The sequence below is a fragment of the Actinomadura litoris genome (genome assembly GCF_009733595.1).
Lineage (GTDB): Bacteria > Actinomycetota > Actinomycetes > Streptosporangiales > Streptosporangiaceae > Spirillospora > Spirillospora litoris.
Window position 1 is genome coordinate 330,550 of record NZ_WOFH01000004.1, and the last position, 396,704, is coordinate 727,253.

General features: G+C 74.6%; 362 protein-coding genes, 1 tRNA gene, 1 rRNA gene, 2 pseudogenes and 1 riboswitch (1 of these 367 running past the window's edge). Of the genes and pseudogenes, 178 read left to right on the forward strand and 188 right to left on the reverse strand.

Translation table 11 applies throughout. The features are described from left to right. Nucleotides 1-1,082 carry the 3' portion of an MFS transporter gene (locus GNZ18_RS12935; protein ID WP_216651270.1) on the forward strand. Its footprint begins 496 nt before the window's first position, so the window shows 1,082 of its 1,578 coding nt (coding positions 497-1,578); its start codon lies off the left edge, out of view; the stop codon is at nt 1,080-1,082. A gap of 46 nt (nt 1,083-1,128) precedes the next feature. Here GNZ18_RS12935 and GNZ18_RS12940 read toward each other — a convergent pair whose 3' ends face one another. The 3 genes from GNZ18_RS12940 to GNZ18_RS12950 are packed head-to-tail and all read right to left on the reverse strand — an operon-like array spanning nt 1,129 to nt 4,472. Next, nucleotides 1,129-2,583 (reverse strand): M1 family metallopeptidase, encoded by a 1,455-nt coding sequence (locus tag GNZ18_RS12940; RefSeq protein ID WP_156216544.1) that lies wholly within the window; start codon nt 2,581-2,583, stop codon nt 1,129-1,131. Nucleotides 2,584-2,627: 44 nt separating this feature from the next. After that, nucleotides 2,628-3,881, reverse strand: coding sequence for an MFS transporter (locus GNZ18_RS12945; protein ID WP_156216546.1), 1,254 nt, complete (start codon nt 3,879-3,881; stop codon nt 2,628-2,630). 6 nt (nt 3,882-3,887) lie between these two features. After that, nucleotides 3,888-4,472 (reverse strand): winged helix-turn-helix domain-containing protein, encoded by a 585-nt coding sequence (locus GNZ18_RS12950; RefSeq protein ID WP_156216549.1) that lies wholly within the window; start codon nt 4,470-4,472, stop codon nt 3,888-3,890. A gap of 341 nt (nt 4,473-4,813) precedes the next feature. Between GNZ18_RS12950 and GNZ18_RS12955 the strand changes: the two genes are divergently transcribed. From GNZ18_RS12955 to GNZ18_RS12975, 5 genes are read left to right on the forward strand one after another with little or no spacing between them, the layout of a single operon-like run. Further along, on the forward strand, nt 4,814-6,379 hold the full coding sequence (locus GNZ18_RS12955) for a chitinase (protein ID WP_156216551.1): 1,566 nt from the start codon (nt 4,814-4,816) through the stop codon (nt 6,377-6,379). Nucleotides 6,380-6,389: 10 nt separating this feature from the next. Further along, the gene (locus tag GNZ18_RS12960; RefSeq protein WP_156216553.1) at nt 6,390-8,150 is read left to right on the forward strand and encodes a chitinase; all 1,761 of its coding nucleotides are present in this window, start codon (nt 6,390-6,392) and stop codon (nt 8,148-8,150) included. 49 nt (nt 8,151-8,199) lie between these two features. Beyond that, nucleotides 8,200-9,078 carry a lytic polysaccharide monooxygenase auxiliary activity family 9 protein gene (locus GNZ18_RS12965; RefSeq protein ID WP_156216555.1) on the forward strand — a complete coding sequence of 293 codons (879 nt, stop codon included), beginning with the start codon at nt 8,200-8,202 and terminating at the stop codon, nt 9,076-9,078. Nucleotides 9,079-9,088: 10 nt separating this feature from the next. Further along, complete coding sequence (locus tag GNZ18_RS12970; RefSeq protein WP_156216557.1) at nt 9,089-9,688, forward strand: DUF305 domain-containing protein; 600 nt, start codon at nt 9,089-9,091, stop codon at nt 9,686-9,688. An 8-nt stretch (nt 9,689-9,696) separates the two neighbouring features. Next, entirely contained in the window at nt 9,697-12,258 is a 2,562-nt protein-coding gene (locus tag GNZ18_RS12975) for a glycosyl hydrolase family 18 protein (RefSeq protein ID WP_156216560.1), read from the forward strand. A 124-nt stretch (nt 12,259-12,382) separates the two neighbouring features. On the opposite strand, the gene GNZ18_RS12980 is transcribed toward GNZ18_RS12975, so the two are convergent. The 3 genes from GNZ18_RS12980 to GNZ18_RS43110 all read right to left on the reverse strand — a co-directional run bounded on the left by GNZ18_RS12980 (nt 12,383) and on the right by GNZ18_RS43110 (nt 16,874). Next, nucleotides 12,383-13,300 carry a quinone oxidoreductase family protein gene (locus tag GNZ18_RS12980; protein WP_156216562.1) on the reverse strand — a complete coding sequence of 306 codons (918 nt, stop codon included), beginning with the start codon at nt 13,298-13,300 and terminating at the stop codon, nt 12,383-12,385. A 110-nt stretch (nt 13,301-13,410) separates the two neighbouring features. Continuing rightward, nucleotides 13,411-16,143, reverse strand: a complete 2,733-nt coding sequence (locus tag GNZ18_RS12985) for an ATP-binding protein (RefSeq protein WP_312874470.1) — start codon at nt 16,141-16,143, stop codon at nt 13,411-13,413. A gap of 8 nt (nt 16,144-16,151) precedes the next feature. Continuing rightward, on the reverse strand, nt 16,152-16,874 hold the full coding sequence (locus GNZ18_RS43110; protein ID WP_312874471.1) for a TetR/AcrR family transcriptional regulator: 723 nt from the start codon (nt 16,872-16,874) through the stop codon (nt 16,152-16,154). 126 nt (nt 16,875-17,000) lie between these two features. Between GNZ18_RS43110 and GNZ18_RS12995 the strand changes: the two genes are divergently transcribed. After that, a complete protein-coding gene (locus GNZ18_RS12995) occupies nt 17,001-18,035 on the forward strand; it encodes an ATP-binding cassette domain-containing protein (RefSeq protein WP_173390754.1) in 1,035 nt (344 codons plus the stop codon). Continuing rightward, entirely contained in the window at nt 18,032-18,868 is an 837-nt protein-coding gene (locus GNZ18_RS13000) for an ABC transporter permease (RefSeq protein WP_156216567.1), read from the forward strand. Before GNZ18_RS12995 ends, GNZ18_RS13000 begins: the two co-directional genes overlap by 4 nt. A gap of 71 nt (nt 18,869-18,939) precedes the next feature. Here the strand turns inward: GNZ18_RS13000 and rsgA are convergent, their stop codons facing one another. Then, complete coding sequence (gene rsgA / locus GNZ18_RS13005; RefSeq protein ID WP_156216569.1) at nt 18,940-20,031, reverse strand: ribosome small subunit-dependent GTPase A; 1,092 nt, start codon at nt 20,029-20,031, stop codon at nt 18,940-18,942. A gap of 275 nt (nt 20,032-20,306) precedes the next feature. Here rsgA and GNZ18_RS13010 point away from each other — a divergent pair, with 275 nt between their 5' ends. The 8 genes from GNZ18_RS13010 to GNZ18_RS13045 all read left to right on the forward strand — a co-directional run bounded on the left by GNZ18_RS13010 (nt 20,307) and on the right by GNZ18_RS13045 (nt 30,658). After that, entirely contained in the window at nt 20,307-21,326 is a 1,020-nt protein-coding gene (locus GNZ18_RS13010; RefSeq protein WP_156216571.1) for a hypothetical protein, read from the forward strand. A 43-nt stretch (nt 21,327-21,369) separates the two neighbouring features. Continuing rightward, entirely contained in the window at nt 21,370-22,707 is a 1,338-nt protein-coding gene (locus GNZ18_RS13015) for a hypothetical protein (RefSeq protein ID WP_156216574.1), read from the forward strand. 85 nt (nt 22,708-22,792) lie between these two features. Continuing rightward, nucleotides 22,793-23,512, forward strand: a complete 720-nt coding sequence (locus GNZ18_RS13020) for a response regulator transcription factor (protein ID WP_246249729.1) — start codon at nt 22,793-22,795, stop codon at nt 23,510-23,512. A 26-nt stretch (nt 23,513-23,538) separates the two neighbouring features. Beyond that, on the forward strand, nt 23,539-24,984 hold the full coding sequence (locus GNZ18_RS13025; protein ID WP_308166248.1) for a sensor histidine kinase: 1,446 nt from the start codon (nt 23,539-23,541) through the stop codon (nt 24,982-24,984). Between the two features lie 68 nt (nt 24,985-25,052). Continuing rightward, the gene (locus GNZ18_RS13030) at nt 25,053-26,369 is read left to right on the forward strand and encodes a bifunctional glycosyltransferase family 2/GtrA family protein (RefSeq protein ID WP_156216576.1); all 1,317 of its coding nucleotides are present in this window, start codon (nt 25,053-25,055) and stop codon (nt 26,367-26,369) included. Next, nucleotides 26,366-28,390, forward strand: coding sequence for a glycosyltransferase family 39 protein (locus GNZ18_RS43115; RefSeq protein ID WP_156216578.1), 2,025 nt, complete (start codon nt 26,366-26,368; stop codon nt 28,388-28,390). The genes GNZ18_RS13030 and GNZ18_RS43115 overlap by 4 nt, the downstream gene beginning before the upstream one ends. After that, nucleotides 28,387-30,318: a glycosyltransferase family 39 protein gene (locus tag GNZ18_RS13040; protein WP_312874472.1), complete on the forward strand. Its 1,932-nt coding sequence runs from the start codon at nt 28,387-28,389 to the stop codon at nt 30,316-30,318. Before GNZ18_RS43115 ends, GNZ18_RS13040 begins: the two co-directional genes overlap by 4 nt. A gap of 40 nt (nt 30,319-30,358) precedes the next feature. After that, nucleotides 30,359-30,658 carry a 4a-hydroxytetrahydrobiopterin dehydratase gene (locus GNZ18_RS13045; protein ID WP_156216580.1) on the forward strand — a complete coding sequence of 100 codons (300 nt, stop codon included), beginning with the start codon at nt 30,359-30,361 and terminating at the stop codon, nt 30,656-30,658. Nucleotides 30,659-30,721: 63 nt separating this feature from the next. Here the strand turns inward: GNZ18_RS13045 and GNZ18_RS13050 are convergent, their stop codons facing one another. After that, nucleotides 30,722-31,504 (reverse strand): SDR family NAD(P)-dependent oxidoreductase, encoded by a 783-nt coding sequence (locus GNZ18_RS13050; protein ID WP_156216582.1) that lies wholly within the window; start codon nt 31,502-31,504, stop codon nt 30,722-30,724. 10 nt (nt 31,505-31,514) lie between these two features. Beyond that, the gene (locus GNZ18_RS13055; protein ID WP_156216584.1) at nt 31,515-33,812 is read right to left on the reverse strand and encodes an ATP-binding cassette domain-containing protein; all 2,298 of its coding nucleotides are present in this window, start codon (nt 33,810-33,812) and stop codon (nt 31,515-31,517) included. 63 nt (nt 33,813-33,875) lie between these two features. Here GNZ18_RS13055 and GNZ18_RS13060 point away from each other — a divergent pair, with 63 nt between their 5' ends. The 8 genes from GNZ18_RS13060 (at nt 33,876) to GNZ18_RS13095 (ending at nt 40,918) form a co-directional block, all read left to right on the forward strand. After that, nucleotides 33,876-34,883 (forward strand): helix-turn-helix transcriptional regulator, encoded by a 1,008-nt coding sequence (locus GNZ18_RS13060; RefSeq protein ID WP_312874473.1) that lies wholly within the window; start codon nt 33,876-33,878, stop codon nt 34,881-34,883. 67 nt (nt 34,884-34,950) lie between these two features. Further along, nucleotides 34,951-35,766 (forward strand): IclR family transcriptional regulator, encoded by an 816-nt coding sequence (locus GNZ18_RS13065; RefSeq protein ID WP_173390755.1) that lies wholly within the window; start codon nt 34,951-34,953, stop codon nt 35,764-35,766. Nucleotides 35,767-35,904: 138 nt separating this feature from the next. After that, on the forward strand, nt 35,905-36,924 hold the full coding sequence (locus tag GNZ18_RS13070) for an NAD-dependent epimerase/dehydratase family protein (protein WP_156216588.1): 1,020 nt from the start codon (nt 35,905-35,907) through the stop codon (nt 36,922-36,924). Between the two features lie 37 nt (nt 36,925-36,961). Next, nucleotides 36,962-37,630: a glycosyltransferase family 2 protein gene (locus tag GNZ18_RS13075; protein ID WP_312874474.1), complete on the forward strand. Its 669-nt coding sequence runs from the start codon at nt 36,962-36,964 to the stop codon at nt 37,628-37,630. Further along, nucleotides 37,627-38,331: a TIGR04282 family arsenosugar biosynthesis glycosyltransferase gene (locus GNZ18_RS13080; RefSeq protein ID WP_312874475.1), complete on the forward strand. Its 705-nt coding sequence runs from the start codon at nt 37,627-37,629 to the stop codon at nt 38,329-38,331. Before GNZ18_RS13075 ends, GNZ18_RS13080 begins: the two co-directional genes overlap by 4 nt. Then, complete coding sequence (locus tag GNZ18_RS13085) at nt 38,328-38,945, forward strand: class I SAM-dependent methyltransferase (RefSeq protein ID WP_312874476.1); 618 nt, start codon at nt 38,328-38,330, stop codon at nt 38,943-38,945. Before GNZ18_RS13080 ends, GNZ18_RS13085 begins: the two co-directional genes overlap by 4 nt. Then, nucleotides 38,921-40,357, forward strand: a complete 1,437-nt coding sequence (locus tag GNZ18_RS13090; RefSeq protein ID WP_156216591.1) for a hypothetical protein — start codon at nt 38,921-38,923, stop codon at nt 40,355-40,357. The genes GNZ18_RS13085 and GNZ18_RS13090 overlap by 25 nt, the downstream gene beginning before the upstream one ends. A 114-nt stretch (nt 40,358-40,471) precedes the next feature. Beyond that, nucleotides 40,472-40,918 (forward strand): DoxX family protein, encoded by a 447-nt coding sequence (locus GNZ18_RS13095; RefSeq protein ID WP_156216593.1) that lies wholly within the window; start codon nt 40,472-40,474, stop codon nt 40,916-40,918. Nucleotides 40,919-40,968: 50 nt separating this feature from the next. On the opposite strand, the gene GNZ18_RS13100 is transcribed toward GNZ18_RS13095, so the two are convergent. Continuing rightward, nucleotides 40,969-42,069 carry a 3-oxoacyl-ACP synthase III family protein gene (locus GNZ18_RS13100; protein WP_246249733.1) on the reverse strand — a complete coding sequence of 367 codons (1,101 nt, stop codon included), beginning with the start codon at nt 42,067-42,069 and terminating at the stop codon, nt 40,969-40,971. 270 nt (nt 42,070-42,339) lie between these two features. Here GNZ18_RS13100 and GNZ18_RS13105 point away from each other — a divergent pair, with 270 nt between their 5' ends. The 3 genes from GNZ18_RS13105 (at nt 42,340) to GNZ18_RS13115 (ending at nt 45,973) form a co-directional block, all read left to right on the forward strand. After that, nucleotides 42,340-43,422, forward strand: a complete 1,083-nt coding sequence (locus GNZ18_RS13105) for an ACP S-malonyltransferase (protein WP_312874477.1) — start codon at nt 42,340-42,342, stop codon at nt 43,420-43,422. Then, entirely contained in the window at nt 43,412-45,265 is a 1,854-nt protein-coding gene (locus tag GNZ18_RS13110; protein WP_156216598.1) for an acyl-CoA dehydrogenase, read from the forward strand. Before GNZ18_RS13105 ends, GNZ18_RS13110 begins: the two co-directional genes overlap by 11 nt. A 132-nt stretch (nt 45,266-45,397) precedes the next feature. Then, entirely contained in the window at nt 45,398-45,973 is a 576-nt protein-coding gene (locus tag GNZ18_RS13115; protein WP_214619328.1) for a TerD family protein, read from the forward strand. A 95-nt stretch (nt 45,974-46,068) separates the two neighbouring features. Here GNZ18_RS13115 and GNZ18_RS13120 read toward each other — a convergent pair whose 3' ends face one another. Then, complete coding sequence (locus tag GNZ18_RS13120) at nt 46,069-46,518, reverse strand: RidA family protein (RefSeq protein ID WP_216651271.1); 450 nt, start codon at nt 46,516-46,518, stop codon at nt 46,069-46,071. Nucleotides 46,519-46,564: 46 nt separating this feature from the next. Between GNZ18_RS13120 and GNZ18_RS13125 the strand changes: the two genes are divergently transcribed. From GNZ18_RS13125 to GNZ18_RS13135, 3 genes are all read left to right on the forward strand, one after another. Continuing rightward, nucleotides 46,565-47,350 (forward strand): HAD-IIA family hydrolase, encoded by a 786-nt coding sequence (locus tag GNZ18_RS13125; protein ID WP_156216603.1) that lies wholly within the window; start codon nt 46,565-46,567, stop codon nt 47,348-47,350. A 303-nt stretch (nt 47,351-47,653) separates the two neighbouring features. Continuing rightward, a complete protein-coding gene (locus tag GNZ18_RS13130; protein ID WP_312874478.1) occupies nt 47,654-48,385 on the forward strand; it encodes a DUF3152 domain-containing protein in 732 nt (243 codons plus the stop codon). A 50-nt stretch (nt 48,386-48,435) separates the two neighbouring features. Then, entirely contained in the window at nt 48,436-49,062 is a 627-nt protein-coding gene (locus tag GNZ18_RS13135; protein ID WP_156216605.1) for an IMPACT family protein, read from the forward strand. 37 nt (nt 49,063-49,099) lie between these two features. Here GNZ18_RS13135 and GNZ18_RS13140 read toward each other — a convergent pair whose 3' ends face one another. Next, nucleotides 49,100-50,023 (reverse strand): GlxA family transcriptional regulator, encoded by a 924-nt coding sequence (locus GNZ18_RS13140; protein WP_214619325.1) that lies wholly within the window; start codon nt 50,021-50,023, stop codon nt 49,100-49,102. Between the two features lie 12 nt (nt 50,024-50,035). Further along, nucleotides 50,036-50,617 carry a cysteine hydrolase family protein gene (locus tag GNZ18_RS13145; RefSeq protein ID WP_156216607.1) on the reverse strand — a complete coding sequence of 194 codons (582 nt, stop codon included), beginning with the start codon at nt 50,615-50,617 and terminating at the stop codon, nt 50,036-50,038. Nucleotides 50,618-50,905: 288 nt separating this feature from the next. Between GNZ18_RS13145 and GNZ18_RS13150 the strand changes: the two genes are divergently transcribed. Continuing rightward, nucleotides 50,906-52,078: a serine hydrolase domain-containing protein gene (locus GNZ18_RS13150; protein WP_173390756.1), complete on the forward strand. Its 1,173-nt coding sequence runs from the start codon at nt 50,906-50,908 to the stop codon at nt 52,076-52,078. A 187-nt stretch (nt 52,079-52,265) separates the two neighbouring features. Beyond that, on the forward strand, nt 52,266-53,528 hold the full coding sequence (locus GNZ18_RS13155) for a carboxylate-amine ligase (protein ID WP_156216612.1): 1,263 nt from the start codon (nt 52,266-52,268) through the stop codon (nt 53,526-53,528). Between the two features lie 46 nt (nt 53,529-53,574). Here GNZ18_RS13155 and GNZ18_RS13160 read toward each other — a convergent pair whose 3' ends face one another. The 6 genes from GNZ18_RS13160 to GNZ18_RS13185 all read right to left on the reverse strand — a co-directional run bounded on the left by GNZ18_RS13160 (nt 53,575) and on the right by GNZ18_RS13185 (nt 59,012). Further along, nucleotides 53,575-53,835, reverse strand: coding sequence for a hypothetical protein (locus GNZ18_RS13160; RefSeq protein ID WP_156216614.1), 261 nt, complete (start codon nt 53,833-53,835; stop codon nt 53,575-53,577). Between the two features lie 60 nt (nt 53,836-53,895). Further along, a complete protein-coding gene (locus tag GNZ18_RS13165; RefSeq protein WP_156216616.1) occupies nt 53,896-54,945 on the reverse strand; it encodes an NAD-dependent epimerase/dehydratase family protein in 1,050 nt (349 codons plus the stop codon). A 175-nt stretch (nt 54,946-55,120) separates the two neighbouring features. After that, complete coding sequence (locus tag GNZ18_RS13170) at nt 55,121-55,939, reverse strand: methylated-DNA--[protein]-cysteine S-methyltransferase (protein ID WP_156216618.1); 819 nt, start codon at nt 55,937-55,939, stop codon at nt 55,121-55,123. Beyond that, the gene (locus tag GNZ18_RS13175; RefSeq protein ID WP_156216620.1) at nt 55,936-56,709 is read right to left on the reverse strand and encodes an RNA polymerase sigma factor; all 774 of its coding nucleotides are present in this window, start codon (nt 56,707-56,709) and stop codon (nt 55,936-55,938) included. The genes GNZ18_RS13170 and GNZ18_RS13175 overlap by 4 nt, the downstream gene beginning before the upstream one ends. 75 nt (nt 56,710-56,784) lie before the next feature. Further along, nucleotides 56,785-57,450 carry a response regulator gene (locus tag GNZ18_RS13180; protein ID WP_214619319.1) on the reverse strand — a complete coding sequence of 222 codons (666 nt, stop codon included), beginning with the start codon at nt 57,448-57,450 and terminating at the stop codon, nt 56,785-56,787. Next, entirely contained in the window at nt 57,447-59,012 is a 1,566-nt protein-coding gene (locus GNZ18_RS13185; RefSeq protein ID WP_312874479.1) for a sensor histidine kinase, read from the reverse strand. Before GNZ18_RS13185 ends, GNZ18_RS13180 begins: the two co-directional genes overlap by 4 nt. Before the next feature lie 130 nt (nt 59,013-59,142). Between GNZ18_RS13185 and GNZ18_RS42115 the strand changes: the two genes are divergently transcribed. Next, a complete protein-coding gene (locus GNZ18_RS42115; protein WP_156216622.1) occupies nt 59,143-61,053 on the forward strand; it encodes a sensor histidine kinase in 1,911 nt (636 codons plus the stop codon). Further along, nucleotides 61,050-61,727: a response regulator gene (locus GNZ18_RS13195; RefSeq protein WP_214619317.1), complete on the forward strand. Its 678-nt coding sequence runs from the start codon at nt 61,050-61,052 to the stop codon at nt 61,725-61,727. The genes GNZ18_RS42115 and GNZ18_RS13195 overlap by 4 nt, the downstream gene beginning before the upstream one ends. 56 nt (nt 61,728-61,783) lie before the next feature. Here the strand turns inward: GNZ18_RS13195 and GNZ18_RS13200 are convergent, their stop codons facing one another. From GNZ18_RS13200 to GNZ18_RS13215, 4 genes are all read right to left on the reverse strand, one after another. After that, entirely contained in the window at nt 61,784-62,620 is an 837-nt protein-coding gene (locus tag GNZ18_RS13200) for an ABC transporter permease (protein WP_156216624.1), read from the reverse strand. Next, complete coding sequence (locus tag GNZ18_RS13205; protein ID WP_156216626.1) at nt 62,617-63,564, reverse strand: ABC transporter ATP-binding protein; 948 nt, start codon at nt 63,562-63,564, stop codon at nt 62,617-62,619. Before GNZ18_RS13205 ends, GNZ18_RS13200 begins: the two co-directional genes overlap by 4 nt. Nucleotides 63,565-63,797: 233 nt before the next feature. Beyond that, a complete protein-coding gene (locus GNZ18_RS43120) occupies nt 63,798-64,586 on the reverse strand; it encodes a phosphatase PAP2 family protein (RefSeq protein ID WP_156216628.1) in 789 nt (262 codons plus the stop codon). Between the two features lie 159 nt (nt 64,587-64,745). Further along, the gene (locus tag GNZ18_RS13215; RefSeq protein ID WP_156216630.1) at nt 64,746-65,408 is read right to left on the reverse strand and encodes a DedA family protein; all 663 of its coding nucleotides are present in this window, start codon (nt 65,406-65,408) and stop codon (nt 64,746-64,748) included. A 310-nt stretch (nt 65,409-65,718) separates the two neighbouring features. Between GNZ18_RS13215 and GNZ18_RS13220 the strand changes: the two genes are divergently transcribed. Then, on the forward strand, nt 65,719-66,921 hold the full coding sequence (locus GNZ18_RS13220; protein ID WP_312874480.1) for a serine hydrolase domain-containing protein: 1,203 nt from the start codon (nt 65,719-65,721) through the stop codon (nt 66,919-66,921). 270 nt (nt 66,922-67,191) lie between these two features. On the opposite strand, the gene GNZ18_RS13225 is transcribed toward GNZ18_RS13220, so the two are convergent. Both GNZ18_RS13225 and GNZ18_RS13230 read right to left on the reverse strand, forming a co-directional pair. Then, nucleotides 67,192-68,259: a tyrosine-type recombinase/integrase gene (locus GNZ18_RS13225; protein ID WP_312874481.1), complete on the reverse strand. Its 1,068-nt coding sequence runs from the start codon at nt 68,257-68,259 to the stop codon at nt 67,192-67,194. Nucleotides 68,260-68,368: 109 nt separating this feature from the next. Next, complete coding sequence (locus tag GNZ18_RS13230; protein ID WP_156216632.1) at nt 68,369-69,292, reverse strand: NADP-dependent oxidoreductase; 924 nt, start codon at nt 69,290-69,292, stop codon at nt 68,369-68,371. A gap of 150 nt (nt 69,293-69,442) precedes the next feature. Here GNZ18_RS13230 and GNZ18_RS13235 point away from each other — a divergent pair, with 150 nt between their 5' ends. The 5 genes and pseudogenes from GNZ18_RS13235 to GNZ18_RS13255 all read left to right on the forward strand — a co-directional run bounded on the left by GNZ18_RS13235 (nt 69,443) and on the right by GNZ18_RS13255 (nt 73,737). Beyond that, a complete protein-coding gene (locus GNZ18_RS13235) occupies nt 69,443-69,895 on the forward strand; it encodes a hypothetical protein (protein ID WP_156216635.1) in 453 nt (150 codons plus the stop codon). Nucleotides 69,896-69,928: 33 nt separating this feature from the next. Further along, nucleotides 69,929-70,642: a DUF72 domain-containing protein gene (locus GNZ18_RS13240; RefSeq protein ID WP_312874482.1), complete on the forward strand. Its 714-nt coding sequence runs from the start codon at nt 69,929-69,931 to the stop codon at nt 70,640-70,642. Between the two features lie 171 nt (nt 70,643-70,813). Continuing rightward, entirely contained in the window at nt 70,814-71,266 is a 453-nt protein-coding gene (locus GNZ18_RS13245; protein WP_446678408.1) for a helix-turn-helix transcriptional regulator, read from the forward strand. 5 nt (nt 71,267-71,271) lie between these two features. Beyond that, the gene (locus GNZ18_RS13250) at nt 71,272-71,685 is read left to right on the forward strand and encodes a VOC family protein (protein ID WP_156216639.1); all 414 of its coding nucleotides are present in this window, start codon (nt 71,272-71,274) and stop codon (nt 71,683-71,685) included. A 64-nt stretch (nt 71,686-71,749) separates the two neighbouring features. Further along, a pseudogene (locus GNZ18_RS13255) lies at nt 71,750-73,737 on the forward strand (ATP-binding cassette domain-containing protein). Between the two features lie 300 nt (nt 73,738-74,037). Here GNZ18_RS13255 and GNZ18_RS44010 read toward each other — a convergent pair. Next, a pseudogene (locus tag GNZ18_RS44010) lies at nt 74,038-74,172 on the reverse strand (hypothetical protein); the annotation flags it as partial. Nucleotides 74,173-74,601: 429 nt separating this feature from the next. On the opposite strand from GNZ18_RS44010, the gene GNZ18_RS13260 reads away from it, so the two are divergent. Beyond that, nucleotides 74,602-75,468, forward strand: a complete 867-nt coding sequence (locus GNZ18_RS13260; RefSeq protein WP_156216641.1) for an LLM class flavin-dependent oxidoreductase — start codon at nt 74,602-74,604, stop codon at nt 75,466-75,468. A gap of 18 nt (nt 75,469-75,486) precedes the next feature. Here GNZ18_RS13260 and GNZ18_RS13265 read toward each other — a convergent pair whose 3' ends face one another. Next, nucleotides 75,487-76,587, reverse strand: a complete 1,101-nt coding sequence (locus tag GNZ18_RS13265) for an FAD-dependent monooxygenase (protein ID WP_156216643.1) — start codon at nt 76,585-76,587, stop codon at nt 75,487-75,489. 282 nt (nt 76,588-76,869) lie between these two features. Here GNZ18_RS13265 and GNZ18_RS13270 point away from each other — a divergent pair, with 282 nt between their 5' ends. From GNZ18_RS13270 to cydC, 4 genes are all read left to right on the forward strand, one after another. Further along, nucleotides 76,870-78,135: a cytochrome ubiquinol oxidase subunit I gene (locus GNZ18_RS13270; protein ID WP_156216645.1), complete on the forward strand. Its 1,266-nt coding sequence runs from the start codon at nt 76,870-76,872 to the stop codon at nt 78,133-78,135. An 82-nt stretch (nt 78,136-78,217) separates the two neighbouring features. Beyond that, a complete protein-coding gene (locus tag GNZ18_RS13275) occupies nt 78,218-78,976 on the forward strand; it encodes a cytochrome d ubiquinol oxidase subunit II (protein WP_156216648.1) in 759 nt (252 codons plus the stop codon). After that, nucleotides 78,973-80,766, forward strand: coding sequence for a thiol reductant ABC exporter subunit CydD (gene cydD / locus GNZ18_RS13280; RefSeq protein WP_312874484.1), 1,794 nt, complete (start codon nt 78,973-78,975; stop codon nt 80,764-80,766). The genes GNZ18_RS13275 and cydD overlap by 4 nt, the downstream gene beginning before the upstream one ends. Beyond that, complete coding sequence (gene cydC, locus GNZ18_RS13285) at nt 80,763-82,529, forward strand: thiol reductant ABC exporter subunit CydC (RefSeq protein WP_312874485.1); 1,767 nt, start codon at nt 80,763-80,765, stop codon at nt 82,527-82,529. The genes cydD and cydC overlap by 4 nt, the downstream gene beginning before the upstream one ends. A gap of 36 nt (nt 82,530-82,565) precedes the next feature. On the opposite strand, the gene pdxR is transcribed toward cydC, so the two are convergent. Continuing rightward, on the reverse strand, nt 82,566-84,317 hold the full coding sequence (gene pdxR / locus GNZ18_RS13290) for a MocR-like pyridoxine biosynthesis transcription factor PdxR (protein WP_156216650.1): 1,752 nt from the start codon (nt 84,315-84,317) through the stop codon (nt 82,566-82,568). Between the two features lie 28 nt (nt 84,318-84,345). Between pdxR and GNZ18_RS13295 the strand changes: the two genes are divergently transcribed. Continuing rightward, nucleotides 84,346-85,209, forward strand: coding sequence for a methyltransferase domain-containing protein (locus GNZ18_RS13295; protein WP_156216652.1), 864 nt, complete (start codon nt 84,346-84,348; stop codon nt 85,207-85,209). 31 nt (nt 85,210-85,240) lie between these two features. Here GNZ18_RS13295 and GNZ18_RS13300 read toward each other — a convergent pair whose 3' ends face one another. The 3 genes from GNZ18_RS13300 to GNZ18_RS13310 all read right to left on the reverse strand — a co-directional run bounded on the left by GNZ18_RS13300 (nt 85,241) and on the right by GNZ18_RS13310 (nt 88,518). Continuing rightward, entirely contained in the window at nt 85,241-86,899 is a 1,659-nt protein-coding gene (locus GNZ18_RS13300; protein ID WP_156216654.1) for a DUF885 domain-containing protein, read from the reverse strand. A gap of 75 nt (nt 86,900-86,974) precedes the next feature. Further along, nucleotides 86,975-87,673: a LysE family translocator gene (locus GNZ18_RS13305; RefSeq protein WP_156216656.1), complete on the reverse strand. Its 699-nt coding sequence runs from the start codon at nt 87,671-87,673 to the stop codon at nt 86,975-86,977. A 77-nt stretch (nt 87,674-87,750) separates the two neighbouring features. Beyond that, on the reverse strand, nt 87,751-88,518 hold the full coding sequence (locus tag GNZ18_RS13310; protein WP_156216658.1) for a hypothetical protein: 768 nt from the start codon (nt 88,516-88,518) through the stop codon (nt 87,751-87,753). A 283-nt stretch (nt 88,519-88,801) separates the two neighbouring features. Between GNZ18_RS13310 and GNZ18_RS13315 the strand changes: the two genes are divergently transcribed. From GNZ18_RS13315 to GNZ18_RS13340, 6 genes are all read left to right on the forward strand, one after another. Then, the gene (locus GNZ18_RS13315) at nt 88,802-89,818 is read left to right on the forward strand and encodes an AAA family ATPase (RefSeq protein ID WP_156216660.1); all 1,017 of its coding nucleotides are present in this window, start codon (nt 88,802-88,804) and stop codon (nt 89,816-89,818) included. Continuing rightward, nucleotides 89,815-90,939: a DUF58 domain-containing protein gene (locus tag GNZ18_RS13320; protein ID WP_156216662.1), complete on the forward strand. Its 1,125-nt coding sequence runs from the start codon at nt 89,815-89,817 to the stop codon at nt 90,937-90,939. Before GNZ18_RS13315 ends, GNZ18_RS13320 begins: the two co-directional genes overlap by 4 nt. Then, on the forward strand, nt 90,936-91,883 hold the full coding sequence (locus GNZ18_RS13325) for a VWA domain-containing protein (protein ID WP_156216664.1): 948 nt from the start codon (nt 90,936-90,938) through the stop codon (nt 91,881-91,883). Before GNZ18_RS13320 ends, GNZ18_RS13325 begins: the two co-directional genes overlap by 4 nt. Nucleotides 91,884-91,955: 72 nt before the next feature. Then, entirely contained in the window at nt 91,956-92,600 is a 645-nt protein-coding gene (locus GNZ18_RS13330) for a class I SAM-dependent methyltransferase (protein WP_312874486.1), read from the forward strand. Continuing rightward, nucleotides 92,597-93,148 carry a TrmH family RNA methyltransferase gene (locus tag GNZ18_RS13335; protein WP_156216670.1) on the forward strand — a complete coding sequence of 184 codons (552 nt, stop codon included), beginning with the start codon at nt 92,597-92,599 and terminating at the stop codon, nt 93,146-93,148. Before GNZ18_RS13330 ends, GNZ18_RS13335 begins: the two co-directional genes overlap by 4 nt. A 592-nt stretch (nt 93,149-93,740) precedes the next feature. Then, nucleotides 93,741-94,424 (forward strand): class I SAM-dependent methyltransferase, encoded by a 684-nt coding sequence (locus GNZ18_RS13340; RefSeq protein WP_308166234.1) that lies wholly within the window; start codon nt 93,741-93,743, stop codon nt 94,422-94,424. A 14-nt stretch (nt 94,425-94,438) separates the two neighbouring features. On the opposite strand, the gene GNZ18_RS13345 is transcribed toward GNZ18_RS13340, so the two are convergent. After that, on the reverse strand, nt 94,439-94,996 hold the full coding sequence (locus GNZ18_RS13345) for a CGNR zinc finger domain-containing protein (protein WP_156216675.1): 558 nt from the start codon (nt 94,994-94,996) through the stop codon (nt 94,439-94,441). 75 nt (nt 94,997-95,071) lie between these two features. On the opposite strand from GNZ18_RS13345, the gene GNZ18_RS13350 reads away from it, so the two are divergent. From GNZ18_RS13350 to GNZ18_RS13375, 6 genes are all read left to right on the forward strand, one after another. Further along, complete coding sequence (locus GNZ18_RS13350; protein ID WP_173390757.1) at nt 95,072-95,485, forward strand: carboxymuconolactone decarboxylase family protein; 414 nt, start codon at nt 95,072-95,074, stop codon at nt 95,483-95,485. Then, nucleotides 95,482-96,411: a phosphotriesterase family protein gene (locus tag GNZ18_RS13355; protein ID WP_216651272.1), complete on the forward strand. Its 930-nt coding sequence runs from the start codon at nt 95,482-95,484 to the stop codon at nt 96,409-96,411. The genes GNZ18_RS13350 and GNZ18_RS13355 overlap by 4 nt, the downstream gene beginning before the upstream one ends. 79 nt (nt 96,412-96,490) lie before the next feature. Then, the gene (locus GNZ18_RS13360) at nt 96,491-97,069 is read left to right on the forward strand and encodes a hypothetical protein (RefSeq protein WP_156216678.1); all 579 of its coding nucleotides are present in this window, start codon (nt 96,491-96,493) and stop codon (nt 97,067-97,069) included. 142 nt (nt 97,070-97,211) lie between these two features. Beyond that, nucleotides 97,212-98,057, forward strand: coding sequence for a DUF4097 family beta strand repeat-containing protein (locus GNZ18_RS13365; RefSeq protein WP_156216680.1), 846 nt, complete (start codon nt 97,212-97,214; stop codon nt 98,055-98,057). A gap of 28 nt (nt 98,058-98,085) precedes the next feature. Further along, a complete protein-coding gene (locus GNZ18_RS13370) occupies nt 98,086-99,045 on the forward strand; it encodes an ATP-binding cassette domain-containing protein (RefSeq protein ID WP_156216682.1) in 960 nt (319 codons plus the stop codon). Next, on the forward strand, nt 99,042-99,845 hold the full coding sequence (locus tag GNZ18_RS13375) for an ABC transporter permease (protein WP_156216685.1): 804 nt from the start codon (nt 99,042-99,044) through the stop codon (nt 99,843-99,845). Before GNZ18_RS13370 ends, GNZ18_RS13375 begins: the two co-directional genes overlap by 4 nt. A 124-nt stretch (nt 99,846-99,969) precedes the next feature. On the opposite strand, the gene GNZ18_RS13380 is transcribed toward GNZ18_RS13375, so the two are convergent. After that, entirely contained in the window at nt 99,970-100,188 is a 219-nt protein-coding gene (locus GNZ18_RS13380; protein ID WP_156216687.1) for an EF-hand domain-containing protein, read from the reverse strand. A gap of 107 nt (nt 100,189-100,295) precedes the next feature. Here GNZ18_RS13380 and GNZ18_RS13385 point away from each other — a divergent pair, with 107 nt between their 5' ends. After that, nucleotides 100,296-101,105 carry a glycerophosphodiester phosphodiesterase family protein gene (locus GNZ18_RS13385; RefSeq protein WP_214619296.1) on the forward strand — a complete coding sequence of 270 codons (810 nt, stop codon included), beginning with the start codon at nt 100,296-100,298 and terminating at the stop codon, nt 101,103-101,105. A 105-nt stretch (nt 101,106-101,210) separates the two neighbouring features. Beyond that, the gene (locus tag GNZ18_RS13390) at nt 101,211-101,726 is read left to right on the forward strand and encodes a DUF4240 domain-containing protein (RefSeq protein ID WP_156216692.1); all 516 of its coding nucleotides are present in this window, start codon (nt 101,211-101,213) and stop codon (nt 101,724-101,726) included. 16 nt (nt 101,727-101,742) lie between these two features. On the opposite strand, the gene GNZ18_RS13395 is transcribed toward GNZ18_RS13390, so the two are convergent. Next, nucleotides 101,743-102,075 (reverse strand): branched-chain amino acid transport AzlD family protein, encoded by a 333-nt coding sequence (locus GNZ18_RS13395; RefSeq protein WP_312874487.1) that lies wholly within the window; start codon nt 102,073-102,075, stop codon nt 101,743-101,745. 119 nt (nt 102,076-102,194) lie between these two features. After that, on the reverse strand, nt 102,195-102,890 hold the full coding sequence (locus GNZ18_RS13400; RefSeq protein WP_156216696.1) for an AzlC family ABC transporter permease: 696 nt from the start codon (nt 102,888-102,890) through the stop codon (nt 102,195-102,197). Between the two features lie 63 nt (nt 102,891-102,953). On the opposite strand from GNZ18_RS13400, the gene GNZ18_RS43645 reads away from it, so the two are divergent. After that, the gene (locus GNZ18_RS43645) at nt 102,954-103,412 is read left to right on the forward strand and encodes an Lrp/AsnC family transcriptional regulator (RefSeq protein ID WP_312874488.1); all 459 of its coding nucleotides are present in this window, start codon (nt 102,954-102,956) and stop codon (nt 103,410-103,412) included. Nucleotides 103,413-103,422: 10 nt separating this feature from the next. Here the strand turns inward: GNZ18_RS43645 and GNZ18_RS13410 are convergent, their stop codons facing one another. Beyond that, a complete protein-coding gene (locus GNZ18_RS13410; RefSeq protein ID WP_156216698.1) occupies nt 103,423-104,115 on the reverse strand; it encodes a response regulator in 693 nt (230 codons plus the stop codon). Next, the gene (locus GNZ18_RS43650) at nt 104,103-105,308 is read right to left on the reverse strand and encodes a sensor histidine kinase (RefSeq protein ID WP_312874489.1); all 1,206 of its coding nucleotides are present in this window, start codon (nt 105,306-105,308) and stop codon (nt 104,103-104,105) included. Before GNZ18_RS43650 ends, GNZ18_RS13410 begins: the two co-directional genes overlap by 13 nt. Nucleotides 105,309-105,481: 173 nt before the next feature. Between GNZ18_RS43650 and GNZ18_RS13420 the strand changes: the two genes are divergently transcribed. Then, nucleotides 105,482-106,777, forward strand: a complete 1,296-nt coding sequence (locus GNZ18_RS13420; protein ID WP_156216700.1) for an alpha/beta hydrolase — start codon at nt 105,482-105,484, stop codon at nt 106,775-106,777. Here the strand turns inward: GNZ18_RS13420 and GNZ18_RS13425 are convergent. After that, the gene (locus GNZ18_RS13425; RefSeq protein ID WP_156216702.1) at nt 106,659-106,955 is read right to left on the reverse strand and encodes a type II toxin-antitoxin system Phd/YefM family antitoxin; all 297 of its coding nucleotides are present in this window, start codon (nt 106,953-106,955) and stop codon (nt 106,659-106,661) included. The two genes, GNZ18_RS13420 and GNZ18_RS13425, sit on opposite strands and share 119 nt — an antisense overlap. A 284-nt stretch (nt 106,956-107,239) precedes the next feature. On the opposite strand from GNZ18_RS13425, the gene GNZ18_RS13430 reads away from it, so the two are divergent. The 3 genes from GNZ18_RS13430 to GNZ18_RS13440 all read left to right on the forward strand — a co-directional run bounded on the left by GNZ18_RS13430 (nt 107,240) and on the right by GNZ18_RS13440 (nt 108,903). Then, entirely contained in the window at nt 107,240-107,767 is a 528-nt protein-coding gene (locus tag GNZ18_RS13430; protein WP_246249831.1) for a ClpP family protease, read from the forward strand. Further along, nucleotides 107,764-108,405 carry an ATP-dependent Clp protease proteolytic subunit gene (locus GNZ18_RS13435; RefSeq protein WP_312874491.1) on the forward strand — a complete coding sequence of 214 codons (642 nt, stop codon included), beginning with the start codon at nt 107,764-107,766 and terminating at the stop codon, nt 108,403-108,405. Before GNZ18_RS13430 ends, GNZ18_RS13435 begins: the two co-directional genes overlap by 4 nt. Nucleotides 108,406-108,558: 153 nt before the next feature. Next, the gene (locus GNZ18_RS13440; RefSeq protein ID WP_156217007.1) at nt 108,559-108,903 is read left to right on the forward strand and encodes an RNA polymerase-binding protein RbpA; all 345 of its coding nucleotides are present in this window, start codon (nt 108,559-108,561) and stop codon (nt 108,901-108,903) included. 148 nt (nt 108,904-109,051) lie between these two features. Here the strand turns inward: GNZ18_RS13440 and GNZ18_RS13445 are convergent, their stop codons facing one another. Beyond that, nucleotides 109,052-109,735 carry a response regulator gene (locus tag GNZ18_RS13445; RefSeq protein WP_156216704.1) on the reverse strand — a complete coding sequence of 228 codons (684 nt, stop codon included), beginning with the start codon at nt 109,733-109,735 and terminating at the stop codon, nt 109,052-109,054. Further along, complete coding sequence (locus GNZ18_RS42130) at nt 109,732-110,712, reverse strand: sensor histidine kinase (RefSeq protein ID WP_216651273.1); 981 nt, start codon at nt 110,710-110,712, stop codon at nt 109,732-109,734. The genes GNZ18_RS13445 and GNZ18_RS42130 overlap by 4 nt, the downstream gene beginning before the upstream one ends. A gap of 248 nt (nt 110,713-110,960) precedes the next feature. Between GNZ18_RS42130 and GNZ18_RS13455 the strand changes: the two genes are divergently transcribed. From GNZ18_RS13455 to GNZ18_RS13465, 3 genes are read left to right on the forward strand one after another with little or no spacing between them, the layout of a single operon-like run. After that, a complete protein-coding gene (locus GNZ18_RS13455) occupies nt 110,961-111,890 on the forward strand; it encodes an ABC transporter ATP-binding protein (protein ID WP_156216707.1) in 930 nt (309 codons plus the stop codon). Then, the gene (locus GNZ18_RS13460; RefSeq protein ID WP_216651274.1) at nt 111,887-113,317 is read left to right on the forward strand and encodes a DUF1349 domain-containing protein; all 1,431 of its coding nucleotides are present in this window, start codon (nt 111,887-111,889) and stop codon (nt 113,315-113,317) included. The genes GNZ18_RS13455 and GNZ18_RS13460 overlap by 4 nt, the downstream gene beginning before the upstream one ends. Next, nucleotides 113,314-114,102 carry an ABC transporter permease gene (locus tag GNZ18_RS13465; protein ID WP_312874492.1) on the forward strand — a complete coding sequence of 263 codons (789 nt, stop codon included), beginning with the start codon at nt 113,314-113,316 and terminating at the stop codon, nt 114,100-114,102. Before GNZ18_RS13460 ends, GNZ18_RS13465 begins: the two co-directional genes overlap by 4 nt. A 10-nt stretch (nt 114,103-114,112) precedes the next feature. On the opposite strand, the gene GNZ18_RS13470 is transcribed toward GNZ18_RS13465, so the two are convergent. From GNZ18_RS13470 to kamD, 7 genes are all read right to left on the reverse strand, one after another. Then, nucleotides 114,113-114,271, reverse strand: a complete 159-nt coding sequence (locus tag GNZ18_RS13470) for a hypothetical protein (protein WP_156216709.1) — start codon at nt 114,269-114,271, stop codon at nt 114,113-114,115. Between the two features lie 365 nt (nt 114,272-114,636). Continuing rightward, entirely contained in the window at nt 114,637-115,206 is a 570-nt protein-coding gene (locus tag GNZ18_RS13475; protein WP_156216712.1) for an FxsA family protein, read from the reverse strand. A 117-nt stretch (nt 115,207-115,323) separates the two neighbouring features. Then, nucleotides 115,324-116,070 (reverse strand): polyprenol monophosphomannose synthase, encoded by a 747-nt coding sequence (locus GNZ18_RS13480; protein WP_156216713.1) that lies wholly within the window; start codon nt 116,068-116,070, stop codon nt 115,324-115,326. Nucleotides 116,071-116,075: 5 nt separating this feature from the next. Then, nucleotides 116,076-117,791 carry an apolipoprotein N-acyltransferase gene (gene lnt, locus GNZ18_RS13485; RefSeq protein ID WP_156216714.1) on the reverse strand — a complete coding sequence of 572 codons (1,716 nt, stop codon included), beginning with the start codon at nt 117,789-117,791 and terminating at the stop codon, nt 116,076-116,078. A gap of 665 nt (nt 117,792-118,456) precedes the next feature. Then, nucleotides 118,457-118,852 (reverse strand): 3-aminobutyryl-CoA ammonia lyase, encoded by a 396-nt coding sequence (gene kal / locus GNZ18_RS13490; protein WP_156216715.1) that lies wholly within the window; start codon nt 118,850-118,852, stop codon nt 118,457-118,459. Beyond that, nucleotides 118,849-119,727 carry a lysine 5,6-aminomutase subunit beta gene (gene kamE / locus GNZ18_RS13495; RefSeq protein ID WP_156216716.1) on the reverse strand — a complete coding sequence of 293 codons (879 nt, stop codon included), beginning with the start codon at nt 119,725-119,727 and terminating at the stop codon, nt 118,849-118,851. The genes kal and kamE overlap by 4 nt, the downstream gene beginning before the upstream one ends. Beyond that, nucleotides 119,724-121,337: a lysine 5,6-aminomutase subunit alpha gene (gene kamD, locus GNZ18_RS13500; protein ID WP_156216717.1), complete on the reverse strand. Its 1,614-nt coding sequence runs from the start codon at nt 121,335-121,337 to the stop codon at nt 119,724-119,726. The genes kamE and kamD overlap by 4 nt, the downstream gene beginning before the upstream one ends. A 334-nt stretch (nt 121,338-121,671) precedes the next feature. Here kamD and GNZ18_RS13505 point away from each other — a divergent pair, with 334 nt between their 5' ends. Both GNZ18_RS13505 and GNZ18_RS13510 read left to right on the forward strand, forming a co-directional pair. Then, nucleotides 121,672-122,439, forward strand: a complete 768-nt coding sequence (locus GNZ18_RS13505) for a bestrophin-like domain (protein ID WP_156216718.1) — start codon at nt 121,672-121,674, stop codon at nt 122,437-122,439. A 2-nt stretch (nt 122,440-122,441) separates the two neighbouring features. Then, nucleotides 122,442-123,587 (forward strand): hypothetical protein, encoded by a 1,146-nt coding sequence (locus GNZ18_RS13510; RefSeq protein WP_156216720.1) that lies wholly within the window; start codon nt 122,442-122,444, stop codon nt 123,585-123,587. Between the two features lie 79 nt (nt 123,588-123,666). On the opposite strand, the gene GNZ18_RS13515 is transcribed toward GNZ18_RS13510, so the two are convergent. Beyond that, nucleotides 123,667-124,467 carry an SAM-dependent methyltransferase gene (locus GNZ18_RS13515; RefSeq protein ID WP_156216723.1) on the reverse strand — a complete coding sequence of 267 codons (801 nt, stop codon included), beginning with the start codon at nt 124,465-124,467 and terminating at the stop codon, nt 123,667-123,669. Nucleotides 124,468-124,562: 95 nt separating this feature from the next. Between GNZ18_RS13515 and GNZ18_RS13520 the strand changes: the two genes are divergently transcribed. Further along, the gene (locus GNZ18_RS13520; protein ID WP_156216725.1) at nt 124,563-126,284 is read left to right on the forward strand and encodes a PP2C family protein-serine/threonine phosphatase; all 1,722 of its coding nucleotides are present in this window, start codon (nt 124,563-124,565) and stop codon (nt 126,282-126,284) included. A gap of 7 nt (nt 126,285-126,291) precedes the next feature. On the opposite strand, the gene GNZ18_RS13525 is transcribed toward GNZ18_RS13520, so the two are convergent. From GNZ18_RS13525 to GNZ18_RS13535, 3 genes are all read right to left on the reverse strand, one after another. Next, on the reverse strand, nt 126,292-127,623 hold the full coding sequence (locus GNZ18_RS13525; protein WP_156216727.1) for a DUF2252 domain-containing protein: 1,332 nt from the start codon (nt 127,621-127,623) through the stop codon (nt 126,292-126,294). Nucleotides 127,624-127,787: 164 nt separating this feature from the next. Further along, on the reverse strand, nt 127,788-128,606 hold the full coding sequence (locus GNZ18_RS13530; protein WP_156216730.1) for an alpha/beta fold hydrolase: 819 nt from the start codon (nt 128,604-128,606) through the stop codon (nt 127,788-127,790). Between the two features lie 88 nt (nt 128,607-128,694). Beyond that, nucleotides 128,695-129,573 (reverse strand): sigma-70 family RNA polymerase sigma factor, encoded by an 879-nt coding sequence (locus GNZ18_RS13535; RefSeq protein ID WP_312874493.1) that lies wholly within the window; start codon nt 129,571-129,573, stop codon nt 128,695-128,697. Between the two features lie 73 nt (nt 129,574-129,646). Here GNZ18_RS13535 and GNZ18_RS13540 point away from each other — a divergent pair, with 73 nt between their 5' ends. From GNZ18_RS13540 to GNZ18_RS13550, 3 genes are all read left to right on the forward strand, one after another. Then, on the forward strand, nt 129,647-130,420 hold the full coding sequence (locus tag GNZ18_RS13540; protein ID WP_156216732.1) for an SDR family oxidoreductase: 774 nt from the start codon (nt 129,647-129,649) through the stop codon (nt 130,418-130,420). A gap of 201 nt (nt 130,421-130,621) precedes the next feature. After that, nucleotides 130,622-132,124: a CYTH and CHAD domain-containing protein gene (locus tag GNZ18_RS13545; protein WP_173390758.1), complete on the forward strand. Its 1,503-nt coding sequence runs from the start codon at nt 130,622-130,624 to the stop codon at nt 132,122-132,124. Nucleotides 132,125-132,294: 170 nt separating this feature from the next. Next, nucleotides 132,295-133,551: an FAD-dependent monooxygenase gene (locus tag GNZ18_RS13550; RefSeq protein WP_173390759.1), complete on the forward strand. Its 1,257-nt coding sequence runs from the start codon at nt 132,295-132,297 to the stop codon at nt 133,549-133,551. A gap of 88 nt (nt 133,552-133,639) precedes the next feature. Here the strand turns inward: GNZ18_RS13550 and GNZ18_RS13555 are convergent, their stop codons facing one another. The 3 genes from GNZ18_RS13555 to GNZ18_RS13565 all read right to left on the reverse strand — a co-directional run bounded on the left by GNZ18_RS13555 (nt 133,640) and on the right by GNZ18_RS13565 (nt 135,110). Then, nucleotides 133,640-134,233 carry a dihydrofolate reductase family protein gene (locus tag GNZ18_RS13555; protein ID WP_156216736.1) on the reverse strand — a complete coding sequence of 198 codons (594 nt, stop codon included), beginning with the start codon at nt 134,231-134,233 and terminating at the stop codon, nt 133,640-133,642. 71 nt (nt 134,234-134,304) lie between these two features. Next, complete coding sequence (locus tag GNZ18_RS13560; protein ID WP_312874494.1) at nt 134,305-134,769, reverse strand: SRPBCC family protein; 465 nt, start codon at nt 134,767-134,769, stop codon at nt 134,305-134,307. Next, a complete protein-coding gene (locus GNZ18_RS13565) occupies nt 134,766-135,110 on the reverse strand; it encodes an ArsR/SmtB family transcription factor (RefSeq protein ID WP_156216738.1) in 345 nt (114 codons plus the stop codon). The genes GNZ18_RS13560 and GNZ18_RS13565 overlap by 4 nt, the downstream gene beginning before the upstream one ends. A gap of 164 nt (nt 135,111-135,274) precedes the next feature. Here GNZ18_RS13565 and GNZ18_RS13570 point away from each other — a divergent pair, with 164 nt between their 5' ends. Next, entirely contained in the window at nt 135,275-136,009 is a 735-nt protein-coding gene (locus GNZ18_RS13570; RefSeq protein WP_216651275.1) for a hypothetical protein, read from the forward strand. A 73-nt stretch (nt 136,010-136,082) separates the two neighbouring features. Here GNZ18_RS13570 and kdd read toward each other — a convergent pair whose 3' ends face one another. Beyond that, entirely contained in the window at nt 136,083-137,129 is a 1,047-nt protein-coding gene (gene kdd / locus GNZ18_RS13575; RefSeq protein WP_214619269.1) for an L-erythro-3,5-diaminohexanoate dehydrogenase, read from the reverse strand. 129 nt (nt 137,130-137,258) lie between these two features. On the opposite strand from kdd, the gene GNZ18_RS13580 reads away from it, so the two are divergent. The 5 genes from GNZ18_RS13580 (at nt 137,259) to GNZ18_RS13600 (ending at nt 142,961) form a co-directional block, all read left to right on the forward strand. Beyond that, entirely contained in the window at nt 137,259-138,662 is a 1,404-nt protein-coding gene (locus tag GNZ18_RS13580) for a KamA family radical SAM protein (protein ID WP_156216740.1), read from the forward strand. A gap of 76 nt (nt 138,663-138,738) precedes the next feature. After that, entirely contained in the window at nt 138,739-139,941 is a 1,203-nt protein-coding gene (locus tag GNZ18_RS13585; RefSeq protein ID WP_308166223.1) for a cytochrome P450, read from the forward strand. A 43-nt stretch (nt 139,942-139,984) separates the two neighbouring features. After that, on the forward strand, nt 139,985-141,076 hold the full coding sequence (locus tag GNZ18_RS13590) for a DUF3616 domain-containing protein (RefSeq protein WP_156216743.1): 1,092 nt from the start codon (nt 139,985-139,987) through the stop codon (nt 141,074-141,076). Then, a complete protein-coding gene (locus GNZ18_RS13595; protein ID WP_156216745.1) occupies nt 141,073-142,284 on the forward strand; it encodes an acyl-CoA dehydrogenase family protein in 1,212 nt (403 codons plus the stop codon). The genes GNZ18_RS13590 and GNZ18_RS13595 overlap by 4 nt, the downstream gene beginning before the upstream one ends. A 122-nt stretch (nt 142,285-142,406) precedes the next feature. Further along, nucleotides 142,407-142,961 carry an FHA domain-containing protein gene (locus tag GNZ18_RS13600; protein WP_156216747.1) on the forward strand — a complete coding sequence of 185 codons (555 nt, stop codon included), beginning with the start codon at nt 142,407-142,409 and terminating at the stop codon, nt 142,959-142,961. 37 nt (nt 142,962-142,998) lie between these two features. Here GNZ18_RS13600 and GNZ18_RS13605 read toward each other — a convergent pair whose 3' ends face one another. Next, nucleotides 142,999-144,162, reverse strand: a complete 1,164-nt coding sequence (locus GNZ18_RS13605; RefSeq protein ID WP_156216749.1) for an alkaline phosphatase PhoX — start codon at nt 144,160-144,162, stop codon at nt 142,999-143,001. Between the two features lie 439 nt (nt 144,163-144,601). Between GNZ18_RS13605 and GNZ18_RS13610 the strand changes: the two genes are divergently transcribed. The 7 genes from GNZ18_RS13610 to GNZ18_RS13640 all read left to right on the forward strand — a co-directional run bounded on the left by GNZ18_RS13610 (nt 144,602) and on the right by GNZ18_RS13640 (nt 152,387). Next, a complete protein-coding gene (locus GNZ18_RS13610) occupies nt 144,602-145,825 on the forward strand; it encodes an ROK family transcriptional regulator (protein WP_312874495.1) in 1,224 nt (407 codons plus the stop codon). 73 nt (nt 145,826-145,898) lie between these two features. Further along, nucleotides 145,899-147,230: an ABC transporter substrate-binding protein gene (locus GNZ18_RS13615; protein ID WP_214619263.1), complete on the forward strand. Its 1,332-nt coding sequence runs from the start codon at nt 145,899-145,901 to the stop codon at nt 147,228-147,230. A gap of 2 nt (nt 147,231-147,232) precedes the next feature. Further along, nucleotides 147,233-148,243, forward strand: coding sequence for a carbohydrate ABC transporter permease (locus tag GNZ18_RS13620; protein WP_308166221.1), 1,011 nt, complete (start codon nt 147,233-147,235; stop codon nt 148,241-148,243). Further along, entirely contained in the window at nt 148,240-149,124 is an 885-nt protein-coding gene (locus GNZ18_RS13625) for a carbohydrate ABC transporter permease (RefSeq protein ID WP_156216751.1), read from the forward strand. The genes GNZ18_RS13620 and GNZ18_RS13625 overlap by 4 nt, the downstream gene beginning before the upstream one ends. Next, the gene (locus GNZ18_RS13630) at nt 149,121-150,377 is read left to right on the forward strand and encodes a 6-phospho-beta-glucosidase (protein WP_156216753.1); all 1,257 of its coding nucleotides are present in this window, start codon (nt 149,121-149,123) and stop codon (nt 150,375-150,377) included. Before GNZ18_RS13625 ends, GNZ18_RS13630 begins: the two co-directional genes overlap by 4 nt. Continuing rightward, on the forward strand, nt 150,365-151,375 hold the full coding sequence (locus GNZ18_RS13635) for an N-acetylglucosamine kinase (protein ID WP_312874496.1): 1,011 nt from the start codon (nt 150,365-150,367) through the stop codon (nt 151,373-151,375). The genes GNZ18_RS13630 and GNZ18_RS13635 overlap by 13 nt, the downstream gene beginning before the upstream one ends. Nucleotides 151,376-151,478: 103 nt before the next feature. After that, on the forward strand, nt 151,479-152,387 hold the full coding sequence (locus tag GNZ18_RS13640; protein ID WP_312874497.1) for a TIGR03619 family F420-dependent LLM class oxidoreductase: 909 nt from the start codon (nt 151,479-151,481) through the stop codon (nt 152,385-152,387). Nucleotides 152,388-152,404: 17 nt separating this feature from the next. Here GNZ18_RS13640 and GNZ18_RS13645 read toward each other — a convergent pair whose 3' ends face one another. Both GNZ18_RS13645 and GNZ18_RS13650 read right to left on the reverse strand, forming a co-directional pair. Continuing rightward, nucleotides 152,405-152,845, reverse strand: coding sequence for an Lrp/AsnC family transcriptional regulator (locus GNZ18_RS13645; protein ID WP_214619260.1), 441 nt, complete (start codon nt 152,843-152,845; stop codon nt 152,405-152,407). Between the two features lie 92 nt (nt 152,846-152,937). Then, nucleotides 152,938-154,011: a LacI family DNA-binding transcriptional regulator gene (locus tag GNZ18_RS13650; protein WP_312874498.1), complete on the reverse strand. Its 1,074-nt coding sequence runs from the start codon at nt 154,009-154,011 to the stop codon at nt 152,938-152,940. A gap of 148 nt (nt 154,012-154,159) precedes the next feature. Here GNZ18_RS13650 and GNZ18_RS13655 point away from each other — a divergent pair, with 148 nt between their 5' ends. Beyond that, the gene (locus GNZ18_RS13655) at nt 154,160-155,425 is read left to right on the forward strand and encodes an ABC transporter ATP-binding protein (RefSeq protein WP_156216755.1); all 1,266 of its coding nucleotides are present in this window, start codon (nt 154,160-154,162) and stop codon (nt 155,423-155,425) included. A gap of 122 nt (nt 155,426-155,547) precedes the next feature. Here the strand turns inward: GNZ18_RS13655 and GNZ18_RS13660 are convergent, their stop codons facing one another. Continuing rightward, complete coding sequence (locus GNZ18_RS13660; protein WP_308166218.1) at nt 155,548-156,657, reverse strand: M24 family metallopeptidase; 1,110 nt, start codon at nt 156,655-156,657, stop codon at nt 155,548-155,550. A 255-nt stretch (nt 156,658-156,912) separates the two neighbouring features. Between GNZ18_RS13660 and GNZ18_RS13665 the strand changes: the two genes are divergently transcribed. The 7 genes from GNZ18_RS13665 to GNZ18_RS13695 all read left to right on the forward strand — a co-directional run bounded on the left by GNZ18_RS13665 (nt 156,913) and on the right by GNZ18_RS13695 (nt 164,983). Then, a complete protein-coding gene (locus GNZ18_RS13665; protein WP_156216757.1) occupies nt 156,913-157,833 on the forward strand; it encodes a 5'-3' exonuclease in 921 nt (306 codons plus the stop codon). A gap of 379 nt (nt 157,834-158,212) precedes the next feature. Further along, nucleotides 158,213-158,929 carry a Crp/Fnr family transcriptional regulator gene (locus GNZ18_RS13670; protein WP_312874499.1) on the forward strand — a complete coding sequence of 239 codons (717 nt, stop codon included), beginning with the start codon at nt 158,213-158,215 and terminating at the stop codon, nt 158,927-158,929. 73 nt (nt 158,930-159,002) lie between these two features. Continuing rightward, nucleotides 159,003-159,902: an NAD-dependent protein deacetylase gene (locus GNZ18_RS13675; RefSeq protein ID WP_308166216.1), complete on the forward strand. Its 900-nt coding sequence runs from the start codon at nt 159,003-159,005 to the stop codon at nt 159,900-159,902. A gap of 173 nt (nt 159,903-160,075) precedes the next feature. After that, nucleotides 160,076-161,593, forward strand: coding sequence for a hypothetical protein (locus GNZ18_RS13680; protein ID WP_156216761.1), 1,518 nt, complete (start codon nt 160,076-160,078; stop codon nt 161,591-161,593). Nucleotides 161,594-161,656: 63 nt separating this feature from the next. After that, a complete protein-coding gene (locus tag GNZ18_RS13685) occupies nt 161,657-162,097 on the forward strand; it encodes a hypothetical protein (protein WP_312874500.1) in 441 nt (146 codons plus the stop codon). An 8-nt stretch (nt 162,098-162,105) separates the two neighbouring features. Continuing rightward, nucleotides 162,106-163,248, forward strand: coding sequence for an FHA domain-containing protein (locus GNZ18_RS13690; RefSeq protein WP_312874501.1), 1,143 nt, complete (start codon nt 162,106-162,108; stop codon nt 163,246-163,248). A 106-nt stretch (nt 163,249-163,354) separates the two neighbouring features. Continuing rightward, entirely contained in the window at nt 163,355-164,983 is a 1,629-nt protein-coding gene (locus GNZ18_RS13695) for an MFS transporter (RefSeq protein ID WP_156216763.1), read from the forward strand. A 639-nt stretch (nt 164,984-165,622) separates the two neighbouring features. Here GNZ18_RS13695 and GNZ18_RS13700 read toward each other — a convergent pair. After that, complete coding sequence (locus tag GNZ18_RS13700) at nt 165,623-165,748, reverse strand: TetR family transcriptional regulator (protein WP_156216766.1); 126 nt, start codon at nt 165,746-165,748, stop codon at nt 165,623-165,625. A gap of 152 nt (nt 165,749-165,900) precedes the next feature. Between GNZ18_RS13700 and GNZ18_RS13705 the strand changes: the two genes are divergently transcribed. Next, entirely contained in the window at nt 165,901-166,569 is a 669-nt protein-coding gene (locus GNZ18_RS13705) for a class I SAM-dependent methyltransferase (RefSeq protein ID WP_156216768.1), read from the forward strand. A 56-nt stretch (nt 166,570-166,625) separates the two neighbouring features. On the opposite strand, the gene GNZ18_RS13710 is transcribed toward GNZ18_RS13705, so the two are convergent. After that, a complete protein-coding gene (locus GNZ18_RS13710) occupies nt 166,626-167,474 on the reverse strand; it encodes an ABC transporter permease (protein WP_156216770.1) in 849 nt (282 codons plus the stop codon). Further along, a complete protein-coding gene (locus GNZ18_RS13715; protein WP_156216772.1) occupies nt 167,471-168,463 on the reverse strand; it encodes an ABC transporter ATP-binding protein in 993 nt (330 codons plus the stop codon). The genes GNZ18_RS13710 and GNZ18_RS13715 overlap by 4 nt, the downstream gene beginning before the upstream one ends. 238 nt (nt 168,464-168,701) lie before the next feature. Here GNZ18_RS13715 and GNZ18_RS13720 point away from each other — a divergent pair, with 238 nt between their 5' ends. Next, complete coding sequence (locus GNZ18_RS13720; protein ID WP_173390760.1) at nt 168,702-169,736, forward strand: alpha/beta fold hydrolase; 1,035 nt, start codon at nt 168,702-168,704, stop codon at nt 169,734-169,736. Between the two features lie 42 nt (nt 169,737-169,778). On the opposite strand, the gene GNZ18_RS13725 is transcribed toward GNZ18_RS13720, so the two are convergent. From GNZ18_RS13725 to GNZ18_RS13755, 7 genes are all read right to left on the reverse strand, one after another. Next, nucleotides 169,779-170,141, reverse strand: coding sequence for a hypothetical protein (locus GNZ18_RS13725; RefSeq protein WP_156216776.1), 363 nt, complete (start codon nt 170,139-170,141; stop codon nt 169,779-169,781). Nucleotides 170,142-170,383: 242 nt separating this feature from the next. Next, entirely contained in the window at nt 170,384-173,149 is a 2,766-nt protein-coding gene (locus tag GNZ18_RS13730) for a DEAD/DEAH box helicase (RefSeq protein ID WP_156216778.1), read from the reverse strand. 246 nt (nt 173,150-173,395) lie between these two features. Further along, nucleotides 173,396-174,220 (reverse strand): twin-arginine translocase subunit TatC, encoded by an 825-nt coding sequence (gene tatC / locus GNZ18_RS13735; RefSeq protein WP_156217024.1) that lies wholly within the window; start codon nt 174,218-174,220, stop codon nt 173,396-173,398. A 99-nt stretch (nt 174,221-174,319) separates the two neighbouring features. After that, nucleotides 174,320-174,691: a Sec-independent protein translocase subunit TatA gene (gene tatA / locus GNZ18_RS13740; protein WP_156216779.1), complete on the reverse strand. Its 372-nt coding sequence runs from the start codon at nt 174,689-174,691 to the stop codon at nt 174,320-174,322. Nucleotides 174,692-174,720: 29 nt separating this feature from the next. Further along, nucleotides 174,721-174,942: a hypothetical protein gene (locus GNZ18_RS13745; RefSeq protein WP_308166212.1), complete on the reverse strand. Its 222-nt coding sequence runs from the start codon at nt 174,940-174,942 to the stop codon at nt 174,721-174,723. A 23-nt stretch (nt 174,943-174,965) separates the two neighbouring features. Next, nucleotides 174,966-175,976, reverse strand: a complete 1,011-nt coding sequence (locus GNZ18_RS13750; RefSeq protein ID WP_156216780.1) for a helix-turn-helix transcriptional regulator — start codon at nt 175,974-175,976, stop codon at nt 174,966-174,968. Further along, nucleotides 175,973-176,998, reverse strand: coding sequence for a helix-turn-helix transcriptional regulator (locus GNZ18_RS13755; protein ID WP_156216781.1), 1,026 nt, complete (start codon nt 176,996-176,998; stop codon nt 175,973-175,975). The genes GNZ18_RS13750 and GNZ18_RS13755 overlap by 4 nt, the downstream gene beginning before the upstream one ends. 180 nt (nt 176,999-177,178) lie before the next feature. Between GNZ18_RS13755 and GNZ18_RS13760 the strand changes: the two genes are divergently transcribed. Next, the gene (locus GNZ18_RS13760; RefSeq protein WP_312874502.1) at nt 177,179-178,261 is read left to right on the forward strand and encodes a DUF3866 family protein; all 1,083 of its coding nucleotides are present in this window, start codon (nt 177,179-177,181) and stop codon (nt 178,259-178,261) included. A gap of 149 nt (nt 178,262-178,410) precedes the next feature. Further along, nucleotides 178,411-178,857, forward strand: a complete 447-nt coding sequence (locus GNZ18_RS13765; RefSeq protein ID WP_156216782.1) for a PASTA domain-containing protein — start codon at nt 178,411-178,413, stop codon at nt 178,855-178,857. A 17-nt stretch (nt 178,858-178,874) separates the two neighbouring features. Here GNZ18_RS13765 and GNZ18_RS13770 read toward each other — a convergent pair whose 3' ends face one another. The 12 genes from GNZ18_RS13770 to GNZ18_RS13825 all read right to left on the reverse strand — a co-directional run bounded on the left by GNZ18_RS13770 (nt 178,875) and on the right by GNZ18_RS13825 (nt 192,496). Further along, nucleotides 178,875-179,411 carry a DUF3291 domain-containing protein gene (locus GNZ18_RS13770; RefSeq protein ID WP_156216783.1) on the reverse strand — a complete coding sequence of 179 codons (537 nt, stop codon included), beginning with the start codon at nt 179,409-179,411 and terminating at the stop codon, nt 178,875-178,877. 31 nt (nt 179,412-179,442) lie between these two features. Next, nucleotides 179,443-180,108, reverse strand: a complete 666-nt coding sequence (locus tag GNZ18_RS13775; protein WP_242895117.1) for a helix-turn-helix transcriptional regulator — start codon at nt 180,106-180,108, stop codon at nt 179,443-179,445. Between the two features lie 74 nt (nt 180,109-180,182). After that, nucleotides 180,183-181,112 carry an FKBP-type peptidyl-prolyl cis-trans isomerase gene (locus tag GNZ18_RS13780; protein WP_156216784.1) on the reverse strand — a complete coding sequence of 310 codons (930 nt, stop codon included), beginning with the start codon at nt 181,110-181,112 and terminating at the stop codon, nt 180,183-180,185. Nucleotides 181,113-181,211: 99 nt separating this feature from the next. Continuing rightward, the gene (pafA, locus tag GNZ18_RS13785) at nt 181,212-182,570 is read right to left on the reverse strand and encodes a Pup--protein ligase (RefSeq protein ID WP_214619241.1); all 1,359 of its coding nucleotides are present in this window, start codon (nt 182,568-182,570) and stop codon (nt 181,212-181,214) included. Between the two features lie 206 nt (nt 182,571-182,776). After that, nucleotides 182,777-183,529 carry a proteasome subunit alpha gene (prcA, locus tag GNZ18_RS13790; RefSeq protein WP_156217028.1) on the reverse strand — a complete coding sequence of 251 codons (753 nt, stop codon included), beginning with the start codon at nt 183,527-183,529 and terminating at the stop codon, nt 182,777-182,779. Nucleotides 183,530-183,550: 21 nt separating this feature from the next. Continuing rightward, nucleotides 183,551-184,396 (reverse strand): proteasome subunit beta, encoded by an 846-nt coding sequence (prcB, locus tag GNZ18_RS13795; protein ID WP_312874503.1) that lies wholly within the window; start codon nt 184,394-184,396, stop codon nt 183,551-183,553. Nucleotides 184,397-184,567: 171 nt separating this feature from the next. Beyond that, on the reverse strand, nt 184,568-185,521 hold the full coding sequence (locus GNZ18_RS13800; RefSeq protein ID WP_173390761.1) for an endonuclease VII domain-containing protein: 954 nt from the start codon (nt 185,519-185,521) through the stop codon (nt 184,568-184,570). A gap of 347 nt (nt 185,522-185,868) precedes the next feature. Further along, nucleotides 185,869-186,078 (reverse strand): ubiquitin-like protein Pup, encoded by a 210-nt coding sequence (locus GNZ18_RS13805; RefSeq protein WP_156216787.1) that lies wholly within the window; start codon nt 186,076-186,078, stop codon nt 185,869-185,871. A gap of 291 nt (nt 186,079-186,369) precedes the next feature. Beyond that, on the reverse strand, nt 186,370-187,887 hold the full coding sequence (gene dop, locus GNZ18_RS13810) for a depupylase/deamidase Dop (RefSeq protein WP_173390762.1): 1,518 nt from the start codon (nt 187,885-187,887) through the stop codon (nt 186,370-186,372). Between the two features lie 229 nt (nt 187,888-188,116). Continuing rightward, complete coding sequence (arc, locus tag GNZ18_RS13815) at nt 188,117-189,880, reverse strand: proteasome ATPase (protein WP_214619237.1); 1,764 nt, start codon at nt 189,878-189,880, stop codon at nt 188,117-188,119. Nucleotides 189,881-190,196: 316 nt separating this feature from the next. After that, a complete protein-coding gene (locus GNZ18_RS13820) occupies nt 190,197-191,162 on the reverse strand; it encodes a tRNA (adenine-N1)-methyltransferase (RefSeq protein WP_214619236.1) in 966 nt (321 codons plus the stop codon). 140 nt (nt 191,163-191,302) lie between these two features. Next, nucleotides 191,303-192,496: a site-2 protease family protein gene (locus GNZ18_RS13825; RefSeq protein ID WP_308166209.1), complete on the reverse strand. Its 1,194-nt coding sequence runs from the start codon at nt 192,494-192,496 to the stop codon at nt 191,303-191,305. A 90-nt stretch (nt 192,497-192,586) separates the two neighbouring features. Between GNZ18_RS13825 and GNZ18_RS13830 the strand changes: the two genes are divergently transcribed. The 5 genes from GNZ18_RS13830 (at nt 192,587) to GNZ18_RS13850 (ending at nt 199,622) form a co-directional block, all read left to right on the forward strand. Further along, nucleotides 192,587-193,576, forward strand: a complete 990-nt coding sequence (locus GNZ18_RS13830) for a RecB family exonuclease (protein ID WP_156216788.1) — start codon at nt 192,587-192,589, stop codon at nt 193,574-193,576. Nucleotides 193,577-193,951: 375 nt separating this feature from the next. Further along, entirely contained in the window at nt 193,952-195,175 is a 1,224-nt protein-coding gene (locus GNZ18_RS13835) for a sensor histidine kinase (protein ID WP_214619234.1), read from the forward strand. Between the two features lie 69 nt (nt 195,176-195,244). Further along, nucleotides 195,245-195,925, forward strand: coding sequence for a response regulator (locus tag GNZ18_RS13840; protein WP_156216789.1), 681 nt, complete (start codon nt 195,245-195,247; stop codon nt 195,923-195,925). A 350-nt stretch (nt 195,926-196,275) separates the two neighbouring features. Next, complete coding sequence (locus tag GNZ18_RS13845) at nt 196,276-197,130, forward strand: ABC transporter ATP-binding protein (protein ID WP_312874504.1); 855 nt, start codon at nt 196,276-196,278, stop codon at nt 197,128-197,130. Beyond that, on the forward strand, nt 197,127-199,622 hold the full coding sequence (locus GNZ18_RS13850; RefSeq protein WP_246249736.1) for an ABC transporter permease: 2,496 nt from the start codon (nt 197,127-197,129) through the stop codon (nt 199,620-199,622). The genes GNZ18_RS13845 and GNZ18_RS13850 overlap by 4 nt, the downstream gene beginning before the upstream one ends. A gap of 105 nt (nt 199,623-199,727) precedes the next feature. Here GNZ18_RS13850 and GNZ18_RS13855 read toward each other — a convergent pair whose 3' ends face one another. After that, on the reverse strand, nt 199,728-200,987 hold the full coding sequence (locus GNZ18_RS13855; RefSeq protein WP_216651276.1) for an MFS transporter: 1,260 nt from the start codon (nt 200,985-200,987) through the stop codon (nt 199,728-199,730). Nucleotides 200,988-201,052: 65 nt separating this feature from the next. Here GNZ18_RS13855 and GNZ18_RS13860 point away from each other — a divergent pair, with 65 nt between their 5' ends. Then, complete coding sequence (locus tag GNZ18_RS13860) at nt 201,053-202,033, forward strand: DUF5937 family protein (RefSeq protein WP_214619231.1); 981 nt, start codon at nt 201,053-201,055, stop codon at nt 202,031-202,033. 52 nt (nt 202,034-202,085) lie between these two features. Here GNZ18_RS13860 and GNZ18_RS13865 read toward each other — a convergent pair whose 3' ends face one another. From GNZ18_RS13865 to GNZ18_RS13885, 5 genes are all read right to left on the reverse strand, one after another. After that, nucleotides 202,086-203,180 (reverse strand): ABC transporter ATP-binding protein, encoded by a 1,095-nt coding sequence (locus GNZ18_RS13865; RefSeq protein WP_156217036.1) that lies wholly within the window; start codon nt 203,178-203,180, stop codon nt 202,086-202,088. A gap of 107 nt (nt 203,181-203,287) precedes the next feature. Further along, on the reverse strand, nt 203,288-204,373 hold the full coding sequence (locus tag GNZ18_RS13870; protein ID WP_156216790.1) for an ABC transporter ATP-binding protein: 1,086 nt from the start codon (nt 204,371-204,373) through the stop codon (nt 203,288-203,290). Then, complete coding sequence (locus GNZ18_RS13875) at nt 204,373-205,371, reverse strand: ABC transporter permease (RefSeq protein WP_214619230.1); 999 nt, start codon at nt 205,369-205,371, stop codon at nt 204,373-204,375. Before GNZ18_RS13875 ends, GNZ18_RS13870 begins: the two co-directional genes overlap by 1 nt. 92 nt (nt 205,372-205,463) lie before the next feature. Continuing rightward, nucleotides 205,464-207,224 (reverse strand): ABC transporter substrate-binding protein, encoded by a 1,761-nt coding sequence (locus tag GNZ18_RS13880; protein WP_156216791.1) that lies wholly within the window; start codon nt 207,222-207,224, stop codon nt 205,464-205,466. Nucleotides 207,225-207,260: 36 nt separating this feature from the next. Next, nucleotides 207,261-208,265 (reverse strand): ABC transporter permease, encoded by a 1,005-nt coding sequence (locus tag GNZ18_RS13885; protein WP_214619229.1) that lies wholly within the window; start codon nt 208,263-208,265, stop codon nt 207,261-207,263. Between the two features lie 1,248 nt (nt 208,266-209,513). On the opposite strand from GNZ18_RS13885, the gene GNZ18_RS13890 reads away from it, so the two are divergent. Then, nucleotides 209,514-210,473: an ArsR/SmtB family transcription factor gene (locus GNZ18_RS13890; RefSeq protein WP_156216792.1), complete on the forward strand. Its 960-nt coding sequence runs from the start codon at nt 209,514-209,516 to the stop codon at nt 210,471-210,473. Nucleotides 210,474-210,497: 24 nt separating this feature from the next. On the opposite strand, the gene GNZ18_RS13895 is transcribed toward GNZ18_RS13890, so the two are convergent. Then, nucleotides 210,498-210,920: a hypothetical protein gene (locus GNZ18_RS13895; protein ID WP_156216793.1), complete on the reverse strand. Its 423-nt coding sequence runs from the start codon at nt 210,918-210,920 to the stop codon at nt 210,498-210,500. Between the two features lie 189 nt (nt 210,921-211,109). Beyond that, nucleotides 211,110-211,766, reverse strand: coding sequence for an HAD family hydrolase (locus tag GNZ18_RS13900; RefSeq protein ID WP_308166207.1), 657 nt, complete (start codon nt 211,764-211,766; stop codon nt 211,110-211,112). A gap of 192 nt (nt 211,767-211,958) precedes the next feature. Between GNZ18_RS13900 and GNZ18_RS13905 the strand changes: the two genes are divergently transcribed. The 3 genes from GNZ18_RS13905 to GNZ18_RS13915 all read left to right on the forward strand — a co-directional run bounded on the left by GNZ18_RS13905 (nt 211,959) and on the right by GNZ18_RS13915 (nt 214,117). Continuing rightward, a complete protein-coding gene (locus GNZ18_RS13905; protein WP_156216794.1) occupies nt 211,959-212,417 on the forward strand; it encodes a universal stress protein in 459 nt (152 codons plus the stop codon). 200 nt (nt 212,418-212,617) lie between these two features. Then, entirely contained in the window at nt 212,618-213,460 is an 843-nt protein-coding gene (locus GNZ18_RS13910; protein WP_214619226.1) for a PAC2 family protein, read from the forward strand. Between the two features lie 123 nt (nt 213,461-213,583). Then, nucleotides 213,584-214,117, forward strand: a complete 534-nt coding sequence (locus GNZ18_RS13915) for a TrmH family RNA methyltransferase (protein ID WP_312874505.1) — start codon at nt 213,584-213,586, stop codon at nt 214,115-214,117. Between the two features lie 100 nt (nt 214,118-214,217). Here the strand turns inward: GNZ18_RS13915 and mshC are convergent, their stop codons facing one another. The 7 genes from mshC to GNZ18_RS13950 form a co-directional block, all read right to left on the reverse strand. Next, nucleotides 214,218-215,459 (reverse strand): cysteine--1-D-myo-inosityl 2-amino-2-deoxy-alpha-D-glucopyranoside ligase, encoded by a 1,242-nt coding sequence (gene mshC, locus GNZ18_RS13920; RefSeq protein ID WP_156216795.1) that lies wholly within the window; start codon nt 215,457-215,459, stop codon nt 214,218-214,220. 108 nt (nt 215,460-215,567) lie between these two features. Further along, nucleotides 215,568-216,509 carry an ABC transporter permease gene (locus tag GNZ18_RS13925; protein ID WP_214619223.1) on the reverse strand — a complete coding sequence of 314 codons (942 nt, stop codon included), beginning with the start codon at nt 216,507-216,509 and terminating at the stop codon, nt 215,568-215,570. Continuing rightward, entirely contained in the window at nt 216,506-217,501 is a 996-nt protein-coding gene (locus GNZ18_RS13930; protein WP_156216796.1) for an ABC transporter permease, read from the reverse strand. Before GNZ18_RS13930 ends, GNZ18_RS13925 begins: the two co-directional genes overlap by 4 nt. Nucleotides 217,502-217,669: 168 nt before the next feature. Next, complete coding sequence (locus GNZ18_RS13935) at nt 217,670-218,431, reverse strand: NRDE family protein (RefSeq protein ID WP_156216797.1); 762 nt, start codon at nt 218,429-218,431, stop codon at nt 217,670-217,672. Nucleotides 218,432-218,492: 61 nt separating this feature from the next. Next, complete coding sequence (locus GNZ18_RS13940) at nt 218,493-219,272, reverse strand: SCO1664 family protein (RefSeq protein ID WP_173390763.1); 780 nt, start codon at nt 219,270-219,272, stop codon at nt 218,493-218,495. Nucleotides 219,273-219,332: 60 nt separating this feature from the next. Continuing rightward, entirely contained in the window at nt 219,333-219,884 is a 552-nt protein-coding gene (locus GNZ18_RS13945) for an Rv2134c family protein (protein WP_156216798.1), read from the reverse strand. A gap of 10 nt (nt 219,885-219,894) precedes the next feature. After that, nucleotides 219,895-220,596 (reverse strand): histidine phosphatase family protein, encoded by a 702-nt coding sequence (locus GNZ18_RS13950; protein ID WP_214619220.1) that lies wholly within the window; start codon nt 220,594-220,596, stop codon nt 219,895-219,897. Between the two features lie 76 nt (nt 220,597-220,672). Here GNZ18_RS13950 and GNZ18_RS13955 point away from each other — a divergent pair, with 76 nt between their 5' ends. Beyond that, nucleotides 220,673-221,653 (forward strand): magnesium and cobalt transport protein CorA, encoded by a 981-nt coding sequence (locus GNZ18_RS13955; RefSeq protein ID WP_156216800.1) that lies wholly within the window; start codon nt 220,673-220,675, stop codon nt 221,651-221,653. A gap of 10 nt (nt 221,654-221,663) precedes the next feature. Here GNZ18_RS13955 and GNZ18_RS13960 read toward each other — a convergent pair whose 3' ends face one another. From GNZ18_RS13960 to GNZ18_RS13970, 3 genes are all read right to left on the reverse strand, one after another. Further along, nucleotides 221,664-222,146, reverse strand: a complete 483-nt coding sequence (locus GNZ18_RS13960) for a hypothetical protein (RefSeq protein ID WP_156216801.1) — start codon at nt 222,144-222,146, stop codon at nt 221,664-221,666. Between the two features lie 271 nt (nt 222,147-222,417). After that, nucleotides 222,418-222,783: a peptidase inhibitor family I36 protein gene (locus tag GNZ18_RS13965; protein WP_173390764.1), complete on the reverse strand. Its 366-nt coding sequence runs from the start codon at nt 222,781-222,783 to the stop codon at nt 222,418-222,420. A 394-nt stretch (nt 222,784-223,177) separates the two neighbouring features. Next, a complete protein-coding gene (locus GNZ18_RS13970; RefSeq protein WP_214619217.1) occupies nt 223,178-223,996 on the reverse strand; it encodes an undecaprenyl-diphosphate phosphatase in 819 nt (272 codons plus the stop codon). A 273-nt stretch (nt 223,997-224,269) separates the two neighbouring features. On the opposite strand from GNZ18_RS13970, the gene GNZ18_RS13975 reads away from it, so the two are divergent. Together GNZ18_RS13975 and GNZ18_RS13980 are read left to right on the forward strand one after the other, a co-directional pair. Beyond that, nucleotides 224,270-225,223 carry an aldo/keto reductase gene (locus GNZ18_RS13975; RefSeq protein ID WP_156216803.1) on the forward strand — a complete coding sequence of 318 codons (954 nt, stop codon included), beginning with the start codon at nt 224,270-224,272 and terminating at the stop codon, nt 225,221-225,223. A gap of 117 nt (nt 225,224-225,340) precedes the next feature. Beyond that, nucleotides 225,341-227,230 (forward strand): helix-hairpin-helix domain-containing protein, encoded by a 1,890-nt coding sequence (locus GNZ18_RS13980; protein WP_312874506.1) that lies wholly within the window; start codon nt 225,341-225,343, stop codon nt 227,228-227,230. Nucleotides 227,231-227,282: 52 nt separating this feature from the next. Here the strand turns inward: GNZ18_RS13980 and fabI are convergent, their stop codons facing one another. Both fabI and GNZ18_RS13990 read right to left on the reverse strand, forming a co-directional pair. Continuing rightward, nucleotides 227,283-228,071, reverse strand: a complete 789-nt coding sequence (fabI, locus tag GNZ18_RS13985; RefSeq protein WP_156216804.1) for an enoyl-ACP reductase FabI — start codon at nt 228,069-228,071, stop codon at nt 227,283-227,285. 5 nt (nt 228,072-228,076) lie between these two features. Continuing rightward, on the reverse strand, nt 228,077-228,781 hold the full coding sequence (locus GNZ18_RS13990) for a beta-ketoacyl-ACP reductase (RefSeq protein ID WP_156216805.1): 705 nt from the start codon (nt 228,779-228,781) through the stop codon (nt 228,077-228,079). Between the two features lie 274 nt (nt 228,782-229,055). On the opposite strand from GNZ18_RS13990, the gene GNZ18_RS13995 reads away from it, so the two are divergent. After that, entirely contained in the window at nt 229,056-230,555 is a 1,500-nt protein-coding gene (locus GNZ18_RS13995; RefSeq protein ID WP_312874507.1) for a TldD/PmbA family protein, read from the forward strand. Between the two features lie 5 nt (nt 230,556-230,560). Continuing rightward, the gene (locus tag GNZ18_RS14000) at nt 230,561-231,934 is read left to right on the forward strand and encodes a metallopeptidase TldD-related protein (protein WP_156217044.1); all 1,374 of its coding nucleotides are present in this window, start codon (nt 230,561-230,563) and stop codon (nt 231,932-231,934) included. A 192-nt stretch (nt 231,935-232,126) separates the two neighbouring features. Here GNZ18_RS14000 and GNZ18_RS14005 read toward each other — a convergent pair whose 3' ends face one another. Next, on the reverse strand, nt 232,127-232,339 hold the full coding sequence (locus GNZ18_RS14005; protein WP_156216806.1) for a dodecin: 213 nt from the start codon (nt 232,337-232,339) through the stop codon (nt 232,127-232,129). An 89-nt stretch (nt 232,340-232,428) separates the two neighbouring features. Here GNZ18_RS14005 and GNZ18_RS43145 point away from each other — a divergent pair, with 89 nt between their 5' ends. Together GNZ18_RS43145 and GNZ18_RS14015 are read left to right on the forward strand one after the other, a co-directional pair. Further along, complete coding sequence (locus GNZ18_RS43145; protein ID WP_214619215.1) at nt 232,429-232,782, forward strand: DUF3099 domain-containing protein; 354 nt, start codon at nt 232,429-232,431, stop codon at nt 232,780-232,782. 480 nt (nt 232,783-233,262) lie between these two features. After that, on the forward strand, nt 233,263-234,414 hold the full coding sequence (locus tag GNZ18_RS14015; RefSeq protein ID WP_214619214.1) for an acyl-CoA dehydrogenase family protein: 1,152 nt from the start codon (nt 233,263-233,265) through the stop codon (nt 234,412-234,414). A 26-nt stretch (nt 234,415-234,440) separates the two neighbouring features. Here GNZ18_RS14015 and GNZ18_RS14020 read toward each other — a convergent pair whose 3' ends face one another. Both GNZ18_RS14020 and icmF read right to left on the reverse strand, forming a co-directional pair. Further along, nucleotides 234,441-235,226 carry a helical backbone metal receptor gene (locus GNZ18_RS14020; RefSeq protein ID WP_156216808.1) on the reverse strand — a complete coding sequence of 262 codons (786 nt, stop codon included), beginning with the start codon at nt 235,224-235,226 and terminating at the stop codon, nt 234,441-234,443. Further along, entirely contained in the window at nt 235,223-238,441 is a 3,219-nt protein-coding gene (gene icmF, locus GNZ18_RS14025; RefSeq protein ID WP_242893631.1) for a fused isobutyryl-CoA mutase/GTPase IcmF, read from the reverse strand. Before icmF ends, GNZ18_RS14020 begins: the two co-directional genes overlap by 4 nt. A gap of 89 nt (nt 238,442-238,530) precedes the next feature. On the opposite strand from icmF, the gene GNZ18_RS14030 reads away from it, so the two are divergent. The 3 genes from GNZ18_RS14030 to GNZ18_RS14040 all read left to right on the forward strand — a co-directional run bounded on the left by GNZ18_RS14030 (nt 238,531) and on the right by GNZ18_RS14040 (nt 241,281). Beyond that, on the forward strand, nt 238,531-239,031 hold the full coding sequence (locus GNZ18_RS14030) for a MarR family transcriptional regulator (protein ID WP_156216809.1): 501 nt from the start codon (nt 238,531-238,533) through the stop codon (nt 239,029-239,031). Between the two features lie 104 nt (nt 239,032-239,135). Continuing rightward, a complete protein-coding gene (locus GNZ18_RS14035) occupies nt 239,136-239,936 on the forward strand; it encodes a tryptophan 2,3-dioxygenase (protein WP_156216810.1) in 801 nt (266 codons plus the stop codon). Next, complete coding sequence (locus GNZ18_RS14040) at nt 239,926-241,281, forward strand: FAD-dependent oxidoreductase (protein ID WP_156216811.1); 1,356 nt, start codon at nt 239,926-239,928, stop codon at nt 241,279-241,281. The genes GNZ18_RS14035 and GNZ18_RS14040 overlap by 11 nt, the downstream gene beginning before the upstream one ends. Here GNZ18_RS14040 and GNZ18_RS14045 read toward each other — a convergent pair. Beyond that, nucleotides 241,244-242,734 carry an MFS transporter gene (locus tag GNZ18_RS14045; RefSeq protein ID WP_312874508.1) on the reverse strand — a complete coding sequence of 497 codons (1,491 nt, stop codon included), beginning with the start codon at nt 242,732-242,734 and terminating at the stop codon, nt 241,244-241,246. The genes GNZ18_RS14040 and GNZ18_RS14045 overlap by 38 nt on opposite strands. A 63-nt stretch (nt 242,735-242,797) precedes the next feature. On the opposite strand from GNZ18_RS14045, the gene GNZ18_RS14050 reads away from it, so the two are divergent. Continuing rightward, entirely contained in the window at nt 242,798-243,034 is a 237-nt protein-coding gene (locus GNZ18_RS14050) for a hypothetical protein (protein ID WP_156216812.1), read from the forward strand. Here the strand turns inward: GNZ18_RS14050 and GNZ18_RS14055 are convergent. The 3 genes from GNZ18_RS14055 to moaA all read right to left on the reverse strand — a co-directional run bounded on the left by GNZ18_RS14055 (nt 243,031) and on the right by moaA (nt 245,028). Continuing rightward, the gene (locus GNZ18_RS14055) at nt 243,031-243,351 is read right to left on the reverse strand and encodes a DUF6457 domain-containing protein (RefSeq protein ID WP_246249740.1); all 321 of its coding nucleotides are present in this window, start codon (nt 243,349-243,351) and stop codon (nt 243,031-243,033) included. The genes GNZ18_RS14050 and GNZ18_RS14055 overlap by 4 nt on opposite strands. Nucleotides 243,352-243,423: 72 nt before the next feature. After that, complete coding sequence (gene mobA, locus GNZ18_RS14060; protein ID WP_156216813.1) at nt 243,424-244,005, reverse strand: molybdenum cofactor guanylyltransferase; 582 nt, start codon at nt 244,003-244,005, stop codon at nt 243,424-243,426. A 33-nt stretch (nt 244,006-244,038) separates the two neighbouring features. Then, nucleotides 244,039-245,028, reverse strand: a complete 990-nt coding sequence (moaA, locus tag GNZ18_RS14065; protein ID WP_214619208.1) for a GTP 3',8-cyclase MoaA — start codon at nt 245,026-245,028, stop codon at nt 244,039-244,041. A 148-nt stretch (nt 245,029-245,176) separates the two neighbouring features. Here moaA and GNZ18_RS14070 point away from each other — a divergent pair, with 148 nt between their 5' ends. The 3 genes from GNZ18_RS14070 (at nt 245,177) to GNZ18_RS14080 (ending at nt 249,055) form a co-directional block, all read left to right on the forward strand. Then, a complete protein-coding gene (locus GNZ18_RS14070) occupies nt 245,177-245,986 on the forward strand; it encodes an alpha/beta hydrolase (protein WP_156216815.1) in 810 nt (269 codons plus the stop codon). Nucleotides 245,987-246,228: 242 nt separating this feature from the next. Beyond that, a complete protein-coding gene (locus tag GNZ18_RS14075; RefSeq protein WP_216651278.1) occupies nt 246,229-248,361 on the forward strand; it encodes an MMPL family transporter in 2,133 nt (710 codons plus the stop codon). A 10-nt stretch (nt 248,362-248,371) separates the two neighbouring features. After that, a complete protein-coding gene (locus GNZ18_RS14080; protein ID WP_156216816.1) occupies nt 248,372-249,055 on the forward strand; it encodes a response regulator transcription factor in 684 nt (227 codons plus the stop codon). 109 nt (nt 249,056-249,164) lie between these two features. On the opposite strand, the gene GNZ18_RS14085 is transcribed toward GNZ18_RS14080, so the two are convergent. The 3 genes from GNZ18_RS14085 to GNZ18_RS14095 all read right to left on the reverse strand — a co-directional run bounded on the left by GNZ18_RS14085 (nt 249,165) and on the right by GNZ18_RS14095 (nt 252,938). Continuing rightward, nucleotides 249,165-250,358 (reverse strand): RtcB family protein, encoded by a 1,194-nt coding sequence (locus tag GNZ18_RS14085; RefSeq protein WP_156216817.1) that lies wholly within the window; start codon nt 250,356-250,358, stop codon nt 249,165-249,167. 124 nt (nt 250,359-250,482) lie between these two features. Further along, nucleotides 250,483-252,207: a SelB domain-containing protein gene (locus GNZ18_RS14090; RefSeq protein WP_156216818.1), complete on the reverse strand. Its 1,725-nt coding sequence runs from the start codon at nt 252,205-252,207 to the stop codon at nt 250,483-250,485. 188 nt (nt 252,208-252,395) lie between these two features. Further along, nucleotides 252,396-252,938 (reverse strand): MarR family winged helix-turn-helix transcriptional regulator, encoded by a 543-nt coding sequence (locus GNZ18_RS14095; protein WP_156216819.1) that lies wholly within the window; start codon nt 252,936-252,938, stop codon nt 252,396-252,398. 93 nt (nt 252,939-253,031) lie between these two features. Here GNZ18_RS14095 and GNZ18_RS14100 point away from each other — a divergent pair, with 93 nt between their 5' ends. Next, a complete protein-coding gene (locus GNZ18_RS14100; protein ID WP_156216820.1) occupies nt 253,032-254,471 on the forward strand; it encodes an MFS transporter in 1,440 nt (479 codons plus the stop codon). Nucleotides 254,472-254,602: 131 nt separating this feature from the next. Next, on the forward strand, nt 254,603-256,495 hold the full coding sequence (locus GNZ18_RS14105; RefSeq protein WP_156216821.1) for a propionyl-CoA synthetase: 1,893 nt from the start codon (nt 254,603-254,605) through the stop codon (nt 256,493-256,495). Nucleotides 256,496-256,533: 38 nt separating this feature from the next. Here GNZ18_RS14105 and GNZ18_RS14110 read toward each other — a convergent pair whose 3' ends face one another. Together GNZ18_RS14110 and selD are read right to left on the reverse strand one after the other, a co-directional pair. Beyond that, nucleotides 256,534-256,803: a GlsB/YeaQ/YmgE family stress response membrane protein gene (locus tag GNZ18_RS14110; RefSeq protein WP_156216822.1), complete on the reverse strand. Its 270-nt coding sequence runs from the start codon at nt 256,801-256,803 to the stop codon at nt 256,534-256,536. A 74-nt stretch (nt 256,804-256,877) separates the two neighbouring features. After that, entirely contained in the window at nt 256,878-257,870 is a 993-nt protein-coding gene (selD, locus tag GNZ18_RS14115) for a selenide, water dikinase SelD (protein WP_308166200.1), read from the reverse strand. Nucleotides 257,871-257,969: 99 nt separating this feature from the next. Between selD and GNZ18_RS14120 the strand changes: the two genes are divergently transcribed. The 6 genes from GNZ18_RS14120 to GNZ18_RS14145 all read left to right on the forward strand — a co-directional run bounded on the left by GNZ18_RS14120 (nt 257,970) and on the right by GNZ18_RS14145 (nt 262,153). Then, nucleotides 257,970-258,065, forward strand: a tRNA-Sec gene (locus GNZ18_RS14120). A 52-nt stretch (nt 258,066-258,117) separates the two neighbouring features. Then, nucleotides 258,118-258,309 carry a DUF3099 domain-containing protein gene (locus tag GNZ18_RS14125; RefSeq protein ID WP_156216823.1) on the forward strand — a complete coding sequence of 64 codons (192 nt, stop codon included), beginning with the start codon at nt 258,118-258,120 and terminating at the stop codon, nt 258,307-258,309. A gap of 53 nt (nt 258,310-258,362) precedes the next feature. Further along, on the forward strand, nt 258,363-258,989 hold the full coding sequence (locus tag GNZ18_RS14130) for a trimeric intracellular cation channel family protein (RefSeq protein ID WP_156216824.1): 627 nt from the start codon (nt 258,363-258,365) through the stop codon (nt 258,987-258,989). 80 nt (nt 258,990-259,069) lie between these two features. Continuing rightward, entirely contained in the window at nt 259,070-259,882 is an 813-nt protein-coding gene (gene fdhD, locus GNZ18_RS14135) for a formate dehydrogenase accessory sulfurtransferase FdhD (protein ID WP_156216825.1), read from the forward strand. A 32-nt stretch (nt 259,883-259,914) separates the two neighbouring features. After that, nucleotides 259,915-261,528, forward strand: coding sequence for a phytoene desaturase family protein (locus GNZ18_RS14140; protein WP_156216826.1), 1,614 nt, complete (start codon nt 259,915-259,917; stop codon nt 261,526-261,528). A gap of 190 nt (nt 261,529-261,718) precedes the next feature. Further along, nucleotides 261,719-262,153: a CBS domain-containing protein gene (locus GNZ18_RS14145; RefSeq protein ID WP_156216827.1), complete on the forward strand. Its 435-nt coding sequence runs from the start codon at nt 261,719-261,721 to the stop codon at nt 262,151-262,153. Between the two features lie 181 nt (nt 262,154-262,334). On the opposite strand, the gene yczR is transcribed toward GNZ18_RS14145, so the two are convergent. Then, nucleotides 262,335-263,807 (reverse strand): MocR-like transcription factor YczR, encoded by a 1,473-nt coding sequence (gene yczR / locus GNZ18_RS14150; protein WP_173390765.1) that lies wholly within the window; start codon nt 263,805-263,807, stop codon nt 262,335-262,337. A 121-nt stretch (nt 263,808-263,928) separates the two neighbouring features. Between yczR and yczE the strand changes: the two genes are divergently transcribed. Then, nucleotides 263,929-264,570, forward strand: coding sequence for a membrane protein YczE (yczE, locus tag GNZ18_RS14155; protein WP_156216828.1), 642 nt, complete (start codon nt 263,929-263,931; stop codon nt 264,568-264,570). On the opposite strand, the gene GNZ18_RS14160 is transcribed toward yczE, so the two are convergent. The 3 genes from GNZ18_RS14160 to GNZ18_RS42140 are packed head-to-tail and all read right to left on the reverse strand — an operon-like array spanning nt 264,529 to nt 267,848. Then, the gene (locus GNZ18_RS14160; RefSeq protein WP_156216829.1) at nt 264,529-265,653 is read right to left on the reverse strand and encodes a glycerate kinase; all 1,125 of its coding nucleotides are present in this window, start codon (nt 265,651-265,653) and stop codon (nt 264,529-264,531) included. The genes yczE and GNZ18_RS14160 overlap by 42 nt on opposite strands. A 6-nt stretch (nt 265,654-265,659) precedes the next feature. After that, nucleotides 265,660-266,550, reverse strand: coding sequence for a DUF1444 domain-containing protein (locus GNZ18_RS14165; RefSeq protein ID WP_156216830.1), 891 nt, complete (start codon nt 266,548-266,550; stop codon nt 265,660-265,662). Then, nucleotides 266,547-267,848: a S66 peptidase family protein gene (locus GNZ18_RS42140; protein ID WP_156216831.1), complete on the reverse strand. Its 1,302-nt coding sequence runs from the start codon at nt 267,846-267,848 to the stop codon at nt 266,547-266,549. The genes GNZ18_RS14165 and GNZ18_RS42140 overlap by 4 nt, the downstream gene beginning before the upstream one ends. Before the next feature lie 192 nt (nt 267,849-268,040). Between GNZ18_RS42140 and GNZ18_RS14175 the strand changes: the two genes are divergently transcribed. Further along, nucleotides 268,041-268,994 (forward strand): sulfotransferase, encoded by a 954-nt coding sequence (locus tag GNZ18_RS14175; protein WP_156216832.1) that lies wholly within the window; start codon nt 268,041-268,043, stop codon nt 268,992-268,994. Here GNZ18_RS14175 and GNZ18_RS14180 read toward each other — a convergent pair. Beyond that, entirely contained in the window at nt 268,970-270,952 is a 1,983-nt protein-coding gene (locus GNZ18_RS14180) for an ABC transporter ATP-binding protein (RefSeq protein ID WP_156216833.1), read from the reverse strand. The two genes, GNZ18_RS14175 and GNZ18_RS14180, sit on opposite strands and share 25 nt — an antisense overlap. 266 nt (nt 270,953-271,218) lie before the next feature. Between GNZ18_RS14180 and GNZ18_RS14185 the strand changes: the two genes are divergently transcribed. After that, complete coding sequence (locus GNZ18_RS14185; protein WP_312874509.1) at nt 271,219-273,150, forward strand: Xaa-Pro dipeptidyl-peptidase; 1,932 nt, start codon at nt 271,219-271,221, stop codon at nt 273,148-273,150. A 78-nt stretch (nt 273,151-273,228) separates the two neighbouring features. Here GNZ18_RS14185 and GNZ18_RS14190 read toward each other — a convergent pair whose 3' ends face one another. From GNZ18_RS14190 to GNZ18_RS14215, 6 genes are all read right to left on the reverse strand, one after another. After that, nucleotides 273,229-274,104 carry an enoyl-CoA hydratase/isomerase family protein gene (locus GNZ18_RS14190; protein ID WP_156216834.1) on the reverse strand — a complete coding sequence of 292 codons (876 nt, stop codon included), beginning with the start codon at nt 274,102-274,104 and terminating at the stop codon, nt 273,229-273,231. Nucleotides 274,105-274,294: 190 nt separating this feature from the next. Beyond that, complete coding sequence (locus GNZ18_RS42145) at nt 274,295-274,507, reverse strand: helix-turn-helix domain-containing protein (protein WP_021596738.1); 213 nt, start codon at nt 274,505-274,507, stop codon at nt 274,295-274,297. 116 nt (nt 274,508-274,623) lie between these two features. Further along, nucleotides 274,624-276,222 (reverse strand): ABC-F family ATP-binding cassette domain-containing protein, encoded by a 1,599-nt coding sequence (locus GNZ18_RS14200; RefSeq protein WP_214619193.1) that lies wholly within the window; start codon nt 276,220-276,222, stop codon nt 274,624-274,626. Nucleotides 276,223-276,532: 310 nt separating this feature from the next. Continuing rightward, entirely contained in the window at nt 276,533-277,294 is a 762-nt protein-coding gene (locus GNZ18_RS14205) for an AIM24 family protein (RefSeq protein ID WP_214619192.1), read from the reverse strand. A 2-nt stretch (nt 277,295-277,296) separates the two neighbouring features. Next, the gene (locus GNZ18_RS14210) at nt 277,297-277,950 is read right to left on the reverse strand and encodes an AIM24 family protein (protein WP_156216836.1); all 654 of its coding nucleotides are present in this window, start codon (nt 277,948-277,950) and stop codon (nt 277,297-277,299) included. Beyond that, nucleotides 277,950-278,588, reverse strand: coding sequence for an AIM24 family protein (locus GNZ18_RS14215; RefSeq protein ID WP_242893555.1), 639 nt, complete (start codon nt 278,586-278,588; stop codon nt 277,950-277,952). The genes GNZ18_RS14210 and GNZ18_RS14215 overlap by 1 nt, the downstream gene beginning before the upstream one ends. A gap of 85 nt (nt 278,589-278,673) precedes the next feature. On the opposite strand from GNZ18_RS14215, the gene GNZ18_RS14220 reads away from it, so the two are divergent. Both GNZ18_RS14220 and GNZ18_RS14225 read left to right on the forward strand, forming a co-directional pair. Further along, nucleotides 278,674-279,069: an ABC transporter permease gene (locus GNZ18_RS14220; protein WP_156216837.1), complete on the forward strand. Its 396-nt coding sequence runs from the start codon at nt 278,674-278,676 to the stop codon at nt 279,067-279,069. 302 nt (nt 279,070-279,371) lie between these two features. Then, entirely contained in the window at nt 279,372-280,505 is a 1,134-nt protein-coding gene (locus GNZ18_RS14225) for an EAL domain-containing protein (protein ID WP_156216838.1), read from the forward strand. A gap of 42 nt (nt 280,506-280,547) precedes the next feature. Here the strand turns inward: GNZ18_RS14225 and GNZ18_RS14230 are convergent, their stop codons facing one another. Continuing rightward, nucleotides 280,548-281,225, reverse strand: a complete 678-nt coding sequence (locus GNZ18_RS14230; protein WP_156216839.1) for a response regulator — start codon at nt 281,223-281,225, stop codon at nt 280,548-280,550. Further along, entirely contained in the window at nt 281,222-282,397 is a 1,176-nt protein-coding gene (locus GNZ18_RS14235) for a sensor histidine kinase (protein ID WP_308166195.1), read from the reverse strand. The genes GNZ18_RS14230 and GNZ18_RS14235 overlap by 4 nt, the downstream gene beginning before the upstream one ends. A gap of 132 nt (nt 282,398-282,529) precedes the next feature. Between GNZ18_RS14235 and GNZ18_RS14240 the strand changes: the two genes are divergently transcribed. Then, the gene (locus tag GNZ18_RS14240) at nt 282,530-283,105 is read left to right on the forward strand and encodes a hypothetical protein (protein WP_156216840.1); all 576 of its coding nucleotides are present in this window, start codon (nt 282,530-282,532) and stop codon (nt 283,103-283,105) included. Between the two features lie 112 nt (nt 283,106-283,217). Here the strand turns inward: GNZ18_RS14240 and GNZ18_RS14245 are convergent, their stop codons facing one another. The 12 genes from GNZ18_RS14245 to argF form a co-directional block, all read right to left on the reverse strand. After that, entirely contained in the window at nt 283,218-283,547 is a 330-nt protein-coding gene (locus GNZ18_RS14245; protein ID WP_156216841.1) for a metal-sulfur cluster assembly factor, read from the reverse strand. Further along, nucleotides 283,544-284,002, reverse strand: a complete 459-nt coding sequence (sufU, locus tag GNZ18_RS14250) for a Fe-S cluster assembly sulfur transfer protein SufU (protein ID WP_156216842.1) — start codon at nt 284,000-284,002, stop codon at nt 283,544-283,546. Before sufU ends, GNZ18_RS14245 begins: the two co-directional genes overlap by 4 nt. Nucleotides 284,003-284,055: 53 nt before the next feature. Next, a complete protein-coding gene (locus GNZ18_RS14255; protein WP_156216843.1) occupies nt 284,056-285,318 on the reverse strand; it encodes a cysteine desulfurase in 1,263 nt (420 codons plus the stop codon). Beyond that, entirely contained in the window at nt 285,315-286,082 is a 768-nt protein-coding gene (sufC, locus tag GNZ18_RS14260) for a Fe-S cluster assembly ATPase SufC (protein ID WP_156216844.1), read from the reverse strand. The genes GNZ18_RS14255 and sufC overlap by 4 nt, the downstream gene beginning before the upstream one ends. A gap of 15 nt (nt 286,083-286,097) precedes the next feature. After that, nucleotides 286,098-286,415 carry a bifunctional 3-phenylpropionate/cinnamic acid dioxygenase ferredoxin subunit gene (locus GNZ18_RS14265; protein WP_156216845.1) on the reverse strand — a complete coding sequence of 106 codons (318 nt, stop codon included), beginning with the start codon at nt 286,413-286,415 and terminating at the stop codon, nt 286,098-286,100. After that, entirely contained in the window at nt 286,412-287,548 is a 1,137-nt protein-coding gene (sufD, locus tag GNZ18_RS14270; RefSeq protein WP_156216846.1) for a Fe-S cluster assembly protein SufD, read from the reverse strand. Before sufD ends, GNZ18_RS14265 begins: the two co-directional genes overlap by 4 nt. Next, complete coding sequence (gene sufB / locus GNZ18_RS14275) at nt 287,548-288,960, reverse strand: Fe-S cluster assembly protein SufB (protein WP_156216847.1); 1,413 nt, start codon at nt 288,958-288,960, stop codon at nt 287,548-287,550. The genes sufD and sufB overlap by 1 nt, the downstream gene beginning before the upstream one ends. Further along, the gene (locus tag GNZ18_RS14280; RefSeq protein ID WP_312874510.1) at nt 288,957-289,847 is read right to left on the reverse strand and encodes a helix-turn-helix transcriptional regulator; all 891 of its coding nucleotides are present in this window, start codon (nt 289,845-289,847) and stop codon (nt 288,957-288,959) included. Before GNZ18_RS14280 ends, sufB begins: the two co-directional genes overlap by 4 nt. A gap of 134 nt (nt 289,848-289,981) precedes the next feature. Next, nucleotides 289,982-290,962 (reverse strand): universal stress protein, encoded by a 981-nt coding sequence (locus tag GNZ18_RS14285; RefSeq protein ID WP_156216848.1) that lies wholly within the window; start codon nt 290,960-290,962, stop codon nt 289,982-289,984. Continuing rightward, the gene (locus GNZ18_RS14290) at nt 290,959-292,440 is read right to left on the reverse strand and encodes an amino acid permease (RefSeq protein ID WP_376766268.1); all 1,482 of its coding nucleotides are present in this window, start codon (nt 292,438-292,440) and stop codon (nt 290,959-290,961) included. Before GNZ18_RS14290 ends, GNZ18_RS14285 begins: the two co-directional genes overlap by 4 nt. Continuing rightward, nucleotides 292,437-293,375, reverse strand: a complete 939-nt coding sequence (gene arcC / locus GNZ18_RS14295) for a carbamate kinase (RefSeq protein ID WP_156216849.1) — start codon at nt 293,373-293,375, stop codon at nt 292,437-292,439. The genes GNZ18_RS14290 and arcC overlap by 4 nt, the downstream gene beginning before the upstream one ends. A 47-nt stretch (nt 293,376-293,422) precedes the next feature. Then, on the reverse strand, nt 293,423-294,424 hold the full coding sequence (gene argF, locus GNZ18_RS14300; RefSeq protein ID WP_156216850.1) for an ornithine carbamoyltransferase: 1,002 nt from the start codon (nt 294,422-294,424) through the stop codon (nt 293,423-293,425). Between the two features lie 197 nt (nt 294,425-294,621). Between argF and GNZ18_RS14305 the strand changes: the two genes are divergently transcribed. The 5 genes from GNZ18_RS14305 (at nt 294,622) to polX (ending at nt 300,024) form a co-directional block, all read left to right on the forward strand. After that, entirely contained in the window at nt 294,622-295,548 is a 927-nt protein-coding gene (locus GNZ18_RS14305) for an ABC transporter ATP-binding protein (RefSeq protein ID WP_156216851.1), read from the forward strand. Then, entirely contained in the window at nt 295,545-296,339 is a 795-nt protein-coding gene (locus GNZ18_RS14310) for an ABC transporter permease (RefSeq protein WP_156216852.1), read from the forward strand. The genes GNZ18_RS14305 and GNZ18_RS14310 overlap by 4 nt, the downstream gene beginning before the upstream one ends. A 4-nt stretch (nt 296,340-296,343) precedes the next feature. Next, nucleotides 296,344-297,309 carry an EamA family transporter gene (locus tag GNZ18_RS14315; protein ID WP_312874511.1) on the forward strand — a complete coding sequence of 322 codons (966 nt, stop codon included), beginning with the start codon at nt 296,344-296,346 and terminating at the stop codon, nt 297,307-297,309. A 117-nt stretch (nt 297,310-297,426) separates the two neighbouring features. Beyond that, on the forward strand, nt 297,427-298,266 hold the full coding sequence (prcB, locus tag GNZ18_RS14320) for a proteasome subunit beta (protein WP_312874512.1): 840 nt from the start codon (nt 297,427-297,429) through the stop codon (nt 298,264-298,266). A gap of 39 nt (nt 298,267-298,305) precedes the next feature. After that, a complete protein-coding gene (polX, locus tag GNZ18_RS14325; protein ID WP_156216853.1) occupies nt 298,306-300,024 on the forward strand; it encodes a DNA polymerase/3'-5' exonuclease PolX in 1,719 nt (572 codons plus the stop codon). Between the two features lie 668 nt (nt 300,025-300,692). Here polX and GNZ18_RS14330 read toward each other — a convergent pair. From GNZ18_RS14330 to GNZ18_RS14340, 3 genes are all read right to left on the reverse strand, one after another. Next, the gene (locus tag GNZ18_RS14330; protein WP_156216854.1) at nt 300,693-301,694 is read right to left on the reverse strand and encodes a COX15/CtaA family protein; all 1,002 of its coding nucleotides are present in this window, start codon (nt 301,692-301,694) and stop codon (nt 300,693-300,695) included. A gap of 73 nt (nt 301,695-301,767) precedes the next feature. Further along, the gene (locus GNZ18_RS14335) at nt 301,768-302,979 is read right to left on the reverse strand and encodes a PrsW family intramembrane metalloprotease (protein ID WP_156216855.1); all 1,212 of its coding nucleotides are present in this window, start codon (nt 302,977-302,979) and stop codon (nt 301,768-301,770) included. 82 nt (nt 302,980-303,061) lie between these two features. After that, nucleotides 303,062-304,057, reverse strand: a complete 996-nt coding sequence (locus tag GNZ18_RS14340; RefSeq protein WP_376766270.1) for a heme o synthase — start codon at nt 304,055-304,057, stop codon at nt 303,062-303,064. Nucleotides 304,058-304,779: 722 nt separating this feature from the next. On the opposite strand from GNZ18_RS14340, the gene tkt reads away from it, so the two are divergent. From tkt to GNZ18_RS14380, 8 genes are all read left to right on the forward strand, one after another. Continuing rightward, the gene (gene tkt, locus GNZ18_RS14345) at nt 304,780-306,870 is read left to right on the forward strand and encodes a transketolase (RefSeq protein ID WP_156217059.1); all 2,091 of its coding nucleotides are present in this window, start codon (nt 304,780-304,782) and stop codon (nt 306,868-306,870) included. Between the two features lie 89 nt (nt 306,871-306,959). After that, complete coding sequence (gene tal / locus GNZ18_RS14350; protein ID WP_156216857.1) at nt 306,960-308,075, forward strand: transaldolase; 1,116 nt, start codon at nt 306,960-306,962, stop codon at nt 308,073-308,075. Continuing rightward, nucleotides 308,072-309,727 carry a glucose-6-phosphate isomerase gene (locus GNZ18_RS14355; protein ID WP_312874514.1) on the forward strand — a complete coding sequence of 552 codons (1,656 nt, stop codon included), beginning with the start codon at nt 308,072-308,074 and terminating at the stop codon, nt 309,725-309,727. Before tal ends, GNZ18_RS14355 begins: the two co-directional genes overlap by 4 nt. Before the next feature lie 86 nt (nt 309,728-309,813). After that, a complete protein-coding gene (locus tag GNZ18_RS14360) occupies nt 309,814-311,481 on the forward strand; it encodes a phosphoheptose isomerase (RefSeq protein ID WP_214619178.1) in 1,668 nt (555 codons plus the stop codon). After that, nucleotides 311,478-313,109 (forward strand): hypothetical protein, encoded by a 1,632-nt coding sequence (locus tag GNZ18_RS14365; RefSeq protein ID WP_156216858.1) that lies wholly within the window; start codon nt 311,478-311,480, stop codon nt 313,107-313,109. The genes GNZ18_RS14360 and GNZ18_RS14365 overlap by 4 nt, the downstream gene beginning before the upstream one ends. Nucleotides 313,110-313,410: 301 nt before the next feature. Next, nucleotides 313,411-314,937, forward strand: a complete 1,527-nt coding sequence (gene zwf, locus GNZ18_RS14370) for a glucose-6-phosphate dehydrogenase (RefSeq protein ID WP_214619176.1) — start codon at nt 313,411-313,413, stop codon at nt 314,935-314,937. 2 nt (nt 314,938-314,939) lie between these two features. Next, nucleotides 314,940-316,043, forward strand: a complete 1,104-nt coding sequence (locus GNZ18_RS14375; protein ID WP_156216859.1) for a glucose-6-phosphate dehydrogenase assembly protein OpcA — start codon at nt 314,940-314,942, stop codon at nt 316,041-316,043. Nucleotides 316,044-316,319: 276 nt separating this feature from the next. Continuing rightward, complete coding sequence (locus GNZ18_RS14380) at nt 316,320-317,534, forward strand: L,D-transpeptidase (RefSeq protein ID WP_312874515.1); 1,215 nt, start codon at nt 316,320-316,322, stop codon at nt 317,532-317,534. A 46-nt stretch (nt 317,535-317,580) separates the two neighbouring features. Here GNZ18_RS14380 and GNZ18_RS14385 read toward each other — a convergent pair whose 3' ends face one another. After that, on the reverse strand, nt 317,581-319,170 hold the full coding sequence (locus tag GNZ18_RS14385; RefSeq protein WP_156216861.1) for an alpha/beta hydrolase: 1,590 nt from the start codon (nt 319,168-319,170) through the stop codon (nt 317,581-317,583). Nucleotides 319,171-319,399: 229 nt separating this feature from the next. Here GNZ18_RS14385 and GNZ18_RS43655 point away from each other — a divergent pair, with 229 nt between their 5' ends. The 4 genes from GNZ18_RS43655 (at nt 319,400) to GNZ18_RS14405 (ending at nt 323,176) form a co-directional block, all read left to right on the forward strand. Further along, entirely contained in the window at nt 319,400-320,581 is a 1,182-nt protein-coding gene (locus GNZ18_RS43655) for a sensor histidine kinase (protein WP_156216862.1), read from the forward strand. A gap of 82 nt (nt 320,582-320,663) precedes the next feature. Then, nucleotides 320,664-321,338: a response regulator transcription factor gene (locus tag GNZ18_RS14395; RefSeq protein ID WP_156216863.1), complete on the forward strand. Its 675-nt coding sequence runs from the start codon at nt 320,664-320,666 to the stop codon at nt 321,336-321,338. 135 nt (nt 321,339-321,473) lie between these two features. Beyond that, the gene (locus GNZ18_RS14400; RefSeq protein ID WP_156216864.1) at nt 321,474-322,412 is read left to right on the forward strand and encodes an ABC transporter ATP-binding protein; all 939 of its coding nucleotides are present in this window, start codon (nt 321,474-321,476) and stop codon (nt 322,410-322,412) included. Beyond that, on the forward strand, nt 322,409-323,176 hold the full coding sequence (locus GNZ18_RS14405; protein ID WP_312874516.1) for an ABC transporter permease: 768 nt from the start codon (nt 322,409-322,411) through the stop codon (nt 323,174-323,176). The genes GNZ18_RS14400 and GNZ18_RS14405 overlap by 4 nt, the downstream gene beginning before the upstream one ends. 587 nt (nt 323,177-323,763) lie before the next feature. On the opposite strand, the gene GNZ18_RS14410 is transcribed toward GNZ18_RS14405, so the two are convergent. Continuing rightward, nucleotides 323,764-325,254, reverse strand: coding sequence for an MDR family MFS transporter (locus GNZ18_RS14410; protein ID WP_156216865.1), 1,491 nt, complete (start codon nt 325,252-325,254; stop codon nt 323,764-323,766). Between the two features lie 88 nt (nt 325,255-325,342). On the opposite strand from GNZ18_RS14410, the gene GNZ18_RS14415 reads away from it, so the two are divergent. Beyond that, nucleotides 325,343-325,825 carry a MarR family winged helix-turn-helix transcriptional regulator gene (locus GNZ18_RS14415; protein WP_156216866.1) on the forward strand — a complete coding sequence of 161 codons (483 nt, stop codon included), beginning with the start codon at nt 325,343-325,345 and terminating at the stop codon, nt 325,823-325,825. On the opposite strand, the gene GNZ18_RS14420 is transcribed toward GNZ18_RS14415, so the two are convergent. Beyond that, nucleotides 325,813-326,085 (reverse strand): DUF3817 domain-containing protein, encoded by a 273-nt coding sequence (locus GNZ18_RS14420; protein ID WP_214619170.1) that lies wholly within the window; start codon nt 326,083-326,085, stop codon nt 325,813-325,815. The genes GNZ18_RS14415 and GNZ18_RS14420 overlap by 13 nt on opposite strands. After that, nucleotides 326,082-326,516: a hypothetical protein gene (locus GNZ18_RS14425; RefSeq protein ID WP_156216867.1), complete on the reverse strand. Its 435-nt coding sequence runs from the start codon at nt 326,514-326,516 to the stop codon at nt 326,082-326,084. Before GNZ18_RS14425 ends, GNZ18_RS14420 begins: the two co-directional genes overlap by 4 nt. 72 nt (nt 326,517-326,588) lie before the next feature. Here GNZ18_RS14425 and GNZ18_RS14430 point away from each other — a divergent pair, with 72 nt between their 5' ends. From GNZ18_RS14430 to GNZ18_RS14440, 3 genes are all read left to right on the forward strand, one after another. Further along, nucleotides 326,589-326,912, forward strand: coding sequence for a PadR family transcriptional regulator (locus tag GNZ18_RS14430; RefSeq protein WP_156216868.1), 324 nt, complete (start codon nt 326,589-326,591; stop codon nt 326,910-326,912). Further along, on the forward strand, nt 326,909-327,586 hold the full coding sequence (locus GNZ18_RS14435) for a permease prefix domain 1-containing protein (RefSeq protein ID WP_156216869.1): 678 nt from the start codon (nt 326,909-326,911) through the stop codon (nt 327,584-327,586). The genes GNZ18_RS14430 and GNZ18_RS14435 overlap by 4 nt, the downstream gene beginning before the upstream one ends. 121 nt (nt 327,587-327,707) lie before the next feature. Further along, nucleotides 327,708-329,081, forward strand: a complete 1,374-nt coding sequence (locus GNZ18_RS14440) for a carotenoid oxygenase family protein (protein ID WP_312874517.1) — start codon at nt 327,708-327,710, stop codon at nt 329,079-329,081. Here GNZ18_RS14440 and GNZ18_RS14445 read toward each other — a convergent pair. Next, nucleotides 329,061-329,750: a TetR/AcrR family transcriptional regulator gene (locus GNZ18_RS14445; RefSeq protein ID WP_156216870.1), complete on the reverse strand. Its 690-nt coding sequence runs from the start codon at nt 329,748-329,750 to the stop codon at nt 329,061-329,063. The two genes, GNZ18_RS14440 and GNZ18_RS14445, sit on opposite strands and share 21 nt — an antisense overlap. Before the next feature lie 133 nt (nt 329,751-329,883). Between GNZ18_RS14445 and GNZ18_RS14450 the strand changes: the two genes are divergently transcribed. Next, nucleotides 329,884-330,720: an oxidoreductase gene (locus tag GNZ18_RS14450; protein WP_156216871.1), complete on the forward strand. Its 837-nt coding sequence runs from the start codon at nt 329,884-329,886 to the stop codon at nt 330,718-330,720. Nucleotides 330,721-331,027: 307 nt separating this feature from the next. Next, on the forward strand, nt 331,028-331,477 hold the full coding sequence (locus GNZ18_RS14455) for a hypothetical protein (RefSeq protein WP_156216872.1): 450 nt from the start codon (nt 331,028-331,030) through the stop codon (nt 331,475-331,477). 75 nt (nt 331,478-331,552) lie between these two features. Here GNZ18_RS14455 and bioB read toward each other — a convergent pair whose 3' ends face one another. After that, on the reverse strand, nt 331,553-332,686 hold the full coding sequence (bioB, locus tag GNZ18_RS14460) for a biotin synthase BioB (protein WP_156216873.1): 1,134 nt from the start codon (nt 332,684-332,686) through the stop codon (nt 331,553-331,555). Nucleotides 332,687-332,838: 152 nt separating this feature from the next. Between bioB and GNZ18_RS14465 the strand changes: the two genes are divergently transcribed. Beyond that, the gene (locus GNZ18_RS14465) at nt 332,839-333,621 is read left to right on the forward strand and encodes a phosphodiesterase (RefSeq protein ID WP_156216874.1); all 783 of its coding nucleotides are present in this window, start codon (nt 332,839-332,841) and stop codon (nt 333,619-333,621) included. Between the two features lie 81 nt (nt 333,622-333,702). Here the strand turns inward: GNZ18_RS14465 and GNZ18_RS14470 are convergent, their stop codons facing one another. Beyond that, nucleotides 333,703-334,794: an amidohydrolase family protein gene (locus GNZ18_RS14470; RefSeq protein WP_156216875.1), complete on the reverse strand. Its 1,092-nt coding sequence runs from the start codon at nt 334,792-334,794 to the stop codon at nt 333,703-333,705. Between the two features lie 91 nt (nt 334,795-334,885). On the opposite strand from GNZ18_RS14470, the gene GNZ18_RS14475 reads away from it, so the two are divergent. Then, nucleotides 334,886-335,386, forward strand: a complete 501-nt coding sequence (locus tag GNZ18_RS14475; protein WP_216651279.1) for a MarR family winged helix-turn-helix transcriptional regulator — start codon at nt 334,886-334,888, stop codon at nt 335,384-335,386. Nucleotides 335,387-335,415: 29 nt separating this feature from the next. Then, on the forward strand, nt 335,416-336,243 hold the full coding sequence (locus GNZ18_RS14480; protein ID WP_156216876.1) for an isocitrate lyase/PEP mutase family protein: 828 nt from the start codon (nt 335,416-335,418) through the stop codon (nt 336,241-336,243). A gap of 301 nt (nt 336,244-336,544) precedes the next feature. Here GNZ18_RS14480 and GNZ18_RS14485 read toward each other — a convergent pair whose 3' ends face one another. The 3 genes from GNZ18_RS14485 to GNZ18_RS14495 all read right to left on the reverse strand — a co-directional run bounded on the left by GNZ18_RS14485 (nt 336,545) and on the right by GNZ18_RS14495 (nt 339,148). Continuing rightward, complete coding sequence (locus tag GNZ18_RS14485) at nt 336,545-337,645, reverse strand: hypothetical protein (RefSeq protein ID WP_156216877.1); 1,101 nt, start codon at nt 337,643-337,645, stop codon at nt 336,545-336,547. Between the two features lie 104 nt (nt 337,646-337,749). Next, complete coding sequence (locus GNZ18_RS14490; RefSeq protein ID WP_156216878.1) at nt 337,750-338,427, reverse strand: GNAT family N-acetyltransferase; 678 nt, start codon at nt 338,425-338,427, stop codon at nt 337,750-337,752. Further along, the gene (locus tag GNZ18_RS14495; protein WP_312874518.1) at nt 338,420-339,148 is read right to left on the reverse strand and encodes a carboxymuconolactone decarboxylase family protein; all 729 of its coding nucleotides are present in this window, start codon (nt 339,146-339,148) and stop codon (nt 338,420-338,422) included. Before GNZ18_RS14495 ends, GNZ18_RS14490 begins: the two co-directional genes overlap by 8 nt. A gap of 234 nt (nt 339,149-339,382) precedes the next feature. Here GNZ18_RS14495 and GNZ18_RS14500 point away from each other — a divergent pair, with 234 nt between their 5' ends. Beyond that, nucleotides 339,383-340,192 carry a class I SAM-dependent methyltransferase gene (locus GNZ18_RS14500; RefSeq protein WP_312874519.1) on the forward strand — a complete coding sequence of 270 codons (810 nt, stop codon included), beginning with the start codon at nt 339,383-339,385 and terminating at the stop codon, nt 340,190-340,192. A gap of 26 nt (nt 340,193-340,218) precedes the next feature. Here the strand turns inward: GNZ18_RS14500 and glyA are convergent, their stop codons facing one another. The 10 genes from glyA to GNZ18_RS14550 all read right to left on the reverse strand — a co-directional run bounded on the left by glyA (nt 340,219) and on the right by GNZ18_RS14550 (nt 349,215). Beyond that, nucleotides 340,219-341,490, reverse strand: a complete 1,272-nt coding sequence (gene glyA / locus GNZ18_RS14505) for a serine hydroxymethyltransferase (RefSeq protein WP_156216880.1) — start codon at nt 341,488-341,490, stop codon at nt 340,219-340,221. Nucleotides 341,491-341,546: 56 nt separating this feature from the next. Then, nucleotides 341,547-341,633, reverse strand: a riboswitch (ZMP/ZTP riboswitch). Nucleotides 341,634-341,666: 33 nt separating this feature from the next. After that, nucleotides 341,667-342,617 (reverse strand): DMT family transporter, encoded by a 951-nt coding sequence (locus tag GNZ18_RS14510; RefSeq protein ID WP_156216881.1) that lies wholly within the window; start codon nt 342,615-342,617, stop codon nt 341,667-341,669. A gap of 109 nt (nt 342,618-342,726) precedes the next feature. Further along, on the reverse strand, nt 342,727-343,218 hold the full coding sequence (locus tag GNZ18_RS14515; RefSeq protein ID WP_156216882.1) for an Lrp/AsnC family transcriptional regulator: 492 nt from the start codon (nt 343,216-343,218) through the stop codon (nt 342,727-342,729). A 339-nt stretch (nt 343,219-343,557) separates the two neighbouring features. Next, nucleotides 343,558-343,932, reverse strand: coding sequence for an RNA polymerase-binding protein RbpA (locus GNZ18_RS14520; protein WP_214619155.1), 375 nt, complete (start codon nt 343,930-343,932; stop codon nt 343,558-343,560). 81 nt (nt 343,933-344,013) lie between these two features. After that, nucleotides 344,014-344,256, reverse strand: a complete 243-nt coding sequence (secG, locus tag GNZ18_RS14525; protein ID WP_214619154.1) for a preprotein translocase subunit SecG — start codon at nt 344,254-344,256, stop codon at nt 344,014-344,016. Between the two features lie 231 nt (nt 344,257-344,487). Further along, on the reverse strand, nt 344,488-345,282 hold the full coding sequence (tpiA, locus tag GNZ18_RS14530) for a triose-phosphate isomerase (protein WP_156216883.1): 795 nt from the start codon (nt 345,280-345,282) through the stop codon (nt 344,488-344,490). A gap of 3 nt (nt 345,283-345,285) precedes the next feature. Further along, nucleotides 345,286-346,518: a phosphoglycerate kinase gene (locus GNZ18_RS14535; RefSeq protein ID WP_156216884.1), complete on the reverse strand. Its 1,233-nt coding sequence runs from the start codon at nt 346,516-346,518 to the stop codon at nt 345,286-345,288. 96 nt (nt 346,519-346,614) lie between these two features. Further along, nucleotides 346,615-347,619, reverse strand: coding sequence for a type I glyceraldehyde-3-phosphate dehydrogenase (gene gap, locus GNZ18_RS14540; RefSeq protein WP_214619152.1), 1,005 nt, complete (start codon nt 347,617-347,619; stop codon nt 346,615-346,617). A gap of 217 nt (nt 347,620-347,836) precedes the next feature. Next, the gene (locus tag GNZ18_RS14545; RefSeq protein ID WP_156216885.1) at nt 347,837-348,694 is read right to left on the reverse strand and encodes a hypothetical protein; all 858 of its coding nucleotides are present in this window, start codon (nt 348,692-348,694) and stop codon (nt 347,837-347,839) included. Beyond that, nucleotides 348,691-349,215: a sigma-70 family RNA polymerase sigma factor gene (locus tag GNZ18_RS14550; protein WP_156216886.1), complete on the reverse strand. Its 525-nt coding sequence runs from the start codon at nt 349,213-349,215 to the stop codon at nt 348,691-348,693. The genes GNZ18_RS14545 and GNZ18_RS14550 overlap by 4 nt, the downstream gene beginning before the upstream one ends. Nucleotides 349,216-349,346: 131 nt before the next feature. On the opposite strand from GNZ18_RS14550, the gene GNZ18_RS43660 reads away from it, so the two are divergent. Beyond that, a complete protein-coding gene (locus GNZ18_RS43660; protein WP_156216887.1) occupies nt 349,347-351,266 on the forward strand; it encodes a heparinase II/III domain-containing protein in 1,920 nt (639 codons plus the stop codon). A 21-nt stretch (nt 351,267-351,287) separates the two neighbouring features. Here GNZ18_RS43660 and whiA read toward each other — a convergent pair whose 3' ends face one another. The 7 genes from whiA to GNZ18_RS14590 form a co-directional block, all read right to left on the reverse strand. Further along, complete coding sequence (whiA, locus tag GNZ18_RS14560) at nt 351,288-352,268, reverse strand: DNA-binding protein WhiA (RefSeq protein ID WP_156216888.1); 981 nt, start codon at nt 352,266-352,268, stop codon at nt 351,288-351,290. 60 nt (nt 352,269-352,328) lie between these two features. Next, on the reverse strand, nt 352,329-353,648 hold the full coding sequence (locus GNZ18_RS43665) for a gluconeogenesis factor YvcK family protein (RefSeq protein ID WP_446678407.1): 1,320 nt from the start codon (nt 353,646-353,648) through the stop codon (nt 352,329-352,331). Beyond that, on the reverse strand, nt 353,629-354,507 hold the full coding sequence (rapZ, locus tag GNZ18_RS14570; RefSeq protein WP_156216889.1) for an RNase adapter RapZ: 879 nt from the start codon (nt 354,505-354,507) through the stop codon (nt 353,629-353,631). The genes GNZ18_RS43665 and rapZ overlap by 20 nt, the downstream gene beginning before the upstream one ends. After that, nucleotides 354,497-356,521 (reverse strand): excinuclease ABC subunit UvrC, encoded by a 2,025-nt coding sequence (uvrC, locus tag GNZ18_RS14575; RefSeq protein ID WP_242893401.1) that lies wholly within the window; start codon nt 356,519-356,521, stop codon nt 354,497-354,499. Before uvrC ends, rapZ begins: the two co-directional genes overlap by 11 nt. Nucleotides 356,522-356,678: 157 nt before the next feature. Further along, complete coding sequence (locus tag GNZ18_RS14580) at nt 356,679-357,218, reverse strand: Rieske (2Fe-2S) protein (RefSeq protein WP_156216890.1); 540 nt, start codon at nt 357,216-357,218, stop codon at nt 356,679-356,681. Nucleotides 357,219-357,389: 171 nt separating this feature from the next. Then, nucleotides 357,390-360,227, reverse strand: a complete 2,838-nt coding sequence (uvrA, locus tag GNZ18_RS14585) for an excinuclease ABC subunit UvrA (protein ID WP_312874520.1) — start codon at nt 360,225-360,227, stop codon at nt 357,390-357,392. A 213-nt stretch (nt 360,228-360,440) separates the two neighbouring features. Beyond that, nucleotides 360,441-361,046 (reverse strand): TetR/AcrR family transcriptional regulator, encoded by a 606-nt coding sequence (locus tag GNZ18_RS14590; RefSeq protein ID WP_156216891.1) that lies wholly within the window; start codon nt 361,044-361,046, stop codon nt 360,441-360,443. Nucleotides 361,047-361,110: 64 nt separating this feature from the next. Here GNZ18_RS14590 and GNZ18_RS14595 point away from each other — a divergent pair, with 64 nt between their 5' ends. Both GNZ18_RS14595 and GNZ18_RS14600 read left to right on the forward strand, forming a co-directional pair. Continuing rightward, entirely contained in the window at nt 361,111-361,518 is a 408-nt protein-coding gene (locus GNZ18_RS14595; RefSeq protein WP_156216892.1) for a nuclear transport factor 2 family protein, read from the forward strand. 72 nt (nt 361,519-361,590) lie between these two features. Beyond that, on the forward strand, nt 361,591-362,340 hold the full coding sequence (locus tag GNZ18_RS14600; RefSeq protein WP_156216893.1) for a maleylpyruvate isomerase family mycothiol-dependent enzyme: 750 nt from the start codon (nt 361,591-361,593) through the stop codon (nt 362,338-362,340). A 37-nt stretch (nt 362,341-362,377) separates the two neighbouring features. Here GNZ18_RS14600 and GNZ18_RS14605 read toward each other — a convergent pair whose 3' ends face one another. From GNZ18_RS14605 to GNZ18_RS14615, 3 genes are all read right to left on the reverse strand, one after another. After that, complete coding sequence (locus GNZ18_RS14605; protein ID WP_156216894.1) at nt 362,378-363,082, reverse strand: Crp/Fnr family transcriptional regulator; 705 nt, start codon at nt 363,080-363,082, stop codon at nt 362,378-362,380. 132 nt (nt 363,083-363,214) lie between these two features. Continuing rightward, complete coding sequence (locus GNZ18_RS14610; RefSeq protein WP_156216895.1) at nt 363,215-367,078, reverse strand: tetratricopeptide repeat protein; 3,864 nt, start codon at nt 367,076-367,078, stop codon at nt 363,215-363,217. A 4-nt stretch (nt 367,079-367,082) separates the two neighbouring features. Beyond that, a complete protein-coding gene (locus GNZ18_RS14615) occupies nt 367,083-367,577 on the reverse strand; it encodes a hypothetical protein (RefSeq protein WP_156216896.1) in 495 nt (164 codons plus the stop codon). A 191-nt stretch (nt 367,578-367,768) separates the two neighbouring features. Here GNZ18_RS14615 and GNZ18_RS14620 point away from each other — a divergent pair, with 191 nt between their 5' ends. The 5 genes from GNZ18_RS14620 (at nt 367,769) to GNZ18_RS42160 (ending at nt 371,867) form a co-directional block, all read left to right on the forward strand. After that, nucleotides 367,769-368,434 carry an MBL fold metallo-hydrolase gene (locus tag GNZ18_RS14620; RefSeq protein ID WP_156216897.1) on the forward strand — a complete coding sequence of 222 codons (666 nt, stop codon included), beginning with the start codon at nt 367,769-367,771 and terminating at the stop codon, nt 368,432-368,434. A 158-nt stretch (nt 368,435-368,592) separates the two neighbouring features. Beyond that, complete coding sequence (locus GNZ18_RS14625; RefSeq protein WP_312874521.1) at nt 368,593-369,168, forward strand: ATP-binding protein; 576 nt, start codon at nt 368,593-368,595, stop codon at nt 369,166-369,168. An 88-nt stretch (nt 369,169-369,256) separates the two neighbouring features. Then, nucleotides 369,257-370,342 (forward strand): S-(hydroxymethyl)mycothiol dehydrogenase, encoded by a 1,086-nt coding sequence (locus tag GNZ18_RS14630; RefSeq protein ID WP_156216898.1) that lies wholly within the window; start codon nt 369,257-369,259, stop codon nt 370,340-370,342. Beyond that, nucleotides 370,339-370,983 (forward strand): MBL fold metallo-hydrolase, encoded by a 645-nt coding sequence (locus GNZ18_RS14635; RefSeq protein WP_312874522.1) that lies wholly within the window; start codon nt 370,339-370,341, stop codon nt 370,981-370,983. Before GNZ18_RS14630 ends, GNZ18_RS14635 begins: the two co-directional genes overlap by 4 nt. Before the next feature lie 77 nt (nt 370,984-371,060). Further along, complete coding sequence (locus tag GNZ18_RS42160) at nt 371,061-371,867, forward strand: hypothetical protein (RefSeq protein ID WP_246249742.1); 807 nt, start codon at nt 371,061-371,063, stop codon at nt 371,865-371,867. A gap of 31 nt (nt 371,868-371,898) precedes the next feature. Here the strand turns inward: GNZ18_RS42160 and GNZ18_RS14645 are convergent, their stop codons facing one another. Next, nucleotides 371,899-372,393, reverse strand: coding sequence for a winged helix-turn-helix transcriptional regulator (locus GNZ18_RS14645; protein ID WP_156216899.1), 495 nt, complete (start codon nt 372,391-372,393; stop codon nt 371,899-371,901). Nucleotides 372,394-372,490: 97 nt separating this feature from the next. Here GNZ18_RS14645 and GNZ18_RS14650 point away from each other — a divergent pair, with 97 nt between their 5' ends. Both GNZ18_RS14650 and GNZ18_RS14655 read left to right on the forward strand, forming a co-directional pair. Further along, the gene (locus tag GNZ18_RS14650; protein ID WP_156216900.1) at nt 372,491-373,873 is read left to right on the forward strand and encodes an MFS transporter; all 1,383 of its coding nucleotides are present in this window, start codon (nt 372,491-372,493) and stop codon (nt 373,871-373,873) included. 112 nt (nt 373,874-373,985) lie between these two features. Next, on the forward strand, nt 373,986-374,348 hold the full coding sequence (locus tag GNZ18_RS14655) for a hypothetical protein (RefSeq protein WP_156216901.1): 363 nt from the start codon (nt 373,986-373,988) through the stop codon (nt 374,346-374,348). 35 nt (nt 374,349-374,383) lie between these two features. Here the strand turns inward: GNZ18_RS14655 and GNZ18_RS14660 are convergent, their stop codons facing one another. From GNZ18_RS14660 to GNZ18_RS41190, 11 genes are all read right to left on the reverse strand, one after another. After that, a complete protein-coding gene (locus GNZ18_RS14660) occupies nt 374,384-376,582 on the reverse strand; it encodes an acyl-CoA dehydrogenase family protein (protein WP_156216902.1) in 2,199 nt (732 codons plus the stop codon). A 146-nt stretch (nt 376,583-376,728) separates the two neighbouring features. Beyond that, entirely contained in the window at nt 376,729-377,751 is a 1,023-nt protein-coding gene (locus tag GNZ18_RS14665; RefSeq protein WP_156216903.1) for a TerC family protein, read from the reverse strand. A gap of 245 nt (nt 377,752-377,996) precedes the next feature. Continuing rightward, nucleotides 377,997-379,175: a glycosyltransferase family 4 protein gene (locus GNZ18_RS14670; protein ID WP_156217076.1), complete on the reverse strand. Its 1,179-nt coding sequence runs from the start codon at nt 379,173-379,175 to the stop codon at nt 377,997-377,999. A 70-nt stretch (nt 379,176-379,245) separates the two neighbouring features. Further along, the gene (gene murJ, locus GNZ18_RS14675) at nt 379,246-380,871 is read right to left on the reverse strand and encodes a murein biosynthesis integral membrane protein MurJ (RefSeq protein ID WP_312874523.1); all 1,626 of its coding nucleotides are present in this window, start codon (nt 380,869-380,871) and stop codon (nt 379,246-379,248) included. A gap of 36 nt (nt 380,872-380,907) precedes the next feature. Beyond that, on the reverse strand, nt 380,908-381,909 hold the full coding sequence (locus GNZ18_RS14680) for a hypothetical protein (protein WP_246249744.1): 1,002 nt from the start codon (nt 381,907-381,909) through the stop codon (nt 380,908-380,910). A gap of 4 nt (nt 381,910-381,913) precedes the next feature. Next, nucleotides 381,914-382,870, reverse strand: a complete 957-nt coding sequence (locus GNZ18_RS14685; protein WP_312874524.1) for a copper transporter — start codon at nt 382,868-382,870, stop codon at nt 381,914-381,916. Then, the gene (gene steA, locus GNZ18_RS14690) at nt 382,867-384,105 is read right to left on the reverse strand and encodes a putative cytokinetic ring protein SteA (RefSeq protein ID WP_156216905.1); all 1,239 of its coding nucleotides are present in this window, start codon (nt 384,103-384,105) and stop codon (nt 382,867-382,869) included. The genes GNZ18_RS14685 and steA overlap by 4 nt, the downstream gene beginning before the upstream one ends. Nucleotides 384,106-384,283: 178 nt before the next feature. Further along, on the reverse strand, nt 384,284-385,990 hold the full coding sequence (gene recN, locus GNZ18_RS14695; protein WP_156216906.1) for a DNA repair protein RecN: 1,707 nt from the start codon (nt 385,988-385,990) through the stop codon (nt 384,284-384,286). A gap of 59 nt (nt 385,991-386,049) precedes the next feature. Further along, complete coding sequence (locus tag GNZ18_RS14700; protein WP_156216907.1) at nt 386,050-386,994, reverse strand: NAD kinase; 945 nt, start codon at nt 386,992-386,994, stop codon at nt 386,050-386,052. Between the two features lie 94 nt (nt 386,995-387,088). Continuing rightward, the gene (locus tag GNZ18_RS14705) at nt 387,089-387,886 is read right to left on the reverse strand and encodes a TlyA family RNA methyltransferase (protein ID WP_156216908.1); all 798 of its coding nucleotides are present in this window, start codon (nt 387,884-387,886) and stop codon (nt 387,089-387,091) included. Further along, the gene (locus GNZ18_RS41190) at nt 387,883-388,278 is read right to left on the reverse strand and encodes a hypothetical protein (protein WP_216651280.1); all 396 of its coding nucleotides are present in this window, start codon (nt 388,276-388,278) and stop codon (nt 387,883-387,885) included. The genes GNZ18_RS14705 and GNZ18_RS41190 overlap by 4 nt, the downstream gene beginning before the upstream one ends. A 115-nt stretch (nt 388,279-388,393) precedes the next feature. Between GNZ18_RS41190 and GNZ18_RS14715 the strand changes: the two genes are divergently transcribed. Continuing rightward, nucleotides 388,394-388,735, forward strand: coding sequence for an SCP2 sterol-binding domain-containing protein (locus GNZ18_RS14715; RefSeq protein ID WP_156216909.1), 342 nt, complete (start codon nt 388,394-388,396; stop codon nt 388,733-388,735). Nucleotides 388,736-388,767: 32 nt separating this feature from the next. Here GNZ18_RS14715 and GNZ18_RS14720 read toward each other — a convergent pair whose 3' ends face one another. From GNZ18_RS14720 to GNZ18_RS42165, 3 genes are all read right to left on the reverse strand, one after another. Next, nucleotides 388,768-389,871, reverse strand: coding sequence for a glycerophosphodiester phosphodiesterase (locus GNZ18_RS14720; protein ID WP_246249746.1), 1,104 nt, complete (start codon nt 389,869-389,871; stop codon nt 388,768-388,770). Between the two features lie 123 nt (nt 389,872-389,994). Next, nucleotides 389,995-391,005, reverse strand: a complete 1,011-nt coding sequence (locus tag GNZ18_RS14725; protein ID WP_156216910.1) for an HAD-IIA family hydrolase — start codon at nt 391,003-391,005, stop codon at nt 389,995-389,997. Between the two features lie 37 nt (nt 391,006-391,042). Next, entirely contained in the window at nt 391,043-391,513 is a 471-nt protein-coding gene (locus GNZ18_RS42165) for a tetratricopeptide repeat protein (protein ID WP_214619135.1), read from the reverse strand. 72 nt (nt 391,514-391,585) lie between these two features. Here GNZ18_RS42165 and GNZ18_RS14735 point away from each other — a divergent pair, with 72 nt between their 5' ends. Genes GNZ18_RS14735 through GNZ18_RS14745 form a run of 3 tightly spaced genes read left to right on the forward strand, consistent with a single transcriptional unit; the run spans nt 391,586 to nt 394,306 of the window. Beyond that, complete coding sequence (locus GNZ18_RS14735; RefSeq protein ID WP_156216911.1) at nt 391,586-392,929, forward strand: DUF1015 family protein; 1,344 nt, start codon at nt 391,586-391,588, stop codon at nt 392,927-392,929. Next, complete coding sequence (locus GNZ18_RS14740; RefSeq protein WP_156216912.1) at nt 392,926-393,318, forward strand: NUDIX hydrolase; 393 nt, start codon at nt 392,926-392,928, stop codon at nt 393,316-393,318. Before GNZ18_RS14735 ends, GNZ18_RS14740 begins: the two co-directional genes overlap by 4 nt. Nucleotides 393,319-393,364: 46 nt before the next feature. After that, nucleotides 393,365-394,306: an MBL fold metallo-hydrolase gene (locus GNZ18_RS14745; RefSeq protein WP_156216913.1), complete on the forward strand. Its 942-nt coding sequence runs from the start codon at nt 393,365-393,367 to the stop codon at nt 394,304-394,306. An 18-nt stretch (nt 394,307-394,324) separates the two neighbouring features. On the opposite strand, the gene GNZ18_RS14750 is transcribed toward GNZ18_RS14745, so the two are convergent. Both GNZ18_RS14750 and rrf read right to left on the reverse strand, forming a co-directional pair. Beyond that, nucleotides 394,325-395,269: a tetratricopeptide repeat protein gene (locus GNZ18_RS14750; protein ID WP_308166180.1), complete on the reverse strand. Its 945-nt coding sequence runs from the start codon at nt 395,267-395,269 to the stop codon at nt 394,325-394,327. Between the two features lie 1,114 nt (nt 395,270-396,383). Continuing rightward, nucleotides 396,384-396,500: ribosomal RNA gene (gene rrf, locus GNZ18_RS14755) — 5S ribosomal RNA — on the reverse strand. Nucleotides 396,501-396,704: the final 204 nt, after the last annotated feature.

Sequence of the window (396,704 nt, forward strand, 5' to 3'; positions counted from 1 at the left end):
AACGGTTCTGGTGGGGCTCGGTCTTCCTGGTCAACGTGCCGGTGACGGTGCTGGCGCTGGCCGGGATCCTCACGCTCGTCCCGAACTTCCGCAGCCCCGAGCGGCGCCCGCTGGACCTGGCGGGGCTGGCGCTGTCGATCAGCGGCCTCGCCTTCCTGGCCTACGGGCTGATCCGCGCGGGGCAGGTGGCGTCCTGGACCCCGGTGGACGTGTGGGCGCCGATCCTCGTGGGGCTGGTCCTGCTGGCCGCCTTCGTGGTCGTCGAGCTGCGGGCCCGCCAGCCGGGATTCGACCCCCGGCTGCTGGCCGAGCGCGTGTTCGGCGGCGGCAACGCCGCGCTCGGCATGCTGATGTTCGCCATGACCGCCGCGGGCTTCTACGGCGCGTTCTACCTCCAGGGGGCGCGCGGTTTCTCGCCGCTGGAGGCGGGTCTCGCGATCTGCCCGGTGGCGGCGGGCCTGATGGTCGGCGCGCCGCTCGCGGTCCGGCTGGTGAGCCGCTACTCGCTGCGGCCGGTCGCCGTCCCGGCGCTGGCCGTCTCGGCGCTGGCGATGGGCTCGGCCGCCCTCTTCGGGCTGCACACCCCGCTGGTGTGGATCGAGCTGGTGTTCCTGGTGCAGGGGCTCGCGATCGGGATGGTGATCGGCCCGGTGACGACGGAGCTGATGAGCACGCTGCCGTTGGAGCGTGCCGGCGCCGGGTCGGCGGTCACCAACACCGTCCGGCAGACCGGCAGCGTGCTCGGCATCGCGGCCGGCGGCACGATCATGTCGATCGCCTACAGGGGCGCGATCGAACCGTCGTTGCGCGACGTGCCGGGCACGGCGGGGGAGCAGGCGCGGGTCTCGGCCGAGCAGGCGCGGCACGTCGCGGCCGCGATCGACCGTCCCGACCTGGTGGGCGAGGCCAACGACGCGTTCATTCACGCCATGCACGTCGGCTCGGGCTGGACGATGCTGATCGCGTTCTCGGGGGTGGCCCTGCTGATGGTCGCGCTGCGTCCCGTCCGCCGGACCGTGCGGCCGGACGCGGCCGACGTCGGGGAGACGGCCGCGCCCGTGACGACGCCCGCCGGAGGGTGAGCGCGGGCCGTCCGGGGCCGGTCCGCGCCGGCCCCGGGCGGTCGGGTCACCAGCTCGCGGGCTTGCCCGGCGTGTGGATCCACACCTCGAAGAGCCGGTCGAGGTCCTGGCCGGAGATCTTCTCGGCGAGCGCCTCGAACTCCTCGGTGGTGGCGTCGCCGTACCTGTGGTCGGCGAGCCAGGTGCGGACCAGCCGCAGGAACGGCTCGTCGCCGATCCGCTCGCGGAGCGCCTGGAGGGCCATCCCGCCGCGGAAGTAGACCGCGCGGTGGAACATCTGGTCGCGGGAGGGGTCGGCCACCGTGATGTCCCAGAAGGCGGGCCGTCCCGGCGGGATGGGCGGCGGGTTGTCGTAGTCGCGCTTGAACACGTCGTGGGCGGACGGCCCGCCGTGCCGCTCGGCCCAGTACCGCTCCGTCCAGAGCGCGAAGCCCTCGTTCAGCCAGACGTCCTTCCAGCGGGCGGCGCTGACGCTGTTGCCGAACCACTGGTGGCTGATCTCGTGCACGACGCCCTTCTCGACGGGCTGCTTCTGGTAGGTGGGCCGGGTCTGGGTCTCCAGCGCGTTGTCGACGTTGAGCGGCGGGACGGCGTTGTTCTCGATGATGGAGCCGGTGGAGGTGAACGGGTAGGCGCCGAAGTAGCCCGCCAGCTCGTCGGTCGCCCGCGTGGTGCGGGCGGGGGTGGCGAGCGAGTCGGGGTCGTCGGCGACCTCCGGGTCGACGGCGTCGAGCTGCGGGATCCCTGTGCGGGTGGTGGTCGTGGACACGTTGAACCGTCCTATCGAGGCCGTCGCCAGGTACGTCGCCATCGGCCGGTCCTCCCGCCACACGAAGGTGTCCTCGCCGCGGGCGCTCCACCGCTTGACCAGGTGCCCGTTGCCGATCACCTGGAGGCCGCGCGGCACGGTCGTCTCGGTCGTGAAGTAGGCCTTGTCGCGCGGGTTGTCGTTGGAGGGGAACCAGGTGGAGGCGGCGTCGGGCTCGCCCACGATCGTGGCGCCGTCCCTGGTGTGCAGGAACCCGTACGGCAGGTCGAACACCACCGAACCGCCGAGCGTCACCGGGACGCCGTCGTAGCGGACGACCACCGTGAACGTGCGGCGCTCGCGCAGCCCCCGGCGCGGCGTGATCTCCAGCTCGCGCTCGCCGGTGCGCGCGAACGAGGCGGCGGCGCCGTCCACCCGCACCGACCGCACGTTCAGCTTGTACAGGTCGAGGTTGAAGCGCGACAGGTTCCGGGTGGCGACGGCCGTGATCGTGGTCGTGCCGGTCAGATGGTCGGTGTCCGGGTCGTAGCCGGTCTTGAGGTGGTAGCGCTGGACGTCGTAGCCGCCGTTGCCGAGGTCGGGGAAGTAGGGGTCGCCGAGCCCCGGGGCGCCGGGTTCGAAGCGGAGGTCGGCGGACGCGGCGGGCGCGAGCGGCCCGAGCGCCGCGGCGCCGGCCGCCGCGGCCGCGGCGACCGCGAGCGGGAGCCGGTGGGTGAACCTGGGAACCGCCATCGGGTGTCCTTCCCGGTCGGGTGGAACGATCTCTGCCGAACTGCTCAAACAAGATCATTACCGTCCCGGTGGCGAATGTCGATCATGGTTGGAGAACGATCGACGTGAGCCGGGGCCCGCGCGGCGAGGTGCCGGTGGGGCCACAGGTGGAGGCCGGCGCCGACCATGCCCACCGCCATGACGCCCAGCAGGAGGCGGTGGTCCACGGTGGCGATGAGCGCGGCGCCGATCATGATGGAGATCGTCTGAGGCCCGCTGGTGAAGGTCTCGGCGGCGGTGGAGACGCGGCCGAGCAGGGACGCGGGGGTCCGGCGCTGGAGGAGCGTGACGAAGGCGACCATGCCGACGGCGAAGCCCGCGCCGGCGACGACCCGTCCCGCGAGGACGGCGGGGAGCGCGGCCACCGCGCACAGGGCCGTGCCCGCCCCGAAGGCGCACAGGCCGACCGCGAGCGCCCCCATCTCGCCCACCCGCCGGACGGCCCGCGCGGATGCCAGCCCTCCGGCGACCGAGCCGACCCCCTGGGCGCAGGCCAGCACGCCGAGGAACTCGGGCGGGCGGTGCAGCCCCCGCTCGACGATCGCGAAGGACACCGACTCGCCCAGGCCGAGGACGAGCCAGGCGATCGCGGACGCGGTCATCGTGCGCCGCAGGGCCGGGTCGTCCACCAGGTGCCTGACCCCGGCCGACAGCTCACCCCGCCAGGACGGGCCCCCTCGCCGGACCTCGAAGCGCGGCGGACGGATCGCCGCGATGCTCCCGGCCGCGACGAGGAAGGTCACGGCGTCGACCAGCGCGACCGCCGCGCCGCCCAGGACCGCGAACAGCGCCGCGCCGGTCAGCGGGCCCGCCACCCGCAGCCCCTCCTTGATCCCTTGCAGCGTCCCGTTGACGGCGACGAGCATGTCGTCGTCCAGGAGCTCCTTGAGCAGACCGTTGAGCGCGGCGGCGGTGGCGACGAACAGCGTCCCGTAGAGCGCGGCGACCACGTAGATGATCCAGACGTCGCTCCGGTCGCGGACGGCCAGGAGGGGGAGCAGGACCACCGCCGCCACCAGGTTGGCGTGGACGAGGAAGCGCCGCTTGGACACCCGGTCGAGCAGCCAGCCGCCCAGGGGCGCCAGCGCGGACGGGCCCGCCAGGCACGGCATCACCATCGCGGCCGAGGCGGTGGAGCCGGTGAGGCTCTTGACCCACACCGCGAAGGTCAGCAGCATCACCGAGTCGCCCGCCATCCCGGTGGTGAGGCCGACGGTCAGCAGCCGCAGCTCGCGGTCACGCCACAGCGCCCCCGGCACCGGCCCTCACCGCGCGGGGTCGGTGGGGACGGCCGAGGTGAACACCGAGACCCGGCGGCTGCCCGGCGGGCGCCTGGACGGGTCGTCCCGGCGTTCGCGGTGGCGCAGCCTGATCTCGGTGAGCGCCGCGTTGATCTCGGCGAGCTCGGCGGCGGTGACCCAGACCGTGCTCTCGGAGAAGCCCGCCGCGTCCTGCCAGACGGCCGGGTCGGTGCGCCGCCACGCCTGCCAGGCGCGGATCAGGTCGAACTCCTGCTCCATGAACACCGCGCTGAGGGCGTCGCTGGCGGCGGCGACGGGGGCGGGCTCGTCGCTGCCGCCCCATTCCAGCGACCGTCCGGAGGGCCGCCAGGGGCGCTGGCGGCCCTGGCCCTCGCCGGTCTCCTCGGCGAAGCCGTGCTTGCCGAGCTGCCGCAGGTGCCAGGAGCAGTTGGCCGGGCTCTCGTCGACGTGCTCGGCCATCTCGGTGGCGGTCGCCGACCCCAGCTCGTAGAGGGCCTGCAAGATCCGCAGCCGGGTCGGATGGGCCAGGACGCGCAGCTCCTGCGGGTCGGTCAGCTTCCTGCGGTCGTTCCCAGGTTCGTCGCTCACACCTGGAGGTTAGCGCTCGAAAGAGTCTTTCGAAAGAGGCTTTCCACAGTGAACGCGCAGGTCTCGAATGAGATGGGAGGGGGGATTGTGGATCCCTGTGCCCGGTGCGCCGATCCTTTGTCGATTCGTGCCAAGATTCGTGGTCGCCCTGGGTGGTTCGGTGTTCAACCTGCGGTGGTTGCCCAGGCGGGCGCGGAGGTTGCGCGCGGGGGCTTGCCGGGCGCGGAGCCGCTGGTTAACGTGCTCTCAAATTTATAGGAAACCTTACTGTTGATTACGCGCCTGACTCGGGGTTCGGGGGAATTCCGCCATGTTTCCCTACCGTGCCGTTGGAGTGAGTCTTGCGTCCGCGCACCATCCTCAGCATCTTCGCCGCCCTCCTGATCGTCGTCCTCGTCCCGCTCACCGCCCGCGCCGAGGCGCCGAGCGCGACGTTCTCCAAGCCGTCCGACTGGGGGGCGGGCTGGGAGGGCAGGTACACCCTCACCAACGGGTCCGGCTCGGCCGTCGACGGATGGACGGTCGAGTTCGACCTTCCGTCCGGGTCCGCCGTCGGGGCCTACTGGGACGCCCTCATGACCAAGGACGGGGCGTCCCACTACGTCTTCCGCAACCGCGAGTACAACGGCGCGATCGCGCCGGGCAAGTCGGTGGTCTTCGGATTCACCGGGACGGGCTCCGGGAGCCCCGAGAACTGCAAGTTCAACGGCCAGCCCTGCACCGGGGGGTCCAATGAGCCGGGCGGCCTCGGCGCCCCCGCCTCGGTCAGCGTCAGCGGACGCACCGACACCGGGCTCACCCTGACCTGGAAGGCCGGCAGCGGAACGCCGACCGGCTACCGCGTCTACGAGGGCTCTGAGGTGAAGGCGACCGTCACCGGCACGACCGCCACGCTGAACGGCCTGGAGAAGTGCTCCACGCACAGCTACACCGTCAAGGCCTACGACGAGAAGGGCGAGTCGCCGGCGAGCGCCGCCACCACCGGGACGACGACCGGCTGCGCGACCGCGGCGCTGCCCAAGCACATCCTGACCGGGTACTGGCACGACTTCGTGAACTCCGCGAGGCCGCTGAAGCTCTCCCAGGTGCCCGACGAGTACGACGTCATCGCGGTCGCCTTCGGCGAGTCGACGAGCAACTTCGGAGAGGTCAGCTTCAAGGTCGACCCGGGCCTCGCCGGCAAGGTCGGCGGCTACACCGACGAGCAGTTCAAGGCGGACGTGAAGGCGCTCCAGGCCAAGGGCAAGAAGGTCATCCTGTCGGTCGGCGGTGAGAAGGGCGCGGTCTGGGTCGGCAACTCCAGCGCCGCGACGCTGTTCACGAACTCCGTCTCCAAGCTGATGGACGAGTGGGGCTTCGACGGTGTCGACATCGACATGGAGAACGGCATCAGCCCGCAGTACATGGGGCAGGCGCTGCGGGCGCTGCGCGCCAAGGCCGGCAGCAACCTGATCATCATGATGGCCCCGCAGACGGTCGACATGCAGTCCACCGGCGCGGCGTACTTCCAGCTCGCGCTGAACATCAAGGACATCCTCACCGTCGTCAACATGCAGTACTACAACTCCGGCACCATGCTCGGCTGCGACCAGGGCGTCTACAGCCAGGGCACGGTCGACTTCATGACCGCGCTGGCGTGCATCCAGCTCCAGGGCGGGCTGCGCGCCGACCAGGTCGGCCTCGGACTGCCGGCCGGTCCGGGCGCGGCGGGCGGCGGCGTCGTCCAGCCGGGGCTGGTCAACAACGCGCTGGACTGCCTGGCCAAGGGCACCGGCTGCGGCAAGTTCAAGCCGTCGAGCACCTACCCCGACATCCGCGGCGCGATGACCTGGTCCATCAACTGGGACGTCACCAACGGCGGCGGATTCGCCAGGACCGTCGGTTCGCACCTGAAGACGCTGCCGTAGAGGGGCCGACATGAGGAAGATCTGGGTCCTGGCGGTCATACTCGCCGGGCTGCTGGTGGCGGCGGGTCCCGCGCACGCCGAGAACGTCCTGTCCAACGCCGGGTTCGAGAGCGGCTCGCTGAGCGGCTGGACGTGCTCGGGCGGCGGGTCGGCGGTGACCACGCCGGTGCGGACGGGCAAGTACGCGCTGGCCGGCGGGGTCAGCGCCGGCGACAACGGCCAGTGCACGCAGACGGTGGGCGTCCAGCCCGGCACCGCCTACACGCTGAGCGCCTGGGTACGCGGCAACTACGTGTACCTGGGCGTGACGGGCGGCGCGTCCACTTGGACGCCGTCGGCCTCGGACTACACGAAGCTGACGCTGACCTTCACCACGGCGGCCGACCAGAAGTCGGCGCAGATCTTCCTGCACGGGTGGTTCGGCGCCGGAACGTACCACGCGGACGACGTCGTGCTGGACGGTCCCGGCAGCCCCCAGCCGGGGACGCCGGGCCGTCCGGACACCCCGCGGCTCGGATCGGTCACCGACGACTCGATCGCGCTGTCGTGGAGCGCCGCGCCGGGGACCGTCACCGGCTACCGCGTCTACGAGGGCTCGGAGGTGAAGGCGACCGTCACCGGCACGTCCGCCACGGTCGGCGGGCTGGCCAAGTGCACCACGCACGCGCTCACCGTCGCGGCCTACAACGAGGTGGGGGAGTCGGCCAAGTCCGACCCCGTCACCGGGACCACCGGCGGCTGCGTGGACACGGGCCTGCCCAAGCACGCGCTCATCGGGTACCTGCACGCGAGCTTCGCCAACGGGTCGGGCTACATGAAGATGGCCGACGTCCCGGACGCCTGGGACATCATCAACCTCTCCTTCGGCGAGCCCACCTCGGTGACCTCAGGCGACATCCGCTTCAACCGCTGCCCGGCGAGCGAGTGCCCGAGCGTGGAGAGCGACGCAGAGTTCATCGCGGCGATCCGCGCCAAGCAGGCCAAGGGCAAGAAGGTGCTGATCTCGATCGGCGGCCAGAACGGGCAGGTGCAGCTCACCACGGCGGCCGCGCGGGACACCTTCGTCCGGTCGGTGTCGGAGATCATCGACAGGTACGGGCTGGACGGCCTGGACGTCGACTTCGAGGGCCACTCGCTCTACCTGAACTCCGGTGACACCGACTTCCGCAACCCGAAGACCCCGGTGATCGTCAACCTGATCTCGGCGCTGAAGTCGCTGAAGGCCAAGTACGGCGAGAAGTTCGTGCTGACGATGGCGCCGGAGACCTTCTTCGTGCAGGTCGGCCACCAGTTCTACGGCGGATCGGGCGGCGGTGACGGCCGCACCGGGTCCTACCTGCCGGTGATCCACGCGATGCGGGACGCGCTGACCGTGCTGCACGTCCAGGACTACAACTCCGGCCCGGTGATGGGGCTGGACGGCCAGTACCACACGATGGGCGGCGCCGAGTTCCACATCGCGATGACCGACATGGTGAAGGCCGGGTTCACGGTCGCGAACACCGGCCAGACGTTCCCGGGGCTGCGCCCCGAGCAGATCGGGTTCGGGACCCCGGCCGCCGTCCCCGCGGGCAACGGCCACACCTCGCCGGCGCAGGTGCAGCAGGCGTTCACCTGCCTGGCCAAGGGCACCGGATGCGGCTCCTACACGCTGCGCGGCGGGCCGTCGCCGGCGCTGCGCGGGCTGATGACCTGGTCGATCAACTGGGACCGCTACTTCAACTGGGAGTTCATGAACGCCCACGAGCCGTTCCTCAACGCGCTTCCGTGAGAGCTCCGGCCCGCGCGCCGGAGTCCCCACCCCAACCGGAAGGAAGAAGATGAGATCCACCCGAGCGAAGGTCGCCGTCGCGGCGGCCGCGGTCCCGGCGGCGTCGGCGGTCGCCGTGCTGGCGCCCGCGGCCCCCGCCAGCGCGCACGGCACGATGTCGGACCCGCCGAGCCGCGTGTACGTCTGCAAGGACGAGGGTCCCGAGTACCCGAAGTCGGACGCCTGCAAGGCGGCCGTCGCGGTCGCCGGCACCCAGGCGTTCTACGACTGGAACGAGGTGTCGCTGCTGGACGCCGCCGGGCGGCACCGGCAGATCATCCCGGACGGGCAGCTGTGCAGCGCCGGGCGCGCCAAGTACCGGGGGCTGGACCTCCAGCGCACCGACTGGCCCGCCAAGCGCATCACCTCCGGCCCGCTGACGATCACCTACCACGCGACCGCGCCGCACGCGGCCAGCAACTTCGAGTACTACATCACCCGCGAGGGCTGGGACCCCTCGCAGCCGCTGCGCTGGGCCGACCTGGTCCACCTGCAGACCTTCAACAGGCAGAACCCGACCACGTTCACCAAGTGGACGCTGAACATCCCGCCGCGCACCGGCCGGCACCTGATCTACTCGATCTGGCAGCGGGTCATGGGCAGCAACGAGGCGTTCTACACCTGCTCGGACGTGGACTTCGGCGGCTCCAACGGCCCGACGACGCCCCCCACCACACCGCCGACGAACCCGCCGACCAACCCGCCGACGACGCCGCCCACCACGCCGCCCACCACGCCGCCCGAGAGCGGCACGTGGGCCGCCGGGACGGCCTACAAGACCGGCGACAAGGTCACCTACAACGGGGCGACCTACGAGTGCGTCCAGCCGCACACGGCGATCGCCGGGTGGGAGCCCGCGACGACCTCCGCCCTCTGGCGGACGGCCTGAGCGCGGCGCCATGAGGTACGGCGCACTGGCTCTGCTCGCCGCCTGCGTCCTGCTGCTGGTCGTCCAGTGCGGGGCCGTCGGCGGTTCGTCGTCGACCGCGCCCGCCGCCGAGCGCGGCGGGCCCGGGTTCAACGCCACCGACGTGATGTTCCTGCAGATGATGGTCCCCCATCAGGGGCAGGGCGTGCGGCTGGTGCGGCTGGTGCGCCGCCATCCCGTCCGCCCGGAGGTGGCGACCCTGGCGGCGGCGATCGAGTCCACCCAGCTCACCGAGGTCAAGGACATGGCGGGACGGTTGCGCGGGTGGCGGCGTCCGCCCACCGCGCCGCCGCACTCGCACGCCTCGCACGGCGGCATGCCCGAGACCACCCAGACCGAGCTGGACGCGCTCGACCGGACGCCCCCCGACCGGTTCGAACGCGCCTTCCTCAACCTCCTGATCGCCCATCAGGACGACACCGTCCAGATGGCGCGCATGGAGACCGGCGGCGGCCAGGACGCCTGGACCCGCCGGCTGGCCGAGAACGTCGACCGCTCCCGGTCCGCGCAGATCACGCGGATGCTGGCGATCCTCGGCTCCCGCTCCCCGCACAACCCATCCCAGAAGTAGGTGTAGGCATGCGCCGATTGATCAGTGCCCTGCTCACCCTCGTCGTGGTCTCAGCGTTGGCCGTCGCGCCGGCGCGGGCGGCCGATCGACTGACGGCGGTGTTCAGCCTCTCGGGCACGACCGGAAAGTATGTGGTCAGCAATCCAGGTTCGGCCTCGATCAGCAACTGGTCGCTGACCTTTGAGCTCCCCTCGGGGGTGAAAGCCAGCAGCCCGCAGAACGCCACCCTCACCCAGAATGGGACGAAGGTGACGCTGACCCCGGCCCATTACATCAACACCATTCGCGGGGGCGGAAGCTCCGAGCCTTACAGCCCCACGTTCTCGCTCAGCTCCGCCGCGACCCCGACCTCGTGCACCCTGAGCGGAGCGAACTGCGACGGTTCGGGTGAGGGCCCGCAGCCCTCGGCGGGCGTCACCGCGACCTACTCGGTCGAGGGGACGCGCGCCAAGTTCATTGTCGCGAACAACAGCTCCGCGACGATCACGAACTGGTCCGTCGTGTTCGACCTGCCCGCGGGCGTGACCGCGAGCAGCGCCGACAACGGCACCATCGCCCAGAACGGGCGGACGGTCACCCTCAGCCCCGCCTACTTCAACGCCACGATCGGCGCGGGCCGCACGACCGAGCCCTACAGCCCGACGTTCAGCGTCAGCCAGTCCGGCGCGCAGCCGACGACCTGCCGCGTGAACGACGTCAACTGCGACGGTTCGGGGGACGCCGCGCCGAGCGCGCCCGGCGGCCTGAAGTCGCCGGTGAAGACGACCAAGACGGTCTCGCTGACCTGGGACGCCGCCAAGCCCGGCAGCCTGCCGATCACCGCCTACGAGGTGTACAACGGCTCGACGCTGGCGACGACGGTCGCCGAGACCAACGCCACCGTCACCGGCCTTACCCCGAACACCGACTACACGTTCACGGTGAAGGCCAGGGACCGCAAGGGCGGCCTGTCGCCCGCCAGCGAGCCGGTCACGGTCAAGACCAACAACCCGGCCGACGACACCAAGGCGCCCTCGGTGCCGTCCGGCCTGCGCAGCACCGGCAAGGACTCCGCCAGCGTCAAGCTCGCGTGGAACGCCTCGACCGACGACCACGGCGTCGCCAACTACGACGTGCTGGTGGACGGGAAGGTCGCCACGACGGTGACCGGGACGTCGGCGACCGTGGCGGGGCTGTCGCCCTCCACCGCCTACAACTTCGCCGTCCAGGCACGCGACCTGTACGACAACGTGTCCGAGGCCAGCGCGGCGGTGAAGGTCACCACCGACGACATGGTCGCCAACGGGTACGCGCGCGTCGGCTACTTCGTCCAGTGGGGCATCTACGGCCGCCAGTACTTCGTGAAGAACCTCGACACGACCGGCAACGCCGCCAAGCTGACCCACATCAACTACGCGTTCGCCAACATCGACTCCAAGAACCTGACCTGCCTGCAGGGTGTCACCAAGGGCACCTCGTCGGACCCGCAGGACCCGAACCAGGGTGACGGCGCGGGCGACGCCGAGGCCGACTACGGGCGTCCCTTCAGCGCCGCCCAGTCGGTGGACGGCCAGGCCGACTCCGGCTGGGAGAAGCTGCGCGGCAACTACAACCAGCTCAAGAAGCTGAAGGCCAAGTACCCGAAGCTGCGCGTGCTGATCTCGATCGGCGGCTGGACGTACTCCAAGTACTTCTCCGACGTCGCCGCGACCGACGCCAGCCGCAAGAAGTTCGTCTCGTCCTGCATCGACACCTACATCAAGGGCAACCTGCCGGACTACAACGGCGCCGGCGGCCCGGGCACGGCCGCGGGGATCTTCGACGGCATCGACCTCGACTGGGAGTGGCCGGGCGCCGAGGGGCACCCGGGCAACCACATCGGCAAGGACGACAAGGCCAACAACACCCTGCTGATCGCCGAGTTCCGCCGCCAGCTCGACGCCATGACCAAGGAGACCGGCAAGCGCTACGACCTGACCGCGTTCACCCCCGCCGACCCCGCCAAGATCCAAGCCGGCTGGGACCTGCCGGAGGTCGCCAAGAGCCTGGACATCTTCAACGTCCAGGGCTACGACTTCCACGGCTCGGGCAGCGACAACTCGTGGGAGCCGAACCGGACCGGCCACGCGGGCAACCTCTACACCGACACCGACGACCCGTACTCGTTCCACTTCAGCGACGAGGCCGCCATCAAGGCCTACCTCGACGCCGGCGTCAACCCGCGCAAGCTCACGATCGGTCTCGCGTACTACGGCCGCGGCTGGCAGAACGTGACCGACGGCGGCAAGAAGGGCGAGTGGCAGGACGCCAAGGGCGCGGCCCCCGGCCAGTTCCAGGAGGAGGCCGGGACGCGCGGCTACAGCAACCTGATAGCCAGCGTGCCCAACTGCCAGATCACCCATGACGAGCAGGCCGTCGCGACGTACTGCTACACCGGCAACAACGGCCAGTGGTGGTCCTTCGACGACGCCTGGTCGATCAGCAAGAAGATGGCGTGGCTGAAGAGCAAGAACCTGCTCGGCGCCATGATCTGGGAGATGTCGGGCGACCCCGGCGTCCTCACCAAGGCGGTGGACGACGGTCTGAGGTGACCGCGCCGCCCGCTCATCTGAAGTAGTCCCCTGAACTCAGGGCCGGTGCCGACCTCGCAGTCAGGCGGCACCGGCCCTGACACCATTTCCGGGGCGGTTCCTGCCGCCCGTCCTCCGGGGCCGGTCAGTCCACGGTGAGGACGATCTTGCCGCGGATGCCGCCCGCCTTGTAGGAGCGGTGCGCGTCGGCGGCCCGCTCCAGCGGGAACGTCTCCCGGACGTGCCACTTCAGGTCGCCCCGCGCGTACAGCCCGGCCATCTCGGCCAGCCGCGCGGCGGTGCGGCGCGCGGGGGACAGCCGGACGCCGAGCGCCGCCGCCCGGTCGTGGTCGTACAGGGTGATGATCCGGGCGCGGTCCTCGACCAGCTCCAGCGTCGCGTCCAGGGCGGCGCCGCCGACGCCGTCCAGCGCGGCGGTGACCTTCCCGTCCGGCGCCAGGGCGCGGACCCGCTCGACGAACCCCTCGCCGTAGTCGACGGGCGCGGCGCCCAGCGACCGGACGTAGTCGTGCTGGGCCGCGCGTGCGGCGCCGATGACGGTGGCGCCCCACAGCCGTCCGAGCTGTACCGCGACGGTGCCGACCGCGCCCGCCGCGCCGTGCACCAGGAGCGTGTCGCCCGAGCCGACCCCCAGCTCCTCCAGCGAGTTGTAGGCGGTCTGCGCCGGGGCGGTGAACCCGCCCGCGACCTCCCACGGCATCGCCGGCGGCTTGGGGGTGACCTGCTCGGCGGGGATCACCAGGTGCTCGCGGTAGGCGCCGGCCAGCGTGAAGCCGAGCACCTCGTCGCCGACGGCGACCTCCGTCACCCCCGCGCCCACCCGGTCGACGACACCGGCGAACTCGTTGCCGACCGTGCGCGGGTAGGCGGCGTCCGCGCCGGCGGGCACCCAGCCCTCGACGACCGCGACGTCGAACGGCTGGACCCCGGCCGCCTTCACCCTGACCCGCACCTGGCCGGGCCCCGGGGCCGGCTCGGGCACCTGCGCCACGCGCAGGACCTCCGGCCCGCCCGGCTCATCGAAGACGATCACTCTGCTCATCGCGTGCTCCCTGATCGGTCCTGCCAATGGCTCCGACGCTAGGAGGCGGAGGCGCGGGGCCGAATCCGTGGCGTCACCGTAGTCGCCACGGAACGGCCGCCCCGGCGGGGTCAGGCGAAGCGGGCCAGTTCGGTGCGCGAGGTGACGCCGAGCTTGGGATAGGCCTTGTAGAGGTGGTACTCCACGGTGCGGTGGCTGAGGAACAGCTGCGCGGCGATGTCGCGGTTGCCCGCCCCGGACGCGGCGAGCCGGACGATCTGGAGCTCCTGCGGGGTGAGCCGGGCCAGCGGGTCCCCGCCCGCCTCCCGCCCGCCGGGCGCGGTCTCGCCGGTGGCGCGCAGTTCGGCGCGGGCCCGGTCGGCCCAGGGCGCGGCGCCGAGCCGCTCGAAGGCGGCGAGCGCGGCGCGGAGCGGGACGCGCGCGTCCGAGCGGCGCCGTTCGCGGCGCAGCCACTCGCCGTGGAGCAGGCCGGTGCGGGCGCGCTCGAAGGGCCGCCCGCCTTCCTCGTGCAGGCGGGTCGCGGCCTCGAACGCCGCGTCGGAGGGGTCGAGGAGGGCCCGGCAGCGCAGCGCCACCGCCGACGCCCAGGGCTGCCCGGCGGCGTCCGCCCACGCGGTGAAGCGCGCGCGGGCGTCCTCGGCGCGGGCGCGGTCACCGGCCCGCGCGGCGGCCTCGGCGAGGTCGGCCGCCGCGAACACGACGGCGGCGGTGCGGCGGGCGGGCCCGGTCGCGGCGCCGGTCAGGACGCGGAGCGCCTCCTCGTTCCGGCCGAGGCCGAGGTGCAGGAGCCCGAGGGCGCAGGCGCCGGCCGCGTCCGCCTCGGCGACCGACCCGGCGGCCTCGGCGGCCAGGTCGCGGCACCGCGTCAGGTCGCCCTCGATCGCGGCGATCCGGGCGGCGAGGGCGGCGAGCCGTCCCTCGCGGTGCCGCTGGCCGGTCTCGCGGGCGAACCGGAGCGCCTCGTCGAGGGTCGCGGCGGCGTCGCGGTGCAGGCCCGCGTCGGCCTGGGTCTGCGCGAGGGCCTGGAGCGTCACGGGCAGCGCGCCGGCGAGGCCGTGCCGCCTGACGTGCGCGGCCTCGGCGGCGGCCAGCTCGGCCGCGGCGGGGTCGTCGCCGGTCAGCCGCGCCGCCGACAGCACGAGCAGCCGGGCGATGAGGCTGCCGGGCGGGTCGGCGCGGGCGTCCGCGACGACCCGCCGCAGCAGCGGGACGCCGGACGCGGCGTCGTCGCCGGCCAGGCGGCCGAGCCCGACGAGCGCGGCGGCGACCGAGGCGGTCCGCCCGCTCGCGAGCGTGACGCACGTCCCGACCACGGCGGCGCCGAGTTTCGCGGCCAGCGCGGCGGCGCGGCGGACCTCGCCGTCCTCGCCCGTCGACCACGCGTTGCCCGCCGCCATCACCAGCAGCGTCAGCGCCAGGTCGGGGTCGTCGGCGGCGACCGGGACGGCGCTGTCGGCCAGGTACCGCGCGGCCCCGGCGGGCGTGCCGCGTTCGAAGTCGGCGGTGGCGCGGACCATCGCGAGTTCGGCGAGCCGCCGCGCGCCGGGCGCGGGGCCGCCGGCGCGCAGGGCCTGGTCGGCGAGGGCGGCGGCGCGGTCGGTGCCGCCCTCGGTGATCGCCGACTGCGCGGCGCGGGCCAGGCGCCGCGTCCGGTCGCCCGCGGCCGGGCTGAGCCGGGCGGCGTGCTCGTAGAGCGACGCGGCGGCGGCGGGCGCGCCGCGTCCCCGGGCGCCGTCGGCGGACCGTTCCAGCTCGGCGGCGACGCTCTCGTCGGGCTCGGGCGCGGCGGCGGCGCGGTGCAGGGCGCGGCGGGCGCCCTCGGACGCCTCGGCGAGCGCGCCGTGCACGGCCAGCCGGGTGGTCAGCCGCATGCGCTGGTAGGCGGCGGCGCGGACCAGCGGGTGCCGGAACGCGACGCGGCCGGTGGTGAGGCGCAGCAGCCCGGCGCGTTCGGCGGCGTCCAGGTCGCCGGGGCCAGCGCCGAGCGTCCGCGCGGCGCGCAGGACCGTGGCCAGCTCGCCGGTGCCCTCGGCGGCGGCGATCGACAGCACGAGCCGCGCCCGTTCGGGCAGCTCCTCGATGCGGGCGGCGAAGGCGTCGCGGACGCGGCCGGTGAGCGGCAGCGCGGGCGGGGGAGCGGCGTGTCCGGCGCGCTCGCCCGCGCTGAGCCCGGCGGGCAGCTCCAGCAGCGCGAGCGGGTTGCCCGCCGCCTCCCGCACGACCCGGTCGCGGACGTCCCCGGCGAGGTCGGGGGCGTGGTCGGCGAGGAGCGCGGCGGCGTCGGCGCGGTCCAGGCCGTCCAGGGCGAGCTCGGGCAGGCCGGGGACCGCGAAGCCGTCGCGGGCGGCGAACACCAGCGCCACGGCCTCGGCGCCGAGGCGGCGGGCGGTGAACGCCAGCGCGTCGGCGGAGGCGGGGTCGAGCCAGTGCGCGTCGTCGACCAGGCACAGCACGGGACGATCCGCGGCCAGCTCCGACAGCAGGGTCAGCACCGCCAGCCCGGTGAGGAACCGGTCGGCGGGGTCGGATCCGCCCGGGCCGGCCAGGCCCAGCGCGGCCCGCAGCGCCCGCGCCTGCGCGTCCGGGAGCGCGTCCACGCCCGGCAGGACGGGGTGCAGCAGCATCTGCAACGACGCGAACGGCAGCGCCGCCTCGGCCTCGACCCCGGTCGCCCGGAGGACGCGCAGACCCTGGGCGTCGCGCGGGTCGGCCGCCGCGTCCAGCAGCGCGGTCTTGCCGATGCCCGCCTCGCCGCGCAGCACCAGGGCGCCGCCGCGCCCCTCGCGCGCCCCGGCGGCGAGCCGGGCGATCGCGGCCCGCTCCTCCTCGCGCCCCCTCAGCACGGCGCCGGTCAGGCCGGGCCGGGCAGGGCCGCGGCGATGCAGTCCAGGACGCGGTCGAGCCTGTACCGGAAGGACTCCTCGGGGGCCATGTGGGGGAGCTTCGCGTCCACGACGACGCGGCTGAACATCGGGTACTCGCCGCTCTCGATCAGCGACCGCACGTGCGGGAGGTTTTTGATCATCCACTCGTCGTTCGTCAGGCCGCTGCGCCTGAAATCCAGCTCGCCCTGCATCTCCTCGCGCACGGCCAGCTCGACCCAGCCGTTCAGCATCGAGACCAGCGTCAGGATCTCATCGACCGGGACGCCGACGTCGAGAGCGCCGAGGGAGAACTCCACCAGCCGGAGCTGGTGCGGGCCGAGGGTGCCGCGCGGGCTGCGCGCCGCGAGCGCCCAGGGGTGGCGCAGCAGCATCCGGCGGGTGTTGCGCGCGACGAGGGTCAGGTCGGCGCGCCAGTCGCCGGTGGGGCGGCCGGGGAAGTCCTGCTCGCCGACGACGTGGTCGTACATCAGCTCGACGAGGCCCTCGCGGCTCGGCACGTACCGGTACAGCGACATCGCGCCGGTGCCGAGGTCGGCGGCGATGCGCCGCATGGACGCCGCGTCCAGCCCCTCGGCGTCGGCGATCCGCACGGCGGCCTCGGTGATCTGGGCGCGGCTGTAGGCCGGGCGCCGGCCCCGGCCCTGCCGTTCCGGGACCGTCCAGATGCTGACGTGCTCGCCGTCCGACACGGCGCCTCCTCGCCCTCCGCGGGGCCCGCGCGGCCCGCCTCCAGCAGATTCTAGTTTGCGTACATCGTAAGCATCTGCATACCCTGGCCCCGTCCGATGCGTACGTCGTACTCGATGGAGGATCTGATGGCGGACGAACCGATCGTGGTCGCCGAGGCGCTGCGCAAGCGCTTCGGCGCCACCCAGGCACTGGACGGCCTGGATCTCGCCGTCCCCGCCGGGACCGTGTGCGGGGTGCTCGGACCGAACGGCGCGGGGAAGACGACTGCCGTCAGGATCCTCGCGACGCTCGCCGACGCCGACTCGGGCCGCGCGCGCGTCGCCGGGCACGACGTCGCCGCCGAACCCGACCGGGTGCGGGCCCGGATCGGGCTGGCGGGCCAGTACGCCGCCGTCGACGAGAAGCTCACCGGGCGCGGGAACCTGCGGATGTTCGGGCGCCTCTATCACCTGTCCCGCCGCGACGCCCGCGCCCGCGCGGACGAGCTGCTGGAGCGGTTCGGGCTCACCGACGCCGCCGACCGGCAGGTCGCGGGGTACTCCGGCGGCATGCGGCGCCGCCTCGACCTGATCGCGAGCCTCATCCTGCGACCGCAGGTGCTGTTCCTGGACGAGCCGACCACGGGCCTGGATCCGCGCAGCCGGGGCGAGATCTGGGACGCGGTCCGGGGGCTGGTGGCCGACGGCACCACCGTCCTGCTGACCACCCAGTACCTGGACGAGGCGGACCGGCTCGCCGACGACATCGCGGTCGTCGACCACGGGCGGGTCATCGCCACCGGGACCCCCGACGAGCTGAAGTCCTCGATCGGCGACCGGCTCGACGTCGTGCTGGAGGACCCGGAGTCGGCGCCGGGGGCCGCCGCCGTCCTGCACCGCCTGTCCGGCGCCTACCCCGAACTGGAGGGCGACCGGCTGTCGGCCGCCCTCACGCGCGGGACGGTCCGGCTCGCCGACGCCGTCCGCGAACTGGACCGCGCGGGCGTCGCCGTCGGGGACGTCGCGCTGCGCCGCCCCACCCTGGACGAGGTGTTCCTGCGCCTCACCGGCCGTCCCGCCGAGGCTGCCGCCGGGGAGGCCGACCCGGGCGGGGGGTCCGGGCACGAGTCCGGGTCCGAGCGGGAGGCCGCCGGCGCGCGGCGGAAGGAGACCGTCCGATGACCGCTCCCGTTCTTCCCGCACCCCCGCCCTCGTGGTCGGGACGGCTGCGCTGGACGCTGACGGACGGGCTGACGCTGGTCGGCCGCGAGGTGGGCCGCATCCGCCAGGAGCCGGGCGAGCTGGTCGCCGCGCTGATCTTCCCCGCGATCATGGTGGTGCTGTTCGGCTACGTGTTCGGCAGCGCGATCTCCGTCCCCGGCGGCGGGAACTACCGCGAGTACCTGATGCCGGGCCTGTTCGCGATGGTGACCTTCACCTCGACGATGGCCGTCACGATGCGGGTCGCCACCGACGCCTCCCGCGGGGTGATGGACCGGTTCCGCTCGATGCCGATGGCGCGTTCGGCGGTGCCGTTCGGGCAGACCGGCGCCGATATCCTCAGCGGCGTCCTCGCCATGGTGATCATGGCGGCGGCGGGGCTGCTGGTCGGCTGGCGCGCCCACCGCGGGATCGTGCCGACGGCGGAGGCGTTCCTGCTGCTGGCGCTGATGCGGTACGCGCTCGGCTGGGCGGGCTGCTACCTCGGGCTCATGGTCCGCAACGAGCAGACCGCCGACCAGCTGATCCCGCTGGTGTTCCCGGTGACGATGGTGTCCAACTCGTTCGTGCCGACCGGCGGGATGCCCGCCGCGCTCCAGGCGATCGCCGACTGGAACCCGGTCAGCGCCCTCACCGCCGCGTGCCGGCAGCTGTTCGGCAACCCCGGCGCGCCCGCCGGCGACCCCGCGTGGCCGGTCGCGCACCCGGTCCTGGCGTCGGTGCTCTGGTCGGTGGCGCTGCTGGCGGTGTTCATGCCGCTGTCGGTCCGCACCTACCAGCGCCGGGGACGCTGAGCGGCCGGGGACGCGGTCTCCGGCGGCGGGTGGCCGCCGGAGACCGCGCCTCACAGGTCACGCGGGCGTGCTCACCGGTCCCTTCCCCTCTCCTTGTACATCCGCCGCTGCGCCTTGGAGATCGTCTTCCACTGGTTGCGCTGCTCGGCGCGCAGGCGGGCGTCGCCGCGCGCGGCCATCCAGGCGTTCTCGCGCATGAGCTTGCGGTAGCTGTCCAGGCGGCGGGAGGGCAGGACGCCGTCCTCGACGGCGGCCAGGACCGCGCAGCCCGGTTCGCTCTCGTGGGCGCAGTCGCCGAACCGGCAGCCCTCCGCGAGCTCCTGGATCTCGGCGAAGGTCTGCTGGAGGCCCTCGGCGGCGTCCCACAGCCCGACGCGCCGCAGGCCGGGGGTGTCGATGAGGACGCCGCCGCCCGGCATCGGCAGCAGGTCGCGGCGGACGGTGGTGTGGCGGCCCTTGCCGTCCCGCTCCCGGACGGCGCCGGTCTCCAGCGCGCCGGTCTCGGGGTCGGCGCCCAGCAGGGCGTTGCCGAGGGTGGACTTGCCCGCGCCGGACGGGCCGACCAGCACGACCGTGCCGCCCAGCAGCGCCGCGACCGCGTCCACGCCGGCGCCGGTGGTGGCGCTGCACGCGACGACGTCGACGCCGGGCGCGGCGGCGGCCACCTCGGCCTCCTGCTCGGCGGTGCCGCCGGGCAGGGCGTCGGCCTTGGTGAGCACGACGACCGGCCGGGCGCCGCTCTCCCAGGCCAGGGCCAGCAGCCGCTCGACGCGGCCGAGGGCGAGGTGGTCGGTGAGGGACACGGCGATCGCGACGGTGTCGACGTTGGCGGCCAGGACCTGCCCGCGCGCCTCGCGCGACACCGTGGAGCGGACGATCGCCGTCCGGCGCGGCAGCAGGTGCGCCAGCTCCGGCTGGTCGCCGGGGCGCAGCGCCGCCCAGTCGCCGGTGCACGGCCCGGCCGCGGGGTCGGGCGAGGCGACCGGCCGCGTCCCGGCGCGCGCCGGCCCGGACTCGGTGATCACGTCGCAGCTGCCGCGGTCGACGGCGACGACGCGCGCCGGCACGAGCCCGGCGGCGCGGTAGGAGGTGAATTCGGCTTCCAGAGCCTCGTCCCAGCCGTAGGCGGCGAGAGGGGACGGCTCAGTGGTGTGGAAGGACAACGGATCGGAACCCTTGCGTGAAGGGGACCCCGGCGGGAACGCCGCGACAACGAGGCGGCGAGGGTCAGCCGGTGGCCCGGAAGGTGGGGACGGGCAGAGTGCTGCGGGCAGCAGCGACCGCGTTGACGGCCATGGACCCCACCTCCGATCTCGTTCCGCCGCCAGGATAACCGGCGGTGCGCCGCCCGGCCACCGGTTATCTCCCCCGGGCGGGGGAGGGGGTTGGCCCGCGCCGGGGAGGCCCCGCCCCAGGTCCGGCGCCCAGGATCGGGGTCATGGTCATCACCCTCGGCAAACGGATCACCCCGTCCACGCGGGCGGCGTGGCGCCGCCGCCTGCCCGCCATCGCGCTCGGCTGGGTCGCCGCCTACGGCGCCCTGCGGATCTACTGGGAATCGGGGCACATGCCCGCCCGCAGCCGGCTTTCGCCGATCGAGACCGACCTGGTCGCCTTCACCGGCTGGGCGAGCGTGGCGCTGTGCGGGGCGGCGGCGCTGGTCCTCGCGGCGTTCCTGGCGCCTGGGGCCGCGCGGCTGCCGCGCGTACCGCGCCGGGTGCTGCTGGTGGCGGCGTCGGCGGTCGCGGCCGCGCTCGTCGCCTCCGGCGCGCTGCTGCTCCTGGACGTCATCGGCGGCGTCCTGCCCGGTCTCGGTGTCCGCTTCTACCCGCTGGGCACGCTGAGCCGCGCCGCGTGCGTCGGCGGCGGGCTGCTGGTCGGCGCGGTCGCCCGCTCCCACGCGCGGCGCACCCGGTCGGGGTGCGCGTCCTGCGGGCGGGCCGACACGGCGCCCGGCCCGCTGGCGCGCACGCCCGCCTGGGCGTTCTGGGCCGCGTACCTGAGCGTCGCGGGGTGCATGGTGCGGATCGCCGCGCAGGCCGCCGTCGGGTTCGGGGACTCCCCGATGAGCTCGGGGCCGTCGGCGGTGCTGTTCGAGATCGGGTTCGTGCTCGGCGGGACGCTGCTGCCGGCGGCGCTCGTCCACCGGTTCGGGCGGGTGTGGCCGCGGTGGGTGCCGCGCCTGGCCGGACGCGGCGTCCCGCGCCGCCTCGTGCTGTGGCCGGGCACCGCGATCTCGGGCGCGATCTCGGTGTACTTCGGGCTGATGCTGGCGCAGATGGTCTGGGAGCGGCTGCACGGCCGCAACCCGTTCCCGCCGCAGGACGGCATGGCACTGCCCGAGACGTTCTTCTGGGTCGCCGTCCCCGCCTACGCGGTCTGGGGCGCCGGGATGGCGGTCGCGGCGCTCGCCTACGCGCGCCGGACCCGCGCCGCCTGCCGCTCCTGCGGGCGCTGATCCGCGCGGCGGGCGGTTATGGTGATTTAAGGGATCGGACCGTGTGAGGGGCGTGGTCGTGGACGAGAAGGCCGAGCGGCTGAGCGGGGACGTCCCGGCCAGGCCCGGTGAAGGCAGGCCGGGCGGGGACGGCGCGGCCGCCAGGATCGACCGGGCGGCGGCCGAGCGCATGGAGGAGATCTTCGAGGGCCTCGCGCCCGCGGCGGCGGGCGCCGCGCGGGTCGCGGGGAGCGTGAGCGAGCCGGTCCGGCGGGCCGCGCGCGACGCCGCCGGGCTGGCCGCGACGCGGTTCGTCGAGCAACTGTCGGGCACGCCCGCGATGCGGGTGGTGGAGCGCGCCGCCCGCGAGGCCGCCGTCAAGATCGCGACGTCGGCGGCGGAGAAGGCCGTGCTGGAGGCCCGCGCGGTCGCCGGGTCCAACCCGGTCACCGGCACCGCCTTCGAGGTCACCGCCACCGCGATGACGCTGGCCGAGCAGGCCGTGCAGCACCCGGTGGCCGCCTCGATGGCGGAGGCCGCGCGGCGGCTGGCCGTCCGCAGCCCGCTCGCCCGCGCCGCCTCCGCCACCGCGCGGGACGTGGCGGGCCGCACCGTCTCCGCGCCGGTCGTGCAGGCCGCCACCAGGATCGTCGCCGACACCGCCGTCGACGCGGTCGCCGACGTCGCCGTGGAGGTCGCGCTCGACGTGGGCCGCGACGTGATCGTCCGGGTCGTCCGGCAGGCGGCGGGGGAGGCCGCCCGCGACCTGGCCGCGACGGTGCGCGACCGGGCCCGCGACGCCGCCGAGGCCGCCGAGCTGACGCCGCTGACCTCCGCCGTCGCCGATCTCGCCGCGCGCGCCGCCGGGAGCGGGGCCGCGCGGTCGGCGGGCGACCTGGTCGCCGCCGCCGCGGGCAGCGCCGTCGCCCGCACCGCCGGGGGGCTGGCGCTGCGGCTGGCCACCCGGACCGCCGCCGTCGCCATCGAGGCGGTGATGGCCGAGCTGATGCGCGAGGCGCTGCGGCTGGCGATGAAGGACGCGCTGCGCGACCTGATGTTCGACGTCGCGCGGGAGGTGGTCGTCGACGTCATGAAGACCACGTGGGTCACCGCGACCCGTCCCGGGCCCGGTGCCCCCGTGCCGCCCTGGGCCGCCGCGACCGTGACCACGGCGACGGTCGTCGCGGACACCGCCGTCCCTGACGCCGACGTTTCCGACGCGAACGTGGCGGACGCGGCGGACGCGGGGGCGGCGGACGCGGGCGTCACCGACGCCTTCGCCGACCTGTTCGCGCGCGCCGCCCGCGCCACCGTCACGCTGATGAACGCGCCCGCCCCCGGACGGGCCGCGATCGCACTACCGGCCTCCGGGGACGAGGACCGGGAGGAGCGCGCCGGCTGAGGCCCGTCTCAGAAGTTCCTGAGAGGGGCGTGAGAAACCCCGGCGGGCGGCCGGGCCCGGCACCGGCGGTGCTTACCGTGAGCGCATGGAGGTTGGCACACGGATGGACGCCCCGCGGATACTGGTGGTGGACGACGAGCCGGCGGTCCGGGAGTCGCTGTCGCACAGCCTGGCGTTCGAGGGGTACGCGGTCGCCGAGGCCGCCGACGGGGCGGCGGCGCTGGAGCGGGTCGGGCGCGAGCGCCTCGACCTGATCGTCCTGGACATCCTGATGCCGCGGCTGGACGGGCTGACCACCTGCCGGCGGCTGCGCGCGCTGGGCGCCACGACGCCGGTGCTGATGCTGACGGCCCGCGACATGATCGGCGACCGCGTCACCGGCCTGGACGCGGGGGCCGACGACTACCTCGCCAAGCCCTTCGAGCTGGACGAGCTGCTGGCGCGCGTCCGGGCGCTGCTGCGCCGGGGCGCGATGGCCGCCGAGCCCCGCCGCGACAGCGTCCTGTCCTTCGACGACCTGCGGATGGACACCCTCACCCGCGAGGTCACCCGCGCGGGGCGGGCACTGGAGCTGACCCGCACCGAGCACATGCTGCTGGAGCTGCTCCTCTCGCACCCGAGGCAGGTCCTGACGCGCGAGCAGATCCTGGAGGCGGTGTGGGGCTTCGACTTCGAGCCGACCTCCAACTCCCTGGACGTGTACGTGATGTACCTGCGGCGCAAGACGGAGGCAGGCGGGTTACCGCGGCTCGTCCACACCGTCCGGGGGGTCGGGTACGTGCTGCGGTCGGCGGCCTCCCCTTGATCCGGCGGCCGCCGTGGGCGGGCCGGGTGACGCTGCGGACGCGGATGGCGCTGCTGACCGCGGTCGCGGTGGCGCTCGCCGTCGCCGCGTGCGCGACCGCGAGCTGGTACCTGACCCGCGACCGGCTCTACGACCAGCTCGACGACAGACTCGGCGCGATGAGCGGGCCGCCGTCCGCTCCGCAGGGCGGGCTGCCGCCGCGCCGGCAGCGGTTCCGGCAGCTGCTCCAGCAGGACCTCGCCCAGGCGCTGAAGTCCTGCCGCCCGGAGGCCCAGGGCGCCGGCGCCCAGTCCCGGCTGCCCGGCACGCTGGCGATGACGCAGGTGGTGAACGCGCGGGGGCAGGGGTGCACGCTGCCCGGAGCGGGGTCGCTCGGGGTCACCCACGCCGACGCGGAGGTCGCCCGGGGCGAGCGGGACCGCGTCGTCCACGACGGGGCGGGCGTGGCCGCCTCCGGCGGCCGGGCGCGCGTGCGGGTGCTGACCCGGTCGATGCGCATGGGCGACGGGGAGACGTTCGCGGTGTCGTTCGCGCTCTCGCTCAACGAGGTGGAGGACCCGCTCGGCGACCTCGCGGTGCTGCTGGTGGCGGTGACGGCGCTGGGGGTGCTGGTGTCGGCGGGGGCGGGGCTGCTGACGGCGCGCACGGCGCTGCGCCCGGTGGAGGATCTGACCGGCGCGGTCGAGTACATCGCCCGCACCGAGGACCTCGGCACCCGCATCCCCGTGGACGGCACGGACGAGATCGCGCGGCTGAGCCTGTCGTTCAACAGCATGACCGGCGCGCTGGCCGCGTCCCGCGAGCGGCAGTGGCGGCTGATCGCCGACGCGGGGCACGAGCTGCGCACGCCGCTGACGAGCCTGCGCACCAACATCGACCTGCTGCTGCGCGCGGATGCGGCGGGCCGGGACCTGCCCGCCGGCACCCGCCGCGAGATGCTCGCGAGCGTGAAGGCGCAGATGGTGGAGCTGTCCAGCCTGGTCGGCGACCTGCTGGAGCTGGCCCGCCCCGACGAGGCGGAGCCGGTGCGCGCGGCGGTCGCGCTGCACGAGGTCGTCGACCGCGCGGTGGAGCGCGCCCGCCCGCGCGGCCCCGGCCTGGTGATCGAGGCGTTCACGACGCCGTGGCACGTGGCCGGTGATCCGGGGTCGCTGGAGCGCGCGGTGGTCAACCTGCTCGACAACGCCATCAAGTTCAGCCCGCCGGGCGAGACCGTGACGGTGCTGCTGCGGCGCGGTGAGCTGACCGTCCGCGACCGGGGCCCCGGCATCCCCGCCGAGGACCTCCCGCACGTGTTCGAGCGGTTCTGGCGTTCGCCGTCCGCGCGGAGCCTGCCCGGGTCGGGGCTGGGCCTGTCGATCGTCGCGCGGGTGGTGTGCGAGTGCGGCGGGAAGGTCGTGCTGGAACCGGCGGACGGCGGCGGGACCCTCGCCCGCGTCCGGCTCCCGGGCACGCCCCGCCGGCCCGCCTGACGGTTTTCTCATCGGCCCCTCATGGACGGCTCAGGGGGTTCCCACACCGGCCGGTGAGCGTCGGTCGCATGAATCACGTCGTCACCGAACGGGGCACGCCCGCCGGGCCGCCCCCGCCTTCGCCGAACGGCGGCAGGCGGGGCCGCCTGGTCGAGGTGGTGATCCCCGTCTACAACGAGGAGCGCGTACTGGCGGCCAGCGTCGAACGCCTCCACGCCTATCTGACCAGCACGTTCCCCTACCCGTTCCGGATCACGGTCGCCGACAACGCCAGCACCGACGCGACGTGGCGGGCCGCCGTGGATCTGGCGGCGCGGCTCCCGCACGTCCACGCGACGCGGCTGGAGCTCAAGGGGCGCGGCCGCGCGCTGCGGCACGTGTGGAGCACCAGCGACGCCGACGTCGTCGCCTACATGGACGTGGACCTGTCCACGGACCTGGACGCGTTCCTGCCGCTGGTGGCGCCGCTGCTGTCGGGGCACAGCGACCTGGCGATCGGCAGCCGCCTCACCCGCGGCTCGGCGGTCGTGCGCGGGCCGCGCCGGGAGGTGATCTCCCGCTGCTACAACCTGCTGCTGCGGACGGCGCTGGCCGCGCGGTTCAGCGACGCGCAGTGCGGCTTCAAGGCGGCCCGCACCGAGGTCGTCCAGGCGCTGCTGCCGTCGGTCGAGGACGAGGAGTGGTTCTTCGACACCGAACTGCTGCTGCTCGCCGAGCGCAACGGGCTGCGCATCCACGAGGTGCCGGTCGACTGGGTGGACGACCCCGACAGCCGCGTCGACGTCCTGCGCACCGCCCGCGACGACCTGCGCGGGATGGCCCGGGTCGCGCGGCGGATGCTGACCGGCGCGTTCCGCGCCCCGGTCGGCGGCCGCACGCGGCCCGGCGGCGCCGGTCCGGACGGCGCCCGCGCCGAGCTGCCCGCCGGGATGGCGCGGCAGCTGCCCGCGTTCGCCGTCATCGGGGTGATCAGCACCGCCGCGCAGCTCGTCCTGTTCGTGCTGCTCCGGACGGTGCTGGGGCCGCTGTGGGCGAACGCGCTGTCGCTGGTGGTCACCACGGTCGGCAACACCGCCGCCAACCGCCGCTTCACGTTCGGGGTGACCGGTTCCGAGCGGGCGTTCCGGCAGCAGATGGAGGGCGGGCTGGCGTTCCTGCTGGGCCTGGTGCTGAGCACGGGCGGGCTGGCGGCGCTGCACGCCGCCGCGCCCGGCGCGTCCCGTGCCGTCGAGGTCGCCGCGCTGGTCGCCGCCAACGCGGTGGCGACGCTGGTGCGGTTCCTGCTCATGCGGGCGTGGATCTTCCATCCGCGCCGCGTGCGCGCGCACGGCCCGTCCGAGGTTCACGCGACCGCCGCCGAGGAGTCCGGGGGGACACCGTCATGACCACCATCCAGAACCCCGCCGTCGCGTCCGGGGAGGCCGGCCCGGAGGGGGCGCGCCGGCTCCGGCGGCTGGCGTTCGGGCCGCCGGAGGATCCGCGTTGGGCGCGTCCCGCGTTGTGGGCGCTGCTCGTCGCGGCGGCCGTCCTGTACGGGTGGGGGCTGTCGAAGGCGGGCTATGCCAACTCCTACTACTCGGCGGCCGTCCGGAGCGGCACGCAGAGCTGGAAGGCGTTCTTCTTCGGGTCGCTGGACTCCGGGTCGTTCATCACCGTCGACAAGCCGCCGATGGCGCTGTGGGTGATGGGCCTGTTCGCGCGGGTCATGGGCTTCGGGACGTGGAGCCTGCTGCTCCCGCAACTGCTGGAGGGCGTCGCGACGGTCGCCGTGCTGTACACGACGGTGCGGCGGGCGTTCGGCCCGGCGGCGGCGGTGCTGGCGGCGGCGGTGCTGACGCTGACGCCGATCACCGTCGCCATCAACCGCGACAACAATCCCGACACGCTGCTGATGCTGCTGCTGGTGTCGGCGGCGTGGGCGTGCCAGCGCGCGGCCGAGGGCGGGCGCGTCCGGTTCCTGCTGCTGGCGGCGTTCCTGGTCGGCTGCGGGTTCAACACCAAGATGCTGCAGGCGTTCCTGGTCGTGCCCGCGTTCGGGCTGGCGTACCTGGTGGCGGGCCGGGCCGGGGCGCTGCGCCGGGTCGCCCATCTGGCGGGGGCGGGCGCGGTGCTGGCGGCGGCGAGCCTGTGGTGGACGCTGGTCGTGGACGCGGTCCCGGCGGGCCGCCGTCCGTTCGTGGGCGGCAGCGGCGACGGCACGATGTGGGACCTGATCGTCGGCTACAACGGCCTCGGCCGGGTCTTCGGCGCCGACAGCGAGCGCGCCGGCGGCCGGGCCGGGGCGGGTGCGGCGTTCGGGGGCGAGCCCGGCGCGGGACGGCTGTTCGACGATCTGTCGGGCGGGCAGATCTCGTGGCTGATCCCGCTGGCGGTGCTGGCGTGCGCGGCCGGGCTGGTGCTGCTGCGCGGGCGGCCCCGCACGGACCCCGAGCGGGCCGCGCTGCTGCTGTGGGGCGGCTGGCTGGCCGTCCACTTCGTCGTGTTCTCCTTCGCGCGGGGGCTGTTCCATCCGTACTACTCCACGGCGCTGGCCCCGGCGATCGCCGCCCTGGTCGGCGGTGGCGGCGTCCTGCTGTTCAGGGCGCACCGGAGGTCGGCGGCGTGGGCGTGGGCGCTTCCGGCGGGGATCGCGGTCACCGGGGCGTGGGCGCTGGTGCTGCTGGGCCGGACGCCGTCGTGGCATCCGTGGCTGCGGTGGACGGTCGCGGCGGCGGCGGTCCTCGCGGTCGCGGGCCTGGTGGCGGGGCGCGCGAGCCGCCGCGCGGGCCTGCGGGCGATCGTCGCGGGGCTGGTGTTCGCGCTGGCGGCGGGGCTGGCGGGGCCGGCCGCGTTCGCGGTGTCGGCCGCGTCGAGCCGGACGAACGGCGCCAACCCGCTGGCCGGGCCGGTCCGGGAGGGCCGCGGCGGCATACCGGTGGGCGGTCCGATCGGGCGCGGCGCTCCGGGCGGCGCGCCGCCGGGGCGGGGTCCGGAGGGTTTCACGCGCCCTCGGGGAGGGATGTTCCCTGGCGGCCCCGGGGGTCCTGGTGGTCCGGGCGGCGGTGTCTCCGCGGGGATGACCGGTTACCTGGAGCGGAACCAGGGCACGGCGCTGTGGCTGGTCGCGGTGCCGAGCGCGCTGGAGGCGTCCTCGATCATCCTGCGGACGGGGCGTCCGGTCATCGCGATGGGCGGCTTCACCGGGCGCGACCCCGCGATGACCGTCGCGAGGCTGCGGCGCTACGTGGAGGAGGGGAAGCTGCGGTACGTGCTCGTCGGCGGCGGCGGCGTGCTGCCCGACCTGGGCTCCGCCGAGGTGACCGCGTGGGTCGTGAAGACCGGGGCGCCGGTCGACCCCGGCGAGTACGGCGGCCCGCCGGGGTCCGGGACGCCGGGCGTGCGGCTCTACCGGTTGGGGTCCTCGTGAGGGCGCTGCGGCGGGTGCCGCCGTCGCTGCTGGTGCTGCTGGCGGGGACGGGCGCGCTCTACCTGTGGGGGCTGGGCGAGTCCGGGTGGGCCAACCCGTTCTACTCGGCGGCGGTCCAGGCGGGCGCGACGAGCTGGAAGGCGTTCTTCTTCGGCGCGTCGGACTCGGCCGGGGCGATCACGGTCGACAAGGCGCCGGGGGCGCTGTGGCCGATGGCGCTGTCCGCGCGGATCTTCGGGTTGAGCTCCTGGAGCGTCCTGGTCCCGCAGGCGCTGATGGGGATGGCGACGGTCGGGACGCTGTACGCGGCCGTCCGGCGCCGGTTCCCGGAGTGGGCGGCGCTGCTGGCCGGGACGGCGCTGGCGCTCACACCGGTGGCGGCGCTGATGTTCCGGTTCAACAATCCCGACGCGCTGCTGGTGCTGCTGCTGACGCTCGGCGCGTACGGGATGCTCCGCGCGCAGGAGGGCGCGCAGACGCGGTGGCTGGTGTTCGCGGCGTGGTGCGTGGGGACGGGGTTCCTGGCCAAGATGCTTCAGGCGTTCCTGGTGGTGCCGGTGTTCGCGCTGGTCTACGCGGCGACCGCGCCCACGCCGCCGCGGCGGCGGCTGTGGCAGTCGGTGCTGGCCGGCGCCGCGCTGCTGGTGTCGGCGGGGTGGTGGGTGGCGGCGGTCGCGCTGGTGCCGGCGTCCTCGCGGCCCTATGTCGGCGGGACGCAGCACAACTCGGTGCTGGAGCTCACGCTCGGCTACAACGGCCTGGGGCGGCTGAACGGCGAGGAGACGGGCGGGCTCGGCAACCTCGACCAGGACGCCGGGTGGGACCGGATGTTCGGGCCGGTGATCGGCGGTCAGGTGTCCTGGCTGCTGCCGGCGGCGCTCGTCCTGCTGGCGGCGGGCCTGTGGACGACGCGCCGGGCGCCGCGGACCGACCCGGCGCGGGCCGCGTTCGCGCTGTGGGGCGGGTGGCTGGTGATGACCGCCGCGGTGTTCAGCGCGATGCGGGGGATCTTCCACGAGTACTACACGGTGGCGCTGGCCCCGGCGATCGCGGCGCTGGTGGGCATGGGCGCGGCGGTGGTGTGGGAGCGGCGCCGGACGGCGGCCGGCGCGGCGGCGCTGGCGGCGGTGGTCGCGGGGACGTCGGTGTGGTCGTCGGTGCTGCTGGGCCGCGCGCAGGGGTGGAACCCGTGGCTCGGCCCGGCGGTGCTGGTGGCCGGGCTGGTCGCGGCGGCGGGGCTGGCGGCGGCGCGGCTGCTGCGGGAGCGTGTCCTCGCGGGCGCGGTGGCCCTGGCCGTCGCGGCGTGCCTGGCGGGCCCGGCCGCGTACGCGGCCGACACCGCCCGCACGCCGCACACGGGCGTGGTCGTGACCGCCGGGCCGCGGACGTCGGGCGGGTCGGGCCCGGGACACGGCTCCGGACGCGGCACCGGGCCGCCCGGGCCGCCCGGGCCGCCCGGGCCCGGCGGGCGGTCCCTCGCACCGCCGCCGGGCGGGCGCGCCGGGCCCCCGCCCGGCCTCCGGGGCGCCCCGGAGGGCGAGCGGCCGACGATGGCGCTCCTCACGAGGAAGCCGAGCGCCGCGGTGACCGCCGCGCTCACCGCGGACGCCGCGTCCTACACCTGGGTCGCGGCGACGGTCGGGTCCTATCCCGCCGCCGGCTACCAGCTCGCCGCGCGCAGGCCGGTGATGGCGGTCGGCGGCTTCAACGGGACCGATCCGGCGCCGACGCTGGCGGGGTTCCAGCGGCTCGTCCGGGAGAGGCGGATCCACTACTTCGTCGTGGACACGCGGGTCGGCATCATGGGCGGCCAGGCGCGCAGCGGCAGCGCCGAGGGGCGGCGGATCGCCGCGTGGGTCGCGGCGCGGTTCAGGCCGTCCACCGTCGACGGCGTCACCCTGTACGACCTGTCACCGGGGGCGGCGTGATGTACTCGCGGGGTAGTCGCCGACGACACGGGAGTGACCGATGGCCGACACGCTCGACGGCGCCGCCGTCGCCGACCGGTTGCGCGCGCTGCCCGCCTGGACGCGGGACGGCGCGGAGATCAGCAGGGAGGTGCGGGCCCCCTCGTTCCTGGCCGGGATCGACCTGGTCGGGGCCGTGGCCCGCGCCGCCGAGGACGCGGACCACCATCCCGACATCGACATCCGGTGGCGGACGGTGCGGTTCGCGCTCACCACGCACAGCGCGGGCGGCCTCACCGCCCGCGACTTCGACCTGGCCGCCGTGATCGACCGGCTGGCGGGCGAGCACGGCGCGGAGTAGCCCCCCGCACGGTGGCCGCGGGCCGGCTCGGAGGGCGGGTCGGTGGGCGGGTCGGCGGGCGGGTCAGTGGGCGGAGAAGCCGCCGTCCACGAAGACCGCCTGCCCGGTGACGTAGCCGGAGGAGGGGCCGGCGAGGAACACCGCCGCGCCGGCGAAGTCCTCGGCGAGGCCGTTGCGGCCCGTCAGGGTGCGCGCGGCGAGCTCCTTCACGCGGTCGGGGTCGTCGGCGAGGCGGCGGTTCAGCGGCGTCATCACGAACCCGGGGACGAGGGTGTTGGCGGTGACGCCGCGTCCCGACCACGCCTCGGCCTGGGAGCGGGCGAGCGCGACGAGGCCGGCCTTGGACACGCCGTAGGCGCCGCTGGTGAAGGACGCGCGGAACGCCTGCTGGGAGGCGATGTGGATGAGCCGCCCGTAGCCGCGTCCGGCCATGCCGGGGGCGAAGCGCTGGCCGAGCAGGAACGGGGCGTCGAGGTTGACGGCCATGGTGGTGTCCCAGTCCCGCGGGGTGAGGTCGTCCATCGGGGGGCGCAGGTTGATCCCGGCGGCGTTGACGAGGATGTCGGGCTCCCCGAACGCGGCGGCGGCCTCCTCGGCGGCGCGGTGGACGGCCTCGCGCGAGCCCAGGTCGGCGCTGACCCAGGCGGCGCGGCGGCCGTGGGACTCCAGGGCGGCGGCGGTGGCGGCCAGCTCGTCCTCGCGGCGCGCGACGAGCACGACGGACGCGCCGCACCGGGCGAGGGCCTCGGCGATCGCGCGCCCGATGCCCGAGCTGCCGCCGGTCACGACCGCGACCCGGCCCTCCAGCGCGAACAGCCCGGTCAGGTAGGCGGTGTCATGATCCATGGCGGTGAGCCTACGGCGCGGGCCGGTGGGCACGTTCGGCCAGGTCGCGGCGCAGGAACGCGGCGGTGACCGAGTCCGGGTCGGCCAGCAGCGCGGCGGGGGTGCCGGCGAACACGACCCGGCCGCCGTGCCGGCCGCCGCCGGGGCCGAGGTCGAGGACCCAGTCGGCGTGCTTGACGACGTCCAGGTCGTGTTCGACGACGATGACGGTGTTGCCGGCGTCCACGAGCCGGTCCAGGAGGGCCAGGAGCGTGCCGGTGTCGGCGGGGTGCAGCCCGGTGGTGGGCTCGTCCAGGACGTAGACGGCGCCGGTGCGGTGCAGGTGGGCGGCGAGCTTGAGGCGCTGCCGTTCGCCGCCGGACAGGGTGGTGAGGGGCCGCCCGAGCGCGAGGTAGGGCAGCCCGACCTCGATGAGGGCGCGCAGCCGCGCCGCGACGGCGCCGTCCGGCGCGTCGCCGGCGAAGAAGTCCAGGGCCTGCTCGGCGGTCATCGCCAGGATGTCGACGATCGTCGCGCCGCGGAGCGTGTGGGCGAGGGCCTCGGGGCGGTAGCGGGTGCCGCGGCAGGTCTCGCAGGTGGTGGTGACGGGGTCCATGAACGCCAGGTCGGTGACGATGAGGCCGTTGCCGTCGCAGGCGGGGCAGGCGCCCTTGGAGTTGTGGCTGAACAGGCCCGGGTCGGCGCCGGTGGCCTTGGCGAACAGGCGGCGGACGGTGTCCATGACGCCGAGGTGGGTGAGGGGGCTGGAGCGGCGGGACGCGGCGATCGCGCCCTGGTCGACGACGACGGCGCCGTCGTGGCGGGCGGCGAACTCCTTCATCACGAGGGTGCTCTTGCCCGATCCCGCGACGCCGGTGACGGCGGTGAGCACGCCGGTGGGGAACCGGGCGGTGACGTCCCGCAGGTTGTGGGTGCGGGCGCGCTCGACGGTCAGCCACCCGGCGGGGGCCCGGAAGGCGGCCTTGACGGGCGCGGCGCCGCGCAGGTGGCGCCCGGTGACGGTGTCGGCGGCGCGCAGGTCCGCGACGGTGCCGGCGAACACGACCCGGCCGCCGTGGGCGCCGGCGCCGGGCCCCATGTCGACGACGTGGTCGGCGACGCGGATGACGTCGGGGTCGTGCTCGACGACCAGCACCGTGTTGCCCTTGTCGCGCAGCCGCGCCAGCAGGCCGTTAAGCCGGTCGACGTCGCGGGGGTGCATGCCGGCGCTGGGCTCGTCGAAGATGTAGGTCAGGCCGGTGAGGCTGGAGCCCAGGTGCCGGACGACCTTGAGCCGCTGCGCCTCGCCGCCCGACAGCGTGCGGGTCTCGCGGTCCAGGGTGAGGTAGCCGAGGCCGATCTCCTCCAGCCGCCGCAGCCGGGTGGTCGCGGCCTCGGCGACCCGCGCGGCGACCGGGTCGGTGATCTCGGTGAGCGTCCGGGCGAGGTCGGCGACCTCCATGCGGGCGAGGTCGGCGATGGTGCGCCCGTCGATCCTGGAGGCGAGCGCGGCCGGGTTGAGCCGCGCGCCGCCGCACGCGGGGCAGGGCAGCGCGCGGGTGACCCTGCGGGCGGCCTCGCGGGTGCGGCCGGTGAGGGTGTTCAGGTCGCGCCGGATGTAGAGGCGTTCGAACCGCTCGGCCAGGCCCTCGTAGGCGTTGTGGCCGAGGGACCCGGTGCGGTTGCGGCGGCGGACGCGGAACCCCTTGCCGTGCAGGAGCGTGTCCCATTCCTCGGGGGTGAAGTCGCGGAGCGGCTTGTCGGGGTCGAACAGCCCGGACTCGGCGTAGAGCTGCCACACGAACGTCCCGACGGCGAACGGCGGGAAGTTCACCGCGCCCTCGTTGAGGGTCCGGTCGGTGTCGAGGAAGGCGTCCAGGTCGAGGCGGACGACCGTGCCGAGGCCCTCGCAGTCGGGGCACATGCCCTGCGGGTCGTTGAAGGAGTAGGCGGCGGCCTCCCCGGCGGAGGGGGTGCCGTGCCGGGAGAACAGCACCCGCAGGACGGCGTGGATCTCGCTGATGGTGCCGACGGTGGAGCGGGCGTTGCCGCCGATGGGCCGCTGGTCGACGATGACGGCGGGGGCGAGGTGCTCGATGGCGTCGGCGTCGGGCCGCTCGTGCTTGGGCAGCCGGTCGCGGACGAACCAGGTGTAGGTCTCGTTGAGCTGCCGCTGCGCCTCCACGGCGACGGTGCCGAACACCATCGAGGACTTGCCCGATCCGGACACGCCGGTGAACACGACGATCCGCTCCTTGGGGATCCGCAGCGAGACGTCCTTGAGGTTGTTCTGCCGGGCCCCGGTGATCACGATGCTGCCTGCGCTCATGCGGCCCAGGCTAGGAGCCAATGAGGTCAGGTTCTGGCCGCATTGTCGGCCATACTGGTGAGCGTGACCGACACCACCTCCGGCGCCGCCTCCGCTTCCGCTACCACCACGGGCACCGCTTCCGCTCGGCTGCTGCACCTGCTGTCGCTGCTCCAGGCGCGGCGGGAGTGGACGGGCCCGGAGCTGCGGGAGCGGCTCGGGGTGAGCGCCCGCACCGTCCGCCGGGACGTGGAGCGCCTGCGCGCCCTCGGCTACCCGGTGCTGGCCACGCTCGGCGCCGCGGGCGGCTACCGGCTGGAGGCGGGCACCGCGATGCCGCCGCTGCTGCTGGACGACGAGGAGGCCCTGGCGATCGCGGTGGGGTTGCGCGGCGCGGCCGGGGGCGCGGTCGCGGGGATCGAGGAGTCCTCCGTGCGGGCCCTGGCGAAGCTGGAGCAGGTGCTGCCCGAGCGGCTGCGGCGCCGGGTGAACGCGCTGCACGCGGCGACGACGCCGCTGACCGGGCCGCCCGCCGGCCCGGTGGTGGAGCCCGCGACGCTGACGGTGCTGGCCGCCGCGTGCCGGGACCGCGAGCGGCTGCGGTTCGGGTACCGCGACCGCGACGACACCGCCTCGGCCCGGCTGGTGGAGCCCTACGGGCTGGTGTCGGCGGGGCGCCGCTGGTACCTGGTCGCGTGGGACACCGGGCGCGAGGGGTGGCGGACGTTCCGCGTCGACCGGATGGGCGATCCGCGCGGGACGGGGGTGCGGTGCCCGCCGCGCGAGCTGCCCGCCCCCGACGCGGCCGCGTTCGTGACGCGGTCGCGGGCGGGGGACCGTCCCGTCCGGCGGGCGGTGCTGGTGGTGCACGCCCCGGCCGAGGAGCTGATCGACCGGTTCCGGGTGAGCGGCGCGGAGGTCGAGGCCGTCGACGAGCGCACCTGCCTCCTGCGCACCGAGCCCGACTCGCTGGAGTGGACGGCGCTGCGCGTCGCGTTCCTGGACCTGGAGTTCGAGGTGCGGGAGCCGCCGGAGCTGGCCGCGCGCCTCGCCGACCTGGGGCGTCGCCTGCTCCGCGCGGCCGGGGAGTGACCCCGGCGGCGGGCGGGTGGCGGCCCCTGCGGCGGCCCTGGCGCGTTCCGGTGCGAGGATGGGAGCCGTGACCGAGGAGATCGACGCGCGCGGGGCGGCGGGGCGGCCCACGCCGGGAACGCAGTCGGTGGACCGTGCCGTCGCGGTGCTGCGGTCCTTCGAGGGCGCGGCGCGGCAGACGCCGACGGAGGTCGCGCACCGGCTCGGCCTGTCGGTCAGCACCGCGCACCGGATCGTCCGGGCCCTGTACGACACGGGGATGCTCGGCCGGGACGCCCAGACCGAGCGGTACTTCCTCGGCCCGACCACCGCGATCCTCGGGCGGCTGGCGCTGGAGCGGATGGGCACCACGCTGCTCCAGCCGGAGCTGACCGCGCTGCGGGACGGGACGGGCGAGGCGGTCAGCCTGGGCGTGCGGGTGGGCGACGAGGTCGCGGTCCTGCTGCACCTGCCCTCGACGCATCCGCTGCGCTACGACCAGCCGCCGGGGGCCCGCAACCCCATCCACGGGTGCGCGATGGGCAAGGCGCTGCTGGCGTTCGCCGACGGGGCCGGCGACGCCGGCGGGGCCGAGGGGGGCGTGGCGATGGAGGAGCCCTACCGCCGCTACACCCCCGCGACCCTCACGACCCGCGCGGCGCTGGAGGAGGATCTGGCGCGCGTCCGCGAGCGCGGCTACGCGGTCAACGAGGAGGAGCGCCTCATCGGTGTCCGCGCGGTCGCGGCGCCGGTGCGCGACGGGGCGGGCCGGGCGTTCGCGGCGGTGGCGCTGCAGGGCCCGGCGGTGCGTTTCGGCCCGGACCGCATGCCCGGCCTGGCCGAGGCGGTGCTGGCGGCGGCGGGCCGCCTGACCGCGCTGCACCGGCACCTGCCCGGCGCCTGAGGCCGCATGCGGGTCGCCTGAGGGGCGGGCCGCTCGCATGCCATCGCGCGGGCGGAGTTCTTACAAGGTTCGAACAAGGAGCGCCGCCGGGCCGTCCAGGGCCGCCGCGCGGGGGCGCCGCGTCCTAGTTTCGTCGGCATGAACGTACTGCTCACCGGGTCGGCCGGTTTCATCGGTTCGCACATCGCCGAGGCGCTGGCCGCCTCGGGGCACCGGGTCCGGGGCCTGGACCTCCGGCCCGACGGGCTCGGGGACGCGCCGGGCGACGTCCGCGACGCCGCCGTGGTCGCGCGGCGGCTGGCGGGCGTGGACGCGGTGTGCCACCAGGCGGCCATGGTGGGCCTCGGCGTGGACGCCTCCGACCTGCCCGCCTACACCTCGGCGAACGTGCAGGGGACGGCGGTGCTGCTGGCGGAGATGGCCCGCGCGGGGGTGCGGACGCTGGTGCTGGCGTCCTCGATGGTGGTGTACGGGGAGGGGGCCTACGCCTGCCGCAGGCACGGGCGGGTCCGGCCCGGACCGCGGCCGGAGGAGGCGCTGCGGGCGGGGCGGTTCGAGCCGCCGTGCCCGGTGTGCGGGAGCGCCCTCCAGGCGGGGGCGGTCGGTGAGGAGACGCCGCCCGACCCCCGCAACGTCTACGCCGACACCAAGCTCGCGCAGGAGCATCTGGCGGCGTCGTGGGCGCGGATGGCGGGCGGGTCGGTGGCGGCGCTGCGGTACCACAACGTGTACGGGCCGCGGATGCCGCGCGACACCCCCTACGCGGGCGTCGCGGCGCTGTTCCGGTCGCGGCTGCTGGCGGGGGAGGCGCCGCTGGTGTTCGAGGACGGGGCGCAGCGCCGCGACTTCGTGCACGTCCGCGACGTCGCCCGCGCGAACGTGCTGGCGCTGGAGCGGCTCGCGGAGGCGCCGCCGGGCGGGGCGCGCGCCTACAACATCGCCAGCGGCGGGCCCCGCACGGTCGGGGAGATGGCGGCGGCGCTGGCGGGCGCCCTGGGCGGCCCGGCGCCGCGGGTGACCGGCGGCTACCGGCTGGGGGACGTGCGGCACATCGTGGCGCGGCCCGACCGCGCGCGCGACGAGCTGGGGTTCGGCGCGTCGGTGGCGTTCGCGGACGGCGTCGCGGAGTTCGCGCGGCAGCCCGTCACGAGTTCGTAAGGGTCGTTCCGATGTCACCGAAAGTAGCGTCAAGCCCGTGATCGATGTGGTGCTTCCCTGCCTCGACGAGGCCGAGGCGTTGCCCTGGGTGCTGGCGCGGATGCCGGACGGCTTCCGTGCGCTGGTGGTCGACAACGCCTCCACCGACGACTCCGCGCGCGTGGCCGCGGACCTCGGCGCGCGGGTCGTCCCGGCCCCGGTGCGCGGGTTCGGCGCGGCCTGCCACGCGGGGCTGCTGGCGGCGACCGCCGAGATGGTGTGCGTGATGGACGCCGACGCCTCGCTGGACCCGGCGGACCTGCCCCGGCTGGTGGCCGCGCTCGCCGACCTGGGGGCGGCGGGTGCGCCGGCGCTGGTGCTGGGGCGGCGGCGGCCGGTGGGGCGCGGCGCGTGGCCGCCGCACGCGCGGCTCGGCAACGCCGTCCTGGCGCGGTCGCTGAACCGGCGGGCCGGGACGCGGCTGCGCGACCTCGGGCCGATGCGCGCGGCGCGCCGCGCGGACCTGCTCGCGCTGCGGCTGGCCGACCGCCGGTTCGGGTACCCGCTGGAGATGGTGCTGCGCGCGGCCCGCGCGGGCTGGCGCGTCGCCGAACTGGACGTGCCCTACCGGCCGCGGACGGGGACCTCGAAGGTGACCGGCACGGTCGGCGGGACGGTGCGCGCCGTCCGCGACATGCGGCGGGTGCTGGCCGAGGCGGCCTCGTGAGCGCGCCGGCCACCGGAGCGGCCGATCTGCTCGTCATCGCCAAGGAGCCGGTCGCGGGCCGGGTCAAGACGCGCCTCACCCCCGCCTACACGCCGGCGGAGGCGGCGGCGCTGGCGGGGGCGGCGCTGCGCGACACCCTCGCGGCGGTCGCGGCGGCGCGGGCGGGGCGGCGGACGCTGGTACTGGAGGGTGCGCCGGGGCCGTGGCTGCCGGAGGGGTTCGCGGTGTGCGCGCAGCGCGGCGGCGGGCTGGACGAGCGGCTCGCGCACGCGTTCGCCGACGCGGACGCGGGCCGTCCGCTGGTGCTGGTGGGGATGGACACGCCGCAGGTGACGGCCGCGCTGCTGGAGCGGGCGTGCGCCGCGCTGGCGACGCACGGGGCGGTGTTCGGACCGGCGGCCGACGGCGGGTTCTGGCTGCTGGGGCTGCGCCGCCCGGACGCCTCGCTGCTGCGCGGGGTGCCGATGTCGCGCGCCGACACCGGGGCGGCGGTGCTGGGCCGGTTGCGCGCGGCGGGGCTGCGGACGGCGGTCCTGCCGGTGCTGACCGACGTGGACACCCCCGCCGACGCCGCGGCGGTCGCGGCGGCGGCGCCGGGCGGGGAGTTCGCGGCGGCGGTGCGGGCGCTCGGGACCAGGCTCGGGACGAGGCGCGGGGTCGGGCCCGGGGCCGGGCTCGGGGGCAGGACGGTCCCGGCGTGATCGGCGAGCTGTATGAGGAGGCGCTGCGGGGCGGGGCGCGGGTGGAGATCGAGCACGCCGACGGGCGGCGCCGCCCGCTGCCGGTGTGGGAGTGGCTGGCGCCGCGTCCGGGCGACGCGGGGCTGCTGCGGCGGTGCGCGGGCGCGACGCTGGACGTGGGGTCGGGGCCGGGGCGGCTGACGGTGGCGCTGGCCCGCCGGGGCGTCCCGGTGCTGGGCATCGACGTCGCGCCCGCCGCCGTGGCGCTGACGGTGGCGGCGGGCGGTCCGGCGCTGTGCCGGGACGTGTTCGGGCGGGTGCCGGGCGCGGGCCGCTGGGAGACGGTGCTGCTGGCCGACGGGAACGTGGGGATCGGCGGTGACGCCGAGGCGCTGCTGCGCCGGGTGGCGGCGCTGCTGGCGCCCGGCGGCCGGATGCTGGTGGAGGTGGACCCGCCGGGCGGCGGCGCGCGCGTCGAGCCGCTGCGGCTGCGTTCGGGCCGGTCGGTCGGCGAGTGGTTCGCGTGGGCGCACGTCCCGGCCGACGCCGTCGCGGGCTTGGCGGCCGCGTGCGCGGTGCGGGTGGCGGAGGTCTGGGAGGAGTCGGGCCGGTGGTTCGCCACGCTGACCCGCTGACCGGGCGCGCCTCCGCACCGGCCGCGCGGCGCCGCCCGTCGCGGCGCGCCGTGCGGGCGGGGGCGGTGGTCGTGTGGGCGGCGGGGATCGCGGCGGCGTTCGCCGTCGGCTGGCACCTGCGGCGCGCGGGACTGGCCACCGAGGACGCGTTGCCGCCGCTGCACGCGCGGTTGCGGGACCGTCCGCCGACCTGGGGGATGCTGCCCGCGCTGGCGGTGGCGGCGGCCGGGGTGGCGGTGCTGCCCGCGCTGGTGTCACGGCTGCCGTGGCGGGCGCTGCCGCCGGTCGCGTGGGCGGGCGCGGCGCTGTGGGCGGTGGCGCTGGCGGTGGCCGACGGGCCGGGCGCGCTGTCCGGGCCGCTGGACGCGCCGACGGAGTACCCGGCGGGGCTGGCGCAGCTGCGTCCCGACCCGGCGGAGTGGCTGCGGACCTTCACCGAGCGGCTCGGCGGCTACACCACCCATGTGCGGGGGCATCCGCCGCTGCCGATGCTGGTGCTGTGGCTGCTGGAGCGGGCGGGCCTGCCCGGGACGGGCTGGGCGGCGGCGCTGGTGATCGCGGCGGGGTCGTCGGCGGCGGCGGCGATCGCGGTGACGGTGCGGGAGCTGGCGGGCGAGCGGGCGGCGCGCGCGGCGGTCCCGTTCCTGGTGCTGGCCCCGCTGGGGGTGTGGGTCGCGACGTCGATGGACGCGCTGTTCCTGGGCGTGGGCGCGTGGGGGACGGCGCTGACCGCGCTGGCGGCGCGGCGGCGTCCGGCGCGTCCGGGGGCGCGGGTGGCGGCGGCGGTGGGCGCGGGGCTGCTGCTGGGCTGCCTGCCGTATCTGAGCTACGGGCTGCTGCCGCTGTTCGCGGTGCCGGCGGCGGTGCTGCTGTCGGCGCGTCCCCGCCCGGTGGTGCTGGCGGCCCTCGGCGCGGGGCTGGTGGTGGTGCCCGCGGCGCTGACGGCCGGGGGGTTCTGGTGGCCCGACGGGGTCCGCGCGACGCTGGACACCTACCTGGTCAGCCGGGGGTCGGCGCGGCGCTCCTACGGCTACTTCGTGTTCGCGGACCTGGCGGTGCTGGGGCTGCTGGTGGGCCCGGCCGTCGCCCACGCGCTACCGGACGCGGTGCTGGACGCGGTGGCGGCGGTGCGGCGGGCGGCGCGGGCCCTGAGGTCTGCGCCGTCGCCGTCGCCGTCGCCAGCGCCGGGGCCGGGGCCGGGCGCGGCGCTGCCGGTGTGCGCGGCGCTGGTGGGGATGCTCGCGCTGGACCTGTCGGGCGTCACCAAGGGCGAGGTGGAGCGGATCTGGCTGCCGTTCGCGGCGTGGACGCTGGCCGCCGCGTCCCTGCGGGGGCCGCGGTCGCGGTGGTGGCTGGCGGCGCAGGCGGCGACGGCGCTGGCCGTCCAGGCGCTGGTGCTGTCGCCGTGGTGACCCTCGGCGGCACGGTCGGCGAAAAAAGTTCCGGCGGGGATGTCGATCGGGGCGGGGCCCGCGCGACGCGTCGGTGAAAGCCGATGAGACACCTCGCACGAAGGGACCACGACCATGGCCGCCATCTCCTCCTCCACCCCCGCCACCACCCCCGCCTCCTCACCGGCCACCACGCGGGGCGGGCGCCGGACGCTGCGCAGGGTCCTGTGGGGCGCGCAGATCCTGCTCGCGGTGTTCCTGTTCGCCGGGTCGGCGCTGCCGAAGTTCGCCGGGCAGGCCGAGGCCGTCCGGACGTTCGAGGAGATCGGCTGGGGCCAGTGGTTCCGGTACGTGACGGGCGCGGTCGAGGCGGCGGGGGCGATCGGGCTGGTGGTGCCCCGGCTGGCGGGCCTCGCGGCGGTCGGGCTGATCGGTCTGATGGCGGGGGCCGCGGCGACGCAGCTGCTGGTGCTGTCGGCGCCGTGGGCGGCGCTGCCCGCCGCGTTCGCGGTGGTGTTCGCCGTGATCGCGTGGGACCGCCGCGCCGAGACCGGCGCGCTGCTGCGCGCGCCGCGCCGCTGAGCCGGAAGCGGCCCGGAGCCGGCGGCTCCGGGCCGCCCCGGCCCGCGGGGTCAGGTCGGGGGCCAGGTGATGAGCGTGCGGCCCCAGGTCACGCCCGCGCCGAACCCGGCGAGCAGGACCAGGTCGCCGCCCTTGAGGCCGCGGGCGCGGACGGCGGCGTCCAGGGCATGGGGGAGGCTCGCGGCGCCGATGTTGCCGGCGTCGCGTCCGGCGATGGCGAGTTGCTCAGGCTCCAGCCCGGCCTCGGCGGCCAGCGAGGCGACCAGCCGGGGGTTGGGCTGGTGGGGGACGACCAGCGCGAGGTCGGCGGGCTTGACCCCGGCCTCCTCGCACGCCTCGGCGACCAGCCGGGGGAAGATCTCGGTGATGAAGCCGCGGACGGCGCGGGCGTCCATGCGGATGGTGTGGCCGAGCCCCGCGAGGGTCTCGGGCGCGGCGGGGGCGCGGCTGCCGCCAGCGGGGATGAGGACGTCGCCGGCGTGCGTCCCGTCCGAGCCGAGGGTGATCGGCCCGATCCCGTACGGGCCGGGGGCGGGGCCGATGACGGCGGCGGCGGCGCCGTCGCCGAACAGCGCGGAGGTGGCGCGGTCGGCGGGGTCCAGGAACCGCGAGTACACCTCGACGCCGACGACCAGCGCGTAGGGGGCGGCGCCGCGCTGGGTGGACAGCCATCCGACGGCGGCCTGGAGCCCGTACACGAACCCGGTGCAGGCGGCGGAGACGTCGAAGGCGGCGGCCCGCCCGGCGCCGAGCAGCGCCTGGACGCGGCAGGCGGTGGAGGGCCCGAGTTCGTCGGGGGTGGAGGTGCCGAGGACGATGAGCCCGAGGTCGCCGGGGGCGAGCCCGGCCCGCTCCAGCGCGCGGCGGGCGGCGGCCGCGGCCAGGTCGGAGGCGGCCTGCCCGGGCGCGGCGACGCTCCGGGAGCGGATGCCGGTGCGGCTCTCGATCCAGTCGGGGGGCAGGCCCAGCGCGCGGGCGATGCCGTCGCTCTCCACGCGGCGGGAGGGCAGGTAGGAGCCGGTGCCCCGGATCGCCCATCCCGTGCCGGGGGTTTCGGTCCGCCGCGGCTCCGTCCTGGGGGGAGGGCTCTGCGCGCCCTCCGGAACGGCCATGTCGGTTCGCAGCCGCGGGCCGGTCTGCTTCCAGGTCATGCGTCGCTCCCCTCCACCGGCGCGGGGCCGGTGGCCGTGGCGGGCCGGTCGGCCTGGCGTCGCAGGGGCGCGCCGCCGGGCGCCGCGCGCACGTGCCGCCCGCCGCGCTATCGGCGCGTGCGGCGTCGCATGCTGACGCGACCGACGGTTGCCAGACCGATCCCACGAGTGAATAATCCCATTTCAGGGTTTTTGTTCCATATCAAAATTGTTCAGCGGCCTTTATCCGGAAAGAAAAGCGAGCCTTCCTTTCAGGTAAGGAGACCCCGGGTGCCTGTGTCCTTCCGTCCGGCCGAGGAGCTCAAGCCCGACGACGTCTGTGCCTTCCTGTTCGCCGGCACCGGCTCGGCGGGTGTACCCGACCTGGTCTCGCCCACCCGCTGGTCCCCGGCCGCCGCCCGCGCGGTCGAGGACGTCCTGGACGCGGTGCAGGAGGGCCTGCCCCGCACGGGGTGGCCGTCGCTGCGCGCGATCCTGCTGGAGAACCCCGGCGGCTACCGGGCGGCGGCGCGGGCGCCGGGCGTCGCGCAGCTGTGCGGGTACGCCGCCTCGGTCGCGGTCGACCGGGCGCTGCGGACGGGCGGGATCCAGCCCGGCCACGCCGTCGGGCAGAGCTTCGGGGAGATCGCCGCGCTGGTGTGCGCGGGGGCGTTCGCGATCGCCGACGGCGCGCGGATGGCGGTCGCGCTGGTGGAGGTGCTCGCGCGGCACGGCGCGGGCGGCGGCATGGGGATGCTGGAGGCCGGCGAGGAGGCGACCCGCGCCGTCATCGCGGCGGCGGACGCGCCGGAGGTCGTGGTGGCGTGCCTGAACGCGCCGGAGGTGACGGTGGTCAGCGGCCCCGACAAGCCGCTGGAGGCGGTGCTGGCGGAGGCGGCGCCGCGGGGGGTGCGGGCCGTCCGGCTCGCGGTGCCCTACCTGTCGCACCATCCGGCGATGGCGGGCGCCGACGAGGAGTGGTACGCGGCGATCCGCGGGTTCCCGCAGCGGCCCCTGCGGGTGCGGGTGCACTCCCCGGTGCGGGGCCGCGCCTACACCGACGCCGACGACCTGCACCGGGCGCTGGCCGACTGCGTCGTCTCGCCGGTGCGGCTGCCGGAGGCGCTGCGCGCCGTCCACGCCGCCGGCGCGACGGTGTTCACCGAGGCGGGGCCGGGCAGCGCGCTGTGCCGGTGCGCGCGGCTGTCGGTGCCGGACGCGCGGACCCTGGCGCCGCTGCGCGAGCGCCCCTCCGCCGGGCGGCCGGCGGCCCCGCCGTCCGGCGCGGCGGGGGCGTCCCCGGCCGAGGGCAAGTCGGCGGCGGGCATCTCCCCGGCGCCCGGACGCGAGGGGGAGCTCCACGATGGCCACTGATCCCGGCGCGGGCACCGGCGCCGGCCTCGGGCTGCGGGAGTTCGTGCGCGGCACGGCGGCGCTGGACGACGCGGCGCGCGCGTGGCTGGCCGAGGCCGTCCCCCCGGACTGCTTCGGCTACCCCTCCGGGCTGACCGCCGACGAGCGGCTCGCCCTCACCTACGCGCGGCTGCGCCGCGCCGGGCGGGCCGCGCCGCCGGCCGCCGCGCTGCTGGCCGACCCGCCGGCGCTGTGCGGGCTGCTGGAGCGCGCCGCGATCGCCGACCCGGCGCTGTTCCACGTCATGCTGCTGCACTACACGCTGGCGCTGGGCCCGATCATGCGGTTCGGGGAGGGGCGGGACGGCCCGGAGGGCCCGGGGGGCCAGGGGGGCCCGGCGGAGGCGCGCGCGGCGCTGGAGTCGATGGAGGCGTTCGGGACGCTGCTGATGACCGAGGTGGGGCGCAGCAACAGCCACCTGTCGCCGCGCACGACCGCCCGGCACGACCCGGCGACCGGCGGGTTCGTGCTGAGCACCCCCGACGCGGCGGCGGCGAAGTTCCCCACCAGCGCGGGCCATCCCGGCGTCCCCAAGGTCGCGGCGGTGTACGCGACGCTGGTGCACGCCGGGGTCGAGCGCGGGGTGTTCGTGTTCGTGGTGCCGCTGCGGGGGCCGGGCGGCGAGGTCCCCGCCGGCGTCCGGGTCGTCGCGGCGCCCGAGACCAGCGGGCTGCGGGTCGACTACGCGGCGGTGCTGCTGGAGGACCTGCACGTCCCCTACGGGGCGTGGCTGCGCGACGGCGCCCGCATCGACGGCGGCGCCTTCCACGATCCGGCGGGGTCGGCGGCGGCGCGGCTGACGCGGTCGATGGGCATCGCGCCGCCGGTGTGGCGGGCGGTGATCTCGGCGTCGGCGGCGGTGGCGCGGGCCTCGGCGGGGACGCTGCTGGCGCACTCGGCGGGGCGGGGCACGCTGGGGCGGCTCGGGCCGCGCCGCCCGCTGACCGACTACCGCAACCAGCGGGAGGCGGTGCTCGGGGCGCTGGCCTCGGCGTACGCGCTGACCGCCGTCGCGGGGCACGTCAAGGCGCGGCCGGCGGCGGCGCCCGCGCCGGGCGGGCCGGGCACGGCGTGGGCGCCGTGGTCGGCGGTCGACCGGGACCTGGCGCTGCTGAAGGTCGCGGCGACCGTCCAGGCGCAGGAGACGGTGTCGCGGTGCCGGGTGCACAGCGGCGCGCCGGGGTTCGCGGCGGTGGAGCGCCTCAACGCCTACCGGGGCCTCACCCACGCCTACCTGAACGCCGGCGGCGACAACGAGCTGATCCTGTACGACACGGCCCGGGCGATGGCGGCGCTGGACCGCTACACCCCGCCCCCCGCGCGACCCGGACCGCCCGGCGGCGGGGACCTGGAGTCGCCGCGGACGTGGCTGTCCCTGGCGGGCGAGGTCGAGCGGCGGCTCCGCGACCGCCTCGCGGACCGTGTGGAGGCCGCGCGTAAGGCGGGGGCCGACGACTTCGCCGCCTGGAACGACAACCTGGCGCTGGCGGCGCGGACGGCGCGGGCGTGCGCGGACCGGACGGTGCTGGAGATCGTGGCGGGCGCGGCGGAGTCGGGCCCGCCCGCGCTGCGGCGGACGCTGGCCCTGTACGCGCTGGACTGGCTGGAGGGCCGCGCCGGGGACCTGCTGAACGAGGGCGTGGCGCGGCCGGGGGTGCTGGAGGAGGCGGCGGAGGCGCGGCGGCGGGTCGGCGACGCGCTCGCGCCGGACGCGGCGGAGCTGGCGGCGGCGCTGGAGCTGCCCTCCGAGGTCACCGCGCCGCCCGCGGCCTTCACCGGCGCGGGCGGCCCGGGGGGCGGCTGACAGGGGAAGACGCCGGCGCCACGCCGGGAGTTCGGAAAGGATGCGGGGGAACCCGCGCAGGGTGGCTACCGTTCTCGTTACAGAGCGCGCGGGTGAAGGGCATCCGCGACGCGCGATACGGAGGTAGGCACAGTGGGAGTCAGTCTGAGCAAGGGCGGCAACGTTTCGTTGACGAAGGAGGCTCCCGGACTGACCGCCGTCGTGGTGGGTCTGGGCTGGGACGTGCGCACCACGACCGGAACCGACTTCGACCTCGACGCCAGCGCCCTGCTGTGCTCGGCGGAGAACAAGGTCCTTTCGGACCAGCACTTCGTGTTCTTCAACAACCTCAAGAGCCCCGACGGCTCGGTCGAGCACACCGGCGACAACCTCACCGGTGAGGGCGAGGGCGACGACGAGCAGATCAAGGTGGGGCTGACGAGCGTCCCCGCCGAGGTCGCCAAGATCGTGTTCCCGGTCTCCATCTACGACGCCGACGGCCGCCAGCAGAGCTTCGGGCAGGTCCGCAACGCGTTCATCCGGGTGGTGAACCAGGCCGACAACAACGAGATCGCACGGTATGACCTGTCGGAGGACGCCTCGACCGAGACCGCGATGGTCTTCGGTGAGCTGTACCGCAACGGCGCGGAGTGGAAGTTCCGCGCGGTGGGCCAGGGCTACGCGTCGGGTCTGGCGGGCATCGCCTCCGACTTCGGCGTGAACGTCTGAGGCGCCCGGGGCCCGGGGCGGGGCGTGTGAGGACCGCCGGGACGGGATGAGCGCCGGGGCGCCCGGGTCCTTTCGGGGACCCGGGCGCCCCGTCCTCATCGGGCCGGTTCCGCCCTTGCGCCGGGGACGACGGCCATCGCCTCGATCTCGACGAGGAAGTCGTCGCGGACGAGGCGGGGCACCTCGATGAGCGAGGCGGCGGGCGACACCCCGGCGGGCAGCACCTCCATGCGGACGGCGCGGACGACGCCGACCCGGCGCGCGTCGCGCAGGAAGTAGCCGAGCCGCACGACGTGCTCCCACCCGGCGCCCGCGGCGGTGAGCGCGGCGTGCAGGTTGGCGAACACCTGCCGGGTCTGGGCCTCCAGGTCGCCGGGGCCGACGAGCTCGCCGGCGGCGTCCAGGGGGATCTGGCCGCTCAGCACGACCAGCCGGGCGGGCAGGTCGGCGGACACGGCGTGGCTGTAGCCGGGCCCGGGCGCGAGGTCGGGGCTGTCGATGTCGCGGATTCCGGTCCCGGCGCGGGGGCCGCTGTCGTCGCTCACCCGGTCACGGTACCGGCCGGTGATCGTCACCTGCGACAATGGGGGCATGACCGAGCGCGGGCCGATCGACTACTGGCTGACCGACATGGACGGGGTGCTGGTGCACGAGGGGCGGCCGGTGCCGGGCGCCGAGGAGTTCGTGCGCCGCCTGGCGGCCTCGGGCAAGCCGTTCCTGGTGCTGACCAACAACTCGATCTACACCAGGCGGGACCTGTCGGCGCGGCTGGCGGCGCTGGGGCTGGAGGTGCCGGCGGGGTCGATCTGGACCTCGGCGCTGGCCACGGCGCGGTTCCTGGCCGACCAGCGCCCGCAGGGGTCGGCGTATGTGATCGGCGAGGCGGGGCTGACGACGGCGCTGCACGAGGCCGACTTCGTCCTCACCGACATCGACCCCGACTACGTGGTGCTGGGCGAGACCCGCACCTACAGCTTCTCGCAGATCACGCGGGCGATCCGGCTGATCGAGGGCGGCGCGCGGTTCGTGGCGACCAACCCCGACCCGGTCGGCCCGTCGCCGGAGGGGTCGCTGCCGGCGTGCGGCGCGGTCGCCGCGATGATCACGCGGGCGACGGGGGTGGAGCCCTACTTCGTCGGCAAGCCGAACCCGCTGATGATGCGGACGGCGCTGAACGTGGTCGGCGGGCACAGCGAGCGCACCGCGATGGTCGGGGACCGGATGGACACCGACATCGTCGCGGGCGTGGAGGCGGGGCTGGAGACGATCCTGGTGCTGACCGGGGTGACCCGCAAGGAGGAGGTCGAGCGGTTCCCGTTCCGGCCGTCGCGGGTGGTGCCGTCGATCGCGGACGTGATCGACCTGGTCGGAGCCTGATCCGCGGCCCCGGCGGGCCTGGCGGTCCGTCCCGGCGGCGTGTGCCGGGGGTGTCCTGTCCCGGGGTGGTTTGGGCGGCCCGTGGTCGGCTAGGTTCCCGCGTGGTTCATCGATTCGCGCCGGGGCGCGTCTCGGGGGCGGGCGGGGGGACGGCGGCGCGGGCCGCCGGCGGGTGACCGCGCCGGTGCCCTCGCGGGGCGGTTCCGGTGCCCGACGCCGATCCGGGGAGCCGTGCGGAGGTCCAGCGATCCGTCTCATGCGCGCCATGGCCGATGGCGGGCCCGCTGGAGTGCCCGCCGGCGGGTGCGGTGGCTGGCGCCGGGCGCCGTCGTGGTGCTGCTGGGCGGCGACGCGGCGTTGACGGTGCCCGCCGGGGATCCGGTCAGAGTCCGGCCCGCCCTTTCCGGGCACGGGCTGGGGGACGCGGTGTCGGCGCTGGCGGCGGACCCGGCCGCGGCGGGTCCGGTGGTGAACGGGCGGCGGCAGCCGGTGCGGGTGCGGGTCCCGGAGTCGGCGGCCGGGTCGTACGCGCGGGTGCCGGGGACGGCGGCGCCGCCGGCGGGGGCGCGGGGGACGCTCGTCCGGTACGGGGTGGAGGTGGAGCGGGGGCTGCCGCTGGACGGCGCGGAGTTCGCGGCGGAGGTGCACCGGGTGCTGAACGATCCGCGCGGGTGGGGGCACGGCGGGGTGATGCGGTTCGAGCGGGTGGCGGGCGGTCCGGTGCGGTTCCGGGTGGCGCTGTCGAGCCCGGCGATGACCGACCGGATGTGCGCGCCGCTGGTGACGGGCGGGGAGCTGTCGTGCGGGCACGGGGACCGCTCGGTGATCAACGCGCGCCGGTACGGGGAGGGCGCGGCGTCCTACGGCGCGGACCTGGCGTCCTACCGGGAGTACCTGATCGGCCATGAGGTGGGGCACGCGCTGGGGCACGGGCACGCGGGGTGCCCGGGGCGGGGGCGGCGGGCGCCGGTGATGGTGCAGCAGAGCAAGTCGCTGTACGGGTGCCGCGCGAACCCGTGGCCGCACCCCGACTGATCACGGGGGGTCGGGCGGGGCGGGGTGCGGGGCCTAGACTCGGTGCGACCATGCGCATGATCAAGAGTGCGGGCTCGCGTGAGCTGGAGGTCCGCAGGTCCCGGTTCGTCTGCACGCTCGCCCGGGTGGGCGGCGAGGCGGAGGCGGTGGAGTTCCTGGCGGCGCATCGGCGGGCGCACCGGGACGCGACGCACAACTGCACCGCCTACGTGGTGGGCGAGCGCGGGGAGATCGCCAAGAGCAGCGATGACGGGGAGCCGGCGGGGACGGCGGGGATCCCGATGCTGGAGGTGCTGGTGCGGCGGGGGCTGACCGGCACGGCGGCGGTGGTGACGCGGTACTTCGGCGGGGTGAAGCTGGGCGCGGGCGGGCTGGCGCGCGCCTACGGGCAGGCGGTCGCGGACGCGGTCGACGCGGTGGGGGTGGTGGAGCTGCGCCCGGTGGTGACGGTGACGGTGGAGGTGGAGCACGCGCTGGCGGGGCGTTTCCTGGGTGACCTGCACGGGCGGGGGCTGCGTCCGGGGGACGTCCGCTACGGGGCGGGGGTGGAGGCGGACGTGGTGGTGCCGGTGGAGGGGGTGGGGGCGTTCGAGGCGTGGGCGGCGGAGGCGACGGCGGGGCGGGCGCGGGTGCGGCGGGGCGCGCCGGGGTTCGTGGAGGTGCCGGTCACCGGTTGAGCCGGCTCGGCCGTCCCGCTGCCGGGGGTACCGCCGGTCAGGCGGTCTGGCGGGGGGCGGTGGCGCGGAGGCGGCGGAGCATGCGGGCGTCGGCGAACCCGACGGCGTGGGCGGCGGCCTCGGTGGTGGCGCCCTGGGAGATGAGGTGCTCGGCGCGTTCCAGGCGGAGTTCTTGCTGGTAGCGCAGGGGGGTGCGGCCGGTGGCGGCGGTGAAGCGGCGGCTGAGGGTGCGTTCGCTGACGCCGGAGGCGGCGGCGAGGTCGGCCAGCGGCAGCGTGCGCGTGTAGCCGGTGTCGATGAGGTCCTGGGCGTGGTGGACGGTGTCGCTGAGGTGGGCGCGGTGCCGGAGCATGGCGCTGGCCTGGGGTTCGTCGCCGTTGCGGCGGGCGTAGACGACCATGGCGCGGGCGATGCGGGCGGCGGTGCGGGGGCCGTGCCGGGCGGCGGCCAGGTGCAGGGCGAGGTCGATGCCGCTGGCGATGCCGGCGGAGGTGACGACGCGGTCGTCGGTGACGTAGAGGACGTCGCGGATGACGGTGGCGCGGGGGTGGCGGCGGGCCAGGACGTCCTGGAGGCGGTGGTGGGTGGTGCAGCGGCGGCCGTCCAGGAGCCCGGCGTGGCCGAGGGCGAACGCGCCGGCGCAGACGCTGGCGACCAGGCCGCCGGCGGCGTGGTGGGCGGCGATGCGGGCGGCGGTGCGCTCGCCGACGGGCGGGGTGTGGGGGGCGCCCGGGTCCTGGTGCCAGCCGGGGACCAGCAGGATGTCGTCGCTGGTGAGGCGGGGCCAGTCGGTGGTGGCCTGGACGGTGAGGCCCTGGGCGGTGGGGACGCCTTCCTGCTCGGCGTGGTAGGTGAGCCGGTAGGGGTGGCCGGCCTGGGCGGCGGTGGAGAACACCTGCGCGGGCCCGGCGAGGTCGAGCAGGTGCAGCCCGGGGACGAGCAGGAAGGCGATCTGGTTCACGATCCGGTCATTCTAGCCGGTGAAGGAGGCGAGGGTCGCGATGGTCGCGAACCGTCCGGCGAGGGCGTACTCGGTGCGGGCGATGATCTGGTCGGTGGGCAGGGTGGCGGGGTCGGCGAGGACCTCGGCGAGGGGGCGCCCGGCGGGGGCGTCGCGGTGGGGGATGGGGAAGGTGGCGGTGGCGTCGGTGACGAAGGTGACGCCGTAGCCGAGGTCGGCGGCCAGGCGGGCGGTGGTCTCGCAGCACTGCTCGGTCTGGATGCCGGAGATGACCACTTCGCGGACGCCGTGGGAGGTGAGGAGCTGCTGGAGCCCGGTGGTGGTGAAGGCGTTGCGGGAGGTCTTGGTGAGGACGGGTTCGCCGTCGCGCGGCTCCAGGCCCTCGATGAGGCGGACGTGGCCGGAGGCGGGGTCGAAGGGGCTGCCGGTGCCGGGGTCGGCGTGCAGGATCCACACGACCAGGTCGCCGGCGGCGCGGGCGGCCTCGACCAGCCGGGCGGTGCGCTCGGCGATGTCGGGGGCGGACACCGCCTGCCACAGCTCGCGGCGGCGGAAGGACTCTTGGACGTCGATGACGAGTAGCGCTCGGTTCATACCGGTCATCCTGCCGGGCGGGCAGGGGCGCGCGGCAGGCACCATCACGGCGTGATGCGGAACGATCCGGTCAGGACCGACCCCGGGCCGAGGGGCGCGGCGCGGGGGCGTCGGGGCGTATCGCGGGGTGTATCGCGGGTGTATCGAAAGGCGCATACGCCGCCGCAACGCCCCGGCGGCTTCAGTGGTGGCGCGGGCCGGGACGGCCCGCGCCGGGGCGGCGCCCCGGCGGCGGAAGGTGATCACGAGAGGGTGTGCGTCGTGGTGTTGGGGAAGGTTCGTCGGCCGTTGGGGAGGGCGGGTCTGGCCGCCGGTGCCGCCGTGGTGATGGCGGCGCCGGCGGGGACGGCCTCCGCCGCGCCCCCGGCGCGGGTGGGGGACGTGCAGGCGGCGCTGGAGGAGGCGGCGAGGACCCCGGGGGTGGTGGGCGTCGTCGGCGCGGCCTACGTCGACGGGAGGCTGGCGGGGCAGGGCAGCGGCGGCTCCCGGCTGCTGGACGGGAAGGGCGGGCGGATCCCGCCGGGCGCCCGGTTCCGGATCGGGTCGCAGACCAAGGAGATGGTGGCGACCGTCGTGCTGCAACTGGTGAAGGAGGGGCGGCTGGGCGTGGACGACAAGCTCGCCGACCTGCTGCCGGTGGTGGTGGAGAAGGACCTGGTGGCGCGCGCCGAGGACATCACGGTGCGGCAGATGATCCGGCACACCTCCGGCATCCCCGACTGGTACGCCGCCAAGCCGAACCCGGACGGCAGCGAGGGGGAGGAGCCGGCGTTCGACGTGTTCGACTTCACGACGAACTACTCGCCGCTCGACATCGTGGGCTGGAGCCGGGGCCGCCCCCGCACGGGCGAGCCGGGCGAGCGGTACGCCTACTCCAACACCAACTACACCCTCCTCGGGATGATCATCGAGCGGGTGACGGGCCGGGACCTGGCGACCGAGATGCAGGGCCACCTGTTCGGGCCGCTGGGGATGACCCGGACCTACCTGCCGCTCAAGCCGCCGGAGGGCATCCGGGGGCCGCACGGCCACGGCTACTATCCCGACGCCGACGGCCGGCTGCGCGATGTGGACCGGTTCAACGCCAGCATCGCCGGGGCGGCGGGCGGGGTGGTCTCCACCGCGCGCGACATGAGCGTCTACAAGCGGGCGTTCGTCCAGGGCAGGCTGCTGCCGCCGGAGCTGCAGCGCGTGCTGACCGACCGGCTGCCCGGCGGCGGCGGCCTGGCCCCCCAGGGCGCCCAGGGCGCCCTGGGGGGCCGGGGGCTCGCGGGCGGGGACCTGTGCGGCACGTTCAAGGTCATGGGCGGGACCACCGCCGGCTACCTGGCGATGACCTTCTACTCCGATGACGGCCGCCGCGAGTTCGCGGTGTCGCTGACGTTGAGCGGCAAGGACATCAGCCGGGCGGGCCAGGCGGCGGGCACGGCGATGGAGCGGGTGTTCTGCCCGTCCTCGTGACGGCGTCCGCCTTGGGGGTGTCCTGGGCCGGTCGTCTGGCTCGTCCGGCTCGCCTGGCGCGCGGGGGCGCGGACGGTCGGCCCGGGGCGCCGACCCCATTGGAAAGATCTTGGACGGGGGTGGGAAAGACCGGTTTGTTCGGGCATGTCCCGGGGTGAGGGGGACGGGTCGGACTGGGGGGATCGGTATGGGCGAGGTGGCGGACTCCTGCGCCTCGGGCGTGAGCCTGGGGGTGGAGGAGGAGTTCCTGCTGGTGGACGCGGTGACGGGCGAGAGCGTTCCGGGGGCGGAGGGGGTGCTGGCGCGGGCGCGGCGGCACCGCTGGGCGCGGACGGGCGGGTCGTTCCAGACCGAGTTGCTCACCTCGCAGGTCGAGGCGGCCACGGGCGTGTGCCGGGACGTGCCGGGGCTGGCGGCGCAGCTGCGGTTCGGGCGTGCGCGGCTGGCGGAGGCGGCGCGGGCGGGCGGGATGCGGCTGGTGTCCTCGGGTGCGCCGGTGCTGGGCGGGGCGGCGCCGCCGCCGTCGCCGGGCGAGCGGTTCGCGCGGATCACCGCCGCCTACGGCACGGTGATCGCCGACTACCAGGCGTGCGGCTGCCACGTCCACGTGGGCGTCGCGGACCGGGAGGCGGCGGTGGCGGTGGTGAACCATCTGCGTCCGTGGCTGGCGCCGCTGCTGGCGCTGTCGGCGAACTCGCCGTTCCAGCGCGGCCGCGACTCCGGGTACGCCAGCCACCGGCTGGTGGAGCTGGCGCGGTTCCCGGGGGCGGGTGTGCCGCCGTGGTCGGCGTCGGCGGCCGACCACGACCGGCGGGTGGCGGTGCTGGTGGAGTCGGGGGTGCTGGTGGACCCGGCGATGACGTTCTGGCTGGCGCGCCCGTCGCCGCGGTGGCCGACGGTGGAGGTGCGGGCGGCCGACGCGGCGGCGACGGCGGACGAGGCGGCGTTGCAGGCGGCGCTGGTGCGGGGGCTGGTGGGCGCGGCGCTGGCGGACCTGTCGGCGGGGCGGGAGGCGCCGCGGTTGGACGAGCAGGTGTGCGCGGCGGCGCTGTGGGGCGCGGCGCGGCACGGTATGGACGGCCCGGCGCTGGACCCCTTCACCGGGCGGGCGGTGCCGGCGTGGCGGCTGCTGGGGGACCTGGTGGCGCGGGCGGCGCCGTCGCTGGCGCGGACCGGTGACCTGGCGTGGGTGCGGGCGGCGGTGGAGGCGGTCCGGCGGGAGGGGACGGGCGCGCGGCGGCAGCGGCGGGCGGCGGCGCGGGGGCGGCGGGCGCTGCTGGAGGCGCTGGCCCGCGACACCGAGTCGGGCGTGCTGCCCTACCCGTCGCCGGGGGCGCCCGATGGCGGGGCGGGCGCGGCCCGGGGCGGCCCCTTGGAGGCGGCCGCGGTCGTTCCCGGCGCGGTCGGGCCGGTCGGGGACGCGGCGCAGGACCGGGGCGGCCTCCCCTGACCGTCCCCGCCCGAATACGGCGGGCCGCGCGGCGGGGTCGGCGGGGTCAGCCGCCGAGGATGTCGAGGCTGTCCAGGGCGACGTCGAGGCGCTGGGCGAGGCGTTCGAGCTGCTCGTCGTTGGCGCCGGTGTCGAGTTCGGCGATGACGGCGTCCCGGGTGGTGATCACCAGGACGTCGTCGGCGTCGGCGTCCGCGGCGGTGGCGGAGGGGACGACGGCGGGGCGCCCGGCGAGCAGGACGAGGGCGGCGCCGCGGTCGGTGGAGGCGAGCAGGGCGTGCAGGTGGGCGGGCGTGATCATGGGCATTGGGCGGCCTCCTCGTGCTGCGTGGCTGCGGATCGCGGGTGTGTCGGGTTGTGGGTGGTGTCAGGGGCGGCGGCGGAGGGCGGTGGAGATCTCGTGGGCGCGGGCGGGTCCGCTGGTGTCGGGGGACAGGGGCGGGGTGTCGCGTCCGGCGCCGGCGCGCAGGCCGTCCAGGAACTCGGCGATGGCCTCGCGGGAGGTGTGCCGCGGGGTCCAGCCGAGTTCGTCGCGGGCGCGGGCGGTGTCCATGACGGGGACGCGGAGCGCGAGGTCGAGGAGGCCGGGGGAGGCGGGGACCAGCCGCAGGGCCCAGGCGGCGGCGAGCGCGGCGCGGACGCCGCGGGCGGGCAGCCGGACGGGTCGGGCGTCCAGCAGCCCGGCGAGTTCGGTGGCGTCCAGGACGGGGTCGGCGGCGATGTTGAAGGCGCCGCGGGCGTCGCCGAGCGCGGCGAGCGCGAACGCCTCGCCCGCGTCGGCGGAGTGGAGGGCCTGGAGGCGCATGCCGGGCAGGTCGGGGACGAGGGGGATGAGGCCGGGCCGGACGAGGCGGCCGGGCAGCAGCGGCCCGGCGAACAGGCGGCGCTGCTGGGCGGCGGTCTGGCGTTCGAAGATGAATCCGGGGCGGATCCGCACGACGCGCCGGTCCGGGTGGCGGGCCTGGTGGGCGTCCAGGAGCCGTTCGACGTAGGCCTTCTCGCGGCTGTAGGCGGCGCCGGGCCAGCCGTGGGTGGGCCAGGACTCGTCGACGGCGCGGTCCTTGGGGCCGGGGGAGTAGGCGCCGACGGAGGAGGAGTAGACCAGGGCGGGGACGTCGGCGCGGGCGGCGGCCTCGAACACGCGGGCGCTGCCGACGGCGTTGGCGTCCCAGGTGACGGGGGGCCGGTGGGTGGGTTGGAACAGCCACGCCAGGTGGATCAGGACGTCGGCGCCGCGCAGCAGGGGGACCAGGTCGGTGTCGGTGATGTCGGCGCGTTCCCAGGTGGTCTTGGGGGCCTCGCGGTGGGGGAGGCGGCGCGCGATGCCGGTGATGGCGGTGACGCGCGGGTCCGCGGCGAGCGCGGCGAGCGTGCTGGTCCCGATGTTGCCGGTGGCGCCGGTGACGACGACCCGCATGGTGAACTCCCCCGTTTCGGCCCTGCCTGGCCTTGGTGGTGTGGTCGTCCGGTGGTGAGGTGGACGGGTCGGGCCCATTCCCGCCTGGCGGCGTTGTATGCGTCGCCGCCGGGCGGGCGCCGCGTGCGGGCCGGGCAGGGGCCGGGCGGCCCCGGGGCGGGGGCCGGGGGGCGGGTCAGGCGGATCGGGGTTCGCCGGGGCGGCAGTGGAGGCAGGGCCGGTATCCGGCGGCGAGCGCGGCGGGCAGCCCGCGGAACCCGTGCCGGTGGGCGGGGGTGATGCGGCGCGCGTCGGCGCAGGTGGGGTAGCAGACGACGCCGGTGGTGTCGCTGCCGACCAGGCGGATCCCGCGGGCGGCCAGCGCGGCGGCCTCGTCGAGGTCGACGTTCTCGGCGCGCAGCAGCCGCGCCTTGGCCTCGGCGCCGAACACGTAGTCGCCGACGGCGCCGTCGGAGCGGGTGACGCGGTGGCAGGGGATCAGCAGCGGGACGGGGTTGCGGCCGAGCGCGGACCCGGCGGCGCGGACGGCGCGGGGGCTCCCGGCCTGCCGCGCGACCCACGCGTAGGGGCGGGTCTGGCCGCGGGGGATGGTGGCGGTGGCGCGCAGCACGGCGGCCTCGAAGTCGGTGAGGCCGCGCAGGTCCAGCGGCAGCCCGGCGAGGCGTCCGGTGCGCAGGGCGGGGACGAGCCCGGCGGGGGGCCGGTCGGCGGGCAGCAGCGGGCGGGCGAACCGGGCGCGGAACGCGGCGGTGAAGGCGGGTTCGTCCATCCCGGCGCGCAGGAACGCGACGCCGTGGTCGGTGAAGGCGACCTGGAGGTCCTCCAGGGGGCCGGGGACGGAGACGCGGCGGGCGGCGATGCGGTCCAGCAGCCCGGCGGGCGCGTCGGCGGCCAGCCCGGCGAGGCCGGAGGTGAGGTCAGAGGTGAGGTCGGAGGCGGTGGGGCCGGTCGCGGGGGCGTCCGTGCCGGTGGTGGGTTCGGTGTGGTGGTTCATGGGGTGCCCCCTTGCGTGTGGTGGTGCGGCTGGTGGGGTGCGGGGCGCCGGTCGGCGTCCTGGGCGGTGTCCTGGGCGGGGACTGGGGCGGGTTCCTCGGCGGCGAGGGCGCGCAGGCGGGCCAGGCCCCGGGAGATGTGGGATTTGACGGTGCCCTCGGGCAGGTCGAGGACGGTGGCGATCTCGGCGACGGGCAGGTCGGTGACGTGCCGCAGGACGACGGCGGCGCGCTGCGCGGCGGGCAGGCCGGCCAGCAGCGCGGCGAGTTCGCGGCGGGTCTCGTGGCGGGCGGCGGCGGCCTCGACGGGTTCGGCGGGGTCGGGCGGGTCGGGGGCGTCCTCCAGCGGGCCGGGCGGGGGGCGGCGGGCGGCGGTGCGCAGCCCGTTGCGCCACAGGTTCGTCAGGATCGTCAGCAGCCAGGCGCGGGGCCGCAGCTCGGCGATCCGCCGCGGGCCGTAGCCGCACAGGGCGCGGTAGGCGCGCAGGAACGCCTCGGCGGCCAGGTCCTCGGCCTCGGCCCAGCGCCCGGTGAGGCGCAGCGCGGTGGAGAACACCGCCCCCCGGTACGCCTGGTACAGGGCGGCGAACCCGGCGTCGAGGTCGCGGGCGAGCGCCGCGGTGACCTCGGCGGCGGTGTCCTCGGCCGCGGCCGCCCGCGCGGCCGCCCCGGCGTCCGCATTGGCGTCGGCATTGGCGTCCGCGGCGGCGGTGTCCGGTGCCGCGTCGGGGTGCCGCGTGTCCGCGCGTGTCTTCGGGGTGGTTTCGTCCATGACCGTCACATCTGTTCGAACACCGCCGTGACCTGTCGGGTTGCACCCGCCCGCCCCTCAGGGGCGGGGCGGGGGTCAGCCGAGCCAGCCGGGGCGGATCATGCCGGTCTCGTAGGCCAGGACGACGAGTTGGGCGCGGTCCCGGGCCCCCAGTTTCGCCAGGATACGGCTGACGTGGGTCTTCGCGGTGGCGGGGGACAGGACGAGCCGTCCGGCGATCTCCTCGTTGGACAGTCCGGTGGCGACGAGGCCGAGGACCTCGCGTTCGCGGTCGGTGAGCGCGGACAGCTCGGCGGCGGGCGGCGGCTCGGTGATCCGGGAGGCGAACTCGGCGATGAGGCGGCGGGTGACGGTGGGGGCCAGCAGCGCGTCGCCGCGCGCCACGACCCGCACGCCGTGGATCAGTTCGGGGGGTTCGGTGTCCTTGACCAGGAACCCGCTGGCGCCGGCCTTGATCGCGCCGTAGACGTAGTCGTCGAGGTCGAAGGTGGTGAGGATGACGACGCGGACGGCCTCCAGCCGCGGGTCGCCCATGATGCGGCGGGTGGCCTCCAGGCCGTCCAGGACGGGCATGCGGATGTCCATCAGCACGACGTCGGGGCGCAGGTCGGCGGCGAGGCGGACGGCCTGCTCGCCGTCGCCGGCCTCGGCGACGATCTCGATGTCGTCCTCGCCCTCCAGGATCGACCGGAACCCGGCCCGCACCAGCGTCTGGTCGTCGGCCAGCACCACCCGGATCACGTGATCTCCTCGGTTGTCTCGTGTGCGTCGTCGGGGACGTGTGTGTCGTGTGTGTCGTGTGTGTCGTGGGGGCCGGCGAGGGGCAGCCGTGCCCAGACCCGGAACCCGCCGCCGGGGCGGGGTCCGGCGGTCAGTTCGCCGCCGACGGTGGCGGCGCGTTCGCGCATGCCGCGCAGCCCGTTCCCGCGCACGGCGCCGGTCGCGGCGCCGGTCCCGGCGCCGGTTTCGGCGGCCGGGCCGGTGGGGGTGCCGGCGGTGGTGCCGTCGTCGTCGATCTGCACGATCACCGCGCCGGGGGTGCGGAAGACGCGGACGGTGGCGGTGGCGGCGCCGGCGTGGCGGACGGTGTTGGTGAGCGCCTCCTGCACGATGCGGTAGGCGGCGAGCCCGACGGGGGGCGGGAGGTCGTCCAGGCGGGCGTCGGCGGCGGCGCCGTCGGGGTCGTCGCCGGTGGGGGCGAGGTCGCCGGCGCGGTGGACGGTCAGCCCGGCGGCGGCGGTCTGGCGGAGCAGGTCGTCGATGCGGGCGAGGGAGGGGGCGGGCGCGACGGGGCTGCCCCCGCGCCCCGGCCCTCCGGGTGTGTCGGGTGTGTCAGGGTCGTCGTGGTCGACGTGGCGGAGGACGCCGAGGACGCCGCGCAGTTCCCGCAGGGTCTGCTTGCTGGCGGTTTTGATCGCCTCAAGGGCGGCGTAGGCGCGTTCGGTGTCGGCGGCGTCGGTGTCGTCGCGGCGGTGCAGGGCGGCGCCGGCCTGGACGTTGATGAGGGAGATCTGGTGGGCGAGGACGTCGTGGAGTTCGCGGGCGATCCGCAGCCGCTCCTGGGTGGCGCGGCGGCGCGCCTCTTCCTCGCGGCCGCGTTCGGCCTCGGCGGCGCGGCGTTCGGCGGCCTCGGCGCGGTCGCGGCGGCTGCGGACGTACTGCCCGAGCGCGACGGTGATCAGCAGGCCGAGGGTGAGGGAGGTCACGCCGCGGGCGTCCACGATCGCCTGCGGGTCGGCGCCGCCGTCGTGCCCGCGGGTGAGGGAGGCGGCCAGGAACCCGGCGTTGACGACGATGACGGCGCCCAGCGACACCGCCAGGCGGCATTCGACGGCGGCGTTGAACAGCGCGACCAGGAACACGAACGCCAGCGGCCCGTCGGGGTAGCCGAGCGGGTAGTACAGCGGGGGGCCGAGGGTCGCGGCGACCAGCAGCAGCAGCGGGTGGCGGCGGCGCAGCGCGAGCGGGACGGTGGTCAGGACGATCAGCGCGAGGCCGCCGGGCCACAGGGGGCGGTCCTCGGGGCCGGAGGCGACGGCGCTCATCAGGACGGTGACCAGCAGCGCGCCGACGGCCAGGGCGAGGTCGGCGTCGCGGACGTGGGGCGGGGAGGGCGGGCGCGGCGCGGGCAGCAGCCGCGCCGCCCGGCGGGCGGCGCGCCGCGCGGCCCGTCCCAGAGCGTGCGGCGCGCCCGGGCGCGTATCGGGGCCGGGGGTGGTGTCGGGGGGTCCGGCCGTGGTCCCCGCGGCCCGGGGGGCGGGTCCGGCCGCCGGTTCCGGCCGGGGCGGTCGGGTGTCGGTCACGGGCCCCAACCTAGTTCAGAGCGGGGTCCGGCGAGGCCGGGACGCCCGCGCGCGGGGCCGCGGGGCGGGGGCGGCGATCCTTGACTTTCGTCGGTGTCGGCGCAGATCACCGGCTTGTAGCGTGGGGCGGGTGAGCGAGTCGGGTGCCGGTGCGCGGGCCGGTGTGGTGGGGGGCGCCGTGTGGCGGCTGCTGGCGCGGCTGGTGGCGCGGTCGCTGGCGCGGTTGCTGGCGCGGACGCCGTGGGAGGTGCCGTCGCGGGTGCCGTCGCCGGGGGAGGTGCGGGCGCGGTTGCGGCGTCCGACGCGGGCGGCGCTGGTCAGGGACGCGGTGCTGTTCGCGGTGCCGGCGCTGCCGGTGGCGGGCGGGCCGCTGCTGCCGGTCACCGGGGAGTGGGCCTGGTGGGCGCAGGTGGGCGGGCTCGCGGTGTGGGCGGCCGCGGTGGCGGTGTCGCGGGTGTGGCCGCTGGCGGCGGTGTGGGCGACGCTGGGGCTGCTGCTGGTGAGCGGCAACTACGTGTTCGGGGTGCCGGTGGCGTCCTATCTGGCGGGGCGGCGGATGCGGCAGGCGCGTCCGGTGCTGTGGACGTTCACGGCCGTGTTCGTGGGGTGGACGCTGTTCCAGCTGGTGCGGGGCGTGCAGGTGACGTCCTGGTTCCCGCTGACGATCTGGCTGGTGCTGCTGGGCGTCCTGCCGTGGCTGGTGGGCCGGTACTGGCAGCAGTACCAGGAGCTGCTGCGGGCGGGGTGGGAGCGCGCGGACCGGCTGGAGCGCGAGCAGCGGATCATCGCCGACCGGGAGCGGCTGCGCGAGCGCGCCCGGATCGCGCAGGACATGCACGACTCGCTGGGGCACGAGCTGGCGTTGATCGCGGTGCGGGCGGGGGCGCTGCAGGTCTCGGCGGGGCTGGCCGAGCGGCACCGGGTCGCGGCGGCGGAGCTGCGGGCGGGCGCGGCGGAGGCGACCGAGCACCTGCGGGAGATCATCGGGGTGCTGCGCGAGGACGGCGGCGGGGCCGCCGGGGAGGGCGCCGGGGAGGTGGGGGGTGGGCCGCGGATCCGCCCGGCCCGCGAGAGCATCCCCGACCTGGTGGAGCGGGCGCGGGCGTCGGGCGTCCCGATCCGCCTGGCCCCCACCGGCGCGGGCGGCGACCCGGACGGCGACCCGGACGGCGGTGTGGGCGGCGGTGTGGGCGGCGGAGTGGGCGGGGTGACGCCGGTGGACGCCGAGGAGGTCGCGGGTCTGGTGCGGCTCGCGGCGCACCGGGTCGTCCAGGAGGGCATCACCAACGCGGCCAAGCACGCCCCGGGCGCGGCGGTGACGGTGTCGGTGACGCGCCGCGCCGACACCGACACAGGCGCGGACGGGCATGGGCGCGGGGTGATCTGTGTGCGGGTGGTGAACGAGCCGCCCGCGCAGCCGCCGCTGCTGCCCTCGGGCGGCGGGCGGGGGCTGACGGGGCTGGCCGAGCGGGTGCGGGTGGCGGGCGGGACGCTGCGGGCGGGCACCTCCGGCGACGGCGGGTTCGAGGTCGTCGCGGAGATGCCCGTGGCGCCGACGGCGCCCGCCGCGCCGCAGGGCCCCGCCGCCGATGCCTCCGGTCCGGTCGAGGGGCGGGGGGAGTGGGCGTCGGAGTCGGCGCGGCATCTGGCGCGCGAGCGCCGGCAGGTGCGGCGCGGCCTGGTCACGGCGATCGCGGTCCCGGCCGGGCTGATCCTGGTGCTGTCGACGGTGATGGTCGGCTACTACGTCCGGTCGACGTTCACCTCGGAGCTGAAACCGGCCGACTACGACGCGCTGCGCGTGGGCGACCCGCAGGCGCGGGTGGAGCGGGTGCTGCCGGAGCGGGAGGCGATGGGGGTGGGGGAGGTCCGCGCGCGGGTGCCGGAGCCGGCGGGCGCGGACTGCCGCTACTACCGTTCCAACACCAACCTGCTGGGCCTGGCGCGCGTTTACCGGTTGTGCTTCGCGGATGGCAGGCTGATCGGCAAGAACACCTACCGGACCGGGCAGGGCGCGACGATCGGGGAGGACAAGGGGTGATCAGGGTTCTGCTCGCCGACGACGAGGCGATGATCCGCGCGGGGGTGCGGGCGATCCTGGCGGCGGACGCGGGGATCGAGGTGGTCGCGGAGGCCGCCGACGGGCGGGAGGCGGTGGAGGCCGCGCTGGCGCACCGCCCGGACGTGGCGCTGCTGGACATCCGCATGCCGCGGCTGGACGGGCTGGCGGCCGCGGCGGAGCTGAACCGGCTGTCGCCCGCCACCGGCGTGATCATGCTGACGACGTTCGGTGAGGACGAGTACATCGCGCGGGCGCTGTCGGGCGGCGCGAGCGGGTTCCTGCTGAAGTCGGGGGACCCGCGCGAGCTGATCGCGGGGGTCCGCGCGGTCGCGGGCGGCGCGGCCTACCTGTCGCCGCAGGTCGCCCACCGGGTGATCACCGAGTTGGGCGGCGGGCGGATGGCGGTCGGCGCGCGGGCGCGGGAGCGCACCGAGGCGCTGACGCCGCGGGAGCGGCAGGTGCTGGCGCTGCTGGGCGCGGGACTGTCCAACGCGGAGATCGCGCGGCGGCTGCACGTGGTGGAGGGGACGGTGAAGGCGTATGTGAGCGCGATCCTGACGCGCCTGGACGTCCGCAACCGGGTGCAGGCGGCGGTGCTGGCCTATGAGGCGGGCCTGGTCGAGGGCGGCGAGGAGTCCCCCCGCCCCGCCTGACGCCCTCCGGGCCGGGACGCGGCGGCCGCGCCCCGGGGCCCGGGGCCTTGCCGGGGTCAGGCGTCGCGGCGGCGCAGCACGGTGATCCCCCCGGCGAGCGCGGCGAGGGTCCAGGCGGTGAGGATCGCCAGCCCGGCGGCGGCCGGGTAGGGGGCGTCCTCGGGGCTGAGGAAGTGCCGGCCGGCGCTGCTGGGCAGCGCGTCCGCGACGTGCGCCAGCACCGTCGAGCCGCTGTTGGCCAGCGTCAGCGGCAGCACCATCAGGAACAGGAACGCGCTGGTGAGGGTCGCGGCGGTGCTGCGCAGCACCGCCCCCACGCCCAGGATCATCAGGCTGACCAGCGCCAGGTACAGGCCGGTGGCGGGCGCGTCGCGGGCCAGGTCGGCGGCGCGCAGCCGCCCCCACTCGCCGAGGGCGGGGTAGGCGGTCGCGGTCCCGGCGAGGGCCAGCACGACCCCGGTGGGGAACACCACGGCCGCGACCACGGCGCCCTTGGCCAGCAGCATCCGCGTCCGGACCGGCACCCACTGCAGGGTCGCGCGGACCGCGCCGGTCGCGTACTCGCCGGTGATGACCAGGATCGCCAGGGTCAGCACGACGAACTGCACCATGTCGACCGCCCCGGTCGCGAGCCCGCTGACCGACACCACCCCGGGCGGGTCGGTGCCGTCGGGGTCGGTGTTGGCGCCGACCGTCGCCGTCCCCAGGATCAGGCACATGAGGACCATCATCAGCAGCGACCCGGCCAGCCCCCACCAGGTGGAGCGGACCGACCACAGCTTGGTCCACTCGGCGGCGACCGCGCCGCGCGTCCCCCCGCCCGCGCGGGGCCCGGCGCCGGGAGCACCGTTGTGAGCCTCGATGTGGAGGCCGGTGTGCACGTCGGTGGTCACGGGTGCCGCTCCGCTCCGGGGGTGGACGCGCCGTACTCGACGCTGGTGCCGGTCAGTTCCATGTACGCCTCCTCCAGGGACGCCTTCACCTCGCTGAGCTCCAGGACCGGCGCGCCGACCGCGTGGGCGGCCATCCCGACCTCCTCCAGCGGCAGCCCGGTGACCAGCAGCTCGCCGTCGGCGACGCGCGCGACCTCGACCTTCGCCCCGGGCCCGGGCGCGGGCGCGGTTTCGAGGCGCTCGGCCAGGCGCGGGGCGTGCGGGCTGCGGACCCGGACGGCGTTGCGGGAGCTGCCCGCGATGACCTCGGCGACCGGCGCGTCCGCGATCAGCCGCCCCTTCCCGATCACCACGAGCCGGTCGGCGGTGAGCTGCATCTCGCTCATGAGGTGGCTGGAGACGAACACGGTGCGGCCCTCGGCGGCCAGCGACCGCATGAGCCGCCGCACCCACCGGACGCCGTCGGGGTCCAGGCCGTTGACGGGCTCGTCGAACATCAGCACCGCCGGGTCGCCCAGCAGCGCCCCGGCGATGCCGAGCCGCTGCCCCATGCCCAGGGAGAACGACCCGGCGCGCCTCCCGGCGACGCCCTCCAACCCGACCGTCGCCAGGACCTCCTCCACGCGGCGGGCCGCGATGCCGTTGCTGCGCGCCATCGCCAGCAGGTGCCGCCGCGCGGACCGCCCGGGGTGGAGGGCCCCGGCGTCCAGCAGCGCCCCCACCTCCCGCAGCGGGTGCCGCAGCGCGGCGTAGGGGCGGCCGCCGACCAGGGCGTGCCCGCCGGTGGGGCGGTCCAGGCCGAGGATCATCCGCATCGTGGTGGACTTCCCCGCGCCGTTGGGTCCGAGGAACCCGGTGACGAGCCCCGGAGCGACGTCCAGGGTGAGGTCCCGCACGGCGGTGGTGTCCCCGTAGCGTTTCGTCAGCCGCCGCAATGTGATCATCAAGCCTCCCGGCCGGTGTCGGTCGCGGATCCGACGCTAGGAGGCGGGCCGGGCCCCGCGCAGTGCGCGTTCGTCGCCCCCGCCCCCCGACTTTCGACAGGGGACGGCAGGCAGGGCGCGGCGGGGCGCGGCGGGTCGCCGGGACGCCGGGGGGGGCGGACATGCGGACGGGCCGGGCCCGGCGGCATGTGGGCGCCGCCGGGCCCGGCCCGTCCGGAAGAGGTGCGAGGGTGCTAGGGGAGCGGCGGCCGCTCGGAGACGCCGCGCGCCGCGCCCATCACGTCAGGTGTGGTGACCGCCGCGTCCCCGCCCACCGCGCGGGACACCCCACCGGGCACCGCACCGCCCACCGGGACGACCGGACGCGCCGCCCCGAGCCCGGCCGCACCTCCCAGGCCGCCCAGGCCGTCCGGGGGGACCCCCGGGGAGGCGCCCAGCAGGGCCGCGCCCACCGGGACGTCCCGCAGCCTGTCCACCAGTGGCGCCGCGACCCGCACCAGCAGCAGCGCCACGACCGGCGCGACCACGCACCCCACCGCGAACCCGGCCGCGACGTCGTGGGGGTAGTGCACCCCGACGAACACGCGGGAGAACGCCATCAGCGCCGCCAGCGGCAGCACCAGCGGCGCCGTCGCCCGCCAGGCCACCACGAGCGCCGCCGCCGACCCCGCCGCGATCGTCGCGTGGTTGCTCGGGAACGACCAGTCGCCCGGCGCGGGGCACGCCGCGATGTGCACGGCGCCCGCCACCGCCCGGCAGGGCCGCTCCTCCCGCAGGTACCCCTTGGACACCTCGCTGACCAGGTACGCCGCGACCATCGCGACCGGCGCCGCCAGCGCCAGGCCCATCGCCCGGCCGTCGCCGCCGCGGGCCCGCCACCAGCCCGCCGCGAACAGCGCGGCGAACAGCAGCAGCCCCGCGTTCGTCCCGACGTCGGCGGCGGTGTGCACCCAGGGCGGTGTGCCGTCCGCGAACCCGGTGACGTCCCGGTAGATCTCGACGCTGACGTCGGGCGCTCGCATGCTCTCCCTCACGGTCGCGGGTGGTCCTCCCGGGGGTGTGACCCCGGCAGAACCACCGAAGTTCATCTTTTGTTCACCTTTCGTCAAGACTGTCACGGCGCGGCGGGCGCCCGCCGGGATTCGGGCACGTTCCACAAGGGGGAGACGGGGGCGGACGGTTCAGACGGGGGTCCCGGACGTCTCGGGGGCCTCCGCGCCCTCCCCGCCGGAGGCCGCCGCGCCGCCCCGGGCACGGCGGTGCCGCAGGAACCGGACGCCCTCGACGACGCCCGTCACCGCCAGCGCCAACCCCAGCCCCACCGCGACGCCCTTGATCGGGTCGTCCTCGAACGCGACGCCGCCCAGGTAGCCCAGCAGCGTCCCGTACACCGCCCACGACACCGCCGCGATCGCCGCGAACGGCGTGAAGGACCGCAGCGGGTACCGGATGACGCCCATCGTCATCGTCACCGCCGTCCGCCCGCCCGGCACGTACCGGGCGACGACCAGGATCAGCCCGCCGCGCTCGTCCATCGTCCGCCGCGCCCACCCGAACGCGGCGTGCCGCCGCGTCCCCGGCCGCAGCGACCGCGTCAGCCGCCCGCCCGACCCCCGCCCGATCAGATAGGCGACATGGTCCCCGGTGAACGCGCCGAGCGCCGCCAGCACCACCACCAGCACCGGCTCGGGACGCCCCGACGCCGCGTACACCCCCGCGGTGATCACCATGCTCTCGCTCGGCACCACCGGGAAGAACCCGTCGAGCGCGGCCACCGCGAACAACGCCAGATAGAACCAGGGCGAGGTCACCGCCGTGTGCAGGAAGTCCACAACACCGTCCATGTCCACAACGCTAGGTAACGGTCACCCGTGGTGGCATCGGACGGAAGATCGGGACCATCCCCGACTTTCGGCAGTACACGACCCGCCCCCGCCAGGTCCCTGAGGGGGAGGACCCCACCGCCCCGCACCCCGAAAGAACGACGTCCCGCCCCGCCCCCGCCGCAGGGTGACCGGCGGCCACCACACCGCCCATGCCCCCACCGGACGGCCGTGCACCTCCGGTACGAGACCCGCCGTGGCTCTCCCGGGTGACGCGCGGCGAACACCCCGATCCCTACCGTGATGACCCTCGACCACCACGGGAGCCCATGTGACCAGGCATAGGCGCGCGCTGGGCGGCGCGCTCACCCTCGCGGCGGCCGCCGCCACCGCGACCGCCCTCACCGTCCACCACACCCCGGGACGCGCCGCCGCCGCGGCCACACCGGCCACACCGCCCAATCCGTCCGGCGGCGCCGACCACGGGCGGCTCCGCGCGATCCTGCGGCGCCTCACCACCCGCGACGGCGCCCCCGGAGCGCTCCTGCAGTACCGCGACCGCACCGGCGACACCGTCCTGACCGGCGGCGACGCCGACATCACCCGGCACACGCCGATGCGGCCCGACAGCCGGTTCCGGATCGGCAGCATGACCAAACCGTTCATCGCGACCGTCGTCCTGCAACTCGCGGGGGAGCACCGCCTCGCCCTGGACGCACCCGTCGAGCGGTACCTGCCCGGCGTCGTCCGCGGCCACGGCAACGACGGCCGCGTCATCACCGTCCGGCAGCTCCTCCAGCACACCAGCGGCGTCCCCGACTACCTCACCTACCTCTCACCGCTGGACATCCTCAAGGACCCCACCGCCCACCACGACACCCGCGACCTGGTGAACCTCGCGCTCGCCCACCCCCCGACCTTCGCGCCCGGCACCGGCTGGCGCTACTCCAACACCGGCTACCTCCTCACCGGCATGCTCATCGAACGCGTCACCGGCCACACCTACGCCGAGGAGATCCACCACCGCGTCATCACCCCCCTCGACCTCGACGGCACCTCCGTACCGGGCGACTCCCCGCAGATCCCCGGCCCGCACCCGCGCGGCTACGCCCGCCCCGGCGAGGACGCGCCGCTCCTGGACACCACCGCCGTCAACCCCTCCGCCGCGGGCGCGGCCGGCGAGATGATCTCCACCGGCACCGACATCAACCGGTTCTTCGACGCCCTCGTCCGCGGCGCGCTGCTGCGCCCCGCCCAGCTCCGCGAGATGACACGCACCCGCCCCACCGGCCACCCCGACGGCGTCGCCTACGGCCTGGGCCTGGAGAGCAGGCCGCTGCCCTGCGGCGGCCTGTACTGGGGGCACACCGGCGACATGCTCGGCTTCGAGACCATGGGCGGCGCCACCCGCGACGGCGCCCAGGCGACCGTCATGGTCAACCTCGGCCCGGGCGGCCCGGACGCGCAGCGCGCGGACATGAAGGCCGCCATCGAAACGGCACTCTGCCCGCCCCGCCCCACCACCGCACGCTGACAGCCCCGCACCCGACCCCCCGCACATACGAGACGGCCGCCCTACCTGGCCCCGAACCCCTCCACCACCACGCGGCGCCCACCGGCCACCGGACGGTCGGCGCCGGTCACCGGCGCCGCACGCCCAACGCCCGGCAGGCGGCGCGGCGGGGGAGGCGGCACCACCCCGCCCGGCGAAACCGATCACCGGCGCCCCACCGCGCCGCCGCACCGCTTCGCGACGCTGCCCGCTGCCCGCGCCGCCCCAGCGCCGGTCGGGGCGCGCGTCCGCTCACCCCCCGCGCCGGGCCCGCCCCTCCAGCGGGCCCAGCAGCGGGTGGACGCGCATCGCCGCCTCCAACTCGCCCGGCAACTCGTCCCGGTAGCGGCCCAGCGTCGACAGGTCGGCGTGCCCCAGCACCCGCCGCACCGCGTCCATGTCCGTGGCCGCCGCCAGCAGATGCGTCGCCGTCGTGTGCCGCAGCCCGTGCGGCGTCACCCCCCGCCGCCGGCCCGGCTCCACCCGCGCCAGCACCCGGTCGATGACCGCCTGCACGTCCCCGCGCGCCAGCCGCCGCCCCCGCCACGACAGCAGCAGCGCCTTGGGATCGCGGCCCCGGTCCAGCAGCCGCCGCCCCTGCTCCAGGTAGGCGTCCAGCACCTCCGCCACCGGCGCCGGGACCGGCACGTCCCGCGTCCGCCCGCCCTTGCCGAAGATCCGCCAGTACCGCGTCCCCGCGTTGACGAAGAAGTCCTCCGCGTTGGCCCGCGTCAGCTCCGACACCCGCGGCCCCACCGCCGCCAGCAGCAGCACGATCAACCCGTCGCGCAGCTCCGTCCGCTGGTCCTGCCGGCCCCGCGCCGCCGGCGCCGTCTCCACCAGGTCATGCGCCGCGCCCAGCAGCCCCTCCGCCTGCTCGACCGTCAGCGCCCGCCGCTCGGCCCGCAACCCGCCCCGATGCCGCGGACGCAGCGTCACCGCCCCCATCGGATCCAGCTGCACCCACCCCGCCACCAGCGCGTGCCGGAAGAACGCCGACAGCGAACGCCGGAACCGCGCCTGCGACGACGCGCTCTGCGACGGCCGCCCGTCCGCGGGCGGGGGAGCGGCGGCACCGGGGGAGCGGCGCCCGTCGGGCTTGCGCGCGAACCGCAGCAGCACCGCGTCGACGTCCTCGCCCGTCAGGTCGTCCAGCACCCGCTCGGGACCCGCCAGCGCCGCGAACGTCACCACGTCACGCGCGTACACCTCCGCCGTCCCGGCCGCCAGCGCGCCCGTGGACCGCTTCGCCCGCACCATCTCCACATACCGGTCGGCCGTCTCCGCCACCGTCAGCCGCTGAACATCACTCGGACGCACCCGCCGCACGCTACCGCCCGCCACCGACAGAACCCGCCGCGACGACACGACGAACCCACCCGCCCCACGCCCGACCCGGCGGCGGGGCCCGCCGCGCGGCACCCCTCCCTCAGGACGCGTCCCCATCCTCCGGGCCCACCAGCAGCACGAGCTTCCCGCGCACCCGCCGCGCCTCCCCGACCCGATGCGCCTCCGCCACCTCCGCCAGCGGGAACGTCCGCCCCACCGGAAGGACGAACCGCCCGGAATCGACCAGCGCCCCGATCTCCGAGACCACATACAGCGCACGGCCCTCCTCGCCCCCGCTGAACCGCACCCCATGCCGCCGCGCCCCCTCGGCGTCCGCGACCGTGACCACCCGCCCCGCACCACCCGCGAGCGCGACCAACTCCGGCAGCACACCCCCGCCCGCCACGTCCAACGCGGCGTCCACCCCGCCGGGAGCGACCGCACGGACCCGCTCCGCCCAACCCGGACCATAGGCGACGGGCTCCGCGCCGAACGACCGCAGACGACCACGGGCACCCGGACCCCCGGTACCGATCACCCGCGCCCCCCGCGCCACGGCGAGCTGCACGGCGGCGCCCCCCACATTCCCCGACGCCCCGTTGACCAGCACCACCTCGCCCGCCCCGACGCCCAACCGGTCCAGGGCACGCGCCGCCGTCTCCGCCGCCACCGGCAGCGCGGCGGCCCCCGCGAACCCGAGCGACGCCGGGACGGGCGCGAAGCACGACAGCACCGCCAGCTCCGCCTGGACGCCGCCGACCGCGGAGAACCCGAACACCCGGTCACCGACGGCCACACCGGTCACGCCCGCGCCGACCTCGTCCACGACGCCCGCCGCCTCATACCCCAACCGCTGCGGAAGCCCCTGATCCATCAGGCCCCGCCGCTTCATCCAGTCGCTGGCGTTGACCCCGGCGGCGCGCACCGCGATCCGCACCTGCCCCGGGCCCGGACGCGGCTCCGCGACCTCGACGACCTCCAGGACCTCCGGCCCCCCGAACCGGCCGAACACCACCGCCCTCATCCCGCACTCCCTCCATCCGAACCCTCCCGGCACACCCCACCCTGCCGCCCACCGCTGACACGGACCGCACACCACGCTGACACCGCCCCGACCACCACCGCCCCGCCCACCCCGACCACCCCGCGCACGCCCACCTCTAGGATCACCACCGTGACCGACCGGCATCTCTTCGAGCAGACCGCCGAGGTCGTCCGGGGATCGGCCCCGCCCGACCTCGGCCCCCCGCACCTGCACGTCCGCCACAACGGCCTCAAGGTCTGGTTCGGCGACCCCGCCCCGCAGCGCGAGCACTACGAGGCCCAGATCATCCCCGCCGACCTCGCCCCCGGCGCCCGCGTCCGCGCCCTGGAGATCGGCTTCCACGCCGAACACCCCGCCGAACCCGACAACACCGCCGCCCTCGACCACCTCCTCGCCGCCGAACCCGCCTGGCGCCGCGACCTCGGCGACGACCCCGCCACCGGCGCCTTCCTCGGCCGCGCCACCTGGCGCCGCGTCTCCGAGACCTGGCCCGACCCCGACCTGGACGCCACCGACGTCCCCTTCGAGATCGGCGTCCGCCTCGTCGACTACATCCGCGCCCTCGAACCCCACCGCGCCTGACCGAAACGCCGCGCCCTGGGTAGGGGAGGGGCCGTGATACGCGTCGGCACCTCCGGATGGCAGTACACCGACTGGCGGGACGTGCTCTACCCGCCGGGCCTCCCGCAGCGCCGCTGGCTGCCCCACTACGCCGAGGAGTTCGGCACCGTCGAGAACAACAACGCCTTCTACCGGCTGCCGGCCCGCGCCATGTTCGAACGCTGGCGCGACGCCGTCCCGCCCGGGTTCGTCATGGCGGTCAAGGCCAGCCGGTACCTCACCCACATGAAACGGCTCCGCGACCCCGCCGAACCCGTCGCCCGGCTGATGGAGGCCGCCGGGGGACTGGGCGGCACGCTCGGACCGGTGCTGCTCCAACTCCCGCCCACGCTGCGGGGCGCGCCCGACCTCCTCGACGCCTGCCTGCGCCGCTTCCCCGGCGGCGTCCGCGTGGCGGTCGAGCCCCGCCACCCGACCTGGTGGACGCCGCGGGTCCGGCGGGTGCTGGAGGACCACGGCGCCGCGCTGTGCTGGGCGGACCGCCGCGGACGGCCCGTCACGCCCCTGTGGCGGACGGCCGGCTGGGTCTACCTGCGCCTGCACGAGGGCGCGGCGTCCCCGCGGCCGCACTACGGGGACCGGGCGCTGGCGTCGTGGGTGCGGCGCGTGGGGCCGGGGGAGGACGCCTACGTCTACTTCAACAACGACCCGGGCGGCGCGGCCGTCCGCAACGCGCGCAGGTTCCTCGCGCTGGCCCGCGCGAGGTGACCCCGCGCCGCCGGCACCCCACAGAGAACGGTCAAACCTCCTGAACAGGAATAATCTACGCAAAGCAGACAGAACTCATATTCTGTTCGGTTACGCACAGAAGCGAACAGAGGCCCCAGAGGCGGGGAAGTGGCGCAACCGGTGTGACATGACACCGCCCGGCATGGCACGATTCCGCAGGTGACCAGCACACCCGACGACACCCGCCACCTGCGCGACCTCGCGCTGCTGCGCCGCGACCGGATCGACCGCGAGTACGCGCAGCCGCTGGACGTCGAGGCGCTCGCACGGGGCGTGGACATGTCGGCCGGGCACCTCAGCCGCCGGTTCCGCCACGCCTACGGAGAGTCACCCTACGGGTCTCTCATGACGCGCCGCATCGAACGCGCGATGGCGCTGCTGCGCCGCGGCGACCTCAGCGTCACCGCGGTGTGCTTCGCCGTCGGCTGCTCCTCGCCGGGCGCCTTCAGCACGCGGTTCACCGAGCTGGTCGGGGTGCCGCCGAGCCGGTACCGGCGGCGGTCGGCGCGCGCGACCGCGGGCATGCCCTCCCGCGTGGCCAAGCGGGTGACCCGACCGATCAGGAATCGAGAAGCGCGCACCGCCGCACCTCACCCAGCGTGACGGCCATGGACATCACCATCCACGCGAGCCTCCTCCCGCACACCGACCCGGACGCCTCGCCGGCCTTCTACCGCGACGTCCTCGGGTTCGAGGTCCGCGACGACGTCGGCTGCGAGGGGATGCGCTGGATCACGGTCGGCCCGCCCGGGCAGCCCGGCACCTCCATCGTCCTGGCGCCCCCGGCGGTCCCGGGCTGCGGCGTCACCGACGAGGAGCGCCGCATGATCGTGGAGATGATGGCGAAGGGCACCTACGCCGGCGTCAACCTGGCCACCCGCGACCTGGACGGGACGTCCGCGCGCCTCCGGGCGGGCGACGCCGAGGTCGTCCAGGAGCCGACCGAGCAGCCCTACGGGGCGCGCGACTGCGCGTTCCGGGACCCGGCGGGCAACCTCGTCCGCATCCAGGAACTGCGCTGACCCGCGGCGCGGACACCCGCCGGCGGAGCCGCGCGACCGACCACGCAACAGTGAGGGAGACCCGATGAGCACCGCCACGCCCCCGGACGGGCCGCCCGGACGGCCCTCCACCGGCGCGCCGCACGCCGCCGACGGCCACGACCTGATCCGCGTGCACGGCGCGCGGGAGAACAACCTGAAGGACGTCAGCATCGAGATCCCCAAGCGGCGCCTGACGGTGTTCACCGGGGTGTCGGGGTCGGGGAAGAGCTCGCTGGTGTTCGACACGATCGCCGCCGAGTCCCAGCGGATGATCAACGAGACCTACAGCGCGTTCGTGCAGGGGTTCATGCCGGCGCCGTCCCGCCCGGAGGTCGACGTCCTGGAGGGCCTGACGACCGCGATCATCGTGGACCAGCAGCGGCTGGGCGCCGATCCGCGCTCGACGGTGGGGACGGCGACCGACGCGAACGCGATGCTGCGGATCCTGTTCAGCCGGCTGGGGACGCCGCATGTGGGGTCGCCGAACGCGTTCTCCTTCAACGTCCCCTCGGTGCGGGCCAGCGGCGCGATCACGGTGGAGCGCGGCGGCGGGAAGACGGTGCGGCGGACCTTCACGCGGACCGGGGGGATGTGCCCGCGCTGCGAGGGGCGCGGCACGGTGTCCGACCTCGACCTACCGACCTGGCGGGGTGGGTGGCGGGGCTGGCGGAGCCGTCGGTGGCGCCGCTGCTGGGGTCGCTGCGGCGGACGCTGGAGTCGCTGGTGGAGATCGGGCTGGGGTACCTGTCGCTGGACCGCCCGTCGGGGACGCTGTCGGGGGGTGAGGCGCAGCGGGTGAAGATGGTCCGGCATCTGGGGTCGTCGCTGACCGACACGACGTATGTGTTCGACGAGCCGACGATCGGGCTGCACCCGCACGACGTCCAGCGGATGAACGCGCTGCTGCTGCGGTTGCGGGACAAGGGCAACACGGTGCTGGTGGTGGAGCACAAGCCGGAGACGATCGCGATCGCCGACCATGTGGTGGACCTGGGGCCGGGTGCGGGTTCGGCGGGCGGGACGGTGTGCTTCGAGGGGACCGTGGCGGGGCTGCGGTCGGCGGGGACGCTGACGGGCCGGCATCTGGACGACCGGGCGGCGGTGAAGGAGCGGGTGCGGGCCCCGTCGGGGACGCTGGCGATCCGGGGCGCGTCGGCGAACAACCTGCGGGACGTGGACGTTCCGCTGGGGGTGCTGGTGGTGGTGACGGGGGTCGCGGGGTCGGGGAAGAGTTCGCTGATGTACGGGTCGATGCCGGCGGGCGCGGGGGTGGTGTCGGTGGACCAGGACGCGATCCGCGGGTCGCGCCGCAGCAACCCGGCGACCTACACCAAGCTCCTGGACCCGGTCCGCAAGGCGTTCGCGAAGGCCAACGGGGTGAAGCCGGCGCTGTTCAGCGCGAACTCCGAGGGCGCCTGCCCGGCCTGCAAGGGCGCGGGCGTCCTGTACGTGGACCTGGCGGTGATGGCGGGTGTGGCGGCGACGTGCGAGGAGTGCGGGGGGCGCCGGTTCGAGGCGTCGGTGCTGGAGCACCGGTTGGGCGGCCGGGACATCAGTGAGGTGCTGGCGATGTCGGTGGAGGAGGCCGAGGGGTTCTTCGGTGCCGGTGAGGCGCGGACGCCGGCGGCGCTGGCGATCCTGCGGCGGCTGTCGGAGGTGGGTCTGGCGTATCTGAGCCTGGGGCAGCCGTTGACGACGCTGTCGGGCGGTGAGCGGCAGCGCCTGAAGCTGGCCACGCATATGGCGGGCAGGGGCGGGGTGTACGTGCTGGACGAGCCGACGACGGGCCTGCACCTGGCGGATGTGGAGCGGTTGCTGGGGTTGCTGGACCGGTTGGTGGACGCGGGCAGGTCGGTGATCGTGGTGGAGCACCACCAGGCGGTGATGGCGCACGCCGACTGGATCATCGACCTGGGTCCGGGCGCGGGTCATGACGGCGGGCGGGTGGTGTTCGAGGGGACGCCCGCGGATCTGGTCGCGGCGCGTTCGACGCTGACGGGCGAGCATCTGGCGGCCTACGTCGGCGCGTGAGCGCCCCGCTGGCGGAGCCGGGGGGAGTGGCGCCCCGTCGACGCAGGTCAGAGGCGCCTCCCGGGTCAGCCGAGCAGGTGTCCGCCCAGTTCGGTGTCCGCGCCGCCGATGCCCAGGGCCGCCGGGCCGATCCTCCTGGCGTCCTTGGTGGTGGGCCTTGCGGCGGTGCCGGGGAGGATGTGCAGGCGTCCCTGGCCGCCGTGCGCGCCCGGCGCGCCGACGACCGGTTCGGTGCGGCCGTCGCGGTCGGTGTCGGTGAGCGGGCAGGCGGCGCCGAACCGGTGGTGCGGCCCGTCCGGCTCGGGTGCGTCCTCCGCCGCCGAAGGGGGTCAGCAGGTCGGTGCGGCCGTCGCCGTCGAAGTCGCCCGCAACGGCTTCGGCACCGTCCCCAAGGTCCGCTTCCGCACCCCTTCGAACTTGGTCGATAATGTACATTATGTAAAGTAGACCGCTGGGAGGCCCTGCTCCGGCCGGTGCGAGCCGGGTGCGGCGCCGCCGCAGGCCGGTGTCGGCGATCGGCGCCCTCGGGTCCCGCCCCTCCTCCGGCGGCGCCGCGCCGGTGAACTCCGGCGCGGCGGGCGGCTCCAGGCGGGTTCGGGTGTGCTTGCCGGCCCGTCGGCACCGGCGAGGTCCCCCGAACACGCCGAGGCGCTCGATGGAGTGCACCGCATGGAGTGCACCGCGCCGTGGCGGGTCTGGCCCGGTTCCCGGGTGCGCAGGAACTCCCCGATCGGCTCAGGCCGTGGGTAATTGGACATTTCGGGCGTGGCCCGGTTCGGGCGCCGTCCCTCTCCCCCGTGTCCGATGTTCCTTGGGGGTGGGCGGGTGATTGCTGTGGGGGGCGGGGTGAAGCAGGATGCGGGTATGCGCTTCTCGATCAACATTCCGAACTTCGGGGACTTCGCCGACGCGCGGACGGTCGCGCGGGTGGCGGTGGCGGCGGAGCGGGCGGGGTGGGACGGGTTGTTCGTGTGGGATCACGTGGTGCACGACAAGGCGTTGCGGCGGACGTTCGGGGATCCGTGGATGCTGCTGACGGCGGCGGCGCTGGCGACGTCGCGGCTGCGGCTGGGGACGATGGTGACGCCGGTGGCGCGGCGGCGTCCGCAGCAGGTGGCGCGGCAGGTGGCCACGCTGGACGGGTTGAGCGGCGGCCGGGTGGTGTTCGGTGCGGGGCTGGGCGGGCCGGTGGAGGACGAGTTCGGGAGTTTCGGGGAGCCGACCGATCCGGTGGTGCTGGCGGGGATGCTGGACGAGGGGCTGGGGCTGCTGGAGCGGTTCTGGTCGGGTGAGCCGGTGGACCATGAGGGGCGGTTCTACCGGGTGCGGGATGTGGCGCTGCTGCCGGCGACGGTGCAGCGTCCGCGTCCGCCGGTGTGGGTGGCGGGGGTCTGGCCGCATCGGCGGCCGATGCGGCGGGCGGCGCGGTGGGACGGGGCGATCCCGTTGTTCGCCTCGTCGGGGCATGGGCGGGCGCCCGCCGTCGATGAGGTGCGGGAGTTGGTGGAGTTCGTGGGGCGGGAGCGGGAGCGGGGCGGGCGGTGGGAGGAGCCGTTCGAGTTCGTGGTGGGCGGGACCAGCCCGGGTGGCGCGGCGGCGCGGGATGTGGTGGGGCCGCTGGTGGAGGCGGGGGCGACGTGGTGGGATGAGCGGCTGCCGCTGACGAGCGGCGACCTCGCCCGCGCGGAGGTGGTGTTGCGGCGGGTGGAGCAGGGGCCGCCGGTGCTGTGAGGGCCTGTCCCCCGCGGGTCAGATGCGGTTGCTGAGGGCGGCGAGGAGGCGGCCGAATCCGAGGGTGGCCAGGCGGGGCGGGAGGGTGGCGTTGAGGCGGAGGAGGTGTTCGCTCTGCAGGAGGGTGCGGGGGCCGGACACCGCGAGGCTGCGGGTGGCGAGGGTGGAGGCGAGCGCGGCGCGGCGGCGTCTGCGGGCGGTGTAGGCGCGGGCGATGGCGGAGGGGTCGGGCGGGTGCGGGGTGGTGAGGCAGTCCATGAGGGCGGCGACGTCTTCGAGGGCCTGGTTGGCGCCGTGGGCCATGATGGGCGGCATGCCGTGGGCGGCGTCGCCGAGCAGGACGCAGCGTCCGGCGCCCCAGCGGCGTGGGACGGTGTGGCGGGTGTGGGGGTACAGGCCGGCGTCGGCGCGGGTGAGGGTGTCGAGGAGTTGGGGGGCGGGGTCGCCCCAGGTGGCGTAGCGGCGGGAGAGCAGGCGGAGGGCCTCGTCGCGCGGGAGGGGTTGGGGTGGGGTGTGGCGGGGCCAGGGGATGTCGAAGAAGCACTGGATGAGGCCGCCGCCGGCGCCGGTGTAGCCGAGGTCGCCCTGGCGGCCGATCATCATGGTGGTGGTGGTTCCGGGGTCGAAGGGGGCGAGGGCGAGGCCCTGCCAGGTGGCGGCGCCGGTGAGGGCGGGGCGGGTGTCGCCGAGGAGCGCGGCGCGGACGCGGGAGTGGACGCCGTCGGCGCCGATGAGGAGGTCGGCGGTGTGGTGGTGGCCGTCGCGGGTGTGGACGTGGACGGCGTCGGGGGCGGTGCGCAGGCGGGTGATGAGGGCGCGGCGCGGGAGGGCGAGGGCGTGTGAGTCGAAGCGGCGGGCGAGGGCGTCGAGGTCGATGCGGAGGATGGTGCGGCCGGTGGCGGTGCGCAGGGCGAGGGTGGTGAGGGGCTGGCCGGTGGCGGTGAGGTCGATGCCGAGGTCGGTGAGGATGGCGGTGCCGTTGTGCCAGAGGGTGATGGCTCCTCCCCCGAGGCGGAGGGCGGGTGCCTGTTCGAGGACGGTGACGGTGTGTCCGGCGCGGGTGAGGGCGTGGGCGGCGGTGAGGCCGCTGATGCCGGCTCCGGCGACGAGGACCCGCATGACCCGCACCCCTATCTACTACAGCCTGTAGTACTACTTTACATAGAGGGTGGTGGCGGCGTCCACAAGGTGCGCGAGGCCCCCCGCTCCCCCGGCCGTGTACGCCGGGAGGTGTAGCGGCGCGGCGTCCGCTACGCCAAACGCGCAGCGGTGTTGACGGCTCGGGCACGATTCGCTCGCGCGGCGCGGGGGCCCAGCATGGGACGGCCGGGCCCGGACCTCCTCCGGGTCCGAGGTGATCGCGGGCGGCGCCGGGTCGGGGCGCGTGAGGGGTGGGGGCGCATGTCGGGTGACGCGCTGATGCTGGCGCGGGTGCAGTTCGCGTTGACGGCCGGGACGCATTTCCTGTTCGTGGCGTTGACGCTGGGCCTGGCGACGCTGGTGGCGCTGATGCAGACGCGGGCGACGGTGTGGGGCGGCGCGGGCGGGTCGGGTGAGGCGGTGCACGCCCGGATGACGCGGTTCTGGGGGCAGCTGTACGTCGTGAACTACGCGGTGGGGATCGTGACGGGGCTGGTGATGGAGTTCCAGTTCGGGTTGAACTGGGCGGGGATGTCGCGGACGGTCGGCGGGGTGTTCGGGGCGCCGCTGGCGCTGGAGACGATCGTGGCGTTCTTCGTGGAGTCCACGTTCCTCGGCCTGTGGATCTTCGGGTGGGAGCGGTTGAACCGGTGGGTGCATCTGGCGCTGATCTGGGTGGTGACGGTGACGGCGTACCTGTCGGCGTACTTCGTGCTGGTCGCCAACGGGTGGCTGCAGCGTCCGGTGGGCTATGAGATGCGGGACGGGCGGGCGCGGCTGACCGATGTCGGGGCGCTGCTGGGGAACCCGCCGGCGGTGCTGGCGTTCGGGCACGTGCTGTTCGGGGGGCTGCTGACGGCGGGGTTCTTCGTGGCGGGGGTGAGCGCGTTCCACCTGCGGCGCCGGGCCGGGGAGACCGAGTTCTTCCGCCGGTCGATGCGGGTCGGGCTGGTGACGGTGGTCGCCTCGATCGTGCCGGTGGTGGTGCTGGGCGGCGCGCAGTTCGCCGACCTGCAGCCGACGAAGCTGGGCGGGGACGACGCGGACGCGGCGGTCGCCGCTTTCACGGCGCGGTTCGGGCCCGACGACTACCGCCCGCCGGGGCTGTCGGAGGCGGGTGAGGCGCTGATGATGTCGATGTGGGCGCTGATGGCGGTGCTGGCGGTGGCGGCGCTGGTGAAGCTGCCGTTCGGGCGGTGGCTGGAGCGGGGCCGGGTGTTCCACGTGGTGATGATCGCGGCGATCCCGCTGCCCTATGTCGCGATGCTGGCGGGGTGGGTGTTCCGGGAGGTGGGCCGGCAGCCCTGGATGGTGTACGGGGTGCTGAAGACGCGGGACGCGGTGTCGGACACGGGCGCGGTGGCGGCGGCGGTGTCGTTCGCGGTGTTCACGGTGCTGTTCGCGGTGCTGGTGGGGGTGAACGTGTGGCTGCTGGCGCGGTTCGCGCGGCGGGGCCCGGGCGGGGTGGGGCTGGGTGTGCCCGCGGGTGCCGCTCCCCCGTCCCCGGCGCTGTCCCCGACGCTGTGACCGCCGGGACGGCGCAGACGGCGCAGATGGTGGTGCAGGCGATGACGGAGATGACGGACGGGTCCGGGACGGGAGTGCGGTGATGGAGTTCCTCGCTGTGGTGATGCTGGCGGTGTTCACGGCCGGGTACCTGGTGCTGGCGGGCGGGGACGTGGGGGTGGGGATGGCGCTGCCGTGGCTGGGCCGGGGGCAGGACGAGCGGCGGCTGGTGATCGCCTCGTTCGCGCCGTTCTTCCTGGGCAACGAGGTGTGGCTGGTCGCGGCGGTGGGGATCGTCGTGGGCGCGTTCCCGGGGTTGGAGCACCGGCTGCTGGAGGATCTGTCCCCGGTGGCGGTGGTGCTGGTGGTGGGGTGGGTCGTGCGGGACATGGGGCTGTGGCTGCGCGGCCGTGTCGACGGCGCGGGGTGGCGGGGCGGGTGCGACGGCGCGGTGGTGGCGGGCAGTTGGGCGTTGGCGCTCGGGTGGGCGTCGCTGCTGGGGTCGCTGGTGGTGTCGGGCGCGGGCGGCGGGGAGGGGATGAACGCGGGGTCGGTGCTGGGGTTGCCGCTGGCGGCGCTGTTCGTCTGGCACGGGGTGGGGTTCGCGCGGTGGCGGCTGCCGGAGGCGATGGCGGCGCGGCTGCGGGGCGTCCCGGCCCGGTACGGGGTGTCGGCGGTGGTGCTGGCGGCGGCGCCGGTGGCGGCGGGCGCGGGTCTGCCGTGGTCGGGGGCCGCGGCGCAGGGGTCGGGTCTGGCGCTGACGGCGGTGGCGGCGGTGGTGCTGCTGCCGCTGCTGGCGGTGGTGCAGGGGCTGGTGTGGTGGACGTTCCGCGGCCGTGTCCAGGCCCCCTCCTACCTGTGACCGGGCGCGGGGACGGCGGCGCGGTGTCGGGCGCGGCGGGCGGGATGGGCGGGGCGGGCGCGGTGGCGGGGGCCGGTGCGGGGCGGGGTGGGGCGCGGGCGGTGGAGAGGCGGCTGCGGGGGCTGGTGCCGCGGCGGGTGGTGGGCGCGCTGGCGGTGGCGGCGGCCGGGCAGGGTGTGCTGCTGGTGGTGCAGGCGGATCTGCTGGCGGGGGCGGTCGCGGCGCTGGACGCGGGCCTCCTGGTGTGGCTGGTGGCGGCGGCCGCCGGCCGCGCGGCGCTGGCGTGGGCGGTGGCGTGGCTGGCGGGCGGGACGGCGGCGCGGGTGAAGGCGGACCTGCGCGCCGCGCTGCTGGCCCGCCCGCCGGGCGGTGCGGGCGCGGGCGGGCGGGTGACGCTGCTGACGCGGGGCCTGGACGCGGTCGACCCGTTCTTCACCGGTTACCTGCCGCAGCTGCTGGCGGCGTGCGTGGTGCCGGTGGTGGTGCTGGCGCGGCTGGCGGCGGCGGACTGGGCATCGGCGCTGGTGGTGGCGGTGACGGTGCCGCTGGTGCCGGTGTTCGGGGCGCTGGTGGGGGCGCGGACGGCGGCGCTCACGGCCCGGCAGTGGGGGCTGCTGCACCGGCTGGGCGGGCATTTCCGGGATGTGCTGGCGGGCGCGGCGACGTTGCGGGCGTTCGGGCGGGCGGGCCACCAGTCGGGGGTGGTGCGGGAGTTGGCCGGGGAGCACCGCCGCGCGACGGTGCGGGCGCTGCGGGTGGCGTTCCTGTCGTCGCTGGTGCTGGAGTGGGTGTGCGCGCTGTCGGTGGCGCTGGTGGCGGTGCCGGTGGGGTTGCGGCTGCTGGACGGGGAGATGGCGCTGCGGACGGGTCTGCTGGTGCTGCTGCTGACCCCGGAGGTGTATCTGCCGCTGCGGGCGCTGGGCGCGCGGTTCCACGCGAGCGCGGAGGGTGTCGCGGCGGCGCGGGAGGCGTTCGCCGCCCTCGATGGCGACGGTGATGGCGATGGCGATGGCGATGGCGATGGCGATGGTGACGTTCCCGCGCCGGTCCGGCCGGGCGTGGCGGCGACCGCGCCGGAGGGGGCGCCGGAGATCGTGCTGGAGGAGGTGACGGTGCGGTATCCGGGCGCGGACGCCGCGGCGCTGGAGGGGGTGTCGCTGCGGGTCGCGGCGGGTGAGCGGCTGGCGGTGACGGGCCCCTCGGGTGCGGGCAAGTCGACGCTGCTGCTGGTGCTGGCGGGTCTGGTGGCGCCCACGTCGGGGCGGGTGCTGGTCGACGGCGTGGACCTGGCGGAGCTGGACGCGGCGGCGTGGCGGGCGCGGGTCGGGTGGGTGCCGCAGCGCCCGCACCTGTTCGCCGCGTCCGTCGCCGACAACCTGCGGCTGGGCGATCCGGGCGCGCCGATGGGGCGGGTGCGGGCGGCGGCGCGCGCGGCGTGCGCGGAGGAGTTCGTCGAGGCCCTCCCCGGCGGGTTCGCGGCGGTGCTGGGCGAGGGCGGCGCGGGGGTGTCGGCGGGGCAGGCGCAGCGGCTGGCGCTGGCGCGGGCGTTCCTGTCGGGCGGGCCGGTGATGCTGCTGGACGAGCCGACGGCGCGGCTGGACCTGGCGAGCGAGCGGGCGCTGGTGGAGGCGGCGGCGCGGCTGCTGGAGGGGCGGACGGCGGTGCTGGTGGCGCACCGTCCGGCGCTGCTGCGGGCGGTGGACCGGGTGGTGCGGCTGGAGTCGGGCCGGATCACCTCCTCCCCCGCGTCCGCCGCGTCGGCGCGGGTCTCGGGCGGGGTGGGGGTGTGAGGGCCGTGGAGGGCGGGATGCGGGGCGCGGTGCGGCCGCACGCGGCGCGGCTGGTGGTGGCGGCGGTCGCGGCGGCGGCGGCGGAGCTGTGCGGGCTGGGGCTGGTCGCGGCGGCGGCGTGGCTGATCGCGCGGGCGTCGCAGCGCCCGGAGCTGGCGGCGCTGTCGGTGGCGGTCGTGGCGGTGCGGGGGTTCGCGCTGGCGAAGGGGGCGCTGCGCTACGCCGAGCGGCTCGCGGGCCATGACGCGGCGCTGCGGGCGCTGGCGGAGCTGCGGGGCCGGGTGTTCGACGCGCTCGCCGCCTCCCCCCGCCACTCCTCCACCGCACCGGGCGCGGATGGTGGGCGGGGGCGGGACGGGGAGGCGCTGACGCGGCTGGTGTCCGATGTCGACGCCGTCCAGGACCTGCTGCTGCGGTGCGCGCTGCCGGCGGTCGCGGCGGCGGTGTGCGGGGCGGCGGGGGCGGTGGTGTGCTGGGCGGTGCTGCCGGTCGCGGGCGCGGTGCTGGCGGGCGGGCTGGTCGTGGCGGGGGTGGTGGTGCCGGTGGCGGCGGCGGTGCTGGGCGGGCGGGCGTCGCGGCGCGCGGTGTCCGCGCGGGACGCGCTCGCGGTGCGGGCGCTGGACGTCCTGGAGGGCGCCCGCGACCTGGCGATGTTCGGCGCCGCGGGGCGGTTCGCGGGCGCGGCGCGGGAGGCGGCGGCGCGGCTGGAGCGGGCGGAGCGGGCGGCGGCGCGGCTGGGCGCGGCGGTGGCGGCGGCGGGGTACGCCGTGCAGGGGGTGACGGCGGCGCTGGTGGTGTGGGCGGCGACCCGCCCGGCCGCGGCGGCGCGCGGGGTGGACGAGGTGGGGGCGGCGGTGCTGGCGTTGACGGCGCTGGTGGCGGTGGAGGCGGTGCTGCCGTTGGGTGAGGCGGCGCGGCGGCTGCGGGAGGTGCGGCCGGCGGCGCGCCGCACCGGTGCGCTGCTCCGCACTTCCCCGCCCGCGACTCCCCCGCCCCCGGCCCCTGCGGGCGGGGACGCGGAGGATGGGCCGGTCGGGGGCGCGGCGGTGGAGTTGCGGGGCGTCACCCTCACCTACCCGGGCGGGACGGCCCCGGCGCTGGACGGGGTGGACCTGCGGGTGGAGCCGGGCCGCCGCGTCGCGGTCGTGGGCGCCAGCGGCGCGGGCAAGAGCACGCTGCTGGCGGTCCTGTCGGGTGAGGCCGCGGCGTCGTCGGGGACGGTGCGGGTCGGCGGCCGCCCGGCCTCGCCCGGCGGGGCGGGCGGGACGGTGCGGGGGCTGGCGCAGGACGCGCACGTGTTCGCCGCGACCGTCGGGGCGAACCTGCGGCTGGCCCGCCCGGACGCCGGCGACGCGGAGTTGCGGGAGGCGGCGGAGCGGGCGGGGTTGTGGCCGGTGGTGCGGGACCTGCCGGAGGGCTGGGACACCCCGGTCGGCGCGGGCGGGCGGGGCCTGTCGGGCGGGCAGCGGCAGCGGCTGCTGCTGGCGCGGGCGCTGCTGGCCGCCCCGCCGGTGCTGGTGCTGGACGAGCCCGCCGAGGCGCTGGACCCGGTGATGGCCGACCGTGTCGTCGCCGACCTGCTGGCCGCGCCGGGCGGCGGGACGGTGCTGCTGGTCACGCACCGGCTCGCGGCGCTGGAGGCCGCCGACGAGGTGCTGGTGATGGACCGCGGCCGGATCGTGCAGCGCGGGCGGCACGCCGCGCTGCTGGCCGCGCCCGGCGCCTACCGCGACCTGTGGGACGCCGAACTCCTCACCACCTGACCCGCCACCTGACCCGCCGGTGGGCCCCGGGGGCGGTCAGGTGAGGTCGTGGAGGGCGGCGGCGATGGCGGCGACGCCCTCCTCGATCGCCGACGGCGCCGCGGCGGCGTAGCCCAGGACCAGCCCGGGGCGGTGGCGGCGCTGCCCGTGCCACGACAGCGGATGGGTCTTCACCCCCCGCGCCAGCGCCGCCGCCGCCAGCGCCGTGTCCGGCACCGCCCGCGCCGCCCGCGCCGTCCCGCTCTGCGCGCGGGTCTGCGCGCGGGTCTGCGCGGGCGGCCGGGGGGAGCGGCCGGGGAAGGTGACGGTCAGGTGCAGCCCGGCGGCGGCGCCGTGCACGACCGCGCCGGGCAGGTGCTCCCGCAGCGCGGTGATCATGGCGTCGCGGCGGCGGCGGTGCCGGCGGCGCAGCAGCCGCAGGTGCCGCTCCATCTCCCCGGAGTCCATCAGGCGGGCCAGGACGAGCTGGGGCAGCGCGGCGCCGCCGAGGTCGGCGAACCGCTTGGCCTCCACCAGCGCGTCCCGGTGGCCGGGCGGCGCCAGCACCCACCCGATCCGCAGCGCCGGCGCCAGCAGCTTGGACACGCTCCCGGCGTAGAAGACGCGGTCGGCGAGCATGGACCGCAGCGCCGCGACGGGCGGCCGGTCGTAGCGGTGCTCGGCGTCGTAGTCGTCCTCGATGACCACGCCGCCCGCCGCGACCCAGCGCATCAGGTCGCGGCGGCGCGCGCCGTCCAGCACGACGCCGGTGGGGAACTGGTGCGCGGGGGTGAGCAGCACGGCGGGCGCGCCGGACGCGCGGAGCCGGTCGACGCGGACGCCGCCCGCGTCGACGGGGACGGGCGGGGTCCGCATCCCCCAGTGCCGCAGGTGCTGGCGGGTGCCCAGCGACCCCGGGTCCTCCACCGCGACCTCCGCGATCCCCTCCGCGGTCAGGACGCGGGCCAGCAGCGCGAGCCCTTGCGCGGTCCCGGTGGTGACGACGACGTCGCCGGGGTCGGCGCGGACGCCCCGGTTGCGGGCCAGCCACGCCGCGACGGCCGCGCGCAGCGCCGGGGTGCCGCGCGGGTCGCCGTAGCCGAGGGCGGGCGCCGACAGCTCGGCCAGGACGGACCGCTCGGCGCGCAGCCACGCCGCGCGGGGGAACGCCGCCAGGTCCGGGACGCCCGGGGACAGGTCGATGCGGGCGGGCGCGGCGCGCAGCACGTCGAACACCTCGGGGCCGGGCTCGCGGACGAACACCTCCCGCTCCCCCGCCGCCCCGGCCGCGCCCGCCGCCCCGGCGGTGCCGCCGGTCGTCTCCGCCGCCTCCAGGGCCGGTGCGGGCGCGGCGGGGGGACGGCCCCGGGGGGTGAGGGGCGCGGCGACCACGACGGTGCCGCCGCGGCCGCGCCCCGCGACGTGCCCGTCGTCGACGAGCCGCTGGTAGGCCTCGGTGACCACGCCGCGCGACACGCCCAGCTCGGCGGCCAGGACGCGACTGGCGGGCAGCCGGCCGCCGACCGGGAGGCGCCCGTCGCCGATCGCGTCGCGCAGCCGTCCCGCCAGCCACTCCGACAGCCCACCGGGCGGCGCGTCGGCGGGATCGAGCTGCAGGAAGTCCGCGCCCCGCGCCCCGCCCGCCCCCACCTGCGCCCCCACCTGCGGAGCCGCGTCCGACACCGCGTTCGGCGCCGGGTCGGGCGCCGCCGCGCCGCCCGGGTCGGGCGCCGCCGGCGCGCCGGCGGCGGGGCCGGTGGACGCACCGGTTATGGTTCGGTCGCCCGCCACGTCATTGGACCTGTCCATGAGGCCATTGTGGCGGCACGGTGGACCCATGGGAACACCGCTGGAAACCCCGCTGGGAACACCGCGCGCGCAGGCGCCGCTCACCTATGTCCACGGCTACTCCGACCACGAGACGCGGCGGCTGGGCGACCAGGCCGACACGCTCGCGGGGCTGCTGCACGACGGTACCGCCTACCCGCCCGGCAGCCGGGTCCTGGAGGCCGGCTGCGGGGTCGGCGCGCAGACCGTCCACCTCGCCGCCGCCAGTCCCGGCGCGGAACTGGTCGCCGTGGACGTCTCGGAGGCGTCGCTGGCGCGGGCCCGCGCCGCCCTCGCCGCCCGCGTCCCGCGCGGGGCGCCCGCCGCGCGGGTGGAGTGGGTGCGCGCCGACCTGCACGCCCTCCCCTACCCCGACGGGCACTTCGACCACGTGTTCGTCTGCTTCGTCCTGGAGCACCTGCCCGACCCGCTGCGGGCGCTGACGGCGCTGCGGCGCGTCCTGGCGCCGGGCGGGACGATCACCGTGATCGAGGGCGACCACGGGTCGGCGTTCTTCCACCCCGACAGCGCCGCCGCGCGCGCCGTGATCGGCCACCAGGTCGCGCTGCAAGCCGCCGCCGGCGGCGACGCGCTGATCGGACGGCGCGTGCGGCCGCTGCTGGACGCCGCCGGGTACCGGGACGTCCGCGTCGCGCCCCGCACCGTCTACGCCGACGCGTCCCGGCCCGCGCTCGTGCAGGGCTTCACCCGCGCCACGTTCGTCGCGATGGTCCGCGCCGTCCGCGACGAGGCGGTCGCCGCCGGGCTCGCCGACCCCCTCACCTTCGACCGGGGCGTCGCCGACCTCGACCGCGCCGCCGGCGACGGGGGGACCTTCCACTACACCTTCTTCAAAGGCACCGCCGTCAGGTGACCGCCCACCAACTGGACGCCGCCGGCCGGGGTCAGGGGCGGGTGAGCTCGGCGCGCATCAGGTCCAGGCCCATCGGCCCGAGGTCCAGCGCCCGCCGGTGGAACTCGCGCAGGTCGAACGCGGCGCCGTCGCGCGAGCGCGCCGCCTCCCGCGCCTCCAGCCACACCCGCTCCCCCACCTTGTAGGCGATCGCCTGCGCGGGGCGCCCCAGATACCGGTCGATCTCGAACGCGATCGCCGCGTCCGGCTGCGGACCCGAGTGCGCCTTGAGGAACTCGCGGCCCAGCCCCGCGGTCCACCGCTCGCCGTCGTGGAACCCCGCCCCGGCGGGGATCTCCAACTCCAGGTGCATGCCGATGTCCAGGATGATCCGCGCCGCGCGGAACTGCTGCCCGCCCGCCAGCATCCCCAGCTTGTGCGCCGGGTCGCGGTAGTAGCCCAGCTCGTCCATCAGCCGCTCGGCGTACAGGCCCCACCCCTCGCAGTACCCCGGGTACAGCTCCCCGGCCAGCCGCCGGAACCGGTTCAGGCCCGTGTTCAGCACGCACACCCCGAGCTGCAGGTGGTGGCCGGGGACGCCCTCGTGGAACATGGTGCCCGGCACCGTCCACGTCACGATGCCCTCGCCCGGGTCCTGCACCGTCCACCACACCGTTCCCGGACGCGACAGGTCCTCCGCCGGCGCCAGGTAGTAGATCCCCGACTCCACCGCCGGGATCCGGCAGTCGATCCGCCGCAGCGGCTCGGGGATGTCGAAGTGGACGCCGTCCAGGTCCTCGATCGCCTTGTCGGCCAGGGCCTGGATCCAGTCCCGGAACGCCTCCGCGCCGCTGATCCGGTAGGCGGGGTCGGCGTCCAGCGCGGCGCGGACCGCCGGCAGCGGCTCCCCGGGCAGGATCCGCTCGCCCGCCGCGTCCATCTCCGCCTCGATCCGCGCCAGCTCTTCCCACCCCCACGCGTAGGTCTCCTCCAGGTCCAGCGCGGTCCCGAGGAAGTCGCGCACCCCCAGCCGGTACCGGTCGGCGCCCAGCGCGTCCCGCTCCGGCGCGTGCGGCGCCAGGTCCCGCGACAGGAACTCCGCGAAGGCGCCCAGCGCCGCCGACGCCGCCGCGACCGCCGCGTCCAGCTCCCCGCGCAGCGGCCCGTCCCCGTACCCGGCGGCCAGCCCCTCCAGGTAGGCGGGGGTGTCGCGGCACTCCCGCTCGTTGCGGACGACCTGCCGCAGCGCCGCGACCCGGCCCCGCTGCCGCGCCCGCTCCAGGCTCACCCGCAGCCCCTCCAGCGCCCCCGGCAGCGCCCGCACCCGGTCGCGGACCGCGTCCCAGTCGGTGCCAGGGCCCCGGTCCAGCAGGTCGATCGCCACCCGCAGCCGCTGCAGCGGCCCGTCGATGGTCTCCAGATACCCCTCGTGCGCGCCGGCGTCGAACAGGGCCAGGTCGGTCTCCAGCCGCTCCCGCAGCACCGCCGCCGAGATCCGGTCGGATCCGGCGGCCGGGCCGGGCGCGGCGGGCGTGCTGTCCAGGCGGGCGAGGGTGGCGCGCGCGAGGTCGGCGCGCGCCGCCGGACCGTCGGGACCGTAGTCGGTCAGACGGGAGTCCTGCCCGGCGATCCCCATGATCGCCGCCTGGCACGGGTCCAGGACGGCGAGCTCGTCCATGTAGCGGTCGGCGAGGTCATCCAGTGCGGTCATCGCCCAAGGCTAAGGCCCAACCGCCCACTTCCGCGATCATGGATTTCGGGGGTCTCCGCGTCCCTCCGGCGGGGGTCAGCGGGTCTCGGCGGCCAGCCGCAGCCCCAGCCCCACCAGCACCACGCCCGACACCTGCTCCAACCGGCGCCGCACCGCCGGGCGGCCCACCAGCCGCCGCGCCGCGCCCACCAGCCACACCACCCCGGTGTACCAGGCCAGGTCGATCGCCACCCACAGCACCGACAGCACCGCCAGCGCCAGCGGCACCGGCCACCCCTCCGGGACGAACTGCGGCAGGAACGACACCGCGAACACCCCCGCCTTCGGGTTCGCGGCGTTGGTGACCAGCCCCAGCCGGAAGCACCGCCACCCCCCGCGCGGCGCACCGCCCGTTCCCGTTCCCGCACCGGCGTTCGGGCCGGTGCCCCGGCCGGTGCCCGGGGCTGTGTCCAGGGCGCTGCCGCCGCCGGGCTCCGGTGCGGACGCGCCGCGCCGCGCCCGCCACAGCGCCCGCACCCCGAACCACACCAGTACGCCCGCGCCGACGACCCGCAACCCGTCATAGGCCAGCCGCGAGGCCACCAGCAGCGCCGACAGCCCCGCCGCGGCCGCCAGCCCCCACGCCAGCACCCCCGCCTCGTTGCCCAGCACCGCCGCCATCCCCGCGCGCCGCCCCGACCGCGCCGACTCCCGCATGATCACGACCGTGCTCGGGCCGGGCGCCACCGCGATCAGCACCGCCGCACCCGCAAAAGCCACCAAACTCTCCAGCATCACCCCATGCTGCCCATCGCCACCCACCCCCGCAACGCATAAAACCGCCCCACAACGCGCCGCGACCGGGGAAGCGCTCAGACGGGACCGCCACCGTCATCGCCGCCCCCACCCGGAGACGTCGGCGGCGCCGTCGGCGGCAGCGACGGCGACGGCTCCGGCGGACTCACCGGCGGCGGCGTCGTCGGCGACGCCGGACCCGGCGAGGGCACCCGCACCGTCGGCGTCGGCTCCGGCGGCAGCGGCGGCGGCTCCTCCACCTCCGGCTGGCACGCGAACAGCACCCCCATCAGCACCGCCAGCACCAGCAGCACCGCCGCCAACCCCAGCACCGCCCGCACCATGCTCCGCTCCGGCGGCCGCTCCCCCACCGGCACCGGACCCGCCTCCACCGGCGGCGGAACCGGACGATCCAACGCCGGCTCCCCCGACCCCAGCCAGTGCGGCTGGAACCCCGGCCCCCGGCGCCGCCCCCACCGGCCCCGCGACGCCCCCAGCAGCACCGGCTCCAGAAAACGCTCCGCCCCCGCCCGCTCCGCCTCGTACACCGTCGCCACCCACGGCGCCGGCCCCTCCGGCTGCGCCGCCACCACCGGAGCCGGACCCCCGGGCACCGGCGCCACCGGCCCGCCCCGCCCCGGCACCGCCGCGTTGATCGCCGCCCGGAACCGGTCCCGCGCCGCCGCGTCACCCGCCGCGCCCCGGTTCAGCACCGCCACACTCGCCCGCCGCCCCTGCCCGTCCACCCCCAGGAACACGATGCCCGCCGCCGTCTCCGACAGGCGCGCCGACAGGCGGTAGGGGCCAAGCTGAGCGGGATCACCCGGGGGCAACGGCCTCGACATGACGCAACACTAACAACCACCCCCGACCCGCCGCCCCGACCAGCGCCCCGACCCGCACAGACCGGAACCGGACCGACGCCAGACCGGCACCAGCCCCCCACCGGGAACCGATCACCCGCAACACGCAGTTATCCCTCACGAACGGGTACAAGTGATCGCGTAGGGTCGTAACGCGCCCGCCCCGCACCCGGGAGCACCGCCGGCACCGCAGTCACCGCACCGTCACCGCACCAGTCACCGCACCGCCCCAGGACCACTCCGAGGACACCGAGGGACACCTGAGATGACCATCGCCGCCCACGATGTCGACGAGGCCGCGGCCCAGCTGCAGACCACCGTCACCGAGGTCAAAAAGGTCATCGTCGGCCAGGAGCACATGGTCGAACGGATGGTCGTCGCGCTCCTCGCCCGCGGCCACTGCCTCATCGAAGGCGTCCCCGGCGTCGCCAAGACCCTCGCCGTCGGCACCCTCGCCCGCGTCGTCGGCGGCACCTTCGCCCGCCTCCAGTTCACCCCCGACCTCGTCCCCTCCGACATCGTCGGCACCCGCATCTACCACCCCTCCACCGAGCAGTTCGACGTCGAACTCGGCCCCGTCTTCGTCAACTTCGTCCTCGCCGACGAGATCAACCGCGCCCCCGCCAAAGTCCAGTCCGCGCTCCTTGAGGTCATGGCCGAACGGCAGGTCTCCCTCGGCGGCAACACCTACCCCCTCCCCCGCCCCTTCATCGTCCTGGCCACCCAGAACCCCATCGAGTCCGAAGGCGTCTACCCCCTCCCCGAAGCCCAACGCGACCGGTTCCTCATGAAGATCGACGTCCACCACCCCGCCGCCCACGAGGAACTCCAGATCCTCCAGCGGATGAGCGTCGACCCCCCCGAGGCCGCCCAGATCCTCGACACCGCCGGCCTCGCCCGCCTCCAACGCGCCGCCGAAGAGGTCGCCGTCCACGAACTCGTCGCCGACTACATCGTCCGGCTCGTCATGGCCACCCGCGAACCCGACCAGTACCGCCTCCCCGACCTGCGCACCGTCATCGAGATCGGCGCCAGCCCCCGCGCCACCCTCGGCCTGGTCTCCGCCGCCCGCGCCCTCGCCCTGCTCTCAGGCCGCGACTACGTCCTGCCCGACGACGTCCGCGCCGTCGCCGTCGACGTCATCGCCCACCGCCTCGTCCTCACCTTCGACGCCCTCGCCGACGGCGTCCACCCCGCCGACGTCATCGCCCAGATCCTCACCGCCGTCCCCCCGCCCCGCGTCGTGTGGAACCACGGCGCCGCGGCGGTGACCACCGCATGAACCCCCGCGGGCGCCACACACCGGGAACCGGACGACACGGGACACGGCGCGGAACACGCCGCGGCGCGCACCGCGGCGCCGACGGCGCCGACATCGCCCGCCTCGCCCCCGAACGCACCCTCCGCCGCCTCGAACTCCAGGTCACCCGCCGCCTGGACGGCCTCCTCAACGGCGAACACCTCGGCCTCCTCCCCGGCCCCGGCACCGAACTCGCCGAAGCCCGCCTCTACCAGCCCGGCGAGGACGACGTCCGCTTCATGGACTGGGCCGTCACCGCCCGCACCACCACCCCCCACGTCCGCGACCTCATCGCCGACCACGAACTCGAAGCCTGGGCCCTGGTCGACCTCACCCCCAGCATGGACTTCGGCACCACCACCCTCGTCAAACGCGACCTCGCCGTCGCCGCCCTCGCCGCCGTCGGATTCCTCACCGTCCGCCTCGGCGACCGCGCCGGCGCCTACCTCCTGCACCGCGACGGCCTGCGCCGCCACCCCGCCCGCACCGGCAAGGCCGCCCTCTACGCCCTCCTCCAAGCCGTCCTGGACGCCCCCACCAGCGCCCCCGGCGCCACCGAGACCTCCCTCACCACCGCCATGACCGGCGCCCGCTCCGGCCTCAGCACCCGCACCGCCCCCGGCGCCGCCCGCCACGGCGACCTCGCCGCCGCCATCACCGCCCTGGACCGCGGCCAGACCCGCCGCGGCCTGCGCGTCCTCATCTCCGACTTCCTCGCCCCCCTCGACGAGGGAACCGGATCCGACACCGCACCGCCCCCCTGGGAACGGCCCCTGCGCCGCCTCGCCGCCCGCCACCAGGTCCTCGCCATCGAGATCATCGACCCCCGCGAACTCGACCTCCCCGACGTCGGACTCGTCGAGATGACCGACCCCGAGACCGGCACCGTCCACGAGATCGTCCTCAACCGCCGCGTCCGCGAACGCTACGCCGCCGCGGCCGCCGCCCAACGCGACCGCACCCGCGCCGCCCTCCGCCGCGGCGGCGCCCACCACCTCGTCCTGCGCACCGACCGCGACTGGATCACCGACATCGCCCGCTTCGCCCTCCGCCAGCGCCGCGCCGCCGGACGCCCCGTCACCCCCACGGGAGCGCGCCCATGACCTTCCTGTCACCCGAACGCCTCTGGCTGCTGTCCCTCGCGCCGCTGCTCGCCGCCGCCTACGTCCTGATGCAGCTGCGCCGCCGACAGCACACCGTCCGCTTCACCAACCTCGCCCTGCTCGCCCAGGTCGCCCCACGCCGCCCCGGCTGGCGCCGGCACGTCGCCGCCGCCCTGTTCCTCATCATGATCGTCCTGATGATGATCGGGTTCGCGCGGCCCGCCAGCTCCGTCAAGGTCCCCCGCGACCGCGCCACCATCATGGTCGCCGTCGACGTGTCCCTGTCCATGATGGCCCGCGACGTCGCCCCCTCCCGCTTCGACGCCGCCAAGAACGCCGCCAAGACCTTCATCCGCGAACTCCCCTCCCGCTTCAACGTCGGCGTCGTCTCCTTCGCCGGCAACGCCAACCTCGTCGCCGCCCCCACCGCCGACCGCGACGCCGCCATCGCCTCCCTCGACCAGCTCGTCCTCGCCAAACGCACCGCCATCGGCGAGGCCGTCTTCACCTCCCTGCAAGGCGTGCGGACCTTCGACGCCCAGGCCAGCCAGGACCCCCCGCCCGCCCACATCGTCCTGCTGTCCGACGGCGACAACACCACCGGACGCACCGTCCAGGAGGCCATCGACGCCAGCCGCGCCGCGCACGTCCCCGTCTCCACCATCGCCTTCGGCACCCCCTACGGCACCGTCGACATCGAAGGCGAGACCACCAGCGTCTCGGTCAACAAGGAGACCCTCAAGACCCTCGCCGACAGCACCCAGGGCAAGGCCTACGAGGCCGCCGACGCCGGGCAGCTCGACGAGGTCTACGCCAACATCGGCAGCTCCCTCGGCTTCACCACCGAGCACCGCGACATCGCCGCCCGCTATACCGGCCTCGCGCTGCTGTTCGCCCTCGCCGCCGGCGGCGCGTCCCTCGCCTGGTTCTCCCGCCTCCCCTGACCCGCGCGGCCGGGCCGGCGGCGGGCCGGGTGTGGCGCCGGGACGTCCGGGACGCTGATACGGTCGGCCGACGTGGGGGAACACTACTTCGCCGAGCGGCCCGGCGCCGCCGCCCGACGCCGCACCGTCGACCTGGTCCTGCCCGACCTGCACCTGCGGCTCGCCACCGACAGCGGCATGTTCTCACCCGACCGCGTCGACCCCGGCACCCGCGTCCTGCTGGAGACCGTCCCCCCTCCCCCGCCCACCGGCGACCTCCTCGACCTCGGCTGCGGGTACGGGCCCATCGCCCTCACCATGGCGAGCCGCTCGCCGCAGGCGAGCGTATGGGGGGTTGATGTGAACCAGCGTGCTCTGGAGATCGCGGAGGAGAATGCCACCGCCGCCGGCCTTGACAATGTAAAGTTCAGGGCGGCGGACGACGTCAGCCCCGACCTGCGCTTCGCCGCGATCTGGTCCAACCCCCCGATCCGCATCGGCAAGGCCGCCCTGCACGGCCTCCTGCTCGCCTGGCTCCCCCGCCTCGCCCCCGGCGGCGCCGCGCACCTCGTCGTCCAGAAGCACCTCGGCTCCGACTCCCTCCAGCGCTGGCTGGACGCCCAGGGCCACCGCACCACCCGGATCGCGTCCCGCTCCGCCTACCGCGTCCTGCGCGTCGACGCCCCCTCCCCCACCGCGCCGAGCGCCGCGTCCACCACGGAAGGCCCCACCCGATGACCGCCCCCGACCCCGCCCCGCAGCGCCGCCAGCTGCGCCCCACCGACGTCAAGCGCCTCAACCGCGAGTGGCGCCGCCGCGCCGGCGACCGCCTCGACCTGCTCGTGGAGTCGGTCACCCAGCCGTTCAACATCGGCTCCATCGTCCGCAGCGCCGCCGTGTTCGGCGTCGAGCGCCTCTGGCTCGCCGGGAACGCCACACCCCCCACCCACCGCAACGCCACCAAGACCGCCCTCGGCACCGAACGCCTCATCGCCTGGGAGCACGCCGGCACCGCCGCCGAGGCCGCCGCCGCCGTCCGCGCGCAGGGGCTGCGGCTGGTCGCCGTCGAACTCACCGGCGACGCCGTCCCCCTGCACGAGGCGCCCCTGGACGGCGACGTCTGCCTCGCCGTCGGCGGCGAGGACCACGGCTGCTCCCCCGCCCTGCTCGCCGCCGCCGACGCCGTCGCCTACATCCCCCAGCCCGGACGCGTCGGATCCCTCAACGTCGCCGTCGCCGCCGCCCTCGCCCTCGCCGAGGCCCGCCGCCGCGAATGGACCGGCTGACCCCTCCCCCGCCGTGATCCGCCCGGCACCGGGTTACGATCACCCCGTGCTGTTCCCGCCTCGCGCCTAGGACGCCTCCGCACCGGCCCGCCAAGCCGGTGACCCGGCGTCCACGCAACCCGCCCGCGCCCGCGCGGGCCTCCCCGGAGAACACGCACCGTGGCCCCCACAGCCGCCCCCTCGGGGGCACCGTCCTACGCGGCCCTCCTGCGCACCCCGCACGCCTCCCACACCTTCGGCGCGGCGCCGCTGGGCCGCCTGTCCTACGGGACGGTCTTCCTCTCCCTCACCCTCACCTGCACCGGCGCCACCGGCTCCTACACCTCCGCCGGCGCCCTCATCGCCCTGTCGGCCTCACCGCCGCGCTGCCGTCACCGCCCCGCGCCGCGCTCATCGACCGGCACGGGCCCCGCCGCGCGCTCCCCCCATGGCCGCCGCCTACACCCTCACCCTCGCCGCCCTCCCCGCCGCCCTCCTCCTCGGAGTTGCCGGAACGGCAACAAAAATTGCCGGAAAGCCGCCCCGGCCGCGACCATCGGAGGGACCGGGGGCCCACGCCGTGAGCCCGCGACCTCACGCCAAGGAGACCACCGTGACCGAAGAGACCGTCGGCGAGCAGACCCCGGCCGGGGACGGCGCCGACCCGGCCGAGTTCTGGGACGCCCGCTACGCCGAGAGCGACCGGATCTGGAGCGGCGACCCCAACATCGTCCTCGTCCGCGAGACGGCGGCGCTGCCGCCCGGCACCGCCCTGGACCTCGGCTGCGGCGAGGGCGCCGACGCCGTCTGGCTCGCCGGACGCGGCTGGCGCGTCACCGCCACCGACGTCTCCCGCGTCGCGCTGGAGCGCGCCGCCCGGCACGCCGCCGACGCCGGGGTCGCCGACCGCGTCGACCTCCAGCGGCACGACCTCGCCGTGTCCTTCCCCGCCGGGACCTACGACCTGGTCTCCGCGCAGTTCCTGCACTCCCCCGCCCCGCTGCCGCGCGAGGAGGTCCTGCGCGCCGCCGCGGCCGCCGTCGCGCCCGGCGGCACCCTGCTGATCACCGGGCACGCCGGGCTGCCGCCCTGGGAGCAGCACGAGCACGGCCACGAGCACGGCCACGGCCACCACGCCGTCGACCTGCCCACGCCCGAGGAGGTCCTGGCGTCCCTGCGGCTCCCGGAGGGGGAGTGGGAGGTCCAGCTCGCCGAGGAGCACCCGCGCGTCCAGAACGGACCCGACGGCAGGCCCGCCACCCGCACCGACAACGTCCTCAAACTCCGCCGCCTCTGACCGGGGCGGGCCGGTCAGCCGGCGGCGGCCTCGCGGCGGGCGCGCAGCGCGCGGACCCGGCCCCGGGACGCGCACGCCGGCGAGGGGCACCAGCGGCGCCGCCCCGGCGGGTCGGTGAACACGCCCCGGCAGTCGGGCTCCGGGCAGACCTTCAGCGCGCGGCGGTCCGCGCCGGTCAGGTGGTCGGCGGCCTGCCGGGCGATCCGCGCCAGGGCGGCGAGCGTGGTCGCGGGCGGCTCGCGCCGCAGCCGCCCGCCGGCGACGAACCGGATCGGCTCCTCGTGCCCGGCCAGGAACCCCTCCAGCGCGGCGACGGCGTCCCGGGGCGGCGGGTCCTCCCGCACGGCCGCCAGGGCCAGCACCCGCAGCATCTCCCGGACGCCCACCGCCGCCTCCAGATCCGCGGCGGCGGGCGGGGCCTGCGGGGCCAGGTCGCAGCGCTCCAGCCACAGCGCCAGCCGCCCGGGGTCGCCGATCCGCTCCACCGGCGCCGCGCTGAAGCTGCGGCCCTTGGTGGCGAGCAGGTCCAGCCACACCGCGCCGCAGTCGAAGCGGAACTCCTCCGTCCCCATCCCGCGAGTGTAACGCTCTGCCCGTTACAACTGATAGCGTTCACGTAACGACTCGACCGTTACGGAGGTTCGGCGATGGACCTGGAACCCACCCGGCTCGACCGCGCCGCCGGGTACCGGATGCTCGACCGCCTCCAGGACGAGGCCACCCGCGAGGCCACCCTGCCCGGCCTGGACGCCGCCGCGCCGGGGTTCGCCGACTGGATCGTCACCGCGCTGTTCGGCGGCACCTACCAGCGCCCCGGGCTGTCCCCCCGCGACCGGCAGCTGCTCAACCTGGCCGCGCTCACCGCCCTCGGCGGCGTCGACCCCCAGCTCACCGGCCACGTGCGCACCTGCCTGCGGATCGGTATGACCCGCCGGGAGATCACCGAGACCTTCGTCCACCTCGCCCCCTACATCGGGGTCCCCAAGGCGCTGGCCGGGCTGCGGGTCGCCACGGCCGCGCTGGAGGACGCGGCGCCGGCGGACGAGGGCGCCGCTCCGTGACCGGCGACACCGCGCGCGGGCCCGTCGCGGCCGTCCGCACCGTCCTGGGCGACGTCCCGCCCGGGAGCCTCGGCGTCTGCGACTCCCACGACCACCTGTTCCTCACCACCCCCGCGCTGCCCGGCCAGGAACTGGACGACCCGCGCGCCGCCCGCGCCGAGCTCGCCGCCTTCGCCGCGCACGGCGGCCGCGCCATCGTCCAGTGGACGCCCTGGGGCATGGGCCGGCGCCTGGGCGACCTGCCCGCCCTGTCCCGCGACTGCGGCGTCCACATCGTCGCCGCCACCGGCCTCCACCAGGCCCGGCACTACCGGCACGTCCCCGACGGGCTCGCCGAGCTGTTCGTCGCGGAGCTGACCGCCGGCGCCGGGCTGATCAAGGTCGCCGGGGCCTTCCACCACCTGGACGACCACGCCCGGCACGTCATGACCGCCGCCGCGCGGGCCCACCACGCCACCGGCGCCCCGATCGGCGTCCACCTGGAAGGCGGGACCGCGGCGCTGGAGACCCTCGACCACCTGTGCGGCGCTCACGGCGTCGCGCCCGAGAGGGTCGTCCTCGGCCACCTGCACCGCTTCCCCGACACCCGCCTGCACCTGCAGGCCGCGCAGGCCGGCGCCTACCTCGCCTTCGACGGCCCCTCCCGCGCCCACCACGCCGCCGACGCCCACCTCATCGACTGCCTCGCCGCGCTCGCCGGCGCGGGCCACACCGACCAGATCCTGCTCGGCGGCGACACCGTCACCGCCGCCGCGCGCTCCACCGCCGACGGGCCCGGCATGCCCTACCTGCTCACCACCCTGCGCCCCCGCGTGGCCTACGAGCTCGGCGACGACACCGCCGAGGCCATCTTCGTGCGCAACCCCGCACGCGCGTTCGCCGCGCCCTGGCCCCGGCCCCGACCCACGACCTCTGACGCCGCGTGACGCCGACCGGCGTCACGCACGGCATTGTGACGTCACTTTGCCGCTTGACATGACGTCGCGGTGACGTCATATTAGGGGCATGGATCTGCTGCCGTACGTCGAGAACCTCCGCCGCGAACTCGCCGTCGCCGCCGAGGCGGGCGGCCCGGACGCGCGGGCGCTCGCCGAGCGCCTCACCGGCCCCCTGGACTCGGCCGCCCGGCTCACCCTGCTGGAGGCGCTGTCGGCCGCCGCCGACGAGATCACCACCGACCTCGCCCCCGGCTCGGTCGAGGTGCGGCTGCGCGGCGGCGACCCCGCGTTCGTCGTGACGCCACCGCCGACGTCACCCCCCGCCGACACCGGCCACGCCTCCCCCGGCGCCGCCGAACCCGCCCGGGACGCCGTGGAGCCCCCCGCCCGCACCCCCGCAGCACCGCCCGCAGCACCGCCCGCGGCACCGCCCGCCGACGAGGGCGGCACCGCCCGCATGACGCTGCGGCTCCCCGAGCACCTCAAGACACGCGTCGAGGACGCGGCGGGCCGCCAGGGGATCTCCGTCAACGCCTGGCTCGTCCGCGCCGTCTCCGCCGCGCTCGACCCCGCCGCGCCCGCCGCGCCCGCCGACCCGGCCCCGCCGCCCCGGACCGCGCGCGACTACACCGGCTGGGTGCGCTGACCCGCCCACGCTGACCCGCCCACGCTGACCCCGGGCACGGCAGCCCGGTCACCCACCACGCCGACCCCACCGCCCGGCGCCGTCACCCATCACCCGGCCGCACCGCCGCCGGGACGCTCCGACCCATGAGGAGGGCTCCGCCATGCCCGCTTTCGCCACACCCGAACCGATCACCGCCGACCTCCAGGTCTTCCTCGGCCGCGTCCGCGTCAACGCCGCCGACCGCGCCGACACCGTCGTGGAGGTCCGGCCCAGCGACCCCTCCAGCGAGGCGAGCGTCCAGGCCGCCGAACGCACCGTCGTCGAGTTCTCCGCCGGACGGCTGCTGGTCAAGAGCCCCCGCCCCAAGGCCCTGGCCCACCTGCTGCCCTGGCGCGGCTCCGTCGAGGTCACCATCGACCTGCCCGCCGGCTCCCGCGTCCGGACCGAGGGCGCCGCCGACGTCATCACCACCGGCGCGCTCGGCCACACCACCCTGCACACCTCCAACGGCGACCTGCACGTCGAGGAGGCCGGACCACTGGAGATCAAGACCTCCAACGGCGACATCACCGTCGACCGCGTCACCGGCCCCACCGAGGCCGTCACCTCCAACGGCGCCATCCGCATCGGCACCATCGAGGGCCCCGGCACCGCCAAGACCTCCACCGGCGCCATCACCGTCGCCGAGACCACCGGCGACCTCCACCTCAAGGCCGCCACCGGCGACATCAGCGTCGGCCGCGCGCTCGGCGTCCTCACCGCCAAGGCCGCGCACGGCCGCATCCGCGTCGAGACCGCCGTCAGCGGCGCCCTCCACCTGGAGAACGGCTACGGCAAGGTCGGCGTCGGCGTCGCCGAGGGCACCGCCGCCTGGCTCGACCTGCACAGCAAGAACGGCGTCGTCCGCAACACCCTGGAGGCCGCCGACGGACCCGCCACCACCGACGCGGTCGTCGAGATCCACGTCCACACCAACTACGGCGACGTCGACGTCCACCGGTCCTGACCCCGACACCCCCCGGCGAGGAGCCCCCATGACCGACGCGATCACCGCCGACCGGCTCGTCAAGAGATACGGCGACGTCACCGCCCTGGACGAGCTGAGCTTCACCGTCCCCACCGGAACCGTCCTCGCCCTCCTCGGGCCCAACGGCGCCGGCAAGACCACCACCGTCCGCGTCCTGACCACGCTGCTGCGCCCCGACGCCGGCCGCGCCACCGTCGCCGGATGCGACATCGCCCGCGACGCCCGCCGCCTGCGCGCCCGCATCGGCCTGTCCGGCCAGTACGCCGCCGTCGACGAGCACCTCACCGGCGCCGAGAACCTGGAGATGATCGGACGCCTCTACCACCTCGGCGCCGCGCGCAGCCGCGCCCGCGCCCGCGAACTCCTCGAACGCTTCGACCTCGCCGGCGCCGCCGACCGCCCCGTCAAGGGCTACTCCGGCGGCATGCGCCGCCGCATCGACCTCGCCGGCGCCCTCGTCGCCGACCCGCCCGTGCTGTTCCTGGACGAGCCCACCACCGGCCTGGACCCCCGCGCCCGCGCCGCGCTCTGGGACACCGTCGCCGAACTCGTCGCCGCCGGCACCACCCTCCTGCTCACCACCCAGTACATGGACGAGGCCGACCGCCTCGCCGACCAGATCCTCGTCGTCGACCACGGCCGCGCCATCGCCCGCGGCACCGCCGACGAGCTCAAGGACCAGGTCGGCGGCAACCGCGTCGAGCTGACCCTCACCGACCCCGCCGGCCTCGACGCCGCCGCCCAGGCGCTCGCCTGGCACGCCGTCGGCGCCCTGCGCACCGCCCCCGAGTCCCTGCGGGTCACCGCCCCCGTCACCGACGGGCCCGAGGCGCTCCGCCACGTCCTCGGCGCCCTCGCCGACGCCCGCGTCACCGTCCGGGACGCCGGGATGCGGCGCCCCACCCTCGACGACGTCTACCTCACCCTCACCGGAAACCCCGCCGCCGGGCAGGAGGCCGCCCGATGAACGCCCTCACCCTCCCCTTCGCCGACGGCTGGACGATCGCCCGCCGCAACACCCTGAAGATCCGGCGCTCCCCCGACCTGATCGGCTCGGCGATCATGTTCCCGATCGTGTTCGTGCTGATGTTCGCCTACGTGTTCGGCAGCGTCATCGACGTCCCCGGCATGTCCTACCGGGAGTTCCTGCTCCCCGGCATCTTCGTCCAGGCCGTCCTGATGAGCGCGCAGATCACCGGCTACGCCCTCACCCTGGACCTGCGCAACGGCATCTTCGACCGGTTCCGCTCCCTGCCCATGGCGCCCTCCGCGGTGCTCATCGGGCAGACCGTCAGCGACCTGCTGATGAACCTCGCCGGCCTCACCGTCATGGCCCTCATGGGCCTGCTCGTCGGCTGGCGCGTGCACACCCCGCCCCACGAGGCCGCCCTCGGCTTCGGGCTGCTGCTGCTGTTCGCCTACGCCTTCTCCTGGGTCACCGCGACCGTCGCGCTGGCGCTGCGCACCCCCGAGAGCTTCAACAACACCGCCACCACGGTGTCGTTCCCGCTCATGTTCATCTCCAACGCCTTCCTCGACAGCTCCGAACTGCCCACCCCGCTGCGCGTCGCCGCCGAGTGGAACCCCGTCTCCACCTTCACCGCCGCCGCCCGCGAACTGTTCGGCAACACCAGCGCCGCGATGGACACCTCCGGCGCCTGGCCCATGCAGCACCCCGTCCCGGCCTCGCTGCTGTGGATCGCCGCCATGCTCGCCGTGTTCGTCCCCCTCGCGACCCGCCTCTACAGCCGGACCGTCGGCACCTGACCGGCCCCCGCCGGCGCCCCACCGCCCCACCCCGCCGCCCCCGCGCCCGCCCGACCACGGCGGCCGGGGGACAGGTGGGGTGCGAGCGTCTCCGCCCACCGGCGCAGGCGCCCGCCGCGCCGGCTCAGCGGGCGGTGCCCTCCATCAGCGCCGCGAACTCCTCCAGCGAGATCTTCCCGTCGTGGTTGCGGTCGGCCGCCACGACCACCTCCACCGCCCGCGTCTCGGTGATCCGCTCCCCCAGCGCCCGCATCAGGTTCTTCAGCTCCGCCGTCGAGATGTAGCCGTCGCCGTCCACGTCCACCAGCTCGAACGTCGCCCGGTACTCCTCCGCGTTCGCCATCGCCAGCTCCTCGAATGATCGAAAATGGGAGCGTCGACGGTAACACCGCCCACCGCCTTTACACAGTAAGGTCCAGGTGGGCCGCGGGCTCCGCCATAATCGGTCGAGTGCGCCGCCCGTACGCCTTCCTCGACCACCCCGGCCCCATCCCCTTCGCCCACCGCGGCGGAGCCGGCGGCCGCCCCGAGAACTCCATGGCCGCCTTCCAGCGCGCCGCCGACCTCGGCTACCGCTACTTCGAGACCGACGCCCACGCCACCGCCGACGGCGTCGTCGTCGCCTTCCACGACCGCACCCTGGACCGCGTCACCGGCCACACCGGCGCCATCGCCCGCCTCCCCTACGCCGAGGTCGCCAAGGCGCGCATCGGCGGCACCGAGCCCATCCCCCGCCTGGAGGAGATCCTCGGCTCCTTCCCCGACGCCCGCGTCAACATCGACCTCAAGGACGCCCCCGTCATCGGCCCCCTCGCCGAGGTCCTGCACCGCACCGCCGCCTGGGACCGGGTGTGCATCACCTCCTTCTCCACCCGCCGCCTCGCGCAGATGCGCGCCCGCCTCCCCCTGTTCACCGACCGGGACGTGTGCACCGCGCTCGGCCCCCGCGGCCTCATGGCGCTGCGCGCCCGCTCCTACGGCGGGCCCGCCGCCAAGCTCGTCCGCCTCGCCGCCACCGGCGTCGCCTGCGCCCAGGTCCCCTACGGCCTCGGCCCCGTCCCCTTCGTCACCGAGGCGTTCGTCGAGCACGCCCACCAACTCGGCCTGAAGGTCCACGCCTGGACGGTCAACGACCCCGCCGCCATGGAGCGCCTCCTGGACCTCGGCGTCGACGGCATCATGACCGACGAGCTGGTCACCCTCCGCCACGTCATGGCCGCGCGCGGCCTGTGGCCCCACGCCGCCCCCCGCGACGACTGACCCCCTCCCGCCCGCGCGGTGTCGGTCCCACCTGCTTGGATCAGGCGATCGGATCACGGCGCCCGGCACGGGCCCGGTGAGCGTGCGAGCGCGGAGGAGCGGCGGATGAACGACGAGACGCGGCTGTGGGAGATGCTGGAGGCGGCGTGGGCGCCGCTGGGCCCCGAGGTCGGCCAGGCCCGGCGGGCACTCGCCCGGCGGACCCCCGAACCCGGGGAGGACCTCTACGGCAAGCCGCCCCTCTCCTTGGTCGAGAACGCCCTGAAGGCGTTCCTGGACAACCTCGCCGAGCTGAGCCGGGACCTGTCCTCGGAGGAGCTCACCGGCCTCGACCGGGCGGTCGAGCGGCTGCTGTTCGACATCGACCGCGCCGAGATCCACGCCGTCACCGACGGCTCCGACGACGGCTTCCTGTACGCGCGCGGCTTCATCGTCGCGCTCGGCCGGGAGTTCTACACCGCCGTGAACCGCGACCCGCGCGTCGCGATCCTGGACGCCGAGTGCGAACGCCTGTGCTACTTCTTCTTCCACGCGCACAACGAGCGGTTCGGGGACTTCCCCGACACCGGCTCGGGCATCTCCCGCGAGACCTGCTCCAACCGCGAGGGATGGCCCACCTGACGCGTGCCGGTCCCGCTCAGGGAGCGAAGACGGTGCTGCACAGCGCCACGTGGAGGGCGGTGCCGCCCAGGATCGACAGGACGGCGTCGCGCCTCCACAGGTGCGCCGCCACCGTGAACGCGAGCGCGAGCGCCGCGGGCACCGCCCGGCCCGGGACGCCCGGGTCCAGGTCCCGAAGCGTGTAGACGGCGAGGATCACCATCACGCCCACCGGCATCGCCGCGCCCAGGTAGGCCGGCAGCGGGCTGGAGCGCAGCGGCGCGAGCACGGCGAACGGCAGCGCGCGCAGGCCCCACGTCACCGCGACGGCGGTCGCGACGGCGGCCAGCAGATATCCGGTGTCGGGCACGGGCACCTCCAAGGTCGGACACGGGCGGGTCGAGGGGCGGGTTCGGGGGACGGGGCCGGCAGGCAGATCTAGGGACGGGTCCCGGGGGCGGGGCCGGCAGGCGGGGCCGAGGGGGCGGATCAGGGGCGGGCGCGTCCCAGGGCGCGGCGGGCCAGGAGGGCGGCGGTGAACAGCGCGAAGGCGGCCAGGAGCATCTGCCCCGGCAGGACCAGCCGCGCCGCCAGCGCGCACACCCCCGCCAGCACCGCGCCCGCCACGTCGCGCCGCCCCGGCTCGGGCGCGCGGAAGGCGTCCAGGGCCAGGACGGTGAACAGCGCCGTCACCGCGAAGTCCAGGCCGGCGACCCGAGCGGGGACGACCGTCCCGAGCAGCGCCCCGGCCGTCGCGCCGCCCGCCCAGTACAGGTGGACGAACGCCTGGAGGCGCAGGATGCGCCGCCCGCCGAAGGACGCCGCCCGCGTGCCCGCCGCGACCGCGTACGCCTCGTCCGACAGCGCGAACGTGCCATAGACCTTGCCGAGCCGCCCCCGGACGCGGTGCAGCGGGAACGACAGCGCGTAGAAGACGTGCCGGAAGTTGACCAGGAACGCCGTCACCGCGATCGTCCCCAGCGGCGCCGACGCCAGCACCAGGCCGAGGAACAGGAACTCCAGCGAACCGGCGTAGATCAGGCCCGAGAACACGCTCGCCCACCACCACGCGAGCCCCGAATGCGCGACCAGCACCCCGAACGCCATCCCCATCGGGACGGCGCCGAGCCCTACCGGGCCCGAGTCCTCCAACCCCTGGCGCAACCCTCGACGCAGCGTCACCATACAGGCAATTCTAGGAAAGATCACGCCTCATATGGTTTCGAAAAATGACCCTAGAATCGCAGCGTGAGCAATGAATATGAACTCGACGCCGTTGATCGTGAAATCTTGTTCCACCTACAACGGGACGGCCGGTTGACCAACGTGGAGCTGGCCCGGCGGGTCGGGCTGACGCCGCCGCCCTGCCTGCGCCGGGTGCGGCGGCTGGAGGAGGCCGGGGTCATCACCGGCTACCGGGCCCGCGTCGACCCCGAGGCGACCGGGCGCGGGCTGGAGGTGCTGGTGTCCATCGAGGTGTCGGTCAGCGACCTGCGGACGCTGGAGGGGCTGGAGGCCGCGATCTCCGCGTGCGAGGAGGTCGTGGAGTTCCGCCGCGTGTTCGGCGCCCCCGACTACCACCTGCGCGTGCTGGTCGCCGACTACGCCGCCTACGAGACCTTCCAGACCACCAAGATCATCTGTATTCCGGGGGTGGCGCGGGTGATCTCCCAGCCCACCATGAAGAAGATCAAGGTGACCGACTGAGCGGGACCGGTCAGGCCAGCCCGGCGTCGTGGGCGAGCAGCGCGATCTGGGTGCGGTTGTCCAGGCCCAGCTTGTCCAGGACGTGCGAGACGTGCGCCTTCACCGTCGCGACCGTCATGAACAGCTCCGCCGCGATCTCGGCGTTGCTGCCGCCGCGCGCCACCGCCACGGCCACCTCGCCCTCGCGCGGGCTCAGCGCCGCCAGCGCCTCGCGCGCCCGCTCGTAGGCGCCCGCCTGCACCGCCGCGCGCTCCATCAGCCGCCGCGTCACCCGGGGCGAGAGGATCGGCTCGCCCTCGGCGACCCGCCGCACCGCCTGGACGATCCGGTCCGGGGGCGTGTCCTTCAGCAGGAACCCGCCGGCGCCCGCCCGCAGCGCCCGCAGGATGTTCTCGTCGGCGTCGAACGTGGTCAGCACGATCACCTCCGGCGGGTCGGGGCGGCGGCGCAGCCGGACCGTCGCGGTGATCCCGTCCACCCCGGGCATCCGCAGGTCCATCAGCACCACGTCCGGGGCGAGGGCGTCGGCGGCGGCGGGCACCTCCGCGCCGTCGGCGGCCTCCCCCACCACCCGGATGCCGTGGACGCCGTCCAGCATCATCGCCAGGCCCGCGCGGACGAGCGCGTCGTCGTCGACGACCAGCACCCGCAACGGACGATCCGAGGAGGTCTGACCAGGTTCGGAGGCGTTCACGCGGGCCATGGTAGCCAGGCCCGCACCCGGAACTCCCCGGACGCCGTGCCGTGGTCCAGCCGCCCGCCGGCCAGCCGCACCCGCTCGGTCAGCCCGACCAGGCCCGTGCCCGAGCCCGGCACGGCCGGCCCGGCGGCCGCCGGATCCGGCAGCGGGTTGCTGATGGCGATCTCCAGCCGGTCGCCGGGGCGGCCCTCCAGCGCAACCCGGACGGGCTGCCCCGCCGCGTGCTTGCGGGCGTTGGTCAGCCCCTCCTGGACGACCCGGTAGGCCGTGCGTCCCGCCGCGGCGGGCAGCGCGTCCGGGTCCACGACGCGGTCGCTGAGCCGGACCCGCCCGCCCGCGTCGCGGGACTCGGCCACCAGCCGCGGCAGGTCGGCCAGCACCGGCTGCGGCCGCCCGCCGGCCGCGCCGTCGCCGCCGTCGCCGCCGTCCTCGCCGTCGTCGTCGGAGCGCAGCAGCAGGATCACCTCGCGCAGCTCGTCCAGCGCCTGGTGCGCGCCCGCGCGCACGACGCCCGCCGCGCGCGCCAGCTTCTCCGGCGGCGCGTCCGGACGGTACTCCAGCGCCCCCGCGTAGGTCGCCAGCAGCGACAGCCGGTGCGCGAGGACGTCGTGCATCTCCCGGGCGATCCGCGTCCGCTCCAGCATGCGCGCCTCGGCCACCCGCCGCCCCTGCTCGGCCTCGGCCCGCGCCGCGCGCTCGCGCAGCGAGGCCACCAGCGCCCGCCGCGCCCGCGCCAGCGCGCCCCAGCCGACCAGCGCCCCGTAGGCGACCGTGATCAGCCCCAGCCACCAGGCGTAGGAGATGCCGCCGTTCGGCCGCCACAGGCCCTGCACCGCGTGGGCCGCCACGCCCGCCGCCGCCAGCGCCGCCGCGACCGGGAACCGGCGCCGCTCGGCCGCCCACAGCGCCCCGAGCGTCGCGGGCGGGGTCGCCGCCGGGGACAGCGCCGCCAGCACCGCGAGCGCCAGCGCGCCCGGCACCGGGCGGCGCGCCACGACCGGCAGCAGCGCGCACCCCGCCGCACCGGCGGCGAGGTCGGCCGCCATGACCGCGCCCACGACGCCGGACTGGCACCGCGCCCACACCGTCACCGCGACCAGCACGACCATCGCCGTGGCCGCGGTCGCGACCACGCGGCCCCGCACGCCCTCCGGGCGGCCCCCGGGCGGCGCGTCGCTGAGGATCTCGCTGTTCACGGGCCCAAGCTAGCCGCCGGACGGCCGCGCCCGGCACCTACCAAAGTCGAACCCGCCCCCCGTCCCCCGGCTGACCGGCCGCCGACGCCCGCCCGATGCGCGGCCCGTCCCGTCCCGGCGAGGCTGCTCCGCATGAGTCACCCCCAGGAGCACCACCGAAGGAGCGAGGCCCCATGCCGTACGGGTATCTGATCACCGTGGCGGTCACGGGATGGTTCGTGTTCTTCGCGCTCGTCCCGCTGCACGGCCGGTTCCTCGGCCGGATCAGCTTCCGCTCCGGCCTGGTCGTCAGCGAACTGCCGTTCGCGGCGCTGGCCTGGCTGTCGCTGTGGACGGCCGTCGCTGCCGCGCAGGGCGACCTCGCCGCCCCCGCCGCCCAGGCGGTCGCCGCGGCGGCGTCCGCGGCGGGCATCGCGCTCGTCGCCATCGCCCGCCGCTCCGCCCGCGCGCGGCCCGTCATCGACCAGGCGCTGGCCGCGGGCCTGGGCGTCCCCGCCGCGACCGCGCCGCTCACCTGGCGGCGGCGCGCCGCGCTGCTGCTGGCGCCCCTGCCGGTCCGGCCCCTCCATGTCCGGCGCGTCAGGAACATCGCCTACGGGCCCGCCGGCGAGCGGAACCTCCTCGACGTCCACCACCACCGGTCCCGCCCGGCGGGCGGGCCCGTCCTGATCCACCTGCACGGCGGCGGGTTCACCGGCGGGCGCAAGGGACGCGAGGCGCGGCTGCTGACGCACCGCCTCGCCGGCCGGGGATGGGTGTGCATCAGCGCCACCTACCGGCTGCGGCCCGGGTCCCGCTACCCCGACCCCCTCGTCGACACCAAGCGGATCATCGCGTGGGCCCGCGCGCACGCGGGCGAGTACGGCGCCGACCCGTCCATGGTGGTCGTGTCGGGCAGCTCCGCCGGGGCGCACCTGGCCGCCATGGCCGCCTTCACCCAGGGCGACCCCGCCCTCCAGCCGGGCTTCGAGGACGCCGACACCTCCGTCGCCGCCGCGGTCTGCCTGTACGGGTACTACGGCGAGGTCTACGAGGACGGCCCCGCGACCTCGGCGCTGGAACACGTCCACGACGGCGCGCCGCCGTTCCTCGTCGCGCACGGCGACCACGACACCTGCATGCCCGTGGACGAGGCCCGCGCGTTCGCCGGGCGGCTGCGCGCCGCGTCCCGCGCCCCGGTCGTCTACGCCGAACTGCCCGGCGCGCAGCACTGCTTCGACCTGTTCCGCTCGCCGCGCTTCGAGGCGCTGGTGGACGGGATCGAGGTCTTCACCGCCCACGCCCTGGCGGGGGACGCCGGGGACGCCGGGGCCCGCAGGGGCGAGGCGGACGGGGACGAGGCAGGCGGGGTCAGCGGCCGAAGCCCGGCGGACGGGGCGGGCCGCCGGGGCGGTACTCCGCCGCGATCCGCAGCGGCGAGGGCTGCGGGCGCTCGGCCGGCGGCGCCGCCGCCGGGCCGCTCTGGGTGAGGTCCAGCCGCCCGGCGCGCAGGCTCTCCAGCAGTTCGAGGTCCTCCGCCGACACCAGGGCGGCCATGACCTTCCCGCGGCGGGTCAGCGCGACGCGCTCGCCCGTGTAGGCGACCCGGTTCACCAGGTCGGCGAACTCCTTGCGTGCCTCGGTCACCGGCTTTTCCACGCTGTTCATCGTATAGCGAACTCCCCTGGTCCTCCCCCGGCGGCGGCTGTACTCTCCGTAAACGTACACAGCGTACGTTCTGTACAGTTGATCTTGAGGAGGCCCCGGTGTTGCACACACCCGGCAAGGACCGACCCGGACACGCCTGGACGGCGGGCACGGCGGGCCCGGTGGGCCCGGTGGGCCCGCCCCCGCCGACCGAGGCGGCCGGCCGCGCCGAGACCTACGTCGGCCGGTCGTGGGCGAAGGTCGCCGAGGCGCCCCGGCTCGCCGAGGCGCAGCTCTCGGAGCGGCTGCTCGCGCAGCGCATCGTGTTCCTCGGGTCGGAGATCGACGACCAGGTCGCCAACCGCGTGAACGCGCAGCTGCTGCTGCTCGCCGCGCACGACGCCGACCGCGACATCACGATCTACATCAACTCCCCCGGCGGCGTGGTCGACGCCGGGATGGCGATCTACGACATGATGCAGTTCGTCCCCAACGACGTCTCGACGGTCGCGATGGGCATGGCCGCCTCCATGGGCCAGACGCTGCTGTGCGCGGGCACGGCGGGCAAGCGGTTCGCGCTGCGGCACGCCCGGGTGATGATGCACCAGCCGCACGGCGGGATCGGCGGCACCGCGTCCGACATCAAGATCCAGGCCGAGCAGTCGGTGTACCTCAAGCGGATCCTCGCCGAGCGGACCGCGTTCCACACCGGGCAGCCGGTGGAGCGCATCGAGGCCGACGCCGACCGCGACCGCTGGTTCACCGCCGAGCAGGCCCGCGAGTACGGCTTCGTCGACCACGTGATCGACAGCACCGACCGGGTGGGCTCGTGACCGGCGGAGTGTACGGCGGGGTCTATGGCGGGGTCTACGGCGAGCAGGGCCGCTACGTCGTCCCCTCCTTCGTCGAGCGGACGGCCTACGGGGTCAAGGAGATGACCCCCTACAACAAGATGTTCGAGGACCGCATCATCTTCCTCGGCACGCCCGTGGACGACACCAGCGCCAACGACGTCACCGCGCAGCTGCTCGCGCTGGAGGGGATGGACCCCGAGCGTCCCATCGCCCTCTACATCAACTCGCCCGGCGGGTCGCTGACGGCGATGCTGGCGATCCACGACACGATGCAGTACATCCGGCCGCCGGTCGAGACGACCTGCCTCGGGCAGGCCGCGTCGGCCGCGGCGGTCCTGCTCGCCGCGGGCCAGCCCGGCAAGCGGGCCGCGCTGGCACGGTCTCGGATCATGCTGCACGAGCCGTCGATCGAGGTGTCCCGGGGCCAGTCCAGCGACCTGGAGATCCAGGCGCGGGAGGTGCTGCGGCTGCGCGAGCAGACCGACGCGATCGTGGCCGCCGCGACCGGCCGCGACCCCGCGACCGTCCGCCGCGACCTGGACCGGGACCGCTACTTCACCGCCGAGGAGGCCCGCGAGTACGGCCTGATCGACGAGGTCCTCACCACCCGGGTCTAGCGCCCGCCCGGACGGGCGGCACGGGGGCCCGCGCGGGAGCGGCGGCAGGCGAACCGAAACGGCAGGGTTGGATCGCGCCGGGACCGGGAATCTTGTCACCGCAATCAGCGTTGGTCAGGGCAAGACCGTAAGCCGTCTGGGAGGCACGTGACGATGGCCGAGCGCGCACTTCGCGGCACCCGGCTCGGAGCGACGAGCTACGAGAACGATCGCAACACCGATCTGGCCCCTCGGCAAGAGGTGGATTATAACTGCACCAAGGGCCACCGGTTCACCGTGACGCTCGCCGCCGAGGCCGAGGTGCCGATGACATGGGAATGCCGCAGCTGCGGCGCCACCGCCCTGCGGGTGGACGGCGAACTGCCCCAGGCCAAGAAGGGGAAGCCGCCGCGCACCCACTGGGACATGCTCATGGAACGCCGGACGCTCGAAGACCTGGAGGAGGTCCTGGCCGAACGCCTGGAGATCCTGCGCGCTGGGCGCAGGAAGTCCGCGTGATCGGCTGAGCGCCTCGCGGGACGGGCCCGCACCGCCGGCAGGGGCGGTGCGGGCCCTTCCCCTGTCCGGCCCCCCTGTCCGGACCCCCTGTCCGGACCCCCTGTCCGGACCCCCTGTCCGCACCCGGGTAGGCGCCTGGCGTCAGCGGTCAGCGGCCGCCGAGGCGGGGCAGCACCAGCCCGGTCTCGTAGGCGGCCACCACCGCCTGCACGCGGTCGCGGAGCCCGAGCTTGCGCAGGACGCGGCTGACGTGGGTCTTGACCGTCTCCTCCCCGACCACCAGCCGCGCCGCGATCTCGGCGTTGGTCAGGCCCTCGGCGACCAGCCGCAGCACCTCGGTCTCGCGCGGGGTCAGCGCGTCCAGCGCCGCCGAGGGCGGGCGGGGCCGCAGCCGCGCGAACTCCCCGATGAGCCGGCGGGTGACGGCGGGCGCCAGCAGCGCCTCGCCCGCCGCGACGACCCGCACCGCGTCGAACAGCCGCTCGGTGGTCACGTCCTTCAGCAGGAACCCGCTGGCGCCCGCGACCAGCGCGTCATAGACGTGCTCGTCCAGGTCGAACGTGGTCAGCATCAGCACCCGGGGCGCGTCCGCGGCGGCGGTGATCCGCCGGGTGGCCTCGATGCCGTCCATCACCGGCATCCGCACGTCCATCAGCACCACGTCGGGACGGTGCTCGCGGCACGCGGCGACCGCCGCGGCGCCGTCGGCGGCGGTCCCGGCGACGACCAGGTCGGGCTGGGTGCCCAGCAGCGCCCCGAACCCGGCGCGGACGACCTCCTGGTCGTCGGCCACCACGATCCGCACCGGCCGGGAGTCCTCCGCGCCGGTCATGGAAGGGTCCCCGCGGCGTCCGGTCCGAGCGGGAGGCGGGCCCGGACGAGGAAGCCGCCGACCGGCCCCGGCCCCGTGCTCAGCTCCCCGCCCACCGCCGCGGCCCGCTCCCGCATGCCGAGCAGCCCGAGCCCGCCGCGCGCGGGCGCGCCCGGCGGCGGCCCCGGGCCGTTGTCGCGGACGCTGACCAGCAGCGCGTCCCCCGCGTAGTCGATCTCGACGTCGACGGCGGCGCCGGGCGCGTGCCGGCGCGCGTTGGTCAGCGCCTCCTGGACGATCCGGTACGCGGTCAGCTCCACGCCCGGGTCCAGCGCGGCGACCCGGCCCCGGACGATCAGCCGGCCGCCCGCCGCGCCCGCGTCGCGGACCTCGTCGACCAGCTCCAGGAGCTGCTGGATGCCGGGCTGCGGGCGGCGGGTGGGCTCGCCGCCCGCGTCCTCGCGCAGCACCCCCAGCAGCCGCCGCATCTCCGCCAGCGCCGTCCGGGCGGTGTCGCCGATGGCCAGCAGCCGCCGCGCGCCCTCCTCGGGCATGCCGGGGACGGCCAGCCGCGCCGCCTCCGCCTGCACGGGGATCATCGAGATGTGGTGCGCGACGACGTCGTGCAGCTCCCGGGCGATCCGGGCGCGCTCACCGCGCGCGGTGTGCTCCAGCAGCGTGTGCTCGAACGCGCGGCGGGACTCCTCGCGCGCGGCGGCCGCGGCGCGGCGGCGGCCGACGCGGCGGCGGGCCGGCACCGTCCAGGCGGCGGCCAGCGCCCCGACCCCGGCGAGCGCCGGGCCCCGCTCCAGCACCGACACCGGCACGACCGCGGCGGTGATCATGACGGCGGCGGCGAGGTCGCGGTCGCGGGCCAGCGCGAGCGGCAGCGTCGCGCACACCGCCAGCAGGATCGCCGGCGGCAGCAGCACCCCCGAGTCACCGGCGCGCACCACCGCCTCGCCCACCCCGGCCGCCGCGAGCACGATCCCGGCCACCGGCCACTCCCACACGCCCCTCTCCGACGGAAACGACCGGAACGGCCGGAACGGCCGCCGTCTCCCAGGTTGTGCGCGCACGCTGCCATTGTGGCGTCTCCCGGAGCGCGCGGTCGTCCCTCCGGCGGGGGACGGCGGCGCCGGGACGTCCCCCGCCCCGGGGACGGCTCCTCCCCCGTCCCCGGGCGGGCAGGACGGCTCCGCCGCGTGACGACCCGGCGGCCCCGGGGTCCGTAGCCTCCCGTGGCATGGAGGCAACCATCGAAGTGCGGGGGCTCCGCAAACGGTTCGGGCCGAGGCTCGCCGTGGACGGCCTGTCGTTCACCGCCGCGCCCGGCCTGGTCACCGGGTTCGTCGGCCCCAACGGCGCAGGGAAGTCCACCACGATGCGGATGATCCTCGGCCTGGACCGGCCCGACGAGGGCGCCGCGCTGGTCGGCGGGCGGCCCTACCGGTCGCTGCGGACCCCGCTGTGCCATCTCGGCGCGATGCTGGACGCGTCGGCCGTGCACCCCGCGCGGCGCGCCCGCGACCACCTGCGGTGGCTCGCCCACGCGAACGGGATCCCGGCCCGCCGGGTCGGGGAGGTGATCGAGCTGGCCGGGCTGGGGAGCGTGGCGAACCGTCCCGCCGGGGGGTTCTCGCTCGGGATGCGGCAGCGGCTCGGGATCGCCGCCGCGCTGCTGGGCGACCCGCCCGCGCTGATGTTCGACGAGCCGGTGAACGGCCTGGACCCCGAGGGGGTCGCCTGGATCCGGGGGCTGCTGCGGTCGCTGGCCGCGCAGGGCCGCGCGGTGCTGGTCTCCAGCCACCTGATGAGCGAGCTGGAGGGCGGCGCCGACCACCTCGTGGTGATCGGCCGGGGCCGCGTCATCGCCGACACCGGCGTCGCCGAGCTGCTGGCCGCCGCGTCCGGCGGGCGGACCGAGCTGCGCACCCCCGACCGGCAGCGCGCGATGACGGCGCTGGCCCGCGAGGGCGCCGAGGTCGCGGCGGCCGAGCGGGACGCGGTGACGGTGTCCGGGCTGCCCGCCGAGCGGATCATCGAGGTGCTCACCGCCGCGCGGGTGCCCTTCACCGGGATCGCCGAGCACCGCGCGACGCTGGAGGAGGCCTACATGGAGCTGACCCGCGACGCGGTGGAGTTCCGGGCCGGCACCGGCGGGGAGGCGCTGTGACCGCCCCCTACCGCAGCACCGTCCTGGCCGACGCCCGCGACGGGTTCGGGCGGCTGCTGGCCGCCGAGTGGACCAAGCTGGCGACCGTCCCCCGCTGGCGGCTGGCGCTCGCGGCGTCGGTGCTGCTGACCGTCGCGGTCGCGGTGCTGACCGCCGCCGGGTCGCAGACCACCGGCGGCGGCGGCCCGCCCGCACGGCTGCGGCCGCTCTCCGACCAGGGCCGCATCACCTACCAGATGCTGCCCGGCGACGGCGCCCTCACCGCCCGCGTCACCGCGCAGGGGGGCGGGGGCGGCTGGGCCAAGGCCGGCCTCATCATCAGGGCGGACCTGCGGCCCGGCACCCCCTACGCCGCGATCGCGGTGACGCCGGGCCACGGCGTCCGGCTGCTGAGCGGCTACCGCGACGGCGGCCCCGGCGGCGCGCCCGGTACGCCGCCGGCCTGGCTGCGGCTGACCCGCGCCGGGACGACCGTGACCGGATACGCCTCCCCCGACGGCCGGACGTGGCGGCGCGTGGGCGCGGTGGAGCTCGACGCGCCGGGCCCGGCCGCGGCGGGACTGTTCGTCGCGGCACCCGACCGGGTCGAGGTGCAGCGGCAGTTCGGCGGGGAGAGCATCTCCGGGACCCCCGCCGACACCCGCGCCTCCTTCGACAACGTCACCCTCACCGCCGCCGGGGGCGCGCCGGTGACCGGGCCGTGGCGCGACCGGGGCGGCGCCGGGGGGCCCGCAGCGCCCGACCCCGGCGGGACGACCCGGACCGGCGGGACCGTCACCCTCGCCGGGTCCGGCGACATCGGGCCCGACGCGTTCGCCGACGACGTCACCCGCACCACCCTCACCGGCGCGCTGGTCGGGCAGGCCGCGATCGTCGCGCTCGCCGTGCTGTTCGTCACCGCCGAGTACCGGCGCGCCACGATCCGCCTCACGCTCGCCGCCAGCCCCCGCCGGGGCCGGGTGCTGGCCGCCAAGGCGACCGTGGTCGGGCTCGCGGTGCTGGCCGCCGGGCTCGCCGCCGCGTTCGGCTCGCTGCTGGCCGCCCGCCCGGTGCTGCGCGCGCACGGGACGGAGCCGCCGCCGCTGACCGACCCGGCGGTGCTGCGCGCCGCCGTCGGCACCGCCGTGCTCATGGCCGTCGTCGCGGTGCTCGGGGTCGCGACCGCCACGATCCTGCGGCGCGGCGCCCCCGCGATCACGCTGGTGCTGCTGGTGCTGCTCGTCCCGCAGATCGTCGCGACGGGCCTGCCGGTCGCGGCGGCGCGGTGGCTGCAGCGGCTCACCCCGGCCGCCGGGTTCGCCGTGCAGCACACCGTCCGCCGCTACGACACCCCGATCGGCGCGTTCGCCGGGCTCGGCGTGCTGTGCCTGTACACCGCCGCCGCGCTCGCCGCCGCGGCCTGGCTGCTCAGGCGGCGGGACGCGTGAGCCGCGCCCTGCACGCCGAGTGGACCAAGCTGCGGACGCTGCCGAGCACCGGATGGCTGCTGGCCGCGCTGGCCGCCGTGACCGTGCTGGTCGGCGCCGCCGTCACCGGCGCCGTCGACACCTCGCACTGCGCCACCCCCGCCGGATGCGCGGAGGACACCCCGCGCCTGGCGCTGTCGGGGGTGCGGATCGCGCAGGTCGCCGCCGTCGCCCTCGGGGCGCTGGCGGTCGGCGGCGAGTACGCGGCCGGGACGATCGGCGCGACGCTCACCGCCGTCCCCCGCCGGGTCACGGTGCTGGCCGCCAAGGCCGCCGTCGTCTCCGGCGCGGTCGCCGCGTCCGGGACGGCGGGGGTCCTCGGCGCGGTCGCGGCCGGGCGGCTGATCCTGCCGCGCAACGGGTTCACCCCCGAGCACGGCTACCCGCTGCTGTCCCCGGCCGACGGCGCCACCGCCCGCGCCGCGTTCGGGACCGTGCTCTACCTCGTGCTGACCGCCCTGCTCGCGCTCGGCGCCGGGGCCGCGCTGCGCGACTCCGCCGCCGCGATCACGGCGGTGCTGGCGCTGCTGTGGATCGTCCCGGTGCTCGCCTCGCTCGTCGCCGACGACACCTGGCAGCGGCGGCTGGACCGGTTCGCGCCGATGACCGCCGGGCTCGCCGTCCAGTCGACGCGGTCGCTGGAGCGGCTGCCGATCGGCCCGTGGGCCGGGCTGGGCGTGCTGGCCGCCTACGCGGTCGCGGCGCTGCTGGCCGGGGGCGCCCGGTTCGCCGCCCGCGACGCGTGATCCACGGGCGTCAGGACGCGGCGGCGGCCAGGTCGGCGAGCGCCTCCGAGGCGGTGACCGGGTCGAGGTCCCCGAACGGGCGCCCGGCGCGTCCCGGGGGCCAGCGGCCGTCCTCGGGACGGTCGTCCAGCCGGATCTCCGCGAGCCGCCGGTCGCCGCCCTCGTCCACCCGCCCGACCGGGACCCCCGGATCGAGGCGGGCGCCGCGACCACGGCCGCGCCCCGGGCGTCGGCGGCGCCCGCCAGGTGGGCGCGCGCCGCCTCGGCCATCCCCGGGTCGACGCCGGGCCGGTCGGCGAGGCGCGACGCGGCGTCCAGGTCGCGGACGCGTGCGCGCGGCGCCGGGCCCGCGGACCGGTCGATCCTGACGGCGGGTCCGGGGACGCCGCCGCGCCGGGGATAGGAGCGGCGGCGCCAGGAGCCGGGGATCACGAGGGCGTCCTCGTCCGCGGCCGGGCGGACGTGATCGTCCATGGCGCCCCACCGTAGGGCAGGGCCACGACACCGACCCGGTGTTCGGAAGTTGGGGGTCGCTCAGGTGCGGGACGGGCTGCCGCCGCCCTCTGCGGAGTCGGCGGGCTCGTCGTGGACGACCTCGCCGCGCACGACCGGGCCGCTCGGCTCAGGACCCGCCTCGCGCCCGCCGTCCCGGGACGGGCCGAACGGGCCGCCCCGCAGGTCGCCCAGCCCGCCGATGCCGCCGATGCCGGGCGGGTACGCGGCGGCCCGCGCCTCCATGCGCCGGACCCGCCGCTCGGCGAACCGGACCAGGCCCCGCCGCACCAGCGGACGGGTGAAGGGCAGCACGAACGCCAGTCCCAGCACGTCGGTGACGAACCCGGGGGTCAGCAGCAGCACACCGCCGATCATGACCAGCGCGGCGTCCGCGAGTTCCCGGTCGGGCATCACGCCGCGGCCGAAGGTCTCCTGCAGCACCCGCCACGCGCGGCGGCCCTCGCGCCGCACGATCCAGCCGCCCAGCAGGGTCTCGGCGACCAGCAGCGCGATCGTCGGCGCCGCACCGATCTCCTGGCCGACCTGGATGATCACATAGATCTCCACGACCGGCAGCAGCAGGAACGCCAGGACCAGTACGAGCAGCATGGCTCCATCTTCGGGTAGCGGAACGTCCTCTGCCCTCTTCAACGCCGGAACGGCCCCGAAGTTTCCCCCCGGGGCGGCGGGAGACCGGCGGGAGCGGAAGATCGGCGGGGGCGGGGGTCAGCGGGGGCGGCGCAGGCGGCCGGTGCGGTCGGCCATCCCCCACTGGGTGATCCGCAGCGCCGCCTCGGCCATCACGTCCCGGCTCATCTTGCTGGTGCCGTGGACGCGCTCGACGAAGGTGATCGGCACCTCCACGACCCGCAGGCCCTGCCGCAGCGCTCGCAGCGCCAGGTCGATCTGGAAGCAGTAGCCGCGCGACTCCACGCCCTCCAGGTCGATCTTCTCCAGTGTCGCCGCGCGGAAGGCCCGGTAGCCGCCGGTGGCGTCGTGCAGGGGGAAGCCCAGCATCAGCCGGGCGTAGGTGTTGGCGCCCCGCGACAGCGCCTCGCGGCGCTTGGGCCAGTTCAGCACCTTGCCGCCGGGCACCCACCGGGCGCCGATCACCAGGTCGGCGTCCTCCAGCGCGGCGAGCAGCCGCGGCAACTCCTCGGGCTGGTGAGAGCCGTCGGCGTCCATCTCCACCATGACGTCGTAGCCGTGCTCGGCCGCCCAGCCGAACCCGGCGATGTAGGCGGCGCCCAGCCCGTCCTTGCCGGTGCGGTGCAGCACCTTCACCTGGTCGTCGGCCTCGGCGAGGGCGTCGGCGAGCTCACCGGTGCCGTCGGGGCTGGCGTCGTCGACGACCAGCACGTCCACCGGCGGCACGGCGGCCCGCACGCGGCCGACGATGTCCTCGATGTTGTCCCGCTCGTTGTAGGTCGGGATGATCACGAGCACCCGGCCCAGGTCGGCTGGGATCTCCATCGGCGTCAATTCCCCTCGTTCTTTCTCGACGATGACCACGCCGCCGCGCAGACCGCCCCGAGGCCCAGCGCCGCGAGGACCCACTCGGGCGCCTCGCCCAGCCGGTCCGACAGCGTCCGGGACGTGCGCGCCGGCACCCGGGCGACCTGGATGTCGGGGACGAACTCGCGTGACCGGGCGACCATCCGGCCGTCCGGCGCGACGATCGCGCTGATGCCGCTCGTCGCGGCAACCAAGATCGTACGGCCATGTTCGACGGCGCGCAGCCGGGACATCGCGATCTGCTGCGGCGGCAGGCTGGTGCGGCCGTAGGTGGCGTTGTTGGTCTGGACGACCAGGACGTCGCCGCGCGAGACGTCCCGGACCTCCTTGTCGTAGGCGACCTCGAAGCAGATCACGTCGCCGATGTCGACCGGGCCGAGCCGCATCACGCCCGACCGCTTCCCGCGGGCGAAGTCGCGCGGGATCCGCTCGAACCGCGTGATCAGCTTGGTGAGGACGTCGCGGAACGGGATGTACTCCCCGAAGGGGACCGGGTGCCGCTTGACGTAGTAGTCGCCGGGGCCGGTGCGCGGGTCCCAGACGATGCCGCGGTTCTCGACCTTCTCGCCGTCGGGGGTGTCGGTGAGCGCCCCGACCAGCACGGGCACGCCGATGTCGCGGACGGCGCCGTCGATCGCGGCGTAGGCGTCGGACTCCTTGTAGGGGTCCAGGTCGCTGGCGTTCTCCGGCCACACCACCAGCTCGGGCCTGGCGACCTTCCCGGCGCGGACCCGCTCGGCCAGCTCGTGGGTGCGCTGGACGTGGTTGTTCAGGACGGCCTTGCGCTGGCCGAGGAAGTCGAGCCCGAGCCGTGGCACGTTCCCCTGGATCACCGCGACGGTGACGGGCCGCCCGGCGGTGGGGGTGGGGATCAGCGCGCCGCCGCCGACGACCGCCGCGATCCCGGCGAGGGCGAGCGCGACCGGCGCGGCGGCGCGGCGCGCCCAGGCGGCCGGTCCGCCGGGCGTCCCGGCGTCCTCGGAGCCGGCGCCAGGGCCTGCGTCGGGGCCTGCGTCGCGACGGGCGTCGGGACGGATGGCGGGGCGGGCGCGCAGGACGGCGACGGCGGCGTAGGCGAGCAGCTCGCCGGTCAGCGCGGTCAGGAACGACACCAGCGGCGCGCCGCCGAGGGAGGCGAAGTGCGTCAGCGGGGTCGCGGTCTGGCTGAAGGCCAGCCGTGCCCAGGGGAACCCGCCGAAGGGGAACCGCCCCCGCAGCGCCTCGTCGGCGACCCACAGCCCGGCCGTCCACACCGGCCAGCCGGGCAGCCGGGTGAGGACCGCGATCCCGGCGCCGAGCGGCAGGAAGTAGGCGGCCTGGACGAGGCTGAGCAGGATCCACCCGTCCGGGCCGATCTTGATGATGCCGTCCAGGACGGGCAGGAAGAACGCGGCGCCGCCGACGAACCCGAGCCACGCGCCGGTGCGGGGCGCCTGCCCGCGCAGCGCGAGGGTGAGCAGCGCGACGCCGACCGGGGCGAGCGGAGTGAGGTCGGCGGGCGGGAACGCCGGCCACATGACCAGCCCGGCGGCCAGGGCGAGGAGGGTGCGGGGCCAGCCCGCGCGGCCTCCGCCGCGCACGCGCGCCAGGCGTCCGCGCAGCCGCGCCAGGCGCCCCGGAGCCGCGCCCTCGCCCGGCGCGGCGGCCGGGGGGCGTTCCGGGAGGGTCTCCTGGGCCAACTCGACACCTCGTTCGCTCGGTCTGCTCGCGGGAACGCTACCGGCCCGCGCGCGCCACGGCGACCGGGACCCGGGTTCGCCGCCCCCACCATCATCGCGCGGACGGCGCGGATCCGCGCCGTCCGGCGCGAGGACGGGGCCTGGACGGTGCCCGACCGCGCCGGGAGGACGGGGAGGGCGATGGGGCGCGGGACCGGGTGGGAGGGCGGACACACGGAAGAGGGCCCGTGACACCCATCGGGCCGGAGTCGCCCCACAGGCGGTGAGAACGAGGCTCCGTTTTCTACTGGATGTCCGGGCCCTTCCCGGGTCCAAGCCCCCGCGCGATCGGGCGGCTCCACCCGGACGCGTCTTCCGGATCACCGCACTGGCTCGGACGGGCGGGGCGTGATCCGCATCCGTCCCGTCGCGGCGCGGTGCCCGGTGGCGCCTCGGGCGGCCGATCGGTGAGTCCCGTGCTGGACTGCTGCAAAGCTACCGGCTTCCACGGCCTTGTCAACCGCGGCATGTTCTGCGGCGACTCCGTGTTTCCCCAGCTCAACACCATGATCGTGATGTTTTCGCAGTTCGGTGGCGGCGCGGGCCCGGCACCGGGCCGTCCCCGGCGCCGCCGCGGGGTCCTCCGCGGGCCGGTCGGCGGGGTCCCCCGCGGGCCGATCGGCGGGTCATCCGCCGGGCGCGGGAACGACGACGGTCCCGGTCGCGGTGACCGCGACGAGCGGCTCGGCGAGGACCTCGGCGGCCGAGGGCCCCCGGTCCGGGCGGCCCCGGCACACCACCCGCGCCTGGAACTCCAGCGTGCGGCTGCGGGTCCCCACGCGGGTGACGACGGCGGTGGCCTCCAGCACGTCCCCGGCCCGGACGGGCGCGCGGAACTGGACGTCGGAGTAGGAGGCGAACAGGCCCTCGTCGCCGTCGGTGCGGACGCACACCTCGGTCGCCACGTCGCCGAACAGGCCGAGGACGTAGGCGCCGTCCAGCAGGTCGCCGGCGTAGTGGGCGTGGGCGTAGGGCACGTAGCGGCGGTGGGTGACGGTCAGCCCCTCGCGCGGGTCGCTCATCCCTCGTCCTCCGTTTCCTCTGGGGTCGTGTCCTGCGGCGCGGCGCCGTCGGGGGTGTCGGGCAGGAGGGCGTGGACGAGGTAGCTGGCCACCTCCGCGGGAGTGGTGCCCCTGCCGAAGATCCGGTCGACGCCGAGGTCGCCCTCGGTGACGGTGTCGAAGCGGGGGCCGCCGGCGACCAGCAGCGGCCGCCCCATCCCGGCGGCGACGGCCGTGGGGTACTCCGCGTGGAACGCGGCGGCCATCTGCTTGGTGTTGTGCAGGTGCGCGTTGCGCTGGGTGACCACCTGCGAGACCAGGACGGCGTCGGCGTCCACGGCCTTGGCGCGCTCCACCAGCTCGGCGACGGTGACCTGGGCGCCCATGTTCACCACCTGGATCTCCCGGTAGTACTCCAGGCCCTTCTCGCCCGCGAAGCCCTTGACGTTGAGGATCGCGTCGATGCCGACGGTGTGGGCGTCGGTGCCGATGCAGGCGCCGACCACCACCAGCCGCCGGTTCAGCGCCCGGCGGATCGCCTGGTTCACCTCCGGCGCGCTCAGCAGCGGGTAGGCGCGCTCCGGCGGGGCGGGGATGGAGGCGTAGTCGATGAGGTGCCGCGTCCGGCCGTAGACGATGAAGAAGGTGAAGTCGGGGCCCATCGGCTTGGCGTGCACGACGCTGGCGGGCTCCAGGCCCATCTTCGCGGCGAGCTGCAGGGCGGCGGCGTCGGCGCGCGCCCCGGCGGGGACGGGCAGCGTGAACGACATCTGGACCATGCCGTCGCCGGTGGTGTCGCCGTAGGGGCGGATCACCTGCCGGGTGTCGGCCGGGTCCGCCGGGGCCTGCGTGCCGGGTGTCTGGACGGTCACCGCCGCCGCTCCTTCCTCGGTCATGCGCGCGCCTCCCGCTCCGGGCCGTTCGGGTCCTCGGCGTCGAGGATCTCGATCGCGGGGTTGAAGTAGCCGTCGGCGTGCGGGACGACGCCCTCCAGGCCCTTGCCGCCGTCCGGGGGGCGGCGGGTGACGCCGAAGGTGCCCTCGGCGATGGCGGTGAGCAGCCCGTCGTCGCTGACGCGCTCCAGCAGCTCCACCGACTCGGCCAGCACCCGCCGCGCCCGCTGCACGAGCATGCCGTCGGGGCGGGGCACGAAGTCCTCGGCGAGCCCGCCGCAGGCGTCGCGGACGTAGCGGACGTTCTCCAGCGCCAGGTCGCGGTCCGACAGCCAGGGGGTGTGGATGCCCTCGGTCATCATCCCGATCAGGATGATGGACTGGCCGGTCATGACGCCGGCGAGGTTGAAGAACGCGTCCAGCAGGTAGCCGGCGAAGATGTTGCCGGTCATGTGCTTGGTCGGCGGCATGTACTTCAGCGGCGCGTCCGGGAACAGCTCGCGGACGAGCTGCGCGTGCGCCAGCTCCAGCCGGAACGACTCGGGGACGGCCGGGTCGATCTCGAAGGCGTGGCCGAGGCCGAGCTGCGCGTCCGACAGGCCCGCCTCGTGCCCGAACCGCTCGTTGAGGAGCTGGCTGACGATCACGGTGTGCGCGGCGTCGACGGCGTCGGCGGTGGTGAGGTAGTTGTCCTCGCCGGTGTTGATGACGATGCCGGCGCGGGCGTGGACCTGCCGGGAGAACCGCTGGTCGATGAAGGTGCGGCGGGGGTTGATGTCGCGGAAGATGATCCCGTACATGCAGTCGTTGAGCATCATGTCCAGGCGTTCCAGCCCGGCCAGCGCCGCGATCTCGGGCATGCACAGCCCCGAGGCGTAGTTCGTCAGCCGGACGTAGCGCCCGAGCTCGCGGGACACCTCGTCCAGCGCGGCGCGCATCAGCCGGAAGTTCTCCTGGGTCGCGTAGGTGCCCGCGTAGCCCTCGCGGGTGGCGCCCTCGGGGACGAAGTCCAGCAGCGACTGGCCGGTGGAGCGGATCACCGCGACGACGTCGGCGCCCTCGCGGGCGGCGGCCTGCGCCTGCGGGATGTCCTCGTAGATGTCGCCGGTCGCGACGATCAGGTAGATCAGCGGCCGCGGCGGCCCGTCCCCGGGCGGCCCGCCGGGGGGCAGCTCGGCCAGCAGCCGGTCGCGTTCGGCGCGGCGGCGGTCGACGCGGCCGATGCCCTCGCGGGCGGCGCGGCGGGCAGCCTCACGGGCCTTGGCGGCGTCGGCCCCGCCGGGCAGCCGGAAGGCCGCGCGGCCGGCGGCGGCGTCCCGGGCGAGGTCGGCGAGGGAGCCGTAAGGGCCGTTCAGCAGCGCGTCCCACACCGGCAGCGCCAGGCCGTGCTCCAGGCCGGTCTGGGCGGCGACGGCGTCGGCGAGGTGGTTGGCCCAGGGGCGCCCGCCGTCGTCGGCGCCGGCCAGGCCCGCCAGCCGCAGCAGCGCCCGCTCGACCGAGACCGTGGTGTGGGAGCGGGCCATCGCGATGATCGGTTCGGCGGCGCGGGCGGCCAGCCGCCGGGCGGTGCGCACCACCTCCGGGTCCAGGTCGAGCTTGCCCTGCGGCGCCATCGCCGTCTCCCCTCACGCAGCCGCCCTCTCAGGCCGGGTCCGAACATCATCCGTGGCAGCGAGTGCTCTACAAGAGATCTTCCGGCATTCACCCCGTGATCCGCAAGAACTCGCGGTGACCCGGCATCCCCCGTGATCCTCGGGCAGGCCCGGCCGGCGGGCGCGCGGTCCTTCCCGCCACTTTCCTCTCCCCTGACCGTCGGGTCACCTGACCGCGAGGTGAGGACCCGGATGCAACAGACCTATTGGAACACTCTGTGTTATTAGAATCACATCACGTAGCGGTGGGTAGCCGCGCCCGGCCGGCCCACCGCGGGATCCCCCCGGGAGCAACATGATCATTTCCATTGTGGCGGCGGCCTGCGCGGTAGCGGTGGTCCTCGTCGCGAGCCGCCTCGTGCGGCGGCTGCGGTACGGCGTCGAGGACCCCGACCCCGACGGCCCCACCGCCGGCCACACCGGCGGGATGCTGTCGGCCCTGTTCCTGCTGGCCTTCGCGATCGCGATCGTCGTGCCCTGGACCAGCGCCGACTCGGCCCGCAACAACACCTACACCGAGAGCCAGGCGATCGGCGAGGCGTACTGGGCCGCGGGACGGCTGCCCGCCCCCACCGGCCAGCACGTCCAGGCGGGCCTGCGCGCCTACACCGCCCAGGTCCGCGGCCCCGAGTGGCGCCTCATGCGCGACGGGCGGCTCAGCACCGACGGCTGGACGCGGCTGGAGAACATCCGCCGCGAGGTCATCGCGTTCAAACCGGCCAACGACGAGGCCAAGGACGCGCGCGCCGCCGCCCTGGACCAGCTCGCCCAGATCTCGGCCGCCCGCCACCAGCGCGCCGCCGACGCCCGCACCACCCCGCCGTCGGGGCTGCTGGCCGTCACCCTCATCACCGGCGTCGCCGTCATCCTGCTGCCGTTCATCTCGGGCGCGCGCCCGCGCGGGATGACGCTGATCCCGTTCGGGATCATGGCCGCGCTCCTCACCATCGGCGCCTACCTCACCATCGACATCTCGCACGTGTTCGACGGTGCCCTGGCCGTGAAGCCCGACGCGTTCACGAGCCTGCAAGACGAACTGCAACGCATCTCGGGAGGTGGATGACCATGCGCCGACTGCCCGTCCTGGTCCTGCCCGCGGCCGTCGCGGGGACGCTGGTGTTCCCGCAGGCGGCCCTCGCCGCGGGCCCCGCGACCGGCGGCCCCGCACCCGCCCGCACCACCCCGGACGACCCCGGACGCGCCTCGCCCGCACGCGGCGCCACCGCGGGTCACGGCGACCGACGTGACCCGCCCGAACGCGAGAGCCCGGCCGGCCGGGCGCGCGCTTTAAGGAGGCCGGAGCAAGGCACTCCGAAGCAGGGTGTGCCGAAGCAGAGTGGTCGAAAGCACGCCGCCCCGGGCCGCGATCAGCCGGGAAACGGTCGGCCAGAAAACGGCCATCCGGGACGACTCGGTACTGAAACCGGCGTTTCCGGAACCGGCCACTCCCCGCACAGCCGCCCCGGCCCCGGCCGTTCCGAAGGCGACGATCCCGACGGCCCCGAGGGCTCCGGCGGCTCCACGGCCCCGCTCCCCCGCCGTCCCTCCCCCCGCGCCGAACCCGGCGACCGGCCCGGCGACGCTCCCGGCCGCGGTCTGCCACTGCTCCCCGGCGCCGGAGAGGACGGGCCCGAGGGCCGCGGGATCGGACTCGGGCTCGGTCTGGGCCTGGACCTGGGCCTCGGGCTGAACCTCTGCCTCGACGTCCACCTCATCCTGCACCTCAGGATCAGCCTCGGTTCGGGATGCGAGCATCCGCCCAAGCCCCCCGAACCGGAGCCGCCCGCGCCCGAGCCTCCCGTGCCGCCCCAGCCCGAGCCGCCGGTCCCGCCGTCGCCGGAGCCCCCGGCACCGGAACCGCCCGTGCCGCCCACGCCCCCGTCCCCGGTACCGCCGTCCCCGGTGCCACCGACACCGGTCCCGCCGTCGCCGGCCCCGCCCGTGCCACCGGTCACCGCGCCGCCCGCCGTGCCGCCCCGGGTCACGCCGGTCGCCCCCGTGGTGGTCCCCGCCGCGCTGGCGCCGCGCGCCCCCGCGGCGGTGCGGCCGAAGCCGAAGCCGAGGCCACCGGCGCGGGCCGCCGTCGAGCACGTCACGCCGCGCGCGATGAAGACGCCGCCGCACCGCCGGAACCCGCTCGACGCCCCGCTGGTGCTGGTGGTCATCGCCGTCATCATCAGCGCCGGCGCGGCGATCGCGTTCGCACGCTGAACCCGGAAGGCCGCCGACCGTGCCCGACATCGCGGCAGGTCGCCTGACAGGCCCCCGCGTCCCGCCCGGGGCGCGGGGGTCAGGGGCGGCGTCCGACACCCCCGAACACCAGGAACCGCTCGGGCCTGCCGTCGACCTCGCCGCCCTCGGGACGCCACAGCGGCACGTACACCAGGCCGGGGTCGAGCAGGTCCCAGCCGTCGAAGAACCGCAGGATCTCCGCGTGCGAGCGCGCGACCATCGGGGAGGTCGCCCGGTCGTAGAGCTTGCCGATCGCCGCGGACTTGCCCGGCTCGGCCTCGTGCGTGAAATGGGAGATCACCAGGTATCCGCCGGGCGCGCACGTCTCCCGCAGCGCCGCGACGATGCCCGCCGGGTCGTCGTCGTCGGTCAGCATGTGCAGCGCCGCGACCAGCAGGAACGCGACCGGCCTGGTGAGGTCGACGACCCGGTTCAGCTCCGGGTCGCGCAGCAGCGCGCCGGGGCGGCGCATGTCGGCCTGGATCACGGTGGTGTTCTCGTCGCCCGCCAGGATCGAGCGGCTGTGCGCGACCGCGACGTCGTCGTTGTCGACGTAGACCACCCGCGCCCCGGGGTCCACCGCCTGCGCGATCTCGTGCACGTTGCCCTGCGTCGGGATCCCCGAGCCGATGTCGACGAACTGCGTCACCCCGGCCGCCGCCAACTCGCGGACCGCGCGGCGCAGGAACGCCCGGTTGGCCTGCGCCAACTCCCGCGCCCGAGGCTCGATCCGCAGCAGCCCGGTCGCCAGGTCACGATCCGACGCGAAATTGTGACCGCCGCCCAGCAGGAAGTCGTAGACCCGTGCGACGCTTGCCCTTTGGCCGTCGACGTCCGGAGGGATCCACCCGGAGTCCATGCATCGTCTCCCTTGACCGAGGGGCGCCGTCCGCGCGAGATCACAGCCTAACCCGCGCCGCCGGACGGCCGAGGCCGACGGACAGTGAAGGACCGATGTCTGACGTACCGACGACACCGACGCCCGGGACGGCCCGCCGGCCGCCCGCGGGGGCTCCCGCCGCGACCGCGCCGGAGCGCGGCCCCCGCGCCGCGCCGCGGGCCGCGTGCCGGACCCACGAGCCCCACGAACCCCCGGTGCCGGCGGAGGAGCCCGCGCCGGTGACCGTCCTGCTCGCCCTCGACGGCACGGTCACCGGGTGGGGCGAGGCCGCGGCGCGGCTGTTCCGCCGGACCGCCGGGCAGGCCGTCGGGTCGGCGCTGCCCGCGCTGCTCGGCCGGCCCGCCGCCGCGGCCCCGCTGGAGGCCGCGCTCGCCCTCGCCGCCGCCGGGCGCGCCTGGCGCGGCGTCCTGCCCCTGACGGCGGAGGGGCTGTCGGTGACGTGCGAGCCGCTGGAGACCGGTTCCGGCCGCGTCGTCGCGCTGACGGTCACGCCGCCGTGGGCGGGCGGGCTGGAGCTGCTCAGCGAGGCGGGCCGCCGCATCGGCTCCAGCCTCGACCTCGGCGCGACCGCCCGCGAGGTCGTCGCGGTCGCCGTCCCCCGGTTCGCCGACGCGGGCGCGATCTACGTCCTGGAGCGGCTGCTCGCCGACGACGACCGTCCCGCCGCCGAGCCGGAGCGGGCCGCGGTCGTGCGGCGGCTGGCGGTCGCCTTCGCCGCCGACGACCCGCGCACGTTCTCCCGCGAGTTCCCGGTCAACGAGGTCATCGTCTACCCGCCGCCCACCCCCTACGCCCGCTGCCTGGCCACGCTCGCCATGGTCGAGTTCGGCGGCGACACGGTCCAGGACACGATCGCCTCGGTCACCGGCCGCGTCGTGGACGGCGTGCTGGAGCACGTGTCGCTGCTGGCGGTGCCGCTGACCGTGCGGGGCCGCGCGCTCGGGTTCGCGGTGTTCAGCCGCAAACGCGGCCGGCTGCCGTTCTCGGCCGCCGACAAGGCCCTCGCCGCGGAGCTGGCCGGACGCGCCGCCACCTGCATCGACAACGCGTGCGTGTTCCGCCGCGAACGCCGCACCTCGACCGCGCTGCAGGCCAGCCTGCTGCCCGCCGCCGTCACCGCGCCGCCGGGCCTGGCGATCGCGCACCGCTACCTGCCCGCCCGCGCGGGCGTCGGCGGCGACTGGTACGACGTGGTGCCGCTGCCCGGGCGGCGCGTCGCGATCGTCATCGGCGACTCCGTCGGCCACGGCGTGGCCGCCGCCGCGGCGATGGGGCAGCTCCGCGTCGCGGCGCACACGCTGGCGAGCTGCGAGTTCCCGCCCGCCGAGGTCCTGGCGCGGCTGGACGCGATCGCCCAGGACCTGGACGCCGCCCAGTTCGCGACCTGCCTGTGCCTGACCTGCGACCCGGCGACGCTGCGCTGCGAGCTGGCCTCGGCGGGGCACCCGCCGCCGCTGCTGGCGCTGCCGGGCGGCGGCGCCCGGCACCTCGGCGTCCCGCACGGCCTGCCGCTCGGGGTGTCCGACCCCGCGCACCCCGCCGCCTACGAACAGGTCACCGCGACGCTCCCGGACGGCGGGACGCTCGCGCTCTACACCGACGGCCTCGTCGAGAGCCGCCACCGCCACCTGGACGCCGGGATCACCCGGCTCGCCTCGGCGCTGATCGCCGCGCAGTCGCCGTCGCTGGAGGACACCGCCGACGGCGTCCTGGCCCTGCTGCCCGACCAGCGGGACCAGGACGACATCGCGCTGCTACTGGTACGCCCCGGCTGACCCCGGGTCAGAGCCCGGTGATCTGGTGTTCGCGGAAGGCGTCGACGAACAGGGCGTGGTCGGCGCGGACGACCTCGGCGTACCCGGTGCCGAACTCCACCATCGCCGCGACGAACGCCGACTCGTCCGGGCCGATCGCCGCGTCGATCGCGTCCTCCACCTGGAACCCGACCAGCGTGTGGTCGGAGTCGCTGTCGGACACGCAGTGGATCTTGGCGGTGGCGCGGCCCAGGTCGTCCAGCACCGACAGCATCTCCTCCGGCTCGGTGAGGGCGCCCCAGTCCAGGTCCTCCTCGTAGGGGGACAGCTCCTGCACGACGTACCCGACGCCGTCGATCTGGGTGTGGCCGAGCCACGGGTCGGTGTTGGCCTGCAGCGCGCGCCGCGACACCGCCGTGCGGTGCCCGTGGTGCTGGAAGTACTCGCCGATGCGGGCGTCGTCGACGACGCGGCTCGGCGCGGCGACGTTGCCCTGCTTCATCGACAGCACCACGTCGTTCTCCAGCGCCTGCGTGTTGCCCTCGACCAGGATGTTGTAGGCCGACAGGCCCGCCGAGCCGATCCCGAACCCGGACGCGCCGACGATGTCCTTCACCTCGTAGGTGAGGCTGCCGAACCGCTTCTCCGCCGGGATCGTGTTCAGGTAGTCCTGGTAGGCGGCCTCGACCTTGGCGCGCTCGGCCGCCTCCAGCCGGCGGACGCCGGAGCGGTCCCGGAACCGGCGCTCGGCCCCGTCGACCACCGTCATGCCCTCCAGCAGCCCGATCCGGGTGCCCGACATCGCCGCGACCAGCACGTCCCGGACGTAGCCGTCGGCGGTGTCGAGGGTCAGCGCGAACCGGTGGCCGCCGTCGTGCGCCGCGAACCCGCGGACCTGGTCGACGTAGGCGCGCACGTAGGTCTCGATCAGCCGCCGGATGTCGGCGTCGGAGATGGCCTTCTGCCAGGCCAGCAGCGCCAGGCTCGCCACCAGCCGCTTGACGTCCCAGGTGAAGTGCCCGACGTAGGCCTCGTCGAAGTCGTTGACGTCGAACACGAACACGCCGTCGTCGTTCATGTAGGTGCCGAAGTTCTGCGCGTGCAGGTCGCCCTGGATCCAGACGCGGCCGGTGCGCTCGTCGGCCCACGGGTCCTCGTCGTGGACGATGTCGGCGTAGAACAGGCAGGCGCTGCCCCGGTAGAACGCGAACGGGTCGGAGGCCATCTTGCGGAAGCGGCGGCGGAACTCGGCGGGGCTGCGCTCCATCAGGTCCGAGAACGCCTCGACCAGGACGTCCACGATCTGCGCCTGCCGCTCCCCGCGGTCACGACCGCGCAGGTCCTCGATGATGCTCGCCATCAGGCTGACTCCTCGGATGATCGGATGGCCCCCCGCCGGGGCGTATTCCGGTCATTCTGCCGAATCACCGGCCTCCGGGGCGGTGAACGGCGCGCGAACCGCCGGTTCCGGGCGCGGCGGGCACCGGCCGGCGACGCGGCGCGCGGCCGCGTGGGCCGCCGCTCTCAGCAGCGGGACTTGATGAATTCCAGAAGGTCGGTGTTGAGCTCGTCCTTGTGGGTGAAGTAGATGCCGTGGCTGGCGGTCGGGTACTCCTTGTAGTCCGCGTCGGGGATCAGCTCGGCGGTGCGGCGGCCGGTGACCTCGATCCGTGCGGAGGAGTCGAGCGTCCCGTGGACGACCAGGGCGGGGATGGAGAGCTTCCGCAGGTCGTCCCGGTGGTCCTCGTGGAAGGCCGAGGCGAACAGCTCGGCGGTCGCCCACGGCGAGGCCGACAGGCACTGGGCGATGGTGTGCTCGACCATGGCCGGTGACACCTCGTTGAGGTGGGTGGCGAACCAGAGCTGGGCCTGCCGGGCGAACCACTTGGGACGATCGGCGCGGAACGCCTGCAGGATGGCCAGCAGCGCCGCTTCCGGAACGCCTCCGGGGTTGTCGTCGGTCAGCTTGAGGAAGGGCAGGACGGCCGAGACGAACGCGGCGCCGGCGACGCGGTCCTCCCCGTGCCGGGCCAGGTAGCGGGCGACCTCGGCGCCGCCCATCGAGTGCCCGACCAGGATGACGTCGTTCAGGTCGAGGTGCTCCAGGAGCACTGCGAGATCGTCGGCGCTGGTGGTGAGGTCGTACCCGGTCGAGGGCCGGTCGGAGCGACCGTGACCGCGGCGGTCCAGCGTCACGCAGCGGTAGCCGTGCTCGACCAGAAAGGGGATCTGGTACTCCCACATGTCGCTGTGCAGAACCCAGCTCGCCAGCAGCACGATCGGCCGCCCCTGCCCGTGGTCCTCGTACGCCAGACGAGTGCCGTCGTTCGCCTCGATGAACATTGCCGCTCCTCAGCTCGATGTGTTCATCGTGTCCGAAGGGGTGAACGGGGGCGATTACGTACGGGGTAATGCCCGTCCCTACGAGGCGTCAGTCCAGGGTGATCTCGAAGGCGCGGAGGCGGCTCGGGGCGGCGGTGACGTCGATGGCGGTGATCGTGGAGTCGGCGAAGGTGAACCGGATGACCACGCAGAGCCGGCCGAGCGGTGCCATGACCAGCGCCGGGCGGCCGTCGACGAGGGCCGGGGCGGTGAAGCGGGCGCGGGGGGCCGAGGCGAGGGCGCTCTTGGCCACGACCAGGGCGCCCTGGAGGGTGAGGGGCCCGGCGGCGCCGGTGGCCTCCGGGTCGGCGCGCAGCTCGACCTGGGGATCGAGCAGCCTCAGCAGCGCCTCGAAGTCCCCGGTCCGGGTGGCCGTGAGGTACGCCTCGACCGCCTGACGGCGGCGGGCCGCGTCCGCGGTCTTCGTCCCGGTGCCGCCCCGGATCTTCGCGCGGGCCCGGCTGGCGAGCTGCCGGACCGCGGCGGGGTCGCGCTCCATCATGTGCGCGATGTCGCCGAACGCCACGTCGAACATGTCGTGCAGGACGAACGCGACCCGCTCCGCCGGGCTCAGCCGGTCGAGGACGACCAGCAGCGCCAGCCCGATCGAGTCGGCCAGCTCGGCCTCCTCCTGCGGGACGCGGTCGTGGTCGGCCGCGCCGAGCCAGTCGGTGGTGAAGCTCTCCAGCGACTCCTCGCGCCGGGTCCGCCGCGCCCGGAGCAGGTTGAGGCAGACCCGGGTGACCACCGTGGTCAGCCAGGCCGGCAGGTTCCGCACCTGCGCCAGGTCGGCGCGGTCGTACCGCAGCCAGGCCTCCTGGACCGCGTCGTCGGCCTCGGTGGCGGAGCCGAGCATCCGGTAGGCCAGTGCCCGCAGCCGGGGGCGCTCGGCCTCGAAGCCGGCCGGCGCCGAAGAATCTTGGGTCACCGTGTCACGTTCCTGCGTGGGGCCGGGTCGTAGCCCTGTTACACCGTCAACCTACAAGAGGGAGATACGGGCGATGACCTCCACCATCCTGGTCACCGGGGGTACGGGGCTGCTGGGCGCGCAGGTGGTTCCGCTCCTGCGGCGGGCCGGGCACACGGTCCGAGTGCTGAGCCGGCACGACCGCGGCCCCGAGGACGGCGTGCGATACGTGGCGGTCGACCTCATGACCGGCGAGGGCCTGGACGCGGCGCTCGACGGCGTGCGGACCGTGCTGCATCTCGCCGGAGGCCCCAAGGGCGATGACGTCAGCACCCGCAACCTGGTCCAAGCCGCCCGGCGCGCCGGCTCCGTGGACCACCTGGTGCTGATCTCGGTCGTCGGCGCCGACGCCGTGCCGATCGGCTACTTCGCACGCAAGGCGGCGGCGGAGGCCATCGTGGCCGCCTCCGGCATCCCGTACACGATCCTGCGTGCCGCGCAGTTCCACGAGCTGGCGCTGAAGACGGTGCGGGCGATGGCCAAGGCGCCGGTCCTGCCGGCGCCCGGCGGGGTCCGCTGGCAGCCGGTCGCGTCCGGCGATGTGGCGGCCCGGCTGGCCGAGCTCACCCTGGGCGCTCCGGCGGGGCGCGTCTCCGACCTGGTCGGGCCGCGCGTCTACACCCTGGAGGAGCTCCAGCGCGGCTACCTCGCCGCGGTGGGCAGGCGCCGGATGAGGCTCCCGATCCGCGTCCCCGGCAAGATCGGCAAAGCCTACCGGTCGGGAGTCAACCTCAGCCTGGACGCATCCGTCGGCACCCGCACCTGGGAGGAGTTCCTGACCGCTCAGACCACCGGCTCCCAGCGGTGAGGGCGAGGACGGGCGCCCTGACGGTCAGGGCGCCCAGCGGGAAGGTGATGTGGTCCATGCGCCCCCACCTTCGGGACGACCGTAGGCCGCGCGGGCGAACCGGTCCTGGGCCGCCTTGGGGGCCCCGGCGTCCGGAAAGGACGCGTAGAACGAAGAGGACGGGTAGGGGAGGACACAAGATTTCGCAAAGGAGGAATGAACGTGACGGCCCATGTGGAGGTCGAACGCAAATACAAGGTCGGCGGCGGTTACAGCCTTCCGGACCTGCGGGAGGTGACCGGGCTGAGCACGGCGGCCGAACCCCGCACCCTCACCCTCACCGCCCGCTACTACGACACCGCCGACCTGCGGCTGGCGCGCCGCGGCATCACCCTGCGGCGCCGTACGGGCGGCACCGACGACGGCTGGCACCTCAAACTCCCCAGGGCCAAGGGCGGGCGCGACGAGATCCAGGCGCCGGCCGGGGAGGCCGCGAGCCCGCCACCCGCCGAACTGGCCGGCCTGCTCCTCGCCCACACCCGCGGCCTCCCGCTGGTGGCGGTGGCCGAGATCCGCACCGACCGCACCGAGCGCGAGCTGCTCGACCGGGGCGGCACGGTGCTGGCCCAGCTCGTCGACGACAGGGTCACCGGCGTCCGGCTGGAGCCGCGCGAGGAGGGCGTGGTCACCTGGCGTGAACTGGAGGTGGAACTCGTCGACGGAGAGGAGGACGTGCTCGACGCCGTCGGCGAGCACCTGACCGGTTCGGGCGCGCAGGCGAGCCAGGAGTCGAACAAGCTGTCGATCGTGCTGGGCGTCGCTCCCGCGCCGGACGGCTACTCCGGCGAGATGCGCAGCACGGTCCAGGTGATGTCCGCCTATCTCAGCGCACAGGCCGCGCGCATGCTGGCCTACGACCCCCGCGTACGGCTCGCCGACCACGACGACGACTCGGTGCACAAGATGCGCACCTCGATCCGCCGGTTCCGGAGCATCCTGCGCACCCACCGCACGATCCTCGACCGCTCGCGCGTCAAGCCTCTGGACGCCGAACTCACGTGGCTGTCCGACGCGCTCGGCGAGGTCCGCGACCTGGAGGTGCTCCAGGCACGGTTCCGCGCCCAGCTCGCCGGCCTGCCGGGAGGCCGCTCCGAGCCGGGCTGGTTGCTGGATATGCGCCACCAGGAGCTGCAGGCCCGAGAGCGGCTGCGCGGCGTCCTGCGCAGCCAGCGCTATCTGGCCCTGCTGGACCGCATCGACGCGATGGTCACCGACCCGCCCGTCCGCCGCAAGGCGCACAAGGCGGCGCGCAAGCAGCAGCGGAAGATCGTGGCCAGGACCCGGCGCAGGATGACCGACGCCTACCGCGAAGCGGGGAAGGCGCCGCGGGGCGAGGACCGGGACGCCGCCCTCCACAAGACCCGCAAGGCCGCCAAGCGGCTCCGCCACACCGCCGAGGCGGCGAAGCCCGTCCTCGGCAAGCGGGCCGCCAAGATCGCCCGGCGTGCCGAGAAGCTGCAGGACGTCCTCGGCGACAACCAGGACAGGATCGTCGCCGCCGGCCGTCTGGAGCGGATGGCCCCGGAGCCCGGCGGCGCCTCCGACGCCTCCGACGCCTACACGCTGGGGGCGCTGACCACGCTCCAGCGCTACGACGACCCGCTGACCGACCTCCCCTCGACCTGGCGGAAGGCGGCCGACCCCAAACTGGTCAAGCGCCTGTAGCGGGCACCGTTCACCCTCCTGCCGCGGCGACGGCGCCCGAATCGGCGTTGGACGCGATTTCGGTCGCGCCGATGAGTTTCGTGCGGAGCCGTGGTCGATACGGCTGGACCCACCGACGGCGGCGGGCCTGTGCTGGGATCCAGCGCGTGAGGAAGCACATGGAGGCAGTGATGAGCGGCGACGACTCCAAGCAGGAGCACACCGTCCCGAGGGTGCTGGTGGCGGGGGCGAGCGTCGCGGGTCCCGCACTGGCCCACTGGCTGCGCCGGCGGGGGGCCGAGGTGACCGTGGTGGAGCGGGCTCCCGAACTGCGTCCCGGCGGGCAGGCGGTGGACGCGCGCGGGGTCGCCAGGGAGGTCATCGGGCGCATGGGGCTGGACGCGGCGGTGCGCGCGGCGTGCACCGACACCGCCGGCGCGCACACCGTGGACGCGGACGGGCAGGTGCTGGAGACCTTCCGCGCCGACGACGACGGCGGCGACGGGTTCATAGCGGACATCGAGATCCTGCGCGGGGACCTGTCCCAGGTGCTCTACGACGACACCCGCGAGGGCGTCGAGTACATCTTCGGCGACCGGATCGCCGGGCTCGCCCAGGACGCGGACGGGGTCGACGTGGTCTTCGCGGGCGGCGACCGGCGGCGCTTCGACCTGGTGGTCGGGGCCGACGGACTGCACTCGGAGCTGCGGGCGATGGTCTTCGGGCCGCACGAGCGGTTCCTCCGCCACCTCGGGCACGTGCTGGCCTTCTACAGTGTGCCCAACGAGTTCGGGCTGGACCGCTGGCTCCTCGAACACCAGGACCAGGGGTCCGGGCGGTCGGTCCTCCTGCGGCCCATCCAGGACGCCACCCGGGCGATGGCCATGTTCTACCTCGCCGCGGCCGACTTCGACGTCGACCACCGCGACATCGCGGCGCAGAAGGCCCTGCTGCGTGAGCGGATGGCGGGCCTGGGCTGGTCGGCCCCGGACGTCCTCGCGCACCTGGACGACACCCCGGACTTCTACCTCGACCAGGTCGCCCAGGTGGTGATGGACCGCTGGTCGAGCGGACGGGTGGTGCTGCTGGGGGACGCGGCGTTCAGCTCCTCGCCGATGTCCGGGCAGGGCACCGGGCTGGCCCTGGTCGGCGCCTACGTCCTGGCCGGAGAGCTGGCCGCCGCCGGGTGGGACCCCGGCGCCGGCGCCGCCCGCTACGAGTCGCGGATGCGCCCGTTCGTCGAGGCCAACCAGGAGATCGGCCGGTTGAACGCCCGCACCCGCGACGTCCCCGGGCCGGACGCCGAGCCGCTCCCCGACTTCACCGGCGAATGGTTCATGGAGCTGGTCGGCCGCGCGATCAACGGCATCGAACTGCCCGACTACGCCGGGGTGCCGGACTCCGCGGCCCCGGCCGGACCGCCGGTCACCTCGCCGGCCGGGCCGTAGGCGACACCTGACGTGCCGAGGGCGACCGCGCTTCACTGGTCGGCACTCGCGAGGCCGGTCGAAGCGGGCGCCCGCGTGCCGTCGGGGGTCAACGCTCCACCCGGTAGTGCAGGTGGGTCACGCCCGGGGCGGGCAGGGCTTGAACGAGGGTGAGGCGGATGTGGCCGGGCAGCTCCTGGAAGAGGCGCCGGCCCGCGCCCAGCAGCACCGGCACCTGATGGACGACGATCTCGTCGACCAGTCCCGCGGCCAGGGCGGTGGTGAGCACGCCGCCTCCCATCAGGCCGACGTCGCGGTCGCCGGCGGCCTCGCGGGCGGCGGCGACCGCGTCCTCGATCGAGGTCGCGAACCGCTGCGCCGGCGTCGCCCCGGCGGGCGCGGGGCGATGGCTGAGGACGACCAGGGGGGCCGTGGGATGGGGGCTGCCGCCACCCCAGCCTCGGGCGTCGTCGTAGCTGTTGCGGCCCGCCACCACCGCGCCGACGCGCTCGGCGAACGGGTCGATGAAGTCGCGGGTGGTCTCCGACAGCCGGAACTCGGGCACGACGCGGCTGCGCGCCTCGCCGTTCCAGTACCAGTCGTGCAGGACGGCGCCGTCCCCGAGACCGCGCCCCGGTGCGGGGCCGTCGCCGGTGATGAAGCCGTCGACGGAGACGGCCATGTCGCACAGAAGCTTCGTCATGGTGATCGTTCGCTTTCTGGGTGTCCGGTGGGGAGGAGCACGTCGTCGGCTTCGCGGTCAAGGCGGAGCGGTCATCGGGCCAGCAGGTGCTCCAGGCGCGCCATCGAGTCGCGGACGCCGTGCTCCATACCGCTTTCGATCATGGCGTCGCGGGCCTCCACGGACCCGTGGACCGCGTGGATGTGCATGCGGGTGCGGTCGCCCAGGTTCGCGAAGGTGAGCGTCTCCAGGCTGACCTCGTCGGGACGGCCGTCGTACTGGAAGGTCTGCACGATCCGCTCGTCGGCCACCACGGCGTGGAACACGCCGTGGAAACGGTGCTCCCCGCCCCCGCCGCGGTGGATGTAGGAGTAGCGGCCTCCCGGTCTCACCTCGTACTCGACGACCTCCGTCGTCATCGTGGAGGACCCGAGCCACCGCGGGATGAGCTCGGGGTCGGTCAGGGCGCGGAACACCAGGCCGGCGGGCGCGTCGAACTCCCGGACGGTGTCGATGAACGGGGTCCCGGGCCGGGCGGTGATCGTCGTCTCGTTCACTTGTCCTGCTCCTTCATGTCCTCCAGCACCATGTCCAGGCGGCGGTGGCGCTGTTCGACGGCCAGCCGGTAGGCGTCGATCCAGGCGGTCAGCTCCTCCAGGGCGGCCGCGTTCAGATGGCACGGCCGCCGCTGCGCGTCCCGGCTGCGAGTGATCAGGCCGGCCGCCTCCAGCACCTGGACGTGCCGCGAGACCGCCTGCTTGGTGATGGCGAACGGCTCGGCCAGTTCGTTGACGGTCGCGTCCCCCCGCGAGAGTCGCGCGACCAGCGCCCGCCGTACGGGATCCCCCAGCGCGGTGAACGCCCGGTCAAGCCGCTCATCACGGTCGTCAACACTCATGTTGTTCAACCAATCGCTTTATCAACCGATGCGTTGAATATAGGGGCCGCGCCGCCCGGCGGTCAACCCCGGCCTTGTCCGGGCCCGGTGGTCCACGACCGCGGTCCGTGTAACCCGGCCGCCTATTACCAGCAGAGGTCCTGCCCGGTCGAAGGAGGCACGAAGTGAGACGCAAGCTCATCGGTGTTGCCGTGGCGCTCGCCATGACCGCCACGGCCATGCCCGGTCCGGCCCAGGCGGCCACCCCCAAGGAGGCGAGCCCCACGGCCGCGCCCAACGCCGACCCCGCGACCGTCGCCGCGGCGATCAAGGCCGCGTACGACGCGTACAAGTCCTTCCTCGGCGGCGGCTCATCGGCGGCGGCCACCGCCCAGATCATCGCCGCGATCAAGACGGCCGAGCGCGACATCATCAACCACATCGACGCCATCGCCGCCGCCGACGCGCGCGCCTGCGCGCGCAGCGCCGTGCTCAACTTCCCCGACTTCGACAATCTGACCCCGGACAACAAGCAGTACTTCGCGCTGAGCGCGACCTCCTGCATCACCCAGATCGACAGCCTGCTGTCCACGGTGACCAGCGGTGCGGCCAAGGACCAGCTCGGCTTCTCGGTCAACGCCGTCGGCCCCATCGCGCTCATGGCGCGCAGCAAGGCCGGCCTGCACAACGACACCCTCGTGCCACTCCTCCGCGAGGCCAACCAGAAGGTCAGCACCGGCCTGACGCCCAGATGCGTCAACCTGTACGACGCCGACTCCCACCTCAGGCGGTGGTTCTGCACGGCCTACAACGGCTATCGGATGGACGCGGCCACCCTGCCGGATGCCCAGAGCCTGGCGATGGTGGACACCAGTTGGGACATCGCCAAAGACACGCTGACCCAGCTCGCGAGCATGTGAGGGCGCGCGAGCCCTCGACGACCCAGGCCGTATCCCAGGGAGGGCGGCCGGCCTGTCGCTCAGCTGCGATCGGTCATCGGGCCGAATCGGCCCCTCGGGCGGTGAAGAGCGTGCGGACCGCCGGTTCCGAGCGCAGCAGGTCCAGCGCCATCGCCGCGTGGCCGGGGACGTAGCCGTTCCCGATGAGCATCGTCACGTCGGCGGCCAGCCCCTCGGCGCCCAGCGCCGCCGCCGGGAACGACGTCGCCATCGAGAAGAACACCACGGTGCCGCCCGGGGCGGTCGCCAGGATCGCGCCGTGCTCGCAGCCCGGCACGTCCACGCACACGACGGTCACGTCGGCGGGCGCCCCGAGCGCGGCGGCCACCGCCACCGGGTCCCGCGCGTCGGCGCGCACCACCGCGTCCGCCAGACCGGTCCCCGACAGCAGCGCCTCCTCCCGCTCCGTCGGGACCAGCCCGATCACCCGGGACGCGCCCGCGCGGCGCGCCGCCGCCAGCGACAGCGACCCGCTCTTGCCCGCCGCGCCCAGCACCGCCACCACCGGCGCCTCCTCCCGCGCCGCGACGACGCGGTGGGTCAGCGCGGGCGCGCCGCACACGTCCATGACCGACAGCGCCAGCGGAACCGGCAGGTCGTCCGGCAGGACGGCGGCGATCGAGCGGGCGAACAGGATCGCGTGCCCCTCCGCCGGGACCTGCTCGGACCGGCCGTCCCAGCGCGCGAGCCCGTCGGTGACCGCCAGCGGCGTCAGCGTCAGCGAGACCAGGGTGGCGACGCGGTCGCCCGCCCGCAGCCCGAGCGGCGAGTCGGGGCCGGCCTCGTCCACGACGCCGACGAGCATGCCGCCCGACCCGGTGACCGGGTTGTGCATCTTGCCGCGCTCCCCGATGATCCGCAGCACCTCCGCGCGGATCGCGTCCGGGTCGCCGCCGTGCGCGGTGTGCAGCTGCCGGTAGGACGCGGCGTCCAGGTTCAGCCGCTCCACGCGGACGCGCACCTCGTCGGGGCGGATCCGCGGGTCGGTGTCCAGCCGCGACGCCGCCTGGGGCAGCACCCCCGCCGGCTCCAGCACGCGGCGCAGCCCCGCCGCGGCGCCCACGCCGCCCCCCTCGCGCACGGCCACCTCCACGCCCACTCGGCCCGGAAGATGTACCGGGCAGCACTGGTTTCATCGAAAGTCTTCCCGTAACGTCGGCTGCATACAAGACTTTTATGCGATCAATGTGACGCGAGGAGGCGGTCGACGATGACCACTGCCCTGCATCCGGACCGCGACGCCGCCGCGGCGACCGCCGCCGGCCGGGATGCTTCCGCCCAGCCCTACCTCTACCGGCGCCGGCCGCTGGAGGAGCCCGACTGGCGCCGCCTGCCCGGCTGGCGGGACGTCACGCGCGCCGAATGGGAGTCGGCGCAGTGGCAGCGCGCCCACTGCGTCAAGAACCCGCGCCAGCTCCGCCAGGTCATGGGCGACCTGCTCGACGAGGACTTCTACACCGATCTGGACCGCGACCGCACCGAGCGCGCGACGATGTCGACGCTGCTGCCGCCCCAGATGCTCAACACCATGGACGCCTCCTCCACCGAGGCGTTCCGCGCCGACCCCGTCCGCCGCTACATGCTCCCGGTGTTCGGCGACCGGCGGACCGACTGGCCCTCCCATCCGCTGGCCGCCCGCGACTCCCTGCACGAGGCCGAGATGTGGGCCGTCGAGGGCCTCACCCACCGCTACCCCACCAAGGTCCTGGCCGAGCTGCTGCCGACCTGCCCCCAGTACTGCGGCCACTGCACCCGCATGGACCTGGTCGGCAACTCCACCCCGACCGTCGACAAGCACCGCTTCCTGGTCAAACCCCCCGACCGGCTCGCCGCGATGCTCGACTACCTCCGCCGCACCCCCGGCGTCCGCGACGTCGTCGTCTCCGGCGGCGACGTCGCCAACCTCCCCTGGCCCCGCCTGGAGTCCTTCGTCGACGCGCTGCTGGACATCGACAACATCCGCGACATCCGCCTCGCCACCAAGGCGCTCATGGGCCTGCCCCAGCACTGGCTCCAGGACGAGATCCGCGCCGGCATGGAGCGCCTGGCCGCCAAGGCGCACCGGCGCGGCGTCCAGATCGCGATCCACACCCACGTCAACGCGGCCCAGTCGGTGACGCCGCTGGTCGCGCGGGCCGCCCGCGCGATGCTCGACACCGGCATCCGCGACGTCCGCAACCAGGGCGTGCTGCTGCGCGGCGTCAACGACTCCCCCGCCGCGCTGCTCGACCTGTCGTTCGCGCTGCTGGACGAGGCCGGGATCCTCCCCTACTACCTCTACATGTGCGACATGATCCCCAACAGCGAGCACTGGCGGCTCGCCGTGTGGGAGGCGCAGGAGCTGCAGCACGCGATCATGGGCTACCTGCCCGGGTTCGCCACCCCGCGGATCGTCTGCGACGTCCCCTACGTGGGCAAGCGGTGGGTGCACCAGCTCGCCGACTACGACCGCGAGCGCGGGATCTCCTACTGGACGAAGAACTACCGCACCGGCCTGGAGGCGGCCGACCCCGACGCCCTCACCCGCCGCTACGAGTACCACGACCCGATCCACACCCTGCCCGAGAGCGGCCGCGCCTGGTGGCGGGAACGTTCCGGGGGGCTTCAGGGGTGATGCGAACCGCCCGGTGCCTTTACGTTGTAGATTTCTAACGGGCGGGGCGGTCCCGCGAGTGCCTATCCTCGGACGCGTGACCTCCCTGAACGCGCGCGACCTCGCGGCCCGGTACCCGGTCGGCGCGTCCGCGACCGTCGCCGAGATCGAGGACGACCCGCACCCCCTGCTCGCGCGGCTGCGCGCGGGCGAGCCGGTGTCCTGGCTGCCCGCCCTCGACGGCTGGCTGGTGACCTCGCACGCCCTCGCGCTGCGGGTGATGCGCGAGGCACCGGTGTTCACCGTCGACGACCCGCGCTTCTCCACCGCCCAGGTCGTCGGGCCGAGCATGCTGTCGCTGGACGGCCCGGACCACACCCGGCACCGCGACCCGTTCGCCCGGCCGCTGCGCCCCGCCCGCACCCGCGAGCGGTTCACCGCGTTCGTCGAGGCCGAGGTCGACCGGCTGGTGGGCGCCCTGGCCCCGGCGGGACGGGCCGAGCTGCGCGGCGACCTCGCCGGCCCGCTCGCCGTCGCGGTCGTCGCCGAGGCCCTCGGCCTGGACGGCGTGGACGCGGCGACCGTCCGCTCCTGGTACGGGGCGTTCGTGGAGGCCGTCTCCGCGATCACCGCCGGCGGCACCGCACCGGAACGTTCCAGCCAGGCGTACGCGCTGCTCCGCGACGCGGTCGTCGAGGCGATCCGCGCCGACTCCCCCGGCTCGCTGCTCGCCGAGGCCGCCCGCCACCCCTCCGGGCTCGACACCGCCGAGGTCGTCGCGAACACCGCCGTCCTGATGTTCGGCGGCATCGACACCACCGAGGGCATGGTCGCCAACCTGGCGTTCCACCTGCTCGGGCACCCCGAGCAGCTCCGGCTCGTCCTGGAGGACCCCGGCCTGCTGCCCGCCGCCGTCGAGGAGTCGCTGCGGCTGGAGCCCTCGGCGTCGGTCGTCGACCGCTACGCCACCCGCGACGTCGTGCTCGGCGGGGCGAGCGTCCAGGCCGGCGACCTGGTGCGGGTGTCGCTGGCGGGCGCCAACCGCGACCCGGCGGTCTTCGCCGACCCCGACCGGTTCGACATCCGGCGCGCCGACGCCGCCGAGCACCTGGCGTTCGCGCACGGCCCGCACTTCTGCTTCGGCGCCCCCCTCGCGCGGCTGGAGGCCCGCACCGCGCTCGCCGCCCTGCTGGACCGGCTGCCCGGCCTGCGGCTCGACCCGTCCCGGCCGTCCGCGCCGCACGGGCTGGTGTTCCGCAAGCCGCCGCACCTGCACGTCCGGTGGGACGCGCCCGCGTGACCGCGCCGCCCTGACCGCGCGGCGTTTGTGGGAACATCTCCAAATGATCGTGGAACGCCAGGTCGAGCTGCGTTTCGGCCAAGAGAGCCGGGACGCCGAGACCCACACCAACCTGTCCGCCGTGCGCCGCGACGGCCGCTGCCTGTGGACGGCCGGCGACGAGACCGCCACCATCGAGCGGCTCACGGCCGTGACCGGCGCGGACGGCCGGGTCACCGGGTACGGCGAGCACGTCACGGTCGCGCTGGCCGACCTCGTCCCGCTGCCCGCGGGCCCCGACGAGGAGGCCGACATCGAGGGCCTGGCCCGCGCCGACGGATGGCTGTGGGCGATCGGCTCGCACAGCCTCAAGCGCAAGAAGATCAAGCCGGGGCAGTCCGGCGCGAAGGCCCGCAAGCGGCTGGCGACGGTCGTCCGCGAGGACAACCGCTACATCATCGCGCGGCTCCCCCTGGTCCCCGGGGAGGACGGGCTCCCCGAGGTCGCCCCCGACGCCCCCGGCGAGGGCGGCACCCGCACCGCCGCCGTCCTCGGCGGGCGCGGCGACTCCCTCACCGACCTGCTCGCCGACGACCCGCACCTGGCGCCGTTCCTGTCGATCCCGAGCAAGGACAACGGCCTCGACGTCGAGGGCATCGCCGCGCACGGCGACCGCCTCTACATCGGCCTGCGCGGGCCCGTGCTGCGCGGCTGGGCCGTCCTGGTCGAGATCCGCCCCGGCACGGACCGCCGCGACCCCCGGCGGCTGCGGGCGCTGCCGGTCGGCGATGACGACGACGAGCTGTACCGCACCCACTTCCTCGACCTCGGCGGGCTCGGCATCCGCGACCTGTGCCCGCACGGCGACGACCTGCTCATCCTCACCGGCCCCAGCATGGACCTGGACGGGCCGGTCCGCGTCGTGCGGTGGCGCGGCGCGGCCGAGACCGACGCCGCCGAGATCGTCCCCGCGTCCGAGCTGGAGGTGCTGGGCGAGCTGCCCTACGGCGACGGCGACGACCACGCAGAGGGCATCGCCGTGCTGGACGAGCCCGACGGCTCCGGCCTCCGCGTCCTGGTCGTCTACGACAGCCCCTCCCCCGCCCGGCTCACCGCCGACGGCGGCGTCCTCGCCGACGTGATCGTGCTTCCATGATCGAATGGTCGGGCGACGACCTGATGATCCGGGACGCGGTGCGCGGCTGGGTCGACGCGGAGGTCCGCCCGCACCTGGACGCGCTGGAGTCCGGCGAGCTGCCGCCCTACGGGCTCCTGCGGAACCTGTACCGGACGTTCGGCCTGGACGAGATGGCGCGCTCCTCCTTCCACGCCCGGCGGTCCGGCGAACGGAAGGCGGAGGGGGAGCGCGGCGCGGACCCGGCGATGACGCTGCTGCCCGTCATCGAGATGTGCCGGGTCGCGCCCGGCCTGGTCTCGGCGCTGGGCGTCAGCCTCGGCCTCGCCGCCGGAACGATCATGAAGCGGGGCACCGCCGAGCAGCGCCGGCGCTGGGGCCTGGACCTGCTCACGCTCGACAAGGTCGGCGCGTGGGCGATCACCGAGACCGGGTCGGGCTCCGACGCGTTCGGCGGGATGCGCACCACCGCGCGGCGCTCCGGCGACGGGTACGTCATCGACGGCGCCAAGACGTTCATCACCAACGGCCCCTACGCCGACACCGTCGTCCTGTACTGCAAGCTCGACGACGGGCGCGAGCCGCGCGACCGGGAGATCCTCACCTTCGTCCTCGACCGCGGCATGGACGGCCTGGAGCAGACCGGGCCGCTGCGCAAGATGGGCCTGCACTCCTCCCCCACCGGCGAGCTGTTCCTGGACGGCGTCCGCGCGGGCGCCGACCGGCTGCTGGCCTCCGGCGCGGGCGGCGGCAAGGAGTCGGCGCGGCAGAACTTCGTCACCGAGCGCGCCGGGGTCGCCGCGATGGCGCTCGGCGTCATCGAGGAGTGCCTGAAGCTGTCGGTGGAGTACGCGCGGGACCGCGAGCTGTGGGGGCGGCCGATCGGCGACTTCCAGCTCATCCAGCTCAAGCTGGCCACGATGGAGGTCGCGCGGCTCAACGTCCAGAACCTGGTGTTCCGCCACGTCGAGATGCAGCGGGCCGGCCGGTCGCCCACGCTCGCCGAGGCGTCGGCGATGAAGCTGTACGCGGCGCGCGCCGCGAGCGAGGTCGCGCAGGAGGCCGTGCAGCTGTTCGGCGGGAACGGCTACATGAGCGAGTACCGGGTGGAGCAGCTCGCCCGCGACGCCCGCTCGTTCCAGATCTACGCGGGCACCGACGAGATCCAGGTGACGCACATCGCGCGCGACCTCCTCTCGCGCCACGAAGAAGACGACGACGAACATTGACCCCGCCGGCCCGAACTTTTCCGGAGGGCCCGGCATCGAAGGCGGTGGGGGGCGGGTGAGGGCGATCGCCCGGCCCCTCGCTTTTTCTGGACAGGCGTCGACGGGAACTGGATACTCACAGCATGGACGGTCGGCCCTCATATCCGGTGCGGGCGTCCGACATGGAACGCGACCGGGTCCTGCGCGTGCTCGGCGAACGCGTCGCCGAGGGACGGATGTCGCACGAGACGTTCGAGCGCCGCGTCGACCAGGTGCTGCGGGCGCGCAGCCAGGCCGAGCTGGCCGACATCGTGCACGACCTGCCACCCGCCGGGCGGGTGCTCGGCCGGCTCACCGGCATCATCTCCTCGGTGTCGCAGGTGACCGCGCGGATCGAGGCGGCCTGGCGGGCGCCCCGGCTGCCCCGCTTCACGCTGCCGCCCGGCGAGGCGTCCCGCATCGTCGTGGGCCGCGCCCCGGGCTGCCAGTTCATCCTCACCGACCTGACCGTGTCCCGGTTCCACGCCGAGATCTACGGCGCCGAGGAGGGATGGCTGATCTCCGACCTCGGCTCGATGAACGGCACCCGGGTCAACGGCTGGCGGCTGACCGCCCCGGCGCGCGTCCGCCCCGGCGACGAGGTCGGCTTCGGCAACGCCGCCTTCATCGTCGCGGCGCCGCTGCCCGGCGCCCCCTGACGCGCCCCCCGGCCCCGCCCGTCGGAGGCGGTCGCGGTCACGTGCGGAACGGACCGCGGACCTCGTAGGTGATGCCGCCCGACGGCGACCCGCTCGTGCCGCGCTGGGAGGAGAAGTACATCCGGTCCCCGGCGGGGTTGAACGCCGCGCCGCACAGCTCCGAGGCGCTCTGGCCGCTCACCCGCAGGAACACCGAGACCCCGCCGTCCGGCGTGATCACGCGGATCTCCATGGCGCCGCCGTCCTCGGTGACGTACAGGTCGCCCGAGGAGGAGCCGATGATGCCGTCCAGCCGGGCCAGCGGCCCCCGGCCCGGGACGGCGACGCCGCCGTCGCAGGCGAGCGCGTAGGTGCCGCCGAGCAGGTCCACCCGCCAGACGCGGCCGTCGCCCTTGGTCGTGAACCAGACGGCGCCGCCCGCGCAGTGGCAGCCCTCGCCGCCGTCGAACGCCTTCATCCCGGGCACCTGCTCGCGGACGGCGCGCGGCGACCCGCCGGGATCGGGCACGGCCTCCCAGGTGAACGTCCCGGACGTCGCGGCGCCCGCCGCGAGGACCTGCAGCGTCCCCGACGACAGGTCGCCCCAGGCGTCCGGGACGAAGCGGTAGAACCCGCCGTCGGGCTCGTCCTCGGTGAGGTAGACGACCTCGCGGACCGGATCCGCCGCCGCGGCCTCGTGGTTGAAGCGCCCCATCGCCGGGCGGCGGACGGCGGGGCCGCCCCACGGGCTGGTCTCCCAGACGTGTCCGGCGGCGGTCTCCTCGCACGACAGCCAGGTGCTCCAGGGCGTGGCGCCGCCCCCGCAGTTGCGGCTGGTGCCCGACAGGATCGTGTACGCCGAGGTGATGTTGCCCCCGGGGCCGAAGCGCAGCGCCGACGCGCCGCCGCCCCCGGCCCCGACCTCGGCGTTGGACACATAGATCCAGCCCGTGCCGTCGGGGAAGCACGCGCCGCCGTCCGGGGCGTCGTGCCAGGTGAAGGCCGTGCCGGTCACGGTCCGCCGGGACCGGGCGACGACCCGGGCGGTGAAACCCTCGGGCAGCGCGACGCCGCCCGCGTCGGGGGGCCCGAGCGGGCCGTAGGGGGATGCAAGGTCGGTCAGGGCCGCGGAGGTGAGGGCAGCCCCGCGCCACAGGCTTCCGGAGAAGGCGAGCGCGCCGGCGCCGGCCGCCGGCGGGCGGGAGAGTGAACGGTGTTCCATGGGCGAGACCTCTCTGACCGAGGTGGGGCTCGAAGGAGAGACGGCCGCCGATGACGACCACGGAAAAAGCTAGGCAGTCGGGCGGTCATTTCGCGGTAGGGGATCTTAACGGAGAATGACCCGTGCACTACTTACCGTTAACCGTAATTGTCCTGTTCAGCGAACGGAACCGCAACAACAGGAGATGGGGAAAGTGGCCGCGGAAATGTCATCGCCCCGCACCCGAAAACGAGGTCCACATTCGTCGGGCGACGCGACCGCGCGCCCTTGTCGCCCGTGAATTGGTTCCGCGTTTCCCTCGATGGCGCCGCCCCTCGGGAGGGCCCACCGGGCGTCCGCACGGCGGGCGTCCGCTCCCGGCCCGGGTCTTGACGCGGCCGTGCGTACTCCTTACTTTCTCCTCCGAGTTAGGAAACCTTCCTAACTCGGAGGGAGTGCCGTGCCCGCACCGGTCCCGGGAACGCCCAGCCTGCTGCGCGCCATCAACGACCGCGCCGCGCTGGAGGCCCTGCTCGCGCGGGGCCCGCTCACCCGGCCGGAGCTGTCGGAGCTGACCGGGATCTCCAAGCCCACCGCGTCTCAGCTGCTGGCGCGGCTGGAGGAGGCGGGGCTCGTCGTCCGGGACGGGACGCGCGCGGGCCTGCCGGGCCGCACCGCCGGGCTGTACCGGCTCAACGCCGCCGCCGCGCACGTCGCCGGGGCCGACGTCACCCCCGCCCGGATCAGCGTGTCGGTCGCCGACCTCGCCGGGACGGTCGTCGGCGCCCACACCCTGGAGACCCCCGGCCGCATCCGGGTGGACGTGGTGGCGCGGATGGGCGAGGCGCTGGACGGCGCCGCCAAGGACGCGGGCCTGACCCGCGCGGACCTCGACCGCGCCGTCATCGGCATCCAGGGCGCCGTCGACCCGGGCACCGGCCGCCTCGGCTACGCCGCACACATCCCCGGCTGGCACATCCCCGATCTGGTCGGCACGCTGAGCGGCGGCCTCGGCGTGCCGGTCGCGATCGAGAACGACGTGAACCTCGCCGCGCTGGCCGAGCTGGCGGGCGGGCGCGCCACCGGCGCGGGCGACTTCGTGCTGCTGTGGGTCGCCGACGGCGTCGGCATGGCCGTCGTCCTCAACGGCGCCCTGCACCGCGGCGCGACCGGCGGCGCGGGCGAGATCGGCTACATGCCCGCCGTCGGGGCGCCCCTCATGCGGGACGTGCGCCGCACCCACACCGGCGGCGTGCACAGCCTCACCGGCGGCGTGGCGGTGCTGCGGCTGCTGCGCGAGCACGGGTTCCGGGGCCGCGACGCCGCCGCCGTCCTGCGCCGCGCCGCCGCCACCGTCGGCGCGGCCCCGACCGGCACCCGCACCGCCGCCGACGCGGGCGCCCGCGCCGAACGGGCGCTGACCGAGCTGGCCTCCCGGCTCGGCGTCACGCTCGCCACCGTCGTCGGCGTCCTCGACCCCGCCCTCGTCGTCCTCACCGGCGACGTCCTGCACGCCGGCGGGGAGCCGCTGCGCGCCCGCGTCGAGCAGCACCTGCACAGCCTGACGATCCCGCGCCCGAAGGTGCGGATCAGCTCCGTCCAGGGCAACCCCGTCCTGGCCGGCGCCCTCCAGCAGGCACTCCAGGAGACCCGTGAGGAGGTCTTCTCCACCACCGCCCCCTGACCCCCGCCGCCCCCTAGACCCCGCCCCCCTCGGACGGCGGCACCGGCCGTCCCTCCCCCGAAGGAGAACCGGAGTGCCCACCACCACACCGCGCCGTCTCGCGGCGGCCCTCGCCGCCGCGGCGCTCGGCCTCACGGCCGCCTGCACCGCCGGAGGCGGCGGCGACCAGTCCGGCAGCGGACCGGACGCCGGGGAGAAGCAGACCATCGAGGTCTGGCACGGCTGGAGCGCCGCCCACGAGGTGAAGGCGTTCGAGTCCGCCGCCGCCGGGTTCCACAAGGCCCACCCCAACATCACCGTCAAGCTGGTCAAGGACCAGACCGACGAGCGCATCTCCAACGCCATCCGGGGCGGGAACCCGCCCGACGTCGTGTCCTCCTTCACCACCGACAGCGTCGGGCAGTGGTGCCAGAGCGGCGCCTGGCAGGACCTCAACCCCTACGTCTCCAAGTCGAAGCTGGACCTGAACCAGTTCCCGAAGGTCGTCCAGGAGTACACGCGGTACAAGGGTCGCCGCTGCGCGATGCCGCTGCTCGCCGACACCTACGGCCTCTACTACAACAAGGCGCTGATGAAGGGCGAGCAGCCGCCGAAGACGTTCACCGAGCTGACCGCGCTCGCCAAGAAGCTCACCAAGCGCGACCCGGACGGGACGATCCGCGTCGCCGGGTTCCTGCCGTCCGTCCAGTACTACGAGCACCAGGCGCAGCACCTCGCCAGCCAGTGGGGCGCGAAGTGGCTGACCCCGGCGGGGAAGGCCAACTTCGCGGGAGACCCGGCCTTCCGCGCCTACCTGCAATGGAACAAGAGCCTGATCGACTGGTACGGCTACAACAACGTCAAGAAGTTCCTGCGCTCGATCGGCCAGGAGTTCGAGTCGTCCAACCCCTTCGAGAAGGGGCAGGTCGCGATGGCCGTCGACGGCGAGTGGCGCACCAAGTTCATGCAGGAGGAGGCGCCCAACGTCGACTACGGCACCGCGCCCGCGCCCGTCCCCGACGGCCAGCAGGCGCGCTACGGCGGCGGCTTCGTCATCGGCACGGTCATCGGGATCCCGCGCGGCGCCAAGCACGCCCAGGCCGCCTGGGAGTTCGTCAGGTACCTCACCACCGACACCACCTCGCTGGTCACCTTCGCCAACGCGCTCGGCAACGTCCCCACCACGATCACCTCGCTCGGCTCACCCCAGCTGGCGCTGCCGCCCCAGTTCCAGACCTTCCTCCAGGTCTTCAAGAACCCGAACTCCTTCACCACCCCGCCGACGCCCAACGGCAACGACTACGTCGTGAAGTTCCAGCAGTTCGTCCAGGACCAGTGGGAGCCGGGGAAGGTGTCCGACCTCGACCAGGCGCTCAAGGACCTCGACGGGAAGGTCGACGAGTCGCTGAAGCTGGCCGGGGGCTGAGGGTGACCTCCGTCGCGCCGCGCGCCCCCTCCGGCGGCCGCGTCCGGGGCTCGGCGCGCCGCGCCGGGCCCGGCGGCCGCGGGCACGCGGCGCCCCGCGCGCGCCGCCGCCGCAGGCTCCGGGTGCTGGCCTTCCTGTCGCCGTGGCTGATCGGGTTCGGGATGTTCTTCGCCTACCCGCTCGCCGCCACCGTCTACTTCTCCTTCACCCGCTACAACCTGTTCACGCTGGAGTACGTCGGGTTCGACAACTACAAGTTCCTGCTGCGCGACGACGACGCCTGGACGGCGATGCGCAACACCCTGTGGCTCGTCGCGATCGTCGTGCCGCTGCGGGTGGTGTTCGGGCTCGGCGTCGCCCAGCTCCTCACCCGCGTCAAGCGGGGCGGCGCGCTGCTGCGGTCGGTGTTCTACCTGCCCTACCTGATCCCGCCGGTGTCGGCCACGGTCGCGTTCGTGTACGTGCTGAACCCCGGCACCGGCCCGTTCCCGGTGATCGCCGACCGGCTCGGGGTCTCGCTGCCCGACTTCTTCAACGACTCCGCCTGGGCCAAGCCCGGCCTCGGCCTGCTCGGGCTGTGGGCCGTCGGCGACGTCATGATCATCCTGCTGGCGGCGCTGCTGAACGTCCCGGCGTCGCTGTACGAGGCCGCCGCGATCGACGGAGCCGGCGCCTGGGCCCGGTTCCGGCACATCACGCTGCCGACCGTCTCGCCGGTGCTGGCGTTCTCCGCCGTCACCGGCGTCATCCAGACCCTCCAGTACTTCACGCAGGCGCTGGTGGCGGCCAAGGTCGCCTCCGGGCAGGCCGACCTCGCCGGCACCAGCTTCGCGCCCGGCTACCCCGGCGGGTCCACGCTGACGTTCCCGCAGTGGCTCTACGACGAGGGGTTCCGGCAGTTCAACATGGGCTACGCGTGCGTGCTCGCGCTGGTCATGTTCGTCGTGGCGATGGCGTTCACGCTCGTCCTGCTCCGGCAGTTCAACGCCTTCGCCGGAGAGGAGGCCGGATGACCGCCGCACCGTCCACGGCGGGCGCCTCGCCGCACCGGCGGCGGGCCGCGCGGCTCCGCGCGCCCCGCTCCCGCCGGATGCTGCTGTGGCTCGCCACCCACGCCATCGCCGTCGCGCTCGCGGTGATGTTCCTGGCGCCGCTGGTGTTCATGTTCCTCACCGCCGTGATGAGCGACGAGCAGGCACTCAGCGACCAGATCTGGCCCCGCGAGTGGCACTTCGAGAACTTCCGGCGCGTGTTCACCGGCGACATGGTCCGCTGGACGCTCAGCAGCACCATGTACGCGGGGCTGTCCACGGCGTTCATGCTGGTCTCCAGCGTCCCGGTCGCCTACGCGCTGGCCCGCTTCCGGTTCCGCGGCCGCAACGCCGCCCTGGTCGTGGTGATCTCGGCGATGATGCTGCCGCCGCAGGTGACGATGGTGCCGCTGTACATCGTGTGGTCCCGCTTCCACCTCACCGGGACGCTCTGGCCGCTGATCATCCCGCAGCTGTTCGGCGACGCGTTCTCGATCTTCCTGCTGCGGCAGTTCCTCATCACGATCCCCCGCGAGTACGCCGACGCCGCGCGCGTCGACGGCTGCGGGGAGCTGCGGACGATGCTGCGGGTCGTGCTGCCGATGGCGCGCCCCGCGCTCGCCGCGGTCGCGCTGTTCCAGTTCTTCTACTGCTGGAACGACTACTACGGGCCGCTCGTGTACGCCAAGCCCGAGCACTGGACGCTCGCCATCGGCGTCGCGACCTTCCGCGCCGCCCACCACGTCGAATGGAACCTCACGATGGCGGCGACGCTGCTGACCATCATGCCCGTGCTGGTGGTGTTCCTGCTCGCCCAGCGCGTGTTCATCCAGGGTGTGACTCTGACGGGAGTGAAGGGTTGAAGCTGACTGTCATCGGGGGTGGTTCCACCTACACCCCCGAACTGGTGGACGGGCTCGCGCGGATGCGCGCGGACCTTCCGGTGTCCGAGCTCGTCCTCGCCGACCCCGACGCCGGGCGGCTGGAGCTGGTCGGCGGCCTCGCCCGGCGCATGCTGGCCCGCGCCGGGCACCCCGCCGCGGTGGTGACCACCGGCGACCTCGACGCGGCCGTGGAGGGCGCGACCGTGGTGCTGCTCCAGCTGCGCGTCGGCGGGCAGGCGGCCCGGCACGTCGACGAGACGCTGCCGCTCGCCTGCGGCTGCGTCGGGCAGGAGACCACCGGCGCGGGCGGGCTCGCCAAGGCGCTGCGGACCGTCCCGGTCGTCCTGGACATCGCCGAGCGCGTCACCGCCCTCGCCCCCGACGCGTGGATCATCGACTTCACCAACCCGGTCGGCATCGTCACCCGCGCGCTGCTGGACGCGGGCCACCGCACCGCCGGGCTGTGCAACGTCGCGATCGGCGTCCAGCGCCGCGCCGCGAAGCTCCTGGACGTCCCGCCCGAGCGGGTGAGCCTCGGCCACGCCGGGCTCAACCACCTCACCTGGGTCCGCTCGATCGACGTGGACGGCGCCGACGTGCTGCCGAAGCTGCTGGAGGAGCACGCCGAGGACCTCGCCGGCGCCGCCAGCATGCCCGCCGCGTTCATCCGCGGGCTCGGCGCCGTCCCGTCCTACTACCTGCGCTACTTCTACCGGCACGACCAGGTCGTGGAGGAGCTGCGCGGCGCCCGCTCCCGCGCCGAGGAGGTCGCCGCCCTCGAACGCGACCTCCTCGACATGTACGCCGACCCCGCCCTGGACACCAAGCCGGCCCGGCTGGAGGAGCGCGGCGGCGCGTTCTACTCCGAGGCCGCCGTGCAGCTCGCCGCGTCCCTGCTCACCGGGCGCGGCGACGCCCAGGTCGTGAACGTCCGCAACGGCGGGACGCTGCCCTTCCTCGACGACCGCGCCGTCATCGAGGTGCCCGCGCGGATCACCGCGACCGGGCCGGAGCCGCTGCCGGTCCCGCCGCTGGAGCCGCTGTTCGCCGGGCTCGTCGCGCACGTGTCGGCCTACGAGGAGCTGGCGCTGGACGCGGCGCTGCGCGGCGGCGTGGACCGCGTCGCCCGCGCGCTGCTCGCCCACCCCCTGGTCGGGCAGGCCGACCTCGCCGACAGGCTCGCCGGCGACCTCGTCGCCGCCAACCGCGAGCACCTGCCGTGGGCGAGGTGACCCCCGGCCGTCCGGGCGGCGTCCTCATCGCCGTGGACGGCGGCAACAGCAAGATCGACGCGGCCGTGGCGGGGCCAGGCGGCGAGCTTCTCGCCACCGCGCGCGGCCCGGGGTTCCGGCCGAAGACCACCGGGTTCGACGTCGCGCTGGAGTCGCTCGCCGGGGTCATCGACGCCGTGGTGGAGCGCGCCGGGGTCGAGCGCGGCGACGTCGCGCACCTCGCCGCGTACATGGCGAACGTGGACCTGCCCGCCGAGGAGGAGCGGCTGGAGAAGCTGCTGCTGGCGCGCGGCCCGGCGCCGAGCGTCCGGGTCGGCAACGACACGCTCGCGCTGCTGCGCAGCGCCGTCACCGAGGGCTGGGGCGTCGCCGTCGTGTGCGGCGCGGGCATCAACTGCGCCGGCATCGCCCCCGACGGCCGCACCGCCCGCTTCCCCTCGCTCGGCCCCCACACCGGCGACTGGGGCGGCGGCGGCGAACTCGGCCGCGCGGCGCTGTGGCACGGCATCCGCGGCGAGGACGGTCGGGGTCCCGAGACCGCGCTCACCGCCGCCGTCGCCGCGCACTACGGCGTCGAGCGCGCCATCGACGTCGGCCTCGGCATGCACGACGGCGACTTCGACCGGGAGAACCTCACCGAGCTGGCGCCGCTGCTGCTGGACACCGCCGAGGCGGGCGACCCGGTCGCCCGCGAGGTCGTGTTCCGGCTCGCCGAGGAGATCGCGCTGCTCGGGTCGGTGATCCTGCGCCGCCTCGGGCTTGAGGACTCCCCCGCCGAGGTCGTCCTCGGCGGGGGGATCCTGCGCGCCCGCCGCCCCCTGCTGATGGACGCGGTCGCCGAGCGCTACGCCGACGTCGCCCCCCGCACCCGCCTCCTCGTCCCCGAGGACCCCCCGCTGCTCGGCGCCGCGCTCCTCGGCCTCGACCAGCTCGACGCCCCGGCCGCCGTCCACCAGACCTTCCGGGCCGCCTTCCGCGCCGCTTCCCGGGAGGGCTGACCTCGACCGGCAGGACGTACCGGCCCGCCGCCTTGACGTTGTAAGGTGCGGGCCGGTACTAGGGTCGGAGCGAAGACGGGCAGCGGGAGACCAAGGGGGCGCCGTGCTGATCGGGTTCGCCGTACCGGTGTCGGGGGCGTGGGCCACCCCGGCCCACCAGGTGGAGATCGCGCGGCGCGCGGAGGAGCTCGGCTACCACTCGCTGTGGACGCTGCAGCGCCTGCTCAACCCCGCCGGCTCCCCCGAGCGCGACTACCGCGCCGTCCCCGACCCGCTGGTGACGCTGGCCTACCTCGCCGGGTTCACCCGGCGGGCGCGGCTCGGCGTGGCCGTGGTCAACCTGCCCTTCTACGCGCCCGCGATGCTCGCCAAGCAGGCCGCCACCCTCGACCACGTCAGCGGCGGGCGGCTCGACCTCGGGCTCGGGCTCGGCTGGATGCCCGAGGAGTTCGCCGCGCTCGGCGCGTCGATGGAGCGGCGCGGCGCCCGCGCGGAGGAGTTCCTCGCGGTGCTCCGGGCGCTGTGGCACGGGTCCGGGGAGTACCACGGGGAGTTCTACGACGTCCCGCCGGTGATCATGGAGCCGCGCCCGCTCCAGCCGGCGGGGCCGCCGGTGCTGCTCGGCGGCGCGTCCGAGCGGGCGCTGCGCCGGGCCGGGCGGCTCGCGGCGGGCTGGGTCAGCTCCAGCCGCGCCGACCCCGCCGCGCTCGGCCGCTCCATCGAGACCGTCCGCGCGGCGGCGCGGGAGGCGGGACGGGACGCCGCGGAGCTGCGGTTCGTGGCGCGGGCGGCCGTCCGGATCCGTCCCGGCGGGGTGGGCGGAGAGGACCGCAGGCCGCTCACCGGGACCCACGAGGAGATCCGCGCCGACCTCGCGTCGCTGGAGCGGCAGGGCGTCACCGAGGCGTTCCTCGACCTGAACTTCGACCCCGAGGTCACCGGGCCGGACGCCGACCCGGACGCCGCGACACGGCTCGCGCACGAGGCGCTGGAGGCGTTCGCGCCCGTCTGAACGCTCGCAGGCGCCGCTCACAGGCGGGGGCGGCGGCCCTCCCAGGGGGTGCTCAGCACGACCGTCGTGCGGGTCGCGACGTTCGCCGCCGCGCGGATGAGCTGGAGCAGCTCCTCCAGCTCGTTGGGGGACGCGACGCGGACCTTGAGGATGTAGCTCTCGTCCCCGGCCACCGAGTGGCACGCCTCGATCGCGGTGAGATGGGCGAGCCGCTCGGGCGCGTCGTCGGGCGCGGCGGGGTCGGTCGGCTTGATCGACACGAACGCGGTCAGCGGCAGCCCGACCTGCTCGTGGTCGAGCTGCGCGGTGAACCCCTTGATCACGCCGCGCTTCTCCAGCCGCCGGACGCGCTGGTGCACGGCCGACACCGACAGGCCGGTCTCCTTGGCCAGATCGGTGAAACTCATCCGCCCGTCATCGGCCAGCAGCGCCATGATCTGACGATCGATCTCCTCCACGCCGGAAATCTAGCGTGCCGGGCGCCCTCCCCGGGGGCGGTCGGATCACAGAACGGCGTCCCCGGCGCCGGGCGCCGCCCGGAGCGCGGGGCTCAGGGGTGGCGGGGCGTGCCCCGGCCGGGCGCGCGGGCCGTGCGGATCGCGCCGCAGCTCCCCCGCACGACCAGCTCGGTCGGCAGCAGCACCGGCCCTCCCCTGCCCCGCCGGGCCCGGTCGCGCAGCAGCAGCTCGCACGCCCGGTAGCCGATGTCGCGGGCGGGACGGGCGACCGCGGTGAGCGGCGGGTCGCACAGCTCGGCCCACGCGACGTCGTCGACCATCGCGATCGACACGTCCGCGGGGACCCGCAGGTCCAGCTCGCGGGCGACCAGCACGGCGGCCTCGCCGAGCAGGTGCCCGGCGGCCAGGACGGCGGTCACGTCGGCGCGCCGCTGCAGCAGGCCCGCGGCCGCCGCGTAGGCGGCGTCGCCCGCCGGGCGGGCCGCGACGACCAGGTCCTCCTCGACCGGGACGCGCAGCTGCGCGAGCGTGTCGCGGAACGCGCGCTCGCGCACCCCGAGCGGCGTCCCCGGCTCCTCGCGCGGGACGCCGGGCGGCGCGGCGCCGAGGAAGGCGATCGTGCGGTGGCCGAGCCCGACCAGGTACTCCACGAGCGAGCGGACGCCGCCCGCGTCGTCGGCGAGGACCGCGGGGATCTCCGGCAGGCCCGGCAGGACCCGGTCGGCGAACACGACGCTGGAGCACACCCGGGCGGCGGCGCGCCAGTCGGCCTCCCGTCCGGCGGGCACCGCGATGACGCCGTCCACCCGCTGCTCGACGAGCCGGTCGAGGATCTCGGCCTCGCGGGCGGGGTCGCCGTGGGCGGCGTCCACGATGACGTGCTCGCCGAGCGTGCGGGCGCAGGCGAGCACGCCCGCGACCAGCTCCGCGCAGAACGGGTCGGTGACGTCCGGGACGATCAGCCCGATGCCGCCTCTGCGGCGCAGCTTCAGGCCGCGGCCGAGGGCGCTCGGCCGGTAGTCCAGCTCGCGGGCGGCGGCCAGCACCCGCTCGCGGGTCGCCGCGCTCACCGAGCCCGTGCCGGAGAACACCCGCGACACCGTGGCGATCCCGACGCCGGCCGCGGCCGCCACGTCCTTGATCGTCGCCGATCGCGGCTGCGTCACCGCCCCGCCCCCTCCCGTCCCGGCCTTCCGATCATCTTCTCATGACCCGGCCTCCCCTGGAAACGATTCCATGTTGTTTACTCCGGAGACTGACATAAATTCCCTGTTGGACAGGGTGGATAGAAAACGTTTCCATCGGGAGGATCTGATGGCCAAGATCGTGCTGGACCGGGTCGACAAGGTGTACGCGGGCGGCGTCAAGGCCGTGGACGGCCTGGACCTGGAGATCCGCGACGGCGAGTTCATGGTCCTGGTGGGTCCGTCCGGCTGCGGCAAGTCGACCGCGCTGCGGATGATCGCCGGGCTGGAGGAGATCAGCGGCGGCAAGGTCTCGATCGGCGACCAGGTCGTCAACGACCTCGCGCCGAAGGACCGCGACATCGCGATGGTGTTCCAGAACTACGCGCTGTACCCGCACATGACCGTCGAGCAGAACCTCGCGTTCGGGCTGAAGCTGCGCGGCACCCCCAAGGCCGAGATCCGCAAGAAGGTCCACGAGGCCGCCAAGATGCTCGGCCTGGAGCAGTACCTCGGCCGCAAGCCCGCCGCGCTGTCGGGCGGCCAGCGCCAGCGCGTGGCGATGGGGCGCGCGATCGTCCGCGAGCCGCGCGCGTTCCTGATGGACGAGCCGCTGTCCAACCTCGACGCCAAGCTGCGCGTGTCCATGCGCGCGTCGCTGAGCCAGCTCCACGAGCGGCTCGGCGTCACCACCGTCTACGTCACCCACGACCAGGTCGAGGCGATGACGCTGGGCTCGCGGGTGTGCGTGCTGCGCGAGGGCAAGCTGCAGCAGGTCGACACCCCGCAGCGGCTGTTCGACAACCCGGTCAACCTGTTCGTGGCGGGCTTCATCGGCTCCCCGGCGATGAACTTCGTCTCCGCCGAGCTGACCGGCGGCGCCGGCGGCGGCGCGCGGATCTCCTTCGCCGGGTTCTCGCTGCCGGTGCCCGACTCGGTGCTCGCCGCCAAGCCGGGCCTGCAGAGCTACGTGGGCCGCACGGTGATCCTCGGCATCCGCCCGTCGGACTTCGAGGACGCCGCGCACGCCGACTCCGCGTGGGCGCCGCTGACCGTCAAGAGCAGCGTCACCGAGGAGCTGGGCAGCGAGATCAACGTGATCTTCGCGATCGACGCGCCGCCGGTCGAGCACAAGGACACCGCCGACCTCGCCGAGGACGCCGCCGAGGGCGAGACCGAGGCGATCCCGCTGATCGACAACCGGGCGCTGTGGACGGCGCGCGTCAACTCGCGCTCGCACGTCCGCCCCGGCCAGCAGGTCGACCTGGCCGTGGACACCACGCGGCTGCACTTCTTCGACCCGGCCAGTGGCCTGGCGATCGGGCACCCGGACGCGGCGGGCACGTCGGGCGCCGCGTCCCCGGCCGACACCGTCACCGACACGCTCCGCAAGTAACCGCCGCCGCGCAGCCATCGTCAAGGACCACCGCCGAGGAGCCACCGCAGGTAACACCGCCCTCCGCACGGCGACGCCCACGGCCCGCACGGACCGTGGGCGTCGCCCTGCCGGGCGGAGGGTCAGCCGGTGATCACCAGGCCGTGGTCGGTGGTGTTCATCGGCTCGTGGCCGTCCTCGGTGCACACCACGATGTCCTCGATGCGCGCGCCGTGCGGGCCCGGGTAGATGCCCGGCTCGACCGAGAACGCCATGCCGGGCTCCAGCGGCTCCCGGTTGCCCGCGACGATGTAGGGGTCCTCGTGGGTCTCCAGGCCGATGCCGTGGCCGGTGCGGTGGAAGAAGTGCTCCCCGTACCCGGCCGCCGCGATGATGTCGCGGCCCGCCGCGTCCACCGCCTCGGGCGTGACCCCGGGACGGACCGCCGCGCACGACGCCCGCTGCGCCTCCTCCAGCACCCGGTAGTACTCCAGGTACGCGGCCGGGGGCTCGCCGACGCAGTAGTTGCGGGTGGAGTCCGAGCAGTAGCCGCTCGGCATCGTCCCGCCGATGTCGACCACGACGGGCTCGCCGGGGCCGATGACGCGATCGCCCGGCTCGGCGTGCGGGTTGGCGCCGTTCGGGCCGGACCCGACGATGACGAAGTCCACGGTGGCGTGGCCCTCGGCGATGATCGCGTCGGCGATGTCGCGGGCGACCTCGTGCTCGGTCCGCCCCGCCTTGAGGAGGCCGGGGACGCGGCGGTGGACGCGGTCGATCGCCGCGCCCGCCTCCCGCAGCGCCGCCACCTCGGCGGCGCTCTTGCGGATCCGCAGCGTCCGCAGCACCTCGCCCGCCGCGACCTGCTCGGCGCCCGGCAGCGCCGCGCGGAACCGCAGCGCCATCACCGCCCACATCCGGTCGGCCACGCCCACCCTCGCGAGGTCGCGGGGCAGCCGCGCGGCGGCGAGCGCGAACGGGTCGTCGGTCTCGTCCCACGGGACGAGCTCGACGTCCAGGCGCCCGGCGGGCGACTCCCGCGCGGCGGGCAGCTCCAGCCTCGGCACCATCATGAACGGCTCCCCGGCGGCGGGCACCACCAGGCAGGTCAGCCGCTCCAGCGGCAGCGCGTCGTACCCGGTCACATAGCGCAGGTCCGGGCCGGGCGTCAGCAGCACCGCGCCGAGGCCCGCCCGCGCCGTGGCCTCCCGCACCCGTCCGACGCGCTCGCGCGGATACAACTCCGTCGTCACATCCGTCTCCATGCCGGTCGCGACGGCACCGCGCGGCGCCGACCGCGCCGCGTACCGCCGCTCCCTCCTCCCTGTGACCTGGCCTTGTGTCGTCTCACCTGTGCTCGGAGGCGGGACGCCCGCCCCGGGCACACCACCAGGATCCCAAGGACCCCGGCCTCCCGGCGCCCCGGCCCGCCCCCGCCGGCGATACCCGCGCCCCCGCGCGCCCGGGTCGGCCCGGGACCGTCGTACCGGCGTGCGACGATGGGGCGCATGAGCGGGTTGATGCTGCTGGACACGCCGTCGCTGTACTTCCGCGCCTTCTTCGGGGTGCCCGAGTCGGTCACCGCCCCCGACGGGACGCCGGTGAACGCGGTGCGCGGCCTCGTCGACATGATCGCGCGGCTCGTCCAGGACCGCTCCCCCGACCGGCTCGTGTGCTGCATGGACGCCGACTGGCGGCCCGAGTTCCGGGTCGCGGCGCTGCCGTCCTACAAGGCGCACCGGGTCGCCGACGACGGCGGCGACCAGACGCCCGACGCGCTGGAGGCGCAGCTCCCGGTGATCGACGCCGTCCTCGCCGCGTTCGGGCTCGCCAGCGCGGGCGTCGCCGGGTACGAGGCGGACGACGTCATCGGCACCCTCGCGGTGCGCGGCGCCGCCGAGGGCCCGGTCGACATCGTCACCGGCGACCGCGACCTGTTCCAGCTCGTCGACGACGCCGGGCCCGTCGCCGTCCTGTACACCGCGCGCGGCATCAGGAACCTCCAGATCATGGGCGAGAAGGAGGTCGCGGAGAAGTACCGCATCCCGGGCCGCGCCTACGGCGACTACGCGACGCTGCGCGGCGACCCCAGCGACGGGCTGCCCGGCGTGCCGGGCGTCGGCGACAAGACCGCGGCGGCGCTGGTCACCCGGTTCGGGTCGGTCGCGGGGATCCTCGCCGCGCTGGACGCGGGCACCGACGAGGGCTTCCCGGCGGGTGCGCGCCGCCGGATGGAGGCCGCCCGCGGGTACCTGGCCTCCGCCGAGACGGTGGTCCGCGTCGTCACCGACATCGACGCGCCCGAGCTGACCGGCCTGGACGACCGGCTCCCCACCGAGCCCCGCGACCCCGAGGCGCTGGTCGAGCTGGCCGACCGCTGGAACCTGTCGGGCCCCGTCAACCGCCTCCTCAACGCCCTCGCCCGCTGACCGCCCGCCGGACCGCCCGCTGACCCGCCCGCCGGACCGCCCGCGCCGGCCGTCCCGCCGACCGTCATCCGCCGGAGCGCCGTGACCTGGGGGCTTGACCGGCGCGAGACCCACTGTGTCAGGTGACGCAGACGGTATGGGCCCACGGGTGCAGCCTGGGGAATCAGTGAGGGGGTTTCCTGAGGGACATGCGATGCCGGCACCGCCGCTGGACAGGGCAGGACACGCGCCCCGTCCGCGGCGGCCGCATGAGCGGACCGGTATCCGCGGCACCGGGCCTCAGCGCCCCACTCCTCCCACCAGCCGCGGGTACCGGTTCACCTGGCGGCGCGTCCCTGCCCCGACCCGCGGGCCCGCGGGCCCGGGAAGCGGACCCCTCGTGAGCGAACGGACCGGCCCCGACCTCACCCTCGCGCGCGGCGAGGGCTTCTGGGACGACCTCGACACCCCCCAGCGCGCGGCGCTGCGGCAGGTGGCGCGGCCGCGCAACTACCAGCCGCGCATGCCGCTGTGCTACCAGGGCGACGAGTCCGACCACATCATCCTCATCGAGAGCGGCTGGGCGAAGGTCATCTCCTCCACCGCCGACGGGCACGAGGTGGTGCTGGCCGTGCGCGGCCCCGGCGACCTCGTGTGCGAGAGCGCGGTGCTCGGCGGCCGGGAGCGGTCGGCGACCGTGACGGCGCTCAGCCCGATCCGCGCGCTGGTGGTGCCCGCCGCGCGCTTCACCGCCTTCCTCGACGCCCATCCCGCCGTGTGGCTGCTGGTCAGCGGCACGTTCGTGCGCCGCCTGGACGACGCGGACCGGCGCCTGCAGGCGCACGTGTCGGCGCGCGGCGCCCGGCGGCTGGCACTGCTGCTCACCCAGCTCGCGGAGCTGTCGGCGCGGCACTGCCCGCCCTCCCCCGACGGCCGCGTCGACATCGCCCCGCCGCTGTCGCAGGAGGAGCTCGGCAGTTGGATGGACGCCTCCCGCGAGACCGTCGCGCGCGCCCTGAACAGCCTGCGGCGGCGCGACCTGGTCAGCACGGGCTGGCGGAAGATCACCGTGGTGGACCTGCCCGGCCTGCGGGCGTTCGCGAACGGCCAGGACTGACCGCGGCCTCGCCCTTTACATTGTAGATTCGCAATGGTGACGAGCGGTGCGGGTCGTCGTGCACCATGGAGGGGTGACGGAGGTTCTGGACGGGCAGGCCGGGGCGGCGGCCCCCGCCGTGCGGCCGCTGGCGGAGCTGGTGGCGGGCGGCGGCGTCCTGGTGCTGAGCGGGGCGGGGCTGTCCACCGAGTCGGGCATCCCCGACTACCGGGGCGAGACCGGGCAGCGGCAGCGCGCCCGCTCCACCGAGCAGCCGATGACCTACCAGCGGTTCACCGGCAGCGCCGCCGCGCGCCGCCGGTACTGGGCGCGCAGCCATCTCGGCTGGCGGCACATCGCGGGCGCGCGCCCGAACGGCGGGCACCTCGCGGTCGCCGAGCTGCAGGCGCGGGGGCTGGTCGGCGCGGTCATCACGCAGAACGTGGACGGGCTGCACCAGGCCGCCGGGGCGCGGGACGTGGTGGAGCTGCACGGCGCCCTGTCCCGGGTGGTGTGCCTGGCCTGCGGCGGGCGCACGCCGCGCGGCCACCTGGAGCGGCGCCTCCGCGAGGCCAACCCCGGCTGGGCCGGGCGGGCGGAGGCCGTGAACCCCGACGGCGACGTCGCCCTCGACGACGCCGCCGTGGACGCCTTCCGGACCGTGGGCTGCGACCGGTGCGGCGGCCCGCTGAAGCCCGACGTGGTGTTCTTCGGGGAGAACGTCCCGCCCGCCCGCGTCGCGGAGTGCTACGCGCTGACCGAGGCGGCCCGCGCGCTGCTGGTGCTCGGGTCGTCGCTGACGGTGATGTCGGGGCTCCGGTTCGTCCGGCACGCGGCGCGGCTCGGCGTCCCGGTCGCGATCGTGAACCGGGGCGCCACGCGGGGTGACGCGCACGCGGCCCTCACGCTGGACGCGCCGCTGGGCACGGCGCTGGCCGCCCTGCTCGCCGAACTGGGGCCCGCCGTGGCGCCCGGGACCGTCCCCTCCGCCTGATCCCCGTCCGCCCGGCCGCCCGCCGAGGCGACCGTCGGCGCGCCGCCGCCGGAACGATCACGTCGGCCGCCGGGGCGGTGTGCGCCCGAGTCCGCAGATCCGGGGCGTCGGGCTGGGATAGGGTGTCGCCCTGTTCGATGGGGTTCGCAGGGCGGGGGCGTCACTTGTCAGGTATGCGGCCACCGGGAGATCTCACCCCGTATCTGCTCGGGGCCTCGGTGTGGGACGACGACCGGGTACGGGACGCGGGGATCCCGATCTACGACATGCCGCTGGTGTCGGTGGGCGGCGGGCTCGGCTCGTTCACGCTGCTGGACGTGCTGCGGATCCAGGGCGCCGCCACCGCGTCCATGCGGGTGGTGTCCAGCCGGGACGCGCCCTGGCAGTCGTGGGAGTACCTCACGCGCGTGTCGCAGCTCCCGGCGGGCGAGCGGATCCGCTCCGACGCGGGCGCGCGACCCGACAACATCTGGGGCTTCCCCTCCTACGCCGTCCACGAGGCGTGGCGGGACCGTTCCCCCCGCCTGCTGTGGCAGGTGCTGACCGAGCCGATCCTCAGCGACTTCTTCAGCCCGCGCGCGCAGACGGTGTTCGACACCGTCCGGCGGGAGGCCGACCGGATCTCCTACTGGGAGATGCTCGTCAAGGGCCAGGTCCGGATGGTGCGGCGCCGCGCGGGCGGCGGGTACTTCACCGTCCTGAACCCGCCGCCGGGGACGGCGCCGACCAAGCGGGTCGCGATCCGGTCGAAGTACGTGCACCTGGCCGTCGGCTACCCCGGGCTGAAGTTCCTGCAGGACCTCCAGGAGTTCCGCGAGACCCACAACGACTACCACCGCGTCGTGAACGCCTACGAGCCGCACGAGCACGTGTACGAGACGCTCAAGTCGCGTCCGGGCGTGGTGGTCGTGCGGGGCGCGGGGATCGTCGCCTCGCGCGTCCTGCAGCGGCTGATGGACGACCGGGAGCGCCACGGCCTCCAGACCCGGATCGTGCACGTGTTCCGCACGTATGTGACCGGCGCGCACGGTCCGCACCCATGGATGCGGCGCAAGGGCGGCGACGGCTGGGCCTACCAGGCGTTCACGCTGCCCAAGTCGGCGTTCGGCGGGCAGTTGAAGGCGCAGTTCCGCAAGGCGTCGCCGGAGCGGCGCGCGGCGCTGTCCAAGGCCGTCGGCGGGACCACGACGCCGAGGCTGCGCCGCTGGCAGGAGCAGATGCGGCGGGGCCGGAGCGGCGGCTGGTACGTGCCGGTCCAGGCCGTCGTCGACCGGGTCGAGCCGTCGCCGGACGGGCGGCTGGTCAGCCACGTGCGCGGCGACGACGGCGGCCGGGCGCGGCACGTGTCGGACTTCATCGTCGACTGCACCGGGCTGGAGGCCGACATGCCCGAGCACCGGGTGCTGGCCGACCTGCTCCAGCACGGCGGGGCGCGGCGCAACGGCGCGGGCCGGCTCGCGGTCGCGCCGAGCTTCGCGGTGCTCGGCGCCGAGAGCGGCGACGGCGTGCTCTACGCCTCGGGAGCCGCGGCGGCGGGCAACCACTTCCCCGCCGTGGACAGCTTCCTCGGCATGCAGACCGCCGCGCTGGACATCGCCGCCGACCTCGCCCGGCGCGGGTTCTGCCGGCGGCTCGGCCCGGCGCGGTCGGTCCGCCAGTGGACGCGCTGGGCCACCGGCCGCCCCGTCTGACCCCTCTCCCCCGCCACCCCCGCCTCCCTCCTCACATCTCGGTTCCCCCAGGAGCGTCCCACCGTGATCCCGACCCTCGCCGGTCGCCTCCAGACCCGGGTGTTCGTGCTGGCGACCGTCGGCGCGGTACTGACCGCGCTGATCGTGCCGGTGCTGCCCGGCACCGCGGGCCCGCTCGCGCAGACCTACCGGACCGCCTACCTGATCCTGCTCGCGGTCGCCGTGGTCGGGCTCGGCTGGGAGCTGCTCTACCACCTGGTGATGCAGTTCCGCTGGGACAAGGACTGGCCGACGCTGTTCGGACTCGTCACGATGGTCCCGGAAGGGTTGGTGATGTGGTTCCTGCTGGACGGCGGGCTGGTGCCGGGCGTGCGGGGGCATGTCGCGGCCTCCACCTTCGCGACGATGTTCGTCGTGGTGTGGCTCGGGCAGTGGCTGTTCCTCCACGGTCCGATGCGGGTGCTGTCGGTGACGTGGCGGCTGCGGGGCGGGCGGCTGCTGTGAGGGGCGGCGTGCACGGGTTCGCGCGGCCGCTGCCGGGCGACGGGCTCGTCGCCCAGGAGGGCTCCCTCTCGCTGGTGTGCGCCGCGCCGGACGCGGTGACCGCGCCGCTGGTCGACGCGCTCCTCACGGCGCTGGAGGAGGTCGCGGAGGCGGACGGGGACGGGACCGCGCTGGTGGGCCGGGTCGCCGGGCTCCTCGCGGCGCGGCGCGGCCTGCGCCCGCACGCGTGCGCGGTCGCCGGGCCGTCCGGGGAGTCGGGGCTCGCGGTGCTGGTCAGCGGGGACGCCGGCGCCCGGGTGATGCTGGCGGGCGGCGCGGAGGTCCGGCTCGGCGGCGCCCCGGGCGGCACGGAGGAGCGGACCGTCCAGGGGCCCGTCGCGAGCCTCGAACTGGCCCTCGGCACCGCCGGGCGGGCCGAGCCGCGCCTGCGGCTGACCTCGGGCGTCGTGCGGGGCGGCGGGCTGCGCCGGTCATTGCGGCGGCCCGCGCGAGCATCCGTCCGGCCGGTTCGGCCCGCCGCCGGGTCGGCCGCGCAGGCGGCGGTGCGGGCCGCCGGGAAGCCCTCCGTCCAGGAGCCTGCGCGGCCCGCGCCGAAGGTCGCGCCGCCGCCCACGGCGATCGAGCCGGCGCCCGAGCCGGTCAGCCTGATCCGCAAGCACCCGAGGCGCGCGACCGGCCCGCGGGTGCTCGGGGTGAACTGCAAGAACGAGCACTTCAACGACCCCCGCGCGCACTACTGCGCGGTGTGCGGGATCTCGATGCTGCAGCTCACGCTCTCGCCGTTCCACGGGCCCCGGCCGCCGCTCGGGGTGCTGCTGCTGGACGACGGCCACACGATCCCGCTCGACCACGACCAGCTCGTCGGGCGCGTCGCCGAGAAGGCGCCGGAGGTGGCCGCGGGGAAGGCGCGCCCGCTGCGGCTGACCGACGAGGAGGCGTCGGTGTCGCGGCGGCACGCGCTCGTCCGGCTGGACGAGTGGCAGGTGAGCGTGGTCGACCTCGGCTCCGCGAACGGCACGGCGGTGCGGGACCCGGGCACGGAGGAGTTCCGCAGGCTGCCGCCGGAGACCGCGGTCGAGCTGCGGCCGGGCGCGACGGTCCGGATCGGGCTGTCGCGCACCTTCCGATTCGAATCCAACCGCAAGGTGTGATCCGCTTCTGCGGGATCATGGCCCGCGCGGGACGCGCGTCCGCACGGCGGCGCTCCCGCTGACTCCCCCCGGTCGGCTCCGCCGGCTCCCCCTGGAAAGGACCTCGATGCGATCACGGCCCGTGGGCGGCATCGCCTTCGCCCATCCACCGGCCTTCTGGGCCGGCTTCCTCGCGTGCGTCGCGGGGGTGGTGCTGCACCTGCCGATGTACCTGGACTCGTCCGACATGCACTACCACATGGCGGACATGCCGATGGACACCCCGATGAAGGCCGGGATGGCGCTGATCGTGGCGGGGCTCGCCGCGACCGCCTACGGGCTGATCCCCCGCGGGCTCCGGGCGTCCCGGGGCGCGGAGGTGCGGGTGCGCGCGGCGCGGGACGCCCCGTTCCGTCCGGCGCACATCGGGCTGGTGCTGGTGATGACGACGGCGGTGACGATCGACGCGATGAAGCCGATCTCGCTGTCGTTCGTCGCGCCGGGGATGGGCAAGGAGTACGGGCTGAAGTCGGCGCTGAACCCGGGCGGGCACTGGCCGGTGGCGCTGCTGCCGCTGTTCGGGCTGACGGGAACGGTCCTCGGCTCGTTCCTGTGGGGCTGGCTCGGCGACCACATCGGGCGCCGCTCGTCGATCCTGCTGGCCGGGGTGATGTTCGTGGCGACGGCGGTGTGCGGGACGATGCCGTCGTTCTGGTGGAACCTCGTGATGTGCCTGCTGATGGGGCTGGCGGCGGGCGGGATGCTGCCGATCACGTTCTCGCTGCTGGCGGAGATGGTCCCGGGACGGCACCGCGGCTGGGTGATGGTGCTGATCGGCGGGAACCTGGCCCTCGCCTACGTGATCACCAGCTCGCTGTCGTCGGCGCTCGTCCCGCACTACTCGTGGCGGATCCTGTGGCTGGTGGGGCTGCCCACGGGCGTCGCGCTGATCCTGCTCAACCGGTGGATCCCCGAGTCGCCGCGCTTCCTGCTCGCGCACGGCCGCGAGGCCGAGGCCCGCGAGATCATGGCCCGCTACGGCGTGGTCGAGGCGTCGGAGGAGGAGGCCGCCGCGGACGTGGCGCGCGACGAGCGGGAGGAGGCCGCGCGCGGCGCCGGGTACCTGCCGCTGTTCCGGCGCCCGTTCGGCGGGCTGAGCCTCGCGGTGGTGATCCTCGGGCTCGGGATCGGGCTGGTGACCTACGGGTTCCAGCTGTGGATCCCCTCCAACCTGCAGAAGCTCGGGCTGGCGCAGAAGAGCGCCGACGAGGCGCTGCGGGACTCCTCGCTGCTCGGGCTGCCGCTGGTGTTCGTCGCCGCCGCGATGTACGGGCTGTGGAGCGCCAAGAAGACGATCATCGTGCTGACGGCGCTGGTCGCGGCGGCGCTGGTGGCGTTCTCGTTCGCGGGCGAGGACCTGGCGCACGACCGCGTGTGGCTGTACGTCCTGCTGGCGGGCCCGATCGTCGGGACGGCGACGATCGGCGCGGTGCTGGCGGCCTACAGCTCGGAGATCTACCCGACGCGGATCCGGTCGCGTGGGTCGGGCCTGTCGGCGGGCGTCGGCAAGCTCGGCGGCGTGGTCGTGACGGTCGTGCTGGTCGCGGGCTCGACGGTGCCCTCGATCGGGCAGACGGCGCTGCTCGGCGCGATCCCGCTGCTGGCCGCCGTGGTCGTGGTGATGTTCTTCGGCGTCGAGACGCGGCGGGCGGCGGGCCCGGCCGGTCCGCCGGGGGCCGCGTCCGCCGACACCTGACGCACGGCCGGCCCCGGGCTAGCCCGCCCTCTCGCGGACGAGGGCGCGCAGACCGGGGCCGCCGCGCGAGGAACGCCGCGGCGAGCGCGGACCAGGCGAACGTAGCGGCCCGGACGCCGGCCCTGGAACGCCTGTTGAACGCGCCCGTCGCGAGCCGTCCGAGGACCAGGCCGGGCACGGTGCCCGCGGCCAGCCCGTAGGCGAGCCCGGCGAGCATCGTCGCGCGACCTGGTTCGGGGCCGTCGTCCCCGCGATCCGCCGGGCCAGCGGCTCGGGGAGGAACAGGACGCCGCAGGAACCGGGCGCGGGCGGCACGTCCTGGCGGCTCGCGGCGGGCCACAGGTACTCGGGCGAGGACACGGTGCCGCGCACGCCCAGGCTCCGCCAGGAACCGCCGTGCCAGACCGCGACCCGCGAGCCGGGCGCCAGGTGCGCGTGGTCGGCGACGGTCCAGGTAGGCGCCCTTCAGGACCTTCACCCTGTACACCTCGGGCTGCGCGGCGGCGGGGAGCCCGGCGACGCGTCCGACGAGCGGGGACCCGTCGGGCATGCGCATCGGGACGTCGGCGACGGTGCGCGCGCCGAGGGCCTGGAGGATCGCCGCGACCGGCCCCTCCGGCTCCCGCTCCAGCGCGTGCATCACCGCAGCGCCTCGACCGACCCGAAGTAGTGCGCGAGCGCGTTGTCGGCCCGCGCCCGCTTTGCCACGGCCCGGGAGGTCACCGCGGCCCAGCCGCCCTCGGCCAGCACCTCGTCGTCGGCCATCCCGCCGCTTGGTCACTCGCTTGGCGACTGCCCGATAGCGGTACCGACGGTGCGAGGAGCGGCGGGGCCCGGCCCTTGACGGGGGCGGGCGGCGCGTCCGACGATTCGGTGATCAACGGCCGTGGGCGGCGGGACGAGCGGAGGGGACGCCGGTGGCGAAGACACGATCGAGCGGGACGGGGCCCGGCGACATCGCGCCGGACGGGTCGGCGGTGGAGTTCTACGCCGCGCAGCCCCGCAACGAGGAGGCCGCCGCGCTGGTGCACGGCGCGCTGCCGCCGGGCGCGTCGATCCTGGAGCTGGGCGCGGGCGCGGGGCGGGTCACCGCGCCGCTGGTGGCGCTCGGGCACCCGGTCACGGCGGTGGACGACTCGGCGGAGATGCTCGCCCGGGTGACGGGCGCGCGGACGGTGTGCTCGCCGATCGAGGACCTGGACCTGCCGGACCGGTTCGGCTGCGTGCTGATGATGTCCTACCTGGTCAACTACGGCGACCGGACGGCGCTGCTGGACGCCTGCCGCCGGCACGCCGCCCCGGACGGGCTGGTGATCGTGCAGCGCGAGACCGTCGACTGGGAGGAGGCCCCCCGCGCGTGGTCGCACGACGGGATCGACTTCCGGCTGTCCGAGCTGGAGCGGCTGGACCCGGAGCGGTGCGCGGCGACGATCGAGTACCGGATGGGCGAGCGCCGCTGGACGCACTCCTTCGTCTCGCGGAGGCTGGGCGAGGAGGAGCTTCCGGAGGTGCTGGCGGCGTCGGGGCTGCGCCTGGACCGGTTCCTGGACGAGGGGCACGGCTGGGTGGCCGCCCGCCCCGCCTGACCATCTCACGTGGCCGGCCCGGGGCGCGATGCCCCGGGCCGGTCAGGTGATGCGGGTCAGGCGTCGCGGCGCTTCAGCAGGGTCGCCGCGAGGGCGAGCAGCAGCACCGTCCACACGGCGAAGACGCCGTAGCCCTGCCAGGGCGTCAGCAGGTCGTCCTTGCCCTGGTGGGCCTGGGCGATGAGGTGCCCGGCCTCGGAGGGCAGGTAGGCGTGGACGTGGTCGCCGAGGCTGCCGGGCAGCAGCGCGGCCAGCGGCGAGAGCACGAGCACGAACCCGATCACGCCGGTGATGCCGCCGGCGGGGTGCCGCACGATCGCGCCGATCGCCATCGCGAACAGGCCGAGCATCGCCAGGTACAGGCCGCCGCCGACGACCGCGCGCAGCACGCCGGGGTCGCCGAGCGACACCGGCACCTTGTCGTTCATCAGCGCGGCGCCGATGAAGAACGACGCGAACGACACCACGACGCCGAGGACGAGCATGAGCAGCCCGAACACGGCGGCCTTCGCCCACAGCATCGGCAGCCGGCGCGGCACGGCCAGCAGGCTCGCGCGGATCATGCCGGTGGAGTACTCCGAGGCGATCACCAGGACGCCGAGGACGCACACGGTCAGCTGGCTGAGGAAGAACCCGCTGCCGAGGATCATGCTGGTGGGGTCGGCGGCGATCGTCGCGCGGTCGCCCGCGTCGGTCTTGTCCCACTGCCCGACGGTGAGCCCGACGAACAGGGCGGTGAAGCCGAGGTCGAGGACGACCAGCAGGATCAGCGACCACAGCGTCGAGCGGACCGTGCGGATCTTCGTCCACTCGGCGATCATGAGCCGGCCGACGCGCTTGCCGAGCGGCACCGGCGCCGTCCCGGGCGGCGCGGACGCGGCGTGGCCGGAGGTGGCGGCGGTCATCGGGTCTTCCCTTCCTGTGCGGGAACGGCGCCCGGGATCGCCGCGGCACCGTCGAGGCCGGCCGCGGCGGCCGCGCCCCCGGCGGTGTCGCCGTACTCGACGCTCTCGCGGGTGAGTTCCATGAACGCCGCCTCCAGCGACCCGCGCCGCGGGGTGAGCTCGTGCAGCACCAGGCCCTCGGCGGCGGCGAGTTCGCCGACGCGCGGCGCCTCCATGTGGGTGACGGTGAGCGGGGCGCCCGGCTCGGCGCCGGGCACGACCGTGGCGCCCTCGGCGGTGAGCAGGCCGGTGAGCCGCTCGGCCTCGGGGGTGCGGACGACGACCATCTTCTCGGTGCTGCGCTCGATGAACTCCTCGGTGGAGCAGTCGGCGATCAGCTTGCCCCGGCCGATGACGATGAGGTGGTCGGCGGTGACCGCCATCTCGTTCATCAGGTGGCTGGAGACGAACACCGTGCGCCCCTCGGCGGCGAGCCGCTGCATGAGGGTGCGGATCCAGACGATGCCCTCGGGGTCGAGGCCGTTGACCGGCTCGTCCAGGATGAGGATGGACGGGTCGCCCAGCAGCGCGGCGGCGATGCCGAGCCGCTGCCCCATGCCCAGCGAGAAGCCGCCGGCGCGCTTGCGGGCGACGCCGGTGAGGCCGACGAGCTCGATGACCTCGTCGAGCCGCTTGCGGCCGACGCCCTGGGTCTGGGCGAGGCAGCGCAGGTGGTTGTAGGCGCTGCGGCCGGTGTGGACCGCGCGGGCCTCCAGCAGCGCGCCGACGACCCGCAGCGGCTCGTGCAGGTCGCGGTAGTGGCGGCCGTGGATGCGCGCGTCGCCGCGGTGCGGCCGGTCGAGACCGAGCAGCAGCCGCATCGTGGTCGACTTCCCGGCGCCGTTCGGGCCGAGGAAGCCGGTCACCCTGCCGGGGTGCACGGTGAAAGAGAGGTCATCCACGGCGAGCCTGTCGCCGTAGCGTTTGGTGAGGTTCTCCGCCTCGATCATGCGTTTACGTCCTGGGGGGTCGATGACGGGTTCGGTGACCGGGATCACACTAACGTGCTGATCGTCGGCGACGGATCCTCCTGGAAGCCGATCCGTCTCCGACCACGGTAGGGGAATCCCGGAGGTGTAGGACAATCCGGTCTCCTACTTCGTGGGGAGCAGGGACGGGTCGTCTGGAGGCCCGATGACGGGCGGGGCGGCGGCGGGAATGCTGGGGTGGCGACCGAAAGGGAGGCCCATGACCGCCGAGCCCCAGCCCGCGACGGACCCCGCCGCGGGGCCCGCCGAAGAGCCCGCGCCGAACCCCGGACCCCGGCGGGGGCGTCCGAGGCTCCGCCGGTGGGCGCGGCGGTCCGCGGCGGCGTTCCTGGCGCTGCTGGTGCTGGCGACCTGCTTCTCCTTCGGCTACAACGCGGCGACGGCGGGCCGCGCCCGCGAACCGGACGGGCTGGAGTTCGTCCAGGCCGCCGGGATCCGCACCCGCTACCGGCACTGGGGAGCGCAGGGGCCGCCGGTGGTGCTGGTGCACGGAGCCGCCGAGTCGTCCGACACCTGGGAGGCGGTGGCGGCGCGGCTCGCGGCGCGGCACCGGGTGTTCGCGCTCGACCTGACCGGCTGGGGCTACAGCGAGCGCCGCGCCCCCTACGACGCCGCGCACCAGGGGGAGCAGCTCCTGGGGTTCCTGGACGCGCTGCGCCTGGACGGCGCGCTGGTCGTCGGGCACTCCAGCGGCGCGGGCGTGGCCGCCGAGGCGGTGCTGCGCGCCCCGTCCCGGATGGGCGGGCTGGTGTTCCTGGACGGCGACGCCCTGGACACCGGGGCCGGGTCGGGCGCCGACGGGCTGCGGTTCGTGCTGCGCGACCCGTTCCGGACGACGCTGCTGCGGCTGGCGGTCCGCTCCGACTGGGTGATCAGGAAGATCTACGGGTCGCAGTGCGGGCCGGCCTGCCCCCGGCTGGACGGCGCGGGCGTGGACCGGTGGCGGCGCCCGTTCCAGGTCGAGGGCGCCGAGGAGGCGCTGTGGCGGATGCGGGGCGTGGTCGGGCTGCCCGCGTCCCGGGTCGCGGACCTCGCGCGGGTCCCGCTCCGCAAGGCGGTGGTGTTCGGCGCCGGCGACGACGTCTTCTCCGCCGCCACCCCCCGCGAGACGGCCGCCCGGATCGGCGCCCCGCCCCCGACGGTCATCCCGGGGGCGCGGCACCTGGCGCTGGTGTCGCACCCGCGCGAGGTCGCGGACGCGATCGAGGCCGCGGCCCCGGCCCCGGGGCGCTGATTCCGCGCCCGGCCCGGCGCGGGGCCGGGCCCGGGCGCGCGGTCAGGCGGTGGCAAGCTCGTCGGCCGCGTTGACGTCCTTGTGGAACCGCCTGTTGACGTAGAGCCGCTCGCCGAGCGACTCGCAGCGCCACCACAGGCCGGAGGGCGGGCCGATCCGCGTGTAGCGGGGCACCTCGCGCAGGACCTCCTTGACGGGCGTCATCCGCAGCCGCCCCGACCCGCACACCAGGATCCGCCGGTCGGTGACGACCACGACGCGGTAGGCGTTGGCGAACAGGATGATCCAGTAGGAGATCAGGGCGAAGTACTGGCTGGTCGTCTGGGCGCAGAACACCGCCTGGATGTTCTCGCCCGGCTGCAGGACGTGGGCCGCGTTGGCACGCAGTTTGTCGCGGATAGCCACGGTCAGGACCTTTCTCGCGTGTCGCATGGGCGCCGACCGGTGGCCGCCGGCACCGGACGGCACGCGGGCACGGCACGGCTCCCACGGCCCTCAGGGGGCGTCGGGCGCTCCGCATTGTGCCAGCCGGACTCCCCCGCAATACGACATTTCACGGCAGAGCCAGAAATCGCCGCCGTTTCGTTTCTTTCAGGGACCGCCGGACGCCACCGCCCAGGTCAGGCGACCGGCGGCGGACGGCGGTGTCAGGCGACCGAGGAGTAGGCGACGACGCCGCGCCGCATCGCGTCCATCGCGCGGCGGGCGGTCTTGCGGATGTGGCTGTTGGGCGGCGCGGCGTCGGCGACCTGCCCGAGCAGGTCGAGGAGCTGCTTGACGGCGCGGACGAAGTCCCCGGCGGTGAGGTCGCTCTCCAGCAGCACCGCGTCGAGGTCGTCGCCCTTGGCCCACCGGTAGGCGGTCCAGGCGAACCCGAGGTCGGGTTCGCGCAGGAACGAGACGCGGTTGTCGCGCTCGACGCCCTCCAGCTCGCCCCAGAGCCGCACCATCGCGGCGAGCGCGTCCTGCGCGGGGCCGGGCGGCGTGCGGGGCGGGGTGGCGTCGTCGGGCTGCCGCGACTCGTAGACGAGCGCGGACACGCACGCGGCGAGGCCCGCGTGGTCGAGGTGCTCCCACAGGCCCTCGCGGAGGCTCTCGGCGGTCAGCAGGTCCAGCTCGTTGTAGATGCGGCCGAGGCGACGGCCCTCGTCGGTGACCGAGTCGCCCTCCAGGTAACCGAGCTGCTGCAGGACGGCGCAGACCCGGTCGAAGGTGCGGGCGATCACCTGGGAGCGGCCCTCGACGCGGCGGCGGAGCTGCTCGGTCTCGCGGTCGAGCCGGTGGTAGCGCTCGGCCCAGCGGGCGTGGTCCTCGCGCTGGTCGCAGCCGTGCACGGGGTGGCGGCGCAGCTCGGCGCGCAGCCGGGCGACCTCGGCGTCGTCGGCGGCGGGCACGTCCCGCCCCCGGCGGCGCTCGCGGACGTCCACGGGGACCTTGTTCCGCAGCGTGGACGCCAGGTCGCGGCGGTCCTGCGGGTTGCGGGGGCTGAACGACTTCGGGATGCGGATCCGCTCGACGGGCTCCACGGCGCGGGGGAAGTCCTGGATGGACAGCCGCTGCACGGACCGGTTCACGGTCAGGACGAGCGGCGCGGGCCCGTCCGAGCGCCGCCCGACGCCGGGGTCCAGCACGACAGCGAGCCCCGACCGCCGCCCGGCCGGCACGAGGATGACATCGCCCGGCCGCAGGTGCTCCAGGGATTTCGCGGCCTCGGCGCGGCGGGCGGAGGACCGCTCCCGCGACATCTCCGACTCCCGGTCCGACAGGCGCCGGCGCAGCGCCGCGTACTCCATGAAGTCGCCGAGGTGGCACTCGGCGGCCTTGGCGTACCCGGCGAGGGCCTCCTCGTTCTTGTGGACCTGCCGGGCGAGGCCGACGACGGCGCGGTCGGCCTGGAACTGCGCGAACGACTCCTCCAGCAGCGTCCGGGCGCGCTCGTTGCCGACGGCGCCGACGAGGTTCACGGCCATGTTGTAGGACGGCCGGAAGCTGGAGTTCAGCGGGTAGGTGCGGGTGCCGGCGAGCCCGGCGACCGACGCGGGCTCCACGCTCGGCCCCCACACCACGACGGCGTGGCCCTCGACGTCGATGCCGCGCCGCCCGGCGCGCCCGGTGAGCTGGGTGTACTCGCCCGGGGTGAGGTCGACGTGCGCCTCCCCGTTCCACTTGTCGAGCTTCTCGATCACCACGGTGCGGGCGGGCATGTTGATGCCGAGCGCGAGCGTCTCGGTCGCGAACACCGCCTTGATCACCCCGCGGGTGAACAGCTCCTCGACGATCTCCTTGAAGGTGGGCAGCATCCCGGCGTGGTGGGCGGCGACGCCGCGCTCCAGCGCGGCGAGGAAGTCGTCGTAGCCGAGGATCCGCAGGTCCTCGGCGGTGATGTCGGCGGTGCGCAGCGACGCGTGCGCGCGGATCTCCTCGGCCTCCTCCTTGGAGGTGAGCCGGATCCCGGCGTTCAGGCACTGCAGGACGGCCGCGTCGCAGCCGGCGCGGCTGAAGATGAACGTGATCGCCGGGAGCAGCCCGGCGCGCTCCAGCCGCTCGATGACCTCGGGCCGGGGCGGCGGCCGGAACCGCTGGGGGCGGGGCGCGCGGCGCCGCCCGGTGCGCCGGCCCTGGTTGACCTTGGAGCGGCGGACCTCCTCGACGGCCATCCGGGTGAGCTGCGGGTTCAGGCGGGCCTGCCGGTCCTTGCCCTTGCCGGTGTCGACGAACAGGTCGTACAGCCGCGTCCCGACGAGCATGTGCTGGAACAGCGGGACGGGCCGGTGCTCGTCGACGATCACGGCGGTGTCGCCGCGGACCTCGTGCAGCCACTCGCCGAACTCCTCGGCGTTGGACACCGTCGCCGACAGCGCCACGATCCGCACCGAGTCGGGGACGTGGATGATCACCTCTTCCCAGACGGCGCCGCGGAACCGGTCGGCGAGGTAGTGGACCTCGTCCATCACCACGAACGCCAGGCCCGCGAGGGTCGGGGACCCGGCGTACAGCATGTTCCGCAGCACCTCGGTGGTCATCACCACGACCGGCGCCTCGCCGTTGACGCTGTTGTCGCCGGTGAGCAGCCCGACCTTCTCCGGCCCGTAGCGGCGGACGAGGTCGGCGTACTTCTGGTTCGACAGCGCCTTGATCGGCGTGGTGTAGAAGCACTTGGTGCCGCCGGTGAGCGCGAGGTGGACGGCGAACTCCCCCACCACGGTCTTGCCGGAGCCGGTGGGCGCGGCGACCAGGACGCCGCTGCCCTCTTCCAGCGCCCGGCACGCCTCAAGCTGGAACGCGTCCAGCTCGAAGTCGTACAGGGTGCGGAAGTCGAGCAGGGCGGGGCCGTTCCCGGCGGTGCGGCTGCGGTAGGCGGCGTACCGCTGCGCCGGGGTCTGCCCGGCCGACGTCGTGTCGGGGGTGGTCATGGCACCGAGCCTACGGTTTCGACCGGCCCGATTCCCAATCCTAATCCGGGGCCGGGGGCGTCCCGGCGGCCCGCGCGCCCCGGCGGCGGCGCCTGCGACGCCCCTGTCACGCTCCGGAGACATTCCTGTGGCGCGGACCCGCGGGTCCGCCGGGGGACATCGGGAACCGGCCCGGCGGCCCGGAAGACCGCCCGACCGGTCGGGCGGCGGGTCGCCGGCGGGGTGACGCGCGGAGGCGGCGGGGGGTCAGGCGCGGGAGTCGCCCTTCTCCAGCTCGGCGTCGATGGCGTCGAGGTCGAGCGGGGACGCCTCGTCGTCGGCCAGGTCGGCGTAGGGGTCGGGCCGGCGGGCCTTGCGGCGGTCGTTGAAGAACGCCAGGAGCGCCGCGATCTCGAACAGCACCACGGTCGGGAGCGCCAGCGCGAGCATCGTGAACGGGTCGGCGCTGGGAGTGGCGACGGCCGCGAACGCGAAGATGCCGAAGATCGCGACCCGCTGGGACTTGCGGATCCGGGACGAGCTGAGCACACCGGCCAGGTTGAGGATCACCACGAACAGCGGCAGCTCGAACGTCAGCCCGAACACCAGCAGCATCGTCAGCACGTAGCTGAGATAGCTGTCGACGGTGATCAGCGGTTTGACGTCGTCGGCGACGAACCCCAGGAAGATCGCCAGGCCCTTGTCCACGGTCACGTACGCGAGCGCGGAGCCGATGAAGAACAGCGGGACCGCGGCGCCCATGAACGTGTAGGTCCAGCGGCGCTCCTTCTGGTACAGCCCGGGCGCGACGAACGCCCAGATCTGGTACAGCCACACCGGGGAGGAGATGACCGCGCCGATGATGCAGGAGATCTTCAGCTTCAGGAAGAACGAGGAGAAGATCCCGTTGACGAACAGGGAGCACTGGTCCTTGTCGACCACCCGGGACTGCGGCAGCGAGCAGTAGGGCTGCTTCAGCACGTCCCAGACGGGGTCGAACAGCAACCAGCCGATGATCGCGCCGATCACCAGCGCGAGGATCGACTTGATCAACCGGTTGCGCAGCTCACGGAGATGCTCCATCAGGGGCATGCGTCCGTCGGGGGTGGACTTGCGCGCGGTCCGCTTCAATGTGGTCACGTCGTCACCGGCTTGCCGGTCCGTTCGGTCGCTAGCGGGAGGAAGGCCAGGTCAGGAGGTCTTGCGGTTGCCGTAGTCGGAAACCGGGACACCCTGGATCGGCTCCCCGGACGACAGCGCGCCCTGCTGCCGGGGCGCCTCCTGCGCCGCGGCCTCGCGTTCGAGCCGCGCCGCCTCCTCGCGCAACTGCGCCGCGCGGTCACGCGCCGCGTTCGACTGCGCACCGCCCGCCTTCGCCTGCGCGGCGTCGGACTTGGCCGCCGTGTCGGGCTCGTCGTCGTCGCGCAGGCCCTTGGTCTCAGCCTTCAGGATGCGCGCCGACTTGCCCAGCGACCGCGCGAGCTGCGGAAGCTTCGCCGATCCGAAGATCAGAACGACGACGAGCAAGACGATCAGCAGCTCCGGAGTCCCGATGTTGCCCATGTTCACATCCTCTTCAGCCGGGAGTCGTGCTAGGACGATCGTACGCCGTCCCCGGGCGGTTGTGGGATCCGAGCCGCCTGAAGATCGGACAGTTCACCACGCAGCGCCGACTGTTTGGGGCCAAGCCGCTGCCTGGTGCGTTCCAGTTCACGCCCGAACCGCCGTACGCCCAGGTAGACGCGGAACGCGGCGTAGGCGAGCACCACCAGGCCGGCCGATCCGAGCGCCACCGGCACCGCAACCCAAGTCACCTCCGTCACGGTAGCCGACCCCGTCAGCCCATGCCGTACAGGGCCAGCGCCCGCGCGGCGTCGTCGCGGACGCCCGCCGCCAGCGACGCGGGCTCCACGATCCGGCCCTGGTCGCCGAGGCGCAGCGCGAGGCCCCGCACCCAGCGGGTGTCGGGGGTCCGCAGCACCACCCGCAGCCGCCCCTCCCCCAGTTCCAGGACGCTCTCGCACGGGTAGTAGTCGGCGACCCAGCGGCCCCGGGCGGTCAACTCCAGCGCGACCCGCACGTCCCGCGGGGACGGGCGGAACAGCCCGGCGTCCACGTCGATCGGCTCGGCCTCGTCGGGGACGTGCGCCGGGACGTCCAGGACGGTGAGCCCCGCGATCCGGTCCAGCTTGAACAGCCGGACGGCCTCCGCGCGGCGGCACCAGCCCTCCAGGTAGGTGGTGCCCTCCACCACCAGCACCCGCATCGGGTCGACGTCGCGCTCGGTGTTCTCGTCCCGCGCGGGGACGTAGTAGGTGAGGTGGACGCGGCGGCCGGCGGCGATCGCGTCGCGCAGCCGCCCGAGCAGGGTGCCGGCGCCGTCCGGGGCGGCGGCGCCGTGGGCGTCGACCTCCACCGCGACCTGGCTGCTGACGGCGGCGGCGGCGCCCGCCGCGCTCTCCAGCTTGGCGATCACCCGGCTGAGCGCGTCCCGGTCGTGCAGGTCGGGGATCCCCGCCAGCATCCGCAGCGCGACCAGCAGCGCGCTGGCCTCGTCGACCTTCAGCCGCAGCGGCCGCGCGATCGACTCGGCCTCGGCGACGGTGATCTCCCCGCCCTCGTAGGACAGGTCGATCGGGCAGTAGGGGTCGGGCGCGCGCAACTCCACGCACCACAGCAGGTTCAGGTCGTCGATGAGCTGCTTCTCGGTCACCCCGAACGCGGCGGCGGCCTCGCCGAGCGCGACCGAGTCGCGGTTCACCACGTAGGGGACGAGCGCCAGCAGCCGCGCGAGGCGGTCGGTGGAGGTGTTCGCGGCGGGCCGCCCCGCCGCCGTGCCGGTGCTCATCGCCCGCTCACCGAGCCGTCCCGCATCATGTCGCCGCCGTCCCCGCACGGGTCCTGGACGCTGCCCGCCAGGACCGACTTCAGCTGCTGGATCACCGCGTCGCGCAGGTCGGGCGGATCGAGCACGACGACGTCGTCGGCGAACCGCACCAGGTAGGGCGCGAACCGCTCCACGTCCTGGAACATCAGCGTCGCCTCGTCCCACGCGCCGCCGTCGACGGCCCGCACGTCCCGCGCCCACCGGCGCGGCCCCTGCGCGGCGCCCGCGCGCAGCCGCACGGTCGCCGGGCGCGGGTCGCTGACCGGGTCGCCCCAGTCGAAGGCGATGCGCCGCACGTCCACGCCGTCGGGGACGGTGACGGTGCCGGGCGCGCCGTCGCCGGCGACGTCGCCGACGATGCGGCTCAGCCGGAACACCCGCTGCTCCTCGCGGTCGCGGTCGAACCCGACCGCGTACCAGCGGCCCCGGCGGCTCACCACGCCCCACGGCTCCAGGTGCCGCCGCGCCACCGACGTCCGGCCGATGCCCTGGTAGTCGAACGCGACCGGGCGGCCGTCGCGGACCGCCTCCCACAGCGCCGGGAACGCCGGGTCGCCGGTGTTGACGCGGGGCTCGATCCCGACGGCGGTCGTCACGTCGGTCTCCACCCCCGCCGCCCGCAGCTTCAGCAGCGCGCCGGACGCGGCCTCGGCCATGCTCGCGCGCTGCCACACCCGCGCGGCGATCCCCAGCACCGCCGCCTCGTCGGAGGTGAGGTGGATGTCGGGCAGCTCGTAGGCCTGCGGCGGGATCCGGTAGCCGATCTCCTCACCGCCGCCGCCCCCCTGGTCGCTGCCGACCTCCAGCGGCACGCCGAGCTCGCGCAGCTCCTCCTTGTCGCGCTCGAACATCCGCTTGAACGCCTCGTCGGAGTCGGGATAGCCGGGCACCGCCCGGCGGATCTGCTCGGCCGTCAGGTAACGCCGCGTCGCGAGCAGGCACACCACCAGGTTCAACAGACGCTCGGTCTTGCGCCGTGACATAACGACCCCCTTCCCCGCCGGACACGCTACCGGAACCGCGCCCGCCTCCTGGGGGAGTTGGACGACATGGCGGGCATGTGCGGCCCGAGCGGAACCAACGACGCTACCTCCTCCGGAGCCCCTCCGGTGACCTCCGCCGATCCGGCGCCGGACGGGTCCGGCTCCGCTACGGTCTGCGGTGTGATCCGATGGCGCAGAGGAACCGTGCAGGGCGTCCGCCGCGAATGGCCGGGCGCGGTCGAGCTGGACGTCGACGTCGCGGGCGACGGCCCCCGCCGGGCGCTCGCCTACCCCGCCCTCGTCGGACGCCCCGAGCCCGGCGACGCCGTCCTGCTCAACACCACCGCGCTGGCGATGGGCCTCGGCACCGGCGGCTACGCGATGGTCGTCGCGATCCCCGACCGGCTGCCGCCCGACCCGTCCGGCCCGGGCCACCTCGTCAAGGCCCGCTACACCCCGCTCCAGGCCACCGTCCTCGGCGCCGACGAGCAGGACTCCCCCCACCACGACGTCCTGCGCGACGCCGACTCCCTCGGCGGCGCCCCCGTCGTCGTCGCCGACCTCCACTCGGCGCTCCCGCCGATCCTCGCCGGGCTCCTCGCCGACCGCCCCGGCGCCCGCGTGGTGTACGTCATGCCGGACGGCGGCGCGCTGCCGTCCTGGTTCTCCATGTCGATCGCCCGGCTCAAGGACGCGGGCGCGCTCGCCGCGACCGTCACCGTCGGCCAGGCGTTCGGCGGCGACCTGGAGGCCGTCACCGTCCACACCGGCCTGCTGGCCGCGCGGCTCGTCCTCGGCGCCGACGCCGTCGTCCTCGCGCAGGGCCCCGGCAACCTCGGCACCGGCACCCGCTGGGGGTTCTCCGGGGTGTCGGCCGGGGAGGCCGTCAACGCGGCGTCGGTCCTGCGCGGCCGCCCGGTCGCGTCGCTGCGGGTCAGCGAGGGCGACAAGCGCGAGCGCCACGTCGGCGTCTCCCACCACTCCCTCACCGCCTACGGCCGCGTCGCGCTCGCCCGCGCCGACGTCCCCGTCCCCGAGCTCGGCGGCCCGTTCGGCGCCCGTGTCGCGGCGGACGCCACGCCCCTGGGCGAGCGCCACACCCTCGTCCCCGTCCCGGTGGACGGCCTGCACGAGATCCTGCGCGCCGCCGAGAAGGAGTGGGGTGTCCGCCTGTCCACCATGGGCCGCCGCCTGGACGAGGACCTCCCCTACTTCCTCACCGCCGCCGCGGCGGGCCGCCACACCGCCGCCCTCCTCGCCTGACCCGCCCGCCGCCGGCGGCGGATGGCCGGACCGCGACAGAACGCTCCGGCAGGTGAACGCCGCGTGCACGCGGCACGTCCCACCAGCGCCCTCCGTACGAGCCGCCCCGGCCGCCCCGCGCCGGGGACACCAGCCAGTGAACGGACACCATGCGCTGCACCATCATCACCGCCGGCCTGCTCGCCGCCGCCGTCCTCACCGCCTGCGGCACCGCCGACCCGGCGGGCTCGGCGGGCTCGGCGAAGCCGAGCGAGAGCGCGACCGCCGCGCCCACCACGGCCTCACGCGCGGCCGGGACGCCCAGGCCGACGCCCCCGACGGCCCAGCCGCCGACGACGGCCAAGCCGACGACGGCCAAGCCGAGGGCGCCCCAGCTCATCCGGGTCCCCCGCGTCGTCGGGCACAACCACCAGACCGCGCAGAACGAGATGCAGGCGGCCGGGCTCCACATGCTCCGCGAGAAGGACGCGACCGGGCGGGGGCGGCTCCTGCTGTGGGACCGGAACTGGGTCGTCGTCCGCCAGTCCCCCGCCCCGGGCGAGCGCGTCGCCCCCGACACCACGATCACCCTCTACAGCAAGAAGATCGGCGAATGACCCACCGCGCCCCTGGGCTATCGCCCTAGCGACGGGGCCGTCCGGAGCGCCTCGGCCTCCGCCGCCGTGTAGGACGTGCTGAACGTGAACGCGCGGGGCGACGGGCCGTGCTCGCGGAGCAGGGCGAGGCGCTCCAGGGCCTCCTCGACGGTCGGGATGTACCCGGCGGGGATCCACCACATGACGAGGTGGGACTCCATGTGGCGCTGGAACCACTCCCTGCGGCGCCGCATCGTGTCCAGGTGCGGGCTGCGGTAGACGAAGTCCCACAGCGCCTCCATGCTCTCCCACACCGAGTAGTTCACGACCACGTCGGCACCCGCCGGGCGCATGCGGGTCGCGTCGCCCTCGCCCTCCTCGACGAGCCGCCACACGAATCCGGGCGTGCCGTCGGCGAGGGCGTTGACCGGCTCCAGCTGCGCGACGAAGTCCGCCATCTCCGGTTCGTCCAGCGGGAACCTGATGGTCCCGACGTTGAACTGGGCGATGTGGTGGCGGGCCGGTTCGCTCGGGAGGGCGGCGGAGGGCGCGGGGGTACGGGCGTCATCGGTCATGGGCCCACCTCACCACGCCCCCATCTCTATGTCAATCACGATTGTTTTTAGAGTGGTCGGCCGCCACGCAGCACCACCCCGGACGCGGGTCCATCCGGACGCCCACGCCCTCGGACCCCTCGACCAGGCCCTCCATCATCGCCAGGTTCATCCCGCACACCAGCGGCGGGAACCGCTCCGCGACCACGTGGAAGGGGCAGTTCCGCATGCGCAGCACCGCCTCGGCACCCTCCCCCTCCACCACCGGCTCGTAACCGCGCGCCGCCAGCACCTCGCGGACCGCGTCCAGATCCCCGCACGACCCGCCCGCGCCGCGCAGCGTCCGGCCCAGCCGCCGCGCCGCGTCCTGCGCCTCCATGTCCAGGCCCGCCGCGTCCGCGACCTCCGCCAGCAGGCCCGCCACCGTCCGGTAGTCCCGCGGCGGCACCGACACGCCCCGCTCGGCCGCCGCCCGCCGGTACACCTTCGCCGGACGCCCCGCGCCCGGCCCCGACCGGCCCGTCAGCCGCCTGCTGGCCACCTCCAGCAGGCCCGCCTCCGCGAGCTTGTCCAGATGGAACGCCGCCAGCGTCCGGCCCACGCCCACGGCCTCCGCCGCCTCGTTCCGCGCCACCTCCCGGCCCTGAGCCGCCACGTACTCGTAGAGCCGCCTGCGCATTGCGTCCTGCAGCAGCGCGATCGTGTCGATGTCGTCCACCCCGCCATTCTAAGAACAGCCAGGGTGTGACATAGAAAGCGGCGCACGCCCGCGCGGCGCCCGGGATCCCCGCGTCAGTGCGCGCCGAGGACGTCGACGACGAAGACCAGCGTGTCCGACCCCTGGATCCCCGCCTGCGGCAGGCCCTTCGGCCCGTACCCGAGCCGCGGCGGGACGACCAGCAGCATCCGGCTCCCCACCCGCTGCCCGATCAGCGCCTCGTCCCAGCCCCGCATCACCTGACCGGTCCCGATCATGAACCCGTTCGGATGCCCCGCCGACCACGACGAGCTGAACGCCTTCCCATCCCGCCAGAAGAACCCCGCGTACTGCACCGCCAGCAACTGGCCCTTGCGGACCGCCGGGCCGTCGCCCCGCACCAGCGTCCGCACCCGCAGGTCCTTCGGCGCCGCCACCCGCGGAACCGTCACCCGCGGCGCGCCGCCACCCGGCGCCACCTGCGGCAAGCGCGCGTCCCGCAGCGGCGCCTCCGGCCTCCCGTGCGGGCCCGCCGACCCCGGGTACACACCCCGCACGTCCAAGACGTACACGAGCGTGTCGTCCGCGGCGATCTGCCGCGCCGCGTTCCCCCGATCACCGAAACCGTCCTTCGGCGGGATCGACGCCACCACCCGCGACCCCGCCCGCGCGCCCGTGAACGCCTTCCGCAGCCCCGGCACCACCGACCACGTCGGGAACGCCTCCGGACGGCCCGACGCGAAACTGCTCGCCAGCAGCCTCCGCCCGCCCCCGCTCCACCGGTACCCCACGTAGTCGGCCACCACCAGGTCGCCCTCGCGGGCCGCCACGCCCCGGCCCGCCGACAACCGCTTCACCGCCAGCGACCCGCCCGGCGAACCCTTCGGGAACGACACATCCGGCAACCGCCCGAAATCGCCCCGCACCGTCACCCGCACGCCCCCGCCGTCCGAGCACCCGGCGGCGAGCACCAGCGGGACGACCAGCACGGCGGCCACGGGCACGGCGGAGAGACGACGACGCATACTGGTCCTTCACGGGACGGCGAGCGCTACTGCGCGCTCACCCTACCCCCACGTGACCCCCCGGTTGCCGACCGTCGGCCACGACCCGCCGACCAGCCGCTACATCCCCGCGATGAGCTTGTCGACCCGCTCGTCCACCGACCGGAACGGGTCCTTGCACAGCACCGTCCGCTGCGCCTGGTCGTTCAACTTCAGATGCACCCAGTCCACGGTGAAGTCGCGCCGCTTCTCCTGCGCCTTGCGGATGAACTCGCCGCGCAGCCGCGCCCGCGTCGTCTGCGGCGGCACCGACTTCGCCTCGAAGATGTCCAGGTCCCGCGACACCCGCTCGACCGACCCCCGCTTCTCCAGCAGGTAGTACAGCCCCCGGTCGCGGTGCACATCGTGGTAGGCCAGATCCAGCTGCGCCACCCGCGGCGACGACAGCGGCAGGTCGTACTTGCGCCGGTACCGCTCGATCACCTTGTACTTCGTCACCCAGTCGATCTCCCGCGACACCAGGTCCAGGTCGCCGGTCTCCACCGCCCGCAGCGTCCGCTCCCACAACTCCAGCACCCGCTTGGCCGTCGCGTCCCCGCCCCGAGCGTCGACGAAGTCGCGCGCCTTCCCGAAGTACTCCTTCTGGATCTCCAGCGAACTCGCCTCCCGGCCGTTCGCCAGCCGCACCTTCCGCCGGCCCGTCATGTCGTGGCTGACCTCCCGGATCGCCCGGATCGGGTTCTCCAGCGTCAGGTCGCGCATCACCACACCCGCCTCGATCATCCGCAGCACCAGGTCGGTCGCCCCGACCTTCAGCAGCATCGTCGTCTCACTCATGTTCGAGTCACCGACGATCACGTGCAGCCTTCTGAACCGCTCGGCGTCGGCGTGCGGCTCGTCGCGGGTGTTGATGATCGGACGCGACCGCGTCGTCGCCGACGACACGCCCTCCCAGATGTGCTCCGCCCGCTGCGACACGCAGTACACCGCGCCCCGGGGCGTCTGCAGCACCTTCCCGGCGCCGCAGATGATCTGCCGGGTCACCAGATAGGGGATCAGGACGTCCGCGAGCCGCCCGAACTCCCCGTGCCGCCCCACCAGATAGTTCTCATGGCACCCGTACGAATTGCCCGCCGAGTCGGTGTTGTTCTTGAACAGGTAGATGTCGCCGGCGATGCCCTCCTCACGGAGCCGCCGCTCCGCGTCCACCAGCAGACCCTCCAGGATCCGCTCCCCCGCCTTGTCGTGCGTCACCAGATCCACGACGCTGTCGCACTCCGGCGTGGCGTACTCCGGGTGACTCCCGACATCGAGGTAAAGCCGCGCGCCGTTCCGCAGGAACACATTGCTGCTCCGGCCCCACGACACCACCCGCCGGAACAGGTAGCGCGCCACCTCATCGGGTGACAACCGCCGCTGACCGCGGAAGGTGCAGGTGACGCCGTACTCGTTCTCAAGCCCGAAAATACGCCTGTCCACACCCCGACCCTATGCGGCCGTGCCCCGACTTGGCAGTCTCTCCCGCGCACCGTTTCCAACACCCGCCACAACGCGAGAACCCGCCGCGGGCCGGGCGGCCTCGGCCACCCCGCCGCGACGGGCCCACACCCGCGCACGGAACCGCCCCGGGCGGCCCCGCCACCTGCCGATCGAGCCCGGGAGGCTCCCCTCGGCACCGGCGCCGGTCAGTCCTCGTCGGGCTTACTCGGCGAGTCCGGGGTCGCGTCCGAGCCCGCGTCCGAGGCCGCGGACGAGTCCTCCTCGCCCAGCAGCTCCTCGATCCGGCGCGCCGTCAACCGCCGGAACAGACGGTGCTCGCGGTTGCGGTCCAGGACCGCCACCTCCAGCGACTTCGCCTCCAACCGGCGCTCGGAGTCCTGCGCCTCCAACGCCCGCACCGCCACCCGGAGCGCCCCGGCCAGCGACGCGCCCTCCTCGTACCCGTCCTTCAGCGCCTGCGCCACCGCGTCCGCCTGGCCGCCCATCGCCACGTACCCGTGCTCGTCGGCGACCGACCCGTCGAAGGTCAACCGGTAGATCTGGTCGGTGTCGGCGTCCGCGCCGACCTCCGCCACCACCAACTCCACCTCGTACGGCTTGTTGGTCTCCGTGAAGATCGTCCCCAGCGACTGCGCGTACACGTTCGCCAGACCCCGCGCCGTCACGTCCCGGCGGTCGTACTGGTACCCGTTGATGTCGGCGTAGCGGACACCGCCCAGCCGCAGGTTCTCGAACTCGTTGTACTTCCCCACCGCCGCGAACGCGATCCGGTCGTAGATCTCACTGATCTTGTGCAACGCCCGCGACGGATTGTCCGCCACGAACAGGATGCCATCGTCGTACTGCAGCACCACGACACTGCGGCCGCGCGAAATACCCTTCCGCGCATAGTCCGCCTTGTCCTTCATCTGCTGCTCGGGCGACACGTAGAACGGCATGGACACCGGACAGGATCCCTTCTATCGCAGCGGGGCGGTCGGCCCGCCCGGCGAGTCGTAACGTTCCTCGACCACGGACCGCGCCACCGCGCCCACCTCGTCATCGGCGAGACGGCGGTAACCGTCCGACGTCACCGCCGCGACCACCGGGAAGATCCCCCGCGCCAGGTCCGGACCGCCCGTCGCCGAGTCGTCATCGGCCGCGTCGTACAGCGCCTGGACGCACACCAGCGCCGCGTCGTCCACCGACAGATCCGACCGGTACAGCTTCTTCAGCGAACCCCGCGCGAACACCGACCCCGACCCGATCGAGTAGAAGTCCCGCTCCTCGTACCGGCCGCCCGCCGGGTCGTAGGAGAAGATCCGCCCCGTGTCGCGCTCCTCGTCGTAACCGGCGAACAGCGGCACCACCGCCAGCCCCTGCATCGCCATCCCCAGGTTCTGCCGCACCATCGTCGCCAGCCGGTTCGCCTTCCCCTCCACCGACAGCGTCCGGCCCTCACGCTTCTCGTAGTGCTCCAGCTCCACCTGGAACAACCGCACCATCTCGATGCCGATGCCCGCCGTGCCCGCGATCGCGATCGCCGAGAACTCGTCCGCGCGGAACACCTTCTCGATGTCGCGCTGCGCGATCACGTTCCCCGCCGTCGCGCGCCGATCCCCCGCCATCACCACCCCGCCGGGAAAGCCCACCGCGACGATCGTCGTGCCATGCGGGATATCGTCCCCCGGCGACGACGCCGGAAGGGCCCCTCTGCCGGGCAGCGTCTCCGGAGAGTACGCCCCCAGGAACTCCGTGAACGAGGACGTGCCCGGGCTGGAGAACAACCCCGGCAGGCGCCCGGTCTGCGAATCGTGGGCCGCCACGCGACTCCCTTCCTCCGTCATGGCGCCGGATTCCCTCAACCCCACCGGCGCGGACAACACGACCCTACTGTTCAACCCTCGTCCACCGCATGCCACGGCCTCCCCGGCCGATCAGCCCACGGCGAACCCGGACGCCGCCGGGAGTCCCGGGAGACAGGGCGGGCGCGGACGTCACCGTGAGGCCATGCGCTCCTCGGCCATCGCCTTGTAGGAGTCCAGGAGCCGCTCCAGACCCAGCGTGAGCCACGTCGGGCCCTCGTGATCGTCATCGACCCTCCACACGCGGGAGCGATGCCGCCCGTCCGCCTCGCGGTGCGGCGCCCAGCCGTCCAGGGGCACGGTCGCCGGATCGACGTCCGGAACCGTGAACGACAGGCGCGTTCCCCCGTCCGCCGCCGGGACGCTCGTCACCAACTGGCCCAGCAGGTAGTCCGCCGCGCGGCGGAGCGAGACCGGATCGTCGTCCAGTTGACCCATTCCGGTGTTGCAGCCGCCGCACGCCATGCCGCGCACGGCGCCGGTCGCGTGGTCATGGTCGACATGCTCGGCCGGGACGTCCCAGCAGACGGCGCACAACCCGCCCTGAAGCCCGAGAAGCCGCTGCCGGTCCTCCTCGTCGATCCCGTACCGCTCGATCAGGCGCCTCCCCCGCTGAGCCGGACGAGTTGACTTCCGTCGCTTCAGCCAGTCGGCCTCGCTCAGCACGCGTGGCCGTCCCTCGAACACGGGTTTGCCGAGAACGATTTCCAGTCGCTGCGCCTGCGGCCCCTTGAGCTCCAGATAATCCGCGGCGTCCCCCAGGCAGCGTGGGTCTTCGTGGAACTGGCCGAGTGCGCCGTTGCACCTGAAGCACAGGATGCGCCGGACGACGCCCGTGAGATGGTTGTGGTCGACGTGCCTCGCCTCGGCGCGAAGGCAGATCACACAGATCCCGCCCTGCCCGGCGATCATCTGGTCCACCTGCTCCGCGCTGAGGCCGTAGCGCAACCGCAACTGGTAGTTGCGCCCGCCGCCGTACTTGCGGTCCCTCTGCTCGGCCATCACTTTGTTGTGGCAGGGGCGGCAGTAGTTCGTCAGGCCGGACGCCTCCGCGCGGTTCTTCCCGAACGCGTCGACCGGTTGCACCTTCTCGCACCGTGGGCAGTACTTCATGCCCGGGGGGACCGCCGAATGCCGTCTGAACGGCCTGACCGCCTTGCCCTCCCGCGCCTGCCTCTTCCTGTAGGAGGCCGCTCCTCTCAGGGCGAAGCACTCCTTACAGTAGAGCGCCAGGCCGTCGGGGGATGCCCTTCGCTTCGAGAACTCCGCGGCCGCCTTTAGCCGGCCGCAGTCTCGGCATTTCTTATGAGACATGGGCAGGACTTTACCGGCCCGCCCACGTCTTTGCGGCCCTTTAAATCAAGGACCGTGAATTATTTATAAGGCATTGTGGGGAGTTTTTCTCGTGTCCGATTTTTCCGGACTTAGCGCGATTATTCGCCCCCCTTCTGGATATATGCACGGACGAATTCCTCCGCATTTTCTTCGAGAACTTCGTCGATTTCATCGAGAATTGCGTCGACGTCGTCGGTGAGTTTTTCGTTGCGCTCCTGGACGTCCTCGGTCGTCGTGGCCTCGGTCTCCTCGACCTCTTCCGTGCGCCGGGTGGTCTGCTTCTGACCGCCGGTGTCCTTCGTGGCCATTCCGTACCTCCGCTCTGCCGGTACCCCCAACCCTATCTCCGATCTTCGGCGCTCAGCGGACCCGTGGATCCGCCGCGCGCCACGAGGGTGCCGGGCCTGATCCGGTTATCGCCCGTCCACCGGACAATGAAACGGGCATAGCGGTCACGAAACCGAGACAGCGAGCGTAACCGCAGGTCAGGACGCTAGTTCGACTTCGATAGTGACGCTATCCAAAGGGTGGCCGGTAGGTGGCGGCCCCCGCGCGCCTGGCGGCGTGCGGGGGCCGGGACGTCCGGAGGAGGCCCTGAGTCAGCTCTGGCCGGTCAGGGTGGCCACGAGGTCCGCGGCGGTGCGGCAGCTGTCCAGGAGGGCGCCCACGTGCTGCTTGGTGCCGCGCAGCGGCTCCAGGGTGGGGACGCGCTGGAGGGACTCGCGGCCGGGGACGTCGAAGATGACGGAGTCCCAGGAGGCGGCGGCGACGGATTCGGCGTACTGGCGCAGGCAGCGGCCGCGGAAGTAGGCGCGGGTGTCCTCGGGCGGGTCCTCGATGGCGGATTCGACCTGGGCCTCGGTGACGACGCGTTCGATGCGGTCGCGGGCGACCAGGCGGTTGTACAGGCCCTTGTCGGGGCGGATGTCGGTGTACTGGAGGTCGACGAGCTGGAGGCGCGGGTGCGACCAGTCCAGGCCGTCGCGGCTGCGGTAGCCCTCCAGCAGTTCGAGCTTGGCGACCCAGTCGAGTTCGCGGGAGAGCTGCATGGGGTCGTCGCCGAGGCGGTGCAGGACCGATTCCCAGCGGTCGAGGACGTCGTTGGTCATGTCGTCGACGTCGGCGCCGAAGCGGTCCTCGACGTATTTGCGGGACTGCTCCAGGTATTCCATCTGGAGCTGGACGGCAGTCATCTTGCGGCCGTCCCGCAGGGTGAGCAGGTGCTTGCAGGACGGGTCGTGGGAGACGGCCCGCAGCGCGGCGACCGGCATGTCGACGGACAGGTCGACGGTGAGGAACCCGTCCTCGATCATGGCGAGGACGAGCGCGGTGGTGCCGAGCTTGAGGTAGGTGGAGACCTCGGCCATGTTGGCGTCGCCGATGATCACGTGCAGCCGCCGGTACTTCTCGGGGTCGGCGTGGGGTTCGTCGCGGGTGTTGATGATGGGGCGCTTGAGCGTGGTCTCCAGGCCGACCTCGACCTCGAAGAAGTCGGCGCGCTGGCTGATCTGGAAGCCGTCGCCGCGTCCGTCGACGCCGATGCCGACGCGGCCGGCGCCGCAGACGACCTGGCGGGAGACGAAGAAGGGGGTGAGGTGGCGGACGATGTCGGCGAAGGGCGTCTCGCGCTTCATGAGGTAGTTCTCATGGCAGCCGTAGGAGGCGCCCTTGTTGTCGGTGTTGTTCTTGTAGAGCTGGATGGGGTGGGTGCCGGGGACGAGGGCGGCGCGGGCGGCGGCGTCGGCCATGACGCGTTCGCCCGCCTTGTCCCAGATGACGGCGTCGAGGGGGTTGGTGCACTCGGGTGCGGAGTACTCGGGGTGGGCGTGGTCGACGTAGAGCCGCGCGCCGTTGGTGAGGATGACGTTGGCGAGGCCGAGGTCCTCGTCGGTGAGCTGGGTGGGGTCGGCGACCTCGCGGGCGAGGTCGAAGCCGCGCGCGTCGCGGAGGGGGTTCTCCTCCTCGAAGTCCCATCGGGCTCTGCGGGCGCGCGCGGCGGACGCCGCGAGGTAGGCGTTGACGACCTGGGAGGAGGTCACCATCGCGTTGGCCCCTGGTTGCCCGGGTACGGAGATGCCGTACTCGGTCTCGATGCCCATCACGCGCCGAACACTCATATCGTCGAGCCTATCGGGGCGGCGGGGGTGGAGCCATGGGGCTCCTCCGGCGGGGCGGGTGTCGGGCCGGGGGCGGTGCGCCGGGGGCGGTCGGCGTGCCGGGCGTGGGGGCGCGGGCGGGTGTGGTGTGGCGGGGTGATGGGGTCGTCTCCGGTGATAAGGGCGCGGCGGCCTCCCCGGGTGGGGTGGCCGCCGCGCGTGTCGCTGTCGGTGCTGTGCCGTCGGTGGGTCAGAGGTACTGGCCGGTGTTGGCGACGGTGTCGATGGACCGGCCGGCCTCGGCGCCCTTGGTCCCGGAGACGAGGGTGCGGATGTAGACGATCCGCTCCCCCTTCTTGCCGGAGATGCGGGCCCAGTCGTCGGGGTTGGTGGTGTTGGGGAGGTCCTCGTTCTCGCTGAACTCGTCGACGCAGGCGGCGAGGAGGTGGTTGACCCGCATGCCCTTCTGGCCGGTGTCGAGGAACTGCTTGATGGCCATCTTCTTCGCGCGGTCGACGATGTTCTGGATCATCGCCCCGGAGTTGAAGTCCTTGAAGAACAGGACCTCCTTGTCACCGTTGGCGTAGGTGACCTCCAGGAAGCGGTTCTCGTCGCTCTCGGTGTACATCCGCTCGACGACCCGCTGGATCATCGCCTCGACGGTGACGTCCTCGGAGCCGCCGTGCTCCTTGACGTCGTCGGGGTGCAGCGGGAGGCCGGTGAGGATGTACTTGGAGAAGATGTCCTTGGCCGCCTCGGCGTCGGGCCGCTCGATCTTGATCTTCACGTCGAGCCGTCCGGGCCGCAGGATCGCGGGGTCGATCATGTCCTCGCGGTTGGAGGCGCCGATGACGATGACGTTCTCCAGGCCCTCGACCCCGTCGATCTCGCTGAGCAGCTGCGGGACGATGGTGTTCTCTACGTCGGAGGAGACCCCGGATCCGCGGGTGCGGAAGATGGAGTCCATCTCGTCGAAGAACACGATGACGGGGGTTCCGGCGGACGCCTTCTCCCGGGCCCGCTGGAAGACGAGGCGGATGTGCCGCTCGGTCTCGCCGACGTACTTGTTGAGGAGTTCGGGGCCCTTGATGTTGAGGAAGAAGCTCTTGCCCTCCTGGCCGGTCTTCTCGGCGACCTGTTTGGCCAGCGAGTTGGCGACGGCCTTGGCGATGAGGGTCTTCCCGCAGCCGGGGGGACCGTAGAGCAGGACGCCCTTGGGCGGCCTGAGCTGGTGTTCGCGGAAGAGGTCGGCGTGCAGGTAGGGCAGTTCGACCGCGTCGCGGATCAGCTCGATCTGCGATCCGAGGCCGCCGATCTCGTCGTAGGAGATGTCGGGGACCTCTTCGAGGACGAGTTCCTCGACCTCGGCCTTGTGGATCTTCTCGTAGGCGTACCCGGAGCGGGTCTCCAGCATGAGCGAGTCGCCCGCGCGCAGCGGGACCCCGCGCAGCGGCTCGGCGAGCTTGATGACGCGTTCCTCGTCGGCGTGCGCGATGACGAGGGCGCGTTCGCCGTCCTCGAAGATCTCCTTGAGCATGACGACCTCGCCCTGCTCCTCGAAGGCGAGGGCCTCGACGACGTTGAGGGCCTCGTTGAGCATGACCTCCTGGCCGCGCTGGAGTTCGTCGATCTCGACGGCGGGGCTGACGTTCACGCGCAGCTTGCGTCCGCCGGTGAAGATGTCGACCGTTCCATCGTCGCGGGCCTCAAGGAAGACTCCGAATCCGGAGGGTGGTTGCGCGAGCCTGTCGACCTCCTCCTTGAGCGCGACGATCTGTTCGCGAGCCTCTTTGAGGGTCGCTACGAGTCGCTCGTTCTGTCCGGTTACGGCGGCCAGGTTGGCCTGTGCCTCATGGAGGCGTTCTTCAAGTACACGTACTTGGCGCGGGGATTCCGCGAGCTTGCGGCGCAGCACGGAGATCTCCTCCTCCAGGAAGGACACCTGCGTCTGGAGGTCCCTGACCTCCTTGTCGTGCTGCGCCCTGCGCGCCCCAGCATCGTCACGAGCGGCCACGCCCCGTCACCTCCTCACGAAGAGAGCCGACGACCTACTGAGACCCTACCTATCTGGAGGGCTTCCGTAACCTGCCCTTTCGGTAGTCGTGTCGTTCGGGGGGTTCCGGATGTGTGCGGGGGGTGGCGGTGGCCTGCGCGATCTTGCTGCCGGGCGGGGGCCGCGGGGCTGAGGGATTTCGCTGGTCTCGGCGTGGGACGTCGGCGCGTCCGCGGGTGCGGGGGCGGGCTTGGGCCGGGTCGGCGGCGGTGGTTTGGCCCGTTCCAGTCACGGAGCGCGACGCGGTCCGCGGGGGCGATCGGTCCCGGAATGTGATCTACGACTCGGTGTCGCCGTCCGGCGTGGCGGGGTCCGCCGGCGGCTCGGCGGGGGCCCGTGTCGCGGCGGCGCGGTCGGTCGCGGGCGGGGCCGGGTGGGCGCCCTTGGCGGGGCGGCGGCGGCGCGGGGGCGGGGTGACGCCGTCGGCGAGGCGGCGGGCGGTCACCAGGAAGCCGGTGTGGCCGACCATGCGGTGGTCGGGGCGGACGGCGAGCCCGTCGACGTGCCAGGAGCGCAGGAGCGTCTCGAAGGCGTAGGGCTCGGCGAAGGCGCCGTGGGCGCGCAGGTCCTCGACGACGCGCGACATCTGGGTGGTGGTGGCGATGTAGGCGCAGACGAGCCCGCCGGGGATGAGGGCCTTGGCGACGGCGTCGAGGGTCTCCCAGGGGGCGAGCATGTCGAGGACGACGCGGTCGGCCTCGGTCTCGGTGAGGGCGTCCTCAAGGGAGCCGACGGTGAGGCTCCAGGCGGGGTGGGGGCCGCCGAAGAACTTCTCGACGTTGGCGCGGGCGATGTCGGCGAAGTCGGGCCGCCGCTCGTAGGACGACAGGTGGCCGTGCTCGCCGACGGCGCGCAGCAGGAAGCAGGAGAGCGCGCCGGACCCGGCCCCGGCCTCGACGACGCGGGCGCCGGGGAAGATGTCGGCCATCGCGATGATCTGGGCGGCGTCCTTGGGGTAGACGACGGCGGCGCCGCGCGGCATGCGGACGGCGAAGTCGGTGAGCAGCGGCCGGAAGGCGAGGTAGTCGGTGCCGCCGGAGGAGCGGAAGACGCTGCCCTCGGGGCTGCCGATGATGTCGTCGTGGGGGACGGAGCCCTTGTGGGAGTGGTAGAGCTTGCCGGGCTGGAGGGTGATGGTGTTGATGCGGCCCTTGGGGTCGGTGAGCTGAACCTGGTCGCCGGGGCGGAACGGGCCGTGGGGGATGCGGCCGGTGGACGGGGGGCTCGGCTGGGGTTCGCTCATGGTGGTCAAGGTTATAGCTGGGCGAACACGACTCGGGCCGGGTCGCGGGGCCGGTGGGGGGAGGCCGGTGGGGGGAGGCCGGTGGGGGGAGGCCGGTGGGGGGAGGCCGGTGGGGGGAGGCCGGTGGGGGAGGCGGCGGGTCAGACGCCGGTGAAGGCGCGGTCGACGTCGGAGACGGCGAGGACGCCGTAGACGCGGCCGTCGGGTTCGACGAGGAGGTACTCGGAGGAGGGGGCGCGGCGCAGGGCGGTGACGAGGGCCTCGCCGGTGATGTCGGCGGGGAGCGTGCGGGCCTCGTCGAGGCCGCGGGACAGGTCGCCCGCCGAGACCCAGGGGCGGCGGTGGGGCGGGGTGGCGGTGACGGCCTTCTCGCTGACCAGGCCGCGCGGGACGCCGTCGTGGTCGACGATGACGAGGGCCCCGGCGTGGTCCTCGTGGGCGCGGCGGATGGCCTCGGCGAGGGGCACGTCGGCGGTGACGAGGGTGGCGCGGCGGGCGAGGCGGCGGGCCGACAGCAGGGGGATGCGGTCGCGGACGCGTTCGGCGCGGATCGCCTGGGTGGCGCCGACCCAGATGAAGGAGGCGACGAGCGCCGACCACAGGAGCGCGAGCCAGCCGAAGCCGCCGCCGCCCCCGCTCTCGCCGTCGGTGCGGTAGGTGGCGAGGAAGGCGCCGGTGATGAGGCAGGCGATGGCGACGCCGCGGCCGATCCAGCCGGCGACGATGGCGCCGCTCCGGCTGCGGCCGGTGGCCTTCCAGACGGCGGCGCGGACGAGCCGTCCGCCGTCCAGGGGCAGGCCGGGCAGCAGGTTGAACACGCCGACCAGGAGGTTGGCGAAGGTGAGGGCCTCCAGGAGGAGGAGCGCGACGTCGGGCAGGGTGAGGACGGCGTGGGCGAAGAGGCCGAGCCCGGCCAGGACGAGGTTGACGAGGGGTCCGGCGAAGGCGATGAGGAACTCGCGGCCGGGGGTGGGCGCCTCGCGCTCGATGGAGGTCTCGCCGCCGAGGATGTGGAGGGTGACCGAGCGGACCGGCAGGCCGAGGACGCGCGCGGTGACGGCGTGGCTGAGCTCGTGGACGAACACCGACCCGTACAGCAGCAGCGCGTAGGCGAAGGCGACGGCGTAGCTGGCGGGCCGGTCGATGACGTCGTTGGCCTGCCCCTCGAACATCACGGTGACGAGGACGGCCACCAGGAACCAGCTCGGGGAGACGTAGACGGGCACGCCGAACGGACGGCCCACGAACAGGCCGGGACGGCCGGACCGGTCGTCGTCGGGGCCGGACTCGCCGGCGGGCGTCCTGCCCTGGGTCGGTGGCGCGCTCTGTGTCACGCCACCGATGCTACGGGCAGGCGGGGCCGGGGCGGCCCGCGGTGGCCCGGTTGCGGGATTTCGTCGGGGCTCTCGCCTACGCTGCTGGCCATGACGACCACCGAGGCGGGTAGTGAGGCGAATGTCCCGGCGGCCCGGCCCTCCGGGGCCGCGCCCACCGGTGAGGGCCCCGGCGAGGACGCGGGCGGAGGCGCTCGGCGGGACGCCGGGGAGGGCGCCGTCCAGGTGGTCGGGTCGCTGTCGCCGTCCCGCGCGGGCGACTTCATGACCTGCCCGCTGCTGTACCGGTTCCGGGTGATCGACAAGCTTCCCGAGCGGCCGAGCGCGGCCGCGGCGCGGGGGACGCTGGTGCACGCGGTGCTGGAGCGGCTGTACGACCTGCCGACGGGCGGTCGGACGCCGGAGGCGGCGCTGGAGCTGCTCGTCCCGCAGTGGGAGCGGCTGCTGGAGCAGGAGCCGGAGCTCGCCGAGCTGTTCGCGGGCGAGGACGGCGAGGCCGAGCGGGCTCAGTGGCTGGAGCAGGCGCGGCGGATGGTGGAACGGTACTTCACGCTGGAGGATCCGCGCCGCCTGGAGCCCGCCGAGCGGGAGCTGTTCGTGGAGACCGTGCTCGACTCGGGGCTGAAGCTGCGGGGCTACATCGACCGGGTGGACGTGGCGCCGAGCGGCGACGTGCGGATCGTGGACTACAAGACGGGGACGGCCCCCCGGGCCGACTTCGAGGCGCGGGCGCTGTTCCAGATGAAGTTCTACGCGCTGGTGCTGTGGCGGCTCCAGGGGCGGGTGCCGCGCCTGTTGCAGCTGATGTACCTGGGGAACGGCGAGGTGCTGCGCTACGAGCCCGACGAGGCCGACCTGCGGGCCACGCAGCGGAAGGTGGAGGCGCTGTGGGAGGCGATCCGCCGGGCCATGGACACCGGTGAGTGGCGGCCGCGGACGAGCCGGCTGTGCGACTGGTGCGACCACAGGGAGCGGTGCCCGCAGTTCGGGGGCACTCCCCCGCCGCTGCCGGTGAAGCCGGTCGACCGCCCGTCCCCGGCCGATCTGGAGTCCGCCGCGCGGGAACGCGACGACCTCTGACCCGTACCTCCGAGGCGAACCCCTGAGCCGAGCCCCGTCTCCGGCGCGCCCCGCGATCTCCTCCTGGAGGAGCAGGGCCGACGCTTCCCAATGAACCGGGATGAAGCGGGCACCATGCTGCTGCACGGCGGGCCGCGCGGGGCCGGGCGTCCGGCGACCAAGCGCTTGATCAGGGATCTTGACCAAAGGCAGTGGCGGGGCCCCGCCGAACCTGAACGGCGCCTGAACGCCGGACGCGGCGCGGCGGCCGCGGTCGCTGACCGGCGCGGGGTTGGGGGTCGTATCGGGGCCGTGCCGCGCGTCCTCCTTGGGGAGGACGACAGATCCCCGCACAGGAGGGGTCACGACCTGGTACGACCTCCTAGGGTGAGAGTCGTGTCACCCCGTATCCGTGGTCTTCGTACCTGCCGTGCCTGGCTGCAGTCGCGCCCGCTGGCGGCCGACGCGCTGCTGGCGCTCGGCCTGCTGCTGGTGGGGCTGCCGCAGCTGTACGTGGAGGACCTGCCGCACGGGGAGGGCTACGAGCAGTTCCGCTCGCCCGACGTCGTGAACGGGCTGCTGGTGGGGATGGTGGCGCTCGCGCTGACGTTCCGGCAGCGCTATCCGCTGTCGGTGCTGATGTTCGTGGTCGCGGGCGACTCGTTCATGGTGCTGCGCGACTATCCGCCGTCGGTGCCGGACGTGGTGGCGTTCCTGATCGCGGTGTACAGCGTCGCGGCGCACCGGGGGCTGGCGCACAGCGCCCTCGGCGGGCTCGTCGGGCTCGTGTACTTCGTGGTGTCGGTGACGGTGATGCCGGTCGACATCTCGCCGGTGGTGCTGATCACCGATCTGGCGCTGGTCGGCGGGGTGTGGGTGCTGGGCCGGAACCTGCGGATGCGGCGGGCCTACTTCACCGAGCTGGAGGACCGGGCGGCGCGGCTGGAGCGGGCCCGGGGCACCGACGCGCGGGCGGCGCGGATCGAGGAGCGCTCGCGGATCGCGCGGGAGCTGCACGACGTGGTCGCCCACCATGTGAGCGTGATGACGGTGCAGGCGGGGGCGGCGCGGCGGATCATCGACCGGGACGCCGACAGCGCCCGGGAGGCGATGTCGACGATCGAGGAGGTCGGGCGGACGGCGCTGAGCGAGATGCGGCGGATCGTCGGGGTGCTGCGCACCGACCGGGACGCCGAGCAGGCGGGCCGGGAGCTGGCGCCGCAGCCGGGCCTCGGCGACCTCGGGGAGCTGCTGGACCACGTCCGGGAGACGGGCCTGTCGGTGCAGCTGTGGATCGAGGGCGAGGCGCGGACCCCCTCGCCGGGGGTGGACGTGGCGGCGTTCCGGCTCATCCAGGAGGCGCTGACGAATACGCTCAAGCACGCGGGCTCGCAGGCGCGGGCCTGGGTGCGGCTCTACTACACCGACGACGACCTGACCGTCGAGATCGAGGACGACGGGCACGGCACGGCGACGATCATGGCTGACAATGGGGACAACCCCGGGCACGGGCTGGTCGGGATGTACGAGCGGGTCGCGCTGTACGGCGGCGAGCTGCGGATCGGTCCGCGGGTCGGCGGCGGGTTCGGTGTGCGGGCACGTTTCCCCTTGGAGGCATAGGTTGAGGACGAGCGGTGCGATCGGCGTGAGGCGAGGAGCGGGGACGATGGACGCGAACGGGATGTGCCGATGAGCACGGTGCGGGTGCTGCTCGTCGATGACCAGCCGCTGCTGCGGACGGGTTTCCGGCTGATCCTGGAGGCCGAGGCCGACATCGCGGTCGTCGGCGAGGCCGGGGACGGCGCGGCGGCGGTGGAGATGACGCGGTCGCTGCTGCCCGACGTGGTGCTGATGGACATCCGGATGCCGGGCGTGGACGGGATCGAGGCGACCCGGCGGATCATCCGGGAGGGCGCCGCCTCGCACGACCCGAAGGTGCTGATCCTCACGACGTTCGACCTGGACGAGTACGTGATCGAGGCGGTGCGGGCGGGCGCGAGCGGGTTCCTGCTGAAGGACTCCCCGCCCGAGGACCTCGTGCAGGCGATCCGGATCGTCGCGGCGGGCGACGCGATCGTGGCGCCGTCGGTGACGCGGCGGCTGCTGGACAAGTTCGCGACGCGGCTGCCCGCGGTGCGGGACTCCTCTCCCCCGCCCGGGCTGGACACCCTCACCGAGCGCGAGCGCGAGGTGCTCTCGCATGTGGCGCGGGGCCAGTCGAACGCGGAGATCGCGGCGGAGCTGGTGGTGAGCGAGACGACGGTGAAGACGCACGTGGGCAACGTCCTGGCGAAGCTGGGGCTGCGCGACCGGGTGCAGGCGGTCGTGTACGCCTACGAGACGGGAATGAGCCGCCCCGGGCAGAGCTGACCCCGACGGCGGAACCGTCCCCGGCGGGCAGATCCGACCCCGACCCCGACCCTGACGTCACACCGGCCGGTCCTCCCTGGAAGGAGGGCCGGCCGGCGGCGTTCTCCCCGTTCTCCCCTGAGGCGGCCCTGAATGAGACCCCCTCCTTTGACCAGGGGTTCCTACTCCGGGAGGACGACCGGGTGGAGGACCTCTCATGCCGGGGATGGAGCGGTAAGTCCATTCCTGGGGTGCATCTCACGAGGCCGCCCGACTCCTACTGTTTCTTAGGACGGGCCGCCGGGGGATCGGGCGCGACCCGCACCCTTAATCGCATTTCCGTTTCTCCACCCGAGACAGGGGAGTTTCTCGTGACGAACACCGCCCCATCGACCGCTGACGCGCACGCCGCGCCCGGGGCGGGCGAATTCGCCGCACGGGCGCACCAGATCGCGAAGGTGTACGGGAAGGGCGACGCGCAGGTCGTCGCCCTCGACAGCGTGACCGTCGGAATCCCCCGCGGCCGCTTCACCGCGATCATGGGCCCGTCCGGGTCCGGCAAGTCGACGCTGATGCACTGCATGGCAGGGCTGGACTCGGTGGACTCCGGGGAGGTCTACATCGGCGACACCGAGCTGACGCGGCTGCGCGACAAGCAGCTCACCCGCCTCCGCCGCGACAAGATCGGTTTCATCTTCCAGGCGTTCAACCTCGTCCCGACACTGACCGCGCTGGAGAACATCACGCTGCCGATGGACATCGCCGGGCGCAAGCCCGACCGGCAGTGGCTGGACGCCGTGATCGACACGGTGGGGCTGCGGCCCCGGTTGAAGCACCGGCCGACGGAGCTGTCGGGCGGCCAGCAGCAGCGTGTGGCGTGCGCCCGCGCCCTCGCCGCCCGGCCCGAGATCATCTTCGCGGACGAGCCGACCGGGAACCTGGACTCGCGCTCGGGCGCCGAGGTGCTGGGCTTCCTGCGCGACTCGGTGCGGCGGATGGGCCAGACGATCGTGATGGTCACCCACGACCCCTCCGCCGCCGCGTACGCCGACCAGGTGCTGTTCCTCACCGACGGGCAGATCGTCGACACGATGACGCAGCCGACGGCCGACCGCGTCCTGGAGCGCATGAAGGGCTTCGAGTCGGGGCCGCGCGCCGGCGCGGGCGTCCCCGCGGGCGCCTCCGGCCTCCCGGGCGGGCAGGAGCCGGGGGTCTCGGCGCGATGATGGGCAAGGTCACGCTCCGCAACCTCGCGGCGCACAAGATCAGGCTGGTCCTCACGGCCGTCGCGGTGATCCTCGGCGTGGCGTTCGTGGCGGGCACGCTGATGTTCACCGACACGATGAACAAGCGGTTCGACGACCTGTTCAGCCGCATCGGCACGAACGTCGCGGTGGACGTGCGGGCCAAGAAGGTGGTCGACGGCGACGACGACGGGTCCGCGGCGCAGCCCGTGCCCGCCGCCGTGCTGAAGGCCGTCCAGAACGTCGACGGGGTGAAGGACCCGTTCGGCAACGTCACCGGGTACGCCGCCGTGGTCGGCGCCGACGGGAAGGTCGTCGGCCAGAGCGGGGAGGGCCCGCCGCAGCTCGGCACCAACTGGAACCCCAAGGGCTCCTACGATCTGAAGACGGGCCGGGCGCCGCGGGGGCCGCACGAGGTCGTCATCGACGCCGACACCGCGTCCAAGGGCAAGATCGCGGTGGGCTCCACCGCGCGGATCGTCACCTCGGGCCAGCCGGCCCGGATGACGGTCGTCGGGCTGATCGACACCGGTGACCTGATGGGCGCGACCGTCACCGCGTTCGACACCCCGACCGCGCAGCGGATGCTGCTGAAGCCCGGCTTCTTCTCCGACATCGAGATGGCCTCGTCGGGGCCGTCGCAGGCGGAGCTGAAGTCGCGGGTCGCCAAGGCGCTGCCGGAGGGCATGGAGGCCGTCACCGGCACCGAGCTGCGCGAGGAGACCAAGAGCGACATCGCCTCGATGCTGAACTTCTTCCGCACGTTCCTGCTGGTGTTCGCGCTGATCTCGATCTTCGTCGGGGCGTTCATCATCTTCAACACGTTCTCGATGCTGGTCGCGCAGCGGACCCGGGAGCTGGCGCTGCTGCGCGCCATCGGCGCGGCCCGCCCGCAGGTGACGCGGGCCGTGATCGGCGAGGCCGTCGCGGTCGGGTTCGTCGGGTCCACCTTCGGCCTCGCCGCGGGCGCGGGCCTGGCCGCCGCGCTCCAGGCGGCGTCGGGGATGGGCGGCGGGCTCACCTTCACCGCCAGCCCCGTGATCTGGTCGTACGTGGTCGGGATCGTCGTCACCGTCGTGTCGGCGTACTTCCCGGCGCGGCGCGCCGCGAAGATCCCGCCGGTCGCGGCGATGCGCGACGACGTCGCGCTGCCGCAGCGGTCGCTGCGCATCCGGGTCGCGCTCGGGTCGCTGCTCACGCTGGTCGGCGCGGGCCTGATCGGGACCGGGCTCAGCGGCGGCGGCGGCAGCGCGGTGGCGCTCGTCGGCGGCGGCGCGTTCGGGGTGTTCATCGGCGTCGCGATGCTCGCGCCGGTGATCAGCGTCCCGGTGGTGCGGGTCCTGGCGGCGCCGTTCGCGAAGGTGATGGGCACCCCCGGGCGGCTCGCGCAGCAGAACGCGCTGCGCAACCCGCGGCGCACCGCCGCGACCGCCGCCGCCCTCATGATCGGCCTCGCGCTGATCACGATGGTGAACGTGATGGGCGCCTCGATGCGCAAGTCGGTGGACGCGCAGATCGACCGGCAGTTCGGCGCCGACTACCTCGTCCAGCCGCAGGGCGGCGGCGGCATCGACCCCGGCGTCCTGCCGAAGGTCAAGGCCACCCCCGGCGTCCAGTCGGCGTCGGTGACCTACGAGGGCAAGGCGAAGATCGCCGGAGACGGCACCACCTACATGGCCGGTGACGTCGCCGCGATCGCGAGCGCCGCGCGGCTGAAGATCGTCTCGGGCGGCACCGACCTCGGCGCCGCCGGGATGATGGTGGACGAGGGCACCGCGAAGGATGAGGGCTGGAAGGTCGGCTCGACGGTGTCCGCGCAGTTCACCGACGGGAAGACCCAGCGGCTCACCGTCGCCGGCGTCTACGCCAAGAGCGACCTGATCGGCGGCAAGGTCATCGCGCTGCCCGTCTACCTGGCCCACACCGCCAAGCCGTCCGCCGACGCCCTGCTGGTCGACGCGGCCAGCACGGACGCGGGGACGAAGGCGGCGCTGGAGACGACGCTGAAGGACCACCCGAACTTGAAGGTGTCCGACCAGGCGTCGCTGAAGAAGGACGCCCGCAAGCAGGTCGACTTCATCGTGACGTTCCTGTCGATCCTGCTCGCCATGTCCGTGATCATCGCGGCGGTCGGCGTGATCAACACGCTGGCGCTGTCGGTGATCGAGCGGACAAGGGAGATCGGGCTGCTGCGCGCCATCGGCATCAGCCGGCGGCAGCTGCGCCGGATGATCCGGTTGGAGTCCATCGTCATCGCGGTGTTCGGCGCGCTGCTCGGCATGGGCATCGGCGTGTCGTTCGGGGCGGCGCTGCAGAACGCGCTGAAGGACAAGGGCCTCAGCGAGCTGTCCATCCCCTTCGGCACCCTGGTCGCCTACCTCGTCGTCGCCGCCGTCATCGGCGTGCTCGCCGCGCTGTGGCCGGCGTGGCGGGCCGGGCGGATGGACGTCCTGAAGGCCATCTCCACCGAGTAGGGACCCTCCTCCCAGGCGCGGGCCCGCACCTCCCCGCGGACCCGCGCCGGAACGCCCCGTACGGCCCACACAGCGGACGGGGCGTTCCCCCTTTTCGGGGCACGGTCAGGCGGCCTCCGCCGGGACGGGCGCGGACGGCACGCCCGCGGCCCGCCGCAGCGGGCCGCGCAGGCACAGGGCCGTCAGCGACGTCGCGGCGCCCGCGCAGGCCAGGGCCTGCCCCACCGTCAGGACCTCCGCCAGCGCGCCCAGCACCACCGGGCCGGCGCCCTGCAACGTCATCAGGCCCGTCGACAGCAGCCCGAACGCCTGCCCCCGCCCGTCCTCGGGCAGCGCGTCCACGAAGGGCCGCTGGACGCCCAGCTCGTAGGCGAAGCCGCACCCGCACAGCAGCACCAGCGCCGCCGCGGCCGCCAGCGGCAGCGGCAGGGCGAGCGGCAGCAGCGGCAGCCCGAACAGCGCCATCAGCGGCACCGCGAGCCGCTCCCGCGCCGCCGGGCCGAGCAGCCGCCCCCCGGCGAGGTTGCCCAGCAGCATCCCCGCCGCCGAGCACGCCAGCAGCGCCCCCGCCGCCGCGTCCCCGTACCCGCGGACGCCCGCGTAGGGGACGAGGAGGCCCTCGGCGCCCGCCACGAACGCGGGCGGCAGCCACTGCGCCAGCAGCAGCGCCCGCACCGCCGGGTCCGCGAGCAGCCGCCGGTTCCCCGCCCAGCTCTCCCCCACCACCGACCCTCCCCCGGCCCCCGGCGGGGGAGGCAGGTCGGGCAGCCGGAGCCGCACCAGCAGCGCCGCCGCCAGATGCGCGGCCGCCGCGACCAGCAGCGCGTGCCGGGCTCCGGCGGCGGCGACCGCGAGGCCGCCGAACGCCAGCCCGAGCAGCTGCGCCGCCGCCGAGGCCATCGTCATCAGCGACCGGCCCAGCACGTAGGCGTCGCCGTCCAGCACCTCGGCGACCAGCCGGTTCGAGGCGCCCGCGAACACCGGCGTCGCGCACGCCACCACCGCGACCAGCGCCAGCGCCGCCGCCACCGGCATCTCCAGCAGGCCCAGCGCCAGCGCCGCGCCCGCCTCCAGCGCGTAGGCGCCCGCGATCAGCCGGCGCGGCCGGAGCCGGTCGGCGAGGGACCCGAGCAGCGCCCCGCCCACCAGCTGCGGCAGGAACCCGATGCCGTAGGCGACCGCCGCGAGCAGCGGCGACCCCGTCCGGCCGTACACCAGCACCGACAGCGCGATCATCCGCAGCGTGTCCGCCGCGATCGCCAGCGTCCGCGTCCCGAACAGCACCCGGAACCGCGGCTCCGCCAGCGCGTCCCGGTATCCGGCGCGGTGTCCGGCGCGGCCCTCGTCATCCACGTCCCCCGTCACCCGGCCACCCTCGCCGCCCGCCGCCTGCGCCGCGACGTTTACGTCCCCTGGCGTAAGGTCGGGTCGTGATCCGCCTGGAGGCGACCGCCGACGACCTGCTGCACAGCCGGTTCGCGCTGTCGCCGCTGTTCGAGCTGGACGGGCTGCTGCGCGCCCTCACCGGCCTGGGCGAGCGGGCCCTGCCCGGCGCGTGGGCCGAGCGGCTGCGCCCCGGGCTGGACGCGCTGCGCGCCGCGACCGACCTGGACGCCGTCCTCGCCCTCCAGACGGCCCGGTACGGCGCCGCGTTCGTCGCTCCCCCGCCCCGCGGCCTCGCGCAGACGGTCGAGGACGACCTGGCCGCCGTCCGCGCCACCCCGCCGGACGTCGCCCGCCGCGAGATCGCGCACGCGCTGCGGCTGCGCCCCGGCGCCGGGGAGCGGGCCCGCGCCGTCCTGGCCCGCCCCGACGCCCACCTCGCCGTCGCCGACGCGCTGGAGGCCGCCTGGCGGGCGCTGCTGGCCCCCGAGTGGCCGCGGCTGCGCGCCATCTGCGAGCGCGACGTCCTGCACCGCGCCGGGCGGCTCAGCGGCGGCGGCTGGGAGGCCGCCCTCCGCGACCTGCACCCCCGCGTCCGCTGGCGGGAGCGCGGCATCGACCTGCTCGGCCTGCGGCCCGAGGAGACCGTCCCGCTCGGCGGGACCGGCCTGCTGCTGATCCCGTCGGTGTTCGTCTGGCCCGGCATCGCCGCGCACACCGAGGCGCCCTGGCCCTACACCCTCATCTATCCGGCACGCGGCATCTCGGCGCTGTGGGAGCCCGCGCCGCCCGCCGCGCCCGGCGCGCTCGCCGCGCTGCTCGGCCGCACCCGCGCCCGGATCCTGATCGCCCTCGACGAGCCCGCCGGGACCACCCAGCTCGCCCGCGCCCTCGGCGTCGCGCCCGGGGCCGTCGGCGACCACCTCGCCGTCCTGCGCCGCGCCGGGCTCGCCGACCGCGCCCGCGCCGGACGCGCCGTCCTCTACCACCGCACGCCCCTCGGCGACGCGCTCGCCCGCACCCCCTGAACAGCCGAGGACCCGGCCCGGAAGGGCCGGGTCCTCGCGCGAGGTGAACGGGTCAGGCCTCGGGAGCGGACTCCTCCGCCGGCGCGGCGCCGGCCGCCGGGGCGACCGCGGCGCGGGCGACCTCGTCGGTCGCGCTCACCGTCGTGTTCTCCGGGAAGTGGCACGCGGCCTGGTGCCCCGGGCTCAGCTCCACCAGCGGCGGCTCGACCTGCTTGCAGATGTCCTGCGCCTTCCAGCAGCGCGTGTGGAACCGGCACGCGGGCGGCGGGTCCAGCGGGCTCGGGACGTCGCCCTGCAGCCGGATCCGCTGCCGGTCGCCCCGCTCGCTCGGGTCGGGGATCGGCACCGCCGACAGCAGCGCGTTGGTGTAGGGGTGCATCGGGCGCTCGTACAGGTCCGCGCGGTCCGCCAGCTCGACGATCTTGCCGAGGTACATGACCGCGACCCGGTCGGAGATGTGCCGCACCACCGACAGGTCGTGCGCGATCACCACGTAGGTGAGGTCGAGCTCGTCCTGCAGGTCCTCCAGCAGGTTCACCACCTGCGCCTGCACCGACACGTCCAGCGCCGACACCGGCTCGTCCGCGACGATCAGCTTCGGCTTCAGCGCGAGCGTGCGGGCGATGCCGATGCGCTGCCGCTGCCCGCCGGAGAACTCGTGCGGGTACCGGTTGTAGTGCTCGGGGTTCAGCCCGACCAGCTCCAGGATCTCCTGGACGGCCTTCTTCACGCCCTGCTTGGCCTCGATGTTCTGCAGCCGGAACGGCGCCCCGACGATCGCGCCGACCGTCTTGCGCGGGTTCAGCGACGAGTACGGGTCCTGGAAGATCATCTGGAGGTCGCGGCGGAGCGGCCGCAGCCGCCCCTGGGACATCTTCGTGATGTCCTCGCCCTCGAAGGTGATCTTCCCGAAGCTCGGGTCCAGCAGCCGCATGATCATCCGGCCGGTGGTGGACTTCCCGCAGCCCGACTCGCCCACCAGCCCCAGCGTCTCGCCCTTGCGGACCGAGAACGACACGCCGTCGACGGCCTTCACCGCCGCGACCTGCCGGCGCAGCAGCCCCGCCGTGACCGGGAAGTGCTTGCCGAGGTTGTCCACCTCCAGCAGCGGCTCGCCGTCGCGCGCCGGACGCGCCTCCTTGGCCAGGGACGGAGCCGTGCCGGACGCGGCGCCGGGCCCCTGCTCGGCGGTCTCCACCGGGGTGTCCGCCGCGGTCTTCTCAGTGCTCACAGTCTCGTTCCCACCCGTGCTCGTCACAGCTTCGGCCGGATCTCGGAGTCCCAGATCTCCCGCCGCTTCTCCAGCGAGAGATGGCAGGCCGCCTTGTGGCCCGGCTCGACCTCCAGCAGCTCGGGCCGCTCGGTCGTGCTCTTGCCGCCCGTCAGGTCACAGTAGGCGCAGCGCGGGTTGAACGCGCACCCCTCCGGGACGTTGATCAGGCTCGGCGGCGTCCCCTTGATCGGCATCAGCCGCTCGCTGCGCTCGCGGTCCAGCCGCGGCATCGACCCGAGCAGCCCCCACGTGTAGGGGTGCAGCGGGCGGTGGAAGGCGTCCTCCACCGAGGCGTACTCGGCGCAGCGGCCCGCGTACATCACGAGGATGTCGTCCGACAGCTCGGCGACCACCCCCAGGTCGTGGGTGATCATGATGATCGCGGAGTTGAACTCCTGTTGCAGGTCCCGGATCAGGTCCAGGATCTGCGCCTGTACCGTCACGTCCAGCGCGGTCGTGGGCTCGTCGGCGATCAGCAGCTCCGGGTCGCACGACAGCGCCATCGCGATCATCGCGCGCTGCCGCATGCCGCCCGAGAACTGGTGCGGGTAGTCGTCCACCCGCTGGTCGGGCTTGGGGATCCCGACCCGTCCGAGCATGTCGATGGCGTGCTTGCGCGCCACCTGCTTGGACACGTCGTTGTGCACCCGGTAGGCCTCGATGATCTGCTTGCCCACCGTGTAGAACGGGTGCATCGACGACAGCGGGTCCTGGAAGATCATCGACATCTTCCGGCCGCGCAGCCGGCGGACCTCGTTCTGGGACGCGCCGACCAGCTCCGTCCCGTCCAGCCAGATCTCGCCGGAGACGTTCGCGTTGCCCCGGTTGTGGAGCCCGAGGATCCCGAGGCTGGTCACGCTCTTGCCCGAGCCGGACTCGCCCACGATCCCGAGCGTGCTGCCCCGCTCCAGCTTGAACGACAACCCGTCCACCGACTTCACCAGGCCGTCGTCGGTCGGGAAGTGGATCTTCAGGTCGCGCACCTCAAGGAACGCGGTGGGCGCGCCGCGCCCGGCGGCGGTCTCGCCGGTGTCGTTCACCAGCTCGGCCTGTCGCTTGCGTGCCATCAGTTGTGCCTCACCCTCGGGTCGATGACGCCGTACAGGATGTCCACGACGAGGTTGGCGAGCACGATGAACAGCGCCGCGGTCATCGTGGCACCGAGCACGACCGGCAGGTCGCTCTGGTTCACCCCGTCCAGCGCGAGCTGGCCGAGGCCGGGAATCGAGAACGTCTTCTCCGTGATGATCGCGCCGCCGAGCACCAGCCCGACGTCCAGGCCGAACACCGTCATGATCGGCGTCAGCGAGGCGCGCAGGCCGTGCTTGAGCACCACCGTCTTCTCCGGCAGCCCCTTGGCGCGGGCCGTGCGGATGAAGTCCTCGTTCATCGTCTCCAGCATGCCCGCTCGCGTCAGCCGCGCGTACATCGCCGCGTAAAGGAACGCCAGGCAGATCCATGGCAGCAGCAGGTTGAACGGGTTGTCGCTCGGCCCGCTGTAGTTCACCGCGGGCAGGATCTCCCACCGGTGGACGATGAACGCCAGCGACAGCAGGCCCGTGAAGAAGATCGGCAGGGACACGCCCGCGAGGGCCACCCCCATCGCCGCCCGGTCGAAGATCGTCCCTCGGCGCAGCGCGGACAGGATGCCGATCGACACCCCCGCCACCAGCCACAGCACGGCCGCACCCGCGGTGATCATGAACGTGACCGGCGCGCGGTCCACGAGCTGGTCGGTCACCGACTGGTTGGTGCGGAAGGAGTAGCCGAGGCACGGCGCCGGGCAGTCGATCTTCTCGGTGCCCGTGTCGTAGGTGTCGCCGACGACGATCGCCTTGATGAACTTCCCGTACTGCACCGGGACCGGGTCATCGAGCCCGAACCGGTCCTTGATGGCCGCGAGGGTCGCCGCGTCCGGCTGTTTGCCGGCGAAGCGGCCCGCGATGTCGTCGGTGGTGACACCGGCGGCGCGGGGCACAAGGAAGAAGATGGCGAACGTCACCGCGCTGATGATGAGGAGCAACCCCACCGCGCCGAACAGGCGGCGAACAATGAATGCGACCACAGTCTCCGGCCCAGGCGGTCGCCGGGGGATCCCCCCGGCGACCGCCCTATGCCTTCACCTGCCTTCTCTCAGGTAGCTCGGGAACCGTGCGCTCAGCCGGTGACGCCGAGGTTGGCGTAGTCGTACATGCCGTAGCCCGCGTGGAAGTAGACGTTCGTCAGGTTCGTCGGGCGGTAGAGCAGCGACTTGGCGTACACGTTCGGCAGGATCGCGGCCTGCTCACGGATCCGCGCGTCGATCTGGTTGTAGATCTTCGCACGCTGCGCCGGGTCCTGGACCGCGACGACGTCGTCCCACATCTTGTTGACCTGCGGGTCGTCCAGCTCCTCGGCGTTGGCGTTGCCGGTGGGGACGATCGCGTCGACGTCGGAGACGGGCTGGAGGTAGCCGTAGCCGGTGTTCCAGTCCGGGGCCCAGCCGTAGGTCCCGAGGCCGATCTTCTCCTTGGCCATGAACTTCGGCGCGCCGAGCTGCTCGTTGGTGTAGGTGCCCGACGGGTAGCCCTTGAGGTTGAGCTTGATGTTGACCTTGGCGAGGGACTGCTGGAGCGCCTCGGCGGTCGCCTTCTCCTTCGGCCGGTCGCTCCGGAAGATCATGTTCGTGGAGAAGCCGCCCGGCTTGCCGCACTTGGCGAGCGAGGCCTTGGCCTGCGCCTGGTCGCCGGTGTAGGTCGGGTCCGCCTTCGTGTAGAAGTCGGTGCCCTTCTCGCGGCCCTGGACCGCCGGCGGCTGGATGGAGGTCGAGACCTGGCCGCCGACCTCACCGCCGTAGGCCCGGTACATCGCCGAGCGGTCGGCCGCGTACACGATCGCCTTGCGGCACTCGATGTTCGGGATGTTCTTGGTGTTGAGCGGGATGTACCAGTGGAAGCCGGCGAGCGGGTTGTCGGAGTTCGCCTTGAGCTTGGGGTTGGTCAGGATCTGCTGCCGCGCGGCGGCCTGCACACCCGAGCCGGGGAGGTCGATCTGGACGGTGCCGGCCTGCAGGCGGCTGTCGATCTCCTCGGCCTTCAGCCCCGACTGGACCTCGATCTTGTCGGGCAGCTGCTTGCGGTTCGGGTCGGTCGCCGGGTCCCAGTTGGTGTTGCGGACCCAGGTGCCGCCCTTCTTCGGCGTGTAGTCGCCCTGCAGCTTGTACGGGCCGGTCGAGACCGGGTGCATGCCGTAGCGGACGCCGGTGTCCTTGGCGGCCGGGACCGGCGCGGTCTGCCCGGAGAAGCCGACGACCTGGTCGAACTCGCTGAAGGCGGACTTCAGGTTGAACACGACGGTGTAGTCGTCGGGCGTGGAGACGCCCTTGAAGTTGTCGAGGTTCTTGTCCTTGAACGGGCCGTCGTACTTGCCGCCGACGTCCAGCAGCTGCGGGAAGTAGGAGGGGCCGTTGTGCAGGACGCTGCGGTCGAAGGTGCGCGCGACCGCGTACTTGATGTCCTTGGCCTTGACCTCGGTGCCGTCCTCGTACTTGACGCCGCGCTTGAGCTTGTACGTCCAGGTCTTGCTGCCGTTGGACGCGGTGCCCGGCGCCTCCGCGAGGTCGGGGACCATCTTGGAGCCCTCAAGACCCGGCTTGGAGTTGTAGGTCATCAGCGACCGGGAGAAGATCCGGACGAAGTTCAGCCCGTAGGCGTAGTAGATGTTCGCGGGGTCCAGCGACTCGAAGTCGTCCGGCTGCGCGAACTTCAGCACGCCGCCCTTGTGGTCGGAGACGTTGACGACCGCCGTGGAGCCGGCGTCGAACTTGGCGCCGTTGCCGCCGCCGCCTCCGTCGTCGTCACCGCCGCCACAGGCCGACAGCCCGAGGCCCAGGACGACGATCCCCGCCGCCGTACTGGTCACCACCTTGGGAGATTTCATCAGTTCCCTTTCGCTAATACCGGACGTTCGCCGGGGTCATCGGGCCCGTGGGTCCAGGGCGTCGCGCAGACCGTCGCCGAGCAGGTTGAAGGCCAGGACGGTGACGAAGATGGCGAGACCGGGGACGATCACGAAGTGAGGGGCGACCGAGTACAGCTCGGTGGCCTGCGACAGCATCCCGCCCCACGAGGGGTCGGGCGGGTTGATGCCGACACCGAGGAACGACAGCGCGGCCTCGAAGAGGATGTTGGTCGGGATCAGCAGGGTGGAGTACACCAGGATCGGCGCGACCAGGTTGGGCAGGATCTCCTTGAACAGGATGTAGGAGTTGCGCGCGCCCATGCTGCGCGCGGCGTCGACGAACTCGCGCTCGCGCAGCGACAAGGTCTGCCCGCGGATGATCCGGCCGATGTAGGGCCAGTTGAAGAACCCGATGATGAACACCAGGATCGCGATCCGCAGGTTGTTGCCTTCCAACCCCCACAGGCCCGGGGGGATCACGCCCACCAGCGAGATCGCGAACAGCACCAGGGGGAAGGCCAGGAAGACGTCCATCGTGCGGGCGATCAGGGTGTCGACCCACCCGCCGAAGTAGCCCGCGGTGATGCCCATCACGGTGCCGATCACGACCGACACCAGCGTGGCGAGCACGCCGATGAGCAGGGAGACCCGCGCCCCGTACAGGACGCGGCTGAAAAGGTCGCGCCCGTTGATGGGCTCGACGCCGAAGATGTGGTCGCCGCTCATGCCGCCCCACGGCTTGGTGGGGCCGCCCAGCGTCGCGTCCACCAGGTTCTGGTGGAACTCGTTGGGGGGGCTGCCGAGCCAGCCGACGACCAGGCCGGTGACGCCCGGAAGCGACAACACGATCAGGAACAGCACGACGATCCCGCCGCTGATGGCGACCTTGTCGCGCTTGAGCCGCATCCAGGCGATCTGGCCGAGGGAACGACCCTGGATCGCCTTGCGGTCGACGCCCGCAAGGACGGCCTCCGGCTGGGCCTCGCCCTCCGCTCCGGAAACCTCGATCGGTGCGGTCACGCTCCGTACCTCCTACCCCTTCGGGCCACACTGCCACCGGCGCACGCGCCCGGGAGGCCGCGAAGATCGTCCGCTGCCTCCGTGCCCGTTACGCCGCGTTTGCTGAAGGGAAACGTAGTCCTTCGGGCACGACTGTCCATCCGTGAGGCGACCTTCGCCAGTACCCGTATCTGACTTGTGATCTCGTCGTCATCTGGGGCACACGTGTCCACGCATCACTCCGGACAAATCGCCCGAATAGTACGTTCACCGGCACCCCTGACGGCAACCCGAACCCGGTCTAGACCGGCAAGCTTTACCGTACCGAGTCCGTTCCGAGATCGAACCTCCGCAGGTCACGCGGTCCGACATGACGGGCGGTCAGACTCGCGGCCGTCCCGGCCGCGCTCTCCCGCCACTCTCGCCACTCGGGCCCCGGCGCTCCCTCCGGCGGCCGGCCGCACCCGCGTTCGCACGCGCGGGCGGCCCCGCGCCCGGTTTCGGACCCCCGTGATCGGCGGGCCGCTCCGGCGCGGCGTCCCCTCCCTTCCCGACTTCCTGCGGACGGCGCGCGGGTCCGCCTCCGGGCCCCGTCGGCCCGCTCCGGGGACACGTCCCCGGCGACCACGTTCCGTCACTGATCATCTTCTGCCGCCCCCACCGTAACCCGTTCCGGAGGCGCCTCCGCCCCGGGGGCGCGGAGCGGAGGACGTCCGCCGCGCGACGAGACGCCGTCTCACCCCTGGGCCCGGGGGCGGACGCCCTGACCGGGCACCGGGCGGTTTGTTTCCCCACGCCCCGTCATTCGAGCGCGGGTCCGAAAACGGAGGCCACCCACGGGCCCAGCGGGAATTCGGCGCGGAATTTCATGTGATTCGCATCACATTGATGGCCTTCGTTCGCATTTTCTATCGTGCAGAGGTGCCCAGTTCAGGCCGCCGCTCCGCGGCTTCCAGCGTGTTATCGGAATAACTCATCACAGAGCGTCAGGTCGCTTCTGCGGGGGCGGGGCGACGCCGCTCGCCGATCGCCGGTGGTCCGTTCCATGGCCGCTCCCGCCGAGGGAGACGGCCATGGCCACCCAGCGTGACCCTTGCCAGGAACGATTCACACCGCTGCTTTCCATCGCCCGTAACCGATCTCGTGGGTGCTTTTCCTCGACGGGGTGAGCCCGGCGCCGCCGCGCCCGGGCGCCGGTGCCGTTCCGGCCCGGAATCGGCTCGGGTGAAATCGACGAACCGCCAATCCAGAGGGCGACGGGGGATCCGAATGCTCCGGCTGAAGGTGAATATCGACGATGTGGCCCGCATGCGCTTCGCCCGGGCTCCGGCTCCGCTCATGGAGGTCTACGCGGGTGTCCGCGTGTGGAAGGCGACACGGCGCGCGGGGCGGGTGGGCGCCGGGGCCCGGCGCGCCATCGACCGCTTCCCCTCCTCCGCGCGTCCGCTGCTCGACCTGATCCCCTCGACCGGGCCGGGGCCCGCGTTCGTCGCGCCGATCGAGCCCGACCTGCCCGCGGCGCTCGGGGACGTGCGCGACGCCCTGGCCCGCGGCGCCGCCCGCGAGCTGGAGCCGGTGCTGCGGGACGGGCGCGACTCCGAGTGGCTGCGGGCCCTCACCGCGGGGCGCCCCGGCGCGGCGGACCGCCTGGTGCGGGCGCTGGAGTCCTGCTTCGTCGCGTGCCTGCTCCCCCACTGGAGCGGCGTGCTCGCCGCGTTCGACGCCGAGGCCGCGCGCTTCGGGGAGACGCTGCTGCACCACGGCGCCGCGTCCGCGATCGACCGGCTGAGCCCGCTGGTGCGCTGGCGGGGCGGCGCGGTGGAGGTGCGCGGCGCCGCGGACGCGGAGATCACGCCGGGCGGCGGCGGGCTGGTGCTGCTGCCGCTGGCGTTCTGGGACGGCGACCCGCTCGTGCGCGGCCTGAGCGACGGGACGGTGCTGGTCGCCTACGCGGCCCCCGAGACCCGCCCGAAGCCGTCCGCGCGCGTGGGCGGCGACGACGAGGACGCGCTCGCGGGGCTGGTCGGGCAGACCCGGGCCGGGATCCTGCGGGCGCTGCCGGAGCCGTGCGGCACCTCCGAGCTGGCCGTGCGCATCGGGATGAGCGTCTCGGTGACCTCCGAGCACGCCAAGATCCTGCGTCGCGCCGGGCTGATCACGAGCGTCCGGCACGGGCGCCACGTCCGGCACGCGCTCACCTCGCTCGGCCGCACGATCGCGGCCCCCTGAACCCCCTGCGGGGGCCGGGGGACGCTACTGGATGCCCCGGTTCTTGAGGATCTGCTCGATCTCCAGGAGGTCGGGGTCGCCCGCGGCGGCCTGGCCGACCTCGCCCTTGGGGGCCTTCCCCTTCCGCTTGGCGGCCTTGCGCCCGCCGCCGCCGGCGGCGGCGGGCCTCTCCTCGCCGTCGGCCCGGCGGCCGAGCATCACGCCGGACGTCAGGTACAGCAGGACGGCCACGCCGGTCAGCGCCACCCCCGCCCACTTCACCGGGCTGAAGGCCAGGTCGACGAAGAACTCGGTGACGCCGGTCATGGCCGCGGCGAGCGGCACCAGCGACCACGCGGCGCCGCGCAGCGCGGCGCCGGCCCCGCGCCGGCCGTAGAGCCCCCAACTGATGACGAGCCCGAGCACGGTCACTCCCAGGCTGATCGCGAAGATGGCCGCGTCACTCATCTCTGCCTCGCATTCCCCGCGTCCTTCCCTTCATCGTCACATGCCGGCGGCCGTTTGCGCTCCTCCTGCCGGACGGTTCCGGCGCCGCGTCCTCATACCTGCGCGTGACACGGCGATGGAACGGCGGGCGGCGTCCCGGCCCCGGACCCGGGACCCGGGAGTGAGGCGCGGGGCCGGGGCGCCGACCGGTCAGCCCACCAGGGACGACAGGCGCTCGGGGGTCAGCTCGCGCAGGGACCCGACCACGGTGCGGCCCGGCGCGGGCGGGATCGGCAGGACGCTGGGCACCGCGACCGTCACGCAGCCCGCCGCCTCGGCCGCCGCGACGCCGTTCGGGGAGTCCTCCAGGACCACGCACCGGCGCGGCTCCGCGCGGAGCCGGGCGGCGGCCGTCAGGTAGGGCTCGGGATCGGGCTTGGTGCGCGACACCTCGTCGCCCGCCACGCTCAGCGCGAAGTACTCGCGGCCGACGGCGTCCAGCACCGGCTCGATGAGCCGGCGGTGGCTGGAGGACACCAGCGCGGTGGCCACGCCCGCCTCGCGCAGCCCGGTCAGCAGCTCCTTGGCGCCGGGCATCAGCGGGACGGCGGCGCTGAGCCGCTCGACCATGCCGTCCAGCATCCGCCGCCCGATCTCCGCGCGCGGCTCCGGCGACCCCGTCAGCTCCAGCATGTAGTCGACGGCGATGGCGAGCGAGCCGCCGACCAGCCGCTCCTGGTGCGCCGGGGTCCACGTCCCGCCGAGCCAGGCCATCACCTCCGACTCGACCTCGAACCAGACGCGCTCGGAATCGATCAGTAGGCCGTCCATGTCGAACAGGACTGCCTGAGGCCCCCCACGGGTCACGGTGCTCCCTCTGCGTTGAACGGTGCTTATGTGTTGAAAGTACCTGGATGACCGGACGAGGAGATGGCCGGGAGGCGTCCGCGCCGACCGCGAACGGTGACGGAAGGGCCACCGGACCGGTACGGTGCCCGGAAGCTACCAACGGGTAGGCCCCCGGCGACGGGAGGCCCCCTGGAGATGAGAGGGAGCGGCATGAGCGGTTACCGCGTCATCCTGGTCGGCACCGACGGCTCGGACTCCTCGTTCGGCGCCGTCGACCGCGCGGCGGAGCTGGCCGCCGCCACCGGCGCCACGCTGCTGCTCGCCACCGCCTACGCCCCGATGTCCGAGCGGGAGCGGGCGAGCGCCGCCGAGCAGCTCGGCGACCTCGCCTACAAGGTGCAGGGCTCCACCCCCGCCGACGACGCGCTCCGCGCCGCGCGCGGGCGGGCCGTCGCCGCGGGCGCCACCGACATCGACCAGGCCGCCGTCGCGGGCGAGGCCGTCGAGGTGATCTCGCGCCTGGCCAGGGAGCGCACGGCGGACCTCGTGGTGGTCGGCAACCGGGGGCTGGGCACCCTCGCCGGACGCATCCTCGGCTCGGTCCCGGCGAGCCTGTCGCACCGCGCGCCGTGCGACGTCCTGATCGTCCACACGACCCGCGGCAGGTGACGCGGACCACCGGCGGCGGGTGACACGATCGTGACCCGGGTTCCGCCTCCGGCGTACAGGCGCGGGGTCTGGGCCCGGAAGGGTGGGGTAGGTCACTGTCAGGACGTAGGCTGACAGCCACCGATCATGAGCGGGACCCCCGGCCCCGGGAATGACGGCCCCCGCGGTGACGCTGTACCGACGTCGGAAGGAGGCAGCGCGTGGTCGAGCTCGAAAGCGTTCCGGAACTCGTCGATCCGGTGCTCGTGGCCGCTTTTGAGGGGTGGAACGACGCCGGCGAGGCCGCGAGCGGGGTGATCCAGCACCTGGAGTCCACATGGGAGGCCGTCCCGATCGCCGAACTCGATCCCGACGACTACTACGACTTCCAGGTCACCCGCCCGATCGTCGAGATGATCGACGGTGAGACCCGCGGCATCACCTGGCCCACCACCCGCATCTCCTGGGCGCGGCTCCCCAACGGCCGCGACGTGGTGCTCGTGCACGGCATCGAGCCGAACATGCGCTGGCGCTCGTTCTGCCGGGAGCTGGTCGGGCTGATGCTGGAGCTGGACATCCGCAACGTCGTCCTGCTGGGCGCGCTGCTCGCCGACGCCCCCCACACCCGTCCGGTGCCGGTCACCGGCGCCGCGTCCGAGGCGGGCCTGGTCAACACCCTGCACCTGGAACCCGCCCGCTACGAGGGCCCCACCGGGATCCTCGGCGTCCTGCAGGACGCGTGCGCCAAGGCCGACCTCGACACCGTGTCGCTGTGGGCGGCGGTCCCCCACTACGTGGCGCAGCCCCCCTCCCCCAAGGCGACGCTGGCGCTGCTGCGCCGCGTGGAGGACCTGCTGGACGTCACCGTCCCCCTCGGCGAGCTGCCCGAGGAGGCGCGGGCCTGGGAGAACGGCGTCAACGAGCTCGCCGAGGAGGACTCCGAGGTCGCCGAGTACGTCCGCACGCTGGAGGAGCAGAAGGACGCCACCGAGCTGCCCGAGGCGAGCGGCGACGCGATCGCCCGCGAGTTCGAGCGCTACCTCCGCCGCCGCGACCCCGGATAGCCGGCATGGTTAGACTGATCACCCGACGCCCCCGGTGATGGCCCGCGCAGGCCGCGAACTGCGCACGAGCATGACCTCGACGACGATTCTCCGACGTGTGGAGGGCGGCACCGCCCGCGGGCGGTGACCCGCGGCGGCGCGTCGCCCGCGATTCGGGTCAGGCGCCCCCGCGAGCTGCGGCGGCAGCGCAGGCCCCGCGCGCACTCCTGCTGGGACCACCTCATCGCCGCCCCGCTGTGGCCGCTGCACGGCGCGAACCTCGGGACGCTGCTGCGCACCTGCGACGCCGTCGGCGCCTGCCTCGCCGTCCCCCGCCTCCCCTGGGTGCCGGACGCGCTCGAACGCGGGAACACCCTCCGCCGCCCGTCCTGCGTGCACTGGGTGAACGAGCCGCTCGGCTGGCTGGAGCGGCAGCGGGAGGCCGGTTCCCGCGTCGTCGGCGTCGAACTCGCCGACGAGGCGGTCCGGCTCGCCGACCTGCCCCCGGCGCGGGTGAGGACCGTCGCCGTCCTCGGCCACGAGCGGCACGGGATCCCCGGCGAGGCGCTGGACCTGCTCGACCTCGCCGTGGAGATCCCGATGGTGGGGGGCGGGAGCAGCCTGAACGTCGCCGTCGCCGGGTCGCTGGTCCTCTACCGGCTGGCGGGCCTGCTCTGAACGGCCGGTGATCCGACCGGGACCGGACGGAAGGAGCATGGGGACGCGGGCGTGCGCCGGCACGCCCGCGGACCGGGACTGCTCCGTGCCGGGGCGAGGGTCAGAGTGCGACGCCGAGCAGGGCGTCCGCCACCGCGCCGACCTGGGCGGGCGCCGACGCGGACCCCCCGCCCGTGCCGAGGGCCGCGTCGGCCCAGGCGTCCACGGCCGCCAGCGCGGCCGGGGCGTCGAGGTCGTCGGCCAGGGCGGCGCGCACGGCGGCCGCGACGGGCGCCGCGTCCGGGGCCGCCGGGAGCGCCGCGGCGGCGCGCCAGCGCGCGAGGCGGGCGGACGCCGCGTCCAGCTCGGCGCGGGTCCACTCCCAGTCGGAGCGGTAGTGGTGGGCCAGCAGCGCCAGCCGGATCGCCATCGGGTCGGTGCCCGCCTCCCGGAGCGCCGACACGAACACCAGGTTGCCGCGCGACTTGGACATCTTCTCGCCGTCCAGCCCGACCATGCCCGCGTGGACGTAGGAGTGGGCGTGCGGGCGCTCGCCGGTCGCGACCTGCGCGTGCGAGGCGCTCATCTCGTGGTGCGGGAACGCCAGGTCCGAGCCGCCGCCCTCCACGTCGAACGCCATCCCGAGGTACTCCACCGAGATCGCCGAGCACTCCACGTGCCAGCCGGGGCGGCCCTCCCCGAACGGCGACTCCCAGCCGGGCTCGCCGGGGCGCCGCGCCATCCACAGCAGCGGGTCGAGCGGGTCGCGCTTGCCGGGCCGGTCCGGGTCGCCGCCGCGCTCGGCGAACAGCGGCGCCATCTCCGCGCGGCTCAGGCGGCTGACCGCCCCGAAGTCGGGGTCGGCGCCGATGGGGAAGTAGATGTCGCCGCCGACCTCGTAGGCGGCGTCCTTGGCGCGCAGCTTCTCGATCATCTCGACGATCATCGGGATCGCCTCGACCGCGCCGATGTACTGGTCGGGCGGCAGCACGCGCAGCGCCGCCATGTCGGCGCGGAACAGCTCGATCTCCCGGTCGGCGAGCGCCCGCCAGTCCTCCCCGGTCTGCTGGGCACGTTCCAGCAGCGGGTCGTCCACGTCCGTCGTGTTCTGGACGTAGTGGACGCGGTGGCCGAGGTCGCGCCACACCCGGTTCACGAGGTCGAAGGCGAGATAGGTGTTGGCGTGGCCGATGTGCGTCGCGTCGTAGGGGGTGATGCCGCACACGTACATGCGGGCGGTGGCGCCGGGCTCCACCGGGCGCGCCGTGCCCGTCCCCGTGTCGTGCAGGCGCAGCGGCCGCGTCGCGGCGGGCAGCCCCGCGTCGGAGAGATGAGGGACATCGGAGGCGTGCCACGATCGCATACCGAAAGCTTATCCATGCGCGGTCGACGGGATTACTCCGAGATCACCCCTACTGCCCCGGTGTGTCCGCTCGATCGGCGGACCCGCCGGTCAGGGCGCCGCGACGGGTCAGCCCGACCGGACGCGCGGGTCCAGGAGCGAGTACCCGACGTCCACGGCGAGGTTGGCGAGCGTCACGAACAGCGTCACCACCAGCGTCACCCCGATGATCACCGGGGTGTCGCCGAGCGCGATCGACTGGTAGACGAGCTGGCCGACGCCCTGGAGGCCGAACACCTTCTCGGTGACGATCGTGGAGCCGACCAGCGCGCCGAGGTCGACGCCGAGCTGGGTGACGACCGGCGTCAGCGCCGCGCGCAGCCCGTGCCGGTAGACCACCCGCCGCCGCGTCAGCCCCTTCGCCTTCGCCGTGCGGACGTAGTCCTCGCCGAGGACGTCCAGCAGCGCCCCGCGCGTGAGGCGCGTGTAGGCGGCGACCATCAGGAACGCGAGCGCGACCCACGGCAGGACCATCCGCCGCAGGAAGTGCTCCTGGAGCGGCGGGCCCGCCTCGAAGGGGCCCGAGCCCCCGCCGATCCCGCCGGCGAACAGGTACAGCAGCGCCAGCGCCATCACGAACGGCGGCGTGGACAGCCCGAGCAGCACCAGCACCGTCGCCGCGCGGTCCCACAGGCTCCGCGCCCGGGTCGCGCTGAGCACGCCCGCGACGACGCCGCCCCCGCACGCCAGGAGCCCCGCGCCGAGGACGAGCCACAGCGTCGTCGGCAGCCGGTCGCCGATCAGCCGCGCCACCGGGACGCCGTTGACGTAGGAGTCGCCGAGGTCCCCCCCGGCCAGCCGCCGCAGGAACCGCCAGTACTGGACGAGGACGGGCTGGTCCAGCCCGAGGTTGCGGCGGATCTGGGCCAGCGTGTCGGCGGTCGCGCGCGGGCCGCCGATCACCCGCTCCACCGGGATCGGCGACACGTGCAGGAACACGAACACCAGCGTGGAGACGAGCCACAGCACGATCACCGCGTACAGCAGGCGGCGGAGGAGGAACCGCGTCACCGCCGCAGCTCCCCCCGCCGGACGGGGGACCGCTCAGCGCGCGGGTCGAGGGCGTCGCGGACGCCCTCGCCGACCAGGTTGAACGACAGCGTGGTCAGCAGCAGCAGGACGCCGGGCACCGCCAGCAGCCACCACGCGGTCTGGAACACCTCGCCGCCCTCGCCGAGCATCGACCCCCAGCTCGGCATCGGCGGCCGGACCCCGACGCCGAGGAAGGACAGCGTCGCCTCGAACACGATCGAGGCGGGGACCAGCAGCGAGGTCAGCACCGTGATCTGCGCGGCGAGGTTCGGCAGCACGTCCACGATCATGATCCGGGCGTCGGACGCGCCGAGCGAGCGGGCCGCCTCGATGAACTCCGCGCGCCGCAGCGACAGCACCTGGCCCCGGATGACCCGGCCGAACGCCGCGAACGAGAAGAACGCGATCACCAGCACGGTCATCGTCAGGCTCGCGCCGACCGAGGAGATCTGGAACGTCGTCGCCAGCGTGATCGCGACCAGCAGGTAGGGCAGCGCGAGCGTCATGTCCATCAGCCGCGCCAGCAGCGTGTCGAGGACGCCGCCGACATAGCCCGCGAGCATCCCCGCGAACGTCCCGGCCAGCGAGGCGAGCAGCGCCGCGAGGACGCCGACGAGCAGCGAGATCCGCGCGCCGTAGGCGGCGCGGACGAACACGTCCCGGCCGAGCTGGTCGGCGCCGAGCCAGAACTCCGCGCCGGGCCCGCGCGGCTGCCCGTTCGCGTCCAGGCCGGTCTCCGGGAACGTCGCGCCGTAGGGGTGGCCGCTCCAGCGGGCCCACAGCGGCGCCAGCACCGCGAACAGGGTGATGAGCCCGATCAGGGCCAGCGCGGCGACGGCGGCCCGGTCGCGGCGGAAGCGCGCCCACGCGAGCTGGGCCGGGGACCGGCCCCGCACCCGCCGTGACCCGCCGTGCGGAACGGCGACCGCCGCGCCCGCCGCCGAACCCGCCGCCGCGCGCCCCCAAGCCATCCCGGACTCCCCCGCAACCGAAGATCGCGATAGGTAGTCAAGCTAGCACCGACCGTCACGCGGGCGTGCCCGAACGCCGATACCGGCCGGTGTCCACGGTCGCTCCAGAACGCATCAGCGCACGTCAGAACACATCAGAACAGGCCGGAGAAGGCGATGGACGACGGGTCAGAGCACGCGGTCCCAGGACGCGGCGTCGCCGGGCACGGCGGAGAAGTCGTACCGCACGCCCCGCGCGGACAGCGCCGTGAGGCTGACCGAGGTGGTCCCCCACACGCGTCCGTCGCCGAGGTCCAGGAGCGGGAGCAGCGCCCTGCGGTCCGTGCGCGCGACGCCGTCCCCGGCGACGAGCGCGAACCACGCGCCCCACGCCTCCGCCACCGGCCCCTCCCCCGGGACGGGACGCGGCGCGGCGGCGAACCGGGGCCGGAAGTGCGCGAGCCGGGCCTCCATGTAGGCGTCCTCGGTCTGCCCCTCCAGCCGGCCCTCGCCCTCCAGCCCGCTGTTGACGATCATGTGGAGGCCGGGCGTGAGGGAACGTTCCACCAGCGTCTCGCCGTTCCAGGTCCACAGCCGCACCCGGTCGGTCTCGGCGCACACCAGGTAGAAGGGGTCGAACGCCGGGAGGTCGAGCTCGCCGAGCTTGCCGTCGGCGGCCATCCGCAGCGGCAGCCCGCCGCGCGTGGCACGGCCGTCGGGCGGCGCCATGCGGCCCCGCCCGTTCAGGACCGTCGCGACGCGCCGCGCCTCCGGGTCCACCGCGAGCCACGTCCCCCCGGCGCGCAGGTCACGCCCGCCGACGAGGCCGGGTCGGTCGTCCCAGTACCGGTCCGGCGGCTCCCAAGAGCGGGCAACGAACTCGTCACGCACGCCCACCAGCAGGACGGGAACGGGCGAGGAGGGCTCAAAACTCACGACCGCCGTGCACATGTCCCCCATTGGAGCACCAAGCCCGTTCCGTCCCGCGCCCGGGGTGCGCCCACGGCGGGGGCTACAGCGGCGGCCAGGGGATGGCGGGCCAGTCCTCGGGGGGGTAGGGGTGGATGCGGTGCTTGAGCATCAGCTCGACGCGGCGCCGGGTGGCGTCGACCTCCTCGGCGGTGAGCAGCTCCGCCAGCCGCGCGGTGAGCGGGCCGTCGCGCAGCGCCCGCTCGACGCGGCCGAGGGCCTCCAGCGCCTCGGGCGTGAGCGGCTTGCCGCGCCACTGCCACAGGACGGTGCGGAGCTTGTACTCGACGGAGAAGCACACGCCGTGGTCGCAGCCGTAGACGCGGCCGTCGCCGGGCGGCAGCAGGTGGCCGATCTTGCGGTCGGCGTTGTTGACGACGGCGTCGAACACCGCCATGCGGCGGACCGGGTCGTCCTCGGTGCGCGACAGCGCGACGAGGTCGATGTCGGGGTCGGGCTCGACCCACAGCTGGACCATGCCGGGCCCGTAGGGGCCGTCGCGGTGGACGGTCGGCGGGACGGTGCCCCAGCCCATCGCCTTGGAGACCTCGTAGGCCGCGACCTCGCGCTCGGCGAGCGTGCCGTCGGGGAAGTCCCAGAGCGGGCGCTCCCCCGCGACGGGCTTGTAGACGCAGTGGGCGGCGCGGCCCTCGTGCTCGATGGAGCAGTAGAGGGTGGCGTTGGAGGCCTGGACGAGCCGTCCCTCGACCGACAGGCGCCCGGCGAGCAGGAGGCTCTCGGCGGCGGGGACGTCCAGGGGGGACACCGGCTGCCCGGCGGGACCGTCGCCGGCGGGGGCCCGGTCCCGGGAGGACTGTGTCATGCGCTCATTCTCCCGGGCGGCGCGTCCGTGATCCAGCGCATGATCGGGTAGGGCGCCATATCAGCCGAGGTATCCGTTCTGACGCGGGCAGACGTGCCCCTCGGTGTCGAGCGGCAGCCCGCACAGCGGGCAGGGGGGACGCCCCGCCGCGACGACCTTCAGCGCGCGTTCGGCGAACGCGCGGGCCTGGGCGGCGCTGATCCGCACGCGCAGCACCGCGATCGCGGGGTCGTCGTCGCCGACCTCGGCGTCCTCGTCCTCGCCCTCGGTGACCTCCTGCGCCTCGATCACGACCTGCTCGTCGTCGGGGTCCCAGGCGAGGGCCATCGTGCCCACCTTGAACTCCTCCTCGACGGGCTGGTCGAGGGGGCCGTCGTCGCGCAGCTCCGACGGGGTGACGGCCGGGACGGGCGCGTCCCCGCCGCTGCGGCGCAGCACCTCGTCGAGCAGCTCCTCCAGCCGCTCGGCGAGCAGCGTCACCTGGAACTTCTCCAGGCCGACGCTGGTGACGCGGCGGCCGGAGCGGGCCTGGAGGTAGAAGGCGCGGTCCCCAGGCCGGCCGACGGCGCCGGCGACGAACCTGTCCGGCGGGTCGTAGGAGATGACGGGCATGGCAACGACCCTACGCGCCGCCGCCGACGGCCGCGTCACTCGACCCCGCGGCGCCCTCACCGGGCGGCGGGGGCAGCAGCGCGGCGACGTCGCCCCCGGTGTCGTTGACCCGGACGACGAACGGCCTCAGCTCGGTGTAGCGGATCGCGGTGAGGGACGCGGGGTCGGCCTGGATCCGCTGGAACTGGTCGAGGTGGAGGCCGAGCGCGTCGGCGACGATCGCCTTGATGATGTCGCCGTGGCTGCACATGGCGTAGACGGCGTCCTCGCCGTGCTCGGCGGCGATCCGCGCGTTCCACCCGCGGACGGCGGCGACGGCGCGGTGCTGCGCGTCCGCCATCGCCTCCCCCGCCTCGCCGGGGAAGCGCACGGCGCTCGGGTGGGTCTGGACGACCCGCCACAGCGGCTCCTCGGCCAGCTCCTTGAGGGGACGGCCCGTCCAGTCGCCGTAGCGGACCTCGCCGAGCCGCTCGTCCGTCTCGACCTTCCCGGCGGGGCCGGGCCGGCCGGCGGCGACGGCCTCGGCGGTCTCCACGCAGCGCTCCAGCGGGCTGGACACGACCGCGGCCAGCGGGACGGGCTCCAGCCGCGCGGCGAGCGCCGCCACCTGGGCGCGGCCGCGCTCGTCGAGGTGGACGCCGGGGGTCCACCCGGCGAGCAGGGGCCCGGTCATGGTGGTCAGGCCGTGTCTAACCAGGAGAAGGGTCGTCACATCCAGCACTCTAGGAGATGCCGGGCCCCGTGGTGATCGCGTCCGGGTTTCCCGAGTGCGGCGCGGATGCGGGAGAATGCGACGCGTGATCGTGGACAAGGCCATCTACGCCGGCGGAACGCGCACCGACATCGACGGCGACATCAGCGACGCCTTCGACCTCGCGCGCAGCCAGGGCGAGTGCTTCGTGTGGATCGGCCTCTTCGAGCCGGACGAGGCCGAGTTCGAGCTCGTCAAGGAGGAGCTCCATCTGCACCCGCTCGCCGCCGAGGACGCCGTGACGGCGCACCAGCGGCCGAAGATGGAACGCTACGGCGACACGCTGTTCGTGGTGCTGAAGACCCTCTCCTACATCGACGAGACCTCCGACATCGAGGTCGGCGAGATCATGGTGTTCCTGGAGAAGGACGTCGTCGTGACCGTCCGGCACGGCGCGGGCAACCCGCTGGGGCCCGTCCGCAGGCACCTGGAGGACTCCCCCGAGCTGCTCAAGCACGGCGCGGCCTCCGTGCTGTACGCGGTGTGCGACGAGGTCGTCGACCGGTACGGCCTCGTCGTGCACGAGGTCGAGGTCGACATCATCGGGCTGGAGAAGGCGGTGTTCGACCCGTCCGCGCGGGACGTCACCGAGGACGTCTACTCGCTCAAGCGGGAGGTGCTGGAGTTCCGCACCGCCGAGGACCCGCTGATCCCCGTCCTCCAGGAGATCGTGCGGGGGCGCGTCAGCGAGTGCGGCAGCACCCGCGAGTACTTCCGCGACGTCCTCGACCACCTGCTGATGGTGGACGGCCAGGTCGACGCGCACAACGAACTGCTCAACAGCGTGCTCACCGCGCATCTGGCGCTGCTCGGCAAGCAGCAGAACGAGGACATGCGCAAGATCTCGGCGTGGGCGGCGATCATCGCGGTCCCGACGGCCATCGCGGGGATCTACGGGATGAACTTCACCCACATGCCCGAACTCAAATGGTCCTTCGGGTATCCGCTGGTCATCCTAGTGATCGTTTCCATCAGCGCCTTCTTGTACCGCCGCCTCCACAAGAGCGGCTGGCTCTGACCCACCCCGATCACGCGCCACGGCCACGGCATGCGATGGCATCACCGAACCGCCCCACCTGCAACAGCACTAGCCCCAGATTGCCCAGCGCCTGGCCTTCAGAGGCTCGGTCCGCGGCGCGGGTCGCGGTGTCGCGGGCAAGGGTGGCCAGGGTGAGCCAGTCGTTGAACAGCCGCCGCCGGCCCAGGAGCCTGGCCGGGATGAGGGCCAGGGAGTTGGCGATGGCGGGGTGGCCGTTGGCGGCGGTGTGTGCCGCCGCCATGAGGTTGGGCAGCTCGGCGTCGAGCCACGCCGGCGACTGCTCACGGGTGGCGAACCCGTCCCCCTGCCCGTTGGGGAGCGGATCGGTGACCGTGGGGTCCAGACGGGCGTCCGCAGCCTCGGCGGTGCCGGTGTAGTAGTGCAGGAGCCACCGCAGGTCCTGGTCGCGCTGGTCGATGCCCGCGTGCCGTTCGCCCAGGGTGGCGGCGTACTGGCCGACCAGGTCGTGCATCCGCCACCGGCCATACGGGTCGCCGGGCTCGATCAGGTGCGCCTCGGCGAGCCGTTCCAGCAGCCGCCGCCCTTCGATTCCGGGAGCGCGGCGGTGGAGACCTGGGGCCCTGGGTTGAAGGTCAGCAACCGGAACATCCGGATCCGGGAGGGGCCGGCCAGGCGGGCCGCTTTCCCTGGCCCGTTCACGCCATGTTCTGACCGGCCCCGGTCATCCCCGCGGCCGCCGGTGGAGGCCACAGGGGCGGAGCCGCCCCTGTGGCCTTGCCGGTTCAGTTACAGGGTCCCCAAGAGGAGATCTTGTCGTTGGCGCTGTTGCCGATGTTGGGGGACGAGTCGCCGGGGCCGGTCACGTAGACGGCGCGTCCACTGGAGTTCGTGTGTTCGAAGAAGCAGACGACCGTGCCAGTGCGGTTCCAGAGGGAAGTCGTCTTGTCGTTGATGGCGGATCCGACGTTGGACACCGTGGTCCCGCCGGACAGGAAACGTCCGTTGTAGTTGGAGTGCTCCCAGACACAGACGGAGCCGTCGGGGCAGTCGCGCCAGTCGGCGTTCGCGATGCCGGTGGTGCCGACCGTGGTCCCTGCCGCGCATGCCGCCGCGACCGCTCCGACAGTCAGCGTCCTCTTCAGTTTCATGCCTGCCCTCTCCTGTGGTGGCGGCGAGGATTCGCCGTCGACGATGGCCCGTGCGGGGGCGTGGTCGGGGCGCCGGTGGCCACCGCCCTGATCAGTGCCGTAGCCAGGGCCTGAACCTTGGACATGCGGGCAAGCTAGCCCGGGGGCGCGACCCCGGGACACCGGGCATTGTCCGTTGAACATCCGGGTAGTCCGGGGGGCACCACCGGGCGCTGGCGGACGGTCCCAAGCTCAACCGGGGCGTCGGTCGGGGCGCGGCTTCGGCGGGCGTCGGTGTGATCCGGGGCCTGCGCGGCTCGTCCGGGTCCCATGCCGCGACGGTGCCTCCGCGGGCCCGGTGCGCCTGCCCGAACACATCGCGGGCACCGCGAGAGCGGCCGGAGCCGGCGTCGGGTCAGGTCGCGGTGATGGTGCCGGCGGCCAGCAGGCCCAGCAGGGCGCCGCCGAGGGCCACCCGGTAGTAGACGAACACCATCATCGAGTGGCGGGTGAGGAACTTCAGCAGCCACGCGATGCAGGCGTACCCGACGACGAACGACACGATGGTGGCGACGATCGTCGGCACGATCTGGAGCGATCCGTCGAAGGCCTTGCGCAGCTCGAACAGCCCCGACAGGACGACGGCGGGGATCGACAGCAGGAAGGAGTAGCGGGCGGCGGCCTCACGGGTGTAGCCGAGGAACAGCGCGCCGGTCATCGTGGAGCCCGAGCGCGAGGAGCCGGGGATCAGCGACAGGCACTGGAACGCGCCGATCAGCAGGCCGTCGCGCATGTTGAGGTCGGCGACCTCGCGCTTCTTGATGCCCGCCCACTCCGACACCATCAGCAGCAGGCCCATCAGGATCAGCGACGTCGAGTTGATCCACAGGTTGCGGGAGGGCCCCTCGATGAAGTCCTTGAACGCGAGGCCGCACACCGCGATGGGGATGGTGCCGAGGCCGATGTACCAGCCCATCCGCGCGTCCTGGTGGGGGCGCAGCTCGGGGGTCCACAGGCTCTTGGTCCAGGTGGTGAGGATGCGGACGAGGTCGCGCCAGAAGTAGATGATGACGGCGGCCATGGTGCCGAGCTGGATGACCGCCGTGAAGGGCGCGCCCGGGTCGTCCCAGCGCATCAGCTTGGGCACGATCAACAGGTGACCGGAGCTGGAGATCGGCAGGAACTCGGTGAGTCCCTGGACGATTCCGAGCACGGTCGCTTCCACGACGTTCACTGGCGGCGCGTCCCTCCCAGAGTGCGAGATGGGCCACGGCGACCGATCCCCCTGGAAGGGTAGCGGGCGTCGGCGGGAGGGATGGGCAAGCCACGGCGAACCCGCCTATATGAGCCCCCTCACCTGCGCGGACGCGGCCTCCCGTCACCTACGGGCCAGTTCCCGAATGTTTCCCGGCCATCTTCCCGTCACCCTCCGGGTGGCCGTGTGCGGACGATCACGACCGGTGACGGACGGGAGGGACGTCCGCGATGACCGCTACATTGACCGCCTATGAAGGAGCGTCACCTCGGGCGGAGCGGGCTGCTGGTGTCCCGGCTGGGCCTCGGCACCATGACCTGGGGGCAGGACACCGAGCCCGACGAGGCGGCGGAGCAGCTCGTCGCGTTCGTCGACGCCGGCGGCACGTTCGTCGACACCGCCGACGTCTACAGCGACGGCGACAGCGAGCGGATCCTCGGCCACCTGCTGCGCGAGTTCGTCGACCGGGACGGCCTCGTCGTCGCCACCAAGGCCGCGATCAGGCCCAACGGCCGCTACGACGGGTCGCGCCGGCACCTGCTCCGCGCGCTGGACGCCTCGCTCGACCGGATGGACCTGGAGCACGTCGACCTGTGGCAGCTCCACGTGTACGACCCCGCGACGCCCCTGGAGGAGACGCTGTCGGCGCTGGACGAGGCGGTCGCCTCCGGCCGCGCCCGCTACGTCGGCGTGTCGAACTACGCGGGCTGGCAGGTGTCCAAGGCCGCCGCGTGGCAGCGGGCCTGGCCCGGCCGCGCGCCCGTGGTGTCGGCCCAGCTGGAGTACTCGCTGCTGCGCCGCGACATCGAGCGGGAGGTCGTCCCCGCCGTGCTGGACGCGGGCGCGGGCCTGCTGCCCTACTCGCCGCTCGGGCGGGGCGTGCTCACCGGCAAGTACCGCACCGGCATCCCCGCCGGGTCCCGGGCGGCCGCGCCGCACTTCTTCGAGTTCGTCCAGCCCTACCTCGACGAGGAGTGCGCCCGGATCGTGGAGTCGGTGGTGACCGCCGCCGAGGGCCTCGGCGTATCCCCGCTCAGCGTGGCGCTCGCCTGGGTCCGGGACCGCCCCGGCGTCGCCGCGCCGATCGTCGGCGCCAGGACCGCCGCGCAGCTCGGCGCGATCCTGGAGAGCGAGGACCTCACGCTCCCGGGCGAGATCCGCGGGGCCCTGGACGACGTCTCCGACATGTCCCCCGCCCATTCGTGACGGTGCCCGCGTGACCGGCGGCGCGGATGGACGGAGTGTGCCCGTGACCATCCGGGACGTCCGTGGCACGCTCGGGACCGTCCATCGCCAACCCCGAGAAGCCGCGACGGGAAGCCCGTGACCGATCCCCACACCGACCACTCCCCCACCCCCGCCGAGCGGGCCGCGCGCGCCGCCGAGGCGCTGCGCGCCGCGGAGGCCGCCGGGGCGCAGGCCAAGGCCCGCCCGGCGCCGCCGCCCGACGCGACCGCGGCCCAGGCCGCGCCGGACGCGAAGGAGGGGGCCGCCGCGCTCGCCGAGCTGTTCGCGGAGGCGGGCGCCCCCGCGCCGCTCGCGGGCCGCGCCGCCGCCCGGCTCGGGCCCGGCGCCGCCGCCGCGCTGCGCGCCGACCCGTGGCGGCTGCTGCGCGTCCCCGGCGTCGCGCCCGCGCAGGCCGACCACTTCGCCCGGCGGCTGCTGGGCGAGGGCGCGCGCCCGGACGACCCGAGGCGGGGCCGCGCGCTGGTCCTGCACCTGCTGATCGAGGCGGCCCGCGAGGGGCACACGGTCACCCCGGCGGCGGACGTGGCGGCCGCGCTCCAGCGGATCGGCGTCCCGGACCCGCGCGCGGCGGTCGAGGCCGCGCTGGACGAGGCGGAGGTGCTGGCGCTCACCGAGGAGCCCGAGTTCGACGAGGACTCCGTCGAGGAGGCCGACCCGCCCGAGCCGGAGGAGACGCTCGGCCCGGCGCGGTGGGCGCTCGCCGAGGAGGCGGCGGCCGAGGGGCTGCGGCGGCTGACGCTCACGGCGGCGCCGCTGCTGGACGACGCGGCCGTCCGGGAGCTGCGCTCGGGCCTGCCCGAGGACCGCTCGCTCGCGCTCACCGCCGCGCTGCGCACCGGAGTCAGCATCCTGCGCGGGGCGCCCGGCGCGCTGGAGCGCGCCGCGCTGGAGATCGCCTCGGCCGCCGCGGGCCGGGGCGTCCGCGCCGCCGTCGTCGCCCCCACCGACCGCGCCGCCGCCGACCTGGCCCGCGACCTCCCCGGCGGGGAGGGCGGCGGGCCGCCGGTCACGAGCCTGCACCGGCTGCTGGAGCCGCGCGCGGACGCCTCCGCCGCGCCGGGCGCGGTCGTCTACGGGCGCGGCGAGCAGAATCCGTTCGACCTGGACCTGGTCCTCGTCACGGCCGCCGCCGGGCTCGACGTCGAGCTGTGCGCGGTGCTGGCCGAGGCGTGCGCCGACGGCACCCACCTGGTCCTGTGCGCGCGGGAGGGCGACGCGCCGCCCGCCGGTCCCGGCCGCCCGCTGGAGGACCTGGAGGCGTCCGAGGCCGTCCCGGTCGTGACGCTGGACGCCCCGCCCCCCGGAGACCCGCTCGGCGCGCTGACCGCCGCCGTGCGGGGCGGTGAGCTGGTCGCGGTGGACGCGCCGGGCCGCGAGGTCGTCGTGGTGCCCGCCGCCGACCCCGGGGAGGCGGTGCACCGCGCCGTCCAGCTCGTGACCGACTCGATCCCGCGCGCGCTCGGCATCCCGCTGGAGGACGTCCAGGTCGTCACGCCCGCCGCCGGCGGCGAGACGGGCGCGACCGCGCTCAACGCGGCGTTGAAGGCCCGGCTGAACCCGGGCCCGGGCAAGTTCGCGGGGATGGACCCCGGCGACCGGGTCGTGGTCGCCGCGCCGCTCCCCCAGGCGGCCGTGGGCGAGACGGGCGTGGTGCTCGGCGGCGGCGCGCACGGGCTCGACGTGGAGTTCCCCGGCGGCATGGCCACGCTGTCCCCGGCGGAGGCGGCGCGGCTGCGGCACGGCTGGGCGGTGCCGGTCGCGCTCGGGCGCGGGACGCCGCGTCCGGCGGTGGTTGCGGTGATGTCGGGCGAGGGGCTGTCGCGTCCGGTGGTGGCCACGGCGTTCGGGCTGGCGCGGCGGCACCTGTCGGTCGTGCAGGCGGCCGGGCCCGCGCTCGCCCGCGCCGTGCGGGACGTCGCGGCGCCCGCGCGGCGCACCCGGCTGGCCCGCCTGATGATGGGCTGAGCGCCAGGCTTCGAGAGCCGGGCCCCGCGAAGGGGCCCGGCTCGAAGGAACGCTACTGGGACGCGGCGGCGAGGGCGTGGATGCCGCCGTCCACGTGGACGATCTCGCCCGTGGTCGCCGGGAACCAGTCCGACAGCAGCGCGACGCAGGCGCGGGCGGTGGGCTCGCTGTCCTTGACGTCCCAGCCGAGCGGGGCGTTCTTCGGCCACATGTCGGTCATGCCCTCGAACCCGGGGATGCTCTTGGCCGCCATCGTGGCGAGCGGCCCGGCCGCGACGAGGTTGACGCGGATGCCCTGCGGGCCGAGGTACTTGGCCAGGTAGCGGGAGCAGGACTCCAGCCCCGCCTTGGCGACGCCCATCCAGTCGTACACCGGCCACGCCTTGGTGGCGTCGAAGTCCAGGCCGACGACCGAGCCGCCGTCCTTCATCAGCGGCAGGCACGCCATCGTCAGCGACTTCAGCGAGTACGTCGAGGCGTGGACGGCGGTCGCCACGTCCTCCCACGGCGTGTCGAGGAAGTTGCCGCCGAGCGCGTTCTGCGGCGCGAACGCGATCGCGTGGACGATGCCGTCGAGGTGTTCGAAGCCGTGCCCGCGCAGGCCGTCGGCCAGGCCGTCGAGCTGCTCGGCGCTGGTCACGTCCAGCTCCAGCACCGGCGGCGGCGCGTCGGGGCCCGACGGCAGCCGCTTGGCGGTGCGCTGGGTGAGGGTCGGGCGCGGGTAGGCGGTGAGCGCCACCTCGGCGCCCTGCTCCTGCGCGACCCGCGCGATGTGGAAGCCGATCGACTTGTCGGTCAGGACGCCCGTGACCAGGATCCGCTTGCCTTCGAGAATTCCCATGACCTCTAGTGCCCCATTCCCAGGCCGCCGTCGACCGGGATCACGGCCCCGGTGATGTAGGCGGCGTCCTCGCTCGCGACGAACCGCACGGCCTTGGCGACCTCCTCGGGCCGCGCGATGCGGCCGAGCGGGATCGACGCCGTGATCGCCTTCTGCTGGTCCTCGGTCAGCACCGCCGTCATGTCGGTGTCGACGAACCCCGGCGCGACCACGTTCACCGTGATGTTGCGGGAGCCGATCTCGCGGGCCAGGGACCGGGCGAACCCGACCAGGCCCGCCTTGGAGGCGGCGTAGTTCGTCTGCCCCGGCGAGCCCATGAGCCCGACCACCGACGACACCAGCACGATCCGGCCGGTGCGCTTGCGCATCATGCCCTTCACGCCGCGCTTGGCGACGCGGAAAGCGCCGGTGAGATTGGTGTCCAGGACCGAGGTGAACGACTCCTCGCTCATGATGGCCAGGAGGGTGTCCTTGGTGATGCCCGCGTTGGCGACGAGCACCTCGACCGGGCCCTGCTCCGCCTCGACCTTGGCGAACGCGGCGTCCACGTCCTCGGCGCTGGTGACGTCGCAGCGGACGCCGAACAGCCCCTCGGGAGGCTCGCCGGACCGGTAGGTGACGGCGACCGCGTCGCCCGCGGCGGCCAGCTCGCGGGCGACGGCCAGGCCGATGCCCCGGTTACCGCCGGTCACGAGGACAGAGCGACTCATCACGACCCTCTCGTTGCGCAGTGGTGGAACTCCCCGGCGAGGGGACGGGACGGGCCGGAGCGGCGCGCCCCCGCCCCGGCCCCGCGGCCGGTCTCGACCGCCGTCCGCGACCACCCCGAGCCGATTGTCCCGGGGCGGCAGCCTGGACACTAGCGGGCCCCCGGGGGGAAGAGGATGTGCCGACCCGACAAGATCCGCTGACCCGGCTTTGTTCGGGCCGCCGCGAAGGCCGTCGCGAAGCCGCCGCGGAGGCCGGCGGGGTAGGTTGCTGAGGGTGCATGACATCGATCCCGCCTTCACCGCGCTGCCGCTGCGCGCGCTGGCCGACGCGGCCCTGAGCCGGGCCCGCGAGCTCGGCGCCGAGCACGCCGACTTCCGGCTGGAGCGCATCCGCAGCCAGACCCTCCGGCTCGCCGACGCCGCCCTGGAGACCGCGCTGGACGCCGACGACGTGGGGCTGTCGGTCCGGGTCGTCAAGGACGGCACCTGGGGCTTCGCCGCCGGCATCGACCTCACCCCCGACGGGGCCGCCCGCGTCGCGGCCCAGGCCGTCGAGGTCGCCGCCGTCGCCCGGGCCGTCAACCGCGAGCCCATCGAGCTGGCGCCCGAGCCCGTCCACGGGGAGCGGACGTGGGTGTCCTCCTACGAGACCGACCCGTTCGCGGTCCCCACCGCCGACAAGGTCGCGCTGCTGGCGGGCTGGAGCCGCCGGCTGCTGTCCGACGACCGCGTCGACCACGTCGACGCGACGCTGCTCCAGGTGAAGGAGAACAAGTTCTTCGCCGACCTCGCGGGCACCGTGACCACCCAGCAGCGGGTCCGGCTGCACCCGGTGGTCAACGCCGTCGGGATCTCCGAGGGCCGCTTCGACACGATGCGGACGCTCGCCCCGCCCGCCGGCTACGGGTGGGAGTGGCTGACCGGCGCCCACTGGGACTGGGACGGCGAGCTTGAGCGCATCCCGGAGCTGCTCGCGGAGAAGCTCGCGGCGCCGTCGGTCGAGGCGGGCGCCTACGACGTCGTGATCGACCCGTCCAACCTGTGGCTGACGATCCACGAGTCGATCGGGCACGCCACCGAGCTGGACCGCGCGCTCGGGTACGAGGCCGCCTACGCGGGCACCTCGTTCGCGACCCCCGACAAGCTGGGCAATCTGCAATACGGGTCGGAGGTCATGAACATCACCGGCGACCGCACCGCCGAGCACGGCCTCGCGACGATCGGCTACGACGACGAGGGCGTGGAGACGCAGGCGTTCGACATCGTGTCGGGCGGGCTGTTCACCGGCTACCAGACCGACCGGCGCATCGCGCGGCTGACCGGCGCCGACCGCTCCAACGGGTGCGCGTTCGCCGACTCGGCGTCCAGCATGCCGATCCAGCGGATGGCGAACGTGTCGCTGCGGCCCGCCGAGAACGGCCCGTCCACCGACGAGCTGATCTCCGGTGTGGACCGGGGCGTCTACATCGTCGGCGACAAGAGCTGGTCGATCGACATGCAGCGGTACAACTTCCAGTTCACCGGGCAGCGCTTCTACCGGATCGAGAACGGGCGCCTGGCGGGGCAGCTCCGCGACGTCGCCTACCAGGCCACCACCACCGACTTCTGGAACTCGATGGAGGCGGTCGGCGGCCCGCAGACCTATGTGCTCGGCGGCGCGTTCAACTGCGGCAAGGGCCAGCCGGGGCAGGTCGCGCCGGTCAGCCACGGCTGCCCCGCGGCGCTGTTCCGCGGCGTCAACATCCTCAACGCGCTGAAGGAGGCCGGCCAGTGAGCACGATGGGGCCGCAGGAGGCCGTCGAACGGGCCCTGGCGCTGTCCCGCGCCGACGACTGCGTGGTGATCGCCGACGAATCCGCCACCGCCAATCTGCGGTGGGCGGGCAACACCCTCACGACCAACGGCGTCACGCGCTCCAGCCGCCTCACGGTGATCGCGCTGCGGAGCACCGGCGGCGGGGTCGCGGCGGGCGTGGTGTCGCGCGCCGCCGTCGGCCCCGACGGCGTCGAGGACCTGGTGCGCGCCGCCGAGGCCGACGCCGCGGGCAACGAGCCCGCCGAGGACGCGGCGCCGCTGGTCGCCGACGGCGCGAGCGCGGACTGGGACGAGGCCCCCGCCGAGACCGGCATCGGGGTGTTCGAGGGCGTCGCGCCCGCGCTCGGCGAGGCGTTCGCGCGGGCGCAGGCGGCCGACCGGCGGCTGTACGGGTTCGCCAACCACGTCATGACCTCGACGTTCGTCGGCAGCTCGGCCGGGCTCCGGCTGCGCCACGACCAGCCGACCGGGCTGCTGGAGCTGAACGCCAAGGGCGCGGGCGGCTCGGCCTGGGCCGGGGTCCCGACGCGCGACTTCACCGACGTGGACGTCCCCGGCATGGCCGAGGGGCTCGCGCGGCGGCTCGGCTGGGGCGAGCGGCGCGTGGACCTGCCCGCCGGGCGGTACGAGACGATCCTGCCGCCGAGCGCCGTCGCCGACCTGATGGTCTACCTGTACTGGTCGGCGGGCGCGCACGACGCCGAGGACGGCCGGACGGTGTTCAGCGCCCCCGGCGGCGGCACCCGCGTCGGCGAGCGGCTGGCGAACCTGCCGGTGACGCTGTCCAGCGACCCGGCGGCGCCGGGCCTGGAGTGCGCGCCGTTCGTCGTCGCGCACGCCTCCAGCCGCGAGTCGTCGGTGTTCGACAACGGCCTGCCGCTGGCCGCCACCGACTGGATCCGGGACGGCGAGCTCGCCTCGCTCGCCCAGACCCGCCACTCCGCCCGGCGGACCGGGCTGCCGCTCACGCCGTCGATCGACAACCTCGTGATGGCGGGGCCCGAGGGCGGCGCCGCGCTGGAGGACATGATCGCCCGCACCGAGCGCGGGCTGCTGCTGACCTGCCTGTGGTACATCCGCGAGGTCGATCCGCAGCGGCTGCTGCTGACCGGCCTCACCCGCGACGGCGTGTACCTCGTCGAGGGCGGCGAGGTCGTCGGGGCGGTGAACAACTTCCGGTTCAACGAGAGCCCGGTCGACCTGCTGTCGCGGCTGGCCGAGGTCGGCCGCACGGCGCCGACGCTGCCCCGCGAGTGGTCGGACTACTTCACCCGCGCCGCGATGCCGCCGGTGCGGATCGGCGACTTCAACATGTCGACGGTCTCCCAGGCGTCCTGAGGGCGCCTCCGGCGATCACGAGCGGCCGGGGCCGCCCGGAGTCCCTCTCCGGGCGGCCCCGCGCTGTCTCCCGGGCCGCCCCCGAGGCGCTCTGATTCGCCCGTGGGCGGCCCGGCGCCCCGGTGGGGGGCCCGGGGCCTCGACAGCGCCCCCTGGACCTGTCAGGCGCACTGTCAGCGTTTCGGGGGATTCTCAGTCGTCCTCCAGGCGGAATCCGACCTTCAGGCCGACCTGGTAGTGGGCGACCTCCCCCTCCTCGATCTGGCCCCGGACCTGCGTCACCTCGAACCAGTCCAGGTGCCGCAGCGTGCGCGCGGCCCGCCTGATCCCGTTGCGGATCGCGGCCTCGACGGACTCCGGCGAGGTCCCCACGATCTCGGTCACCCGGTATGTGCGGTCGGTCATCCCGTGCCTCCAGACGTCGGCGGTTCCCTGGGAAATGCCGGGGGCGACCTGCTGTCGCCCGGCGGACTCCTTGGGCTTACCGTGGAAATGTGAAGGTGAACCCCCGCCGTAGGCCCGAGGTCTACACGGTGACCGACGCGCCGCGCCCCATGTCGGAGGACATCGGGCACCGGCAGCGGCGCTACCTCGTGTCCATGGGCATCCGGACGAGCTGCTTCGTCGGCGCGGTCGTCGCGGCGATGGCCGGCGCCCCGCTGTGGGCTGTCGGGATCCTCGTGGCCGGAGCCCTGTTCCTGCCCTACGTCAGCGTGATCGTGGCGAACGGCGGCCGGGAGCCGACCGCCTCCCCGCACTTCGAGGAGCCCTCCGGAGAGTCCCAGGAGGACCCTGGGAGCCGCGCACAGAAGCCGATTTCCGGACAGCGACCGGAAATCGGGTCGTGACATTCTCTTGACTAACCGCGGGGGGTTTCGGTGTACGATTTGTACCGGCGCTCTGGTCCCCCGTCGGAGCGCCCGTGCCGGTGTTCCGGGCCCCCGTCGGAACACCGATGATGCGGCGCCGGGTGGATTGCCCCCGTATCCACCCGGCGCCGCTTTTCATGTCCGGGGGCTCCCCCTTGACCGGTTCGCGGGCCGCCCTTGAAGGACGCCGCGGCCGGTGAGCACATTTTCGCCGCGTTGCCCAGGCCCAAAGCTGGCCTGGTTCGGCCACGAGCCGAAATCCGCCCGGTCGAACTTTTCCGGCGGGGAGCCGTGCGGGTCGCCGCGCGATCTCCGGACCGGACGCCGGGTTCGCTTCCAGGACATCCCCCGCCATATCCGCGCACGTCATCATGCCTTGGGCGGTTGCTACTAGAACGGGATTCGAGCTAGCTTGGCGATTCGCGAGTTCCGCCCGTCGGCGTCCGGAAGGGGCACAGCGTGCGCCGCACCCTGTTCAACGAGGATCACGAGGCGTTCCGGAAGATGATCCGCGGCTTCGTCGCCGCCGAGGTCGCGCCGGTGTTCGGCTCCTGGGAGGAGGCGGGGCACCCGCCGCGCGAGTTCTACAACCGGCTCGGCGAGCTCGGGATCCTCGGCATCCAGGTGCCCGAGGAGTACGGCGGCGCGGGCGAGACCAGCTTCAAGTACCAGGCCGTGGTCGCCGAGGAGTGCGCCCGCGCGGGGGTGGGCTTCGGCGGCTACGTCGTCCACGTCAACCTGGTGCTGCCCTACCTGCTCAAGTACGCGACGCGGGAGCAGAAGGAGCGCTGGCTGCCGCCGTTCGCGGCCGGCGAGATGATGACGGCCATCGCGATGACCGAGCCCGGCACCGGCTCCGACCTCGCCGGGATGCGCACCACCGCGCGGCGCGACGGCGACCACTACGTGCTGAACGGCGCCAAGACCTTCATCACCGGCGGGGTGCTGGCCGACCGGGTGCTGGTGGTGGCCCGCACCTCCGCCGCCCCGGCCGGCGACCGGCGCGCGGGCCTGTCGATCCTCGCGGTCGACGCCCGCAGCGAGGGGTACGCGGTCGGGCGCAAGCTGGAGAAGATCGGGCTCCGCAGCTCCGACACGGCGGAGCTGTCGTTCACCGACGTGCGGGTGCCCGCCGGGGACCTGCTCGGCGAGGAGGGGCGCGGGTTCGAGTACCTCACCCACAACCTGGCGGAGGAGCGGCTCGGCATCGCCACGACCTCCTACGCCTCCGCCGCCGCGGCGGTGGGCTTCGCCCGCGCGTACGTGCGGGACCGGACGGTCTTCGGCAAGCCCGTCTCCTCGTTCCAGAACACCCGGTTCGTCCTCGCCGAGTGCGCCACCGAGGTGGAGGCGGCGCGGTCGCTGGTGGACCGCGCGATCGAGGCGCTGGACGCCGGGGAGCTGACCCCCGCCGACGCGGCCGTCGCCAAGCTGTTCTGCACCGAGGTGCAGGCGCGCGTGGTCGACAAGTGCCTCCAGCTCCACGGCGGCTACGGCTACATCCTGGAGTACCCGATCGCGCGGCTGTACGCCGACGCCCGCGTCTCGCGGATCTACGGCGGCACCAGCGAGGTGCTCAAGACGATCATCGCCAAGGACCTCCAGGTCTGAGCGGCCCGGGGATCAGTACCCGGGGATCAGTAGCGGCGGGCCTCGGCCAGCTGCCGCGCCAGCACGGACGGCGCGTCCACCAGCGAGGGCCCGTACCAGGTGAGGTGGCGGCCGTCGACGAGCGCGGCGTCCAGGCCGGGGAAGGACTCCGGGCCGTCGGCCGCGGTGAAGCGGTAGGGCTCGTCGGGCAGGACGACCAGGTCCGCGCCCGCCGCGTTCAGCTCCTCCAGCGGGACCTTCGGGTAGCGCTCGGGGTGCCCGGCGTAGACGTTCGCGACGCCCAGCCGGGACAGGACGTCGCCGGTGAAGGTGTCGCGGCCGACGACCATCCACGGCCGCCGCCACACCGGGACGACCGCCGCGCGCGGCGCGCCGGGCGCGACCCGCGCCCAGACGCGCTCGGCCTCCTCCAGCCAGGCGGGCGCCGGGGCGCGGCACGCCCCGGCCAGCATGCGGCGCAGGGAGGGGAGCGCCTCGTCCACGGTGCGGATCTCGGTCATCCAGACGGGGACGCCGGACGCGCGCAGCGCCTCGACGTCGCCGGGCCGGTTCTCCTCGGTGTTGCCGAGGACGACGTCGGGCCGCAGCGCGGCGACCTTCCCCAGGTCGGGGCTCTTCGTCCCGCCGACGCGCGGCACGTCCAGGCCGGCCGGGTGGGTGCACCAGTCGGTGGCCCCGGCGAGCAGGCCGGGCGCGCTCACCGCGACCGTCTCGGTCAGGGACGGGACGAGCGAGACGACCCGGCGCACCCGCTCGGGCAGGGGAACGGCCGCGCCGGTGTCGTCGGTGCCCGGCCCACCGGAACGCGTCATACGTTGCGGCGGTACTGGCCGCCGACCTCGAAGAACGCGTCGGTGATCTGCTGGAGGCTGCACACCCGGGCCGCGTCGACCAGGACCGCGAACACGTTCCCGCCCGAGCGCGCCGCGTCCTTGAGCGCGGCCAGCGCCGACTCGGCCTCCTCGCGGTGCGCGGCCTGGTAGGCCCGGACCCGGTCGAGCTGCGAGCGCTTCTCCTCGTCGGTGGCGCGCGCCAGCTCGATCGACACCGGGGTGCCGGAGTCGGCGTCCGGGCCGCGGAAGGTGTTGACGCCGACGATCGGCAGCGAGCCGTCGTGCTTGCGCTGCTCGTACAGCATCGACTCGTCCTGGATGCGGCCGCGCTGGTAGCCGGTCTCCATCGCGCCGAGCACGCCGCCGCGCTCGCTGATCCGGTCGAACTCGGCGAGCACCGCCTCCTCGACGAGGTCGGTCAGCTCGTCGATGACGAACGACCCCTGGAGCGGGTTCTCGTTCATCGCGAGGCCCCACTCGCGGTTGATGATGAGCTGGATCGCCAGGGCCCGGCGGACGGACTCGGCGGTCGGGGTGGTGACGGCCTCGTCGTAGGCGTTGGTGTGCAGGCTGTTGCAGTTGTCGTAGATCGCGATGAGCGCCTGGAGCGTCGTGCGGATGTCGTTGAAGTGCATCTCCTGCGCGTGCAGGGACCGCCCCGACGTCTGCACGTGGTACTTGAGCTTCTGGCTGCGCTCGTCGGCGCCGTACCGGTCGCGCATGGCGACGGCCCAGATGCGGCGGGCGACGCGTCCGAGGACGTTGTACTCGGGGTCCATGCCGTTGGAGAAGAAGAACGACAGGTTCGGCGCGAAGTCGTTCACGTCCATGCCGCGCGCCAGGTAGGACTCGACGTAGGTGAACCCGTTCGCCAGCGTGAACGCGAGCTGGCTGATGGGGTTCGCGCCCGCCTCGGCGATGTGGTAGCCGGAGATGGACACCGAGTAGAAGTTGCGGACGGAGTTGGCGATGAACCACTCCTGGATGTCGCCCATCATCCGCAGCGAGAACTCGGTGGAGAAGATGCAGGTGTTCTGCCCCTGGTCCTCCTTGAGGATGTCGGCCTGGACGGTGCCGCGCACGGTGGCCAGCACCCGCGCGCGCACCCCCGCCGCCTCCTCCTCGGACGGCTCGCGGCCGTGCTCCTCGCGGAAGGCGTCCATGCCCTGGTCGATGGCGGTGTTGAGGAAGAACGCCAGGATCGTCGGCGCGGGCCCGTTGATCGTCATCGACACCGACGTGGTCGGCGAGGACAGGTCGAACCCGTCGTAGAGCGCCTTCATGTCGTCCAGCGTCGCGATCGACACCCCGGACGTGCCGACCTTGCCGTACACGTCGGGGCGCTCGCCCGGGTCGCGCCCGTACAGCGTGACCGAGTCGAACGCGGTGGACAGCCGGGTCGCGGGCTGCCCCTCCGACAGCAGCTTGAAGCGCCGGTTGGTGCGGAACGGGTCGCCCTCCCCCGCGAACATCCGCGCCGGGTCCTCGTTGTCGCGCTTGAACGGGAACACCCCGGCGGTGAACGGGAACCTCCCCGGCAGGTTCTCCGAGCGCAGGAACCGCAGCAGCTCGCCGTGGTCGGTGTAGCGGGGCAGCGCGACGCGCGGGATCCGGCTGCCCGACAGGGACTCGCGGGCCAGCGGCGTGCGCAGCTCCCGGTCGCGGATCCGGACGACCTGCTCCTCGCCCGAGTAGGACTCCACGACGGCGGGCCAGCCCTCGACCAGCTCGGCGTTCGCGGGGTCGACGTCCCCGCGGGCCCGCTCCAGCAGCGCCTCGACCTCGGTGGCGTCGGTCAGCTCCGCGCGCACCTCGTCCAGCCGCTGGACGCGCCGGACCGCCTCGACCTGCCGACGCGTCGCCGCGTGGTAGCCGCGCACGGTCTCGGCGATGTCGGACAGGTACCGGACGCGCGCGGGCGGGATGATCGTCGCGGCGCCGGTGGACACCTTCGTCTCCGCCTCGGGCAGCGTCCCGGGCTCCAGGCGGAGCCCGTGCTCGCCGAGGAGCCCGCCCAGGTGCTGGTAGAGCGCGGTGACGCCGTCGTCGTTGAACGTGGCGGCGCTCGTGCCGAAGACCGGCATGTCGTCGGGCCGCTGCCCGAACGCCTCCCGGTTGCGGACGAGCTGCCGCGAGACGTCCCGCAGCGCGTCGGCCGCGCCGCGCCGCTCGAACTTGTTGATCGCGACCACGTCGGCGAAGTCGAGCATGTCGATCTTCTCCAGCTGGGACGCGGCGCCGAACTCCGGCGTCATCACATACAGCGACACGTCCACCAGCGGGACGATCGCGGCGTCGCCCTGCCCGATGCCGGGGGTCTCCAGGACCACGAGGTCGTACCCGGCGGCCTTGCACGCGGTGACGATGTCCTCGATGCCGCCGGGCAGCTCCCGCGCGCCGCGCGTGGCGAGCGAGCGGAAGAACACGTGGTCGCCGTCGAGGGAGTTCATCCGGATGCGGTCGCCGAGCAGCGCGCCGCCGCCGCGCCGCCGGGTCGGGTCGACGGCGAGCACCGCGACGCGGACCTTGTCCTGCTGGTCGACGCGCAGCCGCCGCACCAGCTCGTCGGTGAGCGAGGACTTGCCGGAGCCGCCCGTCCCGGTGATGCCGAGCACGGGCACGCGCCGCTTCCCGGCGGCCTCGGCGAGCAGCGCCCGGTCGGCCTCCGGCAGCTTCCCGGCCTGGAGGCAGGTGATCGCGCGGGCGAGGGCGCGCCGGTCCCCGGCGACGACCCCGTCCGCGGCGGCGGGCTCGGCGGCCAGGTCGACGTCGCAGTCGCGGACCAGCTCGTTGATCATCCCGGGCAGGCCGAGGCGCTGGCCGTCCTCGGGCGAGAAGATCCGCACCCCGGCGGCCGACAGCCGCGCGATCTCCTCGTGCACGATCACGCCGCCGCCCCCGCCGAACACCCGCACGTGCCCGGCGCCGGCCTCCTTCAGGCTCCGCGCGAGGAACTCGAAGTACTCGACGTGCCCGCCCTGGTAGGAGCTGATCGCGACGCCCTGCGCGTCCTCCTCCAGGACGGCGTCGACGACCTCGCGCACCGAGCGGTCGTGCCCGAGGTGCACGACCTCGGCGCCCTGCGCCTGGAGGATCCGCCGCATGATGTTGATCGCCGCGTCGTGCCCGTCGAACAGCGCCGCCGCCGTCACGAACCGCACCGGATGCTCCGGCACGTGGAGCTGCCCCGTCACCGTCTCCACCTCAACCCTTGGACATCCAATATTTGGAAGTTAAAATAGTTTCCGTGCGCGATCAGGTCAAGGACACATACGCTCATGCGATGCCCGCCACCCCCGATCCCATCGCCGAGGCCCACCGCCAGTGGAGCCTCCGCTGGCCCGAGCACGCCGACCACATGGCCGCCGTGACCTCGGTGATGCGCGCGCAGCAGCTGCTGCTGAGCCGCGTCGAGGCCGTCCTCAAGCCCTACGGCCTCACCTTCGCCGCCTACGAGGCGCTGCGCCTGCTCGCCTTCACGCGCACCGGCACCCTCCCGATGGGCAAGATGGGCGACCGGCTCATGGTGCACCCCGCGTCGGTGACCAACGTGATCGGGCGCCTGGAGCAGCGCGGCCTGGTCGGCCGCGGCCCCTCCCCCGCCGACCGACGCGTCGTCCTCGCCACCATCACCGGCGCCGGGCGCGAGCTGGCGGAGGAGGCCACCGCCGCGCTCAACGAGTCCGGGTTCGGCATCGCCGGGCTGCCCGCCGCGCGGGCCGTCGAGATCACCGCGGCGCTGCGCGCCGTCCGCGCCGCCACGGGCGAGGTCGAGGAGCCCTGACGCCCGAGATGCCGGATTTGTGACTCATGACCGCCCCTCAGGCCGGATGACCGGTAGATCAAATATGCTGCGAATCACACCCCGGAAGGCGCGAGGAGGCGGCAATGGCGGATTCGCCGACGACGACGTACGGCGGCTATCTGCGACTCGACCGGCTGCTGTCATGCCAGGAGCCGAGGACCGGCGCGCACGACGAGATGCTGTTCGTGATCATCCATCAGGTCTACGAGCTGTGGTTCAAGCAGATCCTGCACGAGGCGGCCCTGCTCCAGCGCAGGCTGGAGGAGGGCAACAGCGCCGGGTCGCTGCACACCGCCCGCCGCATCGCCAAGATCCTCAAAACCGTCGTCGGCCAGCTGGACGTGCTGGAGACCATGACGCCCCGGCAGTTCGCGTCCTTCCGCGACGCGCTCGGGACCTCCAGCGGCTTCCAGAGCGAGCAGTTCCGCGAGCTGGAGGCCGTCCTCGGGCGCCGCGCCTTCCCCGCCTCCGACCTGCGCGACGACGAGCGCCTCCAGGCCGCGGTCGCGCGCCCGTCGCTGTTCGACTCGCTGCTGCGCTACCTGGCCGGTCGCGGCCATCCCGTCCCGCCCGAGGCCCTCGACCGGGACGTCTCGCGCGGGTGGGAGCCGGACGCGGGCGTCCAGAAGATCCTGCTCGCGGTCTACGCCGACGAGAGCGGACCGGCGGCCGAGGTGTGCGAGGCGCTCGTCGACGTGGACGAGGGCATCCAGGAGTGGCGGTACCGGCACCTGAAGATGGTCGAGCGGACGATCGGCGCCAAGATCGGCACCGGCGGCTCGGCAGGCGCCGACTACCTGCGCTCCACCCTGTTCGCGCCCGCCTTCCCCGACCTGTGGGAGGTCCGCTCGCAGACCGAGGAGGTCCCCGTCCATGGCGCCTGACAACGAGGCCGCTGGCGGCGGCGCCGGGGGCGGCGGAGGGGTCGCCGTCGTCGGCGCGGGCCTCGCGGGCTGCCTGCTCGCCGTGCTGCTCGGCCGGCGCGGCATCGAGGTGACGGTGTACGAGCGGCGCCCCGACCCGCGCGTCGCGGGCGCCGAGCAGGGCCGCTCCATCAACCTCGCGATCTCGGCCCGCGGCCTGGCGGCGCTGGAGCAGGTCGGGCTGCGCGACCACGCGCTGAAGCAGGCGCTGCCCATGCACGGCCGCATGGTGCATCCGCGCGGCGGCGAGCCGAACTTCCAGCCCTACAGCGCCGACGGCGGGCGCGCCATCAACTCGATCGGCCGCGCCGAGCTGAACCGGTCGCTGCTGGAGACCGCCGAGGCCACGCCCGGCGTCCGGCTCGTCTTCTCCCGGCGCGTCACGGGCGTGGACACCAAGGCGGGCGCGCTGCTCCTGGAGGACCCGGCGGGCCGCTCCAGCACCGAGCCCGCCGACGTCGTCCTCGCCGGGGACGGGGCCTACAGCGCCGTCCGCGCGTCGCTGCGGCCCGACGGCGACACCGACTTCCTGGAGCACGGCTACAAGGAGCTGACGGTCCCGCCGCGCGACGGCGGGTTCGCGCTGGACCCGGACGCGCTGCACATCTGGCCGCGCGGCACGTCCATGATGATCGCGCTGCCCAACCTCGACCGGTCCTTCACCTGCACGCTGTTCTGGCCGAAGTCGGACTTCGACGTCCTGGACACCCCCGACCGGGTCGCCGCGTACTTCGCCGAGCACTACCCGGACGTCGCGAAGCTGATGCCGGGGCTCGTCGAGGACTACGGGCGCAACCCCGTCGGGTCGCTCGTCACCGTCCGGTGCTGGCCGTGGGTGCGCTACGGCGACGGCGCGATCGTCGCGCTGCTCGGGGACGCGGCGCACGCGATCGTCCCGTTCTTCGGGCAGGGCGCCAACTGCGCGTTCGAGGACTGCATCGAGATCGACCGGTGCCTGACCGAGACCGACGGGCACTGGCCGCGCGCGCTGTCGCTCTACCAGGAGCGCCGCAAGGCCAACACCGACGCGATCGCCGAGATGGCGCTGGACAACTTCGTCGAGATGCGCGACCGGGTGTCCTCGCCGGTGTACCGGGCCAAGCAGGCCGCGACGCACGCGCTGGAGCGGCGCCTCGCGGGCCGCTACGTCTCCCGGTACGAGCTGGTGTCGTTCTCCACCATGCCCTACGCGGAGATCCCGTCCCGCATCCGGCGGCAGAACCGCGTCCTCGCCGGGTCCGCCGCCGGGGCCGCGGGGGCGCTCGTGCTCAGCCTGCGGATCCTTCGCCGGCGGAGCCGCCGCTGACGGCCCCGGCCGCCTCGCCGCCCTCCGCCGGACGTCCCCGCCGGCTGGAGATCACGAGGTCGGCGACGGCGGCGGCCAGCGCCGCCAGGACGAACGCCAGGATGACGATGAGGCCCTGCCGGAACGCGGCGGCCCAGTCGCCGCGGCTCCCGGAGACCGACGCGAAGAACACCGAACCGACGGCGGCGATCCCGGTCGCGGTGCCGACGCGCTGGCCGGTCTGGAGCACCCCGGCGGCGCTGCCGCCCTCGGTGTAGGGGATCTCCGACAGCGTGATCGTCTGGTTGGGCGCGATCACCAGCCCGCTCCCGGTGCCCGCGAGCAGCAGCGGCAGCGCGGTCGCGAGCGCGACGCCGCGTCCGGGCTCCAGCTCGACCGCGACCCACGCGGCGACCAGCCCGACCGCGACCAGGCCGAGCCCGGCGGCGACGAGCGGCCGCCCGTACCTGTGCACCACCCGTCCGCCGACCGAGGCCGCGACGCCCGACCCCACCGCGAACGGCGTGATCGCCAGGCCCGCCTCCAGCGCGCTGTAGTGCAGGCCGTTCTGCAGGTACAGGGTGAAGATGAAGAACACGGCGGTGAACCCGGCGAAGTACAGCAGCGCGATCGCGGCGCCGAGCGCGTAGGAGCGGCGCCGGAACATGCCGAGGTCGACCATCGGCGTCCGCGTCCGCCGCTCCCACGTCACGAACGCGGCGATCAGCGCGGCGGCGGCGGGCAGCAGCAGCCACTTGGCGGGCCCGTGCCACTCCTGGTTCTGGACGAACGGCAGCAGCACGCACAGCACGCCCGAGCCCAGCAGCAGCACCCCCGGCGGGTCGAGCCCGCGCCGCTCCCCGTAGATCGGCTCGGGCAGCAGCCGCCACGCCAGCGGCAGCGCGAGCAGGCCGACCGGGACGTTGACGTAGAACACCCAGCGCCAGCCGTTGTCGGCCCCGGCCAGCGCGATCAGCGCGCCGCCGAGCAGCGGGCCGGTGGCGGTCGCGATCCCGATGACCGAGCCGAGCGCGCCGAACGCCTTGCCCCGCTCGGCGCCCTGGAACAGCTGCTGGATGAGCCCGGCGACCTGCGGGTTCAGGATGCCGCCCGCGACGCCCTGGGCGAGCCGCGCGCCGACCAGCCAGCCGATGCCGGGCGCGATCCCGGCGAGGGCGCTGGAGGCGGTGAACAGCGCCAGCCCCGACATGAACACCGCGCGCCTGCTGCGCGCGTCGCCGAGCCGCCCGGCGGGCACGAGGACGAGCCCGAACGTCAGCGCGTACCCCGACAGGATCCACTGGAGGCCCGCCTCGGACGCGTCCAGGCCCTCCCGGATCGAGGGCAGCGCGACGTTGACGATGCTGACGTCCAGCAGGGTCATGAACGCGGCGACCAGGCACACCGACAGCGCCTGCCAGCGGCGCCGCGCGCCCGGGCCGTCCCCGGCGGCGGCCGGGGTCCCGGTGCGCACGAGCCCGTCCTTTCCGAAGATCGCGCCGTCAAACGCGCGGTGTCGCCATGCCAGAGTTGCGGTATGACCGATTCCGCGCCGGAGACCGGCCCCGACGAACTCCAGTGCTCCGCCAAGGGCTGCCGCGCCGACGCCGTCTGGGCGCTGCGCTGGAACAACCCGAAGATCCACACGCCGGACCGGCGGAAGATCTGGCTGGCCTGCGACGAGCACCGCGAGAGCCTGTCGGCGTTCCTGGGCCGCCGCGACTTCCTGCGCGACGTCGTCCCGGTCGCCGACCGGAACCTCCCCGAGGGCTAGGTCTCGTCGAGGACGGCGGCGGCGGCAGCGGGGGCGGCGGAGGCCGGATCGGCGGGCGGGGCCGGATCGGCGGGCGGGGGCGGTTCCGCCTTCTGCCAGCCCTCGGCGAGCTCGGTGAGGCGGGCGGCGGCGTCCCGGGCGGGGGCGCCGCGCCCGACCGCGAGGCCCAGCAGGTAGGCGGTGAGCGGCGCGCCCGGCCGCGCCACACCGTGGGCGACGTCGCGGGCCAGGTCGAGCACCAGGTCACGGTCGATGTCGCCGCGCTCCAGGCCGAGCTCCCCGCAGGCCGCCTCCAGCCACTCCTCCAGTACCGACATGCGTCCCCCTGTCCGTCGTTCGCGGTGCCGTCGTTCGCGGTGCCGTCCTCCGCGGTGCCCACTCTCGCACGGTCAACGCCCGTCGCGCCGCGCGAGGCGCTCGGCGCGGGCGAGTTGCTCCGGGGTGTCGCAGTCGTACCACGGCGGGCGGGCCCCGGCGGGCGGCGCGACCCCGGCCGGTTCCAACGGCCCGAGGACGCCGCGCAGGGACGCGCCCGTGTAACCGGCGAGGGCGTCGCGGAGGGCGGCGGTCCGCCAGCAGCCCGCGAGCCACTGCTCGCGGCCGTCCTCATCCACGAGGACGGCGCCGGGGCGGGCCCGCGCCGCGTCCAGCAGCGCGGCGAGGTGCGCGGGACGCAGGAACGGCAGGTCGGCGGCCAGCAGCGCGACCCACGGCGCGCGGACCTCGGCGAGCCCGGCCCGCAGCGCGGGGACCGGCCCCGCGCCCGGCGGGTCCTCCCGCACGTGGACGGCCTCGGCCAGCACGCCGCGCGGCGGGCCGACCACGACCAGCCGGGACGCGCCCGACGCGGCGGCGGCCACCCACTCGATGAGCGCCCGCCCGCCGACGGCCGCGCCCGGTTTGTCGCCGCCGAACCGCCGCGCCCGGCCCCCGGCCAGCACGACCGCGTCGAACACCGGCCCCTCGCCCATCGTCACGCTCCGTTCGGAAGGCCGCGGGGCCGCTCAGCCGCCGATCGCCGACATCGGACGCGACGGCTGGAGGAAGGACGGGTCGTCGATGCCGTGCCCGGCGCGCTTGGCGCGCACCGCCGCGCGCCAGCGCTCCAGGAGTTCCTCGTCGGTGGCGCCGCCGCGCATGGCGTCGCGCAGGTTGGACTCCTCGGTGGCGAACAGGCAGTTGCGGACCTGCCCGTCGGCGGTGAGCCGGACCCGGTCGCAGGCGCCGCAGAACGGGCGGGTCACCGAGCCGATCACGCCCACCTGCGCGGGCCCGCCGTCGACGGTGAACGCCTCGGCGGGGGCGCTGCCGCGCGCGTGCGCGTCCCCGGGTACGAGGTCGAACTCGGCGGAGAGCCGGTCGAGGATCTCCTCCGCGGTGATCATGTTCTCGCGGGTCCAGCCGTGCTGGGCGTCCAGCGGCATCTGCTCGATGAAGCGGAGCCGGTAGCCGTGCTCCAGGCAGAACCGCAGCAGCGGGACCGCCTCGTGGTCGTTGACCCCCCGCATCAGCACCGCGTTGATCTTCACCGGCGTGAGCCCGGCCGCGCGCGCCGCCGCGAGCCCGGCCAGGACGTCGCCGAGCCGGTCGCGGTGCGCGAGCCGCTTGAACGTCGCGGGATCGAGGGTGTCGAGCGAGACGTTCACCCGGTCGAGCCCGGCGTCGGCGAGCGGCGCCGCCAGCCGGTCCAGGCCGATGCCGTTGGTGGTCAGCGAGACCTGCGGGCGCGGCGCGAGCGCGGCCGTCCGCCGCACGATCTCGGTGAGGCCGCGCCGCAGCAGCGGCTCCCCGCCGGTGTAGCGGACCTCGGTGATCCCGAGTTCGGTGACGCCGAGCCGGACGAGCCGCAGCACCTCCTCGTCGGTGAGCAGCTCCGGCTTGGGCAGCCAGTCCAGCCCCTCCGGCGGCATGCAGTACGAGCACCGAAGGTTGCACCGGTCGGTGAGGGAGACCCGTAGGTCCGTCGCGGTTCGGCCGAAGGTGTCGACCAGCACGGGCGCCCCTTTCCTGCTGCTGGACGGCCCGGGCAGCGGGCCGCCGGCGATTGTGGTCGGTCATTCCAGCCTATTGCGGCGGTTGACGATCCGCGTCATCACGGGAGACGGTTTCGACCCGGTACGCGATGGACACGGGAGGTCACGGATGGTCACGCCGACGACATGGGAGTTCGCGGGGACGAGAGGCGCCGTCACGGCGCGCGTCTGGGCGGCCCCGGAGCCGAGGTACGTCGCCGTCCTCGTGCACGGCTACGGCGAGCACCTCGGGCGCTACGGGCACGTCGCCGACGCCCTGGTGCGGCACGGCGCCACGGTGTGCGGGCCCGACCACATGGGGCACGGGCTGTCGGCGGGCGAGCGGGTCCTGGTCGAGGACTACGAGGACGTCGTCGCCGACGTCCACACGGTGGTGGAGGCGGCGCGCGGCGACCATCCCGGGCTGCCGGTCGTGATGATCGGCCACTCGATGGGCGGCCTGGTCGCCGCCCGGTACGCCCAGCTGCACGGGGCGGGGCTGGCCCTGCTGGCGCTGTCGGGGCCGGTGCTGGGCCGCTGGCACGTGGTGGAGGAGCTGCTGCCGCTGGAGGAGATGCCCACCGACCCGATCGACACCGCCACGCTCTCGCGGGACCCGGCGGTCGGCCTGGCCTACTCCGCGGACCCGCTCGTGTGGCACGGCCCGTTCAGGAAGCGCACCGTCCGGGCGCTGGACGCGGCGCTGCGCCGCGTCAACGAGCACGGCTCGCTGGGCGCGCTGCCCGTCCTGTACGTGCACGGGGAGGCGGACCGGCTCGTCCGCCCGGAGGACAGCCGGGTCGGCGTGGAGGCCGTCCGCGGTCCGGGCCTCACCGAGCGGCTTTACCCGGGCGCCCGCCACGAGGTGTTCAACGAGACCAACCGCGACGAGGTCCTCGCGGACGTCACCGCGTTCATCGACCGCGTGCTGGGCGGCTGAGCGGAACCCGTGAATCCTCTGGGAGCCGCCTGGGAGTCCCCGGACCCTCCCCCGTCCTCGGCCCGGCCGTGACCGGCGCCGATCACGCACCGCGTCCGGTCGGGGCCGCGCGGGTCCGGCCGGCTCCCAGCCGCCGCCCCCGCCGCTCCCAGGGACCTGCCGGAAGCCCGCGCCAGCCTGGCCGCGTGAAATTCACCAGGAGACCCCGAGAGGGTGCTGACTCGACATCGGCGGACCCGCGCGTGTTCGCCAGGCTCGGCCGGATGGTGGTGGGGCACCCCTGGCGCGTGATCGCGGTGTGGGTCGTGGCGGCGGTCGCCGTGATCGCCCTGTCCCCCGGCCTGCCGACCAGCAACGACGAGAGCGACTTCCTGCCCGGCCACTACGAGTCGGTCAGGGCGCAGAAGGTGCAGGACGCGGCGTTCCCCGACACCTTCACACCGGCGGCGGTCGTGGTCGTCGGCCGCGCCGACGGGCGCCCGCTGACGGCCGCCGACTCGGCGCGGGTCGCCGGGATCGCGCGGTCGGCGCGGGACGCGCACCTCAAGGACGTCGCCGAGCTGGTGCCGGGGCCGCCGTCGCCGAACCGGCTCGTGCAGACGATCGCCGTCCGGATGCCGTCGGACGTCGGCACCGAGACCCCCGAGGCGGCGGACGCGGCGCACGCGCTGCGCGGCGAGCTGAAGCGGCTCACCGCGGGCACGGGGCTGCGGGCGCGGACGACCGGCGCCGCGTCCGCCACGCTGGACGACCGGGAGTCCAGCGGCGACGCCGACCTGCTCGTCATGCTCGCCACGCTGGTGCTGATCCTGGTCCTGCTGCTGGCGATCTTCCGGAGCCCGGTGACCGCGCTGCTGCCGATCGTCGTGCTGGCCGTGCTGTCGCAGGTCGCCAACGGCCTGATCGCCGCGACCGTGCGGGCGCTCGGGCTCCAGGCGGACTCCTCGGCCTCGCAGCTGCTCATCGTGGTGCTGTTCGGCGTCGGCACCGACTACATCCTGTTCCTGATGTTCCGCTACCGCGAGCGGCTGCGCGCGGGCGACGACCCGAAGACCGCGATGGTCGGCGCGCTCACCCGGGTCGGCGAGGCGATCACCTCGGCCGCCGGGGTGGTGATCATCGCGTTCCTGGCGATGACGCTGTCGACGCTGTCGCTGTTCCGCTCCTGGGGGCCGTCGCTGGCGATCGCCGTCACCGTCACGCTGCTGGGCGGCCTGACGCTCGTCCCTGCCGTGGTCTCCCTGCTGGGCACGAAGGTGTTCTGGCCCTCCAAGGCGTGGCGGCGGGAGCCGGAGGCCGCGCGGTTCGCGCGGGTCGGCGCGTCGCTGGCGCGGCGTCCCGCGCTGTACGCGTCGGTCGCCGGGGGGATCCTCGCCGTCCTCGCCGTGGGGTCGTTCGGGTTCAGGCCCGACTTCGACCTCGCGGCCGGGGCGCTGCCGTCCTCGGCGGAGTCGCGGGTCGCGCTCCAGGACCTCCAGAAGGGCCTGCCCGCCGGGGCGACCGACCCGACCCACGTCTACCTGACCGGCCGCAAGCTCGACCGGGCGGCGCTCACCCGGTTCGGCGACCGGCTGAAGGCCGTGGAGGGCGTCGGCGAGGTCGCGCCGCCGCAGGTCAGTCCGGACGGCGAGACGGCCGGGTTCGCGGTCGTGCTGTCCTCGGCGCCCGAGTCCGCCCGCGCGCTGGACACCGTGCGGGGCCCGCTGCGCCGCACCGCCCGCCAGGCCGCCCCCGAGGGGACCGACGCGCTGGTCGGCGGCAGCACGGCGGTGTTCGTCGACATCCGCTCCGCGATGAACCGGGACTACTCGATCGTGTTCCCGGCCGCCGCCGCGCTGATCTTCGTGGTGCTGGCGCTGCTGCTGCGCAGCCTCGTCGCGCCCTGGTACCTGCTCGCCTCCGTCGGGCTCGGCTTCGGCGCGACGCTCGGCGCGTCGGCGCTGCTGTTCCAGCAGGTCGGAGGGAAACCGGGCCTGCTGTTCCACCTGCCGCTGATCATGTACATGTTCGTCGTCGCGCTCGGCACCGACTACAACATCCTGATCATGGCGCGGCTGCGGGAGGAGGCCAGGGAGGGCGCCGCGCCGCGGCCCGCGCTGGCCGCCGCGATCCGGCACACCGGGCCCACGATCGGCGCCGCCGGGCTGATCCTCACCGGGTCGTTCGCCGCGCTGATGCTCGCGGGCAACCAGGTCCTCGTCGAGGTCGGCTTCGCGATCTCGTTCGGGATCGCGGTCGCCGCGTTCGTCATGGCGCTGTTCGTCACGCCGGGGCTGACCGCGCTCATCGGGCACCGCGCCTGGTGGCCCGGCCACGGCGACGCGCCGCCCGCCGACCGCCCGGCGCCGGTCCCGGCGGGCCGGCACACGCCCTAGTCTCAGGATCATGGAGGAGAGCGCGCGGCTTCTCGTGGTGGACGACGAGCCGACCATCCGCGAGCTGCTGGCGGCGAGCCTGCGTTTCGCGGGGTTCGCCGTGACCTCCGCGGCCACCGGCGAGGAGGCGGTGGCCGCGGCGGCGCGCGAGCGGCCCGACCTCGTGCTGCTGGACGTGATGCTCCCCGACCTCGACGGCTTCTCGGTCATCGCGCGGCTGCGCGAGCGGGGCGGCCCGCTGCCGGTGCTGTTCCTCACCGCGCGGGACGCCCCGTCCGACAAGGTCAGGGGGCTCACGGCCGGGGGCGACGACTACGTCACCAAGCCCTTCGACCTGGAGGAGCTGATCGCGCGGATCCGCGCCGTGCTGCGCCGCAGCGGCGGGCCCGAGGGGCTGCTCACCGTCGCCGACCTGAGCCTGGACCCGGCGTCCCACCAGGTGCTGCGGGGCGGGGCGCCGGTGCGGCTGTCGCCCACCGAGTTCCGGCTGCTGCGCTACCTGATGGAGAACGCGGGGCGGGTCCTGTCCAAGCCGCAGATCCTCGGACGGGTGTGGGAGTACGACTTCGGCGGCGACGCGAGCATCGTCGAGTCCTACATCGGCTACCTGCGCCGCAAGGTCGACGCGGGCGAGCCGAAGCTCATCCACACCGTCCGGGGCGTCGGCTACGTGCTGCGGCCCCCGCCCGCCTAGCGCCAGGTCATCGCGGGCCAGGGCCGGCCTTCCGGGCCGGTTCGGCGCGCAGGGCCTCCGCGCGGGCGGGTGTGACGGCCGTGCCGCCGCCTCCCCGCCCCGGGCACGGTCAGCCCTTCACGCAGATCAGCTGGCGCAGGTGGGCGACGACCTCGACCAGGTCGGACTGCGCCGCCATCACCGTATCCAGGTCCTTGTAGGCACCCGGGATCTCGTCGATGACGCCGCCGTCCTTGCGGCACTCGACGCCCTTCGTCTGCTCGATCACGTCCTCCACCGTGAAGTTCTTCCGGGCCTTGTTGCGGCTCATCAGGCGGCCCGCGCCGTGCGAGGCCGAGTTGTAGGCGGTCTCGTTGCCGAGGCCGCGCACGATGTAGGTGCCGGTCGCCATCGAGCCGGGGATGATGCCGAGGTCCCCCGCGCCCGCGCGGATCGCGCCCTTGCGGGTGACGAGCAGCTCGGCGCCGCCGTAGGTCTCCTCCGCCACGTAGTTGTGGTGGCAGGAGATGACCTCGTCCCACTTGCAGCGGTTGTCGCCGAACCGGCGGGTCACGACGCCCTGCGCGAGCGCCATCATGACCGCGCGGTTGCGGCGCGCGTACTCCTGCGCCCAGAACAGGTCGTGCCGGTAGGCGTCCATCTTCGCGGTGCCGGTGAGGAACACCGCGAGGTCGTTGTCCGGCAGGTCCTGGTTGTGCGGGAGCTTGCGGGCGGCCTCGATGTGGTGCTCGGCCAGCTCGTTGCCGATGTTGCGGGACCCCGAGTGCAGGACGAGCCAGATCGCGCCGTCGTCGTCCGCGCACAGCTCCAGGAAGTGGTTGCCGCCGCCGAGCGTGCCCATCTGCTGGCGGGCGCGGCCGAGGCGGGCGCGGACCGCCGGGTGCAGGTCCTCGAACGCCTTCCAGAAGTCGTACCAGCCGCGCTCCTTCAGGTTCGGCAGCCCCGAGGGGTCCACCGCCTGCTTGTGCGAGCCGCGCCCGACCGGGATCGCCCGCTCCAGGCGGTGGCGGAGGCCCGAAAGGTCGTCCGGCATGTCCTCGACGGTGAGCGAGGACTTCGCGGCGGTCATTCCGCAGCCGATGTCGACGCCGACCGCCGCCGGGGAGACCGCGTCGCGCATGGCGATGACGGAACCGACCGTCGCGCCCTTTCCGTAGTGGACGTCGGGCATCACCGCGAGCCCTTCCACCCAGGGCAGAGCGGAGACGTTGCGGAGCTGGTCGAGGGCGAGATCCTCGACGGTGCCGGGGTCGGTCCACATCCGGATCGGAACGCGGCCGCCCTTCAGAGTCTGGTACGGCATGCCTTCTCCTTCTGACGGGTGACCGAACCGAGGTATATAAGGCCAGAAATCAGGGGCGCGTTTCAAAGGGTTTTTCCGCTGAATACCCTCGGCATTCGAAAAAAGGCGTCCGGCGGGGCGGCGGTCAGGAGCGCCGGCGCTCGGTGAACCCCAGGTGGTCGAGGTGGCGCAGCAGCGCGACCGCCACACGGCGGCTCGTCGCCAGGGCGTGCCCGGCCTGGCCGGGCGTGAACGGCTGCGGCAGCGCGGACAGGATCCGCAGCGCCTCCCGGTCGGCGCCCGGCAGCAGGACGACGCCGTCCCCGAGGCGCAGCACGGCGCCCGCCCGCTCGGCCGCGGCGAGCGCGCCGCCGGTCAGGCCCAGCTCGGCGAGCCGCTCGGCGGCGGGCGCGTCGAACGGCGCCCGGGACAGCTCGGCGCGCAGCCGCTCCACGGCCGCAGCGATGCCGGGCGGCATGGCGCTCCGGGCCGGGGCGGCGGGGCCGTGGACGCGCCCGCCCTCCAGCCGCAGCGGCGGCCGGACCAGCGCGGCGGCCAGCCGCCGGGACGGCAGCCCGAGCCGCAGCCGGACGGTCTCCAGCGGCACGCCCGGCGCCCGCGGCCGCTCGGCGGCGTGCCGGGCCACCTCCTCGCCGAGGCGCTCGCGCAGCGACGCCCAGTGGCCGGGGTCGGCGAGCCAGCCGTCGTCGGGCACGACGGCGTCCGGCGGCGGCGCGCAGCCCATCGGCTCCAGCTCGGACCGGCGGAGCACGCCGTGCCGGGCCAGGATCACCGCGCCGCCGGGGCGGTCCGGCCAGGACGCCAGCTCCCGCGCCCGCGCCGCCGCGTCCCCGCGCCGGACGAGCGGCGGCGGGCGGACGTCCAGCACGCTCACCCCCGCGACGGTGCGGCGGGCGGCGTCGCGCAGCAGCCCGGTGTCGCCGACGTGCAGCGCGAGGCGCGCGTTCAGCGTCAGGCGTGCGGTGTCGGGGCCGAGCGGCCGCAGCCGCACCGGGACGGCCGCCGACCCGAGGTGCAGGATCATCTGCCGGGCGAGCCGCCCGGACGCCTCACCGAAGCGGGTGCGGACGTCGACGCAGGCGGTGAGGGTCCAGCGGCCGGGGGCGACGGCGGCGGTCACGGCGGGCCCCGGGGCGCCGCCGCGCAGGGACAGCGTGACGCGGGCGAACCCGCGCGCCCGCGCGGAGGGCGCGAAGGGCCGGGCGCGGGGCCCGCCGCCGCTCTCGACCGCCTCGACGCGGGCGCGGCCGCCGGAGGGCAGCAGGACCAGCTCGTCCCCGGGCCGGACCGTCCCGCCGCCGAGCGTGCCGGTGACGACGGTCAGGCCGCCGTCGCTGTCGGCGTGGTCGGCCCACAGCCGCACCGGCGCGTCCGGGTCGGGGACGGGCAGCCGCGCGGCGAGCCGGTCGAGGGCGGCGGCCAGCTCGTCCAGCCCGGCGCCGGTGACGGCGCTGACCGCGACGGCCTCGACGCCGCCGAGCGCGGTCCCGGCGAGGCGCTCGCGGGCCTGCCGCAGCACGAGCCTCGGGTCGGCCAGGTCGGAGCGGGTGACGGCGAGCACGCCGTGCCGGACGCCGAGCGCGTCGAGCGCGGCCAGGTGCTCGGCCGACTGCGCCGTCCAGCCCTCGTCGGCGGCGACGGCGAACAGCACGGCGGGCACCGTCGCGGCCCCGGCGATCACGGCCGGGACGGACCGTTCCCCGCCCGGGACGTCGATGAACCCGATCCGGCCGCCCGCGGGCGGCCCGGCACCGGCGCCGCCGGGCCCGGCGGGGTCGCGGACGGTGAGCGCGCGCACGAGAGCCGACTTTCCGTGCCCGGCGTGCCCGGCGGTGACGGCTAGGTGCATCGGCGCCGTGCCGGACGGGGCGGGAGGGCGGCGCGGGGATTGCGCGGACGAGGGTCCGCGGGAAGGTCCACGGAAGGTAACCCTAAGGACGGCGGGGGCGGTAGCGAAAGCGGATCGGGACCGCACGCTGAGATGACACATCTCACCGTGCGGCGGGCGGCCGGGCGCGGCGCCGGCGACCGCCCAGGTCAGCCCGTCCGGCGGGCCGCCGCCGCGTCGAGCCGGTCGCGGTGGGCCTCGAAGTCGTCCAGCATCCGGTGGACGAGACCGGCGAGCTGCTCGCGCTCGCCCGGCGACCACTCCGCGAGCGCGCCCGCCACCCACCGCCGCCCGGCCGCGCGGATGCACTCGAACGCCTCCAGCCCCGCGTCGCTCAGCTCGACGCGGTAGGCGCGCCCGTCGCCGGGGTCGGGCACCCGGCGCACGTAGCCCACCCGCTCCAGCCGCTGGATCTGCCGGGTGACGTGCGGCGCCTCGACGGCGAGCCGGGCCGCCAGCTCGCTCGGCCGCATCGGCGCGTCCGCCTCGGCGAGCGTCCGCAGCAGCGGGACGGCGGCCCGCTCGACCGGCACCCCGGCCTCGGCGACGAAGCGGTCGTGCTGGCGGGTGCGGGTGAGCATGTGCGCGACGCGGGTGAGCGCCCGCTCGATCTCGACGATGTCCTTCGCGGATTCGTTCGCGGAGTCGCTCGCGGAGCCCCCCGCGCTGCCCCTGGGGACCGATGACGGCATGTGACTCATCCTACGATGCGATTACTTAACTTAAGTAAGTATAGTTGGCGCGTGCCCACCCGCACCCCGCGCCGATCCGCTTGGAGGTTCCCCATGACCGGCGTTCCCACCACGGCCGCCGCGCCGCCCGGCCAGGACGTCCGGCCCGCGCACACCGGCCTCACGCTGCTGGCGCTGGCCGTCGCCGGGATGGTGGTCTCGGTGCAGCAGACGCTGGTGATCCCGCTGCTCCCCCAGCTCATGCGGCACTTCGACGCGTCGGTCACCGACGTGACGTGGGTGTTCACCGCCTCGCTGCTGGCCGGGGCGGTCGCGACCCCGCTGCTGTCGCGGTTCGGCGACATGTACGGCAAGAAGCGGATGGTGCTGCTCACGCTCGCCCTGCTCGTCGCGGGCTCGGTGATCTGCGCGCTGTCGGGCTCGCTGGCCGTCCTCATCGCCGGGCGCGCGCTGCAGGGCGTCTCGTCCGCGCTGATCCCGCTCGCGATCGGCATGATCAGGGACACCTTCCCGGTGGCGCGGATCACCACCGCGATCGGCATCGTCAGCGCCACGATGGGCGTCGGCGGCAGCATCGGCATGATCGTGACCGGGCTCATCGCGGACCGCACGTCGAACCACCACCCGGTGTTCTGGATCGCGGCCGGGCTGGGCGCCGCCGCGCTGGTGCTCATCGGGGCCACCGCGCGCGACGTCGGGGCCCGCGCGGGCGGGCGGCCCGACATCGCGGGCGCCGCCCTCCTCGCCGCGTGGCTGGTCTGCCTGCTGCTCGCGATCAGCCAGGGCAACGCGTGGGGCTGGACGTCGGCGGGCGTCCTCGGGCTGTTCGGCGCGGCGGCCGCGCTGTGCGCGGTGTGGACGGCGGTGGAGCTGCGGGTGCGCGACCCGCTCGTCCGGCTGGGCCTGCTGGTCGGGCCGCGGTCGCTGTCGGCCAACCTCGCCTCGGCGCTGCTCGGCTTCTCGATGTTCGCCGCGTTCACGCTGATCTCGGGGTTCGTGCAGTCGCCGTCCGCGAGAACCGGGTACGGCCTGGACGGGTCGGTGCTGGACGTCGGGCTCTACATGCTGCCGAGCACCGTCACCATGCTCGTCTTCTCCGCCCTCGCCGGACGGATCTCCGCGCGGATCGGCCCCGCCCACACGCTCGCGATCGGGTCGGCGTTCGCCGGGCTGAGCTACCTGTGGCTCGCGCTGTCCAACTCCCACTCGTGGGACATGCTCGCCTTCAGCGCCATCCAGGGCGTCGGGTTCGGGATCGCCTACGCGGCGCTCGGGACGCTCGCCGTCCAGCACGTCCCGATGAGCCAGAGCGGCATCGCCAGCGGGATCAACTCGCTCGTCCGCACCACCGGCGGCAGCGTCGCGGGCGCGGTCACCGCCTCGATCCTGGCCGGGCGGGTGCTCGCGGGCACCGACGTGCCGACGCTCGGCGCCTACGAGCTGTGCTTCTGGATCGTCGCGGCGGGCGCCGCGCTGGCCGCGCTGGTCGCCGTCGCGCACGGGCTGCGGCACCCCCACCGGACGGGCGGCTGACCTCGCCCGGGGCCGGGCCGCGACGGATCGTGGCGGCGCGGGGCCTTGACGAACGGCACCCGCGCCATGCCCTATAGGTGTGCGCCCCGAAAACGCGGATTGGGGCCAGGGGACCGCACCGGGAGGACGAAATGGGCGCCTACGCGGCCGCGTACGAACGCAGCATCGCCGATCCGACCCGTTTCTGGGGGCTGGCCGCGCGGGACGTCCGCTGGCTCGTCCCGCCCGACCGCGTGCTGGACGACGGCGCGCCCCCGTTCTACCGCTGGTTCACCGGCGGCGAGCTGAACACCTGCGACAACGCCCTGGACCGGCACGTGGAGGAGGGGCGCGGCGACCGGCCCGCCCTCATCTACGACAGCCCCGTCACCGGCACGGTCCGCTCCTACACCTTCCGGGAGCTGACCGGCCTGGTCGCCCGGTTCGCCGGGGCGCTGCGCAAGCAGGGCGTCGACCGGGGCGACCGCGTCGTCATCTACCTGCCGATGGTGCCCGAGGCGGTCGTGGCGATGCTGGCCTGCGCCCGGCTCGGCGCCGTCCACTCGGTGGTGTTCGGCGGGTTCGCGGCGCGCGAGCTGGCCGCCCGGATCGACGACGCCCGGCCGAAGGCGGTCGTGTCGGCGTCCTGCGGCATCGAGGGCGACCGGGTCGTGGCCTACAAGCCGCTGCTCGACCAGGCCCTGGAGCTGGCCAAGCACAAGGTGGAACGGTGCGTGATCCGCCAGCGCGAGCAGCTGCACGCCGACCTCGTCCGCCCGCGCGACGTCGAGTGGGACGAGGCGGTCGCCGAGGCCGAGCCCGCCGAGTGCGTCCCGGTCGCCGCGACCGACCCGCTCTACATCCTCTACACCTCCGGGACGACCGGGCGGCCGAAGGGCGTGGTCCGCGACAACGGCGGGCACGCGGTCGCGCTGCGCTGGTCGATGGAGAACGTCTACGGCATGGGGCCGGGCGACGTGTTCTGGGCGGCGTCCGACGTCGGCTGGGTCGTCGGCCACTCCTACATCGTGTACGCGCCGCTGCTGACGGGCTGCACGACCGTCCTGTACGAGGGCAAGCCGGTGGGCACGCCCGACGCGGGCGCGTTCTGGCGCGTCGCCGCGCAGCACCGCGTGAAGGCGCTGTTCGCGGCGCCCACCGCCATCCGCGCGATCAAGAAGGAGGACCCGGAGGGCGCCCTGCTCGCCGGGCACGACCTGTCGGCGCTGGAGACCCTGTTCCTCGCCGGGGAGCGCCTGGACCCCGACACCTACCGGTGGGCCTCCCGCGTGCTCGACCGGCCCGTCGTCGACCACTGGTGGCAGACCGAGACCGGCTGGCCGATCGTGGCGAACCCGCGCGGGCTGGAGCCGATGCCGATCAAGGCGGGGTCGCCGTCCCTGCCCGTCCCCGGCTACGACGTGCGCGTCCTCGGCGACGACGGCACGCCCCTCCCGCCCGGCGTCGACGGCGACATCGCGCTGCGGCTGCCGCTGCCGCCCGGCACGCTGCCGACGCTGTGGCAGGACGACGAGCGCTTCGTCGAGTCCTACCTCACCCGGCACCCCGGCCACTACCTGACCGGCGACGGCGGCCACGTCGACGAGGACGGCTACGTGTGGGTCATGGGCCGCACCGACGACGTGATCAACGTGGCCGGGCACCGGCTGTCGACCGGCACGATGGAGGAGGTCATCGCGGCGCACCCGGCGGTCGCCGAGTGCGCGGTGATCGGCGTGCGGGACGCGCTGAAGGGGCAGGTGCCGCGCGGCCTGGTCGTGCTGAAGAGCGGCGTGCTCGCCGAGCCCGGGGAGCTGTCGGCCGAGCTGGTGCGGATGGTGCGCGAGCAGGTCGGGCCCGTCGCCGCGCTCCGGGAGGTCGCGGTCGTGCCCGCGCTGCCGAAGACGCGGTCGGGCAAGATCCTGCGGGGGGTGATGCGCGGCCTCGCCGACGGGCAGGAGGTGAGCGTCCCCTCCACGATCGAGGACCCGGCCGTGCTGGAGGGCCTGCGCGCCGTCCTGCGCCCCTCCGACGCCCGGGAGTAGCGCGGGGAGGGCGCTGGGAGTGCGTGCGGAGGGCCCGGTCAGCGTGTGCCGGACGTCGGCCAGAACATCGCGACCAGGTACACGCCCACGGCGGCGAGCGCGATCTGGAAGAGCGTCTCCCAGTAGTCCCAGCCGCCGCTCTCCAGCCCGACCAGGTGGGACAGTCCCGTCCCCGCGAACGCCGCGACGACACCGACCGCGATCATGAGCCAGACCGGCATCGTCGGCCGCCCCGGCGCGATCAGCCGTCCGAGCACGCCCACGGCCGCGCCCAGGACGACGGCGGCGAGGCTCCCCCCGATGGTCATGTCCGCTCCTTCCCCCGTCCGAGCCCTACCCGCTCCGCGATCACCGACACGACCTGCGGGAACGCCCGTGCGGGTCAGCGGACGCGGAGCGCGCGGCGGCCCTGCGCGACCAGCTCCCCGATCACCGGCGCGCCGGGCACCTCGCCCGCGACCAGCAGCCCGCCGGAGGTCTGCGCGTCGGCGAGCAGCAGCCGCTCCTCCTCGCCGATCCGGCCGAAGTCGGTGTGCGGGGTCACCCAGGCCAGGTTGCGGCGGGTGCCGCCGGGCACGAACCCGTCCCGGACGGCTTCGCGCGCACCGTCCAGGTACCGCACCGCCTTCGCGTCGACGACCGCGGTGACACCGCTGGCCCGCGCGAGCTTGTAGAGGTGGCCGAGCAGCCCGTGCCCCGCGACGCCGGTGGCGCAGCGGACGCCGCGCTCCAGCGCCGCCAGCGCCGCGTCGGCGTTCAGCTCGGTCATCGTCTCGACCGCGTGCGCGAACACCTCGCCGGTCGCCTTGTGCCGGGCGGCGAGCACGCCGAGCCCGAGCGGCTTGGTGAGCGACAGCGGGACCCCGGCGCGGCCCGTGTCGAGCCGCAGCGGGCGGTCCGGGTCGGCGGTGCCGGTCACGGCCAGGCCGTACTTGGGTTCGGGGTCGTCGATGCCGTGTCCGGGCGCGACCGGGCAGCCCGCGCGCTCCGCGACGTCGCGCCCGCCGCGCACGGCCTCGCGGGCCAGCTCCATCGGGAGCGCGTCGCGCGGCCAGCCGAGCAGGTTCAGCGCCATCAGCGGGACCCCGCCGACCGCGTAGACGCCCGAGAGCGCGCTCGCGGCGGCGACGCGTCCCCAGTCGTAGGCGTCGTCGAGCACGGGCGGGAAGAAGCAGGCGGACGACACGAGCACGCGCCCGCCGGCGCGGAGCACGGCCGCGTCGTCGGCCCCCGTGCCGTCCAGCAGGTCGGCCGCGGGCCCGCCGCCGGTGAGCCCGGCCACCACGCGCTCCAGCTCGCCCGGGGGGATGGTACTGGCGCCACCGCCGCCGTGGGCGTACTGGGTGAGGCGGGCGGGCGGGACGATGCGGGTCACCCGGAAATTTAACGCACAATCATCTCAAATGATCAAGAAACGGACGGTGCGTGCGCCGTCACCCCGGGACCGGTCCTGATGGCGGCTAGGATCACCCGCGGAGGCGGGAGAGCGCCTGGTGGCCTTCACGATCTTCAAAATCGATGGTCCCGGGGACCCCGGGACGGCGGGTTCGATTCCCGTACGCCTCCGCCACCAGCCGGGATCATCATACGTGGTGATCATCACGCGGGCGTAGCGTGAGGGGATGAGACGGCGCAGGATCGCCTACGGGATCATGATGGCGGTGTGCCTCACGCTGTTCGTCCTCGCCTGGGCGGTCGTCCGGCGGTTCTCGCCCGGGGCGGCGGTCGCGATGTCGGTCGTGGCGATGGTGATCCCGCCGTTCGCGGCGGTGGTGGCCAACTGGAACATCGACCGCACCGACCGGCGGGACTGAGGGGCACCGGCACGGCGACGGCACGGAAGCGGCACGGCACGGAGAGGGTCCTGATGGCGGGTCCGGGGGTACCGGAGGTCCTGGACCTGGCGGGGATCTTCGTGTTCGCCGTGTCCGGGGGCCTCGCGGCCGTGCGGCAGCGGCTGGACGTCGTCGGCATGGTGGTGCTCGCGGAGATCACCGCGCTCGGCGGCGGGATCCTGCGGGACCTGCTGATCGGGGCGGTGCCGCCCGCCGCGTTCACGAGCCTCGGGTACGTGCTGGTGCCGCTCGCCGCGTCCGCGCTGGTGTTCTTCTGGCATCCGCAGGTCACCCGGCTGCTTCCGGCGGTACTGCTGTTCGACGCGGCGGGGCTCGGGCTGTTCTGCGCCACCGGGACGCTGAAGGCGCTGGAGCACGGGCTGTCGCCGCTGCACTCGGTGCTGCTCGGCGTGGTCACGGCGGTCGGCGGCGGCGTCCTGCGGGACATGCTGGGCGGGCAGATCCCCTCGGTGCTCTACGACCGGCAGCTCTACGCGCTCCCGGCGATGCTGGGGGCGGCGGTGATGGCCGTCGCGTACACGGCGGACCTGCACGGCGGGGCCGTCACGGCGGGCGCGGCGGTGCTGGCGACCGGGCTGCGGCTGCTGGCGATTCGGTACGGGTGGCGGACGCCGCGTCCCCGGGGCGTCCCCGACTGACCCTCCGCGGCCGCCTCTCCTCCGCGTCCGGCCAGGGGACTTGTTCGTTACTCTCCTGTTCCGGGGGTAACGTCACGGTCATGGGGCGGATCACCGTGCGCAGGCCCGTGCTGAGGCTGAGCACCACAGGAACGGGCGCGCGGCGGCCCGACACACTCGCGGTCGAGGAGCCTCTGGAGATCCGTGTGGCGGGCAAACCGCTCACGATCACGATGCGGACCCCCGGGCACGACTTCGACCTCGTCGCGGGGTTCCTGGCGGCCGAGGGCGTCATCGCGGACGCGGCGGACCTGACCGCGATGCGCTACTGCGCCGACACCGAGGAGCAGAACACCCTCGACGTGACGCTGGCGCCGGACGTGCCCGCGCCCGACGACTCGATGACGCGCGCGTTCGCCACGACCAGCGCGTGCGGGGTCTGCGGGAAGTCCAGCATCGAGGCGCTGCGCGCCGACCGCCCCTACGAGGTGGCGGACGACCCGCTGCGGCTGACCCCGGGGGTGCTGGCGGCGCTGCCGGAGCGGCTGCGCGAGGCGCAGCGCGTGTTCGACCGGACGGGCGGCCTGCACGCGGCGGGCCTGTTCGACGCCGCCGGGACGCTGCTGGCGGTCCGGGAGGACGTCGGGCGGCACAACGCGGTCGACAAGGTCGTCGGGTGGGCGCTGCGCGCGGGGCTGCTGCCGCTCACCGGGCACGTGCTGATGGTCAGCGGCCGGGCCTCCTTCGAGCTGACCCAGAAGGCGGCGCAGGCGGGGATCCCGGTGCTGGCGGCCGTGTCGGCGCCGTCGTCGCTGGCGGTGGACCTGGCGTCCGACACGGGCATGACGCTCGTCGGGTTCCTGCGCGGCGACACGATGAACGTCTATTCGGGCGCCGAGCGCATCATCCGCTGAACGCGGCCACCCGACCGCCTAGGGTGATCGGCATGGCGGACGCGGTGGTGATCGGATCCGGGCCCAACGGGCTGGTCGCGGCGAACCTCCTGGCCGACGCGGGCTGGGACGTGGAGGTGCTGGAGGCGCAACCCGACCCCGGCGGGGCGGTGCGCAGCGACCGGGGCGTCCACCCCGACTACGTCAGCGACCTGTGCAGCGCCTTCTACCCGCTCGGCGTCGCGTCCCCGGTGATGCGGGCGCTGCGCCTCCAGGAGCACGGCCTGCGGTGGCGGCACGCCCCGGCCGTGCTCGCGCACCCGCTGCCGGACGGGCGCTCAGCCGTCCTGGAGCGCGACCCCCAGGCCACCGCCGCGGGCCTGGACGCGCTCGGCGCGGGCGACGGCGCGGCGTGGCTGCGCCTGTACGAGATGTGGGAGAAGGTCGGCGAGGAGCTGCTGGCGGCGCTGTTCGGCCCGTTCCCGCCGGTCCGCGCGGCGCTGCCGCTGGCCGCCGCCGCGCGGCGGGCGGGCGGGCTGCGCGTCCTGCGGACGCTGCTGGCGCCGGTGCGCACGCTCGGCGAGCAGGAGTTCGCCGGTCCGGGCGGGCCGCTGCTGCTCGCCGGGTCGGCGCTGCACACCGACGCCTTCCCCGAGACGACGGGCGGCGCGGCCTACGGGTGGCTGCTGGCGATGCTCGGGCAGCGGTACGGCTGGCCGGTGCCGGAGGGCGGCGCGGGCGAGCTGACCGCCGCGCTCGTCCGGCGGCTGGAGTCGCGCGGCGGGCGGCTCCGCTGCGACACCCCGGTCACCTCGGTCGTCGTGCGGAACGGGCGCGCCCTCGGTGTCCGGACGGCCTCCGGCGAGGCGGTGCGGGCCAGGCGGGCGGTGCTGGCGGACGTGTCGGCGCCCGCGCTCTACGGCGGGCTCGTCGGCTGGTCCGACCTGCCCGCCCCGCTGCGCGAGGACATGCGGCGCTTCCACTGGGACAACGCGACGTTCAAGGTCGACTGGGCGCTGTCCGGCCCGATCCCCTGGGCGTCGGACGGCACCGCACGCGCGGGCACCGTGCACCTGTCCCCCGGCATGGACGCGCTGACCGGCTACAGCGCGCAGCTCGCGAGCGGGCACGTGCCGTCCGAGCCGTTCGCGCTGCTCGGCCAGATGACGACCGCCGACCCCGCCCGCTCCCCCGCCGGGACGGAGTCGGTGTGGGCCTACACCCACGTCCCGCACGAGGTCGGCGGCGACGCCGGCCCCGACGGGATCACCGGCGCCTGGGACGAGCGGGAGCGGGTGGCGATGGCCGACCGGCTGGAGTCGGTGGTCGAACGCCTCGCGCCCGGATTCCGCGACCGCGTCACCGCGCGGCGGATCATCGCGCCGCCGATGTTCTCCGAGCACGACGCCAACCTGCCGAACGGCGCGCTCAACGGGGGCACGGGGCTGGCGCACCAGCAGTTCGTCCTGCGCCCCGTCCCCGGCCTCGGACGCGCCGAGACGCCGGTCGCGGGCCTGTTCCTGGCGTCGGCGGCGGCGCACCCGGGCGGCGGCGTGCACGGCGCGTGCGGCGCCAACGCGGCGCGCGCGGCCCTCGCCCACGACCGGCCCGCCGGGCGCCTCCTGCTCACCCCCGGTCTGGAGGGGCTCCGCCGACTCCTCACGTGATCCGATGTTTGGATAAATGCCCCAGTAGCTCCCCATATAGGAGTTTAGTCCGGGTCAACAGGCCGGAAGGGTTTACCGCCGCGGGGTTTTCCCCACGGCCGGAACATGCGACCTTGGCAGGAGGAAGCCCGGCGACCGGCCCCCGGCGGCCGTCGCGCCACGGGTCCGGACCGGCAGCGGAGCGTGAGGCATGCGGATTCGCGACATCCTGCGGCGGAAGGGAGACACGGTGGCCACGGTGCGGCCCGAGGCCACCGTTCGGCAGTTGCTCGCCGTCCTGGCCGAGCACAACATCGGGGCGGCGGTCGTCTCGCCCGACGGCACGACCATCACCGGCATCGTCTCCGAGCGCGACGTGGTGCGGCGGCTGCACGACCGCGGCGCGGCGCTGCTCGACCACCCGGTCACCGAGATCATGACCTCGGAGGTCCGCAGCTGCGACCCCGGCGACAAGGTCGAGGACCTGCGCCGCACGATGACCGAGCACCGGTTCCGGCACGTGCCCGTCGTGGTGGACGGGCGGCTCGCCGGGATCGTCAGCATCGGCGACGTCGTCAAGAGCGCGATCGACGAGTTGCAGAGCGAGCGCGAGCACCTGGTCGACTACATCCAGCGCGCTCCTTAGTTTGAAGTCCCGGCCCACCACCCTCGCCTGGCGGCTCGGGCGGTGACCGTGCCTTTGCGGGCGCGGAATCGCTTCGCGATCTTCGCGGTGGGGCCTCGCCTCCGGCGTCGGCCCCACCGCTCAGCTAACGCGCCCGCGCGGTGGCTGAGGTCGTTGAGACCTTCCGTGCCCCTTGAGCGGCTCAGACGTAGGCGGTGACGGGGCGGGCGGCGGGGGCCTCCCGCACCTCCTGGAAGGCGTGCGCGAGCCGCTCGACCGCGAGGCGCAGCGTGCCCGGCGGCAGCACGTACGGCAGCCGGACGTAGTCCTCCAGCACGCCGTCCACGCCGAACACCGGGCCGGGCGCCACCCGCACGCCCGCCCGCTCGGCCGCCTCGGCGAGCCGCGTCGCGACCGGGGCGCCGAGCCGCGCCCACAGGCACATGCCGCCGTCCGGCAGCCGGAACTCCCAGCCCGGCAGCGTCGCGCGGAGCGCCTCCGCGAGGGCGTCGCGGCTGGGCAGCAGGGTCGCGGCGCGGTCGGCGCGGACCTCCTCCAGCCGCAGCAGCAGCTCTTGGACGATCAACTGGTCGAGCACGGGGCTCGCCATGTCGAACGGCTCGCGGGCGAGCGTCAGGCGGCGCGCCAGCGGCGCGGTCGTGCGGATCCAGCCGATGCGCAGCCCGCCCCACAGCAGCTTGGACGCCGATCCGACGCTGATCACCCGGCCGCCGGTGTCGAACGCGGCGAGCGGCGGCTCACGCGGCGCGTCCGGGTCGAGCGCGAGGTCGGCGAAGGTCTCGTCGGCCACCAGGAAAGCGTCGGCGCGGCGCGCGGCGCCGACCAGCGCCTCCCGCTCGGCGGCCGGCATCAGGCGCCCGGTCGGGTTCTGGAAGTCGGGGATCATGTAGGCCATCCGGACGGCGGCCTGCCGCATGCCGCCCGCGACCAGCTCCATGTCCCAGCCCTCGTTCACCCCGACCGGGACGAGCCGGACGCCGCGCCCGCGCAGCGCGCCGAGCGCGTGCGGGTAGGTCGGCCGCTCCACCATCACCGCGTCGCCCGGCTCCGCCAGCGAGTGCGTGAGCAGCGTGAACGCGTGCTGCGCGCCCGTGGTGACAACGATCTGGTCGGGACGGGTGGGGACGCCGCGCGCCGCGTACCCGGCGGCGACGACCTCGCGCAGGCTCGCGAGCCCGGCGGGCTCGTAGCCGGGGCCCGCGCTGTGGCGGGGCAGCTCGGCGACGGCGGCGGCGACGGCCTCCTCGAAGATCGCCGGAGCCCCGGGGGTGGCGCAGCCGAGGTCGATGAACCCGGCGGTCTCCGGGACGGGGTAGGCCCGGCCGAACCGCTTGCCCGCGGCGGGCACCGCCTCCCCGGTCGGACGCGCCGACCACCGGACCGGGGGCAGCGCCGTCCAGCTCCCCGCACCCTGCCGGCTCGCGACGTGGCCCTCGTCGCGGAGCCGGTCGTAGGCGGCGGTGACGGTGGTGCGGCTGACGCCGAGCGCGGCGGCCAGGTCGCGTTCGGCGGGCAGGCGCGTGCGGGGCGCGAGCCGCCCGTCCTGGATCAGGCCGCGGACCGCGCCCGCGAGCGCCGCGTAGACGGGCCGCTCGCGCGGGACGTCGCCGAGGAGCCGGGCCAGGTGCGGTCCGCTCACGTAACGCGTGCTCATACGAACCACCTCATACGAACCACCTCATACGAACCACATTCGCATAATGGCCCTGGAACTTCCAGGCCACTGTGGGCGATGATGGTCAAACCTCAGCCAAACATGACTCTGGAGCGCGATAATGGCCTTGATGGCACGCAGGTTGGTCCAGCTCTACGCTGGATTGGCCTTGTACGGGCTCGGGATCGCCCTCCAGGTGAGGTCCGACCTCGGCAACGCCCCGTGGGACGTCCTGCATCAGGGCCTGTCCCGGCGCGTCGGGCTCTCGATGGGCGCGTGGATCGTCATCGCGGGGGCGCTGGTGATGCTCGCCTGGATCCCGCTCCGGCAGCGCCCCGGCCTCGGCACGGTCAGCAACGCCGTCCTCGTCGGCGTCTTCGCCGACCTGTTCCTGTGGCTGCTGCCCGATCCGAGTGCGCTCGCCGCGCGCTGGACGTACCTGGTGGCCGCCGTCCTCGCGGGCGGGTTCGCCACCGGCTGCTACATCGGCGCGGGCCTCGGGCCCGGCCCGCGCGACGGCCTGATGACCGGCATCGCGGCGCGGGGCCACTCCATCCGCGTGGTCCGCACCGGCATCGAGGTGAGCGTGCTGGCGGCGGGATGGCTGCTGGGCGGCACGGTCGGCCTCGGAACGGTCCTGTACGCGGTCACGATCGGCCCGCTCGCCCACGTCTTCCTGCCGGCGCTGACCGTCACCGGGCCCGAGCCGGAACCGAGCGGGCTAGAGGACGAGGCGGACCACCTGGTCCGCCAGGGCGGATAGCAGCGGCGCGGCCTCCGACCTCAGCTCGTCCAGCGCGCGGGGGCCGTCGGCGAGGCTGAAGGCGGCGGTGAGGCCGAGGGCGTGCAGCCCATCGAGCGGGCCCGCGACTCCCCCGGCCAGCGCGACGGCCCGCACGCCGCGCTCCCGGGCGAGCGCGGCGACGGCGGAGACGACCTTGCCGGACGCGGACTGCCCGTCCACCCGCCCCTCACCGGTGATCACCAGATCGGCGCCGGCGAGCGCGGCGGGCAGCCCGACGGCCGCGGCGACCAGCGCCGCGCCGGGTGCGGGCTCGGCGCCCAGGGCCCCCGCCAGGCCGCCGCAGGCGCCGCCGGCAGCGCCCGCGCCGGGCAGGTCGTGGACGCGGACGCCGTAGCGGTCCGCGAGGACGTCGGCGAACCGGGTGAGCGCCGCGTCCAGCTCGCGGACCTGCGCGGGCGCCGCGCCCTTCTGCGGGCCGAACACGGCGGCGGCGCCGGACGGCCCGGTCAGCGGGTTCGTGACGTCGCAGGCCACGCGGAAGCGGGTGGCGCGGACCTCGGCGGGCACGTCCGCGTCGTCGATCGCGGCCAGCCGGGCCAGCGCCGCGCCGCCCGGCGGGAGCTCGGCGCCCGAGGCGTCCAGGAAGCGGAAGCCGAGCGCGCTCAGCAGCCCGGCGCCGCCGTCGGTGCTGGCGCTGCCGCCGACGCACACGAGCACCTCGCGGGCGCCGCGCCGGACCGCGTCGGCGACCAGCGCGCCGGTGCCGGTGGTCGCGGCGCCCAGCGGGTCGGGCGGGACGTCCTCGACCAGCGGCAGCCCGGACGCGGCGGCCAGTTCCACGACCGCCGACGTCCCTTCGCCCGACAGCCCGTAGCGGGCCGTGACCGGACGGCCGAGCGGGTCGGTCGCCGCGACCTCGACCCGCCTGCCGCCGCGCGCGCCGAGGAAGCAGTCGAGCGTGCCCTCACCGCCGTCGGCCATCGGCACCGCGCGGACCCGCGCGGCGGGCGCGGCCCGGCGGACGCCCGCCGCGATCGCGGCGCAGGCGTCCCGGGCGGTCAGGCTGCCCTTGAAGGAGTCAGGCGCGACGACCACCCGCATCGGCGGTCAGCGTTCGGCGGTGTGGGCGGCGAGGACGGAGGTCAGCTCCTCGGGCAGCACCAGCGCGCCGCCCTCGTACCGGGTCTCCAGCGGCCGCAGCGCGCCCGCCCGCCACCAGTACAGGTTCGGGCTGATCGAGCCGGGTCCCTCCTCGTAGGCGCGGTGGGCCTGCGCCTGGAGCTCGCGCGCGGCGGCCGCGGCGGCGCGGTAGCGGGCCCGGGGCGAGGGCTCGGCGATCCGCAGCGGGTGCGCCACGATCAGGCCCCGGTTCGGGGCGATGACCAGCGCGCCCGACGGCCCGATCGGCAGGTACTCCTCCAGCCACGCCAGGTGGGTCGCGGTGTAGAACGTCCAGCCGTGCAGGACCGACACGCGGATGCCGCCGAGGTCCTGCTCGTCGTGCTGGAGCGGCCCGTCGCCGCGCACGTTGTCGCGGCCGAGCATGAACAGCGCGTCGCCGGAGACCGGCCAGCCGTGCATCTCGTGCGCGGACAGCGTCCGCACGCTGGTCGGGGTGTCGACGACCACGGCCTCGATCAGGCCGGGCGCGAACGGGCGGGAGGCGAGCTGGCCGTTGTCGTCCTCGGCCGGGTAGATGCGGGTGCGCAGCAGGTGCTGGGCGAGGTCGAAGTCGGACAGGTCGAGCGGCTCCTCCATCGCGGTGACGATGGTGGTGACCTGGTCGGACACCAGCGCGGGCCAGTCGTCGCGGGGCACCAGCCGCGCGAGCTGCCGCAGGTCGCGCATGCGGACCGGGAGCTGGTAGGCGCCCTGGAGCAGCATGACGTCGCCGGGCGCGCGGCGGCAGGCGTAGCCGAGGCTCTCGCCGACCAGCACCACCAGCGATTCGAGGGTCCCGTCGTCCCAGGGGTCCGGGCGGGCGTGCCGGCCGCTCATCGCGCACCTCCGGGCGCTCGCAGGGTCAACGCGCCGGCGTCCAGCCGGACGGGGGCGCCGAGCTCCAGCGTGCGCTGGCGCGGGCCGTGCCCGACCGGCGCCCCGGCGAGCACCGGCACGCCGAGCGGGCCGAGCCTGGCGGCGAACACGGCGTCCAGCTCGGCGGGGTCGCCGGACCGTTCCCACGAGCCGAGGACCACCCCCGCCGCGCCGTCGAACCAGCCCGCCTGGAGCAGTTGGACGAGCATCCGGTCGATCCGGTAGGGCGCTTCGGAGACGTCCTCCAGCAGGACGACGCGCCCCGCCGCCGGGGGCGGGGCGTAGGGCGTGCCGAGCAGCGCGGTGAGCAGCGTGAGCGTGCCTCCTGTCAGCGGCCCCTCGGCGAACCCCTCGCACAGCGCGTGGGTGCCGGTCAGCGGGCTCTGGTCCTCGCGGAACAGCGCGGCGCGCAGCCCCTCGAACGTCTCGACATCGGCGGCGTCCGCCCCCGGGGCGCGCTCCGCGCCCTCGGCCCCGCCCGCGCTACCGGCCCGACCCGCGTCCCCGGCCTGAGCCGGGTGGTCGGTGCGGCCCGCGTCCCTGGACTGGCCCGCCTCCCTGGGCTGGCCCGCGTCCCTCGATCGGTCCGCGTCCCTCGGATGGCTCGCGTCCCTGGTCGGGGCCGCGGGATCGGTTCGGTTCGCGTCGGCGGGTGGGGGGGCGTCGGCCAGGTGGGACGCGGCGGCGAGGTCGGCGACGCGGCCGGCGGGCATGGGGCCGAAGGAGGTCGTGACGCCGAGGCGCGCGCCGAACGCGACGTGCAGCGCGGTGATGTCGCTGGAGCCGTGCAGGATCTTGGGCCCCGTCCCGGCGCGCTCGGCCTCGCGCGCGGCGGCCGCCAGCGCGTCCCAGTCGAGGTGGTCGAGGACGCGGGTGGCGCCGTATCCGCCGCGCGCGCAGACCACCGCGCGGACGCGCGGGTCGCACCAGGCGGCCTCCAGGTCGGCGGCGCGGTCGGCGTCGCCGCCCGCGAGCCGGTGCCAGTCGTCGCGGAGGGGGCCGGGCGCGCCGAGGTTGACTCGGTCGAGGGCGTGCTTGCCGACCACGACGTCAAGGCCGAGGTCGCGCAGGACGGCGCAGCCCGCCTCCAGCCGCGCCGGGTCCGCGGGACCGCTCGGCGCGACGACCGCGATCCGGTCACCGGGCCGCAACCCCCTGTACCGGCGGAGGTCGGACGCGCTCGACCGGCCGCCGGGCAACCCGGCGGCGGGCTCGCCGGACGACCCGTCGGCCGCCTCAGCGCGGGCGCCCCCGCTCATCAACCCGATCCCTCCTCGCACCGCGACGGATAGAGCTTGTCAGGATCCGGACGCCAGCGGAAGGGGCGGCCGGTCACGACCCGCCAACAGATCATCTCGCGTTCCGGGGGCCTTCCGCGACCCGGGATTCGGACAGGTCGCACGGAGCGTCACGGTCCGACCGCCGCCGAAAGATGCCAAACTTGTTCGGGTATGAGGTCGACGCCGCACATCCTTGTGATCAACGGCACCAAGGTCCGCCGCCCGGTCTTCGTCCTGGGCGCACCCCATTGCGGTGCGGACCTGCTGGCCCGTGCGGTGAAACGGTCCGCCGGGTTCCACCTGACCACGGGCCGCCCCGGGGTCCTGCGGGTCACCTACGCCTTCGCGCGGCGGCCGGCGATCGCGACGGAGCGTGGCCAGGGAGCGGCGCGGGTGCTCCGCGACGCCTACGCCGAGGCGTGGCAGGTGTCCGCGCGGGCCTGCGCGGAGTGCTCGGCCGAGTGCCGTGAGCTGGCGGGGCTGCCGCCGCGCGTCCCCGACGGGGAGGCTTCCGAGCCGTGCGTGGCCGCGGCCGGCATCGCGCGGTTCGCCGACGCCTCCCCCGACCTGATCTACAGCGCCGACGTGCTGCTGGACGCCTTCCCCGACGCCCAGCTCGTGCAGGTGATCCGGGACGGCCGGGACGCGGTCGCCGACATGCTCGGCGACGAGCGCTGCCTCGCCTGGTTCAAGCCGGGCCTGGCCAACCTCGACGCGGTGTTCCCCAACCCGTTCCTCGGCGTGGAGGACCACACCGAGCGCCGCCGCTGGCCGAGCGCGGCGCCGGCCGTCAAGTGCGCGCTGCGCTGGCGCGGCTCGGTGCGGCTCAGCGCGCGGCTGCGGCAGCAGGTCCCCGAGGAGCAGCTGCACACCGTCCGGTACGAGGAGCTGGTCGCCCGGCCGCGCCGCGTCGCCGCCGACCTGTCGGAGTACCTGGACACGGCGATCTCCAGGACGGTCCTGACCGGCCTCGTGCGGGCCGGGGCGAGGGAGGCGCGCGGCGTGGACGAGCACGGCGTCGGGTCGTGGCGGGAGCGGCTGTCGCCCCGGCAGCTCGCCCAGGTCGAGAAGGTCGCCGGGACGGAGCTGCGCAGGCTCGGCTACCGGCTCACCGCCGACGTCTGAGTGCCGCTCGCCTCGCCGTCGCCGGAGGGGGCGTCCAGGCCCTCGCCGTCGCGCTGGCGGGCGAACTGCGTGCGGTAAAGCTCGGCGTACAGGCCGCCGCGCAGCAGCAGCTCCTCGTGCCGCCCGCGCTCGGCGACCCGCCCGTCGTCGATCACGAGGATCTGGTCGGCCTCGCGGATCGTGGACAGCCGGTGCGCGATCACCAGCGACGTGCGCCCGGCGAGGGCCGTCTTCAGCGCCCGCTGGACGGCCGCCTCGGACTCGGAGTCCAGGTGCGCGGTCGCCTCGTCCAGCACGACCACCGACGGCGCCTTCAGCAGCAGCCGCGCGATCGCCAGCCGCTGCTTCTCCCCGCCCGACAGGCGGTAGCCGCGGTCGCCGACGACCGTGTCCAGGCCCTCGGGCATCGCGGTGACGAGGCCGCCGATCTGCGCCGACCCGAGCGCGGCGAGGATCTCCTCGTCGGTGGCCTCCGGCCGGGCGTAGCGCATGTTCTCGCGGATCGTGTCGTGGAACAGGTGCGCGTCCTGGCTGACCACGCCGATCTCCGCGCGCAGCGAGTCGAGCGTGACGTCGCGGACGTCGGCGCCGCCGATCCGGACGGCGCCGTCCGAGACGTCGTACAGCCGCGAGACCAGGTGCGTGATCGTCGACTTGCCCGCGCCCGACGGGCCGACCAGCGCGACGAGCTGCCCGGGGGTGGCCGTGAAGTGCACGTCGTGCAGGACCTCGCGGGCGGGCGCGGTGTCGGTCCGCGCGATCGACTCCAGCGAGGCCAGCGACACCTCCTCGGCCGAGGGGTAGGCGAACCGGACGTGGTCGAACTCGATCGCCGGGGCGGCCGGGGCGGCCGCCTTCCCGGTCGTCGCGGGCCCTCGGGACGCCTCCAGCGCGCGAGCGTCCTCGCGGTCGCGGATCAGCGGCTTGAGGTCGAGCACCTCGAACACCCGGTCGAAGCTGACGAGGGCGGTCATCACGTCCACGTGGACGTTGGACAGCGCGGTCAGCGGGCCGTACATGCGGGTCAGCAGCGTGGCGAGGGCGACCAGCGTGCCGAGTTCGAAGCCGCCGTCCACGACGAGCACGCCGCCGACGCCGTAGACCATCGCGGTGGCGAGCGCGGCGACCAGTGTCAGCGCGGTGAAGAACACGCGGCCGTACATCGCCGCGACGATCCCGATGTCGCGGACCCGCGCGGCCCGCTGGGAGAAGTTCTCCTCCTCCTCGACCGGGCGCCCGTACAGCTTGGCGAGCATCGCGCCCGCCACGTTGAACCGCTCGGTCATCAGCGAGCTCATCTCGGCGTCCAGCACCATCTGCTCGCGGCTGATCCGCGACAGCCGCCGCCCGACCCACTTGGCGGGCAGCACGAAGACCGGGAGCAGCAGCAGCGCGATCAGCGTCACCTGCCAGGACAGGATCAGCATCGTCACCAGGACGAGGATCAGGCTGATCACGTTCGACACCACCGACGACAGCGTCGTGGTGAGGGCCCGCTGCGCGCCGATGACGTCGTTGTTGAGGCGGCTGACCAGCGAGCCGGTCTGGGCGCGCATGAAGAACGCGACGGGCTGGCGCTGGACGTGCCCGAACACCTGCGTGCGCAGGTCGTAGATCAGGCCCTCGCCGATGCGCGCCGAGTACCAGCGCTGCGCCAGCCCGAGCACCGCCTCCAGCAGCGCGAGTCCGCCCACCGCGAGGGCGAGCCACACCACCACGTCGTCGTCGCCCGGGATGATGCCGCGGTCGATGATCGACTTGAGCAGCAGCGGGTTGGCGACGACGATCACCGCGGCGACCGTGTTCAGCGCGAGGAACAGCACCAGCTCGCGGACGTACGGGCGCGCGTAGCCCGCGATCCGCCTGACGGTCCCGGGCTTGAGCTTCTGCTGGGTGACCGAGCCGTCCCGGCGGAACGAGGCCATCACCTGCCAGCCGTTGCCCGGCGTTCCCGGCATCCCCACATGCGCCTCCGAGGGGTCGCTGCCCGCCCGCTGTGGACCCGTGGGCGGAACAAGTACGTAATCAAGTAAGCATCTCAGTGTCCGCTGTGCACAACACGCCGTGCCCCACGGCGCTTCCCGGCTCCGCTCACGGCGTAACCATCCCCTGACCGGGCGCGTCCACAACGTCCAATAACGGGCGATCTTATGGACTTCCCGCCGGTCCGGTAGTAGATGTGATCGACAACTTTTCAGGCTCACATCCCCCCAGGAGCCCACCAGTGAGACGACGCTTCCCGCGAGGCGGCGCCGGCGTGATCACCCTCACCGCCGCGCTGCTCGCCACCACCGCGCTCCCGGCGGGCGCCGCCGCGCCCACGAGGCCGGCGCGCGCCCCCGAGACCGTCCCTCGCCTGACGGTGAGCGGCGGCGAGACCCAGCCGGTCTTCTCCCGCGCGGACGCGGTCACCCAGACCGTCAACATCGAGACGACCGTCGACAGCGACGAGGACGGCGTCCGCGACCGCGTCCAGATGCGGATCATGCGGCCGAAGGAGACCGACACCGCCGGGCTGAAGGTCCCGACGATCCTGGAGGCCAGCCCGTACTGGGCCGGCACCCACAACGTCGACAACCACCCGGTCGACATCGGCGACGCGCAGGGCAGGGCGCTGGCGCCGAGCCGGCGCGACCTCGCCGGCATCTTCCCCGGCATCTACGACAACTACTTCCTGCCGCGCGGCTACGCCATCGCGAACCTCGACAGCATCGGGACGGGCGGCTCCACCGGCTGCCCGACCTCCGGCGACCGCAGCGAGCAGGCGGGCGCCAAGGCGGCGGTGGACTGGCTGAACGGCCGCGCCAGGGGCTTCGCGCCCGACGGCACGCCGGTGAAGGCCGGCTGGTCGACCGGGAACGTCGGCATGATCGGCCAGTCCTACAACGGGACGCTGCCGAACATGGCGGCGGCGACCGGCGTGGAGGGCCTGAAGGCGATCGTGCCGATCGCGGGCATCTCCAGCTGGTACGACTACTACCGCGCCAACGGCGGCGTGCTCGCGCCCGGCGGCTACCAGGGCGAGGACCTCGACGTCCTCGCCAAGGCGGTGCTGACCCGGCAGAACCCCGAGGTCTGCGCGAAGATCATCGACGACATCGAGGCGAAGCAGGACCGCGAGACCGGCGACTACGGCAAGGTCTGGGCCGAGCGCGACTACGTCGGGCAGGCCAAGAAGGTCCGCGCGGCCGTCATGGTCGTGCACGGGCTGAACGACTGGAACGTCAAGGTCAAGAACTCCGTCCAGTGGTGGAACGCGCTGAAGCAGGCGGGGGTGCCGCGCAAGCTCTGGCTGCACCAGGCCAACCACGCGACGCCGTTCCGCTGGCGCCTGGAGGAGTGGCTGCGCCAGACGCACCACTGGTTCGACCGGTACCTCTACGGCATCCGCAACGGCATCGACAAGGAGCCGCGCGTCGACGTCGAGCGCGCCCCCGGGCAGTGGGAGACGGCCAAGGACTGGCCCGTCCCCGGCACCCGCACCGTCCCGCTGAGCCTCAACGCGGGCGACGCGGGGCAGCCGGGCACGCTCGCGCTGCGCCCCCGGCAGGGCGCCGACCAGTCGCTGGTGGACGCGGGCAGGACCAGGACCGCCGAGGAGCTGCTGGTCAACGAGGACAAGGCCGACCCGAACCGGCTCGCCTACCTGACCCCGGCGCTCACGGCGCCGCTGCGCGTCAACGGGACCCCCGAGATGTCGGTCCGCGCCTCGCTGGACGGGCGGTCGCCGTACCTGACGGCGCTGCTGGTCGACTACGGCACCGACGCCCGGCCGACCGGCGGCCGCCTCGACACCGGTGAGCGCGTCTGCTTCGGCCAGGGCGTCGCGGGCGACGACGGCTGCACCACCCGGCAGAAGCTGTACACCGAGACCGCCCCCTACAAGATCATCACTCGGGGCTGGCTGGACGCGCGGAACCGGCACAGCCCGAGCCGCACCGAGCCGATCACGCCCGGCAAGGCCTACGACTTCCGCTGGGACTTCCAGCCGACCGACTACGTCGTCAAGGCGGGCCACCGCCTCGGCGTGATCGTCCTGTCCACCGACTACGACTACACGCTGCGCTACCCGGCGGGCACCAAGGTCACGCTCACCCCGGGCACCAGCAAGGTCCTGCTGCCGCTCGCGCGGGGAGGCCGCGAGTCCCTCCAGTAGACCCGTCCCAGCGCCTGCGGGCCGGTGCCGTCGTGTTCGCGACGGCACCGGCCCGCCTGGCTCACGGGCCGCCGCGCGTCAGCGGGCGGCGAACAGGGCGCGGAAGCGGCCGATCTGCTCCCGGCGCTCGGCGGCGCACTGCTGTTCGAGGGTGTTCGCGGGCGCCTGCCGGAGCAGGCGCTTGGTGGCGACGGCGGCGCCCGCGTCCACCGCGAGCAGGGCGGCGACCAGGTCGGCGACGGCCCCGTCGAGCGCGCCGCGCGGGACGAGCGTCTCGGCCAGGCCGAGCCGCGCGGCCTCCTCGGCGTGGACGGTGCGGGCGGTCAGGCACAGTTCGAGCGCGCGGGGCAGGCCGACGGCCTCGACGAGCGGCTTGGTGCCGGTCAGGTCGGGGACGAGCCCGAGCGCGGGCTCCTTCATGCAGAAGGCGGTGTCGTCGGCGATCACGCGCAGGTCGCAGGCCAGGGCGAGCTGGAAGCCGCCGCCGATCGCGTGGCCGTGCACGGCGGCGATCGTGACGATCTCGGGCCGCCGCAGCCAGGTGTAGGCGTCCTGCAGCTCCGCGATGAACCGGTCGGTGGCCTCGGCGTCGGCGCCGATGGGGAAGCCGTTCTCGGAGAACTGGGTGAGGTCGATGCCCGCGGAGAACGAGGGCCCCGCGCCCTTCAGCACGACCACGCGCACCGCGTCCGGCAGCGACCGGCCGATGGCGGCCAGGCCCCGCCACATCGCGAAGGTCATCGCGTTGCGCCGCTCGGGGCGGTTCAGCGTGACGGTCGCGACGGCGCCGTCGACCTCCAGCCGAAGGCCGGCCTCGGCGAGAGCCGCCCCGCTCGGAGGGGTCCCGCCGAGTCCGGCCCCGTCGAGGCTGGGCTCGTCCGAACCGGGCTCGCGCAGGCCCGGTCCCGGTGCGTTGGCCGGTTCCGGTCCTGGCTGCGCGCTCGCGTCCGTCATCGCGCTCCCTCCGCTGTGACCTGTGACGACGCGGGCACGAGGCCCGCGATCACGGCGCAGGGAGGCGCGTCGGGCCCACCCCGCCGTCCAGTGGGGCGGGCCCGAACCTGTCCTACGCCGCGGCCGAACCCTACTCGGCCGGCCGCGGCGGCGGGTCAGGCGGTGCGCTCATCCGGGGGTCGGTGTCCGTTCAGGACTTCTTGCCCCGGGTCGCACCGCCGCGACCGCGCAGGTTGACTCCGGACTCGGTCAGAATCCGGTGGATGAACCCATACGAGCGGCCGGTGGCGGCTGCCAGGGCGCGGATGCTCTCGCCGGAGTCGTACCTCTTCTTGAGGTCCGCCGCCAGCTTGTCGCGCTCGGCACCGGTCACGCGGGTGCCCTTCTTGAGGGTCTCGGCCACGAGTACCTCCCGTAGTGATGTGGTGACCGCTGCGTTATCCCCCGCCATGATCAGTCATTCCCGCGCGTTCGGCTACCCACTCGGCCAGAAAAGATCTGCTGAAGGGCGTCCGCAGGTCACGCAAGTGCCACCAGATCAGCAAACTCGTCACTCCAGATGTCTTCGACACCATCCGGCAGCAAAATCACTCTTTCCGGCCGCAGCGCGTCGACGGCGCCCTCGTCGTGGGTCACCAGTACGATCGCTCCGGCGAAGGTCCGCAGCGCCGCCAGGATCTCCGCGCGACTGGCCGGATCGAGGTTGTTGGTGGGCTCGTCCAGCAGCAGGACGTTCGCGCTGGAGACCACCAGCATCGCCAGTGCCAGCCGGGTCTTCTCCCCGCCCGACAGCACGCCCGCGGGCTTGTCCACGTCGTCGCCGGAGAACAGGAACGAGCCGAGGATCTTGCGGACCTCGACCGGCGCCATCCCGGGCGCGGCCGACTGCATGTTCTCCAGCACCGAGCGCTCGACCTCCAGCGTCTCGTGCTCCTGAGCGTAGTAGCCGATGCGCAGCCCGTGCCCGGCCACGACCGCGCCGGTGTCGGGCTTGTCGACCCCGGCCAGCATGCGCAGCAGGGTCGTCTTGCCCGCGCCGTTCAGGCCCAGCACGACGACGCGGCTGCCCCGGTCGATGGCCAGGTCCACGTCGGTGAAAATCTCCAAAGATCCGTACGATTTCGACAAACCCTCCGCGGTGAGCGGAGTCCGGCCGCACGGCGCCGGATCCGGAAAGCGGATCTTGGCGACCTTGTCGGCCTGCCGCTCGCCCTCCACGCCCGCGAGGAGCTGCCTCGCGCGCCGGTCCATCTGCTGGGCCGCCTTGGCCTTGGTGGCCTTGGCGCGCATCTTGTCGGCCTGCGAGAGCAGCGCCGACGCCTGCCGCTGGGCGTTGGCCGTCTCGCGCTTGCGGCGCCGCTCGTCGGTCTCGCGCTGGTCGAGGTACTTCTTCCAGCCGACGTTGTAGATGTCGATCACGCTGCGGTTGGCGTCCAGGTGGAAGACCCGGTTGACGACGGCGTCCAGCAGGTCCACGTCGTGGCTGATGACGACCAGGCCGCCCTGGTGGGACTTCAGGAAGTCGCGCAGCCACACGATCGAGTCGGCGTCCAGGTGGTTGGTCGGCTCGTCCAGCAGGAGGGTGTCGGCGCCGGAGAACAGGATGCGGGCCAGCTCGACGCGGCGCCGCTGGCCGCCCGACAGCGTCCCGAGCGGCTGGGTCATGACCCGGTCGGGCAGGCCCAGGCTGGAGGCGATCGAGGCGGCCTCGGCCTCGGCCGCGTAGCCGCCGAGGACGTGCAGCCGCTCCTCCAGCCGCCCGTACCGGCGGACGGCGCGGTCACGCCCGGCGTCGGAGGCGGTGGCCATCGCCTCCTCGGCGGCCCGCAGGTCGCGGATCACCTCGTCCAGGCCGCGGGCGGACAGGATGCGGTCGCGGGCCATCTCCTCCAGGTCGACGCCGCGCGGGTCCTGCGGGAGGTAGCCGATGGTGCCCGAGGACGTCACGCCGCCCTGCGCGGGCAGCGCCTCCCCCGCCAGCACCTTGGTGAGGGTGGTCTTGCCGGCGCCGTTGCGGCCGACGAAGCCCACCCGGTCGCCGGGGTTGACCCGGAAGGTGGCGGCCTCGATCAGCAGCCGGGATCCGGCGCGCAGCTCGATATCGTTCGCGATGATCACAGTGACAGGGCTCCCCTGACGGACGGCTCGATGGACAGGCGCACGAAACGGCGCGCCGCGGTCGGGGTGACCGGGGCGCGCCTCGACGGCCTGTCAGCTCGGGAGCGAAACCATCCGCCCAGTGTACGCGACGCCCCGGGACGCCCGGCCACGCCCGCTTCGCGGGTGACGGCCCGTGAGCGGGTGGGCGCCACGTACACGGCGGCCGGTACGGCTGCCTGCGCGGGGGCCGTCGCGGGGCCGTGACCGGCTCCGGCCAGTTCCGGCGCGGTGGCCGGTCCCGGCGGCGCGACCGGTTCCGGCGGCGGGGTCAGCCCTGGCGCTCGGACGAGAGCCGCTGGGTGATCGTGTGCTGGAGCCGCTGGAGCCCGGACGTGCCGACCAGGCCGATCTGGCCCTCCAGGTCGCGCAGCAGCACGTCCTCGTTCATCACGGCCTCCGAGGACTGCATCAGCACCGTGCCCTCGCCGGTGAAGTCGAACTGGTGCTCCTCGCCCGACGACCCGCCCACCCCGAAGATCATCCGTGCGGCGCCGAATGCCCCGCGCATGTAGGAGTGGTCGTAGTGGTGGCAGGGGGACGGGCAGTCCGCCCAGCCGAGCAGCGCCTGCGGGTCGACGCGGATCGGCGGCTCGACGAAGTGGACGGGCCCGTTGGAGGCCGCGACGAACCGCCCCGTCCCGATGAGGGTGAGGAAGCCCGGGATGATCGACTGCTTGAGCTCCAGGCCCGGCTCGAACGCCAGCAGGTTGCCCGCGCGGACGGTGAGGTTCCCGTTGTCGAGGTCGAAGGAGTTCACGTCGAACCCCCGGTCGGCCAGGAGGAGCTTGCCCTGCCCCTGCGCGACGATCCAGTCCTGCGCGTACAGCGGGGAGTTGAAGGTGTGGGCGACCAGGGAGTCCAGCGGCCCCGCCGACAGCGCCTCGAACCTGATCTGCCCGTAATAGGCGATCATCTTGCCCTTCTGCGCGAACCACTGCCCGTTGAGGTCGACGCTGAAGGCGTAGGGGTTGACGTTGTCGTTGACCGGGAGCGTCCCGGGGTTCCAGGTCTGCGTGCCGAACGTGCTCACGGTCAGATCTTCCTCTCGCTGGCCTGGACGTAGACGACGCCGGAGCCGCTCAGCTCCAGCTGGAAGCCCTCGCCGGAGCCGCGTCCGATCAGGTCGCGCAGCCCGACCGCCGTGGTGAGCTTGTTCTGCACCTGGCCGCGGTGCGCCACGTACGCCTGCGGGTCGACGTGGACGGGCCGCTGCGGAGTGATCGGCAGCTCCATCACGCCGCCGTGCGACAGCAGCCCGCACGCGCCGTGCCCGGTGAGCGTCGTGGTGAACAGCCCCTGCCCGGTGACCGCGCCCCGGATCACGCCGCGCACGCCGCCCTGCTCGCCCATGAACATCGTCCCCACCTGGAGGGACGCGTCGTGCACCAGCAGCCGGTCGGCCTCGACGTAGAGGGTGTCGGCGCCGTTCAGCTCGACGACCGCGACGTGCAGGCCGCCGTGCCCGAACATGACGCTGCCCTGCCCGGTGACGTGCATCATCGCGGTCCGCTCGCCGGCGACGGCGCGGCCGAGCGTGCCGCCGATGCCCTGCCCCGCCGTGGTGGACGGCGCGAACGCCACCGGCCCGGTGTAGGCGAGCATCGCGCCGCGCCTGCTGTAGACCTCCTGCCCCGGGCCGATCGGCACCTGGAGCATCTTGGAGTTGATCGACTGGTATCCCGGCATCAGATCTCCAAGATTCCGCCGCGCTCGGCGGGCTGGACGTAGACCAGGCCGTGGCCCTGGTAGCGGAACTGCACGCTCTCCCCCGATCCCTGGCCGATCACCGTCCGCCAGTTGACGTCGGTGACGACGTCCTGCTGGAGCTGGCCGTGGTGGGCGACGTAGGCGTGCGGGTCGACGCACAGCGGCGTCTGCGGCGTCACCTCCAGCGCGATCGCCGGGCCGTCCGACAGCACCGCGACCGTGCCGTGCCCCTCGACCTTGGTGGTGGCGAGGCCCTGCCCGGTGCCCATCCCCCGCAGCCCGATGAACTGGACGCCGGTCTTCAGGCCCCCGTCCAGGGCCAGCAGGCTCTCGGACTCGACGAACAGCGTGTCGCCCGTGAGCTGGACGAGCGTGACCTCGGTCGCCTCGCTCGCCAGGTACACCGTCCCCTGCCCGGTGATCTCCATGAGCGTCATGCCCTCGCCCGCGATCTTCCGCTTGAGGGCCCCGCGCAGGCCCTCGCCGCCCGTCATGCCCTGCCGTTTGAAGGCCATCTGGCCCTCGTAGGCGACCATGGAGCCGTTCAGTGCCCGGACCGTCTCCCCGGCGAGGTCGACGGCGAGCATTTTCGAGCCGTTCATTCGAAAGTGCGCCACGGACGGAGAACATACCGGCACCGGGGCCGCGCGCACCGGCGCGTTGCCGGTCCGCGTCGGCGGCGTTTCGGGGAGGATGGTCACCATGTGGATCGCTCCCGAACGCCGCAGCCTCAGCCGGTGGGCCGTACCCGGGCTCGTCCTGGCAGCGGGGGTGGTGGTCGGAGCCGTGCTGGCCGCCGACGGGCGGAGCGGGACGGCCCTGACCGCGCTCGCCGCGCTCACCGGGTACGCGGGCTACCTCGCCTACCGCCGCAACGAGCCCGCGCTGCCGCTCGGCGAGGGCTTCGGCTCGGGCCACCGGGCCCGCGCCCACCTGCGCGCCGCCGCGATGACCGGCGACGTGGTGACGGTCGCGGTGGTGGCGGCGCTGGTCGTCCAGGCGCTGCGCGGCGCCGACATCGCCCCCTACGCCTGGCTCGCCGCGCTCGCGGGCGGCACCTACCTGCTGTCGGCCCTCGCGGGCGGGCGCGGGCTGTAGCCGGGCGGGCGCCGTGCGCCGGGCGTGCGCCAGCCGTCCGTCGGCCGTGCGTCGCCCGTCCGTCGCCCGTCCGTCGCACCGCCCCTCGCACCGCCCCTCGCACGCGCCGCTTGGAACGCTCCTATAGCACATTCTCCGGGGCGCGCACGCCATCGAGGGCCGCCACATGGCGCACACGGCCGGACACGACCCGGTTCCCGCCGGTGATCCATGCCACGACCTGCGATGATGTCCGGCGAATTATGCGTTAACTTCTCCTGACAACCGCCGATTCGGCGTGGTGAGGGCGACATGATGCGGCTGTGTCAGCCGTTGATGTCCTGCTCCCGGCGCGCGCGGTGTTCCATCCGGTGGTCGATCTCGGCACCGGCACCGTCGTCGCCGTGGAAACGCATGCGGGTCCGCCCGCCGCGTCCGGTCCTCCGCCGCGGGTCGACCCCGCCGCGGAGGACGTGCGGCGCGCGGTGGAGGCGGCCCGAGCGACAGCGGACCTGGGCACCCCCCTTCCGCTGCAGATCGGCCTGCGGGCCGAGACCCTGACCCACGGAGACGCATTCCTCGGCGAGCTGCACCACGGGCTCGGGGAGACGGGACGGCGTCCCCAGGAGTTCATCATCTGCGTCGCGGGCGGTTTCCCGCCGGCGCAGCGTCCGACGGTCGCCGCCGCCCTGACCGGGCTGCGGCGGGCCGGCTACCTCGTCGGCCTGGCGGGCCTCGGCGCCGGGCACGCGCCGCTCGACCTGCTCGTGGACGGCGCGTCCTACCTGCTCAAGCTCGATCCGGAGCTGGCCCGCAGATCGCTGACCGAACCCCGGCGCTCGGCGCTGGTGGCGAGCCTCGTCGAGCTGGCGCACCGGCTCGGCACGCACGTCCTCGCGCCCGGCCTCGCGACGCAGGACCAGGTGGTGCACCTGCGCGAGCTGGGGGTCCGGCTCGTCCAGGGGCCCGCGCTGGCCCCGCCGGAGTGGCGGCCGGGGATGCCGATCACGGTCCCCGTCGCGGCCCGCGAGGACCCGGCGCCGCCCGACCCGGGCCTCGGGCTCGGGCCGCGCGTCTCGGAGTTCACGCTCCCGGCGGTGACGCTGCCGCACACCGCGACCGCCCAGGAGGTGCTGACCGCGCTGAACGCCGAGACCGGCATCACCAGCGTCGTCCTGGTGGACGAGCGGCAGCGGCCCCGGTCCACGGTCGACCGGACGCGGTTCCTGCTGCGGCTGTCGGGCGCCTACGGGCACGCCCTGCACGCCCACCGGCCCGCCGCGCGGCTGGCCGATCCGCCGCGTCCGGTGCCGCGCACGGTCCCGGCGGTGGCGGCGCTGCGCGCGGCCGGGCGGGAGGACGAGCGGGTCTACGACGACCTCGTCGTGGTGGACGAGGTCGGGCGCTGCCTCGGCATCGTCCGCGTCGCCGACCTGATCCGCGGCCTGTCCCCGTGACGCCCGGCGGCCCTGAAGATCGCTGAGATCGACGAGGAGGCGTCACAGGAGCCCGGGCGGGATGGGAGCGCCGCCCGGGCGGGCGCGGCCCGCGGCGGCCGTCTCCTGCGCGAGGATGGCCGCCTGGACCCGGCTGCGCAGCCCCAGCTTGCCCAGGATGCGGCTGACGTGGGTCTTGGTGGTGGTCTCCGCCATGTCGAGCCGCCGCGCGATCTCCCCGTTCGACAGCCCCTCGCCGAGGCAGCGGAACACCTCCCACTCGCGCGGGGTGAGGCCGTCGAGGCCGGGCGCCCCGGGCGGCGCCGCCGGGCGCGCCGCGAACGCCCCGATCAGCCTGCGGGTCACCTTCGGCGCGATGATCCCCTCCCCGGCCGCGACGGTCCGCACCGCCTCCACCAGCCGGTCGGCGTCGACGTCCTTCAGCAGGAACCCGGCGGCGCCTGCCCGCAGCGCGCCGAAGACGTACTCGTCCAGGTCGAAGGTGGTCAGCACCAGCACGTCCGCGATCCCGGCGATCTCCCGGGTCGCGCCGATCCCGTCCAGGACGGGCATCCGGACGTCCATGAGCACCACGTCGGGGCGCAGCTCGCGGGCCAGCTCGACCGCGCGGCGCCCGTCGGCGGCCTCGCCGACGACCCGCAGGTCGGGCGCCGCGCCGAGGATGAGGACCAGGCCCGCCCGCACCGCCGCCTGGTCGTCGGCGACCAGCACCTCGATCATGTCGTCCTCTCCTGGTCAAGCGGCAGCTCGGCGTGGACCCGCCAGCGGCCCGCGTCGGGCCCGGCGGCGAACTCCCCGGCCAGCATCGCGGCCCGCTCCCGCATCCCGATCAGCCCGCTGCCCGAGCCCGGCAGGCGCGACCCGTCCCGCCCGAGCGGGCTCACCACGTCGATCACCACGCGCCGCCGCCCGTACTCGACCCGGACGTCGGCCCGCCCGGGGCCCGCGTGCTTGAGCGCGTTGGTCAGCGACTCCTGGACGATCCGGTAGGCGGCCAGCTCGACCGCCGCGGGCAGCTCCGGCGCCTCCCCCGCCACCTCCAGCCGGGCCGACAGGTCCGGACGCGCCGTCCGCGCGACGAGGGGCCCGAGCTCGGCGAGCCGGGGTGCGGCGGGCGGGTCCTCCTCGTCGCCGCCGTCGCGCAGCAGCCCGATCATCCGGCGCATCTCCGCGAGCCCCTGGACGCTGTTCTCCCGGATGACCTCCATCGCCCGGTCGATGCCGTCCCGGTCGAGGTCGCGCACCTTCAGCACCGCCGAGGAGTGCAGCGCGACGGCGCTCAGATGGTTGGCGATCACGTCGTGCAGCTCCCGCGCCATCCGGGCCCGCTCGGCGCCGACCGCGGCCCGCCGGTCCAGCTCCGCCAGCCGCGCCACCTGCTCGGCGCGCTCCCGCTCGGCCTCGGCCTTGAACCGGTGCTCGCGGACGGCCATCGCGGTCAGCACCGGCGCCATCCACGTCACCCCGGCGAGCGCGCCGCCCAGCACCCCGAGCGACACCTGGCCGAGCGCGATCCCGGACCCGACCGCGACCACCAGCGTCGCCGCGCACGTCGTCGCGAGCAGCCACTCCGCCGTCCGCCGCCGCCCGTACAGGCTCGCCGCGTACAGCACGTCCCCGTAGATCACCGCCGTCGCGAAGCTCGGGCCCATGAGCACGTCGGCGAAGTTGAACGGCGTGGCGAGCGCCAGCGCCGTCAGCGGCGCGCGCCGCCGCAGCAGCAGCGCCGGGAACAACCCGAGGAGCGGGAGGAACCGCCATTCGCGCGCCGGGTTCCAGTCCTGCTCCCACGTCGTGTACCCGTGCACTCCGATCATGAGGAGGCCGCCCGCCAGCCCCGCGAGCGCGATGAGCACGTCCTGGCGGGTGGTGAGTCTGCGGAGCGGGGGCACACCCCCATCTCAGCACCTCCGCCCGGGTGCCCGCGTCCGACCTGGTGACGGCCGCCGTACATCCTTCGGACGACCCGGGAAACCTCAGCCCAGAGGAGGCGCGGGGCGTCCCGCCCGCCCGACCATGGAGGCATGCTCATCGCGGTCATCGCCGGTTGCGAGATCGGCTTCTGGGTCGTCCTCGCCGCCGGGCTCGTCGCCCGGTACCCGCTGCGCCTGCGCCGCACCGGCGCGGCGCTCCTGATGTGCGTCCCGCTGGTGGACGTCGTCCTGCTGACCGTCACGGTGGTCGACCTGCGCGGCGGCGCGACCGCGGGCTTCGGCCACGGCCTGTCCGCCGCCTACGTCGGCTACTCGGTCGCGTTCGGCCACAGCATGATCCGCTGGGCGGACGAGCGGTTCGCGCACCGCTTCGCCGGCGGCCCCCCGCCTGGGGAGAAGCCCAAGCACGGCCGGGCGCGGGCCGCCTACGAGTGGCGCGAGTTCGTCAAGGCGGTCGTCGCGACGGCCCTGTCCTGCGGCATCCTCCTGCTGATGATCGCCATCGTCGGCGACGCGGACCGCACCGAGCAGCTCAGCGGCTGGCTCACCCGCCTCGGCGTCGTCCTGGCGATCTGGTCGCTGTGGCCGATCACCTACACGATCTGGCCGGCCAAGCCCAAGAAGGGATCCGCCACGAGCCCCGCCGACCGCACCCCCCGGGCGTGAACCGGCAGAGCGACTCGCCCATCCGCCGCTTGAGAAACCGGGTCGGCGGAGTTCCTCAGATACACCTGAGGCCGCGTCCGTGGGCGGGACGCGGCCTTCGGGGGTGCGTGGGTCAGACGTTGAAGCCGAGGGCGCGGAGCTGGTCGCGGCCCTCGTCGGTGATCTTGTCGGGGCCCCACGGCGGGAGCCAGACCCAGTTGATCTTGACGTCCTTGACGAGGCCCTCCAGGGCGCTGTGGGCCTGGTCCTCGATCACGTCGGTGAGGGGGCAGGCGGCGCTGGTGAGGGTCATGTCCAGGGTCGCGACCTCGGCGTCGAGGTTGACGCCGTACACCAGGCCGAGGTCCACGACGTTGATGCCGAGTTCGGGGTCGACGACGTCCTTGAGCGCCTCAAGGATCTCGTCCTCCGCGGGGACGGCCGTGTCGGTGGTTTCGGTCATGATGCCTCTCCGAGAGCGCGGGCGGTCGCGTCCTTCCACGCCATCCAGGCGAGCAGGGCGCACTTGATGCGGGCGGGGTACTTGGAGACCCCGGCGAAGGCGATCGCGTCCTCCAGGACGTCCTCGTCGGGCGCGATGTCCTGGCCGCGCGACTGCATCAGCGCCAGGAACTCCTCGCCGACCGCCATGGCCTCCTTGACCGGCTTGCCGATGATCAGGTCGGCCATCACCGAGGCGCTGGCCTGGCTGATCGAGCAGCCCATGGCGTCGTAGGAGACGTCGGCGACCGTGGCGTCCTGGCCCGAGCCGTCGAGGTGCACGCGCAGCGTCACCTCGTCGCCGCAGGTCGGGTTGACGTGGTGCGCCTCGCCCTCGTACGGCTCCCGCAGCCCCTTGTGGTGGGGGTTGCGGTAGTGGTCCAGGATGACCTCCTGGTACATCGCCTCCAGCTGCATGTCGTCCTTTCGTGCCTTTCTCGCTTCAACCGGGGCCGCCGCCGGGCTGTTCCTCAGGCGGTGCCGAAGAACTTCTGCGCCTGGCGGACCCCGTCGGCGAGCGCGTCCACGTCGGCGAGGTTGTTGTAGAGGTAGAAGGTCGCGCGGGTGGTCGCCGGGATGCCGAAGCGGCGGCAGATCGGCCACGCGCAGTGGTGCCCGACCCGGACCTCGACGCCCAGGTCGTCCAGCACCTGGCCGACGTCGTGCGGGTGGATGTCCTCGACGGTGAACGCGACGGCGCCGCCGCGGGCCTCGGTGGTGCCGGGGCCGATGATCCGGACGCCCGGGATCTCGCCGAGCCGCTCCAGGGAGTAGCCGGTGAGGGTCCGCTCGTGCTCGTGGACGCGGTCCATGCCGATGTCGGCGAGGTAGTCGCAGGCCGCGCCGAGGCCGATGGCCTGCGCGGTCATCGGGACGCCCGCCTCGAACCGCTGCGGCGGCGGCATGAACGTCGTCGACTCCATGTGGACGGTCTCGATCATCGACCCGCCGGTGATGAACGGCGGCATCGTCTCCAGCAGCTCGCGGCGGCCCCACAGCACCCCGATGCCGGTCGGGCCGAGCATCTTGTGGCCCGAGAACGCCAGGAAGTCGGCGTCCAGCTCGCCGACGTCGACCGGCTGGTGCGGGACGGACTGCGCCGCGTCCAGCAGGACGAGCGCGCCCACCGCGTGCGCCCGCGCCGCGATCGCCTTGGTGGGCGGAACGGTCCCGAGCACGTTCGACTGGTGCGTCAGCGCGACGATCTTCGTGCGCTCGTTGACGAGCGTGTCGAGGTCGGCCAGGTCGAGGCGGCCGTCGTCGGTGATGCCGAACCAGCGCAGGGTCGCGCCGGTGCGGCGGCACAGCTCCTGCCACGGGACGAGGTTGGCGTGGTGCTCCATCTCGGTCACCACGACCTCGTCGCCGGGGCCGACCCGGAAGCGCTCGGCCTCCGCGCCGGCGGTGGCGGCGTTGCTCATCGCGTACGCGACCAGGTTGATGCCCTCGGTGGCGTTCTTGGTGAACACGATCTCGCCGGGCGAGGCGCCGATGAACCGGGCGATCGAGGCGCGCGCGTTCTCATACGCCTCGGTCGCCTCCTCGGCGAGCTGGTGCGCGCCCCGGTGCGGGGCGGCGTTGTAGCGCTCGTAGAACTCGCGCTCGGCGTCCAGGACGCGGAGCGGCTTCTGCGACGTCGCGCCCGAGTCCAGGTAGACGAGCTGGCGCCCGTCCCGGACGGTGCGCTGCAGGAGCGGGAAGTCCTTCTTCAGCTCCTCGGGCAACAGGGTCATAGCGCCGCGCCCGCCTTCGCGTACTTCTCGTAGCCCTCGTTCTCCAGCTCGTCGGCCAGCTCCGGGCCGCCCTCGGCGACGACGCGGCCGCCGGAGAACACGTGCACGAAGTCGGGCTTCACGTACCGCAGGATGCGCGTGTAGTGGGTGATGAGCAGGACGCCGGTGCCGGCGCCGGAGGAGAAGCGGTTGACGCCCTCGGAGACGACCTTGAGCGCGTCGACGTCGAGGCCGGAGTCGGTCTCGTCCAGGACGGCGATCTTCGGTTTGAGCATCTCCAGCTGGAGGATCTCGTGCCGCTTCTTCTCGCCGCCGGAGAAGCCCTCGTTCAGGCTGCGCTGCGCGAACGCGGGGTCGATGGACAGGTCGTCCATCGCCTTCTTCATCTCCTTGGAGAACTCGCGCAGCTTCGGCGCCTCGCCGCGGACGGCGGTGACGGCCGAGCGCAGGAAGTTCGACACCGAGACGCCGGGGACCTCGACCGGGTACTGCATCGCGAGGAACAGCCCGGCGCGGGCGCGCTCGTCGACGGACATGCCGAGCACGTCCTCGCCGTCCAGCGTGACGGTGCCGGCGGTCACCTCGTACTTCGGGTGCCCGGCGACGGCGTAGGCGAGGGTCGACTTGCCGGAGCCGTTCGGCCCCATCAGCGCGTGGGTCTCACCGGCCTGCACGGTCAGGTCGACCCCGCGCAGGATCTCCTTGGTCCCGTCGGAGCCGTCGGCGACGGAGACGTGGAGGTCGCGGATCTCTAGCGTGGCCATAATGCGTGCTGTTCCTTAGTCGTCGGAGCCGAGCGAGACGTAGACGTCGCCGTCCTCGACCTTGACCTTGTAGGTGGCGACCGGCTGCGTCGCCGGCGGGTTCGTGGGCTTGCCGGTGCGCAGGTCGAAGCAGGACCCGTGCAGCCAGCACTCGATCGTGCCGTCGTAGACCTCGCCCTCCGACAGCGAGACCTCGGCGTGCGAGCAGATGTCGTTGAGCGCGTAGAGGTCCTCGCCGCTGCGGGCGATCGCGACCGGGGTGTCGCCGACCTCGACCGCCAGCGCCCCGTCGGCGGGGACGTCGGCGAGCGGGCAGACCTTCACGTAGGTCATCGGGCCGCCCCCCGGTCGAGCTCGGCCTCGATGGCCTCCCGGACCTTCTCGCGGACCTCGGCGACCTCGATGCGCTCGATCAGCTGGCCGAGGAACCCGCGCACCACCATGCGGCGCGCCTCGTCGAAGGTGATCCCCCGGGCCTGGAGGTAGAACAGGTGCTCGTCGTCGAGCCGCCCGGACGCGGACGCGTGGCCCGCGCCGGCGACCTCGCCGGTGAGGATCTCCAGGTTCGGCACCGAGTCGACGCGGGTCCCGTCGGTGAGGACGAGGTTGCGGTTCAGCTCGTAGGTGTCGGTGCCCTCGGCCTCCGCGCGGATGATCACGTCGCCGATCCAGACGGCGTGCGCGTCCTCGTCCTGGAGGGCGCCGCGGTAGTCGACGCGGCTGCGGCAGTTCGGCACCGTGTGGTCGACCAGCAGGCGGTGCTCCAGGTGCTGGCCGCCGTCGGCGAAGTACACCCCGTACAGCTCGGCGTCGCCGCCGGGCGCGTCGTAGCCGACCGACGGGGAGATCCGCACGAGGTCGCCGCCGAGCGAGACGTTGTGCGAGACGAACCGGGCGTCGCGGCCGAGCCGCGCGTGCTGGTGGGAGACGTGGACGCTGCCGTCCGCCCAGTCCTGGAGGCTGATCACCGAGAGCCGCGCGCCGTCGCCGACGACGAACTCGACGTTGTCGGCGTAGGTCGCCGAGCCGCGGTGCGCGAGCACGACGGTCGCCTCGGCGAACGGCTCCAGGATCACGGTGGTGTGCCCGTAGGCGGCGGACGAGTCGTCCTCGCCGCGCAGCCGCAGGACGGTCGGCGCGGACGCGACGGCCTCCTTCGGCACGGTCACGACCGTGGCGTGCGTGAACGAGGCCCACGCCTGGGCGCTGACGCGGTCGGCGGGCACGTAGGCCTTGCCGAGGCGGGCGTCGTCGCGGCCGACCGTCTCGACGGTGACCTCCGGCGGCGCCTCGGCCTCCAGCACGACCTTGCCGTGCGCCTCGGCGGTGCCGTTGTGCAGGCCGCGCAGGCGCCGCAGCGGCGTGAACCGCCACTCCTCCTCGCGGCCCGTGGGCACGTCGAAGTCGGCCACCTCGTAGGACGCCTTGTCGTGCAGCGTCGACAGAGGCCTGGTGTCGAGCCCCATCAGCCGACGGCTCCTTCCATCTGCAGTTCGATGAGCCGGTTCAGCTCCAGGGCGTACTCCATCGGCAGCTCGCGCGCGATCGGCTCGACGAACCCGCGCACGATCATCGCCATCGCCTCGTCCTCGGTGAGGCCGCGGCTCATCAGGTAGAACAGCTGGTCCTCCGACACCTTGGAGACGGTGGCCTCGTGGCCCATCTCCACGTCGTCCTCGCGGACGTCCACGTAGGGGTAGGTGTCGGACCGGCTGATCTGGTCGACGAGCAGCGCGTCGCACTTGACCGTGGACTTGCTGTGCTCGGCGCCCTCCTGGATCTGCACGAGGCCCCGGTAGGACGTGCGGCCGCCGCCCCGCGCCACCGACTTGGACACGATGGTCGAGGAGGTGTTCGGCGCCGCGTGCACCATCTTGGCGCCCGCGTCCTGGTGCTGGTCCTCGCCGGCGAACGCGATCGACAGGGTCTCGCCCTTGGCGTGCTCGCCCAGCAGGTACACCGCCGGGTACTTCATCGTGACCTTGGAGCCGATGTTGCCGTCGACCCACTCCATCGTCGCGCCCTCGTAGGCGACGGCGCGCTTGGTCACCAGGTTGTAGACGTTGTTCGACCAGTTCTGGATCGTGGTGTAGCGGACGCGGGCGTCCTTCTTCACGACGATCTCCACGACGGCCGAGTGCAGCGAGTCCGACTTGTAGATCGGAGCGGTACAACCCTCGACGTAGTGGACGTAGGAGCCCTCGTCGGCGATGATCAGCGTCCGCTCGAACTGGCCCATGTTCTCGGTGTTGATCCGGAAGTAGGCCTGGAGCGGGATCTCCACGTGCACGCCCGGCGGGACGTAGATGAACGAGCCCCCCGACCACACGGCGGTGTTCAGCGCGGCGAACTTGTTGTCGCCGACGGGGATCACCGACCCGAAGTACTCCTGGAAGATCTCCGGGTGCTCCTTCAGGCCCGTGTCGGTGTCGAGGAAGATGACGCCCTTCTCCTCAAGGTCCTCGCGGATCTTGTGGTAGACGACCTCGGACTCGTACTGGGCGGCGACGCCGGCGATGAGGCGCTGCTTCTCCGCCTCGGGGATGCCGAGCTTGTCGTAGGTGTTCTTGATGTCCTCGGGGAGCTCCTCCCAGGACGCCGCCTGCTTCTCGGTGGAGCGGACGAAGTACTTGATGTTGTCGAAGTCGATCGCCGACAGGTCCGAGCCCCAGGTGGGCATCGGCTTCTTGGCGAACAGCCGCAGCCCCTTGAGACGGAGGTCGAGCATCCAGTCCGGCTCGCCCTTCTTGGCCGAGATGTCGCGGACGACATCCTCGTTCAGACCCCGGCGCGCGGAGGCACCCGCGGCGTCGGAGTCGGCCCAGCCGAACTTGTACCTGTCGAGCCCCTCCAGCTCGGGGTGGGCTGCAGTAGTCATAGGGACGTCCTCCCGGACTCCTCGTCAGTGTGCGATGTCTTTTCAGGGGCCGGCGTCGTTGCGGAGGCCGGCGGCTCGGGGGAGCGCTCCCCCGCGTCCCCCTCGGGGGCGGGCCCACCCGCGCCCGGCCCGCACAGCGAGCGGGAGCTGACGTGGGTGGTGCAGATCCCGTCGCCGTGCGCGATCGTGGCCAGCCGCTGGACCGGGGTCCCGAGCAGCCGGCTGAACGCCTCGGTCTCGGCCTCGCACAGCTGCGGGAACTCCGCGGCGACGTGCGCGACCGGGCAGTGGTGCTGGCACAGCTGCTCGCCCGCGCCCTGCGGCGCCTTGGCGGCGGCGGCCGCGTAGCCGTCGCCCGACAGCGCCTCGGCGAGCGTGCGGACCCGCTGGTGGGGCGGGGCCGCCTGCACGACGGGGCGGTAGCGCCGCTCCAGGTCGGCGATCTGCCGCCGGGCGAACTCGGCGACCGCGTGGTCGCCCGCCCGCTCGGCGAGGAAGCGCAGGGCGCTGGAGGCGAGGTCGTCGTAGGCGTGGACGAACGCGCTGCGCCCGGCGTCGGTGATGGCGAACCACTTGGCGGGACGGCCCCGGCCGCGCCGGGCCTGCGTCCGTGCCTTGCGGACCTCGATCATGCCCTCGGCCAGCAGCGCGTCCAGGTGCCTGCGGATGGCGGCCGGCGTGAGGCCGACGCGCTCCCCTAGGGTGGACGCGGTGACCGGGCCGTGCTCCAGGATGAGCCGGGCGACGCGGGCGCGGGTGTCGCGCTCGGTGTCGCCGCCCGCCTGCCGCCCGCCTGCGAGCCCGCCTCCACCGCCGTGACCAGGGACGGAAGGCACGCCTGAGGGCCGCGCGACGGCGGCCTCCGCGTTCGTCCGATCCTGGCTCACGTTTTTCACAACATCAGTGTGCCGTAATTCCTTCCTGCGAAACACCGGAATCCCGATGTCGTACCTCACGCAGGCAAGCCTTGCCTAACCTTGACCTTCGCCGGGTGTGGCCCGGGGCGGCGGGACCGGCGTGATCAGCCCTGCGGCTCCGACGGGAGCGACGGCACCGCGCCCCGGGGCAGGACGAGCACCGGGCACGGCGCCGCGCGGACGATCTTGCCGGAGCCCTCGCCGAGGAACACCTTGCGCAGCGGGCCGTCGTTGCTGGACAGGCAGGCCAGCACCTCGCCGGGCAGCATGTCGCAGGAGCCGAGGGCCGCGGCGACACCGGTCCCGACGACGGCCTCGGTCTCCACGGCGGCCTTCCCGAGGCCGCCGGAGCCGCCCGCGCCGCTCCCCCCGCCCTGGCCGTCCGGGTCGTCGGTGAACAGGGCGGCGGCCTGGGCGAGGCCCTCCTCGGCCTGGGCGAGCTGCCGGGCCATGAGCTCGTCGGCGCCGCGGAACCGGGCGGCGAGGCCGGGCGGGCGCAGCACCAGCGTGAGGAGCCGGATCGGCAGCCCGAGCACCCGCGCGAACCCGGCGGCCGAGGCGAGCGGCCCGCCCGCGTCGCGGTGCCGCCAGTAGGCGATGGTGAGCCGCTCGAACCGGGGCGGCGCCTCCTCGGCGTAGCCGCGCGGCGCGAGCAGGACGGGCACGGGCGAGCCGTGCAGCAGCTGGTCGGCGGTGCTGCCGATGGCGATCCGGCCGCGGCGGCCGCGCGGCGCGGAGCCGATCACGATCAGCCCGGCGCCGGTGTCGCGGGCGACCTCGATCAGCCCGCGCCCGCTGCCCCGGTGCGCGTGGACGCGCCGGGTCACCCCGTCCCGGAGCGAGAGGGGGTAGAGGTGGTCCAGGGCCTGGTCGAGCGCGGCGTCCGAGCGTTCGCGCAGGTAGGACACCCACTCGGCGTCGACCGAGCCGGGCCCGCGCGCGGGCCAGGCGGGCGGGTGGATGTTGGCCACGGTCAGCGAGCCCTCGGCCGCCCGGACGAACCGCGCCCCCAGGGCCAGCGCGTCGTCGCCGCGGTCGTCGGGCGCGTACCCGACGAGGACGCGCATTCCGTCCCGGTCGCTCATCGGTTCTCCTTCCGGTTGCCGGGGGCGAGCCGCGAGTGGCGCCGCCCGTAGAGGGCGTAGGCGGCGAGCCCGACGAGCGTCCACAGCAGGAACACCATCCACGTGACGCCGCCGAGCCCGACCATCAGGTACACGCAGAACCCGACGCCGAGCAGCGGCGTCACCGGGTAGAGCGGTGTCCGGAAGCTGCGCGGCAGGTCGGGCCTGGTCCGCCGCAGCACGATGACGCCGACGCTGACCAGCGAGAAGGCGAACAGCGTGCCGATGCTGGTGGCGTCCACGAGGCGGCCGAGCGGGACCGCCGCGGCGAGCACCGCGATGAAGGCGGCGACGATCAGGGTGTTGGCGACGGGCACGGCGCGGCGCGGGCTGACCTTCTGGAACACGTGCGGGACGAGGCCGTCCCGCGACATCGCGAACAGGATGCGGGTCTGCCCGTACATGACGGTGAGCACGACGCTGGCGATCGCGACGACCGCGCCGAGCGAGAGGATCATGGACGGCCAGGAGCGCCCGGTCGCCTCGTCCAGCACCCGCGCGAGCGAGGCCTCCGAGCCCGACAGCTCGAACCGGGTCCAGTGCATCGCGCCGACGGCGGCGAGCCCGACCAGCACGTAGACGGCGGTCACGATCGCCAGCGACAGCACGATGGCGAGCGGCAGGTCGCGACGGGGGTTGCGGGCCTCCTCCCCGGCGGTGGACGCGGCGTCGAAGCCGATGTAGGAGAAGAACACCTTGGACCCGGCGGCGCTGATCCCGGCCCAGCCCATCGGCGCGAACGGGGTCAGGTTCCCGCCCCGGAACGCGGTGAAGGCGACGGCGCAGAAGAACAGCAGCACGGCGATCTTGAGGAACACCATGACCGTGTTGGCGGTGGCGCTCTCGGACGTGCCGCGCAGCAGCAGGAACGTCGCGATCGCCACCACGGCGACGGCGGGCAGGTTGAGGACGCCGCCGCCCTCGCCCGGCGAGTTGCTGATCGCCGCGGGCATCGTGACGTCGAACGCCTTGGCGAAGAACTCGTTCAGGTAGGAGCCCCAGCCGACCGCGACCGCCGACACCGAGACCGCGTACTCCAGCAGCAGGCACCACCCGCACACCCACGCGACCAGCTCGCCGAGCGTCGCGTAGGCGTAGGAGTAGGACGAGCCGGACACCGGGATCGTCCCGGCCAGCTCGGCGTAGGACAGGGCGGAGAACAGCGCGGTGACCGCCGCGAGGACGAACGCCAGCACGACGGCCGGGCCCGCCTTCGGCACCGCCTCGCCCAGCACGACGAAGATGCCCGTGCCGAGCGTCGCGCCGACGCTGAACAGCGTGAGCTGGAGCAGGCTCATCGACCGCCGCAGCTCGCCGCCCTCGCCCTGGCCGCCCTCGGCGACGATCCGGTCGACGGGCTTGGTCCGCAGCAGCTCCCGCACCAGCCCGCGCCCCGGGCCGTGGGGGGTGCCGCCGGTGGGGCTCGCGGTGGCGGTCACAGCGTGCTCTCCAGCGGCCAGGTGGCGTTCGGCGTGATGATCGTCCCGGCCGCCCCCGCCAGGATCCGCTCGCACTCGTCGAGCCGCCCGATCGCGGCCATGTCGCCGGTCCGCTCGACGAACCCGGCGGCGGCCTCGACCTTCGGCCCCATCGACCCGGCGGGGAACTCCTCGGCGCGCAGCTCGTGCGGGGTGGTGTGCCCGATCCCCTCCTGGCGGGACGTCCCGAAGTTCCGCATGACCTGCGGGACGTCGGTGAGGATCAGCAGCGCGTCCACCTCCAGCGTCTCGGCCAGCACGGACGCGGTGAGGTCCTTGTCGATCACCGCCTCGACGCCCTCCAGCCGGCCGACGTCGTTGCGGAACACCGGGATCCCCCCGCCGCCCGCGCAGACCACGACCGCCCCGCTCCGCACGAGCAGCCGGATCAGCCGGGTCTCGATCACCCGCTGCGGCCGCGGCGAGGGCACGACGCGGCGCCACCCGGCGCCGCCGTCCTCGGCGACCGTCCAGCCGTACTCGGCGGCGAGCCGCTCCGCCTCCGCACGCGGGTAGACCTGGCCGACGAACTTGGTGGGGCGCTCGAACGCCGGGTCGACCGCCGACACCAGCGTCTGGTTGATCATGGCGACGACCTGGCGGCCCGGGAGCGCGTTCTGCAGGGCCTGGAGCATCCAGTAGCCGATCATGCCCTGGGTCTCGGCGCCGATCGTGTCCAGCGGGTAGGGGCGGGTCAGCGCGGCGTCGTTCACGCTCTCCAGCGACAGCACCCCGACCTGCGGCCCGTTGCCGTGCGTGAGGATCAGCTCGTGCCGCTCGGCGAGCGGCGCGAGCGCCCGCACCGCCGTGTCGACGTTGGCCCGCTGCAGGTCGGCGTCGGGCGTGTCGCCCCGCTTGACCAGCGCGTTCCCTCCGAGCGCGACCAGTACGCGCATACCCCTCGCCCGTCCCCTCCCGGCGGCCGGAGGACGCGACGCCCCGGTCAGCCGAGCGTCGCGACCATGACCGCCTTGATCGTGTGCATGCGGTTCTCCGCCTCGTCGAAGACGACCGAGGCGTCCGACTCGAAGACCTCGTCGGTCACCTCCAGCTCCTCCAGCCCGGTCCGCTGGAAGACCCTTTCCCCCACCGACGTCTCCCGGTTGTGGAAGGACGGCAGGCAGTGCATGAACTTCGCGCGCGGGTTCCCGGTCGCGGCCATCACGGCCGCGTTCACCTGGTAGGGGCGCAGCAGCGCGATCCGCTCCTCCCAGATGTCCTCGGGCTCGCCCATCGAGACCCAGATGTCGGTGAGGACGAAGTCGGCGCCCCGGACGCCCTCCGCGACGTCGTCGAGGACGCTGATCCGCGCGCCGGTCGCGGCGGCGACCGCGCGGGCGGGCTTGACGACGGCCGTCTCGTCCGGCCAGAGGGCACGGGGCGCGACGATCCGGACGTCCATGCCGAGCAGCGCGCCCGCCACCACGTAGGAGTTGCCCATGTTGCTGCGGGCGTCGCCCAGGTAGGCGTAGGTGATCTCGTGCGCGGGCTTGTCGCCGTGCTCGCGCATGGTGAGCATGTCGGCGAGCATCTGCGTCGGATGCCAGTCGTCGGTCAGCCCGTTGTAGACCGGCACGCCGGAGTGGTGGGCCAGGTCCTCCAGGTGCCGCTGGCTGGCCCCCCGGAACTCGATGGCGTCGAACATCCGCCCGAGGACGCGCGCGGTGTCCTTCATCGACTCCTTGTGGCCGATCTGCGCATGGCCCGGGTCGAGGTAGGTGGTGTGGGCGCCCTGGTCGTGCGCGGCGACCTCGAACGCGCAGCGCGTCCTGGTGGAGGTCTTCTCGAAGATCAGCGCGATGTTCCTGCCGGTCAGGCGGGGACGCTCGGTCCCGCCGCGCTTGGCGGCCTTCAGCTCCGCCGCCAGGTCGAGCAGGAAGCCGAACTCCCTCGGTGCGAGGTCCAGCTCGCGGAGCAGGCTGCGCCCCCGCAGGTTGTACGCCATGCGCCGGGCCTCCGTCCCTCGTGACGTCATCCGTGGTCGTGGGGACGAGCCATGCGGCGTACGACCCTTACGGCCCGGGAGCTACCCGGCGCCCGATCGACGAAACGCCTCCCCGCGCGGTCGCGGGAGGCGGACGGGCGCGCCGAGCGGCGGTGCCGGACGCGGGCCCGTCCGGGCCCGGACCTAGACTCATCTGCATGACACCCCCCGGAGACGGCGCGGTCGAGCTGGGCTCGCTCGTCAAGCGCTACGGCACGGCGGCGGCCGTGGACGGCCTGTCGCTGACCGCCGCCCGGGGCGCCGTCACGGCGCTGCTCGGGCCCAACGGGGCGGGCAAGACCACCACGATCGAGATCTGCGAGGGGTTCCGCCGCGCCGACGCCGGGACCGTCCGCGTCCTCGGCCTCGACCCCGTCGCCGACGCGCGGGCCCTCAAACCCCGCGTCGGCGTCATGCCGCAGTCGGGCGGCGTGCCGGGCACGGCGCGGGCCGGGGAGTTCCTGAAGCTCGTCGCCTCCTTCCACGCCACCCCCCTCGACCCGGACGCGCTGCTGGCGCGGCTCGGGCTCACCGAGCACGCCCGCACCCCGTTCCGGCGGCTGTCGGGCGGGCAGCAGCAGCGGCTGTCGCTGGCGGTCGCCGTGGTCGGACGCCCCGAGCTGGTGTTCCTCGACGAGCCCACCACCGGCCTCGACCCGCAGGCCAGGCACGCCACCTGGGAGCTGGTCGAGGGGCTGCGCGCCGCCGGGGCGTCGGTCGTGCTCACCACCCACAACATGGACGAGGCCGAGCGGCTCGCCGACCGGGTCGTCATCGTCGACCACGGCAGGGTCGTCGCGGAGGGCACCCCGGTCGAGCTGACCGGCGCCGAGCGGCAGCTGCGCTTCCGCGCCCGCCCGGGGCTCGGGCTGGAGGAGCTGATCTCCGCGCTGCCCGCCGGGAGCGCCGCCAAGGAGTCGCCCGCCGGGCACTACCTGATCGAGGCGGACGTGCGCCCCGAACTGCTGGCGACCGTCACCGCCTGGTGCGCCTCGCACGGCGTCCTCACCGAGGACCTGCGCATCGAGCGCCGCACGCTGGAGGACGTCTTCCTGGAGCTGACCGGACGGGAGCTGCGCCCATGACCACGGCCACGCCCGGACCCGCGGCGGCCGAGCTGGACCTCGCGCCCGCGCCGGGCGCCGTCCCGCTGCCGCGCATGGTCCTGTCCCAGGCCGCCTACGAGTTCCGCACGGTGCTGCGCAACGGCGAGCAGCTGCTGCTGACGCTGGTCATCCCGGTCGTGCTGCTCACCCTGTTCAGCGCCACCTCGCTGCTGGACCTCGGCTCCGGCCGCCGCGTCGACTTCCTCGCGCCCGGCATCCTCGCGCTGGCGGTGATGTCCACCGCGTTCACCGGCCAGGCGATCGGCACCGGCTTCGAGCGCCGCTACGGCGTGCTGAAGCGGCTCGGCGCCACGCCGCTGCCGCGCGGCGGGCTGATCGCCGCCAAGACCCTCACGGTCGTCGCGGTCGAGGCGCTCCAGGCCGCGGTGATCTGCGCCGTGGCGCTGGCGCTCGGCTGGCACCCGCACGGCGACCCCGCCTCGGTGCTCGCGCTGCTCCTGCTCGGCACCGCCGCGTTCAGCGGGTTCGGGCTGCTGATGGCGGGAACGCTCCGGGCCGAGGCGACCCTCGCCGCCGCCAACCTCGTCTACATCCTGCTGCTGGCGGTCGGCGGCGTGGTGTTCCCCCTCGACAAGTTCCCCGGCGGTGTCCGGGACGCCCTGGAGCTGCTGCCCATCTCCGCGCTGGCGGACGGGCTGCGCCGCGTCCTGCAGGACGGGGCCGCGTTCCCCGGCAAGCCGCTCCTCGTCCTGGCCGTGTGGGCCGCCGCGGGGCTCGTCCTCGCGGCCCGATTCTTCAGGTGGGAGTGAGACGGTGGCGCTCACCGAGGCACCCGGCCCGCCCCTGCGGCGTTCCGGACGCGCGTCCTCGCCCGGTAGGTTCTCGCCCGGTAGGTTCTCGCTCGGTTCGCTGTCGCTGGGGTCGGTGCCGCCGCCCGCGCTGATCCTGCTCGGCATCATCTCGCTCCAGGTCGGCGCCGGGCTCGCCAAGAACCTCTTCGACCGGCTGCCGCCGAGCGCCGTCGTGTCGATCCGGCTGCTGACCTCGGCGATCGTGCTGGGCTTCCTCGCCCGGGGGGCGCTGCGGACGGTCCTGCGCGACCACTCCCGCACGAGCCTGGCGATCGCGGCCGGGTTCGGGCTGGCGCTGTCGCTGATGAACTTCTCGATCTACCAGTCGTTCGCCCGGATCCCCCTCGGCGTCGCGGTGACGATCGAGTTCCTCGGGCCGCTGCTGGTCGCGCTCGCCGCGTCCCGGCGTCCGCGCGACCTCGTGTGGGCGGCGCTGGCGGGCACGGGCGTGGTGATGCTGGCCGAGGGCGGCGGCGACATGGACCTCGTCGGCGTCGGGTTCGCGCTGCTCGCCGGGGCGTGCTGGGCCGCCTACATCCTGCTGACCGCCGCCACCGGCAAGCGGTTCTCCGGCTCGACCGGGCTCGCCGTCGCCAGCATCGTCGGGACGGCGCTGGTCCTGCCGCTCGGCGTCGCCTCCGGCGGCACCGCGCTGCTCGACCCGAAGCTGCTGCTGATCGGCCTCGGCGTCGGGCTGCTGTCGTCGGTGATCCCCTACTCGCTGGAGCTGGAGGCGCTGCGGCGGATGCCCGCCCGCGTCTTCGGCATCCTGATGAGCCTGGAGCCCGCCGTCGCCGCGCTCGTCGGCGTGACGATCCTCGGCGAGGTCCTCGGCGCCCGGCAGTGGGCCGCGATCGGCTGCGTGATCGTCGCCTGCGCGGGCGCCACGCTGGGCCAGCGGACCCCGCCCGAGGCACCGGAGGCGTGACGCCGAAAGCGCGGCCCGCGTGACGCGGGAAGCGCCGGAAACGTCCGGGACGTCGCGGACGGGCGCGGCGCCGTGCGAGGATCGGGGCAGGCGACCGTCGAGCCGAGAGGAGCCTTCGTGACCGGCAGCACCGAGGACCAGGGGATCCCGCCCGAGTTCTTCGAGGTGGGGACGGCGTCGTTCGTCGACTTCCTGCGCCTGCACTCCCCCGGCCTGCTGCCCGTCAACCGGCTGCCGGACGCCGGGACCGTCCCCGAGCTGCCGCACGGCACGACCGTCCTGGCGCTGACGTTCCCGGGCGGCGTCATGATGGCGGGCGACCGGCGCGCCACCCAGGGCAACCGCATCGCCTACCGCGAGCTGGAGAAGGTGCAGCGCGGCGACGAGTACTCCGCCGTGGCGTTCGCCGGCACCGTCGGGATCGCACTGGAGATGGTCCGCCTGTTCCAGGTGGAGCTGGAGCACTACGAGAAGATGGAGACCGTCCCGCTGTCGCTGCCGGCCAAGGCCCGCCGCCTCGGCGCCGTCATCCAGGCCAACCTCGCGCAGGCGCTCCAGGGCCTCGCGGTCGTCCCGCTGTTCGCCGGGTACGAGCCGGGCGCCGAGACCGGGCGGATCTACTCCTACGACATCACCGGCGCCCCGCAGGAGACCCGCGGCTTCCACGCCGACGGCTCCGGCTCCCCCTACGCGCTCGGCTCGCTCAAGAAGCTCTACCGGCCCGACCTGTCGATCCGCGACGCCGCGACCGTCAGCGTCCAGGCGCTCTACGACGCCGCCGACGACGACTCCGCCACCGGCGGCCCCGACCGGTCGCGGCGCATCTACCCCACCGTCGCGGTCGTCACCGAGGACGGCTACCGCGCCCTGCCGCAGGACGAGGTCGCCGAGATCGCCGGGGAGGTCCTCGACGCGCGCCGGAGCGCGCCCCGCGGGCCCGTCGCGCCACTGCGCTGAGCGCCGGAAACGTCGTACCCGGCTCGTAGACTCGGCCGTATGGCACGGGCGAACGACGAGGCTGCGGCCCTCATCCAGGAACTGGCGGACCTGCTCTCGATCACGGGCGGCGACGCGTTCAAGATCAGGGCGTACGAGAAGGCGGCCCGCGCGATCGCCGGGCACCCCGGCGACATCGCCGAGCTCGACCTCGCCGGGCTCCGCGCGATCCCGTCGGTCGGCTCGGCGATCGCCAAGAAGGTCGCCGACTACAACGCCACGGGCACGATCCGGCAGGTCGAGGAGCTGCGCCTGCGGATCCCCGCGGGCGTCCGCGCCCTCACCGCGATCCCCACCCTCGGCCCGAAGAAGGCCCTGACCGTCTACGAGGAGCTCGGCGTCTCCTCGGTCGACGAGCTGGCCACCGCGATCGAGGAGGGCAGGCTCAGCGGCCTGAAGGGCTTCGGCGCCAAGACCGAGGAGAACATCCTGCGCGGCATCGAGCTGATGCGCGCCTCGGGCGGGCGCGTCCTGGTCGACGCGGCCGCGAGCGTCGCCGACGAGATCGTCGCGGCGCTGTCGGCGCTCCCCCAGGTGGAGCGCTGCGCGCACGCCGGGTCGCTGCGCCGCATGCGCGAGACGATCGGGGACGTCGACGTCCTCGCCGCCTCCCGCGACCCGCATCCGATCATGGAGGTGTTCACCGCGCTGCCCGTCGTCGCCGAGGTCGTCGCGGGCGGCGACAAGAAGACCTCGATCCGCACCGCCACCGGCCTCCAGGTCGACCTGCGGGTCGTCCCGCCCGAGTCGTGGGGCGCCGCGATGCAGTACTTCACCGGCTCGCAGGCGCACAACATCCGCACTCGCGAGATCGCGGTGCGGGCCGGGCTCAAGCTCTCCGAGTACGGCCTGTTCCACGCCGGCTCGGACGAGCCGATCGTCTCCGCGACCGAGGAGGAGGTCTACGACCGCCTCGGCCTGCCCTGGATCCACCCGACCCTCCGCGAGGACACCGGCGAGATCGAGGCCGCCCTCGACGGCACGCTGCCCGACCTGGTCACCGAGGCCGACCTGCGCGGCGACCTGCACAGCCACACCGACCTGACCGACGGCACCGCGTCCCTGGAGGCCATGGCCGCCGCCGCCGCGTCCCGCGGCCTGGAGTACTACGCGATCACCGACCACGCGCCCGACCTGGTCATGCAGCGCATGACCGACGAGAAGACGCTGGCGCAGCGGGAGCGGATCGCCGAACTCCAGAAGGAGTACCCGGGCCTCGTGCTCCTGCACGGCACCGAACTCAACATCGACCCCGACGGCGGCGTCGACTGGGACGCCGACTTCCTGTCCGGCTTCGACGTGTGCGTGGCCTCCGTCCACTCCCACTTCACCCAGGACCAGGCCGCCATGACGCGGCGCCTCGTCCGCGCGTGCGAGAACCCGCACGTCCATGTCATCGGCCACCCCACGGCCCGCAGCATCGGCCGCCGCCCCCCGGTCGACGCCGACTGGGACGAGGTCTTCCGCGCCGCCGCCCGCACCGGCACCGCCCTGGAGATCGACTCCTTCCCCGACCGCCTCGACCTGCCCGCCGACCTGATCCGCCGCGCCAAGCGCTTCGGCTGCCGCTTCTCCATCGACACCGACGCCCACTCCCTCGGCCACCACCGCAACATCCGCTACGGCGTCGGCACCGCCCAGCGCGGCTGGCTGACCCCCGACGACGTCATCAACACCTGGCCCCTCCCCCGCCTCCGCGCCTTCCTCAAGAAGACCTGAACTCGACCACTCCCCGCCGCCCGAACCCGCAGAACCCCGGAGGCCCCTGTAGGGCATAGCTCGCCCAAGACTTGCCCCGCCCCCACTGCGTCCTCGGGAGGTCTGGGGCGTCTCGAAGGCCCGGCCCAAGACCTGGTCCGGTCGAGCCACCGGACCTGCGCGTCCGCATCCGGGAGACATGACGCACTCGCGGGACTCACCGCACGGCGCCCCCTCGGGCTCCGGCAAGCGGCGAGCCTCACCGCACGCCTACGGGCCCTCCGAGAACAGGCGCCTCTGAGCCGAACCCCCCAGAAGCGGCCCGGCGCGAAGACCCCCAGGCGAGCGGCAAGGCTCACTGCACGGCTCCGGACCCTCCGGGAGACGGGCGCACCCTCTGAGCCGCCCCCAGAAGCAGCCCGGCGCGAAGAGTTACAGGCAAGCGGCGAGGTTCAGCGCACGGCTACGGGCCTCCGGGAACGGGGCATCTTCTGGGCCGAACCAAGCAGAAGCAGCTCGGCCCGAAGGCCCCCGAGCGGTCGGCGATAGCGCTACCCGGGCGGCGGCTTTCTGGCCGCCGGGGCCCTCTTGGTCGTCCGGGGGCTTCCTGGTTGGCGGGGGCGGGCGCCTCGGGTTGGCGGCCTCGGCGGGAGCGGGGGGCTCGGTACCCCCTCGCCCCGGCGGGCGGGTCAGGCGGGTTGGGGGGCCTCGGTCGTCGTCGGCTCGGGGGCCGGGGCCGTGGCGGACGGGACGGGGCCCCGGTCGCGGAGGGCGAGGGCCAGGCGCCAGGCGGCGATCCACAGCAGGACGGCGCCGAGCATGTGCAGGACGACCAGCGGTCCCGGGACGCCCATGAAGTACTGGACGTAGCCGAGCGCGCCCTGCGCCAGCTCCAGGGCGATCAGCTCGTGGACGCGGCGCCGGGCCGCCGGCGGGGCGTCGGTGCGGTGCAGCACCACGGCGGCGAGGATCGTCAGCGCGACCGTGACCCAGGCGAGGCCGCTGTGCACGCGCGTGACGTCCTCGATGTTGAAGCCCCAGCGGCGGGAGTCGGCGTCGCCCGCGTGCGGGCCGGTGCCGGTGACGACGGTGCCCGCGACGAGCACCACGCCGCAGGCGGCCACGAGCGCGGCGGCGAGGCGGCGGACGCGGGGGGCGGCCAGCGCGCGGGGCGGCGCGTCGCCCTCGCCGGCGCGGATCCAGAGGATCACGCAGAAGACCAGCAGGGCGGGTGAGACGAGGAAGTGCAGGGCCACCGAGGCGGGGTGCAGGTCGGTGAGGACGACGATGCCGCCGATCACCGCCTGCGCGACGACGCTCATCGGCTGTGCCAGCGCCCAGCGCACGAGGGACCCGCGGCGGGGCCGCAGCCGCACCGCCGCGACGAAGACCAGCACGCCCACGCCCAGCACCACGAACGTGAGCAGCCGGTTGCCGAACTCGATCGACATGTTCAGCGCGGGGTGCTCGGCGCTGTGGGTCGGCACGAGGCTATCGCCGGTGCAGCGGGGCCACTCGGGGCAGCCGAGCCCGGACTTGGTGACCCGGACGGCGCCGCCGGTCGCGACGATCAGCGCGTTGCCGATCACGCCGAGCAGCGCCAGGAACCGCAGCGACCCGGGGGTGGGATGCCAGACGGCGTCGCGCATGCGGGTCAGAGGGTTCGGGGATCGGTCGGCCACGGCAACCATCGTATGGGCGGGTCCCCGGGGCCTTGACCCGCCCCCCGGTTACCCGGCGGCCCGTTTCCGGTGACCCCGGCGCTCACCCGCCGTAGGGGCCGGGACGTCCGGGCACGAGGAACCCCGACGGCCCCTGCGGCGCCCACGGCGGGCCCGCCCGGTGCCGCGGCGGGGTACGCAGGAACGCCTGCCGGGCCAGCGCCATCAGGCCGAGCAGCGCGTCGCGGCGGGCCTCGAACCAGTGCGGCTCGGCCACACCCCGGTCGGCGCGCTTGTGCAGCAGCGCCAGCTCCGTGGCGGCGAGCTGGTAGTCGGTCATCGCGCGTCCGGCGGGCGCGCCGCCGACACCGCGCGCCCACCGCCGGGCGGCCCGGCGGGACGGGATGGAGCGCAGCATCCGCACGTCCTGGGGTGTGACCAGCCCGGTCCCGGCGTACATGGGCAGGTAGGTCTCGATGCGCCGGACGGTGTGGCGCCGCTCGACGGCGACGATGACGATCAGCGCGACCAGCACGCAGAAGTCCAGCACGTAGACGATGCCGAGGCCGCCGAGCCCGAACGTGGTGGCGCCGTTCCACAGCCCGTGCAGCAGCATCGCGCCGAGCAGCCCGGCGACCGGCGCGAGGATCTGCCCCCTGCGGTGGGTGGCGGCGTAGGCGACGCCGAGGCCGGTCATCGAGGTGAACAGGGGGTGGCTGAGCGGCGCGACCAGGCCGCGCAGCACGAACACCGCCTGGAGCTGCTGCGCGCCGCCGTCGTCGTAGGCGCGCATGTAGTAGGTGATGTTCTCCATCATCGCGAAGCCGAGGCCGACCATGGCGGCGTAGATCAGCCCGTCCGCGAAGCCGTCGATCTCGTTGCGGCGGAACCACAGCATGCCGAACAGGGCGGCGCCCTTCAGCGACTCCTCGATGAGCGGGGCGCCGAACGTGGCGCTGACGAAGTGCCCCTTCTGCTCCCCGAAGATCGGGACGGTGACGTACAGCAGCCCGAGCGTGTTGAGGATCAGCGCGCCGAGGACGGCGACGCCCGCGCCCCACATGAACGAGAAGACCAGGGCGCGCGGCGGCTCGGGCTCCAGCCGGTCCAGCATGAGCGCGAGCGCGACCAGCAGCGGGATCGGGATGATCGCGAGCAGCACCCCGACCCAGAACCCGGCGCCGCCGTAGAGGGCGTCGATGGCGAGCGCGACGACGGCGCACAGCCCCGAGACGGTCAGCCCCGCGATCAGTGCGACCGGGGGCCTGCCCGGGATCCGCCCTTCGAGCACCGCCTTGGGATCGACTCGCGCCATGACGTGAGCGTAACGGCAGGCCCGCCGGAGCGGTACGGCCGACCCGTCACCCGCGGTGATCGGGCGCCGCCCGGACGCGGGGTCAGTGCAGCAGCGGGTCGACGGCGACCGCGGTGAACAGCAGCGCCAGGTACACGTTGGAGAGGTGGAAGAAGCGCATCGGCCGCAGGTGGACGCCGGTCACCCCGGCGCGGACGGCCCGCAGCAGCCGGTGCCCCTCGGCGAGGAACACCAGCCCGAGGACGACCGCGACGGCGCCGTACACCGGGCCCATCCCGGCCACCGGCCACAGCAGCAGCGAGCACGCGACGGTGGCGTAGGTGTAGACGAGGCTCTCGGTGACGACGCGGCGCTCGGTGGCGACGACCGGCAGCATCGGGACCTTGGCGACCGCGTAGTCCTCGCGGTAGCGCATGGCCAGCGTCCAGGTGTGCGGCGGCGTCCACAGGAACACGACGCCGAACAGCACGAGCGGCGTCCAGGCGAGTTCGCCGGTGATCGCGGCCCAGCCGATGAGGACGGGCATGCAGCCCGCGATGCCGCCCCACACCACGTTCTGCGAGGTGCGGCGCTTCAGCAGCAGCGAGTACACGAAGACGTAGAACAGGATCGCGAACAGCGACCCCGCCGCGGCCAGCGGGTTGACGGCGACCAGGAACCCGGCGGTGGACAGCGCCGCGAGCGTGATCCCGAAGATCAGCGCGCGGGCGGGGGTGACCTGGTGGCGGGCCAGCGGGCGGCGCCGGGTGCGGCGCATCTTGGCGTCGATGTCGCGGTCGATGTAGCAGTTGATCGCGTTGGCGGCGCCGGCCGACATCGTCCCGAAGGCGAGCGTCAGCAGGACGACCGGCAGCGGCGGGGCGCCGCCCTCGGCGAGGAACATCACCGGGATCGTGGTGATCAGGAGCAGCTCGATCACGCGCGGCTTGGTGAGCGCGACGTAGGCGCGCACGCTCGCGCCGAGCGACCGCTCGGCGGGCGCCGCGCCGGCCTCGGCCGCCGCTTCGAGGGGGGCCGCGGGCGCCCCCGGCACCTGCTCGTCGAGCTCGACCCCGCGCTTGTTGCTGAGCACCGTCACAATCGGGTCCACGTCCAACTAGGGATGGGGAAGTCGCGTGCCGTCCGCGCCGGCCCCCCGCGATCCGGGCCCGCCTCGGCGTGGCCGCGACTTCGGCTTGGTGAAGATACCGCGGCCGCTGCCGTCAGCCGCGCAATCACTGTAGTCCGCCCCCTCCGCGGGTCGCTCACCGGGTCGCCCGGCGGGCCCGCCGGAGGCGCCGGCCGGCCGGTCCCGCCGCATACCGGGAGGCCGCGCGGGGGTCGGCGCGCGTTCACCGGCGCGCGGGGTTAGTCGCGAACCCGATCGGGCAGGGGGCTGGGGACCGGGTGCCGGGACGCGGCGGGCCGAGGAGGGCCTCTCCGCGAACCGGGCGAGGTGTCGGGGAAGCGCCGCGTCCCCGCTCCAGCCTGCGGCGGCCCGGCCGCGCGATAGGCTCGCGACGGGCACGGAGTGATCTTCGCCGGTCACGCGGACGGCGGTCGTGAGGGGGGCCCGCACGGAAGACGCACGGCGCCGCCGGACGTTATGCCAGTGGGACCCGCCGCGAGGCGTCTCCCCCGTCCCTGGGGGCACGTCACCGGTGCACCGGCGACAAGCACTGCCGAACGCGGGCAGTCCATACGACGGGTTCGTGCGACCGGCGTCGCACGAGCAGTTTCATACAGGCAGTTAATAGCAGCAGTGCGAGAGGAGCCTGGCGTTCCGTGAGTGGGGACAACAGCACGTTTGAATGGTCCGACATGGACCGGCGGGCGGTGGACGTGATCCGCGCCCTCGCCATGGACGCGGTCGAGGAGGCGGGCTCGGGTCACCCCGGCACCGCGATGAGCCTCGCGCCGGCCGCCTACCTTCTCTTCCAGCGGTTCCTCCGGCACGACCCGACGGATCCGCACTGGCCCGGCCGGGACCGGTTCGTGCTGTCGTGCGGGCATTCCAGCCTGACCCTGTACATCCAGCTCTACCTGTCGGGCTACCCGCTGACGCTGGACGACCTGAAGTCGCTGCGCAAGTGGGGCAGCCTCACCCCCGGCCACCCCGAGTTCGGGCACACCGCGGGCGTCGAGACGACCACGGGGCCGCTCGGCCAAGGCATCGCCAACGCCGTGGGCATGGCGATGGCGGCGCGCCGCGAGCGCGGCCTGTTCGACCCGGACGCGCCGCGCGGCGAGTCCCCCTTCGACCACACCGTCTGGGCGTTCGCGTCCGACGGCGACATCGAGGAGGGCATCAGCCACGAGGCGAGCGCGCTCGCGGGCCACCAGCGGCTCGGCAACCTGGTGCTGCTGTACGACGACAACCACATCTCGATCGAGGACGACACGGCGATCGCGCTGTCGGAGGACGTCCGGGCCCGGTACGCGGCCTACGGCTGGGACGTGCACACCGTCGACTGGACCGAGAACGGCGACTACGAGGAGAACGTCGGCCGGCTCGCCGAGGCGTTCGCCGCCGCGCGGGCCGAGACGGCCCGCCCCTCGTTCATCGCGCTGCGCACGATCATCGGCTGGCCCGCGCCGAACAAGAAGAACACCGGCAAGATCCACGGGTCCGCGCTGGGCGCCGAGGAGGTCGCCGCGACCAAGCGGATCCTCGGCATGGACCCGGCGAAGACCTTCCAGGTCCCCGAGGACGTCCTCGACCACGCCCGCGGGGTGGCCGCGCGGGGCCGCGCCGAGCACGGCGAGTGGAACAAGGCGTTCGCGGCCTGGCGCGAGGCGAACGCCGCCCGCGCCGCCGAGTTCGACCGGATCTCGACCCGCACCCTCCCGGCGGGCTGGGAGGCGGCGCTGCCCGGCTTCGAGGCGGGCAAGGCGCTGGCGACCCGCGCCGCGTCCGGCGAGGTGCTGACCGCGCTGGCGCCGGTGCTGCCGGAGCTGTGGGGCGGCTCGGCCGACCTGGCCGAGAGCAACAACACGACGATGAAGGGCGAGCCGTCCTTCATCCCCGAGGAGTTCCAGACCAAGGAGTTCCCGGGCGACCGGTACGGCCGCACGCTGCACTTCGGCGTCCGCGAGCACGCGATGGGCGCGATCTGCAACGGGATCGCGCTGCACGGCGGCACCCGCCCCTACGGCGGCACGTTCCTGATCTTCAGCGACTACATGCGCCCGGCGGTGCGGCTCGCCGCGCTGATGAAGCTGCCGGTCACCTACGTGTGGACGCACGACTCGATCGGCCTCGGCGAGGACGGCCCGACCCACCAGCCGGTCGAGCACCTGTGGGCGCTGCGCGCGATCCCCGGCCTGGACGTGGTGCGCCCGGCGGACGCGAACGAGACCGCGGTCGCGTGGCGGACCGTCCTGGAGCACGGCGACCGCCCGGCGGGCCTGGCGCTGACCCGGCAGAAGCTGCCGACGCTGGAGCGCGGCGGCGCGATCGCGTCCGCGGACGGCGTCGCCCGGGGCGGCTACGTGCTGGTGGACGCCGAGGGCGGCCGGCCCGAGGTGATCATCATCGCGACCGGCAGCGAGGTGCAGTTGGCTCTGGAGGCGCGCGAGGCGCTCCAGGCGGAGGGCACCCCGACGCGGGTCGTCTCGATGCCGTGCGTGGAGTGGTTCGAGGAGCAGACCGACGCCTACCGGCAGGAGGTGCTGCCGCCCGGCGTGCGCGCCCGCGTGTCGGTGGAGGCCGGGATCGCGCTCGGCTGGCGCGGCTACGTCGGCGACGCCGGCGAGTCGGTGAGCCTGGAGCACTTCGGCGCGTCCGCCGACTACAAGACGCTGTACCTCCAGTTCGGGATCACCGCCGAGCGGGTCGTCGCGGCGGCGAAGGCCAGCCTGATCAAGGCCGGTGTCAAGGACGCCGGCCGCGGCGAGACCACCGGCAACTGAACCCCCGACAATCGAACCACCGGCTCACGGGGCCCGTCTCGGCGGGCCCCGGGGCCGCCCCCCGCGAACTCGATGACGAGGAGAAAGCGATGAGCGACAACCTGAAGCGGCTCTCGGACGAGGGCGTGTCGATCTGGCTCGACGACATCAGCCGGGAACGGCTGCGGACGGGCGGCCTCGCGGCCCTGGTCAAGGACAGCAACGTCGTCGGCGTCACGTCCAACCCGACGATCTTCGCCAAGGCGCTGAGCAAGGGCACCGCCTACGACGACCAGGTCCGCGACCTCGCGCTGCGGGGCGTGGACGTGGAGGAGGCGTCCCGCGCGATCACCACCTACGACATCCGCTGGGGCTGCGACGTGCTGCGCCCCGTCTACGACCGGACGGACGGCCTGGACGGCCGCGTGTCGATCGAGGTCGACCCGCGGCTGGCCCGCGAGACCGAGCGGACGGTCGCCGAGGCGCGCGCGCTGTGGTGGCTGGTGGACCGGCCGAACCTGTTCATCAAGATCCCGGCGACCCCGGCGGGGCTGCCGGCGATCACCGCGACGCTCGCCGAGGGCATCAGCGTGAACGTGACGCTGATCTTCTCGCTGGAGCGCTACGGCGAGGTCGTCGACGCGTTCTTCGCGGGCCTGGAGCAGGCGCGCGCGAACGGCCACGACCTGTCGAAGATCGCCTCGGTCGCCTCGTTCTTCGTCAGCCGGGTCGACACCGAGATCGACAAGCGGCTCGACAAGATCGGCTCGGACGAGGCGAAGGGCCTGCGCTCCAAGGCGGGCCTCGCCAACGCGCGGCTCGCGTACGCGCTGTACGAGGAGAAGTTCGCCACCGACCGCTGGAAGGCCCTCAAGGACGCGGGGGCCCGCCCGCAGCGTCCGCTGTGGGCCTCGACCGGCGTGAAGGACCCGGACCTCAAGGACACGCTGTACGTGGACGAGCTGGTCGCTCCCGGCACCGTCAACACGATGCCGGAGGCGACGCTGGAGGCCGAGGCCGACCACGGCGAGGTCCGCGGCGACACCGTCCGCGGCGCCTACGACGACGCCCGCGCGCACATGGCGGCGCTGAAGGCCGTCGGCGTCGACTACGACGACGTGGTCCAGGTGCTGGAGGACGAGGGCGTCGAGAAGTTCGAGGCGTCCTGGACGGAGCTGCTCGGCTCCATCTCCGGCGAGCTGGAGTCCAAGAGGGCCGGCGCGTGACCTCGGTGGTGACCGCCGGGGGGATCTCGGTCACCATCCGCGGGCCCGTCCTCGACGAGAGCGAGACGGTGCTGGACCGGCTCGTCTACGACGGGGTCCCGGGGGCGCTGGCCTCGCGCAACGCGAAGCTGTGGGGGCCGGACGCGGCCCCGCTCGCCGCCCGCAGGCTGGGCTGGCTGGGGCTGCCGGAGACCTCGCGGTCGCTGGTGCCCCGGCTGGCCGGGCTCGCGGCGCGGGCCCGCGACGACGGGCTCGACCGGGTCGTGCTGGCCGGGGCGGGCGGCACCGCGCCGGCGGCCGAGGCGATCTGCCGCACGGCGGGCGTGGAGCTGACCGTGCTGGACACCGCCGACCCGCATGAGGTCGCGCGGGTCCTCGCCGCGGGCCTGGAGCGGACGCTGGTCGTCACGGCGGGCGAGAGCCTGGAGGCGGACGCGCTGCGGCGCGTCCTCGCGCGGGCGTTCGCCGAGGCGGGCGTCGAGGGCGAGGCGGCGGCGCGGCGCTTCGTCGCCGTCGCGGAGGCCGGGTCGGCGCTGGAGGGCGCCGCGCGCGAGGCGGGCTGGGAGGTCGTCCCGTCCGAGCCGGACGTGGGCGACCGGTTCGGCGCGCTGGGCGCCGCGGCGCTCGTGCCCGCCGCGCTCGCGGGCGCGGACGTCGACGCGCTGCTGGACGAGGCGTACCGGCTGGCGGGCGCGCTCCGCCAGCCCTACGACAACCCGGCGCTGGCGTTCGGCGCGGCGCTCGGCGCCTCGGCGCTCGGGCGCCGCGACAAGCTGGTGATCGCCGACCACGGCTCGGGGCTCGCGGGCTTCGCCGGATGGGCGGAGCAGCTCGTGGCGGGCGTGACCGGCAAGCAGGGCAAGGGCCTGCTGCCGATCGTGGTGGAGGGCGTCGACTCCCCCGGCTTCGAGCTGACCGACGAGCTGCGCCGGGTCATCCTCGGCCGCCGTCCGGACGAGCCGGGCCCCGGCCGCGAGGCGGGGGTCAGCGTCGCGGGTCCGCTCGGCGCCCAGTTCCTGCTGTGGGAATACGCGGCGGTGGTCGCGGCCCGGGTGATCGGCGTCGACCCGTTCGCCGAGCCCGACGTCGGCGAGTCGCTCGACAGCACCGCCGCGCTGCTGCGCTCGGAGGAGGGCGCGGCGCCGACCGTCGTGCACCGGCCGCCCGCGCTCGTCTCGGACGCGGTGGAGGTCCACGCGCCGGAGGAGCTGCTGAAGGGCGCCCGGACGCTCACGGAGGTCCTGGAGGCGCTCCTGGAGGCCGTCCCGGAGCACGGCTACCTCGCCGTCCTCGCCTACCTGGACCGTTCCGGCGACGCGCGCGCGGCGGACCTGCGCCCGCTGCTCGCCGAGCGCGGCGGCCGGCTGCGCAAGCGGGCGGCGCCGGTGACGTTCGGCTGGGGCCCGCGCCATCTGCACGCGACCGGCCAGTACCACAAGGGCGGCCCGCCGAACGGCGCGTTCCTCCAGATCACGGGGGCGGTGTCCGGCGACGTGCCGGTCCCCGGCCGCCCGTACACGCTGGGCGAGCTGCAACTGGCGCAGGCGTTCGGGGACCTGCGGGTGCTGCGGTCGCTGCCGCGACCCGCCGTCCGGGTCCATCTGCGCGACCGCGCGGAGGGACTCTCCCAGCTCGTCGGCGCCCTCACCTGACCGAACGCCTGACCGAACGAAAGTGATCGCCGGAGATGGTCGCGAATGCCCTTTCTCTCCTGGAACGATGGGGGCGGGAGGGATCGGTGGCCGGATTCGACGTACTGACGCGCGGCGACGTGCTGGACACGGCGCTGCGCGCGAGGGAGCACCTTGTGAGCGGCGGCGTCCCCGGCGCGCTGGCCGCCAAGGACCCGCGGCTGTGGGGGCACAGCGCCGCCGACCACGGCAGGCTCGGCTGGCTCGACCTGCCGTTCGCCTCGCGCGGGCTGCTGAGCCAGGTAGACGCGCTGGTGGCCGAGGCGCGCTACTCGGGCCTCGACCACATCGTGCTGATCGGGGTCGGCGCGGAGAGCCTCGCCGCGCAGGCGGTCATGGAGGCGCAGGGGCGGGCGGGCGCCGACCGGCCGACCGGGGAGCTGACCGTCCTGGACGGCAGCGACACCGCCCCGCTCGCGTTCGCGCTGGAGCGGCTCGACCGGACCCTCGTCGTGCTGGCCAGCAAGGTCGGGGTGTCGCTTGAGGGCGACGCCTACCGGCGGATCTTCGCGGGCGCGTTCCGGGAGCGGGGCCTGTCCGAGCGGGAGATCGCGGGCCGGTTCCTGGTCGTCACCGACCACGGCAGCCCGCTGCACGACTTCGCCCGCCAGTGCGGGTACCGGCTCGGGCTGACCGACCCGTACCTGCCGGGCCACTTCGGCGCGCTGTCGGCCTACGGGCTCGTCCCGGCGGTGCTCGCGGGCGCCGACGCGCGGCGCCTGCTGGAGGACGCGGCGGCGCTGGCGCCCTCGCTGTCCAAGGACGACGACAACCCCGGCCTGCTGCTCGGCGCGATCCTCGGCGGCTGCGCGCAGCAGGGCACCGGCGGCGTCGCGCGCGACAAGGTGATGCTGCGCGAGCCCGGCGGGCAGGGCGCGCTCAGCGCGTGGATCTCCCAGCTCCTCGCGGTCGGCACCGGCAAGCAGGGCGGCGGGCTGCTGGCGGTGGAGCCGCCCGGGGCCAGGGGCGCGTTCCCGGACGTGCACGGCGTGGCGCTGAACCCGCCGTCCCCGGGGAAGGAGGAGGCCGACACCTCCGTGCTGGCGCCGCTCGGCGCGCAGTTCCTGCTCTGGGAGTACGCGACGGCGGTGGCGGGCTGGCTGCTCGGCGTCAACCCGTTCGAGCCGGGCGGCACGTCGGTCCAGGAGGCGGAGGACGACGCCGCGACGCTGCTGCGCGCGGCGGGCCGGGGCCCGCTGCCCGACGAGCCGCCGGTCTACGTCGAGGACGGCATCGAGGTGCACGCCGACTTCCCGTGGCCGCCCGGCGCGGACCTGCGGACGGTCCTCGGCGGGCTGACGGCGGCGGTCCCGGCGGACGGCTACCTGTCGGTGGTGACGTACCTGTCGGGCGACTTCTCCGGCCGCTACCTGGCGCCGTCGTTCGCGCGCGCGTCGGGGCGCCCGGTGGTCTACGGGCCGGGGCCGGCCTACCCGCACGCCACGGGACCGATCCACAAGGAGGGGCCGGGCAACGGCGCGTTCCTGGTCATCACCGGTGACCCCGCGCCGGGCGACGCGCTCGCCGCGCACCCCGTCCCCGGCCGTCCCTACGGCCTGGCGAAGCTGCGGCTCGCGCGCGCCCTCGCCGAGGTGCGGTCGCTGCGCGCCCGCGGGCTGCCCACCCTCCGGATGCACCTGCGCGATCCGGTGGAGGGCGCCGGGCTGCTGACCGAGGCCGTGCGCGCGGTGGCGGGAGCGGGACGCGGCAGGTGACAGGCTTCACGAGGGTCGTCTCGGGGGAGACGGCGATCACCGCCCGGGGGATGCTCCGGGAGGTGGCCGAGCGCGCGCTCGGCCGCCTGTGGATCGACCAGGGGCCCGTCCGGCGCGCGGCCGAGGCCGCGCGCCGGGGGGCGCCCGCCCCCGCCGGAGCGGCGGGCCACGACGAGGAGGACCGCGCGCCGGAGGACGGCCGGGCGGTGTGCTGGCCCGGCCAGCCGGGCCCGGCGCGGGCGGTGCTGGTGCGCGTCGGCGAGATGCGCGCGCACGCCCTGGAGAGCGGGCTGACCGACGTGGTGCTGCTCGGCCGGGGCGCCCCGGCGCGGGCCGCCGATGTGATCGTCCGGCACTCCGCCGAGGCCGGTCCGCTGACCGTCCTGGACGGCCCCGACCCCGGCCCGCTGCTGCGCGCCGCCGGCGACCCCGACCGGCTGGCCCGGACGCTGATCGTGATCACCGGCGACGATCCCGGCACCGAGGCGCTGCGCCGCGTCCTGCTCGGGATGCTGGCGGACGCCGGGCTGTCCCCCACCGAGATCACGCGGCGGTGCGTCACGGTGGCGGCGCCGGGCACGGCTCCGGCCAAGTTCGCCGCCGAGGCCGGGCACACGCTGATCGAGGCGCCCGCGCCCACCGCGTTCGGGGCACTGTCGCCCTACGCGCTGGTGCCCGCCGCGCTCGCGGGGGCCGACACCTCGGCGCTGCTGGACGAGGCCGCGACCGTCCTGCCCTCGCTCACCCGGCCCGAGCACAACCCGGGGCTGATCCTCGGCGCGATCCTCGGCGGCGCCGTGCGCGCCGGGCGCGGGACGGTCGTGCTCGGCGGCTACGCCACGCAGGCGACGGGGCTAGCCGACTGGATCGCGGTGCTGCTGAACGAGGCCGTCCAGGGGCGGCTCGTGCCGGTCGTCCAGGAGGGCGGGCTCCCGCTGGTGCCCGCCGACGACATGTTCCTGGTGACGCTGGACGGCCGTCCGCACCAGGACGACGCGACCGTCTCCGGGCCGCTGGCCGCGCAGCTCGCCGTGTGGGAGTACGCCGCCGCCGTCGCCGCCTACCTGCTGGGCCTGGACCCGACGGCGCCGCCCGCCCGCGCCGCAGCGCCGACCCTCGACGACGGGACGGGCGAGCCGCTGTTCACCGACGGCGAGCAGGGCCGCGCCGTCGAGGCCCACACCGCCGACCCGGCGCTCGGCGAGGCGCGCGGGCTGGCGCCGCTGCTGGACGCGCTGGCCGCGCGGGTCGGCCCCGACGAGCACCTGTCCCTGGTCGCCTACCTCGACGCGGACGCCGGGGACGGGCAGGGCGCGCGGGTCCGGCGGCTGGCGGCGCTGCTGGCCGCGCGGTGCGCGCGTCCCGTCACCGTCAGTTGGGGCTTCCGTTACCCCGCGTTCGGGAATGATCTTCAGGAGAAGGGCGTATACCTGATGGTGACCGGAAGCGTCGACCGCGACGTTCCGGTCCCGGACCGGCACCACCGGCTGGGCATGCTGCAACTCGCGCAGGCCCTCGGCGACGCCCGCGCGGCGCGCGGGAACGGCCGTCCGGTGGTCCGGCTGCATCTGCAGAACCGCTGGGCGGGGTTCGCCCGGCTGCTCGACCGCGCCCGAGGAGGGGCATGAGCGCGCGCCGCCGGCGAGGCCACCCGCCTCGCGCCCGACGCCGTCGACCTCCCGCGACGGCGCCACGGACATGTGTCACGGACACGGGTCAACACAGGATGCGTGGTCAGATCACGATGCACGGCCTTATCGATATGACCGGCCCGAGCGGTATGCCGGGTCTTATGAGCGAGCACGGTCTTATGAGTGAGCACGGCCATATCAAGGAACACAGGGCGGGCCGTCCCCCCGGGGCGGGCCGCGATACGAGGACGGGACAGTGGGCAAGAACGGTCCACGTAGCGACAGAGGGGGCCGCCAGGTGACCACCACAGCCAATCCGCTCCGGGACCCGCGCGACAAGCGCCTGCCGCAGGTGGCCGGGCCGTGCGTGCTCGTGCTGTTCGGCGTCACCGGGGACCTCGCGCGCAAGAAGCTGCTCCCGGCGATCTACGACCTGTCGAACCGGGGACTGCTGCCGCCGGGGTTCTCCCTCGTCGGCTTCGCCCGCCGCGACTGGGAGAACGAGGACTTCCGGCAGATCGCCTACGAGGCGGTGAAGGCGCACGCGCGGACGCCGTTCCGCGAGGACGTGTGGACGCACCTGTCGGAGGGCATGCACTTCGTCCCCGGCGAGTTCAGCGACCCGGGCGCGTTCGACGCGCTCGCGATGGCGGTCAAGGAGCTGGACGGCACCCGCGGGACGGGCGGCAACTACGCCTTCTACCTGTCGATACCGCCGAAGTTCTTCCCGCAGGTCGTCGAGCAGCTCCAGCGCAGCGGGCTCGCCGACCGCGACAACGGCTCGTGGCGGCGGGTCGTCATCGAGAAGCCGTTCGGGCACGACCTGGCGAGCGCCAAGGAGCTGAACGACACCGTCCACCGGGTGTTCCCCGAGGAGTCGATCTTCCGGATCGACCACTACCTCGGCAAGGAGACGGTGCAGAACATCCTCGCGCTGCGGTTCGCCAACGCGATGTTCGAGCCGATCTGGAACCGCTCGTTCGTCGACCACGTGCAGATCACGATGGCCGAGGACATCGGCATCGGCGGGCGCGCCGGCTACTACGACGGCATCGGCGCGGCCCGCGACGTCATCCAGAACCACCTGCTCCAGCTGCTCGCGCTGACGGCGATGGAGGAGCCGACGTCCTTCAGCGCCGAGGCCGTCCGCGCGGAGAAGGCGAAGATCCTCTCCTCGGTGCGGGTGCCCGGCGACCTCGCGCAGTCCACGGCGCGCGGCCAGTACGCCGCGGGCTGGCAGGGCGGCGTGAGCGTCAAGGGCTACCTGGAGGAGGACGGCATCCCCGCCGACTCCCGCACCGAGACCTACGCGGCGGTCAAGCTGGACATCGACAACCGCCGCTGGGCGGGCGTCCCGTTCTACCTGCGCACCGGCAAGCGGCTCAGCCGCCGGGTGACCGAGGTGGCGATGGTGTTCCAGCAGGCGCCGCACCTGCCGTTCTCGCACACCGACACCGAGGAGCTCGGGCAGAACGCGCTGGTCATGCGGGTGCAGCCGGACGAGGGCATCACGGTCAGGTTCGGCTCGAAGGTGCCCGGCACCTCGATGGAGATCCGCGACGTCAACATGGACTTCGCCTACGGCGAGTCGTTCACCGAGGCCTCCCCCGAGGCCTACGAGCGGCTCCTGCTGGACGTGCTGATCGGCGACCCCCCGCTGTTCCCGCGCCAGGAGGAGGTCGAGCTGTCCTGGAAGATCCTCGACCCGATCGAGGAGTACTGGGCGAGCCGGGGCAGCCTCGACCAGTACAAGTCCGGCGGCTACGGCCCCGACAGCGCCGACGAGCTGATGGCCCGCGACGGGCGTACCTGGAGGCGACTCTGACGATGAACATCGATCTCACCGGCACCTCCACGCGCCGGATACAGGAAGCGCTGACGCAGGCGCGGCACCTGATGGGCGGCCCCGCCGTCGGCATGGTGCTCACCCTGATCATCGTGACCGACGAGTCGGCGCAGTACGACGCGGTCCGCGCGGCCACCGAGGCGGCGCGCGAGCACCCGTGCCGGGTGCTGACCGTCATCTCCCGCGACCCGCGCGGCAGCTCCTCCCGGCTGGACGCCGAGATCCGGATCGGCGAGACCGGGCCCGGCGAGACCGTGCTGCTGCGCATGTACGGGCCGCTCGCCGAGCACGCCGACTCGGTCGTGGTCCCGCTGCTGATGCCCGACACCCCGGTGGTGACGTGGTGGCCGGGCGGCAAGGTGCCCAAGGTGCCCGCCAAGGACCCGCTCGGCCAGCTCGCGCAGCGCCGCGTCACCGACTCCTACGCGGCCCGCGACCGGCTGGGCACGCTCGCGCAGCTCGCCGACGGCTACCGGCCGGGCGACACCGACTTCACCTGGACGCGGCTCACCTCGTGGCGGTCGCTGCTGGCGGCGGCGCTCGACCAGGACCACGACGAGATCGTGTCCGGCGAGGTCGTCGCCGAGCCCGACAGCCCGAGCGCGGAGCTGCTGGCGGCGTGGCTGTCGATCCGGCTCGGCGTCGCCGTCGACCGGACGGTCTCCGAGGGCCCCGGCATCACCGGCGTGAAGCTGACCACGACCGGCGGCGACATCGTCGTGGACCGCCCCGACGGGCGGGTCGCGACGCTGTGCCGCCCCGAGCAGCCCGACCGGCAGGTGTCGCTGATGCGGCGCCCGATGTCGGAGCTGCTGGCCGAGGAGCTGCGGCGGCTCGACCCCGACGAGGTCTACCAGGAGGCGGCGGCCCGGTTCGCCAAGGACCTGGCGGGCGGCACGACCGGCGAGGGCCTCGCGACCGAGCCGGTGTCGGCGACGGCGGACGCGGCGAAGACCGAGGCCGCCGGCAAGGAGGCGGCCGAGTCGAAACGCCCCGCCGCGTCGAAGACCCCCTCCAAGTCGTCGGGGACGCGCAAGGCCCCGGCGAAGAAGCCGTCCCGGGGCAAGTCCGCCGGGGACGCGTGACACCGTCCGGCGCGGCACTCGGACCTCCGCCCCCCGGACGGCCGCGGTGTGAGATCGGCCTCTCCGGGGGCCGGATTCTCTGAGCCCGATCCTTCCGGATCAGTGTGAGCGCCGCGCGGCGCACATGCCCACGTCAGCCGACGGATGGGCCCCGTGCCGCGCGGCGCCGCCGGACGCCCGAACGGCGATCTGTCCCCGGACTCGCGCATCTCTTCCGCGAAAGCGTGCATACCCTGGCGACGGAAGAACCCGTGTCGAGCGATGAGGAGTTCCGAGGTGCTCAAGACCCGGGCAGGATCGGCGTTCGTCGTGACCATCGCGGCGGTGGCGGTGGCCGCCGCGGGGTGCTCGTCCGGCGACGGAGACGGCGGCGCAGCCAAGGACGGCGGGAAGGCGGGCGGCGCCGCGCCGGACGCCGCGCGGCTCGCCATCGCGCCCGCGACCGGGACCAGGCAGGTCAGGCCCGAGCAGCCCGTCACCGTCACGGCCGACAAGGGCAAGCTCACGGACGTCGCCCTCACCTACGGCAAGAACGGGAAGGCGGCGGGCGCCCTCTCGCCCGACGGGCGCTCGTGGCGGTCGGTGTCGAACCTGCGTCCGGCCACCACCTACACGGTGACGGCGCGCGGCAGCGGGAAGGACGGCAAGCCGGTCACCGCGACCTCCACCTTCACCACGCTGACGCCGCGGAAGAAGCTGGAGACGGGCATGTCGCCGCTGGAGGGCGAGACCGTCGGCGTCGGGATGCCGGTGCAGGTGCTGCTGTCCAAGCCGGTGCCGACCAAGCAGGACCGGGCCACCGTCGAGAAGGCCCTTGAGGTGCGGATGTCCAGGCCGGTGGAGGGCGCCTGGTACTGGATCAGCGACCGGGAGGTCGACTTCCGGCCCCGCGAGTACTGGCCGTCCGGCGAGAAGGTGCGGGTCGTCGCGCACCTCGCGGGCCTCAAGGTGGGCGCCGACATGTACGGCATGAAGGACCGGACGCTGAACTTCACCGTCGGCCCGAGCCACATCACCACGATCGACGCCAAGCGGCACCGCGCGACCGTGACCAACGGCGGCGCCACCGTCCGGACGATGAAGGTCAGCCTCGGCAAGCCCGGCCACGACAGCTACAGCGGCACCATGATCGCGCAGGAGAAGGCGGCGCACATCGTCATGGACTCCGCGACCACCGGCGACCCCGGCGAGTACCGGATCCCCACCAAGTGGAACGTCCGGATGACCTACAGCGGGACGTTCGTGCACTCGGCGCCGTGGTCGACGGACTCGCAGGGCAACGACAACGTCAGCCACGGCTGCGTAAACGCCTCCCCCGGCGACGCGAAGTGGTTCTACGAGTTCACCAACCGCGGCGACGTCATCAAGGTGACCGGGACGACGCGGCGGCTCCAGTTCGGGAACGGCCCAACGCCGTGGGCCAAGTCCTGGGACTCCTGGCTCCAGGGCAGCGCCCTCGGCGCCCCCGTCACCGGCAAGCCCCTGAACTGACGGCTCCGCGCGGGCGGCGCCCCGGCCGGGGCGCCGCCCGCGTCCGTCACGACTCCGGGGGGCAGATCTCGTCGCGCGCGGGCAGCCGCCCGGTCGCCAGGTAGGCGTTGACCTTCCGGTTCACGCACCTGTTGGGGTAGCCGCGCTGGTAGGGCGCGTGGACGTCGGCGGGCAGGGTGATCATGCGGGAGCCGTCCAGCAGCCGGTGCAGGGCGAGGTTGGACGGGTAGTCGGTGCGGGTGTCACCGGTCGCCGCGACCATCAGCACGGGGACGTGCCCGCCGACCTCGGTGGGCCGCTCGGCCGGACGCACCGGCCAGAACGCGCACGGGTTGATGTTGTGGGTGAGCGGCGCGAACACCGGGCTGCCCGGCCGGTTCCGCTCGATCTCGCGCCAGTACGCCTCCGGGTCGCGGGGCGCCGCGGCGTCGCCGCAGACGATCGCGCTCTGCCCGCTGCCGTAGGCGGACTCGCCGCCGGTCAGCAGGAAGGTCAGCTCCTCCTCCAGCGGCCCGGTGGGCTCGGCGGACCCCTGCTCGGCGGCCTTCTTCAGCACCTGGACGGAGGTGGCGAACTCGGCCCGGGGCCGCTCCTCGTCGGTGCCGAGGTTGTCGAACAGCACGAGCGGCACCGTCCGGTCGTCGACCCTGAACCGGCCCACGCGCAGCGGCTCGCGCGCGGACGCCGCGATGATCTCGCCGACGGTGCCCAGCACCGCGGCGCGGCTCCCGCCGAGCCCGTAGGTCGCGTCGCGCTCGGCCGCCCAGTCCGCCCAGCCCACGAGGGCGTGGTCGTTGGCGACCTCGGTGCCGCCGAGCAGGCGGGGTCCCCAGGCCGCGGGGTCGACCGAGCTGTCCAGCACGGCGCGGTCGAGCCGTCCGGGGAACATCGTCGCGTAGACCGAACCGAGGTAGGTGCCGTAGGACGCGCCGTTGTAGGACACCTTCTTCTCGCCGAGCGCGCCGCGGACGACGTCCATGTCGCGGGCGATGTTGCGGGTGCTGATGTGCGGCAGGACGCCGGCGCCGGCGCGCGCGCAGCGTCCCGCGAGGTCCTCGGCGAACGCGGCGGAGCGCTCGAAGGAGGCCCTGCTCTGCCCCGCCGAGGTGATCCAGGTGCCGCTGGGCCAGCCGCAGTCGACGGGCGCGCTGCGTCCGAGGGCGCGGGGGTCCATGCCGACCAGGTCGTAGCGCGGCCCCGCCTCGCCCATGACCTCGCGCATGAAGGGCGGCATGTCGATGGCGGGCCCGGGGCCGCCGCCGTTGAGGATCATCGTGCCGATCCGGTGCGCCCGGTCGGAGGCGGGCAGCCGCGAGATCGCGATCTTGATCGTGCGGCCGCCCGGCCTGGCGTAGTCGAGCGGGACCGTCACGTCCGCGCACCGCGCGCCCGCCTTGTCCAGTTGCTTCCCCACCTCGTCGTCCGGGCCGAGCGCGCACGCCTTCCAGCGGAGATGCTGGGCGTAGAAGCGCGCGAGCCCGCCGCCCGCGTGCGCCCCGGGGGTCCGCCCGTCCGCCCGCGCGGGCGCCGGGACGGCGGCGGCGCCCGCGACCGCGGCGCCCGTGGCGAGCACCGCGACGGCCCGTCTGGCGGCTACGCGCCGCCATCGTGTCCGTGTCACGTCCTCCTGTGTCATGTTCTCCAACGCTAGGTTCCGCGACCGGCGGGCACAGTGCGGCGCTCACCCGAGCCGGGGTGGGGCAGGCTGGGGGGCGCCTGGTGGGGCTGCCCCCCCTGGAGGCGGGCGTCCGGCGGCCTCACCTCGGCGTTCGGCCGACCTCGGTGGTGGGCGGAGGCGACCAAAGTCGGGGCGGCGGCGACCTGCGTCCGCTGCCGGACGCGCCCCGGGTCGGTAGCGTTGAACGGTGGACCTCCGGCGATCATGGCGTGACCGGCTCGGTGACGCGGGCGTCACCGCGGCGGCGGTGCTGCTCGGCCTGCTCATGCTCAAGGCTTCGGTGGAGGACCTCCCCAACGGCGAGGACATCTCGATCCCCCGGGACCTGGCGATCGGCGCGGTCTCCTGGGCCGTCCTGCTGCTGTGGCGCCGCCGCCATCCGGTCGCCGTCATGCTCGCGATGACCCTCGCGCAGGTCGCGGCCTCGACCGTGCTCGGCACCGCCGCCGTCGCGCTGTTCTCGGTCGCGGTGCTGCGGCCCTGGCGGACGAGCCTGTGCCTCGGCGCGCTGAACATGGCCGTGGTCGTCGCGCAGTTCTGGATCGCGCCGCTCTCGGAGCCGGACTTCCGCGAGGGGCTCGTCGTGTTCGGGCTGCTGTACGCGGTGCTGCTGAGCTCGGGCATGCTCGTGCGGTCCCGGCGGATGCTCATCGCGTCGCTGAAGGAGCGCGCCCGCGTCGCCGAGTCCGAGCAGCGGCTGCGCGTCGAGGAGGCTCGGCTGCTGGAGCGCGAGCGGATCGCCCGCGAGATGCACGACGTCCTCGCCCACCGGATCTCCCTGCTGGCGGTGCACGCGGGCGCGCTGGAGTTCCGCCCGGACGCGCCCGCCGACCAGCGCGAGGCCGCCGGGATCATCCGGGCCAGCGCCTACGAGGCGATGGAGGACCTGCGCGAGGTCATCGGCGTCCTGCGCGGCGGCGTCGCCGGGGACGCCGCCGCCGGCGACGCCGGCGGCCCCGGACCCGAGCGCCCGCAGCCCACGCTGAAGGACGTCGCGGCGCTGGTCGAGGAGTCGCGGCGGGCCGGCGCCCACGTCACGCTGGAGGACCGCGTCCCCGACCCGGAGGCCGTCCCGGCGCGGGTGGGCAGGCACGCCTACCGGATCGTCCAGGAGGGGCTGACCAACGCCCGCAAGCACGCTCCCGGCGCCCACGTGCGGGTCGCGCTGGACCTCCCCGGCGGCACGGCGCTGGCCATCGAGGTCTCCAACCCGCTGCCGCCGGGCCCGCCGCCGCGTCCGCTGCCCGGCGCCGGGGCCGGGCTGGTCGGACTGGGCGAGCGGGTCCACACGCTCGGCGGGACGCTGGAGCACGGCCGGACCGGCGACGGCCGCTTCCGCCTGCGGGCCCGCCTGCCGCTGCCCGCCTGACCCCGGCGGCGCCCCCGCGACAGGGCCGCCGGGGCGCCCGAACCGGTCGGTCCGCGGACCCGCGGCCCCGTAGAGTGGCGGGATGGACTCACCACCCGTCCGCGTGCTCATCGTGGACGACGACGCCCTCGTCCGGGCGGGCCTGTCGATGATGCTGGCGAGCGCCGAGGACCTGGAGGTGGTGGGGGACGTCGCCGACGGCGCGGAGGTCGTGCCGGCGGTGAACGAGCACCGCCCCGACGTCGTCCTGATGGACATCCGGATGCCCCGGCTGGACGGCCTCGCGGCCACCGAGCTGCTGCGCTCCCGCCGCGAGCCGCCCGAGATCATCATCCTGACGACGTTCGACACCGACGACCACATCCTGCGGGCGATGCGCGCCGGGGCGAGCGGGTTCCTGCTCAAGCACACCCCGCCGCCCGACATCGTCCGGGCCATCCGGCAGGTCGCGGCGGGCGAGCCGATGGTCTCCCCGGCGGTGATGCGCAAGATGATGTCCTACGTCGCCGACTCGGGCGTCGACCCGCGCCGCGACCGGGCCCGCGAGCTGCTCGCCCGGCTCAGCGAGGGCGAGCGCGCCGTCGCGGCCCTGGTCGGCCGCGGCCGCACCAACAGCGAGATCGGCCGCGAGCTGTCGCTGAGCGTCGCGACCGTGAAGGCGTACGTGTCGCGGCTGCTGACCAAGCTGGAGCTGAACAACCGGGTGCAGATCGCGCTGCTCGTCCACGACGCGGGCATCACCGACCCCGCCGGCTGAGCCGGACGGCCGGCGCGGGATGGCCGGACGGCCATCCCGCCCGGCCAGGCGGCTGATCGGGCACCGACTTCGGTAGCCCGCACCGTGGACCTTAGGCCGCTGCCGCACCCCCGTCCCGCCCGCGAGGCTGGACGCATGATCAGTGTTGAAGGTCTGACCAAGCGCTACGGGGACGTCCCGGCCGTGGAGGACGTCTCGTTCCACTGCGCGCCGGGCACCGTCACCGGATTCCTCGGGCCCAACGGCGCCGGAAAGTCCACCACGATGCGGATGATCTGCGGGCTGACCCCGCCGTCGTCGGGGACGGCGACGGTGCAGGGCGTCCCCTACGGCCGCATCGCGAACCCCGGGCGGCATGTCGGGGTGCTGCTGGACGCCGCCGCCCAGCACGCGGGGCGCACCGGCCGCGAGACCCTCGCGCTCACCGCGATGCTCACCGGCGTCGGCCGGGACCGCGCCGGCGCGATGCTCGACCTCGTCGGGCTGTCGGGCCGCCCCGCGCGGCGGCGCGTCGCGGGCTACTCCCTCGGCATGCGCCAGCGGCTCGGCATCGCGCAGGCGCTGGTCGGCGACCCGAGCGTGCTGATCCTGGACGAGCCCGCCAACGGCCTCGACCCGGAGGGCATCTTCTGGATGCGCGGCCTGCTGCGCGACTTCGCCGACCGCGGCGGGACCGTCCTGCTGTCCTCCCACCTGCTGCGCGAGGTCGAGGCCGTGGCCGACCGCTTCGTCGTCATCGCCGGCGGGCGGATCGCCGCGCGGGGCACCAAGGAGGAACTGCTCGCCGCGCCCGGCCGGACGCTCGTCCGGGGCGTGGACGGGGCCGCGCTGGGGGCCGCGCTGGCGGGGGCCGGCCTCCGGCCGCGCCCGGACACCGGCGGCGCGTTCCTGGTGGAGGCCCCGGCGGAGGCCGTGGGACGCGCCGCCGCGTCCGCCGGGGTCGTGCTGCTGGAGCTCCGCGAGGCGGGCGGGGGCGGCCTGGAGGAGCTGTTCCTGTCCCTCACCGCGTCCGGCGGCAGGCCATCGGGCACGCCGGTCCCCTCCCCCCATGGTCTCGAAGGAGCGTCGCTGTGACCGCCGCCACCGCCCTGCTGGAGCTCGCGCGCCCGTCCCTGGCCCGGCTGACCGCCGTGGAGCTGCGCAAGACGGTCGACACCCGCGCGGGCCGCTGGCTGCTCGTCCTCATCGGGGTCGCCGCCCTCGCGATGGTCCCGGTGGTGCTGTTCGCGGCGCCGAAGGACGAGCGGGGCGTCCCCGAGATGTTCGTCGCGTCCCAGACGGGCGTGGCGCTGCTGCTGCCCGTCCTCGGGATCCTGTCGGTGACGAGCGAGTGGTCGCAGCGCACGGCCCTCGCGACGTTCGCCCTCGTCCCGGGGCGCGGCCGGGTCCTGGCGGCCAAGCTGCTCGGCGGCGTGGCGCTCGGCGTGGCGTTCGCGTGCGCGGGCGTGCTGCTCTCCTTCGCCGGACGCGCCGCCGGGGCCGTCCTCGGCCGCTCGTCCGGGTCGTGGACGATGCCGATGTCCCTCCTCGGCACCGCGCTGCTGCTCGCGGCGATCTGGGTGTCGATGGGCGTGGCGTTCGGAACGCTCCTGATGAACACCCCGCTGGCGATCGTCATGTTCTTCCTGCTGCCGACGCTCTGGTCGACGCTCGGCGAGATGGTCGCCAAGCTCCGGGGCCCGGCGGGCTGGCTCGACACCAACAAGACGCTCATCGCCCTGCTGGACCCGGACGTCAGCGGCGGCGCCTGGGCCCGCGTCGCCACGTCCGTGACGGTGTGGCTGGCGATCCCGCTGGCCATCGGGATGCTCCGCCTGACCCGCCGAGAGGTGAAGTAGCACCACCCCCTACCAGACACGAACCCCACGGCCCCCGAAGCGCACACGGCGCCCGCAGGCCCTGCGGTGGGCCCAGAGCGGGCGCTGGATGCCTGATCACGCGACGGACACGAACGCACGGTGAGCGCGGAACCCGCGACGGAGGCAGAACCCGCGGGGGCGCGACCCCGTAGCGGCCGGAGAACTCGTGACGGAGGCGGAACCAGCGGTGAGCGCAGACCTCGCGACTCAGGCGGAACTCGCGGTGGACGCCGGATCCGTGGCCGGCGCCGGATCCGTGGCCGGCGCCGAAGCCGCGGTGGAGGCGGAACCTGCGGTCGACGCGGAACGCGTGGCGGAGGGGGAACCGGCGGTCGACACGGAACGCGGGGCGGAGGGGGAACCGGCGGTCGACACGGAACGCGGGGCGGAGAGGGACCGGCGGTCGACACGGAACGCGGGGCGGAGAGGGACCGGCAGTCGACACGGAACGCGGGGCGGAGAGGGACCGGCAGTCGACACGGAACGCGGGGCGGAGAGGGACCGGCGATCGACACGGAACGCGTGGCGGAGGGGGACCTGCGGGGGGCGCGGGATCTGTGGGGGCTTCATTTGTGGGGGGTCAGGGGGACGTGTCGGAGGAGCGTCGCGGCGGCGGTGCCCAGCGCGAGCAGCGGCAGGGCGGTGAGGAACAGGTCGGAGAACGCGGCCGCGAACGCCTCGGCGACGCCGTCGCGGACCGGTCCGGGGAGCGTGTCCAGCACCCCGGGCCGGACGGCGTCCTCGAACGGCGGGGCGCCCCCGGCCGGGACGCGGCGGCCGATCTCCTCGGCGAACCGGCTGGACACGATGCCGCCGAACACCGCCATGCCCGCCGCCGTCCCGAGCATCCGGGTCGCGAACACGCCCGCGCTCGCCGCGCCGAGGTCGGCGCGCGGCGCGGCGTTCTGCGCGACGAGCAGCACGACCTGCTGCGACAGCCCGGCGCCGAACCCCAGCACCGCCATGTAGACCCCGGCGGTGGCCGGAGTGGTACCGGTGTCCATCGTGGCCAGCAGCGCCACCCCGGCCGCGCTGACGACCATGCTCGCGGCGGGCAGCCGGTGGTAGCGGCCCGTCCGGGCGATGTAGCGCCCGGCGCCCATCGAGGAGGCGAGCAGGCCGAGCATCATGGGCAGCAGCAACAGCCCCGACTCGGTGGCCCCCGCTCCCCCGACGACCTGGAAGAACATCGGCAGGTAGGTGGCCAGCCCGAAGCCGGTCGCGCCGCCCACGGCCGCGACGGCGCACGCCACGGCGAAGGACCGGTCGCGGAACAGCCTCGGCGGGACGACCGGCTCGGCCGCGCGCCGCTCCGCGAGCACCCACACCGCGAACAGCGCCACCGCGCCGGCCCCGAGCGCGAGGACGGCCGGTGAGCCCCACGCGTACCGCGTCCCGGCCCAGCTCGTGCACAGCGTGAAGCAGGTGACGGCGGCGCCGAGCAGCACGATCCCGAGGTAGTCGATCCGCGGCGCCCGCTCCGGCCTGGGGAGCCGCAGGAACAGCAGCGTCGTCGCGAGCGCGGCCACGCCGAGCGGCAGGTTCACGTAGAACACCCACCGCCAGGAGGCGTGGTCGGTGAGGAACCCGCCCGCCAGCGGCCCCGCGACGCTCGACACCGCGAAGATCAGCGCCGAGTAGCCCTGGTAGCGGGCCCGCTCCCGGGGCTCGAACAGCTCGCCGGTCAGCGCGAACATCGAGCTCATCAGGCATCCGCCGCCCACGCCCTGGACCGCGCGGAACGCGATCAGCCACCCCATGGACGGCGCCGCGCCGCACGCCGCCGAACCGGCGAGGAACGCCAGCAGCCCGGTCAGCAGCACGACCCTGCGCCCGAACAGGTCGCCGAGCCGTCCCGACAGCGGGACGGCCACGCTCGTGGCCAGCACGTACGCGGTCGACACCCACGCGAGCCCGTCCCGGCCGCCGAGGTCGCCCACGATCGCCGGCAGCGCGGTGCCGAGCACGGTCGCGTCCAGCGAGGACATCAGCCCGGCGAGCATCAGCCCCCAGAACACCACCAGCCGGTCCCGGTGGCCCATCTCGTCGGAGACCATCACATGCACCCCTCATCTATCTGCTAAAAGCAGATAGATGCTAAGAGCATATAGATGAGATGCGCAAGCGGAGCGCTAGACTGCCTCCATGGACGAGAAGGGGGACGAGTCACCCGGGACGGCCGAGCCGCTCGACGCGGTCGAGCGGAGCATGGTGAAGCTGCGCCGGGGCATGTCGCGCCAGCGGCTCGGCAGGGCGGCGATCCGGGAGCACAACCTCCCGGTGGACGTGCAGGTCCTGCATGTCGTCGACGTGATCGACGAGGGCCCCGACGACGCGTGCCAGGAGATGAGCGTCGGCCTGGTCGCCTCCCGGCTCGGCGTCGACGCCTCCCGGGGCAGCCGCATCGTCGCCGAGTCCGTCAAGCTCGGCTACGTCCGCCGCGTCGCGTCCCAGGAGGACGGCCGCCGCATCCACCTGGAGCTCACCGCGGCGGGCCGCTCGATCGTCGAGGCCACGCGCCGCACCCGCCAGGATCATTTCGCCAGGGCCATGTCCGGCTGGACGGACGCGGAGCGGTCCGAGTTCGCGCGCCTGCTGGCCCGCTTCGTCCAGACCTACGAGGGCTGACCCTCGGCGGCCTCCCGGGGGTCCGGGAACTTCCGCAGGACGAGCAGCCCCCCGATCCCCGGCACCAGGGACCACCAGCGCCCGCTGGGCGGCGGTGTCATCAGCGTGAGCACGATGACCGCCAGGTAGGCCGTCCCGTGCAGCGGGCCGGTGGCCGAGCTGATCGCCCCCAGGTGGACGGTGACGAGGTTGACGAGCAGGACGGCGAGCGAGGCGGCCTCGACCAGGGCCGCGATCCGCAGTGCGCGCACGGCGGTCACGCCCCCGTCGTCGAGCCGGGGCGGACGATCATCAGCACGACGACGACCGCCCACAGCAGGTTGAACACGCCGGTGACGGCGGCGAGCCGGACCGCCGCGGCGGGGTCCGGCGCCTCCACCGCCAGCAGCCGCCGCTGCCCCGGCAGGATCGCCAGCCCGAGAACGCCCGCCGCGATCACGGTCAGCACGATCGAGGTGATCAGCCAGGCGTCGGTGAGCACGCCGAGCCGCGCGCCGGTCGCGACCCCGAAGGCCGGGACCGCCACTCCGACGGCGGTGTAGGCGCGGCAGATCCGGTGCAGGAACGAAGGCGTCCCCTCCCCGGGCGCGGCGGTGCGGACGAGCCGCGGGAACAGCGAGGCGGCGACGGCGATCGGTCCGATCGCCAGGATCGCCGCGAGGACGTGCACCGACAGCAGCAGTTTGGTCATCAGCGAACCCCCATATGTGTTGGCTGCCAATACATACCACGCCTACACGAAACTTGTGTAGGCTGCCTACCTATGAGGGCGGACGCCGTACGAGGACATCTGGACGGGCTGCTGCTGGCCGTGCTCGAACCGGGCCCGCTGCACGGCTACGCGATCATCACCGCCGTGCAGCGGCGCAGCGGCGGCGCGCTGGAGCTGCGCACGGGCACGATCTACCCCGCGCTGCAGCGGCTGGAGCGGCTCGGCCTGCTGAGCAGCAGCTGGGACGCGGTCGGCGAGCGGCGGCGCCGCCGCTACGCGCTCACCGACGCGGGCGCCCGCGCCCTCGCCACCGAGCGGACCGCGTGGAACGAGTTCACGGCCGCGATCGGCTCCGTCCTGAACCCGGCGACATGACCGCCCCCGGCCCTACGGCACCGGGCGCGCGGCCCGCCGAGGCCCGCGACCCGATCGAGGACTACGCGGCGGCCCTCACGGGCGCGCTGCGCGGCCCGTCCCGCCTCAAGGCCCGCATGGTCGAGGAGATCCGGGACGGCCTCGCCGACACGGTCGCCGCGCACACCGGCGAGGGCGTCCCCTACCCGGACGCCGTGCGCAGGGCGGTCCAGGAGTTCGGCACGGCCGATGAGCTGGTCCCCGGCTGCCAGCGGGAGCTGACGATCGCGCAGGCCAGGCACACCGGCCGGGTCGCGGCGCTGACCGTCCCGTTCCTGGCCGGCTGCTGGTTCCTGACCTGGACGTCCGGGCCGGGCGACGGCTGGCCGCTGCGGCTGCTGTCGGTGCACCTCGGCTGCGTCGCGGCCGCCGCCGCGCTGCTGGCCGCCGTCGCGCTGACCGCGACCGGCCCGCTCGCCCGCCGGCTGCCGACGCCCCGGCGGCTGCCCCTCGCCGTCGCCTGGTCCGGCACCGCCGCCGGAGTCGCGATGGGGATCGGGGCCCTCGCCCTGCTCACCGCCGCCGCGCCGGCCGCGAACTGGCCCTTGATGGCGGTCGCGGGCGCCCTCACCGCCGTGTCGCACGCCGGGGTGACGGCCTCCGCCCGGGCCTGCCGCCACTGCGCACGCGCCTAGCCTCCGTCCTCCGAGCGCCGCGCCGCCGCGAAAACCTGGTGACAACCGCCGCGCGGAGGCGGAGGCTGGGTGGCCTCGACGGCGTACGGGGCGCCGTCCCACCGGACCACGGGGGTCTGCGGTGATCGACGCCGAAACGGTCGCGAGGTTCGAACTGCCCGGCTACCTCAGGTCCGTCCCCGACGAGATCGAGGCCCGCGACCTGCCCGTCACCGGCACGCTGCCGCCCGAGCTGGACGGCCGCTACATCCGCAACGGCCCCAACGCCCTGCCCGGGACGACCAGCAGGCACTTCCAGGTGGGTCCGGGGATGCTGCACGGCGTGCGCCTGCGCGACGGCCGCGCCGAGTGGTACCGCAACCGCTGGGTGCGGACGGGTTCCTTCGAGGGGCGCTCGCTCGTCCGTCCGGACGGCACGTTCGACCTCACCGCGCCGTCCGCCAACACGCACGTGATCCACCACGCCGACCGGATCCTCGCGCTCGTGGAGATCGGCCTGCCCTACGAGGTCGCGCCCGACCTGTCCACCGTCGGCCCCTGCGACTTCGGCGGCGCGCTGTCCACCGCGATGACCGCGCACCCCAAGCAGGACCCGGCCACCGGCGACCTGCACTTCTTCGGCTACGGGATGCGCCCGCCGCTGCTCACCTACCACCGGCTCGACGCGTCCGGACGCCTCGTCCACAGCCGCGAGGTCGCGGTGCCGGGCCCGACGCTGATGCACGACTTCGCCGTCACCGAGCACCACGTCGTCTGGCTCGACCTGCCGATGACCTTCCAGCGCGCCCTGCTCGACCGCGCCATCCCCTACGGCTGGGACGAGGCGTACGGCGCGCGGCTCGGCATCATGCGGCACGACGTCCCGGACGCGGCGGTCCAGTGGTTCGACATCGACCCCTGCTTCGTCTTCCACGTCGGCAACGCCCACGAGCGGGACGGGCGGATCGTCCTCGACGCCGTCCGCTACTCCCCCGCCGAGTTCACGGCCATGTGGGACGTCCTCTCCCGGACCGTGATGCCGGCCCTGGACGCCCCCCCGGTCGGGCGCGCCCACCTCCACCGCTGGACGCTCGACCCCCGCCGCGGCACCGTGACCGAACATCCCCTCGACGACCGCGCCGTCGAGTTCCCCACCCTGAACGACGGGCGGTCCGGCCGCCCCGCCCGCCACCTCTATGCCGTCACCGGCACCGAACCCCTCAGCCGGGACGAGTGCGCGATCGTCAAGTACGACACCGCCACGGGCGCGGCCGTCTCCCACGGCCTCGGCCCGGACACCATGATCGGCGAGGCGGTCTTCGTCCCCAGGGACGACCCGGGCGGCGAGGACGACGGCTGGCTGATGGCCATCGCCACCGCCCGCGACGGCGCGGCCTCCCGGCTCCTCGTCCTGGACGCGGCGGACGTCCGCCCCGTCGCCGCCGTGGACCTCCCGCGAGGCGTCCCGGCGGGCTTCCACGGCTCCTGGATCGCCTCAGCCCCCGAGGGCGGCTGAGGGGTCGGAGAGCAGGCCGGTGAAGAAGACCGTGAGCGAGCGTTCGAGCGCCGCGGTGAAGGACGGAACGAGGACGGCCAGGCTCGGGTCGGCGTCGCAGGCGGCGCGCACGGCGGGCGCCGGACGGGTGTGCGTCCACAGCGCGGCGACGAGGACGAGCGTCATGGCGGCCGCCTCGGTGGCCTGCCGGTCACCGAGTTCGGGCAGAACCCGCCGCGACAGCGCGGCCAGATCGGCGAGAACCTCGCGCGTTTCCCGTCTGCACCGCACCGCCGCCTCGGTGGAGATGTTGCGCTCAAGGATCCCCGCCTGGGCGCCGAGCAGTTCGCAGAGCATCTCGTGCGACGCGAACGAGGTGGCCAGACCTGAGGCGAGCGCCTCGGCCCGCGTGCCGGCGGCCCCCGGCCGGTCCATGCGCGCGGGGAGCCGGTCGTCCAGCTCCGCCAGCAGGTCGCGGGTCTGGGCGGCGAGCAGGTCGAGCAGGATCGCCTCGCGCGACTCGAAGTAGCGCAGGACGTTCGACTTGGCCAGGCCCACGCGGCGGCTCAGCTCGTTCAGGCTCACCGCCGAGACCGGCATCTCCCCCAGCATCGCCGCCGCCGTCGCGAGGATGCTCCGCCGCCGGACCTCGCGCTGCTCCTGGGTCCTGGCGCGCTGAAAGGTGGCCATAGCACCACATTACAGACTAGTGGTCTCTTGCATGCGTCCGGGGATAGAGTGCAAGAGACCGGCGGTCTGTTCGGCGGTCCGCGCCCCGGTGGCGCGACGGGCCGCGCGGAGCACGGCGACGGACGGAAGTGGGATGGCGAACAAGGTAGCCCTGGTCACCGGCGCCTCCTCCGGCATCGGCGAGGCGGCGGCGTACCGGCTCCACCGGAAGGGCTTCACCGTCTTCGGCGCGGCCCGGCGCACCGACCGGATGGAGCGCCTGGCGGCCTCGGGCGTGCGCACGCTCTCCCTCGACGTCACCAGCGAGACCTCGGCCGAGCGGGCGGTCGCCGAGATCGTCGCGGCGGAGGGCCGCGTCGACGTGCTGGTCAACAACGCGGGCTACGGCTCCTACGGTGCGCTGGAGGACGTCCCCCCGGACGAGGCCCGCGCCCAGCTCGACGTGAACCTGTTCGGCCTGGCCCGCATGACCCGGCTCGTGCTGCCGCACATGCGCGCCCGGCGCGCCGGCACCATCGTGAACGTCAGCTCGGTCGGCGGCCGCCTGGCCACGCCCCTGGGCGCGTGGTACCACGCCAGCAAGTACGCCGTGGAGGGCCTCAGCGACGCGCTGCGCCTGGAGGCGGCGCGGTTCGGCATCGACGTCGTCGTCATCGAGCCCGCCTCCATCCGCAGCGAGTGGGGCGCGATCGCGGCCGGGAGGCTGCGCGCCACCTCCGGCCGGGGCGCCTACGCCGAGCAGGCCGAGGCGATGGCCAGGATCCTGGAACGAAGCTCGCGGCCGGGCGGCGTCATCTCCTCGCCACCCGCCGTGGTCGGCGACGCCATCGCCGAGGCGGCGACCGCCCGGCGCCCGAAGACCCGCTACCGCGTCGGCCGCGGGTCCGGCTCGATGATCATGACCCGCAGGCTGCTGCGCGACCGCGCCTACGACGCGCTCATGAAGCGCGGTGTCCGCCTGCCGGGGTGACGCCTGCCACCCCGGCAGGTGTCACCCCGGCCCAGGGGGACGTCACCTCACTCGGAGCCGTGCCCACCGCCCACGGCCCCGGCCTCGCGGAGCGCCTTGCCGCCCTGGCTCCGGACGGTGCCGGCGTCGCGCGGCCTCGACGCCGTTCGATGCCGTTCGTCCTGGCGTCGCATGTCCGGGGGATTTGCCCGCATGACCATGCCGACACCGGGCAAAACAGGGGCGACACGACCACCTCGCACACGGTCCCGCGACACCGGCCGGCAGGCCCGTCGCGGGCCGGGCCCGTTCGAAACGGATGGCCGCCGTGACCCCGTCCACGCCTGACCGTGCCGAAGCCGATCCGGGAGCGGCCCTGCACACGGGCCGCTGGCGCCTGCCGAGCGGGCGGGCGATGACCAAGCACACCCGCCAGGCGATCCACCACACCCTCCAGAGCTGGGGCGTCGGCTCGGCCGCCGGCGACCTCACCGATCACCTGACGGCCCTCGTCCACGACGTCCTCGCACGCGCGAACGTCCGGGGGCGGGGACCGATCGAGCTGCGGCTGGAGCTCCGCGCGTCCGCGCGCCTGCTCCTGACCGAGGTCCGCGACGCCGCCCCCTCGCTGCCGGGCTCCGGTGAGCGGGGGGCGCCCGGCGGGGACGGCCACGGGATCATCGCCCTCACCTACGGGCGCCGTCCCGCGCGCGACGGCATCCGGTACATCCATTCCTTCACCTGGTGGCAACCGGGCGCGATCGCCGCCAACCGCTGACCGAAGCAGCCCCGGGCGGGAGGGGGTCCGGCCCGGGGCTCAGGTGTTCGCGAGCGGTCGGCGCGCGGGTGTCGGTCAGGCGTTCGGGGGCAGGTCGGTTCCGGCGCCGCGGCGGCGCACGGCGACGAGGTCGGCGTGACCGGCCGGCGCCGGTTCCGCGTCGGACACCGGCTCGGCCTCGGCCTCGGGCGCGGCGGATCCCTCGCGGCGGTGCCCGGGCATGGTGGGCACGTCCGCGCCCTCCACCTCGAAGCCCGCGTCGGCGATCATGTCGAGGTCGGCCTTCCCGGCCTGGCCCTCGCTGGTGAGGTAGTCGCCGAGGAAGATCGAGTTGACGATGTGCAGGGCGAGCGGCTGCAGGCTACGCAGGTGGATCTCGCGGCCGCCGGCGAGCCGCACCTCCACGTCCGGGCAGACGAACCGGACCATCGCGAGGATGCGCAGGCAGCGCTGCGGGGTCAGCGACCACCGCCCGGCCAGCGGGGTCCCCTCGAACGGGATGAGGAAGTTGACGGGGACGGAGTCGACGTCCAGGCCGCGGAGGGCGAAGGCGACGTCCACCAGGTCCTCGTCGGTCTCGCCCATCCCGGCGATGAGGCCCGAGCAGGGCGACAGTCCCGCCGCCTGCGCCCGCTGGACCGTGTCGGCGCGGTCGCTGAAGTCGTGCGTGGTGCAGATGTCGGCGTACTGGGCGTCGGAGGTGTTCAGGTTGTGGTTGTAGGCGTGGGCGCCAGCCTCGCGCAGCCGCTCGCCCTGGCCCTCCCCGAGGAAGCCGAGGCACGCGCAGATCTCGACGTCCGGGCTGCGGTCCTTGATCGCGGCGATCGTGTCGGCGACGCGGCCGACGTCGCGGTCGGTCGGGCCGCGCCCGCTCGCGACGAGGCAGACGCGCTTGGCGCCCGCCGCCATCCCGGCCGCCGCGGCGTCGGCGGCCTGCTCGGGCTTCAACCAGGTGTAGGTGAGGATGTCGGCCTTGGAGCCGAGCCGCTGTGAGCAGTAGGTGCAGTCCTCGGGGCACAGCCCGGACTTCAGGTTGACCAGGTAGTTCAGCTTGACACGGCGCCCGAACCAGTGGCGCCGGACGCGGCCCGCCGCGGCCACCACGTCGAGCAGGTCGTCGTCGGAGGTCGCCAGCACCGCCAGCGCCTCGGCACGCGTCGGCGGCTCGCGCCGCAGTCCCTTGTCGGCCATCGTCTCCAGAAGGCTCATGGTGGACGATCCTCGCCGGGCCCCGGCGCCCGGCCAAGGCGTACGGCCGACAAACCCGGACGGGCGGCTTTGTAGGAGGTTGGAAGTGGCCCCGCCGTTTTCCCCCGGAAGTGGATCTTCAGCCGGGACGGGGCGCGGCCTAGGTTCGCGACATGATTGTTTTCGCCCAGCTCAGCGACACCCATCTGGACGGCGGGGACCGCGCGGACGAGCGCGCCCGGCGCGTCATGGCCCACCTGGACACGCTGCCGCTCGACGCCGTCCTGCTGACCGGGGACATCGCCGACCACGGCGAACCGGCGGAGTACGAGCGGGCCCGCGAGGTGCTGGCATCGCCGCATCCGGTGCTGATGTGCCCCGGCAACCACGACCGGCGGCGCCCCTACCGGGAGGTGCTGCTAGGAGAATCCATGGACGGCCTTCCGGAGACCGGGGCCGTCTCTCGTGGGGGGCCGACCCCCCACACCCCCCGGAACGGCCCTGTCAACCAGGTGCACGAGGTCGCGGGCGCGGTGTTCGCGATGTGCGACTCGACGGTCCCCGGCGAGGACCGCGGTCTCCTGGACGAGGAGACGCTCGCCTGGCTGGACGCGGCGCTCGGCGAACGGCCCGGCGTCCCGGCGTTCGTCTGCTTCCACCACCCGCCCGTCCCGCTGCACATCCCCTATGTGGACGCCATCCGGCAGTTCGGCGAGCACGGGCTGGCCGACGTCCTCGCACGGCATCCGCAGGTCGTGGCCGTCCTGTGCGGGCACGCGCACACGTCCGCGGCGACCATGTTCGCCGGACGGCCCCTGCTCGTCGCGCCCGGCGTCGTGTCCACGCTCCGGCTGCCGGGCGAGGAGGGCATCGTCGACCTTGAGGCGCCGCCGGGCTTCGCGCTGCACGTCCTGCACGACGACCTGCGGCTGACCACCCACTACCGGACCGTCTGACCGGCCCGCGCACACCGCCGGGCGGCGGACCGCCGCGCCGCGCCGTCCCGGCGCGGCGGTCCCGTCGAGCGGTTCCGCGGGTCAGGCCCCCAGGCGCTTGGCCAGGGTCGGCAGCAGGCGGAGGGCGTTGCCGCGGTTGACGGCGGCGTGCGCCTTGCCGTTCAGGGCGGGGTCCCGGTCGAGCGTCTCGGTGGCCAGGGCGACCTCGGGGGCGAGGACCTGGGGCCAGTCGGTACCGAAGAGCAGCCGCCCGTGCCCGGCGGCGGCCAGCAGGGTCGGGGTCGAGTACGGCGAGGCGGGCGTCGCGGTGTCGTAGTAGAACCGCCGGACCGCCCGCCGGAACGCCTCGGGGCTCGGCCCCTCGCCCTGCCGTCCGGCGTGCTCGACGCGTCCGCCGATGTAGGGCAGGAAGCCGCCCGCGTGGGAGAGGATCACCGACAGCCGCTTGTAGCGGTCGAGGGTCCCCGCGGCGATGAGGCTGAGGGCCGTCCGGGTGGTGTCCAGCATGAAGTCGGCGACCCACTCCTCGATCCCCGGCACGGGACGCGCGTCCGCGAGCCCGACGGGATGGGTGAACACGACGGCGCCCCGCCTGTCCAGCTCGGCGAACAGCGGCTCGAACGCCGGGTCGCCCAGGTAGCGGCCGTCGGCGTTGTCCATCATCAGGACGCCGTCGGCGCCCAGCTCGTCCAGCGCGTACGCGGCCTCCTTGAGCGCCACGTCCACGTGGAGCAGCGGGAGGTAGGCGAAGAACCCGAACCGGGTGGGATGGTCCCGCACCAGGTCTGCCAGCGATTCGTTGAACACGCGCGTGCCGGCGACGGCGAGTTCCCGGTCGCGGAACGCCGTGGGCGGCGCGGGGGCCGAGGCCACGCCCGCCTGCATGCCGACGGCGTCCATCGTGTCGAGGGTCTTCGAGAGGTCCCAGTCCCCCCAGCGCGGGCCGCCCTCGGGCGGCAGGAGGCCGTGGTCGACGGCCCATCGCCGCATCGCGGGCGGGAGCGCGTGGTGGTGGGTGTCGATCCGCCCCCCGCGCGGCCCGTTTCCGGCGAAGGCGGCCCGCGCCGGGCCCAGGCCGGTGACGGCGGCGGTCGCGGAGGCCAGGGCGGCCGTCCGGATCACACCGCGACGGCTCGGCCCGGTGGACGTCCGGTCGCTTTCCTCGGCATGCATGTCTCTCCTCGGTGTCGATGACAGCCGCCCGAAAGGGAGTATATGAGACTGTCTCGACTGAGACCATATCGTTCCGCCCTAAACTTGGGGCGTGGCCACCGAACCTCCGGGACCCGCGCCGACGGCGCTGGGCGATCCCCGGTCCGACGACAAGGCGCTGGGGCTGCTGCTCGCCGCCGCGCACGACGCGGCGCGGTCCGCGCTGAACGCCGAACTGCGCCCGCTCGGCATCGAGACCCGGCACTTCGGCGTCCTGGTCGCCCTCGACCGGGCGGGGCCGACCAGCCAGCGCGGGCTCGGGGCGCTGCTCGGCCTGGACAAGTCCGCCGTCGTCCGGATCATGGACGAGCTGGAGCGGCTGGGCCTCGCCGTCCGCAGGCGCGCGGAGCACGACCGGCGCGCCTACGCGATCGAGCTGACCGCCGAGGGCCGCCACCACGCGCGCGTGTCGGCGGCGACGGCGGACGAGCTGAGCGCCCGCCTGTTCGGCTGGCTCTCCCCCGCCGACCGGGAGCGCCTCGTCACGCTGCTCACGGGCATTCTGTCCCGCGCGGACGACGCTTCGACCGGCACCGAAACGAATCGCCCCTAGCCTGGGACGTGGAGACGAGGGGGCACCGGATGAACGACCGGTTCAGGAGTCTGCACCGCGCGGACCGCACGCTGCTGCTGCCCAACGCGTGGGACTTCGCGACCGGCGCCGCGCTGGCGCGGGCGGGCTTCCCCGCGGTCGGCACGACGAGCCTCGGGGTCGCGGCCGCGGCCGGGAAGCCCGACGCGGCGGGCGGCACCCGCGCCGAGACGCTCGCGCTGGCCCGGTCGCTCGCCCGGCTCCCGGTGCCGGTCACCGTCGACATCGAGGGCGGTTTCTCCTCCCGTCCCGAGGAGGTCGGACGGCTGGTCGCCGAACTCGCCGGATACGGGGTCGCCGGGGTCAACCTGGAGGACGGGCGCGCGGACGGGACGCTCACGCCGCTCGGCCACCAGATCGAGACCATCCAGGCGGTGAAGGAGGCCGCGCCCGAGGTGTTCCTCAACGCCCGCACGGACACGTTCTGGCTGGGCGGGGGCGACCCCGACCGCCCGGAGACGCTGCGCCGGGTGCGCGGGTACGCGGACGCGGGCGCCGACGGCGTGTTCGTCCCGTCCGTCGTCGCCGACGGCGACATCCGCGCCGTGCTGGACGCCGTGGACGTGCCGCTCAACGTCCTGCTCATTCCGGGCAAGGCCGAGTACGCGCGGCTCGCGGAACTCGGCGTGCACCGGGTGAGCCTCGGGTCGCTGCTGTTCCGCAGGGCGCTCCAGGCCACGGTCGCCGCGGCTCTGGAGACCGTCGCCGCGGCCCCATCCGTCCTGGACGCCTCCGGCCCGCCCGGCGGGGACGGCAGGAGCGGGACGGAGTTTCCCGTCCCGTCCTACCAGGAGATCCAGGACCTCCTGGCGCCGTGACAAGGGTCGGCGAGGCCCTCAAGGACCGGCGCCGGTGGCACCGACCTCCTGCAACGCCTTGAGGCCCACGCCCCGCGAGGTCGTCACCGGCGGGTGCCGAGAACGATCCTCACGACGACGACGTCCTGGGGCCGACAGCCCGATCCCTGCCGCCTTGAGGCACGCGCGGTCCGTCCAGCGACCGCGACAGCCGTATCGCCTCCGACCAGCGGCGCTCTCGCGACCGGGCGGCGCATCACCGCCGAGCCTGCTCGTTGGGGCAGGTCCGGTCGTTCCGAAACGCGGGGCGGCGGGAGCGTGGTCAGTCGCGGCGGGCGGCGACGGCCTTGCTGTGGGAGTCGACGGCGTCCCGCAGGAAGCGGGACGACTCGGCGAGCATGCCGCGTTCCCGTTCCTTCGCCAGCGCGGCCAGGCGGTGGAGCGGGACGACGGTCTGGGTGAAGCCGAGCGGCGTGTTCGACCGGATCATCGGGATCCGGTCGTAGGAGTCGGACAGGCCGAGGTCCTGGTAGCCCCAGCGGCTCGGCACCTCGCGCAGCATCGACTCGCCCAGGTAGCGGACGGCGCCGGACACGAACGGGTCGGTTCCCGCGACGATGACCGAGTCCCAGTCGGTGTGGCGCTCCAGGACGAGCGGCTCCAGGGCGTCCAGCGAGGCGGGCGAGAAGTCGAAGGGGAACGCCTCGGGCAGGAACTCGGCGCGCCACCGGTCGAGCGCCTCGGCCATGCCCGACGTCCAGTCGTCGAGGTACTCGCGGGCGGGGCCGGTCATGCGGGCGCGGTCGCTCTGCATGTACCAGTCGGGGGTGCCGGCCTCGGCCGTCGGCGGGTCGGCGCGCGGCGGCTTCACGCGGTCGAGGCCCTCCAGGTCGAGGCCGAACTCGTCGTGCAGGACGCGCGCCTGCGCGGGCGTCGCGAGCACGTACACGTCGTCGTCCTCGGCGTCCTCGCCGGGCAGCGCGTAGAACATCCGGGGGTCGGCGCCGCCGGGTTCGAGGTCGTCGATGCACTCCATCACGGTCAGCAGGTCGAGGTGCTCCCCCGACTCGTGCTCGACGACCCACCACACCGGCTCGCCGTCGCGCAGGAAGTGCAGGCTCTCCTCGCCGTCCTCGTCCTCGACCAGTTCGACGTCGGCGATCCGCACGCTGCCGCCGCACTCGGCGGCGCTCTCCAGGATCTCGCGGTAGCCGTCCTCCAGGTCGTCGACGCCGCCCGCGTGCGCCCACACGACCAGGCCGCACCCGTCGAGGACGTCGAGGACGTCCGCCTCCTCCGGCTCGTCGTCGGGGCCGGGCGGCGGCTCGCCGAGCGCGGCGAGCGCCGCGGCGGTCTCGTCCTCGGACGCCATGCCGAGCTCCACCAGCCGGCCTGCCAGGCCCCGGTACGTCGTGTTGACCATGCCCGGATCATGCCAGGTCCCTACGACATTCCGCCGCGTTTCCGCCCGCCGCGTCCAACCCGTTGCGCTCCGGGCCGCAACGTGCCGAGCCGGCGCCGACGCCCCTAGGGGACGGCGTCGATCCCCCGGCGGGACCGGAGCCAGTGAGTGCGTTCGGCCGCGACGTAGGACGCGCCGTCCGGCCCGTCGGATCCCTCGTGCCAGGGGCGCATGCCGAGCTGCTCGGCGACGGCGGCCGAGGAGGCGCTGCTCACGTCGATCTCGGCGGTGATGCGGCGCAGGCCGACGACCTCGAACGCGTAGCCGAGCACCGCGCGGGACGCCTCGACCGCGAGGCCCTGGCCCCAGCGGTCGGGCTCCAGGCTGTAGAGGATCTCGACGTCGACGGCGCCGCCCGCGGGGCCGTCGTGGCGGCGCAGGCCCGCCACGCCCACCAGCCGGGCGCCGTGCGGCTCGGACAGGCGGTGCGGGTCGCCGAGGCCGTGCGGGCCGGACAGGCCGGGCGCGCTCGGCCGCAGGGCCCACAGCCCGTAGCCCTCGACCGCGAAGTCCCGCTGGCTCGCGGCGATGATGCCGGTGACCTGCACGGGTGAGATCACCTGGTCGCCGAACAGGTGGCGCCGGACGAGGGGGCCCGTCCAGTGCGTGTGCAGGGCGCGGTGGTCGCTCATGGCGACCGGGTGCAGGACCAGCCGTCCGGTCCGCAGCACCGCGTTCCTGGCCCGTGGCGCCGCGCTCCCGGGGCCCAGCACGGCGCTCCCGGCCCGCAGCGGCTCACTCATGCCCGTCCTCCGACGCGAACCCCGACCCGGCCCCCGGTCGCCACCCGGCCTCGGGCTCGGGCGGCCACTGGGGCTCGGGCTCCCCGTCCGGCAGACCCACCCGGAAGACCCGCAGCTGGAGCGCCAGCGCCGAGTAGTAGCCGACGAGCGTGACCAGCTCGACGACGGCGGCGCGGCCGAGCGTCGCCACCGCCTCGGTGAACACGGCGTCGCCGAGGTCGCGCTCGGCGGCGAGCTGGCGGACCGCCTCGTACACCACCCGCTCGCGGACGTCGGCGAACAGCGGCGCGCGGCCCTCGCGCAGCGCGGCCATCTCGTCCTCGCCGAGGCCGGCGCGGCGGCCGGTGCGCTCGTGGGCGTACCACTCGAAGTCCGAGCGCAGGTGCGCGGCGACGACCAGCGTCGCGATCTCCCGCTCCCGCCCGGTGAACGCGGTGCGGAAGCGCAGCGCGGCGCCGAGGTCCTGGAGCGGCAGGCCGACCGAGGGGCTGTAGAGCATCGCGTTGAAGGGGCCGAGGAGCCGGCCCGCGTCGTCGACGAACCGGAACGCCGGACGGCGGGCCGCGCGGGGACCGCCGGTCACGGCCTCGTAGACGGCCCGCTGCTCGTCGCCGAGCGAGCCGGGGAACAGCAGCGGCAGGCGCGTCGCGACCGGCTCGCGCCCGCGCCGGCCGGCCGGGCGTCGATCGTTGACGTGCTCACCGTTCGCGGGGTCGATCACTTACCGCACGCTAGGCCGTCGGCGCGGTCGCCTCAACCCCCGTCCGGAATGTGAAACCCCGCGCACACGAGGACATGGCGGTTACGTAACAGCGCGCCGCTTCCGACGACAGGTGAAATGGCAGGTGAATCCGAACCGGCCGAACCGCGTCGCCGCCCGGAACGGTCCGGTCTCTTGTGGGCGGATGCCCCCCACGCCCCCCGGAACGGCTCTGCCCCCTGGCAGGATGGGCCGGTGACCGGCATCTATGACGATCCCTGGGCGTACGAGTTGGCGTGCTCGTTCCGCGAGGTGCCCGCCGAGGTGGAGGTGTTGCTCGCGTGGTGCGCCGAGCACCGCCCTGAAGGCGCGGGCCCCGTCCGGACGGTGCTGGAGCTGGCCGCCGGGCCCGCCGAGCACGCCCGCGAGATGGCCCGCCGCGGCCTGACCGCCACCGCGCTCGACCTGAACCCGGCGATGTGCGCCCACGCCGCCGCCGAGGCCGGGCGCGCCGGCGTCGCGCTGGAGGTCGTCCAGGACGACATGACCCGGTTCGACCTCGGCCAGCGGTTCGACCTGGTCGTGACCATGCTGGACTCCACGTCCCACCTGATGACGCTGGACGCGTTCGTCGCGCACCTGCGCCGCGTCGCCGCGCACCTGGCCCCGGACGGCCTCTACGTGGTGGAGATGTCGCACCCGCGCGACCGGCTCGGCGGCGACGAGCCGAGCGTGAGCACGGGCTGGACGGTCGAACGCGGCGGCGTCCGCGCCACCGTGCGCTGGGGCGAGCCCTCGGACCGGCTCGACCCGATCACCCAGGTCTCCGACGACCAGGTCACGATGACGATCGACGGCGACGGGTCCGGCGGGCGGGAGCCGCGCGTGATCCGCGACGTCGTCCCCTACCGGTTCTGGACGGCCACCGAGGTGGACGCGGCGGTCCGCCTGGCGGGCGGGCTCGCCGTCGCGGCCCAGTACGGCGACTTCGGGGCCGGTGAGGACGCCGTTCCCCTCACCGGCCCCGACGCGTGGCGCATGCTGACTGTCCTGCGCCCCGCCTGATCGAGCGGCGGGGCCCCGCCGCTAGATCAGGGGGTGGGCGCCCAGCCGGGCATCGGGTGGGCGGCGAGCATGTCGCGGACCTGGCCCGCGACCCGTCCGAGGGCCGCCTCGTCCTGCTTGGCGGCGGCCTGGACGGCCTCGTCGATCCAGCCCGCGATCTGCGGCATCCGCTCCTCGGTCAGCCCGCGGGTGGTGATCGCCGCGGTGCCGAGCCGCAGCCCGGACGGGTCGAACGGCGTGCGCGGGTCGAACGGGACGGCGTTGTAGTTCAGCTCGATGCCGGCCCGGTCGAGCGCCTGCGCGGCGGGCTTGCCGGGGACGCCCTTGTTCGTGAGGTCGATCAGGACGAGGTGGTTGTCGGTGCCGCCGGAGACCAGGTCGTAGCCGCGTTCCAGCAGCGCCGCGGCCAGCGCCCTGGCGTTAGCGACGATCTGCCGGGCGTAGCGGGCGAACTCCGGTGCCGCGGCCTCCTTCAGGGCCACGGCGATCGCGGCGGTGGTGTGGTCGTGCGGGCCGCCCTGCAATCCGGGGAAGACGGCCCGGTCGATCGCCTTGGCGTGCTCGCCGGTCGACAGGATCATCGCGCCGCGCGGGCCGCGCAGGGTCTTGTGCGTGGTCGTGGTGACCACCTCGGCGTGGCCCACCGGGGACGGGTGCGCGCCGCCCGCGATCAGCCCGGCGATGTGGGCGACGTCGGCGACCAGCACCGCGCCGACCTCGCGCGCGATCTCGGCGAAGGCCGGGAAGTCGATCGTGCGCGGGATCGCGGTGCCGCCGCACCAGATGACCTTCGGGCGCTCATTGAGGGCGAGGTCGCGTACCTGGTCCATGTCGACCCGCCCGGTGTCGGCGCGGACCTCGTAGCGGACCGGACGGAACCACTTGCCGGTCGCCGACACCGTCCACCCGTGGGTGAGGTGGCCGCCCATCGGCAGCGACAGCCCCATCACCGTGTCGCCCGGCTCCAGGAACGCCAGGTACACGGCGAGGTTGGCGGGCGAGCCCGAGTACGGCTGGACGTTGGCGTGCTCGGCGCCGAACAGCGCCTTCGCCCGGTCGATCGCCAGCAGCTCGACCGGGTCGATGTTCTGCTGGCCCTCGTAGTAGCGCCGCCCGGCGTACCCCTCGGAGTACTTGTTGGTCAGGACGGAGCCGGTGGCCTCCAGCACGGCGGGCGAGACGTAGTTCTCCGAGGCGATCAGCCGGATCTTCTCGAACTGGCGGCGGGCCTCCGCCTCGACCAGTCCGGCGATCTCCGGATCGCCGTCGCGCAGGTGGGGGATGGCGGGTTCGTGCATGACAGCCTCCGCGCTGCTCACGCCGGGACGCGTCGTACGGCCCCGACGAACGGGGACCCGTACACCCAGGCGCGCGGTGTGCGGACCGCTTTCGCTCCCCGGTGGTCGTCTCCACCTTGACTGCGCCAGTCGCGTGGGCGCCATCATAGCCGCCGGCCCGCCGCCGTCCCAGACCGTCAACGCGCCCCGATCCCGTCGCGCTCGGCGGACCCGTCCCGCCCGGAGGGCTCCCCGTGCTCCTCGCCGGGAGGCGTGCGGTCGGGCCAGGAGACGACGATCAGGCCGCCGAGCAGGAGCAGCGAGCCCGCCGCGACCGGCGCCGCCATCCGCTCGCCGAGCACCGCGATCGCGAGGCCGGTGGCGACCAGGGGCTCGGCCAGGCTGAGCGTCCCGGCGGTCGCGGCGCTCACCCGGACGAGGCCGGCGACGAAGAACATGTACGCGGCGGCGGTGGTGGCGATCCCGAGCCAGCCGACCAGCGCCAGCGGGCGGGGGTCGGCGAGCGCGGGCAGCCCGGCGAGCGTCCAGGGCAGCAGGGCCGAGCCGCCGGCGAGCAGAGTGACCGACACCGCCGCGGTCATGCCCACGTCCCGCCCGGTCAGCGTCTTGGCCGAGACGGTGTAGACGCCGAAGCACGTCCCGCCGGCCAGCCCGAGCGCGATGCCTCCCAGATCGGCGTGGGCGGACGACCCGGGGACCGTCAGCAGGCCGACGCCGCCGACGGCGCAGGCCGTCCCGGCCCACCAGCGGCGGCTGAGCCCCGTGCCGAGGACGAGCCGCTCGCACAGCCCGGTCGAGACGGGCGCCAGCCCGAACACGACGGCGGTCGCGACGGCGGCGCCGGTGCGGTCGACCGCGCCGAAGAACGACGCCTGGAAGGTGCCGGTCGCGGTCGCGGCGGCGAGGATCGGCGGCCACGCCGGGCGGCGCAGCGTCAGGAACGACCGCGGGTTCGTCGCGAGCACCACGGCGGCGAGGACGAGCCCGCCCGTGATGATCCGCGCTCCTCCGACGGCGACGGGGCTCGCGGACGGCTCCGCGAGCACCTGCGCGGGACCCACCGTTCCCCAGAGGACGCCCGCGGCGAGCACCAGCAGCACCCCGGACGAGTTGTTCCGTCGGTTCATGCCTTCGACGCTAGGAGGACGTGCGGCGCCTCGGTCCTTTAGCCGCCATTCCTTCGGCCGGCCTCCCCGGGGCCGTCATCCGTTCGCTCGGGCGACCCGGGCATGAAGATCAACTGTAGGACGTTCGGCGGTCCCGGCGCTCGGAGCGCGGAAGTTCGGACTGCTCGACGGGCTGGACGTACTCGAACACCACCGTCGTGCGGACGTCCACGAACTCCTTGCGGCGCGCCAGCCGGTCGAGGACGAAATCGCGCAGGTACGCGGTGCTCGGGACCGCCACATGCACCAGCAGGTCCTCGTTGCCCGTCACCACGTACACCCCGACCGACTCGGGCAGCGAGGCCATGGTGTCGCGGGCCGACTCGATCGCCTCCCGCGACTGCGGCCGGATCCGGATCGAGATCAGCGCCTGGACGCTGCGGTCGAGCCGCTCCAGGTCGGCCACCGCGTGGAAGCCGGTGATGACCCCCCGGGCCCGCAGCGCCCGCGTGCGCTCCAGCGCGGTCGAGGGGGCGATCCCGACCGCCTCGGCCAGCTCGCGGTTCGTCTGGCGCCCGTCGCGCTGCAGCCGCCGCAGGATCGCCTGGTCCACCGCGTCCATCGAGAATCCCTCCCGGTCGGGGGGCGCCGAACTCCCGCGCGGGGAACGCGCCCCGGCACCCCGTCCTCCGAAGATTATTCGCCCATGGCGAAGCAGGCCCACCCGGGGCGCGGAGAAGGTGCGGGCATGAGAAAGCGCATGACCCCGGGACGGGGCCATGCGCCTAGGTCGTTCCGCAGCGGCCTCAGCCGTCGCGCGAGTGCGATGGCCGACCGGTGGGGCGACGCCGAAGGCGGGCCCCACCGGGAAGATCGCGAAGCGGTGCCGCACTCGCCGAAGGAACGGTCACGCCCCGAGCCGTCAGGCGAGGGGCGTGGGCCGGGACTTCATGAACACGGATCAACTGCGGCCCGCGGCCTCCAGCGCCCGCTTGACGGCGGCGCGCTTCTGGCGGAGCTTGGCGAGCGCCTCCTCAAGGATGGCCTCGCCGTCCTCGTCGCTGCGCCGCTCCTTCACATAGGCCAGGTGCGTCTTGTACGGCTCGGTCTTCGGCGGCGCAGGCGGGTTCTCCGAGTCCTGGCCGGCGGGGAACCCGCAGCGCGGGCAGTCCCAGGTCTCGGGGACCGCGACGTCGGTCGCGAAACTGGGGCGGGTCTCGTGCCGGTTGGCGCAGTAGAAGGTCACCCAGACGCGGGGGGCGGCGTCGCCGCGCTCCGCCTCTCCCATCGGACCGGCCCCGACACGGCTGCCCCGAATCGCGTTGCCACTACCCACGGACTACTCCTCGCTCATTCTGCCGATGCCGCCCGTGACCTCCGAGGGCGGCGCGGCGCTCGTACGTATGGTTCAGGCGGCTCAGCCGACGCCCTTGTGCTTGAACAGCAGCCCGAGCACCACGATCGAGGCGAACCAGAGCACACCGACGCCGACGGTCAGGCGGTCGAGATTGCGCTCCACGACCGACGACCCGCCCAGGGACGAGTTGATCCCGCCGCCGAACATGTCGGACAGGCCACCACCCTTGCCCTTGTGCATCAGGACGAGGACCACCATCAGCAGGCTCGTGACGATGAGCACGATGGACGATGCGATGATCACAGTTCTTCAACGCCTTCTCTGGCCGGTCCCGCCGGGAGCGGGCTCGTCTGTCGTTCAGGACCTTGCCTGTGGTTCAGGTTCTACCTGTCGTTCGGTCGTGCTCGTGTTCACGTTCGGTGCTGGCGGGCGGAGGGTCGAGCCGGACGGTTTACCCGTCCGGTACGAAGGGTACGACGAAGTCTCCCCTGGTACGGCAAGAACCCCCATGTGATACCGAATTGATCAGTTTGATCAGACGGGGAGATCACGGTATCGGCAGATCTTGACGAACTCCCCCGGGTCCAGGCTGGCACCACCGACCAAAGCGCCGTCGACGTCCGGCTGCGCCATGATCCCGGCGATGTTCCCGCCCTTCACCGAGCCGCCGTACAGGATACGCGCCTGATCGGCCACTCCGCCCTCGTAGAGTTCGGCGATTCGCGTCCTGATGGCGCCGCAGACCTCCTGCGCGTCCTTCGGGGTGGCGGTCTCGCCGGTGCCGATCGCCCAGACGGGCTCGTAGGCGACCACGCTGCGCCGCACCTGCTCGGCGGTGAGCTTGTCGAGCGCGCCGTCCACCTGCTTCAGGACGTGCGGGACGTGCTCGCCGGCCTTGCGGACCTCCAGCCCCTCCCCCACGCACACGATCGGCGTGATGTCGGCGGCGAGGGCGGCCCTGGCCTTGGCGTTGACGAGCGCGTCGTCCTCGCCGTGGTACTGGCGGCGCTCGGAGTGCCCGACGGTGACGTAGGAGCAGCCGAGCTTGGCCAGCATCGACGCGGCGATCTCGCCGGTGTAGGCGCCGGAGGCGTGCTGGGAGACGTCCTGCGCGCCGTACCCGATCGCGAGGCGGTCGGCCTCGATCAGCGTCTGGACCGAGCGCAGGTCGGTGAACGGCGGGAGCACGACGACGTCCACGGCGTCGTGGTCGGCCTCCTTGAGCGCGAACGCCATCTTCTGGACGAGCAGGATCGCGTCCAGGTGGTTCTTGTTCATCTTCCAGTTGCCGGCCATCAGCGGCTTGCGGGAAGGGGTCACGGGGGCCATCGGTCAGTCCTCCAGGGCCTGCAGGCCGGGCAGCGTCCTGCCTTCGAGGTATTCGAGGCTGGCGCCGCCGCCGGTCGAGATGTGGGAGAAGGCGCCCTCGTCGAAGCCGAGGCGCCGGACGGCGGCGGCGGAGTCGCCGCCGCCGACTACCGTGAACGCGCCGTTCCGGGGGGTGTGGGGGGTCGTCCCCCCACCAGGGTCCGCGGCGGAGTCGATGAGGCCCTGGGCGACGGCGCGGGTGCCGTGCGCGTAGGGCTCCATCTCGAACACGCCCATGGGGCCGTTCCAGAACACGGTCCGCGTGCCGGCGAGGCGGGACGCGAACAGCTTGCCGGACTCGGGGCCGATGTCGAGCCCGAGCCGGTCGGCGGGGATCGCGTCGGCCGGGACCACCGCGTGCTCGGCGTCGGCCGCGAACGCGGTCGCGGCCACGATGTCGACGGGCAGGACGAACTCCACGCCCGTCTCCTCGGCGCGCCGCAGGTATTCGCGGACCGTGTCGAGCTGCTCCTCCTCCAGCAGGCTCCTGCCGACCTCGTGGCCCTGCGCCTTGAGGAAGGTGAACACCATCCCGCCGCCGATCAGGATGCGGTCGGCCTTGCCGAGCAGGTTGTCGATCACGCCGAGCTTGTCGGACACCTTCGAGCCGCCGAGGACGACCGCGTAGGGGCGCTCGACGTCCTCGGTGAGCCGCCGCAGCACCCCGACCTCGGTGGCGATCAGCCCGCCGGCGGCGTGCGGGAGCCGCGCCGGGACGTCGTAGACACTGGCGTGCTTGCGGTGCACGGCCCCGAACCCGTCACCGACGTAGAGGTCGGCGAGGCCCGCGAGGCGGTCGGCGAACGCGCCGCGCTCGGTGTCGTCCTTGCTGGTCTCGCCCGCCTCGAAGCGCAGGTTCTCCAGCAGCGCGACGCCGCCGTCGGCGAGGCCGGCGACGGTGGCGGCGGCGGACTCCCCGGCGACGTCGGCGGCGAACGCCACGTCCGCGCCGAGCAGCTCGCCGAGCCTGGCCGCGACGGGCGCCAGCGACAGCTCGGGCCTCACCTGCCCCTTGGGACGGCCGAGGTGGGCGCAGACGACGACCCTGGCGCCCCTGGCCCGCAGCGCCTCGATCGTCGGCAGGCTCGCCCTGATCCGCCCGTCGTCGGTGATCCGGCCGTCCTCCAGCGGGACGTTCAGGTCCGAGCGGACGAGCACCCGCCGTCCGGCGACGTCGAGATCGTCAATGGTGCGCATCGGGATGCGTTGTCCTTCCGGATACGGCCGCGCCGTGGCCTGCCGCCCGGGGGGCGCGGCCACGGCGCGGTCAGATGGCACGGCGCCGGCGGCGGGTCAGAGCTGCGAGCCGACGAGCTTGACGAGGTCGACGAGGCGGTTGGAGTAGCCCCACTCGTTGTCGTACCAGCCGACGACCTTGACCTGGTCGCCGATGACCCGGGTCAGCCCGGAGTCGTAGATGCACGACGACGGGTCGGTGACGATGTCGCTGGAGACGATCGGGTCCTCGGTGTAGGTCAGGTAGCCCTTGAGCGGGCCCTCGGCGGCGGCCTTGAACGCGGCGTTGACCTCGTCCACCGTGACCTCGCGGGACAGGGTGGCGGTGAGGTCGGTCGCCGAGCCGGTCGGCACCGGGACGCGCATCGCGAAGCCGTCGAGCTTGCCGTTCAGCTCGGGCAGCACCAGGCCGATGGCGACGGCGGCGCCGCTGGAGGCGGGCACGACGTTGATCGCGGCGGCGCGGGCGCGGCGCAGGTCCTTGTGCGGGGCGTCCTGGAGGTTCTGGTCCTGGGTGTAGGCGTGGATCGTCGTCATCAGGCCCTTCTCGATGACGAAGCTGTCGTGCAGCACCTTGGCCAGCGGCGCCAGGCAGTTGGTGGTGCAGGACGCGTTGGAGATCACCGTGTGCGCGGCCGGGTCGTAGCGGTCCTCGTTGACGCCGAGCACGACGGTGAGGTCCTCGTTCTTGGCCGGGGCGGAGATGATCACCTTCTTGGCGCCGTTGTCGGCGTGCACCTTGGCCTTGGCGGCGTCGGTGAAGAACCCGGTGGACTCCACCACGATGTCGACGCCGACGTCGCCCCACTTGAGGTTGGCCGGGTCGCGCTCCTCGAACGCCTTGATCGACTTGCCGCCGACGACGATCTCGTCCTCGGTGGCGTGCACGTCCTCGGGGAAGCGGCCGAGGATGCTGTCGTACTTGAGCAGCTGCGCGAGGGTGGCGTTGTCGGTCAGGTCGTTGACCGCCACGATCTCGATGTCGGCTCCGCTCGCCTTCACGGCGCGGTAGAAGTTGCGGCCGATCCGGCCGAACCCGTTGATGCCTACTCGGATGGTCACGGAACGGCTCTCCTCATACGTCGTCTCACCCGGTGTGACCGGGCCGTCCTCCAGCGTCGGACCGGGGCCTTCCCCCGTGCTCTCGACCCTATCCAATGACCCGCGAGTAGCCCGACACCGGCCGAGAAGGAAGTCACGGGGGGCGGCGGCCCGGCTCACGTGGGCGGTCGCGGCCGGGCCCGCCCCCGCCGGAGGGGCGGGCCGGCCCGTGGCCGGGTCAGCGGGCGAACTGGTAGCGCCCGACCACCTTTCCGGCGGAGTTCAGGAGGTTGAACACACCGGTGACCCGCTCCCCCTCGCGCCGCGGGCGGTACACGCGCGGCGCGGTCGCGAAGATCGTCACGGCTCCGCGGCGGCCCACCGCGACCCGGCCGCAGGTGGCCTCGCCCTGGCCGCCGCCTCCGCACGCGAACCGCATGCGGGTGCCGTCGTCGTAGACGGCCTCGAAGGAGGCGACCGGCACCCTGGCGAACCCCACCCAGGACGCCTCTCCGGCGCCGCGTCCGCCGGAGTAGCCGACGAAGGAGTTCCAGCCCCGGGGAGCGACCCGGGTGTAGGGAACGCAGGTCATCCGGCGCCCGGCCTCGCTCAGGGCCTGGATCTGGATGTTCCCCGATGCCTGCTCCGCCACGACGAACCACCGGTTTCGCCTACCGGGATCACGCAGCGCGCCGAGCTTCCGCAGCGCCCGCCCCCGCTCCTGCGGAGGGGTGGCGCCGGCGCACAGCTCGGCCAGCGTCGCGGCGGCCTCCGGTTGGGCGGGCAGCCGCAGGGGCGGGTTCGCGCTCCCCGGGGCGAGCGGGCCGGCGCGGTGGTCCCGGCCGCTCCCGCCACCGCCGCCGGGCAGGTGCGAGGGCACCAGCGTGACGGCGACGGCCGTGCAGGCGACGGCGGACGCGGCGAGGACGGGTCCGGCCAGCCGGCGCCTGCCGCCCCGGCGGCTCCCGTCCGCGCCGCGGCCGGCGCGGTTCCGCACGCGCTCCCACGCGTCGGGGCTCACCGAGTACGACTCGCCCTGGACGCGCAGCGCCTCCCGCAGCGCCTCCTCGATGTCCCTCTTCCCGCCTTCCGTCATTCCGGTGCACCTCCCAGGGCGCGTTGCAGGGCGGCGATGCCGCGCCTGATGTGGGTCTTGGCGGAGCCGGCCGAGACGTCCATCGCCTCGGCCACCTCCTGGTCGGTGAGGTCGAGCCAGTACCGCAGGACGAGGGCCTCGCGCTGCCTGCGCGACAGGCCGTCCAGCGCGACGATCAGCTCGCGGTGGCCCTCCCGGTCGAGCACCACCAGCTCGGCGGCGGCGGCCGGCTCGGGCGGCGGGGGCTGCCGGAGCCGGACCAGGCGCAGGTGCCGCCGCCGGTTGCGGGTCAGGTTGCAGACGGTGGCGCGCAGGTAGGCGGGGGCGGTCTCGGGACGCCGCAGCGCCCCGCCGCGCCCCTGGAGGCGGGCGAAGGCCTCCTGCGCCACGTCCTCCGGGTCGTCCGCGCCCAGCAGGCCGGCGAGCCCCACGAGCCGCGGGTAGTGGGCCGCGAACAGCTCCTCCAGCACGGAACCGGACAGGGTCACCGCCTCGCGGTGGCCAAGATCTTCGACGGACATCACACCGTTAGGACACCCGGACGGGGGTACGGATGACAGGGGACGCCGCACGTTCCGTAACGTCGCCCAGCGTTCACCATCCCGTCACCGGCGGCCGTCAACCACCGCCGGAAGTGATGTGTCTCTGACCCGTGCACAAACGATCTTCAGGAAAGTCGCGCCGCGCCGGGGGCACCGCCGCGGGCAGGGCCGCGGGCGGGTTCGCGGCGGCGGTGGCGCTGTCGGCGCTGGTCACGGCGTGCAGCGGGTCGACCGGGTCGGCGCCGTTCGGGCCGGCCTCACCGGGCGGCCCCGAGGGCGGCGTGAGCGCCCACGCGGGCAGCGGGAGCAGGGCGAAGTGCCTCGGCTTCAACGGCCTGGACGGGCTGAATCCGGCGGCTGAGGTCCGCGCCGGCCGGTTCAGGATCCCCGGGTCGGCCGCGACGCGGGTCGCCACCGGCACCGACGTCGACTGGGGCCTGGACCCCTTCAACGACCGGACGTGGCAGCTCTGGCTGCACTCCCTCGAATGGCTCGGCGGCGCGATCAAGGAGTACGAGCGGACGCGCGACCCGTCCGACCTGGACCTCGCCGCCGGGATCGCCCGGGACTGGCTCGCCGACAACGCCGGACCGGAGCGCTTCGACGAGCACCGGCGCGAGTCGATCTCCGAGGGCACCAAGTTCCGGCTGGCGACGCTGGTCTGCCTGCGCCGGTACCGGTCCGGGCGCTGGCTGGACGAGGCGATCGCCAGGCACGCCGAGTGGCTCGCCGACCCGAGGCACTACTCCGGCCCCTGGAACCACGGCACCGACGAGTCCATGATCTTGATGACGGCGGGCTGCGGGATCGGGCGCACCGATCTCATCGACACCGGTCAGCGCCGACTGCTGGACTCGATGCTCGCCCCGCCCGGCGGAGCGCGCCCCGCCATCGACGAGGAGGGCGCCAACAACGAGCAGTCCACGCACTACTCCGTCTACAACCGGGGCCGGTGGCGGCTGGCGTTCGCGGTGATGCGCCAGTGCGGGCGCCCCGCCCCGCGCGAGCTGCTCGACCGGCACCGCAGGATGGACGAGTTCATCGCGTTCCAGACGACGCCCGCCGGGGACCAGCTCCAGATCGGCGAGTCCTACGCGGCCAGGGCGTCCGACATCAGCGCGCTGGGGAACGGCCCGCTCAGGTACGTGGCCACCGGCGGCGCCAAGGGCACGCCGCCGCGCGAGCGGGCCCGCGTCTACCAGGCCGGATACGTCATGGGACGCTCCGGGTGGGGCAGGCAGGGCCGGAGGTTCGCCGACGAGATGTCCTACACCGCGCGGTTCGGGCCCGGCCGGTACGCGCACGGCCAGAACGACCACATGGCGCTGACCTTCCACGCGCTCGGCCGCGACATCATCGTCCCGAGCGGGCACATCGGCTACAGCGACCCGCAGTGGAACACCTGGCTGCGCTCGCCCGACGCGCACAGCGCGCTCGTCGTGCGGGGCGCGGAGTTCGACCCGAAGGCCGCGACGGAGCTGACCGCGCACCGGTTCCTGCGCGGCGCCGACACGTTCCGGTTCACCGACACCGCCTTCGCCGGGACGACCCGGTCCCGCTCGGTGCTCGCCGCCTCCGACCCCGACGCCCTGCTGGTGCTGGACGACGCCGCGTCCGCCGGGTCCGTCCCCGTGGAGCAGCTCTGGCACCTGCCGGCCGGGTTCACCGCCGTCCCGGACGGGACGGGCGCGGTCGCGGCGGCGGGCAAGGTCCGCGTGCACTTTTTGCAGATCCCGCTGCCCGGGACGGCGCCGCTGCCCGCCCGGATCACCCGGGGCAGCCTCAAGCCGCCCCAGGGGTGGATGGTCCCGGCCCCGCGCAAGACCCTCCCCGCGCCGGTGGTGTCCTTCCCCGCGGAGGGGCTGAAGGTGCGGATGCTGACGCTGATCGCGCCCGTCCGCGGCGAGGAGCGCCCGCAGGTGCGGACCGCCGCGCTGCCCGGCGGCGGGCTGCGCGTCGAGGCGCGGTTCTCCGGCCGCCGGCTCACCGCCGAGGCCGCCCCGGACGGGACGTTGCGCCGGCTCCCCTGACCCCGGCGGCCGCCGCGCGGCTCAGGGGGCGAGCATGTCGGCGGTGAGGTTCGCCTCGGTACCGGGGATGCCCTGGTCACCGGCCCGCTTGTCGGCCATCGCGAGCAGCCGCCTGATCCGGCCGGCGATGGCGTCCTTGGTGAGCGGCGGGTCGGCGAGCTGGCCGAGCTCCTCCAGCGACGCCTGCTTGTGCTCCAGCCGCAGCCGTCCGGCGTTCACCAGGTGCTCGGGCGCGTCGTCGCCGAGGATCTCCAGCGCGCGGGCGACCCGGGCGCCGGCCGCGACGGCGGCGCGCGCCGAGCGGCGCAGGTTGGCGTCGTCGAAGTTGGCGAGCCGGTTGGCGGTGGCCCGCACCTCGCGGCGCATCCGCCGCTCCTCCCACGCCAGCACGCTGTCGTGGGCGCCGAGCCGGGTGAGCAGCGCGCTGATCGCGTCGCCGTCGCGGACGACGACCCGGTCGACGCCGCGGACCTCGCGCGCCTTGGCGTGGATCTTCAGCCGGCGGGCGGCGCCGACCAGCGCCAGCGCCGCCTCCGGGCCGGGGCAGGTCACCTCCAGCGACATCGACCGGCCCGGCTCGGTGAGCGACCCGTGCGCGAGGAAGGCCCCCCGCCAGGCCGACTCGGCGTCGCACGCGGCGCCCGCGACCACGTGCCGGGGCAGGCCCCGGACGGGCCGCCCGTTGTTGTCGATGAGCCCGGTCTGCCGCGCGAGGGACTCACCGTCGCGGAACACCCGGACCACGTAGCGGTTGCCCTTGCGCAGCCCGCTCGGCGCGAGCACCACCACCTCCGAGGTGTGCCCGAACACCTCGGCGACGTCCTTGATCAGCCGCCGCGCCGCCACCCCGGTGTCGATCTCGGCCTCGATCACGATGCGCCCGCTGACCAGGTGCAGACCCCCCGCGAACCGCAGCAGCGTCGAGACCTCGGCCTTGCGGCAGCACGGCTTGAGCACCGTGAGCCGGCTCAGCTCGTCCTTGACCACACCGGTCATCGCCATAGATGAACCCTCCCCCTATCTGACTTCCAGCAGTCTCGCCGATGACGGCCCGACCGGACGTCACTCACTGAATATCTGTACGAAGGCTTGGGCCAGACGGGCCGGATCATGACGTGGGGAACCGTCGTCGGCGGCGACCCCGGCGAGCACCAGCCGCCCGCCGAGCCGCCGGACGGCCTTCTCCAGGGCGCCCGGGTCCTCCACGACGCCCTCGTCGGCGATCACGACGTCGACGCTCAGATCGGGCGCGTGCGCCTGGAGGACCTCCAGGTGGGCCTGCGGGGAGAAGTCGTCGGTCTCGCCGGGCTGCGGCGCCAGGTTCAGGGCGACGACGCGGCGGGCGCGGGAGGAGGTGAGCGCGCGGGCGAGCGCGGGCACCTTCAGATGCGGCAGGACGCTGGTGAACCACGAACCGGGCCCGAACACGATCCAGTCGGCGTCCTCGACGGCGGCGAGCGCCTCGGGGCAGGCGGGCGGGTCGGCGGGCACCAGCGACACCCCGAGCACGCTGCCCGGCGTCTTCGCGCACGCCACCTGCCCCTTCACCCGCGTCACCTCGTCCGGACGGGACGGGTCGGCCCCCCGCACCTCGGCGACGATGTCCATCGGGACCGCCGCCATCGGCAGCACCCGGCCGTGCGCGCCGAGCAGCCGCCCCACCCAGTCCAGCCCCGCGACCGTGGACCCGGAGGGCGCCCCCCAGGCGGGCCCCCCTGGCACTCCGGCGCCGGCGGGCTCGCCGCCGCGCGGGCCGCCCGCCGCGGCGCCGGGCACGCCCCCGGGTGAGCCGCCGGGTGAATCGCCCGCCTCACCGCTGGACGGCCCCTCGGCCAGGCCGCCGTGCGCGCTGGTCGAGGCGCTGGTCGAGGCGCTGGTCGGAGCGCCGCCGGGCGCGTCCTGCGGCGCGGTGCCGGACGGGGCGCCGGCGGCGCCGCCGAGCAGGAGGTCGGCGGCCGCTCCGGTCGAGGCGCCGCCCAGGAGTTCCCACAGGGCGACGATCAGCAGGTTGCCGACGGCGTGGCCCTGGAGGTCGCCCTCGCTGCGGAAGCGGTGCTGGACCACGTCCCGCCAGGTCTGGCCCCATTCGTCGTCGCCGCACAGCGCGGCCAGCGCCATGCGCAGGTCGCCGGGCGGCAGGACGCCGAGCTCGCGGCGCAGCCGTCCGCTGGAGCCGCCGTCGTCGGCGACCGTGACCACCGCGGTCAGCCGGTCGGTGACGCGGCGCAGCGCCGACAACGAGGCGTACAGGCCGTGGCCGCCGCCGAGCGCGACGACCTTCGGGCCGAGGGGCTTCACCGTGCCGTTTCTCTCTCCGTCCGCGACCCGGGCCGGTTCCCGGACGGGCTCCCCGGCGGGGGTCTCACTCGCGGCCGAGGTCACGATGGGCGACCTGCACCTCGATGCCCTCGTCCCGCAGCCGGGCGGTGATCTGTTCCGCCATGGCCACACTACGGTGTTTGCCCCCGGTACAGCCCACGGCCAGCGTCACGTAGTGCTTGCCCTCACGCTCGTAGCCGTCGGCGAGCAGCCGCAGCACCTCGGAGTAGGCGTCCAGGAACTCCTTGGCGCCGCGCTGGCCCAGCACGTAGTCGCGGACGGCGGCGTCGCGGCCGGTCTTCGGGCGCAGCTCCGGCACCCAGTGCGGGTTCGGCAGGAAGCGGCAGTCGACGACGAGGTCGGCGTCGACGGGCAGGCCGTACTTGTAGCCGAACGACACCACGGTCGCGCGCAGGCTGGACTCGCCGGTGTCGTTGCCGAAGAAACCGATGATCTTGTTGCGCAGCTCGTGCACGTTCAGCCCGCTGGTGTCGATCACCAGGTCGGCCTCGGCGCGGACCTCGCGGACCAGCTCGCGCTCGCGGGCGATCCCCTCGACCAGGCGGCCGTCGCCCTGGAGCGGGTGCGGGCGGCGGACGCTCTCGAACCGGCGCACCAGGTCGGCGTCGCCCGCCTCCAGGAACACCACGCGCGGGTGGACGCCGCGCGCCTCCAGCTCGGCGATCGAGGAGTGCAGGTCCTCGGTGAACGCGCGGCTCCGCACGTCCACGACGACCGCGATGCGGGGCACCGCGTCGCGCACCCGGCCGCCGAGGTCGGCCATCGTGGCCAGCAGCCCCGGCGGCAGGTTGTCGACCACGAACCAGTCGAGGTCCTCCAGCGACTTCGCCGCCGTGCTCCGGCCCGCCCCCGACATCCCGGTCACGATCACGATGTCCGGGACGTTCGTCTCACTCGTCATGCCGCTTCCCCCTGTGTTCCCCGTCGCCGTCCGCGCCGGCCCCGCCCGGGCCGCCGCCGGATCGGCCGCTCGTGCCGCCCGCGCCGGCTCCGGGCCCGCCGTTCAGCGCGGCGACGATGCCCTCCGCGCTGCGCGGGCCGATGCCCGGGACCTCGGCCACCTGCTCGGGCGTGGCCTCCTTCAGACGCTTCAGCGATCCGAAGTGTTTCAGCAGCGCCGCCCTGCGCGCAGGGCCCAGACCCGGAACGTTATCGAGTTCGCTCACGGTCATGGCCTTGGAGCGCCGCTGCCGGTGGAAGGTGATCGCGAACCGGTGCGCCTCGTCGCGGATCCGCTGGACGAGGAACATGCCCTCGCTGTTGCGCGGCAGGATCACCGGGTCGGCGTCGCCGGGCAGCCACAGCTCCTCCAGCCGCTTGGCGATCCCGCAGACGGCGATGTCGTCGACACCGAGCTCGTCCAGGGCGCGCTGCGCGGCGGCGACCTGCGGCGGGCCGCCGTCCACGATCACCAGGTTCGGCGGGTAGGCGAACTTGCGGGGGCGCCCGGTCTCGGGGTCGATCGGCTGGTGGGCGCCCTCGTCGTCGGGGTCGCCGAGGCTGTCCAGCTCGCCGGTCCGCTCGCTCTCGGCGAGGTAGCGGCGGAACCGGCGGGTGATCACCTCGTGGATCGAGCGGACGTCGTCCTGCCCCTCGACCGCCTTGATCGTGAACCGGCGGTACTCGCTCTTGCGGGCCAGGCCGTCCTCGAACACGACCATCGAGGCGACCACGTTGGTGCCCTGGAGGTTGGAGACGTCGTAGCACTCGACGCGCAGCGGGGCGTCGTCCAGCTCCAGCGCCTCCTGGATCTCCTGGAGCGCACGGCTGCGGGTGGTCAGGTCGGACGCGCGGCGGGTCTTGTGCTGCTTGAGCGCCTCGTGCGCGTTGCGGGCGACGGTCTCCAGCAGGGTCTTCTTGTCGCCGCGCTGCGGGACGCGCAGCCGGACCGGCCCGCCGCGCTGCTCGCTGAGCAGCTCGGTCATCGCGGCCTCCTCAGGCGGCTGTGCGGGGACGAGGACCTCGCGCGGCACCGAGTCGCTCTCGCTGTAGACCTGGATCAGGAAGTGCTCGACGAGGTCGGCGGTGGTGACGTCCTCGACCTTGTCGACGACCCAGCCGCGCTGGCCGCGGATCCGGCCGCCGCGCACGTAGAAGACCTGGACGGCCGCCTCCAGCTCGTCCTCGGCGAAGGCGATCATGTCGCAGTCGGTGGAGTCGGCGAGGACGACCGCCTGCCGCTCCAGGGCGCGCTCCAGCGCGCGGATGTCGTCGCGGAGCCGGGCGGCGCGCTCGTACTCCTGCGACGCGGCCGCCTCCCGCATGTCGCGTTCGAGGCGCCGGATGAAGCGGGCGGTGTGGCCCGCCATGAAGTCGCCGAAGTCCTCGGCGAGCATGCGGTGCTCGGCGGGCGAGACGCGGCCCACGCACGGCGCCGAGCACTTGCCGATGTAGCCGAGCAGGCAGGGCCGGTCGAGCTGGTGCTGCCGCTTGAACACCCCGGCGCTGCACGTCCGGACGGGGAACACGCGCAGCAGCTGGTCGACCGTCTCCCGGATCGCCCACGCGTGGGAGTACGGGCCGAAGTAGCGCACGCCCTTCTTCTTGGCTCCGCGCATCACCATCACCCTCGGGAACTCCTCGTTGAGGGTGACCGCGAGATACGGATACGACTTGTCGTCGCGGTAACGGACGTTGAACCGGGGGTCGAACTCCTTGATCCAGGAGTACTCCAGCTGGAGCGCCTCGACCTCGGTGCCGACCACCGTCCAGTCGACCTTGGCCGCCGTCCGCACCATCGTCTGGGTGCGGGGGTGCAGCGAGGAGAAGTCGGCGAAGTAGGAGTTCAGCCGCGAGCGCAGGCTCTTGGCCTTCCCCACGTAGATGACCCGGCCGTGCTCGTCACGGAATCGGTACACGCCGGGCGACTCCGGGATGGAGCCCGGAGCGGGTCGGTAGGTCGCCGGATCTGCCACGCTGAAAAGCCTAGTGGCCGCCACCGACACACCGGTCGCCGCCGAGTCCGCGCGGCCCGCGCGGCCGGGCGTCGCGGGACCCCGCGGGACCCCGTGGGGCCCGCCCCTGAGCACGGGCGCCGCGAGGGTGCGGGCGCCCGCGCCGGTGGGGCGGCGGTCAGGAGAGGATGACCTTGCCGCCCTGCACGGTGATCGTCTTCTCCTTCAGCGGCTCCTGCGCGGGCGGGTTCGCGACCGAGCCGTCGGCGATCTTGAACTTGCTGCCGTGGCAGGGGCAGTTGATCGTGCCGCCCGACACCGACCCGACCGTGCACCTGCGGTGCGGGCAGACCGCCGTGAACGCCTTGAACTGGCCCGCGGTGGGCTGGCACACCACGACCTTCTCGTCCTTGAAGACCTTCCCGCCGCCCACGGGGATCTCCGACGTCGAGGCCAGGGCCTTGCCCGCCCCGCCGCCGGAGCCGCCGCCGGATCCGCCCTCGGAGCCCTCGTCGTCGGACTTGTCGTCCGAGCCGCCGCACGCCGCCGCCAGCCCGGCGACGCCCGCGAGGCCGACGCCGAGGAGCAGCCCCCGGCGAGAGTTCCCGGCCGGGCCCGCCGCGCCCGCCGCGCCGCCCGCCGCGAGGTCCGCCGACGCCGCCGGTGACTCGTGCGGCGGACGTCCGGTGTCCGTGGTCGTTGCGGGGTCGTGTGCCATGCCTGTTCGCCCTCCGGTCCGTCACTCTGGTCGCCTGCTGTCACCGGGAGCACGGACGCGCGCCACCGAGGGTTCAATCCGAACCGAGCCCAATGATCTCCGACGCGTCGCGGCATGGGGCGCCGACCCGCCGTCCGGACCCGACCCGGCGCCCGCCGGTGGCGCGAACGGTCAGGCGAGGATCTTGGACAGGAACTGGCCGGTGTGGCTGGCCTCGACCTTCACGATGTCCTCGGGGGTGCCGGTGGCGACGACGGTGCCGCCGCGCGAGCCGCCCTCGGGGCCCATGTCGATGATCCAGTCGGCGGTCTTGATCACGTCCAGGTTGTGCTCGATGACGATCACGGTGTTGCCCTTGTCGACCAGGCCGTTCAGCACGCCGAGGAGCCTGCGGATGTCCTCGAAGTGCAGGCCGGTGGTCGGCTCGTCCAGCACGTAGATCGTCCGGCCGGTGGAGCGCTTCTGGAGCTCGGAGGCCAGCTTGACACGCTGCGCCTCGCCGCCCGACAGGGTCGGCGCGGGCTGGCCGAGCCGGACGTAGCCGAGCCCGACGTCGTTGAGCGTCCGCAGGTGCCGGTGGATCGCGTTGATCGGCTCGAAGAACTCGGTGGCCTGCTCGATCGGCATGTCGAGCACCTCGGAGATCGTCTTGCCCTTGTAGTGGACCTCCAGGGTCTCCCGGTTGTAGCGGGCGCCGTGGCAGACCTCGCACGGGACGTAGACGTCCGGCAGGAAGTTCATCTCGATCTTGATGGTGCCGTCGCCGGAGCAGTTCTCGCAGCGGCCGCCCTTGACGTTGAAGGAGAACCGGCCCGGCTGGTAGCCGCGCACCTTCGCCTCGGTGGTCTGCGCGAACAGCTTGCGGATGTGGTCGAACACGCCGGTGTAGGTCGCCGGGTTGGAGCGGGGCGTCCGCCCGATCGGCGACTGGTCGACGTGGACGACCTTGTCGAGCTGGTCGACGCCGTTGACCCGGCGGTGCTTGCCCGGGACCGTCCGCGCGCCGTTGAGCTGCTTGGCGAGCGAGTTGTAGAGGATGTCGTTGACCAGCGTCGACTTGCCCGACCCCGACACGCCCGTGACGGCGGTGAGCACGCCCAGCGGGAACGCCACGTCCACGTCGCGGAGGTTGTTCTGCTGGGCGCCCTTGACGGTGACCTCGCGGCCGCGCGCCCGGGGGCGGCGGATCTCCGGGAGGGCGATCTCGCGGCGCTTGGACAGGTAGGCGCCGGTGAGCGAGTCCTCGGAGGCGAGCAGGTCGTCGACGGTCCCCGACACCACGATCTTGCCGCCGTGCTCGCCCGCGCGCGGGCCGATGTCGACGACCCAGTCGGCGGCGGCGATGGTGTCCTCGTCGTGCTCGACGACGATCAGGGTGTTGCCCATGTCGCGCAGCCGGATCAGGGTCTCCAGCAGCCGGTGGTTGTCGCGCTGGTGCAGGCCGATGGACGGCTCGTCCAGCACGTACAGGACGCCGACGAGCCCGGATCCGATCTGGGTGGCCAGCCGGATCCGCTGCGCCTCGCCGCCCGCGAGCGTCGCCGAGGCGCGGTCGAGCGTGAGGTAGTCGAGACCGACGTCCAGCAGGAACCCGAGCCGGGCGTTGATCTCCTTCAGCACCCGCTCGGCGATGTGGGTCTCGCGCTCGTTCAGCTCCATCGCGAGCAGGAACTTGGCGGCCTCGCCGATCGGCATCGAGGCGACCTCGGCGATCGACATCCCGCCCATGGTGACCGCGAGGACGACCGGCTTCAGCCGGGCCCCCTGGCAGGTCGGGCAGGGGATCTCCCGCATGTAGCCCTCGAACTTCTCCCGGCTGGAGTCGCTCTCGGACTCGGCGTGCCGCCGCTGGATGTAGGGGATCACGCCCTCGTAGGCGGTGTAGTAGGAGCGGGTGCGCCCGTACCGGTTCTTGTAGCTGACGTGGACCTGGGTCTCGTGCCCGTTCAGGATCGCCTTGCGCGCCTTGGCCGGGAGGCGGTCCCACGGGGTGTTGAGGTCGAAGCCCATCGCGTCGCCGAGGGCGGACAGCAGCCGCAGGAAGTAGTCGCTCACGTGCCCGCCGGACCACGGCTGGATGGCGCCCTCGCCGAGCGTCTGCTCCCCGTCGGGGACGACGAGCTCGGGGTCGACCTCCATGCGCGTGCCGAGGCCGGTGCAGTCGGGGCAGGCGCCGTAGGGCGAGTTGAACGAGAACGACCGGGGTTCCATCTCCTCGAACGACAGGTCGTCGTAGGGGCAGTAGAGGTGCTCGGAGAACATCCGGGTGCGGTCCTCGTCGCCCTCGTCGAGGTCGACGAAGTCCAGCACGATGGTGCCGCCCGCGAGGCCGAGCGCGGTCTCGACGGAGTCGGCGAGCCGCTGGCGCGCGGAGTCCTTCACCGCGAGGCGGTCGACGACCACGGAGATGTCGTGCTTCTCCTGCTTCTTCAGCTTCGGCGGCTCGTCCAGCCGGATCATGGCGCCGTCGACGAGCGCGCGCGAGTAGCCCTTGGACTGGAGTTCGCGGAACAGCTCCAGGTACTCTCCCTTGCGCCCGCGGATCACCGGCGCGAGCACCTGGAAGCGGGTGCCCTCCTCCAGCTCCAGCACGCGGTCGACGATCTGCTGCGGCGCCTGGCGGCTGATCGGCCGGCCGCACTCGGGGCAGTGCGGGTGCCCGATGCGCGCGTACAGCAGCCGCAGGTAGTCGTAGACCTCGGTGATCGTGCCGACCGTGGACCGGGGGTTCTTGCTGGTCGACTTCTGGTCGATGGAGACCGCGGGCGACAGGCCCTCGATGAAGTCGACGTCGGGCTTGTCCATCTGGCCGAGGAACTGCCGGGCGTAGGCCGACAGCGACTCCACGTACCGGCGCTGCCCCTCGGCGAAGATCGTGTCGAACGCCAGGCTGGACTTCCCCGACCCCGACAGACCGGTGAACACGATCATGGAGTCCCGCGGCAGGTCGAGCGAGACGTCCTTCAGGTTGTGCTCGCGTGCTCCACGCACGATGAGTCGGTCATGCACGGCGTACTTCCGGTTCCTCTTCTGGGCACGGGTGATGGGTTCTGGGGAGCGGTGACGGGGGCCTCAAGGCTAGCCAAGGGGTCCGACAGAATCCCCCGAGTCGTTAACAGCGATGCACGCCGCCGCATTTCGCGGGACCGGACGGCACCCTCGCACCGTACACGTGTTCGAACACCGCCCGCCACACGACTCACCCACCGGGTAACCCCGGCGTCACCTTCCGGCGGGCCGGAGGGCGTCCAGGATCCGGGCCAGGGTGCGGCGGCGCAGGTCATCGGACCATCCGCCCGCCAGGGCGCCGTGCGTGGTCGCGGTGACCAGGGCCATGACCTCGTCCAGCCGGACGTCGCCGCGGACCGCCCCGGCGCGGCGCGCCGCGTCCAGCAGCGAGCCGAACGCCCCGGTCAGCGCGGTGATCTGCGCGCCGGGCTCGATGGCCGTGCCCTCCTCGGCGAGCAGGCCGACGACGGTGCCGATCCGCGCGGAGCTCTCGACGAGGTAGCCGAAGTAGTCGAAGAACGCGGTGGCCGGGTCGCCCTCGGCCGCCAGGGCGTCCGCCTTCCCGACCAGCCGCCCGCGCAGCTCCTTCATGATCGCCGCGAGCAGGTCCCGCTTGGTCGGGAAGTGGCGGAAGACGGTGCCGATCGCCACGCCCGCGCGGGCGGCGACCTCCTCGGTGGACGCGGAGGCGCCGCGCTCGGCGAAGACCTCCTCGGCGGCGGCCAGGATGCGCGCGCGGTTGCGCCGGGCGTCGGCGCGCAGGGGCCTTTCGGGCGTCACCGTGCCGCCCGTCGACGCCCGGCCCGCCGTTGACAACATGAGTCTCGACTCATTATTTTCCTATCATGAGTTTCCACTCATCTTAGTGGGCGGAGGAGAGGCCATGTCCCAGCAGGGTCCGCGTGAGCTGTTCGACCGGTTCCGGCGCAACGCCCTCGCCGGCGAGCCCGCCCTGGACGAGGCGATGTGCGCCGAGGACATCGTGGTCGAGAGCCCGTTCGCGCCGTCCGGGCGGCGGCGGGTCGAGGGGCGCGCCGGCGTCCTGGCGATGGCGCGGGAGGGGCGCGCGGAGCTGCCCGTCGCGTTCGAGGAGTTCCGGAACGTCGTGGTGCACGAGACCGCCGATCCCGAGGTGATCGTCGCCGAGTACGAGATGGTCGCCTCGGTGCCCGGGACGGGGCGGCGCGCGGCCGCCTCGTTCGTCGTGGTGCTGCGGGCCAGGGACGGGCGGGTCGTCCACTGGCGCGAGTACCAGGACCGCGCGGCGATCATGGAGGCGCAGGCGTCCTGAAGCACCCCCCGCGCCCTGGCACCGCATAGGCGGGTGCGAAAGGATGGGGGCTCTTGCGGACGAGGGGGCCCTATGGAGTGGCGGAGCGTCATCGGCGAGCTGGACCTGGGCACGGAGCGCGTCATCGCGTCGCTGACCGCGCTGAGCGAGGAGGACGTGCGCGCGCCTTCCGCGCTGCCGGGATGGAGCCGCGCCCATGTCGCGACGCACATCGCCCGCAACGCCGACTCCCTGTGGAACCTGCTCGAATGGGCGCGGACGGGCGTGGAGATCCCGCAGTACGCGAGCCTGGAGGCGCGCAACGCGGCGCTGGCCGAGGGCGCCGGACGCAAGCGGGACGAGCTGGTCGATGACGTGCGGGCCTCGGCGGAGCGGTTCGCCGAGCAGGCGCGGACGCTGCCGGAGGAGGTGTGGAACGCTCCTGTCCGGGCGCTGCAAGGCTGGTACCACCCCGCCTGGTACGGCGTCATGCGCCGCTGGCACGAGGTGGAGGCCCACCACGTGGACCTCGCCGCCGGCTACGGCCCCGCCGACTGGCCCGAGCCCTACGTCCGGTGGGCGCTGACCAGCACGCTCACCGACATGGCGGCGCTGCCGGAGACGCAGCGCGCGGGCCTGGCGGGGTACCGGATCACCGCGACCGACTCCGGGGAGAGCGCCGATCTCGGCTGGGCGCCCGGCGGGCCCGAGGCGTCCGGGTCGGGCCGGGCACTGCTGGGCTGGCTGAGCGGGCGCTCCGACGGCGTGGGCGTCGCGCTGCGCCCCGACGGCCCGCTGCCCGAGCCGCCGCCCTGGCCGCACGCCCCCGCCGACTCGTTCTGACCGCTCCGACTCGTCCTGACCGCTCCGCGCGGCCGTGTCAGTCGTCCTCGCGGGCGAGGGTGTGCAGGGCGTCCAGCGAGTGAACGACGATCATGTTGCGGGCGACGGTGAGGCGGCCCCGGACGGGGGCGGCGGAGAGGATCTGCGCGACCTTGCGCCGGCCCATCCCCGACCAGCGGCCGAGGTCCTGCTGGGTGACGGGGACCTGCACCTGGTAGGCGTCCTCGGGCGCGCGGGCGGCGCCGTTGGGCCGCTCCTCCTTGAGCGGGGTGCCGAAGCGGCCGACGAGGCGGAGCAGGCGGCTCGCCAGCCGCCGCTCGGGGTCGTCGGGGAAGTGGGCGGTGCGCAGGTCGTTGGCGTCGCGGAGCCGCTCGGCCAGGACGGCGGCGACCGCCCACACCGCGCCGGGGTGGGCGTCCAGGACGGCGCGGAACCGGGCGGCGGGCAGCACGATCGCCTCGACGGGTGTGAGGGCCTCGACGTTGGCGTGCCGGGTCCCGCCGTCCACGGCCTCCAGCTCGCCGACCACGTCACCGGCGCCGAGGACGTCCAGGATCACGATCTCGCCGTCCCGCGACACCCACACCTTCACCGCGCCCGAGCGCAGCACGAAGACCTGGGAGGAGCGGGTGTGCTCGCGGGTGAGGAACGCGCCGGGTCTGATCATCGCCGTGACGCCCGCCTGCCGCAGCGCCTCCCGCGCGCGCACGGGCAGCGCGTCCCAGAACCGGGTGGTCTCCATCTCGCCTCCTCGCCGGATCGGGCCGGGCCGGATCCGGGCGGGAACAGGGTGCCCCGACTCCAGTGAACGCGCGGGCACGCGGCCGGACTGCGTCTTTCGTCACAATCTCGCCTCGCAGTCGGCTCGGTGCCCTCACACGTCCAGGGGTGTGTCCTCCAGCCACTTGTCGAGGGCGCGGGCGCGGCGGGCGCAGTCGGCGGCGGCGGGCTGGTCGCCGAGGGCGAGGTGGGAGGCGCGCAGCAGGTCCAGCGCGTGGCGTTGGCCGCGGTGGTCGTCCATGTCGCGGCGGATGGCGATCTCGGCGTCGAAGTGCTCGACGGCCAGGGCGTGCTTGCCGAGGGTCTGGGACGCGCAGGCCATGGTGTGCAGCGCGTACGCCTGCTCACGGTTGTCGCCGAGTTCGGTGGCGAGGTCGAGGGCGCGCCGGCCGGTCTCGGAGGCGTCGTCGGCGCGGCCGAGGTCGAGGTAGATGTCGGCGAGGTGGGCCAGTGCGGTGCCTTCGCTGTGGCGGTCGCCGACCTCGCCGAGCAGGCGTAGTGCTTCCAGCTCCATTTCCAGGGCCTCTTCGGGGCGGCCGCTGCGGCGCAGGACGGCGGCGAAGGTGTCCATGCCGACGCCCATGCCGTAGGAGTCGCCGGTGTCGCGCCGGATCGCCAGTGCTTGGCGGGCGGCGCGTTCGGCGTCTTCGGGCAGGTCCAGGCGCAGGTAGGTGCGGGCGAGGCTGCCCAGGGTGCCGGCCAGGCCGGTCTGGGCGCCGAGGCTGTGCCACAGGTCCAGGGCCTCCAGGCCGAGGACGAAGGCTTCCTGGGGGCGTTCCAGGCGGCGCATGACGACCGAGAGGTGTTCCAGGTCGTGGGCCTCGCCGTGCTGGTCGCCGATCTCGCGGCGGATCTCCAGGGCGCGCAGCAGGTGTTCGCGGGCCTCGCGGTAGCGGCCCAGGCGCCAGTGGACGATGCCGATCTGGGCGAGGGTCTCGGCCTCGCCGTGCCGGTCGCTGATGTCGCGGTGCAGGTGCAGGGCCTGGCCGCAGTAGGTGAAGGCCTCGGCGAAGCGGGTGGCGTCGCACATCAGCATGCCGAGCGTGGTGAGCGCGCGGGCCTCGCCGTGGCGTGCGCCCAGGGCCCGGTAGGCGCGCAGGGCCTGGTCGGCGTCGCGCTGGGCCATCTCCCGCAGGCCCAGGGAGGCGTTCATCCGCGCCAGTTCCGTCAGGGCCTGGGCGGCGCCGTGCCGGTCGGCCTGCTCCTGCCGGATGTAGAGGGCCTCCAGGGCGTGCAGCACCGCCTCGTGGACGTGCCCGCGCTTGCGGTGCACCTGCGCCAGGGTCAGCAGCGTCTCCGCGACGCCCGGCCGGTCGCCGATGCGGCGCCGCGCGTCCAGCGCGTCGGTCGCGTGGCGCAGCGCGGACTCGTAGTCGCCCAGGCCGAGCCCGGCGCGGGCGAGCGTGTCGTGGGCCTTGGCGACGCCGCCCTCGTCGCCGAGCTGCCGGTGGATCGCGAGGGACCGGTAGGCGTGCTGGATCGCCGTCAGGTAGCGGCCCAGGGCGGCGTGGACGTCGGCGAGCGTGGCGTGCGCGGCGGCCTCTCCGTACCGGTCGGGCGGGTCGACGGCGCGGAAGCCGCGGCGGGCGTCCTCCCCGTAGCCGATCGCGGGGACCGAGCGCCCCAGCTCGAAGTGCGCGACGGCCAGGTTGTGGAGCATGACGGCCGCCGCGGCCCAGTCCTCCTCGGTGCGGGCGGCGTGCAGCCCGGCCTGGTGGACGGCGATGTTGTCCTCGCTGTAGCGGCGGAACTCCAGGAAGTCGAACAGGGCGTCGACCAGCTCCCAGCACGTGCGGTGCAGGCCCAGCCGCGCCGCCTGGTGGACGGCGGCGACCAGGTTGCGGCGCTCGGCCTCGAACCAGGCCAGCGCCGCCGACCGCGCGGTCTCCGAGGGCCGGGGCCCGCGCGTCCCCTCCTCCCGGCCGTCGTGGACGGCCGGGCGCCGCCGCCCGCCGAGCGCCTCCCCCGCCGCCCACGCCTCGGCCAGGTACCCCGCGAGCAGGCGGCGCTGCGCGGCGAGCAGATCGTTGTCGTCGTCCTCCCGCAGACCGCGCTCGCGCGCGAAGTCGCGCAGCAGGTCGTGCATCCGGTACCGGCCCGGCCCCACGTCCTGGATCAGGTAGGTCTGCCGCAACCCCTCCAGGCACTCGCGGGCCTCCTCCACCGGACGGTCCTGCAACGCCGCCAGAGCCGACGGCGTGAAATCGGGCCCCGCGACCAGGCCGAGCCTGCGGAACGCCTCACGCTGATCACGCCGCAACCCCCGGTAGGCGGCGTCGAAGGTGGGGCTGAGGACGCTGTGCAGCTCGGGCCCGGCGGCGGCGTGGCTCGCGTGCAGGCCCCCGCCGGGCACGCCGGTCCGGTACGGCGGGACGGACTGCCCGTCCTGGTCGGCCAGCTCCCGGACGGTCTCGGTGATGGACTCCGCCGGGTTCTCCGCGAGCCGTCCGGCCATGACGGCGAGCGCCAGCGGCAGGTGCCCGCACTCGCGGGCGAGCCGCTCGATCGCGCGCGCCTCGTCCCGGACCCGTGCGTCGCCCGGCCCCAGCACGCCCGCGATCAGATCGACGGCCTCCTGCGTGACCATCTCGCGCAACTCAAGCGTCCGGATGTCGGCGCCCTCCAGCAGCGTCGGCAGCCGCCGCCGGCTCGTCACCACCACCAGCCCGGACGCCACCGCCGCCAGCAGCGGCCTGATCTGCTCGGGCTGCGCGACATTGTCGAGAATCAGCAGCATCCGCCGATCGCCCAGCAGCGACCGGCACTGCGCCGCCAACTCCGGCTCGGTGCGCGGCAGCTGATGGCCGGGCACGCCCGCCGCCCGCAGCACCTGCCCCATCGCCTCAGCAGGGGTCACCGGGCTCCGCGTCGTCCCCCGCAGGTCGGCGAACACGATCCCGTCGGGGAACCGGTCGACCACCCGGTGCGCCCAGTGCAGCGCCAGCGTCGTCTTGCCGACCCCCGCCATCCCCTCCACGAGCACCGCGCGCGGCCACTCCGACTGCGCGACGAGCATGTCCAGCTTGCCGAGGCTGACGTTGCGCCCGGCGAAGAACGGGTTGTCCGCCGGGAGGCGCGTCTTCGGCGGGCGTCCACCGGAGGTCTCGCCCGATGTCTCGCCGTGGGCCTCCAGGCGCACCGGCGCCCGCGCGGCGATCCCGGCCGCCACCCCCGCGATCTCTTCGGCCTCCTCGGCGGGGGCCGGCACCGCCTGAGCCCGGACGGTCTGGTCGGACGCGCCGGCCGGCCACTCGTCGCCCCACGGGCTCGCCGCCCGCCGCAGCTTCTCGGTGTCCAGGACGGTCAGCGGCCGCGGCCTGCGGTCCAGGATCCCCTTCTCGCGCCACAGCCGGAACCAGCGCACCAGCGTCTCGCGGGAGATCCCCGCCCAGTTGGCCAGCTCGGCCTGGCTGAGCCGCAGCGGGATCTCCGTCCCCCGCGACGTGCGCTCCCCGAACCGGTGGGCCAGCTCCAGCAGGTGGTAGGCGAGCCGCTGCGGATGGTCGGCCGCCCGGACCGCGTGCCGCCGCCCGCCGTAGGTCACCGCCTCCGACACCGTGTGCATCATCGCCTCGGCGACCTGCGGGTTGGCCGCCAGCAGGCTGCGGAACTTGCGGCGGTCCACGCGCAGCGCCGCGACATGGTCCAGGACGGCGACCGTGCCGCGCTGCGGGTGCCCCCACGGGCCGAGCACGCCGACCAGGTCCCCCGACCCGAACAGGTCGATGATCGACTCGTCGCCCTCGCTGGAGTCCACGAACTCCTTGGCGACCGCGTTGCTCGCCACCCGCGGCGCCGACTTGAACACCACGTAGACGGCGGGGGCGGTGACCCCCTGGTGGCACAGCATCCCGCCCGGCGGGACGTCGGTGCGCCGCCCCATCGCCCGCAGCGCCTGCCGGTCCGTCGCGGACAGCAGCCCCCAGAAGCTGCCCGGCCGCACGTCGTGGTCGATCACCCGTTCACCCGCCGCCCGTCATCGCCGCCGCCAGCGTCCAGAACAGGAACAGCACCGAGGTCGCCACCGCCCAGGCGAGCGCCTGCCACGCCAGTTCGCCGCAGCGGTGCGCCGCCGACAGCAGCCTGCGCAGCTCCGTGTCGCGGATCCGCGTGTCCAGCACGTCGGTCGCGCCGTGGGGCGCCCACGGCACCCCGGGGTCGAGGGGCGAGGAGGTGCGGCGCCGGACCTCCTCCAGGACCGAGACCAGCGTCAGCCGCGACCGGACCGCGAACGCCGCCGACACCGCGCAGGCCCCCGCGAGCACCGGCAGCAGCGCCAGCGCGACGGCGCCGGGCGCCCCCGCCGCGATCCGTGTCACGGTCCCGACCGCGACCACGGCGAGCAGCACGAGGGCGATCGCGGCGTCCTGGCCGCACAGCCGGACCAGCGCGCAGGCGTGCCCGAGGATGTCCTCCGGCGTCTCCCCGCTCCGTCCGGGGCGGAATGCCGTTGCCAAAGCGCCACCGTCCTCCCGGATGTTTTCCGATCTTCCACAAACCATCGTGCGCCAGCAAGGGCGCGGCTTCCGTCCGCGGGCGCACGATTCGGCTGCGTCTGGTGACGCATTCCACTGAGTGGACCGGGTGCCCGTGTCCGCGGGGGCCGATGGGGAATGATGGGCGACCGGACCACCCGCCGGGAGGACGCATGAGCTACACGGGCACGGTCGAGGCCGGCGGCCGCCCCGACGTCCGGGAGCTGCCGGGTCTGACCGTCACCAAGGTGGCGGTGGGCCCCTACGACAACAACGCCTACATCCTGCGCTGCGCCGCCACCGGGGAACAGCTCCTGGTCGACGCCGCCAACGAGGCGCCCCGCCTGCTGGAGCTGCTCGGCGACCGGCCGCTGGCCCGCATCGTCACCACCCACCGCCACCAGGACCACTGGGGCGCGCTCAGCGAGGTCGCCCGTGCCACCGGGGCGCCGGTGGTGGCGCACCCGCGCGACGCCGAGGCGCTGCCCGAGCCGGTGACCGAGCCCGTCGAGCACGGCGCCACCGTCCGCGTGGGGCGGGCGACGCTGGAGGTCGTCCACCTGCGCGGGCACACGCCCGGTTCGATCGCCCTGCTGTACGACGCCGACGGCGAGCTGGCCGCCAGCCCGCACCTGTTCACCGGCGACAGCCTGTTCCCCGGCGGCGTGGGCAAGACCTGGGGCGACCCCACCCTGTTCAAGCGGCTGCTGTCGGACGTCGAGGAGCGCGTCTTCGACCGGCTCCCCGACGCTACCTGGTTCTACCCGGGCCACGGCAAGGACTCCACGCTCGGCCGCGAGCGCCCCTCGCTGCCGGAGTGGCGCTCGCGCGGCTGGTAGGCGCGCCAGCGCGCCGGTAGCGCGCACGGCCGGTCGGCCGGAACGGCGGGTCGCCGGGAGACCGAGGAACAACCGGTCGGAAGTGTTCGTTTGTCCAACCACACTTCCGCAGACCTCGGGGCCGACTCAGGAGATGGATCATCCACGAACCCGCTGACGTGGGCCGGGGGCCCGCCCTGCGCTTTCCCTCCGGCTCGCTGGTGCTCGTCGCGGGGCTCCCGGGGGCCGGCAAGAGCACCCTGCTGAACCGGATCTACGGGCTGCGCGGCGACGAGACCGGCCCGGTGGTCGCCGCGGGCGGCGTCCAGGTGATCGACTCGCGGCAGTCCCGCAACTGGTGGGCCCGCTACCTGGGCCCGCTCCCCCCGCGGCTGCGCACGCCGATCGTCCACGCGACGCACGTGTGGCGCATCGGCCGCGCGGTCGTCGGCGGCCGCGGCGCCGTCGCCCACACGCGCGGCACCTGGCCGCACATCCTGTACTGCTTCGCCTGGCTGGCGCGGCTGCGCGGCGCGGAGGTCCACCTCGTCCTCCTCGACGTCGATCCCGAGACGGCCCGCGCCGGGCAGTTCGCCCGCGGCCGCGTCGTGACCGGCGCCGCGTTCGCCCGCCACCGCCGCCGCTGGGGGCCGCTCGTCGAACGCGCGCGCGGCGGGACGCTCCGTCCCGCCGCCGGGGTCGTGGTCCTGGACCGCGACTCCGCCGACAAGCTGGAGCACATCCACTTCGGCTGACCCGCCGGCCGGGCGGTGCGCGGTGCCGTGATCCCCGGGACGCCGCTCTATAGGGTCGGAGCACCAGACTTCGACGAGAGGCGGCAGCATGGGGCAGCGGGTGCGCGGGGTCATCGCGCCGGGACGGGGCGAGCCGGTGCGGATCGAGACGATCACGGTCCCCGACCCCGGGCCGGGCGAGGCGGTCGTCGCGGTCCAGGCGTGCGGTGTCTGCCACACCGACCTGCACTACCGCGAGGGCGGCATCAACGACGAGTTCCCGTTCCTGCTCGGGCACGAGGCCGCCGGCGTCGTCGAGTCGGTCGGCGACGGCGTGACCGAGGTCGCGCCCGGCGACTTCGTCGTCCTGAACTGGCGGGCGGTGTGCGGGCAGTGCCGGGCGTGCGTGCGCGGGCGCCCCTGGTACTGCTTCGACACGCACAACGCCGCCCAGAAGATGACCCTGGACGACGGCACCGAGCTCTCCCCCGCGCTCGGCATCGGCGCGTTCGCCGACAAGACCCTCGTCGCCGCCGGGCAGTGCACCAAGGTCGACCCGGCCGCGCGGCCGGCGGTGGCCGGGCTCCTCGGCTGCGGCGTCATGGCGGGCCTGGGCGCCGCGATCAACACCGGCGGCGTCGGGCGCGGCGACTCGGTCGCGGTCATCGGCTGCGGCGGCGTCGGCTCGGCGGCGGTGCTCGGGGCGCGGCTGGCGGGCGCGGCGCGGATCATCGCGGTCGACCTGGACGAGCGCAAGCTCACGACCGCGCGGAAGCTCGGCGCCACCCACACCGTCCACGCGCGGGACACCGACGTGGTGGAGGCCGTGCGGGAGCTCACCGGCGGGTTCGGCGCGGACGTCGCCATCGACGCGGTCGGCCGCCCCGAGACCTACGAGCAGGCGTTCTACGCGCGGGACCTCGCCGGGACCGTCGTGCTCGTCGGCGTCCCCACCCCGGAGATGAGGCTGGAGCTCCCGCTGCTGGACGTGTTCGGGCGGGGCGGGTCGCTCAAGTCGTCCTGGTACGGGGACTGCCTGCCCTCCCGCGACTTCCCCATGCTCATCGACCTCCACCTCCAGGGGCGGCTCGACCTCGACGCGTTCGTGTCCGAGACCATCGCGCTGGACGGCGTGGAGGCCGCGTTCGAGAAGATGCACCACGGCGACGTGCTCCGCTCGGTGGTGGTCCTGTGACGGACGGCGATCGCGGGGTGCGCGTCGACCACCTCGTCACCTCCGGGACGTTCTCGCTGGACGGCGGCACCTGGGAGGTCGACAACAACGTCTGGATCGTCGGGGACGACGCGGAGGCCGTCGTCATCGACGCCGCGCACGACCCGGACGCGATCGCGGCGGCGCTGGGCGGGCGGCGGCTCGTGGCGATCGTGTCCACACACGGCCACGACGACCACATCGACGCGGCTCCCGCGCTGGCGGCGGCCACCGGGGCGCCCGTCCTGCTGCACCCGGACGACCTGATGCTGTGGAGGCAGCGGCACCCTGACACCGAGCCGGACGGCGCGCTCTCCGACGGGCAGGCCGTCACCGTCGCGGGGACCGCGCTGAACGTCCTGCACACGCCCGGCCACAGTCCGGGCGCGGTGTGCCTGCACGCCCCTGCCCTCGGGACGGTCTTCTCCGGCGACACCCTGTTCAGCGGCGGGCCGGGCGCCACCGGCCGGTCCTTCTCCGACTTCCCCACGATCATCACCTCGATCCGGGAGCGGCTGCTGACGCTGCCGCCCGGCACCGTCGTCCGCACCGGGCACGGCGACGCGACGACGATCGGCGCGGAGGCGCCGCACCTGGAGGAGTGGATCGCCCGGGGCCACTGAGCGGTCGGGCCGTCCGGGGCCCGCGGGCCGCGATAGGGTCCGCTGTGAGCCGGCGCACGGCGAGCGAGAGGGGTGCGATGCGGCCCAGGGCACCGGTCGCCCTCCCCTACACGGTGTCGGCGTGCGCGTTACTGCTGGTCACGGCGTCGGCGGGGTGCGGGGAGAGCGCCGAAGGATCGTCGGGCGCACTGGAGGTCCCGCCGCCCGTCTCCACCCCGGCCCCGGCGGCCCCCGCCGCGCCCGGCGCCGCCGCACCCGCCGACACCTCCACCGAAGCGCCCACCGCCTCGCCGACGGCGAAGGCGGGCGTCCCGGACGGGCGGCCCCTCGGGCGGCCCGGCAAGTGGCGCATCACCACCTACTACACGGCCTCGCAGAGCCTGTACCGGGGCAGGGCGAAGGCGGTGCGCGGATGCCTGAGGTTCCACTGCTCGCACGGGAAGGACCCCCTCGGCTCCTACCCGGAGGACTTCCTGAAGGTGGTCCGGACGGAGGGCAGCGGGCACCTCACCTCGGGGCGGCAGCGGGGCCGGTACCTGAACTGGTCGTCCAGCGTCGGGTTCTGGCTGGACGACACGACCCGCGACTCGGCGGGCCGCCCGCTGCGGGCCTGGACGTCGGCCGCCGCCGACCGGTCGGTGCTCGCGCGCGGGCGGCGGTTCGCGATCACCGGATGCGGGCGGGAGGGCGGCGGGCGCCCCGTCGAGGCCGAGGTGTGCCGGAGGTTCCGCGAGGCGCGCTGGACGGTCACCGACCTGTTCCGCCCCGGCTACGGCGGCGAGTACCACGCCGACGTCTACATCGGCGAGGAGCACGGGACGCGGCTGGCCGGCTCGCCGCTCTACACGACCCTGAAGGGCGCCACGCTCACCGGGGTGCGGTGACGCCGGACGGCGCCCGGCGCCCCGAGCGCGGCTACGTCCGGATGGGATCCAGCAGGCGGTGCGGAGAGCGCAGCGCGACGCTGACCGGGTCGTCCCGGTAGCGCGCACCGGGGACGGCGTGGATCTCGATGTCCTCGACCGGGACGGTGCGGCCGCAGGACGGGCAGCCGCCGTCGCGCCCGACCTTGGTTCCGCACTCCGCGTGCACGAAGGTGCGGTACGTCTCCGCCGACAGGTGCTCCTCGGCCCACCGGACGAGCGTGTGCACGACGGGGAACAGCTCCTTGCCCATGTCGGTGAGGACGTAGTCGTGCCCCTCCTTGACCATGACGCCGGTCTCCACGAGCAACTGGAGCCGTCCGGACAGCACCGCGCGGGGGATGTCGAGCCGGGCCAGGAAGTCGCTGAACCGCCGGACGCCGTAGATCGCGTCCCGGACGATCAGCAGGGTCCAGCGCTCGCCCACGACCTCCAGCGCGCGGGCGAGCGAGCAGTCCTGCGCCGCGTAGTCCTTGCCGAGTGCCATGTGCGCCACACTACCGCCCCGGGGGTTCGTTCACTGAACTCAATCATGCTACGGTCGGCCCTTGAGTTCAATCACTGAACCGCTCTCGGGAGACCGCATGACGACTCTGGCGACCCCTCGCGCCGGGCAGCGCACTCCGGGCTCCACCGCCGCGCTGGCCGTGCCCGCGGCCGCGACGCTGCTGGCACTGATGAACTACACCGCGCCGATGGCGACGCTGACCGAGACCTCGCACGGCCTGGCCGCGGGCGGGACGGCCCGGATCTGGCTGATGAGCTCGATCAGCCTCGGCCTCGCGGCGGCGCTGCTGGCCATCGGGAGCCTCGCCGACGACCACGGGCGGCGGCGGGTGTTCACCGGCGGCGCCGTCGCGCTCGCCGTCTCCAGCGTCGTCTGCGCGGTGGCCCCCACCGCGCCCGTCTTCGTGGCCGGGCGGATCGTGCAGGGCGCGGCGAGCGCCGCGCTGCTGGCGACCGGGCTCGGCATCATCGCCGCCACGTTCGGGGCGGGCCCGCGCCGAGCCCGCGCCACCGGGATCTGGGGCGCGATGCTCGGGCTCGGCATCGCGCTCGGCCCGATCGCGTCGGCCGGGCTGACCGCGGCGGGGAACTGGCGGGCCTGGTACTGGGTCGCCGCCGCCGGGTCGGTGGCGCTGGGCGTCGCCGCCCGGTCGCTGGCCGAGTCGCGGGCGGACCGCCCGCGCGGCCTCGACCTGCCGGGCCTCGCCACGATGAGCCTCGGGATCGCGGCGCTGGTCGCGGCGATCACCTGGGGACGGGTCGGGTGGACGCGTCCGGGCGTCCTCGCGCTGTTCGCGGCGGCGGCCGTGCTGCTGGCCGCGTTCACCGCGATCGAGGCGCGGCGCCGCGAGCCGATGCTCGACCTCGGGCTGCTGCGCCGCCGGGCGTTCCTGCTGTCGATCTCGGGCGCGCTGGTCACCGGGCTCGCGGTGATCGGGGTCATGAGCTACTTCGCGACCGTGCTGACGCTGGTGCTCGGGCTGTCCACGATCGCGTCGGCGCTGGTGCTGGCGATCTGGTCGGGGCTGTCGTTCGTGACGGCGCTGCAGGCGCGCCGGATGCCCGCCCGGCTGCCCGCCGGGCGGCTGCTCGGCGCCGGGCTGGCGCTCAGCGCGGTCGGCGAGTTCGCGATGATCGGCCTCACCCCGGACGCGCACTGGTGGCGGTTCGCCCCCGGGCTGGCCCTGTCGGGCGCGGGCAGCGGCCTCGCCAACGCGATGCTCGCCCGGGTGGCGGTGGACAGCGTCCCCGCCGACCGCGCCAGCATGGGCTCGGGCGCCAACAACACCGCCCGCTACCTCGGCGCGTCAGTGGGCGTCGCGGTGGTCGGCGCGATCGCCACCGGCTCGGGCGACGCCCCGTCCGCGCTCGCGCACGGCACGAACGTCGCCATGCTCGTCTCGGCGGTGGTCGCGCTGCTGGGCGCCGCCCTGGCGGCCGCCCTCGCCACCGGGCGCTGAGCCCCGATCACGGCTCCGCGTCGCCCCTCTGACCGCTACCCCTTGAGGGGTATGCGGTGGATCGTCCCGGGGGGTGACGCGGCCGGGGGCCGCCGTTGCCTATAACCGAGTCATGACGATTCCGCGCCCGGCCCGCGACGACCTGCGTGCGGCCATGGCGGCCCGCCGCGAGCTGGGGCCCGACTACGACGAGGCCTTCATCGACTCGGTGGTGGACCGCATCGAGGAGACGCTGGCGCCCCGCGCCTCCCGCTTCCCGGCACCGGCCCCCGCGCCGCGCCGCGCGACCCCGAAGCCGAGCCGGGAGACCGGCGAGCGGGACCACAGCCTGGCGCTCGCGGTGCTCTCGCTGCTGGCCGCGATCCCGCTCAGCGCGATCTCGGTGGTCAACGGCGGGCTGCCGGCCCTGATGTTCGTCCTGACGATGATCGTGATACTCAACGTCACCTACATGTTCCGGCCCCGCCGCGACTGACCGGCCCGCCGGGCCCCCGGCGGGCCCCGGCGGGGTCAGGCGCCCGGCTCGGGGTCGCGGGGCAGTCCGAGCAGCCGCTCGCCGATGATGTTGAGCTGCACCTCGGTGGTCCCGCCGTAGATCGTCATCGCGCGGCCGAACAGCATGGCCCGCGCGAGCAGCCCGCTCTCGGTCCTCGGCATCTCGGTGGCGGCGGCCGCGCCCTGCGCCGCCCAGCAGTGGTCGGCGACGTCCTGGTTGAACTGGACGCCGAGCAGCTTGCGGACGCTGGACTCCGCGCCCGGCCCCACGCCGCCCAGCCGCTTGAGCGTGCCGCGCAGCGCGAGCAGGTCGATCGCGTGCCCTCGCGCGATGAGCCCGCCGGCCTCGGTGAGCGCGACCGCGTCCAGGTACCTGCCCTTGAGGAAGGCCAGCAGCTCGGGGACGCCCATGCCGAGCCCGCCGCCGGTCGAGAGCGTGACCCGCTCGTTCGACAGCGTGTCGCGGGCGACCTGCCAGCCCCGGCCGACCTCCCCGACGACCTGGTCGTCGGGGACGAACACCCCGTCGAGGAACACCTCGTTGAAGAGGGCCTCGCCGGTCAGCTCCCGGAGCGGGCGGACGTCGACGCCCTCGGCGCGCATGTCCACGAGGAAGTAGGTGATGCCCTCGTGCTTGGGGGCGTCCGGGTCGGTGCGGGCGACGCAGAACCCCCAGTCGGCGCGCCGCGCGACCGACGTCCAGACCTTCTGGCCGGTGAGCCGCCAGCCGCCCGCGACCCGCTCGGCGCGCGTCGACAGCGAGGCCAGGTCCGAGCCCGCGCCGGGCTCGGAGAACAGCTGGCACCACGCCATCGCGCCGCGCAGCGTCGGGCGCAGGAACCGCTCCTGCTGCTCGCGCGTCCCGTACCGGACGAGCGAGGGCACCAGCCACGCGCCGATCTTCAGGCGCGGCGGCGCGACCCCGGCGGCCCGCAGCTCCTGCTCGATGAGCACCTGCTCGACCGGGCCCGCGCCGCGTCCCCACGGCCGCGGCAGGTGCGGAACGCTCCACCCCTCGTCGGCCATGCGGGCGTGCCGCGCGTCCTCGTCCTCGATCACCGCCAGCTCGGCGACGCCCGCGCGGATGCCCTCGCGCAGCGGACGGGCGTCCTCGTCCAGCTCCAGCACGACCTCGCGGCGGCCGCCCTCCAGCGCGAGCCGGGCGAGCGTGGCGGCCCAGTCCCCGGCGGGGCCGAGGAGCGCCCTCAGCGTCAGGGCACGGCGCAGGTAGAGGTGCGCGTCGTGCTCCCAGGTGAAGCCGATGCCGCCGAGGATCTGGATGGCGTCGCGCGCGGTCCGCACGCCCGCGTCGACGGCGACGACGGCGGACACGGCGGCGGCGAACCCGGCGGCGGGCGCGCCCTCCTCCAGCGCGCGGGCGGCGTCCCAGGCGGCGGCGCGAGCCTGCTCCAGCTCGACCAGCATCCGCGCGGCCTTGTGCTTGACGCCCTGGAACTGCCCGATCGGGCGGCCGAACTGCACGCGGACCCGCGCGTGCTCGGCCGCGGTGGCGACGAGCCAGCCCGCGAGCCCGGCGGCCTCCGCGCCGAACAGCGCGGCGGCCAGGTCGCGGACATGGGCGGTGGTCAGCCCGTCCAGCACCCGGCCCGCCGGGACGCGGACCCCGGACGCCTCGACCGACGCGACCCGGCGGACGCGGTCCAGGCTCTCCCGGACCGGCGCCACCGCCAGGTCGGCGGCCTCGACCGCGACCCACCGCTCGCCGCCCTCGGCCGCGATGGGCAGGACGAGCACGTCGGCGAGCGCGGCGCCGAGCACGATCCCGGCCGTCCCGGTGACGACCAGCGTGTCGCCGTCGCGGCGGCCGGTGAACCCGCCCTCCAGCGCGACCGCGCCCGTCCGCGCGCCGCCCGCCAGGCCCGGCAGCAGCTCGGCGCGGGCCTTGGCGTTGCCGGAGGCGTTCACGGCGGCGCTCGCCAGCACCGTGGGGAGGAACGGTCCAGGCGCGACCGCGCGGCCCAGCTCCTCAACGGCCACGGCCAGCTCCGGCAGACCGTAGCCCTGGCCGCCGTGCTCCTCGTCCAGGTGCAGGCCGAGCAGGCCCTGCTCGGCCAGGGCGGGCCAGAACGCGGGCCGGGTCTCCGCGGCGGCCTCCAGGGCGGTCCGGACGCTCGCCGCCGTGACGTGGCGCCCGGCGAACCCGCGCACCGCGCCGGCGAGCGCCTCGTGTTCCTCGGTCAGCCCGATGGCCATCCGTCCCCCTCCGCAGCCCGTGGTGACATCCATTCTAGAACAGGATTCTGATCCAGTGCGTCCGCGATGCCGCGCTCATCCCCCTAGGGAAAAGGACCGCGGGCGCCCCTGGCCAGGGACGCCCGCGTGGAGACGAGTGGGGACGCTCAGGATGCGTTCGGGTCCGTCGCCTTCACTTCCGGGCGTGTCCCGCCCGCCACCTCGCCCGGCGCCCCGTCCTTCGCGCGGGCGGCGGCGCGGTCGCCCACGGCGAGGCTGGCGACCGTGGTCGCGACGAGGGTTCCGGCGATCACCGCGAGGGACAGCCAGATCGGCACGTCCGGCGCCCACTCCACGCCGTACTCGTGCATCGCGTGCAGGATCAGCTTGACCCCGATGAAGCCCAGGATGAACGCCAGCCCGTGGCCGAGGTAGACCAGCCGTTCCGCGAGCCCGCCGAGCAGGAAGTAGAGCTGGACGAGGCCCATCAGCGCGAACGCGTTGGCGGTGAACACCAGGTACGGCTCGGTGGTCAGACCGAAGATCGCCGGGATCGAGTCCAGGGCGAACATCACGTCGGTGGAGCCGATGGCGATCATGACGATCAGCAGCGGGGTCACCATCCGGCGCCCGCCCCGCCGCACGAGGAAGCGGTTGCCGTCGTAGTCCGGCGACGTCGGGATGATCCGCTTGGCCCACCGCAGCAGCGCGTTCTCCTTGAACTCGTCCTCGTCGCCGCCCCGGACGAGGCCGTAGGCCGTCCAGATGAGGAACGCGCCGAAGATGAAGAACACCCAGGTGAAGGTCGCGATCGCGGCCGCGCCGACCGCGATGAACGCGCCGCGCAGCACCAGCGCGATCACGATGCCCGCCATCAGCACGGTGTGCTGGGCGTGCTTGGGCACGGCGAACCGCGCCAGGATCACCATGAACACGAACAGGTTGTCGACGCTGAGGCTCTTCTCGGTGACGAACCCGCCGAAGTACTGGGCGGCGTACTCGCCGCCGGAGAACAGCCAGACCCCGGCGCCGAACGCGACGGCGAGGCCGAGGTAGACGACCGACCAGAACGCGGCGCGCCGGGTGGTGAACTCCCGCGTGTCGTTGCGGTGGATGAGGAACAGGTCGGCGGCGATGACGGCGAGGATCCCTGCCAAGGTCAGGGCCCACACCAAGGGTGAGACGGACAACGTGACTCCTCCGGCGGACACGGTAGGGGCGCCGGAGGTCTCTCCCGCCCGCGCCGTGCGGGCCGCGGCTCCCGGGCCGGTGCGGACCGGCCGTGCTGACGAGAACCGCGCGCGGGGATACTCCCCTCCATCACCTTCTTCAACGCGTGCCGCCACCAGGCCGTTCCCCGTTCGGCGAACTTTCCCCGATCCGCCGCGAACCAGACCTCCGGACGCGGCGTCTAAGGCCCGGTCATCCGCCGCCCTCAGCGGGCGCGGGCGGCCACCAGGTCGCGGTACAGGTCGGCGAGTTGGCGGGCGGCGTCGTCCTCGGTGGGCAGCCGCGCGGCGCGGCGCGCGGCGGCCGAGCCGAGCCGCAGGGCGAGGGCCGGGTCGTCCAGGACGCGGCTCACCGCGCGCTGGAGCACCTCGGGGTCGCCGGGCGGCACCAGCAGCGCCGCCTCGCTCTCCGGGCCGTGCAGCAGCCCGGGCCCGGACGCGGCGCGCTCCCCGGCGCCGACCATGCCGGGGATCCCGCCGACCCGCGTGGCGACGAGCGGCCGCCCGGCGCGCAGGATCTCCTGGACGATCAGCGGCTGCCCCTCCCACACGCTCGGCACGACGGCGACGTCGGCGGCGGCGAGCAGCGCCGGGACGTCGCCGCGCCGCCCGAGCAGCCGGACGGGCAGGTCCTCGGCCTCGACCCGGTCGCGCAGGTCGTCGGCGAGGGGCCCGTCCCCGGCGATCACCACGAGCGGGACCGGCGTGCGGCCCGACCAGCCGCGCGCCGCGTCCAGCAGCGTGGGCAGGCCCTTCTGCTCGGCGAGCCGCCCCACCGTGACGACCAGCGGGCGCTCGCCCACCCCCAGTTCGGCGCGAACGTCGGCGCGGGCGGCGGGCCCCGGCTGCGAGCGCGGCGCCGGGGCGGGGACGAGCGCGTGCCCCACCGACCGGGCGCGCAGCTCGCGCATCCGCTCCTCCAGGTCGGGCGAGACGCCGAGGACGAGGGTCGCGCCCCGCGCCACGACCCGTTCGAGCGCGCCGTGGATCGCGGCGGTCCGGCCGCCCGCGATGACGGCGTTGTGCAGCGTGACGACCAGCGGCGGCCCGCCGCGCGCGAACCGCAGCGGCCCCGGCGCGACCCGCGCGCACGCCCCCACCGCGAGGGCGCCCGCGCGCAGGCCGTGGGCGTGCACGACGTCCGCGCCGCGCAGCAGCCCGCGCAGCCGCGCGAGCGCCCTGGCGTCGCTTACCGGGCGCGGGCGGTCGGCCAGATCGAGCTCGGCGAACCGGACGCCGCCGCCCGCGAACCCGAACGCCTCCTCGGTCGAGGCGGGACCGCACACCAGCACCCGCGCGCCGCGCTCCGCCAGCCGCGCGGCGACCGACCGGACGTGCCGCCCGACCCCGCCCGCGCTGGTCCCGAGGACGAGCGCCACGCGCATCCCGTCCAGCCCGCGCTCGGCACCGGCGGCCCCGCCCGGGGTGTCGGCACCGGTGTTCCCGTTCACTTGTTCAGGCATTCCGTGTGACCTTCCGGCTGAGGACGGCCCGCAGGTCCCGGCCGTCGATCACGAACGCGATGAGGACGAAGACCGCGGCGGCGACCGCGGCGGCGAGGGCGCCCGCGCCGGCGCCGCGGATCTGCCCACCGGTCCCGATCGCGGCGGCGGCCGCGTATCCGGCGGCGCCGCCCCCGGCGGCCCCGGCGAGCCCGGCGGCGAGCACGCGCGGCACCCCGTGCACCGCCGCCGCCCCCCGGGCGCGGACGAGCGTGCCCAGCAGCAGGACGCCCGCGACCGTCATGCCGATCGCGTTGCCCGCGCCGAGCGCGGCGACCACCCACTGGCGTCCGGCGGCGAGGACCAGCGCGACGTCGGCGGCCATGACCACGAGCCAGCCGGTGACGACGGCGACCGCGCCCATCCGCCCCCGGTGGCAGGCGAACAGGACCCGCCCGAGATGGGCGACCAGCCCGTAGCCGAGGAGGCCGGGCGCGAACGCCAGGACGGCGCGGGACAGCACGTCCTGCTGGGCCGGCTGGCCTGGGTTGAACACGGCCGAGACGGGCAGCGCGACGGCGGCCAGCACGGCCGCGCCCGCGCACGACACCAGGATCACCGCGCGGGTGGTCGAGGCGGTGATCTGGTCGAACCGGTCCCGCTCCCCCGCGCTCATCCGCGCCGACAGCATCGGGAACGCGCTGGTCGCGATCGGCACCGCCAGGATCGCCCACGGCAGCAGGTAGACCGCCCAGGCGTACTGGTAGTTGGCGAGGGCGCCGCCCGTCCCCTCGTAGCTGAGCCGGACGACCAGCAGCGCCGACAGCTGCTGCGCCGCGACCGTCGCCAGGCCCGCGAGCGCGAGCCGCCGCACGCGCCGCGCCACCCCGTCCGGGAAGCGGAACGTGGGCCGCAGCCCGAGCCGCAGCCGCCACGCCGCGATCCCGGCGGTGACGGCCATCGCGACGCCGCCGAGCGCCGTCCCGGCCGACAGGGTCAGCTCGGCGGAGCGCGGCAGCCCCGCCAGGTCGTTCTCGTAGCCGTCGCCGAGCGGCGCGTACACCAGGTAGGCGCCGATCACCACGAGGCTGGAGGCCAGCGGCGCGAGCGCGGGCGCGACGAACCGGCGGTGCGACTGGAGCAGCCCGTACAGCACGACCGCCACCCCGTACATGATCATCTGCGGCGCCATGACCGCGAGCATGGTCCCGCCCACGTCGACGATCTCGCCGCGCCGGCAGCCCTTCAGGTCGCCGCCGACCAGCAGCTCCATGATCGGCCGGGAGCCCAGCGCCATCAGCGCCGACAGCGGCACCATCAGCGCGACGATCCAGGTCAGCAGCGCCGAGCCGATCCGGCGGACCTCCTCGCGGTCGCCGCGCTCGGCGGGCCCGGCGAGCACCGGCACTACCATCGCGGTGAGCGCGCCGCCCGCCACGATCTCGTAGACGATGCTGGGGAACTGCGTCGAGGTGAAGTAGGCCTGGCTGAGGCAGGACGTCGTGACGGTCTGGGAGAAGGCGTAGGTGCGTCCGAAACCGGCGAGCCTGCTCAGGATCGTGATGACGCCGATGACGACGGCCGCGCCTGCGAGGCCGCCGGTGAGGCGGCGCAGGCGGGAGTGTTCACGGGTCGGCACGGCCGGTGGACGTCGCGGGGGGATCTGCTCGGACGCCTAGGCCGGTCCGTCCGCCGACGCGGAGGACGGGGCCTGCGCGTTCGAGGACGGCCCGTCGGACGGCGCGTGCGCCTGCGCGGGCACCGAGGCACCGGAGCCGGAGCCGGAACCGGAACCGGCGGGTTCGGCGGGGCGGCGGCCGAGCATGTCGAGCCGGTTCAGCGCCGGGGTGCGGGCGATGACCTTGGTGAAGCTGACGTACTCGCTGGCGGCGTTCAGCCCGGCGAGCCCGGCCAGCACGGCCAGCCGCGGCCCGCGCCCGAGCCGGGTGGCGGCGAGGCCGAGCAGCGCCCCGAGCGCGTTGGCGCCGGTGTCGCCGAGCATGGCGCGCTCGGCGAGGTCCTCGCCGAGCAGGGCGGCGGCGGCGCCGAGCGGCGCGGCGACGACGGCGGAGCCGGAGGCGGTCAGCGCCAGCGGCGTGCCGGTGATCAGACCGACCTTGATCGCGCGGCCGGGGCGCAGGTCGAACAGGTTCATCAGGTTCGCGGACCCGGCGATGATCGCGCCGTTCACGACGGTGTCGAACGCGCGGCCCGTCCGGGAGGGGGCGGGGGACCCGGCGAGCGCGGCGGCGGCGACGCCGGTCGCGCCGATGCCGAGCAGCTTGACCGCGCCGCTGGTGACCTCGCCGCGCGCGAGCGCGCCGAGATGCCCCTTGAAGCCGCGGGACGCGCCGGACCCGGCGAGGTCGTCGTAACCGCCGAGGGCCCCGCACGCGGTGCCCGCCAGCAGCGCGGCGGCGCGGGCGCGGCCGCCCGGACCGGGCACCAGCAGCCCGCCCGCCACGGCGCCCGCGACGAACGCGGGCCCCTCCAGCAGCGTCACCGGCTCGCCGCGGTGGTTGGTGCGGCCCCACACCTGCTCCCCCGGCAGCCCGTTGAGGCCGGGGGGGCGGCGCGTCAGCGCGGCGTAGGCGGCGCGCGCCGCCGCGGCGCCGAGCGCCGCGCCGACCGCCAGCCGCGCGGCCCGAGCCGGGCCGGAGGCGATGCGTCGGTCCATCAGGTCACCCGTTCTTCCCCACCGTGGGCGCGGGCGAGGGCAGGTAGCCGCCCGCGCCGTCGCCCGTCCCGTACCGCCCGGACTTGCCGCCGAGCTCGTTCTGCAGCGCCAGGATCGCCACGACCTGCCCGGAGGAGGTGTCGACGGTGTCGACCGTCGACACCGAGTCATCGGTGTCGGACCCGCGCAGCGCGGCGATCAGCCCGCCCTTCTGCGCCGAGGTGGCCGGACCACCGACGACGGTACCGCGATCGGCGGCGTCGAGTGCGGCGGCCAGCGAGATCAGTGCCTTGTTGGCCTCGGCCCCGCCGTCGTAGGCGTAGACGTTGGACGGGGCGACCATCACCGCGACGGTCGCGTGCTGGCCGGGCTTCCCGCTGGTGGTGATGTACCCCGCCTGCTTGAAGCTGTTCAGCACGGTGCCGCCGGAGGGGTCCTCGCGGCCGGTCTTGGCGGCGTCCCTGGTGACCAGGGCGCTCGCGAGCACCGCGCCCGCCTTGGTGTAGGGGCCCGCGTCGGCGGGGAACTCCACGCCCCCGGTCTTGAGCTGGGAGGCGAGCTCGTCGACGGTGCCGCGCTGGTCCTCGTCCAGCAGCTTCTTCTGGATCGTGACGCGGCCGGTGACGGCGGCGCCGGCGGCCTTGGCCAGCTCGCCGAGCTGCTCGATGCTGTCGTCGCCGGCGCCGGGCGTCTCGACCAGCACCAGCGACTGGCCCTTGAGCCGGTCCGCGACGATCTGGGGCGCGAGGCCGGCGGCGAACTGCTCCTCGCCGCGCAGCTGCCGCTCGCTGCGCCGCTGGTCGAGGCGGGCCTGCTGGGCGGTCCGCGCCGCCGAGTTGGCCTGCTGGCGCAGGGTGTCGCTGACCGAGTCCGACAGCGTCGTGGAACCCAGCACGATGCCGAGCGCCAGCGCCAGGAAGATCGCGACGATGGAGACGAGGTGGTAACGGAAATCGATCACGTGAAGAGTCCGGTCAGCCAGAAGACGAAGGCGTGCCAGCGGTCGGCGAGCAGGGGACTGATGACGTCCCCCGCCGGTGACATGGCGACGGCGGTGACGATGGCGACGAAGGCGCCGAGGACGAGGAACAGCAGCGACCAGGTCGAGATGCGGCTGCGGTACAGGCGGCTGACGCCCTTGGCGTCGACGAGCTTGCTGCCGACCCGCAGCCGGGTGAGGAACGTGCTGGCCATCCCGGCGCGGCCCTTGTCGAGGAACTCGACCATGTTGGCGTGGGTGCCGACGGCGACGATCAGCGTGGCGCCCTTGTCGTCGGCGAGCAGCATCGCGATGTCCTCGCTGGTCGCGGTGGCGGGGAACACCACCGCCTCGGTGCCGAGCTCGTGCACCCGCTTCAGGCCCGGCGCCCGGCCGTCCCGGTAGGCGTGCACGACGATCTCGGCGCCGCAGGTGAGCGCGTCGTCGGAGACCGAGTCCATGTCGCCGACGATCATGTCGGGGCGGTAGCCCGCCTCCAGCAGCGCGTCGGCGCCGCCGTCCACCCCGATCAGGACCGGGCGGTACTCCCGGATGTAGGGGCGCAGGGTCGCGATGTCCTCGCGGTAGTGGTAGCCGCGGACGACGATCAGCGCGTGCCGCCCGGCGAGCTTGGTGCTCACCTCCGGCACGCCGACGCCGTCGATGAGCAGGTCGCGCTCGCGCTTGACGTACTCCATCGTGTTGGCGACGAACGCCTCAAGCTGGCTGGCGAGGCCCGCCTTGGCCTCGGTGAGCGCCGTCTCGACGGTCTCGGCGGTCTGCGCGGTGCCCTTGGCGACGACCTCCTCGCCGCGGTGGACGGTGCAGTCCTCGACGCGGACGTGGTCGCCCTCGGCCAGCCGGGTGAAGATCTCGGGGCCGACGTCGTCGACGAGCGGGATGCCGGCCTCGATGAGGATCTGCGGGCCGAGGTTCGGGTACCGGCCCGAGATGCTCGGCGCGACGTTCACCACGGCGCCGACCTGGCACGACACCAGCGCCTCGGCGCTGACGCGGTCGAGGTCGACATGGTCGATCACGGCGACCTCGCCGGGCTGGAGCCGCTTGGTGAGGTCCTTGGTGCGGCGGTCGAGGCGGGCGACGGCGGTGACGCCCGTCCGGCCGTCGTCGCGGGCGCGGCCCAGCGCGAGCACGCGCCTCGGCAGCTTCTGGGCCAGCCGGACGCGCCGCTCGGTGGTGGGAGACGGGTCTTTCATCACCGACCATCCTGCCAGAGGGCGGGCGTGAACATCGGCAGTGGCGGACGTCCAGGCGTGTCCGTTCGCATACCCTCTGTAGTTTTCACGCCCCCGAGCGCCGTTCGCCCGATCAGCGCGCCCGATCCGGACGGCCGGTGCGCCGGACCAGCGCGATCGGCGCGCCGGATCCGGCCGGTCAGCGCTCCTCGGCCGCCATCGCCAGCAGCTCCTCGGCGTGGGCGCGGCCGAGTTCGGAGTCCTCCAGCCCGGCGAGCATCCGCGACAGCTCCCGGACGCGGCCCTCGCGGTCCAGCGCGGTGACGCCGCTGCTGGTGACGGTGCCGTCGTCGGACTTCTCGACCATCAGGTGCTGGTCGGCGAACGCGGCGACCTGCGGCAGGTGCGTGACGACGATCACCTGCGCGTTGCGGGCCAGCCGGGCCAGCCGGCGGCCGATCTCGACGGCCGCCTTGCCGCCGACGCCCGCGTCCACCTCGTCGAACACGAACGTCGGGACGGGGTCGGCGCCCGCGAACACGACCTCGATCGCCAGCATGACCCGCGACAGCTCGCCGCCGGAGGCGCCCTTGTGCAGCGGCAGCGGCGGCGACCCGGGGTGCGGCGCGAGCCTGACCTCGACCTCGTCGAGGCCGTGCGGGCCGTAGTCCTGCGAGCGGCTGACGGTGACCTCGACCCGCGCGTGCGGCATCGCCAGCGCGGTCAGCTCCTCGGTGACGGCGCCGGAGAACCGCTCGGCCGCGCGGGTGCGGACGGCGGTCAGCTCGCCCGCCTCGGCGGCGAGCCGCTCGGCCAGCTCGGCGTGCTCGGCGCGCAGCTCCTCGATGCGGTCGTCGTCGCCCTCCAGCTCGGTGAGCCGCGCCGCCGAGCGCCGCGACCACTCCAGCACGCCCGCGACCGTCGCGTCCGGGCCGCCGTACTTGCGGGTCAGCGCGGTCAGCTCGGCCCGCCGCTCCTGGACGGCGGCCAGCCGCGCCGGATCGGCGTCCACCGAGTCGGCGTAGGAGGCGAGGTCGGTGCCGACGTCGGAGACCAGGTAGCCCGCCTCCGCGAGCCGGTCGGCGAGCCCCGCCAGCTCCGGGTCGTGGTCGCGGACGGCGTCCAGCGCGTTGCGGGCGGCGCCGAGCAGGCCGACGACGTTCGCGGCCTCGAACGCGGCGGCGGGGTCGCCGAGCAGCGCCTCGTGCGCGGAGTCGGCGGCGCCGTGCAGCGCGTCGGCGTGCCCGAGCCGCTCCTCCTCGGCGGCGAGGTCGACGTCCTCGCCCTCCTTCGGCTCGACCTTCTCGATCTCCTCCAGCCCGAACCGGAGCAGCTCCGCCTCCTGCTCGCGCTCGCGCGCCCGGGTGGTCAGCTCCTCCAGCAGCGCGCTCACCTGCCGGTGCCGCTGGTAGGCCTTGGTGTAGGCGCGCATGGGCTTGGTCAGCGCGCCGCCCGCGTACCGGTCGAGGGCGCCGCGCTGCCGGGCCGACTGCAGCAGCCGCTGCTGGTCGGACTGGCCGTGCACGGCGACCAGGTCGTCCGCGAGGTTGATCAGCACGCTCACCGGGACGGACCGGCCGCCGAGGAACGCCCGCGAGCGCCCCTCCGCCGACACCGAGCGGGTGACGATCAGCGCGCCGTCGTCCAGCTCGCCGCCCGCCTCCTCGACGCGCTCGACGACCCGGCCGCCCGGGTCGACGACGATCCGGCCCTCGACGGTGGCGCGGCCCGCGCCGGGACGGACCCGCTGCGGGTCGGCGCGGCCGCCGAACATCAGCCCGAGGCTCGTCACCACCATCGTCTTGCCCGCGCCGGTCTCGCCGGTCACGACGTTGAACCCCGGCGACAGATCGAGCACGGCCTCGTCGATCACGCCGAGGCCCCGGATCCGCACCTCATCGACCATCGGACGCACCAGCGTCACAACCCTCCGCAATACAGATCCCCGATCGGCGCCTGTGGAGATTATCCCCTCTGCCCGCCCGGCGCCTCCCCGTCCTGGGCGGGCGAGGGCCGCGCGGGCTGCCTGACCCGCCCCCGCCACCCCGTCACGGGCAGGCCGAACTTGGTGACCAGGCGGTCGGTGAAGGGGGTGAGGTGCAGCCGCGCGAGCCGCACCGGCAGCGCGCCCCTGCGGACCTCGACCCGCGCGCCCGGCGGCAGTTCGAGGGTGCGGCGCCCGTCGCACCACAGGACGGCGCGGGGCGTGCCGTCCAGCACCTCCACCGCGACCAGCGAGCGGGGCGACACCACCAGCGGGCGCGCGAACAGCGAGTGCGCGCTGATCGGGACGACCAGCATCGCCTCGACCTCCGGCCACACCACCGGCCCGCCCGCGGAGAACGCGTACGCGGTGGACCCGGTCGGTGTGGCGCACACCACCCCGTCGCAGCCCCAGTTCGACAGCGGGCGGCCGTCGATCTCGGCGACGACCTCCAGCATCCGCTCCCGCTCGGCCTTCTCGATGCTCGCCTCGTTCAGCGCCCACGTCGTGCCCATCACCGAGCCGTTGCGGCGGACGGTGACATCGACCGTCATCCGCTCCTCGACGTCGTAGCGGCGGTCGACGACGCGGTCGACGGTCGCGGCGAGGTCGTCGCGCTCGGCCTCGGCGAGGAACCCGACGTGCCCGAGGTTGACGCCGAGCAGCGGCGTGCCGGACGTGCGGGTCAGGTCGGCCGCGCGCAGCAGCGTCCCGTCCCCGCCGAGGACCATGACGACCTCGGCGTCCTCGGCGGCGGCCGTGCCGGGCCGGACGTCGACGCCCGCGCAGCCGATGTCGTCGGCCTCGCCCTCCAGCACCCGGACGGAGATCCCGGCGGCGCCGAGCCGCTCGATGACCAGCTGGGCGCTGCGGACCGCCTCGCGGCGCCCGGTGTGCGCGACGACCAGCACCGACCTCTCACTCATAGCCACCCTCCACTCCACCCGCTCCCTGGCACGCCCCGGTGCGGGGACGGCCTCCGGACCAACGCCCGCCGTAGGGGCGATGGTGCCCGGACGTTCACCGCGGGCCCTCCGCGATCGCCTTCGCGAGGTCGCCCTCGTCCAGCGGCGGGGCCCCGGCGCGCAGCCAGAGGAAGTACTCCACGTTGCCGGACGGGCCCGGCAGGGGGCTCGCGGTCACCCCCAGCACCCCGAGCCCCAGCGTGCCCGCGTGCGCGGCGACCCCGCGCACCGCCTCGGCGCGCAGCTCGGGGTCGCGGACGACGCCGCCCGCGCCGACGCGGTCCTTGCCGACCTCGAACTGCGGCTTCACCATGAGCGCGTAGTCGGCGTCCGGTGCGGCGCAGCGCCGCACCGGTCCGATGACCAGCTTCAGCGAGATGAACGACAGGTCGCCGACGACGAGGCCCGGCGCCGCGCCGAGCATGCCGGGCTCCAGGTCGCGGATGTTGACCCGCTCCAGGACGGTGACCCGCTCGTCGGTGCGCAGCGACCAGGCGATCTGCCCGTACCCGACGTCCACGGCGTCCACGTGCGCGGCGCCCGCGCGCAGCAGCACGTCGGTGAACCCGCCGGTCGAGGCGCCCGCGTCCAGGCAGTGGCGGCCCGCCACCTCCAGCCCGGCGAACGCGGCGAGCGCGCCCGCGAGCTTGTGGCCGCCGCGCGAGACGTAGCCGGGGCCGGTGTCGGCCTCGTCCACGACGATCGCCGCGCCGGTCTCGACCTGCGTGGCCGCCTTCCCGGCGCGCTGCCCGCCGACCCGCACCCGCCCGTCGGCGATCAGTTGCGTCGCCTGCTCGCGCGAGCGCGCCAGGCCGCGCCGGACCAGCTCGGCGTCGAGCCGCCGTCTGCTCATCCGCGGCTTCCCGCGTTGCCGGGGGCGACGGGTTCTCCCGGACGGGGCCGCAGCGCGCTCGGGAAGGCGGGCCGCTGCGGCTGGGGCGGCTGCCTCGGCTGGGCGGAATCGTCGTCCTGGTCGGCGGCGGCGAGCAGCTCCTGGAGCCGCTGGTGCACGTCCTCGAAGATCTCGACGTGCTCGGGGACGGGGCGTCCGGGCAGGTCGCCGAGCCGGGCCAGCGCGGCGTCCACGCGCGGGTCGCCGGTGGGCTCGGGCGGCGGCGCCGCCGCGACCTCCGGCTCCGCGGCCGGCTCCGGGGGCGCCGCCGGGGGCGCCGCCGCGCCGGCGTCGCCGGTCGCGCCGGGGTCTCCGGCGTCCCCGGCCCGCGGCTCGGGCACCTCGTCGGACATCACGTTCCACCTCCCAGTGGCCCCCGGCGCACGCGCCGGGTCGCTCCGGTCTCGGTCAGAACGCTACCGTCCATTCACGACAGCGTCGCCGACCGAACGGGGGGACGGCCCGACCATGGCGACCGACGAGGAGTGCCGGGCGGCGCTCGGCCGTGTGGCCGAGCGCCTCGCCGGGGTGGACGCCGAGCGCTTCGCCGAGCACGTGGTGGAGCGCACGATAAGCTGCCGCGTCCCCGATCTGGGGCTGGCCTACCGGACGCGCCTGCACCGCGGCGGACTGGATGCGGTCACCTCCGATCCCGCCCCGCAGGACGCGCAGGTCAGGCTCACCGTGGCCAGCGACGACCTGGTCGCGCTGGCCGACGACGAGCTGAGCCCCGCCAAGGCGTGGGCCACCGGCCGCCTCAAGATCGAGGCGAGCCTGTTCGACCTGCTGCGCCTGCGCAAACTGCTGTGAACCGCAAGCCGCTGTGACCCGCGGCCCGCCGGTCAGCGGGCGTGGTAGGCGCGCGGCAGCCGGAGCCCGCGCGCGGCCATGACGGTCCGGAGCCGGTCGGGGTAGTCGGTGATGAGGCCGTCCACGCCGTCGTCGATGAGCTTGTTCATGGTCGGCGCGTCGTCCACCGTCCACGGGACCACCTTCAGCCCGAGCCGGTGCGCCTCGGCGACCATCGCCTTCGTGACGTAGGGGCGGTAGCCGGGGTCGGTGACCTTGCCGTTCTGCGGGAAGCCGTGCACCGGCGAGAACGCCGACGCGCCGAACGAGCGGACGGCCCGCAGCGGGTCGCCGCCGAAGTCGTCGATGTCGATCCCGCCCAGCCACGGCGACTTCCCGGGCTGGCCCGTCTGGAGGAAGTCGTAGTTGGTCAGCGCGACCAGCGGCAGCCGCGGCTCGACCCGCCGCATCCGCATCAGCGCGCCCCAGTCGAAGCTCTGGATCGTCACCTGCCGCAGCAGGCCGGCGCGCCTGACCTCGCGCGCCGTCACCCGGACGAACTGCTCGCGCGGCGCCGTCTCGCTGGGCGCCCCCGCCTCCACCTTGGTCTCGACGTTCAGCTTCACCCCGGACGCCCGGTACCGGTGGACGAGCCCGAACACCTCGCGGAGCAGCGGCATCCGCGCGCCGGGCGCGGCCTTCTGGCCGGGGAAGTCCGGCAGCGTCCGCGAGCCGCAGTCGAGGGTCCGCACCTGCTTCAGCGTGAGCGTGTTGACGTACTTCCCGGCGTAGGGGTACTCGGGGTCACCGGGCGTGGCCGGGCCGGTGTCCTGGCACTTGGCCGGGTTGACCCGGCGGTCGTGGGTGACGACGGCCTGCCCGTCCTCGGTGATCTGGACGTCCAGCTCCAGCGTGCTCACGCCCAGCTCCAGGGCGTTCGCGAACGCCGGGAGCGTGCTCTCGACCACCAGGCCGATCCCGCCCCGGTGGGCCTGGAGGTCGAACGCGCCCCGATGGTGCCCCTGCCCGGGGTGCCCGTGGCCGGGCTGCCCGTACCCCGGGCGCCCGTGCGCCTCGCCCGCGAGAGCGGGTCCTGCCGTGCCCAGCGTCAGCGCGGTGAGGCCCACCGCCAGGGCGGTACGACGCATGCCTCTCATGACCGGCTCCCTTCCGTGTCCTGCGGGTCCGCCGATGCGGCCCGCCGGACACGGTCGGGTGCGCGCGCGACCGCCAGGGGTGCGGCCGGTGGCCCCCAGGGGAACGGTCGATGTCCCTCCAGGTCAGTGGTAGGCGAGGCCCAGCGTGTCGAGGGCGCCGGTGAGCGCCTCGGCCGGACGCGGGGCATCGCTCTCCCAGGCGGCGGACGCCAGCGCGCGAAGGCCGTCGTAGGGGTCGCCGGACCCGGTGAGCCCGATGGCGCCGCCGTCCGCGCGCGCCGTCCAGCCCCGGCAGTGGTGCCCCTCGCCGTCGCGGACCGGCTCCGGGTGCGCGACGAGCAGGCCGGTCAGGTCGGGCGCGAGGAAGCTCGGCCGCCGGTCCGGCGGGGCGGTCAGCACCTGGAGGTGGTCGGTGACGCCGGTGAAGACCAGCAGGCTGTCGGCGCCGCCGTTGCGGGCGCCCTCGATGTCGGTGTCGAGCCGGTCGCCGACCACCAGCGGGCGCCGCGCCCCGGTCCGCCGCACCGACTCCTGGTGGAGCGGACGCTCGGGCTTGCCCGCGATGATCGGCTCGACCCCGGTCGAGGAGGTGATCACGCCTAGCAGCGCCCCGTTGCCCGGGTTCGGCCGCGCGCCGCCGCCCGGGATCGTCAGGTCGGCGTTCGAGCCGACGAACAGGGCGCCCCCGCCGACCGCCTGCGCGCCCTCGGAGATCAGGTCGTAGGAGATCCCCGGGGCGAACCCCTGGACGACGGCGGCGGGATGCTCGGACGCCGTCGACACCGGCCGCAGCCCCTCCGCGTACAGGGCCTGGCGCAGCCCCGTCCCGCCGACCACGAGCACCTTCGACCCGGCCGGCACCCGCTCGGCGATCAGCCGGGCCGCGGCCTGCGCCGAGGTGACCACGTCCTCCGCGGACGCGGGGACGCCGACGTCCGACAGCAGCGCCGCGACCGCCGACGGCGTCCGGGACGCGTTGTTGGTGACGAACGCCAGCCGCTGCCCGGCCGCGCGGGCCTTGCCGAGCGACTCGGCCGCCCCGGGCACCGGCCGCCGTCCGACGTAGACGACGCCGTCCAGGTCGAGCAGGGCGACGTCGTACGCCTCGCTCAGGGGGCGGTCACAGCCTTTCATCGTGCTCCTCCGCGGTCGGGGTGAAGGGGGGCGGGGGTCAGCGGCGGGACGCGAGGGTCGCCCTGGCGTGCCGCAGGGCCTTCGCGTAGTCCTCGTTGTCGGGGCGCATCGCCACCGCGAGCGCCAGATGCTGGACGGCGCCCTCGAAGTCGCCCATCCGGCTGAGCGCGAGGCCCAGCCCGAAGCGCGCGTAGTCCTCGGCGGGCTCCTCCTCGACGATCTCCCGGAAGCTGTCGGCCGCCGCGCCGAACTCCCGGACGCCGAACTGCGCGCGGCCGAGCGCCTCCCGGATGCTGTGCGACTCCGGCTCGGCGTCGGCGGCGCGCGCCAGCAGTTGCAGCGCCGCCGCCGCGCTGCCCGCGCGGAGCAGCTCCAGGCCCCGCGTGTACCACTCGTAGACGCCGCCGCCGGGCTGTGCGGACTGCCCGTCCGGCGTGTCGCGGTCGTCCGGATCTCCCGAGCCGTCCCCGGGGGAATCCTCCGGCCGTCCCGGTCCTTGAACACTCACGTGGACCTCCCCTCGGACTCTGATCACCTCGACGGTACCCGGAGGCTGGACACGGACCCGTCCGTGGTTACCATGCCCACGGTGGACGACGACCTCCCCTCCGGGCTCGCCCCGGACGAGTTCAGTGCCCAGATCTTCGGGACGGCGGGACCCCGGGCTGGAGGCGGCCTGGAACTGGCCCCGTTCCGAGGTGTCCGCTTCGTCCCCGAGGTGGTCGGTGACCTGGCCTCCGTCACGACACCGCCGTACGACCTGATCGACGACGCGGCGGCGCTGCGGCTGCGGGCGTCCGACGGGCACAACATCGTCCGGCTGAACATGCCGCGCGCGACGGGCGAGAGCTACGACGAGGCGGGGGTGCTGCTGCGCCGCTGGCTGGACGAGGGCGCGCTCACGCTCGACCCCCTCCCCGCCCTCTACGTCTACGAGGCCGCGAAGGACGGGACGGTCCTGCAACGCGGCCTCATCGGCGCCCTCGGCCTGCGCGCGGAGGCGGACGGCGTCGTCCTGCCGCACGAGAACGTCTTCCCCGGCCCGGTCCGCGACCGGCTGGCGCTGATGTCGGCCGCCCGCGCCAACCTGGAGCCGATCTTCCTGGTGTACGAGGGCGGCGGCGACGCGACGCGGGTCGCCGACGACGCCGCCTCCGGGGCCCCGCTGCTGGAGTTCCGTTCGGACGACGGCCTGACCCACCGGCTCTGGCGGATCACCGACCCGGCCCTGCACGCCCGCGTGGCCGCCGACCTGCGCGACCGGCGGGCGCTGATCGCCGACGGCCACCACCGCTACGCCACCTACCGCGCCCTCCAGGCCCGCCACCGGGCGGCGGGGAGCGGCCCCGGCCCCTGGGACCGGGGCCTCGCGCTCCTCGTCGACTCCACCCGCTACCCGCCGCACCTCGGAGCGATCCACCGCGTCCTGCCGGGCCTTCGCCCGGACGTCGCCGTCGAGAAGGCCGCGCGGGTGTTCAACGTCACACCCATCGCCGGTGAGCGCGCGGCGCTGGAGGCGCTCGCCGGGGCGCCCCGCCCGGCGTTCCTGCTCGGCGGCGGCGAGGGGTTCCACCTGCTCGCCGACCCCCATCCGGCCGCGCTGGCGCGATCGATGCCCGCCGCCCACTCCGCGCGCTGGCGGGGGCTCGACACCGCCGTCCTGGACCACCTGCTGATCGGCGGCGTGTGGCGGATCCCCGCGAACGAGGACGCCATCGAGGTCGTCCACGACGACCCGTCCGCCGCGACCGCCCGCGCCCGCCGCACCGGCGGCACCTCGGTGATCCTCAACCCGCTCAGGGTCGAGGACGTCCTGGCCGTCGCGGGCGGCGGCGAGCGGGTCCCGCGCAAGTCCACCTCGTTCGGCCCCAAACCGCGCACCGGCCTCGTCCTGCGCCTCCTCGACCCCGGGAGCGACCGTTGATCGACAAGATCGCCTGGATCCGGCTCGTGGACGGGCGGGTGCTCAGCACGCGCTCGCACGGCAAGGACGCCTACTACCTGCCCGGCGGCAAGCGCGAGCCCGGCGAGTCCGACGCGCAGACCCTCGTCCGCGAGATCAAGGAGGAGCTGACGGCCGACCTCGTCCCGGACACGATCGCGCACCTCGGCACCTGGGAGGCGCAGGCGCACGGCCACGCCGAGGGGGTCACCGTCCGCATGACCTGCTACACCGCCGACTACACGGGCGAGCTCACGGCCAGCGCCGAGATCGCGGAGGTCGTCTGGCTCGGCTACGCCGACCGCCCCCGCGTCTCCCCCGTCGACCGGCTCATCTTCGACGACCTGCACGCCGGCGGCCGCCTGCTCTGAGCGGCACGGCTGGCCGCCGGGCCGTCCCCGGGACGATGATCGGGGCATGGACGACACCACGACCACGGTCACGCCGCTCGGCGGAGACGTCTACGAGATCGACACCCGGATGGCGGGCCACAGCGGTATCACGGCCGGATACCTGATCCTGTCCGACCGGCCATGCCTCGTGGAGCCCGGGACGGCCGGGTCCGCGCCGGTCGTCCGCCGCGCGCTGGCCGACCTCGGCGTCGGCCCCGCCGACCTCGCCACCGTCGTCGTCACCCACATCCACCTCGACCACGCGGGCGGCGTCGGCGACATCGCCGAGACCTACCCCGGCGCCGAGGTCGTCGTCCATGAGAAGGGCGCCCGGCACCTCGCGTCCCCGGAGCGGCTGATGGCCAGCGCCCGCATGATCTACGGGGACAGCCTCGACACGCTGTTCGGGGAGCTGAAGCCGACCGACGCCGCGCGGATCCGCGCCGTCCAGGACACCGGCGTGATCGACCTCGGCGGCGGGCGGCGGCTGGAGTCGCACTACTCCCCCGGCCACGCCAAGCACCACGTCGGGCTGATCGACTCCGCGACCGGCGACCTGTACGTGGGCGACGCGGCGGGCGTCTACATCCCCGAGACCGCGGACGTCCGCCCCGCCACCCCGCCGCCCGACTTCGACCTCGACACCGCCCTGGCCTCGCTCGAAAGGTTCCGCGCGCTCGGCCCGCAGCGGCTGCTGTTCGCGCACTACGGGCCGGTCACCGAGGTGGACGACACGCTGGAACGATCCGCGGAGGAACTGCGGATCTGGGTGGACGCCGTCCGGGACGCGGCCGACCAGGACCTCGACCTCGACCACGCCGTCGCGATGGTCGTCGACCGGACCAAGGACCGCTACGCCTTCGCCCGCGAGGACGCCGACCACGAACTCGCCGCCCGCTACGAGATCATCAGCAACACCGAGAGCAACGTCGCCGGGATCATGCACGCCCTCAACCGCCACGCGTGACGCGGCGCGCTCCGCCCGTCAGGAGTCGGCGGGCGGCCGCTCCTCGTCGTCCGCGTGGTCGGGCTCCAGGAAGACCGCCGGCGCCTCCGGCACGTCCTCCGCCGGAACGTCCAGGATCTCGGGGTCGGCGGGCTTGAACTCGATCGCCGTGGCCGCGACCACCTCGATCACGCCCTCGGGCTCGGGCTCGGGCGCCTCGGTCACGGCGTCCTCGGCCTCGGCCATCTCCGCGACCTCGGGCTCCCCCAGATCCGGGGCGCCGCCCTCCTCGCTCCGCGCGGCCTCCGCCTCCTCGTCCTCCTCCTCGGTGTCGAGGATGTGGAGGCCCTCCAGCTCCGCGTACCGCTCGGCGGCGTCGGTCTCGCCGTCCCGGTCGGCCGCCGCGGACCGCGCGAACCAGTCGGACGCCTCGCCGGCCCGCCCGGCCTCCACCAGCGCGTCGGCGTAGGCGTAGAACAACCGCGCCGACCAGGGACGCAGCCTCCGGTCGCGCAGCTCGGGGATCTGCAACGTCACCACGGCCGCGTCGTACTGGCCGAGGTCGCGCCGCACACCCGACTCGACGATGCGCAGCTCCACCCGGCCCATCGGGTCAAGGCGCGCCGCCTCCGGGGCCTTGACCAGCTCCAGCGCGCGTTCGGGGCGTCCGAGACCGCGTTCGCAGTCGGCCATCACCGGCAGGTAGGACTCGTCGCCCGCGCTGAGCCGCCGCGCGGCCCGCAGCTCGGCGAGAGCCTCCCCCCACTCCTCGGCACGGTAGGCCGCGAGCCCCGCCGCCTCCCGGACGATCCCGACCCGGGACGCGAGCCGCCGCGCCGCCCGCGCGTGCTTGTACGCCTTCTCCGGCTCGTCCTCGGACAGCTGCCCCGCCATCACGAGGTGCCGCGCCACCTTGGTGGCCAGATCCTTCGGCAGCGTGCGCAGCTCGGCACGGGCCTCCGCGTCGAGCTCGTCGCCCGTCACCTCGTCCGGCAGCAGCGGATCGTCATGCTTGGGCGCCGGACGCTCCTCCGGCCTTGCCCGGTCGCGCGGCGGCCCGTAGGACCGTCCGCCCTCCTGCGGCCGCCGGCCGCCGCGCCCCTTGAACGACCCGCCCCCGGGACGCCCGTCACGCTTGCCGTCGAACTTCCGCCCGCCCGGACGGCCTTCACGCTTGTCATCGAACTTCCGGCCACCGGGACGGCCCTCGCGCTTGTCATCGAACTTGCGACCGCCCGGACGGCCTTCACGCTTGTCATCGAACTTGCGGCCACCGGGACGGCGCTCGTCACGCCCCTGGAACCGCCGCTCACCCTGACCGCCCTCACCCCGGGGCCCGCCGAACCGGTCGTCCCGACGCTGCGCGCCGCCATGGCCGCCACGTGGCGCGCCCGGACGTCCGTCACGCCGCTGCCCGCCCTGAGACGCGCGGGGCCCACCGAAGCGACCGTCACGCCGCTCGCCTCCGCCGCCCTGCCCTGGACGCGAACCACCCGAACGCTCTCCGCCGCCCTGGCCACCGGGACGTCCGTCGCGACGCGGACCGCCTTGACCACCCCGGAACCCACCGGGACGAGCATCACGCCGCTCGCCGCCGCCCTGCGCACCGCGCGGGCCGCCATAGCGCCCTTCGCGACGCTCACCGGCCTGGCCCGGACCGCCGAAACGCTTCTCACGACGATCACCGGAAGAGTCGCTCCGGCGGTCGTCCGACCGCTTGAACGGACGGTCCGACCGGCGGTCGTCCCGAGGCCCGCGCGCGTCGCGGTCCTTCCAGCCCCCGCCGGCGGGACGGCCACGGCCCCCCTGCGGCGCACCACCGCGCGGCGCGGCCCCGCGAGGCCCACCGCTCTTACGCGGCGCCCCAGATCCCCTCGGGCCGCCACGAGCGTTGCCCTCACGACGGACAGGCGGCTTGCGCCCCCCGTTGTCCCGCCGCCGCTCGCGGTTGTCGTCGCTGCGGCCGTCCTCTTCCGCGCTCATCACGTCCGTCACTGTTCTTGAAGGTGGTTCGTGGACACTTGCAGCCTACTTCGGCAGGTCCAACACATGCGTCGAGGGCCGCCCCGTGAATCGGTGCGACCCTCGACCAATATGAGTCCGGCGGCGTCCTACTCTCCCACACAGTCCCCCATGCAGTACCATCGGCGCTGAGAGGCTTAACTTCCGGGTTCGGGATGGGACCGGGTGTTTCCCTCTCGCCAAAACCACCGAACGTTCACACGCACAACCCCCAAACCTCCAGGGGCAGGCAAACCCAAACGTTCGAGACCAGGCTCGAAATTCACTTGTAAGACCAACGGGTTCCCGTTTGCTTTCCGGGAACCACACAGGGACGCGAACACCACACAGCGACATGCCTTGAACGTATTGTGTGGTCAAGCCACTCGGCCTATTAGTACCGGTCGACTCCACACGT

Bases quoted from the DNA above. Each gene is read 5' to 3' on its own strand.
- sufD (WP_156216846.1), bottom strand. From the start codon at position 287,548: ATGGGGCTCGACACCAGGCCTCTGTCGACGCTGCACGACAAGGCGTCC.
- GNZ18_RS13540 (WP_156216732.1), top strand. From the start codon at position 129,647: ATGACCTCCACCATCCTGGTCACCGGGGGTACGGGGCTGCTGGGCGCG.
- GNZ18_RS13870 (WP_156216790.1), bottom strand. From the start codon at position 204,373: ATGGCACGCAAGCGACAGGCCGAGCTGGTGAACGACACCGGCGAGACC.
- GNZ18_RS13665 (WP_156216757.1), top strand. From the start codon at position 156,913: ATGAGCGGGTTGATGCTGCTGGACACGCCGTCGCTGTACTTCCGCGCC.
- GNZ18_RS13265 (WP_156216643.1), bottom strand. From the start codon at position 76,587: ATGCGGGTCCTCGTCGCCGGAGCCGGCATCAGCGGCCTCACCGCCGCC.
- GNZ18_RS14090 (WP_156216818.1), bottom strand. From the start codon at position 252,207: ATGCACCTAGCCGTCACCGCCGGGCACGCCGGGCACGGAAAGTCGGCT.
- GNZ18_RS13305 (WP_156216656.1), bottom strand. From the start codon at position 87,673: ATGCTGGAGAGTTTGGTGGCTTTTGCGGGTGCGGCGGTGCTGATCGCG.
- GNZ18_RS13055 (WP_156216584.1), bottom strand. From the start codon at position 33,812: ATGAGCGCAGGCAGCATCGTGATCACCGGGGCCCGGCAGAACAACCTC.
- GNZ18_RS13295 (WP_156216652.1), top strand. From the start codon at position 84,346: ATGGGAACACCGCTGGAAACCCCGCTGGGAACACCGCGCGCGCAGGCG.
- GNZ18_RS13805 (WP_156216787.1), bottom strand. From the start codon at position 186,078: ATGGCCACGAAGGACACCGGCGGTCAGAAGCAGACCACCCGGCGCACG.
- GNZ18_RS13680 (WP_156216761.1), top strand. From the start codon at position 160,076: ATGCGGCCACCGGGAGATCTCACCCCGTATCTGCTCGGGGCCTCGGTG.
- GNZ18_RS12960 (WP_156216553.1), top strand. From the start codon at position 6,390: ATGAGGAAGATCTGGGTCCTGGCGGTCATACTCGCCGGGCTGCTGGTG.
- GNZ18_RS13365 (WP_156216680.1), top strand. From the start codon at position 97,212: ATGCCCGCTTTCGCCACACCCGAACCGATCACCGCCGACCTCCAGGTC.
- tal (WP_156216857.1), top strand. From the start codon at position 306,960: ATGAGCGACAACCTGAAGCGGCTCTCGGACGAGGGCGTGTCGATCTGG.
- GNZ18_RS13010 (WP_156216571.1), top strand. From the start codon at position 20,307: ATGGTCATCACCCTCGGCAAACGGATCACCCCGTCCACGCGGGCGGCG.
- prcA (WP_156217028.1), bottom strand. From the start codon at position 183,529: ATGCCGTTCTACGTGTCGCCCGAGCAGCAGATGAAGGACAAGGCGGAC.
- GNZ18_RS13905 (WP_156216794.1), top strand. From the start codon at position 211,959: ATGAGCGGTTACCGCGTCATCCTGGTCGGCACCGACGGCTCGGACTCC.
- GNZ18_RS13445 (WP_156216704.1), bottom strand. From the start codon at position 109,735: ATGACCGGCGCGGAGGACTCCCGGCCGGTGCGGATCGTGGTGGCCGAC.
- GNZ18_RS12965 (WP_156216555.1), top strand. From the start codon at position 8,200: ATGAGATCCACCCGAGCGAAGGTCGCCGTCGCGGCGGCCGCGGTCCCG.
- GNZ18_RS14470 (WP_156216875.1), bottom strand. From the start codon at position 334,794: ATGCATGCCGAGGAAAGCGACCGGACGTCCACCGGGCCGAGCCGTCGC.
- GNZ18_RS14510 (WP_156216881.1), bottom strand. From the start codon at position 342,617: ATGAACCGACGGAACAACTCGTCCGGGGTGCTGCTGGTGCTCGCCGCG.
- GNZ18_RS13350 (WP_173390757.1), top strand. From the start codon at position 95,072: ATGGACCTGGAACCCACCCGGCTCGACCGCGCCGCCGGGTACCGGATG.
- GNZ18_RS14375 (WP_156216859.1), top strand. From the start codon at position 314,940: ATGAACATCGATCTCACCGGCACCTCCACGCGCCGGATACAGGAAGCG.
- tatC (WP_156217024.1), bottom strand. From the start codon at position 174,220: ATGCCCCTGATGGAGCATCTCCGTGAGCTGCGCAACCGGTTGATCAAG.
- GNZ18_RS13955 (WP_156216800.1), top strand. From the start codon at position 220,673: ATGCGACGCGTGATCGTGGACAAGGCCATCTACGCCGGCGGAACGCGC.
- GNZ18_RS13100 (WP_246249733.1), bottom strand. From the start codon at position 42,069: ATGACCTGGAAGCAGACCGGCCCGCGGCTGCGAACCGACATGGCCGTT.
- GNZ18_RS13755 (WP_156216781.1), bottom strand. From the start codon at position 176,998: ATGTCACGGCGCAAGACCGAGCGTCTGTTGAACCTGGTGGTGTGCCTG.
- GNZ18_RS13215 (WP_156216630.1), bottom strand. From the start codon at position 65,408: ATGGACGGTGTTGTGGACTTCCTGCACACGGCGGTGACCTCGCCCTGG.
- GNZ18_RS13110 (WP_156216598.1), top strand. From the start codon at position 43,412: ATGGCCACTGATCCCGGCGCGGGCACCGGCGCCGGCCTCGGGCTGCGG.
- GNZ18_RS13975 (WP_156216803.1), top strand. From the start codon at position 224,270: ATGAAGGAGCGTCACCTCGGGCGGAGCGGGCTGCTGGTGTCCCGGCTG.
- GNZ18_RS13000 (WP_156216567.1), top strand. From the start codon at position 18,032: ATGACCGCTCCCGTTCTTCCCGCACCCCCGCCCTCGTGGTCGGGACGG.
- GNZ18_RS13205 (WP_156216626.1), bottom strand. From the start codon at position 63,564: ATGATCACATTGCGGCGGCTGACGAAACGCTACGGGGACACCACCGCC.
- GNZ18_RS14545 (WP_156216885.1), bottom strand. From the start codon at position 348,694: ATGACGGAAGGCGGGAAGAGGGACATCGAGGAGGCGCTGCGGGAGGCG.
- GNZ18_RS14425 (WP_156216867.1), bottom strand. From the start codon at position 326,516: ATGACCAAACTGCTGCTGTCGGTGCACGTCCTCGCGGCGATCCTGGCG.
- GNZ18_RS13170 (WP_156216618.1), bottom strand. From the start codon at position 55,939: ATGAACCACCACACCGAACCCACCACCGGCACGGACGCCCCCGCGACC.
- GNZ18_RS14465 (WP_156216874.1), top strand. From the start codon at position 332,839: ATGATTGTTTTCGCCCAGCTCAGCGACACCCATCTGGACGGCGGGGAC.
- GNZ18_RS13275 (WP_156216648.1), top strand. From the start codon at position 78,218: ATGGAGTTCCTCGCTGTGGTGATGCTGGCGGTGTTCACGGCCGGGTAC.
- whiA (WP_156216888.1), bottom strand. From the start codon at position 352,268: ATGGCGATGACCGGTGTGGTCAAGGACGAGCTGAGCCGGCTCACGGTG.
- GNZ18_RS14515 (WP_156216882.1), bottom strand. From the start codon at position 343,218: ATGGACGCGGTGGACCAGGCGATCCTGCGGCGGCTGCAGCGCGACGGG.
- GNZ18_RS13940 (WP_173390763.1), bottom strand. From the start codon at position 219,272: ATGACACAGTCCTCCCGGGACCGGGCCCCCGCCGGCGACGGTCCCGCC.
- GNZ18_RS14735 (WP_156216911.1), top strand. From the start codon at position 391,586: ATGCCCACGGTGGACGACGACCTCCCCTCCGGGCTCGCCCCGGACGAG.
- GNZ18_RS14095 (WP_156216819.1), bottom strand. From the start codon at position 252,938: ATGCCGTCATCGGTCCCCAGGGGCAGCGCGGGGGGCTCCGCGAGCGAC.
- GNZ18_RS13300 (WP_156216654.1), bottom strand. From the start codon at position 86,899: ATGACCGCACTGGATGACCTCGCCGACCGCTACATGGACGAGCTCGCC.
- GNZ18_RS14385 (WP_156216861.1), bottom strand. From the start codon at position 319,170: ATGACACAGGAGGACGTGACACGGACACGATGGCGGCGCGTAGCCGCC.
- kamD (WP_156216717.1), bottom strand. From the start codon at position 121,337: ATGGCGCCGCAGGGCAAGCTCGACCTGGACCCGGAGGTGGTGCGCACC.
- GNZ18_RS14705 (WP_156216908.1), bottom strand. From the start codon at position 387,886: ATGAGCAGACGGCGGCTCGACGCCGAGCTGGTCCGGCGCGGCCTGGCG.
- GNZ18_RS13765 (WP_156216782.1), top strand. From the start codon at position 178,411: ATGCGCTGCACCATCATCACCGCCGGCCTGCTCGCCGCCGCCGTCCTC.
- GNZ18_RS13780 (WP_156216784.1), bottom strand. From the start codon at position 181,112: ATGCGTCGTCGTCTCTCCGCCGTGCCCGTGGCCGCCGTGCTGGTCGTC.
- GNZ18_RS14180 (WP_156216833.1), bottom strand. From the start codon at position 270,952: ATGCCGGGAACGCCGGGCAACGGCTGGCAGGTGATGGCCTCGTTCCGC.
- GNZ18_RS13095 (WP_156216593.1), top strand. From the start codon at position 40,472: ATGGCCGCCATCTCCTCCTCCACCCCCGCCACCACCCCCGCCTCCTCA.
- GNZ18_RS13380 (WP_156216687.1), bottom strand. From the start codon at position 100,188: ATGGCGAACGCGGAGGAGTACCGGGCGACGTTCGAGCTGGTGGACGTG.
- GNZ18_RS13770 (WP_156216783.1), bottom strand. From the start codon at position 179,411: ATGACCGATGACGCCCGTACCCCCGCGCCCTCCGCCGCCCTCCCGAGC.
- GNZ18_RS14050 (WP_156216812.1), top strand. From the start codon at position 242,798: ATGACCGATTCCGCGCCGGAGACCGGCCCCGACGAACTCCAGTGCTCC.
- GNZ18_RS14125 (WP_156216823.1), top strand. From the start codon at position 258,118: ATGAGACGGCGCAGGATCGCCTACGGGATCATGATGGCGGTGTGCCTC.
- GNZ18_RS12975 (WP_156216560.1), top strand. From the start codon at position 9,697: ATGCGCCGATTGATCAGTGCCCTGCTCACCCTCGTCGTGGTCTCAGCG.
- GNZ18_RS13505 (WP_156216718.1), top strand. From the start codon at position 121,672: ATGATCATTTCCATTGTGGCGGCGGCCTGCGCGGTAGCGGTGGTCCTC.
- GNZ18_RS14550 (WP_156216886.1), bottom strand. From the start codon at position 349,215: ATGTCCGTCGAAGATCTTGGCCACCGCGAGGCGGTGACCCTGTCCGGT.
- GNZ18_RS14435 (WP_156216869.1), top strand. From the start codon at position 326,909: ATGACCGCCCCCGGCCCTACGGCACCGGGCGCGCGGCCCGCCGAGGCC.
- GNZ18_RS14680 (WP_246249744.1), bottom strand. From the start codon at position 381,909: ATGGACCGACGCATCGCCTCCGGCCCGGCTCGGGCCGCGCGGCTGGCG.
- GNZ18_RS14100 (WP_156216820.1), top strand. From the start codon at position 253,032: ATGACCGGCGTTCCCACCACGGCCGCCGCGCCGCCCGGCCAGGACGTC.
- GNZ18_RS13165 (WP_156216616.1), bottom strand. From the start codon at position 54,945: ATGCGGGTCGTCGTCACCGGCGCCACCGGCAACATCGGGACCAGCACG.
- GNZ18_RS13155 (WP_156216612.1), top strand. From the start codon at position 52,266: ATGGGCGAGGTGGCGGACTCCTGCGCCTCGGGCGTGAGCCTGGGGGTG.
- GNZ18_RS14055 (WP_246249740.1), bottom strand. From the start codon at position 243,351: ATGTCGGTACTGGAGGAGTGGCTGGAGGCGGCCTGCGGGGAGCTCGGC.
- GNZ18_RS14175 (WP_156216832.1), top strand. From the start codon at position 268,041: ATGAGGTCGACGCCGCACATCCTTGTGATCAACGGCACCAAGGTCCGC.
- GNZ18_RS13880 (WP_156216791.1), bottom strand. From the start codon at position 207,224: ATGAAATCTCCCAAGGTGGTGACCAGTACGGCGGCGGGGATCGTCGTC.
- GNZ18_RS14595 (WP_156216892.1), top strand. From the start codon at position 361,111: ATGTCCCAGCAGGGTCCGCGTGAGCTGTTCGACCGGTTCCGGCGCAAC.
- GNZ18_RS14430 (WP_156216868.1), top strand. From the start codon at position 326,589: ATGAGGGCGGACGCCGTACGAGGACATCTGGACGGGCTGCTGCTGGCC.
- GNZ18_RS13520 (WP_156216725.1), top strand. From the start codon at position 124,563: ATGTCTGACGTACCGACGACACCGACGCCCGGGACGGCCCGCCGGCCG.
- polX (WP_156216853.1), top strand. From the start codon at position 298,306: ATGGCACGGGCGAACGACGAGGCTGCGGCCCTCATCCAGGAACTGGCG.
- GNZ18_RS13625 (WP_156216751.1), top strand. From the start codon at position 148,240: ATGACCGCCGCACCGTCCACGGCGGGCGCCTCGCCGCACCGGCGGCGG.
- GNZ18_RS42140 (WP_156216831.1), bottom strand. From the start codon at position 267,848: ATGAGCGGGGGCGCCCGCGCTGAGGCGGCCGACGGGTCGTCCGGCGAG.
- GNZ18_RS13960 (WP_156216801.1), bottom strand. From the start codon at position 222,146: ATGCACGACCTGGTCGGCCAGTACGCCGCCACCCTGGGCGAACGGCAC.
- GNZ18_RS13175 (WP_156216620.1), bottom strand. From the start codon at position 56,709: ATGGACGAAACCACCCCGAAGACACGCGCGGACACGCGGCACCCCGAC.
- GNZ18_RS13555 (WP_156216736.1), bottom strand. From the start codon at position 134,233: ATGACGAAGCTTCTGTGCGACATGGCCGTCTCCGTCGACGGCTTCATC.
- GNZ18_RS14255 (WP_156216843.1), bottom strand. From the start codon at position 285,318: ATGACCCTGTTGCCCGAGGAGCTGAAGAAGGACTTCCCGCTCCTGCAG.
- GNZ18_RS13135 (WP_156216605.1), top strand. From the start codon at position 48,436: ATGCGCATGATCAAGAGTGCGGGCTCGCGTGAGCTGGAGGTCCGCAGG.
- GNZ18_RS14070 (WP_156216815.1), top strand. From the start codon at position 245,177: ATGGTCACGCCGACGACATGGGAGTTCGCGGGGACGAGAGGCGCCGTC.
- GNZ18_RS14220 (WP_156216837.1), top strand. From the start codon at position 278,674: ATGTGGATCGCTCCCGAACGCCGCAGCCTCAGCCGGTGGGCCGTACCC.
- GNZ18_RS14040 (WP_156216811.1), top strand. From the start codon at position 239,926: ATGGCGCCTGACAACGAGGCCGCTGGCGGCGGCGCCGGGGGCGGCGGA.
- GNZ18_RS13400 (WP_156216696.1), bottom strand. From the start codon at position 102,890: ATGGTGACGCTGCGTCGAGGGTTGCGCCAGGGGTTGGAGGACTCGGGC.
- GNZ18_RS14130 (WP_156216824.1), top strand. From the start codon at position 258,363: ATGGCGGGTCCGGGGGTACCGGAGGTCCTGGACCTGGCGGGGATCTTC.
- GNZ18_RS14670 (WP_156217076.1), bottom strand. From the start codon at position 379,175: ATGCGCGTGGCGCTCGTCCTCGGGACCAGCGCGGGCGGGGTCGGGCGG.
- GNZ18_RS12980 (WP_156216562.1), bottom strand. From the start codon at position 13,300: ATGAGCAGAGTGATCGTCTTCGATGAGCCGGGCGGGCCGGAGGTCCTG.
- GNZ18_RS13410 (WP_156216698.1), bottom strand. From the start codon at position 104,115: ATGGCCCGCGTGAACGCCTCCGAACCTGGTCAGACCTCCTCGGATCGT.
- GNZ18_RS14620 (WP_156216897.1), top strand. From the start codon at position 367,769: ATGAGCTACACGGGCACGGTCGAGGCCGGCGGCCGCCCCGACGTCCGG.
- GNZ18_RS13360 (WP_156216678.1), top strand. From the start codon at position 96,491: ATGGATCTGCTGCCGTACGTCGAGAACCTCCGCCGCGAACTCGCCGTC.
- GNZ18_RS13145 (WP_156216607.1), bottom strand. From the start codon at position 50,617: ATGAACCGAGCGCTACTCGTCATCGACGTCCAAGAGTCCTTCCGCCGC.
- GNZ18_RS14535 (WP_156216884.1), bottom strand. From the start codon at position 346,518: ATGCGCACCATTGACGATCTCGACGTCGCCGGACGGCGGGTGCTCGTC.
- GNZ18_RS13850 (WP_246249736.1), top strand. From the start codon at position 197,127: ATGATGGGCAAGGTCACGCTCCGCAACCTCGCGGCGCACAAGATCAGG.
- GNZ18_RS13595 (WP_156216745.1), top strand. From the start codon at position 141,073: ATGATCGAATGGTCGGGCGACGACCTGATGATCCGGGACGCGGTGCGC.
- GNZ18_RS13655 (WP_156216755.1), top strand. From the start codon at position 154,160: ATGGCCAAGATCGTGCTGGACCGGGTCGACAAGGTGTACGCGGGCGGC.
- GNZ18_RS14165 (WP_156216830.1), bottom strand. From the start codon at position 266,550: ATGAGCGGCCGGCACGCCCGCCCGGACCCCTGGGACGACGGGACCCTC.
- GNZ18_RS13510 (WP_156216720.1), top strand. From the start codon at position 122,442: ATGCGCCGACTGCCCGTCCTGGTCCTGCCCGCGGCCGTCGCGGGGACG.
- GNZ18_RS14700 (WP_156216907.1), bottom strand. From the start codon at position 386,994: ATGAGTGAGAGGTCGGTGCTGGTCGTCGCGCACACCGGGCGCCGCGAG.
- GNZ18_RS13820 (WP_214619236.1), bottom strand. From the start codon at position 191,162: ATGAGCGAACCCCAGCCGAGCCCCCCGTCCACCGGCCGCATCCCCCAC.
- GNZ18_RS14190 (WP_156216834.1), bottom strand. From the start codon at position 274,104: ATGACGGACGCGAGCGCGCAGCCAGGACCGGAACCGGCCAACGCACCG.
- GNZ18_RS14745 (WP_156216913.1), top strand. From the start codon at position 393,365: ATGGACGACACCACGACCACGGTCACGCCGCTCGGCGGAGACGTCTAC.
- GNZ18_RS14110 (WP_156216822.1), bottom strand. From the start codon at position 256,803: ATGACCATCGGGGGGAGCCTCGCCGCCGTCGTCCTGGGCGCGGCCGTG.
- GNZ18_RS13370 (WP_156216682.1), top strand. From the start codon at position 98,086: ATGACCGACGCGATCACCGCCGACCGGCTCGTCAAGAGATACGGCGAC.
- GNZ18_RS13325 (WP_156216664.1), top strand. From the start codon at position 90,936: ATGACCTTCCTGTCACCCGAACGCCTCTGGCTGCTGTCCCTCGCGCCG.
- GNZ18_RS14230 (WP_156216839.1), bottom strand. From the start codon at position 281,225: ATGATCGAGGTGCTGGTCGCCGACGACCAGGCGGCGGTGCGGGCGGGC.
- glyA (WP_156216880.1), bottom strand. From the start codon at position 341,490: ATGCACGAACCCGCCATCCCCCACCTGCGCGACGGCGATCCGGAGATC.
- GNZ18_RS13525 (WP_156216727.1), bottom strand. From the start codon at position 127,623: ATGGCGAGCATCATCGAGGACCTGCGCGGTCGTGACCGCGGGGAGCGG.
- rapZ (WP_156216889.1), bottom strand. From the start codon at position 354,507: ATGACGAGTGAGACGAACGTCCCGGACATCGTGATCGTGACCGGGATG.
- GNZ18_RS13425 (WP_156216702.1), bottom strand. From the start codon at position 106,955: ATGAACAGCGTGGAAAAGCCGGTGACCGAGGCACGCAAGGAGTTCGCC.
- GNZ18_RS13315 (WP_156216660.1), top strand. From the start codon at position 88,802: ATGACCATCGCCGCCCACGATGTCGACGAGGCCGCGGCCCAGCTGCAG.
- GNZ18_RS41190 (WP_216651280.1), bottom strand. From the start codon at position 388,278: ATGTCCGACGAGGTGCCCGAGCCGCGGGCCGGGGACGCCGGAGACCCC.
- GNZ18_RS13530 (WP_156216730.1), bottom strand. From the start codon at position 128,606: ATGTTCATCGAGGCGAACGACGGCACTCGTCTGGCGTACGAGGACCAC.
- GNZ18_RS14035 (WP_156216810.1), top strand. From the start codon at position 239,136: ATGGCGGATTCGCCGACGACGACGTACGGCGGCTATCTGCGACTCGAC.
- GNZ18_RS14605 (WP_156216894.1), bottom strand. From the start codon at position 363,082: ATGGAGACCACCCGGTTCTGGGACGCGCTGCCCGTGCGCGCGCGGGAG.
- GNZ18_RS42160 (WP_246249742.1), top strand. From the start codon at position 371,061: ATGCGGCCCAGGGCACCGGTCGCCCTCCCCTACACGGTGTCGGCGTGC.
- bioB (WP_156216873.1), bottom strand. From the start codon at position 332,686: ATGAGCCTTCTGGAGACGATGGCCGACAAGGGACTGCGGCGCGAGCCG.
- GNZ18_RS14630 (WP_156216898.1), top strand. From the start codon at position 369,257: ATGGGGCAGCGGGTGCGCGGGGTCATCGCGCCGGGACGGGGCGAGCCG.
- GNZ18_RS14445 (WP_156216870.1), bottom strand. From the start codon at position 329,750: ATGGCCACCTTTCAGCGCGCCAGGACCCAGGAGCAGCGCGAGGTCCGG.
- arcC (WP_156216849.1), bottom strand. From the start codon at position 293,375: ATGCGCGTACTGGTCGCGCTCGGAGGGAACGCGCTGGTCAAGCGGGGC.
- GNZ18_RS14580 (WP_156216890.1), bottom strand. From the start codon at position 357,218: ATGGCACACGACCCCGCAACGACCACGGACACCGGACGTCCGCCGCAC.
- GNZ18_RS13440 (WP_156217007.1), top strand. From the start codon at position 108,559: ATGGCCGAGCGCGCACTTCGCGGCACCCGGCTCGGAGCGACGAGCTAC.
- GNZ18_RS13840 (WP_156216789.1), top strand. From the start codon at position 195,245: ATGAGCACGGTGCGGGTGCTGCTCGTCGATGACCAGCCGCTGCTGCGG.
- GNZ18_RS14645 (WP_156216899.1), bottom strand. From the start codon at position 372,393: ATGGCACTCGGCAAGGACTACGCGGCGCAGGACTGCTCGCTCGCCCGC.
- sufU (WP_156216842.1), bottom strand. From the start codon at position 284,002: ATGCAGCTGGAGGCGATGTACCAGGAGGTCATCCTGGACCACTACCGC.
- mobA (WP_156216813.1), bottom strand. From the start codon at position 244,005: ATGGGCGAGGGGCCGGTGTTCGACGCGGTCGTGCTGGCCGGGGGCCGG.
- GNZ18_RS14140 (WP_156216826.1), top strand. From the start codon at position 259,915: ATGGCGGACGCGGTGGTGATCGGATCCGGGCCCAACGGGCTGGTCGCG.
- GNZ18_RS13070 (WP_156216588.1), top strand. From the start codon at position 35,905: ATGAACGTACTGCTCACCGGGTCGGCCGGTTTCATCGGTTCGCACATC.
- dop (WP_173390762.1), bottom strand. From the start codon at position 187,887: ATGAGTGTTCGGCGCGTGATGGGCATCGAGACCGAGTACGGCATCTCC.
- GNZ18_RS12995 (WP_173390754.1), top strand. From the start codon at position 17,001: ATGGCGGACGAACCGATCGTGGTCGCCGAGGCGCTGCGCAAGCGCTTC.
- GNZ18_RS13715 (WP_156216772.1), bottom strand. From the start codon at position 168,463: ATGATCGAGGCGGAGAACCTCACCAAACGCTACGGCGACAGGCTCGCC.
- GNZ18_RS14450 (WP_156216871.1), top strand. From the start codon at position 329,884: ATGGCGAACAAGGTAGCCCTGGTCACCGGCGCCTCCTCCGGCATCGGC.
- GNZ18_RS13515 (WP_156216723.1), bottom strand. From the start codon at position 124,467: ATGGACTCCGGGTGGATCCCTCCGGACGTCGACGGCCAAAGGGCAAGC.
- GNZ18_RS14335 (WP_156216855.1), bottom strand. From the start codon at position 302,979: ATGGCGCGAGTCGATCCCAAGGCGGTGCTCGAAGGGCGGATCCCGGGC.
- GNZ18_RS13895 (WP_156216793.1), bottom strand. From the start codon at position 210,920: ATGAGTGACGCGGCCATCTTCGCGATCAGCCTGGGAGTGACCGTGCTC.
- GNZ18_RS14285 (WP_156216848.1), bottom strand. From the start codon at position 290,962: ATGAGCGACCGGGACGGAATGCGCGTCCTCGTCGGGTACGCGCCCGAC.
- GNZ18_RS13600 (WP_156216747.1), top strand. From the start codon at position 142,407: ATGGACGGTCGGCCCTCATATCCGGTGCGGGCGTCCGACATGGAACGC.
- tkt (WP_156217059.1), top strand. From the start codon at position 304,780: ATGGACCGGCGGGCGGTGGACGTGATCCGCGCCCTCGCCATGGACGCG.
- tpiA (WP_156216883.1), bottom strand. From the start codon at position 345,282: ATGGCCCCCGTGACCCCTTCCCGCAAGCCGCTGATGGCCGGCAACTGG.
- GNZ18_RS13890 (WP_156216792.1), top strand. From the start codon at position 209,514: ATGCTCCGGCTGAAGGTGAATATCGACGATGTGGCCCGCATGCGCTTC.
- GNZ18_RS13830 (WP_156216788.1), top strand. From the start codon at position 192,587: ATGACGACCACCGAGGCGGGTAGTGAGGCGAATGTCCCGGCGGCCCGG.
- yczE (WP_156216828.1), top strand. From the start codon at position 263,929: ATGGCCTTGATGGCACGCAGGTTGGTCCAGCTCTACGCTGGATTGGCC.
- GNZ18_RS13345 (WP_156216675.1), bottom strand. From the start codon at position 94,996: ATGGGGACGGAGGAGTTCCGCTTCGACTGCGGCGCGGTGTGGCTGGAC.
- steA (WP_156216905.1), bottom strand. From the start codon at position 384,105: ATGAAAGACCCGTCTCCCACCACCGAGCGGCGCGTCCGGCTGGCCCAG.
- GNZ18_RS14085 (WP_156216817.1), bottom strand. From the start codon at position 250,358: ATGCCGTACCAGACTCTGAAGGGCGGCCGCGTTCCGATCCGGATGTGG.
- GNZ18_RS13230 (WP_156216632.1), bottom strand. From the start codon at position 69,292: ATGAGGGCGGTGGTGTTCGGCCGGTTCGGGGGGCCGGAGGTCCTGGAG.
- GNZ18_RS14160 (WP_156216829.1), bottom strand. From the start codon at position 265,653: ATGCGGGTGGTCGTCGCGCCTGACTCCTTCAAGGGCAGCCTGACCGCC.
- GNZ18_RS14240 (WP_156216840.1), top strand. From the start codon at position 282,530: ATGCTCATCGCGGTCATCGCCGGTTGCGAGATCGGCTTCTGGGTCGTC.
- GNZ18_RS13605 (WP_156216749.1), bottom strand. From the start codon at position 144,162: ATGGAACACCGTTCACTCTCCCGCCCGCCGGCGGCCGGCGCCGGCGCG.
- GNZ18_RS14245 (WP_156216841.1), bottom strand. From the start codon at position 283,547: ATGACCGAAACCACCGACACGGCCGTCCCCGCGGAGGACGAGATCCTT.
- GNZ18_RS12970 (WP_156216557.1), top strand. From the start codon at position 9,089: ATGAGGTACGGCGCACTGGCTCTGCTCGCCGCCTGCGTCCTGCTGCTG.
- GNZ18_RS13455 (WP_156216707.1), top strand. From the start codon at position 110,961: ATGGAGGCAACCATCGAAGTGCGGGGGCTCCGCAAACGGTTCGGGCCG.
- GNZ18_RS13020 (WP_246249729.1), top strand. From the start codon at position 22,793: ATGGAGGTTGGCACACGGATGGACGCCCCGCGGATACTGGTGGTGGAC.
- recN (WP_156216906.1), bottom strand. From the start codon at position 385,990: ATGGTCGATGAGGTGCGGATCCGGGGCCTCGGCGTGATCGACGAGGCC.
- GNZ18_RS13050 (WP_156216582.1), bottom strand. From the start codon at position 31,504: ATGGATCATGACACCGCCTACCTGACCGGGCTGTTCGCGCTGGAGGGC.
- GNZ18_RS13935 (WP_156216797.1), bottom strand. From the start codon at position 218,431: ATGTGCACGGCGGTCGTGAGTTTTGAGCCCTCCTCGCCCGTTCCCGTC.
- mshC (WP_156216795.1), bottom strand. From the start codon at position 215,459: ATGCGATCGTGGCACGCCTCCGATGTCCCTCATCTCTCCGACGCGGGG.
- GNZ18_RS14330 (WP_156216854.1), bottom strand. From the start codon at position 301,694: ATGGTTGCCGTGGCCGACCGATCCCCGAACCCTCTGACCCGCATGCGC.
- GNZ18_RS14480 (WP_156216876.1), top strand. From the start codon at position 335,416: ATGAACGACCGGTTCAGGAGTCTGCACCGCGCGGACCGCACGCTGCTG.
- GNZ18_RS14210 (WP_156216836.1), bottom strand. From the start codon at position 277,950: ATGCCGGGATACCAGTCGATCAACTCCAAGATGCTCCAGGTGCCGATC.
- kal (WP_156216715.1), bottom strand. From the start codon at position 118,852: ATGAGCGACCCGCGCGAGGGGCTGACCGTCACCCACCGCCGCTACGTG.
- GNZ18_RS43115 (WP_156216578.1), top strand. From the start codon at position 26,366: ATGACCACCATCCAGAACCCCGCCGTCGCGTCCGGGGAGGCCGGCCCG.
- GNZ18_RS13990 (WP_156216805.1), bottom strand. From the start codon at position 228,781: ATGAGTCGCTCTGTCCTCGTGACCGGCGGTAACCGGGGCATCGGCCTG.
- GNZ18_RS13250 (WP_156216639.1), top strand. From the start codon at position 71,272: ATGGACATCACCATCCACGCGAGCCTCCTCCCGCACACCGACCCGGAC.
- GNZ18_RS14305 (WP_156216851.1), top strand. From the start codon at position 294,622: ATGACACCCCCCGGAGACGGCGCGGTCGAGCTGGGCTCGCTCGTCAAG.
- GNZ18_RS13710 (WP_156216770.1), bottom strand. From the start codon at position 167,474: ATGACCGCCGCCACCTCCGGCCACGCCGCGTCCGCGCCGCCCGGGACG.
- GNZ18_RS13930 (WP_156216796.1), bottom strand. From the start codon at position 217,501: ATGGCTTGGGGGCGCGCGGCGGCGGGTTCGGCGGCGGGCGCGGCGGTC.
- GNZ18_RS14310 (WP_156216852.1), top strand. From the start codon at position 295,545: ATGACCACGGCCACGCCCGGACCCGCGGCGGCCGAGCTGGACCTCGCG.
- GNZ18_RS14030 (WP_156216809.1), top strand. From the start codon at position 238,531: ATGCCCGCCACCCCCGATCCCATCGCCGAGGCCCACCGCCAGTGGAGC.
- GNZ18_RS14660 (WP_156216902.1), bottom strand. From the start codon at position 376,582: ATGGCCATCGGGCTGACCGAGGAACACGAGGCGCTCGCCGGCGCGGTG.
- GNZ18_RS13550 (WP_173390759.1), top strand. From the start codon at position 132,295: ATGAGCGGCGACGACTCCAAGCAGGAGCACACCGTCCCGAGGGTGCTG.
- GNZ18_RS13160 (WP_156216614.1), bottom strand. From the start codon at position 53,835: ATGCCCATGATCACGCCCGCCCACCTGCACGCCCTGCTCGCCTCCACC.
- GNZ18_RS14590 (WP_156216891.1), bottom strand. From the start codon at position 361,046: ATGTTGTCAACGGCGGGCCGGGCGTCGACGGGCGGCACGGTGACGCCC.
- fdhD (WP_156216825.1), top strand. From the start codon at position 259,070: ATGGGGCGGATCACCGTGCGCAGGCCCGTGCTGAGGCTGAGCACCACA.
- tatA (WP_156216779.1), bottom strand. From the start codon at position 174,691: ATGGGCAACATCGGGACTCCGGAGCTGCTGATCGTCTTGCTCGTCGTC.
- GNZ18_RS13565 (WP_156216738.1), bottom strand. From the start codon at position 135,110: ATGAGTGTTGACGACCGTGATGAGCGGCTTGACCGGGCGTTCACCGCG.
- GNZ18_RS14490 (WP_156216878.1), bottom strand. From the start codon at position 338,427: ATGAGTGAGCCGCTGCGGGCCGGGAGCGCCGTGCTGGGCCCCGGGAGC.
- GNZ18_RS13045 (WP_156216580.1), top strand. From the start codon at position 30,359: ATGGCCGACACGCTCGACGGCGCCGCCGTCGCCGACCGGTTGCGCGCG.
- GNZ18_RS13590 (WP_156216743.1), top strand. From the start codon at position 139,985: ATGATCGTGGAACGCCAGGTCGAGCTGCGTTTCGGCCAAGAGAGCCGG.
- GNZ18_RS14410 (WP_156216865.1), bottom strand. From the start codon at position 325,254: ATGGTCTCCGACGAGATGGGCCACCGGGACCGGCTGGTGGTGTTCTGG.
- yczR (WP_173390765.1), bottom strand. From the start codon at position 263,807: ATGAGCACGCGTTACGTGAGCGGACCGCACCTGGCCCGGCTCCTCGGC.
- GNZ18_RS14600 (WP_156216893.1), top strand. From the start codon at position 361,591: ATGGAGTGGCGGAGCGTCATCGGCGAGCTGGACCTGGGCACGGAGCGC.
- GNZ18_RS13695 (WP_156216763.1), top strand. From the start codon at position 163,355: ATGCGATCACGGCCCGTGGGCGGCATCGCCTTCGCCCATCCACCGGCC.
- GNZ18_RS14395 (WP_156216863.1), top strand. From the start codon at position 320,664: ATGGACTCACCACCCGTCCGCGTGCTCATCGTGGACGACGACGCCCTC.
- GNZ18_RS14715 (WP_156216909.1), top strand. From the start codon at position 388,394: ATGGCGACCGACGAGGAGTGCCGGGCGGCGCTCGGCCGTGTGGCCGAG.
- GNZ18_RS14485 (WP_156216877.1), bottom strand. From the start codon at position 337,645: ATGGTCAACACGACGTACCGGGGCCTGGCAGGCCGGCTGGTGGAGCTC.
- GNZ18_RS13420 (WP_156216700.1), top strand. From the start codon at position 105,482: ATGCCGTACGGGTATCTGATCACCGTGGCGGTCACGGGATGGTTCGTG.
- sufB (WP_156216847.1), bottom strand. From the start codon at position 288,960: ATGACTACTGCAGCCCACCCCGAGCTGGAGGGGCTCGACAGGTACAAG.
- argF (WP_156216850.1), bottom strand. From the start codon at position 294,424: ATGGCGTACAACCTGCGGGGGCGCAGCCTGCTCCGCGAGCTGGACCTC.
- GNZ18_RS14655 (WP_156216901.1), top strand. From the start codon at position 373,986: ATGACGATTCCGCGCCCGGCCCGCGACGACCTGCGTGCGGCCATGGCG.
- GNZ18_RS13750 (WP_156216780.1), bottom strand. From the start codon at position 175,976: ATGAGCACCGGCACGGCGGCGGGGCGGCCCGCCGCGAACACCTCCACC.
- GNZ18_RS13320 (WP_156216662.1), top strand. From the start codon at position 89,815: ATGAACCCCCGCGGGCGCCACACACCGGGAACCGGACGACACGGGACA.
- GNZ18_RS13030 (WP_156216576.1), top strand. From the start codon at position 25,053: ATGAATCACGTCGTCACCGAACGGGGCACGCCCGCCGGGCCGCCCCCG.
- GNZ18_RS13375 (WP_156216685.1), top strand. From the start codon at position 99,042: ATGAACGCCCTCACCCTCCCCTTCGCCGACGGCTGGACGATCGCCCGC.
- GNZ18_RS43120 (WP_156216628.1), bottom strand. From the start codon at position 64,586: ATGCGAGCGCCCGACGTCAGCGTCGAGATCTACCGGGACGTCACCGGG.
- GNZ18_RS13480 (WP_156216713.1), bottom strand. From the start codon at position 116,070: ATGGAGATCCCAGCCGACCTGGGCCGGGTGCTCGTGATCATCCCGACC.
- GNZ18_RS12940 (WP_156216544.1), bottom strand. From the start codon at position 2,583: ATGGCGGTTCCCAGGTTCACCCACCGGCTCCCGCTCGCGGTCGCCGCG.
- GNZ18_RS14725 (WP_156216910.1), bottom strand. From the start codon at position 391,005: ATGAAAGGCTGTGACCGCCCCCTGAGCGAGGCGTACGACGTCGCCCTG.
- sufC (WP_156216844.1), bottom strand. From the start codon at position 286,082: ATGGCCACGCTAGAGATCCGCGACCTCCACGTCTCCGTCGCCGACGGC.
- GNZ18_RS13475 (WP_156216712.1), bottom strand. From the start codon at position 115,206: ATGCTGCTCGTACTGGTCCTGGCGTTCCTGCTGCTGCCGGTCGTGGAG.
- GNZ18_RS13700 (WP_156216766.1), bottom strand. From the start codon at position 165,748: ATGGCCGACGACGAGGTGCTGGCCGAGGGCGGCTGGGCCGCGGTGACC.
- GNZ18_RS13580 (WP_156216740.1), top strand. From the start codon at position 137,259: ATGACCACTGCCCTGCATCCGGACCGCGACGCCGCCGCGGCGACCGCC.
- GNZ18_RS13335 (WP_156216670.1), top strand. From the start codon at position 92,597: ATGACCGCCCCCGACCCCGCCCCGCAGCGCCGCCAGCTGCGCCCCACC.
- GNZ18_RS14145 (WP_156216827.1), top strand. From the start codon at position 261,719: ATGCGGATTCGCGACATCCTGCGGCGGAAGGGAGACACGGTGGCCACG.
- GNZ18_RS14005 (WP_156216806.1), bottom strand. From the start codon at position 232,339: ATGACCGACCGCACATACCGGGTGACCGAGATCGTGGGGACCTCGCCG.
- GNZ18_RS13720 (WP_173390760.1), top strand. From the start codon at position 168,702: ATGACCGCCGAGCCCCAGCCCGCGACGGACCCCGCCGCGGGGCCCGCC.
- GNZ18_RS13965 (WP_173390764.1), bottom strand. From the start codon at position 222,783: ATGAAACTGAAGAGGACGCTGACTGTCGGAGCGGTCGCGGCGGCATGC.
- GNZ18_RS14265 (WP_156216845.1), bottom strand. From the start codon at position 286,415: ATGACCTACGTGAAGGTCTGCCCGCTCGCCGACGTCCCCGCCGACGGG.
- GNZ18_RS13260 (WP_156216641.1), top strand. From the start codon at position 74,602: ATGCGCTTCTCGATCAACATTCCGAACTTCGGGGACTTCGCCGACGCG.
- fabI (WP_156216804.1), bottom strand. From the start codon at position 228,071: ATGGGAATTCTCGAAGGCAAGCGGATCCTGGTCACGGGCGTCCTGACC.
- GNZ18_RS14400 (WP_156216864.1), top strand. From the start codon at position 321,474: ATGATCAGTGTTGAAGGTCTGACCAAGCGCTACGGGGACGTCCCGGCC.
- pdxR (WP_156216650.1), bottom strand. From the start codon at position 84,317: ATGGACAGGTCCAATGACGTGGCGGGCGACCGAACCATAACCGGTGCG.
- GNZ18_RS13270 (WP_156216645.1), top strand. From the start codon at position 76,870: ATGTCGGGTGACGCGCTGATGCTGGCGCGGGTGCAGTTCGCGTTGACG.
- kamE (WP_156216716.1), bottom strand. From the start codon at position 119,727: ATGACCGAGGAAGGAGCGGCGGCGGTGACCGTCCAGACACCCGGCACG.
- GNZ18_RS14080 (WP_156216816.1), top strand. From the start codon at position 248,372: ATGGAGGAGAGCGCGCGGCTTCTCGTGGTGGACGACGAGCCGACCATC.
- GNZ18_RS13310 (WP_156216658.1), bottom strand. From the start codon at position 88,518: ATGTCGAGGCCGTTGCCCCCGGGTGATCCCGCTCAGCTTGGCCCCTAC.
- GNZ18_RS13390 (WP_156216692.1), top strand. From the start codon at position 101,211: ATGAACGACGAGACGCGGCTGTGGGAGATGCTGGAGGCGGCGTGGGCG.
- GNZ18_RS14000 (WP_156217044.1), top strand. From the start codon at position 230,561: ATGGGGCCGCAGGAGGCCGTCGAACGGGCCCTGGCGCTGTCCCGCGCC.
- GNZ18_RS14415 (WP_156216866.1), top strand. From the start codon at position 325,343: ATGGACGAGAAGGGGGACGAGTCACCCGGGACGGCCGAGCCGCTCGAC.
- GNZ18_RS14020 (WP_156216808.1), bottom strand. From the start codon at position 235,226: ATGACGCGTTCCGGTGGGCCGGGCACCGACGACACCGGCGCGGCCGTT.
- GNZ18_RS13730 (WP_156216778.1), bottom strand. From the start codon at position 173,149: ATGACCACCCCCGACACGACGTCGGCCGGGCAGACCCCGGCGCAGCGG.
- GNZ18_RS14105 (WP_156216821.1), top strand. From the start codon at position 254,603: ATGGGCGCCTACGCGGCCGCGTACGAACGCAGCATCGCCGATCCGACC.
- GNZ18_RS13945 (WP_156216798.1), bottom strand. From the start codon at position 219,884: ATGCCCGTCATCTCCTACGACCCGCCGGACAGGTTCGTCGCCGGCGCC.
- GNZ18_RS14720 (WP_246249746.1), bottom strand. From the start codon at position 389,871: ATGAGAGGCATGCGTCGTACCGCCCTGGCGGTGGGCCTCACCGCGCTG.
- GNZ18_RS13125 (WP_156216603.1), top strand. From the start codon at position 46,565: ATGACCGAGCGCGGGCCGATCGACTACTGGCTGACCGACATGGACGGG.
- GNZ18_RS14650 (WP_156216900.1), top strand. From the start codon at position 372,491: ATGACGACTCTGGCGACCCCTCGCGCCGGGCAGCGCACTCCGGGCTCC.